The organism is Paraburkholderia jirisanensis, from assembly GCF_054782355.1.
The window spans coordinates 1-377,583 of record NZ_BAAGSQ010000021.1 but is presented as its reverse complement, the minus strand read 5'-3'; the positions used below and the strand labels follow the sequence as shown (position 1 = coordinate 377,583).

The window sequence follows — 377,583 nt, the reverse complement described above, 5'->3', positions numbered from 1 at the left end:
GAGCAATACGCTGACTGGACTATAACGACGTGGTATCAGGGAGAGCAGTAGCGGCGGCCCGCGTAAGCGGGCCGCCGTTTTTCATTGCTGCGCTTTTCATGTCGGCGAGGCGCGGCCAAAAAAAAAACGCCGCGGCATGCGCGGCGCTAAACAGGAGTCGATGCACGAGCCACTGCGAGAGTCGACGCAACAGTGATTCGCCTGACTGATAAACCGGAACCCGCTCGAAGCAGAGCGTATCGAGGCGTTATTCCTTCGCCTTGTCGGCCGAATTCGAAATGGCCTGGCCACCCTTCGAGATATCCTGACCGGCGCCTGAAACCGTATTGCAGCCGGAGAGTGCGGTAGCGGCACCCGCAATCAGAAGCAAAGCGATGAGTCGAGTCATGAGCGTTCCCCTTGACAAAGATGCACGGTAGATTTGCGAGCCGCCGTGTAAGTGCACGGCGATGCGCGTCTCGTCCGACCGGGGTAAGTGCGCGAGACGATCCGGTCTGTTTCCATCATAAGAGCCGGGTCGCTGCCGCGCTGTAGGCGGCGCAGCGATTTTGTTGTCGGCGTAGTCCTACGTACGCGCGGCGTCGGTGGCGGGTAGATCGGGCACGTCAGGGGATGTGGCGATCGGTGTGTTGGCGGGCGCGATAGCTGGCGCTGCGGCCGACGTCGTAGCAGCGGCAGGTACATCAGCAGGCGCAGTGGCGGCCACATCGGGCGCGACGATGCTTGCGTTCGCATCGATTGCCGTGGCTTTGGCAGCGGGCTGCGCGGGCATCGCGCCGAATGCCGCCGGTGCGGCTGCAAACGAACCTGACATCGAGCCTGACATCGCTTGCGGCGCCGGTACCGAAGCCGATGCGTCGAGCACCACCGGCAGCGGCATCTCGATACGAATATCGGTACCGCCCGCCGCGCCGCGCCCAATCTCGAAGCGCCCACCGCGCGCCGCGACGCGCTGGCGCATGCCGAGCAGCCCGTGCGTGTGCGTGCGCGTCAGATCGGCCGGCATGATGCCGACGCCGTTATCCGCGATATGCAGCGTCACCAAACCAGTCTGCAATACAAGACCGATCGTCACCTGCGACGCATGCGCATATTTCGCCGCATTGGTGAGCGACTCCTGCGCGACGCGAAACAACGCGATCTCGGTCTGCTCGTCGAGCTTGACGTCGTCGGCGGGCAGTTGCAGATCGAGCGTCCAGCCGTTGCGCTGCGCGGCTTCGTCGCCGAGCGTGCGCAGCGCGGTGACCAGCCCGAAATTGGCAAGCACGGTAGGCCGCATGTCTTCGATGATGCGGCGCTTCAGCGCGATGCCCTGATCGAGATTGGCGAGCGCACGCTGTAGTTTGTCGGCGAGCTCCGGTGCGCTGTCTTTCAGTTTGCGCCTTGCCCACGCGACGTCCATCTTGCTTGCCGTCAGGATCGCGCCGAGCTCGTCGTGCAGTTCGCGCGCGAGTTGCGTCTTCTCGTTTTCGCTGACTGCCTGCAGGTGCCAGCCGAGCGCTTCGAGCTGCCGGGTGCGCTCGTGCACCAGCTGGTCGAGCTCTTCCTGTTGCGTGATCAACTGCTTTTGCACCCGCGCCTGGCTGTCGATCTGGATGCCCAGGTTACGGAACAGCAGGATGAACAGCACGATGTTGAGCGCCGACAGCGCCGCCGCGCACAGCGTGGACAGCCGCTGATCGGCGCGGCTCGCATCGAGCGCGTGCTGCGCGCGGCGCTCCTCGTTGTCGCGCAGCAGCGCGAGCATGCTGCCGACCAGCGCGTCGTCCACCTGCTGCGCGGGCGCCGGGTTCGCGCCGCACCCGGTGAGCGCAAGCGGCTCGCGCGCGGCCTGTCGCAATGCCGCTGCGCCTTGGGCAATGCGTGCGTCGAGCAACTGTGCGATCTGCGCGAAGCTTGCGATTTCGGCCATGTCGGCGCGCTCGCCGGCACGGCGAAACCATGCGTCGAGCCCAAGCGTGCCTTGCCGGATGCGCGCTGCGCTTGCGCAATAGTCGCGCGCGCTGGCTGGCTGACTGGTCAGTAGAAATGCATCCTGATGCGCGGAAAGTTGCGCGAACTGACTGGCCAGCTCGCTCAATTGCGCGCTGACGCCGCGCGCTTCGAGCGCTGTTTCGTACTCCGCGGCGATGCGCTGACGAGCGGTTTCGAGAATCACGAGGCCGCCGACCGTGATCACGATCGCCACCGTCATGGCGATCGCCCAGCTGCGTTGTTTCATCCAGCCGTTGAGCTGCGTGGTGAACGTTTTGCCTGCGATGCCGGCCACGGACGCTCCTGTGAGATGGCGGTGAACCCGTCAAGTTTAGCGCTGGCCGCGCGCTTTGCGGGCGCGGCCAGCTTGACGCGGCAGGAAGCGCGACAGGGCGCACCCCAGCAGATACCGCAGGAAGCACCGCCCGCACACCATCTGTAAGCCGATGTCAGCGGATTCCCACAGCAAAACCGGAGCGCGCCGGAATGCGGGCCCGTTCCGTGCTCACTACGATGACAGTGTCAACCAGACTGTCGAAAGGGGAGGAAGAGATCATGCTGAAGTGGGCACTGTTTTTCGCCGTAGTCGCGGTGATTGCAGGATTGCTGGGTTTCACCGGCGTAGCGGCGGGCGCGGCGGCCATCGCGAAGTTTCTGTTCATCGTGTTCGTGATCCTGTGCGTCGTGTTCCTCGTGCTTGGCTTCGTCGTCACGAAGAAGATCGTCGATTAGCGCCGCGGCTCGCAGTGGCCGGGACCGTGGTCCCGGTTTGCAGATACCGCCAGGACCAGGAGGAGTGAAACCATGCTGCACTACGCGCTCGTATTTTTCGTGATCGCGATCATCGCCGCCGTATTCGGCTTTACCGGCATCGCGGCCGGCGCGGCGGAAATCGCGAAGATCCTGTTCTACATTTTCCTCGTGGTGTTCGTCGTCACGCTGCTGCTGGGCGTATTCCGAACCTAGTCGCACCGATCGCGCGCATCTCGCATCTCTATCGCTGATTGCGCACCGGGACCGCTGCTGCGGCCCGCTGCGCCACCCCACATACCGTATAAGGAGCTGATTCAATGTCCACGACCACTCAAGCACAAGCTGCAGCAAAGAAAGGCCCGTTCGTGATGGACCTCGAAAGAATCCGCGCGCAGGCTCGCAAAGACATGGACGACGGTCCGGTCACCGAAACCTACGCGGCCGATCGCAACACCGTGATCAAACTGCTGAACGGTTCGCTCGCCACCGAAATCGTCTGCACGCTGCGCTACAAGCGTCATTACTTCATGGCAAAGGGCATCAACTCGGAAGCCGTCGCGCAGGAATTTCTCGAGCACGCGAACGAAGAGCAGCAGCATGCGGACATGCTCGCCGCGCGCATCGTGCAACTGGGCGGCTCGCCGGACTTCGCGCCGGACACGCTGACCGGACGCTCGCATTCGGAGTACAAGGAAGGCAAGGATCTGACCGACATGATCCGCGAGAATTTGGTGGCCGAGCGCATCGCGATCGATACGTATCGCGAGATCATTCGCTATCTCGGCGATTCGGACACCACCACGCGCCGCATCTTCGAAGAGATTCTCGCGGTCGAGGAAGAGCACGCGGACGATATGGCGGACCTGCTGTCGGGCCGTTGAGCGGCGTGCCGAAGCCCCGTCCGGTTACGCGTGCGGCCATCGCGCGACGCGCGGCTTGCGGTGCAGTGCAGCGTCGCGCGGCGCTGCGCCGATGTCCGCGTGGTGTTTACAATGTCCGCATTGGGCCGATTTCCATGGCACTGACCGAAGCGGAACCGAAGCGATGATTCGAGTACTGATTGCCGACGATCACGCGATCGTCAGAGGGGGCTTCAGGCAGTTCGTCGCCGACGAGCCGGATATGTGCGTCGCCGCGGAAGCCGCGACCGGCGACGAAACCATCCGCCTCGTGCGCGAACAGGCGTTCGACGTGGTGCTGCTCGACATCGCGATGCCCGACAAGAACGGCGTCGATACGTTGCGGGTGATCCGTCAGGTGCGGCCGGAGCAGGGCGTGCTGATCCTGTCGGGTTATCCGGAAAGCCAGTATGCGATCAACTTGCTGCGCGCGGGCGCGAACGGTTATCTGAACAAGGATTGCGAGCCTGACGAAATCGTGCGGGCGATTCGCGCGGTGGCGCGCGGCCACCGGTATTTGTCGGAGACGCTCGCCGACATGCTGGCTGACAATCTGCACAAGCCGGCCGCGGAGCATCCGCACGAGCGGTTGTCCGAGCGCGAGTTTCAGATTTTCTGCAAGCTCGCGGCCGGGCAGATTCCCACCGATATCGCCGGGGAGTTGCATCTGTCCGTGAAGACCGTCAGCACCTATCGCGCGCGCGTGCTGGAAAAGATGGGGCTCGCCACCAATGCCGACCTCACGTACTACGCGATCAAGAACGGCTTGATCGAATGAGCCATGCATGAGCCGCACATGAGCCCCAAATGAGCCCAATGCGCGAACGAGGGAATGAGTTGCGATGAACGCCGATCCCGCCACTGTCCAGCACGAATCCGGCCACGCGCCGTTGCGCGTGCTGCTGATCGAGGATTCGCCGCTGATTCGCCGCAGCATCGCGGAAGCGATCGACGCATCGGGCATGATGCAGGTTGCCGCTTACGCGGATTCCGCCGATGAGGCGATTGCGCGGCTCAGCAGCGAACCGTTCGATGCGGTGATCGTCGATCTGCAGTTGAAGGGCGGTTCGAGCGTGCCGGTGCTGGCGTTCATGCAGCGCGAAGGGATGCTCGACTCGATGTTCGCGCTGGTGTTGACCAATCATGCGTTGCCGACCTATCGCGAGCGCTGCCTGCAGTACGGCGTGCGGCACTTCTACGACAAGTCGTTCGAATTCGACCGCGCGATCGACGTGCTGCACGAATATGCGCTAGCGCGGCGCTAGCGGGCGCTGCGCGAGGCGTGCGTTGCTGTGCCGTGCAGCGTAGGCGATCAAGCCGGACCCATCGGCTGTTCGCGCGTGAGCCGCAAATGGCTCCACGCGGCGAGCGCCGTAAACACGAGTCCGGCGAGACTGACGCCGACCCAGCCGAAGGTCGGCCAGACCACGACGCCGACCGCCGAGCCAAGCGCACCGCCGATGAAATAACACACCATGTACACGGTATTGATGCGACTGCGGGCTTCCGGCTTCAGCGCATAAATGCGCGACTGGTTCGAGATCTGCGCGGCCTGCACACCGATGTCGAGCACGATCACGCCGATCACGAGCCCGGCGATGCTTTTACCCGACAGCGCAAACACAATGAACGCCACCGCCACCAGACCAATCGATAGCGTGACCACCGCGCGCGGCCCGCGCGTATCGGCGGACTTGCCGGCGAGCGGCGCGGCGAGTGCGCCGGCCGCGCCGACGATGCCGAACAGGCCCGCCACCTGCGGCCCGAAGTGGAACGGCGCGCCGGCCAGCAGCAAGGTTAGCGTCGACCAGAAAATGCTGAATGCGGCGAACAGCGATGCGCCGGTCAAAGCGGCTTCGCGCAGCCCGCGCAACTCGAGCGTCAGATGCCACATCGACGCCATCAGCCGGCCGTAGCTCAGCTGCGAAGTTGGTTTGCTGTGCGGCAGGCGCATCACGATCAGGATCGACAGCAGGCCGAGCACGACGATCGACACGCCGAATACCGCGCGCCAGCCGAAGTATTCGGCGATAAAGCCCGCCGCGGTACGCGCGAGCAGAATGCCGAGCAACAGGCCGCTCATCACGGTACCGACCGCCGAGCCGCGCATCGACGGCGGCGCGATTTCGGCTGCGAACGGCACCGCCTGTTGCGCGATGGTCGCGAGGATGCCGGTGGCAAGGCTGGCTACCACCAGTACCGACAGATTCGGCGCGACTGCCGAAACCAGCAGCGCAATGCACATGCCGGCGGTTTGCCACAGGATCAGCGCACGCCGGTTGTAGCGGTCGCCGAGCGGCGCGAGCAGCAGCATGCCGGCCGCGTAGCCGAGCTGCGTCGCCGCCGGCACCGCGCCGACCCACGACGCGCCTTGCGGGAACGACTGGCGAAAATCGTCGAGCAGCGGCTGGTTGTAATAGATGTTCGCGACCGAAATACCCGCGATCGTCGCAAGAAGCAGCAGCAGGCCCGTGAGCGAGCGGTCGGACGGAGCGGAGGTTTCGGAACTGGACATGGGGCGGCTGAGGTTCAAACGCGGCAAGGCGAGGCAAAACCGGCGCGGGCGACGGCTGGCCCGATCGCGCGGCCTGCGGCAGGCGTGGGCTTCGAGCGTGCCGATGATACCGGACGCGCGGCGATCGCGCACCGTGGGGGGAATGGCGGCACGGCGCGCCGCCGGATGGATCTTCCCGATGCGCGTTCGCCCGGTGCAGTGCTGCGCCCCGTGCGGGCCGTTCCGGTTTGTCCGCGACCGCGCGTCGGCGGCCGGCACGGTGCTGTCTGCAAGCTTTACAGCGCGCTTGCCGGGCCGCTGCCTCGCGCGATAGCGCAGGCGCGGCGCGTTGCCCATCTGGCGGGTCGCCTTGCCGCAGCGTTGCTGCGCGACGCCTGACGCATCAGTCGATCAGTGCGCCGGCCGGTTCGTAGAACGGATACGGGCCCTCGCCGGCGTCGACGTACGCGTGGTGCGTGACGAGTCCGGTCGCCGCATCGTAGCGATGCAGCGCGAACGCGGGCGCTTCCATGCGGAATGCCGACGGCGCGTCGTCGCGCAGGTCGAGCGCGACCTGGTGCGCGGGCGCCGGCACCGCCGATGCAATGGTGCCGGCAAAGCGCGTGAACATCGGCCGGTGCACGTGCCCGCAGATCACGCGTTCGACGTTCGGATAGCGCGCGAGCAGCGTTTCGAGCCGCGCGGCGGCGGCCGGCGCGAGCCGCACGCAGTCCATATGGCCGATGCCGGACACGAACGGCGGATGGTGCAGCGCGACCAGCACGGTCTTGTCGCGCGCCGCTTCGAGCTGCGCGGCAAGCCATGCGAGGCGCGTATCGCACAGATCGCCGTGGCTCGCGCCCGGCACGATCGAATCGAGCGCGAGCACGCGCAGCGGGCCGACGTCGAGCGCGTATTGCACGAACTCGCCGCCTTCGAACAGCTCCTTGCGGTCGCCGAAACTTGCGCGTAGCGCGCCGCGGTCGTCGTGATTGCCGACCAGCAGGTAATACGGAATGGCGAGCGGCGCGAGCAGGGCTTTCAGATGCTCGTATTGCTCCGGCTCGCCTTGATCGACGAGATCGCCGGTGACGATCACCGCATCGGGGCGCGGTTCGAGCGCATTGAGCGCGGCGACGCAACGCGTCAAGTAAGCGGCCGTATCGACGCGCCGGTAGGCGAGCGCGCCGGGGCGTTTGATATGCAGGTCGCTGATCTGGGCTAGCAGCATGAGGGTGCCTGACGGTTCAAGGAGAGCGGGGCGCGGTTCGAGGCGACGCGGCGTGGTTTCGCTTTCATCGCTTTTATCGCTTCGTTTCGCGGGGTGGGTTCACGATAGCGCAAGCAGTGCGTCCGCTGCGATCGACACGCCGACCGCGGTGCCATGCGCCAGCTCGACGCGGCCCGCGACGTCGACCACCAGCGGGTCGGGCGCCGCGCCGCCGATCGTCAGGCGGGTGCGTTCGCCGAGAAATGCCGCGTGTTCGACGGTGCCGCGCAATTGTGCGCTGGCCGGGTCGGCGAGCCAGGCGTCTTCGGGGCGGAAGAATACTTCGTGCGTGGCGGGTGCGACAGGCGTGGCGTGCGCCGTGCGCGCGCCGTGTGTGCCGTGTGTCGCGGATGGCGCGGATGACGCGGATGGCACCGATGGCACGGTCGCGTCGCGGTGTTGTGTCGGGCCGCACGCTGCCGCGTGCGCGGCCGGCACGGCGCCGCCGGTAGTGGTCAGCAGGCCGTCGCGCCACGTCCCGGCCAGCCGGTTGATGGTGCCGATGAACTGCGCGACTGCGCGGGTGGCCGGCCGGTAATAGATGTCGCGCGGCGTGCCGATCTGCTCGATGCGCCCCGCGCTCATCACGACGATCCGGTCGCCGAGTTCCATCGCCTCGGCCTGGTCGTGCGTCACGTAGACGGTGGTGATGCCAAGCTCGCGCAACAGCGCGTTCATTTCGCTGCGCAAGGTGTCGCGCAGCCGTGCATCGAGGGCGGTCAGCGGTTCGTCGAGCAGCAGCACGCGTGGCTGCGGCGCGATCGCGCGGGCTAACGCGACGCGCTGGCGTTGGCCGCCGGATAGCTGGTCGACCGCTTTATCCGCGTGTTCGGTGAGGCGCATCATCGCGAGCAGCTCGTCGACGCGCCGGCGCGTTTCATCGGCGGCGATGCGGCGGATTTTCAGCCCATAACCGATGTTGCCGCGCACGCTCAGATTCGGAAACAGCGCGTAGTTCTGGAACACCATGCCGACCTCGCGACGCTCGATCGGCAGTGACGTGACGTCGTCGACACCAAAGCGCACGCAGCCGCCGGCGTCGGGCGCCTCGAGGCCGGCGATCATGCGCAGCGTGGTGGTCTTGCCGCAGCCCGACGGGCCGAGCAGCACCAGCGTTTCGCCTGCGCCGATCTCGAGGTCGAGCGGCTCCAGCACGCGCGTGCCGCGAAAGGTCTTCGCGCAGTTCGTGAGGGTGATAGGTACGGGGGCGAGCTTCATGGCTTGACGGGCGTGTCGGTTGCGGGGGCGCGTGGTTTCCGTGCCGCGCGGCGCGTCCCGGTCGCATCCACGCCGAGCCACTGCATCGCAACCAGCAGCGGCATCGTCATGATGAAGAACAGGATCGTGTAGGCGCTGCCGATCTCGATGCGCATCGACGCATAAGTATCGGCGAGGCCGACCGGCAGCGTCTTCGTGTCGGGCGTGTGCAGCATCCATGTCAGGTTGAATTCGCCGATCGACAGCGTCAGCACCGCGAGCGCACCGGCGACGATGCCGGGCCGGATGTTCGGCAGCACGATCGTCACGAAGCGCTGGGTGAAGCGGGCGCCCAGACTGGCCGCGCCTTCTTCGAGCGTACGCAGGCCGGCGCTCGCGCACACCGCGGCGACCGCGCGCACCATGAACGGCAGCGTGAACACCACGTGCCCCGCGACGATGAACGCAGCGCTCATCCGGAACGCGCGAAAGCCGCCGTACACGGACAGCAGCGCCAGTGCGGACGCGAGACCGGGCAGCGCGATCGGCAGCACCAGCAGTTCTTCGATCACGCGTGCCGCGCGCGTCTGGCTGCGCGCGAGCGCATAGCCGGCCGGCACGCCGGTGACAAGCGTAATGGCGAGCGTCGCGGCGGCCACTTCGAGCGACAGGAACACCGACCCGTGATACTGCGCCCATACCTCGACGAGCCAGCGCAGCGTGAGCCCGCTCGCGACGCCGCGAAAGTAATTGACGGTCAGGCCGGCGACGATCGACATCGCCACCGGCACGATCAGGAACGCGCACAGCGCCAGCGTGACGAGCCATTGGCCGGCCGCGAGCCAGCCGCGGAGCGAGGGCAGCGCGAGGCGGCGACGGCGCGGCGCGAGGTGCGCGACGGGCTGCGGCGCGTCTGCCGCGTTCAGGGTTTCGTGCGGTGAGGCGTCGCGCGTACCGTCGAGCGCTGCGGCGTAGGCGCCGCTTTCGCCGGTCGGGTTGCGGATCGCAGCAGGCTGGTCGCGCATCGTCGTCATGCTGGGCATCACGCGGTGGCAGCGACGGCCGAGCCGGTCGCCGTACGCGCTAGCGCGAGCACGGCCCACGTGACGATGCCCAGCACGATCGATAGCCCGGCCGCCGTTACGAGGTTGGCGGATAGCGTGAATTCGGTATAGATCGTCATCGGCAGCACGTCGATGTCGGTGGCGAGCGTGAACGCGGTGCCGAATGCACCCATCGCGGTGGCGAAGCACACGGCGCCAGCCGCGATCAAGCCCGGCGCGAGCGCCGGCAGCACGATATCGCACAGGATGCGCCACGGCGACGCGCCCAGCGAGCGCGCGGCTTCTTCAAGCGACGCATCGAGCCTGGTCGCCGACGCCATCACGGTGACGATCACGCGCGGAATCGAAAAGTACAGATAGCCGACGAACAAGCCCGCCATCGAATACGCAAACACGACGCGCTCGTCGGTCAGCTTCAGCGTCAGCGCGCCGATCAAACCCTGGCGGCCCGCCAGCATGATCACCATAAAGCCGACCACCACGCCCGGGAACGCGAGCGGGAAGGTCAATAGCGCGAGCAGCGTGCGCTTGCCCGGGAATTCGCGGCGCGCGAGCAACAGCCCGGCGATCACCGACAGCACCAGCGTCGCCGCCGTCACCGTCGCGGACAGCAATACCGTCGCGCCGAGGCTTTGCATATAGCGCGGGTTCGACAGCAGCGCGGCGTACGTCGCAAACAGATGCCCGCCCGCGCTGACCTGCACGAGCGTCGCGATCGGCAGCAGCCAGAACGCGACGAACACCGCAAGCGCCGGCGCCACCAGCGCGATGCGCCAGCGCAGCGGGAACGTGATGTCGTTCAATGCACCACCTGCAGATACTGCGCGCCGAACGCCTGCTGTTTGTCGGCCATCTTCGCGAAGTCGACTGCTTTCGCGCGTGCGTAGTCGGTGGCGGGCAGGAATTTCGCGGCCGCGTCGGCGCTCATCTGGTTGGCGCGCACCGGGCGCAGATACGCATTCGCCCACAGCTTCTGGCCCGCATCGGACAGCACGAAATCGAGCACCTTCTTGCCGTTCGCATCGTGCGGCGCGCCTTTGACGAGGCTCATCACGTACGGCACCGAGATCGTGCCTTCCTGCGGAATCACGAACTCGACGTTCGCGTGATCTTTGTATTTGGCGCGATACGCGTCGAAATCGTAGTCGAGCAGGATCGGAATCTCGCCGGACAGCACGCGCGCATACGCGGTCTGCTTCGGCACGATCGGCGCGTTCGCCTTCAGCTTGCGGAACCAGTCGAGGCCCGGCTGGAAGTTGTCGAAGCTGCCACCCAACGCCTGGTTCACCGCCACCGCGCCCGCATAGCCGACGAATGCGCTCGACGGGTCGAGGTAGCCGATCATCCCTTTGTATTCAGGCTTCAGCAGATCGGCCCACGAGCGCGGCACCGGCTTGCCTTCGAGCGCATCCTTGTTGACGAAAAAACCGAGCGTGCCCGAATGGATCGCGAACCAGTAGCCCTGCGGATCTTTCATGTTGGCGGGGATGTCGTTCCAGTGCGCGGGCTTGTACGGCTCGATCACGCCTTTGTCCTTCGCCTGGAACGCCGACGACACGCCTAGATACACGACGTCTGCCACCGGGCTTTTCTGCTCCGCGATCAACTGCGCGATCGCCTGGCCGGAGTTCTTGTTGTCGGACGGTACGCGGATGCCGGTCTGTTGCTGGATCGCGCTGATCTGGCTCGCCCAGTCCGCCCATTCGGGCGGGCAGTTGTAGCAGATCGCGGTTTCTTCGGCGTGGGCGAGCGGCGCTGCAACCAGCGACACAAGCGCGGCCGAGGCGGCCAGCGCGACGGCGCATGCGTAGCGGGGCAGCTTGTGCAGGGTCGTGAGGCGAGGCAGGTTCACAGCGGTCTCCAGGACGGGGTGAGTGAGTGGTCAGAGATGGTGGCGGTGCGTGGGCGTGTCAGGCGGCCGAAGCCGTGCGCGCCGCGACGGGCGCGTCGGCGCTGTGCGAAATCGCAGCGATCGTCGCGCCTTCGCGCAGCGTGTGCGGCAAGGTCAGCGACAGCGATTCGTCCGGATAGGTGCCGTCGACACGCGCGATCAGCCGGCGCCATGCGGCGCAGCCGATTTCGCGGTTCGGCGAGCTTATGCTGGCAAGCGGCGGCGCGAGCAGCTCGCCCATCGCGAGCCCGTCGAAGCCGAGAATCGACATATCGCCGGGCACGTCGAAACGCGCGCGGCGCAGCCCGCGCATCACGACCATCGCGAGCAGATCGTTGCTGCAGAAGAGGGCGGTCGGGCGCTGCGGGCCGCTGGTCAGATGCGCGAGCACCGCCGGCGCCAGCTCGTCCGCGTTGAAATCGATCTCCAGCGCCGGCGCTGGCGTCAGGCCAGCTTGCTGCATTGCCTGGGTGTAGCCGAGATGGCGCAGGCGGGCGCGATCCGACGCCGCGAGCGTGCCGGCCAGCATCAGGATCTGCCGATGGCCGTGCGCGATCAGCATCCGCACGCCTTCGTAGGCGGCCAGCCGGTTGTCCACCGATACCGACGGGCGGCGCACCGTGTCGTTGTGCATCAGCACGTACAGCAGGCCGGCGCGGTCCAGTTCGTCCAGCAGCGGATGCGTGTCGGCATCGGCGACGGTCAGGATCAGGCCTTCGACGCGCTGCTCGCGCAGCGTCTCGATGGCGTGGCGCTCGCGTTCGCTGTCGTACTGGGTGGTCATCAGCATCAGCCGGAAGCCTTGCGCGGACGCGAGTTCGTCGATGCCCTGCAGACATTCGGCGAACACCGGGTTGGCGAGCGTCGGCAGCACTACGCCGATCAGGCGGCTACGCTCGCCGCGCAACTGGCGGCCAAGCGGGCTGGGACGGAAATCGAGCGCGTTGATCGATTGCCGCACTATTTCGAGAGTGACGGGATTGACCGTATGCGGCGCATTGATCGCGCGGGAGACCGTCGCGATCGAAAAACCTGCGTGGGCAGCCACGTCCTTGATGGTCGGTGTCATGGTGCGTCAGCCGATGTAAACGTTTTCGTCGACGCGGATTATCGGTAACGAATATGACGAATGCGTGACTTGCAAAGGCCGGCACGCTACTTTGGTGCGCCGGTGCAGGCGATGGTAGAATCGCGTCCGCCCTTGCCGGGGTGATGAAATTGGTAAACATAGCGGACTTGAATATTTGAGTGCCCAGCCGGAAACGGCCGGTGTAGAACCCCTCAAATTCGGTGAACCCCCTGACGGCCCGACGGCCGCCGCGGCAACGCCGAGCCAAGCCCGCCGGTGCTCAAGAGGCGCCGGTGCGGAAGGTGTAGAGACTAGACGGGGGGCGCCTAAGGCGGCGCGCGCGGATTGTGGATTGTGGATTCACGGCAATCTTGCGGCAGCGCGGCGATGGCGAAGGCATAGTCCAGCGCACGAACGGTTTTACTTGCGGTGATTGCTCGCCGGGTGGGACTGGCGTCGAAAGACGTGGTGTGAAGAAAATCCGCCGCTTAACAGCTTGCCGGTTCGAGTCCGGTCCCCGGTACCAACTTCCCTCCCAACACCTCCCAGGTTCTACCAAAAACTACGTCAAGTCAAGCACTTGAGGGTTTTTGCTGCCCAGCGTTTCCCAACACTTCCCATTGACTGCCAAGAATTTTGGGGGCATCTTCGGGGGCACATTTTGAACCTCGGGGCACCTCGATGCCCCCACGAAATTATGCCCCTTACCGATGTCGCCGTCCGCAGCGCGAAGCCGCGCGAGAAATCCTACAAGCTGACGGACGGCGAGGGCATGTACCTCGAGGTGTCGCCGAACGGCTCTAAGTACTGGCGTCTGAAGTATCGCTTCGGCGACAAGGAAAAGAGACTGGCCCTCGGCGTGTACCCGGCTGTCTCTCTGCTGGCCGCGCGCAAGGCTCGTGACAAGGCGAAGGATCTGCTGCGTGCCGGCGTCGACCCGATGGAAGAAAAGAAGCGGGAAGCCGAGCAGCGCGAGCTGGCGACGCAGGCCGCCGAAGATCGCTCGGTCGCCGCGGGGTTCGCCAAATACAGCCGGTCGGTGTCGACGAAGAAAGGAGGCGTCAAGTGGGAGCAGAACCGCCTGGCGCTGTTCGTGCGCGAGTTCCCCGAGTACGCCAAGCGGCCGATGGCCGAAGCCGACACGCCGATGTGGGCCGAGTGGCGCGACAGGCGCCTGACCGGCTACACGCGGCCGGACGGCACGCCGGTGCGCGCGATAAAGACCGGTTCCGTGCTGCGCGAGATCAACCTCTACCGGAACGTCTTCACGATCGCGCGCAAGGAGTGGAAGTGGATCACCGTGAATCCCTTCACGGACGTCGGTTCACCGCCGGACGGGCCGCCGCGTACCCGCAGACCTGACCCGTGGAAGGAGATCCGGCCGATAGTGCGCTGGCTTGGCTACCGCACCGGCCAGGAGCCGCAGAACAAGAACCAGGAGGTCGCGCTCGCATGGCTGGTGGCAATGCGTAGCGCCATGCGCGCGAAGGAACTCAGGGGGCTGGGCGAGGGCACGCTGAACATGAAGACCGGCGTGGCCGTGGTCGAGCACAAGATGCAGTACCTGACGAAGCAGCCCCGGCGGATACCGTTGCCGCGCGCGGCGTTGCGGCTGCTGAAGCCGGTGGCGCACCGCAAGCAATGCTTCACCGTGTCAGCCGAATCGATGGATGCACTGTTCCGGAAGGCGAAGAAGGCGTTGCTGATCGAGGACCTGCACTTTCACGATAGCCGCGGCGAAGCGTTGACACGGCTGGCTAAGAAAGTCGACGTGATGACGCTCTCACGCATCAGCGGAATCAAGGATCTTGAGCTCTTGATGGATCACTATTACAGAGAGACGACCGAGCAGATTGCGGCGCGGCTGTGACGAGGGAGGTCGGCAATCGTGCATGACTGCTGACGCGGCACAGAACATGCTTCTCCTAATATGCCGTTGTGTTCGCTGGTTCGCGTGATTGATAAGGCGAAGGTCGTGCATATCTTCTAGTGGGTCAGGGGCCGGAGCAATAATTCGCGCCTTCTCCGACGATAGATTTTGTCAATAACGTTTTGATATTGCTTTGTGTAGAATTCGCGACAAACAAGGAGAGGCAGTCGGACCGAAGCGCCGTAGACACAGCGAGCGCTGATCACCGAGAACGCCTCAGGGTTGCACAGTGTGAACGTGCGCCAACGTACCGACCGATGGGTCGGCCGCGCTAAAGATGTGCTGAGCCGCGTCGTAATTACGAGTGCGAGAGTACAGACTGGCGAACGGAGGATTTCCCCATGGACAAGAATCATCCGAAGGACGAAAAGCCAAATGATGGCGGAGAGTCGCGGAAAGATGACCGTCCCGTCAAGCTTGACTTGACACGCATGGCTGCGGCGATACGTGGCCCGTATGCGACGATTCCGGTAGGATTGTCGCGCGAAGAGAAGAGACGATTCATTCTGGACCACGCAAAATAAAAAGAGTGGAGCATGGCGTATACCGTTCGCTTCAACGCACAGTTTGCCAAAGAATTTGCGAACTTTCCGAGTGACCAGCAGGACGCCATTCTCGACTTCACCGACACGTTCGAAAAGTACGGGCTGGGCGATTTCACCAGATACGTAGGAAAGATCACCCCGTCATGGAACGGCGTAGCCGTAGGCGGCCCGCAGTACACGTTCGCGTATACCAACGATCTGTGGCATTACCACATCGGGTTGCCTAAGTTCAATCACGTGCACGGCAAGTATGCGACCTCCGACTGGGTTCTCCACTTCCAGTGGCCCAGCCGCGGTACCACTATTAACCTAGTCGACATCTGCTATCACTACACGAGTACCGGTGCGTTCTACGTGCCGGGACAGAAGTATTTAGACCCGGCCAGTTCAGATGACACCACTACCGGCGCTAGTTCGCCGTCTGTCTGACATCTATCGGTGATCATCGACGACAGCTCGTCTGCAGCGTGAGTACGCTGCCTTCACTAAACGCGTGCCATGACTGCTGCTTTATACTGGTCATCCATACAGTATTTGGCCGCTATGATCCTGCCGCCGTTCGACCCTCCCGACTTTGACGCGCTGACCCGTTGCTGGCGGTCCGCACTTGCCGCAATGCGTCGGCTTTCGTTGTTGCGCCGCAACAGGCCGATTGCACTGGGTGCATTCGGGTTTATACTGAATTCGTCTCCTCCATGTCTCCTCGATATGGATTCAGCCCGCCTAGCGCGGGCTTTTTTCTTGCCTTCAATCCACGCGGCTCGCACAATTTCCGTTACTTATCCCGGAAACTCTCACCGTGTCCTTCGCGCTCGACCCTGAAGAACTGCTGACAGGCACCCCCAGCCAAGCTGATGCGTTTCTGATGAACGCACTGTGGCGGAGTGCGCCTGGCAGCTTGTCTGCCGAATGTGTGCTCGAGTGGAAGAGGATATTGCGCGATCGCGGAGTTGAATTTGCGTCTCACGTGAGCGCGTGCCAGTACTGGCTTTTTGAGCAGCAGATTGGCCGCGTATACATAACGCCGAGACCCCTGCGCGGTTCCGCAAGTCGGTCACATAGCTGACGGCGTGCTGGCGGACAGCTAGTCCTCGCACTCGTCTGGATCACCGCCCAGCGCGCGCAGCAGGTCCCGCACGAAGTCGGCATCGACGGCCTGCCACTCGTCTGAGTAGAGCACGCAATCCTCTGGGTTCTTCTTTCCCTTGGCCTTGCGGATGGCTCGTACAGTGTTTTCGATCGACATCGCCATGTCGTACTGTGGCGTGCCGGGCTCAATTTTGGGGTGTTTGTCCATGTCCATGCAGAGGATGTCGGCAGCGGCCGCAGGGACTTTAGCCGCCGGTTACTGCACTCCGGCCGAACTGTGATTCGAGGTCAGGAACTATGCCGGACAAACGCAACATCGTGATGCCGACGGACGAGGAAGACGCGGCAATCAACCGCGGCATCGCGGCGGATCCGGACACGTACGAGGTGCCGGCCGAGGACTTCAGGAAGATGAGGCCGGTGGTTGAGCGCGATCGCAGCTCCACCGACGAAAAAAAGCCCCGCACGGATGGCGAGGCTTAAACGAGAACTGCGCTCACCAGGGTGAGTGTTTCAACGATAGGATCTCGATCGCGGCCAGGCAAGGTTAGCTATCGGCGCTGCCGACTGTCGAGTGACAACGCGTCAATCCTTATTTGACCATCTGCGGAAAGCCACTGGATGCGTCCGGATTGAAGTTCCGCTCAGTCATGCCGTCCACTTCGCGTCCCAACAAACTATCGTCAATTTCGATCGGTTGACCGACAGGTTCGCCGCATACTCTCTTGATGGCATCTTCCGTTGCCCAGCGCCTCGACGTCTGGTATTCATCCGAGACGAAGTCATATCGTTTGAAACGATAGATTTTCACAGTCGTCATAGATAGCCCCGAATCGAAACGTAAGCGGAGATTAAGGATGTCAAATGACATCACGTTTGAACGCAACGCATTGTACGACGAAGTCTGGACCGATCCGGTCAGTGTGGTAGCGCTTCGCTACCGCATCTCGGACAATGGACTTCGGAAAATATGCAAAAAGCTTGGAGTCCCCTTGCCGCCGCTTGGGTATTGGGCCAAGTTACGTGCAGGCCAAAAACTCAAGCAAACGCCGCTACCGAAGCACCATGGTGCGGTCTCATTCCGAGCAAGGCCGGACGTGTATAGCCATCGTGGGGCTGACCCGTCAGAAACGAAAGATATTTTTCAGGCCATAGACGAGGAAGAACTGTTGCCGGCAAATAAAGTCACGCCAACCACAGAGGGTGATTGGCAGCATGCGCTCGTTAGAGCTTTGGCGAAGAAGTTGCAAGCGGTCGACGCGCAACTCGTGGAAGAGGACAAGCCGAGAAAGGCGGTGAAGTGGGAACCGCAGTGGGATCGCATCAAATTCACAGTCATTCAAGCAGGAGGTTTGATTGGCGTCTCCGGCGATTTTCTCAGCATCACTGTGACGCCGGCGGTCCGCCAACGCGCACTATCGATTGCCGATGGTTTCTTGGTGGCCGTCGAGGCGAGGGGGTTCAAGGTTCGGATCGATAGCGGAAAGACGATCATCTCGAACCGTGACGTGATCATGCAATTGCGCATGTCCGAGATGGCTGAGAAAACCCGCCCCGGGTATGGCATCGACACTTGGGATGCGCTCGGACGCCTGCGCATAATCTTGCGTCGCGAAGGTTGTGACTCTGGAGCACCATCGGAAATCAAGGTGCGCGACGAGCTTGGACGCGTGCTGGAAAGCCAACTGAACACAGCAATCGCGAAATTGCGAAAGGCTGTCATTGGTTATAAGGATCGCGAACAGTCTCGCAAGATTGCCCTTAGGCGGGCGGGGGAAGAACAACTACGCGTTCAGTGCTTACGATGGCACGAGACCATGGCAGATGAAGCTGCTCGTGCACAAAAGCGAAGCTTCGACCTGGTGCTAGAGGAAGCGGATATGTGGGAGGCGATCGAGCGTCGGCGCCGATATATTGACCACCTTGAGCAAGTGGCCCGCGCGCGCGGCTTTTCAGTAGCAGAGGATTCGGCGATAGGTAATTGGCTGGCGTGGGCCCGCGACACGTGCCGGATTTTGGATCCCACGGATATGCGACTGTCGACGCTCAACGCCGGTCTTTTCTGAAGATGCCCAGCGTTTACAAATTTCCGCTTGACGACCGTCTTTAGTGTCCCTAATCTGTAATTGCTGCCGAGACAACGGTAGCCGGGGGTGACAGCCCGAGAAAACGTAGGCGGACGACCGCCGCTAGGCGGTATTTTTTCGTCCGTAGTATCATTGCGCGCCCATTTTACGGGCGGGTCATGGTGGGGGAGCGCTTGCGCTCGCCGGTGCCTACGTTCCGGTCTGTCAACCTCGCCATGTGCCTGCCCACCCGTTTGACAGCGGTTGGACAGGCTTCTACCAAACGTAGGAGTCCGCAATGACGTCCAATGCATCCGCTCGTTCTGAGCAAATCTCTACCAATACCCAACCTGATGTAGAGGTCAAGAGGGCTGAAAACCCGCTTAATCAGAAGTTCGACGTAGTTAGCGCTACAGGTTATGTGTCGCTCGGAGCCGCTCTTCAGTTAAACAGACTGCACCGGGCGATGCAGGGTATCAACGCTATCAGCGAGATCCTCATCGCGAGCTATGTTGAAGATGGTCATGAAGACGGCCAACCGCTTGGTGGCTTTCTCACGGGAGGGCTTTTTGCGGCTCTCCAGGCGCTCTCCGAAATGTCGGTCAACGACATCCACTCCATGCAGGCGCACAACGAGCGCAACAGCGAAGTGGAGGCATGCAATGGCTAAGCATGTAACTCCTGTTCGAGTCTCTGAGTTTGGCGTCACCGCCGAGCTTGATCAAAACACCACCACGCTATCTGTTGAGTGGGGAGGCAGGCCGGTTGATTACTGCCTGGTGCAAGCTCAACGGCTGCGCGCGATGACGCTGCTGATAACCGGCGAGGGTTTCGAAACGTTCAGTGATTTGAACAAACGCGATCAACACCACATCATCGAAGTGATGGACGACTTGGCATCCCGTGTCGTGATGCTGTCGAAGCTTGCCGAGAAGGCAGAAGACGAACGCGATATCCGGGAGGCCGCAAATGGCTAAGTCACTTGCGGAACTCGCATGCGATGCGGGCACGTTGCACGCGCTGATTCAGACTCTTATGGTGGCCGTACCGTGCGACACGATCGACTGTGACGTGCCAGTTAAGTCGACGCTGCTGCATTTGGAGCGGCTGGCGCGCATCCTGTCCGAAGACATCTCGGAGATCCCCGACCATGTCTAACGTCAATCTCGCTTCGCTCCCGAAGCACAAAGCGCTTGTCCTCGCGCGTATGGGCGGCATCACGATCGGCTCGGACAATGAGGTGATGTCGCATCACTTCCATGATCTCCTTCAAACGTGGGTCAGCGCCAACTGCCCGCGCGCCGTCGACCAGACGGATGAAGAATTCGGCGATCTGGTCAGCGACATCGGCGACGCCTTCATGGCCGGGTTCAACACGGCGTATCCGGACGTTGAGGCGGCTCCCGCCAAAGACGACTACCAGGCCGGCACAAAGGTCGCCATCGACCTGATGCAGTCATGGTCGATCCGCGGTGAGGATCATGCAACCGGCGTTCTGGTGATGGCCGAACTGTTCTGCACCTTCAACAATCTTCAGGGCGACAGGCAGCGCGGTTTCGGCGATGCCATAGCCGGCTATCTGATGCTGGTGCTGCAGGGCTACGGAGCGCCGTCGCTGCCTGAGTGGAACGTGGCAGACAACTTCCCCCAGTGGATCGGGGAGATCGGCGATGTCTAAACGACCAAAGCGAGTTCTCAGCGTTGAGTACCGCGAAGGCTCCAGGCGCGCATTAGAGCTTCTGCGCGAAGAGGAATCCCACGGCACTGATGCGTGGGTTTTCGCAGAGCGCTTTCTGTGTCAGTTCCGTGAGATGGATCGTGAGTCCGGCCGCGGTTTCCGTGATGCGATGTTTTTGTTCATTCAATGCACGATTCAAGGCGCACCCGCGAATCTGGATGAAGAAGGTAATTCGTGGCTGGCTGATCTCGAAGATCCCGATCGGTGGATGGAGGACGAACATGACTGACGCTAACGTCATTTCCCTCGCTGACCGCCGTTCCGCCAAGAAAGGCTGTGCGCCGCGCATGGTTATCGAAATCAGCGACAACTGGAATTTCAGGATAGTCGAAGGCAGCATTCCCGCTCGCGCTGACGCCGAGGAATTGAAGATGGCGGCGAGCCGGTTGCTTATCTGGCTGACCGGCATCGCCTGCGGAGAAAGGGATGCCTAACGACTTCTTCAAGCGCGCGCCTAAGCGCCGGCCGCCAAATCCATTCATGGAGCCATGGGAGATCGCAGCGGCTCAGAACCACATTTCGCTGCCGCGTGCCGCGCGCATCCAGGGCGAGAAGTTCGGCAAGGAGATGTTCCCGGCATACAGGGATTGAAGTATGCGAAATGGATAGTTGCCGGTCGATTGTGGGCTGCGTCCGTGTTCTAAATGTCCCGTGCGCGGACATTTGCGGTGCAGCGCCACATTTACTGCGGTGCAGGAGATGGGCCACGTTGGACGTAGCACCCGCGCTCGCCGTTTTGGTGGAATTTGGGCGTATATTTGATGCCGAATTAAGTTCAGCCGCGCGTAACTTGAGTGACGAGAACAGGGATCCCTTACCCTGTTGGCGCGGCTTCTCAACCTAGGGTGCGTGAGGACGCAATGGCAATCCCAGAAAAAGCTGCCTTCGAGGCTTCTATCGATTACCTAAAGACGTGCAATGCGGGGCTCTTACAACCGCTGTTCACGCTCGAAGTTTTTAATGACTCAAGTTCTGCCGACGCTCTCGCGCTAGTGAGGCTAGCCACAAAACTTCGTCAGGAACGATATGACGAAGCGGATAGGGACAAGGTCATATCTTGGCTGAATTCACAAGATGGATATGTCCGAGCAGTGAAACGACTGCCCCCGGGGCCGAGGCGTGCATCAAAAAAATCGTCGGCTGGAGAAATTAAGGATATCCATCAATACTACTTTGAGGCGCTCCACAAGATTTCGAAAATCGAGCATCCAGAGCGCAGGCAGAGGAGGTTTGACAAAGCCGTTGCATCGCTGCTAGATACCTACGAGGCGGGCGGTAATTCGACGTGGCAATGGGGACTAGTCAAGTCGTTGTATGAGTATCACTACACTGACCACGCCTCTGACATTGTCAATAACATGCGGCAGTTATCCTCGAGAATCGATAAAGCTATCGCCGGCTTGGAGGCGTTGAGGCAGGTGAGTAAGGATGGGTTTGCTCACGTGCAGTTTCTTTCGATGCAAAACGCTCAGGAACGTAAGGAGGGTCAGCAAGTTCAGTTGGTTGACGATGATATTGATCGCCGACTCCAACTGCTGGCGTCAATGAAAACCGTTGATCCTGACCAGTTTTACCCACTGAAGCGCATCGATGATACTGCCAAGGAACGCCTTTTTGTATTCCGGATGGCGGGATTCAATCACATGGCATGGGGTGGAAGCAGAGCCCCCGCTATAGCGTGTTTGATGGAGATAGAGGGGTTTAGAAATCAAATCGATGAGCGGAACATCGAGCGACAGTGTGCGGCAACGTCGAAAAAAGAGAGGCATTTATTTGATGTTTACGAGTCGTTAACTGCCGTGGCATGAGATGCACGTTTTTCAAAAACTAACGCCATTACGCTCTAGGTTGACGTAGGTCAACATTCGCTCACGACCTACCACCGTGAGCGAATATGCAAAATCCCAACGCGCCGGTCCTTCCCGGGATTGGCCTCCTAAAATGGCGCCAGATTTCTCCCTTCCTGCCAGTTGGCCGGGAGACCTGGCGCAAGTTGGTTCTGTCTGGCAAAGCTCCCCAGCCGGTCCGCTTCTCCAAGACATGCGTCGCATACCGTGCAGAGGACATTCACCTCTGGCTGGCTGATCCGGTCGGCTATGTCGCGCCCGCACCAGCCACTGCGGAGTAACGAATGCGTACGTTACTCAAGCAAGCCATCATGGCCGTCTATAACTGGCGTGCGCTTCCGGCGAGTGCGACCGGGTTCCTGATCCGTCGTCTGGGACTGGCGGGGTGCTGATGGAACTGCATCCGCTCTGCACGCTGTTTCCGCGGCTCGAAGGCGTCGAATTCGAGGCGCTGAAGGCTGATATCGAAGCCAACGGCCAACTTCAACCGATCGTCGTCCATGACGGCATGATTCTGGACGGCGGCAACCGTTATCGGGCCTGCGTCGAGATCGGCGTCGAACCGCAGACAGTCGAGCGCGACTTCGAGGGGCATGACCTTCTGTCCTATGTGCTGTCCGTCAACCTCCATCGTCGACATCTGACGCAGGGCCAGCATGCGGCAATCGTGTCTGCCGCGACGAATTGGCTCGAGGCGCAATCGCACGGTGGCGATCGCAAGTCCGATCAAGGTGCAACGTTGCACCTTGGTACGGTCGCTGATCGTGCCGCGCAGTCTGGCGCAAGCGTCCGCACTCAGAAGATGGCCGACAAGGTGGCTAACCGCTAATCCGAAGGTAGATGGCAACCGCGCCAACATGACGGATCGCCAGCAGATCTTCGCTGTCGGCGTCGCGGGCGCAACGAATCTAACGCTGCCGACAATCGATGTACGTGAGATCCGAGGCGACGGGCTTTATATCGGGCAATCGAACTGGACCGCAAGCAGCGCAAATCCGTCGAATATCAAGATCGGCCGGGTGACTGCGATCAATAGCGACAATGATGGCCGAAATGCAATCTCGATCATCTCGGGCACGACTATCTATATCGAATACCTGCTTTCGATACAGATTGGCGCGCTGGTGGCTGGCTTCATTCAGCCAGGTGGCCTTGATATCGAACCCGACTTTGGCTATGAGGCATGCACCGGTATTCGCGTAGGGATTTGCGATATCACGACAGCCGGCTCTTCCGGACTCGGTGTGTTCGGGAAGTCGATATCCGGTAACGATGCAAACCTCGACTGGAATTGCTTCGATATCCAGATTGGTATGGCGCGCGTCTCGAAGGTCGGCACGACCGGGTCGTCCATCTCCGCGCAGCCATTTACGCGCGTATCGGCCCTCCACATCGACGATCTGTATGTGACTTATGACGGCGGCGTCCGCGGGCGCGGGCCTATGTTTGATTTCTGCCAGAGGGTGATCGCGAATGTACGGGTGGCGAACGTCAATATCGGCGCCTTGGTGGGATCGTCCGCTAACGCCGACGGCTGCGAGATCAACGTGGTGGGATCTGACTTCGACACTGCGATTGTGCGCACCACGAGTGTGACAAACAGCAAGATTTCTGTTCGTCGAAATGGACAGGCGATTCCAGGATCGACCGCTTTCGGCGTGCAACTGTTCAACGAAGGACGGTCGATTGCCCAACAGGACGTTACGTACAGCGTTCATTGCACCTTCGACACCGTGTTGGCCCGCGCTTTTCGTAACGAGCCAGGCAACCTGGTAGCTGTCGGCACCGGTTGTCAGGTAAACGGCGGTGACTGGACAGGATACCCGTCCGGTCTCGCTAACGACGCGGCGATCCCTGCAATCAATGTCAAGGGGTGGAACGATCAAACCTCAATTCCGATAGCCGGTACGTGGATGTTCGGCGACTTCGTTCGCAACACGCAACCGGTGCAAAGCGCCGGAAAAATCATGATCGGCTGGTCGCGGTTGAACACCGGAAGCAACAACGTTCTGAACAACGACTGGTCGCAAGTCTTCGCCACGATCCTATAAGGAAAATCCATGAAACGCCTATTCGCTTCGATCATTCTGTCGTTCGTCACAACATGCGCTCTCGCCGCGACGCTGACCCCCATTCAACTGCTCAACCCCGCCGGCTCGACATCTGGTCAGGCGATTCTCTCGACTGGACCAACGACCGCGCCCATATGGGGCGGTGTTGCGCTATCCGGTGTCACCGGCACGCTCGCCATTACCAACGGCGGGACTGGTGCGACGAGCGCGGCGGCGGCGCGTACAAATCTAGGTGCAGCTGCTACCAGCAGCCCGCTGTCGCAGTTCGCCACCACCACCAGCGCACAGTTGGCGGCGATCGTCTCCGACGAGAGCGGTTCTGGATCATTGTTATTTGGCACGTCGCCGACGCTTAACCAGCCGGTTATCAATGGAGTGACAAACGGATCGAATGCGTTGGCCGGTTCTGTCGGCGAGTATGTCACCGCGACCGGCACAGGCGTGTCCATGTCGTCTGGCGTGAATAACACGGTGGCCAGCATTCCGCTCAGCGCGGGCGATTGGGACGTGTGGGGCAACGTAGAGTTTGCGCAAACCGGCGGTGCATTGTCCACAGTTCTTGTAACCAGCATCAGCCAGGGATCTGCGTCCATCGCAAGTGCGCCAAACCGCGCCGTCTCACAGTTTTCTACGAGCCTCCCGCAAACGGTTACACCACCGATGCAGAGAGTTTCTATCGCCGGCAGTTCCACTGTTTTTCTGATGGCGGTCCCGACCTTCACGGGTGGCACGCTGACGGCGACCGGATTTATAGCTGCGCGTCGGCGCCACTAATAACGTACATAACCACTGACGGGTAGACCATGCATAAGGAAATCGTCTCGACCACCACGAACGCTGCAACAAGCGCGGGTGGCATCGCGAGTTCGTGGTGGCTCTGGCTCACCGATCCGAGCCTCGCGCACTTCGTCACCATCCTGACGGCGATCCTGATCGCGTCGCAGTTGTTCTGGGGATGGCGCCGGTTCTTTCGGGAGAAATCGTGAGCTCATTTGACGACGCATTCACCGCCCTGATCGGCAATGAGGGCGGCTATTCGAACAACCCTGCCGATCCCGGTGGCGAAACGATGTGGGGTGTCACGGCGCGCGTCGCTCGATCAAATGGCTACACGGGAGCAATGAAAGATCTGCCGCTCGAGACTGCCAAACAGATCGCGAAAAAGGGCTATTGGGACCCATACCGCTGTGACCAGTTCGACCCGCGCGTCGGATTTCAGGTGTTCGATGCCGCCTATAACGGCGGCCATCCTGCGCAGTGGCTCCAGCAGGCTGCGAATGTAGAGGTGGACGGGGACATTGGCGACGAGACGGTTGCTGCGGTACGCGCCGCTGATCCGATGCGGATCATCGCCCGGTTTGTCTCTTACCGCATTCGATACTGGACATCACTTAAGGACTGGTCAACCTTCGGCCGAGGATGGGCTAACCGGGCAGCAGACAATCTCGAAAGGAGCGCATCTTGAGCGCGTGGACATCAGCATTGAACGTTATCAAGACGCTTGCGCCTACCATCGCCACTGCCATCGGCGGCCCGCTCGCCGGGGGCGCAGTTACCGCGCTGGAAGGCGTGTTCGGCCTCACGCCAGCGCCGAATGCATCGGACGATGATCGGCAAAGCGCGCTTGCCGCAGCGATCAGTGGCGCAACGCCTGAACAACTGGCCGCCATCCGTAAAGCCGACCAGGACTATGCGCTGGCTATGGCTCAGGCCGGCTTCAAGGATACCGAGACGCTCGCAAGTCTAGCGGTGCAGGATCGAGCCAGCGCGCGCCAGATGCAGATCAGCACGAAAAGCGTTACCGCGCCATTCCTTGCGGTATTCGTCACGCTCGGCTTCTTCGGCTGTCTTGGCCTGATGATGTTCTACCCGATCCAGAAAGAAGCGCACGACGCCCTGATGCTTATGCTCGGCGCGCTCGGCGCGTCATGGTCGGCAGTTGTGGCGTACTACTTCGGCTCAAGCGCCGGCAGCGACCGGAAGACCGAGCTTCTCGCGCAGAGCACCCCTGCCGGGAGCCAGCAATGATCGCGATCGGGCGTTACCTGATGAACTGGCTGATCCTGCTCGATCAGGCTGGAAATACGCTGGCCGGCGGCAGCCCGAACGAGACTATTTCGGAGCGCGCGGCGAAGGCCAAGGCAGCCGGCCGCACGTGGGGCTGCGTACTGTGCGGCTTCCTGAACTGGATCAACCCGGGCCACTGCGACAACGCGCTCACGTCGACGATTGGCGATGATGCGGTGATTCCTGACGGCGAGTGAGCGCGGTGCGCGCGGAGAGGGTATTCAGCGCGTGCGGGCCCGGTAGCTCGCGATCAGGCGGCAGACCACGCTATTCACGTTGCGTACCGGCCGCATTGCTTGGTGCGGTGGCTGGCGGCGGTTTGCTCGCCGCGACAAACAGCAGTATCGCTTGAGCCGCGAAAAGTCCCGCTATTAGTAGCGTGTATAGCTGCCCAGACAGCATCCCGACGAGAATCAGGAGCGTCTTAATGCCGCAAGCTGCACCGACGTTTCCGATCGGAACGAGACACCACGCTAGCAGCGGCAATGCGGCGGACCGTTGACTGCGCCAGGGCCATAGAATGAGCAGCCAAGCGACGGGCAACTCGGCAGCCAGAAGGAGTGTGGCAAAACTGGGTAACATGGCGCTCTCTCAGACCCACTGCGCCTTTCCGGTTCGAAGTCCGGTTTTTCACGGGAAAAGTCCGGGGGCATTTGTGGGGGCATCGGTTTAAGGATGCTGAGAGAGAAGCCTTACCAGTAAAGGCTCAGAGAATTTAAACGGGTCCGGTCCCCGGCACCAGGGTCCTTCCGGCATTTCCCAGACTCTGCTGAAACGACCTGAAGTCAATTGATGCCCTCACTCGGGTCGCTTCTGCAAGCCCGCGCGAGGTCGTTCAGAAAATCCTCTTCTACAGCGGCCCACTCCGGCGAGCGGGCCACGCAGTCTTCGGGATTTTTCTTGCCTCGCGCCTTGCGAATGGCGCGCACGGCATGCTCGAGCGCCATCGCTGCGTAATACGCAGACGCGCCGGGCTCAATTTCGGGATATTCGTCCATGTCCATGCCAAGGATGACGGCATGGGCCGCGAGGACTTTAGGCCGCGGTTACTGCACACAATAATTGCCGCCCGCTTCTGCGCCGTGGCCACCGTCTCGCGGATTCGATGAGACCGCGGTCAAGAGGCAATATCAAATCCCTAGGGCGGGGCAGGGGCGCCACGTTGTAAAGTACCTGCTCCATCGCGCACCCATGCGCGCTCCCAAAGAATCACTTTCGACGGAGCATCAAAAAATGCAATTGATCGGTATGCTCGATTCGCCGTTTGTGCGTCGTGTCGCGATTTCGCTCGCGACATACGGCATTCCATACGAGCATCGCGCGTTATCGGTATTTCGTCACTTCGACGAATTTGCGCGGATCAATCCAGCCATCAAGGCGCCGACGCTCGTGATGGACGACGGCACGACCCTGATCGACTCGTCGCTGATTCTCGAATATCTCGAACGCATGGCGGCGCCGGAGCGACGCTTGATGCCGCAGGACCCTGGCGCCCAGGTAAAGGCGCTGCATCTGATCGGCTTCGCGCTCGCCGCATGCGAGAAGACCATGCATGACGTATACGAAACCCTGCTGCGGCCGGCGGAAAAGCGCCATGAACCGTGGCTTGAACGCGTACAGCAGCAATTGCACGGTGCGTATGGTCAACTGGAAGCCGCGCTGGCTGCTCCGCGCAGCACCAGCTGGCTGCTCGGCGAACGCGTGATGCAACCCGACATCACGGTTGCGATTGCATGGCGCTTCACGCAGTACATGCTGCCGGGTGTCGTGGATCCCGCGCGCTATCCGGCGCTGGTCGCTTTTTCGGCACGCGCGGAAGCCTTGCCGGAATTCGTCGCGACACCGCTGGAGTGACTTCGCGCGGCGCCGCAACGGTGCTTGCCCTTGACGGCACGATCGCGCGCGCGGCGCTACACCAGTTCGATGTGCCGATGTGGCAGTTCGACTGCACCGCTGCGACAATCGCGCGCCGATTGTTATCGGCACGCGACAAGTGACTTCGTTTTTTGGGCATTTATCCGGGCCAGCCCGATCCGTACAATCCATCCCATCGAATAGTCATGCGCGGCGCTGCTTCACCACAGCGCCGCGCCTCTTTTGGGAACCATCATGAAAGCATTGATCGAACGTCAGCTGTACCACCCTGCGGTGGTGCTGCCGATGCTGTCGCTGATGCAACTGATGGTGTCGACCGATTTCAATCTGGGCCAGGTCGGCGCCGTTGTTGCGGCGAATGGCGCACGCGCCGCACTGCAGCGCTCGCGTGAACTGATTTGTCACATGCATTGTTCGTCCGCGCAGGGTTTGCATTGAATCATCCGTAGTTTTTGCAATTGTCAGTCCGGCTACCGCCGGCAATCAGCAGAGAATCCGGGCGCCACGAGCGCCCGGTTTTCGTTTGGGCGGCGTTGCCGGCCCAGTGCTGTCCCACTGTCTCATGCCGTCTCATGCCGCTTTGCTCCGCTCGTCTGCCGCATGCATCGGCGAAGGGTAAGATGTCCCGGATCCGCCACCACGTTCCGGAGACCCGCCATGCCTCACCAGCATTTCGACGCAATCGTGATCGGTACGGGACAAGGCGGTTCGCCCCTTGCCGTGCGCCTCGGCCAAAGTGGCCGCAAGACTGCGATCGTCGAGCGCGAACTGTTCGGCGGCACCTGCGTGAACGTCGGCTGCACACCGACTAAGGCCTATGTCGCCAGCGCGCGCACCGCGCACGTTGCGCGCCATGCGGCCGAATATGGCGTGCAGGTGAGCGGCGCGATCAGCGTCGATCTCGCAAAGGTGAAGGCGCGCAAGGACGTCATCATCGGGCAGTCGCGCACCGGTGTCGAAAAGTGGCTGCGCGGTACCGACAACGTCAGCGTATTCACCGGCCATGCGCGCTTTACCGCGCCGCGCAGGTTCGCGATTCACGATCGCGATAGCGGCGCAGTCAATACCGAACTCGAAGCCGACGAAGTGTTTCTGAACACCGGCACGCGCCCGGTCATTCCGCAGCTCGATGGTCTCGAGCGCATTCGCTACTACACCAATTCGTCGTTGCTCGATCTGACCGACCTGCCTGAGCATCTGGCGATTGTCGGCGGCAGTTATATCGCGCTCGAGTTCGCGCAGATCTTTCGCCGCTTCGGCAGCCGCGTGACCGTACTGGTGCGCGGTGAGCGCGTGCTCGCACGCGAAGACGCGGACTTCGCGAAAGAAGTGCAGAAGGTGCTTGCGCGCGAGGGTGTCGAATTTCGCCTCAACACCGAGCCCGTGCGTGTCGAGCCGCTGCCGGACGACGGCGTGCGCATCGCGGTTGCGCAGGGCGCGGGCATCGACGCATCGCATCTGCTGTTCGCGACCGGCCGCCGGCCGAATACCGATGATCTCGGGCTCGACCTCGCAGGCATCGAAACGGACCGGCACGGCATGATTCCGGTGGACGGGCAGTTGCGCACCCACGCGCCGAACGTCTGGGCGATCGGCGATATCAACGGGCGTGGCGCGTTCACGCATACCTCGTACGACGATTTCCAGATCGTCGCGGCCAATCTGCTCGACGGTGGCTCGCGCAGCGCCGACGAACGCATCATGGCGTACGCGGTGTTCGTCGATCCGCCGTTTGCGCGCGTCGGCATGTCGGAAAGCGAAGTGCGCGCGTCCGGCCGCGCGGCGCTGATTGCGACGATGCCGATGACGCGCGTGGGCCGCGCACGCGAGCGTGGCGAAACCGACGGCTTCATGAAGGCACTGGTCGATGCGCAAACGAAGCAGATTCTCGGTGCGACGATACTCGGTGTCGAAGGGGACGAGGCGATTCACACCTTCATCGACATCATGACGGCACGCGCGCCGTATCCGACACTGCAATACGCGATGCATATTCACCCGACGATCAGCGAGCTGGTGCCGACGCTGCTCGATGGCCTCAAACCGCTCGTCTGAACGAGGTTGCTGTTGAACGCATTGTCCGGCCGTTTCGGTAACCTTTACAGCGCCGTCAAACATGGTGTGGAAGAGCACGTCGATGTGCTCGTCGCACGCGGCGAGTTGACCGTCGAGCGCATCGTTTCGATGGGCCATGCCAGCCCGATAGACTTCTGGTACGACAGCCCGCGCGCCGAATGGGTCGTGCTGCTGTCGGGCGCGGCCCGGCTGGAGTTCGAACATGTTGCGATACATCACGAAATGCACCCCGGCGACTATGTGTTGATCGATGCGCATCGCCGTCATCGCGTTGCATGGACAGATCCTGACACGCCGAGCGTGTGGCTGACCATCTACCATTCGGCCGATCTCGACAACGCCGAACCTGATCGCCGATAATCAGCCGCAGTGCAGAAACATCTGATCAGCGAGTAACGAGGCGTTCACGCCATGACATCGATGAAATCGTCCACCGCACGCATCGGCCTGATTTCGGATACGCACAACCTGGTGCGGCCTGAGGCGCTTGCGCATCTGTCCGGTTGCGATGCGATCGTGCATGCGGGCGATATCTGCGAGCCCGGCGTGCTCGAGGCGCTGCGCAAAATCGCGCCGGTCACCGCCGTGCGCGGCAATAACGACGGCGGCGCATGGGCTGCCGCTTTGCCGGTGCATACCACGCTCACGGTGCAGGGCGTGAAGATCTTCGTCGTGCACGGTATTGCCGACGTGCCGGCGAATCTGCCGCGCGACGGTGTGCGGGTGGTGGTCACCGGGCATTCGCATAAGCCGCGCATCGACGAGCGCGATGGCGTGTTGTTCGTCAATCCGGGCAGTGCGGGGCCACGTCGGTTCACGCTGCCGATCTCGGCCGGGTTGTTGCTGATCGAAGACGGCGCCGCGCGCGCGACGGTTCATACGCTCGTGCCTTGAGCTGTGTGCGTCCATGTTGTGTGCCACTCGTGCTACGCGTTCTCTCACGCGCTCGCCGCGGCACGTGCCTTGCTATCCATCAAGGTAAAAAGGCGGCATCGAAAATCGCTGCCCGCGCCGAACGGGTGTGCGGTCCGCCGGTTCATTGATCATTTGCGCCGGGTTGGGCGCATCAGGGAGGAACCATGATCCAGCGGCCAGTAAAGGTGATTCTTGCGTGTGTCATGGCAACGGCCGTGACAGGCGGCGCAGGCGACGCATTTGCGCAGGGCGCAGCCCAGTCGGTCACCGAACGTCGTGTCGACGTAGTGCAGATGGGCGCAGGCTTTCGCGCATCGAAGCTAAGTGGAGCGACGGTTTATAACCGCGATAAGGAGCGCATCGGCACCATCGACGATCTGATCCTGTCGCCTGCCGAGCGCAATGCGTTCGCGATTCTGTCGGTAGGCGGTTTTCTCGGTATGGGCAAGCATTACGTCGCGGTGCCGTTCAGCAGCCTGCAGATCAGCAATAAGGAGGTCCTGCTGCCGGACGCAACGAAGACGTCGCTGGAAGCGCTGCCTGAATTCAAGTACGCGCCGGATTGAAGCACGGCGCGTGGCGGCGAACAAAAAAACGGGGCAGTCGCGCGTGCTGCGCAGACTGCCCCGTTCCATTTCCAATCCATCTCGCCAGCACCTTGCGCCCGCTCGCATAGCCGGGCGCCGGTGCAGCGCGATGCGCGCCGTTATCCCGCGCTGAACATCAAGCCCGTACCGCAGCCGTCGCTACGTACGCGTCGTCGAGTTCCTCCGCTTCACGCTGGCCGCGCAGTACCGCATGCGCTTCCGCACGCGTCGCCACGCACGGTGCAGACCCGAGCAGCGGCTTCTTCGCGGTTTCGCGCAGCGCGAGCACCGACACGATACCGATCAGCGAAGCACCCATCAGGTAATACGCCGGCATCATCAGGTTGCCGCTACGCTCGACCAGCCACGCGGCGACCAGCGGCGTCGTGCCGCCGAACAGCGACACCGACACGTTAAAGCCGATCGCCAGCGCGCCATAACGGATCCGGGTCGGAAACAGCGCCGGCAGTGCCGAAGGCATCACGCCGGTGAAGGTCGACAGCAGCGCGCCGAGAATCAGCAGCCCGCCGAACACCGGCAGTACCGTACCCATGCGGATCAGCAGCAGCGCCGGAATCGACAGCAGGAACAGGCCTACGCAGCCCGCCAGCATCACCGGCTTGCGGCCGATCGCATCGGACAGGCGTCCGGCGAACAGCGTCATCGGCATCATCAGCACCATCACGAGCAGCACGAGGAACAGGCCGTGCGTTTCGTTGAAGTGGAGCGTCGCCGACAGATAGCTCGGCAGATACGACAGCGCCATGTAGTCGGTCACGTTGAAGATCAGCACGAGGCCGACGCACAGCAGCAACGGCTTCCATTGCTGCACGAACAACTCGCGCAACGTCTGTTTGGGGCGCGCCTTGTCCTCAGCTTCGCGGGCTTCGGCCTCGCGTTTGAACGCAGGCGTTTCCTCCAGCTTCATCCGGATGTACAGCCCGACCAGACCGAGCGGCCCGGCGATCATGAACGGCACACGCCAGCCCCACGACAGCAGCTGATCCTGCGACAGCGTCGCGGTCAGCACAGCTACCGTGCCCGCACCGAGGATATAGCCGACCAGGGTGCCGAACTCGAGGAAGCTGCCCATAAAGCCGCGCCGGCGGTCGGTCGAGAATTCCGCGATGAAGGTCGCGGCGCCGCCGTATTCTCCGCCGGTCGAGAAGCCCTGCACGAGGCGCGCGACCAGCAGCAGCACCGGCGCGAGCATGCCGATCGACCCATAACTCGGAATCAGGCCGATCGCGAAGGTGCCGACCGCCATCATGATCATCGTCATCGCGAGCACGCGCTGGCGGCCGATCCGGTCGCCTAGCGGCCCGAACACCATGCCGCCGATCGGCCGCACCAGAAATGCCGCGGCGAAGGTGCCGAAGGTGGCGATCAGCTGTGCGGAGGGGCTGCTCGACGGAAAGAACACTTTGCCGAGCGTGACGGCGATGTAGCTGTACACGCCGAAGTCGAACCATTCCATCGCATTACCGAGGGCCATGGCGCCGACGGCGCGTTTGAGGAGGCTGTTGTCGACGATCGTGATGTCGTCGAACGAGAGACGCTTTTCGTTATCGTTATTTCGCCAGAAGCCGTTGCTGGAAGCGGTCAAGGTAAAAATCTCCAATGACGGCGGCCGAACGCATGAGCGTTAAGCCACGGGTGCTGGGGAAGTGCGGTTTCGTCGACGGCCGGCTTGGGCGGTTAGGCCTGCACAGGCGTAAAAAGAAACGCCGGTGCATCGCGCAGGTCGTCGCGAAAGTGCACTTGTTCAGGTACTGCTGCAGGGTTGCATCCGCTTGGCCTTGCTGGGGGGCAGATGCAGGATGGTGCTGGCAACTGGCACGAACCGCGTGCTCGAAGCGCGCGGCGGTGCGGCGAATTGCGATGCGCCGTTGAGAAGCTGAAACGAAAAAGGCCGGTGCTGCGCGAGCCTTCTTGTTGAACAACTGGCCGGTACGTACCGGTGAAACCGGGCGCGAGATTGACAACCACGCACACGCGGTTACGGCCGATTCTTAACCAGGCCGCGAAAATGAAGGTGAATTACTGTTAAAACGATGAACATGATAGCACGATGGCCGAGGTTCGCGCAAACCGCGTTCCCGCCTGTCGTTATGCGCGACAGCTGGCGGAGGCTGTCTCCCTTGTGGGACGGGGCAGACAGCGGTTTTCGGGGTAGCCCGGAAAATGGCGTGCAAACATTGCCGCGGCCGAAAAATATCGAAAAAAAATCCGCGCAAAAATGCGCGGATCGATGTTCTGCGATGAGGTACGAGGGGTCAGGGTGAGGTGGGCAATTCCCGTGGCGCCATCGCCATGCGCCCGCTTCCCGGCCCCGGTTCCTAGCCCTGCGACGGCGGCACGTAGCCCTGAGCCTGATCGGCGCCTTCGCCGAAGAAGAACTTCTCGGTCTGCTTCATCAGATACTGGCGCGCGCGCGGGTCGGCCATATTCAGGCGGTTCTCGTTGATCAGCATCGTCTGCTGCTTGAGCCATGCCTGCCAGGCTTCCTTCGATACACCTTCATAAATCCGCTTGCCGAGTTCGCCCGGCAGCGGCGGGAAATCGAGGCCTTCGGCTTCCTTGCCGAGTTTCGTGCATTGAACCATGCGAGCCATGCTTTGCTTCTCCTGTAATCGATGTGGGGCAGTGCGCTGCGGTGCGCTTACAGCTGTTTCATCAGCACGAGCGACTTGCGCTGCCAGTTATAAAGGCGGCGGCGGTCTTCGGGCAGGTCGTCGACGCTGACCTTGACGAAGCCGCGCTTCAGGAACCAGTGTTCGGTGCGCGTGGTGAGCACGAAAATGCGGTTCAGCCCGCGGGCGCGCGAGCGCTGCTCGATGCGGCGCAACAGCCGTTCGCCGTCGCCCACGCCCTGTGCTTCCGGCGACACCGTCAGGCACGCCATTTCGCCGATGCGCTCCTGCGGGTACGCATATAGCGCCGCGCAGCCGAACAGTACGCCATCGTGCTCGATCACCGAGAAATGGTCGATGTCGCGCTCGATCTGATGGCGGCCGCGCCGCACCAGCGTGCCGTCGCTCTCGAGCGGTTCAATTAGCGTCAGGATGCCGCCGACGTCGTCCGGCGTTGCTTCGCGCAGGCTCTCGAGGTTCTCGTACGAGATCATCGTGCCGACGCCGTCGTGCAGGAACAGCTCGAGCAGCAGGCTGCCGTCGAGCGAATACGGGATGATGTGCGCCCGCGTCACGCCGCCACGGCACGCGCGGATCGAATGCTTCAGGTAGAAGGCCGCGTCGCCCTGCACCTCGCCGCTTTCCTGCAGCCGGTAGGCGTCGTCGAGCGACAGCTCGCGGATCAGGTCGCCATCCTGGTACAAGCCTTCGGTTTCGGTCAGGAACACCAGTTTGTCGGCGCGCAGCGCGATCGCGGCGGCCGACGCGACGTCTTCCATCGCGAGATTGAACGCCTCGCCGGTGGGCGAAAAGCCAAGCGGCGACAGCAGCACAAGCTTGCGGCTCGCGAGCGAATGGCGGATCGACTCGGCATCGATCTTGCGCACCACGCCGGTATGCTGGAAATCGACGCCATCGAGAATGCCGACCGGCCGCGCGGTGACGAAGTTGCCGGACACGACGCTGATGTGTGCGTGCGCCATCGGTGTGTTCGGCAGACCCTGGCTGATCGCGGCCTCGATGTCGAGACGCACTTCGCCGGCGGCTTCTTTGGCGGACTCGAGCGCGCGGGCATCGGTGATGCGCATGCCTTGCGAAAATTCGGATTGCACGCCGTGCAGGCTCATCTGTTCTTCGACCTGCGGGCGCGAGCCGTGCACCAGCACGATCTGGATGCCCATTGCCTGCAACAGCGCGATGTCGGACACCAGTGCGTTAAGCAGGCCCTGATGCACGACCTCGCCGCCGAAACCGACGACAAAGATCTTGTTGTAGAACTTGTGGATGTACGGCGCGACCGATCGCATCCAGTCGACAAATTGCGCATGCTGGTCGGGACTGGCGATCGCGCCACCGGTCGGGGCCGGCGAGCTCGCGGAGGCGGGGACGAGGTCGGTTTGAGAATTCATGCCCGGGATTATAATGCGCCCCCATGTCGAATGTACCCAAAAGACCTGCTGGTTCTGACGTGAAAACGACGCCCGCAAGCGAGCGTGAACAGAATGCCGAGACGCGCGGCGGCGCGGCGCATGGTGTTGCACCTGAAGAGGGCGGCGCGGCGCGCGCGTTACGCAACGTGTCCGGGCCTGCGCCGGCGCCTGATTCTGCGGCTGCGCAAGGCCGTCCCGCTGGCGCGGCGCCGGTGCGCAACGAGCGCGGGGCAAGCCATGCGCCCACACCGGGCACGCAGCCGCACGACGGCGAGCGACGGGCCGCGCAGACGCAGCAGCGCGGTGGCGAGCGGCAGGGTGCGCAGACGCAGCAGCGCGGTGACGAGCGGCAGGGTGCGCAGACGCATCAGCGCGGTGGCGAGCGCCAGACCGCGCAGACGCATCAGCATCAGCATCAGCATCAGCATCAGCATCAGCATCAGCATCAGCATCAGCATCAGCATCAGCATGGCGAGCGTAGCTCCGCCGCGCGCGGCGACGAGACCCGCGGCGCATCTGCGCCACGCGGCCGGCAGAACGACGGGCAACGCAAGCCGCAGCACCGCGACGGTGCGCCCGCGCAGCGTGCTGCGGACGCTCCGGCCAACGCTGCGCCGGCGCACGGCGCAGCGCGCAATGAGGCGAAGGCCGAGCGTGCTCAAGGTGAAGCGCGCAACGAGGCGGGCGCTTCGCCGCGTCCGCCGCGCCCACCACGAGTGCCGCGCGTCGTCGCACCCAACCCGATTCCGCCGATCACGTTTCCCGAAGCGCTGCCCGTGTCGGGCCGGCGCGACGAAATCGCGCGTGCGATCGCCGGCCATCAAGTGGTGATCGTCAGCGGCGAAACCGGCTCCGGTAAAACCACCCAGCTGCCGAAAATCTGTCTGACGCTCGGCCGCGGCCTCGGCGCGGGCGGCAGCGGGCTGATCGGCCACACGCAGCCGCGCCGTATCGCGGCGTCGGCCACCGGCCGGCGCATCGCCGAAGAGCTCGGCACGCCGTTCGGCGAGGTGGTCGGCTATAAGGTGCGCTTCACCGACAATCTCGCGCCCGGCGCGTCGGTCAAGCTGATGACCGACGGTATCCTGCTCGCCGAGACGCAGACCGATCCGTTGCTGAAGGCCTACGACACGCTGATCATCGACGAGGCGCACGAGCGCAGCCTGAACATCGATTTTCTGCTCGGCTATCTAAAAGAGATCCTGCCGAAGCGTCCGGACCTGAAGCTGATCGTGACTTCCGCGACGATCGATGCCGAACGTTTCGCGCGCCATTTCGGCAGCGACGACAAGCCGGCGCCGGTCATCGAGGTCAGCGGCCGGCTATATCCGGTCGAGCTGCGCTACCGCCCGGTGGCCGAAGAGAGCGCCGCGGTGAAGTCCGCGCAAGGCACGCCGCTGCGCGAGCGCGCCAAGTCGCAGCGCGAGACCGACCGCGACCTGATCGACGCGATTGTCGACGCGGCCGACGAACTGTGCCGCGAAGGCCCCGGCGACGTGCTGGTATTCCTGCCCGGCGAGCGCGAAATCCGCGATGCGGCGGAGGCGCTGCGCAAACACCATCCGCCGCACACTGAAATCCTGCCGCTGTTCGCGCGGCTTTCCGCGGCGGAGCAGGAGCGCGTGTTCCGGCCGTCGAACGCGCGGCGCATCGTGCTGGCGACCAACGTCGCCGAGACTTCGCTGACGGTGCCCGGCATCCGCTACGTGGTCGACACAGGTCTGGCGCGCGTGAAGCGCTATTCGTATCGCAACAAGGTCGAGCAACTGCAGGTCGAGTCGATTTCGCAGGCGGCGGCGAACCAGCGCGCCGGGCGGTGCGGGCGCGTGGCCGACGGCATCTGTATCCGTCTCTACGAGGAGACCGATTTCGCGGCGCGGGTGCGCTTCACCGACCCGGAAATCCTGCGTTCGTCGCTGGCCGCCGTGATTCTGCGGATGAAGTCGCTGCACCTGACGGCGATCGAAACGTTCCCGTTCATCGAGCCGCCGCCGGGCCGCGCGATCGCCGATGGTTACCAGTTGCTGAACGAACTCGGCGCCGTCGACGACGACAACGCGCTGACGCCGCTTGGCCGCGAACTCGCGCGCCTGCCGCTCGATCCGCGCATTGGCCGCATGATTCTCGCCGCGCGCGACCAGCAGGCGCTGCGCGAAGTGCTGATCATCGCGAGCGCGCTGTCGGTGCAGGACCCGCGCGACCGGCCGATCGAAGCGCAGGAGCAGGCCGACCAGGCGCACCGCCGGTTCGCCGACGAGCGCTCCGAGTTTATGCAGTGGCCGAAAATCTGGGCGTGGTTCGACGAAGCGATCGAGCACAAGAAGTCGAACCGGCAGTTGGGCGATGCGTGCCGCGAGAATTTCCTGTCGCAGCTGCGGCTGCGCGAATGGCGCGACGTGCATTCGCAACTGTTGACGGTGGTGCGCGAGCACGGCTGGCGGCTCAACGAAAGCGAAGCGACCTTCGAGCAGATCCATCTCGCGCTGCTGACCGGTCTGCTCGGCAATCTCGGCATGAAGGCGGATGACGAGCCGCATTATCTCGGCGCGCGCGGCATCAAATTTTATCTGTGGCCGGGCTCGCCGCTCGTGAAGAAAGCCGGGCGCTGGGTGATGGCGGGGGAACTGGTCGAAACCAGCCGGCTCTACGCGCGAGGCATCGCGAAGATCGAGCCGGAGTGGGTCGAGCGGGTCGGCTCGCATTTGCTGAAGAAATCGCTGTCGGAGCCGCATTGGGAAAAGCGCGCGGCGCAGGTCAGCGCGTTCGAGCGCGCGATGCTTTATGGGCTGACGATCTATCAGCGGCGGCGCGTCGCGTTCGGCCGGCAGGATCCGGCGCGGGCGCGCGAGCTGTTCATTCGCGGCGCGCTGGTTGAAGGCGAGTTCGACACGAAGCTGGCGTTCTTCGCGCACAACCGCAAGCTGCTCGCCGAGATCGAGCAGCTGGAACACAAGTCGCGCCGCCAGGATGTGCTGGTCGACGATGAGCTGATTTTTGGTTTTTACGACGAAGCGATTCCTCAAGGTATCTACTCCGGTGCGGCGTTCGAGCGCTGGTATCGCGACGAGCTGAAGCAGGGCGGCCAGCCGGAAGACAAGCTGCGCCTGTTGTATCTGTCGCGCGACGACCTGATGCGGCACGAAGCGGCCGGCGTGACGACCGATCTGTTTCCAAAGCGGGCGACCATGGCCGGCGTCGAGATGGGGCTGACCTATCACTTCGAGCCCGGTTCGCCGCGCGACGGCGTGACGCTGGCCGTGCCGCTGTACGCGCTGAACCAGGTCGATGCGCGGCGCGTGGAATGGCTGGTGCCGGGCATGCTGAAGGAGAAGGCGCAATTGCTGCTGAAGTCGCTGCCGCAAAAGCTGCGCCGGCATTGCGTGCCATTGCCGCAATACGCGGCGGGCTTCGCGGAGCGCAACGGCGGACCGCGCTTCGGTGCGGGCGGCCTGGTCGACGCGCTGATCGCCGACGTGCGCGGCGAGACGCAGGTCGCGCTGAAGCAGGCGGACTTCAAGCTCGAGACGCTGCCGGCGCACCTGTTTATGAACTTCAAGGTGATCGACGAGCACGGCCGGCAGCTGGCGATGGGCCGCAACCTCGCGCAACTGCGTGCGGAGCTGGGCGGCGAGGCGCAGCAGCAGTTTCAGAAGATCGCGGCGAGTGCGACGCTGGTCGATCAGACTGGCGATGCGCTGGCGCGTGGCGGCGATGGGCGGGCGGCGGGCGGTGCTGCGGCTGGGGCCGCAGGTGGTGGTGGTGCGAGCGGCGGCCGTGGCGCGTCGGCGGCTGCGCCGACCGGGTCGCGCCATGCAGCGGCAGCGCCGCAAACCGCGTCGCAGGGCGCGGGCGGTGCGAGCAGCGCGGGTGGCGCAGCCGGTACCGCGCTGTATGAAAACCTGACGACATGGAATTTCGGCAAGTTGCCCGAGTTGCTCGAAATCCGCCGACGTGGCCAGACGCTGTTCGGTTACCCCGCGCTGGTCGACCGCGGCGCGCACTGCGACGTCGAAGTATTCGATTCGCCGGACGAAGCCGCGCGGATCCATCGCGCGGGCTTGCGACGGCTGTTCGCGCTGCAATTGCGCGAGCCGATCCGCTATCTCGAGAAGAACCTGCCGGGTTTGCGTGAAATGTCGATGCAGTTCATGGCACGCGCGACGCAGGAGGAACTGCGCGATCAACTGATCGACATGACGCTCGATCGCGCCTGCCTGCAATCTCCGCTGCCCGACGACGACGCCAGTTTCCACGCGCGCCGCGACGAGGGGCGCAGCCGTTTGACGCTGCTTGCGCAGGAGATCGCGCGGCTGGTGGGACTGATTCTGACCGAGTACGCGGCGCTGCAGAAGAAGCTGGCGCAGGCGAAGCCGTTCGCCGCGGCATACGCGGATTTGCAGAACCAGCTCGATGCGTTGATCGGCAAGCGCTTTATCGTCGATACGCCGTATGTGCAGTTGGCACATTTTCCGCGTTACCTGAAGGCGATCGGCTTGCGGATCGACAAGCTGAAAGCCGATTCGGCACGCGACGCACGGCAGATGGCCGAGATTCAGCCTTTGCTGCAGCATTATCAGCGCGCGCTGGCGCAGCGCGGCGGGGTGATGGATGCGCGGCTGGTGGAGTTCCGCTGGCTGCTCGAGGAACTGCGGGTGTCGCTGTTTGCGCAGGAGCTGCGCACGCCGATGCCGGTTTCGGTCAAGCGTCTGCATAAGGTTTGGGAGTCGATGCAGCGTTGAGGGAGTGGAGGTGGGGGAGCCCGCGCGTGGGGAGTCGGCGCGGGCTTGGGGCTCAGGCTTCGTGCTTTGATTTCACGCTCGAGCATCGCACCCGTGCATCAGACCCGGTTGCACGGGCCGACTGGCCTGCGCCGCGCGGGCCGGGACGCGCAAAACAATCGCGCGCCCGTTGCATGCGCCGTACCGCGCCACCTTTGCCTGTGCCGCGTGCCTACCAATGCACGCCAGCACCCAGCGCGGCACCCACATCGCCGCGCGAGCTCGCCGTGCCCTGTGCCTTGTAAGCCCACTTGCCGTCATCCGACAGTTGTGACACGCCGAGCGCAAACGCTGATTGTCCACCGTATGTGCCACCGGCGAACGCCACCATGCCATGCCCCGGCTGCACCGATTGCGGCAATGCCGCTACTGCCAGCGCCGCGGCCGCGCCGCCGTTGGCATCGCGTCGTGCCGAACGGACCTTGTCGTCGGTGTAGCTGTTTGCGGAGCTCAGCGCGCCCGCGCTGCTCTGGCGCAACTGGTTCAGATTGACCGCATCTGTACCTTGCACACCGGGTGCGACATGCGTGATCTGCCGCTCGCGGCCGTCCGCTCCGACCGACACGCTGTTTGCACGATCAGCGATCGAGCCATACCCGAGCGCAATCGAACCGTCCGCAAATGCACTCGCCGATCCTCCGAGCGCCACGGCATCGACCCCGCTTGCACGCGCGCTAGCGCCGAGTGCGACGGAATTCGAGTTTCCGGCGAACGCGCCGGCACCGAACGCGACCGCGCCAGCTCCGCTTGCTTGCGCGTTCGACCCTCCGGCTAACGCATTCGCGCCTGCCGCCTGCGCGTTGCTTCCGACTGCGACCGCGCCCGCTCCGCCAGCCGCGGCGCCCATCCCGACCGCAAGCGCGTTCGCGCTGCTCGCCGTCGCGTTTGCGCCAACGGCAACCGCACCCGTGCTGCTCGCCATTGCGCCCGCGCCGGCGGCCACGGCGTGCGAACCGCTTGCCAACGCGAACTCGCTTGCCGGATCGCCGTCTGCACTGAACAGCGGATCGGCCGCGCCGTTCACCGACACGTTGGCAACCGCACCGGCGACGATCGCCGTCAACTGGCCGAGATTGACCGCGTCGTGTGCATCGAGTGCATCGGCGACGTTGTGGATTTGCGTGCCGCCGCTCGCCGGGTCGCCATCGAGTGCGACGCTATCGTGGTTCGGCGAACCGTCCGTGTGGCGGTCGTAGACGAGTACGTCGTCGAGGCGCGCGGCCGCGGCGTCGATCTTGCTGTCGAGCGCCTTCAATTGCGCGACGTTCACTGCGTCGAAATCGCTCGCGCCCGGGGCGAGCCCGCTCAGCGTGCGATTGCCGACGTTGATCTCGCCGAGCGAAGACTGCGCTACGGACATGCCATATGCCGCATAGCCCGCCTGTGCGCCGACCAGCGTGGTCGAACCCGTGCCGAGCGCGATGCTGTTGTCGTGCAACGCGAACGCGTTGCTGCCAAGCGCAAGCGACGCCTTGCCGGACGCGCGCGCGTGCGCGCCCAGCGCGGCGGCATCGTCTGCAGCGCCGGAAAGCGCGCCCACGGCGACACTACCTTCACCCGCGGCGACAGCAAGGTGGCCGAGCGCCGCCGCATCCGTGCCAATCGCCGACGCGCTGGTGCCGAGCGCAGTCGCGCCGCTCTGTCCGGCTGCCGCGGACATGCCGACTGCGGTGGCATTGTCGGCGGCGCTCGCAAATGCACCGGCTGCGACTGAGCGCTCGCCTGCCGCCTGCGCGCCGTTGCCGATTGCGATCGCACGCGTGCCGGAAGCCACGGCGCTGTTGCCGAGCGCGATCGCAGCGAGCCCCGCGGCTTCGGCCAGATAGCCGGACGCGAGGGTGCCGTCGCTGAGCGCGTGCGCGCCGCCGCCGAGCGCTACTGCGCCGACGCCGTACGCGACAGAGGACGCGCCGAACGCCGCCGACGTGTCGCCGGTCGCGGCCGCATATGCACCGACTGCCGTCGAGTACCAGTCTGAGTGCGCTGCGACGCCTGCCGCAAAGGCCGCCCGCGCGCTCGCATACGATTGATCGCCGATCGCGATCGCATCTTCGCCGGTGGCATTCGCCTCATTGCCGAGCGCGATCGTGCCCCAGTCTGCGGCGGCCGCCAGGTTGCCGAGCGCGACCGAACGCGGGCCGCTCGCCTGCGCCTTCGCGCCCGCGGCCAGCGAGCGGCTGTTGGGTAGCGCGACGGCATCGTCGGAGCCGTCCTGCCTGCCGTCGGCATCGAAGTAGCGCGTGGCCGCCGTGCCTGCCGCGGCAACCGGGGCGGGCTGCGCCGCACCGAATGCGATGCAGCCCGCGAGCGCGAGTTGAGCCACGGTGAGCATGCGCGAGCGATGCCGCTGGTTGGTTCGCGGTTTCATGCGCACGCTCATTCGCGCATGCATTGCCGCGACCGGGGAGGGCAGCGTCTTGCGGCGCGTGCCGATGGGATTGTCGAAAATCGCTTTATTAGAATCTTTCATGCCTCGAATACTCCAGGTTGTGCCCCAGGCGGACGCCACGCGAGCGACGGCAGGCCGCACGCCACCCGAAAGCGCGCAAGGCGGACCTTGCGCGAGGACGGTGGCGTGCGTATGCGCCGCGAAAGCCAACGGATTCGCGTACGCCCGTGAACAGGCGGTTAACTGGGAGACGTGATTTTCCAGCGATATGCCGGGCGGCGATATGAGTTAACTCTTAAAATCGCATGAGACAAAAGTTATAGGACGATTCTTTTATTGTGATAATTAAAGGTCCTGCGCTTCGGACAATTATTAAAATGCCGCGATTCACTCAAATATAATCGAGCTCAAATCCGTAACTCGACCCGGCGCACGGCCGCGGATACTCGAAAACCCGCATATCCGCCCGACTTTTTTCCGATTCGCAAGCCTTCCGCGCAGTCTGTTGCGGCGGCGCGCCGCATTCAAGAATTCATGTTCCGTGTCAACTGCGGGCTGGCGCAAACGTTCTACAATGGCGGCTGTCTTCTGATTTGAATCTTCATGCGCAAATTCTCCTTTTCAGGCTTGACTCGCGGCTTGACTCACGGCTTGACTGGCAACTTCGCAGCAGGCGCAGCGTTGGCCGCAGCGGCAGTTATCTTTTCCCCGGCAGTTCACGCGAACAACGTGATCGTGCTCAATTCAGGCGAAGCGACGCTGAGCCTGATTGATGAGACGACGCGGCAAGTGGTCGATACGGTGCCCACCGGCAAGGAACCGCACCACCTGATGGCGACGCCCGACAACGCGTCGCTGATCGTCGCCAATTCGGTGTCGAACAATCTGCTGTTCGTCGACCCGAAAACCGGCAAGGTGCAGCGCTGGATCGAAAACATCGAAGACCCGTACCAGCTCGGTTTCTCGCCGGACCGCAAGTGGCTCGTCACCACCGGCCTGCGGCTCGACCGGCTCGACATCTATCACTTCGACGGCCGCAATCCCGAATTGGCCAAGCGTCTGCCGCTCGCCGTGATGCCCAGCCACATGGCGTTCACCGCCGATAGCAAAACCGTGTTCGTCACGCTGCAGGTGTCCGGCGAACTCGCGGCGGTCGATCTGCCGACGCAAACCGTCAAATGGAAAATGAAGCTCGGCAAGGTGCCGGCTGGCCTGTGGATGACGCCGGGCGAGAAGTACCTGCTGGTTGGCATGACCGGCGCCGATTACGTCGCGGTGGTCGACTGGCGCAACCAGAAAATCGTCAAGATGATCACCACCGGCAAGGGCGCGCACAACTTCCGCTCGCTGGCCGACGGCCGTCATGTGGCGGTGTCGAACCGCGTCGCGAACACCATCAGCATCCTCGACGAGGAAACGCTGACCAACGTCGGCGACATCACCGGCCTGATGCCCGGTCCCGACGACATGGAACTTTCGGCCGACAAGAAGTATCTGTGGGTAACGTTCCGCTTCGCGAAGCACATCGGCATCATCGACCTGACTTCGCGCAAGCTGATCCAGACGATTGCAGTGGGGCGTTCGCCGCACGGCATCTATTTTTACGATCGCGCGCCGTTGACGGCACCCAATGGCGCGTAATGTTGCACAAGCGTGGCCGATGCGCGGCACAGGCGTGACGCCCGCTTGGCACCGCGTGGCACCCGCGCAGCAATGCGAATCACACGCGCCGCGGCACTCGCGCAGCGCGTGAAGTTCGAGGTACAGCGAGCCCATGTTCCATCTGATTTTCTCCACACTCGATAGCGCGGTCTCGACGCTGCAGACCGCGTTGTACGAGAGCGTCGTGCAGCCGGCGCTGTTTCACTTCGGCCTGATGGACTACGACGAAGACACCTACGACAGCCTGTACTGGGTGATCGTCGGTGTGTTCGAGGTGCTCGCGATGTACGCGGTGCTGCGCCCGCTCGAAGCGTTGCGGCCAGCCGAGCAGTGGCAGGACCGCAAGGCGGTGCGGGTCGACGTGCTGTACACGTGGATCGCGAAGCTCGGCATTCTGAATCTGTTTTTCTTTTTCGCGCTGCAGCCGTTCTTCGATTCGGTGCAGGGTTGGCTGCGGCTGCACAACATCGCGAATCTCGAGATCGACAACCTGTGGCCGGGCGTCACGACGCAGCCGCTCGTTACGTTCGTGATCTATCTGCTGGTGATCGATTTCGCCGGCTATTGGTACCACCGCTGGGAGCATCGCTTCGGTATCTGGTGGGAACTGCATGCGGTGCATCACAGCCAGCGGCAGATGTCGCTGTGGGCCGACGACCGCAACCATCTGCTCGACGACCTGCTGCAAGCGTGTTTCTTCGCGGTGATCGCGCTGGTGATCGGCGTGCCGCCGTCGCAGTTCGTGGTGCTGGTGGCGATCACCAACCTCGCGCAAAGCGTGCAGCACGCGAATATCCGTCTGTACTACGGCTGGCTCGGCGAGCGTCTGCTGGTGAGCCCGACGTTCCATCGCCGCCATCACGCGATCGGCTACGGGCACGAAGGGCTCAAGTACGGCTGCAACTTCGGCGTGCTGTTTCCATGGTGGGACATGCTGTTCCGCAGCGTGTCGTGGAATCGCGAAATGGAGCCGACCGGTATTCGCGACCAGCTCGACGGCCATCTCTATGGCGACGGGTTCTTCGCACAGCATTGGCTGGCGTTCGTGCGCATCGCGAGGCGGCTCGCGCCGAAGCGGCGCGCGTCCGGTAGCGACGCTGCCGCGCTCTGAGCGACAGGAGGGGGGCCAGGCGGCTGGCGGCGCTTCCTCGGGTTCTTTTGAGCAGCCTCCATCCGCTTGTGGTTCGAGTTGCCCGGCTCGAAGCACCCACTGTGCCCTGCAAGCGTCGCGTTCCGCGTGTCTCGCCGCGCACCCGACGCACCGCATGGGCTCCGCCATCCCATCGCGTGAGCCTATCCCGCCCAAGCCGCACTCCATTCACACCGCAATTCCCCGCGTCGCGCCGCGTGGTTTATCCTTTCCACGTTCGCAGCGTTGCAAGCTGTCCAGAATCCTTTCACCGACACCCCTACACCTGACTCCGCATGAATGATCTGTTGCGCTCGTTCGGCCGCGCGCTTGCCAGCGTGCTTCATCCGCGCATGCTGTGGCTGACCTTCGTGCCGTTCGCCGCGGCGGCGATCGTCTGGGGCGTGATCCTGTGGTTCTCGTGGCAGACGCTGATCGGCGCGACGCGCGGCTGGCTCGAGGGCTGGCCGCTCACCACCACGCTCTATCGTCTGTTCGACTGGCTCGGTTTTTCGTCGCTGCACGCGGCGGTCGCGCCGTTTATCGTGATCGCCGTGGCGATTCCGCTGATCGTCGTATCGGTGGTGCTGCTGATCGCGACGCTGTCGATGCCCGCAGTAATCAAGCACCTGTCCGCGCGCCAGTTCCCGAGCCTCGAGATGCGGCGCGGCGGCAGCTTCGCCGGCAGCCTCGCGCATTCGTTGTGGACCACCTTTGTGTGCCTCGTGGTGCTCGTGATCACGCTGCCGCTGTGGCTGATTCCGCCGTTCTTCGCGCTGATTCCGCCGCTGCTGTGGGGCTGGCTCACCTACCGCGTGATGACGTACGACGCGCTCGCGCTGCACGCCAGCAGCGACGAGCGGCGCATTCTGGTCCGGCGGCACCGTTTGCCGCTACTGCTGATCGGCGTGGCGAGCGGCCTGCTCGGCTCGCTGCCGACGCTGCTGTGGGCGTCGTCGGTGTGGCTGATCGTGCTGTTCCCGGTGATGACCGCGGCGACCATCTGGATCTACGCGTTCATCCTCGTCTTCTCGGCGCTGTGGTTCGGCTACTACTGCTTGCGCGCGCTGCAGCGTTTGCGTGCGGAGCAGCAGGGCGCGCATGGCACGGCGGTGGTTCCTTACTGATCAACCCGGGCATTTCCCGGCACAACATCCTGCGAGGCGGCAATGGCATTTGGCGTGATCATCATCGGCGACGAAATCCTGTCGGGCCGACGTACCGACAAGCATCTGCAGAAGGTCATCGAACTGTTGAAGGCGCGCGGCCTGTCGCTCGACTGGGCCGAGTACATCGGCGACGACCCGCTGCGGATCACCGCGACGCTGCGCCGCACGCTCGCAACCGGCGACATCGTGTTTTCGACCGGTGGCATCGGCGCGACGCCCGACGACCACACGCGCCAGTGCGCGGCCGCGGCGCTGGCGGTGCCGCTCGAGCTACACCCCGAAGCGGCCGACCTGATCCGCGAGCGGATTCGCGACATGCATCCGGCCGATTCCGCAACGCCGCTCGACTTCAACTCGCCGGACAACCTGCATCGGCTGAATATGGGCACGTATCCGCGCGGCGCGTCGATCATCCCGAACGGCTACAACAAGATCCCGGGCTTTTCGGTCGGCAATCATCACTTCGTGCCGGGCTTCCCGGTAATGGCATGGCCGATGATCGAATGGGTGCTGGACACCAAGTACGCGCATCTGCATCACGCCACGCCGCATGCGGAGAAATCGCTGCTGGTGTTCGAACTGCCGGAGTCGACCGTTACGCCGCTGATGGAAAAGATCGAGCATGATTTCCCGGGCGTGCGGGTGTTCAGCCTGCCGAGCGTCGGCGATGCGGAGCGCGGCGGCGTGTATGCGCGGCGCCATATCGATCTGGGTGTGAAGGGCGAACCCGAGGCGGTGGCGGCCGCCTTCGTCAAGCTGCGCGAAGGGGTGCATCAGCTGGGCGGGGATATCGTCGAACCGGAAGCGGGTGTGGTGGCGGCAAAGCCACGCGCTTGAGTGCAGCGTCGGCTACGTCGCTCGAGTGGGCGATGAAGCCGACGCCTGATTTGCTACGGCCCATCACGCACAGCGAAGCTGCCGTCAGCCCCATTCGATGCAGCGGCGCGTGACACGCGCCAGCGGCGCCTGCCCGCTCTCGAAGTAAAAGCACAAACAAAAACAGCAGGCGCCTCAAAAAGAATCAACCGTCGTTACGCGCCAATCCACGGCAACCCACGATAGCACCACCCCGACACGGTCTTACGGTGCCCCTGGCTATCCTTGTCGCCCTCAAAGCCTTCAAGCAGATCCAACGCCTTCGTGAATCCCGCCTGCGTCGCCGCCACGGCGGCGAGCTTCGAGCGCGCCGCGCTGCGGCACAACAGCAGTACGGGCGTATCCGGCGTAGCCACCTGGCGCAACTGATCGAGAAATTCGGTATTCGGCACACCGCCGGGGTAGCGCGTCCATTCGACGTGCGCATACTGACCGTCGCCAATCAGCGGCCGGCCGATCCAGTCGAGCTCGGCGCGCGTACGCACATCGACTAGCCGGGTGCGCGGATCGAGTTGCAGCAGCTCGAAGGCCTCGGCCGGCGACAGGGCGCCGGCATACGGCAACTGGTTTTCGACGCGGCGCTGGTCCGCCTGCGCATACAACTGTTCGAGCGTGGTCATGACGGCGTGTCTCCTTTGGACCAAATAGCCATTCTAGCGCGGCGCGCCTGCCGGGCGGACGCACACGGGGTCGCCGAACAGGATTCGGCCGTTGTGCGCCGAACGCCCCATAAAGGTGCAAAATACAACGAATGCACCAAATTAAGGATTTAAACAGTAGTGCACATTGGCGGTGCACACTAGTAGTGCGCGTCACTTGAAGGCCGACATGTTATGTCTGCTCAAAATGCGCGACAATTCGCGCCAGCAGACGCTCCCGGCAGCCTCGAACGAGAGCGGTGCATTTGTGGCACGGAAGCTGCTTATATGCGTCCCGTTCGATTCGAACCGTGTCGGCTAATTAAAGCTTTCGCTCGGTGTAGACGCGCGGGGAAGGGTCAGCTAGATTGGGCGGCGGCTGAAAAATCCGCCGAATTCGTTAATCAGGAGATTGGTTATGAGTAAATCCGTGGCCGACGTCATTCAACTCGTCAAGGACGAGGACGTCAAGTTCGTCGACTTCCGTTTCACGGACACGCGCGGCAAAGAGCAGCACGTTTCGGTTCCGGTGTCGGCATTTGACGAAGACAAGTTCGAAAGCGGCCATGCGTTTGACGGTTCTTCGATCGCCGGCTGGAAGGGCATCGAGGCATCGGACATGTTGCTCGTGCCGGATGCGGACACCGCCTTCATCGACCCGTTCTACGAAGAATCGACGCTGGTGCTGACCTGCGACGTGGTCGAGCCGTCGGACGGCAAGGGCTATGAACGCGACCCGCGCTCGCTGGCCAAGCGCGCTGAAGCGTATCTGAAGAGCACGGGTCTGGGCGACACGGCGTTCTTCGGTCCGGAGCCGGAATTCTTCATTTTCGACTCGGTCCAGTGGAGCACCGACATGTCGGGCTGCTTCGTCAAGATCGGCTCGGAAGAAGCACCGTGGTCGTCGGGCAAAGAGTTTGAAGGTGGCAACACCGGTCACCGTCCGGGCCCGAAGGGCGGCTACTTCCCGGTCGCACCGGTCGACACGTTCCAGGACATGCGCTCGGAAATGTGTCTGCTGCTCGAGCAGATCGGCATCCCGGTCGAAGTGCACCACCACGAAGTGGCCGGTCAAGGCCAGAACGAAATCGGCACGAAGTTCTCGACGCTGGTCGAGCGCGCCGACTGGACGCAAAAGCTGAAGTACATCGTGCACAACGTGGCGCACACGTACGGCAAGACGGCGACCTTCATGCCGAAGCCGATCGTTGGCGATAACGGCTCGGGCATGCACGTGCACCAGTCGATCTGGAAGGATGGCCAGAACCTGTTCGCAGGCAACGGCTATGCAGGTCTGTCGGAATTCGCGCTGTACTACATCGGCGGCGTGATCAAGCACGCACGCGCGCTGAACGCGATCTCGAACCCGACGACCAACTCGTACAAGCGTCTGGTGCCGCACTTCGAAGCACCGGTGAAGCTCGCTTACTCGGCACGCAACCGTTCGGCATCGATCCGTATTCCGCACGTGAGCAACCCGAAGGGCCGCCGCATCGAAACGCGCTTCCCGGACCCGATGGCGAACCCGTACCTGCTGTTCTCGGCGCTGATGATGGCGGGTCTCGACGGCGTGCAGAACAAGATTCACCCGGGCGAAGCAGCCGACAAGAACCTGTACGACCTGCCGCCGGAAGAGGATGCAAAGATCCCGACCGTGTGTGCCGGCCTCGACCAGGCACTGGAAGCGCTGGACAAGGATCGCGAATTCCTGACGCGCGGTGGCGTGTTCACGGATCCGATGATCGACGCTTACCTCGCGCTGAAAGAGCAGGAACTGCAGCGCGTGCGTATGACCACGCACCCGGTCGAATTCGAACTGTACTACTCGCTGTAAGCGGCGATGCGTTTCGCCGGTCCCCGGCGAAGCGCGCGTCCCACGCTCGCGATTGAGTAGGACCCAAGGGACGGCTCCGCCGTCCCTTTTTTGTTGGATCAAGCGCAACGTTTGCGCGCGTTGGACGCGCAGCGTTTCGCGCTGCCGTTTCGTGCCGTAGTTGTGTGCCGTAGTTGTGTGCATTACGCGCGCATCTGATTTAGCGCGTGTGTTCGTCAATTCCTCCAACCGCCGGACTGCAATGGTACTGAAGAACCTGATCAAGGCAAGAAAGGGACACGGCCAGGCGCTGTCCGACGACGTGCAGCTGGTCGAGTCCGGCCTGCTGCCCGGCTTCGAAGCCCTGCCGACGGTCGTGCTGGTGCTCGAAAAGCGGACGCTGCGTGTCGCGTTCGCGAATCCTTCGGCCGAGTCGATGCTCGAGCTGTCGCGCCGCCAGCTGACCCAGATGGCATGGCACGACATCTTCTCGAATGCCGACGAACTGATGGCGACGATCTCGGCGATCGCCGAACATCGTTTCCATGCGACACACCTCGATGCAGTGCTCGAGCGTCCGGCCCGCGAGCCGCTGCATGTGCACGCGGTGGTCGGTTATCTGGAAAGCGCGCAGGAGTATGTGCTGCTCGAGCTATTCGAGAACGAGCGCCATCTGCGCACCGACCGCGAAGAACGCATTCACGATCTGACCGCGGTCAACAAGCAATTGATCCGCAATCTCGCGCATGAGATCAAGAACCCGCTGGGCGGCATCCGCGGCGCGGCGCAGCTGCTCGAATTCGAACTCGACGCGCGCGAGCGCGACGAGCTGCGCGAGTACACCCAGGTCGTGATCAAGGAGTCGGATCGTTTGCAGACGCTGGTCGACCGTCTGCTCGAACCGCACCGGCATCCGCATATCGTCGGCGACGTGAATATCCACGAAGTATGCGAGCGCGTGCGCGCGGTGATCCTCGCGGAATTTCCGCGCGGGCTGACGATCGAGCGCGATTACGACGTCAGCGTGCCCGATCTGCGCGGCGACAAGGAACAACTGATTCAAGCGGTGCTCAACATCGTGCGCAACGCCGCCGAGGCCTTGCGCGAACGCATCTCGCAAGGCGACGCGCGGATCGAATTGCGCACGCGGATCGCCCGCAAGGTGACCATTGCGAAACGCTTGTGCAAGTTGGCACTGGACTTGCATATCGTGGATAACGGGCCGGGCATTCCGGAAGAGATTCGCGACCGCATCTTTTATCCGCTGGTGTCGGGGCGCGAGGATGGAAGCGGTCTGGGTCTCACGCTCGCGCAGACTTTCGTGCAGCAGCACGACGGACTGATCGAAGTAGAGAGCCGCCCGGGCCACACCGAGTTTCAGATACTGCTGCCGCTCGACTGCTAACCCTAACGCGCCACAAGCGCATCAGCGCGCGCTGCGAGGCGCGCCACCACAAGACTTCTGACGACCTATATGAAGCCGATCTGGATAGTAGACGACGACCAATCGATCCGCTGGGTACTGGAAAAAGCCCTCGCGCGCGAGAATTTCGCGACGCGCAGCTTTGCCAATGTGCGCGAGGCAGCGGGCGCACTGGAACACGACAGCCCGCAAGTGCTGGTCTCCGATATCCGCATGCCGGGCGGCTCGGGGCTCGAATTGCTGCAGACCGTGCGCGAGCGCGTGCCGGGCCTGCCGGTGATCATCATGACCGCGTTCTCGGACCTCGATAGTGCAGTCGCCGCGTTTCAGGGCGGTGCATTCGAGTATCTGGCCAAGCCATTCGATGTCGACAAGGCGGTCGAACTGATTCGACGCGCGGTCGATGAAAGCATGCGCGGCGAGCAGACGTGGGACGACCGCGTGGCCGAAGCGCCGGAGATGCTCGGGCAGGCGCCGGCGATGCAGGATATGTTTCGCGCGATCGGCCGTTTGTCGCATTCTGCGGCAACCGTGCTCATTACCGGCGAATCAGGCACCGGTAAGGAACTTGTTGCACGGGCGCTGCACCGACATAGCCCACGCGCAAGCGGACCGTTCATCGCGCTGAATACGGCGGCGATACCGAAGGACCTGCTCGAGTCCGAGTTGTTTGGCCACGAGCGCGGCGCGTTCACGGGCGCGCAGGCGATGCGTCAAGGGCGCTTCGAGCAGGCCGAGAACGGCACGCTGTTCCTCGATGAAATCGGCGATATGCCGTTCGACTTGCAGACGCGTTTGCTGCGGGTGTTGTCGGATGGGCAGTTTTATCGCGTGGGTGGACATAACCCGTTGCGCGCGAATGTGCGCGTGATTGCGGCGACTCACCAGAATCTTGAATCGCGGGTGCGGCAGGGGTTGTTCCGCGAGGACTTGTACCACCGTCTTAATGTGATCCGGTTGCGCTTGCCGGCGTTGCGCGAGCGCAATGAAGATATTCCGCTGCTGACGCGCCATTTCCTGCAGAAGAGTGCGCGCGATCTGGGTGTTGAGCCGAAGCGTGTGTCGGAAGAGGCGTTGGCGTATCTGACTTCGCTGCCGTTTCCGGGCAACGTGCGACAGCTTGAAAACCTCGCGAACTGGCTTACCGTGATGGCGCCGGCGCAGACGATCGAGATCAAGGATTTGCCGCCTGATCTGGTGACGGCGCAAAGCCCGGTTGAAGCGACCAACGGTATGGGTGCCGCGCCGGGTGTCGAAACGACGGTCGTGAACGGTATCAGCACGAGCGGCATCACGCTGCCCGCGGGCGGTGTGGCTGCGCCTGGTGTGGCGGTGGCACCGGCTCCAGGCACCGCGTGGGAAAACGGCTTGCGTACCGAAGTCGCGCGGCTGTTGCGCGAGAACGCGCCGGATGTGATGGACGAACTGTCGCGTCGTTTCGAAGCAGCGGTGATTCGCGAGGCGCTCGATTTCACGCGTGGACGTAAGGTCGAAGCGGCGGAGCGGTTGGGTATTGGCCGCAATACGATTACGCGCAAGATTCAGGAGCTGAATCTCGAACCTTAAGTCGCCGGGTTTGCTGCGGGGCTAACGGGGGTAGTGAAGAGAAGAGGTCGGCTCGACAGCGGTTAGGCTGTCGAGCCATTTTTTTGTGTGCTCGTTATTCGGTCGATGCGACAACCGGCGCATGGTCGGAAGGCTGATCCCATTTGCGCGGCGTCTTGTCGACTTCGCAATGCGTGCAGCTTGCTGCGAGTGGCGCCGACAGCAAGATGTGATCGATGCGCAGCCCTGCATTGCGGCGAAACGCGAACATCCGGTAATCCCACCACGTGAAGGTCTTTTCCGGCTGATCGAACAGCCGGAACGAATCGACGAGACCTAGCCCGATCAACTGCGTGAACGCCGCACGTTCTTCCGGCGACACGAGGTTCTGGCCTTCCCATGCTTTCGGGTCGTGCACGTCGCGGTCTTCCGGCGCGATGTTGAAGTCGCCAAGCAACGCGAGCTTCGGATGCAGCTTAAGCTCGCCCGCGATCCAGTTATGCATCGCTTCGAGCCAGCGCAACTTGTACGCGAACTTGTCGGTGCCGGGCGCCTGGCCGTTCGGGAAATACGCGCAGATCACGCGGATGCCTTCGATGGTCGCGGCGATCACGCGCTGTTGCGGGTCTTCGAAGCCGGGGATGTTGCGCATCACGGTGACTTCGTCGACCTGCAGCCCGTCGCGCACCAGGATGCCGACGCCGTTGTAGGTCTTCTGTCCGGCGAACCAGCTGCGATAGCCCTTTGCTTCAAGCTCGGCGCGCGGGAATTTCTCGTCGGGCAGCTTCAGTTCCTGCAGACATAACACGTCGGTCTGGCTGAGCTCGAGCCAATCGATGACGTGCTGCTGGCGAACCTTCAGCGAATTGACGTTCCAGGTGGCTAGCTTCATGTGCTTGAAAAATACTTGTTTTATACGTGGAAGGGTGCGTGCAAAGATACCACTGAAAACGACTCGGGCGCGCAATGAGCCTGAGCGGGCGCTTCGGTGGTCAGCGAATGATAGCTGGAGAGGCGGGGCAGGCGGCGCCAGCGCGGTGGTCCGCACCGCTGGCATATTCGATGTCAGCGGCGGAAGCTGTGCGTGCAACGAATTCTGTAATCCAATGTTTCCTCCAGTCTAGGAGTGAAATCAGAAAAGGTCGCAAGCGTAGCTAGTCAATCAGACTTTGCGCCAATGATCAGGGATTCGCTTATCACTCAGATGTCGGACGCGGGCGACGTGCAACGGGCTCGTCGGATGATTTTTTTGGGCCCAAGCAATCGCCTCTGCTTGCGTTTTGCACGTAATGAGCGGCACGCTGCTATGCGCCGGTTCGACGCTGAAACCCGTATTCTTCTCGTTTATAAAAAGACTGTTGTTGCTCATTTTCATCTGTCTCCTGATATGCCGGGCAAACGGCCGGCGCGTTGATGCTTCATCTTTGGTATGCCAAACGAACTCAGCGATGGTATGGCTAGCGTTTCCTTGCCTCGCACGCAAAGTTGATCTTGGAAGCTGCAACGAACACTGGTTTTACGGGGAGCTTCGGCGCGAGGAGAAAAACTAAGCGATGGCCATGGCAGACGCACCTTCCGGAAGGAGGCGGAGCCAGTTTAATTGGGTAAATCAATCATGAACCTACAAAACCTGGTAGGTTTGGTTGTCTGTCATTGAGCCGCTGTGGCAGGCTGGTTATTGCGTCAGGACTGAAGATCTTCCAGTCGAAAATCGAGAACTTCCGGCAGCAAACTTCCTCAGCTAGATCGCATTTTGTTGTTATGAGCCGTACTACTGCATCGTGCTTATTCATCCAAGGAGACTAGGGACATGACCTTCAAAATTCTCAGTTGCGATGGCGGCGGTATTCGCGGGTTGATCACGGCATTGCTGATTCAGGATCTCGATACGCGCAGCCAGATCATCAGCAAGGCGGATGGTTTTGCGGGGACATCCACCGGCGGTTTGCTGGCGCTTGCTTTGGCCAATGGTGTGCCGATCGCGCAAATCGTCAACATGTACGAGACTCAGGGCGCCGAGATATTCGAGGAGAACAGCTGGTGGACTGCGCGCAAGGACGCACTCGCTGAAGGCGTGTCGACGTTGGCAGGGCCGGGTATTTTTGTGTGTCAGTACGTCAGCACCGGGCTTGAGAAAGTCGCGGAGCAATTGCTTGGCAGTCAAACGTTGAGTTCGGTGCAGCGCTTCGTCGCGGTCAATTCAGCGCGGTTGTGGAATCCGGATGTGAAGAGTTGGGAGCCGAGTACGCTGTCTAACGGCAAAAGCAATGTGTACCGCGAAGTGAGTCTCGTGGATGCGGCATTGGCGACTTCGGCGGCGCCGACTTATTTTCCTCCGCACGCGATTGCTGGTTTCGGTTACTTCGCGGATGGCGGCGTATTTGCAAATAATCCGACGGTGGTTGGGGTTGCTGAGGCTCTGGCCAATGGGCTCGTTAGCGACCTGGGTAGTTTGCGCGTGTTATCTCTCGGCACTGGTACGAGCCCAGCGGGGTTGAGTCAAACCGAGATTGGCGATCCGCTTGAGTGGGGCGCTTCAAAGTGGCTGTGGCCTGCGCAATCGCATGGCGTGCCGGCGGAAGCGTTGCTGGGGTTGACGATGGATAGCACGGCATTGCTGGCGGCGCGTCAGGCGGAGCAGATACTTGGCGATAGATATAAGCGTGGGAATTTTGTGCTCAGCGAACCGGTCGCGCTGGACGACTATAAGCAGGTTGGGCTGCTGGAGAGCGAGACGAACGCGTATATGAAGACGGCTCAGTGGCAAGCGGTTCGCCAGTGGGTGGGGCAGAACTGGCAGTAGCGATATGTGATGCGTTGTCCTCCTCGTGCTTCATTCTTTGTGATGTGTGAGTGCGAGGAGGTGTTGTTGTTCTTCGCATCGCGAGCGTCGCGCCTCGCGAAAAATCTCAATTAAGGTTTGACGCGTGACGGAATTGTTAAGTACAATCCGTTTCCTCCTAGCGCGGGGTGGAGCAGTCTGGCAGCTCGTCGGGCTCATAACCCGAAGGTCACAGGTTCAAATCCTGTCCCCGCAACCAATTCTTGCAGTTCCCGACGGCATAGACGAGCAGCCGTTTGGGAATTGCACAGCGACAGATACGCCACGCGCGAGTATTCGCAAGTCGGCTGTTCGATGTACGTGCTTCCAGTTTTCGTGTTTGACAGCGGTGACAATAACGGGTTCATTGAGCTTGCGCAGTAGTGGTTTTCGCCTGCGAGGGAGCACTACGCTCGCGCATCGCAACCTATACTTCGCGTGCCGTCGAATTCTCGATGGTTCAGGTTTGACGGCCTGAGACGCGACACCCCGCACGCCTGCAAGAGGCGTGTGGTTGCTATTGTCCGCTTTGCGATTTGCAATCAATGGGCGGGCCTTGGCAGGGAGACCTTCGAGGTCTACCGGTTTTGGTGACGCGCCGGTCCGTCAATCCTGTCATGTGCCCGCTCACCATTCTCGCGATGGGTCACGGGTCTTCTCTGATACTGGAGGAAGCTTTCATGACAGACTGCGTTTCCCTTATTTACTTCGACATACTGATTTCGCGTGCGGCATCGAAGTTGCGCGTGGGAGGAGTTGCGCTTGAACCGTTCGAATGACGGTGATCGCGCTGGAGAAGTACCACCTTATTTGCGTGATTGGATGTGTGCATCACTAGTGCTCTCAGCACTTGATGCGCGTTGTATTGATGTATTGCAGGAGGCTTCACATGAAGAATCAACGAGTACACCGGTTGTTTCCCCGAAAGCGCCAGGCAAAACGCTACCGCCACCTGGAGCGGTTGAGCCTGACGTCAGTTCAGATCGCGGCTCGCTACAGCGAACAGATGAGCAAGGTCCACGCGATGGTGAGCGCGCTGGCGCACGACGAACACCTTGCGAAGGAACAGAAGGCTTTGCTCGGTGGGCTTGAGGAACTGGCGCAGGGCTATGCTTCCGAAGCGCGGATGGATATGGAGCATTTGCAGATCGCGCAGATGCGGCATACGCCGGAGTGGAAGCGGTATAAGAAAAGTCTGGTATAGGTGACGTGGGCAGCGGTGTGATTGATGCCGCCGCTGCTTACTCCTCGAGATTGGCGGTCCGCAATTTGAGATGTTGTCCGTCGGCGTTATTGACGATCGGTGATTTTGCCCGGTCAGTTTACGTAGCGCGGGCTCATTTCGGTTGGGTTGCGATAGCGATTTTGGCGGTTGCGGTACCCGTGGTGTCCGGCCCTGGGACTTGAAAATAGCCCGAAAAGATATACAATTTAGTAAATGTGTATCCGTGGAGGGAATCATGCAAGTTGCAAAATGGGGCAACAGCCTTGCCGTTCGGCTGCCTGCGAGCGTTGTCGAGGCGCTCGGATTGCAGGAAGGTGACGATATCGAAATCTACGCCGACAAATCTGGCGCGTTCTCGGTGAGCAAAAAGCCCACCGTTGATGAACGGATCGAACGTCTGCGGAAGTACCGCGGTCGCCTGCCTGCCGACTTCAAGTTTGATCGGGAATCGCTCAACGAGAGGGGAAACACTGAATGACCGTTGAAGCACCGACGCGGTTCGCTGTCGATAGTAACGTGATCGCGTATCTGTTTTCTGGCGATCAGGAGAAGGCCGAACGAGCCGAATCGCTAGTTGTGAGTAGCAACCCGAAGCCCGTAATTAGCACGCAGGTAATGAACGAGGTCACGCTCGTCATGCGTCGGAAAATGGACCTTCCGTGGCCGGAGATCAACGAACTGTTAAGCGATGTCGAGGAGTTCTGCGAAATCGTGCCGCTGACGCTTGAAGTGCATAAGGAGGCTCGTCGGGTCGCCGAGCACTATGGCTTCCGGTTCTTCGATTCGTGCATCATCGCGTTCGCGCTGATTGAAAATTGTGAGGTTCTATACAGCGAAGACATGCAGCACGGCCAGGTGCTTTATGACCGGCTGACGGTGATCAATCCGTTCCGTTCACCAAGCTGATCAGCTTGCGACTTCGCTTCAGGCGTCACGCGGTACTCCGGTGACGCCTTTTTTGTCTCTACTCAATGATCAGGTCCGTCGCGTACCAGTCAAACAAGTTATGGATGACATCCCAAAACGACAATCGATAGAATAACCCGACAGCCGTCACACGCTTGCGGCGCAGACCACGCGACCTCAGGCCGCTGACATCAGCACATCGAACCGCGGGACTAACAGCAACCACCCCAACCAACCCATGCTCCCCCCGCGCGAACCCACCGACGGCACCGGCACCCAGCCGATCCCCTTACCACGCCGACGCGGCCTGATCTTCCCGGCCTTCGCATGGTCCGGCTTCTCCTCAGCCTTCGCCTCAATCGTAGTCGGCAGCCACCTGCAAGCCTCGCTCGGCACGATCGACGCGTTATTCGCCACGATCCTCGGCAACTGGATCCTGTTCATCTACTCAGCCGCCATCGGCTTCGCCGCCGGCCGCTGGGGATTGAGTTCACAACTCGTCCTCGAAGCCGTATTCGGCCGCTGGGGCGCGGTGATCCCCGGCGCGCTACTAGGCACGCTCGTCACCGGCTGGTACGCATTCCACGTCGCGCTAACCGCAACCATCCTCTCCGCAGCGCTGCATCTGCCAATCGGCTCGACCCTATCGATCTGCATCATCGGCATCCTGTTCGCCACGCCGGTTATCGTGCGCATCAGCCACGGCTTCAACCTGACCGCAGTCGCGATCCCCGCGATGACGCTATTCGCCGCGCTGGTCTTCGCGCATCTCCTGATCCCGAAATGGACAGTCCTGCTCGACGGCCCGATCGGCGGCGCTTTACCATTCGGCACCGGCGTATGCATCGCCTTCGGCACCTTCGTCGTGAGCGGCACGATGACTGGCGACATCGTGCGTTACTGCCGCACCGGCAACGAAGCGGTGCAGGCCACCGCCTACGGTTTCCTGCTGTCGAACCTGCCGTTCCTGCTACTCGGCGTGCTGGTCGCCGCCGCAGGCATCAAGGTGACCGACCTCTTCACCAGCGGACACGCGCTGTCATGGGGCCTGCTGGTACTCGCCGTGGTCTCGAACTGGACCACCTCCGACGCGTGCCTGACCAACGCCGGCGTCACATTCAAAAGCGCGTTCCCACGCTTGCCTTGGGCGCTCGCATCAGCCGCAGCGATGCTGCTCGGCATCCTGCTAGCCATCACCAACACCGTCGGCGACGTCTCCGACTGGACGCTGCTGCTCACCGCCATCGCCGCACCGATTGGCGGCGTGATCGTCGCCGATTACTACGTGGTGCGTGTGCGCGTCGGCTTCTCGCGCACGCGCGGTGCGCCGGTCAACGGCGCAGCGTTGCTGGCCGCTGCCGTGGGCATGCTCGTCTCGTTCCTGTCGATCCACCTGATCCCCGGCGCGATCACGCCGCTGATCAGCGCACCCGCTGCAGGCTGCCTTTATCTGCTGCTCGCGAACGTCGCATCGCATCGGCTAGGTGCCGATCTCGGCGGAGCTACCGCCGGCGCCGAAGCGCTCGACTGACACAGATGCCCATGTTCGGCACCCGCACCCGCAACCGCATTCGCACAGTCAGCCCGCGACCGCCGGCCGAAGCACGCACGGCGATCGTCGTGATCGTGTTGATCTCATCGCTGGCGTTCCTGCTGTTCCAGGCGCGCAAGGACGCGCTCGACAATCTGCTGCGGCACGAAGCACGCCTTGCGATCCAGTTTGCAACCGCCGATGGCCGCACAGCGCCACCACCGGCAGCCGGTGTGCTGCTCGACAGCGGCGAGCGTAGTAACTCGAGCAACCCGCTTGCCGGCATCACCGCATGGCCCCAGCAAAAGACGCTATTGATGGCGCTGCCAGCAGATTGCGCACAACAACCCGCATGCCGCGATCTAGGCGATAACGACAGCGACAACACCAACGGCAACCTCAACAGCACCGCAACCCCCGAAAACACCCACGGCAAATTCGTCATCCACCACGGTCGGCTATTCGCGTCCCTCTACAGCAGCAAGATCGCCGTCATCACGACCGCACCACTGTCTGCACTAGCCGCCGGCCTACCAGGCCGCATCTCGATGGACATCGCCGGCGTCTTCTTCCTCGGCTGTCTTTTGCTACTCGTACGCGAAAGCCGCCTGAGCGACTACTCGGTGCATCGTCTACTCGACGCATCGCCGGTCCCACTTCTATTGAGCGACGCACAAGGCCACATCGAATTCGCCAACCGTCAGGCGCTCGATCTGTTCGTCACCGATCCGCTGCGCTCGCCCAAAAGACTCGAAGCCGCGCTGCAACGCGAGACACGTCTATACGCGTGGCTAATCTCACCACAAGACACGGCAGGCGCGATCGAAACCGTCGAGTTCGAAGTCGGCGGCACAAGCACAGGCACAAACACAACCACAGGCGAGGGCCCAGTCCGCCACCTGCTAGTCTCCCGCCAATCGCTACTAGTCCGCGCGAAACGCATGATCATCGCCAGCGTCGCCGACATCACCGTACGTCACGACGCACAAACGGCGCTAGTCAAAGCCAAAAACGCAGCCGAAGCCCTCGAGCGGATGAAATCCGAATCCCTCGCGATGATCAGCCACGAGCTCAGAACACCGGTCAACGGCGTACTCGGTCTCGCGCAACTCCTGGTGCGCTACGAACTTCCCGAAGGCGCAGCCCAAATCGTGCGCCGCATGATCCAGGCGGGCAAGACACTGGCCGCGATCATCAACGACATCGTCGATCTCGCGCTGCTCGAAGTGCGTCACGTACGGCTCGAACGACGCCGCTTCGATCTGCGCGAGACGATCACGGGCGCCGCTACGCTCGCCAGTGCCGCCGCCGCGGCCAAAGGGCTGATGGTGCGCGTCAGCAGCCTCGCGCCGTTGCCGCCTGCCGTCTATGGCGACCCGGCGCGCCTGCAGCAGATCATCATCAATCTGGTCAGCAACGGCATCAAGTTCACCGAAGCCGGGCAGATCGAAGTGAAGACCGACGTGATCGCACGCCGCGACGACGCAATCGAAATCGTCATCGAAGTAGCCGATACCGGCATCGGCATTGCACCCGAGGTGATTCCGCGCTTGTTCCAGCCGTTCTCGCAGGCCGAGACAGGACACGAAAAGCGCTTCGAGGGAACCGGCCTGGGGCTAGCAATCAGCAAGGGCCTTGCCGAAGCGATGGGCGGTTCGATCGCCGTGCGCAGCGAAATCGGCCACGGTTCGACCTTCGCGCTGCGTCTGCCGTTTGCGCTCGCGCAGCACGAAGAAAACGGCCCGAAAGGCGCGCTGGTATCGCGCGTGCTGGTCGTCGACGACGTCGCGTTGAATCGTGAGATCGTCACCGAACTGCTGCGCGCCGAAGGTTGCGAGGTGGTGTCAGCCGCATCCGGCCAGCAAGCACTCGATACCCTGAAGACAAGAACCTTCGACCTGATCCTGATGGACATCCGCATGCCGGTGATGGACGGCCTTGTCGCGACCGCAGCGATCCGCGCGAGCACGGAACCGCAACGCCACACCGGCCCGATTCTCGGCCTGACCGCGAACCCATTACCAACCGACCGGCCGCTATACCTGCTGCGCGGCATCGACGGCATCATCGAAAAGCCGGTCGAAGTAGAAAAGCTGCGCGCCGCGCTACGGAAAGTCGCACAGCCCGCGCAACCGGTCGCGGTCGACGAGCCGCCGCGCATCGCGCAACTCCGTCAATCGCTAGGGGAAGCGCGTCTGCTGCGCATCATCACGGCTTTTTCCCAAACTGCGGGCGAAGCGCTGGAAGGCATCGTCGCCAGTTGTGCGCGCGCAGGCTTCGCGGAAGTGGCCGAGCACGCGCATCGGCTGGCGGGCGCCGCCGCGAACCTCGGCTTTCAGCAACTGGCCGATGCAGCTAGCGAACTGGATCGAATCGCGCCAACGGGCAGTGCAATACAGGTATCAGATGCCGCGCTGACCGTAGTCGCGTTTTACCGCGACGTCGAGCGCTACGTGCGCAGTGGTCTATCGTCGTCGCCTGCAGGCCCAGAGAACAGATACCCGGTACCGTGAACCGTCTTGATCAGATGCGGGTTGTCCGGGTCCACTTCGATCTTGCGACGCAGCCGGCGCACCAGCGTATCGATCGTACGGTCCATCGATTCGAAGCGACGGCGCTTGGTCGCTGAAATCAACCGCTCGCGCGACATCACCTGGCCGGCATGACGCACCAGCACCGCCAGCAGATCGAACTCCGCAGTGGTGAGCGGCACGCTCTTGCCCTCGACGTCGGTCAGACTACGCCCCCGCGTATCCAGCAGAAACGCCCCAAACGCCAGCGTCGCAGGCGCACTCGCATGCGCGCTGCGACTATGCGCGACACGCCGCAAGAGATTGCGCACGCGCGGCAGCAACTCGCGTTCATCAACCGGCTTCGCAATGTAATCGTCCGCGCCATATTCGAGCCCAAGAATACGATCGACCTTGTCGTTGCGGCCAGTGATCAGGATGATCCCGACCTCCGATTTCTCGCGCAGCTCGCGCGTCAGCGACAGCCCGTCGCGGCCGGGCAGGCGGATATCGAGCAGCACCAGATCGACGGCCTTCACGCGCATCACGCGGTCGAGTTCGTCGGCATCCGCAGCGCAGCAGATTTCGTAACCCTCGGCCTGCAGAAAGCCTTCGAGCGTTTCGCGAATCGACGGATCGTCGTCTACCACCGCGATGCGCTCGCCGGTTTTGCTCTGCTGCATGTCGGTTCCTCTCCAGTTTGCGGTGCACCAACTTGCGTCGTGCGTGCTCGCCCAGGATGCGCGAGCGGTCTCCTTTGGTGCCTTGCGAGCCTTGATCCGTAAGGCTTTGGCGGTCTGTTCACAAATATTAACAAATCGCCATAGCCTGTTCAATTGACATAGCAGACTCGTTCACAAGATCGCTCGATAGTTAGCACACCAGCCAAACCATTCGGGAGACATACATGGACATCCAGCAACAGATCTGCGGCATGGACGCGGTCGCGCTTGCCAAGGCTATCCGTACCAAGGAGCTTTCCGCGGTCGAAGTTGTCGATGCGCATCTGGCGCGCATGGACGCGCTCGAGCCGTCGCTTCACGCTTTCTGCACGGTGACCGCGGAGGGCGCCCGCGACGCGGCGCGTGAGATTCAGGCGCGTATCCAGCGCGGCGACCCGGTTGGTCCACTGGCGGGCGTGCCGGTCGGCATCAAGGATCTTGTGTGCACAGCCGGTATTCGCACTGCGTCGGGTTCGCCGGCCTACAAGGACTTCGTGCCCGACGAGGACGACGTGGTGGTCGAGCGTCTGAAAAACGCCGATGCGGTGATCGTCGGCAAGACCAACGTGCCGGAGTTCGGCTATAGCGGCGTCGGCCACAATCCGATCTTCGACACCACGCGCAACCCGTGGAACACCGCGATGACGCCGGGCGGTTCGAGCGCCGGTTCGGGCGCCGCGGTCGCGAGCGGCGAAGTGCCGTTTGCGATCGGCAGCGACGGTGGCGGTTCGATCCGCATTCCGTCGGCGCATTCGGGCATCTATGGGATCAAGCCGTCGATGGGGCGCGTGCCGCTCTATCCGGGCTGCCGCGACGAACGCTATCCGGGCGTATCGAGCTGGGAAAGCCTCGAGCACCTCGGCCCGATGAGCCGCACGGTGGCCGATAGCGCGCTGATGCTGTCGGTGATCGCGGGCCCCGATGCGCGCGACCGGCATTCGCTGCCGGGTGCCGACTTCGACTGGGTGAAAGCGCTCGAGGGCGACCTGAAGGGCCTGCGCATCGCGTACAGCCCGGACTGGGGCTATGCCGCGGTCGATCCGCAGGTGCGTCGTGTAGTGGACGACGCAGTGCGCGTATTCGAGCGCGATCTCGGCTGCACGGTAGAAATCGCACACCCGGGCTGGAGCGATCCGTTCGACGCGTTCTGGGGCATCGTCGCGATGGAGAGCGACCTCGTTGGCATGCGCAAGATGGTCGAACAATACGGCAAACAGATGTCGCCGCATCTGGTCGCGTTCCTGAATCACCCATGGAGCGCCGAGGACTTCACCAACGCGAACATGACGCGCAAGGCGCTCGTCAACAAGATGTGGCGCTTCATGGCGAACTACGACCTGCTGCTGACGCCGACGCTGGCCGTGCCGCCGTTCCCGGTGCATATGCAGGGCCCCGAAATCATCGACGGCCGCATGGTCGCGAACACGCAGTGGCTGGCGTTCACGTTTCCGATGAACCTCACGGGCCAGCCAGCCGCTTCGATACCGGCAGGCTTCACCACCGACGGCTTGCCGGTCGGCCTGCAGATCGTCGGCCGCCATCTTGACGATCAACTGGTGCTGCGCGCGTCGGCTGCGTTCGAGAAGGCCCAGCCGTGGCGTCAGACGTGGCCGCCGCTGCTGAAGGAACTCGGTCTTGCAGCGAAGTGAACGTAAAAACCCGCGCAGCGCAGTGAACCCAGCGCAATGAAATCCGCTTAAGCAACCCCAGGGGCACACCATGACCACTTCAACCGAGCAACACGGTCTCGACGAAGAGTTCGAGCATCAACCCGTTCCGCTATCGCATCGTCATTCGTTATCGTCGGTGGCAGCGGTGTGGTTCGGCTTTCCGATGATCATCACCAACGCGGTATTTGGCGGCATCATCGCGTACAACCTCGGCTTTGCACGCGCGTTGATCGCGATTCTGATCGGCAACGCGATCCTGCTCGCGTATGTCGGCACCTTGAGTTTCATCGCCGGCAACACCGGACGCAACTTCGCACTGCAAGCCGAGCGTACCTTCGGCAAGAAGGGCTACGTGATCACCTCCGGTTTTCTGGCGACGGTGGTGATCGGCTGGTATGCGTTTCAAACCGGCCTGACCGGCACCACCGTGCATGCATCGTTCGGCTGGAACGAAACCGCGACCATCATCGGCGCGACGCTGCTCTACACCGCGGTGACCTTCATCGGGATTCGCGCGCTGTCGATCGTCGGCATGATCGCGGCGCCGATGTACATCATCCTTGCGATCGTCGCGCTGACGATGATCGGCGAACAGCATTCGTTGTCGTCGGTGCTGCTGTATGACGGCGCCGGCGCGAACAGCCTGATGTCGTTCGGCGGCGCGGTGACGCTGGTGGTCGCGACGTTCGCCGATTCGGGCACGATGACGGCCGATTTCACGCGCTGGTCGAAGGACGGCAAAAGCGCCGTCTACGCGACGCTGACTGCCTTTCCGTTCGCGAACATGATCGCGCAGCTGGTCGGCATGTTGATCGTGTGCGCGGGTGCGGCGGCCGCGCCGGCCACCAGCGGCGGCGATTTCATGCCGGTGCTGACCAGCCACGGCGGCGTGCTGTCGGTGATCGCGCTGGTGTTCGTGTTCGTCAATCTCGGTTCGGTGTGCACGCATTGCCTGTACAACGGCGCGGTCGGCTGGGGGCGCATCGCGAAGCGCAAGATGCGCACGATGACGATCGTGCTCGGGCTGATCGGCGGCGTGTTCGCGGTGGCGGGCGTGTGGAGCCTGTTCCTCGACTGGCTGAATCTGCTGGGCGTGCTGGTGCCGCCGATCGGCGCGGTGATTATCGTCGATCAGCTGATGGTGCGGCATTACTCGTATGACGAAGAGGTGCCGAACTTCCGCGGCAGCGCATTCGCCGCGTGGGGAATCGGCGCGCTGGTCGCGCTCGCCGTGCATCAGATGGCGCCGTGGTTCTCCGAAGCGGTCGCGGGGATGCTGGTAGGCGGGGTGGTGTACTTCGCGATGTCGCAAGGCGCGCGGCGGGCGGTGCGGCAGCGTCGCGAGGTGCTGTAGTCCGGAATCAAAGCCGTGCGATACGGTGCGACACAGCGCGGGGCTATGAGGCGAACCTGAGCTTGCCCAAATAGGCATTGTGAAGGTTCGCTTCATACCGTATGCCGCCGTTCCGCCTTTACCAGCCCGGTCGACAATTCGATACTCGCTCCTGTGCTTGACGACTACGCTCAACAGGAGAGAGTTATGAAGAACTGGTTCATCACAGGCGTAAGCAGCGGCTTCGGCCAGGCGCTCGTTCACGAATTGCTGGCGCAGGGGCATCGCGTCGCGGGCACGTTGAGAACCGAAGCGCAGTGCGCGGAATTCGCGAAGCTCGCACCAGGCGCCACCATCCCAGTATTGCTGGACGTGACGGATCACGCGGCGATTCCCGCGGCGGTGGCCGAAGTTGAAAAGACGCTCGGCCCGATCGACGTGTTCGTCAACAACGCAGGATATGGCTACGAAGGCCCGCTCGAAGAAACCCGGCTCGAAGACGTGCGCAAGCAGTTCGAGGTCAATACCTTCGGCGCATTCAGCATGATGCAGGCTGTATTGCCGTATATGCGTGCGCGGCGCCGCGGCCATATTCTCAATGTGACGTCGATGGGCGGCTTGACGGTGTTCCCGGGCGTGGGCGTCTACAACGCCAGCAAGTTTGCGCTGGAAGGCCTGAACGCTGCGCTGGCGAAAGAAGTCACGCAATTCGGCATCAAGGTCACGGCGATCGAGCCTGGCGGCTTCCGCACCGACTGGGCCGGCCGCTCGATGCTGCGCGGCGAACGCAGCATCAGCGACTACGACGCGTCGTTCGAGCCGCAGCGTGCCGCGCGCGCAGAACGCTCGGGGCGTCAGATCGGCGACCCGAAAAAAGCAGCCAAAGCGATGATCAAGATCACCGAGGTCGACAACCCGCCGGTGCACTTGCTGCTTGGATCGGACGCATTGTCGGCGGTGAGGGCGGCGCTGGCCGAACTGAACCGCGAAATCGACACGTGGGAGTCCCTTACGCTCACCACCGACGTCTCCGAATGACGGTCTGGCGATAGCGGTTGCCGGGCATCCGTGATGGATGCCCGGCAACCGCTAACGGCGAGCCACGACCCCTGACATCTGATTATTTAGCCTCGGCGTAGTACTCTCGAATTCGCAACTCGAACCTGAACCGAGGAGGTCATGATGATTGAAGTAGTGCAGGCGTTCGACCGTGAACCCATCCGGCAACTCGCGGCAGACGATGCAGCGGCGCTGGAGCGCAAGCTCGCCACGGCGTCGAGACTATTCAAGGACCGCAAAAGCTGGCTCAAGCCTTACCAGCGTATTGAAGTGCTGCACAAGCTTGCCGCGCTGATGCAGGCCGAACGCGAAGCCTTCGGCCGCCTGATCGCGCGCGAGGGCGGCAAGCCGCTTACGGATGCGCTGATCGAGACGGATCGCGCGATCGACGGCGTGCGCAATGCCGCCGATGCGCTGCGTAGCCGGGGCGGCCACGAAATCCCGATGGGTCTGACCGCGGCGAGCGACAATCGCCGCGCATGGACCATTGCCGAACCGATTGGCGTGGTCGCGGCGGTTTCTGCATTCAATCATCCGCTGAATCTGATCGTTCACCAGATCGCACCGGCCATCGCGACCGGCTGCCCGGTGATCGTCAAGCCGGCGACGGCCACGCCGCTCAACTGCTTCAGGTTCGTGGAACTGGTGCACGAGGCGGGCATGCCCGAAGGCTGGGTGCAGACCTTTTTGCCGGAACAGCGTGAACTCTCCGAGGCGTTTGTTACCGATCCACGGGTGGCTTTTTTCAGCTTTATCGGTTCGGCGCAGGTTGGCTGGCGCCTGCGTTCGAAACTTGCGCCTGGCGCCCGCTGCGCACTGGAGCATGGCGGTGTTGCGCCCGCCATCGTCGACCGCAGCGCGGATCTGGACCGGATCATCGATCCGCTCGCCAAAGGGGGCTATTACCACGCGGGCCAGGTGTGCGTATCGGTTCAACGGATCTACGTTCATGCCGATCTGCAGCACGAGTTTATCGAGCGCTTTGCGGCACGCGTCGCGAAACTGCGGGCAGGCGACCCCACGCTTGCGGAAACCGAAGTCGGGCCGTTGATCACCCCGGCGGAATCGGATCGTGTGGCTAGCTGGATCGAGGAGGCTGTATCCGCGGGGACACAGCAGCTGGGCGGCGGCCGGTTGAGCCGGACCACGCTCATTCCGTCGATACTGGTGAATCCGCCGAAGGACGCCAAGGTGTCCACGCTGGAAGTCTTCGGACCGTTGACCTGCGTGTATCCGTTCCAGTCGCTGGACGAAGCGATCGCCGAAGCGAATTCGTTACCTGTCGCGTTTCAATCGAGTATCTTCACCCGCGATCTCGAGAGTGCGCTCGATGCGGCCGAGCGGCTCGATGCTTCGGCGGTCATGATCAACGACCATACCGCCTTCCGCGTGGACTGGATGCCGTTTGCCGGACGTCATGGTTCCGGCCATGGTGTGGGCGGGATTCCCTACACCATGCATGAAATGACGGCCGAGAAGATGGTCGTGTTCAAGCGATAAAGCGTGCTTCCGGCTGCCGTGTCCGGCAGCCGGAACGAAAACTCGCGCGCGTTATTTCTTGTCGGTGTTGTCTTGCAGCGCCCATTCGCCATCGCGCAGACGGCATATTAGGCCTTGCTGGGTCAACGCATCGATTTCTAGCGCGATTTCGCGGCCGTCGCTGCTACCTAGCGCGGTCATCAGTTCCATGAAGAACAGCGGCCCGGCAGCCAGCGCTTCACGTACGCTGCCGAACCGTTTATCCGCAGATGTGGAAGCATCCGTGAAACGCGGCGCGAACGCACGCCGATTTTCAACCGTCAGCTCGCGGCCATACGGCGCCGTCAAATCGAACCCGACCTTGGCGATCGTGCCGTGGTCGCCGGTGGTCGGATCCATGTAGAACGGCGCGAAGCCTTCCATCACGACGATGTCGCGGTCGCTGCGAAAGCGCGTCGACATCGCCCATTCGATCTGCTCGTTCGAGAACACGTCGACGTCGTCATCGACAACGTAGATGTATTTGAGGCGGGGAATGGATGCCAGCGCGGCGATCGCGAGTCGCGCCTGGCCCGGCACGCCGCGTTTGAGCGCAATGCGTGCGCTCTGCCGGCCATTGGTGCCGGGCACGGCACACACAGCAGCCGGTTCGATATTGGCCGCGCGCAGCAGACGCCACATCTGCAGCTCCGAATTCAAGCCGCCCAGATTGGCCGATTCAGTCCAGCTCAGATGCCGGCCGCTGTGACGCACCGTCTGATGCAGCACATCCTTGCGCGTCGTGATGGCCGTCACGTGGAACACCGGGTCCATATGCACCGGCCCGTAATAGCCGTAGAACTCGCCGTAAGGGCCTTCCTGCTCGCGATATCCCAACTCGTCGAAGTAACCCTCGACGATCATTTCCGCGTCGGCGGGCGCCAGCACGCCATTAGTCAGCCCACGCACCATCGGCACGGGTTCACCGCGCAGCGTGCCAACCAGCGCGAATTCATCGACGGGAATTCTTAGCCCGGCCGCCAGATAGTCCAGCGGATGCGAGCCAATCGCGAAGCTGGCCGGCAGTTTTTCACCGCGTTCTACACAAGCGAGATACACGCGCTTCAGATCGGACGGTTGCGACAGGTTCGCGCGCATCGTGGTCTTGCTGCGGAACATCAGCCGACGGCAACCGACGTTGGTGCGTCCGGTAGCGGGGTCGACGCTATAGTCGATGCCCGACGAGATATACGGCGCGCCGTCGTATTCGTGCTGAAGATGGAATGGCAGCTTCATCAGATCGATGTCGTCGCCGGTGATGACCACCTGGTGCACCGGCGCATCGGCCGAAGCGACCTCGACGACTTTCTGCGGATTGGCCATGCGTCGCGTGTACTCGCCGATCAGTTCGCTTTCTTCGACGCCGAACGCCATCGCCAGCCGCTTGCGGCTGCCGCACACCGCGGCGATCATCTCGAACTTTTCCTGCCCGACCTGACGGAACCAGGACGCCTTGGACGTTTCGTCGACGCGCGCGCTCAGATCGGCAAGCGAAACCGGGTCGTCATGAAGCGCGACTTCGCCGGCTTCGATCAGCTTTTCGACGAAGCGGCGCAGGCGGAACTTGTCGAAGTCGATGGGAGTGTCGCGGGTGCTCATCGTGCGTCCTTGTCGTGTTGATCGTGCTGTTTCAGCATCTCGTTCGAAGAATTGATGGTGGCGTGCAGGTTCTGCGCGTATTCCACCGCGCCGTGTATCGGCATGTCCGGCGCCACCCGCAGATATTCCTTGACGCCGCGCAGAGCGGGGCGCGGCGCGTTTAGCATCGACGCGACGAGCGCTGCGCAGGCCGCGTCGAGTTCGGCGTCGGGTGCTACGTCGCTGACGAGGCCGTAGGCCTTTGCCGCTGCCGCATCGAAGTGCCGCGCCGAATAGACCAGATACGCGAGTTCCTTCGCAGGGACGCGATCGACCAGCGCGGACATCACCATGGTCGGCAAAATGTTGTGAGCCATTTCGGGAATCTGGAAGCTCGCGTTATCGGCCGCTAGAGTGATGTCGCACAGCGCCGCGACTGCGCAGCCGAAACCGTGCGCGCGGCCACGCACCACGCCGATCACCGGCACCGGTGTGGCGCGAAACGCGTCGTAGCAGCGGAAGATCACTTCGGTCTTGCGCCGCCGGTCCAGCGCTTGCGGCTGCGCGCCGCTGCGTTTGCCCATCGACATGCGGCCGCTGCAGAAATCCGCGCCGGTACCTCGCAGTACGACGAGGTCCGCTTCGTCTGCTGCTGCATCGAGCAGATCGGCCAGTTCGCCGGCCATCTCGTCGGAGATCGCATTGCCGTGTGCTTCGTTGTCGATGGTCAGCTCGAGGCAACGCCCCCGCAGCTGTCGAGTGATGGTGCCGTTCGTCAAGGTGTGCTCCGTCAGGCTGGGGTGTTGCTGCGCTTGCGCGCATGCTGGATTGCTTGCCATACACGCTCAGGTGTGGCCGGCATGTCGATATGAGTGACGCCGAATTCGGCCAGCGCATCGACGATCGCGTTGATCACCACACCAAGCGCCGGCGTCGTGCCGCCTTCGCCGCCGGCGCGCACGCCGAGCGGATTGGTCGGCGACGGCGTCTCGCTGATTTCGGTGATGAAGTCGGGCAGATCCAACGCGCGCGGAATCGCGTAGTCCATGAAGGAGCCCGTTAGCAACTGGCCGCTGCCGTCCTCGTAGTAGCACTGCTCGAGCAGTGCCTGGCCCACGCCCTGGGCAATGCCGCCGTGCGCCTGACCATGCAGGATCAGCGGGTTGATGGCCTGGCCGACGTCGTCGACGGCGATATAGTCGATCAGTTCGACCGTGCCGGTATCGGCATCCACTTCGACTTCGCACACGTGGCTGCCGAACGGATAGCCGGCTACCTGCACGGTTTCGTCGCCGACTGCGGCGAGCGGGCCGCGCAGATCATCGGGGAGGGCGCTGTCGGCGGCATCGGTGGCTGCTGCCGCTGCGGCGGCAAGCTCGAACAAATCGAAGCTCGTATCGGTGCCGGGGGCGCTGAAGCGTCCGTTAGCGAACCGCACGGTCGTCGCATCATCGAGCTTCAGCAGCAGGGCGGCGATACGCCGTGCCTTGTCCAGTAAAACTTCGCTCGCCTTGCCGATCACAATGCCGGCAAGCCGCATCGAACGCCCGGAGTGCGAGCCGCCACCTGCGCTGACGATATCGGTATCGCCGGTGATGATGCGCACCCGTTCGATCGGCACCTTGAACCACTCGGTGATCAACTGCGCAAAGCTCGTTTCATGACCCTGGCCGCTCGACAGCGTGCCGATCACCACGTCAATGCTGCCGCCCGGTTGCACCGTCACTTCGGCGCGCTCGCGCGGCATGCCGGAGGTGATCTCGACGTAATTCGCCACGCCGATACCGCGATGCTTGCCGCGCAGCCTCGCCTCGGCACGGCGCTGCGGGAAGCTGTGCCATTTACCGAGTTCGAGCGCGCGCTCCATCAACTGCGGGTAGGCGCCGCTGTCGTAGGTCAAGCCGAGCGGATTGGCGTATGGAAAGCGATCCGGCTGGATCAGATTGCGCCAGCGCAGTTCGACCCGATCGAAACCGTGCTCGAAAGCAGCCTTGTCGATCAGCCGCTCGATGACGAACATCGCCTCCGGACGCCCGGCGCTGCGGTACGAGTTGGTCGACGGTGTGTTGCTGTTTACCGCGCGGCCGCGAAAGCTGGCACTCGGTATGTCGTAGACGCTGCTCATCAGGCCGATGCCTTTGGTCAGCGGCACGAACGAAACGGTATGCGCGCCGACGTTGCTGAGATTGGAGCCACGCATCGCGAGAAAGCGGCCGTGTTCGTCGAGCGCAAGTTCCGCTTCGACATACAGGTCGCGGCCCTGGTAGTCGCTCAGAAACGCTTCCTGGCGCTCGCAGTTCCAATGCACCGGGCGTCCGATGCGCCGCGCGGCCCACGCGATCACCGCGAACTCCGGATAAAAGGCGTTGCGCGTGCCGAAATTGCCGCCGACTTCGCGTGCCACCACGCGCACGCGCGATTCCTCGATGTCGAGGATGTGCGCGAGTTCGCGTTTTTGGCGGACCACGTTGCCACTGCCGGCGAAGAGCGTGTAGCGGCTGGTCTCCACGTCGTAGCTGCCGACTGCGGCGCGCGGTTCCAGCGGCACGCCGGTCAGCCGTTGAATCCACGTCGTCAACTGGGTGACGTGGGCGGCGCGGGCAAAGGCGGCATCGGTCGCGGCGGCGTCGCCGAGCCGCGCATCGAGTGCGACGTTCGAGTGCTCGTCCCATACGCGCGGCGCGTCCGGTGCGGCGGCGGCCAGTGTTCCCGTCACCGCGGGCAACGCCTCATAGTCGATACTGACTAGCTCGGCGGCATCCTTCGCAATCGCCACCGTTTCAGCGATCACCACCGCCACCGCCTCGCCGACAAAGCGCGCGCGGTCCGCCGGCAGCGGCAGATGCGGCGACACGAACTTGGCCGAACCATCGCTGTTGGTGAGCTTGACGTCGGCCTCGTGGCCGAGCACGGGGCGGTGCGGCAGCGACTTCAATCCGTCCGCTTCGACATCTTTTCCGGTCAGCACCGCGACCACACCTTCAAGCGCCAGCGCTGCCGAGATATCGATCGACACGATCTGCGCGTGCGCATGAGGCGAGCGGATGAAATACGCGTGGCTCTGACCGGGCACGTTGAGGTCGTTGCTGTAACAGCCTTGCCCCTGTATCAGGCGCAAATCTTCGCGGCGCTGCACCGGCTGGCCGATGCCGTCATGGGTTGGCTTCATCGCGCTCAAGACAGACCCCGGCTCGTCTGGACCCGCGCTTCCTGGCGCGTGCTGGCCGGTTGCCGGGTGCGCATCATCATCAGCACGGCGACCACCGCAAACAGCATCGGCATCGCCGCGCAATAGAAGATGGTTTCAAGCGCCCAGTGTCTTGCGATCATCAGGCCGCCGAGAAACGGCCCCACCACCGACAACAGGCGCGCCACACCGAATGCCCAGCTCGACCCTGTGGCACGAATACGCGTGGGGTAGAGCGTCGCGGACAGCGCGCCCAGTGTCATCTGCGAACCGATCACCGCGAAGCCGCCGATAAAGATGGTGACCATCAACCCGGCTTGCGACGTACCGGCCCGGCTGATCATCGCGATGCCGGCGCAGCCGAGTGCAAACACGACTGCGAGCACCTTGTAGTAACCGAAGCGATCAGCAAACAGGCCCATCAACGCGATCCCGACGAAGCCGCCGAACTGCAGCATGGTGGCTGTACGCAGCGCCTGCGGCACCGGCAAGCCGGTCTGGATCACCAGCGTCGGCAGCCAGTTGTTCATGAAGTTCAGCACGATCAGGTTCATGAACAGGCAGGTCCACAGCAACAGCGTGATACGGGTGCGGTTTTCGGTGAACAACTCGCGTACATGCGAGAAGGCCCCGTTTTTTCCGGTGTCGCGACCGGTGGTCAGCATCATGAAGCTCGCGTCGGCAGGAATCGCGAGCGACGGGGCGATCTTGCGCAGGATCGCGGCGACGCGCGCGTTGTCGTGGCGCATCGTGAGGAAGCGGATCGACTCGGGCATCCACAGCAGCAACGCGATGCCAAGCAGCAACGGCAGCACCGCGCCCACATAAAAGACCGACTGCCAGCCGAAGATCGGCACGATATGCACCGAAAGAAATCCGCCGCTCGCCGCGCCGACCGCATAGCCGCAGGTCATCATCGTGACCATCTTGGCGCGGTGCCGCAGCGGCGCGTATTCATTGCACAGCACGACCACCAGCGGAATCACCGCGCCGAGCACGAGGCCGATACCAAAGCGCAACGCGGTCATCTGGGCGATGCTGGTGGCCTGCGCCAGCAGCAGCGAAAACACGGCGAAGCACAACACCGTGAACAGCAGCGTCTTGACTCGCCCGAAGCGATCGCCGAACGGACCGATCAGGATACTGCCGAGCCCCACGCCGAACACGCCGGCGCTGAACACCGGGCCAAGTGCGCCGGCACTCAGATGCCACGCGGTTTTTAGCGCCGGCGCCACGTACGCGATCATCTGGTTGTCGAAACCGTCGAGCATCAGCGTAATTGCGCCTAACAGCGCGACGCGTATCTGCAACCAGCTGATGTTATGACCATCGATGATCTCGACGACGTTGATCGGTTCAGCCATGCCGTGTCTCCTTACGCTGCATCGCAATGCGTGCGCTGTATCGGCGTATGTTCGTCTGCTGCGGCTACCCGCTGGGCGGTCACTTACCGCAGTGTGCAATGTGCTGCTTTTTCCCTGTTACTTTTCGCGCCTGCTTAACGTGCCTGCTTAACGTGCCTGAGTAATTCGCTAGGCGAAATGTGATGCGCATTGCGAATTTTAAGGTCGTGCCGAAATGCTGTCAACGCGAAACTGGTTCGCACCGCTCAGGCTTTCTACAAGCTTTGCCGAGCATCGTTTGCGTTCCGTTGACAGCGAAACCGGCGTCACCGTACTATTTGCTGTGCGTTTTGATATTTGCATTGCAAATTACTGGAGACATCCCCTATGAGTACGCTGGACGCCGCGATTCAAGACCTCGTGATGGCCAATCACATTCTCGCCAACGAAAACATCGTGGATGCTTACGGCCACGTCAGTATCCGGCATCCGGAGCATCCGCAGCGCTTTCTGCTGTCGTGCTCGCGTAGTCCTGAATTTGTGCAGGTCGACGATATTCTCGAGTTCGGTATGGACGGGGAACCGATCGTGCCCGGCGGCAAGAAGCCGTATCTCGAGCGCTTCATTCATGCGGGCGTCTATGCGGCGCGGCCCGACGTGCATGCGGTCATCCACAGCCATGCTGCCGACGTGCTGCCTTTCACGATCAGCACGAGGCCGCTGCAGCCGGTGCTGAACACCGCGTCGGGGATCGGCGAGAACGTGCCGGTATGGGATATCCGCGATCGCTTTGGTGATACGAATATCCTCGTCGAAAGCATTGCGCAAGCAGACGATCTGGCACGCACGCTGGCCGGTAACAGCGTCACGCTGATGCGTGGGCATGGCTTCACTGCTGTGGGCCGCACGCTGGTCGAAGTGGTGAAGTCGGCGATCTATCTGCCGCTCAACGCGCGCGTGATGCTGGCGGCGCTGAGCCTCGGCGGCGAAATCAAGCCGTTGTCGGCGGGCGAAATCGCGATCCGTCTGAAGACGCCGATCGATTCTCCGGCTTATACGCGGGCCTGGGAGTACTGGACCAATCGCGTCCAGCAGCGCGCCGGCGCGATGACCTGTGCCTGCTGCGGCGGCAAACCCGATGCGGACCGTCAGCAAGGAAAGTAAGCGATGCAAAGAGACTGGATTGCGCTGCCGGAAGCGGAAGACTTCAGCATGCAGGTATACCGCGTGGCGCCCCAAGGCGACGCAGTGAGACCGACGGTTATCGTGCTGCACGAAATCTTCGGGGTAAACCCGGCGATGCGCGACGTCGCGGATTGGCTCGCACAGGAAGGCTTCGAAGTGCTCGTGCCGGATCTGTTCTGGCGCGTCGAACCGCGCATTGCATTGAGCTATGTCGAGCCGGATCGCACGCGGGCCGGCGAGATCATGCGCAATTTCGACAGCGATCTTGCGCTGACCGATATCGGCCGGCTGATTCGCTGGTTGAAGCAGCGGTCCGGCGATCAGCATCGCGTGGCGGCGATCGGCTTCTGTATCGGCGGCAAGCTTGCGACCTTGCTGGGCGCACGCGGCGAGATCGATGGCGGTGTGTCGTTCTATGGCGTGCAACTGAACGATTACGTCGACGAGATCGCCGCTGCCAAAGCGCGTTTGCTGCTGCATTTCGGCGGTAGGGATGCGCAGATACCGCTTACGTTGGTCCATCAGATCGAGGCGGCATCGTCAGGTAATTCGCGGGTGGAGGTGCGTCTCTATCCGGAGGCGCAGCACGGTTTCTTCAATCCGTTGCGAACCGACCGGCATCATCCGGAAGCGGCTGCTGAGGCTGGTAGCCGGACGCTGCAGATGTTGCGCGATGTGCTGGGCACGCCAGCGGCGCGCTGATCCATCCGTCCGTTTCGTGAACGCATCAGCTCTTACGGCAGGCGGCCCAAACGGGCCGCCTGCGCGACATCAGACTTCAGGGCGCGTCCGCATTGGCAAGTTCAACAGCACGCCTTGCGATCACATCGACCAGATGCGCACGATATTCCGCACCGGCGTGAATGTCGCTATTCATCATGTCGTGCGGGGTTTCAATCCCGTCGAGTGACGACACGTCGAACGACCGGGTGAGCGCTTCCTCGAACGCGTGATGACGAAACACGCCATCCTGACCCGCGCCGGTCACAGCGACACGTACCCCTGCCGCAGTCTTCGCGACGAACACGCCGACCATTGCATAGCGCGATGCCGGATTCGGAAACTTCACATACGCGGCGCGTTCGGCAGTGGGCAATCTGACTTCGGTGATCAGTTCACCCGGCTCGAGCGAGGTAGTGAACATGCCCTGAAAATAGTCGTCCGCAGCGATGTCGCGCCGATCGGTCCGGATGGTCGCATTCAGTGCAAGCACGGCGGACGGGTAGCAGGCGGACGGATCGTCATTGGCCAGAGAACCGCCGATGGTGCCGCGATACCGCACCTGACGATCGCCGATATGACCAGCGAGCCAGGCGAGCGCCGGAATGGCCTGGCGGACCACACGTGACGCGGCGACCACGCCATGCGGCGTCATGCCGCCAATCACCAGCGTGTCGTCTTCGCGGCGAATGTAGGACAAACCCAAACCGCCGAGATCGACCACCACGGACGGTTGGCTGAACCGCTGCTTCAGCACGGGGATGAATGTCATGCCGCCGGCGAGCGCCTTGGCGGCGTCGTCCGCCGACAGAATGCCGACCGCGTCCTGCAGCGTGGCGGCCTTTACGTATTCGAAGTCGTACATGTCCGCTCCCGCTCTTCCACCGCCTGCTCAGCATCGACCTGCATCAACGGCCAGGCCGCCTCGATCGCCCTGACGATATTGTGATACCCGGTGCAGCGGCACAGATTGCCTTCCATCGCGTGGCGAATCTGCTCCGACGTCGGACACTGCGCATGGGTTTCCACCAGGTTGATCGCGCTCATCATCATGCCGGGCGTACAGAACCCGCATTGCAGCGCATGGTGCTCGCGAAACATCTGCTGCATCGGATGCAGCGTGCCGTCGGGCGCAGTGAGACCTTCGATAGTCGTGATCTCGGCGCCGTCGGCCTGAATCGCCAGAAACGTGCAGGACTTCACCGATTTGCGGTCCACCTGCACGACGCAGCAGCCGCATTGACTGGTATCGCAGCCGACGTGCGTGCCGGTCAGCCCGAGCTTGTCGCGCAACAGTTCGACCAGCAGGGTGCGGCCTTCCACGTCGGCGGATGCCGGCTGCCCATTCACCGTAAGGGTAATGCGAGGCATGTGCTCCTCCTCCAGAGAACGACGTCGCAGGCTCGATGACAAGCCGCTCGTCGCGCCATTCTAGTGTGATGTCCTGGTTCGTTACGTCAATTCGCTTGGCGGATAACGAAACGCATAGCAAATAGTACGGGTCGTGGCGCCGCAGTGTCAATGGGCGTGCGGAAAAGCGCCGGCGTTGTGACGGCGAGACCACCGTACCCACCCGCAACAAGTTGACAACCCGAAAACGCGCCCATAAACTGTCTGCGAATCGTTATCCGCATAGCGAATTAAAGCGTTGTAGCGAAAGTCTTCGAATGTGCCGGTGCGCACCTAAAAATCAAACTCACATGACAGCCAAACCAGACACCTTGGAATGCGAAATTTTGGTAATCGGCGCAGGGCCGGTTGGACTGGCACTGGCCGGAGACCTGGGCTGGCGCGGGCGGCAATGCATCGTCGTCGATCGTGGCGACGGCTCCGTGTTCCAGCCGAAGATGGATCTGGTCGGCATCCGCACGATGGAGTTCTGCCGCCGCTGGGGCATCGTGGCGGACGTGGAGGCGAGCCCGTATGACCGCGACTATCCGCAGGACAACGTCTATCTGACGGCGCTCAACGGTTACGAACTCGGCCGCCAGGCAATGCCGTCGATGCGTGCGGAACAGCCGCCGGTGGAGAGCCCGCAAAAGCGCGAGCGCTGCCCGCAGAACATGTTCGATCCGGTGCTGCGCAAGTTTGCCGAGTCGCAGCCGAACGTACGCCTGATGTATGAGCACGAGTACGTGTCGTTCGTCGAAGATAGCGATGGCGTGACCGCGACCGTCGTGCGGCCGTCCGACAACCACGTCTATGAAATCCGTGCGCGCTACCTGGTGGGTTGCGACGGCGGTCGAAGCACGGTGCGCGAGCAGCTTGGCATCGGCATGCAAGGGCGCGGCGTGCTGACTTACACGACCAACGTGATCTTCCGCAGCGCGGAGTTCAACAGCCTGCACGACAAGGCGCCGGGTTACCGCTACATGTTCGTCGACCACACAGGGGTGTGGGCCACCATCGTTGCGATCAACGGCAAGGACTGCTGGCGCATGTCGATCGTCGGCAACTCGGACGAGCGCAAGCGCTATAGCGATGACGAACTCAAACGCTTCGCGTGCCGCGCGCTGGGCCGCGAGTTCGAGCCGGAAATCCTGAGCGTGCTGAACTGGACGCGCGAAGAGCTGGTTGCCGACCACTATCGGCATGCACGCGTGTTTATCTGCGGCGATGCGTGCCATCTGACTTCGCCGACCGGCGGCCTCGGCATGAATACCGGCATCGGCGATGCGGTGGATCTGTCATGGAAGCTCGACGCCGCGCTGCAAGGGTGGGGTGGACCTGCGTTGCTCGACTCGTATGAAATCGAGCGCAGACCGATTGCCGAACGCATCACGCGCTTTTCCACCGGCAACCTCGAAACAATGAAGCGGGTCAGCCACAGCAAGCGGCTCGAGGAAGACAGCGAAGCCGGCGCCGCCGAACGTCGCAATGTAGGAGAAGCGCTCGGCGAAGGTCTGAAGCGCGAGTGGTTCTCGCTGAACATGCATCTCGGCAATCGCTATATCGATTCGCCGGTCGTCGTCTATACGGAGCACGAGGACCGCGAGCAGATCGCCGCCGAGTACGACGACGGCGTCAACTACCGGCCGACCACGCGCCCGGGCTGCCGTGCCCCGCATGCATGGCTCGCAGATGGCCGCTCGATGCTCGATCTGTTCGGCCGCGGCTACGTGCTGCTGAACTTCGCCAGCGACGACAGCGCACAACGCTTCGCCGATGCAGCGCGCGATTTACGCGTGCCGGTGACGCTGCACACGCTGTCGACGGCAGATCAATCGACGGTAGCCGCGCTCTACGAAAAGCCCTACGTGCTGGTGCGTCCGGACGGACACATCGCATGGCGCGGCGACGCACTGCCGACCGACCCCACCGCACTTCTCGCAACGATTTCTGGAAAGAACAAGGAACCCCAATGAAACTGTTTCGCTTCGACGAAGGCCGCATCGGCGTGCAATTCGGCCACGACAGCTACGACATCACCGACACGCTGGGACTCGACGTCGCGATGTGGCCGCCGGTGCAGATGGTGCAGGTGATTCGCCGCTTCAGCGAGTCCGTGCCCGCGTTGCTCGATCATCCGAAGACGCGCCGCATCGATTTCGCCGCGGTGCGTCTGGAAGTGCCGATCGCGTGGCCGAACAAGCTGCTCGCGCTGCCGGTCAACTATGTCGCGCACGGTGCCGAGATGAACTCCGCGAATCGCGCCGACCTGAACGGCTTTTTCCTGAAAGCGAACTCCTCGCTGTCGGGGCCGAACGACGCGGTCGTGCTGCCCGATCTGCCGGGCCGCGAAATCCATCATGAGTGCGAGCTCGGCATCGTGATCGGCAAGGGCGGCCGCAACGTGAGCCGCGAGGATGCGTACAAGCATATTTTCGGCTACGCGTGCCTGATCGATATGGTCGTACGCGGCAAGGAAGAGCGCGTGATGCGCAAGTCGTACGACACGTTTTGTCCGTTCGGTCCGTGGATCGTCAGCGCCGACGAAGTGCCCGATCCGGCCAATCTGCAAACCCGCCTGTGGGTCAACGGCGAACTGCGGCAGGACTCGAACACCAAGGATCTGATCGTCGATATCCCCGGCATGATCGAACTGATCTCAAGGGTCGCGACGCTTTACCCCGGCGACATCATCGCGGCCGGCACGCCGGCAGGTGTCGGCCCGGTCAAGGCGGGCGACCGCATGCGTATCGCGATCGACCACGTCGGCGAAATGACGCTCGACGTGCGCTAACCGACGCAACAACGAAGCATCGAAGGAGCAGACCGAGATGGATTTCAAGGGATCGCAGACGATCAAGGCGCCGCGCAGCCTCGTATGGAAATGCCTGAACGATCCGGATGTGCTGAAGCTCTGCGTGCCGGGCTGTCAGTCGTTCAGCGCGGCAGGCGACGACGAGTTTCTCGCCACGGTCAGCATGTCGATCGGCCCGGTGAAGGCCAACTTCAAGGGCAACCTGAAGCTGTCCGACCGAGTCGAGCCGGACGGATACCGGATCGTTGGTCAGGGCGAGGGCGGGATCGCCGGGTTCGGCAAGATGAACGCCGAGGTGGCGCTGAGCGACGCAGGCGAAGACACCGTGCTGTCCTACGTCGCCTATGCGGAAGTGGGCGGCAAGCTCGCGCAGATCGGCACGCGGCTGGTGGCATCGGTGGCGAACAAGCTGGCGGCGACGTTTTTTCAGCGCTTCAACGATAACGTCAGCGCGCTCGCGGCTCAGCAATGAAACAGCGCGGCGGAATCGGCGAACCGGTTGCCGCCGCGCGGCACGCCGATCCGGCGCGCCGGCTCCGCTTATTTCATCGTGTCGAGTGCCGACGCGAAGCGCACGGCGAGCCGCTTCAATTCCTGGCCGACCTTGACAAGGGTGTCATCGTCGAACACGAGGCTGATGCCGCCCGCGCTCAACGACAGCAGCACGTTGCCGTCCGACGACAGGATCGGCACCGCCACCGCATTGATCTGCTCATGCAAAGAGCCTTTGTTAACGATGTAACCGGTGCGTTTGTATTGCGCGATCGATTGCTTGATCTTCGGCAGCAGCGTGGGCCAGCGCTTCTTCTCGATCTCCTGAAGCTCCTTGAAGACCTTGTCGCGCTCGTCGTCGGGCAGCCCGGCAAGGTAGGCCCAGCCGGTTGCCGACGAAGACAGCGGCACGCGCGAGCCGACCTCGAGGTCGCGCAGGATGATTTGCGAGCCCTGCATGCGCTGCATATAGACCATGTAGTGCCCGTCGCGCATGCCGAGCGACACGGCGCATTGATAGCGGCTCGCGAGCGTCTGCATGTCGTCGCGCGCGAGTTCGGCGATCGGCATGCTGCCGATCGCGGCCTGCCCGAGGCCCAGCACCGAAATACCCGGGCGCAAGCGGCCGCCGCGGTCGGTTTGCACCAGATAGCCTTCCTGGATCAGCGTGTAGCACAGCCGCCAGACGGTCGGCTGCGCGAGGCCGGTCATGCGCGCGATATCGGCGGTGCCGAGCGCCGGCGTGGTGCGCGTGAAGCAGCGCAGCACGTCGAGGCCGCGCGCCAGCGCGGTGACGAACTGACGGTCTTTTTCCGGCGCGTCATCGGCGGGTGCAGCGCTTTTCGCAGCGGCGTTCGTCGCGTTTTTTGTCGCCTTGGCCGTCGCGCTTTTTGCCGCGCTCTTGCTGGTTTCGGCAGGTGTTTTTTTCGCTGGTTTTCGTTCTGTCAATTTGGCAATCCTGTTGTGCACGAAGCGCATCGGGCGCATGGCGCTCGTGAATTATAAGCAGCGCGCGCATCGACGTCGCGGGCCGAACTGGATATTCACACAGAGGATAACTTACTCGCAAGGTGAATTGACTCAATTTCGCGCATGCAAACGAATTGACACGTCAAACGGAATCGATATAATTTGCTGGACAGATTGAAATTTGCACAGCGAATAGATCATAAGAGAGTACGGAGGAGAGTTTCGATGTCGCAAACTGAGCAATCCGAGCATGCCGAAGTCGATTTCGATTCGGCGCAGGACTTGCCCGCCTTGCACGAGTTGCTTGAGGCGGTGCAGATGAAAAACGGCTGGGCCAAGCCCACGCCATCGCTGTATCCGCAACCCAAGCAGGTGTTCGTGCCAGCTCATTGGCGCTATCGCGATGCACGCGCCGCGTTGCATGCGGCGGGGCGGCTGGTCGGCACCGAATGGGCCGAGCGGCGCAATCTGATCATGGCCAATCCGATTCCGGGCAACGATTACGCGACGGTGCGCACGCTGGTCGGCGCGTACCAGATGATCAAGGGCCACGAATCGGCGCGCAGCCATCGGCATACGCCGAACGCGATGCGTATCGTGCTGGAAGGCTCGCCGAACATGTACACGATCGTCGACGGCGTGAAGATTCCGATGCTGGCCGGCGACATCCTGCTGACGCCCAATGGCTGCTATCACGGGCACCTTAGCGAGTCCGACCAGGAAGGCTACTGGATCGACTTTCTGGATGCGCCGCTGGTCCAGCATCTCGGCCCGATGTTCTTCGAGGTCCATCCGGATGCGCTGGAAAAGAGCGAGCGCGTCGACGCAGGTTCGCCGATGCGCTTCGCGTACGCGGATTACCGGCCGCGCGTCGCGGATGCCGCGGAGATTGCGCCGGGTGTGCGCAGCCTCGAACTCGGCCCGCCGCGACTGGTGACGTTCGACCGTGTCGTGCTGCAGCTCGCAGCCGGTACGCAGTGGCAGTGCGCGCGCAGCACGGCTAACCGCATCTTCACGGTGATCGAAGGCGAGGGCGTCACGCACGTCGACGGCCGCAGCTTCGAGTGGCGCGCGGGCGACATGTTCGCGTTGCCCAGCTGGTACCCGTATCGCGTCGACGCGAGCCGCGATGCGCTGCTGTTGCGCGTGTCGGATGAACCGCTGATGCGCATGCTCGACTGGTATCGGGTGGAGACATCGGCGGGCCAATGACGCGGTGGGGCATCGATCGGTGCGCAGGTCGGTGCTGTTTCGTGCGCATTGATTCGGAATGCAAAGCAGGGAAAACGCAGCAATAAAAGTGCGCAACGAAAGGCACAGCACCAATCGAGGTGCGAAGAATACAAAAATGGAGACGTCAATTGAAAAGGAAATGGACCTGGGGTGCCTGTGCAGCTGCGTTGACGGCAGTATCGACGCCTGCGCTTGCGCAAAGCAGTGTGACGATCTACGGCTTGCTGGATGTCGGGCTCACCTATACCAGCAACATGGGCGGCCACGGCACGCTGCAGTTCAAGGATGGGCAAAACTCGCCGAACCTGTGGGGCTTTACGGGCACTGAAGATCTGGGCGGCGGATGGAAGACGGTTTTCCTGCTGCGCGACCAGCTTGTGATCGGCACCGGGTCGATCCTCGGAGGGCAGGATCTATGGGCAAAGTCCGCTTATGTCGGTTTGAAAAACGACCGCTACGGCAGCATGATGCTCGGCGAACAGTACGACTTCATGCGCGACATGGTGAAGGATTCGCCGGCCGAAATTTCCGGTCACGTCTATTCGTATCCGGGCGGCATCTTCACCAAACTGGCCATTCCCGGCAATCCATCGGGCAGCTTCGACTGGAGCCGTCTGACGGGTACGCCTATCTCAAACTCGGTGCGGTACGAAACGCCTACCTACGCGGGCTTTCACGCGGGCGCGATGTATGGGTTCGGCAATGTCGCCGGCTCGATCGGGGCCGGCAACGCGTCAAGCTTTTTGATGAGCTATGAGCGCAACGACTTCGGTGCGGATGCCGCTTACACTAGTACCAAGCACATCGGCACGGGCGGGGCGCCCAACGTGACGGTGCGCAATGCAGCGGTTGGCGCGCGCTATACGTTGGGGCCGCTGTTTATGACGGCGCTCGTCACGACGGTGCGCAATGTGGCTAACGATACGGCCGCGCAATCGTACTCGGCAGGCGGCATGTACCACTTCACGCCAACGTGGTCGCTGGGCCTGAGCTACATGTACGAGAAGGGCAATGCCAACCTCAGCAATCAACATGCTAACCAGGTGTCCGGCATTGTCGACTATGCGCTGTCCAAGCGGACTTCCGTCTATGCGATCGCTGCGTGGCAACGCACCAACGATGGCAAGCAGGCCAATATCGACGGCTTGCTGGGTGCGGGCTCGGCATCGAGCGGGCCGAATCAGGAGGTGTTTCGGGTAGGGCTGCATACGCGCTTTTAAACCGCGCCTTTGAAACGACGTCTTAAACAACGCTTTTGAACCGGAACGCAATGAGCAAGCTTGCAGCGCGACGCATCGTCGTTGGTATTACAGGGGCGTCGGGTGTCGCGTATGGGATTCGTGCGCTTGACGTGCTGATGCAGGCCGGCATCGAAACGCATCTGGTTCTTAGCAAGGCAGCCGAACTGACGATGACGTATGAAACCGATATCAAACCCGTCGACGTGCGGGCGCGAGCTTCGGTGTGGTACGCATCGGGAGATATCGGCGCGGCGATTTCTTCGGGGTCGTTCCGGACCATGGGCATGTTGATCGTGCCTTGTTCGGTCCGCACCATGAGCGAAATCGCGACCGGCGTGACCGGCACACTGATGAGCCGCGCCGCGGACGTCGTGTTGAAAGAGCGGCGCCGGCTCGTGCTCGGTGTGCGGGAGACGCCATTGCATAGTGGCCATCTCCGGACGTTATTGCAGTTGTCCGAGATGGGCGCGGTGGTCGCGCCGCTTGTGCCCGCGTTCTATTCGCGCCCGCAAAGTCTTGAAGCGATGGTCGACCACACCGTTGGGCGGCTGCTCGACCTGTTCGACATCGAGACCGACATCGTCAAACGCTGGAAGCAGGAGTAGGGTTGCATGCTGACGAACCCCAAGCGTTTTGCAAAGTATCCAGCCTGACAATCCCTGCGTCTGAGCGCGGTTAAAAAACAGGGGAGGCACCGCCTAATCTTCGTAATCCATCATTCATTGGTTCGACACCGATAGTTCGTAGCTTGTGTGGCGCTATGTCAACAGCAACCACCCATCTTATTGACCTTTGTCGAACTCAATGACTGTAATGAAAAAAACAACGCTCCGGTTACTTCCCCTTGCGGCTGTGGTCTCGGTACTGTTCGGGTGCGGAGGTGATGATTCAACGTCACCGCAATCCAGTTCCGGTTCCGGCGGCACGACCCCCGTCGTTGCCAGCCAGTTCACGCCCGGCAATCTGCTGGTTTCGCGTTCGACATACGACCCGGCGAATGTCGTTAGCGGCACGCTGCCGTTCAACGCAACGCCTGAAGCCGCCAACGCCGCGCCGATTGCCGCCGTCACGCCCGGCACCTTTCCGAACGTCTTCACCAACGACGCCGTTGACGCGAACTTTGGCGTAACGTCCGAAGTGCTGCTGGATCAGTGGGCGCCGGGCGCAACCAGCCCCGCGAAGACAGTCGACATCACGGCGCTGGCCGCAAAGAGCCAGGTCAACTTCGCAACTAGCTTCTCGTCGAAGTCCGAACTCGCGCTGAATGTTTCGCGCGACAACAAATCGCTGACCTTTGTCGCTTACAACAGCGCGATCGATCAGCTGGACATTTCCAACAGCAATACGCCGGGTGTCGTCGATCCGACCAACAACGACATTTCAACGCCGACATTCCGCACGGTTGCCCAACTGAATTTCGCCGACAGCAGCCTGTCGTTTACGAATACCAATGCTTACAGCGGCGATAACGGCCGTGCGGCGATCCTCGCCAACGGCATGTATTACATGGTCGGCAACGCGGGCGATTCGGGCAAGACGCCGAAGCCGACCACCGCGCTGCTCGATATGTTGACGACCGATACGGGCGTGCAAAGCATTGTGCCGGGTAGCTCATGTCCGTTCACGCAAGTGATCGGCGCGTTCCAGTCGAGCACCGGCGGCACCTATAGCGTCGCGCCTGCGGGCACGGCCTGTTCGCTGGCGACCATGGGCACGATCACCGGCGGCAGCGCCACGGGCGACGAATTCGGTTTCTCGATTACGAGCCTCGGTCAGGCCGCGGACAAAACGGGTAAGGACGACAACTTCCGTGGGCTGTTCGACGGTCCGGACGGAACGGTGTTTATCACGAAGGGTAGCGGCAGCAATGGCGTGAACACTGTCTACCAGGTGGGCGCGACGGCCGCATTGGGCAACGGCGGCGTGTTGCCGCAGAACGCTGCAATGACCATCGTTCCTGGCTTCCCGACGGCACTGGCGGCCAACCCGTTGCCGACTTCGGTTACGGGCACGGAGTTCCCGTTCAGCGTGTGGATCCCGGCGTCGAACCCGTCGATCATGTTCGTGAGCGACGAAGGCGACGGTACGGCGGGCAATCAGACGACCGGTAGCGGCGGTCTGTGGGTGTACCAGAACCAGAACGGCACGTGGAAGGCTTTGACGCATCTGACGGCCGGTCTCAACCTCGGGACCGCTTACACGGTGACCGACACGCAAGGCGCGTTCGGAACTGCCGGCGCCAGTTACACGACCACCCCTGACGGTCTGCGCGGCATCACGGGCCAAACCAACAGCGATGGCTCGTTCACGATCTTCGGCACGACCTCGACGGCCGGCAATAGCCTCGGCGCTAACTTCGATTCGGGTGCCGACTCGAATCAGCTGGTGAAGATCACGGTGAACGTGAGCGGTGCGACGGCAACGTCTGCCAGCGGCTTTAGCACGCTTCAGACAGCACCGTTCGGTCAGGTCCTGCGCGGCGTAGCGGTTGTGCCGGGCGCCTGAAGCAAGCAAACGATGATGCATCGGGCTAAGGCCTGAGCTTCGATCGATCGCCCGGGATCGCGCGTGAGTCGCGCTTCCCGGGCGTCTGCGTTTTTGACGCGTCGACATATACACTCGATGCTTTAAACACTCGATGCCTTAAGCAGGCTTTACGCCTTAAGCGTCGCCTAAGCCCGCCTGCAACAGAATCGCTTCCTGCCTGACTGCGCACAAGCGTGACCCTCAAAGGGTATGCGCTTGCAGCGGAGTTCTCTATGCAAGGAGCGCCTGTTGTCCTGCCTATCGTCCAGCACGAAGCCACCACGCACGCCGCGCTGCCCGCACCGCGCCATCGCGCAGGTCGCTGCGACTGCATGTGCATTGTTGCTAGCCGGCTGCACGTGGTACCGGCCGCAGCCGTTATCGTCGGCGAATACGCTGACCACTTCCGCGCAACTCGCCCGCATGCAGGTCGACGCGGCGAAGATGCCATTGCCTGCGCTTGCGGCACACCGCTTTGACCCATCGGATGGCTTCGATATCGAAGAGGTTGCGATGGTCGCGGTCGCCAACAATCCCGACCTGCGGCTTGCGCGCGACGACCTCGGCATTGCGCAGGCACAGGCGTATTCCGCCGGGCTGCTGCCCGATCCGCAATTGAGCGTGTCCAGCGACTATCCCGGCCAGGCCGGATTTCAGCGCGCGTTCAGCTATGGCCTGAGCATCGACGTGATGGCGATCGTCACCCGCAGCGCTAACCACAGCGCCGCGCTCGCGACCGTGCGCAAGACCGACCTCGGCCTCATGTGGCAGGAGTGGCAGGTGATCGCGCAGGCCAAACAACTGTTCGTGAAGGCGCGCTTCCAGGACGACGTGCTGCCGTTGCTGCACCGGCAGCGCGAACTGTCGCGCAACCGCTACGAGCGGATCGCGCATGCCGCGCAGGCGCACAACGAGACGCGCGATAGCGTGAACGCTGCGTTGATCGCGTTCAACGATGCGCGCAAACAGGATGACGACATGCAGCTCGCACGGGAGCAGACGCGGCACGATCTGAATGTGCTGCTCGGTCTCGCACCCGACGTCGCGTTGACGCTGACCGGGCCGGACCGCGTCACGCCGCTGCCGGACGCGATGCTCGACGCGGCGATTGCGCAATTGCCGCTACGCCGGCCGGATCTGATTGCGCTGAAGGCGGGTTATGAAGCACAGGAGCAGAAGTATCGGGCGGCGGTGCTGAACCAGTTTCCGAGCCTGTCGGTGGGTTTCGTGCGCGCGCGCGATACCTCGGAGATCTACACGAGCGGCTTTCAGATCAACCTGAGCCTGCCGATATTCAACCGCAACCGCGGCAACGTCGCGATCGAGCAGGCGACGCGCCGGCGGCTAGGCGATGAGTACCAGACACGGCTAAACAACGCGTACGCAGACGTCGCACATCTGCGGGCCAACAGCGCGATTCTCAGCGCGCAACTCGCAACCAGCTCGAACCTGCTGCCGGAGCTCGAAGACAGCGCGCAACGCGCGCAACAGGCGTATGCGGCGCACGACATCGTGCTCGGTCAGTACGTCGATGCGCAGAGTGCTGCGCTGACTCGGCGGGTCGACGTCGCGACGCTCGACGAGGCGCTAGCCGAGCAACGTATCGGACTGCAGGCGCTGCTCGGCAGCGCGATTCCCGATCCCGATTCGCCTGATACGTCTTATACGTCCGATTTCTCTCATGCTTTCAACCGTTGATGTCATGCAAAGCCGTCCACCTATCCTGAACGCAGCTTGCGTGGCCGCGCTGTGCGGCACGCTTATCCTGATCGGCGCGGGTGTTTCCGGTGCCCACGCGGAAGAACCGGCGAGCGTCGCTGTCGAGCTAACGAAAGTGCGGCGCGAAGCCATTGCGCAGCAGGTGCAGGCCTACGGTGTGGTGGCCGCCGCTACGGCCAACGCCACGACGGTGAGCCTGCCGTACGTCGCACGTATTCGCAGCATGCTGGTTCAGCCCGGACAGCGTGTGGCGCGCGGCGCGCCGCTGTTCGTCGTGCAGGCCGAGCCCGCCGCGGTCGTGGCGCTGTCGCAGGCGCAAGGCGCGGCAGCGCTTGCACGTGGTGAACTGGCGCGCACCACCGCGCTGTATCGCGATGGGCTCGCGACGCAGTCGCAACTGGCGGCCGCACAGAAAGCGCTCGACGATGCGCAACAGGTGCTTGCCGCGCAGAAAGCGCTCGGCATCTCGGCAGGCGCGGCGACGATCTCCGCGCCGCTCGAGGGTGTGGTTGCGCAGGTGTCGGCGACGCCGGGCGATCAACTGCAGGCGGGCGCGCCGGTGGTGCAGCTGATCGCCGCGAACGCGGGCGCGGGTCACACTCCGAACGTCACGCTTGGCGTCGAGCCTGGCGACGCATTGTCGATCCATGACGGCGACCGCGTCGAACTGCATCCGCTCGCGACGGCACTCGACGGCTCAGCCGCGCGCGGCCGGGTCGTGCTGGTCGGTGCGTCGGTCGATGCGCAAAGCCAGCTGGTGGACGTCGGCGCGAGCGTGCCGCTGGTAGACCCGCGCTTCATGCCCGGCACGCGCGTGCGCGCGGACATCGCGACGCGCAGCGGTGACTGGTGGGTCGTGCCGCGCACCGCGGTGTTACGCGATGCGCAAGGCGCATACGTGTTCCAGGTCACGCCATCCGGCACCGCACAGCGTATCGCAGTGACCATCCATGTCGAAAACGACCACGCCTATGGCGTCGACGGTTCGCTCGATGCGACGCGGCCGCTGGTTGTCAGCGGCAACTACGAGCTCGCCGACGGCATGCGGGTGCGCGCAACGGGAGGCGTCGCGCGATGAACTTCGGCCAATGGATGCAGCGGCATCGGCGCTCGCTGCTGTTCGTGATCGCGCTTGCCGCGCTGGGTGGCGCACTGACCGCATTCCGCCTGCCGATCTCGCTGTTTCCGAACGTGTCGTTTCCGCGCGCGGTGGTATCGCTCGACGCCGGCGACCGGCCGGCCGAGCAGATGGCGACGCTGGTCACGATGCCGGTCGAAGAGGCGTTGCGGCGCGTGCCGAACGTGCGCGACGTGCAATCGCGCACGAGCCGCGGCAGCGCCGAAATCTCGCTGAATTTCGACTGGGGCACCGACATGGCGCAAGCCACGCTGCAGGCGCAGTCGGCGCTCAGCGAGATTCTTGCGACGCTGCCGCCCGGCACGTCGATGCAGGTGCGCCGCATGGACCCGACGGTGTTTCCGGTGCTCGCGTATAGCCTGACCTCATCGCGCGAATCGCTGTCGCAGCTCTACGATCTCGCGCAGTTCCAGATGCGGCCGTTGTTGTCGTCGGTAGACGGTGTCGCGAGGGTCGAAGTCGCGGGCGGCGCGCGCGACGAGCTCGAGGTCGCAGTCGATCCGGCTCGCCTCGCGGCATACAAGCTGTCGATCGCGGATATCGCGAAAGCGATCGGCGCAGGCAACGTGCTGATGGCGACGGGCCGCATCGAAGACCATTACAAGCTCTATCTGGTGGTCGCCGATACGGCGCTCGGCGGGCTGCGCAATTTGCGCGACGTCGTCGTCGCGTCATCGGGCGGCACGCAAGTGCGGCTCGGCGATCTCGCCACCGTGCAGCGCGGCGTGGTCCCGCAGTGGATTCGCGTGACTGCCGACGGCAAGGACGCGGTCCTGATCAACGTGTATCAGCAGCCGGGCGCGAACAGCGTGGCAATGGCCGCCGCGATCCGGGCGCGGCTGAACGATTTCCACGCACGGATGCCGGCCGGCGTGCGCCTCGCAAACTGGTACGACCAGAGCCAGCTGGTCATTGCTTCGGCCACCAGCGTGCGCGACGCGATCATGATCGGCGTGGTGCTCGCGGCGCTCACGCTGTTCGTGTTCCTGCGCAACCTGAAGGTCACGTTGATCGCGGTCGCGTTGGTGCCGGTCGTGATGGCGGCGACAATCCTGCTGCTCGACGTGTTCGGCATGGGTTTCAACATCATGACGCTGGGCGGAATGGCAGCCGCAGTCGGCCTCGTGATCGACGACGCGATCGTGATGATCGAGCACATCGCGCGCCGGTTGCGCGAGGCCGGCGAACACGCGTTCCACGGCCGCGTGATGAGCGCAGCGCTCGAATTTACGCGGCCACTCGCAGGCTCGTCGGCGGCGACGCTGATCATTTTCGTGCCGCTCGCGTTTCTGTCGGGCGTGACCGGGGCGTTTTTCAAGGCGCTGTCGGTGACGATGGCGAGCGCGCTGTTTATCTCATTCATCGTTACGTGGCTGGCGATTCCGATTCTGTGCGACCGCTGGCTGACCGCGCACGATGCGCAGGAGCACGCCGAAACGCGCGTCGCACGCTGGCTGAACCGCGGCTATGCGAAGCTGATCGAACGGGTGAGCGCGCGGCCGCTGTTGGTGCTCGCCGGTATCGTGCCGCTAGCGGCGGTCGCGGCGTTCGCGTTCACGCGGGTCGGCAGCGGCTTCATGCCGACCATGGACGAGGGCGGCTTCGTGCTCGACTACCACACGAGCCCCGGCACGTCGGTGAGCGAAACCGACCGGCTGATGCATCAGGTCGAAGCGATCATCCGCGCGAATCCGAATGTCGATACGTATTCGCGGCGCACCGGCGCGGGCCTCGGCGGCGATCTGAACGAGCCGAACAAAGGCGATTTCTTCGTGCGTCTGAAAGCGGGGCAGCGCGAGCCGATCGACGTGGTGATGGAGGAAATCCGCTCGCGTGTCGAAACCCAGGTGCCGGGTGTGAGCGTCGAACTCGCGCAACTGATGGAAGACCTGATCGGCGATCTGACCGCCGTGCCGCAGCCGGTGCAGATCAAGATCTACTCCGACGATCAGTCCGTACTCGATGCGACTGCGCAGCGCGTGGCGGCACGGATCGGCAAGATCGCCGGCATCGTCGACGTCAACGACGGCATCAATCCCGCGGGCGATGCGATCGATCTGCACATCCGCGCCGATGCGGCGGCGGCCGAAGGGATCGATCCGCAAGCGGTGGCGCAGCAGGTGTCGGACATGGTCGAGGGCAACGTCGCGACGCAATACCAGAGCGGACCGAAGACGATCGGCGTGCGCGTGCGCGTGGCCGGCGCCGCGCAGTTGACCGACAGCGCGCTCGGGCGCCTGCAGATTCGCGCGCCCGATGGCCATCTGTTCGCGCTGTCGCGGGTCGCCGACCGGATTGCGGTGAGCGGTCAACCGGAGATCAGTCGCGACAACCTGAAGCGGATGGTCGCAGTGACCGCGCGCATCGACGGCCGCGACCTCGGCTCGACGATCGGCGACGTGCAGCAGGCGCTAGGCGATGCGAAGCTGCTGCCGGCTGGCGTGTACTACGAGCTCGGCGGTTTGTACCAGCAACAGCAGATCGCGTTCAAGGGGCTGCTGGCGGTGTTCGGCGCCGCTGTCGCGCTGGTTTACGGGTTGCTGCTGTTTCTCTACGAGCGCTTCCGTATCGCGCTTGCGGTGATGGCGATGCCGCTGTTCGCGACCTGCGCGGTGTTTATCGGCCTATGGGCCACCGGTATCGAATTGAACATTTCCGCGATGATGGGCATGACGATGATCATCGGCATCGTCACCGAAGTGGCGATCTTCTATGTGTCGGAGTTTCAGGGGCTGGTGCGCGACGACGGCATGGTGCCGCGCGATGCGCTGATCGTGGCAGGGCGAAACCGGCTACGGCCGATCGCGATGACGACCATCGCCGCGATTCTCGCGCTGCTGCCGCTCGCGTTCGCACTCGGGCAGGGCGCGGCGATGCAGCGGCCGCTCGCGGTGGCGATCATCTCCGGGCTGATCGTGCAGTTGCCGCTGGTTCTGCTGGTGTTGCCGGTGTTGCTAAGAGTGCTGCTGTGAGCTGCCGAAGCGCAGCAAGATCTTGCATCCCGGATGGTTGTCGTGAATGTCGATCGACGCATCGTGCAGACGCGCAATCGCGGCGACGAGGCTCAGCCCAAGCCCATGACCGGGCGTTGCACCGGTAGCCGCGCCACCGCACCGATAGAACGGCCGCAGCACCGCCTTGCGTTCCGCCAGATCGATACCCGGGCCGGTATCGGCGACATGCAGCACCGGGCAGTTGCCGTCGAGCGACACGCCGATGGCGACCCGGCCGCCGCCCGGCGTAAATTTCAGCGCATTGTCGAGCAGGTTCTCGATCGCGCCGAACAGCAGGTCGAAGTCGCCGGTCACCTCGACCGGCATCGGTGTTTCGAGTGTCAGCGACAAGCCGCGATGCTCGGCGAGCGGCTCGTACAGTTCGGCGACGTCGCGCAGCACCGCGTCGAGCGCAATCGTGCCGAAGCTGGCGCGGCGGCCGCCGGATTCGATCTCGGCAATCCGCAGCAGCGCGGTGAAGCGACCCAACACGACATCCGTTTGCCCGATCGCGGCATCGAGCGCCTCGGCATACGCATCGGCGTCGGTTGTGTTCGCGCGCCGGCTGGCCCGTTCGAGCCCGGCGCGCAGATGCGTCATCGGTGTGCGCAAATCGTGCGCAATGCCCGCGCAGACGCCGCGTACCTCGTCGACGAGGCGTTCGATCTCGTCGAGCATCGTGTTGACGATGGCGGCAAGCCGGTCGAGGTCGTCGTGGGTGCCGCGTGTCGGCAGGCGCCGGTTCAGCTTTCCCGCCATGATTTCGCGGCCGGTTTCGCTGATCGCGCGGATGCGGCGGTTCGACATCGCGTTCAGCGCGGCGCCGCACGCGATCGCCAGCAGGATCGCCAGCGTGACGCCGGCGCACAGCGTTTTCACCAGCGTGTGATCGAAATCGAGCAGCTCGTCGATCGAATGCCCGACCACGATCTTCAGGCCGCTGGTGGTTGGAATGATCACGCCGCGATAGTGGGCCAGCCGGTTCGCATCGTCTTCGCGAACCTCTTGCGTGTAGTTGAACGGCGTGCGGTCCGGCTCGCCGGGCAGCACCGGCACATTGCCTGCGAGCCAACGGCCGGACGCGTCGAACAGGCCATACGGGCGGCTCGACGCGATGTCGCGATGGCTGAGCGCGGCAATGGTCGAGATCGCGTCGGCGCGGCTGATCTGATGAAACTCCGCGTATTCGCCGCGCAGGCGCTCGTCGACCTCGCGAAACAGGTAGCCGCGTGTCAGCCAGTACAACAGCCCGAACAGTGCGACCGCCGAGCAGACGAACACCAGCATCAGAACGCCGACGCTGCGCAAATGGGTGCGCGATAGCCGTGCCGGGCTACGCATGGAGAATGTATCCAGCATTGCGCACCGTGACGATCAGCGCGGAGGTCTGGCCATTCAGGCTGATCTTGCGTCGCAGGTTGCAGATATGCATGTCGATCACGTTCGTGTGGACGTTGAAGTGGTAGTTCCACGCGGCTTCGAGCAGCATCGCGCGCGTCACGATCTGGCCGGCGTGCCGCATCATGAATTCGAGCAGCTTGTATTCGCGCGGCTTGAGGTCGATGGTTTGGCCCGCGCGGCGCACCACCGAGGTGGCCGGATCGAGTGTCAGGTCGTCGATGCGCAAAAGCGCGGGGCCGTTGCCGTTCAGCGAGCGGCGCCGCAGCAGCGCGTTCAGGCGCGCGTTCAACTCGAGCGCGTCGAACGGCTTTACGACATAGTCGTCGCCGCCCGCGCGCAGCCCGCGCACGCGCTCGTCGACCGCATCGAGCGCGCTCAGGATCAGCACGGGCGTCTCCTTGCCGATATTGCGAAGTGTGGACAGGATCGACAGCCCGTCGATATCGGGCAGCATGCGGTCGAGCACCACCACGTCGAACTCGCCATTGGTCGCGCGCAGCAGGCCTTCGAAGCCGGTCGGCACGGATTCGACGACGAAGCCGAAATCTTCGAGCGCGGCGCTGATTTCGCCTCGGGTGCAGAGGTCGTCTTCGACGACCAGCACGTGGGGCTTGCTGGCGGACGGGCAGTGCATGAGCGGTTTACCTCGCGGTAGACGCGGTGGTAGACAGGTTCGACGATGAGGTGGCCAACGGGGTGGCCAACTGAGCAGCCGAATCGGCTCGAGCTGCCTGCCGGGGCGGCCACGCATGCGCATCCAGCAACGGCGCAGTGCCTTCCTGAGCAACGGCCTGCAACGTGTCGGGCCGCAGTCCGAGTGCGCTGAGAATGGTCGGCGCCACCTGGGTCGTCGACACCGGCCACGTCACCTGATGGCCCGCACCCGCCAGCCGCGGATTGGCGACCAGCAGGGCGACATGCACGTCGTCGTCGTGAAAGCCGCCGTGTTCGGCGAGCTTGCCGTCGCGCGGCGGCGCGAAAATCACGCCTTTGCGCGACACGATCACGACGTCCGGCGTGCGGCTGTCGCCCGACGGCGCGGGAAACCGCAGCGCGAGCCGCTCGCCGCTCAGCACGTCGGCAATGCCGAGCGCCTGCGCATGTGCGCGCAACGCTGCAGTGACGGTGGCCGTTGCCGACGCGTCGTGCAGCCAGACCAGCGCGCCGTAGTCGGTCGTCAATTGCGCGAGCGCGCCCGGCGCTGCGGCATCGATCACCTTTGCAACGCGGCTGTCGTCGATCTTCACGAGCCGTGCGCGGTCGATCGGGCCGTTGCCGTGTTTGGCCGTCACGATGACGAGCGTGTCGTCGCGCAACTGCCGGCGCTCGAGTTCGGCGACGAAGCTGCCCAGCAACTGGTCGACGCTGCCGATCGCGTGGTCGACGCCGGGCGTCAGCGCGCCGTCGGCGTTGCGATAGCCGTACAGCTTCTGCGCGACGTTGACCGCCTGCAGGTTCAGACCGAACACGTTCGGCACGGCCGAGTGTGCGGCGCCGTCGTGCGTCAGCCCGTCGATTTCATTGACCACCGCGTGCGCCTTCATCGCATCGTATTCTTCGGTGCGCGCAAGCGATCCGGTGATCTGATCGATGGCTTTGCCGCTGGGTCCTTCGTAGTTCGCGCCGATCTCAGGCAGGAACAGATCGTCGACGCCGTGCCCCGATGGTCCTTCGACCAGTTCATAGGTCGGATGCTTGTCGATCCACGCGGTGTAGCCGCCGGCGTCGCGCACCGCTTCGAACACCGTGTTGACGTGCAGGTACGCGTGCGGATAAACCGGTGCGCACGCGTGCATCGGGTCGCGCGGTAACTTCGCCGGGTCGATCGTCGTGTGGCCGTGCCCGTCGTCCTTGTCCAGCGATTCGTCGTAGCGCACGCGCGTGCCGCTGCGGCTGCAATCGCTGCCCGGCGCGGCGAGCGTGCGGTCGTACGAGTCGTCGTAGTAGACGCCGGTGACGGCAGGCGTGCCGCCGGTCACGAGTGCGAGCAGCCCCGGAAACGAATCGGCCGGCACGACGCCGCGCGCGTTCGTATAGTCGATGCCCTGCGCGGCGAGATGCGCGAGCGTGCTGTCCGGATGCGCGGCGATATAGCGGACCATGTCGCCGGCATGCAGACCGTCGACGCTCACCAGCAGCACGTGGTGCACGGGGGCATCGGCAGGCAGCGACGGGGTAGCCGCAGGCGTCGCCGCTGCACAGGTTATGGCGGACATCGCGGACAGCCCAAGTGCCGCGAGCAAAGCAGGAAGAATCGGTTTCATTCGTGATCGTTCAGATTGAAGTTGACCCACAGTTGTTCTGAGAGTGTCTTGCCGGCAAATGCCGGTTCGGGCTTGGGACAATTCGCGTCGCGTACCGCCGCCAGTGCTGCGCGGTCAAGCATGCCCATGCCGCTCGAAATCAGCACCGTCACGTCGGACACCACGCCGTCGCGATAGTGGAAAGCAACCCGGGTGCGGCCCGCCATGCCGGCCATACGCGCGGCTTCCGGGTAGTGCAGCGCGGCCTCGATCGACGCGCGCAATGCGCCTTCGAAGCTTGGCGTGGGCCCGGCAGGTGCGGCCGGCGCGGCGTGCGTAGCCGGTGCAGCAGGTGTGGCCGGTGTTGCTGGCGCGGCGGGCGGCGGAGCCGGCGTCGGTGCTTCGGTCGATGCGGCAGACGGCAGCGGCGCAGCGGGCGGCGGTGGCGGTGTGGCGGCTCGCGGTGGCGGCGTGGCTCGCGCGACGCGGTGCACAGGCGCAGGAGGATGCACGGGTGCAGGCCTCGGCTGCGGTTGCGGCTGAGGTTGCGGTGCGGGCGCTGCCACAGGAGGCGCAGGCTGCACGGCCGCTTCGAGCGTGATCGTCACCGGCGGCGCAGGCGGTATCGGCGGCGTAGCCGGCGTGCGATTGAGCATCACCCACGCACCGCCGAACACCGCCAGCTCCGCGAACAACGCGACCGCCGCCGCCACGTACAGGCGGCGTTGTTGCGACGGGAAGCGGAAATCAGGAACGGTCGCCATCTCACTTTGCCACCGGTTGCGCGGCCAGCGCGACTTGCGACACGCCCGCCGCGCGGCACGCGTCCATCACGCTAACCAGATGCTGCAGCGTCGCGCGCGCCGACCCGGCGACAGTGACGACGGTATGCGACGGATCGGGCCGCGCCGCGAGCATCGCGGTCAGTTGCGGCGGTGTCATTACGCGGCCGTCCACCGACACCGTGCCATCGTCGGCGAGCGTCACGGTGACTTTCGGCGTCGGCAGCGGCGCGGCGCTGGCGCTCGACGGCAGGTGCGTGCTGAGCCCCGCATTCGGGATCATGTGCAGCGTGATCATGATGAAGAACACCAGCAGGAAAAACATGATGTCGATCATCGGAATGATCTCGATGCGCGCCTTGCGCGCTTCGAAGTACTTCATCGTTACGCTCCCTGCGTCGCGAATGCGGCCTGCGCTTCGCGGGTCTGCGCTGGCACGTCGTGCGGCACACCGGCGATCCGGTTGACGAGCGATGCCTTCAGCGTTTCGAGCTGATGCACGGCGAGCCGCACACGGTTGTGCAGGCCGTTGAAGAACACCAGGCCGATCATCGCGACAAACAGGCCCGACGCGGTTGCGATCAGCGCCTGGGCAACCCCGCCGGTAACCTGGGTCGGCGCATTGCCCGGGTCCGACAGCACCTGGAACGCGTTGAACATGCCGATGATCGTGCCGAACAGGCCGAGCAGCGGCGCAAGCGTGACGATCGTGTCGAGCACCCACAGAAAGCGGTCGATACCGGGCGCTTCGCGCATGATCACTTCCTCGAGCGAGCCATCGAGCGCTTCGCGGCCGCGCGGCGTGCCGCACAGGCGCGCCGCTGCCGACAGCACACGCTCGACCGGCAGCCCGCGGTGGCGGACGGCGAGCGCAGTGAGTGCCGCATGGTCGAGATGATCGAGCCGGTCGAGCTGATCGAGCGCGGCGCGGCCGCCGGCCGCCACGCGCCGCAAAAACAGCACACGCTCGACGATGACCGTCAGCTCGACGAACAGCATCGTCGCAATCACGTAGAGCACGCCTGCGGAATCGCGCGCGAAATGCATCAGGGTGTCGGCAGACATCAGGTTAGGCTCCTGTGGAAATCAGAAATCGGTGGAAAGCGTCGCGATGAACGCACGCCCGGGAATGGTCCAGTACAGCGGCGTGTTGTTGGCGACCGTGAAGCCGGCCAGCGCGTCGATGCTGGTGCGGTTGAAGACGTTGTCGATCTCGAAGCCGAGGCGCGTGTTGTGCATCCATTTGGTCGGCGACTTGATCGTGTAGGCGGCGGCGAGGTTCGTTACGGTGAAGCCGCCGATCGGCTGCTGGTTGCCGGTGGTGCCGAACTGATGGCCGACGAACTTGGTGATCACCGAGCTGTGCAGCGGACCCTTGTCGTAGATCACGCCGAATGCGGCAGTCGATTGCGGCGCGTTCGGCAGCCATGCGTCGGTGCCTTTCTGCTTGGCCGAATTGAAGGTCAGGTTGCCGTACAGGCTAAAGCCGTAGCCCGCGTAAAACGTGCCCTCGGTCTCGACACCCTTGTAGTACGCGCCGCCTGCGTTCGAGAAGATCGTGTTGCCGCCGATCGTCGTACTGGTCACGGCATTGCGGAAGTTGATGTAGTAGACATCCGCGGACACCGTGAAGCGGTCGGTCTTGAAGGTCGTGCCGATCTGGTAGTTATCGGTCTGCTCGGGGTCGGGCTGGCCGGACACCGCCTGGTTCGGCACGAAGAACACGTTCAGGTTGGGCGCGAGAAAACCTTGCGCGTACTGCGCATAGGCACTCCAGTTTGAAGTGATCTGCTCGTGCACCGTCAGCGACGGCAGCACCTTGGTCCAGGTATGGCTGAAGTCGGCCGGCAGGCCGGTGCCCTGGTTGAGCTGCGAATCGATGCTGCGATTGAACGATACGTACTTGACGCCCGGCGTGATGGTCAGGCCGTGCGGCAGCTGCCACTCGTACTGGACCCACGGCTGGAACGTCAGGAAGGTGTCGTTCAACGAGAAGTTGGTCTGCAGCAGCGCGAAGTTCAGCGAGTCGTCGACGTTCAGATTGTCGCGGAAGTTTGTCTGACGCGTCAGCCATGCGCCGAACTGCAGATTGCCGGGTCCCAGCCGATGCTCGGCCTTGACGATGTCGCCGAACGCGCGATAGTTGTTCGCGATCTGCTGGCCCGGCACATTGTTCGGGCCGAATGCGGTGCCGTTAGGGCTTTCGCCGTTCGGATCGAGGCCGTTGAAGCCGTCGTGGTAGTACCCGTACGTGTACAGCGTGTTCTCGAGACTCCAGCCGCCGATTTTCGTCTTCAGGCCCAGGTATTCGAAATCGGTGTTGATGCGGTCGAAGTTGTAGCCGGAGAAGGCCTGACTCGCCGGATTGCTGCTCAACGCGAAGTCCGGGCCGAACTGATGGATCTGCGCGGCGGTCGCGCCAAGCGACACGTTCTGGTGAATCCGGTCGTAGTCCGCGTAGAACGTCAGCAGCGTGTCGTCGCCGATCGGCTTTTCGAGCTTGAAGTAGATGTTGTCGCGGCGCTGCCCGGCATTGTCGAGATAGCCGTCGCTGCTCACGTGATCGTAGCCGACCACCGCGCGCACGTCGCCGAGTTGCTGCAGGTCGCCGGTGTTGAACTGCGCGCCGCTTAGCCACGTATTCCAGCTGCCGTAAGAGCCGAGCACCGAGAACGCCGGCGTCAGCGTCGGCTCGATCGACGTGATCGCAACCGTGCCACCGAAGGTCGCAAAACCGACTTGCGAGGCATCGCCGGGGCCGCGGTCGACTGCAAGGCCGCCGATATTCTGCGCGTTGAAGAACGACGTCGAATGGTGCGTGAAGTCGTTCGAGTCGCCGAATGGAATGCCGTCGAACGTCACGTTGTACTGGCCATCCTGAAAGCCGCGAATCGTCAGGCTTTGCGTTTCCATCAGGCCCGAGCCGTTCGGATTGATGCTCGACACGCTGGGCGCGATCTGCAGGATGTCGCTGTAGTTCGAGGTCGGCGCGGTGCTGTTGCGGATGTAGTTCTCGTTGATGATCGACTTCGGCTCGGTCGCACTCAGCGAGCCTTGCGTCGGCGCCTGGGCGGGTGCGGTCTGCTGATTCGACGATGGGGCGCCGCTAGCGGCGGCAGACGAAGACGCCGCATTGCTTTGCACCGAGCCAAGATCGCCCGACGCCTGTGCAAAGGAAATTTGCGCGCCCGTCGCGCAGAACGATGCGAGAAGCCAGCGCGTAAGCGGCTTGACGTTGGACCTTAAGTTGACGTGTCGCATGCTAAGGCATCCTAGTTTTAGATTGATCGAGCTTTTGTCAAAACGGATGCAATCCTAGGGACGATGCGTGGCTGAGCCGTGATGGGTAAATTACGAAGTTAAGCGATCCGGTGTAAAAGGATTGCAGCGCATGACAGGATGCAGCGCGTCGCGTGATGCAATCGCACATAGAGGTTAATAAGCGGGGCGGGGAAGTGTGTCGATCGGACAAGATGCGTGCGGCGTACATCGATGCTTGACGGAGGGTGTGACAGAAACGTGGCACGGGCATGTCCGAATCATGCAAAGCCTGTGTGGCAATTCAAAGGCAGCGGGCTTTCATTTATAAATTCAATCCGCTTGTTTAAGCCTGTCGTTTCTTTTGTGATTTGCTAAGGATACCTTTCGGGATCATTCAATGCATATTCTAAAGACCAATCTGGCGACGTTAGTGTTGACACAAAGCCTGCTTAAGATTTCCTTCAGGTTTGGCCGGTACGATTCGCGCCGCAGCACATGTGAGCCCCTGTAGTCGACGAGGTAGCCCGGAATGTCCATGGAAATGCTGTTTATCAAGGCGCGCAGGCCAGACGGCGAGCCGCACGTGCTGTCCGGGATGCTTGAGAGCGTAGGGCGCTGCCACTTCCTGCGGGCTCACGCGGCGTGACCGCGGTGTTGGGGGCTCGCGCAGTGCGGATGCGCCGCACGTGAAGTACGTCATATGGGTTGCCGGCCCGATCGGCATGTTGTTGTTGGCCGAGCAGGCGGCCGTAGCAGGTCCGCTGCGTGCCCTGCATGAGATTCTCGCTGCGCTGACGCTGCTATGCGATACGGGCGCGGTGTTCGGCATTGCCTATACGCTGCTGGCGGCGGTGCTAGTTGGACGCTTCTTCGCGCGCTCGACATCGAAGCCGACGAGCTTTCCCCCCGTTACCGTGGTCAAGCCGCTGCACGGCGCCGAATGGGCGCTGTTGAACAACCTGTTGAGCTTTTGTCAGCAGGACTACCCAGGCCCGGTGCAATTTCTGTTCGGCGTGCACGACGCCGAGGATCCCGCGTTGCACACGGTCGAGGCGCTGCGGCGTCTGCATCCCGATGCGGATATCACCGTGGTGGCCGACGACCGGATCTACGGACCTAACCGCAAGATCAGCAATATTCTGAACATGCTGCCGCATGCGCAGCATGACGTTCTTGTATTCGCGGATAGTGACGTGAGCGTCGGCCGCGACTATCTGCACAACGTGGTCGGCGAACTGCAACGGCCTGGCGTGGGGCTGGTTACATGCGTGTATCGCGGACAACCCGATCCGGGTTTCTGGCCGCGGCTGTCGGTCAAGGCGACCAACTACCAGTTTCTGCCCGGCGTGGTGATGGGGCTCGCACTCGGTCTCGCGCGTCCGTGCTTCGGACAGACAATTGCGATGCGGCGCGACACGTTCGAGCGGATCGGCGGCTTTGCGCCGTTCGTCCGGCACCTGGCCGAAGATCATGCGATCGGCGAAGCGGTGCGCATGCTGGGCGAGAAGGTTGCCATTCCGCCGTTCACGGTGTCGCATGCCTGTGTCGAAACCAGTGCGACGCGGCTGATCGCGCACGAACTGCGCTGGAGCCGAACGATCCGCAGCATCGATCCGGCCGGCCATCTGGGCTCGGTGCTGATTCATCCGCTGGCGCTCGCGTTGCTGGGGCTGATCTTGTCGGGCGCCGCGGCAGGGTCGTGGATGCTCGCGCTCGTCGCCGTGGCCGCGCGTGTCACGCTGAAGCTGTTGTCTGATCGTGCGCTGCGGCAGCCGCTTCGCGATCTGTGGCTTTTACCGATCTGGGATATCGTTTCATTTGCGATCTTCGTGGCGAGCTTTTTCTCGACGCGCGTTATCTGGCGCGGCTTCAGTTTCAATGTCGATGACGAAGGCCTGATGTCGCCAGTTCAGGATGAATGACGCGATGCAACTATTCATGAAGGGCAAGGGCGCGGTGCGCCGGCGCTGCCATTTCGTCACGGCGGGCTGCTTCGGCTACGCGCGGCAGGTGCGGCCATGATCAGGCATTCCGGCCGTGTGGCGGCGCTCGCCGGCTTGCTGCTGTCGCTCGGCCTGATCTGGAATAACGATCCGGGCGCGGTGCTCGGCCTGATGCGCGCGGCGAGCGCGGGTCTGCTGCTGGCGGCACTTGCGCACGTGTTGCCGATGATCGCCAATGCGTGCGACTGGCGCACCTTGATTCGTAGCGCGCGCCGTCCCACGCTCGCCGCGATGCTGTATCTGGTGTGGATCCGCGAGTCGGTCAACAGCATGTTGCCGGTAGCGCGCATCGGCGGTGAGATCGTGTCGTTCAGGTTGTTGCGACGGCGGAACGTGCGGCCGTCGGCGGCGGCGGCCAGCCTGATCGTCGATATGCAACTGACGGTAATCAGCCAGTTGCTGTTCACGATGGTCGGCATCGGCTTTCTGTTCGCGCACACGCAGTCCAATGCGCTGCGGCTCGCGGCCGATCTCGCGTGGGGCGTGGTGGTCATGACGCCGTTGCTGGTGCTGTTCGCGCTCGTACAGCACGCAAGCCCGTTCGAGCGGATCACGCGTGTGCTCAACCGGCTGACGGGCGGCAAGCTTGCCGCGATCGTCGGGCAATCGGCCCGCATCGATCATTCGATCAAGCTTGTCTGGCGCAGACGCGGCGTCGTGCTGCGCTATCTGTTTTTCTGGCAGCCGCTGCAATGCTTTGCGACTTCGCTCGAAATATGGATTGCGCTGCACTTTCTGGGCGCGCACGTCACGCTGGTCGAAGCGGTCGTGATCGAATCGTTGATCCAGGCGGTGAGCAGCGCGGCTTTCTTTATACCGGGCGGTTTGGGCGTTCAGGAGGGCGGCTTCGTGCTGATCGGCGCCGCGCTAGGTCTCGATTCGTCAACCTGTCTTGCGCTGGCGGGTGCGCGCCGTATGCGCGACCTGCTGATCTTCGTGCCCGGCCTGTTCGCATGGCAGCTCGCGGAATCGCATGGGCGTGCATCCCGATGGACGTTTAGCAAGCTGGCAGCGGTGTTGCCGGCGCGCGGTTCGGAGACCGACCGGTCCTGAATTGCCGCTGCGTGCCGTGATTGACCAGCCGGTCTCGCCAACGCGCTCACGCTGCGTTGGCATGGAACGGAAACGAAACTTCGACGGCCAGCCCGCGCGTGCCGATGCCCGCGCCGAAACGAAGCTGTGCATCGAAGTGTTCGACGATGCGCGCCACGATCGACAGGCCGAGCCCGCTACCCATTGCCTGATTGCCCCTTGCGCGGAAAAACCGGTTGGTCAGATGCGCGAGGTCCTCGTGGGCGACACCCGGGCCGTCGTCGCGCACTGTGAGCAGCACGCGGTCGTTGTCGCGCTGGACCGCGACTTCGATGGAACCGCCGGCGTGCCCATACTTGATCGCATTGTCGATCAGGTTATCGAGCAGGATGCCGATCAGCACCGGTTCGGCGGCAATCTCGGCGCGCGTGTCCCCAGCGAACGCGATGCTCATGTCTTTCTGCCGCGCGCTTTGCTCGTTGGCCAGAATCGCATCCTTCGCGATGGTCGCGGCCCGTAGCGGCGATGTGGAGAGCTTTTCGTGCTCGTCGAGTCTTGCCATCAGCAGCAACTGTTCGGCAAGGCGTGCGCTGCGGTCGACGGCCCGCACCACGCGCTCCATCGCGACGCGCCGCAACGATGCATCCTCTTCGGCCAGCGCGACCTGCGCCTGGACCTTGATCGCGGCGAGCGGCGTCTTCAGTTCGTGAGCGGCGTCGGCGGTGAAGGCGCGCTGGCGATCGAGCGAGTCGCGCAGGCGCGACAGCACATGGTTGATCGAATCGACGAGCGGGCGGACCTCGGTCGGTGCACGGCCGATGTCGACCGGTTCGAGCTTGTTGATGTTGCGCCGCAGAATCGCGCGCGATAAGGTCTTGAGCGGAGAAAGGCTCAAGCCGATGCTGAACCACACCAGCAGCGCGAGCACCGGCAATGCAATCACCAGCGGCCGCGCGATACGGCGTGCGACGCCGCTCATCAGGTCGCTGCGGGTATTGGCGGGTTCGAATACGCGCACCGTGTGCCCGAGCAAGGTGTCGCGCAACGTGAAGGTGTGCCACAGCTTGCCGCCCAGCGAGATGTTCCATGCGCCGCTCTGTGCCGGGACCGCCAGATCCCACGCGTGCAATGCAAGCAGTTGCGGGCTGCCCGCGAGTACGCGGCCGTCGCGGTCGCGGACCTGGAACAGCGCGTCGCGCGGCAACGTGTCGTCGTCGTCGTCATCGTTCGCGCCGGGGTCGCCGCCTTTTTCTTCTTCACGGACATCGATGCGCGCGTGCGCCAGCGTCTGCAGATCGCGCTGATCCAGCAGCGCCAGAATTTGCGCCAGCTCGGCGAGGCGCGCATTTTCCCATTCGCCGATCTCACGCTTGGCCTGGTTGTAGCTCGTCACCAGCGCGACGCCCCACACCACGGAGATGCTCACCAGCACGAGCACCATCAGGCGGCTGCGGATCGACTTGGGCATCAGGGCTTCTCCACTACGTAGCCGACGCCGCGGACCGTCTTGATCAGGCTTGCACCGAGTTTCTTGCGCAGATTCGAAACGTGCACTTCAATTGCGTTGCTTTCGATTTCCTCCTGCCACCCATAGAGGCTCTCTTCGAGGCGCGAACGCGATTGCGGCATGCCTTGATTGGTGAGCAACTGGAGCAGTAATGCCCACTCGCGCGACGTCAATGTGACGCGCGTTTCGCCGATTTCCACCGTTTGTGCCGCGGGGTTGACGGTAAGATCGCGATACCGGATCAGCTCGACGCTTCGGCCTTGCGAGCGGCGCAATAAGGCGCGGCAGCGCGCAATCAGCTCGGTCAGATCGAATGGCTTGCCCATGTAATCGTCGGCGCCCGCTTCGAGGCCGCCTACGCGGTCGACGATCGTGTCTTTGGCGGTGAGCACGAGTACGGGGACGTCTTTGCCGGCATCGCGCAACCATTTCAGCAGTTGCATTCCGGACATGCCGGGTAAGCCGAGGTCCAGAACGACCAGTGCGTAGATCGTGGTGCTGAGCGTGAGATGCGCGTCGCGGCCGTCCCGCGTCCAGTCGACGGTGAAGCCGGCTTGACGAAGTCCGGCCTCGATCCCATTGCCGATCAGGTCGTCGTCTTCAACAAGGAGCACGCGCATGCGAGAAGGATTCCGTTCGGGCGGGAGAGCTGGACAGGTGTTGCGTTGCATGTTGCGCGTTGCGCAGCGGTACGACGGAGTGTAGCGATTATGCGCGCCGGGATGTGCGCGGCGTTTTCGGCGTCTTCGGCCTCTGAAGGCTCTTCAGCCGCCGCTGGAATTCGCGAATCCGCATTGTCGCATCGGCCGTTCGGCCAGGTTGAAAAGAGTACTGTATTTTTGTACAGTATCAACACTTTGAACCCGTCCGAAGTTTCTCCGCCGTCTACCGGGTCTTTTGCACCTGCCGCGTCGCGTGTCCGCAAGATCATTCATTGCGACTGCGATTGCTTCTACGCGTCGGTCGAAATGCGCGACGATCCGTCGCTGCGCGGGCGGCCGCTGGCGGTCGGCGGGCGGCCCGAGCAGCGTGGCGTGGTCGCCACCTGCAATTACGAGGCGCGGCGCTTTGGCGTGCATTCGGCGTTGTCGTCGGCGTTGGCGCTGCGCAAGTGCCCGGATCTGCTGATCATTCCGCCGACCATGGAGAAGTACCGTATCGCGTCGCGGCAGATCATGGCGATCTATCGCGACTACACGGCGGAGGTCGAACCGCTGTCGCTCGACGAGGCCTACCTCGACGTTACCCACACCGACCGCTGCAAAGGCAGCGCGACGCTGATGGCGAGCGAGATCCGCGAGCGCGTGCGCGAGACCGTCGGCGTCACGGTGTCGGCGGGGGTTGCACCGAACAAGTTCGTCGCGAAGATCGCGTCAGACTGGAACAAGCCGGATGGCCTGTATGTCGTGCGGCCACACGAGGTGGATGCGTTTGTCGCGGCGCTGCCGGTGCGCAAGATTTTCGGGGTCGGCAAGGTCACGGCCGCGAAGCTGGAAAAGCTCGGGCTGTCGACCTGCGCGCAATTGCGCGAGTGGCCGCTGGTCGAGTTGCACCGGCAGTTCGGCGTGTTCGGCAAGCGGCTTTACGAGCTGTCGCGCGGCTTCGATGAACGGCCGGTGCGCTCGCATCAGGAGCGCAAGTCGATCAGCGTCGAGACGACTTACGTTACCGATCTGCGTACGCTCGAAGCCTGTGCGGAGGAGTTGACGCGGCTCACGGAGCAGCTCGATGCGCGTATCGAGCGTGCGCAGGCGGCCGCGGAAGTGCGCAAGCTGTTTGTGAAGATCCGCTTTGCGGACTTTCAGCGCACGACGGTCGAGTGCGTCGGCACAGTGACGCATCTGCCGACGCTGCTTGCGCTGCTGGAAAAAGGCTTCGTGCGGCGCAACCGGGCGGTGCGGCTGCTGGGTGTCGGCGTGCGGCTCGACGAAGATCGTGTGGCGAGGCGTGGCCAGTTCGATCTGTTCGAGCATGAAGATGCGCACGACGACGAACCGCCGGACGAGATTGTCGATGCGGATGCTGTGGATGTTGATGTTGTCGATCGCGCGGCGCCGGCGGGCTCGATGTAGCGTGGGTAGTGGCAAGCGTTCTGCATATGGCGCGGCCTGACGTGGCGCGGCGGCAGCGGCGAGTGGTGAGGGTGAGGGTGAGGGTGAGGGTGAGGGTGAGGGTGGCGATTGAGAGTGCGAGGGCGGCGTAGCGGTCACAGCGACGGGTAACTTGCGCCATGCCGTATTCGCGCCGCAGACATTGCCTGCACGACAACGCGGCCGCACGGCGCTTTTCACGCGCTTTATTTTCATCGATAGAATCGATGGCACATCGACAACCGCGGGGACTTCAATGGACTTGATCATCCGGCGTGCCGCACTTGCACGCAGCGTCGCGCGCACGGGCGCTGCGCACGAGCTTGTCGACATCGGCATTGAAGGCACCCGCATCGTCGCAGTCGAACCGCATCTCGCCGCACCGGCGCGCGAAGAAATCGATGCCGACGGCTCGCTCGTCACGCCGTCGTTCGTCGATGCGCACTTCCATATGGACGCGACGCTGTCGTACGGGTTGCCGCGCGTCAATGCGTCGGGCACGCTGCTCGAAGGCATTGCGCTGTGGGGTGAACTCAAACCGGACCTCACCCAGCAGGCACTGGTCGAGCGCGCCCTGCAATACTGCGACTGGGCGGTTGCGCGCGGTCTGCTGGCGATTCGCACGCACGTCGATGTGTGCGACGAGCGTTTGCTCGCCGTCGAGGCATTGCTCGAAGTGAAGCGCCGCGTCGCGCCTTATCTCGATCTGCAGCTGGTCGCCTTTCCGCAAGACGGTTTGCTGCGTAGTGCCGGCGCGTTCGACAATCTGAAGCGGGCGATCGAACTGGGCGTCGACGTGGTGGGCGGCATTCCGCATTTCGAGCGCACGATGGCCGACGGCGCTGAATCGGTACGGCTGCTGTGCGAATTCGCTGCGCAAAAAGGCCTGCGCGTCGACATGCATTGCGACGAATCCGACGATCCGCTATCGCGTCACATCGAGACGCTCGCCGCGCAAACGCATCGGCTCGGCTTGCAAGGTCGCGTCGCCGGCTCGCATCTGACATCGATGCATTCGATGGACAACTACTACGTCAGCAAGCTGCTGCCGTTGATGCGCGAAGCGGGCGTCGCGGCCATCGCGAATCCGTTGATCAACATTACGTTGCAGGGCAGGTCGGACACGTATCCGAAGCGGCGCGGCATGACGCGCGTGCCGGAACTGATGGCCGCTGGCATCGACGTCGCATTCGGCCACGATTGCGTGATGGACCCGTGGTATAGCCTCGGCTCCGGCGACATGCTGGAGGTCGCGCATATGGGGCTGCACGTCGCGCAGATGACCGGCATCGACGCGATGCGTGCGTGCTTCGATGCGGTGACGGTGAATGCGGCGCGTATTCTCGGGCTCGACGGTTACGGTATCGCGCCGGGCAGCGCGGCGAATTGCGTGGTGCTCGATGCACGCGATGAAGTGGAGGCGATTCGCTTGCGGGCGGCGCGGCTTGCGGTGGTGAGTCGCGGCAAGGTTGTGAGCCGGTCGCCGGCGGCGCGTGCGGCGTTATCGCTCGAAGGGCGGCCGGCGCAGGTGGATTTCAAGCTGCATCGGTAACGCAGCTCACCCATGCAAAGCGCCCCGCACACATAACCTGTGTGCGGGGCGCCGACGGCCAGTCACTCAATGCGCAGTGGGCTGTGCCATCCCGTTATGCCGCAGCAGCGCGTCGATGTTCGGCTCGCGTCCGCGGAATGCCTTGAACGATTCCATCGCGGGCCGGCTGCCGCCCACTTCGAGAATCTCCTTGCGATAGCGCGTCCCCGTGCCCGCATCGAGCACGCTGCCGTTGGCTGCCTGTGCGGCTTCTTCGAACGCTGCATAAGCGTCCGCGGACAGCACTTCCGCCCACTTGTAGCTGTAGTAACCCGCCGCGTAACCGCCCGCGAAAATATGGCTGAACGTATTCGGCCAGCGCGAGAATGCCGCCTGCGGAATCACGTGAAACTGCTCGTTGATCTCGCGTGCGACGTCGTTTGCCGGCTTTGCCGCGGCGGCGTCGAAGTCGACGTGCAGCTTCATGTCGAACATCGAGAACACGATCTGCCGCAGTGTGCCGAGGCCGCTCTGGAAATTCTTCGCGGCGAGCATCTTGTCGAACAGATCGCGCGGCAGCGTCGCGGCAGTATCGACGTGCGACGTCATGTCGCGCAGCACGTCCCACTCCCAGCAGAAGTTTTCCATGAACTGCGACGGCAGCTCGACCGCATCCCATTCGACGCCGTTGATACCCGACACGCCCAGTTCGTCGACGCGCGTCAGCATGTGATGCAGCCCGTGGCCAAACTCATGGAACAGCGTGATCACTTCGTCGTGCGTGAAGCAGGCCGGCTTGCCGCCGACCGGCGCCGAGAAATTGCAGGTGAGGTACGCAACCGGCGTTTGCACCGGGCCTTGCACCGGCTTGCGGCGCGTGCGCGCGTCGTCCATCCATGCGCCGCCGCGCTTGCCTTCGCGCGCATACAGGTCGAGGTAGAACTGCGCGACGAGCCCGCCGTCCGAATTCTCGACACGGAAGAAGCGAACTTCCGGATGCCAGACCTCCGCTTCGTCGCGCCGGATGCGCACGCCGAACAGCGTCTCGGTGACCTTGAACAGGCCTTTGAGCACCGCGTCTTCCGGGAAGTATTGCTTGACCTCGTTTTCCGAGAACGAATAGCGCTTCTGACGCAGACGCTCGGCGGCAAACGCCATGTCCCACGGCTGCAGGTCGGTGATGCCCAGTTCGCCGGTGGCGAATTCGCGCAGTTCCTTCCAGTCGGTTTCGGCGTGCGGACGGGCGCGCGTGGCCAGGTCTTCGAGGAAGGCCATCACCTGGGCAGGCGATTCGGCCATCTTCGGTGCCAGCGATACCTCGGCGAAGTTCTGGTAGCCCAGCATCTTCGCTTCTTCGGCGCGCAGCTTCAGATGCTCGGCGATGTTCGCGGTGTTGTCCCAGTCGGCATTGCCGTTGCCATATTGCGGCCCGAGCTCGGACGCGCGCGTCACGTAGGCACGGTACATCGTCTCGCGCATCGGGCGGTGCTCCGCGTATTGCATCACCGGGAAGTAGGACGGGAAATGCAGCGTGAATTTCCAGCCGCTCTTGCCTTCGCGCTCGGCGGCTTCGCGGGCCGCGGCGATCACGTCTTCGGGCAGGCCGGCGAGGCTTGCTTCGTCTTCCGCGACGTACGCGTACGCGTTGGTCGCATCGAGCACGTGATCCGAAAACGCCTTCGACAACGCGGCCTGGTGCTCCTGCAATTCGGCGAAGCGCGGCTTCTGGTCTTCCGGCAATTCGGCGCCCGACAGACGGAAATCGCGCAATGCGTTCTGCAGGATCTTCTTGCGCTCGCTGGTCAGCGCGGCGAAGTCTTCGCTTGCGGCGAGCGCCTTGTACTTGTCGTAGAGCGCCAGGTTCTGGCCGACGCTGGCCCAGAACTCGGTCACGCGCGGCAGGTTTTCGCCATATGCGGCGCGCAGTTCAGGCGTATCGGCTACGGCATTCAGATGACCGGCTACGCCCCAGGCGCGCGACAGCGGCTCGGTCGCACGTTCGACCGGCTCGACGACATCGGCCCACGACGCTGGCGTGGCAGGCTCGCTCGCCCGTTCGACGGCTGCGCTGGCGTTGGCCAGCAGCACATCGAGAGCGGGTGTCACGTGTTCGGGGCGGATCTCGCCGAAGCGCGGCAGATCGGTGAAGTCGAGGAGCGGGTTGTCGGATGTCGGTCGAGGTGTGGACATAGTGCTTCCTGTCTGTCGCGTCATAAAGGAAAGGCGGGAGGCCGCCTGCGGGCGCGTGCATCGCACCCCGTTATTCGACAATGGGGACGGCTGCGCGGTTTCCAATCCGTCACGCGAGCTTTTGCGGAAAATTAACCAACACTGCCGCCGGGCTTATCCAGGCCGGGCCAATCCTGGCCGGACCAAAACCCAAGCATACGCATGTTTGCATTGCAGCGTGGCAGTGGCGCCGCTGTGCTGCGTGCGGTGCGCCACTATCGGAAAGATTCGGGGCGAGGCTTGTGGGTGGGTGTGCTGGACGGTGTGGGGTAGCGGCAGATCGTCGTGGCGCGCGTTCGGATCGATGGTGCTGGCGACGGATCGCGTGATGCGCCGCCGCCGCGTCTCACGACCCGACGACACGCGTCGCTCACGTGCTGCTCAAGCCCCGCCCGCCGCCCGTTCAGCCGCTTCGAGCGTATTGACCAGCAGCATCGTGATCGTCATCGGCCCGACGCCGCCCGGCACCGGCGTCAGATAGCCGGCCACTTCCCTCACGCCGGCAAAGTCGACGTCGCCGCACAGCTTGCCGGCTTCGTCGCGGTTCATGCCGACGTCGATCACGGCCGCGCCCGGCTTCACCATCGGCGCGCTCAGGATGTTGCGCAGGCCGGTCGCGACCACCACCACGTCGGCGTCGAGCGTATGCGCGGCGAGGTTGCGCGTCTTGCTGTGGCAGATCGTCACCGTGGCGCCGGCATCGAGCAGCATCAGCGCCATCGGCTTGCCGACGATGTTCGAGCGGCCGATCACCACTGCATTCGCGCCCTTCAGCGCAATGCCGTACGCGTCGAACATTTTCATGATGCCGTACGGCGTGCACGGCCTGAAGAGCGGCTTGCCGGTCATCAGCGCGCCGGCATTGGCGATGTGGAAACCGTCGACGTCTTTCTCCGGTGCGATCGCTTCGATCACCTTGTGGCTGTCGATATGCGCAGGCAGCGGCAACTGCACGAGGATGCCGTGGATCTTCGGATCGCGGTTCAGGGCGTCGATGCGCGCGAGCAGGTCGGCTTCGGAGAGGCTCGACGGGTAGCGGTCGTAGGTCGAGTGCAGGCCGTTGTCCTGGCAGGCCTTGACCTTGTTGCGAACGTAGACTTCGCTTGCCGGATTGTCGCCGACCAGCACCACCGCGAGCCCCGGCTGGTGGCCGCGGGCGGTGAGGGCGGCGGCGCGCGAGGCAACCTCGGCGCGCAGGGTCTTCGAAAGGGCGGTGCCGTCGATCAATTGGGCTGTCATGGTCGGTCGAGTGTGGGCAGTTGGAATGCGGGCGGCGAGCAACGAAGGCGTGCGACGGCGCGTCTTCGCGGCTTCGTGTCTTTCGGTGGTGTGGGGGCGGCGAGGCGGCAGCGCGGCGGCGATTGCGTTGCGACACGCCTCGCACCGTGTGCGCTGTAACGCTGGCACGCGGCCGTCACCAGATTCAGCGCGGAGCCGACCCGAAAGACGCGCGGCGCAGAAACTGCGCCGCGTTCGAAAGCACGCATTATACCGTCGCGCGCTGGCTCGCCGCGCCTGCTGCGCGCCGCGAGCCAGCCGTCACGGCTGTGCGGGTTGCCACGAAGGATCGGGGTCGAACGCACGGATCGCATCGACGGTTTTCGCGGTGCGCGGCCCCAGGTCTTTCTGGAACACCTTGCCGTCCTGGTTGACGATAAAGCTCATCACCCCCGTCTTGCCATACTCGGCCGGCCATGCAACCAGGCCGAAGCCTTTCTTCAGCACGCCGTCGTCCAGATAGCTCGCCTTGCCGCCGTTCGCATGCTCGCCCTGACTCGTCAGGATCCGGTAGTGGTAGCCGTGATACGCCTCGCCTGGCGCGATATGACGCTGCATCGTCGCGGCAAGCGGCCCGAGCGGGCTCTGCGCTTCACCGGGCGCGCTGTCCCAGTAGAGCCCGTCGTGCTGGCCCGGCGAACTGATGAACTTCTGCGCGTAGCGCTGCGTCAGGTTGCGGTAGTCGTTCTGCGCATCGACGTAGGCCTGCGCGGTCAGGATCGCCGAGCGTTCGTTGCGGCCGATGCGGCGTGTCAGCATCTCGTCGCCCGCGGCGGGGGTGTCGAAGCGCCAGCCTTGCGCGGTTTTCTCGAGCGGTATCGGCAGCGTCCAGCCGTCGTTGCCGACTTCGATGTGCGCACTCGGACGGCCGCCGCGTGGCGTGGCGTCGTCGACGATCCGATGGCCTTTCGCCCATTCGCCGAGGAACGCATAGATGTCGTCCTGGCCGATGTCGGTGGTCGGAATGAAGGTCGGATAGCGGCTGCCGAGCACGTGCTTCATCGCTTCGTGGTCGTTGGCTGCGAGCGCGTTGACGAAGGCATTGGCCGCGGCATCGGGCGTCGGGTAGGCCGCTTGCGCGTATGCTGCGCTGGCGCCGCATACGCCGGCCAGCAACGTGGCCGCGACGGCAAGCGCGCGAAACGCGTGGCGTGCTGTGCCGGATAGTTCGGCGGCCGGGCGAGTGATGCGTGATGCGTGTGCGATGTGTGCGATGCGTGCGATGTGTCCGCCGTGTGCGTCGTGCGATGCGACATCCTCGATGCTGCGGGCTCCACAGGCCGCCGTCGGCACAATGTGGCTGTTTGCGTCAGCAAAGGTTTCAGTGGCACAGCGCGCGCGTTTCACAAGAGTGCGAGTCATGATGGGCTCCTTGTCGATTGATCAGCGGCCGCGGCCGAAATGGCGTCCGCCGCCACCACCGCCGCCGCCGAATCCGCCGGCCCGTCCGCCGCCTTCGAAGCCGCCGCGCTGCGCGCCTCCACCCTGAAAGCCGCCGCCGCGCTGTCCGCCGCCATCCGCGCCGAGCCGCCCGGCGCTTCCTTGCTGGCCGCCGCCGCCCGCGCCCAGCCGGCCACCGCTGTTATTCGCGAACGACTCGCGGCTCGCCTGGCCGCGCTGCAGATCCTGGCGTGACGTTCTGCCATCACCCGAGCCGCGCAGCGCGTTATCGCGATTGACGTTCTGCGCGTTGTTGCGCAGGTCGCCCCGGCTCGTGCCGCCGCTGCGGATGTCCTGCAGCCGCTGGTTCGCCGTGCCGCCCAGATTTTGTCCGGTGCGGTTCTGCAAGGTCTGCTCCGCCTGCGCCCGCGATGCATCGCGGCCACGGTACGCATCGCGTTGCGCGCTGAGGTTCGCATTGTTGAGGTTCGTGTTGTTGCGGTTCAGATTCGTGCGGTTGATGCTCTCGTTGCGATTCCAGTTGGCCGTCGTGCTATTCGCGTTGATCCGGTTATTGACGTTGACGTTGTTATAACGATTGACGTTGATATTCACGTCGTGCGTGTTCCAGTTGAAGCCGCCCCACAACGAGTTGGCGACCGCCACGCCGGCGCCGAACGCCAGCCCGGTGGCAAACCCTGTTGCGATTGCGTAGCCCGGTGGCGGCGGCACGTAGACCGGCGGATACGCAGGGTACGGCCACGCGCCGTACACGACCGTTGGGTTATAGGTCGGCACGTACACGACCTGCGGGCTGGTTGGCACGATCTGGATCGTGCTTTGCTCGACGATCACCTTTTGCTGTTCGGTCGTCTTCAGATTGCCGGCCTGTTGCGCCTGCTTGCGTAGCCGCTGCACCGAATCCATCACGTCGTTCGGCTGCGCGAGAAACGCATTGCCCAATTGCGTCACCCAATCGGGCTTCGACGCCATCGTCGCGAGCACCTGCGGGAACGCCACCAGCGATTGCACGCTCGGGTCCCATGGCTGCGACGAGACCGCCTGCACGGCTGCGTCGCCCTGTTTCTGCGGGTTGGCCTTGATCCATTGCGCCGCTTCCTGCACCTGCTGCGGGAACGTGGCCGCCATCAGCACCTGCGCGAGCAGCGCGTCGGGATACAGCGCAATCGGTGCTGTCAGCGAATCGAGTTGCTGGTTCGATACTTTCGCCGGGGCCGCGCTCTGCGCGAGCGCGGCCGGCGGCGCGATCGGCCCGGCCAGGATCGGCACGCCCGCAAGCGCGGCGCAGACGATCAGCACACGGTGACGTGTTGGAGAGCGTTTCATGTTCGGATCCTCTTTGCTGCAAGGTGGACGTAGCGTGCGGTAACGCCGGTACAGCTGACGTCGCGCGCGAACGGGGCGATTGAGCCGCCGCAAGAAAACGGGGAGGGGCAAGGCATGGCGGCGTGACGCCGGACAGTCATGAGGCAATCCTGAGCGGTGGTGATACTTAAAATTAGGGGGCGGGCGGGATGCTGTCAATCTGTACGGCACCAAGTTTTACGTTTGGTGATTTATGCGATAGCGGGTACGGCAGGTGCGCGATCGGGTAAGCGGGGAGGTGGGTGGTGATTCATCGCGCATGTTTGCCGATCGTCGCAATCAGCGTGCAGGCTATGTTTGGATAGCTAACGATCGTTAACTGGCGGCAGCTATCGCGCGTGGCGCAGGCGAGCGAGTTCGCTCAAACCGTTCTTCGGGCCCGTTGCCCGGGCGATAACGGAGCGCTATTCGGGGAGGGGAAAGCGGCGAGAAAACGCGGGAAAAACGGCTATAAAAAAGCGGGCCATTGCGGCCCGCTCATCACAACACAGCATGTGCCCGCGACGTAGCCGTTACTGCGCCTGTTGCGGCTTGTTCGACAGCGCGAGGCGCAGCAGATCGGCCACCGTGTTGACGTTCAGCTTTTCCATGATGTTCGCGCGGTGCGCTTCGACGGTCTTGATGCTGATGCCGAGATCGTCGGCAATCTGCTTGTTCAGCCGCCCCGCGATGATCCGCTCGAGCACCTGATGCTCGCGTGCCGTCAGCTTGCCGAGGCGTTCAGCCGCGGCCCGCTGCTGCTGCACGCTGGTGCTTTCGCTGCGCGCCTTGTCGAGCATCCGCTCGACCAGCCTGCGCAGTTCGGCTTCGTCGAACGGTTTTTCGATGAAATCCATCGCGCCTTTCTTCATCGTCGACACCGCCATCGGCACGTCGCCGTGGCCCGTCACGAAGATGATCGGCAGCGCCGCGTTGTCGGCGATCAGCCGCTCCTGCAGTTCAAGCCCGCTCATGCCGGACATCCGCACGTCGAGGATCAGACACGCGATCTGCCCCGGATGCTGGTGCGGCTGCCACGCCTCGATGAACTGCTCCGCGCTGGAGAAGCATTGGACGCGATAACCGTTCGCTTCCAGTAGCCAGCGCAGCGAGTCTCGCACCGCCTCGTCGTCATCGACGACAAACACGGTTTCCTGTGTGGTGACTGGGGTGTTCATAGCTCTCCCGTAACGGTTTGTGGTGTCCGCGCCTCGCGCCCGCCGTTGCTCGGGCCGTCAGGCTCGCCTATAGGCAGACTGCAATGAAAAGTGGCGCCCGTGATGTGGCCGTCGGCTTCGACGTTGTTGACCACCCACAAGCGCCCTCGATGAGACTCGATGATCGAACGGCAGATATTCAGGCCCATCCCCATGCCGTCCGACTTGGTGCTGTAGAACGGCTCGAACAGATGTTCGGCGGTTGCTTCGTCGACGCCCGGGCCCTGGTCGACCACGCTGATACAGACGTTGCCCGCGTCGAGTCGCGCGACCAGACGGATAACCGGGTCGACTGCGTCCGGGTGAGCGTCGTGCATCGCTTCGGCGGCGTTTTTCAGCAGGTTGACCAGCACCTGTTCGATCAGCACCGGGTCGACATAAATGACCGGCAGCCGCGAGCGGGTCTCGGTCACGATGCGAATGCGGCGCTTGCGGGCCTCGATTTCGGCGAGCCCGACCGCGTCCGCGACGATGTCGGAGACACGGGTGGCCTGGCGTTTCGGTTCGCTGCGTTTCACGAATTCGCGGATCCGCTTGATGATCATGCCGGCGCGTACCGCTTGCTGGGCGGTCTTCTCGAGCACGGGCAGCAGGTTGTCGGGCGTCGTCCGACCAGATTTAACCAGCGCCACCGTTCCAGAGCAATAGTTATTGATGGCCGCGAGCGGCTGGTTCAACTCATGCGCGAGCGACGATGCCATTTCGCCCATCGTCATCAGGCGGCTGGTGAACTGCAACTTCTCGTCCTGCTGGCGGGCGAGTTCCTGCGCCTGCTTGCGGGTGGTGATGTCGGTGGCGATCTGCATCTGCGCGAGGTGGCCGTCGACCCACTGGATGTACTGGCGTCGCACTTCGAACCACTTCTGTATGCCTTCTACATAAACTTCCTGCGCGTCGGCGGTGCTTTCGGTCAGCGCGGCGGCTGGGAGGCCCGCGTAGGTGTCGACCATGTCGATCGAATCGGACGACGCCGAGTTGCTGTCGAAGCCGCCGCCGCCCGCGAGTTCGAGGTGGCCGTCCGGGCGGATGCCGAACAGGTGCCGGTAATAGCGGTTCGCAAACAGCAGTTCGGCTTCGTCGGCGGCCAGCACCGACACGGCCGCGTCGAGGCTTTCGAGCACGGTGGTGAAGCGTTCGTGCGCAGCGGCGAGTTCTTCGCGCGCGCGCTTCGGCTCGGTGATGTCGGTCATCGACGACATCCAGCCGGTCTGCCGGCCCGAACTGTCGATCAGCGGCGATACGTACAGACGCGCGTGGAACAGCGAGCCGTCCTTGCGCCGTACACGCAGCTCGAAGCCCGACGAAGGCGCCTTGCCGCGCAATGTCATGTCGACCTGGCGCTGCATTTCCGGGTAGGCGTCGCGCGGCCAGTAAGGGAAGGGCGCGGTCTTGCCGACCAGGTCGATTTCATCCCAGCCGGTCATCCGGCAGAACGCCGGGTTCACGTGTGTGATGCGGCCGTGCATGTCGAGCACGCGCATGCCGATCAGCACCGAGTTTTCCATCGCGCGGCGGAAGAACGCTTCCGCATACAGCGCCTGCTGCGCCTCGAAGCGCTGCCGCGTGTGCTTCCACAGGCTCCACAAGCTCCACAGCACGAAGCACGACAGCCCGGCCACCAGCCACACCAGCGTGTTGTTGGTGAAGTTGGTCATCTGCGGGTACGCATAGACGCGTACCGAAATGCCCTGGCCCGGTGGATCGAGCGGCAGATCGTAGAACGCGTCGCGCGGCAGGCGCGGGCGCGTGGAGGTGGTGGCCAGCTCGCGGTTGTTGATGTCGACGATCGAGATCTTGTACTTGGCGGACAACTCCGGCGGGATGTCGCGCTTCAGCATGCCTTCGACCGAGAACACCGCGGCGATATTGCCGAGGAACTCGCGGTCGCGGTACACCGGGGTTTGCAGCGTCAGAAAGCCGTTGCCGACGTCGTCGTACATCAGCGACGAGTAGACCTGGCGGCGCGTCGTGCGCGCTTCGGCGAAGGCCGCTTTCACGGCTTCGTCCATTTGCTGGTCGTTCGGCTTCGCGAGCCGCTGGCCGAGCACCGGCAGCGGCGTGTTCGGCCAGCGCGGCTGCAGTTCGGGCGTATACCAGTTCATGTAGAGGATCTCGGGATGCCCCTGCATGATGTCGGCGGTCGAAACCTGGAAAGAGTGCGGATCCGCACGCCCGGTGACGAGATCGCGTGACAGCGCCTGGATCTGTTCCTGCGCGCCTGTCATGGACAGGCGGATCTGCTGCTGCGCCCACGCCACATTGCGATATAGCGTGTCTTCCTGCTGCTGCTGTTCGCGGCGGTTCAGGCTCCACAAAATCAGGCTCATGACGATCAGAAATACGAGGATCGACAGCAGCGGCGTGAGCAAATAGGAATTGGACCACCATGGTCCATGGTGCCAGCGGGACGGCGACGTGTCCGCCGGCGAACCGGAGGGCCGCGCCGAGCGAGCAAAAAGCCGATCGGTCAACATGGCTCGCATTGTAGCGCAGCAGGTCCGCACGAAATGACGCAGAAAAGCGTGAAAGCTACGTTAATGGGAGCAAACTAGCCGACGTATCAGCAGATAGGGAGTCAATTCAGGGTGCGCCGCAACAATTTTCCGCATTATGAGAAAGCATCTCGCAATTCGAAAATTTTGTTGCGCGGACGATCGGGGCATCATTAAAATCGCCCGGAGTTGCCGCGGCCGTGCTTCGTCCGCGTCGTCCGATCAAGAGCGTTCCTCTATACCCAGGAGACGAGCATGTCCGCTGTACCCGACGAAGTCCTGAAATACGTCGCCGCCGCCAAAGACGACGGCGATCCGCAAGAAACGGCCGAATGGCTCGAAGCGCTGGATGGCGTGATTTCTGCGGTCGGCCCGGACCGCGCGCACTACCTGATCGAAAAGCAGATCGAATTCGCCCGTGTGCACGGCGAACATCTGCCGTTCTCGGCCAATACCCCGTATATCAATACGATCCCGGTTGCCAACCAGGCGAAGAACCCCGGCGACCAGGACGTCGAACACCGCATCCGCTCGTACACCCGCTGGAATGCCATGGCGATGGTGCTGCGCGCCGGCAAGGACACCAACGTGGGCGGCCATATCGCGTCGTTCGCTTCGGCGGCCACGCTGTATGACGTCGGCTTCAACCATTTCTGGCATGCGCCGTCGCCCGAGCATGGCGGCGACCTCGTGTTCGTGCAGGGTCACTCGTCGCCGGGTGTCTACTCGCGCGCGTTCCTGCTAGGCCGCCTGTCGGAAAAGCAGGTCGACAACTTCCGCCAGGAAGTGGGCGGCGAGGGCATCTCGTCGTATCCGCACCCGTGGCTGATGCCGGACTTCTGGCAGTTCCCGACCGTGTCGATGGGTCTCGGCCCGATCATGGCGATCTATCAGGCGCGCTTCATGAAGTACCTGCACGCGCGCGGCATTGCGAAGACCCAGGGCCGCAAGGTGTGGGCATTCCTCGGCGACGGCGAAACCGACGAACCGGAATCGCTCGGCGCGATCGGCATGGCTGGCCGCGAGCGGCTGGACAACCTCGTGTTCGTGATCAACTGCAATCTGCAGCGCCTCGATGGACCGGTGCGCGGCAACGGCAAGATCATCCAGGAACTCGAAAGCGAATTCCGCGGCGCCGGCTGGAACGTGATTAAGGTGGTGTGGGGCAGCCGCTGGGACGCGCTGTTCGTGCGCGACCGCTCCGGCGCGCTGATGCGCCGCATGATGGAAGTGGTCGACGGCGAGTATCAGACCTACAAGTCGGAATCGGGCGCCTACGTGCGCGAGCACTTCTTCAATACGCCGGAACTGAAGGCGCTGGTCGCCGACTGGTCCGATGACGACATCTGGAATCTGAACCGCGGCGGTCACGATCCGCACAAGATCTACGCGGCGTACAAGGCGGCTTCGGAAACGAAGGGCCAGCCGACCGTGATTCTCGCCAAGACCATCAAGGGCTACGGGATGGGCGAAGCCGGTCAGGCGATGAACATCACGCACCAGCAGAAGAAGATGCAGGTCGAGGCGCTGAAGAACTTCCGCGACCAGTTCCGTCTGCCGATCTCGGACGACGAGATCGTCAATGTGCCGTATCTGAAGTTCGAAGAAGGCTCGAAGGAACTCGAGTACATGCGCGCGCGCCGCCAGGAACTGGGTGGTTACCTGCCGCAGCGCCGCCAGAAGGCGGAGTCGCTGCCGGTGCCGGAACTGGCCGTGTTCGAGCCGCTGCTGAAGGGCACCGGCGAAGGTCGCGAAATCTCGACCACGATGGCCTTCGTGCGGATCCTGAACATCCTGCTGAAGGACAAGGCGCTCGGCAAGCGCGTCGTGCCGATCGTGCCGGATGAGTCGCGTACGTTCGGTATGGAAGGCCTGTTCCGCCAGATCGGTATCTGGAATCAGGACGGCCAGAAGTATGTGCCGGAAGATTCCGACCAGCTGATGTTCTACAAGGAATCGGAAACCGGCCAGATCCTGCAGGAAGGGATCAACGAAGCAGGTGGTATGTCGGACTGGATCGCGGCTGCGACGTCGTACTCGACGCACAACGAGATCATGATCCCGTTCTACATCTACTACTCGATGTTCGGGTTCCAGCGGATCGGCGATCTGGCGTGGGCGGCCGGCGACATGCGCTCGCGCGGCTTCCTGCTGGGCGGCACCGCGGGCCGTACGACGCTGAACGGCGAAGGCCTGCAGCACGAAGACGGCCACTCGCTGCTGTGGGCGGCGTCGATTCCGAACTGCATCAGCTACGACCCGACCTTCGGCTACGAGCTGGCGGTGATCATCCAGGACGGTCTGCGCCGCATGGTGCAGGAGCAGGAAGACGTCTATTACTACCTGACCGTGATGAACGAGAACTACGAGCACCCGGCGATGCCGCAGGGTGACAACGTAGCGTCGGACATCATCAAGGGCATGTACTCGCTGCGTAAGGCCGAGGCTGACGCCAAGGCACCGCGCGTGCAACTGATGGGCGCAGGCACGATCCTGAACGAAGTGATCGCCGCCGCCGCGCTGCTGAAGAGCGACTGGGGCGTCGCCGCCGATCTGTGGAGCGTGCCGAGCTTCACCGAACTCGCGCGCGAAGGCCACGAAGTGCAGCGCCAGAACCTGCTGAATCCGACCGCAGAAAAGAATCTGTCGCATGTCGAGAAGCTGCTGAAGGATGCGAAGGGCCCGGTGATCGCGTCGACCGATTACGTGCGCGCGCTGACCGAGCAGATCCGTGCCTTCGTGCCGCAACGTTTCGTGGTGCTCGGCACCGATGGTTACGGCCGTTCGGATACGCGCGAACGTCTGCGTCACTTCTTCGAAGTCGACCGTTACTGGGTCACCGTGGCAGCGCTGAATGCGCTGGCCGATGAGGGTACGATTGAGCGCAAGGTCGTCGCTGACGCGCTGAAAAAGTACAACCTCGACCCGTCCAAACCCAACCCGATGACCGTCTAAATCGTCGCCCCCCGGCGACGTCGCGCGCACTCCGTTCTCGATGCCGGACGGAGTGCGCTCGGCCCTGGAGACACACAACAAATGAGCCAAGCGATCGAAGTCAAGGTGCCGGACATCGGCGATTACAAGGACATTCCTGTAATCGAGGTGCTGGTGAAGGCGGGTGATACCGTCGAGAAGGAACAGTCCCTGGTCACGCTGGAGTCGGACAAGGCGACCATGGATGTGCCGAGCCCCGTCTCGGGCACGGTGAAGGAAGTGAAGGTGAAGCTTGGCGATACGGTGTCGGAAGGCACGCTGATCGTGTTGCTCGACGGTGAAGGTGCGGCGGCCGCGAAGCCGGCCGACAAGCCTGCCGATAAGCCGGCCGACAAGCCGGCGCAAGCGGCTGCAGCGCCGGCCGCTGCTCCTGCAGCGCAGCAAGCGCCTGCTGGCGGTGGCGGCGTGCAGGAAGTCAAGGTGCCGGACATCGGCGATTACAAGGACATTCCTGTTATCGAAGTGCTGGTGAAGGTGGGCGATACGGTCGAGAAGGAACAGTCGCTCGTCACGCTCGAGTCGGACAAGGCCACCATGGACGTGCCGAGCTCCGTCGCGGGCACGGTGAAAGAAGTGAAGGTGAAGCTTGGCGACACGGTTTCGGAAGGCACGGTGATCGTGCTGGTCGAAGGCGCAGGCGCTGCTGCGCCGGCTGCGGCAGCAGCAGCTCCCGCGCCCGCTGCGCAAAAGCCGGCTGAAGCGCCGTCCGATGCGCCGCAAAAGGCAGCGCCGGCTCCGGCCGCGCCGTCGGCACTGGCCCAGGCGCCGGTGATTCCGGCCGGCGAAGGCGGTGCATACAAGGCGAGCCATGCGTCCCCGTCGGTGCGCAAGTTCGCGCGCGAACTGGGTGTGGACGTCGGGCGTGTGAAGGGCACCGGTCCTAAAGGACGCATCACGCAGGAAGACGTCACCGCGTTCGTGAAGGGCGTGATGACCGGCCAGCATGCAGCACCGGCCGCAGCGGGCGCACCGGCTGCCGCAGGCGGCGGCGAACTCAACCTGCTGCCGTGGCCGAAGGTCGACTTTACGAAGTTCGGTCCGATCGATTCGAAGCCGCTGTCGCGCATCAAGAAAATCTCGGGCGCGAACCTGCATCGCAACTGGGTGATGATCCCGCACGTCACGAACAACGACGAAGCCGACATCACCGAGCTCGAAGCGTTGCGCGTGCAACTGAACAAGGAGCACGAGAAGGCCGGCGTCAAGTTCACGATGCTCGCGTTCGTGATCAAGGCCGTGGTTGCCGGCTTGAAGAAATTCCCGATCTTCAACACCAGCCTCGACGGCGACAATCTCGTCTACAAGCAGTACTTCCATATCGGCTTCGCGGCCGATACGCCGAACGGTCTGGTCGTGCCGGTGATCCGCGATGCGGACAAGAAGGGTCTCGCCGATATCGCGAAGGAAATGGCCGAACTGTCGAAGCTCGCGCGCGACGGCAAGCTCAAGCCCGACCAGATGCAGGGCGGCTCGTTCTCGATCTCGTCGCTGGGCGGCATCGGCGGCACGACGTTTACGCCGCTCATCAATGCGCCTGAAGTAGCAATCCTCGGCCTGTCGCGCAGCGTCATGAAGCCGGTGTGGGACGGCAAGCAGTTTGTGCCGCGCCTGACGATGCCGCTGTCGCTGTCGTATGACCATCGCGTGATCGATGGTGCCGAAGCAGCGCGCTTCAACGCGTATCTGAGCGCGATTCTGGGCGATTTCCGGCGCGTCATTCTTTGATTTTCGCGAAGGCGCAGGGCGCGGGTGCGCGTCCTTGTCGCGGTCCGGGCCTGCGTTTGTTTGTCGGCCGGTCAGCGTCGTTCCGTTACGGAGCGGCGCCTGTTTTTCGGCTACAGGTCCGGTGGCGCTGCGCCGCGATTTCTGATCAACACGGCAATAACAGAAGGGGACACTTATGAGTCTCGTCGAAGTAAAGGTGCCGGACATCGGCGACTTCAAGGACGTCGATGTCATCGAAGTCAACATCAAGCCGGGCGACGTCATCGAAAAAGAACAGGCGCTGATGACGCTCGAGTCGGACAAGGCATCGATCGAAGTGCCGAGCGATGCCGCAGGGACCGTCAAGGAAGTGCGCGTGAAGCCGGGCGACAAGGTGTCGCAAGGCACGGTGATCGCGCTGGTGGAGGCGTCGGGTGAAGCTGCGGCCGCGCCGGCGAAGGACGAGCCGAAGGCTGCTGCCAAGGCGCCTGAGAAAGCGCCGGAACCGGCGAAGGCTGCCGCGCCTGCTCCCGCGCAAGCCGCCGCGCCTGCTCAAGCCGGCAGCTTCTCCGGCAAGGCCGATATCGAATGCGACATGCTCGTGCTCGGTTCGGGCCCGGGCGGTTACTCGGCTGCGTTCCGCGCGGCCGACCTCGGCATGAAGACGGTGCTGGTCGAGCGTTATGCGACGCTCGGCGGCGTGTGTCTGAACGTCGGCTGTATTCCGTCGAAGGCGCTCTTGCACACCGCGCTGGTGATCGACGAAGCCGCTGCGCTCGGCGCGCATGGCATCTCGTTCAGCAAGCCGCAAATCGATCTCGACAAGCTACGCGACTTCAAGTCGGGCGTCGTCAAGAAGCTGACCGGTGGTCTCGCCGGCATGGCGAAGGCGCGCAAGGTTGAAGTGGTGACCGGCGTCGGCGCGTTCGTCGATCCGCATCATATGGAAGTGCAGGTCGACGGCGGCAAGAAGGTCGTCAAGTTCAAGCACGCGATCATCGCTGCCGGCTCGGAGGCCGTGAAGCTGCCGTTCATTCCGGAAGATCCGCGCGTGATCGATTCGACTGGCGCGCTCGAACTGCGTCAGATTCCGCAGCGCATGCTGGTGATCGGCGGCGGCATCATCGGTCTTGAAATGGCTACCGTCTATTCGACCCTCGGCGCGCAGATCGATGTGGTCGAAATGCTCGACGGCCTGATGATGGGCGCGGACCGCGACCTCGTGAAGGTGTGGGACAAGTTCAACAGCAAGCGTTTTGCCAACGTGATGCTGAAGACCAAGACCACGGCAGCGCAGGCGAAAGACGACGGCATCTACGTGTCGTTCGAAGGCGAAAAGGCGCCGGCCGAGCCGCAGCGTTACGATCTTGTGCTGGTAGCGGTGGGTCGCACGCCGAATGGCAAGAAGATCGGTGCGGACAAGGCCGGCGTGGCCGTGACGGACCGTGGCTTTATCGAAGTCGACAAGCAGATGCGCACCAACGTGCCGCACATTTACGCAATCGGCGATATCGTCGGTCAGCCGATGCTGGCGCATAAGGCAGTGCATGAAGGGCACGTCGCAGCCGAAGCGGCGCATGGCGAGAAGGCGTACTTCGACGCGCTGCAGATTCCGTCGGTGGCTTACACCGATCCGGAAGTGGCGTGGGCCGGCAAGACCGAAGACCAGTGCAAGGCCGAAGGGATCAAGTACGGCAAGGCGGTGTTCCCGTGGGCCGCTTCGGGCCGCGCGATCGCCAATGGCCGCGACGAAGGCTTCACCAAGCTGATTTTCGACGAAGAAACGCATCGCGTGATCGGCGGCGGCATCGTCGGTCTGAATGCGGGCGATCTGATCAGCGAAGTGTGTCTCGCGATCGAAATGGGCGCGGACGCAACCGATATCGGCAAAACGATTCACCCGCATCCGACGCTCGGCGAATCGGTCGGCATGGCTGCGGAACTGTACGAAGGTGTGTGTACGGATCTGCCGCCGCAGCGCAAGAAGTAAACTCTCTGCAGCTCTCAGGCTGCGCAATGCGACGATGCGTTGCGCCAGCCTTGCCTCGCTGCAAACGAAAATGTCGCGCCTTGCTAGATGCAAGGCGCGACATTTTTTATGGGCGCGGGGCAAAAAAATCCCGGCCGCGAGGCCGGGGGAAACGATACGCTGTTTAACGTATCGGAGCGTCTGGCCGCGCAGTGGACTCTGCGCGACGCTGTTGCAGTGTGCCGTCAGCGAAACCTGATGCTGGCGACAACGCCGGCGAAGTCATACTGCAGACCTTGCCGGCACAGATTTGAAGCCCGATGCGTTGAAACCTGAATCGAAACCTTTACACGGTGCGCCGATGCGGCGCGCGGCAACCGGATCAGTGACCTGACCGGCTGCCGCGGCGCAACACAACTTAGGCGGTTGCCTTCTTGGTAGCCGTTGCCGAGCGCGACACTTGCGCGGCAGCTTGCGAAGCGGCCTTCGAAGCAGCGGTAGCGGCTGCGTTGAAGTTGCTTTCAGCGATTTCGACGGCTTGCTTCGTAGCCTTGTGAACCGTTTCGTACGTCGTGTTGGCGGCGGTGATAGCCGATTTGATCACGGCGACAGCGGTTTCCGAGCCAGCCGGTGCGTTCTTCGCGACGTTCTCGACGAGCGCTTGCACCTTGCGGTTCTGCTCTTCGTACTGAGCTTCCGCAACGCGTGCGAATTCGGCTTGCGTGGCCGACGCGATTTCATACAGATGACGGCCGTACGACAGAACCTTCTCGGCCACCGGCTGCGACAGGCTCGCTTGCAGCGCGAGGAGTTCCTGTGCGTCTTTCACCGACAGTGCACGGTGTGCGTTTTCCTGGCTTTCCGCGAGCGTCGACTTGACGACTTGCAGGTTCAGCTCAACCAGCTTTTCGACGCCTTCGAACGCCTTGTTCGTGAGACCGAAGAGAGCTTCGAGGTTGGCCTTTTGGGCTGCAGCGAATTGCTCGGGGGTAAGCAGAGTCATGTTTACGCTCCTGAAGTACCGATCCGTCTGACGCGGACCGAGTTGGGTTAAGTGCTAGACCGGCAGGTCATTGTTGAGAAGGGTGCACGCGGATCATGACGTTTCATGCATTGTGCGTCGCAACAATGGGTTCCATTTTAGGACAGCGCGGAATGAAGTCAAGTACTTTTTGTGCGTCGCACAATCACGACAAAATATTGAGAAAACAATACGTTATGAAGCATTTATGGAGTTGCCAAAACGCATAGCCGTTGGCGGATTCGCACCGCGATGGTGCGAGGAGGCGGCTTTTCTACCGCAGGATCAACGGCTTGGTGAGCGATCTAACAAATCGCATAAGTCGCGGTAGAATCGCGACGTACACCAAAACTGTGGCGGAACGTTATAACTCCATCCCGGTCGTATGCGCGATGCGTCGGTTTGCAGCGAATATTTAACACGCTGTGGCTGGGCTCGACGCACCGCCCTCTGAGCCACGGTTCAGGGGCGAGTTTGTGCGGCGCACGTAATGCGCTGCCATGCGGCCATATTTCCCCTGATCAAGGAATGTGTCGATGTTGCCGTTAGCTCGGGTGAGTTCTTTTCCTGCGCGCGGCAGCGGAGAAATATACGTGCTTCATTGATCTTTTCGATGAGCACTGATAAATCCATTGCTCTTTCCAATCGAGTCTTACAACTCGGTTTAAGGAGGAAGGGTAAGTGCTTAATATTGCTAATTTTTCCTTGTTTCACTACACTTGGCGGACCATTCCCTGCCGCTCTACCAGAACACCAATGAAAACCGACATGTTTTCGTCACTCAAAGTGATGCACAGCGCGGCGCTGGGCACCGCGCTGTCGGTGGCCGCCTCCGTGGTCATCGCAGCGGCGTCAGTTGCGCCGGTTGACGCGCTCGCCGCGTCGACCGCAGCCTCGGCGAAATCCGAAAAAGTTTCGAAGAAAGCAGCCCGCAAGCCTGCCAAAGGCGCCGAAGCACCGGCAGCCAAGGTTTCCAGCCGGGCGGCCAAAAACGCGAAGGCGGCCAAAGTCGCCGACAAGGACGACGACGACGCACCGCGCGCCGTCTCGAAGAAACGGCGCGTCAACGTCAGTTACTCGATGAACGGCCGTCATCACCCCGCGGTGCGCCGCGTCGTGTTCGAACCGCGTCCGCCGACCGTCGGGCAGGCGTTCGGCCTGCATGAGACGCCCGATGCGCTGGCGCTGCGTTCGAGCGTCGCCTATGTAGTCGACCAGAATTCGATGGAGCCGCTGTTCGACAAGAATTCGCGCGCCGTGGTGCCGATCGCGTCGATTACCAAGCTGATGACCGCGATGGTGGTGCTCGATTCGAAAGCAGCAATGACCGAGCAGATCGAAGTCACCGACGAAGACCGCGACTACGAGAAGAACACGCGTTCGCGGCTGTCGGTGGGCTCGGTGCTGTCGCGCGAGGACATGCTGCATATCGCGCTGATGGCGTCGGAAAACCGTGCGGCTGCGGCACTGTCGCGTTATTTCCCGGGTGGCCGTCCGGCTTTCATGGCTGCGATGAACGCGAAGGCGAAGCAGCTCGGCATGACCGATACGCATTTTGAGAACCCGACCGGTCTGACCAGCCAGAATGTGGCGAGCGCGCGCGATCTGGTGCGGATGGTGAATGCCGCGTATCAGTACCCGATGATCCGCACGTTCTCCACCGATCACAGCTACGAGGTGTACACGGGCAAGCGCACGCTGGCGTACAACAGCACGAATGCGCTGGTGCGTAATCCGTCGTGGGAAATCGGTCTGCAGAAGACCGGCTTTATCAACGAAGCAGGCGAGTGCCTCGTGATGCAGACCCGGTTGCATGACCGCCCGGTGATCATGGTGCTGCTGGATTCGGCGGGCAAGTATTCGCGCTTTGCGGATGCCGCGCGTCTGCGTACGTGGATCGACAACGGCAACGAGCAGCGTGTGACGAGTGCCGATGCGAATGGCGCGGGTACCTGAATGTGAATGACGTGCGCGCGGCTGCAATCGGTTAGCTGATTGTGGCCGGGCGGCCGGGTTGACCGGATCGCAATGTGGCGGAATCAAGTTGCACGGCAATGCCGAAAATTAAAGAGCCTCGCAAGTTGTTGCTTGCGAGGCTCTTTGTATTCCGGCTGTGAACTGTGTGAGTCAGGCGGTGGCCTGTTGCTCCGCTTGCGGATGGAAGCCAAGCGATTCCGAGATCACCAGCGCCGTCTTGCTGACCTGTCCCAGCCACGCATCCTGCAACCGGTCCGCCGGCGCCGACAGAGACAGCCCGGCGACCAGCTTGCCCGAATCGTCGTAAATGCCCGCGGCGATGCAGCGCACGCCCAGTTCGAGTTCTTCGTTATCGCGCGCGCACGACTGCTGGCGCACGTGCGTCAGTTCGCGCTCGAGCTTGGTCAGATCCGTGATGCTGTTCTGCGTATGGCCCGACAGCCCCGTGCGGGTCGCGTATGCGCGCACCCGCGACGCCTCGTCTGCCGCAAGGAACAGCTTGCCCACCGAAGTCAGATGCAGCGGCGCGCGGCCGCCGATCGCCCGTACCACCTGCATGCCGGAGCGCTCCGAATACGCACGCTCGATATAGACGATTTCGTCACCCTGTCGCACCGACAGGTTGACGGTCTGGCCGGTGAGACGGTGTAACTCGCGCATCGGCATCAGCGCCGCGTCGCGCACCGACAGGCGCGCCTTGACGAGATTGCCTAGCTCGAGCAAACGCATGCCGAGCCGGTAAGTGCCGGGATCGGACCGGTCGACCAGCCGACACGTCACCATATCGTTGAGAATGCGGTGGGCAGTCGACGGATGCAGTTCGGTGCGCTGCGAAAGATCTTTCAGGCTGACCGGGTCACTGTGCGCGGCCAGGGCGTCCAGCAGCCGCATCATGCGCTCGATCACCTGGATCGAGGTTTTGGGATCCGGGTTCGTATCGCTCATGGGAAAAATCTGTGACACGTCTAGCGACGGGAAATCGATTGTATCTCGTATGGTGAAAAAAGCGAACGCCGTTCGAAGTACCGCTCGAACCGCATTTTTTCGCTGATTGAGGGTTCGCCGCGTTGGTATCACCGGACATTCAGCGGATAATCGGGGACGTTTCCCGGAGGAGGGTCCATGCGAGTTGGATTTTTCGTCACCTGCCTGATCGATCTGATCCGTCCTGAAATCGGCTTTTCGGCGATCAAGCTAATCGAACGCGCCGGTTTTGAAGTGGTCGTACCGCCCGCGCAGACCTGCTGCGGGCAGCCCGCCTACAACTCGGGCGAGCGCGGCCTCGCGCGCGATCTCGCGGAAAAGACGCTGCGCGAATTCGAGCAGTTCGATTATGTGGTGGTGCCGTCGGGCTCGTGCGGTGGCATGATTCGCGCGCATTACGGCGATCTGTTCCGCGACGATCCGGAATTGGCCGGACGTTTCGCGCGGCTGCGCCCGAAGGTATTCGAGCTGACCGATTTTCTGGTCAATGTCGCGAAGGTAGAGCTACCGGAGGCCGGTTTTGCCGGGCCGGTCACGTATCACGACTCATGCTCCGGATTGCGCGAACTCGGTGTGAAGCTGCAGCCGCGCGCGCTGCTCGCGCAGACGGGCGTCGAAGTGACCGAAATGAAGGGCTGCGAGCATTGCTGCGGGTTCGGCGGTACGTTCGCGGTCAAGTATGGCGACATTTCCACGGCGATCGTCGATGAGAAGTGCGACAACATCCGTTCAAGCGGTGCGAGTGCCGTCGTGCTCGGCGATCTCGGCTGCATGCTGAATATCGAAGGACGTCTGCGTCGCACCGGCGATACCACCACGCGGGTGCTGCATATCGCGCAGGTGCTGGCGGGCGACGCGTAAGTGGCGCTGTGCGCCTTGACCCGTCGCGTTGCCGTTCCCGCTTCCGCCCAGTCGCAACCCACTTCCTGAACACAGGCCGTCATGCAAGTTCAATCGATGCAGTTCAAGGCGCGCGCAGGCCAGAAGCTCGCGGACCAGCGCCTGCAGCAGAACCTCACGAAGCTGTCGACCAAATTCGTCACGGCGCGCGCCGAGGTGATGACCGCGATCGATTTCCAGGAGACGCGCGACGCGCTAAAAGAGCGTCGTAATCGCGCGCTGGAAAACCTCGATGTCTGGCTCGAAACCTTCGAGCGCGAAGCGACGCGGCGCGGTGTCATCGTGCTGTACGCCGAAACTACTCAGGACGCGGCGAAGCTCGTCGCGGACATCGCCCGCAAGCACGATGTGAAGAAGGTCATCAAGACGAAGTCGATGGTGTCCGAGGAAATGCGGCTGAACGAAGTGCTCGGCAAGATGGGCGTGCAGTCGGTCGAGACCGACCTTGGCGAATACATCCTGCAGATCAACAATAACGAACCGCCGAGCCACATCATCGCGCCGGCTCTGCATAAGGATAAGGACGAAGTCGCAGATCTGTTCGCGAAGACCCATGACCGGCCGCGGCTGACCGAAATCCCGGAGATGACCCGCGAAGCGCGTGAAATGCTGCGTCCGCATTTCATGTCCGCCGATATGGGCGTGACAGGCGGCAATTTCGCGATCGCCGAAACCGGGTCGATCGCGCTCGTCACCAACGAAGGCAACGAGGGCATGTGCACCGTGATGCCGCGCGTGCACGTCGCGGTAACCGGCATCGAGAAGGTGCTGCCGACGCTCGAGGATCTGGCTACCGCGATGCGCCTGCTGCCGCGCTCGGCGACCGGGCAGACCACCTCGAACTACTTTTCGCTGCTGACCGGCCCGCGTCGCGACGGCGATCAGGACGGGCCGGAACATATGTATGTGGTGCTCGTCGACGGCGGCCGGACCGGGCTGATCGGCGGAGACTTTCAGGAGATGCTGCGCTGCATCCGCTGCGGCGCGTGCATGAATCATTGTCCGGTGTATCAGAAGGTCGGCGGGCATGCGTACGGCTGGGTCTATCCCGGGCCGATGGGATCGGTGCTGACCCCTAGCTACGTCGGGCTCGACAAGGCGCTCGATCTGCCGCAGGCCGCAACGCTGTGCGGCGAGTGCAACAGTGTCTGTCCGGTCGGTATTCCGCTGTCGGACCTGCTGCGCAAGCTGCGCGAGAAACAGGTGGAACGCCACCTGCGGCCGTGGCGTGAGCGAATGGCGCTGTCGATGTGGGGCTATCTTGCGTTGCATCCGACGGCTTACTCGATGCTCACGAAGCTGGCGGTGCGGGTGCTGGAAAAGATCGGCGGAGAAAAGAAGTCGATCGCCAGGCTACCGCTTGCCGGCGGCTGGACCAATACGCGGGATCTGCCAGCACCGGTCGGGCGGACATTTCGTGAGCTTTACGCGGCGCAGAATAGTCATCGGGGCTGAGCAGGCGCCGCGGCGATACGAGGATCGTTGGTATCGAACTGACGAAAAATGCATTGGCAGCGCTTTCGCGCCGCCGTCACGGTGTTTTTTACGTGCCGTTCTGGAAGGTTGGCACCGGTTACATGTTTGTGTGACTTCGGGCTCAATGGTTGGTGATCCGCGATCCATTATTGGGCGAGACATCTACCTTCGCGCCACGGTTCCCACCACCACCGCCACCGTTGCCGCGGCCGCCGCCTGACGGTCCGGCGGCCGGTGGCGCGCCACCTCCTGAGCCGCCGCCCGCCTGGGGTGCGCCATGCGGACCGCCGCCACCGCCATGGCCGCCACCGCCACCGCCTCGTCCGTGCCAGTCGCCGCCGCGATAGCCGCGCCGTTCGTAACGATCACCACCGTAGTACGAGCGTCCCGAATAGCCGCCGAACCCAAGAAACAGATTGGTTTGCGGCGGCGGGGCGTAGCCATACCCGTAACCGTCATACCCGCCATACCCGTTGTCGCCATAACCATCATAACTGCCATATGCGGGCGCGCCGTTCGGGTAGACGGCGCAGCCGCCCATCAGCGCGACTAGCGCCAGTGTGGCTGCGACGAGGGGAGTGCGGCGTCGATATTTCACTTTCATGGGATAGCTCGGCAATGCAAGGTTGATGTAACTAAGACAGATCGTCGCATGCCGTGTCGCATTACCTTTGTATGCGTTTGTAAGGATTCCTTTCACGCTCGCCTGTCCGTCGCGCATCGCTGCCCGCTGAGACCCACTGTTCGTCTCAATAAAACGGAGTGTTCCGCTGGCCGGGGTTTTTCCCGATTGCCGCAATCTTTACAATCTCTGCTGGGCTTAGTGGGTCGTGGACTCATGCCCGTCAGCGAGAACCGCATCATGAGAAAGACAATATCGATGTACTGGCCTTTAGCGATCGTCTTGCCGCTGGCCGCGGCCGCCTTCCTGTATCTGTGCAGCAGCGCTGTGAAGCACACAAGTCCGATGCCGCTTGCCGCAAGCGAAGTCACCGCCGAGTTGGCGCGCACGGTGTCGTACGGCCTCGTCGGCGACGAGGCAGCCGCCGCGCAGCAGGCAGCCCGCACCAACGTCACGCTGCAAGCCGAGCCAATGTAGGCGGGCGCGCTCGGCGTTCTGCAGCGCGACGACGCGCCACTTCATATAATCGCGGCATCTTTATCATTACTTCTGGCTGACATCGCGGCTGCGCCGCTCGACTTTACCTATTGATGAATACCGTTGCCGTCTGCTTCGTGTGCCTTGGGAACATTTGCCGCTCGCCTACCGCGGAGGCGGTGATGCGGCACCAGGTCGAGCAGGCGGGTCTCGCCGGTCGTGTGATGCTGGATTCCGCAGGTACCGGTAACTGGCACATCGGCGGTGCACCCGATGAGCGAGCGCAGCAGGCCGCGGCACACCGTGGCTACGATTTGTCACAATTGCGAGGCCGTCAGATCGGTACAGCGGACTTCGACCGCTTCGACCTGGTGATCGCGATGGACGACGCCAACGTCGCCGCATTGAAGCGGATCTGTCCCCCGCAGCACCGCGACAAGATCCGGCTCTTGATGGAATTCGCGCCGGAAGCGGGCGAAACAGAAGTGGCAGACCCGTACTTCGGCGGCGCCGACGGGTTCGAGCGCGTGCTCGACCAGTGCGAAGCAGCCTGCCGAGGCCTTGTCAGCGTGGTTTCCAGCCGCCTGGCCGTTTCTGATCCAAACTTCTTAAGTAATTGACCCATTTTGGGATAGGGATACTTGACTAAATCCGTCATGTATTTATACTTGAGCAAACTTGTCGAGAATAGCGGTTCCCATACATCATGAGACTCACCACGAAAGGCCGTTTCGCCGTTACGGCGATGATCGACTTGGCCTTGCGCCAGGAGCAGGGCCCGGTGACGCTTGCGGGTATCAGCCAGCGCCAGCACATTTCCCTGTCATATCTCGAACAACTGTTCGGGAAGCTGCGCCGCCATGAGATCGTCGAATCCGTGCGTGGGCCGGGCGGCGGCTACAACCTTGCGCGTCGTGCAGAGGATGTGACGGTAGCCGACATCATCATTGCCGTCGACGAGCCGCTCGACGCCACGCAGTGTGGCGGCAAGGGCACGTGCGAAGGCACCAAGCAGCGCGACGGCCATTGCATGACGCACGAATTGTGGTCGACGCTGAACCAGAAGATGGTCGAGTACCTCGACTCGGTCTCGCTAAAGGATCTGGTCGATCAACAACGCTCCCGCGAAGCGGCACCTGCTACGGTGCTGCGTGACAGGCGCACTGAAGCGCCGGCGGTCGAGCCCACACGGGTCGCGCCCAAAGGGCCGAATTCCGTATTCAACATGGCTGGGTCGTAGAGCGCCACACGAAGCGCCGCAGCCCAGATAAGCCAGACAATGATTGTCCCCGGAGCGATTGATGAATAACGATATTCCCCACCTGCCCATTTACATGGACTACAGCGCGACGACGCCAGTCGATCCGCGTGTGGTGGACAAGATGATCCCCTATTTGCGTGAGCAGTTCGGCAACCCGGCGTCGCGCAGCCACGCGTACGGCTGGGACGCCGAGCGCGCAGTCGAAGAAGCGCGCGAAAACGTCGCGGCGCTGGTCAACGCGGATCCGCGTGAAATCATCTGGACCTCGGGCGCGACTGAGTCGGACAACCTTGCGATCAAGGGCGCCGCGCATTTCTACAAAGGCAAGGGCAAACACCTGATCACGGTGAAGACCGAGCACAAGGCCGTGCTCGACACGTGCCGCGAACTCGAGCGCGAAGGCTTTGAAGTCACGTATCTCGATGTGAAAGACGATGGCCTGATCGACATCGACGTATTCAAGGCGGCGCTGCGTCCGGACACGATTCTGGTGTCGGTGATGAACGTCAATAACGAGATCGGCGTGATTCAGGATGTCGCGACGATCGGTGAAATTTGCCGCGAAAAGGGCATTATTTTCCACGTCGATGCAGCGCAGGCAACCGGCAAGGTCGAGATCGACCTGCAGAAGCTGAAGGTCGATCTGATGTCGTTCTCGGCGCACAAGACGTATGGCCCGAAGGGCATCGGTGCGCTGTACGTACGCCGCAAGCCGCGCGTGCGGATCGAAGCGCAAATCCACGGTGGCGGCCACGAGCGCGGTATGCGTTCAGGCACGCTGGCACCGCATCAGATCGTCGGCATGGGTGAGGCGTTTCGTCTGGCCCGCGAAGAAATGGCCACCGAAAACGAGCGCATTCGTATGTTGCGCGATCGTCTGCTGCGGGGGCTGACGCAGATCGAAGAAGTGTACGTGAACGGCGACATGGAACAGCGTGTGCCGCACAACCTGAACATCAGCTTCAACTTCGTCGAAGGCGAATCGCTGATCATGGCGGTGAAGGATGTCGCGGTGTCGTCGGGTTCGGCGTGCACGTCGGCGTCGCTCGAACCGTCGTATGTATTGCGTGCGCTTGGCCGCAACGACGAACTCGCGCACAGCTCGATCCGCTTTACGGTTGGACGCTTCACGACGGAGCAGGACGTCGATTATGTGATCAACCTGCTGAATACGAAAATTGCCAAGCTGCGCGACCTGTCGCCGCTGTGGGAAATGCACAAGGACGGCGTCGATCTGTCGACGATCCAGTGGGCCGCGCACTGAGCGCGGGCACGGGCGAAGACGTTTGATCGGTTGCATGCAGGTTGAAACGAATCAAGGAGTGTAAACATGGCTTATAGCGACAAGGTTCTGGACCACTACGAAAACCCGCGCAACGTCGGCTCGTTTGCGAAGGACGACGACGCGGTGGGTACTGGCATGGTCGGCGCGCCGGCGTGCGGCGACGTGATGAAGTTGCAGATTCGCGTCGGTGCGGATGGCGTGATCGAAGACGCGAAGTTCAAGACGTACGGCTGCGGTTCGGCGATTGCGTCGAGCTCGCTCGTCACCGAATGGGTGAAGGGCAAGACGCTCGATCAGGCGCTCGACATCAAGAACACGCACATCGCCGAAGAACTGGCACTGCCGCCGGTGAAAATCCACTGCTCGATCCTCGCGGAAGACGCGATCAAGGCAGCGGTTGCCGATTACAAGCAGCGTCATGGCGGCGCTGAGGCAACGGCGCCGGCTGGCGAGCACGCGGCCTGAAGCGGCACGAAGCAACGCGGCCGGAGGCACGAGCGCACGGTACCGCGAAGAGCATACGAGCACTTGAGTAGAACGCAGGCAAGTGGCGGCGCAATGTCAGGAGACGGCGCGCCGCGCAATGAGAAACGCTATGGCAATTACATTGACCGATAGGGCTGCACAACACGTGCAAAAATACTTGACCCGCCGCGGCAAGGGCGTCGGCTTGCGAGTCGGCATCCGCACGACGGGCTGCTCGGGTCTCGCGTACAAGCTCGAATATGTCGACGAGCTGGCGGCGGAAGACGAAGTGTTCGAATGCAACGGCGTGAAGCTGATCGTCGACCCGAAGAGTCTCGCCTATATCGACGGTACCGAAGTCGATTTCGCCCGCGAAGGACTGAACGAAGGCTTCAAGTTCAACAACCCGAAGGCGAAGGACGAGTGCGGCTGCGGCGAATCGTTCCGCGTGTGAGCTGACGCGATACGTAGAAAAGGCGGCCCGTGCCGCCTTTTTTCAATTTCCGCCTTAGCCGTGTTTGCCGTGTTTCTGCCTTGGTTCCGGGCTTGTGATGGCCGCTACCAGGACAGCCCGCCCGCCGATCTCGAAAAACAGACGAACCGACCCGATGGCCTCGCTGAACGACAGTCACTTCGACCTGTTCCATTTGCCCGTGCAGTTTGCGCTCGACCAGCACGCGCTCGACGACGCCTACCGCACCGTACAGGCGCAGGTGCACCCCGACCGCTTCGCGGCGGCCGGCGACGCGCAAAAGCGCATTGCGATGCAATGGGCAACGCGCACGAACGAAGCGTACCGGACGCTGCGTGATCCGTTAAAGCGCGCCACATACATGCTGTCGCTGCGCGGCATCGACGTCGGCGCGGAGCACAATACGGCGATGGAGCCGGCCTTCCTGATGCAGCAGATGGAGTGGCGCGAGCGCATCGAGGATGCCGCGGCGGCGAAAAACGTCGACGATCTCGACGCGCTGCTCGCCGAACTGCGCGACGACGAGCGCGTGCGCTTCACGAAGCTCGCGGCGCTGCTCGACAGCAACGCGGATCAGGCGGCGAGCGAAGCAGTCCGGCAGTTGATGTTCATCGAGCGCATCGCGACAGAAATCGATACGCAAATCGAGCGGCTCGAGCATTGAGCCGCACATCGTCCCTGCAACAGTGAAAAACAGGCGTTGCTGCCGTTCCATCCAGCAACGCGAATAATCCAGCACGGGGCGCAACGTTCCCGAAAGAAGATTCCAGATGGCTTTACTGCAAATCTCTGAACCCGGCATGGCGCCCGCACCGCATCAGCGGCGCCTCGCGGTCGGCATCGATCTCGGCACCACCAACTCGCTGGTCGCAGCGGTACGCAACGGCGTGCCCGACGTGCTGCCGGACGCGGAAGGGCACATGCTGCTGCCTTCGGTGGTTCGCTACATGCAGCAGGGCGGCCGCCGCATCGGTCGGCAGGCGAAGGCCGAGGCCGCAACCGATCCGCGCAACACGATCGTCTCGGTCAAGCGTTTCATGGGCCGCGGCAAAAGCGAAGTGGAAGGCGCCGAGAACGCGCCGTACGACTTCGTCGACGCGCCCGGCATGGTGCAGATCCGCACGGTGGATGGCGTAAAGAGCCCGGTCGAGGTGTCGGCGGAAATTCTCGCGACGCTGCGCCAGCGCGCCGAAGATACGCTCGGCGACGAACTGGTCGGCGCGGTGATCACGGTGCCGGCCTATTTCGACGAAGCGCAACGCCAGGCGACCAAGGACGCCGCGCGTCTGGCCGGCCTGAACGTACTGCGCCTGTTGAACGAACCGACTGCCGCGGCGATTGCCTATGGCCTCGACAATGGCGTCGAAGGCCTGTACGCGGTCTACGACCTCGGCGGCGGCACCTTCGACCTGTCGATCCTGAAGCTGACCAAGGGCGTATTCGAAGTGCTCGCCGCGGGCGGCGATTCGGCGCTCGGCGGCGACGATTTCGATCACGCGCTGTACCGCCATGCGCTCGCGCAAGCGGGCATCGCCGCGCAGTCGCTGACGCCGGAAGACGTACGCCGGCTGCTCGATAGCGTGCGCATTGCGAAGGAAGCGCTGTCGAGCGCGCCGCAAGCGAAGCTCGAAGTCGCGTTGTCGAATGGCGCACAACTCGACCTGACGATCGACGCAGCGACCTTCGAAACCGTCACACAAGCGCTGGTACAACGCACGCTGGGCCCGACGAGGAAGGCGCTGCGCGATGCGAAGGTCACGCCAGCCGACATCAAGGGCGTGGTGCTGGTGGGTGGCGCGACACGCATGCCGGTGATTCGCCGCGCGGTCGAAGGCTTCTTCGGCCAGCCGCCGCTGATCAACCTCGATCCGGACCAGGTGGTCGCGCTCGGCGCGGCCGTCCAGGCGGACCTGCTGGCCGGCAACCGCGGCGGCGACGGCGACGACTGGCTGCTGCTCGACGTGATTCCGTTGTCGCTCGGCGTCGAAACGATGGGCGGCCTGACCGAGAAGATCATCCCGCGCAACTCGACGATTCCGGTCGCACGCGCGCAGGATTTCACGACCTTCAAGGACGGCCAGACCGCGATGGCGATCCACGTCGTGCAAGGCGAGCGCGAACTGGTGTCGGATTGCCGGTCGCTGGCGCGCTTCGAATTGCGCGGCATTCCGCCGATGGCAGCGGGCGCCGCGCGGATTCGCGTCACTTATCAGGTGGATGCGGACGGCCTGCTGTCGGTATTCGCGCGCGAGCAACTGTCGGGCGTCGAAGCCTCGGTGGTGGTGAAGCCGTCCTACGGCCTTGCCGACGACGACGTCGCACGCATGCTCGAAGACAGTTTCTCGTCCGCCGAAGTCGATATGCGCGCTCGCGCGCTGCGCGAAGCGCAGGTCGAAGCGCAGCGTCTGGTCGAAGCCACCGACGCCGCGCTAGCCGCCGACAGCGATCTGCTCGACGCCGGCGAGCGGGCCGAACTGGACGCGCTGCTGGACGCGCTGCGTGGCCTCGTGCAAAGCCCCGACCAGCAAGCGATCGACGACGCCACCAAAGCGCTGGCCGCCGGCACCGACGAATTCGCCGCGCGCCGCATGGACAAGGGAATTCGCCGCGCACTGTCGGGCCGCAAGCTCGACGAGATCTGAGCGCCGCATGGGACACCCTATGCGCCGCGCTATATTCCACCACGAGCGCCGCGATGAATGCCGCTCCTGCATCGCCAGCTAGATCGAACTGAACAGCGCGCGCCAAAAGTGCGCGCGCCGTCAGTAAAATAGCAGGTGCCTGCCGGACGGCTTTCGGGTGCGACCTGCCGCACGGGCGCACCGCACCGCGCCGAACGACATCAAACGGAAAACCTATGCCTCAAATCGTTGTACTGCCTCACATCGAGCTGTGTCCGGAGGGCGCGGTGATCGACGCCGTGCCGGGCAAGAGTATCTGCGACACCCTGCTCGAGCACGGCATCGAAATCGAGCACGCGTGCGAAAAGTCGTGCGCATGCACGACCTGTCACGTTATCGTGCGCGAAGGCTTCAACGCACTCGAGCCGTCGGAAGAGGACGAAGACGATCTGCTGGACAAGGCATGGGGGCTCGAGCGCGAGTCGCGGCTGTCATGCCAGGCGATCGTGCCGGAAAGCGACGACCTGGTCGTCGAGATTCCGCGCTATTCGATCAATCACGCGAAGGAAAATCACTAACAGGAGCGAGCAGCCATGAAGTGGACCGATACTCAAGACATCGCGATGGCGCTGACCGACAAGCATCCGGATCTCGATCCGCAGCAGGTGCGCTTCACGGATCTGCACCGCTGGGTGATGGAACTGGACGGCTTCGACGACGACCCCAACCGTTCGAACGAGAAGATTCTCGAGGCGATCCAGGCCGCGTGGATCGAAGACGCGGATTATTGAGGGCGCGTAGCGTCAGCGGCGCAGCATGACAAAAGGCGATTCCAGTGGAATCGCCTTTTTGCTTTGCGGTTTGCGCTGAAGAACCTTGGCCGGACCGCACAGCAGCGCGGTAGCCCGGTAGCGCGGCAGCGGTAAATCAGCCGGCCACGAGCGTGCCGTTCTCGATGCGCACGCGTTCACCTTGCTGGAACGGCGGCGCTTCGTGGAACGTGAAATAGCGATACTTGCCGGTTTCCATCCGCACGCGCACCGAGTAGGCGGTCGAGGTGCGCAGATGTTTTTCGACCGAGTTGCCGGCGAAACCGCCGCCGACCGCACCGAGCAGCGTCATGGCAGTACGGCCGCCGCCATGCCCGAACTGGTTACCGATCACGCCACCGGCTACCGCGCCGCCGACCGCACCGATACCGGTGCCATGGCCTTCCTGACGGACTTCCGAGATCGCGACAACGGTGCCGCAACTCTGGCATGCCGCAGGGCGGGGCGCCTGTTGAGGCGGAGCGTATTGCTGAGCCTGTGGCTGCGGGACCGGCTGCTGGGCGTACTGCGCCTGTGCCGGCGGCTGCGCGGGAACCGGCACAGGCACGGCCTGAACCGGTTGTTGCAACTGCTGTTGCGCCGCTTGTTGCTGCGCCGGCGGAGCAGCCGGCTGTGCCGTATCGATAACCGGCTGCGACGCGATCTGCGCGGCCTGCGTCTGATTCGACTGCGCGCTGTCGCTGGAAGCTTTCGGGAACAAGCCGGTGATGGCGGCGGTGGCTGCAAGGCTCGCGACGATCACCGCACCCGCGGCAGTCGCGACCAGCGGATGCAGCCGGCGCGACGATTGATTGGATGGTGTGTTATTCGGATTGTCCATATTGCCCTCCGTCCACGAAGAGTCGATCTTGATCAGGCTTACAGTGTCCGACAACTGTCATAAGTGGTGGTTTCAATTTGTAACGTCGTCTATACCGAATGCACGATGGCGTGTCGCGGCACGCAGTCGCGCCGCACAACTTACCGATAGTTACAAACGATCACCGCGCCCACGCCGAAAGCAAGACGCCCACCGACGGTCGACAGAACCGTGGGCGGGCGTCAGTGCGAAGCCGCTTCGCGTCAGCAGCCAAAGGCGATCTGCCCCGGCTGCCGCGACGTCACATCAATCTTCGCGGCGCAGATGCGGAAACAGGATCACGTCGCGGATGCTCGGGCTATCGGTAATCAGCATCACCAGCCGGTCGACGCCGATACCGCAACCGCCGGTCGGAGGCATGCCGTACTCGAGCGCGCGGATATAGTCCGCGTCGTAGTACATTGCTTCTTCGTCGCCGGCGTCTTTCTGGTCGACCTGCTTGCGAAAGCGCGCGGCCTGGTCTTCCGGATCGTTCAGTTCCGAGAAACCATTGGCGATTTCGCGGCCGGTAATGAACAGCTCGAAGCGCTCGGTGATGCCTTCAACCTTGTCCGACGCGCGCGCGAGCGGCGACACTTCGATCGGGTAATCGATGATGTAAGTCGGCTCCCACAGCTGCGCCTCGGCGGTTTCCTCGAATAGCGCGAGCTGCAGCGAACCGAGCCCCGCGTTCAGGAATTTCGGCTCGCTGGTATTCACGCCGAACTTCTTCAGTTCCGTGCGCAGGAACGCCGCATCGGTCAGCTGTGCTTCGGTGTACTGCGGCGCGTGCTTGAGGATCGCCTGCGTGATCGTCAGCCGGTGGAACGGTTTGGCGAGATCGAGTTCGCGGCCCTGATAGCTGATCGTCGCGGTGCCGAGCGCGTCGACGGCGGCCTGGCGGATCAGCTGTTCGGTAAAGTCCATCAGCCACGTGTAATTGGTGTACGCGGCGTAGAACTCCATCATCGTGAATTCCGGATTGTGGCGCGGCGACACGCCCTCATTGCGGAAATTCCGGTTGATCTCGAACACGCGCTCGAAACCGCCGACCACCAGCCGCTTCAGATACAGCTCAGGCGCGATGCGCATGAACATCTGCATATCGAGCGCGTTGTGGTGCGTGACGAAGGGCTTGGCCGCCGCGCCGCCTGGGATCGGATGCAGCATCGGCGTTTCGACTTCCATGAACTGCGCGTCCGACATGAACTTGCGGATCGACGAGATGGTTTTCGTCCGGGCGACGAAGGTCTTGCGCGCTTCGGGCGTGACGATCAGATCGACGTAGCGCTGCCGATAGCGCATTTCCTGGTCGGCGAGACCGTGGAACTTGTCCGGCAGCGGGCGCAGCGCCTTGGTCAGCAGACGCAGCTCGCTGCAGCGCACCGACAGCTCGCCCTTGTTGGTGCGAAACAGCACGCCGCGCGCCGCGACGATATCGCCCAGGTCCCACTTCTTGAATGCTTCGTAAGTCGCCTCGCCAACATCAGCCGGCGTGATGAAAAACTGGATCTGGCCCGAGCCGTCCTGCACGGTGGCGAAGCTGGCCTTGCCCATTACGCGCTTTAACATCATGCGGCCGGCCAGCGACACGGCGAGCGCCTGCGTTTCGAGCGCTTCCTTGTCGGTGTCCGCGTATTGCGTCTGCAGGTCGGCGGCGTGATGGGTCGGCTGGAAATCGTTCGGGAAGGCGACGCCTTGCTCACGCAGCGCGCGCAGCTTTTCGCGGCGCTCCGCGATGATCTGGTTGTCGTCGTCGGCCGCGGCGGGGGTCTGGGTCGTCGGTTCGGTCATGATGATGGTCGGTATTCGGGGAGGGCCTGCAGATTCGATAAAAGGCGCGGGCCGGCAGGGGCGCGCGCCGTCGCAGCCTAGATGCCCTGTTTCAGGCTCGCGCTGATGAACGGGTCGAGGTCGCCGTCGAGCACGCTCTTCGTGTTGCTGATTTCGACGTTGGTGCGCAGATCCTTGATACGGCTGTTGTCGAGCACGTACGAGCGGATCTGATGGCCCCAGCCCACATCGGTCTTGCTCGATTCGAGCTTGTCCTGTTCGGCCTGGCGCTTGCGCAGTTCTGCTTCGTACAGGCGCGACTTCAGCATGGCCATCGCTTCGGCGCGATTGCGGTGCTGCGAGCGGTCGTTCTGGCACTGCACGACGATGTTGGTCGGCAAGTGGGTGATACGCACGGCCGAATCGGTCTTGTTGATGTGCTGACCGCCGGCGCCGGACGCGCGGAACGTATCGATGCGCAGATCGGCCGGATTGATGTCGACCTCGATCGAATCGTCGACTTCCGGGTACACGAACACCGACGAGAACGACGTATGGCGGCCACCCGACGAATCGAACGGCGACTTGCGCACGAGGCGATGCACGCCGGTTTCGGTGCGCAGAAAGCCGTATGCATATTCGCCTTCGACCTTGATTGTCGCGCTCTTGATGCCGGCCACTTCGCCTTCGGACTCTTCGAGCAGTTCGGTCTTGAAGCCTTTGCGCTCGCAGTAACGCAGGTACTGGCGCAGCAGCATGCCGGCCCAGTCGCACGCTTCGGTGCCGCCGGCGCCGGCCTGGATGTCGATGAATGCGTTGTTGGGGTCGGCCGGGTTCGAGAACATCCGGCGGAATTCGAGGTCGGCGACTCGTGCTTCGAGGCCGCCTGCATCGCCTTCGCAGGCCACCAGCGTGTCTTCGTCGTTTTCTTCGCGGCCCATGTCGAACAGGTCCTGCGTGTCGCGCAGGTCGTTGTCGAGCGCCGACAGCACGTCGACCACACCTTCCAGCAGTTTCTTTTCACGTCCGAGCGCCTGCGCGTGCTTCGAGTCGTTCCAGACGTTCGGGTCTTCGAGTTCCCGGTTGACTTCGACTAGCCGTACTGCTTTGGCGTCGTAGTCAAAGATACCCCCGTAGCTCGCCTGCGCGCGTGCGCAGGTCGGCCAGAGAGGCTTCGATCGCGTTTAGACGTTCCGCTTCCATGTCGATCTTTTAAGGCTTCGTAAAAAGGGGAAATTATAGCCGATCGACGCTGTGTTGCCGGGCGGGTTGTGCTGCGGCGGCGCTCGCGCAGTGCTCGGCTTGTACTCCGGTCTCGCTCGCGTTGCCGCGCGCGCCGCGCTTCACGCGAGCGCGTGCTCGACGATCAACTGCACGCGCGCCACGCCATTCCACGTATCGCAGGCCAGCCGGTACGCGAAGGTCGTACGCGCCGGCAGCGATTCGGTGTGATTGAACCAGATCGCATTGAAGCGCTGGCGGCCGCGCGACAGCTGCAGCTTCAGATGTTTGTCCTTGACCAGCGCCTGCGACATCACGTCGAACTCGCCGGAAAAAACCGGCGCCGGAAAACCTTGCCCCCACACCGCGGCCTCGAGCATTTCGACGAATTGCGGCGTGAAATACGCATCTTCGAGGTCGCCGTCGGTTTCGACGGTGCGCGCGAGCGCTTCGGCGGACAGCCATGCGCGGCCGACCTCCTCGAAAGCCGCCGAAAAGCGCGGCAGGTCGGCGGTGGCGAGCGTCATGCCGGCCGCCATCGCATGGCCGCCGAAGCGCACGATCAGACCCGGTTCGCGCTTGGAGATCAGGTCGAGCGCATCGCGCAGGTGAAAGCCCGCGATCGAGCGCCCGGACCCCTTGACGAACGTACCGCTGTCATCGGCGAGCGCGAACGTGAACGACGGCCGGTGAAACTTCTCCTTGAGCCGCCCGGCGACGATGCCGATCACGCCCTGATGCCAGCTTTCATTGAACAGCGTGATGGTGGCGGTATCGGCGGGGTCGACCTCGGCGAGATCGGCCAGCGCCTGCTGCTGCATGCCGGCTTCGATTTCGCGGCGCTCGCGGTTCATCGCGTCGAGTTCCTGCGCGAGCTGCCACGCGCGGCCGACGTCGTCGGTGGTCAGGCATTCGATGCCGAGCGACATGTCGGCGAGGCGGCCCGCCGCGTTCAGCCGCGGCCCGAGCGCAAAGCCGAGGTCGAAGCCGGACGCGCTGCGCGCATCGCGCCCCGCGGCGCGAAACAGTGCCGCGATACCCGGCTGCATGCGGCCGTTGCGAATGCGCTGCAAGCCTTGCGCGACCAGCACGCGGTTGTTGCCATCGAGCTTGACCACGTCGGCGACGGTGCCGAGTGCGACCAGATCGAGCAGGCCGTCGAGGCGCGGTTCGGGCCGTGAGTCAGGGCCCGCAGCGCCGAACGCACCGCGCTTGCGCAGTTCCGCACGCAGCGCGAGCAGCACGTAAAACATCACGCCGACACCCGCGAGGGATTTACTCGGGAACGTGCATTCCGGCTGGTTCGGGTTGACGATCGCGCGCGCGGCGGGCAACTCATCGCCGGGCAAATGGTGATCGGTGACCAGCACGTCGATACCGAGCGCATTGGCGGCAGCCACGCCATCGACGCTGGCGATGCCGTTATCGACGGTGATCAGCAGATCCGGTTTGCCGGCCGGCAACCGCGCGGCGAGCGCGACGATTTCCGGCGTCAGCCCATAGCCGTATTCGAAGCGGTTCGGCACCAGGTAGTCGATCTGCGCGCCGAACATGCGCAGGCCGCGCACCGCGACCGCACAAGCGGTCGCGCCGTCGCAGTCGTAATCGGCGACCACCAGCATGCGGCGGCCGGCGGTAATCGTGTCGGCGAGCAACCCGGCGGCGGCGTCGCAGCCGCGCAGCGCGGCGGGCGGCACGAGCCGCGCGAGGCCGGTTTCGATTTCATCGGGCAGGCACACGCCGCGTGCCGCATACAGGCGTGCGAGCACCGGATGCAGACCATGACGGGTGAGGACTTCGGCATCGGCCGGCGAGCACGAACGATTGACGATGCGGATCATGCGCGGGCAGCGCCGCTGCGGCGCGCGTAGAGAACGAGCATAGGGACAGTCATGCGGACACTCATAGGCAATCCGTTCATTCGATGAAAAGTGACGCGAACAGCCGGCGCCGCCAGAACTTGCGCAGATCGCCGCGCGTGACGGTCAGCGTCACCGAACCGGTATCGCCGCACAGCGTGAGACCGAGTTCGCCGAGTTCGCCGGCTTCGAGCGCGGCCAGCGCCGGCGCAAGCCACGCGCGTTCGAGGTCCGCGAATGCGGCGTTCCACAGTGCCCAGTCCTGCGTGATGAACGGCGTCGAAAATGGATCGAGTTCGATCAGCGTGGCGCCCGACGCGTCGCGCAGGCGGGCCTCCGCGAACGAGCGCGGCGGCGCGCCGTTGGCCGCGCGCGCGGCGAGTGCGAGACCGCGCGTGGCGACCGCATCCGACAACACGTGCGCGAACGGGCTCGTGACCGGCCGCGCCGTGCCTTGCGCATGGAACCAGATCGAATTGACGGCCGGCAGCCCGCGGGCTTCGCGTGCTTCGTTGACCGGATGTTCGAACCACGCCATCTGCACTTCGTTCTGCAGCTTCATCCACGCGCGCGAACGCTTGCCGCTATGCGCTTCGTGCGGCAGCCAGATCTCGACATTGCGGCCGCTGGCGCGCAGCGGCGATGCGCCGGCCAGCGTGCCGAACGCATCGCTCGACAGATACCAGCGCGACGGTTGCGGCGCTTCGATGCGCACGCCCAACTCTTCGATCAGCGGACGCGCCAGCGCGAGCAGCGGGGCGGCATCGGCATCGGACAGTTCGAGCGAGGCGGGATCGATCAGCACCAGGTGGTCATGCGCGATGCGCACGTGCACCGGCTGCACACAGGCCCATACCGCGCTGCCGGGGTCGCCGCCGTCGGCGAGCAGCATGTACGGCGCGAGCGGTGCTTCGTCGGCGGCGCTGCCGGTGGGTGTCGCGCCGAACTGGCGCGCGATCCAGCGCTCGTGCGGCAGCGTGCGCTGGAAGTCTTCGCCGATCACGCGCTCGACCAGCGTCGCCCGCGCGACCAGCTTGTCGAGTGCGGGAGTCTGGAGCTTGTACAGGGCGGTGGGGGCGTCGGCTGCGGCGGGCAGCACGAAAGGGATCAGCAGGTGAAGGCGGTTGGCGGGCATATGGTGCGCATTGTAGGGCAAACGAACCCACTGTAGGTTCGATCGTCAGCGCGCCTGGACCGTCATTGGGCCGTCGTGAGGCCGTCATCGGACCGTCGGAAAGCGCGTTGCCGGCGACGCGTGTGCCGGCCGGCGCGTGCGTGCCGCGAGATATGGCAAACTTCGCGCTTGGTTACGTCGCGTCGCGCGATTCCGCCGCCGGGACCGCCCGCGCCGCGCGTTTTGCCGCGCGCCGGAACCATCGGTGATAATTCGCGCCAAACCATCACGGTTGCCGGGCCGCGGGTGTCTGTCCCGGGCGGCCGTGAAGCCGGGGCGTCGTGGCGATAGGGCCGCTTCGCCGCGGCCGGCACGGCGGCACACGGCGTCCAATGCCGCGCAGGCCCCGCGCCGCAAGCCGAAACCGGCAAATGAGCTGGCAGATAAGCACGCAGATAAGGATTCGCTTGAAACTTCCGTATGAATGGCAAATCGGCTGGCGCTACACGCGCGCCGGCAAACGCACGACCGGCAACGGCTTTATTTCGTTCATCGCGCTCGTGTCGATGTCGGGCATCGCGCTTGGCGTCGCGGCGCTGATCGTCGTGCTGTCGGTGATGAACGGCTTCCAGAAAGAGGTGCGCGACCGCATGTTGTCGGTGTTGGCGCACGTCGAGATTTTTTCGCCGACCGGCTCGATGCCGAACTGGCAACTGACCGCGCAGGAAGCCCGCCAGAACAAGGAAGTGATCGGCGCCGCGCCGTATGTCGAAGCGCAGGCGCTGCTGACGCGTCAGGATGCCGTGAGCGGCGTCGCGCTGCGCGGCGTCGACCCGTCGCTCGAGCCGCAGGTGTCGGATATCGGCAAGGAAATGAAGGCGGGCAGTCTCGCGGCGCTGGTGCCGGGCGATTTCGGCATCGTGCTCGGCGCGGACCTGGCGATAAGCCTCGGCGTGACGGTCGGCGACAAGATCACTCTGGTCGCGCCCGAGGGCACCATGACGCCGGCCGGGCTGCTGCCTCGGCTCAAACAGTTCACGGTGGCCGGCGTATTCGAATCCGGGCACTACGAATTCGACAGCACGCTCGCGCTGATCAATATCCGCGACGCGCAGGCGCTGTTCCGGTTACCCGCGCCGACCGGCGTGCGCCTGAAACTGACCGACATGCAACGCGCACCGGAAGTCGCGCACGAACTGGCCCGCACGCTGTCCGGCGACCTGTACATCCGCGACTGGACCCAGCAAAACAAGACGTGGTTCTCCGCCGTACAGATCGAGAAGCGCATGATGTTCATCATCCTGACGCTGATCATCGCGGTGGCGGCATTCAACCTGGTGTCGTCGCTGGTAATGACGGTGACCAACAAGCAGGCCGATATCGCGATCCTGCGTACGCTCGGCGCGCAGCCAGGCTCGATCATGAAAATTTTCGTGGTGCAGGGCGTGACGATCGGTTTCGTCGGCACCGCGCTCGGCGTGGCGCTCGGCTGCCTGATCGCGTGGAGCATCCCGTGGCTGGTGCCGATGATCGAACATCTGTTCGGCGTGCAGTTCCTGCCGCCTTCGGTGTACTTCATCAGTGAACTGCCGTCCGAGCTGGTGGCGAGCGACGTGATCCGGATCGGCGTGATCGCCTTCGTGCTGTCGGCGCTGGCTACGCTCTACCCGAGCTGGCGCGGTGCGAAGGTCCGCCCGGCGGAGGCGCTGCGTTATGAATGACCGACCGGATCTGCAAGCAATGCGCAACAGCAGCGACCTCCATCCTTTCGTACTCGAAGCCACCGGTATTTCGAAGGCCTTCGTGCAAGGCGGCCTGAACGTGCAGGTGCTCAACAACACGCAGTTGTCGGTGCGGCGCGGCGAGAAGCTGGCGATCGTCGGCGCGTCGGGCTCCGGCAAGAGCACGCTGCTGCATGTGCTCGGCGGCCTCGACGATCCGAGCGCGGGCGTGGTGTCGGTGCTCGGCAAGCCGTTCACGAAGCTGTCGGAGCGCGAGCGCAATGAATTGCGCAACCGCGCGCTTGGCTTCATCTATCAGTTCCACCATCTGCTGCCGGAATTCAGCGCGCTCGACAACGTCGCGATGCCGCTGCGCATCCGCCGCATGACGCCCGAGGACTCACGCCGCGAGGCGCTTGCAATGCTCGAACGCGTCGGCCTCGCGCATCGCGCGAAGCATCGGCCGGGCGAGCTGTCGGGCGGCGAGCGGCAACGCGTGGCGGTAGCGCGCGCGCTGGTCACCAAGCCCGCCTGCGTGCTCGCGGACGAGCCGACCGGCAACCTCGACAGCGGCACTGCCGATACGGTGTTCAACCTGATGCTGGAGCTGTCCAGCTCACTCGAAACCAGCTTTGTGATCGTCACGCACGATCAGGACCTGGCGGCGCGCTGCGATCGCGTGACGCGTCTGCGTGACGGCGTGCTGTACGAGGAGCCGTCGGTTCCGCTCTGAGCTTTTTGCCTTTCTCGCCTTCCTTGCCTTCCTTGTCGTGAGGCCGCCCGCATGTGGATCGACACGCATTGCCATCTCGACGCTTCGGAGTTCGATGCGGACCGCAGCCAGGTGGCGGCCGCGGCGCATGCGGCCGGCGTCGCGCGCATCGTGATTCCGGGGGTGGCGCGCGCGGGCTTTGCGGGCGTGCGGGAGCTTGCGCACCAGGTGGCGGGCGGCGCGTACGCGCTCGGCATTCATCCGCTGTTCACGCCGCAGGCCGGCGAGGCGGACCTCGACGCGCTGCGCATGGAGATCGAGGCGAGTCTTGACGATCCGCTGTTCGTCGGGATCGGCGAGATCGGTCTGGACTACTTTGTGCCGGGGCTCGACGACGCGCGGCAGCAGTTCTTCTACAACGAGCAGTTGAAGCTGGCGCATGAGTTCGATCTGCCGGCGATCTGCCACGTGCGCAAATCGCAGGACCAGGTGCTGAAGGGACTGCGCAAACACCAGGTGCATCGCGGCATCGCGCATGCGTTCAACGGCAGTTTCCAGCAGGCTCAGGCGTTTATCGATCAGGGCATGCATCTCGGCTTCGGCGGCAACCTGACCTTCGAGCGCGCGTTGCAGATCCGCCGGCTCGCGGTGCAACTGCCGCTCGATGCGATCGTCGTCGAAACCGACGCGCCGGATATCGCGCCGGCATGGCGATACAAGCAGCGCAATACGCCGGACCAGGTTCCGGCGATCGGCGCGAGTCTGGCCGACCAGCGCAAGCTCGACAAACATGATCTGGCACTATGCACAACGGCTAACGCGCATGCCGCGTTGCCGCGGCTCATGCTTTCCTCTGCATAATCTTTCCCCGGTAGTGCGCGCGAGGCGGAGCACGCCCATGCGCGGCGGTATATGCGCCGGCCATCGCGGTCCGGCCACGCACGCATGGCGTGCTGATAGCGCGCGGACGGCGTTTGCGCGGAGGGGGCATGCGGGCGGTGTGGGGCGGGTTTGCGTTGGGTGTTGTGTGGCTGCAGCAGCAGGCGCAGTTGCCGGGGTTTCCGGTGGCGGTGGCGTTGGTGGCCGCGGTTGCGGTGCTGGTGGCGGCGGCGTTTGGTATGCGTGTGAGCGTAGGGCGCGGCGAGGGCGGCGATCACGGCGAGGGCGGCGGTTGTGATGAGGGCGGATGCGAAGGCAAGCGCGGGCATCGTAGCGACAGCGGGGGGCTCGGCGAGAGCACGGACGGCGGTGAGATTAGCGGGCGTATTGAGCGCACGGTCGGCCACGGCGGCACAGATCGCGGTGAGAGCACCGGCCGCGGCGAGGGTGGCGACTGCAGCGATTGCGGCACGTGTGGCCGCGTCTGGTGCGTGCGTGCCGCATGGGCAGCGCTGTGGCTCGCGGCGGCTTGCGCCGGGTTCGGCTATGCCGCCTGGCGCGCGCAGGCACGTTTGGCCTATGAACTTCCGCTTGCGCTCGAAGGGCGCGACGTCGATGTGGTCGGCTATATCAAAGGTTTGCCCGTCAGCGGCGACAACGGCGTGCGCTTTGTGTTCGCGGTCGAGTCCGCGGCTGACGCACGCGAAAATTTCCCACGCCTGATCCAGCTTTCATGGGTCGCCGACGAGGCACCGCCTCCGGCCGCCGGGCTAGAGCCGGGCGCGCGCTGGCGTTTTCAGGTGCGTCTGAAGCGGCCGCACGGCAATGCGAATTATGGCGTGCGCGACGGTGAGGCCGCGCTGTTTGCACGAAACATCCGCGCCACCGGCTATATCGTGCGTCCCGCTTCCGCGGAGCGCCTTGACGGCGTGGCGCCGGGTGTCGGCGTGTGGGTCGATCGCCGGCGTGCCGCGCTGCGCGCGCGCATCGACGCGGCGCTCGCCGACGCGCCGCATCGCGGTATCGTCGTCGCGCTGGCGATCGGCGCACAGGATGCCGTCAGCGCTGCGGACTGGCAACTGATGCGCGCCACCGGTACGAGCCATCTGGTGGCGATTTCGGGCTTGCATATCGGGTTTGTTGCGGGCCTCGCGGCGTGGTTGAGCGGCGCGCTATGGCGGCGCTCGGGCCTGGTCGGGCGTAACTGGCCGCTCGTGCTGCCTGCGCAGAAGGTGTCCGCGGTGTGCGGTGCGATGTTCGCTGCGTGTCACGCTGCGCTGGCGGGCTTCAATGTGCCCGCGCAGCGCGCGTTGTGGATGCTCGCGGTGGTGGCGCTATCGTTCGTCAGCGGGCGGACGGTTGCGCCATCGGTGGTGCTGGCGTGGGCGTTGGGACTGGTGCTGCTGATCGACCCGTGGGCGGTTGTGTCGGCGGGGTTCTGGCTGTCGTTCTGCGCGGTGGCGGCGATTCTGTTTGCGCTGTCGGGGCGCGTGCGGGTGCGCGACGAAGTTGGACGTCGCGATGCGGACGGGTGCGGCGAAGGCGAACCAGGCGAACCAGGCGAGGGTTGCGGTGCGCGCGCCGCACCGGAAGGACGAGTCCGGTGGGCAGACAACCTGCGCGGCAAGCGTTTGATCCTTGCTCAAGCATTAGCACGCAGGGTGGACCTGGCCGCCGCTTTGGGCGCCGGCGCGCACGCGATTGCGCGCCGCATCCGCAATGCTGCGCACGTCCAGATCGCGGTGACGGTTGCACTCGCACCACTGACAGCCTATTGGTTTGCGCAGATTCCGCTGATCGGCCCGTTCGCGAACGCGTTTGCGATTCCATGGGTCAGCGCGCTCGTTACGCCGCTGGTGATCGTCGGTGTGGTGTTGCCGGCTCCGCTCGACGCGTTCGCGTTCGTTTGCGCGCATCGGCTGCTCGATGTGCTGGTGCTCGGGCTGCAACAGCTGTCCGGCCTGTCATGGGCGCTATGGCGCTTGCCGCAGCCGGACGCATGGGCGCTCGCCGCTGCAGCGGCCGGCGTCGCGTGGTGCCTTGCGCCGCGCGGCTGGCCACTGCGCTGGGCCGCGCCGCTCGCGTGGCTGCCGCTGCTGGCGCCGCCGCCGGGCGGCCCGCCGCATGGCGCGTTCCGGCTCACGGCACTCGATATCGGCCAGGGTTCGGCGATCGTGGTGCAGACCGCGCATCACACATTGCTGTTCGACGCCGGGCCGGGCCCCGAGTCGACGTATGCGGGCGAACGGATCGTCGTGCCGTACCTGCAGGCAGCCGGTATCGATACGCTGGACACATTCGTCGTCAGTCATGCCGATTCCGATCATGCAGGTGGCGCGACCGCGGTGTTCGACGACATTGGCGTGCGACAACTGGTGGCGGCATTGCCTGCGGCGAACCCGTTGTGGGAGCGTGCGCGCGCGGCAGGTGCGCAGACCGTGAGTTGTGCCGCCGGGCAACACTGGCAGTGGGATGGCGTCGACTTCACGATGCTGTGGCCAGACCCCGGCCCGTTGCGCGGCAAGCCGAACGAGCATTGCTGCGTATTGCACGTGAGTGCGGCAGGGCGCGCCGACACCCCACGCACTGCGCGCCTGTCGGCCTTGCTCGCGGCCGACATCGAAGCTCCAGCCGAACGGATCCTGCTTGCCCGCGATCCGGCTGCGCTGCATGCACACGTGTTGCTGGTGCCGCACCACGGCAGCAAGACCTCGTCTACCGAGCCGTTCCTCGATTCGGTGAGGCCGCTCGTCGCGGTATTTCAGGTAGGCTATCGAAACCGTTTTCACCACCCGCATGCAGGTGTCTTCGAGCGCTACCGGATGCGCCGGATCGAACTCCCGCGCAGCGACGAGGACGGTGCCGTGCGTATCGAAGCCGGCGCGACGGGCGAGCAGGTGCTGACGCTCGAGCGCTATCGGGACACGCATCGTCGATACTGGATGGACCGCTGAGCACGGCCAAACCGTGCTTGCAAAGCAGCATCGCCGGGCGCCACAACGTCACATCAGCAACGTCACACGGAGACCCCCCGGCTTGAAGAACGTGATCCATTTCTCTCACGCGAACGGTTTTCCCGCCTCGACGTACCGGACGCTCTTCGCCGAGCTCGGCGACGACTACGAACTGCGCTTCATCGAACGCATCGGCCACGACCCGCGTTATCCGGTCACGCGCGACTGGCCGCATCTGGTCGAACAGCTGCTCGACGACATCGAGCGCTGCTACGAAGCACCGGTGTGGCTGGTCGGCCATTCGCTGGGCGGCTATCTGTCGTTGATGGCAGCGCTGAAAAAACCGCACTGGGTGCGCGGCGTCGTGATGCTCGATTCGCCGGTGATCGCCGGCTGGCGCAGCAGCATGCTGCGCGTGTCGCAATGGACCGGTCTCGACGAGCGCCTGTCGCCCGCCGCCGCGACGCGCACCCGCCGTACGCATTGGGCAAGCCGCGACGAAGCGTGGCGGCACTTTCACGCGAAGCCTGCGTTCGCGCGCTGGGACGAGCGCGTGCTGTCCGACTACATCGACTTTGGCATCCCGCAATCGGCGCCCGACGGCGCACGCACGCTCGCGTTCGATCGCCGCACCGAGTATCAGATCTACAAGACCTTGCCGCACACGCTCGGCTCACGTCTCGCACGCGGCGCGCCGTTGCCGGTCGGTTTGATTGCCGGGACGCGCTCGAAGGAAATCCGCCAGGCCGGGCTCGACGCGACGCGGCGCGCGACCGGCGGGCATCTCGAATGGATCGAAGGCAGCCACCTGTATCCGATGGAAAAACCGATCGAGACCGCGCGCGCGGTGCAGCGAATGCTGCATGAACTGGAGCAGCGCGTTTGAGCCAAAACGGTGCGGCGGGGCGGCAACCCGCATCGCCGCGTCGACGTAGCTTTGATAGTTCATGACGGTTTGATGATCGTTGCGCGCCGCGATCTGTGCGGTGATCCGCACCGCATACGACTTGACGGAGCAGGGCGGTTGCGCTGGCATCTCTCAGCCGACACGGCGGCGCCTGATCGGCGGCGCGGCCGGCCGGGATTGCGCCGGCACATCGTGCGAGCAAAAAGCACCGTATCCGCCGCACAACAGTGACCGCCACCGCCACGCAAACTGACACGCCAACGCCGTTCGGCCAGGTCACAATTGCACCGAAAAAGTGGGCACGCATGTGGCATCGATGTGGCACATGGGGCGGTGCTCACAGCAGCCTGACGGCGGCCCAATGGCGGCCCGAACGGTAGCTCAATGGCAGCCCAAACGGTAGCCCCGAAGCGTCGCACACACGCCCATTGCGAGCCCCGCATCGAGGTTTTAGTGCTGGGTCTGGCCCCTGCTTTCAGGTATAATCCGTTTTTCCCGCGAGCATTCAGCGATGACCAAATATGTTTTCGTCACCGGCGGCGTAGTCTCCTCCCTCGGCAAGGGTATTGCCGCCGCCTCCCTCGCCGCGATCCTCGAATCGCGCGGTCTGAAAGTCACCCTCCTCAAGCTCGATCCCTACATCAACGTCGACCCCGGCACGATGAGCCCGTTTCAGCACGGCGAAGTGTTCGTGACTGAAGACGGCGCAGAGACCGACCTTGATCTTGGCCACTACGAGCGCTTCATCAGCACGAAGATGCGCAAGGCCAATAACTTCACGACTGGCCAGATCTACGAATCGGTAATCCGCAAGGAGCGCCGCGGCGATTATCTGGGCAAGACCGTGCAGGTGATTCCGCACATCACGAACGAAATCCAGGCGTTTATCGAACGCGGTGCCGCATCGGCCACCTGCGGCGAGCCGGATGTCGCGATCGTCGAAGTGGGCGGCACGGTGGGTGACATCGAATCGCTGCCGTTCCTCGAAGCCGCACGTCAGATGAGCTTGCGCCTCGGCCGCAACAGCGCGTGTTTCGTGCACCTCACGCTGGTGCCGTTCATCGCCACTGCAGGCGAACTGAAGACCAAGCCGACGCAGCACAGCGTGCAGAAGCTGCGCGAAATCGGTATCTATCCGAACGTGCTGCTGTGCCGCGCCGACCGTCCGATTCCGGACGACGAGCGCGCCAAGATCTCGATGTTCTCGAATGTGCCCGAAGACGCGGTGATCTCCGTGTGGGACGCCGACAGCATCTACAAGATCCCGCAAATGCTGCACGATCAGGGCCTCGACCGCCTGATCTGCGAAGAGCTGAAACTGTCGCCGCAGCCGGCCGATCTGTCGATGTGGGCGGGGCTGGTCGAAAAGCTCGAACACCCGAAACACGAAGTGACGATCGGCATGGTCGGCAAGTACGTCGAGCTGACCGAGTCGTACAAGTCGCTGATCGAAGCGCTGCGTCATGCGTCGATGCACACGTCGACCAAGGTCAACATCCAGTACATCGATTCCGAAGAGCTCGAAAGCAACGGCGTCGACAGCATCAAGCATCTCGATGCAGTGCTGGTGCCAGGCGGCTTCGGCCGGCGCGGCACCGAAGGCAAGATCGCGGCGATCCGCTATGCGCGCGAAGCGAAGGTGCCGTATCTCGGCATCTGCCTCGGCATGCAGCTGGCGGTGATCGAATTCGCGCGCGACGTGGTCGGCCTGAAGGACGCGAACAGCACCGAGTTCGATGCGGCAACGCCGAACCGTGTGGTCGCGCTGATCACCGAGTGGTACGACCGCGAAGGCAAGGTCGAAAAGCGCAACGAAGAATCGGATCTCGGCGGCACGATGCGCCTCGGTTCGCAGCGCTGCCCGATCAAGCCGGGCACGATGGCCGAAGAAATCTACGGCAAGGACGTCAACGAACGGCACCGTCACCGCTATGAGGTCAACAACCGCTTCGTGCCGCAACTCGAAGCCGGTGGCCTCGTCATCAGCGCGCGTACGCCGAGCGAAGACCTGCCGGAAATGATGGAACTGTCGCGCGACCTGCATCCGTGGTTCGTCGGCGTGCAGTTCCACCCGGAATTCACGTCCACGCCGCGCGACGGCCATCCGCTGTTCAAGTCGTTTGTCGAAGCGGCGCTCGTGCATCATGAGGCGCGCGTCGAGGAGAAAGTATGAAGCTTGCCGACTTCGAAATCGGTCTGGACAAGCCGTTCTTTCTGATCGCAGGCACCTGCGTGGTCGAATCCGAGCAGATGACGATCGACACCGCGGGCAAGCTGAAGGAAATCTGCGCGAAGCTGAAGATCCCATTCATCTACAAGTCTTCGTACGACAAGGCGAATCGCAGCAGCGGCAAGTCGTTTCGCGGCCTCGGCATGGATGAAGGCCTGCGCATTCTTGGCGAAGTGAAGCGTCAGCTCGGCGTGCCGGTGCTGACCGACGTGCACAGCATCGAAGAGCTCGAGCAGGTCGCGGCCGTGGTCGACGTGCTGCAAACGCCCGCCTTCCTGTGCCGCCAGACCGACTTCATCCATGCGTGCGCGCGCTCGGGCAAGCCGGTCAACATCAAGAAAGGCCAGTTCCTCGCGCCGCACGACATGAAGAACGTGATCGACAAGGCCCGCAATGCAGCGCGCGAAGCGGGCTTGTCCGAAGACCGCTTCATGGCTTGCGAACGCGGTGTGTCGTTTGGCTATAACAACCTCGTGTCCGACATGCGTTCGCTCGCGATCATGCGCGAGACCGGCGCACCGGTCGTGTTCGACGCCACCCACTCGGTGCAGCTGCCGGGCGGGCAGGGCACGAGCTCCGGCGGCCAGCGCGAGTTCGTGCCGGTGCTGGCACGCGCGGCGGTGGCGACCGGCGTGGCCGGGCTGTTCATGGAAACACACCCGAACCCCGCAGAAGCGAAGTCCGACGGTCCGAACGCGGTGCCGCTGCATCGCATGGCCGACCTGCTCGAGACCTTGCTCACGCTCGATCAGGCCGTGAAGCGCACGCCGTTTCTCGAGAACGATTTCAACTGATGCCGTGCCGCGCCGGTCCGTCGCGAGCTCCGGTTGCAATGTCTGTTGCAACCGGAGCTGGCAACAAGTGGCCAGCGCGGCACGATGCAACCCGATGGTCGCCCCGAACGCGTCCGGCGTGCTGCCCACAGCCAGCGGCGCATCGGCACCGGACGTTTCAACCGTAAAGAATTTACCGTAACTTCTTGAGGAAACCATGAGTGCTATCGTAGATATCATCGGTCGCGAGATTCTCGATTCGCGAGGCAATCCGACCGTCGAATGCGACGTGCTGCTGGAGTCGGGCACGATGGGCCGCGCTGCGGTGCCGTCGGGCGCATCGACCGGCTCGCGCGAAGCAATCGAACTGCGCGACGGCGAAACCGGCCGCTACGGCGGCAAGGGCGTGCTGAAGGCGGTCGAGCACATCAATACCGAAATCTCCGAGGCAATCATGGGCCTCGACGCGTCGGAACAGGCGTTCCTCGACAAGACGCTGCTCGAGCTCGACGGCACCGACAACAAGTCGCGCCTGGGCGCGAACGCGATGCTGGCGGTGTCGATGGCGGTCGCCAAGGCGGCTGCCGAAGAAGCCGGCCTGCCGCTGTACCGCTACTTCGGCGGCTCGGGCGCGATGCAACTGCCGGTGCCGATGATGAACATCGTCAATGGCGGCGCGCACGCGAACAACAGCCTCGACATCCAGGAATTCATGATCGTGCCGGTCAGCCAGCCGACCTTCCGTGAAGCGCTGCGTTGCGGCGCGGAAGTGTTCCACGCGCTGAAGAAGATCCTGTCGGATCGCGGCATGAGCACCGCAGTGGGCGACGAAGGCGGCTTCGCGCCGAACTTCGGCAGCAACGACGAATGCCTGTCGACCATCCTGCAAGCCATCGAGAAAGCCGGCTACCGTGCCGGTGAAGACGTACTGCTCGCGCTCGACTGCGCGGCGAGCGAGTTCTACCACGACGGCAAGTACCAGCTGGCGGGTGAAGGCCTGCAACTGTCGTCGACCGAATTCGCCGATTACCTCGGCGCGCTCGCGGACAAATTCCCGATCGTGTCGATCGAGGACGGCATGCACGAAAGCGACTGGGAAGGCTGGAAGATCCTCACCGACAAGCTCGGCAAGAAGATCCAGCTGGTCGGCGACGATCTGTTCGTGACCAACACGCGCATCCTGAAGGAAGGCATCGAGAAGGGCATCGCCAACTCGATCCTGATCAAGATCAACCAGATCGGCACGCTGACGGAAACCTTCGCGGCAATCGAGATGGCCAAGCGCGCCGGCTACACGGCGGTGATCTCGCACCGTTCGGGCGAAACCGAAGATTCGACCATCGCCGATATCGCGGTCGGCCTGAATGCCGGCCAGATCAAGACCGGCTCGCTGTCGCGCAGCGACCGTATCTCGAAGTACAACCAGCTGCTGCGCATCGAGGAAGATCTCGGCGATATCGCCAGCTATCCGGGTAAATCCACGTTCTACAATCTGCGTTGATGCCCTTAAGCTTCATCATTCTTGCTGATTGACCCGCCGCCCTGCGTTGAGCGCAGGGCGGCGTTTATTCGAATGTGATCCACTTTTCATGCGCCTTGTCACCGTCGCCCTGATCATCCTGCTGGCGCTGATTCAGTTCCCGCTGTGGTGGGGCCATGGAGGCTGGTTGCGCGTGCACGAACTGCGACAACAGCTGGACCAGCAGCTGCAAAAGAACGCCGACGAGAAAGTCCGCAACGAACGTATCGCGGGCGAAGTCCAGGATCTGCAAAGCGGCACGGCCGCCGTCGAAGAGCGCGCGCGCTACGAGATGGGCATGGTCAAGGACAGCGAAGTGTTCGTGCAGTTCGTGTCGCCGAACGCGCCGTTGCCGGCATCGAATTCGCCGTCGGCCAATACGTCCACGCGCGGGCAGATGTCGGCCGCGCCGGTGCGGGTGGTGCCCAATCCCGAATCCCGGCCGAAGCCTGAGCGCGGCAAGCATGGCGCGAAAAAGAACGCGAAGGACGATACGAAGGGGAAGAGCGCGGGTTGACGGCGCGGCACGAAAAAGTGGTGCGCAGTCAGGCGGGCAAAAGAAAAGGCGCGGTGCTTACCGCGCCTTTGTCGTTGATGGGCTTGAAGCGCGGGGCTTGGCGCTCGAATCGTGGGGCTTGAAGCATGGGGCTGAAGCGTGGGGCCCGGATCGCTGCCCGGCCGGGTGTTCACGGCTATACCAGGCGGCCCCCCCAGGCGGACCGTCTACCAGCCCCATCCCCAGCCGGGATAGCCGACACCGACGCCCACTCCGGTGCCCCAGCCATGCCCCCAGCCGCCGCCGTAGTAACTGCCGTACACCGACACCGGTGGCGAGTAGTAGCGCGACCACGCCTGTGCTGCCGCTTCCGTGGCCATTGCCTGGTCTTGCTCGGCGAGCACCTGCCTGTCGATCGCGTCGTAGCGGGCACGCTCTTCAGGCGTCAGTGGATGCTCTGCTGTGCCAGCCTGATCGGCGGGCAAGCGACTATAGATCGGTGACGGCCCCGGTGGATCCATCACGCAGCCGGCGAGCAAACCTGCCGCGCCGAACATCGACAACGTCGCGGTGGTTCGCACGTGACGCAGCACCAGTGACGAGAAAGTGTTCATGTCGGCCTCCATTGGCCGGGCGCCCAGGCAAGATTCAGTAGATCGAAGCCGGCGGCAGGTGCGCGCACGACGCGCCGCCGCCCAACTGTCGCCGCAAAGCCCGCGAGCCGCCGGAACCGCTCAGTGACGTTGCTCAGTGACGTTGCTCAGCCGCGGGCGCCACGCCTCCTGAGAGCGCGCCCGCAACGAAAAGTTGCGCGACGTCGACCGGGTCGAACTCATACCGCTGGTTGCAAAAGTCGCAGTGAATCTCGACGTGGCCGCGCTCCTCGATCACGCTGTCCACTTCGTCGCGACCCAGCATTTTCAGCATACCGCCGACCTTCTCGCGCGAGCACGTGCATTCGAAGCGCGTATTCGCAGGCTCGAAGTGATGCACGTTTTCCTGCCAGAAAAGCCGCCGGAACAGCGTAGCCGGCTCTTCGGTCAGCAGCTCCTTTTGCGACAGCGTGCTGCCGAGCGTGCAGACACGCTCCCACGTATCGGCGTCGAGCTCGCCCGGATGCGGGACGATGCCGCCGTCGCCGGGCAGCTTCTGCAACAGCATGCCGACCGCGCGCTCGCTGTTCGCTGCGAGCCACATCCGCGTGTCGAGCTGCTCCGAGTGATGCATGTAGTGCTCGATTACCTGCGACATCGTCGTCAGCGGGCCGTCTTCGCCCGAAAGCGGCACGATGCCCTGATACGGCTGCTGCCCCGGCTTCTTGTCGCGCGGGTCCAGCGTGATCACGCAACGGCCATGGCCGCTCGCATTGATCAGTTCAACCATCGACATATCGTCGGTAATCGTGCTGGCCACGTCGCCCGAAAACTTCGCGGTGGCGCGCAGCGACAGATCGGAATGGCATTGCACGACCAGCATCTTGACCGGCCCGTCGCCGTAAATCTGCATGATCAGCGTGCCGTCGAACTTCAGGTTGGCCGACAGCAGCGCGCACGCCGCCATCATTTCACCGAGTACGACGCGTACCGGCGTCGGGTAGTCGCGGCGCGCCAGCACCTGTTGCCACGTATTGCGCAGCGAAACGATCTCGCCGCGCACAGGCGCCGCGCCGAACATGAACTTCTGCAACTGGTCACTCACAACTTTTCCTTCCTTGATGGTGTCGCGCAGCGTACGGTCGGCCGTGGTCGACGGCCGGCCCAGGGCGCCTGGTTACCCAATGCGCACAAGCTGCGCCTTGTAGAACTCGCGGCGTGTCACATAGCCGGCCGCGGCGCGCTGCATATTGGCGATATCGGCTTCGGTCAGTTCGCGCACGACCTTGGCCGGCGCGCCCAGAATCAGCGAGTTGTCCGGAAACTGCTTGCCTTCGGTGACGACAGCGCCGGCGCCGACCAGACAATTGCGGCCAATCACCGCGCCATTCAAGACCACCGCCTGAATCCCGATCAACGCGCCTTCGCGGATCGTGCAGCCGTGCAGCATCGCCTGATGGCCGATCGTCACGTTTGCTTCGATCGTCAGCGGAAAGCCCGGATCGGTATGGAGCACTGCGTTTTCCTGCACGTTGCTGCCGGCGCCGACCACGATCGGCTCGTTGTCCGCGCGCAGCGCGGCGCCGAACCAGATGCTGGCGTTTTCTTCGACGGTGACTTTGCCGATCAACGTCGCGGACTCCGCAACGAACACGCTTTCATGAACCGTGGGGGCTGCGTCGCCAAGCTTGTAGATTGCCACTGGGACTCCTGGGTGATCAGGGGACGCATCGCGCGCCGTCGGGCGGCCCGGACGAGACCGGGGCCGCAGAGCGGGGGCGCCGCGCCGCGAGGTTGAATCGCGTATTGTAAACGTATGCGCACATTGCTCGCGTGACAGTGCGAGTGGCCGGATTGCCGGGCGGCCGGCGGATGACTTTCGTGGGCATTCTGTCGGCTTTCTGCGCCGTGCGTTGGCGGTGTGGGCTGCTTGCGAACTGGCCACAGGGCGTGGATGACGGTCGCACCCGTGCCGCGCGCAGCTGCGGTAATGGCATAGCGATCGCGTCCGGCTACGATGCGATTAGTCGGGCGTAGCGCGTTGCCGCCTTCGGTTTGCCCCTATGGCCCGCGTTGCGCGGCAGTGTCTCGTGGGTCGCTTCGCGGTCTTGTTTCGTGCTGCGTTGCATCCGTTACCGCCGGATAATGCGTACCTTCTGCCTTCACCCGTTTCAGCTTGTCCACCATGCCTTTCGACGATCCCGCCCCGGTTGCTCAACCCTGTGCTCGCAGCGAGGCGCTGACGATCTTGCGCGAATCCGACCCGGTCGCCAAAGCCGCGGCGACGCGCGATCTGCAGGCGCGGGTCGCCTCCGGCGCGGCGTGCTTCGACCCGCAGCGCGAACTCACTGAGCCCACCGGCCTGCCTGGCCGGCCGGAGCGGCCGCCGCTCGTCGAGCCGCGCAAACTCGGGCGGCGCAGCATGCAGTCGGAAGAAGGGCGCGCGGTGCTGCTGCATGCGCTCGCGCACATCGAGTTCAACGCGATCAATCTCGGGCTCGACGCGGTATGGCGCTTTGCCGGTATGCCGGTGGCGTTCTATATCGACTGGCTGAAGGTTGCTGCGGAGGAAGCGCATCATTTTTCGCTGCTGACCGCGCGGCTCGCCGAATTCGGTCACGCGTACGGCGACTTTCCCGCGCACGACGGTCTGTGGGACATGTGCGACCGCACTCGCGACGACGTGCTGGCGCGCATGGCGCTGGTGCCGCGCACGCTGGAGGCGCGCGGCCTCGACGCGTCGCCGCCGATCCGCGCGCGTTTGCAGCAGGCGGGCGACCACGCGTCGGCGGCGATTCTCGACGTGATCCTGCGCGATGAAATCGGCCATGTGCTGATTGGTAACCGCTGGTTCCGTTACCTGTGCGAACAGCGACAGGCCGATCCGCACAGCACTTATCTGCGACTTGCCGACCAGTATCACGCGCCGAAGCTGCGCGGGCCGTTCAACTTCGAGGCGCGCCGCGACGCCGGTTTCGACGAGGCCGAACTGGCCGCGCTTGCCGCGCTGGACGTGCCGCCATCGGTTGCATAGCAGCCAGCGCAATAAGCGGCACGACAAGCGGCACGACAAGCGGCACGACAAGCGGACGACAAGCGGACGACAACCGGACGACAACCGGCACGACAACCGGCACGACAACCGGCACGACAACCGGCACGACAACCGGCGTAAGAGTCCGCCCAGGTGTCGGCACAAGCGCCCGCGCAAGGCTGAGCAATGCTTCGGCCGCCGCGTGCGACAACGCGCGAGCGATACCGATATAATCGAACGATCATTCTTTTTTGAGCAACCCATCGATGACCGAATCCCGTTCCGAATCCGAGTTCGTCACCGTGCGCGGCGTGCGCCTGCACGTGCGCCGCTGGGGCAGCCCCGGCGCGCCTACGCTCTTCATGCTGCACGGCTGGATGGACGTGGCAGCGTCGTTCCAGTTCGTCGTCGATGCACTCGGCGGCGACTGGCAGGTGATCGCGCCCGACGCGCGCGGCTTCGGCCTGTCCGACTGGCCGGCGGCCCAGCAAGGCGGCGGCAGTTACTGGTTTCATGAATATCTGTCGGACCTCGAGGCACTGGTCGACCACTATGTGCCGCAGGGCGCGGTCAATCTGGTCGGCCACAGCATGGGTGCGAACGTGGCATGCCTGTATGCGGGTGCGCGGCCGCAGCGGGTGCGGCGCGTGGTCGATCTCGAGGGCTTCGGCCTCGCGGCTGCGAAGTCGTCGCAGGCGCCGCGGCGCCTCGCGGCCTGGCTCGACGAAATGCGCGAGCCGCGGCAACTGCGCCGCTACGCGTCGCTCGACGACGTCGCAGCGCGTCTGGTGAAAAACAACGCGCGGCTCGACGCGCGACGCGCGCGCTTTCTCGCGCAGCATTGGTCGAAACCGGATGGCGACGGCGGCTATATGCTGCTCGCGGACCCTGCGCACAAGATTCGCGGTCCGCTGCTGTACCGCCTCGACGAGGTGATGGCAGTCTGGTCGCAGGTGAGCGCCAAGGTGCTGCACGTGGAGGCCGCCGGCTCGCCGACGCTCGCGAGTATCGCCGCAGAGGTCCCGCTCGACGAATTCAAGGCGCGCTTTCGCGCTTTTCCCGACTGGCGCGAAAAGATCGTCGACGACGCCGGCCACATGGTGCATCACGACCAGCCGGAGCAGATTGCCGCGTTGATCGAGGGGTTTTGTGCGTGATGCCGCGTGTGACGCGCGCATGACTTTTTGCGCATAAGGATTGGCGCTGGAGTGGCGCGCGGCGTTGTGCCCACGGTTTGCGTGCAGACTATGCCCGTGGTTGTGCTGCTGGTTGTGCTGCTGGTTGTGCGGCTGGGCGTGCCCGCGGTGACGTGCAATTTCTCCCGTTCAGCAGCCACAACACCCGCCGCCGACATCGGCGCCGCTGCCACCGTCGGCTAGCAAATCCTCTGCGTGCGCTTACTGCGTTGCAGTAAAATGGCCAGACAACTTTCAACTAGCGCTATCAACCCAGCGTTTTACCCTGCAATGAACGCCGACCTGCATTGCCATTCCACCGTATCCGACGGGCAGCTCGCGCCCGCGGAGGTCGCGCGCCGCGCGCACGCTCATGGCGTGACGCTGTGGGCGCTCACCGATCACGACGAGATCGGCGGCCAGGCGGAAGCGCGCGACGCGGCGCAGCAACTCGGCATGGACTATCTGTGCGGCGTCGAAATCTCGGTGACATGGGCGTCGCGTACGGTGCACGTGGTCGGCCTGCATGTCGACCCGGCCTGCCAGGCGTTGATCGATGGGCTCGAGCGCACCCGCAACGGCCGCGCCGCGCGCGCCGAAGCGATGGGCGAGCAGCTCGCCACGCTCGGGCTGCCCGATACGTACGAAGGCGCGCTGAAGTACGTGTCGAATCCGGACATGATTTCGCGTACGCACTTTGCGCGCTATCTGGTCGACAGCGGTTGCTGCACGTCGACCCAGGACGCGTTCACGCGTTATCTCGGCGACGGCAAACCAGGCTATATCGCGCATCGTTGGGCGAAGCTGGCGGATGCGGTCAAGTGGATTCAGGCGGCGGGCGGCGAGGCGATCATCGCGCACCCGGGCCGCTACGAATACACACCGCTCGAGTTCGGCGCGTTGTTCGGCGAGTTCATCGATCTGGGCGGCAAGGCGATCGAAGTGATCACCGGCAGCCATACGCCGGACCAATACGCCGAATACGCGGACGTTGCGCGCCGCTTCGGTTTCGAGGCGTCGCGCGGCTCCGACTTTCACGCGGTGGGCGAGGGGCGCGTCGAGTTGGGCAGCCTGCCGCCGCTGCCGTCCGACCTTAAGCCTGTGTGGGAACGCTGGCTGTGAAGCCGCGTTTCGCCGCAGGCCCTGCGGCGGCGGTGGGAATAGCAACAGCGGCAACAGCACCGGCAGTAACAGACGCGCACGCATGGGTACCTGCCGTGCGAAAAGCAACGGCAGCAACGGTATTTCCGTCCCCCGAATCCTCATCATGTCCCAATACTTTCGGATCCATCCGGACAATCCGCAGCCGCGCCTGATCAAGCAGGCCGCGCAGATCGTCTGCGGCGGTGGGCTCGTCGCGCTGCCGACCGATTCGAGCTACGCGCTCGGTTGCCGGCTCGACGACAAGCAGGCGGCCGAGCGGCTGCGGCGCGTGCGCGATCTCGACGACCGCGCGCTGTTGTCGCTGCTGGTGCGCGACCTGTCGGAGTTGTCGAGCTTTGCGATGGTCGACAACCGTCAATACCGGTTGATCAAATCGGTGACGCCAGGCCCGTATGTGTTCGTGCTGCAGGCCACCAAGGAAGTGCCGCGGCGCCTGTCGCATCCGTCGCGCAAGACGATCGGCCTGCGCGTGCCCGACCACGCAATCACGCTGGCACTGCTCGAAGCGCTCGGTCAGCCGCTGCTCGGCACCACGCTGATCATGCCGGGCGAAACGCAGCCGCTGAACGATCCTGAAGAAATCCGCGAGCGGCTGGAGAAGCAGATCGATCTGGTGATCGACGGCGGCGCGTGCATTTGCGAGCCGTCGACGGTCATCGATCTAACCGGCGAAGAGCCGGTGCTGGTGCGGCCCGGCCGCGGCAGTCTGGCGCCGTTCGGCCTCGAACAACCTGCCTGATGAGCGTGCCACGCCGCTGCAGAGACAGCGCAAGCGGCGGTGTGCGCGCGAACGGCAAGGCCGAAATTAATGCGGTAATGATGGAAACAGCGCGGCCGCGCCCGGCGGCATTGTTACAATAACCAGCTATGGATTCTTCCCTGATACAAACCATCGTCGTCTATGCGTTGCCGGTGATTTTCGCGATCACGCTGCATGAAGCCGCCCACGGCTACGTCGCGCGCATGTTGGGCGACAACACCGCTTACGTACTCGGCCGCGTTTCGTTCAATCCGATGCGGCATATCGATCCACTCGGCACGATCGCGATTCCACTTCTGCTTTATTTCGCGACAAGCGGCGCGTTCATGTTCGGCTATGCGAAGCCGGTGCCGGTCGCGTTCGGCAATCTGCGCAATCCACGTTGGGGATCGCTGTGGGTCGCGCTGGCCGGTCCACTATGCAATTTTGTTCAGGCGTTGGTGTGGGGCGTGGTCGGTGTCGCGCTGGCAGCGTTCAACGTCGAAGAACCGTTCTTCACGCGGATGGCCGCGGCTGGCGTCGGTATCAATCTGGTGCTCGGCGTGTTGAACCTGTTTCCGCTGCCGCCGCTCGACGGCGGGCGCGTGCTCGCAGCGTTGTTGCCGCCGCGGCCGTCGATCATGCTGTCGCGTATCGAGCCTTACGGCTTCTTTATCGTGATGGCGCTGGTCATCACGGGGACGCTGACGAAATTCTGGCTGCGGCCGCTCGTCAGTCTCGGCTACGATGCCGTGACCGCCATCCTGACTCCTCTCGTATCGCTTTTCTGATCAGACCATGTATCCAGACCGAATCTTCTCCGGCATGCGGCCCACGGGCTCGCTGCACCTCGGCCACTATCACGGCGTGCTGAAAAACTGGGTGCGGCTGCAGTCCGAGTATCCGTGCTTCTTCTGCGTGGTCGACTGGCACGCGCTGACCACCCACTACGAAACGCCGGAAGTCATCGAGAAGAGCGTCTGGGAAGTGCTGATCGACTGGCTCGCGTCCGGCATCGATCCGGCGCAGGCCACGCTGTTTATCCAGAGCCGTGTGCCGGAGCATGCGGAGCTGTCGCTGCTGCTCGGCATGAGCACGCCGCTCGGTTGGCTTGAGCGCGTGCCGACCTACAAGGAGCAGATGGAGAAGCTGAAGGACAAGGATCTGTCCACTTACGGCTTTCTCGGCTACCCGGTGCTGATGGCGGCCGACATCCTGCTGTATCGCGCGTCGCTGGTGCCGGTCGGCGAAGACCAGGTGCCGCACGTCGAAATGACGCGTGAAATCGCACGCCGCTTCAACTACCTGTACGGCCGCGAGCCGGGCTTCGAAGAGAAGGCGCTGGAAGCCGCCAAGAAGCTTGGTGGCAAGCGCGCGAAGCTGTATCACGAGCTGCGCAACTCGTACCAGCAGGAAGGCAACGACGAAGCCATCGAAAAAGCGCGTGCGATGCTGCAGGAATCGCAAAGCCTGTCGATGAGCGACCGCGAGCGCCTGTTCGGCTATCTCGAAGGTTCGCGCAAGCTGATCCTGGTCGAGCCGCAGGTCATGCTGACCAAGGCGTCGCGCATGCCGGGTCTGGACGGCCAGAAGATGTCGAAGTCGTACGGCAATACGATCGGCCTGCGCGAGGATGCCGAGACCATCACGAAAAAAGTGCGCACCATGCCGACCGACCCGGCCCGCGTGCGCCGCACCGATCCGGGCGATCCGGACAAGTGCCCGGTGTGGCAGCTGCATCAGGTCTACACCGACGAAGCCACGCACGAGTGGGTGCAAAAGGGTTGCCGCACGGCCGGCATCGGTTGTCTCGAGTGCAAACAGCCGGTGATCGAGGGCATTTTGCGCGAGCAGCAGCCGATGCTCGAGCGTGCGCAGAAGTACATGGACGATCCGTCGCTGCTGCGTGCGATCGTCGCGGATGGCTGCGACAAGGCACGCCGCTTCGCGACCGAAACGATGCGCGACGTGCGTGAGGCGATGGGCCTCTCGTACAGCTGACAAGCGATGCGCGCGTGGCGTTCGGGTTCGGGTTCTGGTTCTGGTTCGGGTTTGATTGAGGCAGCGGCATGACGACCTCGGGAGCGCCGCAATCTGCGGATGGCGCACACTTTTCTCACGGCCTCGGTGAGGCGTCGCGCTGGGTGCGGCGCTGGTCGCATCTGGTGGCGGCGGGCGGGGCAGTGCTGGACGTCGCGTCGGGAGCAGGGCGGCACGCACGCTGGTTCGCGGCGCTCGGGCATCCGGTGACGGCAGTCGATCGCGATGCCGCTGCGCTCGACGTGCTCGCCACGTTGCGCGACGCGGCGCCCGACACGCCGGATGCTTCTGTCACGCCCATTGCGCCCATCGAAACGCTGGTTGCCGATCTCGAAAATGCCGCGTGGCCGCTTCCCGCGGGCACCACGTTCGCGGCGATCGTCGTCACGAACTATCTGCACCGCCCGCTCTTTCCCCAATTGCTGAACGCGTTGGCGCCCGGCGGCGTATTGATCTACGAAACCTTCGCGCAGGGCAACGAAACCGTCGGCAAACCGTCGAATCCGGCGTTCTTGCTGGCGTCTGGCGAACTGCTCGATGTCGTACGCGGGCAACTGCGGGTGGTCGCATTTCAGGACGGTTTTTTCGCCGATCCGCGCCCAGCCTTCGTGCAACGCATCTGTGCCGTGCGTGAACCGGAAAAATCTGCTTCCGGGTCCGGCATATGGGTTCCCCCGCGTTACGATTTGGCCGGGTAATCCGCTACAATTGCTGTTTATTGAATAAATTCATCGAGTTTCAATGACCAACGTGAACGACAGTATCCGGTTCCGCGGCAGCATGCCTGCCATCGTCACCCCGATGCACGAGGACGGCAGTCTCGATCTGCCGGCGTTCCGAAAACTGATCGACTGGCATATCGAGGAAGGCACGACCGGCCTCGTGGTCGTCGGCACCAGCGGCGAATCGGCCACCCTGTCGGTGGACGAGCACGTGCTGATGGTCAAAACCGCAGTCGAGCAGGCCGCTGGCCGCATTCCGGTGATCGCCGGCGCCGGCGGCAATTCGACCGCCGAAGCAATCGAACTGACGAAGCACGCGAAGGAAGTCGGCGCCGATGCGACGCTGCAGGTCGTGCCGTACTACAACAAGCCGACCCAGGAAGGCATGTATCGGCATTTCGCGAAAATCGCGGAAACCGTCGAGCTGCCCGTGATCCTTTACAATGTGCCCGGCCGTACGATGGCCGATATGTCCAACGAAACGATCCTGCGCCTTGCGAACGTGCCGGGCATCGTGGGCGTGAAGGAAGCGACCGGCAGCATCGACCGCGCCGCGCATCTGATCAAGGCCGCGCCCGCGCATTTCGGGATCTACAGCGGCGATGATCCGACCGCCATCGCGCTGATGCTGCTCGGCGGCCACGGCAATATTTCGGTTACCGCCAACGTTGCGCCGCGCGCGATGGCGCAGTTGTGCAAGGCAGCGCTTGCTGCCGACGCGAAAACCGCGCGTGAGATTCACCTGAAGCTGTTGTCGCTGCACAAGAACCTGTTTATCGAATCGAATCCGATTCCGGCCAAATGGGCACTGCAGCAGTTGGGCCGCATGGAAGGCGGCATCCGTTTGCCTCTTACGCCGCTCGACGCGCGCTATCACGACGTGGTGCGCGCGGCGTTGCACGAAGCAGGGTTGCTGGGTTAAGCGCGCGCCGCAGCGTTGCCGCGCGGGCATGAACCCGAACCCGGCATTTTGTTTAACACGACGATAAAGCTTATGTTCGGGGCCCGAACCAAGGCAGCGCGTTCTAGCATCATGAAGGACCACATGAAACGATCCGCTCTCTCCTCCCACGCAATGCGCCTCGTGGCGATGACGCTTGCGGTGTCGGCGCTTGCCGGCTGCGAATCGCTGAACGACATGCTCTCCACGGACCGGGTCAACTACAAGGACACGCCAAGCGCGCCGACGCTCGCCGTGCCGAGCGATCTGACGTCCGCGAAGATCGATCAGCGCTATGAGGCGCCGGCGGTGGGTACTGCACTTGGCGGCGCACCGCAGCGGGCGCAAACGGCGGCCGGCAATCTGACCGAAGGTGTGCCGAGCGCACAGGATCCGTTCGGCATGCACGTCGAACGCGACGGCGACCGGCGCTGGCTGGTGGTCGACGGCCGCACGCCGGATCAACTGTGGCCGCAGTTGCAGGAGTTCTGGACCGAAAACGGCTTCTCGCTGAAGACCAACGCGACCGCCACCGGCATCATGACGACCGACTGGGCCGAGAACCGCGCGAACATCCCGGATGACTGGTTCCGCCGCACGATCGGCCGCGTGATCGATTTCGCGTACTCGTCGGGCACGCGCGATAGTTTCCGCACGCTGGTGTCGCGCGATGCGAGCGGCCAGACCGATATTTCGATTACGCACAGCTCGATGGAAGAAGTGCTGACGGGCTTCGACAAGACTTCGTCGCGCTGGGTCGAGCGGCCGCGCGATCCGGCACTGGAAGCGGAGTTTCTGGCCAAGCTGATGCAGAAGTTCGGCCTGACCGACGCGCAGTCGAAGCAACTGCTGACCGAAGCGCGTCCTGCGGCGGCGTCTGCACAGGTGGCCTCGGGTTCGAACACGCTCGATCTGCAGGAATCGTTCGACCGTGCATGGCTGCGTGTCGGCCTCGCGCTTGATCGCACCAACTTCACGGTTGACAATCGCGACCGCGAAAAGGGCATCTACTACGTGCGCTACGCCGATTCGCTGCAGGAAGTGAAGCGCGAGGGCCTGCTCGGCAAGCTGTTCACCAGCACGCCGAAGAAGGACAGCCACGAATACCTGGTGAATGTGCGTTCGAAGGGCGATGCGATGACCCAGGTCGCCGTGGTCGATGCGAATGGCCAGGTGGATATGTCGTCGGACGCGAAGAACATCGTGACGCTGCTTCACGCGCAGCTGAACTAAGGCGGGCCGTGCGGTTCGCCAGTCTGGGCAGCGGCAGCGAAGGCAACGCGCTGGTCGTCGAAGCACACAGCGGCGCGACCACCACGCGCGTTCTACTCGATTGCGGATTTTCCGCGAAGGAAGTCGAGCGGCGTCTGGCGCGGCTCGGCGTAAGCGTCGAGTCATTCGACGCAATCATCATTACCCACGAACATAGCGACCACATTGGTAGCGCGCTGACGCTGGCGCGCAAGTGGTCGATTCCTTTGCACATGAGTTGGGGCACCGCCCGCGCGGTCGGTGCGGACGAGGCGGACGTCGATTTGCACGTGCTGTGGGGCGACGAGGCCGTTGCGATCGGCAACCTCAGTGTGCTGCCTTACACCGTACCGCACGACGCGCGCGAACCGCTGCAGTATGTGTTTTCGGACGGCGCGGTGCGGCTCGGCGTATTGACCGACGTCGGCACGTCGACGCCTCATATCAGCGCGGTGTTGAGTGGCTGCGACGCGCTCGTGCTCGAATGCAACCACGATGTACAGATGTTGGCTGCGAGCCGCTATCCGCCGTCGCTAAAGGCGCGGATTGGTGGCAATCACGGGCATCTGAACAATGCGGCCGCCGCGGACATCCTTGCTTCGTTGGACCGCTCGCGCTTGCGTCATCTGGTCGCGGCGCATCTGAGCCAGCAGAACAATCTGCCGGAGCTGGCGCAGGCCGCGATGGCGGCGGTGCTGGGAGCGGCAGCAACCGACGTCGTGGTGGCCTCGCAGGACGAAGGCTTCGACTGGCTGACCGTCTGAGCGGACGTGTGGGTTGCAGGCCGCAAAAAACGCCCGTGACGAGCGATCGTCACGGGCGTTTTAGCATTTCAGGCCGCTACGGCGCGCTCTGCCGAGCGCGCCGCAAGCTTCTGGATCAGTTCCGGTTACCGCCGAAAATGCCCAGCAGCGCCAGCAGATTCACGAACACGTTGTACAGGTCCAGGTAAATCGCGAGCGTGGCGGTAATGTAATTCGTCTCGCCGCCGTTCACCACGCGCTGCACGTCGAACAGCATGTACGCCGAGAAGATCACGATGGCGAGCACCGAAACCGTCAGCATCAACGCGGGCAGGTGCAGGAACATGTTGGCGACCATGGCCAGCAGCAACACGATCACGCCGACGAACAGCCACTTGCCGAGGCCCGAGAAATCGCGCTTGCTGACTGTGGCGATCGTTGCCATCGCGGCGAAGATCACACCGGTGCCACCGAACGCGATCATGATCAGCGATGGACCGTTCGAAAAGCCAAGGATGAAGCTGAGCAGCCTTGACAGCATCAGGCCCATGAAGAACGTGAAGCCCAGCAGCACGAACACGCCGGCGGCGCTGTCTTTGGTGCGCTGGATCGCGAACATGAAGCCGAAGGCGATGGCGAAGAACGCCAGCATGCTCATGGCGGGGCTGGTGGCGGCGAACAGCGAGAAGCCGGTTGCGACGCCCACCCACGCGCCCAGCACCGTTGGCACCATCGACAGCGCAAGCAGCCAGTAGGTGTTGCGCAATACGCGGTTGCGGGCTTCGACCGAGGTGACGGCACCGCCGCGGCCAAAGTTATAGGGATATTCGTTCATGGTTTCTCCTTGCGTCAGACGCAGTGTTGCGCAGTGGTATGCCAAACCTTGTTGTGCGGCGCCGGCTTGCGGGTTTGCTGCCAGTCGCTCGACCCACCAACCCTAAGATTAACGCGGCGCGCCGGAGTTTCAATGCGCCGGAGATCGACCTGTAGGGTTTTGTTGCAACCTTTTATTACCACTTCTTTCGTGTCGGGCAGATCGCACTTGCCCCGAGGTTGACCATCAGTCGACTTCGAAGGGTTGGAGTCTTTCATTTATGTAAGGGTTCAATCGCAATCATACACCGGAACATGCTACAATTGCGGATTCATTTGAATTAGTAACTTCTTAATTTTTTGGAGTTTTTATGGCGATCGAACGCACTCTGTCGATTATCAAGCCGGACGCAGTGGCCAAGAACGTGATTGGTCAGATCTACACCCGCTTCGAAAACGCGGGCCTCAAGATCGTAGCATCGCGTATGGTTCATCTGTCGCGTGCGGATGCCGAGAAGTTCTACGCCGTGCACAGCGCACGTCCGTTCTTCAAGGATCTGGTCGACTTCATGATCTCCGGCCCGGTGATGGTGCAAGCGCTGGAAGGCGAGAACGCGATCCTGAAGAACCGCGAACTGATGGGCGCGACGGATCCGAAGAAGGCCGAAAAGGGCACGATCCGGGCCGATTTCGCAGACAGCATCGACGCGAACGCAGTGCACGGTTCGGACGCAGCCGAAACGGCGCGTGGCGAAATCGCCTTTTTCTTCCCGGAAGTCAACGTTTACTCGCGCTAAGCCACTCGCGGCGTGGTGACGAATTAGCAGCAGGAGCGGGCGCGAACGGCAGGGCGTTCAGGCAGCTTGTTGCATGAACGCGTGTCTCGCACTGAATGGCAGGAATCGATATGACGAGCAGTCCAACCGTCAACCTTCTCGATCTCGACGCAGAAGGCCTTGTCGCATATTGCGGCAGCCTTGGCGAAAAGCCGTTTCGCGCCAAGCAATTGCAGCGCTGGATTCACCAGTACAACGCGGCCGACTTCGACGGGATGACCGATCTCGCGAAGTCGCTGCGCGAAAAGCTGAAAAGTCGCGCGTCGATCACGATGCCCGGCATTGTCAGCGACCATATTTCAGCCGACGGCACCCGCAAATGGCTGGTCGACGTCGGTAACGGCAACGCCGTTGAAAGCGTGTTCATTCCCGAAGAGAACCGCGGCACGCTGTGCGTGTCGTCGCAGGCGGGATGCGCTGTGAATTGCCGGTTCTGCTCGACCGGCAAGCAAGGTTTTTCACGTAATCTGAGCACCGGCGAGATCATTGGCCAGTTGCGCATGGCCGAGTTCGCGCTGCGCGCGTCGCTCGGCGTGTCCGGCGGCCGTGCGACGGGCGGCGACGGCAAAGGCGAGCGGGTCATCACGAATGTCGTGATGATGGGCATGGGTGAGCCGCTGTTGAACTACGACGCAGTGGTGCCCGCGATGCGCCTGATGCTCGATGACAACGCGTACGGTCTGTCGCGCCGGCGCGTCACGTTGTCCACTTCGGGCGTCGTGCCGATGATGGACCGGCTCGGCGCGGATTTGCCGGTGGCGCTGGCTGTTTCGCTGCACGCGCCAAGCGACGACCTGCGCGACATGCTGGTGCCGCTCAACAAGAAGTACCCGCTGCGTGAGCTGATGGCGGCTTGCCAGCGGTATCTGCAAGTCGCACCGCGCGACTTTATTACTTTCGAATATTGCATGCTCGACGGTGTCAACGACAGCGAGGCGCAGGCGCGCGAACTGCTTGCGCTGACACGCGACGTGCCATGCAAATTCAATCTGATCCCGTTCAATCCGTTCCCGGAATCTGGGCTTTTCCGCTCGAAGCAGGAACAGATCAAGCGGTTTGCGCAGGTGTTGATGGATGCGGGAGTCGTCACGACCGTGCGCAAGACGCGCGGCGACGATATCGATGCGGCCTGCGGTCAGCTGGCCGGCGCGGTCAAGGATCGCACGCGCCTTGCTGAGCGCGCGGGAAAGGCGGCAAAGGTGATCGAAGTCCGTGCCGTGTGAAACCGTTGCAGGCGGCGTGCGACGGGCTCGACTGCTGGCGTGTGCAGCCGCGGCGATTTGGGCACCGTGCAGGCAGTCGCAACGAAGTTTTGCAATGGCGGGGCTGCACGCGGTAAACGAAGTCGAACAGGCGGCGCTAGTAGAGCAACATCAGTGGCGGCATAGGCAACGGCGAGCAACAGCGTCCGCAATTGCCCCGGGAGCCGCACATTTTGTTATAAACGGTTTGCGATACGGGGATCGGAGTATGCTTCGCCGGACCGCACGAACTAAAAAAGAATCGACGCGAAAGGATTTGGGATGAGTGAGCCGCAGCACCCGCAACCGCACGATACCGAAAGACATACCGGGCGCCCGGCGCCGGTAGCCGCTCCGGCTGCGTTGCAGCCGGCCGTGCAGGTGGGGAACGAGTCGCTTGCGTCGGTCGGGGCGCGTCTTGCCCAGTTGCGCGGAGCCAAGGGCTGGTCGATCGAAGACGTATCGGCGCGGCTCAAGGTGCCGGTTGCGAAGTTGCGCGCGCTCGAGGCGGGCGATCTGAGTCAATTGCCGGATACCACCTTTGCGCTCGGCGTCGTGCGCAGCTACGCGAAGATGCTGGGCGCGGATCCCACCCCCTATACCGATGCGCTGCGCCGCGAGCGTCGCGTGCCTGCGCCGGATCTGAAGATGCCGGCGTCGGCGGGGACCGATTTGCCGCGCGGCCGCGTGTCGCTGTCGCTCGGCAATAGCGCGCCGCGGCGGCGGTCATGGCTGTGGGGCGTGGCGGCGGTGATCGTCGCGTTGATCGCGTTGGCGATGTGGCATACGAACGGCGGCGATTCCAGCGCGTGGCTTGCGCGCCTGAAAGCGACGACGAACGGTGCGAGCGTTTCGAATAGCGCGGCAGGCGGTGTGAGCGGTGCATCGGCGTCGGTTACGCAGGGTCAGACATCTGCGCAAACGGACGGCGCGCAAGGTGCTGCGAGCGGTTCAGGCGAAGGCCAACCCGCCCAGGCAGCCGATGCCGGATCGCAGCAGCAGACGCAGCAGATGCCAGCACCGCTGCCGATGGCAGGCGCGTCGGCGCCGGCCACAGCGGCCGTACCTAACGCAGCCGCCGTGAACGCAACGAACACCGCTAATCCTGCTACGGCCGCCGCAGCCAGCGCACCTACGGCGAACACGGTCGCAGCAGCCGCATCGACACCAGCCGCGCCGGCCGGTTCATCGACGCTCGCGCTGAAGGTCACGCAGGACAGCTGGTTGAGCGTGCGACAGAAGGACGGCAAGGAAGTATTCTCCGGCCTCGTTCATGCGGGCGACAGCAAGGAAATCAGTGGCGATGCGCCGCTCAAGGTGACGATCGGCAATCGGGCGGGTCTCGAATCGATCACTTTTGATGGTCAGCCGGTCGATCCGTCAAAATATGCGGCAGCGAAGGGGAATGTGGCACGTTTCGCGTTGCCGTAAGGTCGAATGCGCGAGCGGCTCCGACGGGGCCGGGCGCGTATGAGCGCGAAGTAGTGAATCGCGAACAGCAGCGGGCGAAGCAACACTGAACATCGTTTGATCAGCAATGGTTTGATCAGCAGCCGCCCGCTTCGGCCCGCGAGCGCAAACAGTGCACATCTCAAACGTAACAAGCGCGAGCCGGCACGCGGCGTCAGGTACGACGTCGTCGCCAGGCTCAAAATCGGTTTCAATCTGGTTGGTTTCAACAATAGCGGGCGCCTGAAAGGGCCGCCCCTCAAGAGCAGGCTTCAAAGACGGGTTTATCGATGCACTCCGATCCCATGCAATCCAACACCAGTCAAATCAGTTCGTCCGAACCTGTTTTCGGCGGCCAGGCGCCACGTCGCGTATCGCACGCAGTCGATATTCGCTGGGCCGGCAATATCGTGACAGTCGGCGGCGACGCGCCGGTGCGCGTGCAGTCGATGACCAACACCGACACCGCCGACGCAATCGGCACCGCGATCCAGATCAAGGAACTCGCGCAAGCGGGCTCCGAACTCGTGCGCATCACGGTCAACACGCCGGAGGCCGCCGCGGCCGTGCCGGCGGTTCGCGATCAGCTCGACCGGATGGGCGTATCGGTGCCGCTGGTCGGCGACTTCCATTACAACGGCCATCTGCTGCTGCGCGACCATCCGGCCTGTGCAGAAGCGCTGTCGAAGTACCGGATCAACCCGGGCAACGTCGGCCACGGCGCGAAGCGCGACACGCAATTCGCGCAGATGATCGAAGCGGCGATCCAGTACGACAAGCCGGTGCGCATCGGCGTGAACTGGGGCAGCCTCGACCAGGACCTGCTCGCAAAGATGATGGACGAGAACGCTACGCGCACCCAACCATGGGAAGCGCAAAGCGTGATGTACGAAGCGCTGATCCAGTCGGCGATCGGCTCGGCCGAGCGCGCGGTGGAGCTCGGCCTTTCGCGCAACAAGATCATCCTGTCGTGCAAGGTGAGCGGCGTGCAGGACCTGATCGCCGTGTATCGCGAGCTCGCGCGCCGTTGCGAATTCGCGCTGCACCTCGGCTTGACCGAGGCGGGCATGGGTTCGAAGGGCATCGTCGCGTCGACGGCTGCGCTGTCGGTGCTGCTGCAACAAGGCATCGGCGACACGATCCGCATCTCGCTGACCCCGGAACCAGGCGCCTCGCGTACCGGCGAAGTGATCGTCGGTCAGGAAATCCTGCAGACCATGGGTCTGCGCTCGTTCACGCCGATGGTGATCGCGTGCCCGGGTTGCGGCCGTACCACCAGCACGCTGTTCCAGGAGCTGGCATCGCAGATCCAGACCTATCTGCGCACGCAGATGCCGGTGTGGCGCGATCAATATCCTGGCGTCGAGAAGATGCACGTCGCGGTGATGGGCTGCATCGTCAACGGGCCGGGCGAATCGAAGCAGGCGAACATCGGCATCAGCTTGCCGGGCTCGGGTGAGAACCCGGCCGCGCCGGTCTTTATCGATGGTGAAAAGGTGAAGACGCTGCGCGGCGAGCGCATTGCCGAGGAATTCCAGCAAATCGTCAGCGACTACGTCGAGCGCCGTTACGGCCGCACCGCCGCGCTGAGTTAAATTTTTGTCGATCGAATCCAGATGACTGAACAGAAGAAAAAGCTCGAAAAACTCTCCGGTGTAAAGGGGATGAACGACCTGCTGCCGCAGGACGCCGGCCTGTGGGAGTTTTTCGAAGCAACCGTGAAATCGATGCTGCGTTCGTACGGATACCAGAATATCCGCACGCCGATCGTCGAACACACGCAGCTGTTTACGCGCGGTATCGGCGAAGTGACCGATATCGTCGAGAAAGAGATGTACAGCTTCACCGATGCGCTGAATGGCGAAAACCTGACGCTGCGTCCGGAAAACACCGCAGCGGTGGTGCGCTCGGCGATCGAACATAACCTGCTGTACGACGGACCGAAGCGCCTGTGGTACATCGGCCCGATGTTCCGCCACGAGCGTCCGCAGCGCGGGCGCTATCGCCAGTTCCATCAGGTCGGCGTCGAGGCGCTCGGCTTCGCGGGTCCGGATACGGACGCGGAAATCATCCTGATGTGCCAGCGCCTGTGGGACGATCTCGGCCTGACCGGCATCAAGCTCGAAATCAACTCGCTCGGTCTGGCGCACGAACGCGCCGCGCACCGCGTCGAACTGATTGCGTATCTCGAGCAGCATCAGGACGCGCTCGACGAAGAAGCCAAACGCCGCCTGTACACGAACCCGCTGCGCGTGCTCGACACGAAGAACCCGGCGCTGCAGGACATCGCCCGCAACGCGCCGAAGCTGATCGATTTCCTCGGCGACGAATCGCGCACGCACTTCGAGGGTCTGCAACGCATCCTGAAGGCGAACAACATTCCGTTCACGATCAATCCGCGGCTGGTGCGCGGTCTCGATTACTACAACCTGACTGTATTCGAGTGGATCACCGACAAGCTGGGCGCGCAGGGCACCGTCGCGGCCGGCGGCCGCTACGATCCGCTGATCGAGCAACTCGGTGGCAAGCCGACCGCGGCATGCGGTTGGGCGATGGGCGTCGAGCGCATCATCGAATTGCTGAAGGAAGAAAAGCTGGTGCCGGAAGACGAAGGCTGTGACGTCTACGTCGCGCACCAGGGCGAAGCGGCGCGCGACCAGGCGTTCATCATCGCGGAGCGGCTGCGCGACACCGGCCTCGACGTGGTCTTGCATTGCAGCCCGGACGGCCAGCCGGCCAGCTTCAAGTCGCAGATGAAGCGCGCCGACGCGAGCGGCGCGGCGTTCGCGGTGATTCTCGGTGAGGACGAAGTGGCGAACGGCACGGTCGGCGTGAAGCCGCTGCGCAATACGGGTGCCGCGGGTGCCAAGAGCGAGCAGCAGAACGTACCGGCCGAAGACTTGACCGAATTTCTAATCAATGCGATGGTTGCGTCCTCCGAAGACGGGGATGACTGATCGCGGTGGCGCCGAAGTTTGCAGATGTCGCTTTGAGCACGGTCAACAATCTAAAAGGCATGGACAGGAAGGAATCGCTTCGCGATGAGTTACCACGACGAGCAGGAATCGATTGAAAGCGTAAAGGCCTGGTGGGCGCGGTGGGGCAACGCGTCCACGTGGATCCTGCTGGTGGCGGTGATTGCCGCGGCGGGCTGGAACGGCTGGAACTGGTGGCAGCGGCATCAGGCGGCGGAAGCCGCCGCGCTGTATGGCCGGGTGCAGGAAGTGACGGGCGCGGGCGACAAGGTCGACAAGGTGACCCTCGCGCGCATCGCGGCCGACATGGAAGACAAATACAGCGGCACCGCCTACGCGCAAATGACCGCGCTCGCGGCGGCAAAGTCGCTGTACCAGGCGGGCGACACGGCAGGCGCCAAAACGCAGCTGCAGTGGGCCGCCGATCACGCGAAAGACGACGAATTCCGGCAGATCGCAAAGCTGCGCCTTGCGTCGCTGCTGCTCGACGAGAAGGCTTACGACGCAGCCCTCGCGCTGGTGCAGCAACCTGAATCCGACGCGTTCAAGGGCGTAGTGGCCGACAGCCGCGGCGATCTGCTCGCCGCCCAGGGCAAGCGCGATGACGCGCGCACAGCCTACAAGCTCGCGCTCGACGCCTTGCCGAAGAACGATATTTCGACGCGCCAGCTGATCCAGTTCAAGCTCGACGCGTTGGGCGGCTAAGCTGCGTCGCTACGCAACGTTCACCGCCTTCAACCTGTAAAGACTCTAGTTAAAACATGCTTCGTTCACCGATGAATCTGCTCAAACGCTGCGCTGTGCCCGTGGCCTGTGCGCTGGCCGTGCTGACGATGGCGGCATGCTCGTCGTCGAAAGACGAGCGCCGCATTCCCACGCCGCTCACCGAGTTCAAGCCCGCGCTCGACGTGCAGCAGACGTGGAAGGCAAGCGTCGGCAAGGCGGGTCGCTACCTGTTTTCGCCGGTGGCGGTCGGTGACGCGGTGTACGCGGCGGGCACCAACGGCTCGGTCGCGAAGATCGACGCGAAGACCGGCAACGACATCTGGCGTGTCAAGCTGAAGAGCGACCTGTCGGCCGGTGTCGGCACCGACGGTAATCTGACCGCGGTCGGTGCGCTGAAGGGCCAGGTCTACGTGCTCGGGCCGGACGGCAAGCAACTGTGGACCGCGACCGCGCCGGGCGAAATCCTGTCGCCGCCGCTGGTCGGCAATGGGCTGGTGGTGGTGCGCACGATCGACGGCCAGATCGCCGCGTTCAACGCACAAACCGGCGAGCAGCGCTGGATCTACCGCAACCGTGCGGTGCCGCTGAATCTGCGGGTGTCCGCCGGGATGATCTTCGCGGGTGACGCGGCCGTGCTGGCGGGCTTTCCCGGCGGCCAGTTCGCCGCAATCAACGTGCAGAACGGCGATGCCTACTGGACCACGCCGGTGTCGTACCCGAAGGGCGTGACCGAAGTCGAGCGTATCAACGACGTCACCGGCCCGCCGACGCTGATAGGTGCGCAGACCTGTGCGGTGACCTTCCAGGGCCAGCTCGGCTGTTTTGATGCGAACTCGGGGCGCGCGGTGTGGGAGCACAACTTCTCGAGCACGAGCGGGCTCGCGCAGGATGAGCAAGTGGTGGTGGCCGGCGACGACTGGTCGGTCGTCAGCGAATTCGACGGCGTGACCGGCAAGCAGGTGTGGCGTAACGACCAGCTGAAGAGCCGCGACGTCAGCGTGCCGATGCTGATCGGTCATGCGGCGGTGGTCGGCGATTACCAGGGCTTCGTGCACTTCCTGTCGCGTGACGATGGCCGCTTTGTCGCACGGATGAAAACCGATGGCAGCCCGATCACCGCTGCGCCGGTGCTGGCGGGCGACACGCTGGTTGTGCAGACGCACGACGGCGATCTGTATGGGTTCCGTCCGCGTTAAGCGGACAGTAAGTAACACCGCGCAATACCGGCCGCGAAAAGCGTGTCTGCTGTCTGCAGGTGATGGCAGTACGTCGCACCAACGCGGCACGCGTGGCTGACTAATGCCGATGCCTGGCGTGTGGTCTCCAGCGCCTTGCACCGCGGTACCCATTGAAGTGGGCAAGCAACCAACGCTTAAACGCGCTGCTCACTACGATGCACGCACATGGCAGCGTCGGATGTGCCGAACGCCGGTTTGATGCGCGATCCCATGAAACGGATCGCGCGGTCGCGTCCGGCGCGGTGAGTGCGTAAGTTGCGAGCGGGGCCAGCATCGGCGTGCGGTTGCAAGCCGATGCCGGGCGCCGCGGACACGCAGCGCCGTGCGACACCGCACGACGCGACGCGGCACGGCTCTGGCCCAGCCCACACCGAACCCTGGCCGAACCTCGGCCGAAGCTGCTCCCGCCCATGCTGGCTGCGCATCCGGGCTGGGCGGAATTCGTGCTAACTTGCGTACAAACGAAAGTTCAAGCGGAAGTTCGAACGAAAACCCAGGCGAACTCGCGCCAACCACCAACAATGCCGTGCAGCGGCCGCACGGCGAGCTTGCTGCGTAGCCGACGACTTGCATCGACGGCACGCGCCTCACTGTGAACAAGATCAGATGAAACCCGTTATTGCCCTTGTTGGGCGCCCCAATGTGGGGAAATCCACGCTGTTCAACCGCCTCACGCGTTCGCGCGACGCGCTGGTCGCCGACCTGCCGGGCTTGACGCGCGACCGCCACTACGGTGAAGGACGCGTCGGCGAGCGTCCGTACCTGGTGGTCGACACTGGCGGCTTCGAGCCGGTCGCGAAAGAGGGCATCCTGTACCAGATGGCGCGCCAGACGCGCCAGGCGGTCGCGGAGTCGGACGTCGTCGTGTTCATCGTCGACGGGCGCAACGGTCTCGCGCCGCAGGACAAGACGATTGCCGATTATCTTCGCAAGGTTGGCCGGCCGATCTTCCTCGTCGTCAACAAGGCGGAGGGGATGAAGTACAGCAACGTCGCCGCCGATTTCTACGAGCTGGGTCTGGGCGACCCGCGTGCGATTTCGTCCGCGCACGGCGACGGCGTGACCGAAATGATCGAGGAGGCGCTGGGCGTCGCCTACGCCGGGCAGCCCGACGAAAGTGACGAAGAGAAAGCGCAGCACGGCGTCAAGATCGCGATCGTCGGCCGGCCGAACGTCGGCAAGTCGACGCTCGTCAACACGCTGATCGGTGAAGAGCGCGTGATCGCGTTCGACATGCCGGGCACCACGCGCGATTCGATCTACGTCGACTTCGAACGCGGCGGCAAGAAATTTACGCTGATCGATACCGCCGGCCTGCGCCGTCGCGGCAAGGTGTTCGAGGCGATCGAGAAGTTCTCGGTCGTCAAGACGCTGCAGTCGATCTCCGACGCCAACGTGGTGATCCTGCTGCTCGACGCACAGCAGGATATTTCAGACCAGGACGCGCACATCGCCGGCTTCGTAGTCGAGCAGGGGCGCGCGCTGGTGGTCGGCGTGAACAAATGGGACGGTCTTGACCCGCATGTGCGAGAGCGCACAAAAGAGGACTTGCAGCGAAAGCTAAGATTTCTCGAGTTCGCAAAATTTCATTTCATTTCAGCTGCGGAAAAGACCGGTATTGGCCCGTTGATGCGCTCGGTCGATGCCGCTTACGCGGCCGCGATGGCGAAGCTGCCGACACCGAGGCTCACGCGTGCGCTGATCGAAGCGGTTGAGTTCCAGCAGCCGCGCCGCCGCGGTCCGGTGCGGCCGAAGCTGCGCTACGCGCACCAGGGAGGGCAGAATCCGCCGCTCATCGTGATTCACGGCAACGCGCTCGATGCGGTGACGGACACGTATAAGCGCTACCTCGAAAACCGCTTCCGTGAAACTTTCGCGCTAACTGGCACTCCATTGCGAATAGAGTTTCGATCGTCGACCAATCCTTATGCCGACAAAGCCTGAAAGCCCCGTGTGTGTTGGGTTTCGCAGGGTAGACCGAATGGCCGGCCAAAGCGCGCATAAAGGAAAATCGGCTATAGTGTAGCGATTGGCGGCGGATCTCTTTTTCTTCGTCGTCAGTTAAGTCAACCTGCAAAAAAATACGGAGTTTGCTATGAGCAACAAAGGGCAATTGTTACAAGACCCGTTTTTGAACGCACTGCGTAAAGAGCACGTGCCAGTCTCGATCTATCTGGTGAATGGCATCAAGCTTCAAGGGAACATCGAATCGTTCGACCAGTACGTCGTGTTGCTCCGGAATACGGTTACCCAGATGGTCTACAAGCACGCAATCTCGACGGTCGTGCCTGCGCGTCCGGTGAATTTCCACCCGGATTCGGAATCGTCCTAACCTTTCTTTGCGGCCGGCCCGAGCATTCCGCTTCGCGGCGCTCGCCCCGGCCGCTTTCACTTTGATACCCGCCAATTTGACCAACGCAGCGCTCGTCGGCATCGACTTCGGCAAGATCGATTTCGTCGCCAGTCTCGAAGAACTCAGCCTGCTCGCTAAAAGCGCGGGCGCCCATCCTGCTGTCACGCTCACCGGCCGTCGCTCGGCTCCGGATGCCGCATTATTCGTCGGCAGCGGCAAAGCCGACGAATTGCGCATCGCGTGCGAGGCGAACGATATCGACCTCGTCATTTTCAATCATTCGCTCGCACCCGCTCAGCAGCGCAATCTGGAGCGCTTGCTTAACAGGCGTGTGATCGACCGCACCAGTCTGATCCTCGACATCTTCGCGCAGCGTGCACGCAGTCACGAAGGCAAGCTGCAGGTCGAACTCGCACAACTGCAATACCTGTCCACGCGCCTCGTGCGCGCATGGACCCACCTTGAACGTCAGAAGGGCGGTATCGGCCTGCGCGGCCCGGGCGAAACCCAGCTCGAAACCGACCGCCGGCTGATCGGCGATCGCATCAAGATGCTCAAGGGGCGGCTGGACAAACTGCGTCGCCAGCACGGCACGCAACGCCGCGCGCGCGAGCGCAACCGCACGATGTCGGTGTCGCTGGTCGGCTACACGAACGCGGGCAAATCGACGCTGTTCAACGCGCTGACCAAAGCGCAGGCGTACGCGGCCGATCAACTGTTCGCGACCCTCGACACCACTTCGCGGCGCGTCTATCTCGGCGACGAGATCGGCCAGATCGTGGTGTCCGATACGGTCGGCTTTATCCGTGAACTGCCGCACCAACTGGTGGCGGCATTCCGTGCGACGCTCGAAGAAACGATTCACGCGGACTTGCTGCTGCACGTGGTCGATGCGTCGAGCGCGGTGCGCCTCGACCAGATCGATCAGGTGAACGAGGTGCTCGCGAATATCGGCGCGGACACGATCCGCCAGGTGCTGGTGTTCAACAAGATCGACTCGGTGCCTGAACTGGCGGCCCGCGGCGAGGCAATCGAGCGGGACGAGTATGGTAATATTTCGCGCGTCTTTTTGAGCGCGCGCACGGGGCAGGGGCTCGACGCGTTGCGCACTGCCATCGCTGAAATCGCTACTGCAGAACATCTTTCCGGTGCCGACGGTCCCTTGCTGGAAAAAGACCGGCCGCAGGCATTCGATGTCGACCATCGCGAAGACCATCGCGAACCAGACCGCAAGGTCACACAACCCGGGCACTGACCCCTTGGCCTTTCCGAATTGCATCGACCCGCTGTCTACTCTGGTGAACGAATACCGGTGAACCAATACAACGAACGGAGTATCTGGCTGCGTGTGCGCGCCATGCTTTCGCTGAACGACCCGCGCTGGGGCCGGGGAGACGGCAATGGCGAGCGGCAACGGTCGAACGAGAAGCGTCCGCAGAACGACAAGGGTGGCGACGGCCCGCCGGACCTCGACGAAATGTGGCGCGACTTCAACCGGCGCCTGTCGCGTCTGTTCGGTCGCAAAGGCGGCGGCGAGCGGCGGCCGGATAACGGACGCGGTGCGCGCATCGGCGTAGGCATCGTGATCGGCGTGCTGATCGCGATCTACCTGGGCAGCGGCGTGTTCGTCGTGCAGGAAGGCCAGGCGGGCGTCGTGCTGCAGTTCGGCAAGTACCGCGGCACGGTCGAGCAGGGCGTGCACTGGCGTCTGCCGTATCCGTTCGAGGCGCATGAGATCGTCAACATCGGGCAGATCCATTCGGTCGAGATCGGCCGCAGCAACGTGATCCGGCTCGCCAACGTGAAGGATGCGTCGATGCTCACGCACGAAGGCGATATCGTCGACGTGCGCTTCGCGGTGCAGTATCAGATTCGCAAGCCGGTCGACTACCTGTTCCGCAGCGCCGACCCGGACCAGAGCGTGACGCAGGCCGGGCAGGCCGCGATTCGCGAGATCGTCGGCGCGCGCAGCACCAGCGACGTGCTTTTTCAGGACCGCGAAGCCATCCGCCAGCAACTGACCGATTCGATCCAGCGTTCTCTGGATCAATACAATTCAGGCCTCGCCGTCACGGGTGTGACGATCCAGAGCGTGCAGGCGCCTGAACAGGTGCAGCCGGCCTTCGAAGACGAAGCGAAGGCGCGCCAGGACCGCGAGCGCGCGAAGCGCGACGCGCAGGCTTATGCGAACGATCTGCTGCCGCGTGCGCAGGCGCAGGCCGCGCGTCTGATCGACGAAGCGAAGAGCTACAGCGATCGCGTGGTCGCGCAGGCGCAAGGCGACGCGGAGCGCTTCAAGGAGGTCTACGCGCAGTATTCGAAGGCGCCTGCCGTGATCCGCGAACGTATGTACCTCGACACGATGCAGTACATCTATTCGAACACCACCAAGGTGTTCGTCGACAGCAAGGTGGGTAACAACGTGCTGTATCTGCCGCTCGACAAGCTTGTTGCAGATAACCGCCAGCGTGTCGCGGATGCCGCAGCTGCGGCTGCCGCGGCCGGTTCGACGGCAGCAGGCAGTGTACAAGGCGCACAAGGCGCACAAGGCGCGCAGGGCGCAGCAGGCGCGTCAGCGCAAGGCGGCCCGCCGGTGATCGGCCTGATGCCACAGGCGCAGCAACAACAAACCTTGCAGCAACCGGCAGCGCAGCCGGCGTCGGCCGCATCAGCCACCGCGGCCAGCCAGCCGGCGGCCGCGAGCGACGCATTCCGCTCGCGCGACTCGTTCCGCAGCCGCGGCCGCGACGACGATCTGCAATGAGGGCTGCCAACATGAACCGAATCATTGCGCTTGTCATTGCTGTCGTGATCGTGCTGTTCGTCGCGTCGTCGATGGTGTTTACGGTGGATCCGCGTCATATGGCGGTGCTGTCCGCGCATGGCGACGGCGAACCGTCGCTGGCGGGCCCGGGCCTGCATGTGAAACTGCCCGCGCCGCTGCAGACCGTGACATTGGTCGACACGCGCATCCAGACCTTCGACACGCCTGACGAAGATCACTACGCCGCCGCAGACAAAACCGATCTGCTGGTCAACCCGGTCGTCAAGTACCGCGTGACGGACCCGGTGAAGCTGGTCGCCGAAACGAAGGGTGACGTGTTGAGCCTGCCGGACCGGCTCGCGTTGATCTCGCGCAGTGCGCTGACCGATGCGTTCGCGAAATACAAGCTGACCGAGCTGCTCGCGAAGCAGCAGACAGTGGGTGACGACGCGCGCGCCGCGATGGAAAAACCCGCGGCATCGCTGGGTGTCGAAGTCATCGACGTTCAATTGACGCGCGTCGACTTCCCGGCTTCGATGGTCGACACGGTGTTCAAGCGGATGGTCGCCGCGCGCGAGCAGGCTGCGGCACAGGAACGTGCGCAGGGTGTGGCCGAAGCCGACAAGATCAAGGCCGACGCCGCGCAGCAGCAGCAGGCGCTGCTCGCCGATGCCTATCAGCAGGCGCAAGGAATCAAGGGTGACGGGGACGGCAAGGCTGCGTCGATCGCGGCCGATGCGTACAGCCGCGACCCGCAGTTCTACCAGTTCTATCAGAGCATGCAGGCCTACCGGAACAGCTTCAAGCCGAACGACGTGGTTGTGGTCGATTCGAGCAGCGACTTCTTCCGTTTCATGCGCGGTCCGAACGGCGGGGAGACAACGCCGAACGACGCCGCGGCGCCACGCAAACATCAATAAAAGCCCACGCCGCGGCAACCGGATCGCGGCGACCCCCTTCGCATGGACATAGCCGGTTCGTTACTGCTCGCGATCGCATTGATGCTGATCATCGAGGGGATTTTTCCTTTCGTGTTTCCGGTCGCCTGGCGCGACACGTTTCGTAGAATAGCGGAGCGCCCGCCGCACCATATCCGGATCGGCGGGCTGATCGTGATGGGCCTCGGCCTCGTGCTGCTGCTGATCGCGACCTGACGGCCTGCGCACCCCGCAGGCCTTCGCCTCGGCGCGCAGTGCCGTGCGTGTGCGGTTCGAGGGTGCGTGGCCAGGTGCATGCTCATTTGCGTGCTCATTTACGTGCTCATTTACGTGATATCGTCCGTGCGCGCGCCGCTGCGCGAACCACGCGCGGCCGCCAAGCACGGCTTTCGTATCAAACATTCCGATTCGCCGGCGCGCGCAGCGCGCCAGACTCAACGCTGCAGGATCTACCGATGTCGACCTGGTTACTTCCCGAGAACATTGCCGACGTACTGCCTTCCGAGGCACGCAAGATCGAAGAGCTGCGCCGGCGGCTGCTAGACCGTTTCCGCGCCTACGGCTACGAGATGGTGATGCCGCCGATGCTCGAGTATCTCGAGTCGCTGCTGACGAGCGGCGGCGCCGACCTGAACCTGCGCACCTTCAAGCTGGTCGACCAGCTATCGGGCCGCACGCTCGGGCTGCGCGCGGACATCACGCCGCAAGTCGCGCGCATCGATGCGCATCTGCTGAACCGCCAGGGCGTGACGCGCCTGTGCTACGCGGGCGTCGTGCTGCACACGCGGCCGCGCGGCCTGCACGCAACGCGCGAGCAGATCCAGATCGGTGCTGAAATCTACGGCCACGCGGGGCTCGAAGCCGACCTCGAAATCCAGCAACTGATGCTCGACGCGTTGCGCCTTGCAGGCCTGTCGAAGGTGCGGCTCGATCTGTGCCACGCGGGCGTGCTGGCCGCGTTATTCCAGATCGATCCGGCCGCTGCGGCGCTTGGCGAGCCGCTGTACGGCGCGCTGGCGGGCAAGGATGTGCCGCGGCTCAATGAACTGACCGCGAACCTGACGCCGCTGGTACGCGACGCACTGCGCGCGCTGCCGACGCTATACGGTGCCGCGCCGGTACTCGAAGAGGCACGCGCACGTCTGCCGAACGCGCCGGAAATCGCCCGCGCGCTCGACGATCTGGCGTTCCTGAGCAGCCAGGTGGAAGGCGCCGAAGTGATGATCGACCTCGCCGATTTACGCGGCTACGCGTACCACAGCGGCGTGATGTTCACCGCATACGTCGACGGCGTGCCGAACGCGGTCGCGCGCGGCGGCCGCTACGACCATGTCGGCCAGGCCTATGGCCGGGCTCGCGCGGCCACCGGGTTTTCGCTGGATCTGCGTGAAGTGGCGCGCATTTCGCCGGTCGAAGCGCGCAGCAGTGCGATTCTCGCGCCGTGGCAGCACGACGACGCGTTGCGCGCGGCAGTCGCTGCGTTGCGCGATGCCGGCGAAGTCGTGATCCAGGCGCTGCCGGGGCACGATCATGCGTTCGACGAATTCGCGTTCGACCGGATGCTGGTCGAAGAGGGCGGTGCGTGGGTGGTGAAAAGCCGCGCATAGCGGCGGATTGCGCGCGCCGCCATCCGCGGCTGCCCGCAATCGCGCATCACGCCCACAACTGCCCGCAGCGGCGCGGCGCATCTGCGCCGACCAAGCGCCGACCCGCCGGACACCTCCAGGCCCTTGAGCGGAAAGGGGAAACTCCGTGACGAAAAACTCGGAACCCGCCGCGAAGATAGGTAGAATACGTTTTTAACCAGCTTACGAAACAACATGTCTGCTGCCAGTGCTGTGAATGTGAACCCCGGGCGCAATGTCGTGGTGGTTGGGACCCAGTGGGGTGACGAGGGCAAGGGCAAGATCGTCGACTGGCTGACGGATCACGCGCAAGGCGTCGTCCGTTTCCAGGGCGGTCATAACGCCGGTCATACGCTGATCATCGGCGGCAAGAAGACCATCTTGCGTCTCATCCCGTCAGGCATCATGCGTCCCGAGGTCGCGTGCTACATCGGCAATGGCGTCGTGTTGTCGCCGGAGGCGCTCTTCAAGGAAATCGAAGAGCTCGAAGCCGCCGGCATCGATGTGCAAAAGCGCCTGTTCATCTCCGAAGCCACCACGCTGATCCTGCCGTACCACGTTGCGATCGACCAGGCACGCGAAGCACGCAGCGGCGCCGGCAAGATCGGCACGACCGGCCGCGGCATCGGTCCCGCGTATGAAGACAAGGTCGCGCGCCGCGGCCTGCGCGTACAAGACCTGTTCGAGCCGGAAGCTTTCGCCGAACGTCTGCGCGCCAATCTCGACTTCCACAACTTCGTGCTCACGCAGTATCTCGGCGCGCCCGCGGTCGACTACCAGCAGACGCTCGACATGATGCTCGGCTACGCCGACCGTCTGAAGCCGATGGTGACCGACGTATCGCGCCGCCTGTACGACGTGAACAACGCCGGCAACAACCTGCTGTTCGAAGGCGCGCAAGGCACGCTGCTCGACATCGATCACGGCACCTATCCGTTCGTCACGTCGAGCAACTGCGTCGCGGGCGCGGCATCGGCGGGTGCGGGCGTCGGTCCGCAAAAGCTCGACTACATCCTCGGCATTACCAAGGCGTATTGCACGCGCGTCGGTTCGGGCCCGTTCCCGAGCGAACTGTACGACGCCGACAACGCCGCGCGCCAGGCGCCGATCGGCCTGACGCTTGCCACCGTCGGCAAGGAATTCGGCTCGGTCACCGGCCGCCCGCGCCGCACCGGCTGGCTCGATGCTGCCGCGCTGCGCCGCTCGATCCAGATCAACGGCGTGTCGGGTCTGTGCATCACGAAGCTCGACGTGCTCGACGGCCTCGATGAAGTGAACCTGTGCATCGGCTACAAGATCGACGGCAAGGAAGTGGACATCCTGCCGCGTGGCGCATCGGAAGTCGCGCGCTGCGAACCGGTGTACGAAACCTTCACGGGTTGGGCCGAAAGCACCATTGGCATCAAGGAATGGGACCAGCTGCCGGCCAACGCGCAAGCGTATCTGACGCGTGTGCAGGAAGTCGCGGGGGTGCCGATCGACATGGTGTCGACCGGTCCGGATCGCGACGAAACCATTCTTCTGCGTCACCCGTTCAAGGTTTGATCAATGATTCAGGGTGTGCCGATGATTGCGATGAAAGATCCGCGCAACGACGAAAAGAACCTCTGGGTCGGTTGGGATGAGTATCACCGTCTGATCGAATTGCTCGCGCTGACGGTGCACGACTCGGGCTGGAAGTTCGACAAGATCCTGTGTCTTGCGCGCGGTGGTTTGCGCGTAGGCGACCAGCTGTCGCGCATCTACGATCTGCCGCTGGCGATTCTCGCCACCAGTTCGTATCGCGAAGCAGCCGGCACGCAGCAAGGCAATCTGGATATTGCGCAGTACATCACGATGACGCGCGGCGAACTGTCGGGCAACGTGTTGCTGGTCGACGACCTCGTCGATTCAGGCGTCACGCTGGCGCGCGTGCAGCAGCACCTGAAAGATCGCTATCCTGCGGTGACGGCGGTGCGTTCGGCGGTGCTGTGGTACAAGGCGTGCTCGTCGGTCAAGCCCGATTACTACGTGCAGCATCTCGCCACCAATCCATGGATTCATCAGCCGTTCGAAGAATGGGACACTGTGCGTCCGCATAATCTGGGCGCATGGATCAAGCGCGGCACGCAGCACGACACCACGCCGGATGCGTGACGAAACCATGACGGCGTGCGGCGCAACAGCGAAAGCGCAGATGCCGGTTTGAAAACGTCACACGATGGTGAACGGAGCCCGTTACAGGCTCCGTTTTTTTACGTGCATGTTTTGTGAACGTAGGCGCGCTGCAAGCCACACCGTATGCGAACCACGGCGCGTAACATCGAAAGCGATGCTCTACCAGAGACTAGACGAAGTCGCGATGCTACACTGCGGACGTTCCAGACAGCCGTAGCGTTCGCACAACGTTGTGAACGTTGGCCCCGCGAGGCCGGATTAGAATAGCGCTCATTTTTTCGCCGCCCAGGAACGGATTCTTTTCGCGCTTATGACAGACAACCATCACGCGCCCAAGCAGCCTCTTCCCGCACTCGCGGTCGCTGCGATTGGCGTGGTTTTCGGTGACATCGGCACGAGCCCGCTGTACTCGCTGAAAGAAGCATTCAGCCCGTCGCACGGCATCCCGCTGACGGTCGATTCCATCCTCGGTGTGATTTCGCTGCTGTTCTGGGCGATCGTCATCGTGGTCAGCGTCAAGTACGTGCTGTTCGTGATGCGCGCGTCCAACAACGGCGAAGGCGGCGTGCTCGCGCTGATGGCGCTGTCGCTACGTTCGTTCAACTCACGCAGCAGGGCCGCGGGGCTCTTGACGATGCTCGGCATCTTCGGCGCCTGCATGTTCTACGGCGACGCGGTGATCACGCCGGCCATCTCGGTGATGTCGGCCGTCGAAGGCCTGCAGCTTGCCGCGCCGAAGCTGGCGCACCTCGTGCTGCCGCTGACCATGGTGATCCTGCTGTTGCTGTTCTGGATCCAGCGGCACGGCACCGCCGCCGTCGGGCGGCTGTTCGGGCCGATCATGGTGCTGTGGTTCGTTACGCTGGCGGTGCTTGGCCTGTCGCATATCGTGCAGTCGCCTGAGGTGATCGCCGCGCTCAACCCTTACTACGCGGTTTCGTTCATGTCTGCGCACCTGCTGCAGGCGTACGTGGTGCTCGGCTCAGTCGTGCTGGTGCTGACCGGCGCCGAGGCGCTGTACGCGGACATGGGCCACTTCGGCGCAAAACCTATCCGGTTCGCGTGGTACGCGCTGGTCATGCCGTCGCTGGTGCTGAACTACTTCGGCCAGGGTGCCTTGCTGATGCACGATCCGAAGGCGATCGAAAACCCGTTCTATCTGCTGGCGCCGGACTGGGCGTTGCTGCCGCTGGTGGTGCTGTCCACGGTTGCAACCGTGATCGCGTCGCAGGCGGTGATTTCGGGCGCCTATTCGCTGACGAGCCAGGCGATCCAGCTCGGCTATGTACCGCGCATGAAGATCCTGCACACGTCGGAACTCGCGATCGGCCAGATCTACGTGCCGGTGGTGAACTGGATGCTGTTGTTCATCATTCTGTGCATCGTGATCGGCTTCAAGAGTTCGGACAATCTGGCGGCTGCCTACGGTATCGCGGTCACCGCGACGATGGTGATCACGACGGTGCTGGCGAGCGTCGTGATGGTCAAGGTATGGAACTGGAACAAGATCGTCGTCGCGCTGATCATCAGCGCGCTGATGATCGTCGACCTCGGCTTTTTCGGCGCCAATCTGCTGAAGGTGGCCGACGGCGGCTGGCTGCCGCTTGGCATTGGCGCGCTGCTGTTCTTCCTGCTGATGACGTGGTTCAAGGGCCGCATGATCGTCAAGGAGCGCACGGCCGCCGACGGTATTCCGCTGATGCCGTTCGTGCAGGGCCTGCTTGCGCATCCGCCGCATCGGGTGTCGGGTACGGCCATCTATCTGACGGGGAGTTCGTCGCTGGTGCCGGTGAGCTTGCTGCATAACCTGAAGCACAACAAGGTGCTGCACGAACGCACGATCTTCCTGACCTTCATCACGCGCGACATTCCTTACGTCGACGAAGCAGACCGGCTGACGGTGAAGGACGTCACCGGCGGGCTGTTCCTCGTCAAGGCCGCGTACGGCTTTAACGAAACCTGTGACGTGAAGGCGGTGCTCGAGGCGGTGGGCCGCACGCAGGATATGACCTTCGAGTTGATGGACACGTCGTTCTTCCTCGCGCGCGAAACGGTGGTGCCGACGCAGTTGCCAGGCATGTCGGTGTGGCGCGAGCGAGTGTTCGCGTGGATGCATCAGAACGCTGCGAAGCCGACCGACTTCTTCAGTATTCCAGCGAACCGGGTGGTCGAACTCGGGACCAAGATCGAGATCTGAGTGGTGCCGCGGCCTGGCGCTGTAAGCCCGGGTCGACGGGGTGCACGCGGTGCACGAACAAAGAAGCCCACGCTTCTGAACTGCTCAGAGTCAGTTCAAAAGTGTGGGCTTTTTGTTGTAGCAGAGGACCAGATATCGCGTGTTGGCGTGTAGCGCTAGCGGCATGCAGTCATCATTGCGATTACCGCGATTCAGCCGCATGCGTGATGGTCGCGCGCACAGCGCCGGCCGATATCGCCGACGCCGCGCACATCACGCGCCTAGCGCTGTTTGAGCTTCGCGAACGCCGCGGCCATCGCACCGGCCGGTTCGGCATCGCGCGAACGCTGCGGTCCGCGTCCGCCACCGCCGTTGCGGCCCGCGCCGCCGCGCTCGTTCGGCGCGCCGCTGCCAGTGCGCGCAGCGGACCCAGAGCTCGCGCCTCCAGCAGCACCGAAGTCGTCGTCGAGTCGCATCGTCAGCGAAATACGCTGACGCTTCACGTCCACCTCGAGCACCTTTACCTTGACGATCTGCCCGGCCTTGACCACTTCGTGCGGATCCTTGATGAACTTGGTCGACATGGCCGACACGTGTACCAGACCGTCCTGATGCACACCGACGTCGATAAACGCGCCGAACGCTGCGACGTTGGTCACCACGCCTTCGAGCACCATGCCCGGCGACAGATCGGAAATCTTCTCGACGCCATCACGGAACGTTGCGGTCTTGAACTCCGGGCGCGGGTCGCGGCCCGGCTTTTCGAGTTCGCTGAGAATGTCGCGCACCGTCGGCAAACCAAAGCGCTCGTCGACGAACTCAGTCGGCGCGAGGCCCGCCAGCGCTTCGCGACGGCCCAGCACGTCGCCGATCTGCTGCTTGATCTTCGCGAGCATCCGCTCGACCAGCGGATACGCTTCCGGGTGCACCGACGAGCGGTCGAGCGGATTTTCGCCGCCGTTGATGCGCAGAAAACCCGCGGCCTGCTCGAACGTCTTGTCGCCCAGGCGCGGCACCTTACGCAGATGTTCGCGCGACGGGAACGGCCCGTTCGCATCGCGAAACTCGACGATATTGCGCGCGAGCGTCGCATTGAGACCCGACACGCGGGCAAGCAGCGCGACCGATGCGGTGTTCGCATCGACGCCCACCGCATTCACGCAGTCTTCGACCACTGCATCGAGCGAACGCGCGAGCTCGCGCTGGTTCACGTCGTGCTGATACTGGCCGACGCCGATCGCCTTCGGCTCGATCTTGACGAGCTCGGCGAGCGGGTCCTGCAGACGCCGCGCAATCGACACCGCGCCGCGCAGCGACACGTCGAGATCGGGAAACTCCTTGGCCGCCAGTTCGGATGCCGAATAAACCGACGCGCCCGCTTCGGACACGACGATCTTCTGCAGCTTCAATTCCGGATGGCGCGCGATCAGTTCGCTCGCGAGCTTGTCGGTCTCGCGCGACGCCGTGCCATTGCCGATGCTGATCAGCTCGGCCTGCGTTTGCGCGGCGATACGCGCGAGCTTCGCGAGCGAGCCGTCCCAGTCGCGGCGCGGCTCGTGCGGGTAGATCGTATCGGTGGCGAGCACCTTGCCGGTGCGATCGACCACCGCGACCTTCACGCCGGTGCGCAGGCCCGGGTCGAGGCCGATCACCGCCTTCGGGCCGGCCGGCGCGGCCAGCAACAGGTCTTTCAGATTGCGCGCGAACACACGGATCGCTTCGTGCTCGGCCTGCTCGCGCAGGTTGGTCAGCAGTTCGGTTTCGATGTGCGGCTGCACCTTCACGCGCCAGCACCAGCGGCACACGTCCGACAGCCATTTGTCAGCAGGGCGCCCCTGGTTCGCGATGCTGAAGTGGCGCGCGATCATCGCTTCGCCCGGGTGCGGCACCTGCGCGTCGAGTTCTTCGCCGAGACCCAGCTTGACCAGCAGCACGCCCGCATTGCGGCCGCGGAACAGCGCCAGCGCGCGGTGCGACGGCACGGTCTTGATGGTTTCGGCGTAGTCGTAGTAGTCGCGGAATTTCTCGCCTTCTTCGCCTTCCTTACCTTCGACCACCGCCGACGACACGACGCCCTGGTTGAACAGGTAGTCGCGCAGCTTGCCGAGCAGGTCCGCGGTTTCGCCGAACTGTTCGGACAGGATGTCGCGCGCGCCGTCGAGCGCGGCCTTGACGTCGGCGACGCCGAGTTCGGCATTCACGTACGCGGCGGCTTCGCTTTGCGGATCGAGCAGCGGATTGGCCAGCAGCGCCTGCGCCAGCGGCTCGAGGCCGGCTTCGCGGGCGATCTGCGCGCGCGTGCGGCGCTTCGGCTTATACGGCAGATACAGGTCTTCGAGCACCTGTTTGCTGTCGGCGCCTTCGATCGCGCTGCGCAGTTCGTCGCTGAGTTTGCCCTGTTCGTCGATGCTCGCGAGGATCGTCGCGCGCCGGTCTTCGAGTTCGCGCAGATACAGCAGGCGCTCTTCGAGATTGCGCAATTGCGTGTCATCGAGATTGCCGGTGACTTCCTTGCGGTATCGCGCGATGAACGGAACGGTTGAACCTTCATCGAGGAGTTGCACCGCAGCCGCCACCTGGCGGGGCTGGACGGCCAGTTCGGTGGCGATGCGCTGTACGATCTTGAGTGCTACGGTTTCCGTCATAAGGCTTGCTGTTCCTGCCGGACTCGATCTGGGGCCGCTGGGTGCGCGCGCTGCAGGGGCGCGAAGGGCACATGGCCGCGTGGGCTCATGGGCGCGTGGCGCGCGCACGGCAGCAGCCGGGTTGCTGAAGCTGCGAATGTAACCGCGAACGTAACCGCGAAGGTAGCCGCGAATGGGCTTGTGGACGTGGCCGTGAATGAGGCCATGAATGTCGCCACAAACGGATCCGCGAATTTCGCCAACGAGGCGGGGGCATTTTGCCATAAATGCCAGGGCGCTCAAGCACGGGATGTTAGAATTTCGCCCATGTCCCGCTGCCCACCTACGACGTTGCCGACCTCCCGCTTCCCGCTTGTTGCCGAGCTTGTCGTCAAGCTTGTAGCCGACCTGTCTGCCGTGCCCGCAACCTCGCTTGCCTTGCTGGTCGCTTCGCGTGCGGCGCGCGCGTGGTGGGCCTCGCGGTTGGCCTCGCAGTTAACCTGTTTCACACCGTCGGTAGCGAAGACGCGGCGCGCCTCTGCGGTGGGCGGTTCTTTTGCCGGCGCATGGGTCGCGGTGGCGCTGTGCGCGGGTTTGGGCGCCGCGCAACCCGCGTTGGCGCAGGTCACTCACGCATCGGCGCAATTTGCGCAAACGGCAGTGCCTCAGGCGGTCGCCGCGCAGGCGGGTGATAGCGATCAGGCGACCGATAGTGCCGTGTCGCAAGCGGACGGCGAGACGCCTGCGACGGCACCAGTGGCGCAAGACTTGCGGCGCGTGACGCGTGGCAACGGCGGCATGGCGGCAAGTGCGGCAAGTGCGGCAGGCACAGCAGGCATGACGCGCGCATCAGCTGCGTCGGGCGCGTCCGGTGCCTCCGGCAGCGCCAACCAGGCAAGCGACGATTTTGCGCAGGCGTCCGACGACGCGGCTGCCTCGCCGGACAGCGAATTCGAAGCGCGCCAGAAAGACCTCGACCAACGTACCGAGCAGAACAACTACCGTTTCGCGGTCGCGCAGCACAACTGCTACGACACGTTCTTCGTCACCCATTGCGTGGGCAAGGCACGCGACGAGATGCGTGCGGTGCAGGCCGACATCCGCCAGCAACAGCTGGCCCTCGACGACCAGAAGCGCGTCGCGCACGCGCGCCAGCGCGACGAGCAGCAGGCGATCAAACAGGCGCAAGCCGAAGCGGAAGCGCCGCAGCGCGACGCGGTGGATGCGCGCAACGCAGCGGCGTTTGCCGACAAGCAGCGCCAGCACGCGCTCGACGAGGCGCAGCGGCAGGCCGAAGCGCCGCAGCGCTCCGCCAACGAACAGGCGTATCAGCAGAAGCAGCAACAGCACGCGATCGACGAGGCGCAGCGCCAGGCCGGCGCGCCGCAGCGGGCCGCCAACCAGCAGACGTACCAGCAGAAGCAGCAGCAACACGCGATCGATCAGGCGCAGCGTGGCGCCAGCCCGGCGCCACCCGCGGCGGCGAACTCGCCGGACTTTCAGCGCAAGCTCGACGCCGCGCGCGCGCAGGGCGCGCAACAGGCGCAGGAGCGGGTCGACAAGCAGCAGCGCTTCCAGCAGAAACAGATCGACGCCGCGCAGCACAAGGCGGATATCGAAACGCGCCAGAAGCAGGCCGCCGAGAAGGCGCAGCAGAAGCAACAGCAGGATCTGCAGCAGCAACAGCAACTCGAGCAGCAACAAAAACAGCAGCAACAGCAGTAACGCGTTTCAGGCCGGACAGCAACCTCGAGCGAGGTGCGCGCCGCATGACCGGAGCAACCGGGTAGCTGCGCACCTCGCCCATTTCGGAAGAGGAGGCGAGCATGCGCGCCCATCAAGTCAATGCAGAGACACTTCGCGACCGTATCCTTCAACTGGAGTCGGAGCACAGTGGGCTCGATCGGCTGATTCACCGCATGTCGGAGGAGCCGAGTGCCGACGACTACGCGCTGCAGCGTCTGAAAAAACGCAAGCTGAAGCTGAAAGACACCATCATCCTGCTGCAATTGCAGCTCGAACCGGACGCGCAAGGCTGAGTTCGCCGCCTGGCAGGCGCCGGGGTCGACGCAGCAGTGCAGCGCTTCGCGCCGGATTTTGCAGGAACCGCTTGCCTTGAACGCACCGCTTGAACCTACCTCCCGCAGCTCATCGGCCGACAGCGCCGGGTCGCGCGATCCGCGCACCGACCCGGGCGCCAGGCCAGACACCAGCGCAGGCACCAGCGCGGGCGCTGAGACCGGCGCGGCGCCGAAAGCCGGAGGTGCTGCGGCCCTGGCCGCATCGCTGACGCCGCGCCGGGCCGCCGAACTCGGCGATATCTTTGCCTCCGACGGCTTGCTGGCCCGACAGATCGACGGCTACCGGCCGCGCGCGTCGCAGATCGAGATGTCGCGCGCGGTCGCTGCCGCGCTCGAAGCCTCCGGCCGCGCGCTGCCTGAGCCCGCGATGTTCGAAGCGCAGCAGCGGCCGGCACGGCGGCTACAGCCGTCCTCCGCGCAACGCCAGGGGGCAGCCAGCGATGAACGCGGCACAGCCAGCGAATCCGAAAGCGCCGATAGCGGCGAGAACACACTGATCGTCGAAGCGGGCACCGGCACCGGCAAGACCTATGCCTATCTGGTGCCGGCGATGCTGTGGGGCGGCAAGGTGATCGTCTCGACCGGCACCAAGCATTTGCAGGACCAGCTGTTCCAGCGCGACATCCCGACCGTGCGCGATGCGCTGGCGGTGCCGGTGTCGGTGGCGATGCTCAAGGGCCGCGCCAACTATCTGTGCCACTACTATTTGCAGCGCACCGCGGACAACGGCCGTCTGCCGTCGCGCCAGGACACCTCGTATCTGCAGGAGATCGTGCGTTTCGCGAAGATCACGCGCACCGGAGACAAGGCCGAGCTTGCGAGCGTGCCCGAAACGGCGGCGGTGTGGTCGATGGTGACGTCGACGCGCGACAACTGTCTCGGCCAGGAGTGTCCGCACTACAAAGACTGCTTCGTGATGCAGGCGCGCCGCGAAGCGCAGCAGGCCGATATCGTGGTGGTCAATCACCATCTGTTCTTCGCCGACATCATGTTGCGCGACACCGGCATGGCCGAGTTGCTGCCGACCGCGAACACGGTCGTGTTCGACGAGGCGCATCAGCTGCCGGAAACCGCGACGCTGTTTTTCGGCGAGACGCTGTCCACCGCACAACTGCTCGAACTGGCGCGCGATGCGGTCGTGGAAGGGCTTGGACACGCGCGCGATGCGCTCGACTGGGTCAAGCTCGGCGCCGCGCTCGAGCGCGCCACGCGCGACGTGCGTTTGACCTTCAAGGAAGATTCGCTGCGTCTGTCGATCAGCCAGTTGCCGGACGATCATCCGTTGTTTGAAGCGCTTGAAAAGGTCGAGACCGAGCTCGATGCGCTGGCGTCCGCGCTGGCATCGCAGTCGGAGCGTGCGGAATCGATCGGTGTGTGTTTGCGGCGTGCGCGTGAATTGCAGGATCTGCTTGGCGGTTGGACTACGCCGCCCGCGCCTAAAGACACCACTAACGAAGCGCGCGACACGCGTGACGAGCGTAACGCGGATGGCTCTGCATCCACACGCAGCACGACACAAGCCGCATCCGATTCAGGCGAGAAGGTTCGCTGGGTCGAAGTCTTCTCGCATACGGTGCAGTTGCACGAAACACCGCTGTCGGTTGCGCCGATTTTCGCGAAGCAGCGCGCCGGTGTGCCGCGTGCATGGATTTTCACGTCGGCGACCTTATCGGTGCGCGGCGACTTCACGCACTATGCCGCACAGATGGGTTTGAGCTCGCGCCGCTCGATGACGCTGCCCAGTCCGTTCGACTACGCGACGCAAGGCCTGCTGTATGTGCCGCGCAATCTGCCGCAGCCATCTTCGCCGGCCTTCACCGATGCCGTCTTCGATGCGGCGCTGCCAGCCATCGAAGCATCCGGCGGCGGCGTGTTCATGTTATGCACGACGTTGCGCGCCGTCGATCGAATCGCGAACAAGCTACGCGATACGATTGAATCGCGCGGCTGGGATATGCCGCTGCTGGTGCAGGGCGATGCGAGCCGCACCGAATTGCTCGAACGTTTTCGCGGCTACGGGAATGCGATTCTGGTGGGTAGCCAGAGCTTCTGGGAAGGTGTCGATGTGCGCGGCGATGCGCTATCGCTGGTGGTGATCGACAAGCTGCCGTTCGCGCCGCCCGACGACCCGGTGTTGTCCGCGCGTCTCGATGCATTGACGAAGAAAGGCCTGAGTCCGTTCGCCGTGCATCAGTTGCCGCAAGCGGTGATCACGTTGAAGCAGGGCGCAGGGCGTCTGATTCGCGCGGAGACCGATCGCGGCGTGCTGATGATCTGCGATACGCGTCTGGTCGACAAACCGTATGGCAAGCGTATCTGGCAGAGCCTGCCGCCATTCAAACGCACACGTGAGATCGACGTGGTGCGCGAGTTCTTCGCGGAGCCGGCCATACCGAACGATTGATATGCGCATCGCATGCGGCGCGGTGAGATATCGCGCTGTATGTCGTTCAATCGCGGCCACAAAAACAAAACGCCACGGAAGTGATTCCGTGGCGTTCTGCTCTGTCGTGTTGCATGTGCGGCAGACCCGAGAGGTCCGCCTGCACAGATTCGCGTTGCCGCGAACCTTCGCTACGCTTACTGGCTTGCGCCCGATGCCGGAGCAGCTGCCGATGCAGCAGCGTCCGAAGCGGCAGCGCCTGCGTCCGAAGCAGCAGTCGTAGCCGAAGCAGCAGCGTCGCTCGCAGCAGCAGCAGCGCCCGAAGCGGCAGCAGCCGAATCCGAAGCAGCAGCTGCCGGTGCCGAAGCGGCAGCCGAATCGCTAGCCGCCGGAGCAGCAGCGTTGTCGCCGCCGCTCTTGCTGCACGCAGCAAGAGCCATAGCTGCCAACAGGGATGCTACGAGGAGGGATTTCTTCATGATCACGTCCTTTTATGGTTAAAGGTAAGCAACAGCGCAAATATACCGGTAATGTGCTCTAACACCGACCCGGGCCGCTGGTGGAGACGCACTTCATGAGGCGTGAATCTTCCCGTACGGCTTGGGCGGAAATTATATGCACTTTCATATCCACCGTCGACAAATCCGGGGCCAATACGTTGTACTTCCCAGACAGAATCCCACGATGCGGTGCCACAGGCGGCACACATGTTATCCCACTTCACCCACCTGTATCCAGCCCGCACGATACCATTCGTGCAGACGTGCTGTCATCGACAGTTGGTGCGAGAGTGTTACAAACCGTTTCGCACCTAAATGCCGTTGATCGGCCAATTCACACACCCACTTTTTGTCGCCGGCAAGCTTCGCTTCTTCGCCATTCAAATAATAGGAGCGGCTGTCGTAAAGCATCACGCTCTTGCGGTCCAGACGCACGCCCGATTTCGCTGCGGCGCGCGTGAAACGTGCTTCATCGAGTGGCCGTGCAGGCGGATCGAACACCACACTCGGCTTGGGCTCGCTCAGATACGTGCCGAGAAACGATGCGATATCCGCGTCGGTCCAGCTCACTTTAGCAAGGATCGCGCCCAGCTTTTCGACCAGCATCGGCGGCACCTGCGCAGGGTGTTCGACAGCAGGCTGGCGCGGGTCGCGATACAGCTCAGTTGTGGCGCGCGTGCCCGTGCCGGTGTCGCCGCGCTCAGCGAGGTGATACAGGAACTGCGCGGTCAATTCGCTATTGGAAGGTGCGCGAAAGCCAATCGAACAGGTCATGCATTCGCCTTCGGCGATACCGTCGTGCGCGATATGCGGCGGCAGGTACAACATGTCGCCTGGCTCGAGTACCCATTCGTCATCGGGTTCAAAGTGTTGTAGAACTTTCAATGGCAAGCCGGGTGCCAGCGACAGGTCGCGCTGCGCGCCAATGCGCCAGCGACGCTTGCCCTGCACCTGCAACAGAAACACATCGTAAGAGTCGTAGTGCGCGCCGACTCCGCCACCGTCCGTTGCATACGAAACCATCAGGTCGTCGAGCCTTGCATCCGGCACAAAGCGAAACCGCTCGATCAACGCGCGGGCGCGCTCGTCGTGCAGGTTCACGCCTTGCACCAGCAGCGTCCAGGCGCGCTGGCGCAACGATGGCAGTTCGTCGGCTGCGAATGGCCCGTGCTCGAGTTCCCACTTATTGCGGAAATGCGTGATCAGCCGGCTCTCCACTTCATCGCGATCGGCCAGTTCGAATAGCTCGTCGCGCGATAGCGGCGCCACGATGTCCGACATTGCGCCGCGAATCAGCAAGGGCTTCTTTTGCCAGTAGCGGCTCATGAATTGAGACGGACTGAGACCGCCTAGCAGTGCGCTGGGTGCGTCGGGGGCGAGGGTGCTGGAGGTTGGGGTGTGCTGCGCAGTCGAGGGGCTTGCAGGGCGCGTAGCGGCCTTTGAAGCATGCTTCGCGGCGGCCTTTGAATCCGCCTTTGAATTACGCTTCAAGTCGGCCTTCGAATCGGCCTTCAAATCAGCCTTCATATGGGGCGTCGCAGTGCTATCTGAATTGACTGAAGAGGCCACGGAAATCCGGGCTGAACCTGGGCTGCCAGGTTGGGCATTGGGCCGCTTGGGCATCGTATAATGGGCGCGGAAATCTTGGAGAATTGAATGAAGATCGCAAAGAACACCGTCGTATCTGTCGCCTACAAGCTATCGGATGCGCAGGGCAATCTGATTGAAGAAAGCGACGAGCCAATGGTCTATCTGCATGGCGGCTATGATGGCACGTTCCCCAAGATCGAGGAAGAGCTCGACGGCCACGAGCCGGGCTTCAGCACGCAGGTTCAGCTCGATCCGCAGGACGCGTTCGGCGAGTACGACCCGGACCTGGTCAAGGTCGAACCGCGCGAGCGCTTCCCCGAGCCGCTCGAAATCGGCATGCAGTTCGAGGGCACGCCCGAAGAGGGCGACGAAGAACTCGATTCGCTGATCTACACGGTCACCGACGTCGCAGAAGACAAGGTGGTGCTGGACGGCAATCATCCGTTGGCAGGCATGGCGCTGCGTTTTGCGCTGACGGTCAAGGAAGTGCGCGAAGCCACCGAAGATGAAATCGAACACGAGCATGCGCACGGCGCGGATGGTCTCGAAGTTCTCGACGAGGATGAAGACGACGAAGACGACGCAGCAGAAAAGCCGGGGCCGACGCTGCATTGACCGGCCTGGCTGGTCGGGCGTCAATGTGTGTTGATTGACGCGCAGAGCATTCCCGAAGGGGGCGAAGCAGGCAATACGGGTATTCCGTTGATGCCGACAGCTTCGTCCCCTTTGTTGTATCTGGAGGTTTGGGGTTATTGGCCGGGTGGGGTGCTGATTGCGCTATTACCGGCACTGTTGCCCAGGTTATTGCCTGCGCCGTGCGTCGGGTCGGACGCGTTGGGCAGCGAATTGCCGGGCGTGTTGCCTGGGACCGCACCGCCCGGAACGGGATTGGGCGCTGGGCCTGGCGGCGGCTCCGGCAGTATCGGCGGCAACTCCGAAGCGGGCGACAACGACGGCACCGCAGGCATCGGCTCAGGCATCGGCGTGAGCGGTTCGCCGCGTGGCTGCACGGGCGGCGTGGGCAGCAGAGGCAGGTCTTTCGGCACGTCGCGTACGGTTACGCGAAATGGCGGACGGCGTGCCATGTCGGCGTCGATTTGCACCCACTGGTTCTGGCGGTCGCGCGGCGCGATCGCGATGCGCGTCAGGTTCGTGACGAGCGCGCCCTTGTCGTTGCGCAGCGGCTGATCGATCGTGAAGCCGCCATGCGCGCGTTCGTCGTCCTGATGAATCACGAGCACGGGGCCGCGGAACGTTTCCGCCAGCTTCACCAGCCCGCGCTTGAATTCCAGATAGCCATCGCGGGCCTTGTTGCCAAAGCGCAGCCACGCAAAACGCTCCGGCCGCTCGTAACGTTCCGGGTCGAAGTCGCCTTGCACGATCACGACCATCGCTTTTGCGTCGCGTCGCTTTGCATATTCGGCCGCGTGGTCGAGCCAGAACGTGGTGGCCACCACGCGATCTTCGAACTCGCCATTGCGGCCGCCGGCGGTCAGATAGTGATTGTTCGGGCTCGGCACGTTCAGCCCGACGAACACGGTGTCGCCCAGTTGCCAGCGCACGTTTTCGCGATAGGTCCGAAAGCGCGACACTTCGCTTTCGCGCGTGAGCGGTAGCGGGTTTTGTCCCATCGACGACGCATCCGCGAAGAGCGTCTGGCGCAACTGGTCGAGCCGTTCGACCGGGTCGTAGCCGCCACCCGCCGCGCTGTTGCAATCGGCCCAGTCGTGCTGGCCGGGGATAAACACGAGCGCGGGTCTGGCGGCCCGCAGCAACGCTTCGCGGGCCTCGTACAACGAGTCGCGGCAGGCTTCGCTGGCGCTTTTCAGATTGCCGTCGTAGACGATGAACGACACTTGCGGATCGCGGCCGATCGCGTCGATCAGGCGTTGCGTCGGCGCCTCGTCGGCGGGGCTTTGCAGTGTGCCGGTGATGACCGCGAATGCGTAATGCGGCGCGGCGTGGGCTGGCTGTTGCAATGCGCAGAGGAGTGCGGCGAGTACGCCGAGTGAGCTGAGGCGCGCGCAGGCCTGGGCGGTGATGCGTCGCGCGGTTAGCTGCGCCATGCGTGTCGCTGGTGCTGTTCGTGCCGCACTCGGTGAATGCACCGCATGTGCTGCATTTGCTGCATCTGCCACATCTGCCACATCTGCCGCGCGTGCAGGGACACGCCCGCCGCGCGATTCGCGCAGGGCCGCCACGCAGGCCGCGATGCCGGCGCGCACGCGCTCAACGCTGCGACGAATCCGGCGGCGTCGGCGTGGCCAGCTCATGCAGTTCGTAGAGAAGATCGAGCGCGTCGCGCGGTCGCAGCTCGTTCGGGTCGATGCCGCGCAGACGTTCGACAAGTGTCTGCAGTGCCGGGTCGAGTGGCGCGGGCGCGTCGTACGCTTCGTCGTCGTTGGCGTCCTGCAGCATCGGTGTGCCAGCAAACAGGTCGAGTTGCGGCGCGGGCTGTCCGGCCGACTGCTGCTCGAGATACGCGAGATGCTTGCGTGCAGCGCGAATCACCGGTGTCGGCACACCTGCGAGCTGCGCGACCTGCAAGCCATAGCTCTGGTTCGCAGGTCCTTCGTCGACGGCGTGCAGGAACACGATGCCGTGGCCATGTTCGACCGCCGACAGATGCACATTGGCTGCCTGCGGAAACTCGGCGGGCAGTTGCGTAAGTTCGAAGTAGTGCGTCGCGAACAGCGTATGACAGCCGTTGTGCGCAAGCAGATGGCGCGCAATCGCCCACGCGAGCGCGAGGCCGTCGAACGTGGATGTGCCGCGGCCGATCTCGTCCATCAGCACGAGGCTCTGCGGCGTAGCGTCGTTCAGGATCGCGGCCGCTTCGGTCATCTCGACCATGAAGGTGGAGCGGCCGCCGGCCAGATCGTCGGCTGCGCCGATACGCGTGAAGATGCGGTCGATCGGCCCAAACGACGCACGCCGCGCCGGCACGTAACTGCCGACGTACGCCATCAGCGCGATCAGCGCGGTTTGCCGCATAAAGGTCGATTTACCGCCCATGTTGGGGCCGGTGATCAGCAGCAGCTTGCGCTCCGGACTCAACGTGCAGTCGTTCGCGATGAACTGTTCGACCTGCGCCTCGACGACCGGATGCCGCCCTTGCTCGATCTCGATGCCGCCCTCCGGCTGGAACGACGGCGCAACCCAGTCGAGCGCGCGCGCCCGTTCCGCGAATGCGACCAGCAGATCGAGTTCCGCGAGTGCGCCGGCGACGCGCTGGCAGTCTGCGATGAACGGCAGCAGCGCCTGCAGCAGCGTGTCGTACAGCGACTTTTCGCGCGCCAGCGCGCGTTCCTGCGCGGATAGCGCCTTGTCTTCGAAAGTCTTCAGCTCGGGCGTGATGTAGCGCTCGGCGTTCTTCAGCGTCTGCCGGCGACGATAGTCGTCGGGCACCTTGTCGGTCTGGCCGCGCGTGACCTCGATATAGAAGCCGTGCACCTTGTTGTACTCGACGCGCAGGTTGCCGATGCCGGTGCGTGCGCGCTCGCGTGTTTCAAGCTCGATCAGGAACTGCCCGCAGTTCTCCGAGATGTCACGCAATTCGTCCAGCTGCGCGTCGTAGCCACGCGCGATCACGCCGCCGTCGCGCAGCATCGCGGCGGGTTCCGCGGCGATTGCGCCCGTCAACAGGTCCACGCACTCGGCGGGCGGTTCGAGCGACAGGTGCAGGCGCGCGAGCGACGCTGCGCTCTCCGTGATCGCGGCAAGCTGCGTGCGCAATTCCGGCATGGCCGCGAAGGTATCGCGCAGGCTCGACAGGTCGCGCGGCCGCGCGGACAGCAACGCGAGCCGCCCGGTGATCCGCTCGATGTCGGAAATGCGTCGCAACGCGCCACGCAGTGCGTCGATGCTGGTGGCCGGGTTGCTTTGTGCGGACACGTCGAGCAGCGCGCCGATTGCCTGCTGGCGTGCCTGCGCGAACGAAGCGTCGCGCGGCGGATGGTGCAGCCAGTGACGCAACAGACGGCTACCCATCGTCGTGCAACAGGTGTCGAGCAGCGAGCACAGCGTGGGCGCTTCGGTGCCGCGTAGCGTTTCGGTCAGTTCGAGGTTGCGCCGCGTGGCCGGGTCGAGGCCGATATATTCCGATTCCAGTTCGACTTTCAGGCTGCGCACATGGCGCAGCTGCTGGCCCTGCGTGGCCGACGCATAGAGCAGCAGTGCGCCGGCCGAGCCGCACGCGCAGGTCAACGAATGCGCGCCGAAGCCGTCGAGGCCCGCGACGTCCAGTTGGTCGCACAGGCGCTGCTTGCCCGACACGATGTCGAAGTGCCAGCCGGGCACGCGCGTGAGTGCGCCGCTGCCAGGCGGTGGCGCCCACGCATTGGCATCCGTGCCGGACTGCTCGGCGACCAGAATTTCCGCCGGCCGGATACGTTCGAGTGCGGTGGCCACTTCGTCCGGCGCGACTTCAGCAAGACGCAGTGCGCCGCTTGCAAGATTGAGCCACGCAAGGCCAACCGATGTCACGATGCCGCGCCGGTTGTGCGCAGGGCAAGCCGCCAGCAGATACACATCGCTCTTGTCCGCCAGCAGCGCGGCGTCGGTCAGCGTGCCGGGTGTGACGACGCGCACTACCTTGCGTTCGACGGGGCCTTTCGACGTGGCCGGGTCGCCGATCTGCTCGCAGATCGCTACCGATTCGCCGAGCTTCACGAGCTTCGCCAGATATTGTTCGACCGCATGATGCGGCACGCCGGCCATCTTGATCGGATTGCCGGCCGATGCGCCGCGTTGCGTGAGTGTGAGGTCGAGCAGACGGGCGGCCTTCTCGGCGTCGTCGAAGAACAATTCGTAGAAGTCGCCCATCCGGTAGAACACGAGCGTGCCGGGGTGCTCTCCTTTGATGCGTAGATACTGCTGCATCATCGGAGTATGCGGCGCCGCGTCGGCTACGGCGACTGGCGGTGTGCGGTCTTCTGCTGCGGTTTGAATGCCCATCCTCGATGTCTTTCGTGTGTGGCTGTACAGGGCGTGAGTTTAACCCTTCGGCGCGTCGTGTGAAGCTAGCCGGACGGCATATGGCGCGCTGCGCAATCACCGCGTACAGTGGCGTTGCGATGCAAGTGCTTATTCTTCGATCAGCGCGCGCATGTCGACCTTGCGGGCGTTGGCCGCGCTACGCCGCTTCGCAAGCCACATCATCAGCGTGATGAAGGTGCCGAACAGCGCGATGATCCACGGCACCGGCAGCTTCGCGATCAGCAGCAACGCGTAGGCGCCAAGCATGAAGAGCACCGCGAGGTTCTGGTTGAAGTTCTGTACCGCGATCGAAAGTCCGGCGGTCAGCAGGGTCGCGCCGCGGTGCTGCAGCACCGCGTTCATCGGCACGATGAAAAAGCCCGACAACGCGCCGAGCAGCACCATCAGCGGGTAGGCAAGGATGATGTAAGCGGGCGCCACGAACGAGCCGATGCGCAGGCCGGCGCCGGGCGGAAACAGGTCCTTGCTATAGAAGGCCATCGCCACCGCAACCGCGCCGGTGACGATGCCCACCGGCAGCACGCGCAGCGAGCCGCGCAACGGGATCCACGCCGCCGCGGCGGCGGCGCCGAGCGCGATGCCGAGTCCCGCCACGCCTTGCATCACGGCGGCTTTCGACAGCGACAGGCCGAGGTTTACGTCGGCCCATTTGAGTACCAGCAGCTGCAGGGTGACCGCGCCGCCCCACATCAGCGTGGTTACCCACAGCGCGATCTGTGCGAGGCGGTCGGACCACAGTACGTTGAAGCAGCGCACGAATTCGCCGACCAGTTGCCCGGGCTCGGTGAGGCGGTTCGGGTAGCGCGCGCCGGTATCGGGAATGCCGACGTTGAGCAGCGCGGCGCCGGCGTAGGTGAGCATGACTGCAAGCATCGCGAGATCGGCGGCGGTCGCGATCAGCGGCAGGTGCGCATGGGCCACGAAACGGGTTGCGTAAGTGCTGATCAGCGCGCCGCCAAGCATCGTGCCGACAATGGTGGAGAGCACGGTGGCCGACTCGAGCCATGCGTTCGCGGTGATCAGCCGCTCGGGCGGCAGCAGTTCGGTGAGAATGCCGTACTTCGCCGGCGAGTACGCGGCGGCGCCGATGCCCACCACCGCGTAGGCGAGCATCGGATGCACGCTGAAGATCATCAGCAGGCAGCCGGTCGCTTTCAGCGCGTTCGACGCGAACATCACGTGGCGCTTTTGCAGTGCGTCCGCGAACGCGCCGACGAAGGGCGCGAGCAGCACGTAAGACACGGTGAAGAAGATCTGCAGCAGCGGCGTGACCCACGACGGCGAGCGGATCACCGTGAGTTGCGCGATCGCGGCGATCAGCAGCGCGTTGTCGGCGAGCGACGACACAAACTGCGCGGCGATGATCGTATAGAAGCCTTTTTTCATGGCGGCGAATGGAACCTCGCGAACCTCGCGCGAATGGCGAACCGAGCTTCGATGCAGCAGACCGGTGAAAGTGCCGCTGAATGTGCTGCTTGATCCCGCTTAACCCTGCTTAAAGTCGCACGCGGGGCAGCGGCCTTCGTTACGGCGCCTGAAAATTTCGCGCAACCGGCAAAGCCGGGCTTCGATGCGGAGTGCACCGATGGAACGATCGCCGACGGCCGGGCATCCGCGGCGAAGTCCGGCGTTCACGCGCGAACTCCATACGCGCAAGCTGCAGCGCAGCGCCAGCCGTAAAACAAAAAAGCGGCCGTAGCCGCTTGCCTGATCGACGCGTTACGCCGTTTGCTGCTTCGTACGGCTGTAGCGCGAAAGAATCGGGATCATCTGCGCATAGACCTTCGGGTTGCCTGCCACGATTTCATTCACGTGCAGGAAGTCCGAATCGCCGGTGTAGTTGCCGACCAGGCCGCCCGCCTCGGTGATCAGCAAGCTGCCCGCGGCCATGTCCCACGCGTTGATGCCTTGCTCGAAGAAGCCGTCCATGCGGCCGGCCGCGACGTTGGCCAGATCGAGCGCGGCTGCGCCCGGGCGGCGCAAGCCCGCGCAGGCTTCGGTCATTTCGCCGAACAGCCGCGTGTAGGCGCCCAGGCCGTTCTTGTCGCGGAACGGGAAGCCGGTGCCGATCAGGCTGTCGGCGAGGCGGTCGCGCTTCGCGACGCGAATGCGCCGGTCGTTCAGATACGCGCCTCGGCCGCGCGAGGCGGTGAACAGGTCGTTGCGGGTCGTGTCATAGACGACTGCCTGGGTGACGATGCCCTTGTGCGCAAGCGCGATCGACACGCAGTAGTACTGGAAGCCGTGAATGAAGTTGGTGGTGCCGTCGAGCGGATCGATGATCCACTGATATTCGGATTCGTTGCCGGAAGCGCCGGACTCTTCGGCCAGGATCGAATGATCGGGGTAAGCGGTGGTGAGCGTTTCGATGATCGCTTCTTCCGACGCCTTGTCGACTTCCGTGACGAAATCGTTGTGCTGCTTCTTGCTGACCTGCAGCAGATCGAGGTCGAGCGACGCGCGGTTGATAATCTGCCCGGCGCGGCGAGCGGCCTTTACTGCAATGTTGAGCATGGGATGCATGTGCCTGGATCCTTTAGATGGAGCATGCCGGCAAACCGCGCGCTGTGCGGGCAACGTGGGTGCGCGAGGCGCCCTGATGCTACGCAAAGCCGGTCTGCCAACGTTCCGTCGACGAAAGACGAATTGAATAAGAGCGAGGCGCTGGTCGGCCGCTGCGAACGACTCGTGATGAATACGAGCGATAAATGCAAGGCAGCGGGTGCGATGGCGCGCGAATAAGCGTGATTTTACCCGAGTTTTACGCCGGCCTCGCCGCACGACGGCCAACGGGCGGTATGCAAGCGGTTCGCGGGCAACGTGCGCTGAGTATTCGTGGAAAGAGGGTACGAGTTGGCGCTACCATACCTGTTTCCGTTGCGAGCCTTACTCTACCGTGGTCCAACCGCCTACCTCAGTGCCGCCGCCCGACGCGGCTTTACCCGACAACGCCCAGCCGGTGCGCGGCGGCTTCACGTCGACGCGTTTCGTGCTGGTCGAGCCGAGCCATCCGGGCAATGTCGGCGCTGCGGCGCGCGCGTTGAAAACAATGGGTTTTTCGCGGCTCGTGCTGGTCGCGCCGCGCGTCGCAAACGTGCAGAGCGACCCGGAGGCGATCGCCATGGCAAGTGGCGCCGACGACGTACTGGCCAGCGCGCACGTAGTGCCGACGCTTACCGATGCGCTGTCCGGTGCGCAATGGTCGCTTGCGCTGACCGCGCGCTCGCGCGAGTACGGGCCGCCGCAACTCGCGCCGCGCGCGGCCGCGCTGCATGCACGCGAGCACGCGGCGCAAGGCGACATCGCGCTCGTATTCGGCAACGAGCGCACCGGTTTGTCGAACGAAGATGTCGAGCGCTGCAGTGCGCTCGCGCATATTCCGGCCAATCCTGCTTACAGTTCGCTGAACCTCGCGCAGGCGATCCAGGTGCTGTCATACGAGCTGCGCATGGCCTACCTCGATACGCCCGAAGCCGGCGACGCCGAAGGCATCGCCGTGCCCGGCGCGGCTAACGTGCGCGCCGCAAGCGACGAGATCGAGCGGATGTTCGTGCACCTCGAGAACGCGCTAATCACGCTGGAATTTCTCGATCCGGCCAATCCGAAAAAGTTGATGTCGCGGCTGCGGCGCCTGTTTGCGCGTGCGGGGCTGGAGCGCGAGGAGGTCAACATCGTGCGGGGAATCGCCAAGCATATCTTGCTGAAGATCGGGAGCGGGGGCGGCGAAACCCGCTAGGCATCGATCGACTGGGCAGCCGCACATGTTGCGCGTACGCCGCCGCACCGCCGTGGGGCGCCGGCGAACCTGCGTCCGCATGTGACCTTGCCACCCGAGTGGGCATCTGCGGGATGTGGCCGATTCACCCTACAATCGGTCAATAGTCGTCAGCGTCATAAGCAAAGCAGGCGGTTCGATAAAGTCAGCCGGGGCCCATTGCGCCACGCCGGCGCAGCCTGCACCCATCCCCCAACACGACAGCGCCACTGCCATGTTCACCAGACTTCGCGAAGACGTCGCCACGATCCGCGAGCGCGACCCCGCCGCCCGCAGCGCCTTTGAGGTGCTGATCTGCTATCCGGGCCTGCACGCGCTGGTGCTGCATCGTTTCGCGCACGCCTGCTGGCGCGCAAAACGCCACGTGCTCGCGCGCTTCGTTTCGCAGCTCGGGCGCTTTCTGACCGGCATCGAAATCCACCCGGGCGCGACCATCGGGCGCCGCGTCTTCATCGATCATGGCATGGGCGTGGTGATCGGCGAGACCGCCGTAGTGGGCGACGATTGCACGATCTACCAGGGCGTGACGCTTGGCGGCACGTCGCTCACGCGCGGCGCGAAGCGGCACCCGACGCTCGAGCGCGGCGTGATCGTCGGGGCGGGGGCAAAGGTGCTGGGCGGCTTCACCATCGGCGCGGAGGCGAAGATCGGCTCGAACGCGGTGGTCGTCAAACCGGTGCCCGCAGGTGGCACCGCGGTCGGCAATCCCGCGCGCGTCGTAATGCCGGCACGGGCTGCCGCCAGCAGCAATGCGCAGCCAGCCGCGACGGTGCGCGCGGGCTTCTGCGCATATGGCATCACGCCGAATGCGGACGATCCGGTATCACTCGCGATTCACGGCCTGGTCGATCACGCGGCCAACCAGTCGCAGCGCATCGACGAAGTCGTCGCGGCGCTCGAGCGGCTTGGCGCAACCCTGAATGCGTTGCACGGCAGCGATGCGGCGCTGCTCGATCTGCGGCGCTTATCGGCGTCGCTGGAAGGAAAGCTCGAGAGCAGCACGGAGCAACGCTGAGACCCGGCACCGCGCCCCGTTCAATCCAGCGGCAGCGCGCGCACCCCTTCTGCGTCGATGCGCAGATACCCACCGCGGCGCTCGCCGTGATCCAGATCCCAATCCGGCAGCACCCAGCGCGTGCCGTCCGTTTCGCGATGCCGCGCCGGCCGGTGCGTATGGCCATGAATAATCGTGTGCGTACCGGTCCGTTTGAATAGCGCGGCAATACCCTCGCGCGTCACGTCGTAGCGCGGCGAAACCGGCCGTGAACGGTGCATCTGGCTGTCATTGCGCATCTTTTGCGCGAGTGCCTTGCGCCACCGGTACGGACACAGCAAAAACAGCCATTGCACGAAACCATTGCGCGCGAAGCGTCTGAAATGCAGATAGCGGCGGTCGGCGGTGCACTGTCCGTCGCCGTGCGCGAGGGCGATCTTCGTGCCGAACGACGTGATCACGAACGGATCCGGCAGCCAGATCGCGCCAGCCGCTTTCATGAAGCGTTTGCCCAGCAGAAAATCGCGATTGCCGTGCATCACGTACAACGCGATGCCGCGCTCCGACAGCGTATGCATCAGCGCTGCCATACGAGCGGGAAACGGGTCGGCGAGCATATCGTCGCCGATCCAGTATTCGAACAGGTCGCCGAGAATGAACACGGAATCGGCGTGCTCGGCGGTCACGCGGATGAAATGCTCGAACGCCGCGACCGTGCGCGGCAATGCCTCGGACAGGTGCAGATCCGACAGGAAAAAAAACGGGCGTGCGGCGTGCGGGCGTTTGCCCTCGCCGGGCACGCCCGCGGCGACGCTTCGCAGCGGCGTTTCTTGCAGCATCGAAATCTTTCTGTTGATTGCTGGTTTTACGATTATGGAATAGCTGCAGCCGTCTGCGGAATTCTGTTTTTGGCTGCGGCGCGCGCCGCAGCCAGGTCATGCGTGGCGAGCCCGGAGGCACGCTGGCGAATCGGCAACTCGCGATCGGCAAGCCAGCGGCGAGCTAGCGGCGAGCCGGTGGTCAACCCACCCCCAACCGCCAGCCGTTCGCGCCGGCCCGCTGCCGCCGCGCGCGCCGTTTACTCGACGACGACCGCTTTTTCGATGATCACGTCGTCGACCGGCACGTCCTGGTGAAAGCCCTTCGAGCCGGTCTTCACCTTGCGGATCGCGTCGACCACCTCGAGGCCCTCGACCACCTTGCCGAACACCGTATAGCCCCAGCCTTGCGGCGTCGGCGACGAATGGTTCAGGAAGTCGTTGTCGTTGACGTTGATAAAGAATTGCGCGGTGGCCGAATGCGGGTCGTTGGTGCGAGCCATCGCAACCGAGCCTTTGACGTTCTTCAGGCCGTTGTTCGCTTCGTTGTCGACCGGCGCCTGGGTGGGCTTTTGCTTCATGCCCGGCTCGAAACCGCCACCCTGGATCATGAAGCCGTCGATCACGCGGTGGAACACGGTGTTGTCGTAGTGGCCGGCCTTCACGTAGCTGAGGAAGTTCTCGACCGACTTCGGTGCTTTTTCGGCGTCCAGTTCAAGCTTGATGACGCCGTGATTTGTATGCAGTTCAACCATGATGGATTCCCTTGACTAAAAACGGATGAATGAAAGACGCACCGCCTGCGGCACACTGTGCCGGCCGGCGCGCCGGCGGCATGGTTTCTCTTGTCCCGGCTGCGGCGACCAGCGGGGCGCGCTACCCGCAAGGATACGGCAGAGCGGGCAGCGTATCAGCAGCGCGTTGGCGTGCGCGGCCGATGCGCCTGCTTTGGCCGCCGTGTACCAACGACCAGCGAGCAGCGAGCAGCGAGCCAGCAGCGGGACAACAACGCGCACCACCCACTCGCCGCTCGCGTGCAACTTACTTGCCGACCACCGTCGCCGACTGGATCACGATCGGCTGTTGCGGCACGTCGCCCATCGGGCCGCGCGTGGTGGTGGGCGTCGCTTCGATTTTCTTCACGACGTCCATGCCCGAGGTCACTTTGCCGAATACCGCATAGCCGTTGCCATCCGGGTTCGGATAATCGAGATTCGCGTTGTCGACCGTATTGATGAAGAACTGCGCGGTGGCCGAATTCGGATCGCTGGTGCGCGCCATCGCGAGCGTGCCGGCGGTGTTTTTCAGGCCGTTGCGGCTTTCGAGCGGAATCGGTGCGCGGGTCGGTTTTTCGGTGAAGCTCGTCGTGTAGCCGCCGCCCTGGATCATGAAGCCGGGAATCACGCGATGGAACACCGTGCCGCTGTACTGGCCGGCCTTCACGTAATCGAGGAAGTTGGCGACGGTCTTCGGCGCCTTTTCGGGATACAGCTCGACGCGGATGTCGCCGTCGCTGGTCTTGAACAGCACGGAAGGATGTGTGGACTGCGCGAAGGCGGGCGCGTTGACAATCAGGGCGGCGCCGCAAAGCGCGAGCAACATGCGATTCATGGAGTTCCTCGGATGGAAAAACCTGCAGCAGACAACGAAGCGATGAAGCGCCGATGACGGTTCGAAGAAATCGGCGCGACGGATGGGAAAACGACGATCACCGCGCGCGGCACCGATGCATCACGGCGTGCCGCATCGCATGCACCGGCTGCCGTGCCGCGCGATACGCACACGCGATGTACTGCATCGGATGCGCAGCGCAGCGCTCATCGCGACGGCGCGACGTACGGCGGAATCGCCAGCGAACCGCTCGGTCCGCCGAACTGGAAGCCCGGCGTATCGGTGATGTTCGACGTTGCGCGATTGATGTAATCGGAGGCGGGCGGTGTGGCGCTCGCCGCCGCTTGCGGACGCTGCCGCGGCGCGATGATTTTCTCGATGTCGGCAAGGCGCTGCTGGGTCGTGCCGCTCGCGCGGCCGAGACCCTGGGCGCGGCGATAGGCCTGGTCGGCCAGACGCAGATACAGGTCGCCGAGATTCTCATATGCGAGCCCGTAACCCGGGCTTGCCTTGGTGGCGGTTTCGAGTGCCGCGCGTGCCTCGCTGTAGCGGCCTTGCTTCGCATACAGCGCGGCGAGGTTGTTGTACGGCTCGGGCAATTCGGGGTACGTCTCAGTCAGTTCGGTGAATGCGGCGATTGCGTCGTCGTCGCGATTCAGGCGTGCGAGCACGGTGGCGCGCTTGAATTTCGCTTGCGCATCGCGCGGGTTTTGCGCAATACGTGCATCGAGTTGCTTGAGCGCGGCGTTCCAGTTCTTCTGCTGGATCGACGCGTCGGCGTCGGGCGTCATGTCGCGCGTTGCGGGGCCGTGCGAGATCACGTCGGCTTTTTGCGCGAACGCGGGGGCGGCCGGTGCGATCAGCAATGCGAACGCGCCGAGCGCGATGGCGAGCTTGACCGATGCGGCCGATGTGGCCGATGTATGTGCCGCGGCGCTGACAGTTGTATTCAAAGTGGTATTGACGGACGCATTGACTGAAGCATTGGCGAGCGCGTTGACAGCGGCATCGACGCCCACCGTACCGCAGCCGAAGGCGCGTGCCGCAACCCGCATGACGGCCTGCAAGGAGGCACGCGGAGAGGGGCGCAGACCGGCACGCGAAACCACGGGCGCAGAGGTGCGGGAAGGGACGCGCAAAGAGGCACGGGAAAGGGCGCTAAACGCCGCTGCGCCAATGTGTGCGACGCCTCGTATGCGGCCGCTGGAAGATTTCATAGGGCTAGGTATGGATGTTATACTCCGACCCATTCTAACAAAAGGTCTGCGCGTTCCGTCGAACCACAGACTCTCTTTTCGCCACTCGTGGTCGTCTCCGCCTTGACAGCAGCTTGATCACCGCACCCGGTGCGCGATCGGTTGCCAAACCCTGTCGCCGCATCGTGAGTTCGTCGTCCGCGGGCGCGGCATGAACCGCGGTTTGAACGAACGGCAGCGCGGATTTCACTCGGCTCACGCATCGCTCTCTATGGAACCACTGCGCATCTACAACACGCTCGCGCGTGACAAGCAAACTTTCGTGCCACTGCAAGACGGAGTGGTGCGCATGTACGTCTGCGGGATGACGGTGTACGACTATTGCCACATCGGTCATGCACGCGTGATGGTCGTGTTCGACATCGTGCAGCGCTGGCTGCGCGCGCTGGGGTACCAGGTCACGTACGTGCGCAACATCACCGATATCGACGACAAGATCATTCGCCGCGCAGTCGAGAACGGCGAATCGATCAAGGCGCTGACCAGCCGCTTCATCCAGGCGATGCATGAAGACGCCGACGCGCTCGGCGTGCAGCGTCCCGATCACGAACCGCGCGCCACCGAATTCATTCCGCAGATGCTCGGCATGATCGACACGCTCGAAGCGCACGGCTATGCGTATCGCGCGGCCGATGGCGACGTCAACTATGCGGTGCGCAAGTTTTCGGGCTACGGCAAGCTGTCCGGCAAATCGCTCGAAGATCTGCGCGCGGGCGAGCGCGTGGCCACCAACGACGCGAAGCAGGACCCGCTCGATTTCGTGCTGTGGAAGCAGTCGAAGCCCGACGAACCGGCCGACACCGGCTGGGACTCGAAGTACGGGCGCGGCCGTCCAGGTTGGCATATCGAATGCTCGGCGATGGGCTGCACGCTGCTGGGCGAGCGTTTCGACATTCACGGCGGCGGCCAGGACCTGCAGTTTCCGCACCATGAAAACGAAATCGCGCAAAGCGAAGCGGCGACGGGCCAAACGTTTGTCAATTACTGGATGCACAACGGCTACGTCCAGATCGACAATGAGAAGATGTCGAAGTCGCTCGGCAACTTCTTTACGATTCGTGAAGTACTGGCGCAGTTCGATGCCGAGGTCGTACGGTTTTTCATCGCGCGCGCGCATTACCGTTCGCCGCTGAACTACAGCGACGCGCACCTCGACGACGCACGCAATGCACTGACTCGTCTTTACACCGCGTTGAAAGACGTCCAGCCGGATCACGCCGCGCTCGACTGGACCGATGCATACGCGCAGCGTTTCCGCGAAGCGATGAACGACGACTTCAACACGCCGGTGGCGGTGGCCGTGCTGTTCGAACTGGCGAGCGAGGTCAACCGCACGCACGATGCAGCACTTGCACGGCAATTGCGTGAGCTCGCGGGTGTAATCGGTTTCCTCGGCCGCGAACCGCGCGCGTTTTTGCAGCAGGCGGCGGGCAGCAGCAAACAGGGTGGGCCCGAGGTCGCGCAGATCGAAGCGCAGATCGCCGCGCGCGTCGCAGCGAAGCAGGCGAAAAACTATGCCGAGGCAGACCGGATTCGTGCGGAATTGCTTGAAGCCGGGGTTGCACTTGAAGACAAACCGGGTGGGGCGACCGAGTGGCGGCGCGTGTGAGCGCGTCACGTTTTTCCCTCTGATCGATCCGCCAGGCAGGAGGCAGGATGGCAACGGCCACGAAGACGCCGGCTAAACGAGCCGCGTCTCAAACCACAACGGCATCTGCAGTAAAAGCAGTACGCACACGCAACGGCGCGGCGGCGAAGGGCGCGTCGAAGACTCCGGCGCGCAAGTCTACTTCGGCTGCGGCTTCGTCATCGGCCAGGGACGGGCTCGCGCATGCCGACGGGCAGGCGGCAGGCAAGAGCGGCGCGGTGCCGCGCAAAAGCGCGAAGCATCTGACCAACGGCGCAGCCGGGCCCGCGGAGCATGCCGCGGCAAAGCCCGCGCGTACGCGTGCAAAGGGCAACGGCGGCAACGGCGAAGTGCCGCCCGAACTCGCTGGCGACGCACAGGAACTCGCGCGCGATACGCTGCACGATGGTGAAATCGTGCGCAAGGCGCGTGCATCGAGCGAGACTGAAGTGGCGGTACCGGTGCAGATCGGCGGCCTTGCACCGGACGAGACACGGCCCGCGTATTGGGACAAGGCGTGTGCGGATCTGGTCAAGCGCGACCGCATTCTGAAGAAACTGATTCCAAAGTTCGGCCCGGTGCATCTGTTGAATCGCGGCGATCCGTTTGTCACGCTCGCGCGGTCGGTGGTCGGGCAGCAGAGCACGGTGGCGTCGGCGCAGGCCACCTGGGAGCGCATCGAAACCGCGTGTCCGAAGCTCGTGCCGCAGCAGATCATCAAGCTCGGGTCGGCGAAGCTGCTGGCATGCGGTTTGTCCAAACGCAAGACCGAGTACATTCTCGATCTCGCGCAACACTTTGTGTCGGGCGCGTTGCACATCGCCAAGTGGGCGACGATGGACGACGAAGCGGTGATCGCCGAGCTCACGCAGATTCGCGGCATCGGCCGCTGGACGGCGGAGATGTTTCTGATCTTCAATCTGTCGCGTCCGGACGTGTTGCCGCTCGACGATCTCGGCTTGATCCGCGCGATCAGCGTCAACTATTTCAGCGGCGAACCGGTCACACGCAGCGAAGCGCGCGAGGTCGCCGCGAACTGGGAGCCGTGGCGTACGGTGGCGACGTGGTATATGTGGCGCAGTCTCGATCCGCTGCCAGTCGATGCATAACAACGCGTTTGCGCCTGCAGCAGGGGCTGCTGGAAAGATTCACCGCGAGTTTCGCTGCACATTCGCATAGCACCAACCGGGGTGCTATCAACCTATCAGGTTTAATAGTTTTGAGCCGGTTTTGACGGGGGCGAGCGCGGTTAGAATACGCGTGCCCCGGTTAGTCGAAGGATTAAAAACCAATGAAGACCACCTTTCTGGATTTCGAGCAGCCCATCGCCGAGCTCGAAGCGAAAATCGAAGAATTACGCTTCGTGCAGGACGATTCGGCCGTCGATATTTCGGAAGAGATCGAGCGGCTGTCGAAGAAAGGCCAGCAGCTCACCAAAGATCTTTATGCGAACCTGACGCCGTGGCAGGTTTGCCAGATCGCGCGCCATCCGCAGCGTCCGTACACGATGGACTACGTGAACGAGTTGTTCACGGATTTCCACGAACTGCATGGCGACCGCTCGTATTCGGACGACCTGTCGATCGTCGGCGGCCTCGCCCGTTTCAACGGCCAGCCGTGCATGGTGATCGGCCATCAGAAGGGCCGCGACACCAAAGAGCGCGCGCTGCGCAATTTCGGCATGCCGCGTCCGGAAGGCTATCGCAAGGCCGAGCGGCTGATGCGCCTTGCCGAGAAGTTCGGCCTGCCGCTGTTCACGTTTATCGATACACCGGGTGCGTATCCGGGCATCGGCGCGGAAGAGCGCGGCCAGTCCGAGGCGATCGGCCGCAATCTGTACGTGATGGCCGAACTGAAGACGCCGATCATCTCGACGATCATTGGCGAAGGTGGCTCGGGCGGCGCACTGGCGATCGCCGTCGGCGACAACGTGCTGATGCTGCAATTCTCGACCTACTCGGTGATCTCGCCCGAAGGCTGCGCATCGATTCTGTGGAAGAGCGCGGCGAAGGCGCCGGAAGCAGCCGAAGCGCTCGGTCTGACGGCACATCGGTTGAAGGCGCTCAATCTGATCGACAAGATCATCAACGAGCCGTTGGGCGGCGCGCATCGCGATCCGAAGGGCATGGCCGCCATGCTGCGCCGCGCACTCGCCGATTCGCTGCGGCAGTTCCAGGGCATGAGCATCAACGATCTGCGCCAGCGCCGCTTCGACCGGCTGATGGCGTACGGCAAGTTCAAGGAAACGACGCCGGGCGCATAAGCCGGCGCGTTCATCTCGCGTGGCGCCGCGTGCGCCGTTCACCGTGACCCCCTCCGCCGATTCCTCCGCCGACCACCTCGTTCTCGAGGCGGTCGGCGTTGCGTTGCGCGCGTTGCCCCACGATGCGCGCATCGCGATCGCGTTCAGCGGCGGACTCGATTCGACCGTGCTGCTCGAAGCGACGACTCGGGTGGCGGGCGCGTCGCGATGTTATGCGCTGCATGTTCATCACGGGCTCAGCCCGAATGCCGACCGCTGGCTCGCGCAGGGCGAGGCGTTCGCGCGGGCGCTTGGCGTCGGCTTCGCGTCGCGGCATGTCGACGTGCCGAAGAGCGCCGGCGTCAGCATCGAAGCAGCGGCGCGCGACGTGCGTTATCGTGCGCTCGACGCGCTGTGTGTCGAACACCAGGTGCAGCAGTTGTGGCTCGCGCAGCATGCGGACGATCAGGCGGAGACGGTGCTGCTGCAACTGCTGCGCGGTGCCGGGCTCGCCGGTCTCGCGGCGATGGCGCACGAGTACCGGCCGCCGGGCGCGGCGGCGGTGCGCGCGCGGCCGCTGCTGCATCTGTTGCGCGCACAACTGGAAGCCTACGCGCGTGCGCGCGGATTGCGCTGGATCGACGACGAATCGAATGCGGATACGCGCTACGCACGCAACGCGCTGCGCCATGAAGTGCTGCCGCCGCTCGCCGTGCATTTCCCCGGGTTCCGCGACGCACTGGCGCGCGCGGCCGCGCATGCGGCCGCGGCGCAACGGCTGGTCGACGACCTCGCGCGCATCGATATGGAAAGCGTCGCCAGCGAAGACGGCCGCTCGCTAGACCGTGCGGCGCTACTCACGCTCGACGACGACCGCGCGCAAAATCTGCTGCGCTACTGGATGCGCACGCTCGGCCTGCCGGCCGCCTCGACCGCGCGTCTGACCGATGCACTGCGGCAATTGCGCGAAGTCGGCGACGATCACGGCTTGCGTGTCGATCACGCGGGGCAGGCGTTGCGCAGCTATCGCGGGCAAATCTATTGGGAGGCCGGCGACAGCGCCGACGCTGCCGACGAAGCCGTGCTCGCAGCGCGCGAGGTCAGCAAGCTGTCATGGCGCGGCGAAGCGGTGTGGCGCTTGCCGCAATGGCGCGGCACATTCGTGTTTGCCGACGCTGACGAAGATGATCCGGATGCGATTCCGGCAACCTTGCTGATGCGCTTGCCGCTTCACGCGCGTTCGCGCAGCGGCGGCGAGCGGATGCGTTGCGACGCGCATGGGCCGAACCGTACGTTGAAAAACCTGTTTCAGGAACGCGGCGTGCCGTCGTGGAAGCGCGATGTGCCGTTGTTGTTCGCCGGCGAGCAGTTGCTGTTCGTGCCGCTGCTCGGCGTGAACCGCGCCGCGCTCGAAGCATTGAACACGCTGGATGACGCGCCGCCATCCGATCGCGCGTCCACCGATGCGAGCTTATCGCCGGACGCCGCAGGAGTGCCGCGCGCCCGATACCTCCGCGTCGACTGGCGCGAAGACCTGCTGCTAGCCTGAACACAAAGCGCGGCGCCATGCCGCGCAGCAACGGTTTGCGCCCGGCAAACCCTTCCTGCACAAGCCTTTTTGGCGGAATTTTGACTTGTCAATTCGTGCTGCTTCGGGTAGGGTAGCTTGTTTGCTCGAGCTGCTTTTCACGTCGTTTTGCACCTCTTTCCCGACGAAATACGGTCCTAATCACGGTCCTTGTCCGGTTGCAGGCTTGCCGCGGTTGATCGACTGCGAAGAGGCCCACCGGTCCTGATCGATCCTATTGGCGATCTGTTCGGATATTCGCGGTCGAGGCGGTAAGCAAGGCGCCTTGCGGCTCTTCGAGGCAAATCCGCGCGTGTTGTGCACGCGTGCTGCATCCACCGCCTGCATCCTGTTGTCGCCCGCCGTCATTCCGAACGTTGTGCGCCTTGTGCTGAGCGGTTGTCTTCAGCGCGCTCGCCCGCGTGCCCCGGTTTCCTATTCAGTTCAGAACGACAATGGCACTCATCGTACACAAATACGGCGGTACCTCGATGGGCTCGGTGGAGCGCATCAAGAACGTCGCGAAGCGCGTCGCGAAATGGCACAAGGCCGGCCACCAGATGGTCGTCGTACCATCGGCGATGTCCGGCGAAACCAACCGCCTGCTCGGCCTCGCGAAAGAGCTTGCGGCGCAGCCGAACCCGCGCGAACTCGACATGATCGCGTCGACCGGCGAACAGGTCAGCGTGGGCCTGCTGTCGATCGCGCTGCAGGACGCGGGCGTGGACGCCGTCAGCTACACCGGCTGGCAAGTGCCGGTCAAAACCGACAGCGCCTTCACCAAGGCGCGCATCAGCGACATCGACGGCGAACGCGTGCTGCGCGACCTCGATGCCGGCAAGGTGGTGGTGATCACCGGCTTCCAGGGCATCGATCCGGAAGGGCACATCACCACGCTCGGCCGCGGCGGTTCGGATACGTCGGCGGTGGCGGTGGCGGCGGCGCTCAAGGCGGACGAATGCCTGATCTACACCGACGTCGACGGCGTCTACACGACCGACCCGCGCGTGGTGGAAGAAGCGCGGCGGCTCGATCGCGTGACCTTCGAGGAGATGCTGGAAATGGCGAGCCTCGGCTCGAAAGTCCTGCAGATCCGCTCGGTGGAATTCGCCGGTAAATACCAGGTGAAGACACGCGTGCTGTCGAGCCTGACCGATCCGATGATGTCGCTCGAAACGGAAATGAAGTCCGGCACCCTGATTACCTTTGAAGAAGACGAGACCATGGAAAAAGCTGTCATCTCGGGCATTGCATTCCAGCGGGATGAAGCCCGCATCGCGGTGATGGGTGTGCCCGACAAGCCCGGCATCGCGTACCAGATTCTCGGCCCGGTGGCCGAGGCGAACATCGACGTCGACATGATCATCCAGAACCAGAGCGTCGACGGCAAGACGGCCTTCACGTTCACGGTGGGCCGCGGCGATTACCAGCGCGCGATGGAGATCCTCAACGGCCAGGTGAAGAGCCACATCAGCGCGGAGCAGGTGCTGGGCGACCCGAAGGTGTCGAAGGTATCGGTGGTGGGCGTGGGCATGCGCTCGCACGTCGGCATTGCGAGCACGATGTTCCGCACGCTGTCGGAAGAGGGCATCAACATCCAGATGATCTCGACTTCCGAAATCAAGATTTCGGTGCTGATCGACGAGAAGTATATGGAACTGGCAGTACGCGCGCTGCACAAGGCGTTCGAGCTCGATCAGGCTTGATGGGGTAGTGGGTTGATGGATCGCGGGTTGTCCGGGTCGAGGTTCGGGCAACGCGCAAGCGGCTGGCGGCCGCAGGCATGACAGACGGGTGACACGCCTGGCATAAAAAGTGTGTATCGGAGTTTGACCTGTCAGCCTGAACCCGCTATTATCTTGGCTTCGTCGCGCTGCCTCCCTGGCGCGAGCGAAGGTTTGGGAGACGTGGCCGAGAGGTCGAAGGCACTCCCCTGCTAAGGGAGCATCTGGGCCAAAACCTGGATCGAGGGTTCGAATCCCTCCGTCTCCGCCAGCAATGGCGGTGGAACCCCGTAAGTTCTCGGACTTACGGGGTTTTGTTTTTTCTGCGGTTCTTCGGATTCGGCTGGTACCCCCAAAATTGACCTACGCAATGGGGGTGAAAGTGGGGGTAAGAAAGAACTTGCCTAGCGGCTATTTCTAACGTCCGCGTCCGCTCGATTCAGCTTGTGGCGTCAGTCTTGCCTGGCTTCTTGACGATCACCGGGCCGCTGAAGTGTGGTCTTCCGGAAGGCACAGATGGTCAAATTCGCGCATCGTTTTCTTGTCGATGCCGCCAACTTCAAACATCTGTTGTGCCAGTGCGTATGCTGCCGCGAGTGCCGTCGATTCATCCACTTGGATTGTCTTGCGATCATTCCTTTTCATGAGGATTTGGTACGTGGTGGTTTTTGCTTTGCTCACTGCTGCCATCCTTCGATGGCGCGAGTGCAAGTTTAGCCATGCTTGCAAATCTCCACTTCCTATCCGTTCGCGAGCGTCGCATCGGAAAATTGCTTCGACATTGCTTTGACCTTTGTCGCTGACAGGTTGCAAAGCTTAAGCAACGCTTTGTAGACTGTCGTGCACTTGTTCGAGTGCAATCTCAACGTACTGGTTGATCGGTGGCAAGTCCTTCGGCGCTATATTTCACGGGTCGCGAAGACATCGTGACCCTGGATTGGCGTCCGGATATCGCACGAGGCATGTAACCGCCAACTGGTGGTTCATCGCCTGTTCATCAAGTGTCTATGGTCGGGCCTTGGTGAGGGAGCGCTTGCGCTCGCCGGTTTTCTCGTGCGCCGGTACGCCAACCTTGCCATGCGCCCGGCCACCCGATTGGCGTCGGAGCCCCGGGTGCGTTTTATTCGCACGGGAGATCGCGTCATGAATCAGGTTTTAAATTGCCCAAGGAAGGCTAATGTTATTTCAGTCGTGTCATCACATCGTGTAGCGCACGAGAACGAATCGCCCGAGCAGCAACGCGCGAATTTGCGTCGAGCGCTCGCGGCGGCTGAGCAGTCTGTCCAGCGCTTCCCGAGAGGGATTTCCGCACACCGTAAGGCGAAGGCGCGCGTGAATGCGCTACAACGCGAGTTGCGCATTCTCAATGGTCAGTTGGGCGGCAGACAGAAACGGGACCTCGGAGAAGTGATCATCTCGATTATCAAGGAGCGGCTGAGTGACGTCGAATGGCAAGGCATCTTGAGCGAAGCGCGCAAGAGGTATCAAGCGAAGTTGCCCTCAGAATCGATCGCGAGTTTTGCGAGTTGACCCGGACGCGAGCGGGCTTCGTCTCGGTGGAAAATGCAAGCGCGCTCCCAAGTAACCATCGAGCCTACTCGCTCGCTTTATCCGTCTCCGGCACAGGAATGTTTTCCGCTTCCGGCCACAGCCCCGGAAAAAGGAATCTCAAGCTGAAAAATGGCAGACCGGGTTCGAGCGGACCGACCCGACTGCCGCTTCGCACCATGCGTAGGTCGAGCAGGTGAGCGAGCATGCGCGACGCAGTACGGTCCGCTGCATTCAGCATGGCTTTAAACTCGCCGCGTTCCAGCCTGCCAAACTGGAACAGCCGGTATAGCGCGCGGCCTAGCGGCTCGGGGGCAATTGCGCCTCTGCCTTGCGACATGCTTCGGCCAAAATCATGCGTGATCTGTAGCGCGAAGCTGTTGTACCGATACTCGAGGCTTTCGAAGTCAAGCTGGGTTGACATGAAGGCCACCTGATCGAGACACGCGTCGAGCCAGAAAGAAATGAAGTGCGTAAGCCCGCGCGAACTCAGGTTGCCTCTGCCGTCCGTATCGTTGCGGCGCGGCTGATCGGCCTCTCCGAGCGCCGCGTAGTATTCGGCCTGACTCCGCGCGAGGCCGCGCATCGGCGACCAAAGTCCGTTGGTCAATTGTAGGTGCGCAAGCAATAGGTGATTTTGCAACCTGCTGATGCGTCCATTGCCATCGGCAAACGGATGTATCCACGACAGTCGGTGCAACGACGCGCCCGCCGCTAGCAGCTTGCTGTTCGTGCTCGCATTCTCAACGCCATAGCGGAACGCGAAGTGCCTGAGAAGGTCTGGAAGCAGGTCAACGGGCGGAGCGCGATGAGCGCCGACCGTCACCTCGATGGCGCGCAACGCGCCGGGTTCGAGAAAGCCTCGCGCTTGACCTTGTGAGTCCAGAATTACACGTGATTCCTCGGGCAACTGCGTGTACAGATCTTTGTGGATGCGGCAAATCCACTGCGGCGTGAATTGCTCTGCCCACGACGCACGCAACGCGATGGGCTCTAACGCTTCCTCGAGGTCCATGTGAGCGATGGCCAAAATCTGACGTCGATGAACCTCATCCTGATCGGAGAATCTGTGTTGAATGGCGGCTTCCAGATCCGCTGGAAACGTGTGTTGGCCTTCTATCTTATTTGTGTAATAAGAGTTCATTGCACGCAGCAACGGAGCCAGAGCCGTGCGAGACGCCGGGCCAACACTCGTTGTCAGCCGCGCGCACTTCTCGCGCAGATCGGCCACTTTGTCCAGCAGAAGGATGGTTTCCGAGTCGATCGGAAACGTGGTCTTGATAATGCCCTTGGCGTGCATTTGGAAAATTCATCGAGGTGCGTTGCGCTCGAACTATAACGAGAATCTCCATCGATTGGCGACAAGCAAAACGAGACAAAACACTGCAAGCACACGGGCGTTCCAGTGCGAGCAACGCATCGACCAATGCACAAGGTCTCTACCTCCGCCATCAGAAAAGGTCGAATTTCCACAAGCTGTTGCGAGCTAGCCATGCCTTGACATTTCTTGACAGAGAATCGACTGGATTTCCAGTAGGTTTACCAACTTGATGAAAGTTAGTAAACCGGAGCATTGAACAATGAAAAATCCGATCCACCGGCTTCCACCCGGTTGCAACAGAAAGCTAAAAACCCATCACGTGCTGAGCACGCTTGCCATAACCGCCGCGCTCGCAGGATGCGCGACCGAGGCCTCGCGCTCGCTACCCGTCGCGCCTCTCAGCAGCGCCCAAACGCCATACACCGGCGCACGCGTTGCCATCGCCATCGGCAAGTTCGACAACCGCTCAAGCTACATGCGTGGCATCTTCACCGACGGCATCGACCGCCTTGGCGGTCAGGCAAAAACCATCCTGCTGACTTCGCTACAGGAAAGCGGCCGCTTCAACGTGCTCGAACGCGACAACCTGGAAGAGATCCACCAGGAAGCCGTCCTCTTGAAGAAAGGCCAGACGCTGAAAGGCGCGAACTTTGTCGTCACTGGCGACGTGACCGAGTTCGGCCGCAAGGAAGTCGGCGATCAGCAACTGTTCGGCATTCTCGGACGCGGCAAGAGCCAGGTTGCCTACGCAAAAGTCAGCCTGAACATCGTCGACATAACCACCTCCGAAGTGGTGCTGTCGAGCCAGGGCGCGGGTGAATACAGCCTGTCCAACCGCGAGGTAATCGGCTTCGGCGGCTCCGCAGGCTACGACTCGACATTGAACGGCAAGGTACTGACGCTGGCCATTCAGGAAGCGGTGAACCGGCTTACCTCGCAGGTCGATTCCGGCGCACTGCAGCCTGCGCGCTAGCGCCTTGCACAACCACGTCAACGATAACGGGCGAGTCGAATCATGAAGCAAGAAACCAAGCGCAAAGCTGCTGCACCAGCACCGGTCATTCTGGCCAGCATGATGCTGCTAACCGGGTGCGCGGCGAAGCAGAGCCCTGCAATTTATCAATGGGGCGCATACCAGCCGCAGGTCTACGAATACTTCAAAGGGCAAACAGGGTCCGCTGCGCAGATCGATGCACTCGAGCAGTCGCTGCAGCAGATTCGCGCAAAGGGCAACAAGCCGCCGCCCGGTTTTCACGCGCAACTGGGCATGTTGTACGCAAGCGTAGGCAAGAGCGGGCAGGCGATGCAGGAATTCGAGGCCGAAAAGGAGTTATTCCCCGAGTCGTCGGCCTACATGGATTTCCTGATGAAGAAAAAATCGAAACCTCTGTGAGCACCGACCCATGTTCAAATTTTCTACCCTGAGACTCATGGTGGCGTTGTCGACGCTCGCGTTGCTCACCGCCTGCGTGACTACCGCGCAACATGTCGATTACACGGCCTTCAAAAACAGCCGGCCGCGCTCGATCCTCGTGCTGCCGCCAGTCAACGAGACCACCGATGTCACCGCTACCTACGGCGTGCTGTCGCAACTGACGATGCCGCTGGCCGAAGCCGGCTACTACGTCGTGCCCGTTGCGGTGATGGACGAAACCTTCAAGCAGAATGGCCTGACTGCAGCCGCAGAGATTCAGACCGTATCGCCCGCGAAGCTTCGTGAAATCTTCGGTGCCGATGCGGTGCTTTATCCGAAGGTCACGCAATACGGCTCGGTGTACCAGGTTGTCGACAGTACAACCGTGGTGGCCGCATCGGCGAAACTGGTCGATCTGAAGACCGGCGACGTGTTGTGGCAAGGCAGCGGACGTGCGACCGGCAAGGAGGTGGGGACGAACATCAGCGTCGGCAGCGGTTTGGTCAGCATGCTGGTCCAGGCGGCGGTCAAGCAGGCCGCGCATTCATTGACCGACGAGAGTCGCGATGTGGCCGCGCTCACTAGCAGCCGCCTGCTGAACGCGGGTCCGCCGAACGGGCTGTTGTACGGCCCCCGGTCGCCAAGATTCGGCACGGATTGACGCGGTTGCAACAGCGAAGGGCAGAATCCGGACAAAGCGCACAACCGGCAAAAGCCAACCCCGGAAGGAAGCTGCTGACGACAAGCCATGTCGACAGCAGCTTCCCGACCCGCGGTGATCGAGCGTCAAGCGTTGCAGTATCAGCGAACGCTCAAGCCGCGGCCTTCAAACTCCGGGCCCGTGCCCGCCACATACACCGTCGCACCCGGCCCCACGCCTGCCATCACGGCGCCGTGATACCCAGTCGGAAGGCGAGTCAATTCAGCCAGACCATCCGCTGCCGTGCACCCACATCGAAGCATTCGTTTTTCTCATACTCGCGTCGACATTTAATCGTTTGTGCTGCCTGAGCCCGCGACCAATACTGCCGCCATCCGCTGCGCATCGAGCGTCGACCCGTCGGCGCCTCGACCTTGAAGCAGCAAGCGAAATCAGACCAAACAGGCAGCGAGACAATGCGTTCAGACCGCAATTTCATCGATGGGCAATTCATCCCGTCCGACGGCGAGCGAATCGCCGTATTCAACCCGGCCACCGAAGACCTGATCGGTCACGTCAGTGCCGCGACAGCGGCCGACGTCAGCAAAGCAATAGCCGCCGCCACCACCGCACAACGTGCATGGCGCAAGCTCCCAGCCGCCGACCGCGCCACGCACCTCAACCGCTTCGCCGACGCACTCGTCGAGCGTTCCGCGCAGATCGGCGCCGCGCTCGCCGCCGAATCCGGCAAGAGCCTCGCGGACGCCAGCTCCGAAGCGGTCTACGCTGCCGAAATCCTGCGCTATCACGCGCAATGGGCGCGCCGCATCGAAGGCGAGGTGATCCCGAGCGACAGCCCGAACGAAAACCTGTTGCTGATGCGTGAGCCGATCGGCGTCGTCGCGTGTCTGATTCCGTTCAACTACCCGGTCTACACGCTGCTGCGCAAGATCGCGCCGGCGTTGATTGCCGGCAACGCGGTGGTAGTGCGCCCGAGCAACAACACGCCGTGCTCGGCCTTCGAAGTGGCGCGCGCGGTAGAGCAGGCGGCCTTGCCGAACGGCCTCGTCAACATCCTCGCAATGGATCACGACACCGCGGCCGTGCTGTGCACGCATCCGTCGATCGGCATGATCACGTTGACGGGCAGCGTCAACGCGGGCCGCAAGGTGCTCGACTACTGCAAGCAGAACATCGCGAAGCCGTCGCTCGAACTCGGCGGGAAAACCCCTGCCATCATCGAAGCCGATGCCGACCTCGAGGCCGCGGCATCCGCCATCGTCCGTTCGAAGACCACGCACTGCGGCCAGCTTTGCACGGCCGTTGAACGCGTGTACGTACAGCAGGACGTGCACGACCGCTTCCTCGCGCTGCTGAAGGAAAAGATGGCTGCCGTTCAATTCGGCGACCGCACCGGCGACGCCACCCGTATGGGCCCGCTCGTCAATGCGCAGGCACGCGACACGGTGCACAAGATGGTCGAACGCGCAAAGGCCGAAGGCGCGCGCGTCGAAACCGGTGGTTTTCTGCCGGCCGGCAACGGACATTTCTACCCGCCGACGCTGCTATCCCACTGCCGTCAGGACATGGAAATCGTGCGCGAAGAGGTGTTCGGGCCGGTGCTGCCGGTGATCAGCTACAACACGCTCGACGAAGCGCTGCAAATGGCCAACGACCATCAGTTCGGTCTGTCGTCGGTGCTGTACACGGAGCGCTATCGCAGCGCGCTGCGCGCCGCGAACGAAATCGAAGCGGGCGAACTGTACGTGAACCGTACACCTGCGGACCCATACCAGGGCTTCCATGCCGGCTGGAAGCGGTCGGGTCTCGGCGGCGATGACGGCAAGCACGGCATGCTCGAATTCACGCAAACGCGTCTCGTGGTGATGCCGTTCTAAAGCCGCAACGGGCGGATCGACACACAGTCCGCCCACAGAACCCGCCGTCGCGCGTGACAGGTAAGACGCGAGGTAAGCCCCGAGGTAGACCCTGAGACAAACCTCGAAGCAAACCCGAAACAACCTCACGCGCCCCCGGCACACAAACCAACAACGATTATCGGAGACAAGGCCGCCGCACGACAAGCCATGCGCTTGCGGCAGCGTGCCTCGCTCGCAGGAGCTACACCTTGGACAAGACTTTTAGCCGCGCCGCAACGCGCGCCGCCCCCACACCGGCTGCATCGCACGCGTCACCCGCCGCCGCGGCCACGACGGTCACTGCTACGACCTCACGCCGCTACGTGCAATTGCTACTGCTGGTGCTGGCCGCCGGCGCGATCTATCCGATCCTGTATCTGCGCCAGGTGTATCAAACGACGATGCTCGAGGTCTTCGCGATCGACAACGCGCAACTCGGCTACCTGTACTCGGTGCTCGGCTTCGTGTTCTTCCTCAGCTATCTGCCAAGCGGCTGGCTCGCCGACCGCATGGCGCCGCGCTTCCTGATCTGCTTTTCGCTAGTCGCAACCGGCATACTCGGCCTGTGCTATTCGACCGCGCCATCCTTCCCCGTCCTGCTCGCGATCTTCTGCGGCTGGGGTTTGACCACCGGCCTGACCTTCTGGGCGTCGGTGTTAAAGCGCGTACGGATGATCGCCGGCGCGCACGAACAAGGCCGCTTCTTCGGCCTGCTCGACGGTGGCCGCGGCCTCGTCGAAGCGCTGCTCGCAACCATCGCGCTCGGCCTGTTCGCCGCCGCCACGCGTTCCGACCCGCACGCAACGGCCACCGGCCTGCGCCACGTGATCTACATGTACTCGTTCGTCTGCATCGGTATCGGCGTGCTGATGAGTTTCTTCAAGGATCCGCAACAGTCTGCAACAGAAGCCGCCGCAGCAGCGGAAAAAGAAAGCAACCTGTGGCAAGACCTGAAGATGCTCGCCGCGATCCCGCAACTGTGGCTGGTTGCCGCCGTCGTGTTCTGCGGCTACCAGATCTTCTGGGCCACCTACAGCTTCTCCGCGTACCTGCAACAAGGCGATCTGCACATGAGCGTCGTGATGGCCGGCGTGGTCACCACGCTGAAGCTATGGATGCGGCCAATCGGCGGCATCGGCGGCGGCTATCTCGGCGACCGCCTGTCGAACCTGCGTGTGCTGACCTACGCACTGTTCCTCGCCGTGCTCGGTCTGGTCGGCCTGATCCTGCTGCCGTCGCTGCGCAGCGTCACCGTGCTTGCTATCGTCGTGCTGTTTATCGGCGTGATGACCTACGCGATCCGCGGCCTGTACTGGACGCTGCTCGACCACTGCAACATCCCCATGCGCATTACCGGCCTCGCAATCGGCCTCGTATCGCTGATCGGTTACTCGTCGGATATTTTCCTGCCGCTGATCAACGGCTACATCACGCAGCGCTTTGCGGGCCTCGTCGGCTACCAGATCTACTTCGCGTATGTCGCCGTGATCGGCGCGCTGGGCTGGATCGCCGCGCTCGCGCTCAAACACATGACCCACTCGAAATCCGCCTGACATCATGAAAGTCGTTTCCCTGCAGACGCACGTCGTCGCCGTTCCGCCGCCGCATCTGGGCGGCATGTACTGGATCTTCGTCACGTTAGAGACCGATACCGGCATCGAAGGCGTCGGCGAAATCTACGCGTCGACGTTCCATCCCGACACGATGGTGCCCATCATCGAAGACGTGTTCACGCGCTATCTGCTCGACCACGATCCACATCACGTCGAGCGCCTGTACCGCGAAGCGTATTCGAGCGGCTTCACGCAGCGCCCCGATCTGACGATGATGGGCGTAGTCAGCGGCCTCGAAATGGCGTGCTGGGACATCATCGGCAAGGCGGCCGGCAAGCCGGTGTACGAACTGCTCGGCGGAATCGTGAACCACCGGCTGCGCTCGTACACGTACCTGTACCCGAAGAACAGTCAAGGCGAGTACGACTACTCCGATCCGGATCTCGCAGCGCAATGCGCGCTGCAAAACGCGGACCTCGGCTTTACCGCGGTGAAGTTCGATCCGGCCGGCCCGTACACCGCGTACTCTGGGCACCAGCTTTCGATGGAAGTGCTGGAGCGTTGCGAGCTGTTCTGCCGGCGCATCCGCGAAGCAGTCGGCTCGCGCTGCGACCTGCTGTTCGGCACGCATGGCCAGATGGTGCCGTCGTCCGCGATCCGCCTCGCCAAACGCCTCGAAAAATACGACCCGCTGTGGTTCGAAGAACCGGTGCCACCGGGTCAGGAGCGCGCGATGGGCGAAGTCGCGAAGCACACCAGCATTCCGATCGCAGCCGGCGAGCGTCTCACCACCAAGTACGAATTCTTCCGCCTGCTCGACAGCGGCGCGGCGTCGATCCTGCAGATGAACGTCGGCCGCGTCGGCGGCCTGCTCGAAGCGAAGAAGATCGCGAGCCTGGCCGAGGTGTACTACGCGCAGATCGCGCCGCATCTGTACAACGGCCCGATCGGCGCGGCCGCCAGTATCCAGCTGGCCGCGTGCACGCCGAACTTCCTGATCCAGGAAAGTATCGGTACGTGGGATGGCTTCCACGCGCAGATCCTGAAAAAGCCGCTGCAATGGGAAGACGGCTATCTGATCCCATCGCAGGAACCCGGCCTCGGCGTCGAACTCGATATGGACGTGGTGCGCGCGCATTCGCCCTACACCGGAACGCGCCTGCACCTGCAGATGCAGGACCATCCGGCCGACGTCAAAGACGTGTCGCCGGCGCGCGGCTAACCAGCGGAGCCTGACTGATGAACTACGACTACATCATCGTCGGCGCGGGGTCGGCCGGCTGCATTCTGGCCGAACGCTTGTCCGCATCGGGGCGCCATTCGGTGCTACTGCTGGAAGCGGGCGGTCCGGACAAATCGCTGTGGTTCCGCATTCCGATCGGCTTTGCGAAGCTGTACTACCACCCGACCTACAACTACATGTACTACAGCGAGCCGGAAGCCGAGCTCGCCGGACGTTCGATCTACTGTCCGCGCGGCAAGGTGCAGGGCGGGTCGGGCTCGATCAACGCGATGATCTACGTGCGCGGCGCCGCGCGCGATTACGATGATTGGGCCGCAGCAGGCAACCCAGGCTGGTCGTATCGCGACGTGCTGCCGTATTTCCGCAAACTCGAGTCGCACGAGGCCGGCGACACCGAGTTTCACGGCGCGGACGGCCCGGTGCGCATCACGTCGATGAAGGACGGCGCGCATCCGATCTGCGGGCACTTTATCAAGGGCTCCGAGCAGCTGGGCTACGAGCGCAATCATGATTTCAACGGTGCGCGTCTGGAAGGTGTCGGCATCTATGACGTCAATACGCGCGACGGCCGCCGCGATTCGAGCAGCGTCGCATATCTGCATCGCGCGGGCAGCCGGCCGAATCTGACGATCGAGCATCATGCGCAGACGACGCGCGTGCTGTTTAGCGGCGTACAAGGCGAGCGCCGTGCCAGCGGTGTCGAGATCAGCCAGAACGGTGCGACGCGCACGTTCCATGCGACGCGCGAAGTAATCGTCGCGGCCGGTGCGGTCGATTCGCCGAAGCTGCTGCAACTGTCGGGCGTCGGCCCGCGCGCGCTGCTGCAGCGGCATGGTATCGACGTGGTGCACGAGCTGCCGGCGGTGGGCCAGAACCTGCAGGACCATCTGTGCGTCAGCTACTACTACCGCGCGCGTATCCGCACGCTGAACGACGATTTCAGCAGTTGGTTCGGCAAGCTGAAATTCGGCCTGCAATACGTACTGCGCCGCAAAGGCCCGTTCTCGATGAGCGTGAACCAGTCGGGCGGTTTCTTCCGCACGCGGCCGCACGAAGACACCGATCCGGATATGCAGGTCTACTTCAATCCGCTGTCGTACCGGATTCCAAAGTCGAGCCGCGCTTCACTGACGCCGGAACCGTATTCGGGCTTTCTCGTCGCATTCAATCCGTGCCGTCCGACCAGCCGCGGCTCGGTCGAGATCGCGTCGCCGCGCGCGGCCGATGCGCCGCTGATTCGCGGCAACTATCTGTCGACCGAGGAAGACCGCAACCAGGTGGTGCGCGGCAGCCAGCTGGTGCGCAAGCTGATGCGCGCGCCGGCGCTGCGCGACATCACGGTGGAAGAGGTGACGCCGGCCGGTGAAGTGCGTGACGCAGCGGGCATGCTGCAGTACTTCCGCGAGAACAGCGGTTCGATCTATCACCTGTGCGGCAGCTGCGCGATGGGGCCGGATGCGCGCACGTCGGTGGTCGATGCGCGGTTGCGCGTGCATGGTATCGACGGATTGCGTATCGTCGATGCGTCGATTTTCCCGAACATCACGTCGGGCAACACGAATGCCGCGACGATGATGGTCGCGGAGAAGGGCGCGCAGATGATTCTCGACGATGCGCAGCAGCAGGTGGCGGCGCAGACGCCGCGGTCGGTGCAAGGCGCAGCGGCGGCGGTTCAGCGAGGCGAAGCGGTGGTGTCGTCCTGAGGCGGAGTGGACGCGCTGCACGGCTAGCTCACGTCGGGTGCTGAAGAGCGCATGGCGAGCGCTTCCCGACGGCCTGCGCAGCACGCCGCAGGTGCAGCATGCCGACTAACGCACCGAACCCGCCATCTCTTCCAGCAGCCACTCGCGAAACCGCTGCAGCGGCCCGTAGATCTTCTGCTCGGGCCGCACCACAAACCAGTAAGACTGCCGCCCTTCGACGTGCACGTCGAGCACTTGCACCAGTTCCCCGCGTGCGAGTTCGGGTCCGATCATATTGCGATCGGCGATCGTAATACCGAGCCCTTCGAGCGCCGCGCGAATCGCGTGGTCGAGCAGATCGAATTCATAGCCGCCGGACGTATCGACGCCTTCGATACCCGCAGCATCTAGCCAATGGCGCCACGTCAGATAGCGCTGGTTATCGCCCGCCAGTACGTGCAGCAGCGTGTAGTTGCCCAGATCGAGTGAGATCGGGCCGTCGGCGCCGACGGCGTGGCTTTCGAGCAGCGCCGGCGAGCAGACCGCGACGTGCTGTTCATGCATCAGCAGCGAGCTTTCGAGACCTTCCCATTCGCCGTCGCCGAAGCGGATCGCGCAGTCGAGCGCGGTCGAATCGGCAAGGCTGTCCTGCAGACGCGTGGTCAGGCTCAGCTCGAGTTCCGGATGCTTATCGCGCAATCGCCCGAGGCGCGGCACCAGCCAGCGGCTCGCGAAGGTCGGCGGCACGTTCACGCGCAGCCGGTTCAGATTGCTTTTCTGCTGGATCGCGCGCACCGACAGTTCGATGCGGTCGAACGACTGCTGCAGCGTGCGCAGCAGCGCGCGGCCGGCGGCGGTCAGTTCGAGCCGGTGATGGTGTCGTTCGAGCAGGGTTTCGCCGAGCTGTTCCTCGAGCTGGCGCACTTGCCGGCTGACCGCGCTTTGCGTGACGTTCAGCAGTTCGGCCGCGCGCGTGAAACTACCGCTCGTGCCTGCCGCCTCGAACGCTTTGAGAGCGTTGAGCGCCGGCATTTTTCGCTTCAAGGTCGTCTCCTGTCTGCGCACACTGCGCTCGGGCGGCAGCGTGCTGTGCGGAGGCCGAAGTATACCGGGTTGGCGGGCGGGGCTCATTGTGCTCGGGGTGTGAGTGGCGGGCGTGCGCCGGTCATCGACTGGGAATCGGCTGGCGTGCGCCGGTGATTGCGGATTGGCTGGCGCGGCGTGTTGTGCTCGGGGTGTAGTGGCCGGCGTGCGCTGGTCATCGTTTAAGGCTTAAGGGTTGCCGGGCGAGGCGTGTTCATCGTGCCCGATCGTTCGAGGCGATTGCTCGCCGCAGTGTCACTTGTGTTATTCGCTTCACATGCATCGCACGCGTCACGCGTATCACTCGCGTCGCGCGAGCCACGCCAGCGCGCCGGTCACCGCGAGCGAGAACACAAACAGCCCGCTCGCGCCCGCGAGCCGCACGCACAGCGACGCGAGCGTCGGTCCCGCGCTGCCGCCGAGCGAAAACACCAGCAGCAGCGTCGCACTGGTCTTCACACGCAGAGTCGGGTCAACGCGATCGTTGACATCCGCGACGATGACGCCATACAGCGCGAAGCTCAACGCGACATAGACGAACAGCAGCGTGCCAACCCACGCATGCGCGCGCACCGTCACGAGCAACGCACTCGCCACCGCCGCTGCCAGTGCGATCGCGCCCAGCACCCGGCGCCGCTCGAAGCGATCCGACAACCGTCCGACCGGCCATTGCGACAGCAATGCGCCGAACAGCGCGGTACCCATCAGGTGCGAGATATCCGCGGCGGGGTAGCCGATGCGCGCGAGGTACACCGGAGTCATTGCGTAGAACGCACTCGACACCAGCCCCGCGCCGACGCATGCGGCCACGCTGCGCGGCGTCACGCGCAGCAGTTCGTGCAAACCGTCCAGCAATGCGGCCGGGCGTCGCGCCGCATTGGTCGGCGCGACGCTCACCGGCATGCCGCTCCAGTCGCCGATCAGCGCGACCGGCATCAACGCGAACACGAACAACCCGTCGACCAGCACGCGCTGCGCGTCACCGGCCGCATCGCCTGCGGCCAGCAGGAACTGCCCGCCGGACACACCGAGATAAGTCAGCACCAGATAGATCGCAAACGCACGGCCGCGCTCGCCATTGGCCACTGCCGCGTTCACACCGCTTTCAATCGAAGTGAAGATGCCGACCATCGACATACCCGTGAGCACCCGCAGCAGCGCCCACACGCCCGCCGATTCGAACGACAGATAGCCGAGCGCCGCCAGCGCGGCACTCGCGCCGCAGCCGATAAACGCGCGCTGCGGCCCGATGCGCGCGACCAGCGGCCCGAGCGCCAGCGCGCCGAGCACGAAGCCGACGTAGTAGCACGACTGCACCAGCCCGACCACCAGCGGCGCCGCACCCGCATGCACGAGGCGCAGCGACAGCAGCGTCGTCAGCAGGCTGTTGCCGGCGATCAGCACCGTATAGCCGGCGAGCAGGCCGGCCAGCGCCCGCATACGGGCGGGTCAGTGGGTGCCGGCGCGGCGTTCGACGAAACGTCTTACGTAGTCGTCGGCCGGGCGGTGCAGGATATCGTCGGGCGTGCCGCACTGGATCAGCGAGCCGTCGCGCAGGATCGCGATGCGGTTGCCGATGCGCAGCGCTTCGTCCAGATCGTGCGTGATGAACACGATCGTCTTGTTCAACTGCGCCTGCAGCGTCAGCAACTGATCCTGCATGTCGCTGCGGATCAGCGGGTCGAGCGCGGAGAAGGCTTCGTCCATCAGGATCACGTCGGTATCGGCGGCGAGCGCGCGCGCTAGGCCGACACGCTGACGCATGCCGCCCGACAGCTCGTCCGGATAATGGCTCGCGTAGTTGCCGAGCCCAACCTTGTCGAGCCAGTCGCGGGCTTTCTGATGCGCGTGCGCTTTCTTCTCGCCGCGCGTAATGAGCGCATAGGCGGCGTTGTCGAGCACCGTCTGATGCGGCAGCAAGCCGAAGTTCTGGAACACCATGCTGACGCCAAACCGACGCAGCTCGCGCAGGCCGCCGGCGTCAAGCTTCAGCACGTCCTTGCCGTCGATCAGGATCTCGCCGACGGTCGGCTCGATCAGCCGGTTGAAGTGCCGCACCAAGGTCGACTTGCCCGAGCCGGACAGGCCCATGATCACGAAGATCTGGCCCGAGCCGATCGACAGGCTCACGTCGTTGAGCCCGACGTTGCAGCGCGTGGCTTCGAGTACGCCGGCCTTGGTCGCGCCGCCGCGCAGCATGTCGAGTGCGCGCTGGCTGACCTGTGGTGGGCCGAACAGCTTGTACACGTGGTTGACTTCGATCGCGCTCATGTTGATTTCCTTATTGCTGATGCCTTGGTCCACACGGTAGTGCCGCGGCGGCGCGGCTTCTGATGCCGTGCTGTCATGCGGGCTTCCCGTTGCCGCTCGATCACTTTGCGGTGCTTGCAGCGGGGGCGGCCGGTGCTGTTGTCGTGGCCGCCGTCGCAGTCGCCTCGGCGCGCGCACGCCGGAATGCAATCCGCGACGGCTGCCGCTGCACGCGCCGCGTACGGCGATCCTGGCCGTACCCCTGGCTGATCCGGTCGATCACGATCGCCAGAATCACGATTGCGATACCCGCCTGCGTACCCTTGCCGACGTCGAGTGTCTGGATGCCGGCCAGCACGTCCTCACCGAGGCCGCGCGAGCCGATCATCGACGCGATCACCACCATCGACAGCGCCATCATCGTCGTCTGGTTGATGCCGGCCATGATGCTGGGCCGCGCGAGCGGCAACTGCACGTTGAACAGCAACTGCGTGCGGGTCGTGCCGAACGCGCGCGCTGCTTCGACAATTTCGCTGTCCACGTGGCGGATGCCGAGATCGGTCAGGCGGATCAGCGGCGGCAGTGCGTAGACGACGGTCGCGAGAATCGCCGGCACCTTGCCGAGGCCGAACAGCATCAGCACGGGAATCAGATACACGAAGCTCGGCAGCGTCTGCATGATGTCGAGCACCGGCAGCAGCACGCGCCGCAGTGGCGGGCTGGCGGCCGCGAAGATGCCGAGCGGAATGCCCAGCGCGATCGATACCACGGTGGCCACCAGCATCAGCGCGAAGGTCTGCATCAGCTTGTCCCACAGCCCGAAGCAGCCGATCACATAAAGCAGCACGACCAGCAGCAGCGACGCGCCGACGCGCCGCGACGCATGCCAGCCGAGCAGGCCGACCGCGATCAGCACGAGCCACGGCGGCAACGCGCGCAGCAGGCCTTCGAGCGGCACCAGCACGTCGCGCAGCAGCAGCGTGCTGAAGTTGTGGAACGCGTCGCCGTATTGCTGGACGAATGCGGTCACACGGTCGTTGACGCTGTCGGCAATCGACAGATGAAGAAAAAGCGAACTCATGACGTACCTCTTTCTACTGAAATTGCTGGCGCCGGGCGGGGCGCTTGCGCGGGGCGCGGGTTGCGGTCAAACCCCAGCGTCACTGCGCAATCCGGCAAGCGTCGCACCGGCGCGAATCGTGGCCTGGCTGCGATGGCGTGGCGGCGATGGCTTAGCTGCGCAATCCAGCCGCCACGCGCGCGGCGACATCGGCGCTGACCCATTGCTTCCACACTTCCGGATGCTGAGCGAAGAACTCACGCGCGACGGTAGCCGCATCGAGCTTGCGCTCGTGCATCTGCGCGACCAGCTGTTCGTCGAGTGACAGCGGAATGCTGATCTTGCCGAACATCGCAACCGCATCCGGTTCGGCTTCATAGAACGGCGTGGAGACCGCTACGGTCAGATGCGACACCTTGAACGCAGACGCGCAAGGTTTCGTATTGCGCGCATCGGCGATCGTGTCCCAGCACTGCTGCGACCACGGCGCCGACTGCAACTGCACGAAGCGATACTTCGCCATCAGTCCGGCCGGCTGCCAGTAATAGAACAGGATCGGCTTGCCGCGCTCGTACGCGGATGCGATTGCCGCATCGAGGCCGGCGCCGGTGCCGGGACGGAAGTTGATGTAATCGCTGCCGAGGTCGTACGCCTTGAACAGGTTGTTGTTGAAGCGCTCGCAGTCCCAGCCTGACGGGCAGTTATAGAAGCGGCCCTTGTCCGGCTCTTCATCGTCGGCGAAGACCGATTTGTACTGCGCCAGCTGCGCGACCGAATGCAGTTGCGGCGCGAGCGGCTTGATGCCGCGCTTCGCATCGCCTTCGATCACATACGCGGGCACGTACCAGCCTTCGCGATCGCCGCCCGGCACCAGCTCGCCGACCAGCTTCACGTTGCCTTGCTGCAGTGCCTGCGCGACGATCGCGCTACGGCCGGTCCAGTGTTCGGCCCAGATCTGCAGGTCGCCGCGCGCAAGTGCGGTTTCTGTTGCGGCGGTGGCGCCGGTCACCACTTCGGTTTTGCAGCCGTAGCCTTTCTCGAGCACGGTGCGCACCATCTCGGTCATCAGCGCGCCGCTTTCCCATGTGATCTGCGCGAGCTTAACGGTCTTGCCGGCGCCGCACCATGTGGGTCCGGCAAAGCTACTCTGCGCGGCCACCGCACACGCGAGCGCGGCCAGCAGGCGGGTGCCCGCGTGCATCCATCGTGTCATGTCATCTCCTCCTGTGAACCGCGTCGCGCGGCTTTCATATACGGCTCATGCGCCGCTTTCGTGTGCTGCGTTTGTCGTTGCTGCCGGCTTTGGCGTGGCTTCTGCCGCCTTGTTTGCGACGCAAGTGTATCGGCGCGGCGGCAGCTTGCGAAGGCAGGATTAGTCATCGATGAATGACTTGCGGTCATGGCGCAGTGCAAGGTGTTTTGCATCGCCGCGCAGCGATGATCGCGCGTCATACCCCCATGAGATTTCATAGCTTTGGCGGGTGCGGGCGGCCATGCTCCAATGCGTGCCAATGTGCGGTGCGCTACCTGTCGACGCGCCGCGCAGCACCTTAACAACGCTGCAAAAACGCGACGGAAAATCCAGGAGATGGAGCAAGCAATGAGAGCGATGGAAGTCTATATCGGCGAAGGTTTCGAAGGCCCGGGCGTGAACGCCGCGCATATCAACATCATGATCGGCCCGCGCAGCGGCCCGGTCGGTCAGGCATTTACAGGGAGTCTGTCGTCGCCGTCGCAAGGCCACGTGCCGTTCATGGTGGTGGCGCAGCCGAACCTGCCGGTCAAGCCGGCCACGCTCTATGTGAACAAGGCGGACATCCGCGGCGATCTGCACGGCAATGCAACGTGGGGCGCTTCGCAGGCCGCGATCGCGAAGGCCGTCACCGAAGCGATGCTCGACGGCACGCTGCCGCCGGAAGCCGCCGACGAATGGTGCATCGTCACCGCGAACTGGGTGAACTGGGCGTGCGACGATCTGGACGCGGTCTACGAGAACAACTATCGCGCCTGTCAGACCGCGATTCACGCGGCGATGAATGGCCTGCCGAAGCTCGAAAAACTCGCCGCCGTACGCGACGCGATCAGCAACCCGTTCTACACGCCCAAGGCAAAAGCGGCCTAAGCCGCGCTGCCGCATCCCATCGAAGAATCTGGCAGGTGACGACAATGCAATACGTACAACTGGGCCGCTCGGGGCTCAATGTGTCGCGGCTGTGCCTCGGCACGATGAACATGGGCACGCCCGACTGGAAGCCGTGGATTTTCAACGAGCAGCAAAGCGAGCCGATCGTGCGGCACGCGCTCGAAGCCGGCGTGAACTTCATCGATCTGGCCGATTTCTATTCGACCGGCGTCGGCGAGGAAGTGGTGGGCCGGATCGTCAAGCGTCTGGCCAATCGCGACGAACTGGTGCTGACCACCAAGGTCGGCTATCCGATCGGCAACGGCGCAAACAACCAGGGCCATTCGCGCAAGCACGTGATGGAAGCGATCGACGGTTCGCTGCGCCGCCTGCAGACCGATTACGTCGACATCTACATGCTGCATTACTTCGACGTGAAAACGCCCGTCGAAGAAACCATGGAAGCGCTGAACGACATCGTGCGGGCCGGCAAGGCGCGCTATATCGGCGTATCGACGATGTTCACGTGGCAGTTCGCGAAGATCCTGCAGGTGTGCGAGCGTCACGGCTTCGCGCGGCCGATCAACATGCAACTGCAATTGAATTGCGCATACCGCGAGGAAGAGCGCGAGATGTTGCCGTTCTGTGCGGACCAGGGCATCGGCGTGTCGGTATTCAGCCCGCTTGCGCGCGGCCTGCTGGCTGGCGATCCGCAGTCGGTGCGTAACCAGACCGATTTCTTCACCGTGCAGATGTACGACGATGCGGCTTCGCGCGACATCGCGCGTTCGGTGGCGGAGGTGGCGCTGGCGCGCGGCGTGTCGTGCGCGCAGATTGCGCAGGCGTGGGTGCTGTCGCGGCGCGGCGTTGCGTCGATGCTGGTCGGCGCGGATTCGGTCGCGCAGTTCGACAGCGCGCTGGCGGCACTCGATACGCACCTCACCGCGGATGAGTTGCACGAGCTCGAGCGCAATTACACGCCGTGCGACGTGATCAACGACTACGTGAGCGTGCGCATTCCACGTAGCGCACGGCCCACGTTGAAACTGGAGCTGGCGGCATGATCGCGGGACTCGTCAATACACAGTTGTGGCGCACCGGCAGCTTTATCGGCGGCGAATGGGTGCGCGGCCGCGATGCTTACGCGGTGCAGGATCCGTCCAGCGGCGACGAACTGGCGACGGTCTCGCGCGCCGGCGACAAGGATGCGCGCGCCGCGATCGACGCGGCGGCCCGCGCGTTTCCCGCGTGGCGCGACGCGAGCGCCGCCGAGCGCGGCGCGAAGGTACGCCGTTGGGGCGACCTGATGCTCGAGAACCAGCGCGACCTCGCGTTGATCATGACGCGCGAGCAGGGCAAGCCATTTGCCGAAGCGATGGGCGAAGTGGTGTACGCGGCGAGCTTTCTGACGTGGTTCGCCGAAGAAGCGCGGCGTGCGTATGGCGATGTGATTCCGTCGCCTCGACCTGGCACGCGCATCGTCGTGACCAGGGAGCCGGTTGGTGTGGTCGGCGCGATCACGCCGTGGAATTTCCCGCTCGCGATGGTCACGCGCAAGGCCGGCCCGGCGCTCGCGGCGGGTTGCACAATGGTACTGAAGCCTTCGGAGGAAACGCCGCTGTCGGCGCTTGCGCTGGCCGCGCTCGCACAGGAAGCCGGCATTCCGGCGGGCGTGTTCAATGTCGTGTCGGGCGATGCGCCGGCGATCGGTGGCGCGCTGATGGCATCGCAGGCGGTGCGCAAGATCTCGTTCACCGGCTCGACCCGCACCGGCAAACTGCTGATGCGCCAGGCGGCCGATACGGTGAAAAAGATCTCGCTGGAACTGGGCGGCAATGCGCCGTTCATCGTGTTCGACGATGCCGATCTGGATGCGGCCGTCGAAGGCGCGATCGCGTCGAAGTTCCGCAATACCGGGCAGACCTGCGTGTGCGTGAACCGTTTTTTTGTGCAGGCATCGGTGCATGATGCGTTCGTCGACAAGCTGGTGCAGGCGGTGCGTAAGCTGAAGACCGCCAACGGACTTGAAAGCGGCGCGACGCAAGGTCCGCTGATCAACGCGGCGGCGCTCGCGAAGGTCGAGGATCACGTGGCGGATGCGCAGCGCAAGGGCGGCCAGGTGGTGTGCGGCGGACAGCGGCATGCGCTGGGCGGTACGTTCTATGAACCGACTGTGATCGTCGGTGCGAACGCGGAGATGGCCCTCGCGCGCGACGAGACGTTCGGCCCGGTTGCGGCGGTGTTCCGCTTCGACACCGAAGCGGAGGCGATCCGCATGGCGAACGACACGGTGTATGGGCTGTCCGCGTATTTTTATGCGCGCGACATCGGCCGCGTGTGGCGCGTCGCGGCGGCGCTCGAAAGCGGCATGATCGGCATCAACGAAGGGATTATCTCGACCGAGGTGGCACCGTTCGGTGGCGTCAAGGAATCGGGGCTTGGCCGTGAAGGATCGAAGTACGGTCTCGATGAATATCTCGAAACGAAGTACATGATGATGGGCGGGTTGGGCTGAGTTTGCCGCCAGACTTTACGGCCAGCCTTGTAGCGCCCCGTTCCGCATCGCGGAGCGGGCACTTCTTATGTAGATACGATGTAGATACAAATTCTTGACGGTTGCAAGGAGGGTATCTACAATGACTCTACGTTATGGAGGTGGTGCAATGGAACTGTCGATTCAGAAATGGGGCAACAGCGCGGCCGTGCGCCTGCCAACCGCATTACTCGAACAACTCAAGGTCGCATTAGGCGACAAGCTCGAGGTTGATGTGCGTGCCGAAGGCATTATGCTCAAGCCGGCTCGGCACAAGTACGCGCTTGATGATCTGGTGGCGCAATGCGATCCGAAAGCACCGATGCCAGCGGATCTGGCCGCATGGAACAGCATCAGGCCGGTCGGACGTGAAGCATGGTGAGGCGTGTCAAGTTTGATCGGGGCGACATCGTGCGCGTGAATCTGAACCCCACTGCGGGCCGGGAACAGCAGGGCGATTTTCGCCCCGCACTCGTGCTGTCGCCCGCTGCGTTCAATGCGCTCGGTGTCGCGCTAGTCGCGCCGATCATTCAGGGCGGTGAATTTGCCCGCTTCGCTGGTTTTGCTGTGCCGTTGTCGGGTTCTGGCACGGAAACCCAAGGCGTTGCGCTCGTGAACATGGTCCGTACGCTGGACCTCGAAGCACGAGGTGCGAAGAAAATCGAGCGCGCACCAGCCGAGGTGGTGGACGATGCGCTCGCTCGCCTGCAAACGATTCTGGATTGACGAAAAAATGGCGGACGGCGACACGCCACTCAAAATCACGCTGCGCTGACAACCCTCCACACGAACGGCGCTCAACGGCCGCGTCACCGCAGATGGCATCGCGCACGGCAATTTCGGCGAGGTCGCCAAGGGTGCGCTCGGCGTCGGTCAGTTGGCTATGCTCGCGGTGCCGGGCGCGGGCGAAGGCGAACTGCCGGCGCCGGCGTTGGCCAAATCGGCGACTACCGATCTGCTCAAGGGCGATGACGTTGTCTATCGGTTGAAGCCGGATAACGCCAGCCGGGCGGCGCGCGTCGGCGTGGCGGCGAAGTCCTCCGCATAAACGCCACGCGCGTTGCTGCGGCATCGGCCGACCGAAAACCCCCGCCGCCATGTCGCGCTCAACGTGTCACGTGATGATCGATCAGCCAGCGGCTAAAGCTGCGCACGCGCGCCGTTTCCAGCACCTCGGGCCGCACGTCGAGCCAATAGCCATGCTGGCCTTCGATTTCCAGTGGGCTCAACTGCACCAGCGTGCCGTTCTCCAGTTCCTGCTCGACCATGTTGCGATCCGCTACCGCGATACCGAGCCCGGCGGCCGCCGCATGAATCACCTGATCGAGCGTGCTGAACTCCAGCTCGCTGCGCGGCGCGAGCTCCGCGCCGAGGTTTGCTTCCGCAAGCCACGCGTCCCACACCAGCAGACGCCGGTCGATATCGAGGATGTACAGCCATGGATGCTGCGTGAGCGCCGCGCGCAACGCTTCGTCGCTGGCAGGCGGCTCGCGAAAATCGCGCGCCGAGCCCACCAGAATGTGCCGCTCGCGCATCAGCAGCGTGCTCTGGCAGCCGGGTAGCGCTTCGAGGCCGAAGCGGATCTGGCAGTCCTCGTTACGCTCGGTGCCGGGCAGCGCGCCGTACTCGTTGGTCAACGAAATATGCAGCTCCGCAAAGCGCTGCTGGAAGTCGCGCAGCCGTGGCGTGAGCCAGCGCGTCGCGAGCGTCGGCGCGGCGTTGATGCTGAGCAGGTTGTTGGCCGGGTCGGTGCGGATCGTATCGAGCGTCTGCGCGATGCTGTCGAAGGCGGCCTGTAGTGTCGGCAGCAGGCGCTTGCCGGCCGGCGTGATCTCGAGCCGGTGATGATGCCGCATGAAAAGCGGCGTGCCCAGGTACTCTTCGAGCAGCCGGATCTGCCGGCTGATCGCGCCCTGGGTCACGTGCAGCGTCTGCGCCGCCTTCGTGAAGTTCAGCGTGCGGCTTGCCTCTTCAAACGAGCGCAAGGCCGACAGGGAAGGAAGGCGGCGCATGATCGGGCGGCTCCTGTAGGTGCGTGGTGGCCGATGTGGCCCGGGGCAGAAGGTCAGCGTTCAGGACATCGGTGTTCAGGACATCGGCGTCCGGAACGCCGACGCTCAGAACGTCGGTGCTCAGAACGTCGGTGCTCGGAACACCGGTGCTCGGAACACCGGTGCTCAGAACATCGGTGCTCAGAACATCGGTGCTCAGGACATCGGTGCTCAGGACATCGGTGCTCAGAACGTCGACGCTCAGAACATCGTGTTCGGAACGTCAGCATTCAGGACATCGACGCTCAGAACGTATGCGTGATGCCCGCGCGCGTGACGACCTGGGTCTGCGAACCCGACGGGTTGAAGCCCGCGATCTGCGCGTTCAGTGCAGCACCGGCAGCGCGCTGGTACGAGCCCATCAGATATAGCGAGGTCTGCTTCGACAGGCTGTACTGCGCGATCGCGTTCACCTGGTGGTACTTCGGCTCGCTGTCGGTCGCGTGATCGAGGCCGGTGGTGAACGTATAGCCGAGCCCCGTGGCAAGCGCCGGCGTGACCTGGTAGATGCCCGAGATCTCGTAGTTCTGGAAATGCAGGTCGTGGCTGCCGTCGCCGCTGCGGAAGTTCACGCTCGAGAAATTGCCCATCAGCTTGAAGCTGCCGATCGCGTACGATGCGCCGGCCGCCAGCACGTCCTGGCTGCGTGCGTTGGCGAGCGCGTCGCCGTACACCGCATTGACGAAGCTGCCGCCGCTGCCGTAGCCGGCCACCGCGGTAATCGGCGTATAGACCCGCAGATAGCCGACGCCCGCGGCAAACGCGCCGTGGCTATAGCCCGCCGCCGCGCTATACGACGAGTTGCTCGAGAACTGCCCCGCCGAGCCGCCGAGCGAATAGTGGCCTTCCACCGTCACGCCGCCGATCGTCGGGCTCACGTACTTCACCGCATTGTTGATCGGGAAGCCGTTGTCGAGGTTGTCCATGTCGTTCGGATGCGAGAAGTACCATCCGCCGTACTGGCCGTTCAGCGAGAACGGCTCGACGATATCGACGTTCGCGTCCCACTGCTTGCCGAAGGTCAGCGTGCCGTAGCGGTCCGACTGCACGCCGACGTACGCATTGCGCGAGAACGCGAGGCCGCCGCCGAGTCCGCCGGTGGCCGCATTGAAGCCGCTCTCCAGTCGGAAGATCGCGGCCAGTCCGCCGCCCAGGTCTTCCTTGCCTTTCACGCCCCAGCGGCTGCCGGCCGGCACGCCGCTTTGCATCTGCCACAGCTTGTTGCTGCTGCCCGGCACCAGCTTGCCGTTGGCGCCGTCGGCGACGTTGTTCGCGTAATCGATGCCCAGATCGATCAGGCCGTACAGCGTCACGCTGCTTTGCGCGTGCGCGCCTGCCGCGGCCAGCGCGAGCGGCAGCGCCGCGATCAGTTTCCTGTTCATGCTTGAGTTCCTGTTTCAGGGGCCGCTTTGGAGGTGACTAGACGCGGCCCCGGTTTGTTGTTGTGTTTGGTGCGGTGTTTGTGGTTCTGTGGGCTCAGGCGTCGAGCGCCTTTTGTACTTTTGCCGCGACGTCGGCTGGCACCCATTGCTTCCACATGTCCGGATGACGCTTCAGGAAGTTGACCGCTTCGGTCTGTGCGTCGACCTTGTGCTCGTTCATGTCGAGAATCGTCGTGTTCAGGAAGTCGAGCGGCAACGCGACCTTCGAGAAGAACGTCATCACGTCCGGCTCGGCCTGCGCGAACGGCGTCGCGACGCCGACCTTCAGATGCGATACCAGGTACGCCGAGGCGCACGGCTGCGGGCTGTTTTCCGCACGCAGCGATTTCCAGCACTTGTCGTCGAAGGCGGGCATCTTCAGCTGCACGAACCTGTACTTCGCCATCAGCGCGGCCGGCTCCCAGTAGTAGAAGAGGATCGGCTTGCCGCGCTGGTACGCGGACGCAATCGCCGCATCGAGTGCGGCGCCGGTGCCGGGGCGGAAGTTCGTGTAGCTGTCGTCGAGCTTGAGCAGCTTCAGGAGCCGCGTGTTGACGCGCTCGCAGTCCCAGCCCGACGGGCAATTCAGGAAGCGGCCGTGGTCGGGTTCTTCGTCGTCGGCGAACAGGTCCTTGTAGCGCGGCAGGTCGGTTACCGAGGCAAGGCCCGGCGCAGTCGGCTTGATGCCGCGCTGCGGGTCGCCGTGAATCACCTAGTCGGGCACGTACCAGCCTTCTTTCGTGCCGCCCGGCAGCGTGTCGCCGACCAGCTTCACGCTGCCCGCCTGAACCGCATTGCTGACGATCTCGGAGCGGCCGGTCCATTGCTCGGACCACACCTGCAGATCGTTGCGCGATAGCGCGGTTTCGGTTGCCGCGGTGCTGCCGGGCACCACGTCGGTCTGGCAGCCGTAGCCGTTCTTCAGCACGAAGCGCAGCACTTCGGCGGTGAAGTTGCCGCTCTCCCACGTGACGCCCGCAAAACGCACGGGCTTGCCGGCCGCGCACCATGTGCCGGCGGCATGCGCGGGCAGCGCAGCGGCCGCGAGCGGCAATGCGAGAAGGGCGGCGCGAAACAGTCTGGAAATGCGATACATCGTCGGTGTCTCCTTTTATGAATGGCGTGTGGAGCTGCTGAGGTCGGGCGTACGCAAGCACGCGGCGCACGGTGGAGGTGCGCTGCGGGTTTGCTGCGTTTGCTTGTCGTCTTGTCGTGCGAGGCGCGTTAGCCGGAGCGGGGTGCGGTGCCTGGTGCTTGACGGGTGCCGCTGAACGCATGGCGGCTCGCGTGTGCGGGGCGGCACGGCGGCAGGCTTGCGGCGCTGCGGCCTTGCGCGCTTGCTGTGCCTGCTGCGCTAACTGCGCTAACTGCGCTAACTGCGCTAACTGCGCTAACTGCGCTAACTGCGCTAACTGCGCTAACTGCGCTAACTGCGCTAACTGCGCTAACTGCGCTGTGCGCGGCGGCCGCGAGGGCACGCGGAAATCGGCGCGGTGGCGATGGGGCAGGCTGTGCCGCGGGCAACGGGGTGGAGGCGGCCTGAGTGCGGCTGCGGGTAATACGTTCGAGGCGATCTGTCATGTGTTTTATGCCGCGTGGCGCTCGGGTCCCGCTGCGATGCGGGGCCGCTGACGCGTGCGGTTGTCTCCTGCCGACTATGGCGTGGAGGAGATGCTAGAGGGGCAATGCGAGGGGTTCAATGCAGTCAATCAAAGTAAATGAATGCCTTCAATTCTGCGAATTGGGCGCCGATAATGTAGCAATCGGCTGCATGTCGGTGCATTGATATCAAAACAGGAAACACAGAATGAACACGTGGTTGCCGAAGCTGGCGCGCGGCGGCGAGCCCAAATACCGCTCGATTGCAGACTCCTATGCGCAGGCAATCCGCAACGGCCAGCTGCCGCCCGGCGAAAAATTGCCACCGCACCGGGTGCTCGCGCGGCAGCTCGGCGTAACCACCGGCACCGTGAGCCGCGCCTACGCGGAGCTCGAACAGCGCGGCCTCGCGATCGCGCGGGTGGGCGACGGCACGTATGTGGCCGAATATGTCGCCGAATTCGATCGGTATGCGGCCGCTGCCGATGCTGTGCGATCCGCGCGTACAGCCACGGGTACGCCGCCTGGCGACATCGGGCAAGGTGCCGCAAGCGCGACGCCTCTGCCGCAGGCCGCTTCACGCCTGATCGACCTCGGCCAGAACGTACCGGTGCCGACCCAGGCCGCCCGCGTGCTCACCGCAACACTGCGCGAGCTCGCGCTCGACGAGCGGCTCGCCGGCGAGTTGCTGCTGTATCAGCCTGAAGCGGGGCGCCGTTCGCATCGCGAGGCGGGCGCGCACTGGCTCGCGACGATGGGCTGCGCGGCGTCGGCCGAGCGGGTGCTGGTCACGCAAGGCGCGCAGCATGCGCTCGCCTGCGTGTTGCGCGCGGTACTGCGCCCGGGCGACACGATCGTCGCCGAGGCGCTCAGCTATCCGGGCATCCTCGCGCTTGCGCGGCAATTGCGGCTGAACCTGGTCGGCATCGAGATCGACGAAGAAGGGCTGGTGCCGGAGGCCCTCGAACGCGCCTGCACGGTGCTCGCGCCGCGCGCGGTGTTTTGCGTGCCGACGCTGCACAACCCGACCACGGTGACGATGTCCGACGCGCGCCGCCGCGCGATCGCCGACATTGCGCTGCGCTACAACGTGGTGGTGATCGAAGACCTCGTGCCGGCTGCGATACTGGCGACGCCGCCACGGCCAATCGCGGCGTTGCTGCCCGAACATGGCATTGCGATCAGCGGCTTTTCGAAAGCGGTCGCACCGGGCTTGCGCATCGGCTATGTGCACGCACCGCAGGAATGGGTCGGCAAGATCGTCGCGGTGATCCGCAGCGATTGCTGGATGACGGCGCCGCTGGCGGCCGAAATCGTCACGCGCTGGATCGACAGCGGCGAGATCGCGCGGCTGATTTCATTGCAGCGCGAACGGATCGATGCGCTACATGCGCTTGCCGCCGAAGCGCTCGACGGTGTGCCGTATCGCACCGATGCGGCGAGCGCGCATCTATGGCTGCCGCTTGCCGAACCATGGCGTGCCGCCGAGTTTGCGGCAGCGCTGCGTCAGGCGGGCGTGCTGGTGAAGACCGCCGACAGCTTCGCGATCGGCCGCGGCGCGGTGCCGCACGCGGTGCGGGTCAGTATGAGCGGTGCGCGTAGCGCAGAGGCGTTGCGCGATGGCCTGCAGATGATCGCACGTACGTTGCGCAATGGGCCGGAGGGGTTGTATTCGGCGTGAGGCGACAGGCGTGAGGCGTGAGGCGTGAGGTGTGAGGTGTGAGACGCGAGGCGTGAGGCGTGAGGTGAGTGGCGTGAGGTGAGTGGCGTGAGGCGAGTGACGAGTAGCGTGAGTGGTGAGGAGCGTGAGTGGCGAGGAGCGAGCGGCGCACTCCGCGTGATGCCGCAGCGAATAAAGCGTTGGTTCAGGCGCCATCGTGCGGCTACAATGCGTCGCTTCATTCCACAGCCTGCGCCTCGCATTCTCACACAAGCTCATAAGCATGCTTACGATGTGCGCGATTGCGTTGCAGGCGCGCCGGATACCGTCAGGCACACCGCTCACCATCAAGTTTTCACGCGTGCTGCCGATAAGTCGCGCAACGGCAATGTCGGGCCGTTGCGTCACCAAATGCTGTTGCGTGTAACCGGACGTTACAGAGTGGCCGATGACGCGATGTTATGCATCAGTTATTACAAAGTTGAAATATACAGGCGTCCCCGGTTTGTTATATTGAGACGCAGGTAGTCCACAACCACAACACACACTCGCAAATAGGTGAAACCATGAAGACTACGCGTCTTGTCCCGCTGCTGGTAGGTGCGCTCGCAATTGGCGTGTCGAGCGCGGCCATGGCCGGCGTCCATGTAGGCGTCAACATCGGCATTCCCGCTCCCGTCTATGTCGCTCCGGCGCCGACGTACTACGCGCCGCCGCCCCCGCCGGTCGTGTATCAGCCGGCACCGGTGTACGCTGGTCCCGCCATCTTCATCGGCTGGCACGGTGACCGCTACTGGGACGGCCGCCGCTACTGGGGCCGCGACGACTGGTATCGCCATCATGGCGGTGGCCGTTACGGTCACGGCGGCTATGGCCACGATCATGGCCACGGTGGCTGGCACTAAGTGGTCGACACCGGGCGGCAACGTGCTCAGGTACGCGACGTTCGATGATGATGAAAAAACCGCCGTTAACCGGCGGTTTTTTCTTTTGGCCGTTTGCATATGCAACGATATGAGCGCGGTCGTGCAGGCGACGTTGTGCTTTGCGCTTCACACTTTCTGCTTCCCGCTGCTTAGTGCTTCCCGCGTGCCGGGTCTAGCCGCTATTCGCTAACGCCCCCAAGCCCACCCGCCACCGCGCTAAAGCCGCTATCGACGTGCACGATCTCCGCGGTCACACCCGCCGCCAGCCCTGAAAGCAAAAACGCCGCCGTATTGCCGACCTGTTCGATCGTCACATTGCGCTTGAGCGGCGCATTGTTTTCGACGAACTCGAGAATCTTGCCAAAGCCCTTGATGCCGCTAGCCGCAAGCGTCTTGATCGGCCCCGCCGAAATACCGTTGACGCGAATTCCCTTGCCGCCAAGCGACACCGCGAGATAACGCACGCTCGCTTCGAGCGAAGCCTTCGCGAGGCCCATCGTGTTGTAGTTCGGCACGGCGCGTTCGGAGCCGAGATAGGTGAGGGTGAGCAGTGCGGCGTCGTTGGCCAGCATCGGCAGCGCAGCCTTCGCGAGAGCCGCGAAGCTGTACGCCGAAATATCGTGCGCAATGCGGAAGTTTTCGCGCGAGACGCCATCGAGAAAATCGCCGGCAATCGCTTCGCGTGGTGCAAAGCCGATCGAATGCACGAGGCCGTCGAGGCTGTCCCAATGCTGCTTCAGCGATGCGAATAGCGCGTCGATCTGCGCGTCTTCGGCGACGTCGCATGGGAACACCAGATCGCTGCCGAACTCGGCGGCGAATTCGGTGATGCGGTCCTTGAAGCGCTCGCCGACGTAGGTGAACGCGAGTTCGGCGCCTTCGCGCTTGCAGGCCTGCGCAATACCGTAAGCAATCGAACGATTCGACAGCAGACCGGTCAGCAAGATACGTTTGCCAGCGAGGAAGCCCATGGATTCTCCTGTGAGGTTGATGCCCGGCGTGATGTCCCGCGTGGGGGACTCCGCGATGCGGCGCATGGCGCAACGTGACGCTACGTGGCGCAGCAGGCAATGCATGACGCGATGTTCAGCGCCTTGTGCACGGTTTGCGGGCACGCGCGGCATTTATGGTTAGAATTCTCTCACACTGCAATTGCCTGCCAATCTCCAGGGACCTTATGACGACCGGCACACGACGGCTTGAACCACTCCGCGCCGCTTTGCGCTTCGTGCTTCGTTTGTCGTCGTTGCCGCTGCCGTCCCAGTCGTCGCCGTCATCACATACCGCGCGAGCGCGCGTGTTCGCGGCGCTATGCATGATGTTCGTGCTCTGCGGTTCAGCGCTGTGGTTCGCTTCACCGGCGCTGGCGGTTTACGCGATTGCCCAATACGGCGACCCGAAGTACCCGCCCGGTTTCACGCACTTCGATTACGTGAACCCGAACGCGCCGCGCGGCGGCACACTGGTGCTCGCGAACCCGGGCCGTTCGACGAGCTTCGACAAGTTCAATCCGTTCACGTTGCGCGGCAACGCGGCGCCCGGCATCGATCTGCTGTTCGAGAGCCTGACCACCGGTAGCTCCGACGAAGTCGCATCCGCTTACGGCCTGCTTGCCGACGATATCAACGTCGCGCCGGACGGCATGTCGACGACATTCCACATCAATCCTCACGCGCATTTTTCGAACGGCGATCCGGTCACCGCGGACGACGTGAAGTTCTCGTTCGACACGCTGAAAAGTCCGCAAGCCGCGCCGCAATTCGCCGCGTATTTCGCCGATATCACGCGCGCGGTAGTGGTCGATCCGGCGACGATCCGCTTCGAGTTCCGTCAGCGCGACCGCGAGTTGCCGCTGCTCGCGGGCGGCATGCCGGTGTTCTCGCGCAAGTGGGGCGTGAAGCCCGACGGCAGCCGCACGGCCTTCGATCAGCTGGGGTTCGAAACGCCGATCGGTAGCGGCCCGTATCTGATCGAACGTTACGAAAACGGCCGCACGATCACCTATAAACGCGATCCCAACTACTGGGGCGTGAAGCTGCCGGTGCGGGTAGGGATGTTCAACTTCGAGCGCATCAACTACAAGCTGTATGGCGATCCGACCGCGCGTCTCGAAGCGTTCAAGGCGGGCGAGTACGACGCGCTGGTCGAGTACGTCGCGCGCACGTGGGTGCGGCGCGACGTCGGCAAGAAGTTCGACAGCGGCGAGTTGATCAAGCGCGAGTTCCCGCAGCACAACGGCACCGGCATGCAGGGCTTTATCCTGAACCAGCGGCGGCCGCTGTTCCAGGACGTGCGGGTGCGCGAGGCGCTCGACCTCGCGCTCGACTTCCAGTGGCTCGACCGGCAGCTGTTCTACAACCAGTACAAGCGCATCGACAGCTTCTTCGTGAACACCGATCTGCAGGCCAAAGGCCTGCCGACGCCGGGTGAACTGAAGCTGCTCGAGCCGTGGCGCAAGAACCTCGAGCCGTCCGTATTCGGCTTGCCGCCGGTGCAGCCGGATACCGATCCGCCCGGTTCGCTGCGCGCGAATCTTCTGAAGGCGCGCGCACTGCTCGCGCAGGCCGGCTGGACCTACCGCGACGGCGCGTTGCGCAATGCGAAGGGCGAGCCGTTCGAGTTCGAGATTCTCGACGATTCCGGCTCGGCCGCGAGCTTCGAACCGGTGATCGCGCCGTATCTGCGCAACCTCGAAAAGCTCGGCATTCATGCACGGTTTCGCGTCACCGATTTCGCGGTCTACCAGAAGCGTCTCGACGCGTTCGATTTCGACGTGACGACGCTGCGCTATCCCGATGTGCAGGTGCCCGGCGCGGACATGATCGACCGCTTCGGCAGCAAGTCCGCGAACGAACCCGGCTCGGGCAATCTGATCGGTCTCAAATCGCCTGCCGTCGATGCGATCCTGCGCGCGCTGGTCGGTGCGCAGACGCGCGAGCAACTGGTCGACGCAACGCACGCGCTCGACCGCGTGCTGATGCATGGTTACTATGTGGTGCCGCACTGGTACAGCGCGACGCATCGCGTGGCCTACAAGCGCGGCCTCGCATGGCCGCAGACCTTGCCGCTGTACTATTCGGCGGAAGGCTGGATCACGTCGATGTGGTGGTTCGCGCAGCCGCAGGGTGGGCAGGCGGCGAAGCCATAGTGGCTTGCCCAGACACCTCCGGACACCTTTAGCCACGCTTGCGCTTGCCCGACTCGAACCACCACTCAACCCGCCGCACCGGATTGCCGCCATGTGGAGCTACATCCTCAAACGCCTGCTGTTGATGATCCCGACGCTGATCGGCGTGCTGACGTTGACGTTCGGCGTGATCCAGTTCGTGCCCGGCGGCCCGGTCGAGCAGGCGGTGCATGAACTGCGCCGCAGCAGCGCGGAGGGCGGCACGCCGTTCGGCCTGCGCGCGCATAGCGGCGTCGACGCGCAGCAGATCGCGCAGTTGAAAGCGCTGTACGGCTTCGACAAGCCGCCGCTCGAACGCTACTGGCTGATGCTCAAGCGCTTCTCGCATTTCGATCTCGGGCAGAGCTATTTCCGCCATCAAAGCGTGTGGTCGCTGATCGTGTCGAAGCTGCCGGTGTCGATCAGCATCGGCCTGTGGACCTTCTTCCTGACCTATCTGATATCGATCCCGCTCGGCATCGCGAAAGCGGTGCGCAACGGCTCGCGCTTCGATGTCGCCACCAGCCTCGTGGTGCTGGTCGGCTATGCGATCCCGGGCTTCGTGCTGGGTGTGTTGCTGCTCGTGCTGTTCGGTGGCGGCAGCTTCCTGCAGTTGTTTCCGCTGCGCAATCTGACCTCGGACAACTGGGATCAGCTGAGTCTCGTGGGCAAGGTGCTCGATTATCTGTGGCACATCACGCTGCCGGTGGTCGCGTCGGTGGTGGGCAGTTTCGCGGTGATCACGATGTTGACCAAGAACGCGTTCCTCGACGAGATCCGCAAGCAATACGTGCTGACCGCCCGCGCCAAGGGTCTGTCCGAGCGGCGCGTACTGTGGAAGCACATTTTCCGCAATGCGCTGTTGCCGCTGGTAGTCGGCTTTCCGGGCGCGTTTATCGGTGCGTTCTTCACCGGCAGCCTGCTGATCGAAACGCTGTTCTCGCTCGACGGGCTCGGCCTGCTGTCGTACGAGTCGGTCACGCGGCGCGACTACCCGGTGGTGCTTGGCACGCTGTATCTGTTCACGCTGATCGGCCTTGCCACTAAGCTGATCTCCGACCTCTGCTACGTATGGGTCGACCCGCGCATTCAATTCGAACAACTGGAGCGCTGATTTGAGCCGTATCCGTTCCGATGCCGAACCGGTTTCGCGCGACACGCCCGTGCGTGCGTTCGTGTCGCCTTCGCCCGCGCGCCGTGTGTGGCTGCGTTTCAAGCAACAGCGCCTCGGCTACTGGAGCATGATCGTGTTTATCGTCGCGTTTGCGGCGAGCCTCGCGGGCCCGCTGTGGTGCAACGACAAGCCGCTGGTGGTGCGCTACGAAGGTCACCTGTATTTTCCGCTATTCGAAACCTATCCGGAGACGACCTTCGGCGGCGACTTCCCGACTCCCGCCGATTATCTCGACCCGTATATCCGGCACCGCTTCGACACCAACGGCAATTTCGCGGTGTATCCGCCGAATCCGTACTACTACGACACGCTGAACTACTTCTCGAAAGTGCCGAACCCGGCGCCGCCGTCGCGCGACAACTGGTTCGGCACCGACGATCGGGGCCGCGACCTGTTCGCGCGGCTACTGTACGGCTTTCGTGTATCGGTGGAGTTCGCGCTGGTGCTGACGGCCATCGGCACGCTGTTCGGCGTGCTGGCGGGCGCCGTGCAGGGTTACTTCGGCGGCAAGACCGACATCATCGGCCAGCGGCTGATCGAAATCTGGAGCGCGCTGCCGGAGCTTTATCTGCTGATCATCTTTGCGTCGATCTTCGAGCCGGGCTTCGTGCTGCTGATCGTGCTGCTGTCGCTATTCGGCTGGATCGGGCTGTCCGATTACGTGCGCGCGGAGTTTCTGCGTAACCGCCAGCAGGACTACGTGCGGGCCGCGCGCGCGATGGGCTTGTCGAACTGGCAGATCATCTGGCGCCACGTGCTGCCTAACAGCCTGACGCCAGTCATCACGTTTTTGCCGTTTCGCATGAGCGGGGCGATTCTCGCGTTGACCAGCCTCGATTTTCTCGGCCTCGGCGTGCCTTCGCCGACGCCGAGCCTCGGCGAACTGCTGGCGCAGGGCAAGGCCAATCTCGACGCATGGTGGATCTCGCTGTCGACCTTCTGCGTGCTGGTGATCACGCTGCTGCTGTTGACCTTCATGGGCGATGCACTGCGCAATGCGCTCGATACGCGGATCTCCGATGCGATGCGTGCCGGAGGCAATCAGTGAGCACGGTGCCGCAATACGAAGGGCAAGCCGCCTCGGCCGATACGCCGCTGCTGGAAATAGACCGTCTGCGCGTGAGCTTCGGCGATACGGTGGCGGTGAACGATGTGTCGCTTGCGATCGCGCGCGGCGAGCGCGTGGCGCTGGTCGGCGAATCGGGCTCGGGCAAGAGCGTGACCGCGCTGTCGATCCTGCGGCTCGTGCAAGATGCGCAATTGAGCGGCGCGATCCGCTTCAACGGTGAAGATCTGCTCGCCAAAAGCGAACGCGAGATGCGCGGCCTGCGCGGCAGCGACATCGCGATGATCTTCCAGGAGCCGATGACCGCGCTGAACCCGCTGTACTCGATCGGCGAGCAGATCGCCGAGACGATCGTGCTGCACGACGGCGTGAGTTCCAGCGAGGCGCGCAAGCGCGCGGTCGAGCTGCTCGGCCGCACCGGTATTCCGGAGCCCGGCAAGCGTGTGAACAGCTACCCACATCAGCTGTCGGGCGGGCAGCGCCAGCGCGCGATGATCGCGATGGCGCTGGCATGCCGGCCGCGGCTACTGCTTGCCGATGAGCCGACCACCGCGCTCGACGTGACGATCCGTGCGCAGATCGTCGAGTTGCTGCTCGAACTGCAGCGCGACGAAGCGCAAAAGCGCGGCATGGCCGTGCTGCTGATCACGCACGACCTGAACCTCGTGCGCCATTTCGCGCATCGCGTCGCGGTGATGGAGAAGGGCGTGCTGGTCGAAAGCGGGCCGGTCGAGCAGCTGTTCGCCGCGCCCCAGCACCCGTACACGCAGCGCCTGTTGCAAAGCCGCCCGCAGCGCGCCGTCGTGCCGGTGCTGCCGATCGCGCCGGTGCTGCTCGATGCGCGCGACGTGTCGGTCGATTTCAAGACGAAGCTGCCGGGTTTCGCGGGCTGGTTCGGAGCAGGGCGGTTTCGCGCAGTCGATGCCGCGACTGTGTCGGTGCGTCAGGGCGAGACGCTCGGCATCGTCGGCGAATCGGGCTCCGGCAAATCGACGCTGGCGATGGCGCTGCTCGGCCTGCAGCGCACGGTGCACGGCGACATCGAATTCGAAGGCAAGCCGCTCGCGAGTTTCCGCGGGCGTGAGCGCACGGTGCTGCGCTCGCATATGCAGGTGGTGTTTCAGGACCCGTTCAGTTCGCTGTCGCCGCGCCAGACCATCGAGCGCATCGTCGGCGAGGGGCTGGCGTTGCACCGGCCTCAGCTCGATGCGGCCGGGCGGCGCGAGAAGGTGCTGACGGTGCTGCGCGAAGTGGGCCTCGACCGCACCGCGCTATACCGCTATCCGCATGAATTCTCCGGCGGCCAGCGGCAACGCATCGCGATTGCGCGGGCGCTGGTGCTCGAGCCGCGCATCCTGATCCTCGACGAGCCGACCAGCGCGCTCGACGTATCGATCCAGCAGCAGGTGCTGAAGCTGCTCGCCGGCTTGCAGCAGAAATACAACCTCGGGTTTGTCTTTATCAGTCACGACCTCGCGGTGATCGGCGCGATGGCGCATCGCGTTGCGGTGATGAAAGACGGATCCATAATCGAGAGCGGCGACGTTGAGAAAATTTTTGCGTCGCCCGCGCACCCTTACACCCGAAAGCTGCTCGAAGCGGCCTCTGGTGGTGAAATCTCACCGATGTAACCAATTGTATGCGGATCTCCATTGTATTTTTCTATTCCTTTTGACACACGAATACTTACTAGCTAGTATCGACCAAACTTTTTTCCTATCCCTCTGATTTTTAGGCAAAAGCTACCGACCAATGCAGCACGGATCTCTACCCCAGGCTTGTACGCGCGTCGTCGCCGGGATGTTCATTGGCGTACTGATGGCAGCAGCTCCCGGTGTTTTCGCCGACGAAGTAAGCAGCTTTAACCAGAATGCCGCATTTTCGCCCCTCTCGAGCTTCTCGAATGCAGGCGCGCAGAATGCACAGACTCCCCCTTCGAATTCGTCCCCATCAGCAAACGTTACCCCTGCACCCGCTAGCGAGAGCAGCGCGAAGTCGTTCCTGTCCGGCATGGCCGGTAAGGCCGGCGACGTGGTGGTCGGCGCGCTGAACATGATCGGCGTGCGTTACCGCTGGGGCGGTACCTCGCCCGATTCGGGCCTCGATTGCAGCGGCTTCGTCCGCTACGTATTCCAGGACACGCTCGGTATGGCGCTGCCGCGCCGCGCCGAAGAAATGAGCCGCGTCGGCGAGAAGGTGCGCGTCAGCGAACTGAAGCCGGGCGATCTGGTGTTCTTCAACACGATGCGCCGTACGTTCTCGCACGTGGGCATCTATATCGGCGACAACAAGTTCGTGCACTCGCCGTCCACCGGCAGCACGATCCGCGTCGACGACATGGACGACAAGTACTGGGAAAAGCGTTTCACCGGCGCGCGCCGCGTGGAAACGTCGTTCACGCCGGACCAGCAGCAGGATCTGCGTCAGCGCGTGAGCGCGACGCTGGGTGGCGGCAACAACTAAGGTTCACGCTGCAGCGGTTTGAAAAGCGCAAGGCCCGCCTCTCTGGACGCGGGCCTTGGTGTTTTTGCACGTCAGGTTTCGCGTACGCCGTGCAGTGCTGCAGGGCGTTGCAGCCGCTGAATGTAAGGTCGCCGCGTGTTCATGCTCCGCGGCGCGCTTGCAGACACCTTCACTTACGCCGCTACGCGGCTTGCCGACAGCTTGCGCTGCAGTTCCGGCATGATCTTCGCAACCGCTTCCTCGCCCGCCAGAATCGCCGCGTTACGCTGGCTGAAGTCGCTGCTGCTCATCGCGTTCAGATTCGGTCGAATCACGAGGTCTGCGTATTTGTCCAGTTCGTAGGCCTTGATCGTCTGGCCCATGATCGTGAAGGTCTGCATCAACACGTCCAGCGAGCTCTGCGTGAGCCCGCTCTCCGGGCGCGACGAGATATCGACGGCGATCACGAAGTCCGCGCCCATGCGCCGCGCGAACGACGCCGGCACGGGGCTCACGAGGCCGCCATCGACGTATTCATGCGTGCCGATCTTCACCGGCTCGAAGATCGACGGCACGCTGCACGACGCGCGCACCGCGACGCCGGTGTTGCCGCGCTGGAACAGGATCGGTTCGCCAGTGCGCAAGTCGGTCGCGACGATGCCGAGCGGCTTGCTCATTTTCTCGATCGGCCGGTTGTCGAGCGTGGTGTTCAGGTAGTTCTGCAGCGCGACGCCTTGCAGCAGCCCGCGCGTGCGAAACGGCATCGCCCAGTCGCTGATCGACGCTTCGTCCATTTTCAGCGCGAGGCGGTTCAGCGCAAAGCCGTTCATCCCCGATGCATACAGCGCGCCGACCACCGAGCCCGCGCTGGTGCCGCACACGAGGTCGATCTGCACGTTGCGCGCTTCGAGCGCCTTGATCACGCCGATATGCGCGAAGCCGCGCGCGGCGCCGCCGCCCAGCGCGAGGCCGACGCGTAGCGGCCGCATTGGCTTCGTAACCGGCGGCGCGGGCGGGTTGGTTTGCGCGGGTTGTCCGTTCGCGGCGGTCGTGTTCGACGGCTTGACGGGCTCCGGCTGGCTGCCGCCGGACGCCGCGCAAGCGCTCAGGAAGGCGGACGCGGCGGCGATCGAAAAACTGCGGCGAGAAAGGCGTGGCGACGAAGGTTTCAACAAGTTTCTCCTGCTGCGGCGTGCGGGCCGCGACGCGCGGCAGACCACCTGATGGAGGCCGACGCGCGCCACATCATAATGCAAAGCCTGAGCGCTGCGACAAACTGTACGCTGCGGTGTCGAGCATGCAGCGCGCCTTCAGCACAGCGGCAATCGCAAGCAGACCGTGAAGGTATAATTCGCCTCTTCGCTTTCTGATCTGCAGCCGCGCGACATTGCTTCACGCGTGTCGCGTTGCGCCTTCGAGTAATCGTCCATGACCGCTTCCGCCGTCCGTACCCGCTTCGCACCGAGCCCCACCGGCTTCATTCACCTGGGCAACATCCGTTCCGCGCTGTATCCGTGGGCGTTCGCGCGCAAGTCGAAGGGCGTGTTCATCCTGCGCATTGAAGACACCGATCTCGAGCGCTCGACGTCCGAATCGGTCGACGCGATCCTCGAGGGCATGAAGTGGCTCGACCTCGATTTCGACGAGGGCCCGTACTACCAGATGCAGCGCATGGACCGCTATCGCGAAGTGCTGCAGCAGATGGTCGAGAAGGGCCTGGCCTACCCGTGCTACATGTCGACCGAAGAACTCGACGCGTTGCGCGAACGGCAGCGTGACGCGGGCCTTAAGCCGCGCTATGACGGCACGTGGCGCCCGGAGCCGGGCAAGGTGCTGCCGGCTCCGCCCGCGGGCGTGCAGCCGGTGCTGCGCTTTCGCAATCCGCTGACCGGCGTGGTCGGGTGGGACGATGCGGTGAAGGGCCGCGTCGAGATCTCGAACGAAGAGCTCGACGATCTGGTCATCGCGCGCCCGGACGGCACGCCGACCTACAACTTCTGCGTGGTGGTCGACGATCTCGACATGCGCATCACGCACGTGATCCGCGGCGACGACCACGTGAACAACACGCCGCGCCAGATCAACATCCTGCGCGCGCTGGGCGGCGAGATTCCGGTCTACGCGCACTTGCCGACCGTGCTCAACGAGCAGGGCGAGAAGATGAGCAAGCGTCACGGCGCGACCAGCGTGACCGGCTATCGCGACGCCGGCTATCTGCCCGAGGCGGTGCTGAACTATCTGGCGCGGCTTGGCTGGTCGCACGGCGATGCGGAAATCTTTTCGCGCGAGCAGCTGCTCGAGTGGTTCGACCTCGAACACCTTGGCAAGTCGCCCGCGCAGTACGACCACGACAAGCTGAACTGGCTGAACAGCCACTACATCAAGGAAGCCGATAACGCGCGGCTGGCGGAGCTGGCGCAGCCGTTCTTCGCCGAGCTCGAAATCGATGCGGCGGCGCTTGCGAACGGCCCCGATCTGAGCGCCGTGGTGGCGTTGCTGAAGGACCGTGCGGCGACCGTGAAGGAGATCGCGGAGAACGCCGCGATGTTCTATCGCGAGCCGCAGCCGGACGCCGCTCTGCTCACGCAGCACGTGACCGATGCGGTGCGTCCGGCGCTTGCCGATCTGGCTACCGCGTTGAAGAGCGTCGAGTGGAGCAAGGAGGCCATCGCTGCCGCGCTGAAGGCGACGCTCGGCACGCACAAGATCAAGATGCCGCAGCTTGCGATGCCGGTGCGGCTGCTGGTGGCCGGCACCACGCATACGCCGTCGATCGACAGCGTGCTGCTGCTGTTCGGCCGCGACAAGGTGGTGAGCCGTATCGAGAAGGCGCTGGCCTGAGCGCGCTGCATGCAGCGTGCAGTGGCGTGCCGCGCCGATCGCGAAAAAGATCGGCGCACGAAAAAAGATCGCTGCATGCTGCAAAGGTATTTACAAAGCGGAATTTGCTGTCTAGAATCTCGTTTCTGTTCTGCAAGGGGGTATAGCTCAGCTGGGAGAGCGCTTGCATGGCATGCAAGAGGTCAGCGGTTCGATCCCGCTTACCTCCACCAACCGATTCGTCGTTTCGTAGTTCGTTGTTAATCGTTGTTGGGTCCGCAGCAGAACACAAAGAAAAGCCCTGAGATTTCAGGGCTTTTTCTTTTTCGGCCGGATTTCGGTCTGGTCTTGGCCGGGTCTCGACTCATCTCCCGGCGCGCTTCGGTTTGCTTCAGTTAGCCTTGGAGTGCGTGGTTGGCTTCAGTTGCCTTCGCTTGCCTTCAGTCGCCTCAGGCACGCACATACACCCACGCCTCGTTGCCCGACTTCCGCCGCACGCTGATGCACCGATAGTCCGACACTTCGGCGGCACTCGCATGCAGCACTCACATGCGCCGCTCACGTGCGTCATTCACACACGTCACTCACGTGCGCCACCTACCATTGCGCGCCAGCTGCGCAACCGCATCGGCGAATGCCTGCGGTGCCTCTTGCGGCAGGTTGTGCCCGGCACCCGCAATCTGCCGGTGCTCGCGCGGGCCGCTGAATTTCGGCGCCGACGCATGCCCATCGGTTGCCGGAATCACGCCGTCGGACTGGCCGTCCATCGTGATCGTCGGCACGCGGATCGCCGGCAACTGCGCAAGCTTTTGTTCATCGCGCTCGTACTGCGGATCGCCCGCTGCGAGCCCCAACCGATGCCGGTACGAGTGGATCACGACGTCGACGTAATCGGGGTTGTCGAACGCGGCGGCCGAGCGCGCGAAGGTCGCTTCGTCGAAATGCCAGGCCGGCGAATTGTTCTTCCACAGGATGCGCGCGAGGTCGCGGCGGTTGGCCGCAAGGCCGGTGCGGCCGCGCTCGGTCTGGAAGTAGTACTGGTACCACAGCCCCCATTCGACGCCCGCCGGCAGCGGCGCCTGCGCGTGTGCGATGTCCTGGATCAGATAGCTGTTCACCGATACCAGGCCGACGCAGCGCGTGGGGTGCAGCGCCGCCGCGACGCATGCGCCGCGGCCGCCCCAGTCGTAGCCGGCGAGCACCGCTTCGGGAATATGCAGCGCGTCCATTAGCGCAATCACGTCGGCGCCCATCGCGGCCTGCTGGCCGGAGCGCGGCGTGTTCGCGTCGAGAAAGCGGGTGGTGCCGTAGCCGCGCAGGAACGGCACGATCACGCGATAGCCTTGCGCGGCGAGCAGCGGCGCGACGTCGACGTAGCTGTGCATGTCGTACGGAAAGCCGTGCAGCAACAGCACCGGGCGGCCGCTTTCCGGGCCTGCTTCGTGGTAGCCAATGTCGAGAAGATCGGTGTGCACCTGGCGCAGGGGCAGCGTCGGTAGCGTTTGCGATGCTTGCTGCGTTTGCTGTGCATTGCCGGCGGTCACCGGATGGTGGTCGGACGACCGGGCGCCGCTGGCCGCGCGCGCTGTGGGCATGATGCTGCCCAGCGCTGCGCCCGCCAGACTCGCGACGCCCGACAGCAGCAAGCGGCGCCGTTGAGACAAGCTTTCACTCATGGTGTTTTCCTTTGCAAGTAGTGAACGGCCGCGACCTTAGGCCTGATCGACGCCGCTAATCAGTTCGTTGCCGAGCCAGCCGGCGAGCAGCGCGCCGGCGCGCGCGATACCGTCGGCTTCGCCGAGGCGCTCGACCAGCAGCGTGCACAGCGCGGCAAAGCTGCCGTCGCGTTGCAGCTGCAGCAGCGCAATGCGTTCCAGCGCGTCCACCTGCGCCACGTAGCAGGTGAAGGCGCGGCGCCATACGATCAGCTCGCCGGGTTCGGCTAGCATCGTCGCTTCGGGGGCCGTCGTGCCGGCGCGGAGTGCGGACCACAACTGCTGTGCATTGGTGGTCGCTACGCGGTGCCGCAGCGATGGCGTGAGCTGTAGCCGCGCGCTGTCCCAGTCGATGGTTACGAGCGCATCGGGCGTCAGCGGCACCGCGTCGGCGGCGACGAACGCTTCGCCAAGCGCCTGCTCGATCCACGCCAGTTCGTGCAGATCCGGGTTGTGCGGATACAGCGCGGCAAGCGTCGCGCCGAAACCGGACGGGTAAGCGTCGAGCGTGAATGCGTGCGGCGCGTGAGTGTCGATGTGCGTGATCGCGGCCTCGCGGAACGCGTCTTCACCAAGCCATGTGCGCAGCTGCGGAAACGATTCTTCGAGACAGCCGACTAGTTGCGCGCGGTAGTTGTTCTGATAGACGGCGAGTCCGGCCGGCGCGACCGTTGCCAGCCGAGCCGCGGCAGCAGTGGACGAGCCGGCGAGCCATGCACGGAAATCGCGCTGCATGCTGGCGAGCGTCATGCGGCCTCCGTGATGCGGGGATGCGTGGAAAATGCGCTGTGTGCGGGGGGAGCAGCATGCGTGCCGCGCGCGTCATGCGCGTCGTGCGCGTCGTGCGTACCTTGAGTGCGATCCGCGTCACGAGCATCACCCGCGTCACGAGCATCACCCGCATCACGAGCATCACCCGCATCACGAGCGTCACCCGCGTCACGAGCGTCACCCGCATCACCCACACCCAACGCGCGCGCCGTCGCCAGTTCCTCGAGCAGTTCCGCAAGCGGCGGAATCTCGCCATCGCGTTCGATCATCGTCGCGACCGGACCGACACGATTGCGCGCCTGCGCATACAACGCCCACACGGCATCGCATACCGCGCTGTCGTGCGTATCGATCAGCAGGTCTGCGCCCTGGCTGTGGCCGGCCAGATGAATCTGCCGCACGCGATCAGCCGGTATTCCATCGAGAAACGCAAGCGCATCGAAACCGTGATTCGTTGCGCTCACATAGATATTGTTGACGTCGAGCAGCAGCTCGCAGCCGGTGCGCTGCGTGACGGCCGCGAGAAATTCCCATTCGCTCATCTGCGCATCGCCGAACGCGACATAGCTCGACGGATTTTCGACCAGCATCGGCCGGCCGAGCACGTCTTGCGCGAGCGCGATATTCGCGCACACCACATCGAGCGCTTCGGCCGTATAAGGCACCGGCAGCAGGTCATGCGAATTGAAATCGCCGATACGCGACCAGCTCAGATGGTCCGACACGAACAGCGGTTCGATCTCATCGACAAGCGCTTTCAGACGCCGCAGATACGCGCGATCAAGACCGTCGGCCGAGCCGATCGACATCGACACGCCGTGCAGCACCACCGGATGCCGTTCGCGTACCTGCCGCAAGATATGGCGCGGCTGGCCGCCTTCGACCATGAAATTCTCGGAGATGACTTCGACGAAGTCGACCGGCACGGCCGTCTCGAGAAGGTCGCGGTAGTGCTCCTTGCGCAGGCCGAGACCGTAGCCTGAGAAGCGTAGGTTGGATGCGGGCATCGCGTGCACTCGTCGGTGAGATCGGGGAACCGCAGGTCCGGCGCGCGGCTTGTATCAAGCGCATGGCAGGCGCGTAGTACGCGCAAGCACGTCCGGACCTGCACGGCGCTTTATTGCGGCTCGGTCAGCGTGCCGCCGGCCTTCAGGCACTCCGACGCGGGCTTCACCAGCACGCCCTGGCCCTTGCAGCTGTTGAGGCCTTTGCAGTCGTTCTTGGCGGTCGCGCACAGGCTGGTGCCTTTGCAGGTATTGAGGCCGTAGCAGCGGCTCGGTTCGTCGGCGCCGGCGGCGTGAGCCGGGCTCGCGACGGAAACAGTGGCGAGGGCGACCAGCGCGGCGGCGCTGGCGAGGCTCAGGCGGGATTTGATCGACGGATTCATGCGGTACTCCAGAACAGGGTTGAGTCAGTGGGTGCAACGGCAGGTTTCAACGAAGCGCGTGCTTGTTGCGCGCTTGTTGCGCGCTTGTTGCTCGCTTGTTGCGCGATTACTTCGCGTTTTGCGCCGCTTCTTCGATCACCTTCGCAACCGCTTCCGGCTGCGAGATATAGACCGCATGGCTGGCCTTGATCTCGGTGACCTTCGAGCCGGCGCGTTTGGCCATCCAGCGTTCGAGGTCCGGATTCAGCGCGTGGTCGTCGGTTGCGACGACGGCGTAGCTCGGCTTGTCGTGCCATGCGGCCGAGGTGGCCGGCGCAGTGAACGCGGCGAGCGCGGCCGGCACCTGCGATACCGCCATGAAGTCCGTGCGGTTCTTCGTCAGGTCACCGGCGAAGTCGGCGGCGAATTTCGCCGGGTTCAGGAACAGCTGGCCGCCGGCGGTTTTCTGCACATCGTCGCTCGGCTGCTTCATCGTCGAGACCAGCTTCGCGAGACTTTCGCCGGCCTCCGGCTGCAGCGCCGCGACGTACACCAGCGATTTCACCTTCGCGTCGGCGCCGGCCACCGTGATCACCTGGCCGCCGTAGCTGTGGCCGACCAGCACGACAGGGCCATCCTGCGCAGCGATCGCATCGCGGGTGGCGGCGACGTCGGCATCGAGCGTGGTCAGCGGCTCTTGCACGACGGTGACGTGGTAGCCCTTGTGAAACAGGATGTCGTGCACGACGCGCCAGCCGGAACCGTCGGCGAACGCGCCGTGGACGATCACGATGTTCTTCGCGCCGCTCGGGGCATCCGCATGTGCGGTGGAACTGAATATCGGTGCAGCCAGCGCGAGCGCGGCCAGCGTGAGGCTCGAAAGGGTTTGACGAAGAGGCATGGGGTTGAAGGCCATATAGGTTTGAATGTCGAGGGGTGGTGAATAGCGGGTGCCGCGAATTGCGCGGGCTATTTGCGCGAGCTGAACAAACAACTGAACCGGTGATCGAGCGACCACGTGCCGCCGCCATACGCAATGAGCGGCAACAGCAGGCCGGCCCAGCTCAGATGCGTCGGCCATGCATCGGGGTAGACGAAGATCTCGATCACCGCGGTCATGCCGAACAGCGCGGCCGCGGACAACCGCGTGCACAGCCCGAGCACCAGCAGCACCGGAAACAGATGCTCGCAGCAGGTCGCGATGCGGGCGGCCACCACGGGGTCGATCAGCGGCAGTGCGTATTCGCTGCGAAACAGCTCGTACGTGGTGGACTTGATGGTCAGGAAGCCTTCCACCTTGGTGCGCCCCGACTGAAAAAACACTGCGGCGATGCCCACGCGTGCGATCAGCAGCAACAGCGCTTGCGGCAACAGGCGCTGCAGCCATGCGGCCGGCGCATGCGTCGGCGGCGACGGCTGAACCGCTGCGGTGTGCTGCAAGCCCGTACGCATCACGATTTCGCCTCGAGCGAGCCATAGCCCTTCGGCGTCTTGATGCTGGTGCAGGTGCCTTTCTCGACTGCGATCCATGCGTTGCTCTGGTAGTCGGTCTTCGACGTACCGGCGCAGGTCGTGCCGGCACCCGCTGCGCAATCGTTCTTGCCGGCGAGCGCGACGCCGTAGCATTTTTCGGTGCGCGTGACCGCTTCGGCGGCGTGCGCGCTGCCGGCCAATGCGGTGAGCGACAGCGCGAGGCTGGCGGCGAGGACGGCGTTCGAGGTTTTCATCTGCTGCTCCTTGGTCGGGTGGTGTGACACGAAGTGAAACGAGTACTGCGACAGGGTAATGTATCGCATGCGATGTAATCGAATGCGTCGCATATTAACGGAATCCGGCGAAATGTCAACATGTGCGATCAAATCGCATGCGATATTAATAACTCCGAAAACGCCTGCGAAGGGTGCCGGCGCGCGCTGTGCGCGCAGTGCCGGCCGCGCCATCAATGTTCCGGCGCGAGGCGCGTGAAAACGAAATCGTGATTCTTGACGCGCGCCTGATGGCACGCGAAGCAGGTCTGATGTTGCGCGAGATCGGCAGGGTGGCCGCCGATAAAGCGGCCGAAGCCCCAGCCGCCGGAGTCGGCATAGCGCTTCGAATCCTTGACCATCACCTGCACGGTGGTGGCCGCGCCCGGCACGGAAGCCGGTGCGAACTCGGCGGACGGCACGCGCTTCCACGCGAGCTTGACGAGCATCGAGCCGTCGGGGAACGGCAGCGTGTTCTTCTCGAGCGCCTTCATCGCGATCGGGTTGCCGAGCACGATGCGCAATTCGTTGAGCGGATCGGCTTCTTCGGCGGGTGCGACGAACGGCCATGTGCGATAGCCGTGCGGAATCGACACGCCGTAGATCGGCGACACTTCAGCGGCGCGGGCGGACGGCGTCGCGCCCGGCGTAGCGAACGATGCAAACGCAACCATTGCGGCGGCGACGAGACCGACGTGCTTGCACTTCATACACAGACTCCTGTTGGTTGTTTTGCTTCGATGGAGAAATACGGATGACGAGGCAATCGATCGCGCGCGCACCGCATCGGCTGGTATTGCGTCGTGCCGCGTGATTCGACGCAGCATTACGGCGCCGCGGCGCAACCGGACAACTCGGCGACCTGCAGCACTTCGCCGGTCGACTTGCGCTGCACGAATGCCACGACGCCGCGTTGCGGGTTCGCTTCATAGCTGCCGGAAATCCGCGCGCGGCCGTCGACGATCGGCACCGGGCCGATCCAGTGACGCACCACCTGATCGTGATGCAGTGTCGCGCCTGCGTTTTCGCCGCCTTTCACGTTGCTTTGCAAGCCGTCCTCATAGACGGCCGCATAGGCGAGCGCATCGGCGGCCAGCGCACCGCGCGCGGCGAACGATGCATCGAACGACACGCTGCCGGTAGCGGACGTTTTCGCGCTAATGCGAATATCGGCCGGCGACGCTTGCGCGTTCAACTGCCGCACGCGCTCGGCAAAGCTCGCGGCATTCGACCAGTTGCGCGCTTCACGGCCGGCCACGAACACTTCCGGCGTATAGACCAGCTGGGAGTCGCCGGCCGCCGTCAGCGCCTTTTGCCGCTCGGTGAATACGCTTTGCGCGAAACGGTCGCGCCATTGCGCGGTATCCCAGTAGTCGACGTGCAGCGCGAGCGGCACGAAGGTGTCACCGGGCTTGCCCGGGCCGCTGGCGTGGCTGTGCCGTTCGCGCTCGAGACTGCTGAGCCAGTTGTCGGCCGGCGGGCAACTGTCGCAGCCTTCGCTGGTGTACAACTCGACCAGCGCGACCCGGTGCGCGGGGCTGGCCGCGCTACATGACGCGGGTTGCGCGGCCTGTACGGAAGTCGCGATGCCGGCGATCAACAGCGCGGCATGGATGAAAAAGAAAGGCTTGCGCATGTGCAACTCCGATAAGCAAGGCGGGCATCCGCATGGCGCGGCCGCCGAAACGAACAGCGTGGACACCCGCGAACAACTCGCGTGAGGCCGCCGCTGCGACGCGATCAGGGCATGCCGCTCAAATTCCCGTGTGAGTTCCAGTCCGGGTCCGTCAGGGTCCCCGTCCGGGTCTCCGCGGGCGGGGGCCGCGAGCGCGGCTAACCGATGGCTCGGATCACGCGTTCCGGTATTGGAGCGCGTACACGTATCTGGCTTTTGTCGAAAGTGCGGCGCAAGTCCGGCGTTTTGTATCGGCACGGCGTGCAGATACATTGCGATACATTGCGGTGAGATGACGGAGCTAAGGGCGCTGCGAAGTACGGCTGCGAAGTACGGCTGCGAAGGGCGGCTGCGAAGGGCGCTGCGAAGCGCGCAGGGGGATGGCGATGCCGAAGACCAGCGCAAACATGCAGCGCGGATCGTAGCGGTGTTGCAGGCCGTGTAGTAGCGGCCTGCAAGCGTGGATGCTTCGCAGCGTGCGCGCCGCTACGGTAGCGGCGCGCGGGGTGGCGCGGGTTGGCGCAGGCGGCAGATGCCGGCGCAGCTTACTTCGCCTGATCGCGCCAGTAGTACTTCTGCTTCCAGCCCAGCAGCGTCTTCAGCTTTTCATTGCTGAGCAGCGTCTCGAACTGGCCCAGCTGCTTTTTCATCGGCACTTCCGGATAGAAGCGCTTCAGCAGTTCGGCGGTCGGCAGATCGGACGATACGTCGTCGGCGGCGATGTTCATCACCTGGAAGCCGAGGCCATCCTTCTCGATGCCCAGGCGCGCCGCTTCCGCGAGGTCGCGTCCGTCGATATAGCTCCACGCAATGCGCTTGCGCAGCGACGGGTCCTTGTTCCACGTCGAGAACTTCGCATAGTCCTCAGGGTCGAGCACGTTGCCGATGCGGAAGCAGTACAGGTCCGCACCCGTGCGCGCATGAAACGCCTTCGCAGTGACTTCGTTGATCACCTTCGAGGTCGCGTAGCTGTCCATCGGGTCGACCGGATACTGCTCGTCGAGCGGGAAGTACTGCGGATCGCGGTGGCGGTGCGCAAACACCACGCCATACGTGGTTTCGCTCGACGCGACGATCACCTTGCGGATGCCGAGCTTCGACGCCGCATCGAGAATGTTGTAGGTGCCCATCACGTTGATGCGGAACACCTCGTTGTCGGTGGTCACCATGATGCGCGGGATCGCCGCGAAATGGACGATCGCGTCGATCGGCTTCGGTTCGAGGTCGGGGACGAATTCGGTCGGCGCGGTGCTCGACGCGAGCGCGTTGAACACCTGGCCCGCATCGGTGATGTCGGTGATCAGCGTGCGCGCGGTGCGTTTGGGCATCGGCACGCGGTCGAGGTTCAGCACTTCGTAGCCGTGCTCGACCAGGTTCTCGACTACCCATTTGCCGGCTAGACCGCTGCCGCCGGTCACTATCACTCGCTTCGTCATGCGGTTTGCTCCTTGAAAGAATGTCTGAGGGGCCGAAGGCGTGCTTGCAGCGTGCTCGCGCGCGAGACCTGCCCACAGCTTAATGAATTTTGCGGCCCGCTTTCTGTGACGGGCGTCATAGTTGAGCCGGAAGACGGGGCGGCAGGGCCGGCGCCGGGCCCTGCGCCATGCGCGTTGCGCTAGAAGGTCAACGCGGCCTGAAAACTCGCAAGCGCTGCCGCGTTCAGGCGAATCTGATATTGCTGGGTGAGCACCGTGGTGAACGTTCCGGGCGCGCCGCCCGGTATCGCGACGGGGAACGGATTGCCGCCTAGCACGGTGCCGGAGCGGATCAACGCGCCGCCATAGACGTTGCCGTTCAGATCATAAAAGGTGCGAAACACGGTCGTGGTGAGGTTAGGCAGCGGGTTCGTCGCCACGTAAGTCGGCACGCCGTTGACCACCGATTCGCTGCCGTTGGCGAGCGTGTAGGTGGTGCCGTCCGCCGCGATGCCGCTCGCCGCCATCAGCGTGGCGATGGTTGTATTGGTCGATACCGGCGCCGGCAGATTGCCGGTCGTGGTGCCCGTGAAGTCCACCACCGAGTAGACGTCGCCGATCTGCGTGTTGCTGTATTTCTCGTACGCGGCACCGGCATTCCATGTCGCCGTTGCGTTGAGCAGCGTTGGATTGAAGTACGGCGAGTTAAAGTATTGGGCGAACTCGGCGGGCGCGGCGACGACCGCGCCGGTCAATGCCACGACCGAATAATTGCTGCGCAGTTCGCTGTCCAATACCGTGACGCCGTCCGTCGCCAGGGCATCCACTCGCACGCCGGTGCCCTGATAACTGACGTTGCTTTGCGAACCGGCGACGAGGATCTGGCCATTCACCACGAAGCGATCGGGGACCACGACAGCGGGCGGCGCAAGTGTGCGGGCGATCGAAACCGGTGCGGTCTCAGTCAGCTTTTGCGGGCCGGCAGTCAGCGGCGAGGCCGCCATCGACGCATGAGATTCGCTGATGAAACTCGTACCGCTGGCAGGCGTGCCGGAGAGCGGCAAATGCCAGTCCAGTCTATACGTCGCATTGGGGGCCAGCAGAAACTGCTCCAACGCGCGCTGATCCGCGCTGAGTGCTGGCGGGTTCGTGGCGGGTATGCTGCCATCGACGCGCGAGCCGCAGCCCGCCAAAGCGCAGGCCGCAGCGAATGCCACGCACCAGCGTGTCCCGTTGAAACTTTTCATTTTTATTACCCGTGGATTTAAATCGTTTGATTGGGGGATTTCTTTTTTCTTACGGATTTATTTTCGCGATGTTTTATATGCGAATTGATAACGCGGTGAATCTGGTTTTATTAACGATTCTGACCGACCGCGAAAATATCCGATGTGATGAGGCTTGTCTATCGCGGCACGCAGTGCAGCAAAACCGCTACCGGGACAACCCCAATAGGTTTGTATGACGTCCGTCACAGTTTTGCGGCGCGCTCTCACCCTATGATCGTCCACCATGTCGAGCGCTCACACAGCGAGCCTGCCCGCGATCAGCGACACCGAGGAGATCATCTGTTGAGAGCCCTTTCTTCGAAGACCGACGCACCCGCCGTGCCGCTGCCGCTCGCTGTGCTGCGCGCCTGCATGCGGGTGCGCGAGTTCAATATCCTTGCCGTGCTGATTCTGGTCGGCGTGCTGATCAGTCTGTTCTCGCCGTACTTTCTGACCACCAACAACCTGATGGGCGTGTTCCGCTCGTTTTCGCTGACCGCGATCATGGCAGTCGGCATGATGCTGGTCATCATTACCGGTGGCATCGACCTGTCGGTCGGTTCGGTGATGGGGTTGTCGTCGCTGGTCACCGCGCTGTCGTTTCAGCACGGTTTCGGTCCGTTCGTGGCGGTGGCGGCAGGGCTCGCGACCGGCGTGGTGGTCGGCGCATTCAACGGCTTTCTGGTCACGCGCATCCAGTTGCCGCCGTTTATCGCGACGCTCGGCACGCTGAGTATCGGGCGCGGCCTGATGTACATCATCACCAAAGGTGTGCCGGTTACGCCGGATGTGCCCGATAGCTTCACGTTTATCGGTCAGGGCTATCTCGGCTTTATTCCGTTTCCGGTAGTCGTGATGGCGCTGCTGGCCGTGTGTTTTTCGGTGGTGATGCGGCGCACGCGCTTTGGCCGTCATGTGTATGCGACCGGCGGCAACGAGACTGCCGCGCTGTTGAGCGGCGTGCGTACCGCGCGCGTCAAGTTCATCGTCTATGCGCTGTCGGGCGCGATTGCCGCGCTTGCCGGCGTGATTGCGTTTTCGCGCTTCGTATCGGCGGAGCCCGCCGCGGGCTTCGGCGCCGAACTCGACGTGATCGCGGCGGCCGCGATCGGCGGCGCCAGCCTGTCGGGCGGCGTGGGCAGCGTCGAGGGCGCGATCATCGGCGCGGCGCTCGCCGGCATCATCACCAACGGCGTGGTGCTGCTCAATATCGATACCTATGCGCAGCAGACCATCACCGGCTGCGTGATCCTGATCGCGGTGAGCATCGACATCTGGCGGCTGCGCCGCAAGGGGCGATGAGCGGCTGGCTATCGATGTGCGGCGCGTGCTGTGCTGTTCTTTCAATTTTCTAATTCTTATAAACCGACAGATTCTGGAGACGACATCATGCAACCAACCCTGCCTCGCGCGGCGCGCGCCCGTGGCTTCTCCGCGCTGATCGCGGTCTCGGCGCTCGCCGCTGCCGCCGCGCTCGCGGCCGGCCCGGCGTCCGCGAAAGACGCGAAAGACATTTCGGTCGCGGTGATTCCGAAGGTCGCCGTGCCGTTCTTCGACGACTGCAACAACGGCGCGAAGGCGGAAGCCGACAAGCTGACGGTCAACTACCAATGGGTGGTGCCGCAGAACACGCAGGGTTCGACGCAGGTGCAGATCATCGAGGATCTGATTTCGAAGCACGTCGACGGCATTGCGATTTCGGTCAACGAGCCGAAGTCGGTCGAAAGCGTGATGAAGCGCGCCGAGAAAAGCGGCATCAAGGTGCTGACTTACGATTCGGATTCGCCTAACAGCGGCCGCTCGATGTATATCGGCACCAGCAACGAATCGGCCGGCGAAACGATGGCTGAAACGATGGGCAAGGCGCTCAACGGTCAGGGCGAGGTTGCGGTGGTCACCGGGCAACTGGGCGCGGTGAACCTGAACGAGCGGATCGCCGGCATCAAGAAGGGCCTCGCGAAATATCCGGGCATCAAGATCGTCGAAACCCAGGGTACCGATGACGATCTGGCGCGTGGCGTCTCGGTGGTCGAGACGACGCTGCGCGCGCATCCGCAACTGAAGGGGATTTTCGGCGTCAGCCAGGTGGGTGGCCCGGCGGTGTCGAAGGTGCTGAACACGAAGGAGTTCGGCGCGATGAAGGGCAAGCTCGAAGTGATCGCGTTCGACGATCTGCCTGACACCGTGAAGGGCGTTCGCGACGGTTCGATTCAGGCCATCATGGTGCAGCGGCCGGTGACGATGGGCAAGCTGGCGGTCGAGCATCTGGTGGCGCAGATCCAGGGCACCGAGGCGCAGGGCAAGGACATCGATACCGGTGTGACGGTGGTGACGAAGAACAACCTCGGGAATTACACGAAGTAACTGCGCGAAATAACTGCGCGAAGTCGCGTGACCCGGTAACGCCACCCAGGCAACGGGGTCACGCAACCTGCGACGCAACTGAGCCAAAGGCCGCCGATGACGCCGTTTCTCGAAGTACGCGACATCTCGAAGACGTTCCCCGGTGTGCGGGCGCTGAACCGCGTGACGCTTGCCGTCGCGCGCGGCGAAGTGCTCGCGCTGGCGGGCGAGAACGGCGCGGGCAAGAGCACGCTGATGAAGATTCTCACCGGCGTGCTCGAGCACGATGCCGGCGGCGAAATCCGCATCGACGGTGAGCCGGTCGTGCTGCGCGACGGCAATCATGCGCGTGAGCTCGGCATCGGCATCATTTATCAGGAACTGTCGGTGGTCGAGAATCTGAGCGTCGCGGAGAATATCTTTCTCGCGCGTGAGCCGCTCAATCGCTTCGGCCTGATCGATCGTGCGCGAATGAACGATGCGGCGCGCGTGCTGCTCGACAAGATCGGCATGCGCATCGATCCACGCGAACAGGTGAGCCGGCTGAGCGTCGGCCAGAAGCAGATGGTCGAGATCGCCAAGGCGATTTCGTGCGATTCGAAGATCATCATCATGGATGAGCCGACCGCGTCGCTTAGCCATCACGAGACGCGCATCCTGCTCGACCTGATCAAGCAGTTGCGCACGCAGAACATCGGTATCGTCTATATTTCGCATCGGCTCGAAGAACTGTTCGAGCTCGCCGACCGCGTGACGGTGCTGCGCGACGGCGCCACGGTCGGTACCGCGCCGATCGCGGAAGTTACGCGCGAATGGCTGGTGCGCAAGATGGTCGATCGCGATCTGAACGATCTGTATGCGGTGTCGGCGTCGCACGCGACCCGCGAGGTCGTGCTCGAAGTGCGCAACCTCGCACTGCACGCGCGCGACAGCGCGCCGGCGAAGATTCGCGACATCAGCTTTGCCGTGCATCGTGGCGAGATTCTCGGCATTGCGGGGCTGGTCGGTTCGGGGCGCACCGAGATCATGGAGATGATCTTCGGCATGCGGCCGTGCAGCGGCGAGGTGCTGATCGAGGGCAAGCGGGTGACGATCACAAGACCGCATGATGCGATTGCGCACGGCATCGGTTTCGTGACGGAAGACCGCAAAGGGCAGGGCTTGATCGCGGGCATGAGCGTGCGCGAGAATTTCAGCCTCACGCACCTTGAAACGTACTCGCCGTTCCAGTTCGTGCGGCGCGCGGCCGAAGAGACGCGCTGCCGCGAGTTCGTCCGCACGCTCGGCGTGAAGACGCCGTCGATCGAGCAGAAGGTGGTGAACCTGAGCGGCGGCAACCAGCAGAAGGTGGTGCTGGCCAAGTGGGTGGCGCGCCACCCGCGTGTGCTGATCGTCGACGAGCCGACGCGCGGTATCGATATCGGCGCGAAGGCCGAAGTGCATGCGCTGCTTGGGCGGCTCGCGGCGCAAGGTATCGCGATCATCGCGATTTCGTCGGACCTGCAGGAAGTGCTGGCGATCAGCGACCGGATTCTGGTGGTGCGCGAAGGGCGTCTGAACGGCACGTTCGAGCGCGCCGACGCAACCCAGGAACGTGTGATGGCAGCGGCGACCGCGTGAGCGCGCCAGCAAACCAGTTGCAAGAACAACCTGTTAAAAACGGAGCTTCAACCCAGATGGCAACGATTGTCGTAGTGCATACCGGTCCCGTGACGGTTCAACCGCTGAAGGATCAATTCAAGGAACAGCTGCCCGACGTGCGGATGATCAACATCGTCGACGACAGCCTGTTGAACGACGTGCGCAGCGCCGGGCATCTGACGCCCGAAGTGACGGGCCGCCTGTACACGTACATGTCGAATGCGCAGGCGATGGGCGCGGATTACATCCTGAATGCGTGCTCGTCGGTCGGCGAAGCGGTCGACACGCTGCGCGGCATGATCCGCACGCCGATCATCAAGATCGACGAAACCATGGCGCTGGAAGCAAGCCGGATTGGTTCGCGCATTGGCGTGGTCGCCACCGTCAAGACGACGCTCGAACCGACCGTGCGGCTGATCCGCAAGAAAGCCGCCGAAGCGGGTCGTGAGGTAAGCGTGGTCGAGCGCGTCGCCGAAGAAGCGTTCGAAGCGCTGCTCGCCGGCGACGGCGAACGTCACGACGAAGTGTTGAAGCGCACGATCCTCGCGCTCGCCAACGAAGTGGACGTGGTGGTGCTCGCGCAGGTGTCGATGGCGCGTCTCGTGCCTGCGCTGGGCGCCACGCGCGTGCCGGTGCTGTCGAGCCCGCAAAGCGGCGTGGCGACCGTCAGGGCCGCGCTGTCGAGCACACGGTCAAGCACGCACTAACGGCACCTTGTACGCGTGGTTGGCCGGCAACGCCGATTTCGCCACCGGTTGCGCGCCGCCTGCCGCGGCGGCGAGCGCCGGCGCCATGCTGGCGGTCATGCCCGGCAGGTACTGCGCGACAAAGGCGGGCGTCAGCACGATCTTGCGTTCATGCGTGTCGACGAGGCCTTCGGCTTTCAGATCGCTGAAATGCCGGTTCACCGATTCGCGCGACGTGCCGATGAATTCCGCGAGCTTGTCCTGCGCAATCGACAGGTCGATCAGTACCGCGCCGTTCGCGCCGTCATGCACGAACGGTGCGCCGATCTGCGACGCGAACATCGTCAGGATATTGACGAGCCGTTTGCGCACATCGTGCAGCGACAGGTTCTCGATCAGCTTTTGCGCTTCCTGCCAGCGCTGGTGATGGCTGCGCAGCACGAACTGGTTGATCGCGTCGTAGCGTTTGAGCAGGTCCTTGAAATCCGCCTTGCGGATGTAGCAGACGCGGCTTTCCGCGAGCGTCTGCGCGTAATGCGAATAGCTGGCTTCGTTGAGCACGTCGCCGTCGCCGAAAATCATGCCGGCCTTGATGAACGACAGCGTGATTTCCTGGCCTTCCTCGGTGAGACGATAGAGGCGCACGTGGCCGACTTTCAGCAGGTACACGTATTCGCTCTGTTCCTCCGGGCGATAGATCAGCGCATTTTTGCGCAGGCTGCGGTGATCGCTGAAGGCCGGCATCACCTCTTCGAGGCAATTGCGTTCGATCAGCGAGAGAAGCTCGCTCTTTCCGACGAACCACATCGCATGTCTCCTTGTGTCGTACCGGTGCGCCGCCGCGAGGCGCGCACGGCGCACCGGCACCTGATATGCCGCATATTCTAACCAGCGTAGCGTGAAACCGTGGCGTCGTCGCGCATGCGCGATGCAAATTCGCGCATGCTGCGTAAGCGATCTGTATGGCTTCGTGCGTGCGGCACAGGAGAACGGCGACGATGCGGCGCGCCGCTAGCCCGCGAAGCGCGGCTCCGGCAGGCCTTTGACGCCAAGCCCGCTGACCGCGAACAGGCCGCCGCGCTCGCGTTCCTTCTGCGGGATGCCCCACATTGGACGGCCCATGGTCGTCACGTACAGCACGTCGAGGTTCGGTCCGCCGAACATCACGCTGGTCAGATTGCGTACCGGAAACGGCACCACGCGGTCGATCCGGCCATCGGGCGTAAAGCGCAGGATGCGGCCGCCGAATACCAGCGCGCTCCAGACGAATCCTTCCGCATCGACGGTCGCGCCGTCGAACGTGCCGGCCATGTCGCGCGCCGACGCGAATACGCGCCGGTTGCTCGCCGCGCCGGTTTCGATGTCGTAGTCGTACGCGTACATCACGCGGTCGTAGGTGTCGGTGAAATACAGCGTGCGGTTATCGGGGCTCCAGCACGGGCCGTTCGAGCAACTGATGCCGCGCTCGAGGCACGCGATCGTGCCGTTCGGGTCGAGCCGGTACAGGCCGCCGCTACGCGTCGAGCGCTGGCCGCGGTCGGCGTCGTAGCGGTCGAAGTCGTAGGCCATCGTGCCGGCGAGGAAGCGGCCGCGCCGGTCGACCTTGCCGTCGTTGAAGCGCGTTTCGGGGTCGTCGCTTTCGGGGTTGCCGATCAGTTGCACCGTCTGCGCGTCGAAGTCGTAGAAATGCAGGCCGCTGGCGAGCGCGACGACCGCGCCGCCTTGTTCACGCAAGGCCATCGAGCCGATGTGGGTCGGCACGAAAAAGCGCTCCACTTCGCTGCCGTCCGCGCGGCAGCGGTAGATCTCGGCGGCGGTGCTGTCGATCCAGTACAGACGCTGTTCCTTTACGTCCCACAGCGGACCTTCTCCCAGATGGTTGTTCGCGTCGACCAGCAGGCGGGTTTCGATCATCGGTGTCTCCATGGGTTTGGGGTGCGGGTGCGTGTGAGGCTGTGCGGTTGCGATGGCCGTGGCTGTGGCGCGTGAGGCTGCGCGGTTGGGCGGTTGTGGTTGCGTGTGAAGCAGGGCGGCTAGTTTTTTGCGTCGTTCGCGGCGTTCGCATCTTCCGCGTCGCGGCGGCGATGCGCGAGCAGCGCCATCAGCCGCCGGTCGCGCCAGCGGCTGCGGGTTTCGATATCGGCACGCGGCAACGCGGCAGTACGTTCCGCGTCGAGTCTCGCAATCGTGTCCGGCGACCAGTCGAACGGCACGCGTTCGCCGGCGATGGTCCGGTACGTGCCGCCGTAGCGCTGCGCATAGTCGGATACGCCGCCCGGCGCGTTCAGATCGATGGTCTCGAATGGACCCATGAAGGCCCAGCGCAAGCCAAGGCCGTCGCGCATCACGGTGTCCAGATCGGCGGCGCTCGCATAGCCCTGTTCGTACAGGCTGAACGCTTCGTCGAGCAGCGCGCCTTGCAGGCGGTTCAGCAGGAAACCGGAGATTTCGCCTTCGACGTTCACGGGTTTCTGGCCGGCTTCTTCGTACAGTGCACGGGCGCGTGCGAGCGTGTCGGTTGAAGTCCATGGCGCGCCGCATAGCTCGACGAGCGGCACCAGCGAAGGCGGATTCACCGGGTGCGCGACGAAACAGCGCGCACGGCCGGCAAGCCCTTGCGTAAACGTCGATGCAGGAAGCCCCGAGGTCGAACTCGCGAGCAGCGTGTCGGCATGCGTCAGACGGTCGAGTTCGGCGTACATTGCGCGCTTCGCGTCGACGAGTTCGGCGATGTTTTCCTGCACCAGCGCGACGTCGCGCACCGCATCGGCGAGTTGCGGGCACAGCTTGATCCGCTGTGCGATCGCATCCGCTGTTTCGTCGAGCAACCCGAAGCCGGCGAAGTCCGCGAGACTGTCGCGAATCGCCGGCAACGCGCCTTCCAGCATCGCGGGCTCGGCATCGTACAGATTCACGTCGAAACCGGCGCGGGCGAACACGATTGCCCATGCGCGGCCAATCCGGCCGGTGCCGATAATGGCGATACGTCGTGCGGAAGTCGTCATCGAATCCCTCGTCGTGAACGATAAAGTTGAATGGATGGGTGCATCAGCACTTGCAGTCGCGCAACGTCATCACCGCGGCCATGCGTTCGATGCCGACGATGGCGATACGTCGCGCGGAAGGTCATCATCGAACGCCTCGTCGTGAACGATAAAGTGTCGTGGATAGCGTCATCAGCTCTTGCGGTCGCGCAGCGTGATCACCGCGGCCAGCACGACCGCGCCGTTGATGATGTCGCGTACCGCGGGCGGCACTGTGGTGCCGGCCAGCAGTGTGCCGAGCGCGGTCAGCAGCAGTGCGCCGCCGAATACACCGAGATAGTGGCCGCGCCCGCCGGTGATCAGCGCGCCGCCGACCACCACCACCGCGATCGACGGCAGCAGATACGGGTCGCCCATGCCGAGAAACGCCTGGCTGGAAAAGCCCGCGAGCAGCACGCCGACCACCGTCGAACAGAGCGCCGACAGGCAGTACACCGCGATCAGCGTCGCGCCGACGCGCACGCCCGACAGTTTTGCCGCCACCGGCGAGTTGCCGACCGCGTACACGCGCCGTCCGAATGCCGTGCGGTGCAGCAGCAACAACGCGGCTGCCAGCACCAGCGGCACGCTCCATGCGGCGAGCGACAACGGCCCGGCGCGGTCGTTGGTGAACGCGCTGATCGCCGGCGGCGCCCAGCCTTGCGGCGAACCGTTGCAATAGATCAGCGTGAGCCCCTGCAGCAGCCCGTTCGCCGCCAGTGTCACGACGATCGGCGGCAGCCCGAGCACGACCACGCCGATGCCGTTGAAGAGGCCCACCAGCAGCCCCGCGCTGAGCACCAGCGGCACGGCCCACAAGCCCGCTTCGTTGACGCCGTGCGTGAGCCCGGTCAGCAGCACGCCGGATAGCGTGATCAGCCATGGCACCGACAGATCGAGGCCGCCGGTCAGAATCACCGCGCCCTGGCCGAGACCGAGGATCGCGAGGAACAGCGTCAAGGTCAGCAGGCTGCTGTAGAAGTTCGCGCTGGCCAGCACGCCGGGGCCATACACGAAGCCGGTCACCGCCACCACACCGAAGAACAGCAGGTAGGCGGGCACGATGTACTTGACCCATTCGCGGTTGCGCTCGATCCAGTCGGACAGCCACTGGCCTTTAAGTTCGGTGTTTTCGAGCGGCTTGAAGTTCGCCACTTCGAACGCGACGCTACGCGCGCGCTGGCCGAATTTGCCCCCGCTGCTGCCACCGTTGCTCGCGCGCGTGCCGGTGCGCCACGCCTTGAACCATTGCAGCGCGTGCCGCGCGCATTCGTGCGCCGCCGACTGTTTGCCGATCGACGAGCCGAGCACCGCCAGAATCAGGATCGCCGCTTCGGCGATGGTCGTGAAAAACGCAGACACGTTCAGCACCAGCAGGATGTTGACGGTCACCATCAGCGTCATCGCGGCGAATACGGTGCCGACACAGCCGCCACGTCCGCCGCCGAGCCACGTACCACCGAGCACCACCGCGGTAAACATCGACAGCAGCAGCGGCCGGCCGACCAGCGGATCGGCGGAGCCGGTCTGCGCCGACACGTACAGGCCGGCTGCCGCGTAGAACATGCCGGCCAGCACGTAGGTGCCGATCCGGTAGCGCGTGACGGGCGTGCCATTCGCGTACGCGCTGTCCGGTTCGCTGCCGATCGCGTACAGGCCGACGCCGAAGCGCGTGCGCCGGATAAACGCCCACACCAGCAGCGCGACGATCAGCACGCCGGCCGACATCGGCAGCTTGTCGGCAATCAGGTCGGACGTGATGAAGCCCGAAAACTGTTCGCCGACGCTGCCGCCCGGCTTGTTCTGGATCAGCAGCGTGACGCCTTGCACCATGAACATCGTCGCCAGCGTGACGACGATCGATTGCAGCCGGAACCATGCGATCAACGCACCGTTCAGCAAACCGACGCCGCCGCCGATCGCGATCACCAGCGTGGCGCCGGCCCATTGCTCGAGCGGCGTGCCGTGCACGAAGCGCACCGCGAGCACGTTGGCGAGCGACAGCACCGCCGAAGCGGACAGGTCGAAGCCGCCGCTCAGCACGACGATGGTCTGGCCGATCGCAACCAGCGCGAGCGTGGTGGCGCTCGAGATCACCGAGCCGATGTCGTACATGCCGACCGGCGTCGCCGACAGCGCGACCCACGCGATCAGCATCGCGGCGAGCGCGCCGATCGCGATGATCAGGCCGCGATGATGGTCGATGCGCGCGCCCAGACCGATGCGCGCGCCGGACCGCACGATGTCGCTGTCAGGCGATGCGATTGCGTTGCTCATGATGTTTCCTTGCGGTTTGCCTGTGCGGTTTGCCGTGACTGCGTTGAACGGGTCTTCAGATGCGGGCTGCGCGCGGCGGCACCACTGCATGCGCGACCGCGTACGCTGTGTGCCGCGGTCGCTCAGCTCGCCAGCATCCTGCGCATCACGTTCTCTTCGTTCAACGTGTCGCCTTCGAGCTCCGCGACGTTGCGTCCGCGGTACATCACCGATACGCGGTCGCACACGTTGACCAGCTCCGGCACGTCGGTCGAATAGAACAGCACCGCGCCGCCGGCCGCTGCAAAGGCACGCATCAACACGAAAATCTGGTGCTTGGTGCCGACGTCGATGCCGCGCGTCGGATCGAACATCAGCCAGACGCGGCTTTGCGTCAGCAGCCATTTGGCCATCGCGATCTTCTGCTGGTTGCCGCCCGAAAACGACAGGCACGGCTTGTAGACCGCACGCGGGTTCACTTCCATCTGCGCGAGCACACGTTCGATCGCGGCACGCTCGCGCTTGCGGTCGATCAGGCCGAAGCGCGTATAGCGTTTGATCACCGGCAGCGAGATGTTTTCGCCGCCCGGCAGCCTCAGGAACAGGCCTTCGCTTTTGCGGTCTTCGGGCAGCAGGCTGGTCGCGACGCCTGCCTTCAGCGAGTCGGCGGTGGACGTCAGCGTGACCGGCTTGCCGTCCACTAACATCTGGCCCGCGTCGATGTATTGCGCGCCGAACAGCGCCTCGAACAGTTCGCGTTGGCCCATGCCTTGCAGCGCGGCGATACCGTGCACTTCGCCGGCTTTCAGCGTCAGGTTGAAATCCTCGACCACGCCGTCGACCCGCGCGTTGCGCAGTTCGAGCGCGGGCGACGGGGCGTGGAAAGTGGGCGGCTCTTTCGGCGGATACTTCGCCTCCAGCGAGCGGCCGATCACGAGGCGGATCACTTCGTCGTCGGAAATCGCGGCGGTGTCGAACGCGCCGACGTCGCGGCCGTTGCGGTAGATCGTCAGGCTGTCGCAGAACTCGCGCACTTCCTGCATCCGGTGCGAGATAAACACGAAGGTGACGCCGCGCGCCTTCAGCTCGTCGATGCGCCGCGCGAGCCACGCGACGTCGCGGCCCGATAGCGCCGAGGTCGGCTCGTCGAGCAGCAGCACCTGCGGCTCGCGCACCATCGCCTTGGCGATTTCGATTTTTTGCCGCACCGGCAGCGCCAGATCGCGGATGTAGGCGCCGGGCCGCACGTCGGTCAGCTCGAGCGCTTCGAGCCAGTGCGCGACCTTGCGCTGCGCCTCGCTGCGCCGGATCCGGCCGAGCCAGCCAGACGGCTCGACGCCGAGCAGCAGGTTCTGCGCGACGGTCAGGTCGCGCACCAGCGTCATTTCCTGGAACGCGGTCTGCACGCCGGCGCGATGCGCGTCCTTCGGCTCGCGCATCTGCACGTCGTGGCCGAGAATCGCGATGCGGCCTTCGTCGGGCCGCATCAGCCCGGATAGCAGCTTCACCGTGGTCGATTTGCCCGCGCCGTTCTCGCCGAGCAGCGCGTGCACCGCGCCGCGGCGTACGCGAAACGATGCGTTGTTCAGCGCGACCGTCGCGCCGAAACGCTTCGTGACGTTCGCGACGTCGATCGCCCAGGGGGCGGGCTGTGCTTCGCGAGGTTCGGCCATCAGCGTCATCGTCGGACTCCGTGGTGGGTTAGGCGTGGGCGGCGGGGCGTGCTGTGAGCTCTGCAGCCCGCGCCGCGGTCGGACCTGGCGGCCCGTTTTGTTGCCCGCGTGGCGACTCATTCGGCCGCGCGTGGGTGGCGCGTGGGTGGCTCAGTCCGGTGGCTCAGTCCGGCGTGCCGTTCAGCGCCGCGTTAAAGCCCACTTCGCGGGTTTCCTCCGAATAGATGTCCGCGAACCAGCCCGGCGGCACCTTGTCCGGCGGGAACGCCGTGCAGCCCGCGCGCAGCTCGTCGATCGAACCGGTCTTGCACAGCTTCGACTGCGGCGTCTCGACCAGCGGCAGCTTCAGCGTCACCTTGGTCGGGAAGTCCTTGCCTTCGATCTTCTGCACCGCGAGCTTCAACGCCATCGCGCCGGAATAGGGCGGTGCGCCATACGAGATCGAGCGGTAGCCGATCGCGCGATAGCTGCCTTCGCCCTTCACGCTGCCAGGCGGCAGCATCTGCACGCGGTGGCCGTTCGACGATTCGCCGGCGCACGGTTTGACCTTGTCGTCGGGCACGCCCGCTTCGAGCTGCATCGACGCGGCCGTGAAGCAGCCCACCTGCATCCACAGGCCGTCGATCTTGTCCCATGTGTTGGTGGCGAGAATCTTCGACAGCTCGGTCTTGGCGGTTGCCTGGCTCCACATGCCGGTGCCTTCCGCGACGATCTTGATGCCCGGGAACTTCGCGAACACTTCCTTCGCGGCTTCGGTGCGCGCGCGGTCCACCGAGGTGCCCGGCACACCGGTGATCATCACGATGTTGCCCTTGCCGTTGATGGTCTTGGCCAGCCATTCGGCGGTCACGCGGCCGGCCAGATGCTGGTCGATCGCCACGTTGTGCGCGCACGGCTCGGTTACTTCGCCGTCGTACGCGACTACCACCACGCCCTTCGAGCAGGCGTTCTTGATCGCGCGGTTCAATGCGGTCGGCGAGATCGGATAGATGACGATCGCTTTCGCGCCCGCCTGCACCATCGAGTTGATCTGCTGGATCTGCTTTTGCGCGTCGGTGCCGGCGACCTGCACTTCGAGGTCGACCTTGTCCTTCAGATCGGGCGTGGCGGCCATCGCCTTGATCATGTTGGCCGCTTCGGTCTGCCAGTCGTTGCCGACGTAGCTCATCGACAGAAAGATCTTGTACTTGCCGGCGGCCGCCGCCGGCCCCGCCAGCGTCAAGCCGCCGAGCGCGGCGGCGCCGAGCGTCGCGCCAAGAGCCGCGCCGCGTAGCAGCCGCCCCGCACGATGAGTGATGTGCGTCCATGCGTTCATGTCGTCCTCCAATCCTGCAGATGGGTTGTGGTTGTTGTGCTGCGGCTGCTTTACTTGATCGGTGCTACGTAGCGGTGTTGGTGCCGTAAGCGTTGTTCGTGGTGCCGGCCGTGTTCTCGACGTGCGGCAGGCGCGCCGAGGCCGGCAGGCGCAGGCCCGCGCTGCCGGGCACGACGTCGGGGTCGTGGCCCGGAATCACGAGGTCGGCGATCTGGCGGATGCGTTTTAACGACGCGAGCTCCGCCTCGGTCTGCCAGATGATGCCGACCGGCACACCATCGACGATGTTCTCCATGCAGTTCGCGCAATCGCCGGTGATCACCGCGACGCCTTCGGCCGTGTTCACGGCCACCGACTGGTGCCCCGGCGTATGGCCCGGCGTCGGAAACACCCGCACGCCCGGTGCGATATCCGCGATGCCGTTGACGAACTGCCAGCGAAACCACGCGAGCGGCGCGCGGCCGATCAGGAACTCCTGGTATAGCGAGGTCTGCGTGTCGAGCGGGCGCGCCGCGTATTCCCACTCGCTCTGCTGCACGATAAAGCGTGCGTTGCGAAACAGCGTGTTGCCGCCCGAATGGTCGTAGTGCAGGTGCGTGTTGATCACGATGTCGACGTCGTCGGCGCGCCAGCCGACGTATTCCTTCAGCGCGCGTTCGAGCCGTTCTTCCGGCGCCTGGTCGCACGGGCAGATGAAACTGCTGACCCAGCCCGGATCGTGAATGCCGGTATCGACGACGATCTTTTTGTCGCCGCCGACGATCGCGCTCGACCACACCGGAATGCGGAGCTGCTGGCCGTAGTGGCGGCCATACACCAGCGACGAATGATCGACCGTGAGCCAGCCGGTGGGCATCGCGACGACCTTGAGTTCGGGAGTAGCCACGCTTGTCTCCGCGTTGTCAGAAGTTGACCTCGTTGCCGCCTTTGAGCTTCAGTAGCGCGCGCGCTTCGGCGGGCGTCGCGATGTCGAGCGACAGACCTTCGATCACCTGACGGATCTTCACGACTTGCGCCGCGCTCGATTCGGCCAGCTTGCCGGGCTCGATCCACAGCGAATCCTCGAGGCCGACGCGCGCGTTCGAGCCCTGCGCGACGCCCATCGATGCGAGCGGAATCTGGTTGCGGCCGGCGCCGAGAATCGACCAGACGTAGTCGTCGCCGAACAGGCGGTCGGCGGTGCGGCGCATGTGCGCGAAATCTTCCGGATGGCCGCCGATGCCGCCCAGAATGCCGAATACGCTCTGCACGAAGAACGGCGGTTTGGCGAGCCCGCGATCGACGAAGTGCGCGAGGTTGTACAGGTGCGAGATGTCGTAGCACTCGAACTCGAAACGTGTGCCGTTCGCGCCGCACGAGGTCAGGATGTATTCGATGTCGGCGAAGGTGTTCTTGAACACGAGGTCGCGGCTTTTCTCCAGATGCTCGCGCTCCCAGTCGTGCTTCAGGTCCTTGTAGCGGTTCAGCATCGGGAACAGGCCGAAGTTCATCGAGCCCATGTTCAGCGACGCGACTTCCGGTTTGAAGTGATGTGCCGGGCGCAGCCGTTCGGCCACCGTCATGTGCGGGCTGCCGCCGGTGGTCAGGTTGATGATCGCGTCGGTGCGCTCTTTTAGCTGCGGCAGGAACTGCTCGAATACGGCCGGGTCTTGCGTGGGTCGGCCGTCTTGCGGGTCGCGTGCGTGCAGGTGCAGGATGGCTGCGCCTTCTTTTGCTGCGGCTAGCGCCGCGTCGGCGATCTGCTGCGGCGTGACCGGCAGATACGGCGACATCGAAGGCGTGTGGATCGCGCCGGTCGGCGCGCAGGTGATGATGACTTTTCGTTTGGCTGCCATGGTGTCCTCGTGTTTCGTTGCTTGTGAACCGGAAACGGTCCGCTAAAAAGAAACCGGTGAAACTTCTGCATGCCTTACTGACGGTGCGGCTTGAGGGGCTGTGTGGCGGTAAGTCGTGCGCTGCCGCGCTACAGCACCTCCACGTTACCGCATACCGAAATCGCCTGGCCCGAAATGCCCATGCCCGCCGGCGAGCAAAGAAAGAGGGCGGTGGCCGCGACTTCTTCGGGCGTCGTCATGCGGCGCAGCGAGATCTTCTCGAGATAGCGCTGCTCCATCTCTTCGTAACTGAGGCCGAGCTGCTGCGCACGCGCGGCGATCACGCGCTCGATGCGCGGGCCTTTGACGATGCCCGGTTGAATCGTGTTCACGCGGATACCGGCCGGCCCGAGTTCGATCGCAAGGCTTTGCGTGAGGCCGACGATCGCGAATTTGGTGGCGGAGTAGGGCGTGCGGAATGCGTAGCCAAGCCGGCCCGCTACCGATGACAGCGCAATGATCGCGCCGCCGTCCGGGGCCTCGCGCAGCAGCGGCACCGCGCGTCGCGCGAAGTAGAACTGCGCATTCAGGTTGATGTCGATGGTTTGCTCCCATGCATCGGCATCCATCTCGTCGACGCCGGCGGTCGGCCCGGCGATGCCGGCGTTGTTGATCAGCACGTCGAGACCGCCTAGCTGTTGCGCGACGTCGGCGAACACACGCTCGACCGCGCTGCGCGCGGCCACGTCGGCAAGCGTCGCGGTGATCGGGTTGGCGGCGCCTTGCTGGCTCTGGCGAAGCGCATCGAGCGTGGCTTCGCTCGCATCGCATACATGTACCCGCGCGCCCGTTTCGATGAATGCCTGTGCGATCGCAAGACCGATGCCGGACGCACCGCCCGTCACCAGCACGCGCAGGCCCGCGCGCGGCGTCAACATCTGTAGAACCGTCATGCTGTCGTCTCCATTGTTGTGTGCTTTGTGCTTTGTGCTGCGGTGCTGCTGTCTGCGCGCGGGCGCTATGCGGTCGCCTGTTGCTGCTGTTCCAGCAACCGTTCGCGCAAGTCGTCGGCGGCTTCACCGATGTCCTGCTCGATCCCGGCGCGCGCGCTTTCGCTGTCGCCGTGCCACAGCGCTTCGGCAATCTTGCGGTGCGCCGCCATCGAACGCCGCATATGCGGAATGTCCGGCGCCACCAGGTTCAGGAACGGGCCGATACGCATCCACAGGTTCTGGATCGTCGCGAGCGTCACGTCGCTCGCACCGTGCGTGTAGATCGCCACGTGAAACTCGAAATTGCTCAGCAGGTAGGCCGATACGTCGCCGGCTTCGACGTGCGCATCCATCGTGTCGAACACCTGCTGCAGCGAGGCCAGGTGCTCTTGCGACATGCGTTTGGCCGCGCGCGCCGCCACGCAGCCTTCCAGCGCGATGCGCACGTCGCGCAGTTCTTCGAGCAGTTCGAGCGTCATCGGCGGCACCATCAGTGCGCGGCCCGGGCCGTCGATCAGCGCGCCTTCGGCCTGCAGACGCGTCAGCGCGCCGCGCACTGGCATCGTCGACGAGCCGACCGCGTCCGCGACACCGCGCAGACTCAACAGCTGGCCCGGCGCGAAGCGGCCGGTCATGATCGCTTCGCGCAGTTGCGCATACACGCGGTTGGCCATCGTGTCGCGCGCCACCAGCTCCATCGGCGGCAGTTCCTTGCTCGCTACGCGTGTTGCCACGTCGGCCTCCGGATAGCGTCGTCTGAGATGTGTGACCTGTGATCACACCTGTTGAATGCAGTCTGCGCGGCGATGCGGAGTGCGTCAATTAGGGGGAAACACGGGGGATGGCGTCCGTTACTGCGCTAAGGGGTGATGGACCAACCCGCGGCGACGTGCGGCAGGCTAGGCATGGATTTGCGGGCAGTAGGCCGCGTTGAAATTTCTTGCGTATCCGCGTTAGCGCTGCGTATAATCGCAGGCTCTGCTGATGTAGCAGGGCAGGTGAAGCAGAAGAGTGTTACGGGTTAAAGTCAGGACGGCAGTAAGTTTTGAGTAACCGGGAACTTGTAGTAAAAAACTCTTCACAAAGTGCTTTAACGTGGTTAGAATAACGTTCTTCGTTGATTTGGCAGGCAAGTTGAAGTAAAGTTGCTGCAAAATCAGTGTTGAAAGACGGAATCTGCGAAGATTTTGTCCCCTTCGTCTAGAGGCCTAGGACATCACCCTTTCACGGTGAGTACAGGGGTTCGAATCCCCTAGGGGACGCCAGAATATCGGCGTTGCCTGCAGCGTAATGCGCAGGCAGTGCAGCTTGAGAGAAATAGCCAACGCTCTCCTGCTTGATAGAAAGACTGGAGTGGTAGTTCAGTTGGTTAGAATACCGGCCTGTCACGCCGGGGGTCGCGGGTTCGAGTCCCGTCCACTCCGCCAGATCGAGCCCGCGAGGGTCAAGCCCGTTAGGGTGCGCGTCGCTAAGCGCCTCAACGGGCTTTTGCATTAAAGGTGTAAGCGTAGTATTGCATCGCAGGGTTACGTAGTACGTTGTCCCCTTCGTCTAGAGGCCTAGGACATCACCCTTTCACGGTGAGTACAGGGGTTCGAATCCCCTAGGGGACGCCAGACAACGGCAGTGCGCCGCAGTATCGCGCGCTGTGCGCTTGCGGAAGTGGTCGACATTCGTAAGCAGGCAATAGCAGTAATGGAGCGGTAGTTCAGTTGGTTAGAATACCGGCCTGTCACGCCGGGGGTCGCGGGTTCGAGTCCCGTCCGCTCCGCCAGATCTCGGAAAGCCCGCTGATTCGTCAGCGGGCTTTTTCGTTTACGGGATTTTCGTACGCGGATTTTTCCTTTGCTGGCTTGTCCGCTTGTTAGCTGTTTCGCAGGATGTCTGGTTGGTATGCGTGGTCGGCTGCGGCGCTCTGCGGCTTTTTGTCATTGCGCCAACTGGCGTGCTGCGCTGGGGCAAACAGCCATTGTCAGCACGAATCGCGTATCTTAACGTTGACCGACCCGTCTCTCACCCGCAACGCGCGATGCTCGACCCCACCGAAGAACCGTCTCCGTTTCTGCTGCGCCAGGCCAGCATGGACGACTTCCCGTTCGCGGAAGCGCTGACGCGCAACAACATGGGCGGCTACTATCGTCGGCATCATCTGGTGTGGCGCGGCGATCTGTTTCTCGCAAGCTGGCGCGAATCGGAAAATTTCATTCTCGAAGCCGATGGCGAACGTATCGGTGTGCTGCGCGTTACCGAAGAAGGCGATTCGCTGCATATTCGCGACGTGCAGATCGCCGAAGGGCATCGCGGACGCGGCGCGGGCACGTATCTGCTGAACATGTCGCACAAGTGGGCCCGCGCGCGCGGGCTGCGCGAACTGCAACTGCGTGTGTTCGTCGACAATCCGGCTGCGCGGCTTTATCAGCGGATGGGGTATCGGCTGGCCGGGCCGCGGCTTGCGCAGCTCGGCTCGATCCGGCATATGGCGCGGCGCGTTTGACGCGTGGCGCGCAGGGGGCTCGCTCGCCGCGAAGCCTTCACCTGCGAGCCTGCTCATCGTTTGCGTTTCACGATCCGGCCAGGCCCGGCATTGCATCGTCATGCGCTTCGTCGCGCGTATCTTCATCACCGTTCAATGCATGCTCCGCGCCGCGCATGATGAATGCACGCGGACTCGCACCGAACTGGCGGCGGAACATCGCCGAAAACGCGCTCTGGCTTTGATAACCGAGTTCCTGTGCGACCTGCGCCAGCGGCCGGCCACGGTTGAGCAGCGGAATCGCGCGGGCCAGCACAGCCTGCTGACGCCACTGCGAAAAACTGACGCCGAGTTCCTGGCGAAACAGTCGCGCGATCGTGCGTGTGCTCGCGCCGACCGCGGCGGCGGAACGTTCGAGCGAATCGGTGGCGGCCGGGTCTGCCAGCACTGCTTCGCATAACGCGCGCAAGCGTTTCTCGGTCGGCATCGGTACCGCAAGCGGCAGCGGTTCGGAGCGCGTCAGTTCGTCGAGCGCAAGCGCGCCGAGCAGCCGTTCGCGCGCAGGCTCGAGATCGCGCGTGTCGAATGCGGCGATGACTTCGCGCAGCAACGCCGATACCTCGACCACCCGGCACGCGTCGAGCCCGGGCGGCACTGCGTTCTCGTTCACGTAGAGCGTGCGCAGATACGCTTCTTCGACGATCACGACTTCGTGCAACACGTACGGCGGCACCCAGATGGCCCGCGACGGCGGCACCATCCACGTCGACTGTGCGGTGGTCACGCGCAGCACGCCGCGCGACGCGTACGCGACCTGCGCCCACGCATGCGTATGGCGCGCGACGCGCACGCCGGCCGGCATCGGCCGTGAGCGCACACGGATTGGATGAGTGGGCGTCGGCGCGAATTCGGGCGGGATGTCGGCGAATTCGACGCGCGACGGCGTCGGCTCGGATGGCGAAGCGGGGTAGCTCATGGCGAACGGAAGGGCGCAGGGGGCGGGCTGCTTCGGGCATATTCTAGATGCGATGCGGCAAGTTTGGCGCGGCGGCCGTGGGCATTGCCGGGTTTGCCGCGGTTCAAGCCAACCCAGGCGCGGCCGCGGCGCGTGCGGTCACTCATGGCGATATGGCGAGGCATAATGCCGGGCGGTGCGTGGTGCCCGCGCACGCCAGCTGAGGTTGCGGGTCGGCCTGCGGCAACGCTGTCGCCTCGCCGCTGCGAAGCACACTGCCTTGCCATGCGCGGCACCGGGCCGATACGAAGCGCCGCAGTACGCGCTACACCCGCACACATCGCTTAACGATCGAACGAGGAACTCATCACGATGCAATACGTATTCGTGTACGGCACCCTGCGAGCCGGTGAAATCAACGATATCGGCAAGGCGGCGGCGCGCAACGCGCTCGATACGCCGGTGCTGGTGGGCGAAGCGACGCTGCGCGGCCGGCTATTCGATTTCGGCAATTACCCTGGTTTCGTGCCGGATAACAAAGGCATCCACGTTAAAGGCGACGTGTACCAGGTCGACGACCGGCTGGTTGCGGTGCTCGATGAAATCGAACAGGTGTACCCGGGCGAAGCGGGCCTGTTCATCCAGCACACGGCAAGCGTGGCAGTCGACGGCGCGACCCTCGACTGCCTGTATTACCCGGTGCAGGCCGACGCCGTGCAAGGACTGCCGGAAATCGGCTCAGGGGACTGGGTCGCGTACCGGCGCTCGCGCAAATAGACCACGCGCGCGCTGTCAGACGATGCGCGCGCGCTGTCGCTAGCTCAGCTCCTCATAAAGCGGCAGCGTCAGAAACTCGGTAAATCGCTCCGACGTCGACATCTCGCCGAAAATCTGCGCGGCGCGCTCATACGTGCGCGTATCGCCGCCGACCGTTTCCCTGACCTTCGCCAGTTCCTCCGTCACGAGCGCGCGCACCAGTTGCGCGGTCACCTTGCGGCCGTCGTCGAGCGTGCCCTTCGGCGAGCGGATCCACTGCCAGACCTGCGAGCGCGAAATCTCCGCGGTCGCGGCATCTTCCATCAGGTTGTGGATCGGCACGCAGCCATTGCCCGCGAGCCACGAGCCGAGATAATGAATGCCGACGTTGATGTTGTTGCGTAAGCCCGCCTCGGTGATCGGCGTGTCCGGACGAAAGTCGAGCAGATCGGTAGCCGTCACGTTGACATCCGGACGCTGCTTGCCGATCTGGTTGGGCTCTGCGCCAAGCACCTTGACGAACTCCTCCATCGCGATCGGCACCAGCCCCGGATGCGCGACCCAGCCGCCGTCGTAGCCGTCGGCCGCGTCGCGCGCCTTGTCGGTACGCACGCCGGCCATCGCGCGTTCGTTGGCTGCCGGGTCGTTTCTGATCGGAATCAGCGCGCTCATGCCGCCGATCGCCGGCGCGTTGCGCCGGTGGCAGGTCTTCAGCAATTCCAGCGCATAGGCGCGCATGAACGGCACCGTCATCGTGATCTGGCTGCGCTCCGCAAGACAGAACGCGCTGTCGTTCCTGAACTTCTTGATCGCCGAAAAGATGTAGTCCCAACGGCCCGCATTGAGGCCGGCGCTATGCTCGCGCAATTCGTACAGGATCTCGTCCATTTCGAACGCGGCCAGAATCGTTTCGACCAGCACCGTCGCGCGGATCGTGCCGCGCGGGATGCCGAGCGCCTGCTGCGCCGCGATAAACACATCGTTCCACAACCGCGCCTCGAGATGGCTTTCGAGCTTCGGCAGATAAAAGTACGGGCCGCTGCCGCGCGCGAGCAATTCCTGCGCGTTATGGAACAGGTACAGCGCAAAGTCGAACAGGCCGCCACTGACGCGCTCGCCGTCCACCGTCACATGCTTCTCGTCGAGATGCCAGCCGCGCGGGCGCACGATCAGCGTCGCGATCCTGTCGTTCAGCCGGTACGACTTGCCATTCTGCTCGAGCGAGATCGTGCGGCGTACCGCGTCCTTCAGGTTCAGATGTCCGGTGATCTGGTTGTCCCAGCTGGGCGCGTTCGAATCTTCGAAGTCCGTCATATACGCGTCGGCGCCGGAGTTCAGCGCGTTGATCACCATCTTGCGTTCGACCGGGCCGGTGATTTCGACGCGCCGGCATACGAGGTCTTGCGGCAGCGGCGCAATGGTCCAGTCGCCGTCGCGCACGTGGCGCGTTTGCGCGAGAAAGGTCGGACGCTCGCCGGCGTCGAGGCGCCGGGCGCGCTGTTCGCGCGCCGCGAGCAACTGGCGACGTTGCGGCTCGAAGCTGCGGTGCAGTTGCGCGACGAGTTGCAGCGCCGCGGGCGTCAGGATCGTCTCGAAGCCGGGCTTGATGTCGCCGGTGATATTGATGCCTTCGGGTAGCGTGTTGGTCACGAGTGCTCTCCTTGATGGGTCAGGTGTGGAATGCGGGTGCGGGCAAGCGCGCAGGGGCTTGATGCACGGTGGCTCGGCGCGGCATGACACGGTGCGGCACGACACGGTGCGTGGCCGCGCGTCGCCTGGCGTGGTGCGGCTCGCGTGTTGCATCGCGGTACACGCGATACACACCGCACACACCGCACACACCGCACACGCCGCACGCACCGCACACACCGCACACACCGCACACACCGCACACACCGCACACACCGCACACACCGCACACACGGCGCGTTGCGCGCGGGTTTCCGATATGCGGACAGACCCGCACGCGCTGCTTGCAGATTTTTTCGGCGCACTACAATCGATTCAGCAAGCCTGCCGCCCAGCCGCGGGCGCCGCCGCAGCGCCGCTGCGCTTTGCAAACTTGCGGCGCAACCTGTCTGACGCTGTACGCGAAAGCGCACGGCAAAGCGGCCGGCGGCGCGCTTCACGACCCGCGTGGCAGCGCATCTGGCCAGCTTGTCAGCAGGCCTTTCGAGTCTGAGCAGTCGACGATGGAGAGCCCCATGTTCAAGCACATCCTCGTGCCGACCGACGGTTCTGAACTGTCGAAGAAAGCTATCGACGGCGCGATCGATCTCGCGCAGGCGGTCGGCGCGCGCGTGACCGCGTATGCGTGTCTGCCGCAATACCCGTACTCGCCGTTTTCCGACGTGGTGGTGGAGCCGCCGGTCGAGTTTCAGGAGCGCAGCGAACGCGAAGCACGCGATCATCTGCGCGAAGTCGAGGAGGCCGCGCGCGATGCCGGCGTGGCATGCGCGAGCCAGACCAGCGTGCACCCGTCGCCGTATCTGGGCATCATCGAAGCGGCTGAGCGGGGCGGCTGCGACGTGATCTTCATGGCGTCGCACGGACGGCGCGGGCTCGGCAGTCTGCTGATCGGCAGCGAGACGCAGCGCGTTCTCACGCATACGAAGATTCCGGTGATCGTTTATCGATGAAAGCGGTGCAGGGCGGGCCTGCACGCATGAATTGAGCGCGCGCCGGCGAGACGCCGGCGCGCGGGTACTGCATCGACTGCTCCCCCTGAAGCCTGCCCTCTTTGCGGGGCTGTACTGCGGCGGTACGCGCGGTTTGTGCCACCGCGTGTGCCGCCGCATGTTCCATCGATTGCATCGCGCGCCTGCTGCATGCGCGCGAGGTGCGGCCTGCGAGGTGCAGCCTGTGAAGCGCAGCCTGTGAAGCGCTACCTGACTACGTCCTCGCGCTACGCCATCAGCGTCACCTATGCTGCATCGCTACACCGCTCAGGCAACCTTCTTGTCGAAGAACTGCTCGTCTTCGGTCGACCCGTGCAGCGCGGTGGTCGACGCTTCGCGCTCGACGGTCTGCGTCACCGCATCGAAGTAGCCGGTGCCGACTTCGCGTTGATGCTTGACGGCGGTGAAACCCTTCTCGGCCGCCGCGAATTCGGCCTGCTGCATTTCGACGAACGCGCTCATCTGCGTGCGCGCATAGCCGTGCGCGAGGTTGAACATCGAGTAGTTCAGCGCATGGAAGCCTGCCAGCGTGATGAACTGGAACTTGTAGCCCATCGCACCGAGCTCCTTCTGGAACTTCGCGATCGTCGCGTCGTCGAGATTCTTCTTCCAGTTGAACGACGGCGAGCAGTTGTACGACAGCATCTTGTCCGGGAATTCCTTGCGGATCGCTTCGGCGAATTTCTTCGCGAACTCGAGATCGGGCTTGCCGGTCTCGCACCAGATCAGGTCGGCATACGGCGCATACGCGAGACCACGCGACACGGCTTGCTCGAGACCGGGCCTCGTGCGGTAGAAGCCTTCGACGGTGCGCTCGCCGGTCAGGAACGGCTTGTCGTTTTCGTCGATGTCGGAGGTGATCAGATCGGCGGCCTCAGCATCGGTGCGCGCGAGCAGCACGGTTTGCGTGCCGCAGATGTCGGCGGCGAGACGCGCCGCGGTCAGCTTCGCGACGTTTTCGCGGGTCGGCACCAGCACTTTGCCGCCCATGTGACCGCATTTCTTCACCGACGCGAGCTGGTCTTCGAAGTGCACGCCTGCGGCGCCGGCTTCGATCATCGCTTTCATCAGTTCGAACGCGTTCAGCACGCCGCCGAAGCCGGCTTCCGCATCGGCGACGATCGGCGCGAAGTAGTCGATATAGCCTTCGTCGCCCGGGTTCTTGCCTTCGGACCATTGAATCTGGTCGGCGCGCGTCAGCGTGTTGTTGATCCGCTTGACCACCAGCGGCACCGAGTTCGCCGGATACAGCGACTGGTCCGGATACATTTCGCCTGCCACGTTGGCGTCGCCCGCCACCTGCCAGCCCGACAGATAGATGGCCTTCAGGCCGGCCTTCACCTGCTGCATCGCCTGGTTGCCGGTCAGCGCGCCCAGCGCGTTGACGAACGGCTCTTCATGCATCGAGGTCCACAGCTTTTCGGCGCCGCGCGCTGCCAGCGTGTGCTCGACGGCCACCGAGCCGCGCAGCCGCACCACGTCTTCGGCGGTGTAGTTGCGCTTGATGCCGTTCCAGCGTGCATCGGTGGTCCATTGCTGTTGCAGTGCCTTTGCCTGTTGTTCGCGTGACATGGTTCGCTCCCGTTTTGCAGTTGATGATCGATCGGTGGGTGTTTTGCTTCAGTGGCCTGGATGGTTTGGGTGTCATCTGGTTCGTGAAGTCTTATATAAGAGTCTAGGCAAAACGCTTCGATCGGAGTGCGGCGTGGCGAACCTTTTTGTGATGAAATTAATCTAGAAAAATCAGTTATTTATTAATGAAATTTCAAATTGCGAAACGTGTTTTTCCATCCCGCAACAGCGTTCGTTGTGCCTTGCAGCACGATTTTTTACGAGGCAAAAAATTTTTCCACATTGTGAAAAATCGGGGTGAGGCGAAAAAAAACCGACGCAAGGGCGTCGGTTTTTCATTGAAGGTGCGCTGAAGCAAGCGCCAGGCGGTGCGGAGATCGATGCGCGAACCAGTTGGCGGAGCTCTGCCATGTGTAGTTCGCGCGCCCGCTGGAGCGGGGCCCCGCCTTACTTCCGGGCCGCCGTGCAGGCCGGCCCCGTCTTGCTGCCTCGCTTACGAGCCGCGGCGCGGATTGCGCGGGCCGTCGCTGCGGCGTGCGCCGTAACCACCGTCACGCGAACCGCCGTAGCCTTCGCGGTTGCCGTAGCCGTCGCGCGAACCACCATCGCGTGCGCCGGCGGCCGACTTGTTGCCGCCGCCGTAGCCGCTGCGGGCACCGCCCGTGCCGTTACCGCTGCTATTGCCATTGCCCGAACCGGTGCTGTTGCCCGGCCGGCCACCGAAGCGGCGGCCGCCGTTGCTGTTGCCACCGCCCGGACGGCCGCCGCGGCCGAAGCCGGGACGCGCGCCTGCAGGCGGGGCTTTACGCGGTTCGAAACCTTCAATCACATTGACCGCCAGCGGCGCGCGCACGAAGCGCTCGATGCGCTTCAACGTGCCTTGCTCGGCGTGGTGCACCAGGCTCACCGCGATGCCCGAGCGACCGGCACGGCCAGTACGGCCGATGCGGTGCACGTAATCTTCGGCGAACTTCGGCAGGTCGTAGTTGAACACGTGCGTGATACCGGGAATGTCGATGCCGCGCGCGGCGACGTCGGTTGCGACCAGCACGCGCACACGGCGCTCGCGCAGCGCGCGGATCGTGCGGTTACGCGCGCCTTGCGGCAGATCGCCGTGCAGCGCGGCGGACTGGAAGCCCGCGTCGGCCAGCTTGCCGGCCAGCTGGTCGGCGTCGCTCTTGGTGGCGGTGAATACGATCGCCTGGTCGAGACCCGAGTCGCGCAGCAGATGGTCGAGCAAACGGTCCTTATGGTCGCGGTCGTCGACGTAATGGATGGTTTGCGCGATGTTCGCGCGTTGCTCGATGCGCTGCACGATCTCGATGCGCTCCGGATTCTTCAGCAGGCGGCTGGTCAGCGAGCCGATCTTGCCGTCGAGCGTGGCCGAGAACAGCATGGTCTGACGCGTAGCCGGCGTGCGGGCGACGATCGTTTCGATGTCGTCGATAAAGCCCATGTCGAGCATGCGGTCGGCTTCGTCGAGCACCAGCATCTGCAGTTCGGACAGGTCGATACGGCCGCGCTCGAGGTGATCGAGCAGGCGGCCCGGCGTAGCGACCAGAATTTCGGGGTTCTTCGCCAGCAGCATCAACTGCTGGCCATACGCGACACCGCCGAGAATGCTGACCGTGCGCAGACGGCGCAGGTGCTTGCCGTACGTCGCTGCGGCGGTCGTGACCTGCATCGCGAGTTCGCGGGTGGGCGTCAGCACCAGCAGGCCCGGACGGGCCGCCGGCTGCTGCGGACGGCGCGTGCGGCCGCCTTCGCCACGCGCTTCACGCGGCTCGCGCGGTGCTTGTGCCTGGGTTTTTTGCAACTGTGCGAAGCGCTCGATGGCCGGCAGCATGAATGCAGCCGTCTTGCCGGAGCCGGTCGGGCTCGACACCATCAGGTCGCGGCCGGCGATGCCGGCGGGAATCGCGCGCTGCTGAACGAGTGTCGGCGCCTTGTAGCCGGCAGCCGTCAACGCGGAAATGATCTCTGCGGAGAGCCCCAGCGATTCGAACGTCGGACCTTGTTCGGCGGCGTCGGCGGCGGCATCGGCTGCAACCGCGGCGGGCGCTGCGTCGACAGCCACAGCGGCGACGGCGGTGTCTGCCACGGGAGCGGGTGCTGCATCAAGACCGAGGGCGGCGTCGACGATGGCGTCTAGCGGGCTGGTGGTATTGCTCGAAGTCATGTGAATCCTTGAAACACGGGAACGAACCCGTGGACGAACCACGGGATGAAACGTCGGCGCCAATCGGCATACCCAAGTTGTCGGATTCAGCGAGCAAGAAGCAGCGAGCAAACCGCAAAACGGGGGCAGCCCGCAACAATGAAGGCGGGCTTTTCGTTAGAAGCTGTATCGGGTGCGGCTTGCCGATATTGGCACGCCGCCAGCCTTTAGATGGCCCGTGGGGCCCGCGGCAGGGAGGTGACAGGTTCTAAACTGGATTGGAGCAAAACGCTTTACGCTGCGAAGCGTTGCGGACTAAAGCTTTGCCGGATGCTCACGCGAAGCGCGTTAGCGGGTTTCTGACAAGGCAACGTTGCACAACAAGCGAAGCGCAGGGCGGATTATAGCGGGGTTTGCTGCACTGCGCCACCTTTCTGACATTTTTCCGTCATACGTCTGACGAATCCTCGCGATCGTCGCGAATTGTCCTTCAAACGCGGCGTAACCGCGTGCAAACGTGCGTCGATGTGGGCTGTCAGGCGGTCGCACCGCCTTGCAGCGATTCGACGAGTTCGACGTATTGCTGTTTCGCGGTGTCGGGGGCGGTGCCTTTCAAGGCCGCCCATGCGTCGTACTTGTATTTGCCGACGATGTCGGTCAGTCCGGGCCGGTCGCCGTGCGCATCGCCTTCGGTGGCCTGCTTGAACAGTGCGTAGAGGCGCAGCAGCGTCAGATTGCCCGGTCGTTCCGACAGTTGTTTCACGTCATGCTGGGCTTGCGCGAAGCGCGCGTCGAGGTCGCTCATGGTGGGGGCTCCGGTGGCGTTCAGGTTCGGCCGAGGATCATAACAAGGCGCGGCGGTGCGGCGAATGAACCGGCGTGGAGCGCTTCCTCCAGATGCGGTTGGGGGCAGGTCGATAACCGGACGCATGAAGCCGCGCATTACAATAGCGGCCATGACTGAAACTGTGCTGCTTGCTCTCGATACTTCGACCGAATTCTGCTCGGTCGCCTTGCTGGCGGCGCGCTCGCCCGCCGATTGCGCGCGCGGCGCGTCTGCCGAACCACGCGTGTGGGTGCGCCATGAAGCGACCGGCGCGGTGTCCAGCACGCGGCTCTTGCCCGCCATCCGCGAACTGTTCGACGACGCAGGCCTCGCGCTGTCGGCCTGCGATGCGATCGCATTTGGCGCCGGGCCGGGCTCGTTCACCGGGCTGCGCACCGCGACCGGCGTTGCGCAGGGGCTGGCGTTCGGGCTCGGCTGCCCGGTGGTGCCGGTCGGCACGCTGCTCGCCTGTGCGGAAAGCGCGCGCCGGCGCGATCTATCGGTGGCCCGGGTGCTGACTGCGCTCGACGCGCGGATGGACGAAGTGTACTGGGCCGACTATGCATGGGACGACCGCGTCGGCGACTGGCGTACCGTACGCGCCGCGGCGCTCGATGCGCCGGAGCGGCTGATCGCGCCCGACGTGCCGTTCACGCTGGCCGGTAATGCAGCTGCGGCATTCGGCGCGCGGCTTGAAGTTGCGGCGCAGGCGCGCAGCGTCGATGAGCAGGCGCTGCCGCATGCGCTTGCCGTGGCGTTCGCGGCGTTGCGCGCGTTTCGCGCGGGCCGCACGGTGCCGGCCGATCAGGCAGCGCCGGAGTACGTGCGCAACAAGGTCGCGCTGACCACTGCGGAACGGATGGCGGCCAAGGCCGGGCAGACGGCCCAGACGGCACAGACGGCACAGACGGCACAGACGGCACAGACGGCACAGACCGCCCAGACCGCCCAGACCGCCCAGACCGCCCAGACCGCGGCAGTCGGGCAAGCCGCCCAGAACGTGACGGCTGGGCCAGTCGAGCCGGTCGCGCAGGCCGGGCAGGATGCCCCGACACCGCGGGCCGCGCCCACATCCGGCGAGGGTGCCCGATGAGCGGTGTGTTGCTCGCCGACCGCTACATGTCGCCGATGACCGAAAGCGACCTCGACGAAGTCGCGGCAGTCGAGCGGCTCGCGTACGATTTCCCGTGGAGCCGGGGCAATTTCGAAGACTCGCTGCGCAACGGCTATCTCGGCGTGTGCATGCGCCACGTGACCGGCACGCTGATCGGCTACTGCGTGCTGATGCCGGTGGTCGACGAGATGCATCTGCTGAATCTGTGCGTCGTGCCGCCGGCGCAGCACGCCGGCGCCGGCCTCGCGCTGTTGCGCGAAGCGGTGCGCATCACGCACGCGGAAAAGCTGACGGGGCTACTGCTCGAGGTGCGGCCGTCGAATCATCGCGCGATCCGCTTGTACGAACGCTTCGGCTTCGCATCGATCGGGCGGCGCAAGAATTATTATCCGGCGCGGCATCGTGCGCGCGAAGACGCGATCGTGATGCGTTTTACTTTTGACAAGGAATCAGCCGATGGCGCTCTATGAATCCGCGCTCGAAGAACTCGGACTCGCACCGCTGTGGGTGAGGCGCGGCACGGCCGCCGCGCAAGCCGCCGGTGTAGCTGGGGAGGGCGCGGCGGACGGCGCGCAGGGCAGCGCGGCCGCGCGCGCGAGCGTCGATGCCGCGCAAGGCGAAGCGGCGGCGCACCACGCGCGCGATATGCGGGACACGCGCGACACGCGGCACGCGGCATCTGCAGAGCTCGGCCATGCGAGCGCTGCGGCAGCAGGCGGCGGGGTGCCGGCGCTTGCGTCGCGCGTTGCCGGAATCCCGCAAACGGCGCCGCAGGGCGCGGGCATGCAGGCAGCCGATACGGATCGCAGGTCGCCGGCTGGCGATACCCCCGACGCTGACCCGCAACGCTCATCGCACGTAATTGCTGCCCGCGAAGCGGCGCAGGCGGGCGTGCCGCAGGCAGTACCGCGACGCGGCGCGCAACCGGTTGAGCCGCATACCGAGCCGCGTGCGGCTGGCGCCGCGGAGCGGGCGTTGCCATCGGTGGCTACGCCGGAGGCGCAAGTGCGCGAACCGGCGCGGCGCAGCGCTGCGCCACCCGCACCGCCGCCCATCGAAGAAGACATGTCCTGGTTCGACGAAATGCCGCTCGCGCCAACGGCCCATTCGACCTCCGGGCGGCCGTCTGCCTATGCTGCCGGCGACAGCGCCGCTGCGGCAGACAGCGCTTCGCTGCCGGCTGTGACCACGCTCGACTGGGATGCGCTGGCTGCGCGTGTGGCGGGCTGCGAGCGCTGCCGGCTGTGCGAGAAGCGCACCAACACGGTATTCGGCGTCGGCGACCGTGCAGCCGACTGGATGCTGATCGGCGAAGCGCCGGGCGAGAACGAAGACCGCCAGGGCGAGCCGTTCGTCGGCCAGGCCGGCAAGCTGCTCGACAACATGCTGCGTTCGCTGTCGCTGGCGCGCGATACGAACGTGTACATCGCGAACGTGATCAAGTGCCGGCCGCCTGGCAACCGCAACCCGGAGCCGGACGAGGTCGCGCGCTGCGAGCCGTTCCTGCAGCGCCAGGTCGCGCTGGTGCGGCCGAAGCTGATCGTCGCGCTCGGCCGCTTCGCTGCGCAAAGCCTGCTGAAGACCGACGCCAGCATTTCGTCGTTGCGCGGGCGCGTGCACGAGTACGAGGGCGTGCCGGTGATCGTCACGTATCACCCGGCGTACCTGCTGCGCAGCCTGCACGACAAGGCGAAGTCGTGGCAGGACCTGTGTCTTGCGCGCGATACGTGGCGCAACGCAGGCGGCCTCGCTGATGGAGCGCCGGTAGCTGGGGCGTCAGGCGGATGACGGCTGAAGATCCGCCGGCCGCGTCAGCTGCATCGCCTGGGCTCGCTGCGCCGGCAGTATCAGCGGCGCCGGCGGCGTCAGCAGTACCGGCGACCTCTGCAACACCGGCTGCATCAGCGGCGCCAGTTACATCTGCAGCACCGGCAGCACCAGCAGCACCAGCAGCACCAGCAGCACCAGCAGCACCAGCAGCACCAGCAGCACCAGCAGCACCAGCAGCACCAGTTGCATCGGCTGCACCAGTTACATCAGCCGCATCAGCCGCACTCGCCATCCCGGACGCTGCACACGCCGCGCGCATCGACGCGCTATCAGACTCTGCCGTACGCGATCTCGCATGGCTGCTGTTCAGTCCGGACCTGTTGCGCGCACAACCACCGTGGGGCACGCTCGCCGTGCCGTTCGAATCCGCTGCCGAAACCGCCGCCGCACTCGACTGGCTGGCCGCGCTCGACGCCGACGCCGCGCCGCTGCATCAGCACATCGCAACGGCGCGCGTGACGCGCCTTGGCCGCTACGCCGAATGTCTGCTCGGCTGGTTCCTGCAATATGGCCCGGCCGCGCGCCTCGTCGCCGCGAATCTCGCCTTGCGGCGCGGCGGACTGACGCTCGGCGAATGCGACTTTCTCGCCGAAACGGCGAGCGGCCGCCGGCTGCATTGGGAACTGGCCGTGAAGTTCTATTTGCATGCCGGCGAAGGCCGCGCGCAGCTTGCCGACTACGTAGGCCCCGGCCTGCAGGATCGCCTCGACGTAAAGCTGTCCCATCTGCTGCAGCATCAACTGCCATTGAGTGCGCGCGACGAATTCGCGTCGCTTGGCTATCGCGGGCCGTGGGAGCCGCAGATGTTCGTCAAGGGCTGGTTGTTTTACCGCGATAACGAGATGCCCGAGGAGCCGCCGCAGATCGCGCCGTCGCATGGGCGCGGCTGGTGGACCACGCGTGCGGCATGGCCGGCCTTTGCGGCCGCGCAAGCGGGCGCGTGGATCGTGCTGCCGCGTCTGCAGTGGCTCTCGCGTGGCCGCCGGGCGCACACCGATACCACGACGCCGTGGCTCGATATCGCCGCACTAGCCGGACAGCTTGCGACACACACCGGCCCGACGATGGTCGCATCGTTTGTCGAGACGGGCGGGCAGTGGCTAGAACATTCGCGCGGCTTCGTCGTACCGGACGATTGGCCTACGCGCGCGCAGGCGTTCGCACGCGGCTGACATCGCACGCGCACAACCGCACAGCGCGTCCCGCTACCACCACCGGTAAAAATGATGCACCGGCCCGACGCCGCTGCCGACGTCGAGCCGCGCGCTCTGTTCCAATGCGCCGGTCAGATACTGTTTCGCATCGGTTACCGCACCAGCCAGATCGCGCCGCTTCGGAAGCAGCGCAGCGATCGCCGACGACAGCGTGCAGCCCGTGCCGTGCGTATTCTTCACCGGCACGCGCGGCCCGCCCACGCGCAGCGTGCCGCCCGGCTCGATTAGCCAGTCCGGGCTATCGGCGGCGCTCAGATGTCCGCCCTTCATCAGCACCGCACGCGCACCGAGCGCGCGCAGCGCTTCGCCTTGCTGGATCATCGCCGCTTCATCCGCGGCCGGCGACACGCCAAGCAGCGCCGCCGCTTCCGGCAGATTCGGTGTCAGCAGATCCGCGAGCGGCAGCAATTCATTGCGCACCACCGCCACCGCATCGGCCGCGAGCAGCGCGTGATTGCTCTTCGAAATCATCACGGTATCGAGCACCACGTGAGCCGGCCGGTGGCGCCGCAGCGCGTCGGCGACGGCACGCGCGATCTGCGCATTGGCGAGCATGCCGATCTTCACTGCATCGATGCGGATATCGTCGAACACCGCATCGAGCTGCGCCGCGACGAAGGCCGGCTCCGGCGAATGAATCGCGGTGACCGCGCGCGTGTTCTGCGCGGTCAGTGCGGTAATCACACTGGCGCCGTACGCACCCAGCGCCGAGAACGTTTTCAGGTCGGCCTGGATGCCCGCGCCGCCGCCGGAATCGGAGCCGGCGATGGTCAGCACGTTCGGGATCGATTGACTCATAGTGAAAGTCGTGGCGAAAGAGAAAGCGCGCAAGCCGTGCAAGCGCAGCGGAAATAGAAGAGGGTACGCAGCCGGCGGCGGGCCGTAGCGCGCGCCGCGGCTGGCTTCAATGTCTGGCTTCGCCGATCAGCGCGACGGAATCGAACGCGCGCTGGTTGGCCTGATGGCGCCGCATCACGAGCCACATCATCACGCAGACGAAGGTGCCGAACAGCACGATGACCAGCCCCACCGGCACGTCGAGCCACACCAGCACCGCGTACAGGCACAGCATCACCAGCACCGACAGGTTTTCGTTGAAGTTCTGCACGGCGATCGAGTGACCGGCCGACAGCAGCACGTGGCCGCGATGCTGCAGCAGCGCGTTCATCGGTACCACAAAGAAGCCCGACAGCGCGCCGACCACCATCAGGAAGATATACGCGCAGATCAGATAGCCCGGTACGTGCAGCTTGCCGAAGTAAAAGCCCCAGTGCGCCGGAAACAGATTGCGCGTGTAGAAGGCCATCAGCATCACCGCGATACCCATCACGATGCCGACCGGCAGCACCGACAGCGATTTCTTCAACGGCACGCGCGCCGCGGCGATCATCGCGCCGGCTGCGACGCCCACCGCGACCACCGCCTGCAGGATCGCGCCTTCGGACAGCGACATGCCGAGCGACACCTCCGCCCACTTCAGCACGATGAACTGCAGCGTCGCGCCGGCGCCCCAGAACAGCGTCGTCACTGCCAGCGAGATCTGGCCGAGCTTGTCGTGCCACAGCACGTTGAAGCAGTCGGCGAACTCGGTGATCAGCTTGATGGGACCATGCGCCTGTCTCGGATAGCGGGCGCCGGTATCGGGAATGCGCAGGTTGAACAGGGCGGCCACGATGTAGATCACGATGATCACCAGCATCGCCGCCTCGGCGGGCGTGTGGATCGCGGACGGCGTGTGCCGGATGATATGCGACGCGATATGCGGACTGATCAGCGCGCCGCCCAGCACCGTGCCGAGGATGATCGAGCCGACCGTGGTGCCCTCGATCCAGCCGTTCGCGGCGACCAGCCGGTCAGGCGGCAGCAGCTCGGTCAGAATGCCGTACTTGGCCGGTGAATACGCTGCCGCTCCGAACCCGACAATGCCGTACGCGATCAGCGGATGCGCGCCGATCAGCATCGTCACGCAACCGACCACCTTGATCGTGTTGGTCACGAACATCACGCGGCCCTTGGGCCGGGAATCTGCGAAGGCGCCGACAAAGGCGGCGAGCACGACGTACGACAGCACAAAGAACAACTTGAGCAGCGGCGTCATCCAGTTTGGGGCGTGAAGGTCTTTCAGCAGTGCAATAGCAGCGATCAGCAGCGCATTGTCGGCCAGCGACGAAAAAAACTGCGCGGCCATAATGGTGTAAAAACCTTTTTTCATCTGATGCGATGCTGTCCTCACGGCAGTCTGTCGGGCGAGACCGCGGATATGACGTTCCGGCTTATGCCGTTCGAAATGGGTTGTGCGCACGGCTTTATATCATGAAAATAGCTGAATCCTGACTAGCAAAATCCTTGACTGGTCGCCGACCGCACCGCCGCAGCGGGCTTCGCCGCGCCGATAACGCGTTGTAAGCTGCTGATTCGAAAGTGTCTTTGCGAAAATTGCCCATGCCGCGCCCGCTCCTTGCCACGATCCATACCGCAGCACTTGCCAACAATCTCGCCGTCGCGCGCCGTTACGCGCCCAAGTCCAAGATCTGGGCGGTCGTGAAGGCCAATGCGTATGGCCACGGGCTCGCGCGTGCGTTCCCGGGGCTGCGCGCCACCGACGGCTTCGGTTTGCTCGACCTCGAAGAAGCGGTGAAGTTGCGCGAGTTGGGCTGGGCCGGCCCGATTCTGTTGCTCGAAGGCTTTTTTCGTCCGACCGATATCGATCTGATCGACCGCTACAGCCTGACCACCGCGCTGCACTGCGATGAGCAGATGCGCATGCTCGAAATGGCGCGCCTGTCCAAACCGGTCAATGTGCAGTTGAAGATGAACAGCGGCATGAACCGCCTCGGCTACACGCCGGAGCGGTATCGCGCGGCGTGGGAACGCGCTCGCACGTGTCAGGGCATCGGTCAGATCACATTGATGACGCATTTTTCAGATGCCGACGGCGAACGCGGCATCGATCATCAGATGGCCGCGTTCGAGCGCGGTGCGCAAGGCATTGCGGGCACGCGCAGCCTGTCGAACTCGGCGGCGACGCTGTGGCATCCGAAAGCGCATTTCGACTGGGTGCGGCCGGGCGTGATGCTGTATGGCGGCTCGCCATCCGGCGTGCATGCCGATATCCGCAGCACCGGCCTGCAGCCGGCCATGACGCTGGCCTCCGAGCTGATCGCGGTACAAACCTTGCCCGAAGGCGAAACGATCGGCTATGGGTCGACCTTCAAGGCGCGCAGCGGCATGCGTATCGGCGTGGTCGCGTGCGGCTACGCGGACGGTTATCCGCGGGTCGCGCCGGAAGGTACGCCGGTGATCGTCGACGGCATCCGTACGCGGATCGTCGGGCGCGTGTCGATGGACATGATCACCGTCGATCTCACGCCGTGCCCGCAGGCGAATATCGGCTCGCGCATCGAGTTGTGGGGCAATGCGCTGCCGATCGACGACGTCGCGCAGGCGTGCGGCACGATCGGCTATGAGCTGATGTGCGCGGTGGCGATGCGGGTGCCGGTGCGCGCCGAGTAAGGCGCGCGGGCTGCCGCGGGCTGCTTGCGCCGGTTGCTTCAGTACCAAACCAGAACCAGATAGAACAAGGGTTGCGTGGCTAAACAGAAAACGTTGTACACCTGCAGCGAATGCGGCGCGAGTGTGCCGAAATGGCAAGGGCAATGCCCGGGCTGCAGCGCATGGAATACCCTGGTCGAAACAGTCGCCGAGCCCGCCGGCGGGCATCGCTTCCAGGCGCTGGCGAAGAACCAGCCGGTGCAGCGGCTCGCGGATATCGACGCGGCCGACGTGCCGCGTTTTTCGACCGGCGTCGGCGAATTCGACCGCGTGCTCGGCGGTGGCCTCGTGCCGGGTGGCGTGGTGCTGATCGGCGGCGATCCGGGCATCGGCAAGTCGACGCTGTTGCTGCAGTCGCTGGCGCAGATCGCCAGCGAACGGCGCGCGCTCTATGTAAGCGGCGAGGAATCGGCCGCGCAAATCGCGTTGCGTGCGCAACGGCTGGCGCTGCTCGAGCCGGGCTCGCATGCCAGCGAACTGCAACTGCTCGCCGAAATCCAGCTCGAAAAGATCCAGGCGACGATCGCCGCAGAACGGCCCGACGTCGCGGTGATCGACTCGATCCAGACCGTCTATTCGGAAGCGCTGACCTCGGCGCCCGGTTCGGTCGCGCAGGTGCGCGAATGCGCGGCGCAATTGACGCGCGTCGCGAAGCAGTCGGGCACGGCGATCATCATGGTCGGTCACGTGACGAAAGAGGGTAATCTGGCCGGCCCGCGCGTGCTCGAGCATATCGTCGACACCGTGCTGTACTTCGAAGGCGATACGCATTCGTCGTTCCGCCTCGTGCGCGCGTTCAAGAACCGCTTCGGCGCGGTCAACGAGCTCGGCGTGTTCGCGATGACCGAGCGCGGGCTGCGTGGCGTGGCGAATCCATCGGCGCTGTTTCTGTCGCAGCACGAACAGATCGTGCCGGGCTCGTGCGTGCTGGTCACGCAGGAGGGCACACGGCCGCTGCTGGTCGAAGTGCAGGCACTGGTCGACACGGCCAATGTGCCGAATCCGCGGCGCCTTGCGGTGGGCCTCGAACAGAACCGGCTCGCGATGTTGCTGGCGGTGCTGCACCGGCACGCGGGCATCGCGTGCTTCGATCAGGACGTGTTCCTGAACGCGGTGGGCGGCGTGAAAATCACCGAGCCGGCCGCCGATCTCGCAGTGCTGCTAGCGATCCATTCGTCGATGCGCAACAAGCCGCTGCCCAAGGGCTTGATCGTGTTCGGCGAAGTGGGGCTGGCCGGCGAGATCCGGCCTTCGCCGCGTGGCCAGGAGCGCCTGAAAGAAGCCGCGAAGCTCGGTTTTTCGATCGCGCTGATCCCAAAGGCCAATGCGCCAAAACAACCTATCGACGGGTTGCAGGTGATTGCCGTCGAGCGTATCGAACAGGCGATCGACCGCGTGCGCACGCTCGAATGAACGCCTGGCACCGCCTGGCACCGGCTTGACACCTCCCGGCGGTGCATCGGCGCAGCGTCCTGGCGGCGCGCGCACGCCGGTGGTGCATGCGTAATCCGCTGTAAATTTCGCGTCGGTGGCTGTAACCCAAAATCCACAGCCTTTCCCTATTCTTTGCCGAATCAGGCAATCCGTCATTAATGGGAAAAAGGACGCGTCTTGAAAGTGACTAGTGAACCTGGAGCCGACCGCCTCGCCAATCTGCGCGGGTGCCGTGTGTCGGAGCCGCTTCTCCAGCCTTGGGGAGGCAGCTGCCGGATCGTCGAATGGGTCGACACCACCGGGCAGATTTCGCGCAGCGTAGTCGCCGAAGACATCACCGCCGATGAAGTGCGAGCGACCATCCGGCGGCATGTCGAGGGCCGCAAGCACGTGCTGATCGACGATGAGCGGCAGCCGCGGCAGACCTTGCCGCGTCGTTAAACGTCACTTTAGATTCGAGCGGGCGTAGCGCGCGCCGCCGTGCAGGATGGTGTTGTCTGCCGGTTCGTCCCCGTGCTCGTCGGTTTGTTCGTTCATCTGCGTTGCGGCTTCGTAGGCGTGCGGGTTGAACAGCGGATGCTGCGCGGCTTCCGCCGGTGTCAGCACCGGCGACACGCAACAGTTCAGCGGCTCGAGCAGCGCGGTCCATTCGGCGAGCGTGCGGGTCGCGACGACTGCCATCAACTCCTGAATCAGCGCCACCGCATCGGGGCCGGCGACCACCTGGCCGAGGCTCCAGTGCCGGCTCGCCCAGTCGGGCCGGCCGAGCGCATCGCACAGGATTTCCCAGAATTTGAGTTCGAGCGCGGCCACCGCGAGCCAGCGGCCGTCGCGTGTGCGATACAGGTTGTAGCATGGCGCGCCGCCGTTGAGCAGCGCGCCGCCCGGCGCGGGGGCTGCGCCGTCGTTCGCGAGCCCGACGTGCGCAATCACGTTGTGCGCATGCGTGGCATGCGTCATCGATACGTCGACGAAGCGGCCGTCGCCGCCGCGCGCCACGTGCCACAGCGCGGCGAGGATCTGCGTGACCGCGGACAGGGCGCCGCCGAGCAGGTCGCCGATCAGGAAGTTCGGCAGGATCGGTGTGCCGTCGCGCGCGGCCAGCTGCTCGAGCACGCCGGCATAGCTGACGAAGTTCAGATCGTGCCCGGCGAGATCCGCAAACGGCCCGCTCGATCCGAAGCCGGTGATGGCGCAGTAGACCAGCTTGGGGTTCAAGGCGCGCAGCGCCTCGTAACCGAGGCCGAGCCGGTCCATCACGCCGGGCCTGAAGCTTTCCACGATCACATCCGCTTCGCGCGCGAGCGCATGCAGCACGGTGCGGCCGGCTTCGGTCTTCAGATCGAGCCGCGTCACGCGCTTGCCGCGATTGACGATCTGATAGAACACGCCCGGCTTGCCGTCCAGCTGATCCGCGGTGCTTTGCATCATCACGCGGCTCGGGTCGCCTGCGCCGGGCGCTTCGATCTTCAACACGTCCGCGCCCATTTCGGCGAGCCGCAGCGTGGCGACCGGGCCGGGCAGAATCCGCGTCAGGTCGATGACGCGCAAGCCTTTCAATGCTTCAGCAGAAGACAATGCCAACCTCCGATCGTTGCCTGCACCCGGCAGGGACAGCTGTGTTGCACGCGCTAGCGAAAGCGTGCCGTCAGCCGATCTGCTCGAGTTCCTCGTGTGCTTCAAGCCATTGCGCCTCGAGTGTTTCGAGGCGCCCGGCGACATCCGCCTGACGGCGGATCGATTCGGTCAGCTTCGTCTTGAGCTCGGCCGCGTAGCTTGCCGAATCGGCGACGAACGCATCGAGCGTGGCCTTCTCGGCATTGAGCGCATCCATTTCCTTCTCGATCTTCGAGATGCGTGTTTGCAGCGGTTTTTTCAGGTGCGCGAGCTTTTGCCGGGTCTCGGCTTCCTGGCGCCGCTGCTCCTTGCGATTGACGCCGTCGCCATTCGCGGTGCCTTCCGCGAAGCCATCCTTGCTGCTGCCGTTTTGCGCCGCCGCGCTGGCTTTCAGCGCGGCGCGCTGTTCGGCCGCGTGCTGCAGCAGCCAGTCGCGGTAGTCGTCGAGATCGCCGTCGAAGGGCTGCAGGCGATGCTTCGCGACGAGCATGAACTGATCGGTCGTGGCACGCAACAGATGCCGGTCGTGCGACACGAGGATCAACGTGCCTTCGAATTGCGCGAGCGCCATGGTTAGTGCATGACGCGTTTCGAGGTCGAGGTGGTTGGTCGGCTCGTCGAGCAGCAGCAGATTCGGCTTTTGCCAGATGATCAGCGCGAGCGCGAGACGCGCCTTCTCGCCGCCGGAGAATGGCGCGATCGCGGCGGTGGCCATCTCGCCGGAGAAGTTGAAGCCGCCGAGAAAATCGCGCAGTTCCTGTTCGCGCGTGGTCGGCGCGAGACGCGCGAGATGCTGCAGTGGTGAATCGTCGGGGCGCAGCGTTTCGAGCTGATGCTGCGCAAAATAGCCGATCTGCAGTCCCTTGCCTTGCTGTACGTGGCCGCCTAGCGCGTCCAGCGTGCCGGCGAGCGTTTTGATCAAGGTGGACTTGCCCTGGCCGTTCGCACCGAGCAGGCCGATGCGCTGGCCGTTCTGGATCGACAGCGCGACGCGCTCGACAATCGGGATCTCGCCGCCATCTGGTGTGCGATAGCCGCAGCGCACGCCGTCCATCACCATCATCGGGTTCGGCGCGGCGTCGGGCGTGCGAAACTCGAATGTGAACGGCGACGCGACGTGCGCCGGCGCGATCAACTCCATCCTTTCGAGCGCCTTCATCCGGCTTTGCGCCTGCCGTGCCTTGGTGGCCTGTGCCTTGAAGCGGTCGATGAAGCTTTGCAGATGCGCGACGGTTTTCTGCTGCTTGTCGTATGCGCTTTGCTGCAGGGCCAGCTGCTGCGCGCGCAACACCTCGAACTGCGAGTAGTTGCCGCCGTAGCGCCTGACCTGCTGGTTCTCGAGATGCAGCGTAACATTGCACACCGAGTCGAGAAATTCGCGGTCGTGCGAGATGACGACCAGCGTGCCCGCGTAGCGTTGCAGCCAGTCTTCGAGCCAGACGATCGCGTCGAGGTCGAGGTGGTTGGTCGGTTCGTCGAGCAGCAGCAGGTCGGAGCGGCACATCAGCGCCTGCGCGAGGTTCAGGCGCATGCGCCAGCCACCCGAGAAGCTGCCGACGCCCGCGCGGGTTTGCTCGAGCGTGAAGCCGAGGCCGAGCAATAGCGCCTCGGCACGCGCAGGTGCGGTGTAGCCGTCGGCATCCGCGAAGGCGGCGTGCGCTTCGGCTTCGGCGGCGCCGTCGTGCGCGGCGGACGCCGCGGCGATGCGCGCCTCGATCTTGCGCAGCACGGCGTCGCCATCGAGCGTATAGTCGAGCGCGCTTTTATCGACGGCTGGCGTTTCCTGCGCGACATGCGCGATCTGCCACGACGGCGGCAGCGAAACATCGCCGCCGTCCGCGTGCAGTTCGCCGCGCAGCACGGAGAACAGCGTGGACTTGCCGGCGCCGTTCGCGCCGACCAGCCCGGCTTTTTCACCGGGGTTGAGCGTAAATGTGGTCTGGTCGAACAGCGGCTTGGTGCCACGCGCGAGACTGAACTGGTTAAAGCGGATCACAGCAGGGCCGACTTGAGAAAAACGCTATTTTAGACTGTGCGGCACGTTGCGAACCATCGTCCGTTCGGCAGATTGGCGCGCAACGCACACATACGTACACTGACAACTTTCATCGGGAGCGCATATGGCATCCACGTCGATCTACTCCTTCTCGGCTCGCGCACTGAATGGCGACACCATTTCGCTGGAACGCTACCGGGGCAAGCCGATGCTGATCGTCAACACCGCGAGCGAATGCGGGTTCACGCCGCAGTATGCCGGACTGCAGAAACTTCACGAGCAGTACGCGGCGCGCGGGCTCGAGGTGCTGGGTTTTCCGTGCAACCAGTTCGGCAAGCAGGAACCGGGTAGCGCGGAACAGATCGGCAGTTTCTGCGAGAAAAATTACGGCGTGACGTTCCAGATGTTCGACAAGATCGACGTGAATGGCGCGAATGCCGATCCGCTTTACAAGTATCTGACCGAGGCGGTGCCGGGTCTGCTCGGTTTCGAGGCGATCAAGTGGAATTTCACGAAGTTCCTGGTCGACCGCGAGGGCAATCCGCTGAAACGCTATGCGCCGACCACCAAGCCCGACGCGATCGAAGAAGATATCGTCAAGCTGCTGTAATTGCTGCGCCGGGTGCGCGTGCAGACACTGCGGGCGCGCTACAGGATCGGCGCGAACAGCCGCGCAACGTGCATCGCCATGCGCCGCCACGCGGGCGACTTCCGGTACTCGCTGCGATCGATTTCGTAGGCCTCGCTGAAATCGTCGAGCAGCATCCGTTCGACTTCGGCTGCGAACGTGCGGCTGATCGTCAGCACCATGATCTCGAAGTTCAGGCGGAACGAGCGGTTGTCGAGGTTCGCGCTGCCTACCGCGGCCGCCACGTCGTCGATCAGCACGACCTTCTGGTGCAGGAAGCCCGGCCGGTACCGAAACACGCGTACGCCGGCGCGGATCGAATCGTACGCGTAGAGCCGCGACGCCTCGAACACGACGATGTGATCGCGCCGGCTCGGCAGCAGGATGCGCACGTCGACGCCGCGCAGCGCCGCGAGCCGCAGCGCGGCGAACACGGCTTCGTCCGGCACGAGATACGGCGTCGTGATCCAGACCCGCTCGCGTGCGGCGGTGATCGCTTCGACGAAAAACAGCGAACAGGTTTCCTGTTTGTCGGCGGGGCCCGACGGGATCACGAGGCAGTGCATGTCGCCGTCGCGTTCATTGGGCGAGGGCGCGCGGCGTTGTGTGGCGCTGGGGGTGTCGGTCGCGCTGCCTGTGGGGATCGGCGAGTTGGTTTGCGGTTCGTTGGCGCGGGTCGTAATGGCGGCGGGCAGCGCTGCCATCGAGACGGGGCGTGTCGTAGTTGCGGTGCCATGGTCCGCGCGCGGGGTATCGCCGGTCGCGGTCGGCAGACCGGTGACGACGCTTGCAGTCGCATGCTCTACGGAGCCGGTTTCACTCGCCGCCATCGGTGCCGATGCGTGCTGCGCGGCGGCGAATGAATTCGCCACGATTGTTGCGGACTGCTTCGACGCATCGAGCTCCGACGCCTCAACCACTGCCCCTTCAGCAGGCGACGCTTCAAGTGGCGGCAACTGCTGTGTCGCCCAATACCAGTCTTCGGTGAACACGAACTGGATACTCGCTACCGCCGGCCCGCGCACCTCGATATGCGTGTCGCGCCATGGCGAAAGCGGTGGCTTGCCGCCGAGGTACTCGACGCCGACATTGTGCCCACCCACGAACGCGCATTCGCCGTCGACCACAACGATCTTGCGATGGTTGCGGAAGTTCAGCTGGAAGCGGTTGACGAACTTGCGGTTGGTCGCAAACGGCTGCATTTCGACGCCGCCCGCGCGCAGTTCGGCCACGTAGCGGTGCGGCAGGTCGAAGCTGCCGATGCTGTCGTACAGCACATATACGCGCACGCCCTGGGCTGCCTTCGCGAGCAGCGCCTCTTTCAGCAGCTCGCCGAGCGCATCGGCGCGCACGATGAAGAACTGGACGATCACATAGCTGCGCGCGTGCTCGATCGCATCGAAGATCGCCGAGAAAGTCGCTTCGCCGTTCACCAGCGTGCGCACCGTGTTGCCCGGCAGAAACGGCATGCCGCCCAGTTGTGTCAGCGAGCGCACGAACTGATGGCCGAGCACCTGGGCCGGCAACTCCTGCGGCGGCGTCTGCACGTGCCAGATCGGCGGGTTTGCGCGCGTGCGCAGCAGCTCGTTTTCGAAGCGCCGCGCATCGACGTAGCCGGCGAACTTGCTGCGGCCGAGGAACAGATAGGGGATCAGCGTCAGGTACGGCATCGCCACCAGCGATACCGCCCAGGCGATGGCGCCCTGCGACGTGCGCGTGTGCAGGATCGCATGGCATGCGGCGATCACGCCCAGCAGGTGGGCGATGAACACCAGCGTACCGATGTGAAGCAGATCGAATTGCATAGGCGGGCGCGATGTGCGCGAAGCTCCGTCAAGTCGTGCGGCAGCAAGGCCGCGCGGGGCACGGCCTTGCTGCTGTCGCCTACATGTTACCGAAGCGCGCAGCCATCAAGCCACCGCGGCCGATCCGGCGTACCCGCTTGCGTATCGCGTCGTATTGCGTCGGTTTGCGCGACATTGCCTCGCGCATCGTGCGGGAGCGCACCGCAAAGCGCCCACTGCAACCGCACCCAGGCACCCGCGCACGCTCACCCCGGCAAATCGCCAGCCTGCAACAGGAACACGTTCTCATCGCCAGCGCTGGTCGACAGCCACACCAGATCGAGCCCGCCAAATGCCGCTTCGACGTTGGCGCGTTCGTTGCCGATTTCGACCACCAGTACGCCGTCGTCGGTCAGCCAGTTACGCGCGGCGCGGATGATGTTGCGCACCACGTCCATGCCGTCTGCGCCGCCTGCCAGTGCCAGCTCCGGCTCGTGCCGGAATTCGGCGGGCAGCGTCTGCATCGACGCGGCGTTCACATACGGCGGGTTGGCGAAAATCACGTCGTAGCGGCGTTCGGGCAGCGGCGCGAACAGGTCGCCCTCGAACAGCGCGATGCGTTCTTCGAGCTCGTATTCCTGCACGTTGCGCGCGGCGACTTCGAGCGCAGGCGGCGACAGGTCGACCGCGTCGATATCCGCATTCGGAAACGCGTGCGCGGCGAGAATCGCGAGGCAGCCGGAGCCGGTGCACAGTTCGAGCACCGCGGACACCTGTTCCGGGTCTTCCACATACGGCTGCAGTCCGTCCTGCAGCAGTTCGCCGATAAACGAGCGCGGCACGATCACACGCTCGTCGACGTGAAAGCGGAAGCCGTGCATCCACGCTTCCTGCGTGATGTACGCGGCCGGCACGCGTTCGGTCGCGCGCCGGTCGATCACCTTCAGCACCTGGTCGATTTCATCGGTGGTCAGACGCGCGTCGAGAAACGGATCGAGCAGATCGAGCGGCAGGTGCAGCGTGTGCAGCACCAGATACGCCGCTTCGTCATACGCGTTGGCCGAGCCATGGCCGAACGACAGCTGCGCCTGATTAAAACGCGATACCGCGTAGCGCAGCACGTCGCGCACGGTCGAAAAGGGGCGGGACGGTTGGGTCATCGAAATAGGCCTCGTTCAGGCGATCAGTTGTTCGAGCACACGGCGGTACACGTTCTTCAGCGGCTCAATGCACGCTACTTCGATGTGTTCGTCTATCTTGTGGATGCTCGCGTTCAGCGGGCCGAATTCGATCACCTGCGGGCAGATCCGCGCGATGAAGCGGCCATCCGAGGTGCCGCCGGTGGTCGACAGTTCGGTCGTCAAACCGGTTTCGGCGTGAATCGCGTGCGCGAGCGCATCGGACAGGTCGCCGCGCGGCGTCAGGAACGGCAGCCCGCTGACGATCCACTGCAGATCGTAGTCGAAGCCGTGCCGCTCGAGAATCGCGTGCACGCGGCTTTGCAGGCTTTCCACCGTGCTCGCGGTCGAGAAGCGGAAGTTGAACATCAGTTCGGCGTGGCCCGGAATGATGTTGGTCGCGCCGGTGCCGCTATGCAGATTCGACACCTGCCACGTGGTGGGCGGGAAGTATTCGTTGCCGTCGTCCCAGCGCTCGGCAACCAGTTCGGCCAGCGCCGGCGCCAGCAGATGCACCGGATTCTTCGCCAGATGCGGATACGCGATATGCCCCTGCACGCCCTTGACGGTCAGCTTGCCGGTCATCGAGCCGCGCCGGCCGTTCTTCACCATGTCGCCAAACTGCGCATTCGAGGTCGGCTCGCCGACCACGCAGTAGTCGAGCCGCGTGCCGCGTGCGGCCAGCGCATCGACTACCTTGATGGTGCCGTCGGTGGCCGGACCTTCTTCGTCGCTGGTGATCAGAAACGCGATCGAGCCGCGATGCTGCGGGTGCGCGGCGACGAATTCCTCGCTGGCCACCACGAAGCCGGCAATCGACGCCTTCATGTCGGCCGCGCCGCGCCCGTACAGTTTGCCGTCGCGATGGGTCGGCTCGAACGGCGGCGAGTTCCACTGGTCGAGCGGGCCGGTCGGCACCACGTCGGTGTGGCCGGCGAACGCGAGCAGCTTGCCGGCGTCGCCTGCGCTGCCGCGCCGCACGGCCCACAGGTTCGTCACGCCGTTCGATTCGATCGTTTCGCACGCAAAGCCGATCGCGGACAGCCGCTCGATCAGCAGGTGCTGGCAATGCTGGTCGTCGGGTGTGACGGAGGCGCGCGCAATCAGCGCTTCGGTAAGGGCAAGAGTGCCTGACATGGATTCAACCGCTAACAGTGTGTCGAAGTGCCGCGAAGTGCATCGACGACGTCTTCGAGACTTCGAATGAAAAAATGCCGGCCTGCAATGCGCTGAGGCCGGCAACTGGATCGGAGCGCTGCATGCGTCGCGCGTAGGCTGCGCGCCGCGCGAGCGCTTAGGCGAACAGCTCCGTGTACTGGTCGGCCGCGAAACCGAGCGCTTTCACGCGCCCGTTGACCACCACCACCGGCCGTTTGATCACCGACGGCTTGTGGATCATCAGCGCAATCGCGCCGCTTTCGCTGTCGGCTTCCGCCTTCATGTCGTCGGACAGGCCGCGCCATGTGGTGCCGCGCCGGTTGACCAGCGACTCCAGCGGCACGTCTTTCAGCCAGTCGCGGATCAGCGGCTCGGACACGCCGGCCTTCTTGAAATCGTGAAACTCGAACTCGACGCCGTGCTCTTCGAGCCACACGCGCGCCTTCTTGACGGTGTCGCAGTTCGGAATGCCGTACACGACGGTGGTTCGGGCCGAGCCGCGCGCCATCAGTCGCCTCGCAGCAGTTCGTTCAGGCCGACTTTCGCGCGGGTTTTCGCGTCGACCTTCTTGACGATCACCGCGCAGTAGAGGCTGTGCGTGCCATCTTTCGACGGCAGATTGCCGGCCACCACGACCGAGCCGGCCGGAATGCGGCCATAGCTGACCTCGCCGGTTTCGCGATCGTAGATCTTGGTGCTCTGGCCGAGATAAACGCCCATCGAGATCACCGAGTTCTCTTCGACGATCACGCCTTCGACCACTTCCGAGCGCGCGCCGATAAAGCAGTTGTCTTCGATGATGACCGGGTTGGCCTGCAGCGGCTCGAGCACGCCGCCGATACCGACCCCGCCCGACAGGTGCACGTTCTTGCCGATCTGCGCGCACGAGCCGACGGTGGCCCACGTATCGACCATCGTGCCTTCGTCGACGTAGGCGCCGATGTTCACGTACGACGGCATCAGCACCACGTTCTTGCCGATGAACGAGCCGCGGCGCGCCACCGCGGGCGGCACGACGCGAAAGCCGCCGGCGGCGAAGTCGGCCGCGCTGTAGTTGGCGAACTTGGACGGCACCTTGTCGTAGAACTGGGAGAAACCGCCAGCCGGCATCGGTGCGTTGTCTTCGAGGCGGAACGACAGCAGCACCGCTTTCTTCAGCCATTGATTGACGACCCAGTCGCCGTCTTTCTTCTCGGCCACGCGCAGCGCGCCCTTGTCGAGTTGCTCGAGTGCATGCGCGACCGCATCGCGCACTTCGGCGCTGGCTGCCTTGGGCGACAGTTCGGCGCGGTTGTCCCAGGCGGTGTCGATGATCTGCTGAAGTTGTTGCGACATAGGTTCGTGATGTTTTGAAGAAGTTGAAATCGGCAGTGTGAAGCGTAATCGGGCGGATCAAGCGGCGGCTGCGGCACGGTGCGGCGTAGCGCTACACAGCGCTGGGTCAGCGCCGCATCGTCGCGCTACCGCTACAGCCCGCGGCAAAACTCGACGATCCGTCGCGCGCCTTCGGTGCACTCGGCCACGTCGGCAACCAGCGCGATACGCACGAAATCGCGACCGGGGTTCGTGCCGTGCGCGGTGCGCGCAAGATAGGAGCCGGGCAGAACCGTCACATTATAGTCGGCGTACAGGCGCCGGGCGAACTCGGTATCGGAGAGGCCGGTGCGCGCGACATTCGTCCACAGATAGAACGCCGCGTCGGGCAGGCGCACGTCGAGCATCTCGGCGAGCATCGGCGTGACGGTCGCGAATTTCTGCGCGTACTTCGCGCGATTCTCGCGTACGTGCGCTTCGTCGTTCCATGCGGCGATGCTGGCGCTCTGGTAGACGGTCGACAACGCGGTGCCGTGATAGGTGCGGTACAGCAGGAACTGCTTGAGGATCGCTGCATCGCCGGCGACGAAGCCCGAACGCATGCCCGGCACGTTCGAACGCTTCGACAGGCTCGACAGCATCACCAGCCGCTCGTAGCCGCGGCCGAGCTGATGCGCCGCCTGCAGACCGCCGAGCGGCGGCTGCGCTTCGTCGAAGTAGATTTCCGAATAGCACTCGTCGGAGGCGATCACGAAGCCGTAGCGGTCCGACAACTCGAAGAGTTCGCGCCAGTCGTCGAGCGTGAGCACCGCGCCGGTCGGATTGCCCGGCGAGCACACGTACAGCAGCTGTGTGCGGGCCCAGACGTCGGCCGGAATCGCCGCGTAATCGCACGCGAAGTTGCGGGCCGGGTCGCTGTTGACGAAGTACGGCTGCGCGCCCGCCAGCAGCGCGGCGCCTTCATAGATTTGATAGAACGGGTTCGGACAGAGTACGATCGCAGGCTCACCGCCTGCGGCGCGGCGCGGATCGATCACGGTTTGCGCGAGCGCAAACAGCGCTTCGCGCGAACCCGCGACCGGCAGCACCTCGGTGGCCGGATCGAGCGGCGCCAGATGGTAGCGTTCAGTGGCCCAGCGGGCGATCGCCTCGCGCAGCGGCTGCGAACCGAGCGTGGCCGGATACGAAGCCAGTCCGCCCAGCGACGCGATCACCGCGTCGCGCACCAGCGCCGGCGTCGGATGCTTGGGCTCGCCGATGCCGAAGCTGATCGGCGCGAGCGAGGCGGGCGGCGTGACGTCCTTGAAGAGCAGACGCAGCTTTTCGAAGGGATAGGGCTGGAGCGTGTCGAGTAGCGGGTTCACTTGGCGAGTCGGGCCTGATAAGGTCGGGCGATGGCGCGTGAGCGCTGCGTGCGGCGCGACCGGCGCACACAGTGGATCGGGGCCGGCGATGGCACGCGCGCCGCCGCGCCGGGCAAGCCGCTGATTATAGCGTGGCACGGCGGGTCCGAAACGGCTCGCGACGTGCCGGCAGACGAATGCGGCAGGCCGGCGTAGCCGGTGCCCAGGCGGGTGGCTACGCCGGACAGACCTGCTGCGCCGGGCTCGCGCACGCGCGTACGCGCCGGCGATAGGCCGTCACGCGACCAAGGCGCGCGGCCGAGGCGCACGGACATGGCGCACGGCAGAGGCGCACGGCAGAGGCGCACGGCAGAGGCGTACGGCAGAGGCGTACGGCAGAGGCGCACGGCAGAGGCGCACGGACAAGGCGCATGGACAAGGCGCGCGGCCGAGTCGCACGGACAGGCCACGCCGCCGGCCCGCGCAGCCAAACCCGCAGCCAAGCCGCGCAACCGGGCACTGGCAAACAAGCAGACAGGGAGACGCAATGCCCGCAGTAACCACCCCCACGGCCGCCGATACGACAGGAGCCGCAGCGTGACGCACAACCCGCTGCGCCGCTGGCCGATTCTCTCGATCCTGTTCGGTGCCTCGGTATGGGGCGTCGTGTGGTATCCGCTACGCATGCTCGCGGCGCTCGGCCTGTCCGGCACCATGGCTAGCGCACTCACCAGCGCGACGGCCTGCGTGTTCGTACTGGCCACGCGCCACCGCTCGATTGCGACGCTGCGCTGGCACTGGCTGATGCCCGCGCTCGCGCTGGCCGCGGGCGTGACCAACGTCGGCTTCGTATGGGGCGCGATTCACGGCGAAGTGATGCGCGTGCTGCTGCTGTTCTATCTGACGCCCGCATGGACCGCGCTGTTCGCGCACTTCATCCTGCACGAGCGGCTCACGTGGGCGGGCGCGGGTCTGGCCGCGCTGTCGCTGGCCGGCGCGATGCTGATGCTGTGGTCGCCGCAGCTCGGCATGCCGCTGCCCGGCAACCCGGCCGAATGGGCCGGCCTTGCGGCCGGCATGGGCTTCGCGATGAGCAACGTGCTGACGGTGAAGACCGTGCGCGAGCTGCCCGGCATGAAGGGGGAAATGCGCACGGCAATCCTGTTCGGCGGCGCGGCGCTGTTCGCGGCATGCGCATCGCTATTCGAAACGATGCCGGTACCGCCCGCCGGCGCGCAGCTGCATGAAGCGGCATGGCTGGTGCTTGGCATCGGTGTCGTGTTGGGCACAAACAACACGCTGGTTCAATACGGTCTGGCGCGCGTGCCGGCCAATCGCGCCTCGATCATCATGCTGTTCGAGATCGTCGTGACCGCACTTTCCGCCTGGCTGCTCGCCGGCGAAACGCCCGGACCGCGCGAATGGGCGGGTGGCGCGTGCATCATGTTCGCGTCGCTGCTGTCGAGCCGCGTGCATCGAAGCAAAAACGCACCCGAATCCGGCGACGACAGCGACCCTGATCGCCGGAACGGCTCACGTGCGATGGTATGATTGCCGCTGCTTGTGGCGGTACGCTTTGTTGCACGCTTATTGGGCGACTCGCCGGTCTGGCGCGTCGCAACCGCGCTGGACCTGTTCTTTGTGCGCTTTGTACGGTAGCCGCGCGCAGGGTGATGTGAAGCGACACGGGAACAGGCCGATCCGCCAGCCAATGAGCGAACACCCGAGCGATCCGTTTTCCTATTTCTCTTTATAAACAGCGATATCGCCGTGCGTCTGACCTCGATCAAACTCGCTGGCTTCAAGTCATTCGTCGATCCCACGCATTTCCAGGTTCCGGGCCAACTGGTCGGCGTGGTCGGTCCGAACGGATGCGGCAAATCCAACATCATCGACGCCGTGCGCTGGGTGCTCGGCGAATCGCGCGCCTCCGAATTGCGCGGCGAATCGATGCAGGACGTGATTTTCAACGGCTCGACTGCGCGCAAGCCGGGTAGCCGTGCGAGCGTCGAACTGGTGTTCGACAACGCCGACGGCCGCGCCGCCGGGCAGTGGGGCCAATATGCGGAGATCGCCGTCAAGCGCGTGCTGACGCGCGACGGCACCTCGAGCTACTACATCAACAATCTGCCGGCCCGCCGGCGCGACATCCAGGACATCTTCCTCGGCACGGGGCTCGGGCCGCGCGCGTACGCGATCATCGGCCAGGGCATGATCGCGCGCATCATCGAGGCGAAGCCGGAAGAGCTGCGGGTGTTTCTCGAAGAAGCCGCGGGCGTATCGAAGTACAAGGAGCGCCGCCGCGAAACCGAGAACCGTCTGCACGACACGCGCGAAAACCTGACGCGCGTCGAAGATATCGTGCGCGAGCTGTCGGCCAATCTCGAGAAGCTCGAAGCGCAGGCGGTGGTCGCGACGAAATTCAAGGACCTGCAGGCCGACGGCGAAGAAAAGCAGCGCCTGCTGTGGCTGTTGCGCAAGAACGAAGCCGGCGGCGAGCGCGAGCGTCAGCAGCGCGCGATCGAGCAGGCGCAGGTCGACCTCGAAGCGCATACCGCGAAGCTGCGCGAAGTCGAAGCGCAGCTCGAGACCTTGCGGGTCGCGCATTATTCGGCCAGCGACGCGATGCAGGGCGCACAAGGCGCGCTGTATGAAGCGAACGCCGAAGTGAGCCGCCTCGAAGCGGAGATCAAGTTCATCGTCGAATCGCGCAACCGCGTGCAGGCGCAGATCGCGGCGCTGACCGCGCAGCGCGAGCAGTGGCAGGTGCAGGCGAAAAAGGCCGGCGACGATCTGGCCGACGCCGAAGAAGCGCTGATGGTCGGCGAAGAAAAAGCCGCGCTGGCCGAAGACGCCGCCGCCGCGAAGCACGACGCGATGCCGGCGCTCGAAGCGCGTTGGCGCGATGCGCAGACGCAGCTGAACGACGAACGCGGCGGCATCGCGCAGACCGAGCAGGCGTTGAAGCTCGAAGCCGCGCATCAACGCAATGCGGATCAGCAGTTGCAGCAGCTGCAGCAGCGTCACGAACGCTTGAAAACCGAAGCTGGCGGCCTCGACGCGCCGGATGAAGTGCAGCTCGAAGAACTGCGCATGCAGCTGGCCGAGCATGAAGCGATGCTGACCGATGCGCAGCACGGCCTGTCCGACGCGCAGGAAACGTTGCCGCGCCTCGACGGCGAGCGGCGCAGCGCGCAGGAGCGCGTGCAGTCCGAAAGCGCGCAGATCCACCAGCTCGAAGCGCGGCTTGCCGCGCTGAAGCAGCTGCAGGAAAACGTCCAGACCGAAGGCAAGATCCAGCCGTGGCTCGACAAGCACGAACTCGGCTCGCTGCCGCGTCTGTGGAAGAAGCTGCATGTCGAAGCCGGCTGGGAAACCGCGCTCGAAGCCTTGCTGCGCGAGCGTCTCGCGGCACTCGAAATCTCGAATCTCGACTGGGTGAAGGCGTTTGCGTCAGATGCGCCGCCGGCCAAGCTCGCGTTCTACTCGCCGCCCGCGGCCGGCCAGCCGCCTGCGGCGCCGGGTGTGCTGCGGCCGTTGCTGTCGCTGGTGCGTATCGACGATGCGGGCCTGCGCGCGGTGCTGAACGACTGGCTCGGCCTTGCATTCGTCGCCGACGATCTGGCGCAGGCGCTCGCGATGCGCGCGCAGTTGCCCGAAGGCGGCGCGTTTGTCGTGAAGGCGGGGCATGTGGTGACGCGGGTCGGCGTGCAGCTGTATGCGGCTGATTCCGAACAGGCCGGCATGCTCGCGCGCCAGCAGGAAATCGAGAATCTGACGCGCCAGGTGCGGGCTCAGGCACTGCTCGCGGACGAAGCGAGAGCCGCCGCGATCCGCGCCGAGGCCGCGCATACGCAAGCTTCGCAGACCTTGAACGAAGTGCGTCAGCAGGCCGAGCGTGCGACGCAGCGCGTGCATGCGCTGCAGATGGACGTGCTGAAGCTGACCCAGGCGCATGAGCGCTACACGCAGCGCAGCACGCAGATTCGCGAGGAACTCGAAGAAATCGGCGCGCAGATCGAAGAGCAACGCGCATTGCGCGGCGAATCCGAGGCGAACTTCGAGCGTCACGATGCGGAACTCGCGGAATTGCAGGCGCGTTTCGAAGATCACCAGCTCGCGTTCGAAGCACTCGACGAACAGCTGACCCAGGCGCGTGGGCAGGCGCGCGACCTCGATCGCACGGCCACCGATGCGCGCTTTGCCGCGCGCAACATGGCAAACCGCATCGAGGAACTGAAGCGCAGCATCCAGATTGCCCATGAGCAGAGCGAGCGCGTCGACGGTTCGCTCGAAGACGCGCGCGCCGAACTCGAAACGATCAACCAGCAGACCGCGCATACGGGCTTGCAGGACGCACTCGAAATTCGCTCGGCAAAGGAAGAGTTGCTGCGTGCCGCCCGCGCCGAACTCGACGACCTGACCGCGAAGCTGCGCGCCGCCGACGAAACGCGGCTCACTGCCGAGCGCGCGCTGCAGCCGCTGCGCGACAGGATCACCGAATTGCAGCTGAAGGAGCAGGCCGCGCGGCTGAATGCCGAGCAGTTCGTCGAGCAGCTTGCGGCGGCGGGTGTCGACGAGGCGCAGTTGCAGGCGAAGCTGACGCCGGACATGAAGCCGTCTTACCTGCAGGGCGAAGTGACGCGCATCAACAACGCGATCACCGCGCTTGGGCCGGTCAACATGGCGGCACTCGACGAGCTGAAGACCGCCAGCGAGCGCAAGGCCTTCCTCGACGCGCAATCGACCGACCTGACCAGCGCGATCAACACGCTTGAAGATGCGATCCACAAGATCGACCAGGAAACGCGTACGCTGCTGCAAGGCACCTTCGACGAAGTGAATCATCATTTCGGCGAGCTGTTCCCGCGCCTGTTCGGTGGCGGTCAGGCGAAGCTGATCATGACGGGCGACGAGATTCTCGACGCCGGCGTGCAGGTGATGGCTCAGCCGCCGGGCAAGAAGAACTCGACGATTCACCTGCTGTCGGGCGGCGAGAAAGCGCTGACCGCGACGGCGCTGGTGTTCGCGATGTTCCAGCTGAACCCGGCGCCGTTCTGTCTGCTCGACGAAGTGGACGCACCGCTCGACGACGCGAACACCGAACGGTTTGCGAACCTCGTGCGCGCGATGTCGGTCAAGACGCAGTTCCTCTTTATTTCGCACAACAAGATTGCGATGGAAATGGCGCAGCAACTGATCGGCGTGACGATGCAGGAACAAGGCGTGTCGCGGATCGTTGCGGTCGACATGGAAACCGCTGCGGGATTTGCCCAGAATATCGTTTGAACCCGTGGCGCGCCAACGCGCCGCGGGCGGTCGCGACGACTCCTTCGACACGTCGAAGCAGGGCGCCGCTGGCCGCAGGCGGACCGCGTACGGCCTGCCGGCTGCAGTTTCGCTGCCGGACAGGGCATTTTGTGGAACGCCTGCTGCCTGGCTATTGGCGGCGCGGTTAGCGAACCAGCGAACCGCGCGGACAGCCAACCGGACGAAGGGCGGAAAAGCGAAGGCGCGTCGCACACAGAAGAATTGCTGATGGAGCGTGCATGGACGAGTTGACACTCGGGTTGATCGGCGCTGGCGCCGTGGTGGTCGGGGGAGTGGTGGTCTACAACGCATGGCAGAGCGCGAAGGTGCGCCGCCGAATGCCGAGGCCGATGCCGACCGACGCTGCCGACCCGCTTGTTCGAGAGGATCACGAAGAAGCGAGCCCGTTTATTGCGCCGGCGCGGCCTGCCACGCGCCGCGCGGCCGAACCGGGCGAGGAAGCGGCGCGCGTCGAACCGACGTTCGGTGGGGCAGCACCGGCCGATACGCCGGCTGACATCCAGGCCGAGACGACGGTGCCAAACGGATTTCCGCAAGAAGATGGGGACGCGGCGCCTGGCGCGGTGCGCGAGGCAGTGGCAGGCGAAGTGGCGGACGCTGCGGCTGCGGGCGGTGCTGGTACTGGTGCTGGCGCTGCGGCGGCGAGTGCGCCGGCCGAGCCGATCATGCCGGCTGCCACGACGATTTCGGCGGCGCCGCCTGCCATCGTCGACCGCCGTATCGATTGCATCGTGCCGATCCGCCTTGCCGCGCCGGTGGCCGGCGACAAGGTGCTGCCGCTCGCGCAGCGGCTGCGTCGCGCGGGCAGCAAGCCGGTGCACATCGAAGGCAAGCCGGACGGCGGCGGCGCATGGGAGCTGCTGCAAAACGGCGTGCGCTACGAAGAGCTGCGCGCGGCTGCGCAGCTCGCGAACCGCAACGGGCCGTTGAACGAGCTCGAGTTCTCCGAGTTCGTCAGTGGCGTGCAGCAGTTCGCCGATGCGTTCGATGGCGCGCCCGAGTTCCCCGACATGATGGAAACCGTGTCGATGGCGCGCGAACTCGACGGCTTTGCGGCGCAATGCGACGCGCAGTTGTCGATCAACGTGCTGTCGGACGGCGCGCCGTGGTCGGCGAATTACGTGCAGGCAGTGGCGTCGCAAGACGGCCTGCTGCTGTCGCGCGACGGCACACGCTTCGTCAAACTCGATACGAAACAGAGCCCGGTGTTCATGCTGCAGTTCGGCGACACCAACTTCCTGCGCGACGATCTGACCTACAAGGGCGGCCAGATGATCACGCTGGTGCTCGACGTGCCGGTGGCCGACGAAGACATCCTGCCGTTCCGGCTGATGTGCGACTACGCGAAGTCGCTTGCGGAGCGCATCGGCGGGCGGGTCGTCGACGATCAGCGCCGGCCGTTGCCGGAAGCGGCGCTGCTGTCGATCGAGAAGCAGCTGATGACGCTGTACGCGAAGCTCGAGCAGGCGGGGATACCGGCGGGCTCGGCGGCGACGCGGCGGCTGTTTAGCCAGTAAAGTTGTCCAGCGGCGGCGGGTGTCGCTGCGTGCGGTTCACCGGCCGCGGCTGGGGCGGTTTGGTGCGGCTTGGGGCGGCTTGATGAGCACTTCGGCGGAGCGCGTGCCGGGTCGCCCGCGAGTTGCCGGTCGCGCTCTCCGTGCGGCATTCGGCATTCGGCATGCGGCATGCGGCGCAGGCTGCCATCCATCGTCATCCATCGGATTCGAGCCGCGGGGTATAAGGCCGCGCGCAGGCCGCGCCTGACGGATGCGCAGTCTTCGCTTCCGCTTTCCGCCGTTAGCCGTGCGCGGCCTACTCGATATCCACCGGCCACGCTGCGCCGCTGATCCACGCCTTGATCGCCGCGACCACCGGCTCGTCCCTCCCGTAGAACCCATGATGCGACAGCGCCTTGCATGGGCCGCTGCGCACCGCTCCGCCATGCACGACGATCAACGGGTAGTTGCCGCGTTGCGTAATGCGCTTCACCGCATCGAACGAGCACAGGAAGCAACCATCGTCCGCATGATGGACGAATAGCTGACGCGCCTTGATCGCCCCGTAGTCGAACCCGATCAACGGCGTAGCCTGGCCACGCGCCGGGCTGCTCAGCGTCGACGTATGCACGACTGCGTCCCACGTATCGGGCAGCGCCCGGCCGACGAATGCCGACGAAATCGTGCCGCGGCTGGTGCCGATCAGCACGAGCCTTGCAGCCGGAAAGCGCGCGCGCAGATCGGCCGCCACGCGCGCGACGTCTTCTGCATGGCGCGGCGACCCGCGAAACGCATCCGTATAGCCGTCGGCCTGGTCGGACGGCGCATCGACCAGCGCGGTGGCAAAGCGCTCGTCGACGAACAGCCCGCGGGCGCGTACGAGGAAGTTGTTCTTTTCGCGCAAATGCAGCGAGCCGTTCGCGTTCTGCCTGAGATCCAGATTGCCCTCGCTGCCGGCGAACAGCACGAGTATCCATTGCGGGCGGCGGCCGTCCGCTTGCGTGAGCAGATAGGAGATCGATGCGCCATCCTGCAGCGGCACATTCACCACCTGCTCGGCCGCGCGTGCGGTGGCAGCATGGGTAACTGCGTGGGCGAGCCCGATCATCAGCACGCACCACGCGGTGCGGCGCCGCATCGCGCGGCCTATGCGAGTAGCAAGTTGCAGCACAGGTTCCATCAGATATCCCGATGCGCCAACCGGTGGCGCGATGAATGACGAAGGCTGCAAAAATCGCATTGCGGCAATCCGCTGTCAATTGCCTGGGGCTCGCGTTAGCCATTCGGCCAGGATAAACGACACCTCGATGCCCCCTCGGCGACATCTCGCCCGCGATCGCGGCGTTTGTGCGCATCGAATTGGCCATCTGGACGATGCCACTGCAGACGCTTCCTGAGATAATCTGGCGTCTGAACCTTATCCGCGAAACTGCTCCCAGCATGGCCCGAACCCAAGCCTCCCGTCCCGCCTCCGGCACCGCCGCGACCACGCCGTCCGGGCGTGCGCTGTGGCTGCGCGAGCAGCTCGAACGCGCGAACTACGCGTACTACGTGCTCGACCAGCCGGAACTGCCCGATGCGGAGTACGACAAGCTGTTCAAGGAGCTGCAGCAGGTCGAAACCGAGCATCCCGATCTGATCACGCCCGATTCGCCTACGCAGCGCGTCGGCGGCGAAGTGGCAAACGGCTTCGAGCCGGTCGTACACGACCTGCCGATGCTGTCGCTGAACAACGGCTTCGCAGATGAAGACATCGCCGCATTCGACAAGCGCGTCGCCGATACCCTTGGCGTCTCTCCGGTCGAATACGCGTGCGAGCTGAAGTTCGACGGGCTGGCAATTTCATTGCGCTACGAAGACGGCAAATTCGTGCAGGCGGCCACGCGCGGCGACGGCGCGACCGGCGAGAACGTCACCGAAAACGTCCGCACGATCCGCTCGATCCCGCTCAGGCTCAAAGGCAGCAATCTTCCGAAAGTGCTCGACGTACGCGGCGAAGTGCTGATGTTCAAACGCGATTTCGAGCGCCTGAACGCGCGCCAGCGCGAGGCTGAGCACCGCGAATTCGCGAACCCGCGCAATGCCGCGGCGGGCAGCCTGCGGCAGCTCGATCCGAAGATCACCGCGCAACGGCCGCTGTCGTTCTTCGCGTACGGTATTGGCGTGCTCGAAGGCAGCCCGATGCCGGATACCCATAGCGGGCTGCTCGACTGGTACAGCGAGATGGGCTTGCCGGTGAACAGCGAGCGTGCGGTCGTGAGCGGCGCCGACGGGCTGCTGGCGTTTTTTCGCAAGGTCGGCGACAAGCGCGACGGCTTGCCGTACGACATCGACGGCGTGGTCTACAAGGTCAACCGGCGCGACGAGCAGGACCGGCTCGGCTTCGTATCGCGTGCGCCGCGCTTTGCGCTTGCGCACAAGTTTCCGGCGCAAGAGGCACTGACCCGGCTCGTCGCGATCGACGTGCAGGTCGGCCGCACCGGTGCAATCACACCGGTTGCGCGGCTCGAGCCGGTGTTCGTCGGCGGCGCGACGGTCACCAACGCGACGCTGCACAACGAAGACGAAGTGCGCCGCAAGGACATCCGCATCGGTGACACGGTCATCGTGCGGCGCGCGGGCGATGTGATTCCGGAAGTGGTCGGCGCGCTGGCCGAGCGGCGTCCACCCGATGCGAAAGAATTCGTGATGCCGACGCAGTGCCCGGTATGCGGCTCCGCGATCGAGCGGCTGCCCGATGAGGCGATCGCGCGCTGCACGGGCGGCCTGATCTGTCCGGCGCAGCGCAAGCAGGCGTTGTGGCATTTCGCGCAGCGCCGTGCGCTCGATATCGACGGGCTCGGTGAAAAGATCATCGACCAGCTGGTCGAGCAGAACCTCGTGCGCACGCCAGCGGATCTGTTCAATCTCGGCTTCTCGACGCTTGCCGAACTCGACCGTTTCGCGGACAAGTCCGCGCAGAATCTGATCGATTCGCTCGAAAAGGCGAAGCACACCACGCTCGCGCGTTTTATCTATGCACTCGGCATCCGGCACGTCGGCGAATCGACCGCCAAAGATCTGGCGAAGCACTTCGGCTCGCTCACACCGATCATGGACGCCTCGCTCGAGGAACTGCTCGAAGTGAACGACGTCGGGCCGGTGGTCGCCGAGGCGATCCATCAGTTCTTCGCGGAGGAGCACAACCGTACGGTTATCGAGCAGTTGCGCGCGCCGGGTAAGGTAACGTGGCAAGAGGGGCCGCCGGCCCCGAGAGCGCCGCAAGGCGTGCTGGCCGGCAAGACGGTCGTGCTGACCGGCACACTGCCGGGCATGGGGCGCGACGAGGCGAAAGAACTGCTCGAGGCGGCCGGCGCCAAAGTGGCCGGTTCGGTATCGAAAAAGACCGACTACGTCGTGGCTGGCGCGGAAGCGGGCAGCAAGCTCGCGAAAGCTGAGGAACTCGGCATTCCGGTGCTCGACGAAGAGGGTATGCGCAAGCTTCTGGAGGGGCACACAACATGATTCGCGAAATTCTTAAGATGGGCGATCCGCGGCTGTTGCGCATTGCCAAACCCGTCGACCATTTCGACACGCCTGAACTTCACGAGCTGATCAAGGACATGTTCGAGACGATGCACGATGCAAACGGCGCGGGTCTCGCCGCGCCGCAGATCGGCGTCGACCTGCAGGTGGTGATCTTCGGTTTCGGCCATAGCGAACGCTATCCGGATGCGCCGCCGGTGCCCGAAACGGTGCTGATCAATCCGACCATCACGCCGGTGTCGCAGGATATGGAAGAGGGCTGGGAAGGCTGTCTGTCGGTGCCGGGGCTGCGCGGCGTCGTCAACCGCTTCTCGATGATCCGCTATCACGGCTTCGACCAGTTCGGCAAACCGATCGACCGTGTCGCCGAGGGGTTTCACGCGCGTGTCGTGCAGCACGAATGCGACCACCTGATCGGCAAGCTGTATCCGATGCGGATTACCGACTTTTCGAAGTTCGGCTTTACCGAAGTGCTGTTTCCGGATCTGGATCCGCGTAGCGACGATTGAAGGCGCGGGCAGCGGCTGCGGTCGTGTCGCGTGCCGCGCTTTTCCTATGCGATGCGCGGCGCGTGTTCCATGCAAAAAGGCCTGCGTCATCAAACGCAGGCCTTTTTTCTGAAGCGGTGCTGGCGCGAACGCCGCCAGCAGGGAATCAGACCGGTTAGAAGGCCTCGTCTGCCGACAGATAACGCCATTGCCCCTGCGGCAACGCGCCGAGCGTGACCTTGCCCATCCGCACGCGTTTTAGACCGACCACGCGCAACCCGACCAGTTCGCACATCCGGCGAATCTGCCGCTTCTTGCCTTCGCGCAGCACGAAGCGCAGCTGCTCGCCGTTCTGCCAGCTGACCATCGCGGTCTTCAGCGGTACGCCGTCGAGTTCGAGGCCGTGCCGAAGTTGCGCGAGGCTTTCGGGCGGAAATTGCGCGTCGACATCGGTTTCCACGTCGCCGTACGCGACGCGCACCAGATACTCCTTGTCGACTTCCGAATGGCCGCCGATCAGTTGCTTCGCGATGCGTCCGTCCTGGGTCAGCACCAGCAAGCCGGTCGAATCGATGTCGAGGCGGCCGGCAGGCGCGAGCTGGCGCAGCTGCGACGGCGCGAACTGGAACTCCGAGTGATCGCCTTCCCAGCGGTTGGCTGGCGTGAACAGCGTGACGGCAGGCTCATAACCGTCTTCGGCCTGGCCCGACACGTAGCCGACCGGCTTGTGCAGCAGGATCGTCACGAGGCGCGCTTGCGCCGCTTGCGCGGCTGGGTCGATCTCGATGTTCGCGTCCGGGCGCACTTTGGTGCCGAGCGTGTCGATGCGTTCGCCATCGACCAGCACCCAGCCTTTCTCGATCCATTCGTCGGCCTCGCGTCGCGAGCACAGGCCGAGTTCGGACATCAGCTTCGACAGACGCAGCGAGCCGGGCGCGTCTTCACGATCACGGGCAGGTCGGAACGGTGCTTCGTCCGCGTGATCGTGGGAGCGGGCGTCGGCGCGTGATGCGGAATGCGTCGGGCCTTCGCTGCGCGGGCTGCGTTTGGCGGGGCTGCGTGCAGCGCGTTCGTCGTGCTGCGGGCGCTCTGCGTAGTCGCCTTTGACTGGGCGTGCGAACGTGCGCTCGCCGCGCTCGGCCGACGGTTTGCGTTCTGGCGCAGCGCCGGCGCGAGCGCCGCGGGAAGTGTCGGAGTCGGTTGAACGGCCCGACGGAGCAGGGCGACCGGTCGGACGACGTGTTTCATCGGCGCCGCGTGCTGCGCCATAAGGTTTGCGCTGGCCGTCATCGGCGCCGCCGCGCGGCGCGCGCGCATCCGTCGAGCGCTCGCCGTGCGGCGCGCGCTCGAATGCGGAGCGGCGCGCAGGGCCGCTTGCGTCGGCACGAGGGCGGAATCCGCGGGCATCGTCGCCAGGTGCAGAGCGTGGGCCGCGCGCATCGTCGCCGGTTCGCGGGCGGAATCCGCGCGAATCGGCGCCATCCCGCGAGCGGGGGCCACGAGCATCATCAGCAGATCGTGTTAGGCGCGGTCCGCGAGTGTCGTCGCCGGCTCGCGGGCGGAAGCCGCGCGAATCGCCGCCATCCCGCGAACGGGGGCTACGTGCGTCATCAGCGGATCGCGGCGGGCGCGACCCACGAGCGTCATCCCCGGCTCGCGGGCGGAATCCGCGCGCATCGTCGCCATCCCGCGTGCGTGGACCACGAGCCTCATCACCGAATCGCGGCGGGCGCGGTCCACGAGAATCATCGCCGGCTCGCGGGCGGAATCCGCGTGCTTCGCCGCCATCTCGTGAGCGGGGGCTACGAGCGTCATCACCGGCTCGCGGCGGGCGCGGTCCACGTGCATCATCGCCGGCTCGCGGCCGGAAACCTCGAGCATCGCCGCCATCTCGCGAACGGGGACCACGAGCATCATCAGCGGACCGCGGTGGGCGTGGTCCACGTGCATCGCCGCCATCTCGCGGCCGGAAGCCGCGTGCATCGCCGCCATCTCGCGAACGGGGACCACGAGCATCATCAGCGGACCGCGGTGGGCGTGGTCCACGTGCATCGCCGCCATCTCGCGGCCGGAAGCCGCGTGCATCGCCGCCATCTCGCGAACGGGGGCCACGAGCGTCATCACCGAATCGCGGCGGGCGTGGTCCACGTGCATCATCGCCGGCTCGCGGGCGGAAGCCGCGTGAATCGTCGCCATCGCGTGAGCGTGGGCCGCGTGCATCATCACCGGCGCGCGGCGGGCGCGCTCCGCGTGTATCGTCACCGCCACGCGGCCGGAATCCACGCGCATCGCCGCCATCCCGCGAACGCGGGCCACGCGCGTCATCAGCAGACCGCGGCGGGCGCGCGCCACGTGCCTCATCGCCGGCTCGCGGACGGAAGCCGCGCGAATCATCGCCATCCCGCGAACGCGGTCCACGTGCATCATCCCCAGCCCGCGGACGAAATCCACGCGCATCGTCGCCGCTGCGCGCACGCGGCCCACGCGCATCATCAGCGCGCTTTACCGGCCGGCCAGCGCCCCCATCGTTCGCACGTGGGCCGCGCGCCGGGCCACTCTCGCCCGGTCCACCGCGCCGCGCGGCTCCCGCACCCTTTGCCGTCCCCGCGTTCGGGCGCGCACCGCCACCCTTTGCCGCAGACGGCGCGTCGCTGCGCACCGGCTTACGTCCCGACGGACTTCCGAAACGGACCGGGGCACGGTCGGCCGAAGCCGGCCGCGGATGCTTGGCTGTTAACTTGACTCGCATGAAATCTCACACTGCGATCGCGCGCAGCAGCTCCGTTTCGACCTGGATTTGACGCCGGTTGTCGGACAGACCTTGTCCGTCGAGCAGAAACACGTCTTCGACGCGTTCGCCGAGCGTATTGATCCGCGCCGCATGGACGCCGACCCGGTACTCGGCCAGCACGCGCGCGATCGAATAAAGAAGGCCTGGCCGGTCGTTAGCCGACACGGACAGGATGTAGTACTGGCCGCGCTCATCGGCCCGGAGGTCGACGCGCGGGGTAATCGGGAAGGTGCGCGACAGCCGCGACAGCCGCCCCTTGGACGGCTCCGGCAGCAACGTGCCGGCGGCATTGAGCCGGTGCGCCAGCTCCTGCTCGACAAGGTTCGCGATGTCGCGGTAGTGCACGTCCTGTTCGGTATGCGCGACGATGAAGTTGTCGAGCGCATAACCATGCTGCGTCGTGCTGACGCGCGCGTCGAGCACCGACAGCCCGTTGCGGTCGAAATACGCACAGATACCGGCGAACAGGTCAGGGCGGTCCTTCACGTAGACCAGCACCTGCAGCGCCTCGCCGATCGGCGACGGCCGCGCGCGCACGATCGGCGTGTCGGTTTCGATGTGGCGGTACAGCACGCGTGTCTGCCACGCGATGTCGGCCGCGTCGTGGCGCAGGAAATAGCCGACGTCGAGCTTGTCCCACAGCGCCTTGTGCGCGTATTCGGGCACCGTCTCGAGGCGCAGCAGCGCAAGCGCCTCTTCCTTGCGCGTGTTCACTTCCGAATGCGTGTCGGGCCGCGCGCCGCCCAGCACCGACAGCGTCACGCGGTACAGGTCTTCGAGCAGCTTGCCTTTCCACGTGTTCCACACCTTCGGGCTGGTGCCGCGAATGTCGGCCACCGTTAGCAGATAAAGCGCGGTCAGGTGCCGCTCGTCGCCAACCCGCTCCGCAAACCGCTTGATCACTTCCGGGTCGCTCGTATCCTGCTTTTGCGCGACCTGGCTCATCGTCAGATGCTGCTCGACGAGCCACACGACCAGCGCGCTATCGTCTGCGTCGATGCCGTGTTCGCGGCAAAAGCGCCGCGCGTCGGCCATGCCGAGCTGCGAGTGGTCGCCGCCACGGCCCTTCGCAATATCGTGAAACAGCGCCGCGACGTACAGCACCCACGGCCGCTCGAAATTCGAGATCAACTGGCTGCAGAACGCGTACTCGTGCGCGTGCTCGGCGATCGCGAAGCGGCGCAGGTTGCGCAGCACCATCAGGATGTGCTGGTCGACCGTGTACACGTGATACAGGTCATGCTGCATCTGCCCGACGATGCGGCGGAAATTCAGCAGGTAGCGGCCGAGCACGCTGGTCTGGTTCATCAACCGGAACGCGTGTGTGATGCCTTGCGGCTCCTTCAGGATCTCCATGAAGAGCCGCCGGTTTTCCGGATCGCGGCGCCAGCGCTGGTCCATCTTGTCGCGTGCGTTGTACAGCGCGCGCAGCGTGCGCGCCGAAAAACCCTTCACGCCGGGCGTCGCTTCGTACAGCAGGAACGCCTCGAGGATCGCATTCGGATGGCGCTCGAAAACGTCGTCGGTGGCGATTTCGAGCATGCCCTGTTTCTCGACGAAGCGTTCGGAGATCACGCGCGTCACGCCGCTCGTGCTCGGGAACAGCTGCGCCTCGATGTTCTGGATCAGGATCGTCGCGAGTTGCGTGACGGCTTTCGCGGCCCAGTAGTAGCGGCGCATCAGCTGCTCGCTGGCGCGCCGCGTGGCGCTCGCCTTGTAGCCGAAACCCTCGGCGAGCGCGGTCTGCAGATCGAATACGAGGATGTCCTGGCGGCGCCCGGCGAGCACGTGCAGGCGCGCGCGCAGCGTCTTCAGAAACGCCTCGTTGCGGCGCAGTTCGCGCGCTTCGCGGTTCGTGATCAGGCCGCGCGCTTCCAGTTCGCGCCAGCTGCTGCCGAAGCCCGCCGCGCGCGTCACCCACAGGATCAGCTGCAGGTCGCGCAGGCCGCCCGGGCTTTCCTTGACGTTCGGTTCGAGCGAGTAGGGCGTGTCCTGGAATTTCGCATGGCGCTGACGCATTTCCAGCACTTTCGCCTGGAAGAACGCGCGCGGATCGAGCGCATCCTGATAACGCAGCGCGAAAGTCTCAAACAGCGTGGTGCTGCCGCAGATGCGGCGCGCTTCCAGCAGCGAGGTGCGCACCGTTACATCGTTGGCGGCTTCCTCGAGGCATTGCGACACGCTGCGCACGCTGCTGCCGAGTTCGAGCCCGAGGTCCCACGCGAGACCGATGAATTTCTCGACGCAGGCTTCGCTGCCCGGTGGCGTAGCGTCGGGCAGCAGTACCAGAATGTCGATGTCCGAATGCGGTGCGAGCTCGCCGCGCCCGTAACCGCCCACTGCCACCAGCGCGAACGATGCCGACAGTTCGCACGCCGACCACGCGTTGCGCAGCGCTTCGTCGGTGATGCGGGCCAGCGCGTGCATCGGCGCATCGACGTTCGATGCGGTCTTGAAGCGCTCCAGCAACGGATTCTTGGCCACTTTGTAGTCCGCCTTCAGCGACGTGGCATCGGAATGGGCGACTGGAACGCTACTCATAGGCGAAAGGCGGGCGGCAAAAAGAAATGGAATCAGGCGGTGGCCGCGGCCACGATCTGCGGACGAGCGGGCGTGCCGGCCGAAACGGTCAGCACTTCATAGCCGGTTTCGGTGATCAGAATCGTGTGTTCCCATTGCGCGGACAGGCTGCGGTCTTTGGTTTTCACGGTCCACTGGTCGGGCATCGTGCGGATGTCGCGACGGCCGGCGTTGATCATCGGCTCGATCGTGAAGATCATGCCGGTTTGCAGTTCGATGCCGGTGCCCGGGCGGCCGTAGTGAAGCACCTGCGGCTCGTCGTGGAATACCGTGCCGATGCCGTGGCCGCAGTATTCGCGCACCACGCTGTAGCCTTGCGCTTCCGCATGCTTCTGGATCGCGTAGCCGATGTCGCCCAGATGCGCGCCGGGGCGCACCTGCTCGATACCGAGCCACATGCATTCGTAGGTGGTCTGCACGAGGCGCTTCGCGAGGATCGAGCCATCGCCCACGATGAACATGCGGCTCGTGTCGCCGTAAAAGCCTTCCTTGATCACAGTGACGTCGATATTGAGCGTGTCACCGTTTTTGAGTACCTTGTCGCCGGGAATGCCGTGGCAGATCACGTCGTTGACCGACGTGCAGACCGATTTCGGATACGGCGGGTAGCCGGGGGGCTGGTAGTTTAACGGTGCGGGAACCGTGCCTTGCACGTTCACCATGTATTCGTGACACAGGCGGTCGAGTTCGCCCGTGGTGGTGCCGGCCTGCACGAATGGCGTGATGTAGTCGAGCACCTCGCTCGCCAGCCGGCCGGCGACACGCATCTGTTCGAGATCGTGTCCGTTTCTGAGTGTAATAGCCATGATTTGCGCCTGGAAATTGCGCCTGAAATGCGATTTATTCTGGAATTATCGCACCATCTCGCCGGGGACGCTGATTTTTACGGGGTTTGCGGCGCGCGATCGGAGCCGCCTCGGGCTTTGAGTTTGCGTTGGCTCGCCCTGAGTTCCGCTTCGGATTCCGCGTTGGGCTTCTTGCAGTGGGCCCGGTCTTGGGTCCGGTCCTGGGCTCGTCCAGGGCTTTTTTGGCCCGTGCCGCCCATGCTTTTCCCGGCTCGCCGGGCAGGTTGAGTGGTGCAATAGTCGCGTGCTATAATCTCTGGCTAAGTCGCGTCCCAAGTCCGTTTTTAGTATTTGTCTAGCATTTTGGTCGAGTACTGAGAGCTACTGAGCGGGCAAGGAAGCGGCTAACTCGCAAGCCGGCGCACCCAGGGTGTTCGCGGCGTCCGATTTTCTCTGGAGTCCAGGTGGCAACGTGCCGCGCCAGCAGTTTCGCGCAGTGCGGTGTCCGGGCAGAAGGTAGCGAATCGGCGCAGGCGAATACGGCAGCCGGCTTAAGACCCAACCCTCGCGGAGAATTTCATGGCAACGACCATGCGTCAAATGCTGGAAGCCGGTGTCCACTTTGGTCACCAGACTCGCTTCTGGAACCCGAAGATGGCCCCGTTCATTTTCGGTCATCGCAACAAGATTCACATCATCAACCTCGAAAAGACGCTGCCGATGTACAACGACGCGCTGAAGTACGTGCGTCAACTGGCAGCGAATCGCGGCACCATCCTGTTCGTCGGCACCAAGCGCCAGTCGCGTGACACGATCGCGGAAGAGGCGCTGCGCGCCGGCATGCCGTTCGTGAACGCCCGTTGGCTCGGCGGCATGCTGACCAACTTCAAGACGCTGAAAGTATCGATCAAGCGCCTGAAGGACATGGAAACGGCAGTCGAGGCAGGCGAGCTCGAGAAGATGAGCAAGAAAGAAGCGCTGCTGTTCGAGCGTGAAATCGCCAAGCTGCAAAAGTCGATCGGCGGCGTGAAAGACATGGGCGGCATTCCTGATGCGATCTTCGTGGTCGACGTCGGCTACCACAAGATTGCCGTGACCGAAGCGAACAAGCTGGGCGTGCCGGTTATCGCAGTGGTCGATACGAACCACTCGCCGGAAGGCATCGACTACGTGATCCCGGGCAACGACGACGCGAGCAAGGCGGTTTCGCTGTACGCGCAAGGCGTGGCCGACGCGATCCTCGAAGGCCGTGCCAACGCAGTCAACGAAGTGGTGCAGGCAGCCCGCGGTGACGACGGCGACGAGTTCGTCGAGGTCAACGGGGAAGCGTAACGCCACCCCGTGTCCGGTAAAAAAGGGGGCTTGCGAGAGGCCCCTTTTTTTTAAGCCGCGACAAATCGTATCAGTTGTCGCGATAGCGGCAACTCAGGCAAGGCGGCGCGTCATGGCGCCGTGCAACGAATTCCCGCCGTCGCCTCGCGCACTAGCACGAGGCGGCGTGTCAAAGACACACTCAAGGAGCGAATGATGGCGGCAATTACCGCAAGCATGGTTGCAGAACTGCGCGCGAAGACCGATGCGCCGATGATGGAATGCAAGAAGGCGCTGACCGAAGCCGACGGCGACATGGCGCGTGCGGAAGAACTGCTGCGCGTGAAGCTCGGCAACAAGGCCAGTAAGGCTGCGTCGCGTGTGACGGCTGAAGGCGTGATCTCGTCGTTTATCGGCGGTAACGCCGGCGCGATCGTCGAACTGAACTGCGAGACCGATTTCGTCTCGAAGAACGACGACTTCATCGCGTTCTCGAATCAGGTGGCCGAGCTGGTCGCCAAGCAGAATCCGGCTGACGTCGCCGCGCTGGCAGCGTTGCCGCTGAACGACTCGACGGTCGACGCAGTGCGCCTCGCGCTGGTCGGCAAGATCGGCGAAAACCTGTCGATCCGCCGTTTCGCGCGTTTCGAAACGTCGAACCAGCTGGCTGCGTACCTGCACGGCACGCGCATCGGCGTGCTGGTCGAGTACACCGGCGCCAACGAGCAGGTCGGCAAGGACGTCGCGATGCACATCGCCGCGATGAAGCCGGTTTCGCTGTCGTCGGACGACGTGCCGGCCGATCTGATCGCCAAGGAACGCAGCATCGCCGAACAGAAGGCTGCCGAATCGGGCAAGCCGGCTGAAATCGTCGCGAAGATGGTCGAAGGCAGCGTACAGAAGTACCTGAAGGAAGTGTCGCTGCTGAACCAGCCGTTCGTGAAGAACGACAAGCAGACCATCGAGCAGATGCTGAAGGCCGCATCGTCGAGCGTGCAGAAGTTCGCGCTGTTCGTGGTGGGCGAAGGCATCGAGAAGCGTCAAGACGACTTCGCTGCCGAAGTGGCCGCGCAAGTCGCTGCTGCAAAGCAGCAATAAATGGTATTCAAGCTTTAGTGTTGCACTGTTTCAGGCTTCACCCGAGTTTTACCGTTCGACCCGTGGCGGCCTGCGCCGCCACGGCCGGCAGCGCCGCCGGATAAGCCCGGCAGCCATCATGGCTAGTCCTGATGGCCAATCAATTTGGCGACGCTTGCCCGAATCAGCATTTCACCCCTACAGTTCCACGTTGTTGTCACCTGCGCGATCTGGATATCTCTATGCCCACTGCCTATAAACGCGTCCTCCTGAAACTCTCCGGCGAAGCTCTGATGGGCGACGATGCCTTCGGCATCAATCGCTCGACGATCGAAAGAATGGTGGCGGACGTGGCCGAGGTCGTGCGGCTCGGTACGCAACTGGCCGTCGTGATCGGCGGCGGCAACATCTTCCGCGGTGTGGCGGGCGGCGCGGCCGGTATGGACCGCGCAACGGCCGACTACATGGGGATGCTCGCCACGATGATGAACGCGCTCGCGCTGCAGGACGCGATGCGTCACGCGGGCATCGAGGCGCGCGTGCAATCGGCGCTGCGCATGGACCAGGTGGTCGAACCTTACATTCGCCCGCGCGCGATCCGCCAGCTCGAAGAAGGCCGGGTCGTGATTTTCGCGGCCGGCACAGGCAACCCGTTCTTCACGACCGATACCGCAGCGGCGCTGCGCGGCTCGGAAGTCGGTGCCGAAGTGGTGCTGAAGGCGACCAAGGTAGATGGCGTCTATTCGGCCGATCCGCGCAAGGATCCGACCGCCACGCGCTATACGACGATCAGCTTCGACGAGGCGATCGGCCGCAATCTGCAGGTGATGGACGCCACCGCCTTCGCGCTGTGCCGCGACCAGAAGCTGCCGATCCGCGTGTTTTCGATCAACAAGGCGGGCGCGTTGAAACGCATCATCCAGGGCGAAGACGAGGGCACCCTCGTGCACGTGTAAACTCTTTGTCATACAAGATGGGCTCGAGCGCGAGCCCGGGCCGCGGCTATGCGCATGCCGGCCGTGCTCGCATCGTTTTGAAGGTTCGGAGGTTTAATCATGTCTGTGGCTGACACCAAAAAGGGCGTTGAGCAGAAAATGCTGCGCTCGATCGACGCGTTCAAAAACGATCTGTCGAAAATCCGCACGGGCCGGGCACACACCGGTCTGCTCGACCATATCCAGGTCGATTACTACGGCTCGCCGGTGCCGATCTCGCAGGTCGCGAACCTGACGCTGGTCGACGCGCGCACGATCGGCGTGCAGCCGTGGGAAAAGAAGATGGTCCAGGTGGTCGAGAAGGCGATCCGCGAATCCGATCTGGGTCTGAACCCGGCCTCGCAGGGCGACCTGATCCGCGTACCGATGCCCGCACTCACCGAAGAACGCCGCCGCGAACTGACGAAGGTCGTGAAGAGCGAAGGCGAGACGGCCAAGATCGCGGTGCGCAATCTGCGCCGCGACGCGAACGAGCAACTGAAGAAGCTCGTCAAGGACAAGGAAATCTCGGAAGACGAAGAACGCCGCGCCAGCGACGATGTGCAAAAGCTCACGGACAAGTTCGTCGCTGAAATCGACAAACTCGTGCAGATCAAGGAAGGCGAGATCATGACGGTGTGATGCGGCGCATCGGCACCCTCAAGTCTTTCTTTGTTCATTTGCTGAGTGAGTTCCCGACGGCTATGACTTATACCAGTTCAACCGTTCTCGTTCCTGATGTCGCAGCTGTGCCGCGGCACATCGCGATCATCATGGACGGCAACGGCCGTTGGGCGACGCAGCGCCGTCTGCCGCGCGTGGCGGGCCATACGCGCGGTGTCGACGCCGTGCGTGCGACCGTCGAGGCGTGCGCGCGGGCCGGCGTGCAATATCTGACGCTGTTCGCGTTCAGCTCGGAAAACTGGCGGCGTCCGGAAGACGAAGTGTCGTTTCTGATGCGCCTGTTCGTCACCGCGCTCGAACGCGAAATCGGCAAGCTGCATGCGAATGGCATCCGGCTGCGGGTGGTCGGCGACCTGGCTGCATTCGACCGGCGTATCCAGGATCTGATTCGCCGCGCCGAAACCAAGACCGCGCGCAATACGCGCCTGACGCTGACCATCGCCGCGAACTATGGCGGCCGCTGGGACATCATGCAGGCCACCCGCAAGCTGGTCGAAGAAGCGGCGCGCACCGGGCGCACCGATGAGGTCAGCGAAGAGGCATTCAGCGAGCATCTGGCAATGGCCTATGCGCCGGAGCCGGATCTGTTCATCCGCACCGGCGGCGAGCAGCGCATCAGCAACTTCCTGCTGTGGCAGCTCGCGTACACCGAGTTCTATTTCACCGACACGTTCTGGCCTGATTTCGATGCCAACTCGCTAAGCCACGCGATCGCGTCGTATGGCGGGCGCGAACGCCGCTTTGGCCGAACCAGCGCTCAACTCGAGCCGCAATCGCAAAACGCCGACTCGCTTTCATGCTAAAAACCCGTGTCATCACGGCGGTCGTTCTGCTGGCGATCCTGCTGCCGGTCACGCTCTATGCGCCGATCGGCGGCTTCGGCGCGCTGATCGCGTTTGTCGTCGTGTTCGCCGCGTGGGAATGGGCGCGGCTCCTGAAACTGCCGGGCGCCGGCCCGATCGTGTATGCGGTGGTCGCGGCGCTGGCGCTGGTCGCGAGCACGAAGCTCGGCATCGGTCTGGTCGCGCCGCGGCCGCTGTTCGAGGCCGCCGCGATCTTCTGGGTGCTGGTCGGCCCGTTCGTGCTGCTGCGCAAGCCGGTGCTGGCGGCCGGAGGCTGGCGGGTGTTCCTGCTGGCGGCCGGCCTCGTCGTTTTCACGGCCTGCTGGCATGCGCTGGTGGCCGCGCGCCTGACCGGCGTCGCGTTCGTGCTTTCGCTTCTGCTGGTGGTGTGGCTGGCCGATATCGGCGCATACTTCGCCGGGAAGGCGTTGGGTAAGCACAAACTGGCGCCGTCCATCAGCCCCGGCAAGACCTGGGAGGGGGCGGTCGGCGGCTGGATCGCGGTCATCGTGGTCGCGCTGATTGCGGCGGCCACGCGCGCATTCGAGCCGACCCTGTTTTTAGCGTTGCTGGACCACCTTGGTTCGGTGCGCACGCTCATCGCGCTCACCCTGCTGGTGGCATTCAGCATCGTGGGCGACCTGTTCGAGTCGATGCTGAAACGCCAGGCTGGCGTCAAGGATTCCAGCGGCCTGCTGCCAGGCCACGGCGGCGTGCTGGACCGCATCGACGCGTTGTTGCCCGTGCTGCCGCTTGCCATGCTGCTGCTCGGCTAGAGAAAGAGACATGAAGAAACGATTGACCTTGCTCGGTTCCACGGGCTCGATTGGAGACAGCACGCTCGACGTGGTCGCGCGTCATCCCGAGCGTTTTTCGGTATTTGCGCTGACCGCGCACCGCAACGGCGACAAGCTCGTCGAACAATGCCTGCGCTTTCACCCTGAGGTGGCGGTGGTCGGCGATGCGGCGACGGCGCAGCAGGTTGCCGCGAAGCTGCGTGCCGCGGGCTGCAAGACTGAGGTGCTGCACGGCCCGCAGGCGCTCGTCGACGTGTCGGAGAGCGGCGGCTGCGACACCGTGGTGGCGGCGATCGTCGGCGCGGCGGGCCTCGCGCCAAGCCTTGCGGCGGCGCGTGCCGGCAAGCGCATCCTGCTCGCCAACAAGGAAGCGCTGGTGATGTCCGGTGCGATCTTCATGGATGCCGTGCGCGACCATGGCGCGATCCTGCTGCCGGTCGACAGCGAGCACAACGCGATTTTCCAATGCCTGCCGCACGAATCCGTGCCGCATGGCGGCGTGTCGAAGATCATTCTGACCGCTTCGGGCGGCCCGTTCCGGACGCGCGATCCGCAAAGCCTCGTCAACGTCACGCCGGATGAAGCCTGCAAGCATCCGAACTGGTCGATGGGTCGCAAGATCTCGGTCGATTCCGCGACGATGATGAACAAGGGCCTCGAAGTGATCGAGGCGCATTGGCTGTTCGGTCTCGGCGGCGATCGCATCGAAGTGCTGATCCACCCGCAGAGCGTGATCCATTCGATGGTGTCGTATGCGGACGGATCGGTGCTGGCGCAACTGGGCAACCCCGACATGCGTACGCCGATCGCGCACGCGCTCGCGTATCCGGAGCGGATCGATTCCGGCGTCGCGCAGCTCGATCTCGCGCAAGTCGCCACCTTGCAGTTCGAAAAACCGGACTACGCTCGCTTCCCGTGTCTGGCGCTCGCGATGAGGGCGATGGCCGCCGGCGGCATCGCCAGCGCGGCGCTCAACGCGGCCAACGAAGTGGCAGTCGAAGCGTTCCTTGCGCGGCGCATCGGTTTCATGGCGATCGCCGAGATCGTCGATGCGGTGCTCAACGCGCTCGTCAATCGCGATGCGGCGAGCCTCGACGACGTGCTCGAAGCCGACGTCGCGGCGCGCCATGCGGCCGCGGCGCTGGTCGACCTGCGCAGTACGGAACGCGCCATCCAGTGAGGCGTTTATGAATCTGCTGACCGAAGTGCTCGCCTTCGCAGTTGCGATCGGCGTGCTGGTGGTCGTACACGAGTACGGTCACTATAGCGTCGCACGGCTGTGCGGCGTGAAGGTGCTGCGCTTTTCGATCGGCTTCGGCAAGCCGATTGCGCAATGGGTCAGCAAGAAAACGGGCACGCAATGGACGATTGCGTGGCTGCCGCTGGGCGGCTACGTGAAGATGCTCGACGAGCGTGAAGAGGGCGTGCCGATCCCGAAGGAAGAGTTGCGTTATGCATTCAACCGGCAGTCGGTCGCCAAGCGTTTTGCGATCGTTGCGGCCGGGCCGATTGCCAACTTCCTGCTCGCGATCGTGCTGTTCGGTGCGGTGTTCGCCACCGGTGTGACCGAGCCGGCCGCGGTCGTCGCAGCCCCGGCGGCTAACACGCCGGCCGCGAAGGCCGGCTTCGAAGGCGGCGAAACCATCACCGCGGTGCGCAACGCGAATGCCGGCGAAGCCGAACCGGTGCGCTCATGGTCCGACCTGCGCTGGAAGCTGCTCGGCTCCGCGTTCGATCATCGCAATGTCGTGCTGTCCGCGAAGGACAAGAACGGCATGTTCGACTTCCCGCTGAGCCTCGAGAGCCTGTCGGACAAGGACGTCGACGACAACTTCATGTCGCGCCTGGGCTTCGAGCCCGGCGGCGGCGCGTTGTCGGTGGCCGGCGTGCAGGCGGGCAGCGCCGCGCAGCGCGCAGGCCTCGCGACGGGCGACAAACTGCGCGCAGTCGACGGCCATCCGGCCGACAACGCCACCAGCTTCATCGCCTACATCAAGACGCATGCGGGCCAGCCGATCACGCTGCAAGTGGAGCGCGGCGCATCGAACACTGCCCCCGGCACGCTGCATTCGATCACGCTGACGCCCACCGCGCAGCGCGACGAAACGACCGGCCAGAACGTCGGCCGCATCGGTGCCGAACTCGCCACGCAAGTGCCGTCGATCGACGTGCGCTACGGCCCGCTGGAGAGCCTGCGGCTTGGCGCAAACCGCACGTGGGAACTCAGCGTTTATTCGATCCGGATGTTCGGCCGCATGATCATCGGCGAGGCTTCGCTGAAGAATCTGTCAGGCCCCGTAACGATTGCTGACTATGCCGGTAAGAGTGCGAGACTCGGTCCATCAGCATTCCTGTCGTTCCTCGCGCTTGTCAGTATTAGTCTCGGTGTGCTCAACCTTTTACCAATTCCGGTATTGGACGGGGGGCATCTGTTATATTATTTGGTTGAAGCGGTTACGGGCAAAGCGGTCTCCGACCGCTGGCAGATGGTTCTTCAAAGAGCCGGTCTGGCCTGTATCGTCGCGTTGTCGGCGATCGCGCTTTTCAACGATCTTGCTCGTTTAATCCATTTTTAAAGTGCCAGGCGGCGTTCGCCACGACCGCCGGACCTGATGCAGCTATACACACTGGGGATGCACGTTGTTCAAACCTCGTCGATTTGTTCCTAAAACGGTTGTAGCCGCGGCGTTTGCCGCGCATGGGCTGGTCGCCCACGCGACGACACCTTTCGTGGTGCAAGACATTCGGATCGAGGGGCTGCAACGGGTCGAACCGGGTACCGTGTTCTCGTACCTGCCGATCAAGCAGGGCGATACGTTCAGCGACGACAAGGCATCGGAAGCGATCCGCGCGCTGTACGCAACGGGCTTCTTCAACGACGTACGCATTTCGACTGAAGGCGGCGTCGTGATCGTGCAGGTGGTCGAGCGTCCGGCAATCGGCACGATCGACTTCGCGGGCATTCACGAATTCGAGAAAGACAACCTGATCAAGGCGCTGCGCGCAGTCGGCCTGTCGCAAGGCCGGTACTACGACAAGGCGCTGGTCGACAAGGCCGAGCAGGAACTGAAGCGCCAGTACCTCACGCGTGGCTTTTACGCCGCCGAGGTCACCACCACCGTCACGCCGATCGACCGCAACCGCGTCGGCCTGCTGTTCTCGGTGGTTGAAGGCCCGAGCGCGAAGATCCGCCAGATCAACTTCATCGGCAGCAAGACTTTCAGCACCAGCACGCTGCGCGACGAAATGCAGCTGTCGACGCCGAACTGGTTCTCCTGGTACACGAAGAACGACCTGTATTCGAAGGAAAAGCTCACGGGCGACCTCGAAAACGTGCGCTCGTACTACCTGAACCGCGGCTATCTCGAGTTCAATATCGAGTCGACCCAGGTGTCGATCACGCCCGACAAGAAGGACATGTACCTGACGGTCACGCTGCACGAAGGCGAGCCGTACACGATCTCGACGATCAAGCTGTCGGGCAACCTGCTGGACCGCGAACCCGAGCTGCGCAAGCTGATCAAGATCAAGCCGGGCGAGCGCTTCTCGGCGGAGAAACTGCAGGCCACCACCAAGGCCATCGTCGACAAGCTCGGCGAATACGGCTATGCGTTCGCCACCGTCAATGCGCTGCCGCAGATCGATCAGGTCAATCACAAGGTCGACCTGACGCTGCAGGTCGATCCGAGCCGCCGCGTCTACGTGCGGCGCATCAACGTGGTCGGCAACACGCGTACGCGCGATGAAGTCGTGCGTCGCGAAATGCGCCAGCTTGAAAGCTCGTGGTTCGATTCGAACCGCCTTGCGTTGTCGAAGGACCGTATCAACCGTCTGGGCTACTTCACCGACGTCGATGTGACCACCGTGCCGGTCGAAGGCACGCCCGACCAGGTCGACGTCGACGTGAAAGTGGCCGAAAAGCCGACCGGCGCGATCACGCTCGGTGCTGGTTTCTCGTCGACCGACAAGGTGGTGCTGTCGGCCGGCGTATCGCAGGACAACGTGTTCGGTTCCGGTACCAGCCTGTCGGTTAACGTGAATACCGCGAAGACCTACCGCACGTTGACGGTCACGCAGGTTGACCCGTACTTCACGGTGGACGGCATCAAGCGCATTACCGACGTCTACTACCGCACGTACGAGCCGCTGTTCTATTCGACCGATTCGAGCTTCCGCATCGTCACGGTCGGTGGCGACCTGAAGTTCGGCATCCCGTTCTCGGAAGTCGACACGGTGTTCTTCGGCGTGGGTTTCGAGCAGAACACGCTCGACGTTGACGGCAGCACGCCGCAGACCTACAAGAACTACGTGCAGGACTTCGGCCGCGTGTCGAACAACGTGCCGCTCACGGTCGGCTGGTCGCGCGACGCGCGCGATAGCGCGTTGGTACCGAGCCGCGGCTACTTCACGCAGGCCAATGCCGAATACGGCACGCCGGTCGGCGGCACGCAATACTACAAGGCCGATTTGCAGGCGCAGTACTATTACTCGTTCTCGCGCGGCTTCGTGCTGGGCTTCAACCTGCAGGGCGGCTACGGTAACGGTATCGGCAATCCGTTCCCGATTTTCAAGAACTACTACGCGGGCGGTATCGGTTCGGTGCGCGGCTTCGAGCCGAGCTCGCTGGGGCCACGCGACAAGGTCACGAACGATCCGGTCGGCGGCAACAAGATGTTCGTCGGCAATATCGAACTGACCTTCCCGCTGCCGGGCACCGGCTACGACCGTACGCTGCGCGTGTTCACCTTCCTGGACGCCGGTAACGTGTGGGGCGATCCGCGTCAGGGCGGCGACACGACGATCGGCTCGAACGGCTTGCGCTATGGTTACGGTGTCGGTCTCGCGTGGATCTCGCCGATCGGCCCGCTGAAGCTGAGCCTGGGCTTCCCGCTGCAGAAGCACGAAGGCGACCAGTACCAGAAATTCCAGTTCCAGATCGGGACGGCATTCTGATCGGAGGATCGGAGCGCCCTTACAGTATCGAGAGGATGACTTTGCTAACCGGTATGATTTCGACGAAACGTGTGGCATGCGCACTGGCACTGGCCGTGGCCCTCGGCGCGGGCATGACGGGCGCGGCGCAGGCGCAGGAAGCGCGCATCGCCGCGGTCAACTCGGACCGCATCCTGCGCGAATCGACGGCGGCCAAGGCGGCGCAGGCCAAGCTCGAAGCCGAATTCGCAAAGCGCGACAAGGATCTGCAGGACATGGCGCAGCGTCTGAAGAGCACCTCCGATGCGCTCGACAAGAACGGTCCGTCGATGTCGCCGGCCGATCGCGCGCAAAAGCAGCGCGATCTGTCGCAGCTCGACAGCGATTTCCAGCGCAAGCAGCGCGAGTTTCGCGAAGACCTGAACCAGCGCCGCAACGAAGAGCTCGCCGCGGTGCTCGATCGTGCGAACAAGGTGATCAAGCAGATCGCCGAGCAGCAGCACTACGATCTGATCGTGCAGGAAGCGGTGTACGTGAGCCCGCGCATCGATATTACCGACCAGGTGCTGAAGGCTCTTGCGAACAATAATTCGAATTAAGCAGCACGCCGATATCGCGCGTGTTCGTTCAGAACGGCGCGCGATATCTCCGAAGCGCCAACCTGGGCGCTAACCGAAATCAGGAGCAGTACACGAATATGGCTTTTACGCTCGAGGAGATCGTCAAGCGGTTTGGCGGAGAGATTGTTGGAGACCGCTTGCACCGCGTCGGCAATCTGGCGCCGCTGGACCAGGCCGGGCCGGAACATCTGGCGTTCCTCGCGAACCCCAAGTATCTGTCGCAGGTTGAAACGACCCAGGCAGGCGCCGTGCTGATCACCGCCGACGACTTCGCCAAAGTCACCGCGCGCGACGCACGTAACTTCATCGTCACGCCGAATCCGTACGCTTACTTCGCGCGCGTCGCGCAGGCCGTGATCGACCTCGCGTCGCCGAAGCTCGTGCCCGGCGTGCATGCGAGCGCGCAGGTTGATGCTTCCGCGAAGGTCGCGGCGAGTGCCGTGCTGGGGCCGAACGTGACGGTCGAAGCGGGCGCCGTGATCGGCGAGCGCGTGCGCCTCGACGCGAACGTGTTTATCGGCCGTGGCTCGCGCATCGGCGACGGTTCGCATCTGTACCCGAACGTGACCGTGTACCATGGCTGCTCGCTCGGTGAGCGGGCGATCGTGCAGTCGGGCGCGGTGATCGGCTCGGATGGCTTTGGCTTTGCGCCGGATTTCGTCGGCGACGGCGATGCGCGTACCGGCAACTGGGTGAAGATTCCGCAGGTCGGTGGCGTGAAGATCGGTCCGGACGTCGAAATCGGCGCGAACACGACGATCGACCGCGGCGCGATGGCGGACACGGTGATCGACGAAGGCGTCAAAATCGACAACCTCGTGCAGATTGCGCACAACTGCAAGATCGGCGCGTATACGGTGATTGCCGGCTGCGTCGGCATTGCGGGCAGCACGACGATCGGCAAGCATTGCATGCTGGGCGGCGCGGTCGGCGTCGCGGGGCACGTGACGCTGGGCGACTATGTGATCGTCACTGCGAAGTCGGGCGTGTCGAAATCGCTGCCAAAGCCGGGCATTTATACGAGCGCGTTTCCGGCGGTCGAAAATGCCGAGTGGAATCGCAGCGCTGCGCTGATGCGCAACCTCGACAAGATGCGCGATCGCATCAAGGCGCTCGAGGCGGCGGTGGCGACGCAGAAGCAGGCCGGTAGCGACGGCGCGTAACGCCGCATACGAACGCAACACAAGAAGCGCAACACAAGAAACGCCGCACGCAACGAACGAACAGCAGCGAGCAACGAGCGAGCAACATACGAACAAGAAGGGAGCACGACGCACAAGCAAGAAGCGCCGCGGCGGCCGCGACACAGCGGTCGCAGCATGAAGGCGCCGCCGGAAATGCCGGAACACGGCAGCGGCACGTTACCATTCCACCTGTACCAGCATCCGCAGTTATCGTCGCGCCATCGATGCGTGAGCCGAAATACCATGAGCACCGAAAAAATCAATCTCGACATTCACAAGATTCTCACGCTGCTGCCGCATCGCTACCCGATCCTGCTGGTCGACCGGGTGCTCGAGCTCGAGCCGCACAAGGCGATCAAGGCGCTGAAGAATGTCACGATCAACGAGCCGTACTTTGTGGGGCATTTCCCGAAGCGCCCGGTGATGCCCGGCGTGCTGATTCTGGAGGCGCTCGCACAAACCGCCGCTCTCCTGACGTTCGCCGAAGAGCCGCACGACCCGGACAACACGCTGTACCTGTTCGTCGGCATCGACAACGCGCGTTTCAAACGCGTGGTCGAACCGGGCGACCAGCTGATCCTGAACGTGACTTTCGAACGCCATATGCGCGGCATCTGGAAGTTCAAGGCACGTGCGGAAGTGGACGGCGCGGTCGCCGCGGAAGCCGATCTGATGTGCGCGGTACGCACGTCGGACGAAGGGTAAGGCCGGCGCCGCACTGCGCGCGCCGCGACGCAAGGGTGCCGCAATGGCGGCACAGCAGTAACGCCAACTGAATCAGAAGCGAGGGCGCATGAGCAGGATTCATCCTACTGCGATCATCGAGCCGGGTGCACAGCTCGACGACACGGTCGAAATCGGACCGTACGCCATCGTCGGCGCACACGTGACGATCGGCGCGCGAACCACGGTGGGTTCGCATAGCGTCATCGAAGGTCACACGACGCTCGGCGAAGACAACCGGATCGGCCACTATGCATCGGTCGGTGGCCGGCCGCAGGACATGAAGTACGACGGCGAGCCGACCCGGCTGGTGGTCGGCAACCGCAACACGATCCGCGAATTCACGACGATCCACACCGGCACGGTGCAGGACACCGGCGTGACGACGCTTGGCGACGACAACTGGATCATGGCGTACGTGCATATCGGCCACGACTGCCAGATCAGCAACAACGTGATCCTGTCGAGCAACGCGCAGATGGCCGGGCACGTGCTGATCGGCGATTACGCGATCGTCGGCGGCATGACCGGCGTGCATCAGTTCGTACGGATCGGCGCGCATTCTTTCCTCGGCGGCGCATCCGCCGTGGTGCAGGATATTCCGCCGTTCGTGATGGCCGCCGGCAACAAGGCCGAGCCGCACGGCATCAACGTCGAAGGCTTGCGTCGGCGCGGTTTTTCGCCGGATGCGATTTCGGCGCTGCGTGCCGCGTACCGTCTGCTGTACAAGAACGGCCTGTCGCTCGAAGAAGCGAAACTGCAGCTACGCGAACTGGCTTCGGCCGGTGGCGACGGCGACGAACCGGTGCGCGCGCTGGTCGACTTCGTCGAAGCGTCGCAGCGCGGCATCATCCGTTAAGCGCGCGATGTCGCTACATTCGGGTCATACGCGGCTGGCGCTGGTGGCCGGCGAACCGTCCGGCGATCTGCTCGGCGCGTCGCTGCTGGGCGGGCTCGCTGCGCGCTTGCCCGACGCACGCACCTACGGTATCGGCGGCCCGCGCATGATCGCGCACGGCTTCGACGCGCATTTCCCGATGGAAAAGCTCACCGTGCGCGGCTACGTTGAGGCGCTGCGGCATATTCCCGAGATTCTCGGCATCCGCAATGAGCTGAAGCGCCAGCTGCTGGCCGATCCGCCTGAAGCGTTCATCGGTGTCGACGCGCCCGATTTCAATTTCGGCCTCGAACATGCGCTGCGCGAGGCGGGCATTCCGACCGTGCACCTGGTGTGTCCGTCGATCTGGGCGTGGCGTGGCGGGCGCATCAAGAAGATCGTCAAAGCGGTCGACCACATGCTGTGTGTGTTCCCGTTCGAAAAGCCGCTGCTCGAAAAGGCCGGTGTGGCGGCGACCTACGTCGGCCATCCGCTGGCCGATGAAATTCCGCTCGAACCCGACGTGGCCGGCGCTCGCCGCGCGCTCGGCTTGCACGATAGCGGCGCGCTGATCGCAGTGCTGCCGGGCAGCCGGCGCTCGGAAATCGAGCTGATCGGCCCGACCTTCTTCGCGGCAATGGACCTGATGCAGCAACGCGAGCCCGGCGTGCGTTTCGTGATGCCGGCGGCGACGCCTGCGTTGCGCGAGCAGCTCAAGCCCTTGCTCGAAGCCCATCCGAAGCTCGCGCTGACCGTCACCGACGGCAATGCGCAACTCGCGATGACCGCGGCCGATGCGGTGCTCGTCAAGAGCGGCACGGTGACGCTCGAGGCGGCGCTGCTGAAAAAACCGATGGTGATCTCGTACAAGGTGCCCTGGCTGACCGGACAGATCATGCGTCGCCAGGGCTATCTGCCGTATGTCGGCTTGCCGAACATCCTGGCGGGGCGCTTCGTGGTGCCCGAAATCCTGCAGCACTTCGCGACGCCGCAGGCGCTCGCCGATGCGACGTTGACCCAGTTGCGCGACGACGCAAACCGGCGCACGCTGACGGAAATTTTCACGGAAATGCACCACGTGCTAAGGCAGAACACAGCGGAAAAGGCGTCGGAGGCGGTCGCGCAGGTGGTTGAAACGCGCCGGGTGCGCCGATGAGCGATACGCCGCGCGTGCCGCGCCGTACGAAGAAGGCTGTGGCAGTGGTCGTCGCATCGCCGGAAACCGGGCAGTCCGGAGCTATCGAGCCCGAAGCCATGCAGCCGGGTTTCAATTTCGAATCTCCGGTCGATATCATCTGCGGTGTCGACGAAGCGGGCCGCGGCCCGCTTGCCGGGCCGGTGGTGGCCGCCGCGGTGATCCTGAATCCGAAGCGCCGCATTCGCGGCCTCGACGATTCGAAGGTGCTGTCCGCGAAGAAACGCGAAGAGCTGTACGACAAGATCGTCGAGCGATCGCTCGCCTATTGCGTCGCGTCCGCGTCGGTCGAAGAGATCGACACGCTGAATATCCTGCACGCGACGATGCTCGCGATGCGGCGTGCAGTGGAAGGGCTATCGGTCGTGCCGACGCTCGCGAAGATCGATGGCAACCGCTGCCCGACCTTGAGCATTCGCAGCGAGGCGATCGTCAGCGGCGACGCGCTGGTGCCGTGCATTTCCGCCGCGTCGATTCTCGCAAAGGTCACGCGCGACCGGATGCTGCTGCAGTTGCATCAGGACTTCCCGGTGTACGGCTTCGATGCGCACGCCGGCTATGGCACGCCGCAGCACCTGCTGGCGCTGCGCGAGCACGGCCCGTGTCTGCATCATCGGCGCACGTTCGCGCCGGTGCGAGAAGCGCATCTGCGGCTTGGCCTGCAAGGCGAGGTGCCGGCGAATGCGGTGGTGGTCATGTCGTCGCAGCAGGGCGGTGCCGCGTTCGACGAAGCATCACTCGATCTCGACCAACCGCCGTTCTGATTGCTACGCGCGGCGCGACACCGCTGCCGCGCATGCTTTAACGCTCACCGTCACATCATTTCCGTTCTGCCCGCGAAAGCCCCGTGAAAGAAATTACGTCGCGCGACAATCCGCTCTACAAGCGCCTGAAAGCGTTGGCCGGTTCGACGCATCAGCAGCGCAGAAGCGCGCACGCGCTGCTCGAAGGCTTCCACCTGGCAGGCGCCTATCTCGACGCCGCCGGTCAGCCCGAAACCTGCGTGGTGACCGAAGGCGCGCTGCGTCACGCGGAAGCGCAGGCAATCGTCGCGCGTATCGACGAACGGCACATCGTCACGTTGCCCGATGCGTTGTTCGGGCAGTTGTCGAATGTCGTGAACGGTGTCGGGTTGCTGCTGCTGGTAGAACGTCTCGACGCGCCGCTGCCCGGGCGCGTCGCGCGCAGTTGCGTGGTGCTCGATGGCGTGCAGGACGCCGGCAATGTCGGCTCGATCCTGCGCAGCGCGGCGGCCGCGGGTATCGGCGATGTGTTTTGCGGGCAGGGCACCGCGTATGCGTGGTCGTCGAAGGTGCTGCGCTCGGCGATGGGCGCGCATTTCCTGCTGCGCATTCACGAAGACGTCGAACCGCACACGTTGATCGAACGGCTCGACGTGCCGGTTGCAATCACCGATTCGCACGGCGCGCAGCCGCTATACGACTGCGATTTGTCGGGGCCGATTGCGTGGGTGTTCGGCAATGAAGGCGCGGGCGTTTCGCAGGCGTGGCGCGCGGCGGTCACGCATCGCGTAACGATTCCGCAGCCGGGCGGGATGGAGTCGCTGAACGTGGCGGCGGCAGCAGCGGTGTGCCTGTTCGAGCAGTGCCGCCAGCAACGCGGCGCGGCACGCTAGAGCGCCACCGCGCCACCGCCGGTGGTCGCGGGGCTTCTGCTGCTGCTCAGTACGAAGACCGATCCAGCTTGATCTCCTGCAGGATCGTCGTCGCGATCTCCTCGATCGACTTGTGCGTCGACGACAGCCACTTGACGTTCTCGCGCCGCATCATCGCCTCGGCCTCGTTGATCTCGTAGCGGCAATTCTCGATCGCCGCGTACTTGCTGCCCGGGCGCCGCTCGTTGCGGATCTCGGACAGACGCTGCGGATCGATCGACAGCCCGAACATCTTCTCCCGGTGCGTCAATAGCGGCGTCGGCAGCTTGCCGCGCTCGAAGTCTTCCGGAATCAGCGGATAGTTGGCGGCCTTCACGCCATACTGCATCGCCAGATACAGGCTGGTCGGCGTCTTGCCGCTGCGCGATACGCCAACCAGGATCACATCGGCCTCGGCCAGATTGCGATTCGACTGGCCGTCGTCGTGGGCGAGCGAAAAGTTGATCGCCTCGATGCGGTTCTTGTATTCCTCGGTGTCCGCGTTCTGGTGGCCGCGGCCCATCGCATGGCTCGACTTCAGTTCGAGTTCCTGCTCGAGCGGCTCGACGAAGGTCTGGAACATATCCAGCACGAGTGCGTTCGAATCCTTGACGATCTGATTCGACGCGCTATTCACGAGCGTGGTGAACACGATCGGCCGGCGGCCTTCCTGGCGGCCGGCTTCGTTGATCTTTTCGAGCGTCGCATAAGCCTTCTCCGTCGAATCGACGAAGGGCACGCGCACGAGCCGGAATTTCTGGTCGAACTGGGAGAGGATCGAATGCGCGAAAGTCTCGGCAGTGATGCCGGTACCGTCGGAGACGATAAATACGGTTGGCGCCATACGTCGGGAAGGGAACATGAGCGGCCTATGCCGCTCGAATTAAAGTGGCCGCGATGAAACCACGGTGCGCCAAGGTGTGTGGTCATTGCCGATGTTGCAGTGCGCCGTAACATCGGCCGTCGCGGTCGCGAAAAAGCTCGAGGTGGTGGGACGTCAAAGCAGGGTAAAACCGGCGCAAACCTATGACTGGCGCGGCTCCTGATTCTCCGCCAAGCCCCGCTGGAAGCGCGGCACGAAGCCTGCTACGTCATTTTGTGCGAAGCCGCGTGCAATTATCGCCGAAGCGTCACATTTCATAACTCGGCACGGTAGAATAGCGGCAACCTGTTGGATAAGCAATTGCAAGGTAGCCCGGCATTCTGCCCGCTGAAGCCCGCTGCGATTGCTTCTCCAACAGGTTGCGCAAGACGCGTCCACCGCTTTTTATGAGCCGGGCGCGGTCAAGCCCACTTGCGCAATCGAGTATTTTTTCCACTCTTAGGGGCTTGTATGACTAACGCAGTAAACGTCGCAAAGGATCAGGCGTATGTAGTTCCGTTCGAACAGTTGCGAATGACCGACGTGGAAGTCGTCGGCGGCAAGAACGCATCGCTCGGCGAGATGATCAGTCAGCTCGCCCAGGCCGGCGTTCAGGTGCCGACCGGCTTCGCCACGACGGCGCTCGCCTTCCGCGAATTCCTGCAGCACAACACGCTTACCGAACGCATTGCACAGCGTCTCGAGTCGCTCGACGTCGACGACGTGAAAGCGCTCGCCGCCGCCGGCAAGGAAATTCGCGAGTGGATCGTCAATGCTCCACTTCAGCCGCGCCTCGAGCAGGACATCCGCAGCGCCTTCGAGACCCTGTCGAAGAGCTCGCCGAGCGAGCTGTCGTTTGCCGTGCGCTCGTCGGCCACCGCCGAAGACTTGCCGGACGCATCGTTTGCGGGCCAGCAGGAAAGCTACCTGAACGTGGTCGGCATCGAAGACGTGCTCGATCGCATGAAGCACGTGTTCGCGTCGCTGTACAACGACCGCGCGATCTCGTACCGCGTACACAAAGGCTTTACGCACGCTGAAGTGGCGTTGTCGGCGGGCGTGCAGCGCATGGTGCGCTCGGACGTCGGCGCAGCTGGCGTGATGTTCACGCTCGATACCGAATCCGGCTTCAAGGACGCAGTGTTCATCACGTCGAGCTATGGTCTCGGCGAAACGGTGGTGCAGGGCGCCGTGAACCCGGACGAGTTCTACGTATTCAAGACCACGCTCGCGCAGGGCAAGTACCCGATCATCCGCCGCTCGATCGGATCGAAGCTGATCAAGATGGAATTCACGCAAGCTGGCGAACAAGGCCGCGTGAAGACCGTCGACGTATCGCACGAGCAGCGCAACCGCTACTCGATCACCGACGAAGACGTGATCCAGCTGGCGAAGTACGCGGTGATCATCGAGCAGCACTACCAGCGCCCGATGGACATCGAGTGGGGCAAGGACGGCCGCGACGGCAAGATCTTCATCCTGCAGGCGCGTCCGGAAACGGTGAAGAGCCAGGCCGGCAACAAGGCCGAGCAGCGCTTCAAGCTGAAGGGCCAGTCGCAGGTGCTCGCTACCGGCCGCGCGATCGGCCAGAAGATCGGCGCGGGTCCGGTGCGCGTGATTCACGATCCGTCCGAAATGGAACGCGTGCAGCCGGGCGACGTGCTGGTGGCCGACATGACCGACCCGAACTGGGAACCGGTGATGAAGCGCGCAGCCGCAATCGTCACGAACCGCGGCGGGCGTACCTGCCACGCGGCGATCATCGCGCGTGAACTCGGCGTGCCGGCGGTGGTGGGCTGCGGCGACGCAACCGATCTGCTGAAAGACGGCGCACTGGTCACCGTGTCGTGCGCGGAAGGCGACGAAGGGCGCATCTACGACGGTCTGCTGGAAACCGAAGTGACCGAGGTGCAGCGTGGCGAACTGCCGCCGATCAAGACGAAGATCATGATGAACGTCGGCAATCCGCAGCTGGCGTTCGACTTCTCGCAGTTGCCGAACTTCGGTGTCGGTCTTGCGCGGCTCGAGTTCATCATCAATAACAACATCGGCGTGCACCCGAAGGCGATTCTCGAGTACCCGAACATCGATCAGGACCTGAAGAAAGCGGTCGAAAGCGTCGCGCGTGGCCATGCGTCGCCGCGTGCGTTCTACGTCGACAAGCTGACCGAAGGTATCGCGACGATCGCGGCGGCGTTCTATCCGAAGCCTGTAATCGTGCGTCTGTCCGACTTCAAGTCGAACGAGTACAAGAAGCTGATCGGCGGTTCGCGCTACGAGCCGGACGAGGAAAACCCGATGCTGGGTTTCCGTGGCGCGTCGCGCTACATCTCGGAAGATTTCGCGCAAGCATTCGAGATGGAATGTCTCGCGTTGAAGCGCGTACGTGAAGAGATGGGCCTCGACAACGTCGAGATCATGGTGCCGTTCATCCGTACGCTGAAGCAGGCGGAACGCGTGGTCGGCCTGCTCGCGAAGTTCGGCCTGAAGCGTGGCGAAAACGGCCTGCGTCTGGTGATGATGTGCGAAGTGCCGTCGAACGCGATTCTCGCCGAAGAATTCCTGGAATTCTTCGACGGCTTCTCGATCGGTTCGAACGACTTGACGCAGCTGACGCTCGGCCTCGACCGCGACTCGGGCATGGAACTGCTGGCCGTCGATTTCGACGAACGCGACCCGGCGGTGCAGTTCATGCTGAAGCGCGCCATCGAAACCTGTCTGCGCTTGAACAAGTATGTCGGCATCTGCGGTCAGGGCCCGTCCGATCATCCGGATTTCGCGCAATGGCTGGTGGATATCGGCATTGCGTCGATCTCGCTGAACCCGGACACGATCATCGATACGTGGCAGGCACTCGCGAAGTCGCAGGCGAAGTAAGCGTCTTGCATCGCGCGTTGAACGCTTGCGCGACGCTTTGTTAAAGAGCGTCGCGATAAACCGAGAGGCGGCATGTTCGCGCCGCATTCTTCGTGCTATAAACACCCCGGTAATCCGGGGTGTTTTGCTTTCTGGAGGCCAAAGTGACGCTAGCAGCAATGTTCTGGTGGGTCGGCGCGGGCGTGCTGATCGTGCTCGAACTGTTGATCGGCACGTTCTATCTGTTGATGATCGCGCTCGGTTTTATCGCCGCGGCGCTCGCGCGTCTGGCGGGCGCGGATCTCGCGGTGCAGGTCGGTGTGGCGGCCGTGGTTGCGCTGATCGCGGTGGCGGTGTTGCGGCGCTCGCGTTTCGGGCGCCGGCAGCGTATCGAGGCGTCGCGCAATCCAGATGTCAATCTTGATATCGGTGAAACGCTGGCGGTGCCCGAATGGCACGACCGCCGCGCACGCACGCAGTATCGCGGCTGTGCGTGGGACGTCGAGCTCGCACCGGGCGAACCGGAAGACGCGCGTCTGTATGAAATTTCCGCGATGCGCGGCAGCTGTCTTGTCGTCGTCGCCAGCCGCCATGCGGCGCATGCGTAAAGGCGAGCCAGGCGCGCAAGCTCACGCGCAAACAAGAATTCAGAACGAAGCAAAAAGGGGTGCCGTATGGAATCGATGATTTTCGCGGTCGTGCTTCTGATCATCGTGATGGTGGTCGTGGCGCGCACGGTCAAGATCGTGCCGCAGCAGCATGCATGGGTGGTCGAGCGGCTTGGCCGCTATCACGCAACCTTGACGCCTGGCGCGACGCTGGTACTGCCGTTTATCGATCGCATCGCGTACAAGCACGTGCTGAAGGAAATCCCGCTCGACGTGCCGAGCCAGGTGTGTATCACGCGCGACAACACGCAGTTGCAGGTGGATGGCGTGCTGTACTTTCAGGTCACCGACCCGATGAAGGCGTCGTACGGTTCGAGCAACTTCGTGCTGGCGATCACGCAGCTGTCGCAAACCACGCTGCGTTCGGTGATCGGCAAACTCGAACTGGACAAGACCTTCGAGGAGCGCGATTTCATCAACCACAACATCGTGTCGTCGCTCGACCAGGCCGCGTCGAACTGGGGTGTGAAGGTGCTGCGCTACGAGATCAAGGACCTGACGCCGCCCAAGGAAATCCTGCACGCGATGCAGCGGCAGATCACCGCCGAGCGTGAGAAACGCGCGCTGATTGCGGCGTCGGAAGGGCGCAAGCAGGAGCAGATCAATATCGCGTCGGGCAGCCGTGAAGCGGCGATCCAGCAGTCCGAAGGCGAGCGGCAGGCATCGATCAACCAGGCGCAAGGGCAGGCCGCGGCGATTCTTGCGGTGGCCGAGGCGAATGCGCAGGCGATCCAGAAGATCGCGGCGGCGATCCAGTCGAACGGCGGCATGGAGGCGGTGAACCTGAAGGTGGCCGAGCAGTACGTGAACGCGTTCGGCAATGTGGCGAAACAGGGCAATACGCTGATCGTGCCGGGCAATTTCGCGGATATGAGCTCGATGATCGCTTCGGCGCTGGCCATCGTGAAGCGCAGCAACGAAGCTTGAGGCTGGGTGGCGAGTGCGTTCGCCGGCATTGCAAGAAGGGATCGCGTCGCGGCGCACGATGGCCTTCGCCTCAGGAAAACACGACGGAAGGGGCGCGTACGCTTGTTACCCGAGCGAACGTGCGGGCCGCACGCATAAGGATAGTGGTCGGCCGCTGAAGCACCAGCGAGGCGCCTCAGCGGGCGCAGGTGCACCGCCTTCGGGTGTTTTCATCAGCGTAGATGACGGCCTGGCGGCACCGCAGGCCACGGCAGAAGTCTGCGACGGCCCGCCCCGCACACAGGCGGCTGCCACCGCCACTGACGCCCTCGCGTCAGGTCGGCGTGCGCATCAAACGCGCCTTTTCCCGCTCCCAGTCGCGTTTCTTCTCGGTTTCGCGCTTGTCGTGTAGCTTCTTGCCCTTCGCGAGACCAATCTCGCACTTCACGCGCCCGCCCTTATAGTGAAAGTTCAGCGGCACCAGCGTATAGCCCTTCTGTTCGACCTTGCCGATCAGTTTGCTGATCTCCTCCGCGTGCAGCAGCAGTTTGCGGGTACGCACCGGGTCGGGGTGGATGTGCGTCGACGCTTCGGGCAACGGGCTGATGTGCGTGCCGATCAGGTATAGCTCGGCGGCCTTGATCACCACATAGCCTTCCTTGATCTGGCCGCGTCCGGCGCGTAGCGCCTTGACCTCCCATCCTTCGAGCACGAGACCGGCCTCGTAGCGTTCCTCGATCGAGTAATCGAAGAAGGCCTTCCTGTTTTCGATGATGCTCATGAATGGAAATTGCCCAACTCGTTTAAAATCGCAATTTTAGCAAAGCGGTGCGCCGAAAACCGCCATGCTTTAACGCGATTGCATTTACGCGATTTTTATCCCGCTTTCACTCTCGCCGCGCGCGCCGTTCAATTTATGGCTGATGTCCAGAAAACCGTGCTGATACGCCACTCGGCGGAACAGATGTTCGATCTCGTCACCGATGTCGGCGACTACCCCAATTTCCTGCCATGGTGCGGCGGCGTCGAAGTGCGCCGGCAGGACGAGAACGGCATGGAGGCGCGCATCGACATCAACTTCAAGGGCATCCGCCAGCACTTCGCGACCCACAACCGCCAGCAGCGGCCGTCGCGCATCGACATGGAGTTCGCCGACGGCCCGTTTCGCAAGTTCACCGGCTTCTGGCGCTTCACGCCACTGCGCGCGGACGCGTGCAAGATCGAGTTCGCACTGCACTACGAGTTCACCAACATCATCCTCGAGAAGCTGATCGGACCGGTGTTCAACCATATCGCGAACACTTTCGTCGAATCGTTCGTCAAGCGCGCCGACCAGCGCTACGGCAAGACATGAGCGCGCCGCTTGCGGGGGGCGTTTCGGTGGAGGTCTGTTATGCGCTGGCCGGGCGCCAGACGCTGATTTCAGTCCAACTGCCGGCCGGCGCCAGCGTGCAGCAGGCGATCGACGCCAGCGGCGTGCTGCAGCGCCATCCGGAGATCGATCTGACGAAACAGAAAGTCGGCGTGTTCGGCAGGGTGAAGGCGCTCGATACGGTGCTTGCCGATCACGATCGCGTCGAAATCTACCGGCCGCTGATCGTCGACCCGAAGCTTGCGCGGCAGCGGCGCGTCGACAAGACGCGCAAGGAAGGGTCGGTGGAAGGGCGCAAGTGGCAGTCGAAGGACTCGCGCTAGGCCGCGTACGCGGGCCTGCCGGCGTCGTTTGAAAAAGCGGCGCGCTTTGAGGGAGTCGGCGCACGGGCCCCGATACGGCGCATGTAACCAACGCCCAAGCCGGCTCAGTGCACGGCCGTCTGTGCCTCTTCCTCCAGCGGCGCGCGCTTCGCGCCGTCATCCGCATGACGCCGCACCGACCAGCTGACGCCCGCGAGCAGCAGCGCAATGGCCGCCGCTTCGAGCGGACGCGGCAGCCGGTGGTCGTAGATGAACGCGTAGAGCAGCGCAAAGAGCGTTTCAAACACGATCAGCTGGCCCGACAACGTGAGCGGCAGGCGCTTGGACGCCGCGTTCCACAGCCCGTTGCCGAGCCACGACGCGCCGATGGCCACGCCCAGATTCATCAGCCAGAACGACTGCCAGCGCGCGGGGTCGACCGGTGCGCTGACCACGCTTTGCGGCAGCAGCGCCACCAGCGCCCAGAGCACCGCGCCGAGCAGCCCCGTGACAATGCCCCACAGCGCCGACCATTCGGCGCCGGTGAAGTGCGTATTGCGCTGAAGATAGCGGGCGTTTTCGACCGCGAACCAAGTCCACGCCGCCAGCGCGCCGACTGCGCAGGCCACCCCGGCAAGGCGCGTCAGCAGGCTGGCGCCCGCAGCATCGCCGCCGGCGCCGCTGAACACATCCGCATTGATGCAGGCGATGCCGGTCAACACCATCGCCAGCGGCCACGCCAGACGCGCCAGCGGCACCGCGCCGTGGTCGCGCCGGCCGAGCAGCGTGACGGTCACCGGCAGCACGCCGATGATCAGCGACGCAGGCGCAATGCCGACCATATGCACCGCGCTCGACAGCAGCAGGTAGTAAAGCAGGTTGCCGACCAGCGCCAACACGAACAGCGCTTTCAGATCGGCAGCGGTCAGCCGCCTGAGCAGCGAGCGCGCGAACGGCAGCGACACCAGCACCGACACCGCGCCGTACATCATGTAACGCCCTGCGCTCAGCAGCAGCGGCGAAAAGTCCGACAGCATCCGGGGCACCAGAAACACGATCCCCCACAGGGCGCCCGCCATCATTCCGTACATCACGCCGCGCTGCATCCGAGTGCCCCAATTGCAAGATTCAAGGTTCGCGCAGGATACCGCGGCGGTGCCCGCCGGGTCTTGTTCGATCCTGCAACGCGGCGCAAGCGGCAAACGAAACCGCTTCGAACGCGACCTGAACGGAAAAGCGAAATCCCCGGCTGCGAGGCGTGGAAAAAACGTCGCGAAATTCGCTAACCCGCTGTTCGCGCAGTGAAAACCGGCGCGAATCGCGTATAATTCGGTTTTGCGCCTATAGGATTTGCCATGCGTCTGATCCAAAAAGCACTCACATTCGATGACGTGCTCCTCGTCCCGGCCTTCTCCGACGTTCTGCCGCGCGACACCAGCCTGAAAACCCGGCTGACCCGCAAGATCTCCCTGAATATGCCCCTCGTGTCCGCCGCCATGGACACCGTCACCGAAGCGCGCCTTGCCATCGTCATGGCGCAGCAAGGCGGCATCGGCATCGTCCACAAGAATCTGTCGGCGGCCGAACAGGCGCGCGAAGTCGCGAAGGTCAAGCGCTTCGAATCCGGTGTGGTGCGCGATCCGATCACGGTACCGCCGCAAATGAAAGTGCGCGACGTGATCGCGCTGTCGCAGCAGCATGGCATTTCCGGCTTCCCGGTTGTCGAAGGCGCACAGCTGATCGGCATCGTCACCAATCGCGACCTGCGCTTCGAAACGCGCCTCGACGAAGCGGTGCGCACGATCATGACGCCGCGCGAGCGCCTCGTCACCGTGAAGGAAGGCACGCCGCTCGCCGAAGCGAAAGCGCTGATGCACAGCCATCGGCTCGAGCGCGTGCTGGTCATCAACGATTCATTCGAACTGCGCGGCCTGATGACCGTCAAGGACATTACCAAGCAGACCGAGCACCCGGAAGCCAGCAAGGACGAACACGGCAAGCTGCGCGTGGGCGCGGCGGTCGGTGTCGGCGCGGATAACGAAGAGCGCGTCGAACTGCTGGTGCAGGCGGGCGTCGACGTGATCGTCGTCGATACCGCGCACGGCCATAGCAAGGGCGTGCTCGAGCGCGTGCAGTGGGTCAAGAAGAATTTCCCGCACGTCGAAGTGATCGGCGGCAACATCGCGACGGCCAGTGCGGCGCGTGCGCTCGTCGAATACGGCGCGGACGGCGTGAAGGTCGGTATCGGCCCGGGCTCGATCTGCACGACGCGGATCGTCGCCGGTGTCGGCGTACCACAGATCAGCGCGATTTCGAATGTGGCTGATGCGCTGCGCGGCACCGGCGTGCCGCTGATCGGCGACGGCGGCGTGCGCTTCTCGGGCGACGTCAGCAAGGCGCTCGCGGCAGGCGCGGATACGGTGATGATGGGCAGCATGTTCGCCGGCACCGAAGAATCGCCGGGCGACGTGTTCCTGTATCAGGGCCGCCAGTACAAGTCGTACCGCGGCATGGGTTCGGTCGGCGCGATGAAGGACGGCGCGGCAGACCGCTACTTCCAGGACAACTCCGCGAATATCGACAAGCTCGTGCCGGAAGGTATCGAAGGCCGTGTCGCGTACAAGGGCTCGGTCAGCGCGATCCTGTTCCAGCTGATCGGCGGTGTGCGCGCCAGCATGGGCTACTGCGGCTGCAACACGATCGACGAGCTGCATGAGAAAGCCGAGTTCGTGCAGATCACGGCAGCCGGGATGCGCGAGTCGCACGTGCACGACGTGCAGATCACCAAGGAAGCCCCTAACTACCACGTGGACTAATCGCCGATGAAGCCGCTGCTGCGTGCCGTACTGATCATCGATGCATTGCTGCTGCTGGCGTTCGGGCTGCTGTTTCTGCTCACGCCGTGGAAGTCGCTGTACGCCGGGCTGCAACTGGTGCAGACCGAGCCGGCGCTGGTCGGTCAGGGCTTCGGCATCGCGCTGATCGGTCTTGCGTGGCTGGCGTTGCACGCATCGATCGACGGCGCGTTGACCACGGCCACGGCACGCGTCATTGGCCATGTGAACTGGCTGGTCGCCGTGCTGATGCTGGTGTGGCTGATCGGTTTGCATACGCCTGCGCTGACCGGTTTCGGTCAGCTGGTGGCGGTGCTGACAGCGGTCGTGCTGCTGGTGGTGGGCTTGGGCGGCGTGCGGCTGGCCAGCGCTGTCCGGCGCCGCGAACGCGCGCTGGCTGCGGAAACGGCCGCCGCGGATCGCGCGCAGCGCGCCGCGGCGCGCCAGGCGGCGAAAGACGCCAAGCGGGACGCCCGAAGGCAGGACGTCGTACATGTCGAGCCCGTGGCGGCTGGATATGCGTCGGCCAGCGAACCGGTAGTCGAGCCGGTGCTATCGCCGCGGCAGGCAACCGTCGTCGATCCGGCCACTGGCCGCACCGTCGACACCGCAACGGGCCGCACGGTCGATCCGATCAGCGGGCGTCCGGTGGCGGATCCGGCCGTGGCAGCATCGCCGGTACCGCCTGTGTCGTCAGCGCCGCTTACCGAGCGCGAGGCTGAAGCCGCACGCGAAGAAGCGCGCCGGGACGCCGCCGGCACGCGTCCACCGTTTCATGGCTGAGCGGCCGCTACGCACCGCTTTCGTTATCTGCTCTGTCAGTCCGTTTGCGTGGTGTCGTGGTTGGCCTTCGATGTATCCGCATGTTCTGTGTCGAGTGGCGGCGCTTGCGTGCGCCGCGGCCGCCATTCAAGCCGCTCGAACCTTGACCCTATCCGTGCCGCGCCTCGCGCGCGGCGCTCCGTATCCGTTCCTTTTCGATTCCGTCCGCTGCCATGCATGACAAAATCCTGATCCTCGACTTCGGTTCGCAAGTCACCCAACTGATCGCGCGACGCATCCGCGAAGCGCATGTGTTGTCGGAAATTCATCCGCACGACGTCAGCGACGAATTTATTCGCGCCTTCAAGCCGACCGGCGTGATCCTGTCGGGCGGCCCGAGCTCGGTGGTCGAGCTCGACACGCCGCGCGCGCCGCAAGCGGTATTCGAACTCGGCGTGCCGGTGCTCGGCATTTGCTACGGCATGCAGACGATGGCCGAGCAGCTGGGCGGCAAGGTCGAAAACGGCCACGTGCGCGAATTCGGTTATGCGGAAGTGCGCGCGCGCAACCACACGAGCTTTCTCGACGGCATCCAGGATTTCAGCACCGCGGAAGGCCACGGCATGCTGAAGGTGTGGATGAGCCACGGCGACAAGGTGCTCGAGATGCCGCAAGGCTTCAAGCTGATGGCTTCGACCGAGTCGTGCCCGATCGCCGCGATGGCCGACGAAGAGCGGCATTTCTACGGGCTGCAGTGGCACCCGGAAGTCACGCATACGGTGCAGGGGCGCGCGATGCTCGAGCGCTTCGTGCTGAAGATCTGCGGCGCGAAGCCCGATTGGGAGATGGGCAACTATATCGACGAAGCGGTCGAGCAGATTCGCGCGCAGGTCGGCAAGGAGCACGTGATTCTCGGGCTGTCGGGCGGCGTGGATTCGTCGGTGGCGGCGGCGCTGCTGCATCGCGCGATCGGCGATCAGCTGACCTGTGTGTTCGTCGACCACGGCCTGCTGCGGTTGAACGAAGCCGAGCAGGTGATGGCGACGTTTGCCGATCACCTGGGCGTGAAGGTGATTCACGTCGATGCGAGCGGAGCGTTTCTGTCGAAGCTGGCGGGCGTGACCGATCCGGAAGCGAAGCGCAAGATCATCGGCGCGGAGTTCGTCGAAGTGTTCCAGACGGAAGCGGGCAAGCTGACCGACGCGAAATGGCTCGCGCAGGGCACGATCTATCCGGACGTGATCGAATCGGCCGGCAAGGGCAAGAAGGCGACGCAGACGATCAAGAGCCATCACAACGTCGGCGGGTTGCCGGAGACGCTGAATCTGAAGCTGCTCGAGCCGCTGCGCGAACTGTTCAAGGATGAAGTGCGCGAGCTGGGCGTGAAGCTGGGGTTGCCGCCGGCGATGGTGTATCGCCATCCGTTCCCGGGGCCGGGCCTGGGCGTGCGGATTCTGGGTGAGGTGAAGCGCGAGTTTGCCGATCTGCTGCGCCGCGCGGATGCGATTTTCATCGAGACGCTGCGCACGTTTATCGACAAGGAAACCGGTAAGTCGTGGTACGACCTGACGAGCCAGGCGTTTGCAGTGTTTCTGCCGGTGAAGAGCGTGGGCGTGATGGGCGACGGGCGTACTTACGAGTACGTGGTTGCGCTGCGTGCGGTGCAGACGCTCGATTTCATGACCGCGCATTGGGCGCATTTGCCGCATGAACTGCTGGGGCATGCGTCGAACCGCATCATTAACGAGGTGCGGGGCATCAATCGCGTGGTTTATGACATCTCGGGGAAGCCGCCGGCGACGATTGAGTGGGAGTGATTGAAACTGCTTCCCATGCAATCGCGGCCAGTCCCATTCCCATTAGGACGATGCCGCTTGATTGCGAGGCATGATGCATGTACGCGGTTCCCCATGCATAGAAGTCCCACTACAGAAAATTGACGCCTATGGCGGCGAGCCAGAACCCGCGCTTCGTGAAAAGGCGCTAGCCGAACCGCCGCCGACAATGGTGACTGAAAAGTCGGATACCCTCGGCAATCCCGACGGCTGTGCCTAGGATGATCGCGAGTTTTAGAAATTCCATAGAATATTCTCCCGGCGTTCGGTGCAAGCACATCGCTTGACCCTCATCGGTCGGAAAGGTGTGGATGCGAGACGTCCGAATCGGCTGCCTTTTTCAATATAGATGGCAGTGCCGCAAATGCAGCGACCTGCAATTCCTAGCATTTCGGACTTAGTAATGCCGAAGTGCATCCCTTGTCGGTTACAGCCTACTTGGTGCTAATGCATGAGTTTTTTCACCAGGAACGAAGCCTCTGCTGGATGAGTGTCACGTCGCAGCATATTGATCGGATGCTCAAGAGCTTCGCCTTGTCACGTTGCAGGAGCACGGTCGTACAACTCCAGAAGGAATTGATTCCATGGTGTCCCGATGGGCATCGTTGACATCGGTGCAAAGGTTGGCCGACGAAGTCCTCCCGTCTAAGCGCAGTTTGGAAAGGATCGGGATGCTGATCTGTGCGATGACTCGGTCATCCGTGTTCGGCACGTCAGGCTGATCGTCGTTTGCCAGAAAGAACAGAGTCGCGGTGAGTTCGACATCTTCGTCCAGTCGTCCATTTTCAGCGTGACGCTCTTGGGCTGCCGCGAGACTGTACGAAAGCATCATGTCCTTGCTGTGTTGAGTGATCCATTGCTCCGCCTCTATCACTTCCGAGTTGAACGTTTGCAGACGACTGTATTCCTGCTCGGTCAGCGTTATGCGGAAATCGATCGACGGAAACGGGATTGGCAAATGGTCCATTTTCAACCTGACGACGGCAGAGGGCGGGCGGCGTATCGCTCAGGAGGGTTGTCACTAGCGAGTCTAAGCAGAATCGACCAAGTTAGCTACGAAAATCGTAGTATCTGAAGCGAACTTTTGCAACGATATTCGTAGCTCGTTTGTAATGGGCTACTCTGAATGTCTGCAGCGTATTCGTCTGTTTTTGGAACACGACTCAAAGAGGCGCGTCTGACGGCCGGGCTATCGCAGAGGCAACTCGGTATTGAGGCTGGGCTGGATCCCTTCGTTGCTAGCACTCGTATTAATCGTTACGAACTCGGCATTCACAAGGTCGAATACACATTTGCGCTTCGTCTTGCGGAAGTGCTGCGAGTGTCCGTTGCTTTCTTCTATGCTGATGACACTGAGCTGGCGCGCTTGATTCTCGCTTTCAGCCAGTTGTCGAACGTTCGACGAGGTCAACTCGTGTCGCAAGCTGAGGCGTGGGTAGCTGGGTAGAGACGTTTGCGCATCGAAGTCCACATGCCGTCAGTTTTTGCTAACGCATTTTGCTTGGTTCTCGGCCGTGTATCTTTCCTTCGGGGATATACCCTTCGAGTCTAAGGTTTATAGGCAAATCTACGGCTGGGCTTATAGTCGTCTTCAAGGAGGAAGTTTATTAGCACGATCCGATCCATAGATCTTCGATTCATCGATGATCTTGTCGACTTCATCCGGGGTTCGGGGTACGTGCTGGATTTCTCCGACGCCAGCTTCTCCAATTTCTTTGCCTCCGAGTTAAAGGTCAATATCGACGATCCTATGTATGCGGTGCAAGGCCGCTCAAAGGGTAAGCGTTTGCGCTATTTCCTTCAGCACTGCGACGACGCAACCGCGGCACGCACCCTGACTACACTCTGGGAGCATCGTTCCGAATATCTTTCTCGCACAGGTGGGAAAGACCCTGTTATCAATGCGGAAGCGCGATTCAAGAGCTTGATGAGTCGCCTGTCTGGTGGGGTGACTACACAACCAACAATGCCCATAGCGCCGGACAGCGTCGTCGGCCAGCAGAAGCTCGCACAGATTAAGGTCAACCTTCTTCAGGTTGCATCTCTTAGCCCGCAGGCACGAGGTTATGCCTTTGAGGGTTTTCTAAAGGAACTGTTCGACACGTTTGGTCTAACCGCCCGTGAGCCGTTCAGGCTCCGTGGCGAGCAAATCGATGGCAGCTTTCAACTTCGTGGCGACATCTATCTACTTGAAGCCAAATGGCACGGCCAGCCTATCGGGGTGGCCGAGTTGCATACATTCCACGGTAAGATCGAACAGAAAGCCTCTTGGACCCGCGGCCTCTTTGTTAGCAACAGCGGCTTCACCGATGATGGCCTTTTGGCCTTTGGACGAGGCAAGCGCGTGATTTGTATGGACGGACTCGATCTCTATGAGATGCTGGATCGAGAGATCCCGCTTACTCAAGTTCTTGAACGCAAGATTCGCCGCGCTGCCGAAACGGGTTCGCCCTTCGTTCGCGTCCGCGATCTCTTTCCGCACTGACCTGAAGGAAGAGCATGGCGCAGTTCAATGATTGGTGCCTGTCTGTCGATGAACTGGTAGGACATCACTTTCGTCGTGTAATGACCGGACAGCCTGGTAAGCTTGTGACGGGAATTCAGGCCACAGCGGCAATCATTCCCGGACACTACGCGTCAGAGGAGCAGGTAGCACGCACATTAGCACGCCTCGGTAAGCCGGCGGCGGCCGCGTTGATTCAGGGCAAACTTCCTACCACCAAGGCGATCCGCTCTGGCGATCTCGGTGAGATCTATGCAACTGAGTGGATCGCTGCGCACAGTGGCGGCTATCAGGTGCCTATCAAGCGATTACGGTGGAAGGACCATCGCAATATGGCTATGCGCGGTGATGACGTGATTGGCATCCTTCAAGACCCTCAGACCCGACGTCTCCATTTCCTGAAGACGGAAGCAAAGAGCCGCGCGACACTCACCGCTCAAGTCCTCAACGACGCTCGAGCTGCTCTTGATAAGGACGGTGGGTTGCCTTCTGCTCATGCCCTGTCTTTCATCTCGGCACGTCTTCTCGAACTAGGCAATCGGCCCCTTGCCGATGCGATCGACGATGCACTGCTCAAACATGGCATCTTGGTACAGCACGTCCGGCATCTGCTATTTACCTTTTCCGGAAATGCGCCGGACGCTCTGTTAAGCGCTGCGTTTCAGACTTATCCCGGGCCGGTTACCCAATGGGGAGTTGGTCTTCGTATAGAGGGCCACGTCGCCTTCATCGGTGCAGTCTATGACCAGGTGATCGCCAATGCCAACAACGTCTGAAGCAATAGCGGCCGCCATCGAAGAAGCTGCCGTCGCTGGCTTTCGTGGCCATCTTATCGCGCGAGGACAGGCGCGAGCGATCATCTGGCGCGATGGAGCGCTTCCGCCTGATGCACCAGCCTTTGCACCACAGCTTAGTTACGACCTGCATTCCTACGGCTACGCGCTTCTTGGCCTCGGCCTTCGGCTTCGCGAACTCGGTGGGAATGACGCACAAGCTCGCATCGCTTTTGAGCAAGCTGCTACAGCGCTTGAGGCTGTCATCGCAAAAGGTGATCGTCAGGAGGTCGATCGCAACTTTCACTTCATCATGGCAGCAGCAAGCTATCATCTTGCGCATCTCTCCGCTCGCGCTTATTCATTACTCTCGATCGTCGAAGCCGATGAAAATTTCTCGCAAATCGAGCGCGTACTCGCCCAATTGATGCGACGGAATTTCGGTGCTCTACGCTTCAGTACCCTCAATTACCGTGCCTCTGGCGAAGGCAGCGATGCCCGGATTGCTGCTGGCCTTCAGGAAAATCTGGATCAGCTCGACGGAACTACCGATCACTTCGACAGCGACGATAGCTTTGTCTTTGACTGCCTTGACACGGCACTGACCGATGCGTTTCTCGCGGCCATGGCACTTTTCCTCACGGCTCTTGAGCGCAGTGACCGGCCTCTGCTCGATCGGGCGCTCGATCGGCTCCGGGTAGGCCTTGCCGCTTGCAGTGAGTTGAATATGGTCCCGCAGTGGTGGGCGCATCGCATAGCGATCCATCTCCTGCCTGACCTCTGGTCGAATACGTTTCACGAGAGAGTGCCGCTCCAACCTGCGGGTGGCGAAGCGGCTGACTGGCCTCGCCTTCGAGAGCTGTTCATTGCATTGCTGCAACGTCGGGCGAAAGCCGAGATCGACCTTTGGCCATCGCAAATCGAGGCCGCAACCCGGGCCGTCGATCAGTCCGACGATCTGGTGGTTTCTCTCCCCACGAGTGCCGGTAAGACACGCATTGCGGAACTATGCATCCTGCGCTGCCTTGCGGGCGACAAGCGGGTGTTTTTCGTGACTCCACTTCGCGCGCTATCGGCTCAAACGGAAACGACTTTGGAGAGAACTTTCGGTCCGCTTGGCAAGACGATCTCAGCGCTCTACGGCAGTATTGGGGTGAGCGGTTTCGATGAGGATGCGATTCGCGAACGGGACATCGTAGTCACCACGCCGGAAAAACTCGATTTTGCGCTACGCAGTGACCCCTCTCTGCTTGACGACGTTGGTTTGCTCGTCTTCGACGAAGGCCACATGATTGGTCTCAATGAGCGCGAGGTCCGTTATGAGGTGCAGATCCAGCGGCTTCTTCGCCGCCCCGATGCCCAGGAGCGGCGCATCGTATGTCTCTCGGCGATCTTGCCCGATGGCGATCAGCTTGATGATTTTTCGGCGTGGCTGCGGCGAGATCACCCCGGAGGCTTAATCAAGAACGATTGGCGTCCCACCCGGTTACGGTTCGGTGAAGTAGTATGGACATCACCTTCCGCGCGATTGAATCTTCGCGTAGGCGACGAGCGCCCATGGGTGCAACGCTTCATAACCGGGGCTGTGCCCCCGACGTGGACTCCGCCCAAGCGTCGCCGAACCCGCCTATTCCCTGACAATCAACGTGAGCTGTGTTTGGCGACTGCTTGGCGGTTGGTCGAAGATGAGCAGACCGTCTTGATTTTCTGCCCGGAAAGGCGAAGCGTCGAGCCCTTCGCAGATGTAATCGTCGATCTTTACGAGCGCGGTTCGTTGCGCTCACTGCTTGAAGCTGATCCTGCGGTTCTAAATACGGCGATCGCGCTTGGAGAGGAATGGCTCGGGCCAAATAGCGCGATCCTCAAATGCCTTCGTTTAGGTGTCGCATTGCATCACGGTGCCCTTCCGACCGCCTATCGCAAGGAAGTCGAGCGTCTGCTACGAGATAATGTGCTCAAGGTGACTATTTCCTCACCAACCTTAGCGCAGGGCCTCAATCTCTCAGCCACTGCCGTTATCATGCATTCCCTCCATCGGAGTGGGGAACGGATCGAAATCTCAGAGTTCAAGAATGTGATCGGGCGAGCCGGTCGAGCCTACGTTGACGTCGAAGGTATCGTGCTCTTCCCGATGTTCGACGACATTGCGAAAAAACGGGGTAACTGGGAGGCGCTCATCACGGATCTCGGTGCACGAGAAATGGAAAGTGGTCTCGTGCGGCTCATCGCGGTGCTGCTGTCGCGTATGCGCACACACACGGGTGGTAATCTGGATCAGCTCGTCGAATATGTGGTTAACAATGCAGAGGCTTGGAGTTTCCCGGAAATAGCAAATGAAGAGCCCGAGGATCATGAGCGTGCTCTTGCCGATTGGGAGAGACATGTCTCCACGCTCGACACCGCTATACTTAGTCTCATTGGCGAAAATGATATCCCAGAGGAGGGGGTAGAGGCTGCGCTGGACGACATTTTGCAGTCTTCACTCTGGCATCGCCGTCTACTGCGCCGGAATGAACAGGTGCAACGGGTGCTCAAGGCGGGTCTTGTGTCTCGTAGTCGATATATCTGGAGTCAATCAACGGCTGCGCGCCGTCGGGGCTATTTCTTGGCTGGCGTTGGGTTGACTACTGGGCACGCGCTCGATGCAATTGCCGTGCAATCCAATCTTCTTTTGATTCAGGCAAATGAGGCCATCCTCAGAGACGACGCGGAAGCGGCTATTGCAGCGATCACGGCAGTTGCCGAGCACGTCTTTGCTTTCTATCCCTTTGCGCCTGACCCGTTACCCGATGATTGGCGGGACGTTCTGCGTGTTTGGCTTTTAGGTCTACCTCTGGCCGGCATCGCTGCGGGTCAAGAGTCGGAAACGCTGCAGTTCATCGAAGGGGGGCTTGTCTATCGCCTGCCTTGGGCGATGGAGGCCATCCGCGTTCGTGCGGCCGCTAACGGTGACACCGTCGACGATATCTTGGTTGATGACTATGAGCTTGGCCTGGTAGTCCCTGCTGTTGAAACTGGAACGCTTAAGCGCTCGTCTTCGATTCTCATCCAGGCCGGATTTAATTCTAGGCTTGCCGCCATCAAGGCTGTCGCTGATACCGGCGCGACTTTTCAGAATGGTTGGGAGCTACGACGGTGGCTCAAATCGGAAGCAGTCGGCGAGCGAAACGCGCAACCCGACTGGCCAACAGCTGAGACGAAGGCGATGTGGACTGATTTCGTGCAAAGTTTTAGTCCACATGAAAGCCGTATTTGGGCCAAGCGGTCGTATTGGGCAAACGTGTTTTGGCACAAGACTCCGCCGCCGCCAGGCACCCCCGTTCAGATTCATAAGTGGCGCGATTGGTTATGCGTACTCTCGGCTGACGGCGCATTCTTGGGGCGTGTGCCGTCATCGCTCAATCCTACGCGAGTAGGTTTGATTCACGCCAATATGTCTCCGGATATCAACAAGATCAACATTACCTATCTCGGCCCTGACGACTTGTTTGTTGCCTGATGCTCTATGAGCTGTTGATGGCTTGTTTATGACACGCGCGAGCCTCATCGTGACATGGGCGCTGGATCTGGGGGCGTAGCTCCGTGGCAGCATCCGTTTGTAATCGGCAGGTGGGTGTTGAATATGGTTACCCAAAACCGGCGGTAGCCTATCTTGCCATCCCTTGTTTTCCGTGCATTTTTTGTAGCCAGAGTAAACACTGAGCGCAAAGGTTGCTGCCTTCGCGTAAACGTCCCATCGATCGTAAGCGTGTAGCCAGTGACGTCTTGACCTGACGTCATTGAGTTTCGCGGTGGCGATCAGGCTATAGATCACAGCTGCACGTTCGCCACCTGAATCGGCGCCGGCGAACAGGTAATCGCGCCGTCCGATCGCCACGCCGCGCAATGCCCGCTCGACCGGCAGGTTGTCGATCTCCAGTTGCCCATCGCCGCAATAGCGCGTGAGCGCTTCCCACCGGTTCAACGCATAGAGAATCGCCCGGCTCGTGTCGGACTTGCGCGAGAGCGTCTCCAGCGTGGCGGTGAGCCACGTGTGAAGCTGATCGAGCAGCGGCTGCGCATGTGTCTGCCAATACGCTCGACGCTCGACTCTTCAACCTTGTAGAGCGCACCAATGCGCTCCAGCGCTTCGGTGTTCAGCGCGCTGGGGCGTGCCGCGTGCAACTCGTAGAGCTGCACTTGGTCACCGCGTTGCATGGCGAGGACGGGTCCAGACTGTAGATCGTTGTTCCATGTAGCGGGGTTGCCACAGCTTGCGGGGCGGTTGTTGCCACACTTCCGTGTGCTAGGATTTCTTAAAATTCGTCGATGCAACGCAGGCCACTGCTGGATGAGCTGCACCAAAGCCGGGGATATCGTTGGGCACAATAACAGAATGGTTCTACACCGCTCCTTTAGAGGATTTCGCGGTACGACGTGGCGATCCGCTCGGGATGCGTCATGTCGCTGAGGAGATTGCCGAGTTGCTGGCTCCGGGGTTGTCGAATCGCACTACGGACGCGCGCTGGCTGTCGATCATATGCTGGGCGCTTGAGCACGCGCACCCGGCGTGGCGCAAGTTCGGTGCTGGCGCTGACGAGGATACGGTCGCATCGCGCGACGCGGCGAGAAGTCTCTACACGTGGATTCGCCCGCTAGAACTGCTATGGATTGCGCGCACGTTCAAGGCGACCTCGGACCAGGCGGCCGAGCGTCGGCAATTGCCAGGCGTGCAGGCCGTCCGGCGATGGATCGAGGGTGGGGCTACTGAGGCGCGCTTTGGCATGTTCCCCGAATCGTACGCACGCTATCGCTTTAACGGCGTGTACGGAGCTTATCGAGTGGCGCTGCGCTCGCTTCCGGGTCTTACGATCGGAGCGGATGGCTGGAGGCTCGACAGCCATGGCAAGGTGCTCGCGGAGATCGTGCATGGCAGCGTGCGGATGAAGCCGGCGCAGAGCATCGGTGGGGGCCGTCGTTCGCTGCCGGAAGAACATTGGCTCGAACGGTTTGAGTGGCATCGTGGCCGCGGTACGCACACTTGTCTGCCGACGGTGTTGACCGACGCACAGCGTCTTCCAGCGGACGAGTCCCGGGTGCTGGCACAGTCGCTGTTTTCGTCGGCGGCCGGCGACGAAGATGGCCGACGACGCAGGAGCGTACTTGAGGCCGCCGCGGCTTCCCCGGCGACAACGCGGCCCGCACTCTATGCTGACATCGCACGCCGCCTCGCAGGCGAACCCTCGACCGAACGCCTCCAATACTGGTCCGCATTCTCCGAGCTTGCTGACGCGGGCATTGCCGCGATGAATGCTTGCTGGAGTGTGGCTGGAAAGTGCGATGCGGGCAGCGGTGGAACGGGTGCGACGACAATCGATGGCGTACTCGCTCACAGCGACGTGGTTCATGCATTGGACGAACTCGGGCGCGCCGCAAAACGCTGGAAGAAAGAAGGGACTTCGGCTGGCTCGTTCTCCGTCGCCGATGTGTTGGCGAGCGGTATCGTCGCAGCTGGCGCCGATCGGAGGCGCAGGCTGAAAGCGCTTGAACGGCATCATGCGACTTATGGCGGCGGGCTTCGTTGGCTCATGTTTAGCGGAAACGACTTGAAACTACTCGCGCCGTCGCGTGGCGGCAAGGCGAGCAACTATCGCGTGAGGATCGAAGCGCTGAGCCGTCTGGGCGTGCAGTGTGGCGTCATCAAGCACATTCCCGACGCATTGCTCGGCGCAGATGCGTTCGACCCGGACGGAGCGATGTAATGGCGACATCCAGCACGAAACGGAAGCTTCTGGCGCAACAATGGAAACCGCTTGCCGGGATCGGTCGAAGCGACACTGGCCGACTGCTCGGCGCGTTGCTCACTACCTACGATTCACCGGATCCGTCCGTATTGATCGAGCATTATCTGTCGCATTGGCTCGGCCTCGAAAACAGCTATGTCAGCGAGACGGACGACCGGCTGCGCTACTTCGCCGAGCTTGAGGCGGCACTTCGAGGTATCAAAGGGCGCATTGCAATCGTGTCGTCGGGCGGCGATTCGCCTGCCTGTGCCGAAGGCTGGATTTGGAATTACATCGCGCGCTTTCAGGTTGGCGCGACCGGCGCAGCGACCCAGCACGCGAAGCTCTGGATGCTCCACTACGAAGCAATCGAAGCGGGCGCGTCGCAGACGCTCGAAATCGTCATCTCGTCTGCGAACCTCACGCAACCTGGATTGAGTAACCAGATCCAGAGCGGATGGCGGTGCGTTGTGCCGCTGACCTCCACCGGATCGATTGCGCGCGAGAGGGGTTGGGGTTGCCTGCCAAACTTTATTGCTGAACTCGGCCGGGCATCAGGCGTGGATAGTGCGCGGATCGCCGATTGGCGTGAGCTGCTGCGCCGGGCGGCGTGTCCGGAAGGTGTCGAGTTTGTCGCAAGCGTAGCTGGCAAGCATTCCCCTGCGACGCTGCGCACGCGAGACACCGCATGGGGCGTTTCGGGACTTGCGAATCTCTGGTCGCGCAAGCATCCACGACAATTGACGGTGTTTACGCCCACGTTCGGACGTTGGAATCGCGACGCCTTTGTTCAATGGTGCGAGACGGCAGCTGTAGAACCACATGATGTCGCTTCGGCATGGATCGCGGGTGAGCATCCTTGGGCCGACAACTGGCAACTAGATCCCTCCAGCGAACGTGCGCTCACAAACGCGGGAATGCAATGGCGCGAGATCGCCGCGCCCGATGGCGTCAAGCAGAGTCCGCTAGGCGACGAACATAAGCAGGAAGACCGGCGCTGGAGCCACGCGAAACTCTATGAGCTTCGCGAGGGCAATCAGCGCCGTCTGCTTGTAACGTCGGCAAATTTCAGCGAGTCGGCTTGGGGCCGGTGGAATCAGGACGGTAAGCTCGAGATCGCCAACTTCGAACTCGGCGTCGCGTTTCCGGTACGCGATGCCTTTGGCGGCCGACTGGGGCAAGGCGAATTTGTGCGGCATACCTCCGAGGTCGATTACAGCCACGACGCTGAGCAGCAGATCGGATGGCTCGCGGCCGACTGGGACGGGAAGACGCTTCAGATCGGATGCCGTGCGCAACGCCCGCTCGTGGCCCGGATTGAGGTTACGGTAGCGCGTGTAAAAAGTATCTGTTATCAGAGGGTTGAGTGGTCGAACGGCTTACCGTCCCAGGCCGCGCTTGCGTGGCCCGAGGCCAAAGGATACATCCCGGTCGCGGTGACGGTGACCACCACGAAAGGCGAATCGAGGACAACCCCGATTCACGACACCCGTACGAGCGACGATGGCCGCCTGCTTTGTCCTGACTACGACGAAGCGAAGCTGCGTGAAGCGGCCGATATTCTGCTTGAAGAAAAATACGGCTACGCACGCGTATCGGACGAAGGTGATCTCAAGGGCTCTGGCAACGGTAAGCGTAAAGGCGCTGCCAGCGGCGACTATGCGGTCGACGCTTATCTCGATGCACGCCGGCGCTTTCGCTGCGTCGACAACTGGTGGAACGATCTTCAGTCCGCCGACGAGAACTTGCGCAAGCAGATCGTCAGCGACGGCAGACAGCTCTACGAGCGCTGGCACAGAACGGGCGAGTCAGCGCCGCGCCTCGGCGAACGCGTCGCCGCGCGTATAGCAGCCGACGAACTTCAATTGAGAATCAGGCAGAACAAATGAGTCTGGATATCAATGCGCGCAGTTGGCAATTTCTCGACTGCAGGAAGGCGAAGCAGTATATCGAGTGCCACGATAGGCACCGAGCCCTGAACCCGGGATGGAAACAACTCAAGCTGCCCACAACCAAGCGCCAGTTCACCACCGCGAAAGCGATTCTCGACCGGATGAATGGCGGTACCGAGGGCATTCTGCTTGCCGATGATGCCGGTCTTGGCAAGACAACAGTCGCTACGCTGTGCGCATTGGTTTTCGCCGGAAACGGCAAGAGTGTGCGCATTCTCGCGCCGAACGACGTGATGGCGCGCCGCTGGCGTCAGGAACTGGAGTTGCATATCGACGCCGTCGCCGAGCATGCACGCGCCCTGAAACTGGATACGGCAAAAAACCGCCTGCGGAGCCACATCACGCGGCTGACCGATGGCACCATCGCTGTGTCGACGCATCATAAGGCGGAAAGGCTGATGTGCGATCTGCTGATCGTCGATGAAGCTCACAGGGCGCGTTCGGAACATTCCAGACTCGGGCAGGCTATCGGCGACGCACGAAACCGGATCGGCCGCCTGCTCGTCATTACCGCGACACCTTTTAGCATCGATCCGAACGATCTGGCGACACTGCTCCAGCGCATTGGCGGTGATGAGGCGGTGAAACCGATGCGGAATTATGCGGAGCTACTTACGAAGCTGTGGCTAGGACGCTATGCGAGCACGCCGCGCGAGATGATAGTCGAGCTTGGCGAGGCGGCACGCCTCGCGGTGAAGGAGATGAAGCCATTCGTGATCCGGCATGGGATCAAGGATCTGGCAGCCAGTGAGCGGAAAACGTTCGGCGAGATTTCTGATGTCGACGACGCCGAGGCGACCACACCGCTTGAGGCCTCCGAAGAACTTCTGGAGGTCATGCTGCGGGCCGATCGCGCTCTCGAATTGGGACAACGTTGCAAGGAGTGGCCGCACGTACGGCGCAATGACCCGCGCTATCACGTTTCGACGGGTAAGCTCGCGGAGGATCTTGAGGTACTGACGTGCAAAGTCGCCAGTCGGGGTCGCGACGCCGAGGCGCTTGCGGCCCACCATCATGGACGCCGCGCGCAAACCGTGCTACGAACAATCGGCACGCATCCGAAGATCGCCGACACCGTACAAATGGCGAAGTCGATTGTCGCTCAGGGCGAAAAGGTCCTGATCTTCTGCCGCCATCATCTCCCTGCGGCAGAGCTGACTGCGGCACTTGCGGATGCGATCCGCTGGCGAAAGGAGGCCGCAGGCCACGTCGATGCTAGGGCGATCTGGCGCAGTGCCTGGGATGAGGTTTTCGAGCAGGAGTGGGAGGCGGTCAAAGGGCGCACAGCCGAAACTCGCCTCGACAATTTCACTGAATGGCTGTGTTCGGATGGCGTGCGTGCCCAAGTTGGTCACTGGTTTGGTGAGACAGTAGCATCGGCTCTCGTTTCGAAGCGATCACTCATTACCGGACTCGCGCGCGACACGAACGCCGGATACCGGATCGCCGCGCAGGCGAAGCATTTGTACCGTCAACTGATCGATCGGGAGTCGGCCTCGACGCGCTCAATCTTGTTGCGAAGCGATCCACAGAGACTCCCGGGCGCGACGCATGCACGAGTGGCCGCGGTCTGCGATCCAGGAGACAGCGCGTTCGGGCAACCCTATCCGGAGGTGTTCTTCACGAACGCGCCCGATACGGTAGTGGCCGTGTTCAACAGCCCGTTCGGTCCGGATGTTCTAGTTAGCACGGACACCCTTAGCGAAGGCGTCGACTTGCACCGTTTTTGCCGCCACCTGATTCACCACGAATTGGATCCGAGCCCCGTCCGGACGGTGCAGCGAAACGGCCGCCTGCGTCGAGTTGATTCCTGGGCGTCCAAAGTTGGGAAGCCGATTCGCATTCTTTATCCGGCCTTGATGGGTACGCGAGACGAGAAAACTGTCGCGATCATGCGACAACGGATTTCACAGTTCGATCTGCTTATGGGAGGTGTGCGCGAGGAAGTCGATGCGGACGCCGTCAATGACGATCTCACCGGTGTAGCGGATATTCTCGATCACGCGGGTGAAAAGATGCGCGGGTTGAACCTGTTGCCTTGAAAAGGCGGCCGAGCACGGTGTAGGGGCGACGAATGTGGCGACAGTGCCGCTTGGGAGCAGTAACTTTAAGAAATACCGCAAGTAATAGCTCGGTGCTATGCGAGTACGCTTGACAGCAGATGACTGGCGATCTGTTGCTGCGTAAGCGAGTTCTCAGCACCGTCTGGAACTGAGCATTGAGTTTGGCTACTTTGGTGTCCACCAAATTTTATAGTGGGCGCAATCGTGGACAGACCAGCACAAG

323 protein-coding genes, 7 tRNA genes and 4 pseudogenes are annotated in these 377,583 nt (G+C 63.7%); 209 read left to right on the top strand and 125 right to left on the bottom strand.

Annotation, left to right across the window (positions count from 1 at the left end; genetic code table 11):
* Positions 1-247: 247 nt before the first annotated feature.
* Together ACYVNQ_RS10945 and ACYVNQ_RS10940 are read right to left on the bottom strand one after the other, a co-directional pair.
* Positions 248-388 carry an entericidin A/B family lipoprotein gene (locus tag ACYVNQ_RS10945; RefSeq protein ID WP_460902497.1) on the bottom strand — a complete coding sequence of 47 codons (141 nt, stop codon included), beginning with the start codon at positions 386-388 and terminating at the stop codon, positions 248-250.
* A 177-nt stretch (positions 389-565) separates the two neighbouring features.
* Positions 566-2,221 carry a sensor histidine kinase gene (locus ACYVNQ_RS10940; protein ID WP_460902694.1) on the bottom strand — a complete coding sequence of 552 codons (1,656 nt, stop codon included), beginning with the start codon at positions 2,219-2,221 and terminating at the stop codon, positions 566-568.
* Between the two features lie 308 nt (positions 2,222-2,529).
* Here ACYVNQ_RS10940 and ACYVNQ_RS10935 point away from each other — a divergent pair, with 308 nt between their 5' ends.
* The 5 genes from ACYVNQ_RS10935 (at position 2,530) to ACYVNQ_RS10915 (ending at position 4,891) form a co-directional block, all read left to right on the top strand.
* Positions 2,530-2,706, top strand: a complete 177-nt coding sequence (locus ACYVNQ_RS10935) for a DUF1328 domain-containing protein (protein WP_091800263.1) — start codon at positions 2,530-2,532, stop codon at positions 2,704-2,706.
* 72 nt (positions 2,707-2,778) lie between these two features.
* Positions 2,779-2,940, top strand: coding sequence for a DUF1328 domain-containing protein (locus ACYVNQ_RS10930; protein ID WP_012400904.1), 162 nt, complete (start codon positions 2,779-2,781; stop codon positions 2,938-2,940).
* 104 nt (positions 2,941-3,044) lie between these two features.
* A complete protein-coding gene (locus ACYVNQ_RS10925) occupies positions 3,045-3,608 on the top strand; it encodes a ferritin-like domain-containing protein (protein ID WP_460902496.1) in 564 nt (187 codons plus the stop codon).
* Between the two features lie 163 nt (positions 3,609-3,771).
* Positions 3,772-4,404, top strand: a complete 633-nt coding sequence (locus ACYVNQ_RS10920; RefSeq protein ID WP_460902495.1) for a response regulator — start codon at positions 3,772-3,774, stop codon at positions 4,402-4,404.
* 64 nt (positions 4,405-4,468) lie between these two features.
* On the top strand, positions 4,469-4,891 hold the full coding sequence (locus ACYVNQ_RS10915; RefSeq protein WP_460902494.1) for a response regulator: 423 nt from the start codon (positions 4,469-4,471) through the stop codon (positions 4,889-4,891).
* A gap of 47 nt (positions 4,892-4,938) precedes the next feature.
* On the opposite strand, the gene ACYVNQ_RS10910 is transcribed toward ACYVNQ_RS10915, so the two are convergent.
* The 7 genes from ACYVNQ_RS10910 to ACYVNQ_RS10880 form a co-directional block, all read right to left on the bottom strand.
* Positions 4,939-6,141 (bottom strand): MFS transporter, encoded by a 1,203-nt coding sequence (locus ACYVNQ_RS10910; protein ID WP_460902493.1) that lies wholly within the window; start codon positions 6,139-6,141, stop codon positions 4,939-4,941.
* A 382-nt stretch (positions 6,142-6,523) separates the two neighbouring features.
* Complete coding sequence (locus ACYVNQ_RS10905) at positions 6,524-7,351, bottom strand: phosphodiesterase (protein ID WP_460902492.1); 828 nt, start codon at positions 7,349-7,351, stop codon at positions 6,524-6,526.
* 99 nt (positions 7,352-7,450) lie between these two features.
* Complete coding sequence (locus tag ACYVNQ_RS10900) at positions 7,451-8,608, bottom strand: ABC transporter ATP-binding protein (RefSeq protein WP_460902491.1); 1,158 nt, start codon at positions 8,606-8,608, stop codon at positions 7,451-7,453.
* Positions 8,605-9,621, bottom strand: coding sequence for an ABC transporter permease (locus ACYVNQ_RS10895; protein ID WP_460902490.1), 1,017 nt, complete (start codon positions 9,619-9,621; stop codon positions 8,605-8,607). Before ACYVNQ_RS10895 ends, ACYVNQ_RS10900 begins: the two co-directional genes overlap by 4 nt.
* An 8-nt stretch (positions 9,622-9,629) precedes the next feature.
* Entirely contained in the window at positions 9,630-10,454 is an 825-nt protein-coding gene (locus tag ACYVNQ_RS10890) for an ABC transporter permease (protein ID WP_460902489.1), read from the bottom strand.
* Complete coding sequence (locus tag ACYVNQ_RS10885; protein WP_460902693.1) at positions 10,451-11,470, bottom strand: ABC transporter substrate-binding protein; 1,020 nt, start codon at positions 11,468-11,470, stop codon at positions 10,451-10,453. The genes ACYVNQ_RS10890 and ACYVNQ_RS10885 overlap by 4 nt, the downstream gene beginning before the upstream one ends.
* A gap of 91 nt (positions 11,471-11,561) precedes the next feature.
* Positions 11,562-12,611: a substrate-binding domain-containing protein gene (locus ACYVNQ_RS10880; RefSeq protein ID WP_460902488.1), complete on the bottom strand. Its 1,050-nt coding sequence runs from the start codon at positions 12,609-12,611 to the stop codon at positions 11,562-11,564.
* 697 nt (positions 12,612-13,308) lie between these two features.
* On the opposite strand from ACYVNQ_RS10880, the gene ACYVNQ_RS10875 reads away from it, so the two are divergent.
* The 3 genes from ACYVNQ_RS10875 (at position 13,309) to ACYVNQ_RS10865 (ending at position 15,515) form a co-directional block, all read left to right on the top strand.
* Positions 13,309-14,481, top strand: a complete 1,173-nt coding sequence (locus ACYVNQ_RS10875; protein WP_460902487.1) for a tyrosine-type recombinase/integrase — start codon at positions 13,309-13,311, stop codon at positions 14,479-14,481.
* 401 nt (positions 14,482-14,882) lie between these two features.
* The gene (locus ACYVNQ_RS10870) at positions 14,883-15,065 is read left to right on the top strand and encodes a hypothetical protein (protein ID WP_460902486.1); all 183 of its coding nucleotides are present in this window, start codon (positions 14,883-14,885) and stop codon (positions 15,063-15,065) included.
* A 12-nt stretch (positions 15,066-15,077) separates the two neighbouring features.
* Positions 15,078-15,515 carry a hypothetical protein gene (locus ACYVNQ_RS10865; protein WP_460902485.1) on the top strand — a complete coding sequence of 146 codons (438 nt, stop codon included), beginning with the start codon at positions 15,078-15,080 and terminating at the stop codon, positions 15,513-15,515.
* Between the two features lie 655 nt (positions 15,516-16,170).
* Here ACYVNQ_RS10865 and ACYVNQ_RS10860 read toward each other — a convergent pair.
* A complete protein-coding gene (locus ACYVNQ_RS10860; RefSeq protein ID WP_460902484.1) occupies positions 16,171-16,389 on the bottom strand; it encodes a hypothetical protein in 219 nt (72 codons plus the stop codon).
* Between the two features lie 83 nt (positions 16,390-16,472).
* Here ACYVNQ_RS10860 and ACYVNQ_RS10855 point away from each other — a divergent pair, with 83 nt between their 5' ends.
* Positions 16,473-16,658: a hypothetical protein gene (locus tag ACYVNQ_RS10855; protein ID WP_460902483.1), complete on the top strand. Its 186-nt coding sequence runs from the start codon at positions 16,473-16,475 to the stop codon at positions 16,656-16,658.
* Between the two features lie 109 nt (positions 16,659-16,767).
* On the opposite strand, the gene ACYVNQ_RS10850 is transcribed toward ACYVNQ_RS10855, so the two are convergent.
* The gene (locus ACYVNQ_RS10850) at positions 16,768-16,995 is read right to left on the bottom strand and encodes a hypothetical protein (RefSeq protein ID WP_460902482.1); all 228 of its coding nucleotides are present in this window, start codon (positions 16,993-16,995) and stop codon (positions 16,768-16,770) included.
* A 37-nt stretch (positions 16,996-17,032) separates the two neighbouring features.
* Here ACYVNQ_RS10850 and ACYVNQ_RS10845 point away from each other — a divergent pair, with 37 nt between their 5' ends.
* The 16 genes from ACYVNQ_RS10845 to ACYVNQ_RS10770 all read left to right on the top strand — a co-directional run bounded on the left by ACYVNQ_RS10845 (position 17,033) and on the right by ACYVNQ_RS10770 (position 26,162).
* Positions 17,033-18,241, top strand: a complete 1,209-nt coding sequence (locus ACYVNQ_RS10845) for a hypothetical protein (RefSeq protein WP_460902481.1) — start codon at positions 17,033-17,035, stop codon at positions 18,239-18,241.
* 298 nt (positions 18,242-18,539) lie between these two features.
* Positions 18,540-18,911: a hypothetical protein gene (locus ACYVNQ_RS10840; RefSeq protein WP_460902480.1), complete on the top strand. Its 372-nt coding sequence runs from the start codon at positions 18,540-18,542 to the stop codon at positions 18,909-18,911.
* Complete coding sequence (locus ACYVNQ_RS10835; protein WP_460902479.1) at positions 18,904-19,218, top strand: hypothetical protein; 315 nt, start codon at positions 18,904-18,906, stop codon at positions 19,216-19,218. Before ACYVNQ_RS10840 ends, ACYVNQ_RS10835 begins: the two co-directional genes overlap by 8 nt.
* Positions 19,211-19,399 (top strand): hypothetical protein, encoded by a 189-nt coding sequence (locus ACYVNQ_RS10830; protein ID WP_460902478.1) that lies wholly within the window; start codon positions 19,211-19,213, stop codon positions 19,397-19,399. Before ACYVNQ_RS10835 ends, ACYVNQ_RS10830 begins: the two co-directional genes overlap by 8 nt.
* Positions 19,392-19,919 (top strand): hypothetical protein, encoded by a 528-nt coding sequence (locus ACYVNQ_RS10825; protein ID WP_460902477.1) that lies wholly within the window; start codon positions 19,392-19,394, stop codon positions 19,917-19,919. Before ACYVNQ_RS10830 ends, ACYVNQ_RS10825 begins: the two co-directional genes overlap by 8 nt.
* Complete coding sequence (locus ACYVNQ_RS10820; protein WP_460902476.1) at positions 19,912-20,208, top strand: hypothetical protein; 297 nt, start codon at positions 19,912-19,914, stop codon at positions 20,206-20,208. Before ACYVNQ_RS10825 ends, ACYVNQ_RS10820 begins: the two co-directional genes overlap by 8 nt.
* Entirely contained in the window at positions 20,201-20,413 is a 213-nt protein-coding gene (locus ACYVNQ_RS10815; RefSeq protein ID WP_460902475.1) for a hypothetical protein, read from the top strand. The genes ACYVNQ_RS10820 and ACYVNQ_RS10815 overlap by 8 nt, the downstream gene beginning before the upstream one ends.
* On the top strand, positions 20,406-20,570 hold the full coding sequence (locus ACYVNQ_RS10810; RefSeq protein ID WP_460902474.1) for a hypothetical protein: 165 nt from the start codon (positions 20,406-20,408) through the stop codon (positions 20,568-20,570). Before ACYVNQ_RS10815 ends, ACYVNQ_RS10810 begins: the two co-directional genes overlap by 8 nt.
* 269 nt (positions 20,571-20,839) lie before the next feature.
* Positions 20,840-21,787, top strand: a complete 948-nt coding sequence (locus ACYVNQ_RS10805; protein WP_460902473.1) for a hypothetical protein — start codon at positions 20,840-20,842, stop codon at positions 21,785-21,787.
* Between the two features lie 430 nt (positions 21,788-22,217).
* A complete protein-coding gene (locus ACYVNQ_RS10800) occupies positions 22,218-22,655 on the top strand; it encodes a ParB N-terminal domain-containing protein (protein ID WP_460902472.1) in 438 nt (145 codons plus the stop codon).
* Between the two features lie 28 nt (positions 22,656-22,683).
* Positions 22,684-23,877 carry a hypothetical protein gene (locus ACYVNQ_RS10795; protein ID WP_460902471.1) on the top strand — a complete coding sequence of 398 codons (1,194 nt, stop codon included), beginning with the start codon at positions 22,684-22,686 and terminating at the stop codon, positions 23,875-23,877.
* Between the two features lie 9 nt (positions 23,878-23,886).
* Entirely contained in the window at positions 23,887-24,672 is a 786-nt protein-coding gene (locus ACYVNQ_RS10790; protein ID WP_460902470.1) for a hypothetical protein, read from the top strand.
* A 29-nt stretch (positions 24,673-24,701) separates the two neighbouring features.
* Entirely contained in the window at positions 24,702-24,884 is a 183-nt protein-coding gene (locus ACYVNQ_RS10785) for a hypothetical protein (protein ID WP_460902469.1), read from the top strand.
* Positions 24,881-25,363: a glycoside hydrolase family 108 protein gene (locus tag ACYVNQ_RS10780; protein ID WP_460902468.1), complete on the top strand. Its 483-nt coding sequence runs from the start codon at positions 24,881-24,883 to the stop codon at positions 25,361-25,363. Before ACYVNQ_RS10785 ends, ACYVNQ_RS10780 begins: the two co-directional genes overlap by 4 nt.
* The gene (locus ACYVNQ_RS10775) at positions 25,360-25,926 is read left to right on the top strand and encodes a hypothetical protein (protein ID WP_460902467.1); all 567 of its coding nucleotides are present in this window, start codon (positions 25,360-25,362) and stop codon (positions 25,924-25,926) included. Before ACYVNQ_RS10780 ends, ACYVNQ_RS10775 begins: the two co-directional genes overlap by 4 nt.
* Positions 25,923-26,162: a hypothetical protein gene (locus ACYVNQ_RS10770; RefSeq protein ID WP_460902466.1), complete on the top strand. Its 240-nt coding sequence runs from the start codon at positions 25,923-25,925 to the stop codon at positions 26,160-26,162. The genes ACYVNQ_RS10775 and ACYVNQ_RS10770 overlap by 4 nt, the downstream gene beginning before the upstream one ends.
* A 588-nt stretch (positions 26,163-26,750) precedes the next feature.
* Here ACYVNQ_RS10770 and ACYVNQ_RS10765 read toward each other — a convergent pair.
* Positions 26,751-26,969, bottom strand: a complete 219-nt coding sequence (locus ACYVNQ_RS10765; RefSeq protein ID WP_460902465.1) for a hypothetical protein — start codon at positions 26,967-26,969, stop codon at positions 26,751-26,753.
* 229 nt (positions 26,970-27,198) lie between these two features.
* On the opposite strand from ACYVNQ_RS10765, the gene ACYVNQ_RS10760 reads away from it, so the two are divergent.
* The 6 genes from ACYVNQ_RS10760 to ACYVNQ_RS10735 all read left to right on the top strand — a co-directional run bounded on the left by ACYVNQ_RS10760 (position 27,199) and on the right by ACYVNQ_RS10735 (position 31,397).
* Entirely contained in the window at positions 27,199-27,819 is a 621-nt protein-coding gene (locus ACYVNQ_RS10760) for a glutathione S-transferase family protein (RefSeq protein WP_460902464.1), read from the top strand.
* 255 nt (positions 27,820-28,074) lie between these two features.
* A complete protein-coding gene (locus ACYVNQ_RS10755; protein WP_460902463.1) occupies positions 28,075-28,278 on the top strand; it encodes a hypothetical protein in 204 nt (67 codons plus the stop codon).
* A 219-nt stretch (positions 28,279-28,497) separates the two neighbouring features.
* Positions 28,498-29,895: an FAD-containing oxidoreductase gene (locus ACYVNQ_RS10750; protein WP_460902462.1), complete on the top strand. Its 1,398-nt coding sequence runs from the start codon at positions 28,498-28,500 to the stop codon at positions 29,893-29,895.
* A gap of 21 nt (positions 29,896-29,916) precedes the next feature.
* The gene (locus ACYVNQ_RS10745; protein ID WP_460902692.1) at positions 29,917-30,276 is read left to right on the top strand and encodes a cupin domain-containing protein; all 360 of its coding nucleotides are present in this window, start codon (positions 29,917-29,919) and stop codon (positions 30,274-30,276) included.
* A gap of 51 nt (positions 30,277-30,327) precedes the next feature.
* On the top strand, positions 30,328-30,810 hold the full coding sequence (locus ACYVNQ_RS10740) for a metallophosphoesterase family protein (RefSeq protein WP_460902461.1): 483 nt from the start codon (positions 30,328-30,330) through the stop codon (positions 30,808-30,810).
* Positions 30,811-31,034: 224 nt separating this feature from the next.
* Entirely contained in the window at positions 31,035-31,397 is a 363-nt protein-coding gene (locus ACYVNQ_RS10735) for a PRC-barrel domain-containing protein (RefSeq protein ID WP_460902691.1), read from the top strand.
* A 157-nt stretch (positions 31,398-31,554) separates the two neighbouring features.
* Here ACYVNQ_RS10735 and proP read toward each other — a convergent pair whose 3' ends face one another.
* From proP to ACYVNQ_RS10710, 5 genes are all read right to left on the bottom strand, one after another.
* The gene (gene proP, locus ACYVNQ_RS10730; protein WP_460902460.1) at positions 31,555-33,024 is read right to left on the bottom strand and encodes a glycine betaine/L-proline transporter ProP; all 1,470 of its coding nucleotides are present in this window, start codon (positions 33,022-33,024) and stop codon (positions 31,555-31,557) included.
* Positions 32,990-33,361 (bottom strand): hypothetical protein, encoded by a 372-nt coding sequence (locus ACYVNQ_RS10725; RefSeq protein WP_460902459.1) that lies wholly within the window; start codon positions 33,359-33,361, stop codon positions 32,990-32,992. Before ACYVNQ_RS10725 ends, proP begins: the two co-directional genes overlap by 35 nt.
* Before the next feature lie 396 nt (positions 33,362-33,757).
* A complete protein-coding gene (locus ACYVNQ_RS10720) occupies positions 33,758-34,033 on the bottom strand; it encodes an oxidative damage protection protein (RefSeq protein WP_460902458.1) in 276 nt (91 codons plus the stop codon).
* A 47-nt stretch (positions 34,034-34,080) separates the two neighbouring features.
* Positions 34,081-35,460 (bottom strand): amino-acid N-acetyltransferase, encoded by a 1,380-nt coding sequence (gene argA / locus ACYVNQ_RS10715; RefSeq protein WP_460902457.1) that lies wholly within the window; start codon positions 35,458-35,460, stop codon positions 34,081-34,083.
* A 158-nt stretch (positions 35,461-35,618) separates the two neighbouring features.
* Positions 35,619-36,143, bottom strand: coding sequence for a hypothetical protein (locus tag ACYVNQ_RS10710; protein ID WP_460902456.1), 525 nt, complete (start codon positions 36,141-36,143; stop codon positions 35,619-35,621).
* A gap of 54 nt (positions 36,144-36,197) precedes the next feature.
* Here ACYVNQ_RS10710 and hrpA point away from each other — a divergent pair, with 54 nt between their 5' ends.
* Entirely contained in the window at positions 36,198-40,220 is a 4,023-nt protein-coding gene (gene hrpA, locus ACYVNQ_RS10705) for an ATP-dependent RNA helicase HrpA (RefSeq protein WP_460902455.1), read from the top strand.
* Positions 40,221-40,431: 211 nt separating this feature from the next.
* Here the strand turns inward: hrpA and ACYVNQ_RS10700 are convergent, their stop codons facing one another.
* Positions 40,432-42,729: a YadA family autotransporter adhesin gene (locus tag ACYVNQ_RS10700; RefSeq protein WP_460902454.1), complete on the bottom strand. Its 2,298-nt coding sequence runs from the start codon at positions 42,727-42,729 to the stop codon at positions 40,432-40,434.
* A gap of 522 nt (positions 42,730-43,251) precedes the next feature.
* Here ACYVNQ_RS10700 and ACYVNQ_RS10695 point away from each other — a divergent pair.
* The 4 genes from ACYVNQ_RS10695 (at position 43,252) to ACYVNQ_RS10680 (ending at position 47,445) form a co-directional block, all read left to right on the top strand.
* Positions 43,252-44,289, top strand: coding sequence for a YVTN family beta-propeller repeat protein (locus tag ACYVNQ_RS10695; protein ID WP_460902453.1), 1,038 nt, complete (start codon positions 43,252-43,254; stop codon positions 44,287-44,289).
* Positions 44,290-44,422: 133 nt separating this feature from the next.
* Entirely contained in the window at positions 44,423-45,421 is a 999-nt protein-coding gene (locus tag ACYVNQ_RS10690; RefSeq protein ID WP_460902452.1) for a sterol desaturase family protein, read from the top strand.
* Positions 45,422-45,735: 314 nt separating this feature from the next.
* Positions 45,736-46,566, top strand: coding sequence for an EI24 domain-containing protein (locus tag ACYVNQ_RS10685; RefSeq protein ID WP_460902451.1), 831 nt, complete (start codon positions 45,736-45,738; stop codon positions 46,564-46,566).
* Positions 46,567-46,608: 42 nt separating this feature from the next.
* Positions 46,609-47,445 carry a competence/damage-inducible protein A gene (locus ACYVNQ_RS10680; RefSeq protein ID WP_460902450.1) on the top strand — a complete coding sequence of 279 codons (837 nt, stop codon included), beginning with the start codon at positions 46,609-46,611 and terminating at the stop codon, positions 47,443-47,445.
* Positions 47,446-47,639: 194 nt separating this feature from the next.
* Here the strand turns inward: ACYVNQ_RS10680 and ACYVNQ_RS10675 are convergent, their stop codons facing one another.
* Positions 47,640-48,104, bottom strand: coding sequence for a rhodanese-like domain-containing protein (locus tag ACYVNQ_RS10675; RefSeq protein WP_460902449.1), 465 nt, complete (start codon positions 48,102-48,104; stop codon positions 47,640-47,642).
* Between the two features lie 436 nt (positions 48,105-48,540).
* On the opposite strand from ACYVNQ_RS10675, the gene glnA reads away from it, so the two are divergent.
* From glnA to ntrC, 3 genes are all read left to right on the top strand, one after another.
* On the top strand, positions 48,541-49,956 hold the full coding sequence (glnA, locus tag ACYVNQ_RS10670; protein ID WP_460902448.1) for a type I glutamate--ammonia ligase: 1,416 nt from the start codon (positions 48,541-48,543) through the stop codon (positions 49,954-49,956).
* Between the two features lie 241 nt (positions 49,957-50,197).
* Positions 50,198-51,340, top strand: a complete 1,143-nt coding sequence (gene glnL, locus ACYVNQ_RS10665; RefSeq protein ID WP_460902447.1) for a nitrogen regulation protein NR(II) — start codon at positions 50,198-50,200, stop codon at positions 51,338-51,340.
* Between the two features lie 69 nt (positions 51,341-51,409).
* A complete protein-coding gene (ntrC, locus tag ACYVNQ_RS10660; protein WP_460902446.1) occupies positions 51,410-52,924 on the top strand; it encodes a nitrogen regulation protein NR(I) in 1,515 nt (504 codons plus the stop codon).
* A gap of 94 nt (positions 52,925-53,018) precedes the next feature.
* Here the strand turns inward: ntrC and xth are convergent, their stop codons facing one another.
* Entirely contained in the window at positions 53,019-53,795 is a 777-nt protein-coding gene (gene xth / locus ACYVNQ_RS10655; protein WP_460902445.1) for an exodeoxyribonuclease III, read from the bottom strand.
* A gap of 918 nt (positions 53,796-54,713) precedes the next feature.
* Between xth and ACYVNQ_RS10650 the strand changes: the two genes are divergently transcribed.
* From ACYVNQ_RS10650 to ACYVNQ_RS10620, 7 genes are all read left to right on the top strand, one after another.
* Positions 54,714-55,706 carry a patatin-like phospholipase family protein gene (locus tag ACYVNQ_RS10650; protein ID WP_460902444.1) on the top strand — a complete coding sequence of 331 codons (993 nt, stop codon included), beginning with the start codon at positions 54,714-54,716 and terminating at the stop codon, positions 55,704-55,706.
* 161 nt (positions 55,707-55,867) lie between these two features.
* A tRNA-Met gene (locus tag ACYVNQ_RS10645) sits at positions 55,868-55,944 on the top strand.
* A gap of 669 nt (positions 55,945-56,613) precedes the next feature.
* Positions 56,614-56,928 (top strand): hypothetical protein, encoded by a 315-nt coding sequence (locus ACYVNQ_RS10640; RefSeq protein ID WP_460902443.1) that lies wholly within the window; start codon positions 56,614-56,616, stop codon positions 56,926-56,928.
* Positions 56,929-57,184: 256 nt separating this feature from the next.
* Positions 57,185-57,427: an AbrB/MazE/SpoVT family DNA-binding domain-containing protein gene (locus tag ACYVNQ_RS10635; protein ID WP_460902442.1), complete on the top strand. Its 243-nt coding sequence runs from the start codon at positions 57,185-57,187 to the stop codon at positions 57,425-57,427.
* Positions 57,424-57,855 carry a PIN domain-containing protein gene (locus ACYVNQ_RS10630; protein ID WP_460902441.1) on the top strand — a complete coding sequence of 144 codons (432 nt, stop codon included), beginning with the start codon at positions 57,424-57,426 and terminating at the stop codon, positions 57,853-57,855. Before ACYVNQ_RS10635 ends, ACYVNQ_RS10630 begins: the two co-directional genes overlap by 4 nt.
* 238 nt (positions 57,856-58,093) lie before the next feature.
* On the top strand, positions 58,094-59,386 hold the full coding sequence (locus ACYVNQ_RS10625; RefSeq protein ID WP_460902440.1) for a cytosine permease: 1,293 nt from the start codon (positions 58,094-58,096) through the stop codon (positions 59,384-59,386).
* 11 nt (positions 59,387-59,397) lie between these two features.
* Positions 59,398-61,899 (top strand): ATP-binding protein, encoded by a 2,502-nt coding sequence (locus ACYVNQ_RS10620; RefSeq protein WP_460902439.1) that lies wholly within the window; start codon positions 59,398-59,400, stop codon positions 61,897-61,899.
* Here ACYVNQ_RS10620 and ACYVNQ_RS10615 read toward each other — a convergent pair.
* Complete coding sequence (locus ACYVNQ_RS10615; protein ID WP_460902438.1) at positions 61,836-62,579, bottom strand: response regulator; 744 nt, start codon at positions 62,577-62,579, stop codon at positions 61,836-61,838. The genes ACYVNQ_RS10620 and ACYVNQ_RS10615 overlap by 64 nt on opposite strands.
* A gap of 224 nt (positions 62,580-62,803) precedes the next feature.
* Between ACYVNQ_RS10615 and ACYVNQ_RS10610 the strand changes: the two genes are divergently transcribed.
* The 4 genes from ACYVNQ_RS10610 to ACYVNQ_RS10595 all read left to right on the top strand — a co-directional run bounded on the left by ACYVNQ_RS10610 (position 62,804) and on the right by ACYVNQ_RS10595 (position 68,180).
* A complete protein-coding gene (locus ACYVNQ_RS10610; protein WP_460902437.1) occupies positions 62,804-64,267 on the top strand; it encodes an amidase in 1,464 nt (487 codons plus the stop codon).
* A gap of 70 nt (positions 64,268-64,337) precedes the next feature.
* Positions 64,338-65,642: a purine-cytosine permease family protein gene (locus ACYVNQ_RS10605; protein ID WP_460902436.1), complete on the top strand. Its 1,305-nt coding sequence runs from the start codon at positions 64,338-64,340 to the stop codon at positions 65,640-65,642.
* Between the two features lie 186 nt (positions 65,643-65,828).
* Entirely contained in the window at positions 65,829-66,659 is an 831-nt protein-coding gene (locus ACYVNQ_RS10600; protein ID WP_460902435.1) for an oxidoreductase, read from the top strand.
* A 141-nt stretch (positions 66,660-66,800) separates the two neighbouring features.
* Positions 66,801-68,180, top strand: coding sequence for an aldehyde dehydrogenase family protein (locus tag ACYVNQ_RS10595; protein WP_460902434.1), 1,380 nt, complete (start codon positions 66,801-66,803; stop codon positions 68,178-68,180).
* Positions 68,181-68,231: 51 nt separating this feature from the next.
* On the opposite strand, the gene ACYVNQ_RS10590 is transcribed toward ACYVNQ_RS10595, so the two are convergent.
* From ACYVNQ_RS10590 to ACYVNQ_RS10575, 4 genes are read right to left on the bottom strand one after another with little or no spacing between them, the layout of a single operon-like run.
* Positions 68,232-69,797, bottom strand: a complete 1,566-nt coding sequence (locus ACYVNQ_RS10590; RefSeq protein ID WP_460902433.1) for a UbiD family decarboxylase domain-containing protein — start codon at positions 69,795-69,797, stop codon at positions 68,232-68,234.
* On the bottom strand, positions 69,794-70,555 hold the full coding sequence (locus tag ACYVNQ_RS10585; RefSeq protein WP_460902432.1) for an enoyl-CoA hydratase/isomerase family protein: 762 nt from the start codon (positions 70,553-70,555) through the stop codon (positions 69,794-69,796). The genes ACYVNQ_RS10590 and ACYVNQ_RS10585 overlap by 4 nt, the downstream gene beginning before the upstream one ends.
* 11 nt (positions 70,556-70,566) lie before the next feature.
* Positions 70,567-72,945 (bottom strand): xanthine dehydrogenase family protein molybdopterin-binding subunit, encoded by a 2,379-nt coding sequence (locus tag ACYVNQ_RS10580; protein WP_460902431.1) that lies wholly within the window; start codon positions 72,943-72,945, stop codon positions 70,567-70,569.
* A 5-nt stretch (positions 72,946-72,950) separates the two neighbouring features.
* Positions 72,951-74,327: an MFS transporter gene (locus ACYVNQ_RS10575; RefSeq protein WP_460902430.1), complete on the bottom strand. Its 1,377-nt coding sequence runs from the start codon at positions 74,325-74,327 to the stop codon at positions 72,951-72,953.
* A 366-nt stretch (positions 74,328-74,693) separates the two neighbouring features.
* Between ACYVNQ_RS10575 and ACYVNQ_RS10570 the strand changes: the two genes are divergently transcribed.
* Positions 74,694-75,470, top strand: coding sequence for a class II aldolase/adducin family protein (locus ACYVNQ_RS10570; protein WP_460902429.1), 777 nt, complete (start codon positions 74,694-74,696; stop codon positions 75,468-75,470).
* Positions 75,471-75,473: 3 nt separating this feature from the next.
* Complete coding sequence (locus ACYVNQ_RS10565) at positions 75,474-76,193, top strand: dienelactone hydrolase family protein (RefSeq protein ID WP_460902428.1); 720 nt, start codon at positions 75,474-75,476, stop codon at positions 76,191-76,193.
* A gap of 76 nt (positions 76,194-76,269) precedes the next feature.
* Here the strand turns inward: ACYVNQ_RS10565 and ACYVNQ_RS10560 are convergent, their stop codons facing one another.
* The gene (locus ACYVNQ_RS10560) at positions 76,270-77,076 is read right to left on the bottom strand and encodes an FAD binding domain-containing protein (RefSeq protein ID WP_460902427.1); all 807 of its coding nucleotides are present in this window, start codon (positions 77,074-77,076) and stop codon (positions 76,270-76,272) included.
* Positions 77,055-77,582 (bottom strand): (2Fe-2S)-binding protein, encoded by a 528-nt coding sequence (locus ACYVNQ_RS10555; RefSeq protein WP_460902426.1) that lies wholly within the window; start codon positions 77,580-77,582, stop codon positions 77,055-77,057. The genes ACYVNQ_RS10560 and ACYVNQ_RS10555 overlap by 22 nt, the downstream gene beginning before the upstream one ends.
* A 350-nt stretch (positions 77,583-77,932) precedes the next feature.
* On the opposite strand from ACYVNQ_RS10555, the gene ACYVNQ_RS10550 reads away from it, so the two are divergent.
* From ACYVNQ_RS10550 to ACYVNQ_RS10540, 3 genes are read left to right on the top strand one after another with little or no spacing between them, the layout of a single operon-like run.
* Positions 77,933-79,576 (top strand): FAD-dependent oxidoreductase, encoded by a 1,644-nt coding sequence (locus tag ACYVNQ_RS10550; RefSeq protein WP_460902425.1) that lies wholly within the window; start codon positions 77,933-77,935, stop codon positions 79,574-79,576.
* A complete protein-coding gene (locus ACYVNQ_RS10545) occupies positions 79,573-80,394 on the top strand; it encodes a fumarylacetoacetate hydrolase family protein (RefSeq protein ID WP_460902424.1) in 822 nt (273 codons plus the stop codon). The genes ACYVNQ_RS10550 and ACYVNQ_RS10545 overlap by 4 nt, the downstream gene beginning before the upstream one ends.
* Before the next feature lie 37 nt (positions 80,395-80,431).
* Entirely contained in the window at positions 80,432-80,887 is a 456-nt protein-coding gene (locus ACYVNQ_RS10540; RefSeq protein ID WP_460902423.1) for a CoxG family protein, read from the top strand.
* A 68-nt stretch (positions 80,888-80,955) separates the two neighbouring features.
* Here ACYVNQ_RS10540 and ACYVNQ_RS10535 read toward each other — a convergent pair whose 3' ends face one another.
* Positions 80,956-81,855: an IclR family transcriptional regulator gene (locus ACYVNQ_RS10535; RefSeq protein ID WP_460902422.1), complete on the bottom strand. Its 900-nt coding sequence runs from the start codon at positions 81,853-81,855 to the stop codon at positions 80,956-80,958.
* 246 nt (positions 81,856-82,101) lie between these two features.
* Between ACYVNQ_RS10535 and ACYVNQ_RS10530 the strand changes: the two genes are divergently transcribed.
* From ACYVNQ_RS10530 to ACYVNQ_RS10500, 7 genes are all read left to right on the top strand, one after another.
* Positions 82,102-83,088 (top strand): cupin domain-containing protein, encoded by a 987-nt coding sequence (locus ACYVNQ_RS10530; RefSeq protein WP_460902421.1) that lies wholly within the window; start codon positions 82,102-82,104, stop codon positions 83,086-83,088.
* A gap of 149 nt (positions 83,089-83,237) precedes the next feature.
* Positions 83,238-84,329, top strand: a complete 1,092-nt coding sequence (locus ACYVNQ_RS10525; RefSeq protein ID WP_460902420.1) for a porin — start codon at positions 83,238-83,240, stop codon at positions 84,327-84,329.
* A 50-nt stretch (positions 84,330-84,379) separates the two neighbouring features.
* Positions 84,380-84,955, top strand: coding sequence for a UbiX family flavin prenyltransferase (locus ACYVNQ_RS10520; RefSeq protein ID WP_460902419.1), 576 nt, complete (start codon positions 84,380-84,382; stop codon positions 84,953-84,955).
* A gap of 208 nt (positions 84,956-85,163) precedes the next feature.
* Positions 85,164-86,855, top strand: a complete 1,692-nt coding sequence (locus tag ACYVNQ_RS10515) for a hypothetical protein (RefSeq protein WP_460902418.1) — start codon at positions 85,164-85,166, stop codon at positions 86,853-86,855.
* A 270-nt stretch (positions 86,856-87,125) separates the two neighbouring features.
* Complete coding sequence (locus ACYVNQ_RS10510; protein WP_460902417.1) at positions 87,126-88,574, top strand: TolC family protein; 1,449 nt, start codon at positions 87,126-87,128, stop codon at positions 88,572-88,574.
* Positions 88,575-88,578: 4 nt separating this feature from the next.
* Positions 88,579-89,673 carry an efflux RND transporter periplasmic adaptor subunit gene (locus ACYVNQ_RS10505; protein ID WP_460902416.1) on the top strand — a complete coding sequence of 365 codons (1,095 nt, stop codon included), beginning with the start codon at positions 88,579-88,581 and terminating at the stop codon, positions 89,671-89,673.
* Positions 89,670-92,705, top strand: a complete 3,036-nt coding sequence (locus ACYVNQ_RS10500; RefSeq protein ID WP_460902415.1) for an efflux RND transporter permease subunit — start codon at positions 89,670-89,672, stop codon at positions 92,703-92,705. The genes ACYVNQ_RS10505 and ACYVNQ_RS10500 overlap by 4 nt, the downstream gene beginning before the upstream one ends.
* Here the strand turns inward: ACYVNQ_RS10500 and ACYVNQ_RS10495 are convergent.
* Genes ACYVNQ_RS10495 through ACYVNQ_RS10465 form a run of 7 tightly spaced genes read right to left on the bottom strand, consistent with a single transcriptional unit; the run spans position 92,688 to position 100,413 of the window.
* A complete protein-coding gene (locus tag ACYVNQ_RS10495) occupies positions 92,688-94,067 on the bottom strand; it encodes a sensor histidine kinase (protein WP_460902414.1) in 1,380 nt (459 codons plus the stop codon). The two genes, ACYVNQ_RS10500 and ACYVNQ_RS10495, sit on opposite strands and share 18 nt — an antisense overlap.
* On the bottom strand, positions 94,060-94,761 hold the full coding sequence (locus tag ACYVNQ_RS10490) for a response regulator transcription factor (RefSeq protein WP_460902413.1): 702 nt from the start codon (positions 94,759-94,761) through the stop codon (positions 94,060-94,062). Before ACYVNQ_RS10490 ends, ACYVNQ_RS10495 begins: the two co-directional genes overlap by 8 nt.
* A 7-nt stretch (positions 94,762-94,768) precedes the next feature.
* Positions 94,769-96,391 carry an alkaline phosphatase family protein gene (locus ACYVNQ_RS10485; protein ID WP_460902412.1) on the bottom strand — a complete coding sequence of 541 codons (1,623 nt, stop codon included), beginning with the start codon at positions 96,389-96,391 and terminating at the stop codon, positions 94,769-94,771.
* Positions 96,388-97,134 (bottom strand): energy transducer TonB, encoded by a 747-nt coding sequence (locus tag ACYVNQ_RS10480; protein WP_460902411.1) that lies wholly within the window; start codon positions 97,132-97,134, stop codon positions 96,388-96,390. Before ACYVNQ_RS10480 ends, ACYVNQ_RS10485 begins: the two co-directional genes overlap by 4 nt.
* Before the next feature lies 1 nt (position 97,135).
* Entirely contained in the window at positions 97,136-97,534 is a 399-nt protein-coding gene (locus ACYVNQ_RS10475) for an ExbD/TolR family protein (RefSeq protein WP_460902410.1), read from the bottom strand.
* A gap of 2 nt (positions 97,535-97,536) precedes the next feature.
* The gene (locus ACYVNQ_RS10470) at positions 97,537-98,217 is read right to left on the bottom strand and encodes a MotA/TolQ/ExbB proton channel family protein (RefSeq protein ID WP_460902409.1); all 681 of its coding nucleotides are present in this window, start codon (positions 98,215-98,217) and stop codon (positions 97,537-97,539) included.
* 21 nt (positions 98,218-98,238) lie between these two features.
* Positions 98,239-100,413, bottom strand: a complete 2,175-nt coding sequence (locus ACYVNQ_RS10465) for a TonB-dependent receptor (protein ID WP_460902408.1) — start codon at positions 100,411-100,413, stop codon at positions 98,239-98,241.
* Between the two features lie 686 nt (positions 100,414-101,099).
* On the opposite strand from ACYVNQ_RS10465, the gene hpnI reads away from it, so the two are divergent.
* Entirely contained in the window at positions 101,100-102,335 is a 1,236-nt protein-coding gene (hpnI, locus tag ACYVNQ_RS10460) for a bacteriohopanetetrol glucosamine biosynthesis glycosyltransferase HpnI (protein WP_460902407.1), read from the top strand.
* 96 nt (positions 102,336-102,431) lie between these two features.
* Positions 102,432-103,469: a lysylphosphatidylglycerol synthase domain-containing protein gene (locus ACYVNQ_RS10455; protein ID WP_460902406.1), complete on the top strand. Its 1,038-nt coding sequence runs from the start codon at positions 102,432-102,434 to the stop codon at positions 103,467-103,469.
* 46 nt (positions 103,470-103,515) lie between these two features.
* Here ACYVNQ_RS10455 and ACYVNQ_RS10450 read toward each other — a convergent pair whose 3' ends face one another.
* Positions 103,516-104,919 (bottom strand): ATP-binding protein, encoded by a 1,404-nt coding sequence (locus tag ACYVNQ_RS10450; RefSeq protein ID WP_460902690.1) that lies wholly within the window; start codon positions 104,917-104,919, stop codon positions 103,516-103,518.
* Positions 104,916-105,575: a response regulator gene (locus ACYVNQ_RS10445; RefSeq protein ID WP_460902689.1), complete on the bottom strand. Its 660-nt coding sequence runs from the start codon at positions 105,573-105,575 to the stop codon at positions 104,916-104,918. Before ACYVNQ_RS10445 ends, ACYVNQ_RS10450 begins: the two co-directional genes overlap by 4 nt.
* Positions 105,576-105,794: 219 nt before the next feature.
* On the opposite strand from ACYVNQ_RS10445, the gene dinB reads away from it, so the two are divergent.
* The gene (gene dinB, locus ACYVNQ_RS10440) at positions 105,795-107,027 is read left to right on the top strand and encodes a DNA polymerase IV (protein WP_460902405.1); all 1,233 of its coding nucleotides are present in this window, start codon (positions 105,795-105,797) and stop codon (positions 107,025-107,027) included.
* Positions 107,028-107,301: 274 nt separating this feature from the next.
* Positions 107,302-108,597 (top strand): amidohydrolase family protein, encoded by a 1,296-nt coding sequence (locus ACYVNQ_RS10435; RefSeq protein WP_460902404.1) that lies wholly within the window; start codon positions 107,302-107,304, stop codon positions 108,595-108,597.
* 66 nt (positions 108,598-108,663) lie between these two features.
* On the opposite strand, the gene ACYVNQ_RS10430 is transcribed toward ACYVNQ_RS10435, so the two are convergent.
* The 6 genes from ACYVNQ_RS10430 to fixL all read right to left on the bottom strand — a co-directional run bounded on the left by ACYVNQ_RS10430 (position 108,664) and on the right by fixL (position 118,519).
* Complete coding sequence (locus ACYVNQ_RS10430; protein ID WP_460902403.1) at positions 108,664-110,766, bottom strand: M3 family metallopeptidase; 2,103 nt, start codon at positions 110,764-110,766, stop codon at positions 108,664-108,666.
* A gap of 420 nt (positions 110,767-111,186) precedes the next feature.
* The gene (folD, locus tag ACYVNQ_RS10425; protein ID WP_460902402.1) at positions 111,187-112,044 is read right to left on the bottom strand and encodes a bifunctional methylenetetrahydrofolate dehydrogenase/methenyltetrahydrofolate cyclohydrolase FolD; all 858 of its coding nucleotides are present in this window, start codon (positions 112,042-112,044) and stop codon (positions 111,187-111,189) included.
* A gap of 300 nt (positions 112,045-112,344) precedes the next feature.
* Positions 112,345-113,445, bottom strand: a complete 1,101-nt coding sequence (locus ACYVNQ_RS10420; protein WP_460902401.1) for a DUF2950 domain-containing protein — start codon at positions 113,443-113,445, stop codon at positions 112,345-112,347.
* Between the two features lie 21 nt (positions 113,446-113,466).
* Positions 113,467-114,810 carry a DUF3300 domain-containing protein gene (locus ACYVNQ_RS10415; RefSeq protein WP_460902400.1) on the bottom strand — a complete coding sequence of 448 codons (1,344 nt, stop codon included), beginning with the start codon at positions 114,808-114,810 and terminating at the stop codon, positions 113,467-113,469.
* A gap of 551 nt (positions 114,811-115,361) precedes the next feature.
* Positions 115,362-116,006: an oxygen response regulator transcription factor FixJ gene (gene fixJ / locus ACYVNQ_RS10410; protein ID WP_460902399.1), complete on the bottom strand. Its 645-nt coding sequence runs from the start codon at positions 116,004-116,006 to the stop codon at positions 115,362-115,364.
* Positions 116,003-118,519: an oxygen sensor histidine kinase FixL gene (gene fixL, locus ACYVNQ_RS10405; protein ID WP_460902398.1), complete on the bottom strand. Its 2,517-nt coding sequence runs from the start codon at positions 118,517-118,519 to the stop codon at positions 116,003-116,005. The genes fixJ and fixL overlap by 4 nt, the downstream gene beginning before the upstream one ends.
* Before the next feature lie 273 nt (positions 118,520-118,792).
* On the opposite strand from fixL, the gene aceE reads away from it, so the two are divergent.
* The 3 genes from aceE to lpdA all read left to right on the top strand — a co-directional run bounded on the left by aceE (position 118,793) and on the right by lpdA (position 125,225).
* Entirely contained in the window at positions 118,793-121,492 is a 2,700-nt protein-coding gene (gene aceE, locus ACYVNQ_RS10400; RefSeq protein WP_460902397.1) for a pyruvate dehydrogenase (acetyl-transferring), homodimeric type, read from the top strand.
* An 81-nt stretch (positions 121,493-121,573) separates the two neighbouring features.
* Positions 121,574-123,256 (top strand): dihydrolipoyllysine-residue acetyltransferase, encoded by a 1,683-nt coding sequence (gene aceF, locus ACYVNQ_RS10395; RefSeq protein WP_460902396.1) that lies wholly within the window; start codon positions 121,574-121,576, stop codon positions 123,254-123,256.
* Positions 123,257-123,431: 175 nt separating this feature from the next.
* On the top strand, positions 123,432-125,225 hold the full coding sequence (gene lpdA / locus ACYVNQ_RS10390; RefSeq protein WP_460902395.1) for a dihydrolipoyl dehydrogenase: 1,794 nt from the start codon (positions 123,432-123,434) through the stop codon (positions 125,223-125,225).
* Between the two features lie 397 nt (positions 125,226-125,622).
* On the opposite strand, the gene ACYVNQ_RS10385 is transcribed toward lpdA, so the two are convergent.
* Positions 125,623-126,207, bottom strand: a complete 585-nt coding sequence (locus ACYVNQ_RS10385) for a phasin family protein (RefSeq protein ID WP_460902394.1) — start codon at positions 126,205-126,207, stop codon at positions 125,623-125,625.
* A 774-nt stretch (positions 126,208-126,981) separates the two neighbouring features.
* Here ACYVNQ_RS10385 and pbpG point away from each other — a divergent pair.
* Complete coding sequence (gene pbpG / locus ACYVNQ_RS10380; RefSeq protein WP_460902393.1) at positions 126,982-128,181, top strand: D-alanyl-D-alanine endopeptidase; 1,200 nt, start codon at positions 126,982-126,984, stop codon at positions 128,179-128,181.
* A gap of 171 nt (positions 128,182-128,352) precedes the next feature.
* Here the strand turns inward: pbpG and ACYVNQ_RS10375 are convergent, their stop codons facing one another.
* Positions 128,353-129,147, bottom strand: coding sequence for an IclR family transcriptional regulator (locus tag ACYVNQ_RS10375; protein WP_460902392.1), 795 nt, complete (start codon positions 129,145-129,147; stop codon positions 128,353-128,355).
* 177 nt (positions 129,148-129,324) lie between these two features.
* On the opposite strand from ACYVNQ_RS10375, the gene ACYVNQ_RS10370 reads away from it, so the two are divergent.
* On the top strand, positions 129,325-130,047 hold the full coding sequence (locus tag ACYVNQ_RS10370) for a (Fe-S)-binding protein (protein WP_460902391.1): 723 nt from the start codon (positions 129,325-129,327) through the stop codon (positions 130,045-130,047).
* 81 nt (positions 130,048-130,128) lie between these two features.
* Complete coding sequence (locus ACYVNQ_RS10365) at positions 130,129-131,541, top strand: LutB/LldF family L-lactate oxidation iron-sulfur protein (RefSeq protein WP_460902390.1); 1,413 nt, start codon at positions 130,129-130,131, stop codon at positions 131,539-131,541.
* A 142-nt stretch (positions 131,542-131,683) separates the two neighbouring features.
* Here ACYVNQ_RS10365 and ACYVNQ_RS10360 read toward each other — a convergent pair whose 3' ends face one another.
* Positions 131,684-132,166, bottom strand: coding sequence for a hypothetical protein (locus tag ACYVNQ_RS10360; protein WP_460902389.1), 483 nt, complete (start codon positions 132,164-132,166; stop codon positions 131,684-131,686).
* A 258-nt stretch (positions 132,167-132,424) separates the two neighbouring features.
* On the opposite strand from ACYVNQ_RS10360, the gene ACYVNQ_RS10355 reads away from it, so the two are divergent.
* From ACYVNQ_RS10355 to iscX, 10 genes are all read left to right on the top strand, one after another.
* The gene (locus ACYVNQ_RS10355) at positions 132,425-132,661 is read left to right on the top strand and encodes a hypothetical protein (protein WP_460902388.1); all 237 of its coding nucleotides are present in this window, start codon (positions 132,425-132,427) and stop codon (positions 132,659-132,661) included.
* 113 nt (positions 132,662-132,774) lie between these two features.
* A complete protein-coding gene (locus ACYVNQ_RS10350) occupies positions 132,775-133,281 on the top strand; it encodes a low molecular weight protein-tyrosine-phosphatase (RefSeq protein ID WP_460902387.1) in 507 nt (168 codons plus the stop codon).
* An 86-nt stretch (positions 133,282-133,367) separates the two neighbouring features.
* A complete protein-coding gene (iscR, locus tag ACYVNQ_RS10345) occupies positions 133,368-133,901 on the top strand; it encodes a Fe-S cluster assembly transcriptional regulator IscR (RefSeq protein ID WP_460902386.1) in 534 nt (177 codons plus the stop codon).
* A 61-nt stretch (positions 133,902-133,962) separates the two neighbouring features.
* A complete protein-coding gene (locus ACYVNQ_RS10340; protein ID WP_460902385.1) occupies positions 133,963-135,186 on the top strand; it encodes an IscS subfamily cysteine desulfurase in 1,224 nt (407 codons plus the stop codon).
* Positions 135,187-135,252: 66 nt separating this feature from the next.
* Positions 135,253-135,672 (top strand): Fe-S cluster assembly scaffold IscU, encoded by a 420-nt coding sequence (gene iscU / locus ACYVNQ_RS10335; RefSeq protein WP_460902384.1) that lies wholly within the window; start codon positions 135,253-135,255, stop codon positions 135,670-135,672.
* 130 nt (positions 135,673-135,802) lie between these two features.
* Entirely contained in the window at positions 135,803-136,126 is a 324-nt protein-coding gene (gene iscA, locus ACYVNQ_RS10330; protein ID WP_460902383.1) for an iron-sulfur cluster assembly protein IscA, read from the top strand.
* 154 nt (positions 136,127-136,280) lie between these two features.
* A complete protein-coding gene (gene hscB, locus ACYVNQ_RS10325; RefSeq protein ID WP_460902382.1) occupies positions 136,281-136,808 on the top strand; it encodes a Fe-S protein assembly co-chaperone HscB in 528 nt (175 codons plus the stop codon).
* Positions 136,809-136,914: 106 nt separating this feature from the next.
* Entirely contained in the window at positions 136,915-138,786 is a 1,872-nt protein-coding gene (gene hscA / locus ACYVNQ_RS10320; protein ID WP_460902381.1) for a Fe-S protein assembly chaperone HscA, read from the top strand.
* A 215-nt stretch (positions 138,787-139,001) separates the two neighbouring features.
* Positions 139,002-139,343: an ISC system 2Fe-2S type ferredoxin gene (gene fdx / locus ACYVNQ_RS10315; protein ID WP_460902380.1), complete on the top strand. Its 342-nt coding sequence runs from the start codon at positions 139,002-139,004 to the stop codon at positions 139,341-139,343.
* Positions 139,344-139,358: 15 nt separating this feature from the next.
* A complete protein-coding gene (gene iscX, locus ACYVNQ_RS10310) occupies positions 139,359-139,556 on the top strand; it encodes a Fe-S cluster assembly protein IscX (protein WP_460902379.1) in 198 nt (65 codons plus the stop codon).
* A gap of 136 nt (positions 139,557-139,692) precedes the next feature.
* Here iscX and ACYVNQ_RS10305 read toward each other — a convergent pair whose 3' ends face one another.
* From ACYVNQ_RS10305 to ACYVNQ_RS10285, 5 genes are all read right to left on the bottom strand, one after another.
* The gene (locus ACYVNQ_RS10305; protein ID WP_460902378.1) at positions 139,693-140,415 is read right to left on the bottom strand and encodes an outer membrane lipoprotein; all 723 of its coding nucleotides are present in this window, start codon (positions 140,413-140,415) and stop codon (positions 139,693-139,695) included.
* Positions 140,416-140,700: 285 nt separating this feature from the next.
* Positions 140,701-142,227 (bottom strand): lysine--tRNA ligase, encoded by a 1,527-nt coding sequence (gene lysS / locus ACYVNQ_RS10300; RefSeq protein ID WP_460902377.1) that lies wholly within the window; start codon positions 142,225-142,227, stop codon positions 140,701-140,703.
* Between the two features lie 77 nt (positions 142,228-142,304).
* Positions 142,305-143,409, bottom strand: a protein-coding gene (gene prfB / locus ACYVNQ_RS10295; RefSeq protein WP_460902376.1) for a peptide chain release factor 2 whose coding sequence is annotated in 2 segments (ribosomal slippage) — positions 142,305-143,327 and positions 143,329-143,409 — 1,104 coding nt in all. Because the reading frame shifts where the segments join, the coding sequence is not laid out codon by codon here.
* Positions 143,410-143,549: 140 nt separating this feature from the next.
* Entirely contained in the window at positions 143,550-145,268 is a 1,719-nt protein-coding gene (gene recJ, locus ACYVNQ_RS10290) for a single-stranded-DNA-specific exonuclease RecJ (RefSeq protein ID WP_460902375.1), read from the bottom strand.
* Between the two features lie 76 nt (positions 145,269-145,344).
* Positions 145,345-146,421, bottom strand: coding sequence for a regulator (locus ACYVNQ_RS10285; RefSeq protein ID WP_460902374.1), 1,077 nt, complete (start codon positions 146,419-146,421; stop codon positions 145,345-145,347).
* Between the two features lie 446 nt (positions 146,422-146,867).
* Here ACYVNQ_RS10285 and ACYVNQ_RS10280 point away from each other — a divergent pair, with 446 nt between their 5' ends.
* The 9 genes from ACYVNQ_RS10280 (at position 146,868) to ftsB (ending at position 158,612) form a co-directional block, all read left to right on the top strand.
* Positions 146,868-148,121, top strand: coding sequence for a lipoprotein-releasing ABC transporter permease subunit (locus tag ACYVNQ_RS10280; protein WP_460902373.1), 1,254 nt, complete (start codon positions 146,868-146,870; stop codon positions 148,119-148,121).
* Positions 148,114-148,854 (top strand): lipoprotein-releasing ABC transporter ATP-binding protein LolD, encoded by a 741-nt coding sequence (gene lolD / locus ACYVNQ_RS10275; RefSeq protein WP_460902372.1) that lies wholly within the window; start codon positions 148,114-148,116, stop codon positions 148,852-148,854. The genes ACYVNQ_RS10280 and lolD overlap by 8 nt, the downstream gene beginning before the upstream one ends.
* 51 nt (positions 148,855-148,905) lie before the next feature.
* Positions 148,906-149,694, top strand: coding sequence for a TatD family hydrolase (locus ACYVNQ_RS10270; RefSeq protein ID WP_460902371.1), 789 nt, complete (start codon positions 148,906-148,908; stop codon positions 149,692-149,694).
* 128 nt (positions 149,695-149,822) lie between these two features.
* A complete protein-coding gene (locus ACYVNQ_RS10265; protein WP_460902370.1) occupies positions 149,823-152,666 on the top strand; it encodes a ComEC/Rec2 family competence protein in 2,844 nt (947 codons plus the stop codon).
* Between the two features lie 82 nt (positions 152,667-152,748).
* Positions 152,749-153,552 (top strand): alpha/beta fold hydrolase, encoded by an 804-nt coding sequence (locus ACYVNQ_RS10260; RefSeq protein ID WP_460902369.1) that lies wholly within the window; start codon positions 152,749-152,751, stop codon positions 153,550-153,552.
* A 532-nt stretch (positions 153,553-154,084) separates the two neighbouring features.
* The gene (locus ACYVNQ_RS10255) at positions 154,085-155,746 is read left to right on the top strand and encodes a CTP synthase (protein ID WP_460902368.1); all 1,662 of its coding nucleotides are present in this window, start codon (positions 154,085-154,087) and stop codon (positions 155,744-155,746) included.
* The gene (gene kdsA / locus ACYVNQ_RS10250; RefSeq protein ID WP_460902367.1) at positions 155,743-156,597 is read left to right on the top strand and encodes a 3-deoxy-8-phosphooctulonate synthase; all 855 of its coding nucleotides are present in this window, start codon (positions 155,743-155,745) and stop codon (positions 156,595-156,597) included. Before ACYVNQ_RS10255 ends, kdsA begins: the two co-directional genes overlap by 4 nt.
* A 196-nt stretch (positions 156,598-156,793) precedes the next feature.
* The gene (gene eno, locus ACYVNQ_RS10245) at positions 156,794-158,077 is read left to right on the top strand and encodes a phosphopyruvate hydratase (protein ID WP_460902366.1); all 1,284 of its coding nucleotides are present in this window, start codon (positions 156,794-156,796) and stop codon (positions 158,075-158,077) included.
* A gap of 88 nt (positions 158,078-158,165) precedes the next feature.
* The gene (gene ftsB / locus ACYVNQ_RS10240; RefSeq protein WP_460902365.1) at positions 158,166-158,612 is read left to right on the top strand and encodes a cell division protein FtsB; all 447 of its coding nucleotides are present in this window, start codon (positions 158,166-158,168) and stop codon (positions 158,610-158,612) included.
* A 206-nt stretch (positions 158,613-158,818) separates the two neighbouring features.
* Here the strand turns inward: ftsB and ACYVNQ_RS10235 are convergent, their stop codons facing one another.
* The 3 genes from ACYVNQ_RS10235 to ACYVNQ_RS10225 form a co-directional block, all read right to left on the bottom strand.
* Positions 158,819-159,205: a hypothetical protein gene (locus ACYVNQ_RS10235; protein WP_460902364.1), complete on the bottom strand. Its 387-nt coding sequence runs from the start codon at positions 159,203-159,205 to the stop codon at positions 158,819-158,821.
* A gap of 133 nt (positions 159,206-159,338) precedes the next feature.
* On the bottom strand, positions 159,339-160,289 hold the full coding sequence (hslO, locus tag ACYVNQ_RS10230) for an Hsp33 family molecular chaperone HslO (protein ID WP_460902363.1): 951 nt from the start codon (positions 160,287-160,289) through the stop codon (positions 159,339-159,341).
* Between the two features lie 72 nt (positions 160,290-160,361).
* A complete protein-coding gene (locus ACYVNQ_RS10225) occupies positions 160,362-160,886 on the bottom strand; it encodes a gamma carbonic anhydrase family protein (RefSeq protein ID WP_460902362.1) in 525 nt (174 codons plus the stop codon).
* Between the two features lie 483 nt (positions 160,887-161,369).
* Between ACYVNQ_RS10225 and ACYVNQ_RS10220 the strand changes: the two genes are divergently transcribed.
* From ACYVNQ_RS10220 to ACYVNQ_RS10175, 10 genes are all read left to right on the top strand, one after another.
* The gene (locus ACYVNQ_RS10220; protein ID WP_460902361.1) at positions 161,370-162,218 is read left to right on the top strand and encodes a ferritin-like domain-containing protein; all 849 of its coding nucleotides are present in this window, start codon (positions 161,370-161,372) and stop codon (positions 162,216-162,218) included.
* A gap of 266 nt (positions 162,219-162,484) precedes the next feature.
* On the top strand, positions 162,485-163,375 hold the full coding sequence (locus ACYVNQ_RS10215) for an alpha/beta fold hydrolase (protein ID WP_460902360.1): 891 nt from the start codon (positions 162,485-162,487) through the stop codon (positions 163,373-163,375).
* A 309-nt stretch (positions 163,376-163,684) separates the two neighbouring features.
* Positions 163,685-164,515 (top strand): 3',5'-nucleoside bisphosphate phosphatase, encoded by an 831-nt coding sequence (locus tag ACYVNQ_RS10210; RefSeq protein WP_460902359.1) that lies wholly within the window; start codon positions 163,685-163,687, stop codon positions 164,513-164,515.
* A gap of 145 nt (positions 164,516-164,660) precedes the next feature.
* Positions 164,661-165,296 carry an L-threonylcarbamoyladenylate synthase gene (locus ACYVNQ_RS10205; protein WP_460902358.1) on the top strand — a complete coding sequence of 212 codons (636 nt, stop codon included), beginning with the start codon at positions 164,661-164,663 and terminating at the stop codon, positions 165,294-165,296.
* Between the two features lie 128 nt (positions 165,297-165,424).
* Positions 165,425-166,087: a site-2 protease family protein gene (locus tag ACYVNQ_RS10200; RefSeq protein WP_460902357.1), complete on the top strand. Its 663-nt coding sequence runs from the start codon at positions 165,425-165,427 to the stop codon at positions 166,085-166,087.
* Between the two features lie 7 nt (positions 166,088-166,094).
* On the top strand, positions 166,095-167,297 hold the full coding sequence (locus tag ACYVNQ_RS10195) for a tryptophan--tRNA ligase (protein ID WP_460902356.1): 1,203 nt from the start codon (positions 166,095-166,097) through the stop codon (positions 167,295-167,297).
* 68 nt (positions 167,298-167,365) lie between these two features.
* On the top strand, positions 167,366-168,034 hold the full coding sequence (locus ACYVNQ_RS10190) for a class I SAM-dependent methyltransferase (RefSeq protein WP_460902355.1): 669 nt from the start codon (positions 167,366-167,368) through the stop codon (positions 168,032-168,034).
* 43 nt (positions 168,035-168,077) lie between these two features.
* Positions 168,078-168,980 carry a 4-hydroxy-tetrahydrodipicolinate synthase gene (gene dapA / locus ACYVNQ_RS10185; RefSeq protein WP_460902354.1) on the top strand — a complete coding sequence of 301 codons (903 nt, stop codon included), beginning with the start codon at positions 168,078-168,080 and terminating at the stop codon, positions 168,978-168,980.
* A 123-nt stretch (positions 168,981-169,103) separates the two neighbouring features.
* Positions 169,104-170,231, top strand: coding sequence for an outer membrane protein assembly factor BamC (gene bamC / locus ACYVNQ_RS10180; protein WP_460902353.1), 1,128 nt, complete (start codon positions 169,104-169,106; stop codon positions 170,229-170,231).
* An 8-nt stretch (positions 170,232-170,239) separates the two neighbouring features.
* On the top strand, positions 170,240-171,013 hold the full coding sequence (locus tag ACYVNQ_RS10175; RefSeq protein ID WP_460902352.1) for an MBL fold metallo-hydrolase: 774 nt from the start codon (positions 170,240-170,242) through the stop codon (positions 171,011-171,013).
* A gap of 115 nt (positions 171,014-171,128) precedes the next feature.
* Here ACYVNQ_RS10175 and ACYVNQ_RS10170 read toward each other — a convergent pair whose 3' ends face one another.
* Positions 171,129-171,827 carry a Bax inhibitor-1/YccA family protein gene (locus ACYVNQ_RS10170; RefSeq protein WP_460902351.1) on the bottom strand — a complete coding sequence of 233 codons (699 nt, stop codon included), beginning with the start codon at positions 171,825-171,827 and terminating at the stop codon, positions 171,129-171,131.
* 349 nt (positions 171,828-172,176) lie between these two features.
* Here ACYVNQ_RS10170 and ndk point away from each other — a divergent pair, with 349 nt between their 5' ends.
* The 17 genes from ndk to ACYVNQ_RS10085 all read left to right on the top strand — a co-directional run bounded on the left by ndk (position 172,177) and on the right by ACYVNQ_RS10085 (position 192,304).
* Positions 172,177-172,602 (top strand): nucleoside-diphosphate kinase, encoded by a 426-nt coding sequence (gene ndk / locus ACYVNQ_RS10165; protein ID WP_460902350.1) that lies wholly within the window; start codon positions 172,177-172,179, stop codon positions 172,600-172,602.
* Between the two features lie 110 nt (positions 172,603-172,712).
* A complete protein-coding gene (gene rlmN, locus ACYVNQ_RS10160) occupies positions 172,713-173,864 on the top strand; it encodes a dual-specificity RNA methyltransferase RlmN (RefSeq protein WP_460902349.1) in 1,152 nt (383 codons plus the stop codon).
* Between the two features lie 300 nt (positions 173,865-174,164).
* Complete coding sequence (locus ACYVNQ_RS10155) at positions 174,165-175,313, top strand: helix-turn-helix domain-containing protein (protein ID WP_460902348.1); 1,149 nt, start codon at positions 174,165-174,167, stop codon at positions 175,311-175,313.
* 323 nt (positions 175,314-175,636) lie between these two features.
* Positions 175,637-176,926, top strand: a complete 1,290-nt coding sequence (gene ispG / locus ACYVNQ_RS10150) for a flavodoxin-dependent (E)-4-hydroxy-3-methylbut-2-enyl-diphosphate synthase (RefSeq protein ID WP_460902347.1) — start codon at positions 175,637-175,639, stop codon at positions 176,924-176,926.
* Positions 176,927-176,947: 21 nt separating this feature from the next.
* Positions 176,948-178,288 carry a histidine--tRNA ligase gene (gene hisS / locus ACYVNQ_RS10145; RefSeq protein WP_460902346.1) on the top strand — a complete coding sequence of 447 codons (1,341 nt, stop codon included), beginning with the start codon at positions 176,948-176,950 and terminating at the stop codon, positions 178,286-178,288.
* Positions 178,289-178,372: 84 nt separating this feature from the next.
* Entirely contained in the window at positions 178,373-179,011 is a 639-nt protein-coding gene (locus ACYVNQ_RS10140; RefSeq protein ID WP_460902345.1) for a tetratricopeptide repeat protein, read from the top strand.
* Between the two features lie 71 nt (positions 179,012-179,082).
* Positions 179,083-180,228, top strand: a complete 1,146-nt coding sequence (gene bamB, locus ACYVNQ_RS10135; RefSeq protein WP_460902688.1) for an outer membrane protein assembly factor BamB — start codon at positions 179,083-179,085, stop codon at positions 180,226-180,228.
* Between the two features lie 648 nt (positions 180,229-180,876).
* Positions 180,877-182,214, top strand: a complete 1,338-nt coding sequence (gene der / locus ACYVNQ_RS10130; RefSeq protein ID WP_460902344.1) for a ribosome biogenesis GTPase Der — start codon at positions 180,877-180,879, stop codon at positions 182,212-182,214.
* A 151-nt stretch (positions 182,215-182,365) separates the two neighbouring features.
* On the top strand, positions 182,366-182,602 hold the full coding sequence (gene hfq / locus ACYVNQ_RS10125) for an RNA chaperone Hfq (protein WP_007580427.1): 237 nt from the start codon (positions 182,366-182,368) through the stop codon (positions 182,600-182,602).
* A 76-nt stretch (positions 182,603-182,678) separates the two neighbouring features.
* Positions 182,679-183,878, top strand: a complete 1,200-nt coding sequence (gene hflX, locus ACYVNQ_RS10120) for a GTPase HflX (protein WP_460902343.1) — start codon at positions 182,679-182,681, stop codon at positions 183,876-183,878.
* Between the two features lie 57 nt (positions 183,879-183,935).
* Complete coding sequence (hflK, locus tag ACYVNQ_RS10115) at positions 183,936-185,387, top strand: FtsH protease activity modulator HflK (RefSeq protein ID WP_460902342.1); 1,452 nt, start codon at positions 183,936-183,938, stop codon at positions 185,385-185,387.
* An 11-nt stretch (positions 185,388-185,398) separates the two neighbouring features.
* Complete coding sequence (hflC, locus tag ACYVNQ_RS10110; RefSeq protein ID WP_460902341.1) at positions 185,399-186,307, top strand: protease modulator HflC; 909 nt, start codon at positions 185,399-185,401, stop codon at positions 186,305-186,307.
* A gap of 42 nt (positions 186,308-186,349) precedes the next feature.
* Positions 186,350-186,541, top strand: a complete 192-nt coding sequence (locus tag ACYVNQ_RS10105) for a DUF2065 domain-containing protein (RefSeq protein ID WP_460902340.1) — start codon at positions 186,350-186,352, stop codon at positions 186,539-186,541.
* Between the two features lie 239 nt (positions 186,542-186,780).
* Positions 186,781-187,932: an ATP phosphoribosyltransferase regulatory subunit gene (locus ACYVNQ_RS10100; RefSeq protein ID WP_460902339.1), complete on the top strand. Its 1,152-nt coding sequence runs from the start codon at positions 186,781-186,783 to the stop codon at positions 187,930-187,932.
* Between the two features lie 213 nt (positions 187,933-188,145).
* A complete protein-coding gene (locus tag ACYVNQ_RS10095) occupies positions 188,146-189,495 on the top strand; it encodes an adenylosuccinate synthase (protein ID WP_460902338.1) in 1,350 nt (449 codons plus the stop codon).
* Positions 189,496-189,498: 3 nt separating this feature from the next.
* Positions 189,499-190,086 carry a phosphoribosyltransferase gene (locus ACYVNQ_RS10090; RefSeq protein WP_460902337.1) on the top strand — a complete coding sequence of 196 codons (588 nt, stop codon included), beginning with the start codon at positions 189,499-189,501 and terminating at the stop codon, positions 190,084-190,086.
* A 331-nt stretch (positions 190,087-190,417) separates the two neighbouring features.
* Positions 190,418-192,304 carry a potassium transporter Kup gene (locus ACYVNQ_RS10085; protein WP_460902336.1) on the top strand — a complete coding sequence of 629 codons (1,887 nt, stop codon included), beginning with the start codon at positions 190,418-190,420 and terminating at the stop codon, positions 192,302-192,304.
* Positions 192,305-192,564: 260 nt separating this feature from the next.
* Here ACYVNQ_RS10085 and ACYVNQ_RS10080 read toward each other — a convergent pair whose 3' ends face one another.
* A complete protein-coding gene (locus tag ACYVNQ_RS10080) occupies positions 192,565-194,928 on the bottom strand; it encodes a Tex family protein (protein ID WP_460902335.1) in 2,364 nt (787 codons plus the stop codon).
* Positions 194,929-195,234: 306 nt separating this feature from the next.
* On the opposite strand from ACYVNQ_RS10080, the gene ACYVNQ_RS10075 reads away from it, so the two are divergent.
* The 3 genes from ACYVNQ_RS10075 (at position 195,235) to ACYVNQ_RS10065 (ending at position 199,392) form a co-directional block, all read left to right on the top strand.
* Entirely contained in the window at positions 195,235-196,632 is a 1,398-nt protein-coding gene (locus tag ACYVNQ_RS10075) for a hypothetical protein (RefSeq protein ID WP_460902334.1), read from the top strand.
* Positions 196,633-196,733: 101 nt separating this feature from the next.
* Entirely contained in the window at positions 196,734-196,946 is a 213-nt protein-coding gene (locus tag ACYVNQ_RS10070; protein WP_460902333.1) for a DUF465 domain-containing protein, read from the top strand.
* 76 nt (positions 196,947-197,022) lie between these two features.
* Complete coding sequence (locus ACYVNQ_RS10065; RefSeq protein ID WP_460902332.1) at positions 197,023-199,392, top strand: ATP-dependent DNA helicase; 2,370 nt, start codon at positions 197,023-197,025, stop codon at positions 199,390-199,392.
* A 176-nt stretch (positions 199,393-199,568) separates the two neighbouring features.
* Here the strand turns inward: ACYVNQ_RS10065 and ACYVNQ_RS10060 are convergent, their stop codons facing one another.
* Both ACYVNQ_RS10060 and ACYVNQ_RS10055 read right to left on the bottom strand, forming a co-directional pair.
* Positions 199,569-199,850 (bottom strand): hypothetical protein, encoded by a 282-nt coding sequence (locus ACYVNQ_RS10060; RefSeq protein WP_460902331.1) that lies wholly within the window; start codon positions 199,848-199,850, stop codon positions 199,569-199,571.
* A gap of 231 nt (positions 199,851-200,081) precedes the next feature.
* Positions 200,082-201,197: a JmjC domain-containing protein gene (locus ACYVNQ_RS10055; protein WP_460902330.1), complete on the bottom strand. Its 1,116-nt coding sequence runs from the start codon at positions 201,195-201,197 to the stop codon at positions 200,082-200,084.
* 330 nt (positions 201,198-201,527) lie between these two features.
* On the opposite strand from ACYVNQ_RS10055, the gene ACYVNQ_RS10050 reads away from it, so the two are divergent.
* Positions 201,528-202,076, top strand: coding sequence for an FKBP-type peptidyl-prolyl cis-trans isomerase (locus ACYVNQ_RS10050; protein WP_460902329.1), 549 nt, complete (start codon positions 201,528-201,530; stop codon positions 202,074-202,076).
* Between the two features lie 134 nt (positions 202,077-202,210).
* On the opposite strand, the gene ACYVNQ_RS10045 is transcribed toward ACYVNQ_RS10050, so the two are convergent.
* The 4 genes from ACYVNQ_RS10045 to ACYVNQ_RS10030 all read right to left on the bottom strand — a co-directional run bounded on the left by ACYVNQ_RS10045 (position 202,211) and on the right by ACYVNQ_RS10030 (position 208,982).
* The gene (locus ACYVNQ_RS10045; protein WP_460902328.1) at positions 202,211-203,527 is read right to left on the bottom strand and encodes a hypothetical protein; all 1,317 of its coding nucleotides are present in this window, start codon (positions 203,525-203,527) and stop codon (positions 202,211-202,213) included.
* A 163-nt stretch (positions 203,528-203,690) separates the two neighbouring features.
* Positions 203,691-206,417 carry a DNA mismatch repair protein MutS gene (mutS, locus tag ACYVNQ_RS10040; RefSeq protein WP_460902327.1) on the bottom strand — a complete coding sequence of 909 codons (2,727 nt, stop codon included), beginning with the start codon at positions 206,415-206,417 and terminating at the stop codon, positions 203,691-203,693.
* Between the two features lie 129 nt (positions 206,418-206,546).
* Complete coding sequence (lplT, locus tag ACYVNQ_RS10035; protein WP_460902326.1) at positions 206,547-207,845, bottom strand: lysophospholipid transporter LplT; 1,299 nt, start codon at positions 207,843-207,845, stop codon at positions 206,547-206,549.
* Positions 207,846-208,178: 333 nt separating this feature from the next.
* A complete protein-coding gene (locus tag ACYVNQ_RS10030) occupies positions 208,179-208,982 on the bottom strand; it encodes an inositol monophosphatase family protein (RefSeq protein WP_460902325.1) in 804 nt (267 codons plus the stop codon).
* 373 nt (positions 208,983-209,355) lie between these two features.
* On the opposite strand from ACYVNQ_RS10030, the gene ACYVNQ_RS10025 reads away from it, so the two are divergent.
* Positions 209,356-210,195, top strand: coding sequence for an RNA methyltransferase (locus ACYVNQ_RS10025; protein ID WP_460902324.1), 840 nt, complete (start codon positions 209,356-209,358; stop codon positions 210,193-210,195).
* Positions 210,196-210,448: 253 nt separating this feature from the next.
* Positions 210,449-211,249, top strand: coding sequence for a serine O-acetyltransferase (cysE, locus tag ACYVNQ_RS10020; protein ID WP_460902323.1), 801 nt, complete (start codon positions 210,449-210,451; stop codon positions 211,247-211,249).
* 20 nt (positions 211,250-211,269) lie between these two features.
* On the opposite strand, the gene ACYVNQ_RS10015 is transcribed toward cysE, so the two are convergent.
* The 4 genes from ACYVNQ_RS10015 to ACYVNQ_RS10000 all read right to left on the bottom strand — a co-directional run bounded on the left by ACYVNQ_RS10015 (position 211,270) and on the right by ACYVNQ_RS10000 (position 214,712).
* On the bottom strand, positions 211,270-212,067 hold the full coding sequence (locus tag ACYVNQ_RS10015) for a UDP-2,3-diacylglucosamine diphosphatase (RefSeq protein ID WP_460902322.1): 798 nt from the start codon (positions 212,065-212,067) through the stop codon (positions 211,270-211,272).
* A 239-nt stretch (positions 212,068-212,306) separates the two neighbouring features.
* Entirely contained in the window at positions 212,307-212,801 is a 495-nt protein-coding gene (locus tag ACYVNQ_RS10010) for a peptidylprolyl isomerase (RefSeq protein WP_460902321.1), read from the bottom strand.
* Positions 212,802-213,087: 286 nt separating this feature from the next.
* Entirely contained in the window at positions 213,088-213,657 is a 570-nt protein-coding gene (locus tag ACYVNQ_RS10005) for a peptidylprolyl isomerase (RefSeq protein ID WP_460902320.1), read from the bottom strand.
* Positions 213,658-213,863: 206 nt separating this feature from the next.
* Positions 213,864-214,712 carry a tetratricopeptide repeat protein gene (locus ACYVNQ_RS10000; protein WP_460902319.1) on the bottom strand — a complete coding sequence of 283 codons (849 nt, stop codon included), beginning with the start codon at positions 214,710-214,712 and terminating at the stop codon, positions 213,864-213,866.
* Between the two features lie 412 nt (positions 214,713-215,124).
* Here ACYVNQ_RS10000 and cysS point away from each other — a divergent pair, with 412 nt between their 5' ends.
* The 6 genes from cysS (at position 215,125) to ACYVNQ_RS09970 (ending at position 222,344) form a co-directional block, all read left to right on the top strand.
* Positions 215,125-216,522 carry a cysteine--tRNA ligase gene (gene cysS, locus ACYVNQ_RS09995; RefSeq protein WP_460902318.1) on the top strand — a complete coding sequence of 466 codons (1,398 nt, stop codon included), beginning with the start codon at positions 215,125-215,127 and terminating at the stop codon, positions 216,520-216,522.
* 47 nt (positions 216,523-216,569) lie between these two features.
* Positions 216,570-217,649 (top strand): DNA-3-methyladenine glycosylase family protein, encoded by a 1,080-nt coding sequence (locus ACYVNQ_RS09990; RefSeq protein ID WP_460902317.1) that lies wholly within the window; start codon positions 216,570-216,572, stop codon positions 217,647-217,649.
* 182 nt (positions 217,650-217,831) lie between these two features.
* Positions 217,832-218,803, top strand: a complete 972-nt coding sequence (locus tag ACYVNQ_RS09985; protein ID WP_460902316.1) for an acetyl-CoA carboxylase carboxyltransferase subunit alpha — start codon at positions 217,832-217,834, stop codon at positions 218,801-218,803.
* Positions 218,804-218,846: 43 nt separating this feature from the next.
* Entirely contained in the window at positions 218,847-220,331 is a 1,485-nt protein-coding gene (tilS, locus tag ACYVNQ_RS09980; protein WP_460902315.1) for a tRNA lysidine(34) synthetase TilS, read from the top strand.
* A gap of 473 nt (positions 220,332-220,804) precedes the next feature.
* Positions 220,805-222,055 carry an aspartate kinase gene (locus ACYVNQ_RS09975; protein ID WP_460902314.1) on the top strand — a complete coding sequence of 417 codons (1,251 nt, stop codon included), beginning with the start codon at positions 220,805-220,807 and terminating at the stop codon, positions 222,053-222,055.
* Between the two features lie 195 nt (positions 222,056-222,250).
* Positions 222,251-222,344, top strand: a tRNA-Ser gene (locus tag ACYVNQ_RS09970).
* A 206-nt stretch (positions 222,345-222,550) separates the two neighbouring features.
* Here the strand turns inward: ACYVNQ_RS09970 and ACYVNQ_RS09965 are convergent.
* Entirely contained in the window at positions 222,551-222,754 is a 204-nt protein-coding gene (locus ACYVNQ_RS09965) for a hypothetical protein (protein WP_460902313.1), read from the bottom strand.
* Between the two features lie 462 nt (positions 222,755-223,216).
* Between ACYVNQ_RS09965 and ACYVNQ_RS09960 the strand changes: the two genes are divergently transcribed.
* Positions 223,217-223,603, top strand: a complete 387-nt coding sequence (locus ACYVNQ_RS09960) for a hypothetical protein (protein WP_460902312.1) — start codon at positions 223,217-223,219, stop codon at positions 223,601-223,603.
* A 64-nt stretch (positions 223,604-223,667) separates the two neighbouring features.
* Here ACYVNQ_RS09960 and ACYVNQ_RS09955 read toward each other — a convergent pair whose 3' ends face one another.
* Positions 223,668-224,921 carry a Fic family protein gene (locus ACYVNQ_RS09955; RefSeq protein ID WP_460902311.1) on the bottom strand — a complete coding sequence of 418 codons (1,254 nt, stop codon included), beginning with the start codon at positions 224,919-224,921 and terminating at the stop codon, positions 223,668-223,670.
* 280 nt (positions 224,922-225,201) lie between these two features.
* On the opposite strand from ACYVNQ_RS09955, the gene ACYVNQ_RS09950 reads away from it, so the two are divergent.
* From ACYVNQ_RS09950 to ACYVNQ_RS09920, 7 genes are all read left to right on the top strand, one after another.
* Positions 225,202-225,915 (top strand): CsgG/HfaB family protein, encoded by a 714-nt coding sequence (locus ACYVNQ_RS09950; RefSeq protein WP_460902310.1) that lies wholly within the window; start codon positions 225,202-225,204, stop codon positions 225,913-225,915.
* 42 nt (positions 225,916-225,957) lie between these two features.
* Positions 225,958-226,335, top strand: a complete 378-nt coding sequence (locus tag ACYVNQ_RS09945; RefSeq protein WP_460902309.1) for a DUF4810 domain-containing protein — start codon at positions 225,958-225,960, stop codon at positions 226,333-226,335.
* 10 nt (positions 226,336-226,345) lie between these two features.
* Entirely contained in the window at positions 226,346-227,017 is a 672-nt protein-coding gene (locus tag ACYVNQ_RS09940; protein WP_460902308.1) for a DUF799 domain-containing protein, read from the top strand.
* A 455-nt stretch (positions 227,018-227,472) separates the two neighbouring features.
* Entirely contained in the window at positions 227,473-228,894 is a 1,422-nt protein-coding gene (gene aldA / locus ACYVNQ_RS09935) for an aldehyde dehydrogenase (protein WP_460902307.1), read from the top strand.
* Between the two features lie 230 nt (positions 228,895-229,124).
* Positions 229,125-230,468 (top strand): MFS transporter, encoded by a 1,344-nt coding sequence (locus ACYVNQ_RS09930; RefSeq protein ID WP_460902306.1) that lies wholly within the window; start codon positions 229,125-229,127, stop codon positions 230,466-230,468.
* A gap of 4 nt (positions 230,469-230,472) precedes the next feature.
* Entirely contained in the window at positions 230,473-231,690 is a 1,218-nt protein-coding gene (locus tag ACYVNQ_RS09925) for a mandelate racemase/muconate lactonizing enzyme family protein (protein ID WP_460902305.1), read from the top strand.
* Positions 231,691-231,707: 17 nt separating this feature from the next.
* Positions 231,708-233,414 (top strand): GMC family oxidoreductase, encoded by a 1,707-nt coding sequence (locus ACYVNQ_RS09920; RefSeq protein ID WP_460902304.1) that lies wholly within the window; start codon positions 231,708-231,710, stop codon positions 233,412-233,414.
* 105 nt (positions 233,415-233,519) lie between these two features.
* Here ACYVNQ_RS09920 and ACYVNQ_RS09915 read toward each other — a convergent pair whose 3' ends face one another.
* The 6 genes from ACYVNQ_RS09915 to ACYVNQ_RS09890 all read right to left on the bottom strand — a co-directional run bounded on the left by ACYVNQ_RS09915 (position 233,520) and on the right by ACYVNQ_RS09890 (position 239,281).
* Complete coding sequence (locus ACYVNQ_RS09915; protein WP_460902687.1) at positions 233,520-234,425, bottom strand: LysR substrate-binding domain-containing protein; 906 nt, start codon at positions 234,423-234,425, stop codon at positions 233,520-233,522.
* Between the two features lie 351 nt (positions 234,426-234,776).
* Positions 234,777-235,916 (bottom strand): MFS transporter, encoded by a 1,140-nt coding sequence (locus ACYVNQ_RS09910; protein ID WP_460902303.1) that lies wholly within the window; start codon positions 235,914-235,916, stop codon positions 234,777-234,779.
* A gap of 9 nt (positions 235,917-235,925) precedes the next feature.
* Positions 235,926-236,747: a quaternary amine ABC transporter ATP-binding protein gene (locus ACYVNQ_RS09905; RefSeq protein ID WP_460902302.1), complete on the bottom strand. Its 822-nt coding sequence runs from the start codon at positions 236,745-236,747 to the stop codon at positions 235,926-235,928.
* Between the two features lie 100 nt (positions 236,748-236,847).
* Entirely contained in the window at positions 236,848-237,807 is a 960-nt protein-coding gene (locus ACYVNQ_RS09900) for an ABC transporter permease (protein WP_460902301.1), read from the bottom strand.
* A 151-nt stretch (positions 237,808-237,958) separates the two neighbouring features.
* Complete coding sequence (locus tag ACYVNQ_RS09895) at positions 237,959-238,999, bottom strand: ABC transporter substrate-binding protein (protein WP_460902300.1); 1,041 nt, start codon at positions 238,997-238,999, stop codon at positions 237,959-237,961.
* A 159-nt stretch (positions 239,000-239,158) separates the two neighbouring features.
* The gene (locus ACYVNQ_RS09890; protein ID WP_460902299.1) at positions 239,159-239,281 is read right to left on the bottom strand and encodes a hypothetical protein; all 123 of its coding nucleotides are present in this window, start codon (positions 239,279-239,281) and stop codon (positions 239,159-239,161) included.
* Between the two features lie 105 nt (positions 239,282-239,386).
* On the opposite strand from ACYVNQ_RS09890, the gene fae reads away from it, so the two are divergent.
* The 6 genes from fae to ACYVNQ_RS09860 all read left to right on the top strand — a co-directional run bounded on the left by fae (position 239,387) and on the right by ACYVNQ_RS09860 (position 243,489).
* Positions 239,387-239,908, top strand: coding sequence for a formaldehyde-activating enzyme (gene fae / locus ACYVNQ_RS09885; protein ID WP_460902298.1), 522 nt, complete (start codon positions 239,387-239,389; stop codon positions 239,906-239,908).
* A gap of 44 nt (positions 239,909-239,952) precedes the next feature.
* Complete coding sequence (locus ACYVNQ_RS09880; protein WP_460902297.1) at positions 239,953-240,972, top strand: aldo/keto reductase; 1,020 nt, start codon at positions 239,953-239,955, stop codon at positions 240,970-240,972.
* On the top strand, positions 240,969-242,423 hold the full coding sequence (locus ACYVNQ_RS09875) for an NAD-dependent succinate-semialdehyde dehydrogenase (protein WP_460902296.1): 1,455 nt from the start codon (positions 240,969-240,971) through the stop codon (positions 242,421-242,423). The genes ACYVNQ_RS09880 and ACYVNQ_RS09875 overlap by 4 nt, the downstream gene beginning before the upstream one ends.
* Before the next feature lie 148 nt (positions 242,424-242,571).
* Entirely contained in the window at positions 242,572-242,823 is a 252-nt protein-coding gene (locus tag ACYVNQ_RS09870) for an AbrB/MazE/SpoVT family DNA-binding domain-containing protein (RefSeq protein ID WP_460902295.1), read from the top strand.
* Positions 242,817-243,167, top strand: a complete 351-nt coding sequence (locus ACYVNQ_RS09865; protein ID WP_460902294.1) for a type II toxin-antitoxin system ChpB family toxin — start codon at positions 242,817-242,819, stop codon at positions 243,165-243,167. Before ACYVNQ_RS09870 ends, ACYVNQ_RS09865 begins: the two co-directional genes overlap by 7 nt.
* Positions 243,168-243,318: 151 nt before the next feature.
* Positions 243,319-243,489, top strand: a complete 171-nt coding sequence (locus ACYVNQ_RS09860) for a hypothetical protein (RefSeq protein ID WP_460902293.1) — start codon at positions 243,319-243,321, stop codon at positions 243,487-243,489.
* Positions 243,490-243,547: 58 nt separating this feature from the next.
* Here the strand turns inward: ACYVNQ_RS09860 and ACYVNQ_RS09855 are convergent, their stop codons facing one another.
* Positions 243,548-244,453, bottom strand: a complete 906-nt coding sequence (locus ACYVNQ_RS09855) for a LysR substrate-binding domain-containing protein (RefSeq protein ID WP_460902292.1) — start codon at positions 244,451-244,453, stop codon at positions 243,548-243,550.
* 19 nt (positions 244,454-244,472) lie between these two features.
* Here ACYVNQ_RS09855 and ACYVNQ_RS09850 point away from each other — a divergent pair, with 19 nt between their 5' ends.
* Positions 244,473-244,754, top strand: coding sequence for a hypothetical protein (locus ACYVNQ_RS09850; RefSeq protein WP_460902291.1), 282 nt, complete (start codon positions 244,473-244,475; stop codon positions 244,752-244,754).
* On the opposite strand, the gene ACYVNQ_RS09845 is transcribed toward ACYVNQ_RS09850, so the two are convergent.
* A complete protein-coding gene (locus ACYVNQ_RS09845; protein WP_460902290.1) occupies positions 244,738-245,874 on the bottom strand; it encodes a porin in 1,137 nt (378 codons plus the stop codon). The genes ACYVNQ_RS09850 and ACYVNQ_RS09845 overlap by 17 nt on opposite strands.
* Positions 245,875-245,968: 94 nt before the next feature.
* A pseudogene (locus ACYVNQ_RS09840) lies at positions 245,969-247,009 on the bottom strand (ABC transporter substrate-binding protein).
* Between the two features lie 711 nt (positions 247,010-247,720).
* Here ACYVNQ_RS09840 and ACYVNQ_RS09835 point away from each other — a divergent pair.
* Together ACYVNQ_RS09835 and ACYVNQ_RS09830 are read left to right on the top strand one after the other, a co-directional pair.
* Complete coding sequence (locus ACYVNQ_RS09835; protein ID WP_460902289.1) at positions 247,721-249,193, top strand: aminotransferase-like domain-containing protein; 1,473 nt, start codon at positions 247,721-247,723, stop codon at positions 249,191-249,193.
* 545 nt (positions 249,194-249,738) lie between these two features.
* Positions 249,739-250,077, top strand: coding sequence for a hypothetical protein (locus ACYVNQ_RS09830; protein ID WP_460902288.1), 339 nt, complete (start codon positions 249,739-249,741; stop codon positions 250,075-250,077).
* A gap of 200 nt (positions 250,078-250,277) precedes the next feature.
* Here ACYVNQ_RS09830 and fabI read toward each other — a convergent pair whose 3' ends face one another.
* Entirely contained in the window at positions 250,278-251,069 is a 792-nt protein-coding gene (gene fabI / locus ACYVNQ_RS09825) for an enoyl-ACP reductase FabI (protein ID WP_460902287.1), read from the bottom strand.
* Between the two features lie 344 nt (positions 251,070-251,413).
* On the opposite strand from fabI, the gene ACYVNQ_RS09820 reads away from it, so the two are divergent.
* The 5 genes from ACYVNQ_RS09820 to ACYVNQ_RS09800 all read left to right on the top strand — a co-directional run bounded on the left by ACYVNQ_RS09820 (position 251,414) and on the right by ACYVNQ_RS09800 (position 257,967).
* A complete protein-coding gene (locus ACYVNQ_RS09820; RefSeq protein ID WP_460902286.1) occupies positions 251,414-253,246 on the top strand; it encodes an extracellular solute-binding protein in 1,833 nt (610 codons plus the stop codon).
* A 91-nt stretch (positions 253,247-253,337) separates the two neighbouring features.
* Positions 253,338-254,378 (top strand): microcin C ABC transporter permease YejB, encoded by a 1,041-nt coding sequence (locus tag ACYVNQ_RS09815; protein WP_460902285.1) that lies wholly within the window; start codon positions 253,338-253,340, stop codon positions 254,376-254,378.
* 1 nt (position 254,379) lies between these two features.
* A complete protein-coding gene (locus ACYVNQ_RS09810; RefSeq protein ID WP_460902284.1) occupies positions 254,380-255,486 on the top strand; it encodes an ABC transporter permease in 1,107 nt (368 codons plus the stop codon).
* Between the two features lie 5 nt (positions 255,487-255,491).
* The gene (locus ACYVNQ_RS09805; protein WP_460902686.1) at positions 255,492-257,135 is read left to right on the top strand and encodes an ABC transporter ATP-binding protein; all 1,644 of its coding nucleotides are present in this window, start codon (positions 255,492-255,494) and stop codon (positions 257,133-257,135) included.
* 121 nt (positions 257,136-257,256) lie between these two features.
* Positions 257,257-257,967 carry a C40 family peptidase gene (locus ACYVNQ_RS09800; protein WP_460902283.1) on the top strand — a complete coding sequence of 237 codons (711 nt, stop codon included), beginning with the start codon at positions 257,257-257,259 and terminating at the stop codon, positions 257,965-257,967.
* A gap of 173 nt (positions 257,968-258,140) precedes the next feature.
* On the opposite strand, the gene ACYVNQ_RS09795 is transcribed toward ACYVNQ_RS09800, so the two are convergent.
* Complete coding sequence (locus ACYVNQ_RS09795) at positions 258,141-259,166, bottom strand: patatin-like phospholipase family protein (protein ID WP_460902685.1); 1,026 nt, start codon at positions 259,164-259,166, stop codon at positions 258,141-258,143.
* A gap of 208 nt (positions 259,167-259,374) precedes the next feature.
* On the opposite strand from ACYVNQ_RS09795, the gene gltX reads away from it, so the two are divergent.
* Positions 259,375-260,787 carry a glutamate--tRNA ligase gene (gene gltX, locus ACYVNQ_RS09790; RefSeq protein ID WP_460902282.1) on the top strand — a complete coding sequence of 471 codons (1,413 nt, stop codon included), beginning with the start codon at positions 259,375-259,377 and terminating at the stop codon, positions 260,785-260,787.
* Between the two features lie 136 nt (positions 260,788-260,923).
* Positions 260,924-260,999 (top strand) — tRNA-Ala (locus ACYVNQ_RS09785).
* Positions 261,000-261,350: 351 nt separating this feature from the next.
* Here the strand turns inward: ACYVNQ_RS09785 and ACYVNQ_RS09780 are convergent.
* From ACYVNQ_RS09780 to ACYVNQ_RS09730, 11 genes are all read right to left on the bottom strand, one after another.
* Positions 261,351-262,442: an alpha/beta fold hydrolase gene (locus ACYVNQ_RS09780; RefSeq protein ID WP_460902281.1), complete on the bottom strand. Its 1,092-nt coding sequence runs from the start codon at positions 262,440-262,442 to the stop codon at positions 261,351-261,353.
* A gap of 36 nt (positions 262,443-262,478) precedes the next feature.
* Positions 262,479-263,231, bottom strand: a complete 753-nt coding sequence (locus tag ACYVNQ_RS09775; RefSeq protein ID WP_460902280.1) for an HvfC/BufC family peptide modification chaperone — start codon at positions 263,229-263,231, stop codon at positions 262,479-262,481.
* The gene (gene bufB / locus ACYVNQ_RS09770; protein WP_460902279.1) at positions 263,228-264,259 is read right to left on the bottom strand and encodes an MNIO family bufferin maturase; all 1,032 of its coding nucleotides are present in this window, start codon (positions 264,257-264,259) and stop codon (positions 263,228-263,230) included. The genes ACYVNQ_RS09775 and bufB overlap by 4 nt, the downstream gene beginning before the upstream one ends.
* A 110-nt stretch (positions 264,260-264,369) precedes the next feature.
* Positions 264,370-264,639, bottom strand: coding sequence for a BufA2 family periplasmic bufferin-type metallophore (gene bufA2, locus ACYVNQ_RS09765; RefSeq protein WP_460902278.1), 270 nt, complete (start codon positions 264,637-264,639; stop codon positions 264,370-264,372).
* A 106-nt stretch (positions 264,640-264,745) separates the two neighbouring features.
* The gene (locus ACYVNQ_RS09760) at positions 264,746-265,519 is read right to left on the bottom strand and encodes an alpha/beta fold hydrolase (RefSeq protein ID WP_460902277.1); all 774 of its coding nucleotides are present in this window, start codon (positions 265,517-265,519) and stop codon (positions 264,746-264,748) included.
* A 68-nt stretch (positions 265,520-265,587) separates the two neighbouring features.
* On the bottom strand, positions 265,588-266,070 hold the full coding sequence (locus tag ACYVNQ_RS09755; protein WP_460902684.1) for a DoxX family protein: 483 nt from the start codon (positions 266,068-266,070) through the stop codon (positions 265,588-265,590).
* The gene (locus tag ACYVNQ_RS09750; RefSeq protein ID WP_460902276.1) at positions 266,070-266,345 is read right to left on the bottom strand and encodes a BufA1 family periplasmic bufferin-type metallophore; all 276 of its coding nucleotides are present in this window, start codon (positions 266,343-266,345) and stop codon (positions 266,070-266,072) included. Before ACYVNQ_RS09750 ends, ACYVNQ_RS09755 begins: the two co-directional genes overlap by 1 nt.
* A 212-nt stretch (positions 266,346-266,557) precedes the next feature.
* Positions 266,558-267,073 (bottom strand): cytochrome P460 family protein, encoded by a 516-nt coding sequence (locus ACYVNQ_RS09745; protein WP_460902275.1) that lies wholly within the window; start codon positions 267,071-267,073, stop codon positions 266,558-266,560.
* 116 nt (positions 267,074-267,189) lie between these two features.
* Positions 267,190-267,999 (bottom strand): DUF1223 domain-containing protein, encoded by an 810-nt coding sequence (locus tag ACYVNQ_RS09740; RefSeq protein ID WP_460902274.1) that lies wholly within the window; start codon positions 267,997-267,999, stop codon positions 267,190-267,192.
* Between the two features lie 584 nt (positions 268,000-268,583).
* Positions 268,584-269,474, bottom strand: a complete 891-nt coding sequence (locus ACYVNQ_RS09735; RefSeq protein ID WP_460902273.1) for an NAD-dependent epimerase/dehydratase family protein — start codon at positions 269,472-269,474, stop codon at positions 268,584-268,586.
* Positions 269,475-269,653: 179 nt separating this feature from the next.
* Entirely contained in the window at positions 269,654-270,700 is a 1,047-nt protein-coding gene (locus tag ACYVNQ_RS09730) for a hypothetical protein (protein ID WP_460902272.1), read from the bottom strand.
* A gap of 393 nt (positions 270,701-271,093) precedes the next feature.
* Between ACYVNQ_RS09730 and ACYVNQ_RS09725 the strand changes: the two genes are divergently transcribed.
* The 4 genes from ACYVNQ_RS09725 to ACYVNQ_RS09710 all read left to right on the top strand — a co-directional run bounded on the left by ACYVNQ_RS09725 (position 271,094) and on the right by ACYVNQ_RS09710 (position 275,412).
* Positions 271,094-272,023 (top strand): ABC transporter permease, encoded by a 930-nt coding sequence (locus ACYVNQ_RS09725; RefSeq protein ID WP_460902683.1) that lies wholly within the window; start codon positions 271,094-271,096, stop codon positions 272,021-272,023.
* Positions 272,024-272,110: 87 nt separating this feature from the next.
* The gene (locus ACYVNQ_RS09720) at positions 272,111-273,085 is read left to right on the top strand and encodes a sugar-binding protein (protein ID WP_460902271.1); all 975 of its coding nucleotides are present in this window, start codon (positions 272,111-272,113) and stop codon (positions 273,083-273,085) included.
* 96 nt (positions 273,086-273,181) lie between these two features.
* The gene (locus ACYVNQ_RS09715) at positions 273,182-274,684 is read left to right on the top strand and encodes a sugar ABC transporter ATP-binding protein (protein ID WP_460902270.1); all 1,503 of its coding nucleotides are present in this window, start codon (positions 273,182-273,184) and stop codon (positions 274,682-274,684) included.
* Positions 274,685-274,740: 56 nt separating this feature from the next.
* A complete protein-coding gene (locus tag ACYVNQ_RS09710) occupies positions 274,741-275,412 on the top strand; it encodes an aspartate/glutamate racemase family protein (protein ID WP_460902269.1) in 672 nt (223 codons plus the stop codon).
* Here ACYVNQ_RS09710 and ACYVNQ_RS09705 read toward each other — a convergent pair.
* The 10 genes from ACYVNQ_RS09705 to ACYVNQ_RS09660 all read right to left on the bottom strand — a co-directional run bounded on the left by ACYVNQ_RS09705 (position 275,398) and on the right by ACYVNQ_RS09660 (position 287,162).
* Positions 275,398-276,198 (bottom strand): Crp/Fnr family transcriptional regulator, encoded by an 801-nt coding sequence (locus ACYVNQ_RS09705; RefSeq protein WP_460902268.1) that lies wholly within the window; start codon positions 276,196-276,198, stop codon positions 275,398-275,400. The two genes, ACYVNQ_RS09710 and ACYVNQ_RS09705, sit on opposite strands and share 15 nt — an antisense overlap.
* Positions 276,199-276,402: 204 nt before the next feature.
* Positions 276,403-277,305: an SMP-30/gluconolactonase/LRE family protein gene (locus ACYVNQ_RS09700; protein ID WP_460902267.1), complete on the bottom strand. Its 903-nt coding sequence runs from the start codon at positions 277,303-277,305 to the stop codon at positions 276,403-276,405.
* 119 nt (positions 277,306-277,424) lie between these two features.
* A complete protein-coding gene (locus ACYVNQ_RS09695) occupies positions 277,425-278,396 on the bottom strand; it encodes a 3-hydroxyacyl-CoA dehydrogenase (RefSeq protein WP_460902266.1) in 972 nt (323 codons plus the stop codon).
* Positions 278,397-278,567: 171 nt separating this feature from the next.
* Positions 278,568-280,691 carry an ABC transporter permease gene (locus ACYVNQ_RS09690; protein WP_460902265.1) on the bottom strand — a complete coding sequence of 708 codons (2,124 nt, stop codon included), beginning with the start codon at positions 280,689-280,691 and terminating at the stop codon, positions 278,568-278,570.
* Positions 280,692-280,813: 122 nt separating this feature from the next.
* Positions 280,814-282,352, bottom strand: coding sequence for a sugar ABC transporter ATP-binding protein (locus tag ACYVNQ_RS09685; RefSeq protein WP_460902264.1), 1,539 nt, complete (start codon positions 282,350-282,352; stop codon positions 280,814-280,816).
* A gap of 154 nt (positions 282,353-282,506) precedes the next feature.
* Positions 282,507-283,658 (bottom strand): sugar ABC transporter substrate-binding protein, encoded by a 1,152-nt coding sequence (locus ACYVNQ_RS09680; protein WP_460902263.1) that lies wholly within the window; start codon positions 283,656-283,658, stop codon positions 282,507-282,509.
* A gap of 64 nt (positions 283,659-283,722) precedes the next feature.
* Positions 283,723-284,514 (bottom strand): N-acyl homoserine lactonase family protein, encoded by a 792-nt coding sequence (locus ACYVNQ_RS09675; protein ID WP_460902682.1) that lies wholly within the window; start codon positions 284,512-284,514, stop codon positions 283,723-283,725.
* Positions 284,515-284,560: 46 nt separating this feature from the next.
* Positions 284,561-285,493: a beta-keto acid cleavage family enzyme gene (locus ACYVNQ_RS09670; protein ID WP_460902262.1), complete on the bottom strand. Its 933-nt coding sequence runs from the start codon at positions 285,491-285,493 to the stop codon at positions 284,561-284,563.
* A gap of 128 nt (positions 285,494-285,621) precedes the next feature.
* Positions 285,622-286,425, bottom strand: coding sequence for an SDR family oxidoreductase (locus ACYVNQ_RS09665; RefSeq protein WP_460902261.1), 804 nt, complete (start codon positions 286,423-286,425; stop codon positions 285,622-285,624).
* 65 nt (positions 286,426-286,490) lie between these two features.
* On the bottom strand, positions 286,491-287,162 hold the full coding sequence (locus ACYVNQ_RS09660; RefSeq protein WP_460902681.1) for a GntR family transcriptional regulator: 672 nt from the start codon (positions 287,160-287,162) through the stop codon (positions 286,491-286,493).
* Between the two features lie 491 nt (positions 287,163-287,653).
* Here ACYVNQ_RS09660 and ACYVNQ_RS09655 point away from each other — a divergent pair.
* The 5 genes from ACYVNQ_RS09655 (at position 287,654) to ACYVNQ_RS09635 (ending at position 288,958) form a co-directional block, all read left to right on the top strand.
* A tRNA-Glu gene (locus ACYVNQ_RS09655) sits at positions 287,654-287,729 on the top strand.
* 85 nt (positions 287,730-287,814) lie between these two features.
* Positions 287,815-287,891, top strand: a tRNA-Asp gene (locus tag ACYVNQ_RS09650).
* Between the two features lie 113 nt (positions 287,892-288,004).
* Positions 288,005-288,080 (top strand) — tRNA-Glu (locus tag ACYVNQ_RS09645).
* 81 nt (positions 288,081-288,161) lie between these two features.
* Positions 288,162-288,238 (top strand) — tRNA-Asp (locus ACYVNQ_RS09640).
* Between the two features lie 255 nt (positions 288,239-288,493).
* Positions 288,494-288,958, top strand: a complete 465-nt coding sequence (locus tag ACYVNQ_RS09635; protein ID WP_460902260.1) for a GNAT family N-acetyltransferase — start codon at positions 288,494-288,496, stop codon at positions 288,956-288,958.
* Positions 288,959-289,025: 67 nt separating this feature from the next.
* Here the strand turns inward: ACYVNQ_RS09635 and ACYVNQ_RS09630 are convergent, their stop codons facing one another.
* Positions 289,026-289,913 (bottom strand): AraC family transcriptional regulator, encoded by an 888-nt coding sequence (locus ACYVNQ_RS09630; protein ID WP_460902259.1) that lies wholly within the window; start codon positions 289,911-289,913, stop codon positions 289,026-289,028.
* Positions 289,914-290,264: 351 nt separating this feature from the next.
* On the opposite strand from ACYVNQ_RS09630, the gene ACYVNQ_RS09625 reads away from it, so the two are divergent.
* A complete protein-coding gene (locus ACYVNQ_RS09625; RefSeq protein ID WP_460902258.1) occupies positions 290,265-290,669 on the top strand; it encodes a gamma-glutamylcyclotransferase family protein in 405 nt (134 codons plus the stop codon).
* Between the two features lie 39 nt (positions 290,670-290,708).
* On the opposite strand, the gene aceB is transcribed toward ACYVNQ_RS09625, so the two are convergent.
* On the bottom strand, positions 290,709-292,298 hold the full coding sequence (gene aceB, locus ACYVNQ_RS09620) for a malate synthase A (protein ID WP_460902257.1): 1,590 nt from the start codon (positions 292,296-292,298) through the stop codon (positions 290,709-290,711).
* Positions 292,299-292,852: 554 nt separating this feature from the next.
* Here aceB and ACYVNQ_RS09615 point away from each other — a divergent pair.
* Positions 292,853-293,287 carry a universal stress protein gene (locus tag ACYVNQ_RS09615; RefSeq protein WP_460902256.1) on the top strand — a complete coding sequence of 145 codons (435 nt, stop codon included), beginning with the start codon at positions 292,853-292,855 and terminating at the stop codon, positions 293,285-293,287.
* A gap of 306 nt (positions 293,288-293,593) precedes the next feature.
* On the opposite strand, the gene aceA is transcribed toward ACYVNQ_RS09615, so the two are convergent.
* The 3 genes from aceA to ACYVNQ_RS09600 form a co-directional block, all read right to left on the bottom strand.
* A complete protein-coding gene (gene aceA / locus ACYVNQ_RS09610; RefSeq protein ID WP_460902255.1) occupies positions 293,594-294,898 on the bottom strand; it encodes an isocitrate lyase in 1,305 nt (434 codons plus the stop codon).
* Between the two features lie 493 nt (positions 294,899-295,391).
* The gene (locus ACYVNQ_RS09605) at positions 295,392-297,077 is read right to left on the bottom strand and encodes a DEAD/DEAH box helicase (RefSeq protein WP_460902254.1); all 1,686 of its coding nucleotides are present in this window, start codon (positions 297,075-297,077) and stop codon (positions 295,392-295,394) included.
* Positions 297,078-297,591: 514 nt separating this feature from the next.
* A complete protein-coding gene (locus ACYVNQ_RS09600) occupies positions 297,592-297,861 on the bottom strand; it encodes an acyl-CoA-binding protein (RefSeq protein ID WP_460902253.1) in 270 nt (89 codons plus the stop codon).
* Between the two features lie 151 nt (positions 297,862-298,012).
* On the opposite strand from ACYVNQ_RS09600, the gene tsaB reads away from it, so the two are divergent.
* From tsaB to ACYVNQ_RS09580, 4 genes are all read left to right on the top strand, one after another.
* Complete coding sequence (gene tsaB / locus ACYVNQ_RS09595; protein ID WP_460902252.1) at positions 298,013-298,975, top strand: tRNA (adenosine(37)-N6)-threonylcarbamoyltransferase complex dimerization subunit type 1 TsaB; 963 nt, start codon at positions 298,013-298,015, stop codon at positions 298,973-298,975.
* Positions 298,972-299,466 (top strand): ribosomal protein S18-alanine N-acetyltransferase, encoded by a 495-nt coding sequence (gene rimI, locus ACYVNQ_RS09590; RefSeq protein ID WP_460902251.1) that lies wholly within the window; start codon positions 298,972-298,974, stop codon positions 299,464-299,466. Before tsaB ends, rimI begins: the two co-directional genes overlap by 4 nt.
* On the top strand, positions 299,453-300,784 hold the full coding sequence (locus tag ACYVNQ_RS09585; RefSeq protein ID WP_460902250.1) for a uracil-DNA glycosylase: 1,332 nt from the start codon (positions 299,453-299,455) through the stop codon (positions 300,782-300,784). Before rimI ends, ACYVNQ_RS09585 begins: the two co-directional genes overlap by 14 nt.
* A gap of 272 nt (positions 300,785-301,056) precedes the next feature.
* The gene (locus ACYVNQ_RS09580) at positions 301,057-301,998 is read left to right on the top strand and encodes a DUF1853 family protein (protein ID WP_460902680.1); all 942 of its coding nucleotides are present in this window, start codon (positions 301,057-301,059) and stop codon (positions 301,996-301,998) included.
* 33 nt (positions 301,999-302,031) lie between these two features.
* Here ACYVNQ_RS09580 and thiD read toward each other — a convergent pair whose 3' ends face one another.
* Positions 302,032-302,838, bottom strand: coding sequence for a bifunctional hydroxymethylpyrimidine kinase/phosphomethylpyrimidine kinase (thiD, locus tag ACYVNQ_RS09575; RefSeq protein WP_460902249.1), 807 nt, complete (start codon positions 302,836-302,838; stop codon positions 302,032-302,034).
* A 106-nt stretch (positions 302,839-302,944) separates the two neighbouring features.
* On the bottom strand, positions 302,945-304,252 hold the full coding sequence (lplT, locus tag ACYVNQ_RS09570) for a lysophospholipid transporter LplT (RefSeq protein WP_460902248.1): 1,308 nt from the start codon (positions 304,250-304,252) through the stop codon (positions 302,945-302,947).
* A gap of 230 nt (positions 304,253-304,482) precedes the next feature.
* Here lplT (ACYVNQ_RS09570) and alr point away from each other — a divergent pair, with 230 nt between their 5' ends.
* The 3 genes from alr to ACYVNQ_RS09555 all read left to right on the top strand — a co-directional run bounded on the left by alr (position 304,483) and on the right by ACYVNQ_RS09555 (position 307,467).
* The gene (alr, locus tag ACYVNQ_RS09565; RefSeq protein ID WP_460902247.1) at positions 304,483-305,553 is read left to right on the top strand and encodes an alanine racemase; all 1,071 of its coding nucleotides are present in this window, start codon (positions 304,483-304,485) and stop codon (positions 305,551-305,553) included.
* A gap of 75 nt (positions 305,554-305,628) precedes the next feature.
* Complete coding sequence (gene radA, locus ACYVNQ_RS09560) at positions 305,629-307,005, top strand: DNA repair protein RadA (protein ID WP_460902246.1); 1,377 nt, start codon at positions 305,629-305,631, stop codon at positions 307,003-307,005.
* A gap of 198 nt (positions 307,006-307,203) precedes the next feature.
* On the top strand, positions 307,204-307,467 hold the full coding sequence (locus ACYVNQ_RS09555; protein WP_460902245.1) for a DUF2866 domain-containing protein: 264 nt from the start codon (positions 307,204-307,206) through the stop codon (positions 307,465-307,467).
* Positions 307,468-307,470: 3 nt separating this feature from the next.
* Here the strand turns inward: ACYVNQ_RS09555 and ACYVNQ_RS09550 are convergent, their stop codons facing one another.
* Both ACYVNQ_RS09550 and ACYVNQ_RS09545 read right to left on the bottom strand, forming a co-directional pair.
* Positions 307,471-308,586 carry a CaiB/BaiF CoA transferase family protein gene (locus tag ACYVNQ_RS09550; protein WP_460902679.1) on the bottom strand — a complete coding sequence of 372 codons (1,116 nt, stop codon included), beginning with the start codon at positions 308,584-308,586 and terminating at the stop codon, positions 307,471-307,473.
* A gap of 88 nt (positions 308,587-308,674) precedes the next feature.
* Complete coding sequence (locus tag ACYVNQ_RS09545) at positions 308,675-310,639, bottom strand: ATP-binding cassette domain-containing protein (protein ID WP_460902244.1); 1,965 nt, start codon at positions 310,637-310,639, stop codon at positions 308,675-308,677.
* A 124-nt stretch (positions 310,640-310,763) separates the two neighbouring features.
* Between ACYVNQ_RS09545 and ACYVNQ_RS09540 the strand changes: the two genes are divergently transcribed.
* Positions 310,764-311,249, top strand: a complete 486-nt coding sequence (locus tag ACYVNQ_RS09540; protein ID WP_460902243.1) for a glutathione peroxidase — start codon at positions 310,764-310,766, stop codon at positions 311,247-311,249.
* A 38-nt stretch (positions 311,250-311,287) separates the two neighbouring features.
* Here ACYVNQ_RS09540 and ACYVNQ_RS09535 read toward each other — a convergent pair whose 3' ends face one another.
* From ACYVNQ_RS09535 to dapC, 6 genes are all read right to left on the bottom strand, one after another.
* On the bottom strand, positions 311,288-313,072 hold the full coding sequence (locus tag ACYVNQ_RS09535) for a cardiolipin synthase (protein WP_460902242.1): 1,785 nt from the start codon (positions 313,070-313,072) through the stop codon (positions 311,288-311,290).
* Between the two features lie 245 nt (positions 313,073-313,317).
* Positions 313,318-314,211 carry a 50S ribosomal protein L3 N(5)-glutamine methyltransferase gene (gene prmB, locus ACYVNQ_RS09530; RefSeq protein WP_460902241.1) on the bottom strand — a complete coding sequence of 298 codons (894 nt, stop codon included), beginning with the start codon at positions 314,209-314,211 and terminating at the stop codon, positions 313,318-313,320.
* Positions 314,212-314,226: 15 nt separating this feature from the next.
* Positions 314,227-315,366 (bottom strand): succinyl-diaminopimelate desuccinylase, encoded by a 1,140-nt coding sequence (gene dapE / locus ACYVNQ_RS09525; RefSeq protein WP_460902240.1) that lies wholly within the window; start codon positions 315,364-315,366, stop codon positions 314,227-314,229.
* Positions 315,367-315,523: 157 nt separating this feature from the next.
* Positions 315,524-315,895: an ArsC family reductase gene (locus ACYVNQ_RS09520; protein ID WP_460902239.1), complete on the bottom strand. Its 372-nt coding sequence runs from the start codon at positions 315,893-315,895 to the stop codon at positions 315,524-315,526.
* Entirely contained in the window at positions 315,895-316,722 is an 828-nt protein-coding gene (dapD, locus tag ACYVNQ_RS09515; protein ID WP_460902238.1) for a 2,3,4,5-tetrahydropyridine-2,6-dicarboxylate N-succinyltransferase, read from the bottom strand. The genes ACYVNQ_RS09520 and dapD overlap by 1 nt, the downstream gene beginning before the upstream one ends.
* Before the next feature lie 131 nt (positions 316,723-316,853).
* On the bottom strand, positions 316,854-318,065 hold the full coding sequence (gene dapC / locus ACYVNQ_RS09510; RefSeq protein WP_460902678.1) for a succinyldiaminopimelate transaminase: 1,212 nt from the start codon (positions 318,063-318,065) through the stop codon (positions 316,854-316,856).
* A gap of 576 nt (positions 318,066-318,641) precedes the next feature.
* On the opposite strand from dapC, the gene ACYVNQ_RS09505 reads away from it, so the two are divergent.
* The 3 genes from ACYVNQ_RS09505 (at position 318,642) to ACYVNQ_RS09495 (ending at position 324,892) form a co-directional block, all read left to right on the top strand.
* Positions 318,642-319,595: a DMT family transporter gene (locus ACYVNQ_RS09505; protein ID WP_460902237.1), complete on the top strand. Its 954-nt coding sequence runs from the start codon at positions 318,642-318,644 to the stop codon at positions 319,593-319,595.
* Positions 319,596-319,814: 219 nt separating this feature from the next.
* The gene (smc, locus tag ACYVNQ_RS09500) at positions 319,815-323,333 is read left to right on the top strand and encodes a chromosome segregation protein SMC (RefSeq protein ID WP_460902236.1); all 3,519 of its coding nucleotides are present in this window, start codon (positions 319,815-319,817) and stop codon (positions 323,331-323,333) included.
* A gap of 260 nt (positions 323,334-323,593) precedes the next feature.
* On the top strand, positions 323,594-324,892 hold the full coding sequence (locus ACYVNQ_RS09495) for a cell division protein ZipA C-terminal FtsZ-binding domain-containing protein (protein ID WP_460902235.1): 1,299 nt from the start codon (positions 323,594-323,596) through the stop codon (positions 324,890-324,892).
* 295 nt (positions 324,893-325,187) lie between these two features.
* Here ACYVNQ_RS09495 and ACYVNQ_RS09490 read toward each other — a convergent pair whose 3' ends face one another.
* Complete coding sequence (locus tag ACYVNQ_RS09490) at positions 325,188-326,111, bottom strand: hypothetical protein (RefSeq protein WP_460902234.1); 924 nt, start codon at positions 326,109-326,111, stop codon at positions 325,188-325,190.
* A gap of 200 nt (positions 326,112-326,311) precedes the next feature.
* On the opposite strand from ACYVNQ_RS09490, the gene ligA reads away from it, so the two are divergent.
* Both ligA and def read left to right on the top strand, forming a co-directional pair.
* Positions 326,312-328,375: an NAD-dependent DNA ligase LigA gene (gene ligA / locus ACYVNQ_RS09485; protein WP_460902233.1), complete on the top strand. Its 2,064-nt coding sequence runs from the start codon at positions 326,312-326,314 to the stop codon at positions 328,373-328,375.
* The gene (gene def / locus ACYVNQ_RS09480; protein ID WP_460902232.1) at positions 328,372-328,905 is read left to right on the top strand and encodes a peptide deformylase; all 534 of its coding nucleotides are present in this window, start codon (positions 328,372-328,374) and stop codon (positions 328,903-328,905) included. Before ligA ends, def begins: the two co-directional genes overlap by 4 nt.
* 154 nt (positions 328,906-329,059) lie before the next feature.
* On the opposite strand, the pseudogene ACYVNQ_RS09475 reads toward def, so the two are convergent.
* The 4 genes and pseudogenes from ACYVNQ_RS09475 to map all read right to left on the bottom strand — a co-directional run.
* Positions 329,060-330,043, bottom strand: a pseudogene (locus ACYVNQ_RS09475) (pseudouridine synthase); the annotation flags it as partial.
* Positions 330,044-330,405: 362 nt separating this feature from the next.
* On the bottom strand, positions 330,406-331,377 hold the full coding sequence (locus tag ACYVNQ_RS09470; protein ID WP_460902231.1) for a hypothetical protein: 972 nt from the start codon (positions 331,375-331,377) through the stop codon (positions 330,406-330,408).
* Positions 331,378-331,639: 262 nt separating this feature from the next.
* Positions 331,640-334,216, bottom strand: coding sequence for a [protein-PII] uridylyltransferase (locus ACYVNQ_RS09465; RefSeq protein WP_460902230.1), 2,577 nt, complete (start codon positions 334,214-334,216; stop codon positions 331,640-331,642).
* A 32-nt stretch (positions 334,217-334,248) separates the two neighbouring features.
* Positions 334,249-335,106 (bottom strand): annotated as a pseudogene (gene map, locus ACYVNQ_RS09460) (type I methionyl aminopeptidase); the annotation flags it as partial.
* Positions 335,107-335,619: 513 nt separating this feature from the next.
* Here map and rpsB point away from each other — a divergent pair.
* The 16 genes from rpsB (at position 335,620) to ACYVNQ_RS09380 (ending at position 351,892) form a co-directional block, all read left to right on the top strand.
* Entirely contained in the window at positions 335,620-336,372 is a 753-nt protein-coding gene (rpsB, locus tag ACYVNQ_RS09455) for a 30S ribosomal protein S2 (RefSeq protein WP_460902229.1), read from the top strand.
* Positions 336,373-336,567: 195 nt separating this feature from the next.
* Positions 336,568-337,449, top strand: coding sequence for a translation elongation factor Ts (gene tsf, locus ACYVNQ_RS09450; protein WP_460902228.1), 882 nt, complete (start codon positions 336,568-336,570; stop codon positions 337,447-337,449).
* 221 nt (positions 337,450-337,670) lie between these two features.
* A complete protein-coding gene (gene pyrH, locus ACYVNQ_RS09445) occupies positions 337,671-338,384 on the top strand; it encodes a UMP kinase (protein WP_460902227.1) in 714 nt (237 codons plus the stop codon).
* A 99-nt stretch (positions 338,385-338,483) separates the two neighbouring features.
* The gene (gene frr, locus ACYVNQ_RS09440; protein WP_460902226.1) at positions 338,484-339,044 is read left to right on the top strand and encodes a ribosome recycling factor; all 561 of its coding nucleotides are present in this window, start codon (positions 338,484-338,486) and stop codon (positions 339,042-339,044) included.
* A gap of 62 nt (positions 339,045-339,106) precedes the next feature.
* Positions 339,107-339,889, top strand: coding sequence for an isoprenyl transferase (locus ACYVNQ_RS09435; protein WP_460902225.1), 783 nt, complete (start codon positions 339,107-339,109; stop codon positions 339,887-339,889).
* Positions 339,883-340,704: a phosphatidate cytidylyltransferase gene (locus tag ACYVNQ_RS09430; protein ID WP_460902224.1), complete on the top strand. Its 822-nt coding sequence runs from the start codon at positions 339,883-339,885 to the stop codon at positions 340,702-340,704. Before ACYVNQ_RS09435 ends, ACYVNQ_RS09430 begins: the two co-directional genes overlap by 7 nt.
* Positions 340,705-340,714: 10 nt before the next feature.
* Positions 340,715-341,905 carry a 1-deoxy-D-xylulose-5-phosphate reductoisomerase gene (locus ACYVNQ_RS09425; protein ID WP_460902223.1) on the top strand — a complete coding sequence of 397 codons (1,191 nt, stop codon included), beginning with the start codon at positions 340,715-340,717 and terminating at the stop codon, positions 341,903-341,905.
* Between the two features lie 7 nt (positions 341,906-341,912).
* Positions 341,913-343,301 (top strand): RIP metalloprotease RseP, encoded by a 1,389-nt coding sequence (rseP, locus tag ACYVNQ_RS09420; protein ID WP_460902222.1) that lies wholly within the window; start codon positions 341,913-341,915, stop codon positions 343,299-343,301.
* A gap of 64 nt (positions 343,302-343,365) precedes the next feature.
* The gene (gene bamA, locus ACYVNQ_RS09415) at positions 343,366-345,678 is read left to right on the top strand and encodes an outer membrane protein assembly factor BamA (protein WP_460902221.1); all 2,313 of its coding nucleotides are present in this window, start codon (positions 343,366-343,368) and stop codon (positions 345,676-345,678) included.
* Positions 345,679-345,713: 35 nt separating this feature from the next.
* Positions 345,714-346,256: an OmpH/Skp family outer membrane protein gene (locus ACYVNQ_RS09410; protein WP_460902220.1), complete on the top strand. Its 543-nt coding sequence runs from the start codon at positions 345,714-345,716 to the stop codon at positions 346,254-346,256.
* Positions 346,257-346,354: 98 nt separating this feature from the next.
* Positions 346,355-347,440 (top strand): UDP-3-O-(3-hydroxymyristoyl)glucosamine N-acyltransferase, encoded by a 1,086-nt coding sequence (gene lpxD / locus ACYVNQ_RS09405; RefSeq protein WP_460902219.1) that lies wholly within the window; start codon positions 346,355-346,357, stop codon positions 347,438-347,440.
* Between the two features lie 264 nt (positions 347,441-347,704).
* The gene (gene fabZ / locus ACYVNQ_RS09400) at positions 347,705-348,166 is read left to right on the top strand and encodes a 3-hydroxyacyl-ACP dehydratase FabZ (protein WP_460902218.1); all 462 of its coding nucleotides are present in this window, start codon (positions 347,705-347,707) and stop codon (positions 348,164-348,166) included.
* An 88-nt stretch (positions 348,167-348,254) separates the two neighbouring features.
* Positions 348,255-349,043 (top strand): acyl-ACP--UDP-N-acetylglucosamine O-acyltransferase, encoded by a 789-nt coding sequence (gene lpxA, locus ACYVNQ_RS09395; RefSeq protein WP_460902217.1) that lies wholly within the window; start codon positions 348,255-348,257, stop codon positions 349,041-349,043.
* 7 nt (positions 349,044-349,050) lie between these two features.
* A complete protein-coding gene (lpxB, locus tag ACYVNQ_RS09390; RefSeq protein ID WP_460902216.1) occupies positions 349,051-350,217 on the top strand; it encodes a lipid-A-disaccharide synthase in 1,167 nt (388 codons plus the stop codon).
* A 98-nt stretch (positions 350,218-350,315) separates the two neighbouring features.
* A complete protein-coding gene (gene rnhB / locus ACYVNQ_RS09385) occupies positions 350,316-351,020 on the top strand; it encodes a ribonuclease HII (protein ID WP_460902677.1) in 705 nt (234 codons plus the stop codon).
* Positions 351,021-351,103: 83 nt separating this feature from the next.
* Positions 351,104-351,892, top strand: coding sequence for a TrmH family RNA methyltransferase (locus tag ACYVNQ_RS09380; RefSeq protein WP_460902215.1), 789 nt, complete (start codon positions 351,104-351,106; stop codon positions 351,890-351,892).
* Positions 351,893-351,938: 46 nt separating this feature from the next.
* Here the strand turns inward: ACYVNQ_RS09380 and ppsR are convergent, their stop codons facing one another.
* Positions 351,939-352,754, bottom strand: coding sequence for a posphoenolpyruvate synthetase regulatory kinase/phosphorylase PpsR (gene ppsR, locus ACYVNQ_RS09375; RefSeq protein WP_460902676.1), 816 nt, complete (start codon positions 352,752-352,754; stop codon positions 351,939-351,941).
* A gap of 489 nt (positions 352,755-353,243) precedes the next feature.
* Here ppsR and ppsA point away from each other — a divergent pair, with 489 nt between their 5' ends.
* The 3 genes from ppsA (at position 353,244) to ACYVNQ_RS09360 (ending at position 357,223) form a co-directional block, all read left to right on the top strand.
* Complete coding sequence (ppsA, locus tag ACYVNQ_RS09370) at positions 353,244-355,649, top strand: phosphoenolpyruvate synthase (protein WP_460902214.1); 2,406 nt, start codon at positions 353,244-353,246, stop codon at positions 355,647-355,649.
* Between the two features lie 158 nt (positions 355,650-355,807).
* The gene (locus ACYVNQ_RS09365; RefSeq protein WP_460902675.1) at positions 355,808-356,236 is read left to right on the top strand and encodes an NfeD family protein; all 429 of its coding nucleotides are present in this window, start codon (positions 355,808-355,810) and stop codon (positions 356,234-356,236) included.
* Positions 356,237-356,302: 66 nt separating this feature from the next.
* Positions 356,303-357,223 carry an SPFH domain-containing protein gene (locus tag ACYVNQ_RS09360; RefSeq protein ID WP_460902213.1) on the top strand — a complete coding sequence of 307 codons (921 nt, stop codon included), beginning with the start codon at positions 356,303-356,305 and terminating at the stop codon, positions 357,221-357,223.
* A gap of 313 nt (positions 357,224-357,536) precedes the next feature.
* Here the strand turns inward: ACYVNQ_RS09360 and smpB are convergent, their stop codons facing one another.
* Positions 357,537-357,983 carry an SsrA-binding protein SmpB gene (gene smpB / locus ACYVNQ_RS09355; RefSeq protein WP_460902212.1) on the bottom strand — a complete coding sequence of 149 codons (447 nt, stop codon included), beginning with the start codon at positions 357,981-357,983 and terminating at the stop codon, positions 357,537-357,539.
* A 135-nt stretch (positions 357,984-358,118) separates the two neighbouring features.
* Here smpB and ACYVNQ_RS09350 point away from each other — a divergent pair, with 135 nt between their 5' ends.
* Entirely contained in the window at positions 358,119-358,556 is a 438-nt protein-coding gene (locus ACYVNQ_RS09350) for a type II toxin-antitoxin system RatA family toxin (RefSeq protein ID WP_460902674.1), read from the top strand.
* Positions 358,553-358,897 (top strand): RnfH family protein, encoded by a 345-nt coding sequence (locus ACYVNQ_RS09345; protein WP_460902211.1) that lies wholly within the window; start codon positions 358,553-358,555, stop codon positions 358,895-358,897. The genes ACYVNQ_RS09350 and ACYVNQ_RS09345 overlap by 4 nt, the downstream gene beginning before the upstream one ends.
* 104 nt (positions 358,898-359,001) lie before the next feature.
* Here the strand turns inward: ACYVNQ_RS09345 and ACYVNQ_RS09340 are convergent, their stop codons facing one another.
* Positions 359,002-359,982 (bottom strand): DMT family transporter, encoded by a 981-nt coding sequence (locus ACYVNQ_RS09340; protein ID WP_460902210.1) that lies wholly within the window; start codon positions 359,980-359,982, stop codon positions 359,002-359,004.
* Between the two features lie 249 nt (positions 359,983-360,231).
* Between ACYVNQ_RS09340 and guaB the strand changes: the two genes are divergently transcribed.
* The 3 genes from guaB to guaA all read left to right on the top strand — a co-directional run bounded on the left by guaB (position 360,232) and on the right by guaA (position 364,289).
* Entirely contained in the window at positions 360,232-361,692 is a 1,461-nt protein-coding gene (gene guaB / locus ACYVNQ_RS09335) for an IMP dehydrogenase (RefSeq protein WP_460902209.1), read from the top strand.
* A gap of 6 nt (positions 361,693-361,698) precedes the next feature.
* On the top strand, positions 361,699-362,493 hold the full coding sequence (locus ACYVNQ_RS09330) for a hypothetical protein (RefSeq protein WP_460902208.1): 795 nt from the start codon (positions 361,699-361,701) through the stop codon (positions 362,491-362,493).
* Positions 362,494-362,705: 212 nt separating this feature from the next.
* Complete coding sequence (gene guaA / locus ACYVNQ_RS09325; RefSeq protein WP_460902207.1) at positions 362,706-364,289, top strand: glutamine-hydrolyzing GMP synthase; 1,584 nt, start codon at positions 362,706-362,708, stop codon at positions 364,287-364,289.
* Between the two features lie 538 nt (positions 364,290-364,827).
* Here guaA and ACYVNQ_RS09320 read toward each other — a convergent pair.
* A complete protein-coding gene (locus ACYVNQ_RS09320) occupies positions 364,828-365,274 on the bottom strand; it encodes a hypothetical protein (RefSeq protein ID WP_460902206.1) in 447 nt (148 codons plus the stop codon).
* A 159-nt stretch (positions 365,275-365,433) separates the two neighbouring features.
* Between ACYVNQ_RS09320 and ACYVNQ_RS09315 the strand changes: the two genes are divergently transcribed.
* The 4 genes from ACYVNQ_RS09315 (at position 365,434) to ACYVNQ_RS09300 (ending at position 371,082) form a co-directional block, all read left to right on the top strand.
* Positions 365,434-365,754: a helix-turn-helix domain-containing protein gene (locus tag ACYVNQ_RS09315; RefSeq protein ID WP_460902205.1), complete on the top strand. Its 321-nt coding sequence runs from the start codon at positions 365,434-365,436 to the stop codon at positions 365,752-365,754.
* A 231-nt stretch (positions 365,755-365,985) separates the two neighbouring features.
* On the top strand, positions 365,986-366,792 hold the full coding sequence (locus ACYVNQ_RS09310) for a restriction endonuclease (RefSeq protein ID WP_460902204.1): 807 nt from the start codon (positions 365,986-365,988) through the stop codon (positions 366,790-366,792).
* A 14-nt stretch (positions 366,793-366,806) separates the two neighbouring features.
* Positions 366,807-367,586, top strand: coding sequence for a Hachiman antiphage defense system protein HamA (locus tag ACYVNQ_RS09305; RefSeq protein WP_460902203.1), 780 nt, complete (start codon positions 366,807-366,809; stop codon positions 367,584-367,586).
* A complete protein-coding gene (locus tag ACYVNQ_RS09300) occupies positions 367,570-371,082 on the top strand; it encodes a DEAD/DEAH box helicase (RefSeq protein WP_460902202.1) in 3,513 nt (1,170 codons plus the stop codon). Before ACYVNQ_RS09305 ends, ACYVNQ_RS09300 begins: the two co-directional genes overlap by 17 nt.
* 273 nt (positions 371,083-371,355) lie before the next feature.
* Here the strand turns inward: ACYVNQ_RS09300 and ACYVNQ_RS09295 are convergent.
* Positions 371,356-371,759, bottom strand: a pseudogene (locus ACYVNQ_RS09295) (IS66 family transposase); the annotation flags it as partial.
* Between the two features lie 644 nt (positions 371,760-372,403).
* Here ACYVNQ_RS09295 and ACYVNQ_RS09290 point away from each other — a divergent pair.
* From ACYVNQ_RS09290 to ACYVNQ_RS09280, 3 genes are read left to right on the top strand one after another with little or no spacing between them, the layout of a single operon-like run.
* On the top strand, positions 372,404-373,324 hold the full coding sequence (locus ACYVNQ_RS09290; protein ID WP_460902201.1) for a hypothetical protein: 921 nt from the start codon (positions 372,404-372,406) through the stop codon (positions 373,322-373,324).
* Positions 373,324-375,234, top strand: a complete 1,911-nt coding sequence (locus ACYVNQ_RS09285; RefSeq protein ID WP_460902200.1) for a tyrosyl-DNA phosphodiesterase 1 — start codon at positions 373,324-373,326, stop codon at positions 375,232-375,234. The genes ACYVNQ_RS09290 and ACYVNQ_RS09285 overlap by 1 nt, the downstream gene beginning before the upstream one ends.
* Complete coding sequence (locus tag ACYVNQ_RS09280; RefSeq protein WP_460902199.1) at positions 375,231-377,339, top strand: SNF2-related protein; 2,109 nt, start codon at positions 375,231-375,233, stop codon at positions 377,337-377,339. Before ACYVNQ_RS09285 ends, ACYVNQ_RS09280 begins: the two co-directional genes overlap by 4 nt.
* Positions 377,340-377,583 lie beyond the last annotated feature (244 nt).

Bases quoted from the DNA above. Each gene is read 5' to 3' on its own strand.
- ACYVNQ_RS10220 (WP_460902361.1), top strand. From the start codon at position 161,370: ATGCCTTTCGACGATCCCGCCCCGGTTGCTCAACCCTGTGCTCGCAGC.
- guaB (WP_460902209.1), top strand. From the start codon at position 360,232: ATGCGTCTGATCCAAAAAGCACTCACATTCGATGACGTGCTCCTCGTC.
- rpsB (WP_460902229.1), top strand. From the start codon at position 335,620: ATGGCAACGACCATGCGTCAAATGCTGGAAGCCGGTGTCCACTTTGGT.
- ligA (WP_460902233.1), top strand. From the start codon at position 326,312: ATGGCCCGAACCCAAGCCTCCCGTCCCGCCTCCGGCACCGCCGCGACC.
- recJ (WP_460902375.1), bottom strand. From the start codon at position 145,268: ATGATCCGCATCGTCAATCGTTCGTGCTCGCCGGCCGATGCCGAAGTC.
- ndk (WP_460902350.1), top strand. From the start codon at position 172,177: ATGGCGATCGAACGCACTCTGTCGATTATCAAGCCGGACGCAGTGGCC.
- ACYVNQ_RS09915 (WP_460902687.1), bottom strand. From the start codon at position 234,425: ATGCCGGCGCTCAACGCTCTCAAAGCGTTCGAGGCGGCAGGCACGAGC.
- lpdA (WP_460902395.1), top strand. From the start codon at position 123,432: ATGAGTCTCGTCGAAGTAAAGGTGCCGGACATCGGCGACTTCAAGGAC.
- lpxB (WP_460902216.1), top strand. From the start codon at position 349,051: ATGTCGCTACATTCGGGTCATACGCGGCTGGCGCTGGTGGCCGGCGAA.
- ACYVNQ_RS09315 (WP_460902205.1), top strand. From the start codon at position 365,434: ATGTCTGCAGCGTATTCGTCTGTTTTTGGAACACGACTCAAAGAGGCG.
- ACYVNQ_RS09715 (WP_460902270.1), top strand. From the start codon at position 273,182: ATGACGCCGTTTCTCGAAGTACGCGACATCTCGAAGACGTTCCCCGGT.
- ACYVNQ_RS10680 (WP_460902450.1), top strand. From the start codon at position 46,609: ATGGCATTTGGCGTGATCATCATCGGCGACGAAATCCTGTCGGGCCGA.
- ACYVNQ_RS10845 (WP_460902481.1), top strand. From the start codon at position 17,033: ATGTCAAATGACATCACGTTTGAACGCAACGCATTGTACGACGAAGTC.
- ACYVNQ_RS09870 (WP_460902295.1), top strand. From the start codon at position 242,572: ATGGAACTGTCGATTCAGAAATGGGGCAACAGCGCGGCCGTGCGCCTG.
- lplT (WP_460902248.1), bottom strand. From the start codon at position 304,252: ATGAAAAAAGGTTTTTACACCATTATGGCCGCGCAGTTTTTTTCGTCG.
- ACYVNQ_RS10495 (WP_460902414.1), bottom strand. From the start codon at position 94,067: ATGCGTAGCCCGGCACGGCTATCGCGCACCCATTTGCGCAGCGTCGGC.
- ACYVNQ_RS10170 (WP_460902351.1), bottom strand. From the start codon at position 171,827: ATGAACGAATATCCCTATAACTTTGGCCGCGGCGGTGCCGTCACCTCG.
- bamB (WP_460902688.1), top strand. From the start codon at position 179,083: ATGAATCTGCTCAAACGCTGCGCTGTGCCCGTGGCCTGTGCGCTGGCC.
- ACYVNQ_RS09680 (WP_460902263.1), bottom strand. From the start codon at position 283,658: ATGAACGCATGGACGCACATCACTCATCGTGCGGGGCGGCTGCTACGC.
- lpxD (WP_460902219.1), top strand. From the start codon at position 346,355: ATGGCTTTTACGCTCGAGGAGATCGTCAAGCGGTTTGGCGGAGAGATT.
- ACYVNQ_RS10800 (WP_460902472.1), top strand. From the start codon at position 22,218: ATGGAACTGCATCCGCTCTGCACGCTGTTTCCGCGGCTCGAAGGCGTC.
- ACYVNQ_RS09300 (WP_460902202.1), top strand. From the start codon at position 367,570: ATGCCAACAACGTCTGAAGCAATAGCGGCCGCCATCGAAGAAGCTGCC.
- ACYVNQ_RS09855 (WP_460902292.1), bottom strand. From the start codon at position 244,453: ATGCGCCGCCTTCCTTCCCTGTCGGCCTTGCGCTCGTTTGAAGAGGCA.
- ACYVNQ_RS10925 (WP_460902496.1), top strand. From the start codon at position 3,045: ATGTCCACGACCACTCAAGCACAAGCTGCAGCAAAGAAAGGCCCGTTC.
- tsaB (WP_460902252.1), top strand. From the start codon at position 298,013: ATGACTGAAACTGTGCTGCTTGCTCTCGATACTTCGACCGAATTCTGC.
- ACYVNQ_RS09775 (WP_460902280.1), bottom strand. From the start codon at position 263,231: ATGACGCTCGCCAGCATGCAGCGCGATTTCCGTGCATGGCTCGCCGGC.
- ACYVNQ_RS09900 (WP_460902301.1), bottom strand. From the start codon at position 237,807: ATGAGTTCGCTTTTTCTTCATCTGTCGATTGCCGACAGCGTCAACGAC.
- ACYVNQ_RS10790 (WP_460902470.1), top strand. From the start codon at position 23,887: ATGAAACGCCTATTCGCTTCGATCATTCTGTCGTTCGTCACAACATGC.
- ACYVNQ_RS09305 (WP_460902203.1), top strand. From the start codon at position 366,807: ATGGCGCAGTTCAATGATTGGTGCCTGTCTGTCGATGAACTGGTAGGA.
- ACYVNQ_RS10770 (WP_460902466.1), top strand. From the start codon at position 25,923: ATGATCGCGATCGGGCGTTACCTGATGAACTGGCTGATCCTGCTCGAT.
- ACYVNQ_RS09945 (WP_460902309.1), top strand. From the start codon at position 225,958: ATGAAGCAAGAAACCAAGCGCAAAGCTGCTGCACCAGCACCGGTCATT.
- ACYVNQ_RS10140 (WP_460902345.1), top strand. From the start codon at position 178,373: ATGAGTTACCACGACGAGCAGGAATCGATTGAAAGCGTAAAGGCCTGG.
- ACYVNQ_RS09605 (WP_460902254.1), bottom strand. From the start codon at position 297,077: ATGACTTCGAGCAATACCACCAGCCCGCTAGACGCCATCGTCGACGCC.
- ACYVNQ_RS10090 (WP_460902337.1), top strand. From the start codon at position 189,499: ATGATTCAGGGTGTGCCGATGATTGCGATGAAAGATCCGCGCAACGAC.
- ppsR (WP_460902676.1), bottom strand. From the start codon at position 352,754: ATGGCGCCAACCGTATTTATCGTCTCCGACGGTACCGGCATCACTGCC.
- ACYVNQ_RS10070 (WP_460902333.1), top strand. From the start codon at position 196,734: ATGCGCGCCCATCAAGTCAATGCAGAGACACTTCGCGACCGTATCCTT.
- ACYVNQ_RS10505 (WP_460902416.1), top strand. From the start codon at position 88,579: ATGCAAAGCCGTCCACCTATCCTGAACGCAGCTTGCGTGGCCGCGCTG.
- bufA2 (WP_460902278.1), bottom strand. From the start codon at position 264,639: ATGAATCCGTCGATCAAATCCCGCCTGAGCCTCGCCAGCGCCGCCGCG.
- aldA (WP_460902307.1), top strand. From the start codon at position 227,473: ATGCGTTCAGACCGCAATTTCATCGATGGGCAATTCATCCCGTCCGAC.
- ACYVNQ_RS10030 (WP_460902325.1), bottom strand. From the start codon at position 208,982: ATGCATCCCATGCTCAACATTGCAGTAAAGGCCGCTCGCCGCGCCGGG.
- ACYVNQ_RS10060 (WP_460902331.1), bottom strand. From the start codon at position 199,850: ATGAAGAAATCCCTCCTCGTAGCATCCCTGTTGGCAGCTATGGCTCTT.
- ACYVNQ_RS09985 (WP_460902316.1), top strand. From the start codon at position 217,832: ATGAAGACCACCTTTCTGGATTTCGAGCAGCCCATCGCCGAGCTCGAA.
- ACYVNQ_RS10430 (WP_460902403.1), bottom strand. From the start codon at position 110,766: ATGTCCACACCTCGACCGACATCCGACAACCCGCTCCTCGACTTCACC.
- ACYVNQ_RS09925 (WP_460902305.1), top strand. From the start codon at position 230,473: ATGAAAGTCGTTTCCCTGCAGACGCACGTCGTCGCCGTTCCGCCGCCG.
- ACYVNQ_RS10840 (WP_460902480.1), top strand. From the start codon at position 18,540: ATGACGTCCAATGCATCCGCTCGTTCTGAGCAAATCTCTACCAATACC.
- ACYVNQ_RS09635 (WP_460902260.1), top strand. From the start codon at position 288,494: ATGCTCGACCCCACCGAAGAACCGTCTCCGTTTCTGCTGCGCCAGGCC.
- ACYVNQ_RS10045 (WP_460902328.1), bottom strand. From the start codon at position 203,527: ATGGCGCAGCTAACCGCGCGACGCATCACCGCCCAGGCCTGCGCGCGC.
- ACYVNQ_RS10455 (WP_460902406.1), top strand. From the start codon at position 102,432: ATGATCAGGCATTCCGGCCGTGTGGCGGCGCTCGCCGGCTTGCTGCTG.
- ACYVNQ_RS10945 (WP_460902497.1), bottom strand. From the start codon at position 388: ATGACTCGACTCATCGCTTTGCTTCTGATTGCGGGTGCCGCTACCGCA.
- ACYVNQ_RS09920 (WP_460902304.1), top strand. From the start codon at position 231,708: ATGAACTACGACTACATCATCGTCGGCGCGGGGTCGGCCGGCTGCATT.
- rlmN (WP_460902349.1), top strand. From the start codon at position 172,713: ATGACGAGCAGTCCAACCGTCAACCTTCTCGATCTCGACGCAGAAGGC.
- ACYVNQ_RS09710 (WP_460902269.1), top strand. From the start codon at position 274,741: ATGGCAACGATTGTCGTAGTGCATACCGGTCCCGTGACGGTTCAACCG.
- ACYVNQ_RS10480 (WP_460902411.1), bottom strand. From the start codon at position 97,134: ATGGCGACCGTTCCTGATTTCCGCTTCCCGTCGCAACAACGCCGCCTG.
- ACYVNQ_RS09615 (WP_460902256.1), top strand. From the start codon at position 292,853: ATGTTCAAGCACATCCTCGTGCCGACCGACGGTTCTGAACTGTCGAAG.
- ACYVNQ_RS09960 (WP_460902312.1), top strand. From the start codon at position 223,217: ATGAATCAGGTTTTAAATTGCCCAAGGAAGGCTAATGTTATTTCAGTC.
- ACYVNQ_RS10210 (WP_460902359.1), top strand. From the start codon at position 163,685: ATGAACGCCGACCTGCATTGCCATTCCACCGTATCCGACGGGCAGCTC.
- ACYVNQ_RS09495 (WP_460902235.1), top strand. From the start codon at position 323,594: ATGGACGAGTTGACACTCGGGTTGATCGGCGCTGGCGCCGTGGTGGTC.
- lolD (WP_460902372.1), top strand. From the start codon at position 148,114: ATGAATGACCGACCGGATCTGCAAGCAATGCGCAACAGCAGCGACCTC.
- ACYVNQ_RS10740 (WP_460902461.1), top strand. From the start codon at position 30,328: ATGACATCGATGAAATCGTCCACCGCACGCATCGGCCTGATTTCGGAT.
- ACYVNQ_RS09750 (WP_460902276.1), bottom strand. From the start codon at position 266,345: ATGAAAACCTCGAACGCCGTCCTCGCCGCCAGCCTCGCGCTGTCGCTC.
- ACYVNQ_RS09600 (WP_460902253.1), bottom strand. From the start codon at position 297,861: ATGAGCGACCTCGACGCGCGCTTCGCGCAAGCCCAGCATGACGTGAAA.
- ACYVNQ_RS10350 (WP_460902387.1), top strand. From the start codon at position 132,775: ATGAATACCGTTGCCGTCTGCTTCGTGTGCCTTGGGAACATTTGCCGC.
- aceF (WP_460902396.1), top strand. From the start codon at position 121,574: ATGAGCCAAGCGATCGAAGTCAAGGTGCCGGACATCGGCGATTACAAG.
- ACYVNQ_RS09435 (WP_460902225.1), top strand. From the start codon at position 339,107: ATGACTTATACCAGTTCAACCGTTCTCGTTCCTGATGTCGCAGCTGTG.
- ACYVNQ_RS10695 (WP_460902453.1), top strand. From the start codon at position 43,252: ATGCGCAAATTCTCCTTTTCAGGCTTGACTCGCGGCTTGACTCACGGC.
- ACYVNQ_RS09465 (WP_460902230.1), bottom strand. From the start codon at position 334,216: ATGAGTAGCGTTCCAGTCGCCCATTCCGATGCCACGTCGCTGAAGGCG.
- prmB (WP_460902241.1), bottom strand. From the start codon at position 314,211: ATGACCCAACCGTCCCGCCCCTTTTCGACCGTGCGCGACGTGCTGCGC.
- hfq (WP_007580427.1), top strand. From the start codon at position 182,366: ATGAGCAACAAAGGGCAATTGTTACAAGACCCGTTTTTGAACGCACTG.
- ACYVNQ_RS09745 (WP_460902275.1), bottom strand. From the start codon at position 267,073: ATGAAGTGCAAGCACGTCGGTCTCGTCGCCGCCGCAATGGTTGCGTTT.
- ACYVNQ_RS10920 (WP_460902495.1), top strand. From the start codon at position 3,772: ATGATTCGAGTACTGATTGCCGACGATCACGCGATCGTCAGAGGGGGC.
- ACYVNQ_RS09875 (WP_460902296.1), top strand. From the start codon at position 240,969: ATGATCGCGGGACTCGTCAATACACAGTTGTGGCGCACCGGCAGCTTT.
- thiD (WP_460902249.1), bottom strand. From the start codon at position 302,838: ATGAGTCAATCGATCCCGAACGTGCTGACCATCGCCGGCTCCGATTCC.
- ACYVNQ_RS10910 (WP_460902493.1), bottom strand. From the start codon at position 6,141: ATGTCCAGTTCCGAAACCTCCGCTCCGTCCGACCGCTCGCTCACGGGC.
- ACYVNQ_RS10200 (WP_460902357.1), top strand. From the start codon at position 165,425: ATGGATTCTTCCCTGATACAAACCATCGTCGTCTATGCGTTGCCGGTG.
- ACYVNQ_RS10205 (WP_460902358.1), top strand. From the start codon at position 164,661: ATGTCCCAATACTTTCGGATCCATCCGGACAATCCGCAGCCGCGCCTG.
- ACYVNQ_RS10605 (WP_460902436.1), top strand. From the start codon at position 64,338: ATGACCACTTCAACCGAGCAACACGGTCTCGACGAAGAGTTCGAGCAT.
- ACYVNQ_RS10560 (WP_460902427.1), bottom strand. From the start codon at position 77,076: ATGTACGACTTCGAATACGTAAAGGCCGCCACGCTGCAGGACGCGGTC.
- ACYVNQ_RS10370 (WP_460902391.1), top strand. From the start codon at position 129,325: ATGCGAGTTGGATTTTTCGTCACCTGCCTGATCGATCTGATCCGTCCT.
- ACYVNQ_RS10735 (WP_460902691.1), top strand. From the start codon at position 31,035: ATGGCAACGGCCGTGACAGGCGGCGCAGGCGACGCATTTGCGCAGGGC.
- ACYVNQ_RS10190 (WP_460902355.1), top strand. From the start codon at position 167,366: ATGACGACCTCGGGAGCGCCGCAATCTGCGGATGGCGCACACTTTTCT.
- ACYVNQ_RS10155 (WP_460902348.1), top strand. From the start codon at position 174,165: ATGAGTGAGCCGCAGCACCCGCAACCGCACGATACCGAAAGACATACC.
- fdx (WP_460902380.1), top strand. From the start codon at position 139,002: ATGCCTCAAATCGTTGTACTGCCTCACATCGAGCTGTGTCCGGAGGGC.
- ACYVNQ_RS10265 (WP_460902370.1), top strand. From the start codon at position 149,823: ATGCGGGCGGTGTGGGGCGGGTTTGCGTTGGGTGTTGTGTGGCTGCAG.
- ACYVNQ_RS09760 (WP_460902277.1), bottom strand. From the start codon at position 265,519: ATGCCTCTTCGTCAAACCCTTTCGAGCCTCACGCTGGCCGCGCTCGCG.
- ACYVNQ_RS10720 (WP_460902458.1), bottom strand. From the start codon at position 34,033: ATGGCTCGCATGGTTCAATGCACGAAACTCGGCAAGGAAGCCGAAGGC.
- ACYVNQ_RS10895 (WP_460902490.1), bottom strand. From the start codon at position 9,621: ATGACGACGATGCGCGACCAGCCTGCTGCGATCCGCAACCCGACCGGC.
- ACYVNQ_RS10500 (WP_460902415.1), top strand. From the start codon at position 89,670: ATGAACTTCGGCCAATGGATGCAGCGGCATCGGCGCTCGCTGCTGTTC.
- lysS (WP_460902377.1), bottom strand. From the start codon at position 142,227: ATGACCGAACCGACGACCCAGACCCCCGCCGCGGCCGACGACGACAAC.
- ACYVNQ_RS10195 (WP_460902356.1), top strand. From the start codon at position 166,095: ATGTATCCAGACCGAATCTTCTCCGGCATGCGGCCCACGGGCTCGCTG.
- ACYVNQ_RS09845 (WP_460902290.1), bottom strand. From the start codon at position 245,874: ATGAACAGGAAACTGATCGCGGCGCTGCCGCTCGCGCTGGCCGCGGCA.
- ACYVNQ_RS10420 (WP_460902401.1), bottom strand. From the start codon at position 113,445: ATGACTCGCACTCTTGTGAAACGCGCGCGCTGTGCCACTGAAACCTTT.
- dapD (WP_460902238.1), bottom strand. From the start codon at position 316,722: ATGTCGCAACAACTTCAGCAGATCATCGACACCGCCTGGGACAACCGC.
- ACYVNQ_RS09695 (WP_460902266.1), bottom strand. From the start codon at position 278,396: ATGACGACTTCCGCACGACGTATCGCCATTATCGGCACCGGCCGGATT.
- ACYVNQ_RS09675 (WP_460902682.1), bottom strand. From the start codon at position 284,514: ATGCCCACCGGCTGGCTCACGGTCGATCATTCGTCGCTGGTGTATGGC.
- ACYVNQ_RS09975 (WP_460902314.1), top strand. From the start codon at position 220,805: ATGGCACTCATCGTACACAAATACGGCGGTACCTCGATGGGCTCGGTG.
- tsf (WP_460902228.1), top strand. From the start codon at position 336,568: ATGGCGGCAATTACCGCAAGCATGGTTGCAGAACTGCGCGCGAAGACC.
- frr (WP_460902226.1), top strand. From the start codon at position 338,484: ATGTCTGTGGCTGACACCAAAAAGGGCGTTGAGCAGAAAATGCTGCGC.
- kdsA (WP_460902367.1), top strand. From the start codon at position 155,743: ATGAAGCTTGCCGACTTCGAAATCGGTCTGGACAAGCCGTTCTTTCTG.
- ACYVNQ_RS10540 (WP_460902423.1), top strand. From the start codon at position 80,432: ATGGATTTCAAGGGATCGCAGACGATCAAGGCGCCGCGCAGCCTCGTA.
- ACYVNQ_RS09490 (WP_460902234.1), bottom strand. From the start codon at position 326,111: ATGCGATTTTTGCAGCCTTCGTCATTCATCGCGCCACCGGTTGGCGCA.
- ACYVNQ_RS10005 (WP_460902320.1), bottom strand. From the start codon at position 213,657: ATGAATCGCATGTTGCTCGCGCTTTGCGGCGCCGCCCTGATTGTCAAC.
- ACYVNQ_RS09755 (WP_460902684.1), bottom strand. From the start codon at position 266,070: ATGCGTACGGGCTTGCAGCACACCGCAGCGGTTCAGCCGTCGCCGCCG.
- ispG (WP_460902347.1), top strand. From the start codon at position 175,637: ATGCAATCCAACACCAGTCAAATCAGTTCGTCCGAACCTGTTTTCGGC.
- ACYVNQ_RS10755 (WP_460902463.1), top strand. From the start codon at position 28,075: ATGAAAGCATTGATCGAACGTCAGCTGTACCACCCTGCGGTGGTGCTG.
- lplT (WP_460902326.1), bottom strand. From the start codon at position 207,845: ATGAAAAAAGGCTTCTATACGATCATCGCCGCGCAGTTTGTGTCGTCG.
- ACYVNQ_RS10615 (WP_460902438.1), bottom strand. From the start codon at position 62,579: ATGCAGCAGAGCAAAACCGGCGAGCGCATCGCGGTGGTAGACGACGAT.
- ACYVNQ_RS10860 (WP_460902484.1), bottom strand. From the start codon at position 16,389: ATGGACATGGACAAACACCCCAAAATTGAGCCCGGCACGCCACAGTAC.
- ACYVNQ_RS09690 (WP_460902265.1), bottom strand. From the start codon at position 280,691: ATGAGCAACGCAATCGCATCGCCTGACAGCGACATCGTGCGGTCCGGC.
- ACYVNQ_RS10255 (WP_460902368.1), top strand. From the start codon at position 154,085: ATGACCAAATATGTTTTCGTCACCGGCGGCGTAGTCTCCTCCCTCGGC.
- ACYVNQ_RS10865 (WP_460902485.1), top strand. From the start codon at position 15,078: ATGGCGTATACCGTTCGCTTCAACGCACAGTTTGCCAAAGAATTTGCG.
- ACYVNQ_RS10285 (WP_460902374.1), bottom strand. From the start codon at position 146,421: ATGCCCGCCAACCGCCTTCACCTGCTGATCCCTTTCGTGCTGCCCGCC.
- ACYVNQ_RS10545 (WP_460902424.1), top strand. From the start codon at position 79,573: ATGAAACTGTTTCGCTTCGACGAAGGCCGCATCGGCGTGCAATTCGGC.
- ACYVNQ_RS10095 (WP_460902338.1), top strand. From the start codon at position 188,146: ATGTCTGCTGCCAGTGCTGTGAATGTGAACCCCGGGCGCAATGTCGTG.
- ACYVNQ_RS09365 (WP_460902675.1), top strand. From the start codon at position 355,808: ATGTTCTGGTGGGTCGGCGCGGGCGTGCTGATCGTGCTCGAACTGTTG.
- ACYVNQ_RS10515 (WP_460902418.1), top strand. From the start codon at position 85,164: ATGAAAAAAACAACGCTCCGGTTACTTCCCCTTGCGGCTGTGGTCTCG.
- ACYVNQ_RS10485 (WP_460902412.1), bottom strand. From the start codon at position 96,391: ATGAAACCGATTCTTCCTGCTTTGCTCGCGGCACTTGGGCTGTCCGCG.
- fixJ (WP_460902399.1), bottom strand. From the start codon at position 116,006: ATGAACACCCCAGTCACCACACAGGAAACCGTGTTTGTCGTCGATGAC.
- ACYVNQ_RS10470 (WP_460902409.1), bottom strand. From the start codon at position 98,217: ATGTCTGCCGACACCCTGATGCATTTCGCGCGCGATTCCGCAGGCGTG.
- ACYVNQ_RS10785 (WP_460902469.1), top strand. From the start codon at position 24,702: ATGCATAAGGAAATCGTCTCGACCACCACGAACGCTGCAACAAGCGCG.
- ACYVNQ_RS09730 (WP_460902272.1), bottom strand. From the start codon at position 270,700: ATGAAAAGTTTCAACGGGACACGCTGGTGCGTGGCATTCGCTGCGGCC.
- ACYVNQ_RS10880 (WP_460902488.1), bottom strand. From the start codon at position 12,611: ATGACACCGACCATCAAGGACGTGGCTGCCCACGCAGGTTTTTCGATC.
- ACYVNQ_RS10850 (WP_460902482.1), bottom strand. From the start codon at position 16,995: ATGACGACTGTGAAAATCTATCGTTTCAAACGATATGACTTCGTCTCG.
- iscA (WP_460902383.1), top strand. From the start codon at position 135,803: ATGGCAATTACATTGACCGATAGGGCTGCACAACACGTGCAAAAATAC.
- ACYVNQ_RS09835 (WP_460902289.1), top strand. From the start codon at position 247,721: ATGAACACGTGGTTGCCGAAGCTGGCGCGCGGCGGCGAGCCCAAATAC.
- ACYVNQ_RS09410 (WP_460902220.1), top strand. From the start codon at position 345,714: ATGACTTTGCTAACCGGTATGATTTCGACGAAACGTGTGGCATGCGCA.
- ACYVNQ_RS10305 (WP_460902378.1), bottom strand. From the start codon at position 140,415: ATGGACAATCCGAATAACACACCATCCAATCAATCGTCGCGCCGGCTG.
- guaA (WP_460902207.1), top strand. From the start codon at position 362,706: ATGCATGACAAAATCCTGATCCTCGACTTCGGTTCGCAAGTCACCCAA.
- ACYVNQ_RS10415 (WP_460902400.1), bottom strand. From the start codon at position 114,810: ATGAAACGCTCTCCAACACGTCACCGTGTGCTGATCGTCTGCGCCGCG.
- ACYVNQ_RS10700 (WP_460902454.1), bottom strand. From the start codon at position 42,729: ATGAAAGATTCTAATAAAGCGATTTTCGACAATCCCATCGGCACGCGC.
- ACYVNQ_RS10620 (WP_460902439.1), top strand. From the start codon at position 59,398: ATGTTCGGCACCCGCACCCGCAACCGCATTCGCACAGTCAGCCCGCGA.
- ACYVNQ_RS10570 (WP_460902429.1), top strand. From the start codon at position 74,694: ATGAGTACGCTGGACGCCGCGATTCAAGACCTCGTGATGGCCAATCAC.
- mutS (WP_460902327.1), bottom strand. From the start codon at position 206,417: ATGGGCATTCAAACCGCAGCAGAAGACCGCACACCGCCAGTCGCCGTA.
- pyrH (WP_460902227.1), top strand. From the start codon at position 337,671: ATGCCCACTGCCTATAAACGCGTCCTCCTGAAACTCTCCGGCGAAGCT.
- glnL (WP_460902447.1), top strand. From the start codon at position 50,198: ATGGTACTGAAGAACCTGATCAAGGCAAGAAAGGGACACGGCCAGGCG.
- ACYVNQ_RS10595 (WP_460902434.1), top strand. From the start codon at position 66,801: ATGATGATTGAAGTAGTGCAGGCGTTCGACCGTGAACCCATCCGGCAA.
- ACYVNQ_RS09905 (WP_460902302.1), bottom strand. From the start codon at position 236,747: ATGAGCGCGATCGAAGTCAACCACGTGTACAAGCTGTTCGGCCCACCA.
- ACYVNQ_RS09340 (WP_460902210.1), bottom strand. From the start codon at position 359,982: ATGCAGCGCGGCGTGATGTACGGAATGATGGCGGGCGCCCTGTGGGGG.
- ACYVNQ_RS10600 (WP_460902435.1), top strand. From the start codon at position 65,829: ATGAAGAACTGGTTCATCACAGGCGTAAGCAGCGGCTTCGGCCAGGCG.
- ACYVNQ_RS10765 (WP_460902465.1), bottom strand. From the start codon at position 26,969: ATGGACATGGACGAATATCCCGAAATTGAGCCCGGCGCGTCTGCGTAT.
- ACYVNQ_RS10365 (WP_460902390.1), top strand. From the start codon at position 130,129: ATGCAAGTTCAATCGATGCAGTTCAAGGCGCGCGCAGGCCAGAAGCTC.
- ACYVNQ_RS10520 (WP_460902419.1), top strand. From the start codon at position 84,380: ATGAGCAAGCTTGCAGCGCGACGCATCGTCGTTGGTATTACAGGGGCG.
- ACYVNQ_RS09670 (WP_460902262.1), bottom strand. From the start codon at position 285,493: ATGGCAGCCAAACGAAAAGTCATCATCACCTGCGCGCCGACCGGCGCG.
- ACYVNQ_RS10825 (WP_460902477.1), top strand. From the start codon at position 19,392: ATGTCTAACGTCAATCTCGCTTCGCTCCCGAAGCACAAAGCGCTTGTC.
- ACYVNQ_RS10940 (WP_460902694.1), bottom strand. From the start codon at position 2,221: ATGAAACAACGCAGCTGGGCGATCGCCATGACGGTGGCGATCGTGATC.
- aceA (WP_460902255.1), bottom strand. From the start codon at position 294,898: ATGTCACGCGAACAACAGGCAAAGGCACTGCAACAGCAATGGACCACC.
- hscB (WP_460902382.1), top strand. From the start codon at position 136,281: ATGGCCTCGCTGAACGACAGTCACTTCGACCTGTTCCATTTGCCCGTG.
- ACYVNQ_RS10085 (WP_460902336.1), top strand. From the start codon at position 190,418: ATGACAGACAACCATCACGCGCCCAAGCAGCCTCTTCCCGCACTCGCG.
- ftsB (WP_460902365.1), top strand. From the start codon at position 158,166: ATGCGCCTTGTCACCGTCGCCCTGATCATCCTGCTGGCGCTGATTCAG.
- ACYVNQ_RS09910 (WP_460902303.1), bottom strand. From the start codon at position 235,916: ATGCGGGCGCTGGCCGGCCTGCTCGCCGGCTATACGGTGCTGATCGCC.
- ntrC (WP_460902446.1), top strand. From the start codon at position 51,410: ATGAAGCCGATCTGGATAGTAGACGACGACCAATCGATCCGCTGGGTA.
- ACYVNQ_RS10635 (WP_460902442.1), top strand. From the start codon at position 57,185: ATGCAAGTTGCAAAATGGGGCAACAGCCTTGCCGTTCGGCTGCCTGCG.
- ACYVNQ_RS10760 (WP_460902464.1), top strand. From the start codon at position 27,199: ATGCAATTGATCGGTATGCTCGATTCGCCGTTTGTGCGTCGTGTCGCG.
- ACYVNQ_RS10875 (WP_460902487.1), top strand. From the start codon at position 13,309: ATGCCCCTTACCGATGTCGCCGTCCGCAGCGCGAAGCCGCGCGAGAAA.
- ACYVNQ_RS10835 (WP_460902479.1), top strand. From the start codon at position 18,904: ATGGCTAAGCATGTAACTCCTGTTCGAGTCTCTGAGTTTGGCGTCACC.
- ACYVNQ_RS10270 (WP_460902371.1), top strand. From the start codon at position 148,906: ATGTGGATCGACACGCATTGCCATCTCGACGCTTCGGAGTTCGATGCG.
- ACYVNQ_RS09735 (WP_460902273.1), bottom strand. From the start codon at position 269,474: ATGACGAAGCGAGTGATAGTGACCGGCGGCAGCGGTCTAGCCGGCAAA.
- ACYVNQ_RS09470 (WP_460902231.1), bottom strand. From the start codon at position 331,377: ATGATGCGCGTGGGCCGCGTGCGCGCAGCGGCGACGATGCGCGTGGAT.
- ACYVNQ_RS10360 (WP_460902389.1), bottom strand. From the start codon at position 132,166: ATGAAAGTGAAATATCGACGCCGCACTCCCCTCGTCGCAGCCACACTG.
- ACYVNQ_RS10900 (WP_460902491.1), bottom strand. From the start codon at position 8,608: ATGAAGCTCGCCCCCGTACCTATCACCCTCACGAACTGCGCGAAGACC.
- ACYVNQ_RS10795 (WP_460902471.1), top strand. From the start codon at position 22,684: ATGACGGATCGCCAGCAGATCTTCGCTGTCGGCGTCGCGGGCGCAACG.
- ACYVNQ_RS09320 (WP_460902206.1), bottom strand. From the start codon at position 365,274: ATGGACCATTTGCCAATCCCGTTTCCGTCGATCGATTTCCGCATAACG.
- ACYVNQ_RS09625 (WP_460902258.1), top strand. From the start codon at position 290,265: ATGCAATACGTATTCGTGTACGGCACCCTGCGAGCCGGTGAAATCAAC.
- ACYVNQ_RS09955 (WP_460902311.1), bottom strand. From the start codon at position 224,921: ATGCACGCCAAGGGCATTATCAAGACCACGTTTCCGATCGACTCGGAA.
- ACYVNQ_RS09285 (WP_460902200.1), top strand. From the start codon at position 373,324: ATGGCGACATCCAGCACGAAACGGAAGCTTCTGGCGCAACAATGGAAA.
- ACYVNQ_RS09950 (WP_460902310.1), top strand. From the start codon at position 225,202: ATGAAAAATCCGATCCACCGGCTTCCACCCGGTTGCAACAGAAAGCTA.
- ACYVNQ_RS10750 (WP_460902462.1), top strand. From the start codon at position 28,498: ATGCCTCACCAGCATTTCGACGCAATCGTGATCGGTACGGGACAAGGC.
- ACYVNQ_RS09520 (WP_460902239.1), bottom strand. From the start codon at position 315,895: ATGGCGCGCGGCTCGGCCCGAACCACCGTCGTGTACGGCATTCCGAAC.
- alr (WP_460902247.1), top strand. From the start codon at position 304,483: ATGCCGCGCCCGCTCCTTGCCACGATCCATACCGCAGCACTTGCCAAC.
- ACYVNQ_RS09660 (WP_460902681.1), bottom strand. From the start codon at position 287,162: ATGGAGCTGGTGGCGCGCGACACGATGGCCAACCGCGTGTATGCGCAA.
- glnA (WP_460902448.1), top strand. From the start codon at position 48,541: ATGAGTAAATCCGTGGCCGACGTCATTCAACTCGTCAAGGACGAGGAC.
- ACYVNQ_RS09535 (WP_460902242.1), bottom strand. From the start codon at position 313,072: ATGCAATTCGATCTGCTTCACATCGGTACGCTGGTGTTCATCGCCCAC.
- ACYVNQ_RS09360 (WP_460902213.1), top strand. From the start codon at position 356,303: ATGGAATCGATGATTTTCGCGGTCGTGCTTCTGATCATCGTGATGGTG.
- ACYVNQ_RS09865 (WP_460902294.1), top strand. From the start codon at position 242,817: ATGGTGAGGCGTGTCAAGTTTGATCGGGGCGACATCGTGCGCGTGAAT.
- ACYVNQ_RS09830 (WP_460902288.1), top strand. From the start codon at position 249,739: ATGAAGACTACGCGTCTTGTCCCGCTGCTGGTAGGTGCGCTCGCAATT.
- ACYVNQ_RS09780 (WP_460902281.1), bottom strand. From the start codon at position 262,442: ATGAGTGAAAGCTTGTCTCAACGGCGCCGCTTGCTGCTGTCGGGCGTC.
- pbpG (WP_460902393.1), top strand. From the start codon at position 126,982: ATGAAAACCGACATGTTTTCGTCACTCAAAGTGATGCACAGCGCGGCG.
- ACYVNQ_RS09430 (WP_460902224.1), top strand. From the start codon at position 339,883: ATGCTAAAAACCCGTGTCATCACGGCGGTCGTTCTGCTGGCGATCCTG.
- rimI (WP_460902251.1), top strand. From the start codon at position 298,972: ATGAGCGGTGTGTTGCTCGCCGACCGCTACATGTCGCCGATGACCGAA.
- ACYVNQ_RS10530 (WP_460902421.1), top strand. From the start codon at position 82,102: ATGTCGCAAACTGAGCAATCCGAGCATGCCGAAGTCGATTTCGATTCG.
- ACYVNQ_RS10215 (WP_460902360.1), top strand. From the start codon at position 162,485: ATGACCGAATCCCGTTCCGAATCCGAGTTCGTCACCGTGCGCGGCGTG.
- ACYVNQ_RS09705 (WP_460902268.1), bottom strand. From the start codon at position 276,198: ATGTGGTTCGTCGGAAAGAGCGAGCTTCTCTCGCTGATCGAACGCAAT.
- ACYVNQ_RS09740 (WP_460902274.1), bottom strand. From the start codon at position 267,999: ATGCGCAAGCCTTTCTTTTTCATCCATGCCGCGCTGTTGATCGCCGGC.
- iscU (WP_460902384.1), top strand. From the start codon at position 135,253: ATGGCTTATAGCGACAAGGTTCTGGACCACTACGAAAACCCGCGCAAC.
- ACYVNQ_RS10805 (WP_460902473.1), top strand. From the start codon at position 20,840: ATGGCAATCCCAGAAAAAGCTGCCTTCGAGGCTTCTATCGATTACCTA.
- ACYVNQ_RS10690 (WP_460902452.1), top strand. From the start codon at position 44,423: ATGTTCCATCTGATTTTCTCCACACTCGATAGCGCGGTCTCGACGCTG.
- ACYVNQ_RS10830 (WP_460902478.1), top strand. From the start codon at position 19,211: ATGGCTAAGTCACTTGCGGAACTCGCATGCGATGCGGGCACGTTGCAC.
- ppsA (WP_460902214.1), top strand. From the start codon at position 353,244: ATGACTAACGCAGTAAACGTCGCAAAGGATCAGGCGTATGTAGTTCCG.
- folD (WP_460902402.1), bottom strand. From the start codon at position 112,044: ATGACAGCCCAATTGATCGACGGCACCGCCCTTTCGAAGACCCTGCGC.
- fae (WP_460902298.1), top strand. From the start codon at position 239,387: ATGAGAGCGATGGAAGTCTATATCGGCGAAGGTTTCGAAGGCCCGGGC.
- ACYVNQ_RS10820 (WP_460902476.1), top strand. From the start codon at position 19,912: ATGTCTAAACGACCAAAGCGAGTTCTCAGCGTTGAGTACCGCGAAGGC.
- cysE (WP_460902323.1), top strand. From the start codon at position 210,449: ATGTTCACCAGACTTCGCGAAGACGTCGCCACGATCCGCGAGCGCGAC.
- ACYVNQ_RS10100 (WP_460902339.1), top strand. From the start codon at position 186,781: ATGTCGACCTGGTTACTTCCCGAGAACATTGCCGACGTACTGCCTTCC.
- ACYVNQ_RS10375 (WP_460902392.1), bottom strand. From the start codon at position 129,147: ATGAGCGATACGAACCCGGATCCCAAAACCTCGATCCAGGTGATCGAG.
- der (WP_460902344.1), top strand. From the start codon at position 180,877: ATGAAACCCGTTATTGCCCTTGTTGGGCGCCCCAATGTGGGGAAATCC.
- bamC (WP_460902353.1), top strand. From the start codon at position 169,104: ATGAAACGATCCGCTCTCTCCTCCCACGCAATGCGCCTCGTGGCGATG.
- ACYVNQ_RS10385 (WP_460902394.1), bottom strand. From the start codon at position 126,207: ATGACTCTGCTTACCCCCGAGCAATTCGCTGCAGCCCAAAAGGCCAAC.
- ACYVNQ_RS09700 (WP_460902267.1), bottom strand. From the start codon at position 277,305: ATGATCGAAACCCGCCTGCTGGTCGACGCGAACAACCATCTGGGAGAA.
- argA (WP_460902457.1), bottom strand. From the start codon at position 35,460: ATGAATTCTCAAACCGACCTCGTCCCCGCCTCCGCGAGCTCGCCGGCC.
- ACYVNQ_RS09345 (WP_460902211.1), top strand. From the start codon at position 358,553: ATGAGCGCGCCGCTTGCGGGGGGCGTTTCGGTGGAGGTCTGTTATGCG.
- ACYVNQ_RS09585 (WP_460902250.1), top strand. From the start codon at position 299,453: ATGGCGCTCTATGAATCCGCGCTCGAAGAACTCGGACTCGCACCGCTG.
- ACYVNQ_RS10610 (WP_460902437.1), top strand. From the start codon at position 62,804: ATGGACATCCAGCAACAGATCTGCGGCATGGACGCGGTCGCGCTTGCC.
- fixL (WP_460902398.1), bottom strand. From the start codon at position 118,519: ATGTTGACCGATCGGCTTTTTGCTCGCTCGGCGCGGCCCTCCGGTTCG.
- hflC (WP_460902341.1), top strand. From the start codon at position 185,399: ATGAACCGAATCATTGCGCTTGTCATTGCTGTCGTGATCGTGCTGTTC.
- ACYVNQ_RS10815 (WP_460902475.1), top strand. From the start codon at position 20,201: ATGACTGACGCTAACGTCATTTCCCTCGCTGACCGCCGTTCCGCCAAG.
- ACYVNQ_RS10580 (WP_460902431.1), bottom strand. From the start codon at position 72,945: ATGAAGCCAACCCATGACGGCATCGGCCAGCCGGTGCAGCGCCGCGAA.
- ACYVNQ_RS10105 (WP_460902340.1), top strand. From the start codon at position 186,350: ATGGACATAGCCGGTTCGTTACTGCTCGCGATCGCATTGATGCTGATC.
- ACYVNQ_RS10935 (WP_091800263.1), top strand. From the start codon at position 2,530: ATGCTGAAGTGGGCACTGTTTTTCGCCGTAGTCGCGGTGATTGCAGGA.
- lpxA (WP_460902217.1), top strand. From the start codon at position 348,255: ATGAGCAGGATTCATCCTACTGCGATCATCGAGCCGGGTGCACAGCTC.
- ACYVNQ_RS10475 (WP_460902410.1), bottom strand. From the start codon at position 97,534: ATGAAGTACTTCGAAGCGCGCAAGGCGCGCATCGAGATCATTCCGATG.
- iscX (WP_460902379.1), top strand. From the start codon at position 139,359: ATGAAGTGGACCGATACTCAAGACATCGCGATGGCGCTGACCGACAAG.
- bufB (WP_460902279.1), bottom strand. From the start codon at position 264,259: ATGCCCGCATCCAACCTACGCTTCTCAGGCTACGGTCTCGGCCTGCGC.
- ACYVNQ_RS09895 (WP_460902300.1), bottom strand. From the start codon at position 238,999: ATGACACGATGGATGCACGCGGGCACCCGCCTGCTGGCCGCGCTCGCG.
- ACYVNQ_RS09940 (WP_460902308.1), top strand. From the start codon at position 226,346: ATGTTCAAATTTTCTACCCTGAGACTCATGGTGGCGTTGTCGACGCTC.
- ACYVNQ_RS10650 (WP_460902444.1), top strand. From the start codon at position 54,714: ATGACCTTCAAAATTCTCAGTTGCGATGGCGGCGGTATTCGCGGGTTG.
- ACYVNQ_RS10930 (WP_012400904.1), top strand. From the start codon at position 2,779: ATGCTGCACTACGCGCTCGTATTTTTCGTGATCGCGATCATCGCCGCC.
- ACYVNQ_RS09890 (WP_460902299.1), bottom strand. From the start codon at position 239,281: ATGGCCGCCCGCACCCGCCAAAGCTATGAAATCTCATGGGGGTATGAC.
- ACYVNQ_RS09685 (WP_460902264.1), bottom strand. From the start codon at position 282,352: ATGACGCTGATGGCCGAACCTCGCGAAGCACAGCCCGCCCCCTGGGCG.
- ACYVNQ_RS09720 (WP_460902271.1), top strand. From the start codon at position 272,111: ATGCAACCAACCCTGCCTCGCGCGGCGCGCGCCCGTGGCTTCTCCGCG.
- fabZ (WP_460902218.1), top strand. From the start codon at position 347,705: ATGAGCACCGAAAAAATCAATCTCGACATTCACAAGATTCTCACGCTG.
- rseP (WP_460902222.1), top strand. From the start codon at position 341,913: ATGAATCTGCTGACCGAAGTGCTCGCCTTCGCAGTTGCGATCGGCGTG.
- ACYVNQ_RS09800 (WP_460902283.1), top strand. From the start codon at position 257,257: ATGCAGCACGGATCTCTACCCCAGGCTTGTACGCGCGTCGTCGCCGGG.
- ACYVNQ_RS10050 (WP_460902329.1), top strand. From the start codon at position 201,528: ATGAAGATCGCAAAGAACACCGTCGTATCTGTCGCCTACAAGCTATCG.
- ACYVNQ_RS09725 (WP_460902683.1), top strand. From the start codon at position 271,094: ATGCGGGTGCGCGAGTTCAATATCCTTGCCGTGCTGATTCTGGTCGGC.
- ACYVNQ_RS10575 (WP_460902430.1), bottom strand. From the start codon at position 74,327: ATGGCTGAACCGATCAACGTCGTCGAGATCATCGATGGTCATAACATC.
- hscA (WP_460902381.1), top strand. From the start codon at position 136,915: ATGGCTTTACTGCAAATCTCTGAACCCGGCATGGCGCCCGCACCGCAT.
- ACYVNQ_RS09330 (WP_460902208.1), top strand. From the start codon at position 361,699: ATGAAGCCGCTGCTGCGTGCCGTACTGATCATCGATGCATTGCTGCTG.
- ACYVNQ_RS10565 (WP_460902428.1), top strand. From the start codon at position 75,474: ATGCAAAGAGACTGGATTGCGCTGCCGGAAGCGGAAGACTTCAGCATG.
- ACYVNQ_RS10355 (WP_460902388.1), top strand. From the start codon at position 132,425: ATGAGAAAGACAATATCGATGTACTGGCCTTTAGCGATCGTCTTGCCG.
- eno (WP_460902366.1), top strand. From the start codon at position 156,794: ATGAGTGCTATCGTAGATATCATCGGTCGCGAGATTCTCGATTCGCGA.
- ACYVNQ_RS10905 (WP_460902492.1), bottom strand. From the start codon at position 7,351: ATGCTGCTAGCCCAGATCAGCGACCTGCATATCAAACGCCCCGGCGCG.
- ACYVNQ_RS10490 (WP_460902413.1), bottom strand. From the start codon at position 94,761: ATGCACTGCCCGTCCGCCAGCAAGCCCCACGTGCTGGTCGTCGAAGAC.
- ACYVNQ_RS09815 (WP_460902285.1), top strand. From the start codon at position 253,338: ATGTGGAGCTACATCCTCAAACGCCTGCTGTTGATGATCCCGACGCTG.
- ACYVNQ_RS10590 (WP_460902433.1), bottom strand. From the start codon at position 69,797: ATGAGCACCCGCGACACTCCCATCGACTTCGACAAGTTCCGCCTGCGC.
- ACYVNQ_RS09425 (WP_460902223.1), top strand. From the start codon at position 340,715: ATGAAGAAACGATTGACCTTGCTCGGTTCCACGGGCTCGATTGGAGAC.
- ACYVNQ_RS09350 (WP_460902674.1), top strand. From the start codon at position 358,119: ATGGCTGATGTCCAGAAAACCGTGCTGATACGCCACTCGGCGGAACAG.
- ACYVNQ_RS10080 (WP_460902335.1), bottom strand. From the start codon at position 194,928: ATGACGGAAACCGTAGCACTCAAGATCGTACAGCGCATCGCCACCGAA.
- ACYVNQ_RS10675 (WP_460902449.1), bottom strand. From the start codon at position 48,104: ATGACCACGCTCGAACAGTTGTATGCGCAGGCGGACCAGCGCCGCGTC.
- iscR (WP_460902386.1), top strand. From the start codon at position 133,368: ATGAGACTCACCACGAAAGGCCGTTTCGCCGTTACGGCGATGATCGAC.
- def (WP_460902232.1), top strand. From the start codon at position 328,372: ATGATTCGCGAAATTCTTAAGATGGGCGATCCGCGGCTGTTGCGCATT.
- ACYVNQ_RS09820 (WP_460902286.1), top strand. From the start codon at position 251,414: ATGATGTTCGTGCTCTGCGGTTCAGCGCTGTGGTTCGCTTCACCGGCG.
- ACYVNQ_RS10870 (WP_460902486.1), top strand. From the start codon at position 14,883: ATGGACAAGAATCATCCGAAGGACGAAAAGCCAAATGATGGCGGAGAG.
- hisS (WP_460902346.1), top strand. From the start codon at position 176,948: ATGACTGAACAGAAGAAAAAGCTCGAAAAACTCTCCGGTGTAAAGGGG.
- rnhB (WP_460902677.1), top strand. From the start codon at position 350,316: ATGCAGCCGGGTTTCAATTTCGAATCTCCGGTCGATATCATCTGCGGT.
- ACYVNQ_RS10340 (WP_460902385.1), top strand. From the start codon at position 133,963: ATGAATAACGATATTCCCCACCTGCCCATTTACATGGACTACAGCGCG.
- ACYVNQ_RS10555 (WP_460902426.1), bottom strand. From the start codon at position 77,582: ATGCCTCGCATTACCCTTACGGTGAATGGGCAGCCGGCATCCGCCGAC.
- aceE (WP_460902397.1), top strand. From the start codon at position 118,793: ATGTCCGCTGTACCCGACGAAGTCCTGAAATACGTCGCCGCCGCCAAA.
- ACYVNQ_RS10810 (WP_460902474.1), top strand. From the start codon at position 20,406: ATGCCTAACGACTTCTTCAAGCGCGCGCCTAAGCGCCGGCCGCCAAAT.
- ACYVNQ_RS10640 (WP_460902443.1), top strand. From the start codon at position 56,614: ATGAAGAATCAACGAGTACACCGGTTGTTTCCCCGAAAGCGCCAGGCA.
- ACYVNQ_RS09880 (WP_460902297.1), top strand. From the start codon at position 239,953: ATGCAATACGTACAACTGGGCCGCTCGGGGCTCAATGTGTCGCGGCTG.
- gltX (WP_460902282.1), top strand. From the start codon at position 259,375: ATGACCGCTTCCGCCGTCCGTACCCGCTTCGCACCGAGCCCCACCGGC.
- ACYVNQ_RS10075 (WP_460902334.1), top strand. From the start codon at position 195,235: ATGTCCCGCTGCCCACCTACGACGTTGCCGACCTCCCGCTTCCCGCTT.
- cysS (WP_460902318.1), top strand. From the start codon at position 215,125: ATGGAACCACTGCGCATCTACAACACGCTCGCGCGTGACAAGCAAACT.
- ACYVNQ_RS10465 (WP_460902408.1), bottom strand. From the start codon at position 100,413: ATGCGACACGTCAACTTAAGGTCCAACGTCAAGCCGCTTACGCGCTGG.
- ACYVNQ_RS09540 (WP_460902243.1), top strand. From the start codon at position 310,764: ATGGCATCCACGTCGATCTACTCCTTCTCGGCTCGCGCACTGAATGGC.
- ACYVNQ_RS10435 (WP_460902404.1), top strand. From the start codon at position 107,302: ATGGACTTGATCATCCGGCGTGCCGCACTTGCACGCAGCGTCGCGCGC.
- ACYVNQ_RS10625 (WP_460902440.1), top strand. From the start codon at position 58,094: ATGCTCCCCCCGCGCGAACCCACCGACGGCACCGGCACCCAGCCGATC.
- ACYVNQ_RS10055 (WP_460902330.1), bottom strand. From the start codon at position 201,197: ATGAGCCGCTACTGGCAAAAGAAGCCCTTGCTGATTCGCGGCGCAATG.
- dapA (WP_460902354.1), top strand. From the start codon at position 168,078: ATGACCAACGTGAACGACAGTATCCGGTTCCGCGGCAGCATGCCTGCC.
- ACYVNQ_RS09990 (WP_460902317.1), top strand. From the start codon at position 216,570: ATGGCAACGGCCACGAAGACGCCGGCTAAACGAGCCGCGTCTCAAACC.
- ACYVNQ_RS10855 (WP_460902483.1), top strand. From the start codon at position 16,473: ATGCCGGACAAACGCAACATCGTGATGCCGACGGACGAGGAAGACGCG.
- xth (WP_460902445.1), bottom strand. From the start codon at position 53,795: ATGAAGCTAGCCACCTGGAACGTCAATTCGCTGAAGGTTCGCCAGCAG.
- dapE (WP_460902240.1), bottom strand. From the start codon at position 315,366: ATGTCAGGCACTCTTGCCCTTACCGAAGCGCTGATTGCGCGCGCCTCC.
- ACYVNQ_RS10010 (WP_460902321.1), bottom strand. From the start codon at position 212,801: ATGGTTGAACTGCATACAAATCACGGCGTCATCAAGCTTGAACTGGAC.
- ACYVNQ_RS09665 (WP_460902261.1), bottom strand. From the start codon at position 286,425: ATGACGGTTCTACAGATGTTGACGCCGCGCGCGGGCCTGCGCGTGCTG.
- ACYVNQ_RS10630 (WP_460902441.1), top strand. From the start codon at position 57,424: ATGACCGTTGAAGCACCGACGCGGTTCGCTGTCGATAGTAACGTGATC.
- ACYVNQ_RS10685 (WP_460902451.1), top strand. From the start codon at position 45,736: ATGAATGATCTGTTGCGCTCGTTCGGCCGCGCGCTTGCCAGCGTGCTT.
- smpB (WP_460902212.1), bottom strand. From the start codon at position 357,983: ATGAGCATCATCGAAAACAGGAAGGCCTTCTTCGATTACTCGATCGAG.
- ACYVNQ_RS10445 (WP_460902689.1), bottom strand. From the start codon at position 105,575: ATGCGCGTGCTCCTTGTTGAAGACGACGACCTGATCGGCAATGGGATC.
- ACYVNQ_RS10235 (WP_460902364.1), bottom strand. From the start codon at position 159,205: ATGAACACTTTCTCGTCACTGGTGCTGCGTCACGTGCGAACCACCGCG.
- ACYVNQ_RS10015 (WP_460902322.1), bottom strand. From the start codon at position 212,067: ATGCTGCAAGAAACGCCGCTGCGAAGCGTCGCCGCGGGCGTGCCCGGC.
- ACYVNQ_RS09630 (WP_460902259.1), bottom strand. From the start codon at position 289,913: ATGAGCTACCCCGCTTCGCCATCCGAGCCGACGCCGTCGCGCGTCGAA.
- fabI (WP_460902287.1), bottom strand. From the start codon at position 251,069: ATGGGCTTCCTCGCTGGCAAACGTATCTTGCTGACCGGTCTGCTGTCG.
- ACYVNQ_RS10915 (WP_460902494.1), top strand. From the start codon at position 4,469: ATGAACGCCGATCCCGCCACTGTCCAGCACGAATCCGGCCACGCGCCG.
- ACYVNQ_RS09280 (WP_460902199.1), top strand. From the start codon at position 375,231: ATGAGTCTGGATATCAATGCGCGCAGTTGGCAATTTCTCGACTGCAGG.
- ACYVNQ_RS10000 (WP_460902319.1), bottom strand. From the start codon at position 214,712: ATGCGGGTTGCGGCACGCGCCTTCGGCTGCGGTACGGTGGGCGTCGAT.